The sequence below is a fragment of the Micrococcus porci genome (assembly GCF_020097155.1).
Taxonomy (GTDB): domain Bacteria; phylum Actinomycetota; class Actinomycetes; order Actinomycetales; family Micrococcaceae; genus Micrococcus; species Micrococcus porci.
In genome coordinates, this window is the sequence record NZ_CP083691.1 from 2,307,829 (window position 1) to 2,648,900 (window position 341,072).

At 72.7% G+C, this 341,072-nt stretch carries 310 protein-coding genes, 8 tRNA genes, 5 pseudogenes, 1 riboswitch and 1 other annotated feature (1 of these 325 running past the window's edge); of the genes and pseudogenes, 126 read left to right on the plus strand and 197 right to left on the minus strand.

Annotated elements, in window-relative coordinates:
* The 5 genes from KW076_RS10880 to rpsB all read right to left on the minus strand — a co-directional run.
* Positions 1–263 carry the beginning of a phosphatidate cytidylyltransferase gene (locus tag KW076_RS10880; protein ID WP_224355350.1) on the minus strand. The gene continues 571 nt to the left of window position 1, outside the view, so only the first 263 of its 834 coding nucleotides appear in the window; the start codon lies at positions 261–263; its stop codon lies off the left edge, out of view.
* A 29-nt stretch (positions 264–292) separates the two neighbouring features.
* A complete protein-coding gene (gene frr / locus KW076_RS10885; protein WP_224355351.1) occupies positions 293–850 on the minus strand; it encodes a ribosome recycling factor in 558 nt (185 codons plus the stop codon).
* Positions 851–910: 60 nt separating this feature from the next.
* A complete protein-coding gene (gene pyrH, locus KW076_RS10890; RefSeq protein ID WP_224355352.1) occupies positions 911–1,663 on the minus strand; it encodes a UMP kinase in 753 nt (250 codons plus the stop codon).
* 157 nt (positions 1,664–1,820) lie between these two features.
* Positions 1,821–2,657, minus strand: coding sequence for a translation elongation factor Ts (gene tsf, locus KW076_RS10895; protein ID WP_224355353.1), 837 nt, complete (start codon positions 2,655–2,657; stop codon positions 1,821–1,823).
* 97 nt (positions 2,658–2,754) lie between these two features.
* Complete coding sequence (gene rpsB / locus KW076_RS10900; protein WP_224355354.1) at positions 2,755–3,588, minus strand: 30S ribosomal protein S2; 834 nt, start codon at positions 3,586–3,588, stop codon at positions 2,755–2,757.
* Between the two features lie 412 nt (positions 3,589–4,000).
* Here rpsB and KW076_RS10905 point away from each other — a divergent pair, with 412 nt between their 5' ends.
* Positions 4,001–4,573 (plus strand): M23 family metallopeptidase, encoded by a 573-nt coding sequence (locus KW076_RS10905; RefSeq protein ID WP_224355355.1) that lies wholly within the window; start codon positions 4,001–4,003, stop codon positions 4,571–4,573.
* Between the two features lie 19 nt (positions 4,574–4,592).
* On the opposite strand, the gene KW076_RS10910 is transcribed toward KW076_RS10905, so the two are convergent.
* Positions 4,593–5,714: a glycosyltransferase gene (locus tag KW076_RS10910; RefSeq protein WP_434084377.1), complete on the minus strand. Its 1,122-nt coding sequence runs from the start codon at positions 5,712–5,714 to the stop codon at positions 4,593–4,595.
* 357 nt (positions 5,715–6,071) lie between these two features.
* Here KW076_RS10910 and KW076_RS10915 point away from each other — a divergent pair, with 357 nt between their 5' ends.
* A complete protein-coding gene (locus KW076_RS10915) occupies positions 6,072–6,935 on the plus strand; it encodes a C40 family peptidase (RefSeq protein WP_224355357.1) in 864 nt (287 codons plus the stop codon).
* A gap of 136 nt (positions 6,936–7,071) precedes the next feature.
* On the opposite strand, the gene KW076_RS10920 is transcribed toward KW076_RS10915, so the two are convergent.
* Positions 7,072–7,695 (minus strand): hypothetical protein, encoded by a 624-nt coding sequence (locus KW076_RS10920; protein WP_224355358.1) that lies wholly within the window; start codon positions 7,693–7,695, stop codon positions 7,072–7,074.
* Between the two features lie 242 nt (positions 7,696–7,937).
* Between KW076_RS10920 and KW076_RS10925 the strand changes: the two genes are divergently transcribed.
* Positions 7,938–8,090, plus strand: coding sequence for a hypothetical protein (locus KW076_RS10925; RefSeq protein ID WP_224355359.1), 153 nt, complete (start codon positions 7,938–7,940; stop codon positions 8,088–8,090).
* A gap of 59 nt (positions 8,091–8,149) precedes the next feature.
* On the opposite strand, the gene KW076_RS10930 is transcribed toward KW076_RS10925, so the two are convergent.
* The 5 genes from KW076_RS10930 to KW076_RS10950 all read right to left on the minus strand — a co-directional run bounded on the left by KW076_RS10930 (position 8,150) and on the right by KW076_RS10950 (position 12,496).
* Positions 8,150–8,223, minus strand: a tRNA-Ile gene (locus tag KW076_RS10930).
* A gap of 84 nt (positions 8,224–8,307) precedes the next feature.
* On the minus strand, positions 8,308–9,528 hold the full coding sequence (locus KW076_RS10935) for a glycosyltransferase (protein ID WP_224355360.1): 1,221 nt from the start codon (positions 9,526–9,528) through the stop codon (positions 8,308–8,310).
* A complete protein-coding gene (locus KW076_RS10940; protein ID WP_224355361.1) occupies positions 9,525–10,430 on the minus strand; it encodes a DMT family transporter in 906 nt (301 codons plus the stop codon). The genes KW076_RS10935 and KW076_RS10940 overlap by 4 nt, the downstream gene beginning before the upstream one ends.
* Before the next feature lie 136 nt (positions 10,431–10,566).
* Entirely contained in the window at positions 10,567–11,487 is a 921-nt protein-coding gene (locus KW076_RS10945) for a phage holin family protein (protein ID WP_224355362.1), read from the minus strand.
* Between the two features lie 175 nt (positions 11,488–11,662).
* Positions 11,663–12,496 carry an aldo/keto reductase gene (locus tag KW076_RS10950; RefSeq protein ID WP_224355363.1) on the minus strand — a complete coding sequence of 278 codons (834 nt, stop codon included), beginning with the start codon at positions 12,494–12,496 and terminating at the stop codon, positions 11,663–11,665.
* 250 nt (positions 12,497–12,746) lie between these two features.
* Between KW076_RS10950 and KW076_RS10955 the strand changes: the two genes are divergently transcribed.
* From KW076_RS10955 to KW076_RS10965, 3 genes are all read left to right on the plus strand, one after another.
* Positions 12,747–13,859 carry a GmrSD restriction endonuclease domain-containing protein gene (locus KW076_RS10955; RefSeq protein WP_224355364.1) on the plus strand — a complete coding sequence of 371 codons (1,113 nt, stop codon included), beginning with the start codon at positions 12,747–12,749 and terminating at the stop codon, positions 13,857–13,859.
* 179 nt (positions 13,860–14,038) lie between these two features.
* Complete coding sequence (locus tag KW076_RS10960) at positions 14,039–15,403, plus strand: amino acid permease (protein ID WP_224356844.1); 1,365 nt, start codon at positions 14,039–14,041, stop codon at positions 15,401–15,403.
* Between the two features lie 35 nt (positions 15,404–15,438).
* Positions 15,439–16,200: a queuosine precursor transporter gene (locus tag KW076_RS10965; protein ID WP_224355365.1), complete on the plus strand. Its 762-nt coding sequence runs from the start codon at positions 15,439–15,441 to the stop codon at positions 16,198–16,200.
* Here the strand turns inward: KW076_RS10965 and KW076_RS10970 are convergent.
* The 3 genes from KW076_RS10970 to glsA form a co-directional block, all read right to left on the minus strand.
* Complete coding sequence (locus tag KW076_RS10970) at positions 16,161–17,207, minus strand: nucleoside hydrolase (RefSeq protein WP_224355366.1); 1,047 nt, start codon at positions 17,205–17,207, stop codon at positions 16,161–16,163. The two genes, KW076_RS10965 and KW076_RS10970, sit on opposite strands and share 40 nt — an antisense overlap.
* A gap of 74 nt (positions 17,208–17,281) precedes the next feature.
* Positions 17,282–18,220, minus strand: a complete 939-nt coding sequence (locus tag KW076_RS10975; protein WP_224355367.1) for an SDR family oxidoreductase — start codon at positions 18,218–18,220, stop codon at positions 17,282–17,284.
* An 88-nt stretch (positions 18,221–18,308) separates the two neighbouring features.
* Entirely contained in the window at positions 18,309–19,520 is a 1,212-nt protein-coding gene (gene glsA / locus KW076_RS10980; protein WP_224355368.1) for a glutaminase A, read from the minus strand.
* Between the two features lie 46 nt (positions 19,521–19,566).
* Between glsA and KW076_RS10985 the strand changes: the two genes are divergently transcribed.
* Both KW076_RS10985 and KW076_RS10990 read left to right on the plus strand, forming a co-directional pair.
* Positions 19,567–20,328 (plus strand): DUF72 domain-containing protein, encoded by a 762-nt coding sequence (locus KW076_RS10985; protein ID WP_434084378.1) that lies wholly within the window; start codon positions 19,567–19,569, stop codon positions 20,326–20,328.
* Positions 20,329–20,415: 87 nt separating this feature from the next.
* Entirely contained in the window at positions 20,416–21,261 is an 846-nt protein-coding gene (locus KW076_RS10990) for an alpha/beta fold hydrolase (RefSeq protein WP_224355370.1), read from the plus strand.
* Positions 21,262–21,393: 132 nt separating this feature from the next.
* Here the strand turns inward: KW076_RS10990 and KW076_RS10995 are convergent, their stop codons facing one another.
* A complete protein-coding gene (locus tag KW076_RS10995; RefSeq protein ID WP_224355371.1) occupies positions 21,394–21,588 on the minus strand; it encodes a hypothetical protein in 195 nt (64 codons plus the stop codon).
* A gap of 968 nt (positions 21,589–22,556) precedes the next feature.
* Positions 22,557–23,734 (minus strand): annotated as a pseudogene (locus KW076_RS11000) (IS3 family transposase).
* Between the two features lie 42 nt (positions 23,735–23,776).
* On the opposite strand from KW076_RS11000, the gene KW076_RS11005 reads away from it, so the two are divergent.
* The 4 genes from KW076_RS11005 (at position 23,777) to KW076_RS12720 (ending at position 26,062) form a co-directional block, all read left to right on the plus strand.
* Positions 23,777–24,379: a thioredoxin-like domain-containing protein gene (locus tag KW076_RS11005; protein ID WP_224355372.1), complete on the plus strand. Its 603-nt coding sequence runs from the start codon at positions 23,777–23,779 to the stop codon at positions 24,377–24,379.
* A gap of 291 nt (positions 24,380–24,670) precedes the next feature.
* On the plus strand, positions 24,671–25,081 hold the full coding sequence (locus KW076_RS11010) for a four-helix bundle copper-binding protein (protein ID WP_224355373.1): 411 nt from the start codon (positions 24,671–24,673) through the stop codon (positions 25,079–25,081).
* A 96-nt stretch (positions 25,082–25,177) separates the two neighbouring features.
* Positions 25,178–25,798, plus strand: coding sequence for a class I fructose-bisphosphate aldolase (locus KW076_RS11015; protein WP_255612587.1), 621 nt, complete (start codon positions 25,178–25,180; stop codon positions 25,796–25,798).
* A gap of 15 nt (positions 25,799–25,813) precedes the next feature.
* A complete protein-coding gene (locus KW076_RS12720; protein WP_255612588.1) occupies positions 25,814–26,062 on the plus strand; it encodes a beta/alpha barrel domain-containing protein in 249 nt (82 codons plus the stop codon).
* 106 nt (positions 26,063–26,168) lie between these two features.
* Here KW076_RS12720 and KW076_RS11020 read toward each other — a convergent pair whose 3' ends face one another.
* The 6 genes from KW076_RS11020 to KW076_RS11045 form a co-directional block, all read right to left on the minus strand.
* Positions 26,169–27,224 carry a type II glyceraldehyde-3-phosphate dehydrogenase gene (locus KW076_RS11020; protein ID WP_224355374.1) on the minus strand — a complete coding sequence of 352 codons (1,056 nt, stop codon included), beginning with the start codon at positions 27,222–27,224 and terminating at the stop codon, positions 26,169–26,171.
* Positions 27,225–27,312: 88 nt separating this feature from the next.
* Positions 27,313–27,996, minus strand: a complete 684-nt coding sequence (locus tag KW076_RS11025; protein ID WP_002854313.1) for a DUF305 domain-containing protein — start codon at positions 27,994–27,996, stop codon at positions 27,313–27,315.
* A 59-nt stretch (positions 27,997–28,055) separates the two neighbouring features.
* Entirely contained in the window at positions 28,056–30,293 is a 2,238-nt protein-coding gene (locus KW076_RS11030) for a copper-translocating P-type ATPase (RefSeq protein ID WP_434084328.1), read from the minus strand.
* A gap of 75 nt (positions 30,294–30,368) precedes the next feature.
* Entirely contained in the window at positions 30,369–30,698 is a 330-nt protein-coding gene (locus KW076_RS11035; protein ID WP_158493727.1) for a heavy-metal-associated domain-containing protein, read from the minus strand.
* A gap of 71 nt (positions 30,699–30,769) precedes the next feature.
* The gene (locus KW076_RS11040) at positions 30,770–31,939 is read right to left on the minus strand and encodes a sensor histidine kinase (RefSeq protein WP_224355375.1); all 1,170 of its coding nucleotides are present in this window, start codon (positions 31,937–31,939) and stop codon (positions 30,770–30,772) included.
* Positions 31,936–32,661, minus strand: a complete 726-nt coding sequence (locus KW076_RS11045; protein WP_224355376.1) for a response regulator transcription factor — start codon at positions 32,659–32,661, stop codon at positions 31,936–31,938. Before KW076_RS11045 ends, KW076_RS11040 begins: the two co-directional genes overlap by 4 nt.
* A gap of 157 nt (positions 32,662–32,818) precedes the next feature.
* Here KW076_RS11045 and KW076_RS11050 point away from each other — a divergent pair, with 157 nt between their 5' ends.
* The 3 genes from KW076_RS11050 to KW076_RS11060 all read left to right on the plus strand — a co-directional run bounded on the left by KW076_RS11050 (position 32,819) and on the right by KW076_RS11060 (position 36,765).
* Positions 32,819–33,685, plus strand: coding sequence for a F510_1955 family glycosylhydrolase (locus KW076_RS11050; RefSeq protein ID WP_224355377.1), 867 nt, complete (start codon positions 32,819–32,821; stop codon positions 33,683–33,685).
* A gap of 612 nt (positions 33,686–34,297) precedes the next feature.
* A complete protein-coding gene (locus KW076_RS11055) occupies positions 34,298–35,863 on the plus strand; it encodes a multicopper oxidase family protein (RefSeq protein WP_065573797.1) in 1,566 nt (521 codons plus the stop codon).
* 158 nt (positions 35,864–36,021) lie between these two features.
* Positions 36,022–36,765 (plus strand): cytochrome c biogenesis CcdA family protein, encoded by a 744-nt coding sequence (locus tag KW076_RS11060; protein WP_002854293.1) that lies wholly within the window; start codon positions 36,022–36,024, stop codon positions 36,763–36,765.
* A gap of 582 nt (positions 36,766–37,347) precedes the next feature.
* Here KW076_RS11060 and KW076_RS12725 read toward each other — a convergent pair.
* Positions 37,348–37,444, minus strand: a pseudogene (locus tag KW076_RS12725) (IS5/IS1182 family transposase); the annotation flags it as partial.
* 59 nt (positions 37,445–37,503) lie between these two features.
* Here KW076_RS12725 and KW076_RS11070 point away from each other — a divergent pair.
* Complete coding sequence (locus tag KW076_RS11070) at positions 37,504–38,286, plus strand: abortive infection family protein (protein WP_073116909.1); 783 nt, start codon at positions 37,504–37,506, stop codon at positions 38,284–38,286.
* A 57-nt stretch (positions 38,287–38,343) separates the two neighbouring features.
* Entirely contained in the window at positions 38,344–38,940 is a 597-nt protein-coding gene (locus KW076_RS12660) for a type IIL restriction-modification enzyme MmeI (RefSeq protein ID WP_350354992.1), read from the plus strand.
* Here the strand turns inward: KW076_RS12660 and KW076_RS11075 are convergent.
* A pseudogene (locus tag KW076_RS11075) lies at positions 38,821–39,810 on the minus strand (IS481 family transposase); the annotation flags it as partial. The gene KW076_RS12660 and the pseudogene KW076_RS11075 overlap by 120 nt on opposite strands.
* A gap of 104 nt (positions 39,811–39,914) precedes the next feature.
* A protein-coding gene (locus KW076_RS11080; RefSeq protein ID WP_224355034.1) for an IS5 family transposase occupies positions 39,915–40,809 on the minus strand; the annotation gives its coding sequence in 2 pieces (ribosomal slippage) (positions 39,915–40,451 and positions 40,453–40,809; 894 coding nt in all).
* A 64-nt stretch (positions 40,810–40,873) separates the two neighbouring features.
* Here KW076_RS11080 and KW076_RS11085 point away from each other — a divergent pair.
* Positions 40,874–43,204, plus strand: coding sequence for a DNA methyltransferase (locus tag KW076_RS11085; RefSeq protein WP_224355378.1), 2,331 nt, complete (start codon positions 40,874–40,876; stop codon positions 43,202–43,204).
* A 95-nt stretch (positions 43,205–43,299) separates the two neighbouring features.
* Entirely contained in the window at positions 43,300–43,611 is a 312-nt protein-coding gene (locus KW076_RS12730; RefSeq protein WP_402834952.1) for a 4-fold beta flower protein, read from the plus strand.
* 82 nt (positions 43,612–43,693) lie between these two features.
* Here KW076_RS12730 and KW076_RS11095 read toward each other — a convergent pair whose 3' ends face one another.
* Positions 43,694–44,263, minus strand: a complete 570-nt coding sequence (locus KW076_RS11095; RefSeq protein ID WP_224355379.1) for a recombinase family protein — start codon at positions 44,261–44,263, stop codon at positions 43,694–43,696.
* Positions 44,264–44,475: 212 nt separating this feature from the next.
* Between KW076_RS11095 and KW076_RS11100 the strand changes: the two genes are divergently transcribed.
* A protein-coding gene (locus KW076_RS11100; RefSeq protein ID WP_184173340.1) for an IS5 family transposase occupies positions 44,476–45,370 on the plus strand; the annotation gives its coding sequence in 2 pieces (ribosomal slippage) (positions 44,476–44,826 and positions 44,828–45,370; 894 coding nt in all).
* Positions 45,371–45,696: 326 nt separating this feature from the next.
* Here the strand turns inward: KW076_RS11100 and KW076_RS11105 are convergent.
* A complete protein-coding gene (locus KW076_RS11105; protein WP_017488125.1) occupies positions 45,697–46,299 on the minus strand; it encodes a cadmium resistance transporter in 603 nt (200 codons plus the stop codon).
* Positions 46,296–46,655, minus strand: a complete 360-nt coding sequence (cmtR, locus tag KW076_RS11110) for a Cd(II)/Pb(II)-sensing metalloregulatory transcriptional regulator CmtR (protein ID WP_224355380.1) — start codon at positions 46,653–46,655, stop codon at positions 46,296–46,298. The genes KW076_RS11105 and cmtR overlap by 4 nt, the downstream gene beginning before the upstream one ends.
* A gap of 192 nt (positions 46,656–46,847) precedes the next feature.
* Between cmtR and KW076_RS11115 the strand changes: the two genes are divergently transcribed.
* The 8 genes from KW076_RS11115 (at position 46,848) to KW076_RS11150 (ending at position 54,796) form a co-directional block, all read left to right on the plus strand.
* Positions 46,848–47,420: a recombinase family protein gene (locus tag KW076_RS11115; protein WP_098094180.1), complete on the plus strand. Its 573-nt coding sequence runs from the start codon at positions 46,848–46,850 to the stop codon at positions 47,418–47,420.
* Between the two features lie 483 nt (positions 47,421–47,903).
* Positions 47,904–49,168 (plus strand): IS3 family transposase gene (locus KW076_RS11120; RefSeq protein WP_224355381.1). Its coding sequence is split into 2 segments (ribosomal slippage): positions 47,904–48,207 and positions 48,207–49,168, totalling 1,266 coding nucleotides; the frame shifts between segments, so codons are not numbered across the junction.
* Positions 48,203–48,337: a sequence feature (AL1L pseudoknot), on the plus strand. (Overlaps the previous gene by 135 nt.)
* Positions 49,125–49,814, plus strand: coding sequence for a hypothetical protein (locus tag KW076_RS11125; RefSeq protein ID WP_224355382.1), 690 nt, complete (start codon positions 49,125–49,127; stop codon positions 49,812–49,814). The genes KW076_RS11120 and KW076_RS11125 overlap by 44 nt, the downstream gene beginning before the upstream one ends.
* A 347-nt stretch (positions 49,815–50,161) precedes the next feature.
* Entirely contained in the window at positions 50,162–50,479 is a 318-nt protein-coding gene (locus KW076_RS11130; protein ID WP_224355383.1) for an SUMF1/EgtB/PvdO family nonheme iron enzyme, read from the plus strand.
* A 112-nt stretch (positions 50,480–50,591) separates the two neighbouring features.
* Positions 50,592–52,028: a mercury(II) reductase gene (merA, locus tag KW076_RS11135; protein WP_224355384.1), complete on the plus strand. Its 1,437-nt coding sequence runs from the start codon at positions 50,592–50,594 to the stop codon at positions 52,026–52,028.
* 59 nt (positions 52,029–52,087) lie between these two features.
* The gene (merB, locus tag KW076_RS11140) at positions 52,088–52,750 is read left to right on the plus strand and encodes an organomercurial lyase MerB (protein WP_036336638.1); all 663 of its coding nucleotides are present in this window, start codon (positions 52,088–52,090) and stop codon (positions 52,748–52,750) included.
* 163 nt (positions 52,751–52,913) lie between these two features.
* Complete coding sequence (locus KW076_RS11145; protein ID WP_224355385.1) at positions 52,914–54,284, plus strand: dihydrolipoyl dehydrogenase family protein; 1,371 nt, start codon at positions 52,914–52,916, stop codon at positions 54,282–54,284.
* Positions 54,285–54,406: 122 nt separating this feature from the next.
* On the plus strand, positions 54,407–54,796 hold the full coding sequence (locus tag KW076_RS11150; RefSeq protein ID WP_036334145.1) for a heavy metal-responsive transcriptional regulator: 390 nt from the start codon (positions 54,407–54,409) through the stop codon (positions 54,794–54,796).
* Positions 54,797–55,353: 557 nt separating this feature from the next.
* On the opposite strand, the gene KW076_RS11155 is transcribed toward KW076_RS11150, so the two are convergent.
* The 3 genes from KW076_RS11155 to KW076_RS11165 form a co-directional block, all read right to left on the minus strand.
* Complete coding sequence (locus KW076_RS11155) at positions 55,354–55,674, minus strand: hypothetical protein (RefSeq protein WP_144819872.1); 321 nt, start codon at positions 55,672–55,674, stop codon at positions 55,354–55,356.
* 291 nt (positions 55,675–55,965) lie between these two features.
* A complete protein-coding gene (locus tag KW076_RS11160) occupies positions 55,966–56,289 on the minus strand; it encodes a DMT family transporter (protein ID WP_224356845.1) in 324 nt (107 codons plus the stop codon).
* Positions 56,289–56,645 carry a DMT family transporter gene (locus KW076_RS11165; RefSeq protein WP_020626388.1) on the minus strand — a complete coding sequence of 119 codons (357 nt, stop codon included), beginning with the start codon at positions 56,643–56,645 and terminating at the stop codon, positions 56,289–56,291. Before KW076_RS11165 ends, KW076_RS11160 begins: the two co-directional genes overlap by 1 nt.
* A 131-nt stretch (positions 56,646–56,776) precedes the next feature.
* Here KW076_RS11165 and KW076_RS11170 point away from each other — a divergent pair, with 131 nt between their 5' ends.
* Entirely contained in the window at positions 56,777–57,133 is a 357-nt protein-coding gene (locus tag KW076_RS11170) for a type II toxin-antitoxin system RelE/ParE family toxin (protein WP_060775721.1), read from the plus strand.
* A gap of 827 nt (positions 57,134–57,960) precedes the next feature.
* On the opposite strand, the gene KW076_RS11175 is transcribed toward KW076_RS11170, so the two are convergent.
* Positions 57,961–58,257, minus strand: coding sequence for a hypothetical protein (locus tag KW076_RS11175; protein ID WP_224355386.1), 297 nt, complete (start codon positions 58,255–58,257; stop codon positions 57,961–57,963).
* On the minus strand, positions 58,254–59,036 hold the full coding sequence (locus tag KW076_RS11180; protein WP_224355387.1) for a ParA family protein: 783 nt from the start codon (positions 59,034–59,036) through the stop codon (positions 58,254–58,256). Before KW076_RS11180 ends, KW076_RS11175 begins: the two co-directional genes overlap by 4 nt.
* A 260-nt stretch (positions 59,037–59,296) precedes the next feature.
* Here KW076_RS11180 and KW076_RS11185 point away from each other — a divergent pair.
* A protein-coding gene (locus tag KW076_RS11185) for an IS5 family transposase (protein ID WP_088478277.1) occupies positions 59,297–60,191 on the plus strand; the annotation gives its coding sequence in 2 pieces (ribosomal slippage) (positions 59,297–59,653 and positions 59,655–60,191; 894 coding nt in all).
* Here KW076_RS11185 and KW076_RS11190 read toward each other — a convergent pair.
* Both KW076_RS11190 and KW076_RS11195 read right to left on the minus strand, forming a co-directional pair.
* Complete coding sequence (locus KW076_RS11190; protein WP_224355388.1) at positions 60,188–60,655, minus strand: COG3415 family protein; 468 nt, start codon at positions 60,653–60,655, stop codon at positions 60,188–60,190. The two genes, KW076_RS11185 and KW076_RS11190, sit on opposite strands and share 4 nt — an antisense overlap.
* A 482-nt stretch (positions 60,656–61,137) precedes the next feature.
* Positions 61,138–61,566 (minus strand): hypothetical protein, encoded by a 429-nt coding sequence (locus KW076_RS11195; RefSeq protein ID WP_129043571.1) that lies wholly within the window; start codon positions 61,564–61,566, stop codon positions 61,138–61,140.
* A gap of 222 nt (positions 61,567–61,788) precedes the next feature.
* Between KW076_RS11195 and KW076_RS11200 the strand changes: the two are divergent.
* From KW076_RS11200 to KW076_RS11210, 3 genes and pseudogenes are all read left to right on the plus strand, one after another.
* Positions 61,789–62,668, plus strand: a pseudogene (locus tag KW076_RS11200) (IS5 family transposase).
* A gap of 27 nt (positions 62,669–62,695) precedes the next feature.
* On the plus strand, positions 62,696–64,000 hold the full coding sequence (locus tag KW076_RS11205) for an MFS transporter (protein WP_224355389.1): 1,305 nt from the start codon (positions 62,696–62,698) through the stop codon (positions 63,998–64,000).
* A 52-nt stretch (positions 64,001–64,052) separates the two neighbouring features.
* Entirely contained in the window at positions 64,053–64,850 is a 798-nt protein-coding gene (locus tag KW076_RS11210; RefSeq protein ID WP_224355390.1) for an abortive infection family protein, read from the plus strand.
* A 2-nt stretch (positions 64,851–64,852) separates the two neighbouring features.
* On the opposite strand, the gene KW076_RS11215 is transcribed toward KW076_RS11210, so the two are convergent.
* The 6 genes from KW076_RS11215 to KW076_RS11240 all read right to left on the minus strand — a co-directional run bounded on the left by KW076_RS11215 (position 64,853) and on the right by KW076_RS11240 (position 68,568).
* The gene (locus KW076_RS11215; protein WP_224355391.1) at positions 64,853–65,863 is read right to left on the minus strand and encodes a zinc finger domain-containing protein; all 1,011 of its coding nucleotides are present in this window, start codon (positions 65,861–65,863) and stop codon (positions 64,853–64,855) included.
* Positions 65,864–66,018: 155 nt separating this feature from the next.
* Entirely contained in the window at positions 66,019–66,330 is a 312-nt protein-coding gene (locus tag KW076_RS11220; RefSeq protein ID WP_224355392.1) for a hypothetical protein, read from the minus strand.
* 233 nt (positions 66,331–66,563) lie between these two features.
* Entirely contained in the window at positions 66,564–67,274 is a 711-nt protein-coding gene (locus tag KW076_RS11225; RefSeq protein WP_224355393.1) for a hypothetical protein, read from the minus strand.
* Between the two features lie 373 nt (positions 67,275–67,647).
* On the minus strand, positions 67,648–68,028 hold the full coding sequence (locus tag KW076_RS11230) for a hypothetical protein (protein ID WP_224355394.1): 381 nt from the start codon (positions 68,026–68,028) through the stop codon (positions 67,648–67,650).
* A 4-nt stretch (positions 68,029–68,032) separates the two neighbouring features.
* Positions 68,033–68,395 (minus strand): hypothetical protein, encoded by a 363-nt coding sequence (locus KW076_RS11235; RefSeq protein WP_224355395.1) that lies wholly within the window; start codon positions 68,393–68,395, stop codon positions 68,033–68,035.
* Positions 68,396–68,496: 101 nt separating this feature from the next.
* Positions 68,497–68,568 (minus strand) — tRNA-Asn (locus tag KW076_RS11240).
* Between the two features lie 206 nt (positions 68,569–68,774).
* Here KW076_RS11240 and KW076_RS11245 point away from each other — a divergent pair.
* Positions 68,775–69,446 carry a PepSY domain-containing protein gene (locus KW076_RS11245; protein ID WP_224355396.1) on the plus strand — a complete coding sequence of 224 codons (672 nt, stop codon included), beginning with the start codon at positions 68,775–68,777 and terminating at the stop codon, positions 69,444–69,446.
* Between the two features lie 81 nt (positions 69,447–69,527).
* On the opposite strand, the gene dnaG is transcribed toward KW076_RS11245, so the two are convergent.
* Positions 69,528–71,450, minus strand: a complete 1,923-nt coding sequence (gene dnaG / locus KW076_RS11250) for a DNA primase (RefSeq protein ID WP_224355397.1) — start codon at positions 71,448–71,450, stop codon at positions 69,528–69,530.
* Positions 71,451–71,517: 67 nt separating this feature from the next.
* Between dnaG and KW076_RS11255 the strand changes: the two genes are divergently transcribed.
* Together KW076_RS11255 and KW076_RS11260 are read left to right on the plus strand one after the other, a co-directional pair.
* A complete protein-coding gene (locus tag KW076_RS11255) occupies positions 71,518–73,053 on the plus strand; it encodes an anthranilate synthase component I family protein (protein ID WP_224355398.1) in 1,536 nt (511 codons plus the stop codon).
* A 128-nt stretch (positions 73,054–73,181) separates the two neighbouring features.
* The gene (locus KW076_RS11260) at positions 73,182–73,991 is read left to right on the plus strand and encodes an SIR2 family NAD-dependent protein deacylase (RefSeq protein WP_224355399.1); all 810 of its coding nucleotides are present in this window, start codon (positions 73,182–73,184) and stop codon (positions 73,989–73,991) included.
* A gap of 7 nt (positions 73,992–73,998) precedes the next feature.
* Here the strand turns inward: KW076_RS11260 and KW076_RS11265 are convergent, their stop codons facing one another.
* The 4 genes from KW076_RS11265 to KW076_RS11280 all read right to left on the minus strand — a co-directional run bounded on the left by KW076_RS11265 (position 73,999) and on the right by KW076_RS11280 (position 77,658).
* A complete protein-coding gene (locus tag KW076_RS11265; protein WP_224356846.1) occupies positions 73,999–75,279 on the minus strand; it encodes a deoxyguanosinetriphosphate triphosphohydrolase in 1,281 nt (426 codons plus the stop codon).
* A 55-nt stretch (positions 75,280–75,334) separates the two neighbouring features.
* Entirely contained in the window at positions 75,335–76,615 is a 1,281-nt protein-coding gene (gene dusB / locus KW076_RS11270; RefSeq protein WP_224355400.1) for a tRNA dihydrouridine synthase DusB, read from the minus strand.
* Between the two features lie 76 nt (positions 76,616–76,691).
* On the minus strand, positions 76,692–77,153 hold the full coding sequence (locus KW076_RS11275; RefSeq protein WP_434084331.1) for an ankyrin repeat domain-containing protein: 462 nt from the start codon (positions 77,151–77,153) through the stop codon (positions 76,692–76,694).
* 22 nt (positions 77,154–77,175) lie between these two features.
* Complete coding sequence (locus KW076_RS11280) at positions 77,176–77,658, minus strand: hypothetical protein (RefSeq protein ID WP_224355401.1); 483 nt, start codon at positions 77,656–77,658, stop codon at positions 77,176–77,178.
* Positions 77,659–77,723: 65 nt separating this feature from the next.
* Between KW076_RS11280 and KW076_RS11285 the strand changes: the two genes are divergently transcribed.
* A complete protein-coding gene (locus KW076_RS11285) occupies positions 77,724–78,761 on the plus strand; it encodes an LLM class flavin-dependent oxidoreductase (RefSeq protein WP_224355402.1) in 1,038 nt (345 codons plus the stop codon).
* A gap of 69 nt (positions 78,762–78,830) precedes the next feature.
* Positions 78,831–80,102: an MFS transporter gene (locus KW076_RS11290; RefSeq protein ID WP_224355403.1), complete on the plus strand. Its 1,272-nt coding sequence runs from the start codon at positions 78,831–78,833 to the stop codon at positions 80,100–80,102.
* Between the two features lie 191 nt (positions 80,103–80,293).
* On the opposite strand, the gene KW076_RS11295 is transcribed toward KW076_RS11290, so the two are convergent.
* The 6 genes from KW076_RS11295 to KW076_RS11320 form a co-directional block, all read right to left on the minus strand.
* Positions 80,294–81,511: an APC family permease gene (locus KW076_RS11295; protein WP_224355404.1), complete on the minus strand. Its 1,218-nt coding sequence runs from the start codon at positions 81,509–81,511 to the stop codon at positions 80,294–80,296.
* An 11-nt stretch (positions 81,512–81,522) separates the two neighbouring features.
* A complete protein-coding gene (locus tag KW076_RS11300; RefSeq protein ID WP_224355405.1) occupies positions 81,523–82,728 on the minus strand; it encodes a glutathionylspermidine synthase family protein in 1,206 nt (401 codons plus the stop codon).
* 54 nt (positions 82,729–82,782) lie between these two features.
* The gene (locus KW076_RS11305) at positions 82,783–83,211 is read right to left on the minus strand and encodes a tRNA-dihydrouridine synthase (RefSeq protein WP_224355406.1); all 429 of its coding nucleotides are present in this window, start codon (positions 83,209–83,211) and stop codon (positions 82,783–82,785) included.
* A 44-nt stretch (positions 83,212–83,255) separates the two neighbouring features.
* Entirely contained in the window at positions 83,256–83,897 is a 642-nt protein-coding gene (locus tag KW076_RS11310; protein ID WP_224355407.1) for a cation efflux transmembrane domain-containing protein, read from the minus strand.
* Positions 83,898–84,026: 129 nt separating this feature from the next.
* On the minus strand, positions 84,027–85,115 hold the full coding sequence (locus KW076_RS11315; protein WP_224355408.1) for a GNAT family N-acetyltransferase: 1,089 nt from the start codon (positions 85,113–85,115) through the stop codon (positions 84,027–84,029).
* Complete coding sequence (locus KW076_RS11320) at positions 85,112–86,494, minus strand: glycine--tRNA ligase (protein WP_224355409.1); 1,383 nt, start codon at positions 86,492–86,494, stop codon at positions 85,112–85,114. The genes KW076_RS11315 and KW076_RS11320 overlap by 4 nt, the downstream gene beginning before the upstream one ends.
* Positions 86,495–86,603: 109 nt before the next feature.
* On the opposite strand from KW076_RS11320, the gene KW076_RS11325 reads away from it, so the two are divergent.
* A complete protein-coding gene (locus KW076_RS11325) occupies positions 86,604–86,849 on the plus strand; it encodes an RNA-binding S4 domain-containing protein (RefSeq protein ID WP_434084332.1) in 246 nt (81 codons plus the stop codon).
* A gap of 58 nt (positions 86,850–86,907) precedes the next feature.
* On the opposite strand, the gene KW076_RS11330 is transcribed toward KW076_RS11325, so the two are convergent.
* The gene (locus tag KW076_RS11330; protein WP_224355411.1) at positions 86,908–87,594 is read right to left on the minus strand and encodes an alpha/beta hydrolase; all 687 of its coding nucleotides are present in this window, start codon (positions 87,592–87,594) and stop codon (positions 86,908–86,910) included.
* Positions 87,595–87,703: 109 nt separating this feature from the next.
* On the opposite strand from KW076_RS11330, the gene KW076_RS11335 reads away from it, so the two are divergent.
* On the plus strand, positions 87,704–88,591 hold the full coding sequence (locus tag KW076_RS11335) for an SGNH/GDSL hydrolase family protein (protein ID WP_224355412.1): 888 nt from the start codon (positions 87,704–87,706) through the stop codon (positions 88,589–88,591).
* A gap of 16 nt (positions 88,592–88,607) precedes the next feature.
* On the opposite strand, the gene metX is transcribed toward KW076_RS11335, so the two are convergent.
* Positions 88,608–89,822 (minus strand): homoserine O-acetyltransferase MetX, encoded by a 1,215-nt coding sequence (metX, locus tag KW076_RS11340; RefSeq protein ID WP_224355413.1) that lies wholly within the window; start codon positions 89,820–89,822, stop codon positions 88,608–88,610.
* Between the two features lie 5 nt (positions 89,823–89,827).
* Positions 89,828–91,186: an O-acetylhomoserine aminocarboxypropyltransferase/cysteine synthase family protein gene (locus KW076_RS11345; protein WP_224355414.1), complete on the minus strand. Its 1,359-nt coding sequence runs from the start codon at positions 91,184–91,186 to the stop codon at positions 89,828–89,830.
* 85 nt (positions 91,187–91,271) lie between these two features.
* Positions 91,272–91,387: riboswitch (SAM riboswitch) on the minus strand.
* Between the two features lie 166 nt (positions 91,388–91,553).
* Here KW076_RS11345 and KW076_RS11350 point away from each other — a divergent pair.
* Complete coding sequence (locus KW076_RS11350) at positions 91,554–92,204, plus strand: VOC family protein (protein ID WP_224355415.1); 651 nt, start codon at positions 91,554–91,556, stop codon at positions 92,202–92,204.
* Between the two features lie 15 nt (positions 92,205–92,219).
* Here KW076_RS11350 and KW076_RS11355 read toward each other — a convergent pair whose 3' ends face one another.
* A complete protein-coding gene (locus KW076_RS11355; protein WP_224355416.1) occupies positions 92,220–93,095 on the minus strand; it encodes a CPBP family intramembrane glutamic endopeptidase in 876 nt (291 codons plus the stop codon).
* A 42-nt stretch (positions 93,096–93,137) separates the two neighbouring features.
* On the opposite strand from KW076_RS11355, the gene KW076_RS11360 reads away from it, so the two are divergent.
* Complete coding sequence (locus tag KW076_RS11360; protein WP_224355417.1) at positions 93,138–94,265, plus strand: phosphotransferase; 1,128 nt, start codon at positions 93,138–93,140, stop codon at positions 94,263–94,265.
* Between the two features lie 25 nt (positions 94,266–94,290).
* Here KW076_RS11360 and KW076_RS11365 read toward each other — a convergent pair whose 3' ends face one another.
* The 4 genes from KW076_RS11365 to gatC all read right to left on the minus strand — a co-directional run bounded on the left by KW076_RS11365 (position 94,291) and on the right by gatC (position 98,516).
* Positions 94,291–94,863 (minus strand): hypothetical protein, encoded by a 573-nt coding sequence (locus tag KW076_RS11365; protein ID WP_224355418.1) that lies wholly within the window; start codon positions 94,861–94,863, stop codon positions 94,291–94,293.
* Between the two features lie 236 nt (positions 94,864–95,099).
* The gene (gene gatB, locus KW076_RS11370; protein WP_224355419.1) at positions 95,100–96,602 is read right to left on the minus strand and encodes an Asp-tRNA(Asn)/Glu-tRNA(Gln) amidotransferase subunit GatB; all 1,503 of its coding nucleotides are present in this window, start codon (positions 96,600–96,602) and stop codon (positions 95,100–95,102) included.
* Complete coding sequence (gatA, locus tag KW076_RS11375; RefSeq protein ID WP_224355420.1) at positions 96,599–98,212, minus strand: Asp-tRNA(Asn)/Glu-tRNA(Gln) amidotransferase subunit GatA; 1,614 nt, start codon at positions 98,210–98,212, stop codon at positions 96,599–96,601. The genes gatB and gatA overlap by 4 nt, the downstream gene beginning before the upstream one ends.
* Before the next feature lie 7 nt (positions 98,213–98,219).
* Positions 98,220–98,516, minus strand: coding sequence for an Asp-tRNA(Asn)/Glu-tRNA(Gln) amidotransferase subunit GatC (gatC, locus tag KW076_RS11380; RefSeq protein WP_224355421.1), 297 nt, complete (start codon positions 98,514–98,516; stop codon positions 98,220–98,222).
* A gap of 92 nt (positions 98,517–98,608) precedes the next feature.
* Here gatC and KW076_RS11385 point away from each other — a divergent pair, with 92 nt between their 5' ends.
* The gene (locus KW076_RS11385; RefSeq protein ID WP_224355422.1) at positions 98,609–99,094 is read left to right on the plus strand and encodes a nuclear transport factor 2-like protein; all 486 of its coding nucleotides are present in this window, start codon (positions 98,609–98,611) and stop codon (positions 99,092–99,094) included.
* 25 nt (positions 99,095–99,119) lie between these two features.
* Here the strand turns inward: KW076_RS11385 and KW076_RS11390 are convergent, their stop codons facing one another.
* Genes KW076_RS11390 through KW076_RS11430 form a run of 9 tightly spaced genes read right to left on the minus strand, consistent with a single transcriptional unit; the run spans position 99,120 to position 107,528 of the window.
* Positions 99,120–99,647, minus strand: a complete 528-nt coding sequence (locus tag KW076_RS11390; protein ID WP_224355423.1) for a GNAT family N-acetyltransferase — start codon at positions 99,645–99,647, stop codon at positions 99,120–99,122.
* Positions 99,644–100,267, minus strand: a complete 624-nt coding sequence (locus KW076_RS11395) for a glycosyltransferase family 25 protein (protein WP_224355424.1) — start codon at positions 100,265–100,267, stop codon at positions 99,644–99,646. Before KW076_RS11395 ends, KW076_RS11390 begins: the two co-directional genes overlap by 4 nt.
* Positions 100,268–100,278: 11 nt before the next feature.
* On the minus strand, positions 100,279–100,770 hold the full coding sequence (locus tag KW076_RS11400) for a hypothetical protein (RefSeq protein WP_224355425.1): 492 nt from the start codon (positions 100,768–100,770) through the stop codon (positions 100,279–100,281).
* Complete coding sequence (locus tag KW076_RS11405) at positions 100,767–101,696, minus strand: inositol monophosphatase family protein (protein ID WP_224355426.1); 930 nt, start codon at positions 101,694–101,696, stop codon at positions 100,767–100,769. The genes KW076_RS11400 and KW076_RS11405 overlap by 4 nt, the downstream gene beginning before the upstream one ends.
* Positions 101,693–104,104 (minus strand): NAD-dependent DNA ligase LigA, encoded by a 2,412-nt coding sequence (gene ligA, locus KW076_RS11410; RefSeq protein ID WP_224355427.1) that lies wholly within the window; start codon positions 104,102–104,104, stop codon positions 101,693–101,695. The genes KW076_RS11405 and ligA overlap by 4 nt, the downstream gene beginning before the upstream one ends.
* Positions 104,105–104,151: 47 nt before the next feature.
* Complete coding sequence (locus tag KW076_RS11415; protein WP_224355428.1) at positions 104,152–104,940, minus strand: PP2C family protein-serine/threonine phosphatase; 789 nt, start codon at positions 104,938–104,940, stop codon at positions 104,152–104,154.
* 11 nt (positions 104,941–104,951) lie between these two features.
* Positions 104,952–106,106: an adenylate/guanylate cyclase domain-containing protein gene (locus KW076_RS11420; protein ID WP_224355429.1), complete on the minus strand. Its 1,155-nt coding sequence runs from the start codon at positions 106,104–106,106 to the stop codon at positions 104,952–104,954.
* On the minus strand, positions 106,103–106,633 hold the full coding sequence (locus KW076_RS11425) for a PH domain-containing protein (protein WP_224355430.1): 531 nt from the start codon (positions 106,631–106,633) through the stop codon (positions 106,103–106,105). The genes KW076_RS11420 and KW076_RS11425 overlap by 4 nt, the downstream gene beginning before the upstream one ends.
* 49 nt (positions 106,634–106,682) lie before the next feature.
* Positions 106,683–107,528: a biotin--[acetyl-CoA-carboxylase] ligase gene (locus KW076_RS11430; RefSeq protein ID WP_224355431.1), complete on the minus strand. Its 846-nt coding sequence runs from the start codon at positions 107,526–107,528 to the stop codon at positions 106,683–106,685.
* A gap of 127 nt (positions 107,529–107,655) precedes the next feature.
* Here KW076_RS11430 and KW076_RS11435 point away from each other — a divergent pair, with 127 nt between their 5' ends.
* From KW076_RS11435 to KW076_RS11455, 5 genes are all read left to right on the plus strand, one after another.
* Complete coding sequence (locus KW076_RS11435; RefSeq protein ID WP_224355432.1) at positions 107,656–109,239, plus strand: acyl-CoA carboxylase subunit beta; 1,584 nt, start codon at positions 107,656–107,658, stop codon at positions 109,237–109,239.
* Entirely contained in the window at positions 109,236–109,508 is a 273-nt protein-coding gene (locus tag KW076_RS11440) for a hypothetical protein (RefSeq protein ID WP_224355433.1), read from the plus strand. Before KW076_RS11435 ends, KW076_RS11440 begins: the two co-directional genes overlap by 4 nt.
* Positions 109,509–109,562: 54 nt before the next feature.
* Positions 109,563–111,245: a DUF885 domain-containing protein gene (locus KW076_RS11445; protein WP_224355434.1), complete on the plus strand. Its 1,683-nt coding sequence runs from the start codon at positions 109,563–109,565 to the stop codon at positions 111,243–111,245.
* Positions 111,242–111,925: a Maf family protein gene (locus tag KW076_RS11450; RefSeq protein WP_224355435.1), complete on the plus strand. Its 684-nt coding sequence runs from the start codon at positions 111,242–111,244 to the stop codon at positions 111,923–111,925. The genes KW076_RS11445 and KW076_RS11450 overlap by 4 nt, the downstream gene beginning before the upstream one ends.
* A 107-nt stretch (positions 111,926–112,032) precedes the next feature.
* Positions 112,033–113,886 (plus strand): acetyl/propionyl/methylcrotonyl-CoA carboxylase subunit alpha, encoded by a 1,854-nt coding sequence (locus KW076_RS11455; RefSeq protein ID WP_224355436.1) that lies wholly within the window; start codon positions 112,033–112,035, stop codon positions 113,884–113,886.
* Between the two features lie 83 nt (positions 113,887–113,969).
* On the opposite strand, the gene KW076_RS11460 is transcribed toward KW076_RS11455, so the two are convergent.
* Positions 113,970–114,614, minus strand: a complete 645-nt coding sequence (locus KW076_RS11460) for a TetR/AcrR family transcriptional regulator (RefSeq protein WP_224355437.1) — start codon at positions 114,612–114,614, stop codon at positions 113,970–113,972.
* A 170-nt stretch (positions 114,615–114,784) separates the two neighbouring features.
* On the opposite strand from KW076_RS11460, the gene KW076_RS11465 reads away from it, so the two are divergent.
* Positions 114,785–116,194, plus strand: coding sequence for an MFS transporter (locus KW076_RS11465; RefSeq protein WP_224355438.1), 1,410 nt, complete (start codon positions 114,785–114,787; stop codon positions 116,192–116,194).
* Between the two features lie 78 nt (positions 116,195–116,272).
* On the opposite strand, the gene KW076_RS11470 is transcribed toward KW076_RS11465, so the two are convergent.
* Positions 116,273–117,700 carry an NAD(P)H-quinone dehydrogenase gene (locus KW076_RS11470; RefSeq protein WP_224355439.1) on the minus strand — a complete coding sequence of 476 codons (1,428 nt, stop codon included), beginning with the start codon at positions 117,698–117,700 and terminating at the stop codon, positions 116,273–116,275.
* A gap of 123 nt (positions 117,701–117,823) precedes the next feature.
* Between KW076_RS11470 and KW076_RS11475 the strand changes: the two genes are divergently transcribed.
* The 6 genes from KW076_RS11475 (at position 117,824) to KW076_RS11500 (ending at position 123,193) form a co-directional block, all read left to right on the plus strand.
* Positions 117,824–118,630 carry a purine-nucleoside phosphorylase gene (locus KW076_RS11475; RefSeq protein WP_224356848.1) on the plus strand — a complete coding sequence of 269 codons (807 nt, stop codon included), beginning with the start codon at positions 117,824–117,826 and terminating at the stop codon, positions 118,628–118,630.
* Positions 118,630–120,330, plus strand: coding sequence for a phospho-sugar mutase (locus KW076_RS11480; protein ID WP_224355440.1), 1,701 nt, complete (start codon positions 118,630–118,632; stop codon positions 120,328–120,330). Before KW076_RS11475 ends, KW076_RS11480 begins: the two co-directional genes overlap by 1 nt.
* Before the next feature lie 49 nt (positions 120,331–120,379).
* Entirely contained in the window at positions 120,380–121,075 is a 696-nt protein-coding gene (gene deoC, locus KW076_RS11485; RefSeq protein ID WP_224355441.1) for a deoxyribose-phosphate aldolase, read from the plus strand.
* A 44-nt stretch (positions 121,076–121,119) separates the two neighbouring features.
* On the plus strand, positions 121,120–121,413 hold the full coding sequence (locus tag KW076_RS11490) for a hypothetical protein (protein WP_224355442.1): 294 nt from the start codon (positions 121,120–121,122) through the stop codon (positions 121,411–121,413).
* A 98-nt stretch (positions 121,414–121,511) separates the two neighbouring features.
* A complete protein-coding gene (locus KW076_RS11495) occupies positions 121,512–122,504 on the plus strand; it encodes an acyltransferase family protein (RefSeq protein WP_434084334.1) in 993 nt (330 codons plus the stop codon).
* Complete coding sequence (locus KW076_RS11500; protein WP_224355444.1) at positions 122,501–123,193, plus strand: arsenate reductase/protein-tyrosine-phosphatase family protein; 693 nt, start codon at positions 122,501–122,503, stop codon at positions 123,191–123,193. The genes KW076_RS11495 and KW076_RS11500 overlap by 4 nt, the downstream gene beginning before the upstream one ends.
* Before the next feature lie 22 nt (positions 123,194–123,215).
* Here the strand turns inward: KW076_RS11500 and KW076_RS11505 are convergent, their stop codons facing one another.
* A complete protein-coding gene (locus tag KW076_RS11505) occupies positions 123,216–124,508 on the minus strand; it encodes a hypothetical protein (RefSeq protein ID WP_224355445.1) in 1,293 nt (430 codons plus the stop codon).
* Between the two features lie 149 nt (positions 124,509–124,657).
* On the opposite strand from KW076_RS11505, the gene KW076_RS11510 reads away from it, so the two are divergent.
* The gene (locus tag KW076_RS11510; protein ID WP_224355446.1) at positions 124,658–126,121 is read left to right on the plus strand and encodes a polysaccharide biosynthesis tyrosine autokinase; all 1,464 of its coding nucleotides are present in this window, start codon (positions 124,658–124,660) and stop codon (positions 126,119–126,121) included.
* A gap of 34 nt (positions 126,122–126,155) precedes the next feature.
* Here the strand turns inward: KW076_RS11510 and KW076_RS11515 are convergent, their stop codons facing one another.
* Positions 126,156–126,716 (minus strand): hypothetical protein, encoded by a 561-nt coding sequence (locus KW076_RS11515; RefSeq protein WP_224355447.1) that lies wholly within the window; start codon positions 126,714–126,716, stop codon positions 126,156–126,158.
* A 309-nt stretch (positions 126,717–127,025) separates the two neighbouring features.
* Between KW076_RS11515 and KW076_RS11520 the strand changes: the two genes are divergently transcribed.
* Both KW076_RS11520 and KW076_RS11525 read left to right on the plus strand, forming a co-directional pair.
* Positions 127,026–127,889, plus strand: coding sequence for a nucleotidyltransferase family protein (locus KW076_RS11520; RefSeq protein WP_224355448.1), 864 nt, complete (start codon positions 127,026–127,028; stop codon positions 127,887–127,889).
* Positions 127,876–128,235 carry a PqqD family protein gene (locus KW076_RS11525; protein ID WP_224355449.1) on the plus strand — a complete coding sequence of 120 codons (360 nt, stop codon included), beginning with the start codon at positions 127,876–127,878 and terminating at the stop codon, positions 128,233–128,235. The genes KW076_RS11520 and KW076_RS11525 overlap by 14 nt, the downstream gene beginning before the upstream one ends.
* Positions 128,236–128,257: 22 nt before the next feature.
* Here KW076_RS11525 and mfd read toward each other — a convergent pair whose 3' ends face one another.
* Positions 128,258–131,932 carry a transcription-repair coupling factor gene (gene mfd / locus KW076_RS11530; protein ID WP_224355450.1) on the minus strand — a complete coding sequence of 1,225 codons (3,675 nt, stop codon included), beginning with the start codon at positions 131,930–131,932 and terminating at the stop codon, positions 128,258–128,260.
* Positions 131,929–132,981 (minus strand): MauE/DoxX family redox-associated membrane protein, encoded by a 1,053-nt coding sequence (locus KW076_RS11535; protein WP_224355451.1) that lies wholly within the window; start codon positions 132,979–132,981, stop codon positions 131,929–131,931. Before KW076_RS11535 ends, mfd begins: the two co-directional genes overlap by 4 nt.
* Positions 132,982–133,118: 137 nt before the next feature.
* On the opposite strand from KW076_RS11535, the gene KW076_RS11540 reads away from it, so the two are divergent.
* On the plus strand, positions 133,119–133,625 hold the full coding sequence (locus KW076_RS11540) for a DUF2505 domain-containing protein (protein ID WP_224355452.1): 507 nt from the start codon (positions 133,119–133,121) through the stop codon (positions 133,623–133,625).
* Positions 133,598–133,756 carry a low molecular weight phosphatase family protein gene (locus tag KW076_RS11545; RefSeq protein ID WP_224355453.1) on the plus strand — a complete coding sequence of 53 codons (159 nt, stop codon included), beginning with the start codon at positions 133,598–133,600 and terminating at the stop codon, positions 133,754–133,756. Before KW076_RS11540 ends, KW076_RS11545 begins: the two co-directional genes overlap by 28 nt.
* 71 nt (positions 133,757–133,827) lie before the next feature.
* Here the strand turns inward: KW076_RS11545 and pth are convergent, their stop codons facing one another.
* From pth to rfbB, 5 genes are all read right to left on the minus strand, one after another.
* Positions 133,828–134,403 (minus strand): aminoacyl-tRNA hydrolase, encoded by a 576-nt coding sequence (gene pth, locus KW076_RS11550; protein ID WP_224355454.1) that lies wholly within the window; start codon positions 134,401–134,403, stop codon positions 133,828–133,830.
* 6 nt (positions 134,404–134,409) lie between these two features.
* Positions 134,410–135,087, minus strand: coding sequence for a 50S ribosomal protein L25/general stress protein Ctc (locus KW076_RS11555; RefSeq protein WP_224355455.1), 678 nt, complete (start codon positions 135,085–135,087; stop codon positions 134,410–134,412).
* A 257-nt stretch (positions 135,088–135,344) separates the two neighbouring features.
* Positions 135,345–136,091, minus strand: coding sequence for a hypothetical protein (locus KW076_RS11560; RefSeq protein WP_224355456.1), 747 nt, complete (start codon positions 136,089–136,091; stop codon positions 135,345–135,347).
* Between the two features lie 71 nt (positions 136,092–136,162).
* Positions 136,163–137,596: a sugar nucleotide-binding protein gene (locus tag KW076_RS11565; protein WP_224355457.1), complete on the minus strand. Its 1,434-nt coding sequence runs from the start codon at positions 137,594–137,596 to the stop codon at positions 136,163–136,165.
* 13 nt (positions 137,597–137,609) lie between these two features.
* On the minus strand, positions 137,610–138,605 hold the full coding sequence (gene rfbB / locus KW076_RS11570; protein ID WP_224355458.1) for a dTDP-glucose 4,6-dehydratase: 996 nt from the start codon (positions 138,603–138,605) through the stop codon (positions 137,610–137,612).
* A gap of 286 nt (positions 138,606–138,891) precedes the next feature.
* Between rfbB and KW076_RS11575 the strand changes: the two genes are divergently transcribed.
* Both KW076_RS11575 and KW076_RS11580 read left to right on the plus strand, forming a co-directional pair.
* On the plus strand, positions 138,892–139,722 hold the full coding sequence (locus tag KW076_RS11575) for a glycosyltransferase family 25 protein (protein ID WP_224355459.1): 831 nt from the start codon (positions 138,892–138,894) through the stop codon (positions 139,720–139,722).
* 546 nt (positions 139,723–140,268) lie between these two features.
* Complete coding sequence (locus tag KW076_RS11580) at positions 140,269–140,742, plus strand: hypothetical protein (protein WP_216881440.1); 474 nt, start codon at positions 140,269–140,271, stop codon at positions 140,740–140,742.
* Positions 140,743–140,862: 120 nt separating this feature from the next.
* Here the strand turns inward: KW076_RS11580 and KW076_RS11585 are convergent, their stop codons facing one another.
* The gene (locus KW076_RS11585; protein ID WP_144919150.1) at positions 140,863–141,948 is read right to left on the minus strand and encodes a glycosyltransferase family 4 protein; all 1,086 of its coding nucleotides are present in this window, start codon (positions 141,946–141,948) and stop codon (positions 140,863–140,865) included.
* A gap of 382 nt (positions 141,949–142,330) precedes the next feature.
* On the opposite strand from KW076_RS11585, the gene KW076_RS11590 reads away from it, so the two are divergent.
* The 6 genes from KW076_RS11590 to KW076_RS11615 all read left to right on the plus strand — a co-directional run bounded on the left by KW076_RS11590 (position 142,331) and on the right by KW076_RS11615 (position 148,851).
* Entirely contained in the window at positions 142,331–144,328 is a 1,998-nt protein-coding gene (locus KW076_RS11590; RefSeq protein ID WP_159305453.1) for a glycosyltransferase, read from the plus strand.
* A complete protein-coding gene (locus tag KW076_RS12665) occupies positions 144,325–145,242 on the plus strand; it encodes a glycosyltransferase family 2 protein (RefSeq protein ID WP_224355460.1) in 918 nt (305 codons plus the stop codon). The genes KW076_RS11590 and KW076_RS12665 overlap by 4 nt, the downstream gene beginning before the upstream one ends.
* 10 nt (positions 145,243–145,252) lie before the next feature.
* A complete protein-coding gene (gene rfbA / locus KW076_RS11600) occupies positions 145,253–146,143 on the plus strand; it encodes a glucose-1-phosphate thymidylyltransferase RfbA (RefSeq protein WP_144919144.1) in 891 nt (296 codons plus the stop codon).
* 42 nt (positions 146,144–146,185) lie between these two features.
* The gene (locus KW076_RS11605) at positions 146,186–147,019 is read left to right on the plus strand and encodes a glycosyltransferase family 2 protein (protein WP_159305452.1); all 834 of its coding nucleotides are present in this window, start codon (positions 146,186–146,188) and stop codon (positions 147,017–147,019) included.
* A gap of 76 nt (positions 147,020–147,095) precedes the next feature.
* The gene (locus tag KW076_RS11610; protein WP_159305451.1) at positions 147,096–147,956 is read left to right on the plus strand and encodes a glycosyltransferase family 2 protein; all 861 of its coding nucleotides are present in this window, start codon (positions 147,096–147,098) and stop codon (positions 147,954–147,956) included.
* A gap of 25 nt (positions 147,957–147,981) precedes the next feature.
* Entirely contained in the window at positions 147,982–148,851 is an 870-nt protein-coding gene (locus tag KW076_RS11615; protein WP_224355461.1) for a glycosyltransferase family 2 protein, read from the plus strand.
* Between the two features lie 18 nt (positions 148,852–148,869).
* Here the strand turns inward: KW076_RS11615 and KW076_RS11620 are convergent, their stop codons facing one another.
* From KW076_RS11620 to KW076_RS11665, 10 genes are read right to left on the minus strand one after another with little or no spacing between them, the layout of a single operon-like run.
* A complete protein-coding gene (locus tag KW076_RS11620) occupies positions 148,870–150,027 on the minus strand; it encodes a glycosyltransferase (protein WP_224355462.1) in 1,158 nt (385 codons plus the stop codon).
* A 14-nt stretch (positions 150,028–150,041) separates the two neighbouring features.
* A complete protein-coding gene (locus KW076_RS11625) occupies positions 150,042–151,001 on the minus strand; it encodes a glycosyltransferase family 2 protein (protein ID WP_224355463.1) in 960 nt (319 codons plus the stop codon).
* Positions 150,994–152,037, minus strand: coding sequence for a glycosyltransferase family 4 protein (locus tag KW076_RS11630; RefSeq protein WP_224355464.1), 1,044 nt, complete (start codon positions 152,035–152,037; stop codon positions 150,994–150,996). The genes KW076_RS11625 and KW076_RS11630 overlap by 8 nt, the downstream gene beginning before the upstream one ends.
* A complete protein-coding gene (locus tag KW076_RS11635; RefSeq protein WP_224355465.1) occupies positions 152,034–152,987 on the minus strand; it encodes an acyltransferase family protein in 954 nt (317 codons plus the stop codon). The genes KW076_RS11630 and KW076_RS11635 overlap by 4 nt, the downstream gene beginning before the upstream one ends.
* Positions 152,984–154,126, minus strand: coding sequence for a glycosyltransferase family 4 protein (locus tag KW076_RS11640; RefSeq protein ID WP_224355466.1), 1,143 nt, complete (start codon positions 154,124–154,126; stop codon positions 152,984–152,986). The genes KW076_RS11635 and KW076_RS11640 overlap by 4 nt, the downstream gene beginning before the upstream one ends.
* Positions 154,117–156,360 carry an N-acetylneuraminate synthase family protein gene (locus KW076_RS11645; RefSeq protein ID WP_224355467.1) on the minus strand — a complete coding sequence of 748 codons (2,244 nt, stop codon included), beginning with the start codon at positions 156,358–156,360 and terminating at the stop codon, positions 154,117–154,119. Before KW076_RS11645 ends, KW076_RS11640 begins: the two co-directional genes overlap by 10 nt.
* Positions 156,357–157,109, minus strand: coding sequence for an acylneuraminate cytidylyltransferase family protein (locus KW076_RS11650; RefSeq protein WP_224355468.1), 753 nt, complete (start codon positions 157,107–157,109; stop codon positions 156,357–156,359). The genes KW076_RS11645 and KW076_RS11650 overlap by 4 nt, the downstream gene beginning before the upstream one ends.
* Positions 157,106–158,275: an RNA-binding protein gene (locus KW076_RS11655; protein ID WP_224355469.1), complete on the minus strand. Its 1,170-nt coding sequence runs from the start codon at positions 158,273–158,275 to the stop codon at positions 157,106–157,108. The genes KW076_RS11650 and KW076_RS11655 overlap by 4 nt, the downstream gene beginning before the upstream one ends.
* Positions 158,272–159,333: a CgeB family protein gene (locus tag KW076_RS11660; protein ID WP_224355470.1), complete on the minus strand. Its 1,062-nt coding sequence runs from the start codon at positions 159,331–159,333 to the stop codon at positions 158,272–158,274. Before KW076_RS11660 ends, KW076_RS11655 begins: the two co-directional genes overlap by 4 nt.
* Entirely contained in the window at positions 159,330–160,259 is a 930-nt protein-coding gene (locus tag KW076_RS11665; protein WP_224355471.1) for a glycosyltransferase family 2 protein, read from the minus strand. Before KW076_RS11665 ends, KW076_RS11660 begins: the two co-directional genes overlap by 4 nt.
* 162 nt (positions 160,260–160,421) lie before the next feature.
* Here KW076_RS11665 and KW076_RS11670 point away from each other — a divergent pair, with 162 nt between their 5' ends.
* Complete coding sequence (locus tag KW076_RS11670; RefSeq protein WP_224355472.1) at positions 160,422–161,522, plus strand: PqqD family peptide modification chaperone; 1,101 nt, start codon at positions 160,422–160,424, stop codon at positions 161,520–161,522.
* Positions 161,523–161,593: 71 nt separating this feature from the next.
* On the opposite strand, the gene lepB is transcribed toward KW076_RS11670, so the two are convergent.
* The 12 genes from lepB to rsmI all read right to left on the minus strand — a co-directional run bounded on the left by lepB (position 161,594) and on the right by rsmI (position 176,010).
* On the minus strand, positions 161,594–162,394 hold the full coding sequence (lepB, locus tag KW076_RS11675; protein ID WP_224355473.1) for a signal peptidase I: 801 nt from the start codon (positions 162,392–162,394) through the stop codon (positions 161,594–161,596).
* Between the two features lie 3 nt (positions 162,395–162,397).
* Entirely contained in the window at positions 162,398–163,378 is a 981-nt protein-coding gene (locus KW076_RS11680; RefSeq protein ID WP_224355474.1) for a ribose-phosphate diphosphokinase, read from the minus strand.
* Between the two features lie 82 nt (positions 163,379–163,460).
* Complete coding sequence (gene glmU, locus KW076_RS11685; protein ID WP_224355475.1) at positions 163,461–164,969, minus strand: bifunctional UDP-N-acetylglucosamine diphosphorylase/glucosamine-1-phosphate N-acetyltransferase GlmU; 1,509 nt, start codon at positions 164,967–164,969, stop codon at positions 163,461–163,463.
* Positions 164,970–165,033: 64 nt separating this feature from the next.
* Positions 165,034–165,105, minus strand: a tRNA-Gln gene (locus KW076_RS11690).
* A 68-nt stretch (positions 165,106–165,173) separates the two neighbouring features.
* Positions 165,174–166,667 (minus strand): sugar transferase, encoded by a 1,494-nt coding sequence (locus KW076_RS11695; protein WP_224355476.1) that lies wholly within the window; start codon positions 166,665–166,667, stop codon positions 165,174–165,176.
* Between the two features lie 82 nt (positions 166,668–166,749).
* Positions 166,750–168,579 carry an ABC-F family ATP-binding cassette domain-containing protein gene (locus tag KW076_RS11700; protein ID WP_224355477.1) on the minus strand — a complete coding sequence of 610 codons (1,830 nt, stop codon included), beginning with the start codon at positions 168,577–168,579 and terminating at the stop codon, positions 166,750–166,752.
* A gap of 78 nt (positions 168,580–168,657) precedes the next feature.
* On the minus strand, positions 168,658–169,623 hold the full coding sequence (locus KW076_RS11705) for a 4-(cytidine 5'-diphospho)-2-C-methyl-D-erythritol kinase (RefSeq protein WP_224355478.1): 966 nt from the start codon (positions 169,621–169,623) through the stop codon (positions 168,658–168,660).
* Positions 169,620–170,528, minus strand: coding sequence for a 16S rRNA (adenine(1518)-N(6)/adenine(1519)-N(6))-dimethyltransferase RsmA (gene rsmA, locus KW076_RS11710; protein WP_224355479.1), 909 nt, complete (start codon positions 170,526–170,528; stop codon positions 169,620–169,622). The genes KW076_RS11705 and rsmA overlap by 4 nt, the downstream gene beginning before the upstream one ends.
* A gap of 42 nt (positions 170,529–170,570) precedes the next feature.
* On the minus strand, positions 170,571–172,382 hold the full coding sequence (locus KW076_RS11715; protein WP_224355480.1) for an ABC transporter ATP-binding protein: 1,812 nt from the start codon (positions 172,380–172,382) through the stop codon (positions 170,571–170,573).
* Between the two features lie 34 nt (positions 172,383–172,416).
* On the minus strand, positions 172,417–173,412 hold the full coding sequence (locus KW076_RS11720; protein ID WP_224355481.1) for a TatD family hydrolase: 996 nt from the start codon (positions 173,410–173,412) through the stop codon (positions 172,417–172,419).
* A 72-nt stretch (positions 173,413–173,484) separates the two neighbouring features.
* The gene (locus tag KW076_RS11725; protein ID WP_224355482.1) at positions 173,485–174,966 is read right to left on the minus strand and encodes an NAD-dependent succinate-semialdehyde dehydrogenase; all 1,482 of its coding nucleotides are present in this window, start codon (positions 174,964–174,966) and stop codon (positions 173,485–173,487) included.
* 171 nt (positions 174,967–175,137) lie between these two features.
* Positions 175,138–176,010, minus strand: coding sequence for a 16S rRNA (cytidine(1402)-2'-O)-methyltransferase (gene rsmI, locus KW076_RS11730; RefSeq protein WP_224355483.1), 873 nt, complete (start codon positions 176,008–176,010; stop codon positions 175,138–175,140).
* Between the two features lie 24 nt (positions 176,011–176,034).
* On the opposite strand from rsmI, the gene KW076_RS11735 reads away from it, so the two are divergent.
* The 3 genes from KW076_RS11735 to KW076_RS11745 all read left to right on the plus strand — a co-directional run bounded on the left by KW076_RS11735 (position 176,035) and on the right by KW076_RS11745 (position 180,731).
* A complete protein-coding gene (locus tag KW076_RS11735) occupies positions 176,035–177,690 on the plus strand; it encodes a dolichyl-phosphate-mannose--protein mannosyltransferase (RefSeq protein WP_434084338.1) in 1,656 nt (551 codons plus the stop codon).
* Positions 177,691–177,734: 44 nt separating this feature from the next.
* A complete protein-coding gene (locus tag KW076_RS11740) occupies positions 177,735–179,573 on the plus strand; it encodes an AMP-dependent synthetase/ligase (RefSeq protein ID WP_224355485.1) in 1,839 nt (612 codons plus the stop codon).
* An 81-nt stretch (positions 179,574–179,654) separates the two neighbouring features.
* Entirely contained in the window at positions 179,655–180,731 is a 1,077-nt protein-coding gene (locus KW076_RS11745; protein ID WP_224355486.1) for an alkene reductase, read from the plus strand.
* 74 nt (positions 180,732–180,805) lie between these two features.
* Here the strand turns inward: KW076_RS11745 and KW076_RS11750 are convergent, their stop codons facing one another.
* Genes KW076_RS11750 through KW076_RS11760 form a run of 3 tightly spaced genes read right to left on the minus strand, consistent with a single transcriptional unit; the run spans position 180,806 to position 183,891 of the window.
* Positions 180,806–181,960, minus strand: coding sequence for a TIGR01906 family membrane protein (locus tag KW076_RS11750; protein ID WP_224355487.1), 1,155 nt, complete (start codon positions 181,958–181,960; stop codon positions 180,806–180,808).
* Positions 181,961–182,000: 40 nt separating this feature from the next.
* Positions 182,001–183,560, minus strand: coding sequence for an adenosylhomocysteinase (gene ahcY / locus KW076_RS11755; RefSeq protein WP_224355488.1), 1,560 nt, complete (start codon positions 183,558–183,560; stop codon positions 182,001–182,003).
* A gap of 55 nt (positions 183,561–183,615) precedes the next feature.
* Positions 183,616–183,891 (minus strand): DUF3499 family protein, encoded by a 276-nt coding sequence (locus KW076_RS11760; protein ID WP_370643476.1) that lies wholly within the window; start codon positions 183,889–183,891, stop codon positions 183,616–183,618.
* A gap of 48 nt (positions 183,892–183,939) precedes the next feature.
* Here KW076_RS11760 and KW076_RS11765 point away from each other — a divergent pair, with 48 nt between their 5' ends.
* A complete protein-coding gene (locus tag KW076_RS11765) occupies positions 183,940–184,434 on the plus strand; it encodes a hypothetical protein (RefSeq protein ID WP_224355489.1) in 495 nt (164 codons plus the stop codon).
* A gap of 35 nt (positions 184,435–184,469) precedes the next feature.
* Here KW076_RS11765 and KW076_RS12550 read toward each other — a convergent pair whose 3' ends face one another.
* A complete protein-coding gene (locus tag KW076_RS12550; protein WP_255612601.1) occupies positions 184,470–185,015 on the minus strand; it encodes a WhiB family transcriptional regulator in 546 nt (181 codons plus the stop codon).
* A gap of 107 nt (positions 185,016–185,122) precedes the next feature.
* Between KW076_RS12550 and KW076_RS11775 the strand changes: the two genes are divergently transcribed.
* The gene (locus tag KW076_RS11775; RefSeq protein ID WP_224355490.1) at positions 185,123–185,812 is read left to right on the plus strand and encodes a hypothetical protein; all 690 of its coding nucleotides are present in this window, start codon (positions 185,123–185,125) and stop codon (positions 185,810–185,812) included.
* Between the two features lie 39 nt (positions 185,813–185,851).
* Here the strand turns inward: KW076_RS11775 and KW076_RS11780 are convergent, their stop codons facing one another.
* Positions 185,852–186,430 carry a GtrA family protein gene (locus KW076_RS11780; protein WP_224355491.1) on the minus strand — a complete coding sequence of 193 codons (579 nt, stop codon included), beginning with the start codon at positions 186,428–186,430 and terminating at the stop codon, positions 185,852–185,854.
* Positions 186,431–186,585: 155 nt separating this feature from the next.
* Here KW076_RS11780 and KW076_RS11785 point away from each other — a divergent pair, with 155 nt between their 5' ends.
* The 4 genes from KW076_RS11785 to manA are packed head-to-tail and all read left to right on the plus strand — an operon-like array spanning position 186,586 to position 191,304.
* Positions 186,586–187,785: a 5-(carboxyamino)imidazole ribonucleotide synthase gene (locus tag KW076_RS11785; RefSeq protein WP_224355492.1), complete on the plus strand. Its 1,200-nt coding sequence runs from the start codon at positions 186,586–186,588 to the stop codon at positions 187,783–187,785.
* A 2-nt stretch (positions 187,786–187,787) separates the two neighbouring features.
* A complete protein-coding gene (purE, locus tag KW076_RS11790) occupies positions 187,788–188,366 on the plus strand; it encodes a 5-(carboxyamino)imidazole ribonucleotide mutase (protein ID WP_224355493.1) in 579 nt (192 codons plus the stop codon).
* Positions 188,367–188,368: 2 nt separating this feature from the next.
* Positions 188,369–190,036, plus strand: coding sequence for an LCP family protein (locus tag KW076_RS11795; RefSeq protein WP_224355494.1), 1,668 nt, complete (start codon positions 188,369–188,371; stop codon positions 190,034–190,036).
* A 23-nt stretch (positions 190,037–190,059) separates the two neighbouring features.
* Positions 190,060–191,304 (plus strand): mannose-6-phosphate isomerase, class I, encoded by a 1,245-nt coding sequence (gene manA, locus KW076_RS11800; RefSeq protein WP_224355495.1) that lies wholly within the window; start codon positions 190,060–190,062, stop codon positions 191,302–191,304.
* A gap of 75 nt (positions 191,305–191,379) precedes the next feature.
* On the opposite strand, the gene glpX is transcribed toward manA, so the two are convergent.
* Positions 191,380–192,396, minus strand: coding sequence for a class II fructose-bisphosphatase (gene glpX, locus KW076_RS11805; RefSeq protein WP_224355496.1), 1,017 nt, complete (start codon positions 192,394–192,396; stop codon positions 191,380–191,382).
* 136 nt (positions 192,397–192,532) lie between these two features.
* On the opposite strand from glpX, the gene KW076_RS11810 reads away from it, so the two are divergent.
* The 3 genes from KW076_RS11810 to KW076_RS11820 all read left to right on the plus strand — a co-directional run bounded on the left by KW076_RS11810 (position 192,533) and on the right by KW076_RS11820 (position 195,256).
* Complete coding sequence (locus KW076_RS11810) at positions 192,533–193,117, plus strand: DUF4245 domain-containing protein (RefSeq protein ID WP_224355497.1); 585 nt, start codon at positions 192,533–192,535, stop codon at positions 193,115–193,117.
* A complete protein-coding gene (locus tag KW076_RS11815) occupies positions 193,114–193,755 on the plus strand; it encodes a carbonic anhydrase (protein ID WP_224355498.1) in 642 nt (213 codons plus the stop codon). Before KW076_RS11810 ends, KW076_RS11815 begins: the two co-directional genes overlap by 4 nt.
* A gap of 76 nt (positions 193,756–193,831) precedes the next feature.
* Positions 193,832–195,256 (plus strand): class II fumarate hydratase, encoded by a 1,425-nt coding sequence (locus tag KW076_RS11820; RefSeq protein ID WP_224355499.1) that lies wholly within the window; start codon positions 193,832–193,834, stop codon positions 195,254–195,256.
* A gap of 157 nt (positions 195,257–195,413) precedes the next feature.
* Here KW076_RS11820 and KW076_RS11825 read toward each other — a convergent pair whose 3' ends face one another.
* Positions 195,414–195,917: a prepilin peptidase gene (locus KW076_RS11825; RefSeq protein WP_224355500.1), complete on the minus strand. Its 504-nt coding sequence runs from the start codon at positions 195,915–195,917 to the stop codon at positions 195,414–195,416.
* A gap of 307 nt (positions 195,918–196,224) precedes the next feature.
* Positions 196,225–197,664, minus strand: a complete 1,440-nt coding sequence (gene phoH2 / locus KW076_RS11830) for an RNA 5'-3' helicase PhoH2 (protein WP_224355501.1) — start codon at positions 197,662–197,664, stop codon at positions 196,225–196,227.
* A gap of 195 nt (positions 197,665–197,859) precedes the next feature.
* Between phoH2 and KW076_RS11835 the strand changes: the two genes are divergently transcribed.
* Complete coding sequence (locus KW076_RS11835) at positions 197,860–198,504, plus strand: rhomboid family intramembrane serine protease (protein WP_224355502.1); 645 nt, start codon at positions 197,860–197,862, stop codon at positions 198,502–198,504.
* A gap of 37 nt (positions 198,505–198,541) precedes the next feature.
* Here the strand turns inward: KW076_RS11835 and KW076_RS11840 are convergent, their stop codons facing one another.
* Entirely contained in the window at positions 198,542–199,315 is a 774-nt protein-coding gene (locus KW076_RS11840; RefSeq protein ID WP_224355503.1) for an isoprenyl transferase, read from the minus strand.
* A gap of 95 nt (positions 199,316–199,410) precedes the next feature.
* Here KW076_RS11840 and trhA point away from each other — a divergent pair, with 95 nt between their 5' ends.
* Positions 199,411–200,127: a PAQR family membrane homeostasis protein TrhA gene (trhA, locus tag KW076_RS11845; RefSeq protein ID WP_224355504.1), complete on the plus strand. Its 717-nt coding sequence runs from the start codon at positions 199,411–199,413 to the stop codon at positions 200,125–200,127.
* A gap of 33 nt (positions 200,128–200,160) precedes the next feature.
* Here trhA and KW076_RS11850 read toward each other — a convergent pair whose 3' ends face one another.
* Positions 200,161–200,574 carry a hypothetical protein gene (locus KW076_RS11850; RefSeq protein WP_224356850.1) on the minus strand — a complete coding sequence of 138 codons (414 nt, stop codon included), beginning with the start codon at positions 200,572–200,574 and terminating at the stop codon, positions 200,161–200,163.
* 53 nt (positions 200,575–200,627) lie between these two features.
* Positions 200,628–201,614 (minus strand): mycothiol conjugate amidase Mca, encoded by a 987-nt coding sequence (gene mca / locus KW076_RS11855; protein ID WP_224355505.1) that lies wholly within the window; start codon positions 201,612–201,614, stop codon positions 200,628–200,630.
* A 74-nt stretch (positions 201,615–201,688) separates the two neighbouring features.
* On the opposite strand from mca, the gene KW076_RS11860 reads away from it, so the two are divergent.
* From KW076_RS11860 to KW076_RS11870, 3 genes are all read left to right on the plus strand, one after another.
* Entirely contained in the window at positions 201,689–202,126 is a 438-nt protein-coding gene (locus KW076_RS11860) for a DUF4307 domain-containing protein (RefSeq protein WP_224355506.1), read from the plus strand.
* A gap of 193 nt (positions 202,127–202,319) precedes the next feature.
* Positions 202,320–202,814, plus strand: a complete 495-nt coding sequence (gene greA, locus KW076_RS11865) for a transcription elongation factor GreA (protein WP_224355507.1) — start codon at positions 202,320–202,322, stop codon at positions 202,812–202,814.
* 89 nt (positions 202,815–202,903) lie between these two features.
* A complete protein-coding gene (locus tag KW076_RS11870) occupies positions 202,904–203,527 on the plus strand; it encodes a GPP34 family phosphoprotein (RefSeq protein ID WP_224355508.1) in 624 nt (207 codons plus the stop codon).
* An 83-nt stretch (positions 203,528–203,610) separates the two neighbouring features.
* On the opposite strand, the gene ilvA is transcribed toward KW076_RS11870, so the two are convergent.
* From ilvA to KW076_RS11975, 20 genes are all read right to left on the minus strand, one after another.
* Positions 203,611–204,882: a threonine ammonia-lyase gene (ilvA, locus tag KW076_RS11875; protein WP_224356851.1), complete on the minus strand. Its 1,272-nt coding sequence runs from the start codon at positions 204,880–204,882 to the stop codon at positions 203,611–203,613.
* A gap of 29 nt (positions 204,883–204,911) precedes the next feature.
* Positions 204,912–206,159 carry an AI-2E family transporter gene (locus tag KW076_RS11880; protein WP_224355509.1) on the minus strand — a complete coding sequence of 416 codons (1,248 nt, stop codon included), beginning with the start codon at positions 206,157–206,159 and terminating at the stop codon, positions 204,912–204,914.
* On the minus strand, positions 206,156–207,148 hold the full coding sequence (locus tag KW076_RS11885) for an aldose 1-epimerase family protein (RefSeq protein WP_224355510.1): 993 nt from the start codon (positions 207,146–207,148) through the stop codon (positions 206,156–206,158). Before KW076_RS11885 ends, KW076_RS11880 begins: the two co-directional genes overlap by 4 nt.
* 131 nt (positions 207,149–207,279) lie before the next feature.
* Positions 207,280–208,146, minus strand: coding sequence for a Bax inhibitor-1/YccA family protein (locus KW076_RS11890; RefSeq protein ID WP_224355511.1), 867 nt, complete (start codon positions 208,144–208,146; stop codon positions 207,280–207,282).
* A 200-nt stretch (positions 208,147–208,346) separates the two neighbouring features.
* Positions 208,347–208,423, minus strand: a tRNA-Leu gene (locus KW076_RS11895).
* A 58-nt stretch (positions 208,424–208,481) separates the two neighbouring features.
* On the minus strand, positions 208,482–209,894 hold the full coding sequence (locus KW076_RS11900) for an NAD(P)/FAD-dependent oxidoreductase (protein ID WP_224355512.1): 1,413 nt from the start codon (positions 209,892–209,894) through the stop codon (positions 208,482–208,484).
* A 50-nt stretch (positions 209,895–209,944) separates the two neighbouring features.
* Positions 209,945–211,546, minus strand: coding sequence for a DUF501 domain-containing protein (locus KW076_RS12555; RefSeq protein ID WP_255612602.1), 1,602 nt, complete (start codon positions 211,544–211,546; stop codon positions 209,945–209,947).
* 38 nt (positions 211,547–211,584) lie between these two features.
* Positions 211,585–212,307: an FtsB family cell division protein gene (locus tag KW076_RS11915; protein ID WP_224355513.1), complete on the minus strand. Its 723-nt coding sequence runs from the start codon at positions 212,305–212,307 to the stop codon at positions 211,585–211,587.
* Positions 212,308–212,450: 143 nt separating this feature from the next.
* Positions 212,451–213,728 (minus strand): phosphopyruvate hydratase, encoded by a 1,278-nt coding sequence (gene eno, locus KW076_RS11920; protein ID WP_224355514.1) that lies wholly within the window; start codon positions 213,726–213,728, stop codon positions 212,451–212,453.
* Positions 213,729–213,789: 61 nt separating this feature from the next.
* Positions 213,790–214,575 carry a MazG nucleotide pyrophosphohydrolase domain-containing protein gene (locus KW076_RS11925; RefSeq protein WP_224355515.1) on the minus strand — a complete coding sequence of 262 codons (786 nt, stop codon included), beginning with the start codon at positions 214,573–214,575 and terminating at the stop codon, positions 213,790–213,792.
* A 55-nt stretch (positions 214,576–214,630) separates the two neighbouring features.
* Entirely contained in the window at positions 214,631–215,848 is a 1,218-nt protein-coding gene (locus KW076_RS11930) for an adenosine deaminase (protein WP_224356853.1), read from the minus strand.
* Positions 215,849–215,865: 17 nt separating this feature from the next.
* Positions 215,866–216,513 carry a DedA family protein gene (locus KW076_RS11935; RefSeq protein WP_224355516.1) on the minus strand — a complete coding sequence of 216 codons (648 nt, stop codon included), beginning with the start codon at positions 216,511–216,513 and terminating at the stop codon, positions 215,866–215,868.
* Positions 216,514–216,518: 5 nt separating this feature from the next.
* Complete coding sequence (locus tag KW076_RS11940) at positions 216,519–217,856, minus strand: thymidine phosphorylase (RefSeq protein ID WP_224356854.1); 1,338 nt, start codon at positions 217,854–217,856, stop codon at positions 216,519–216,521.
* 156 nt (positions 217,857–218,012) lie between these two features.
* Positions 218,013–218,444, minus strand: a complete 432-nt coding sequence (locus KW076_RS11945; RefSeq protein WP_224355517.1) for a cytidine deaminase — start codon at positions 218,442–218,444, stop codon at positions 218,013–218,015.
* A 4-nt stretch (positions 218,445–218,448) separates the two neighbouring features.
* Complete coding sequence (locus tag KW076_RS11950; protein WP_434084339.1) at positions 218,449–219,756, minus strand: ABC transporter permease; 1,308 nt, start codon at positions 219,754–219,756, stop codon at positions 218,449–218,451.
* Entirely contained in the window at positions 219,753–221,135 is a 1,383-nt protein-coding gene (locus tag KW076_RS11955) for an ABC transporter permease (protein WP_224355518.1), read from the minus strand. The genes KW076_RS11950 and KW076_RS11955 overlap by 4 nt, the downstream gene beginning before the upstream one ends.
* Positions 221,132–222,661 (minus strand): ABC transporter ATP-binding protein, encoded by a 1,530-nt coding sequence (locus KW076_RS11960; protein ID WP_224355519.1) that lies wholly within the window; start codon positions 222,659–222,661, stop codon positions 221,132–221,134. The genes KW076_RS11955 and KW076_RS11960 overlap by 4 nt, the downstream gene beginning before the upstream one ends.
* A gap of 116 nt (positions 222,662–222,777) precedes the next feature.
* Entirely contained in the window at positions 222,778–223,923 is a 1,146-nt protein-coding gene (locus tag KW076_RS11965) for a BMP family lipoprotein (protein WP_224355520.1), read from the minus strand.
* Between the two features lie 166 nt (positions 223,924–224,089).
* Positions 224,090–225,346 (minus strand): amidohydrolase, encoded by a 1,257-nt coding sequence (locus KW076_RS11970; RefSeq protein WP_224355521.1) that lies wholly within the window; start codon positions 225,344–225,346, stop codon positions 224,090–224,092.
* Between the two features lie 50 nt (positions 225,347–225,396).
* The gene (locus tag KW076_RS11975; RefSeq protein WP_434084340.1) at positions 225,397–226,548 is read right to left on the minus strand and encodes a mannose-1-phosphate guanylyltransferase; all 1,152 of its coding nucleotides are present in this window, start codon (positions 226,546–226,548) and stop codon (positions 225,397–225,399) included.
* A gap of 205 nt (positions 226,549–226,753) precedes the next feature.
* Here KW076_RS11975 and sdhC point away from each other — a divergent pair, with 205 nt between their 5' ends.
* From sdhC to KW076_RS11995, 4 genes are all read left to right on the plus strand, one after another.
* Complete coding sequence (gene sdhC, locus KW076_RS11980; RefSeq protein WP_224355522.1) at positions 226,754–227,158, plus strand: succinate dehydrogenase, cytochrome b556 subunit; 405 nt, start codon at positions 226,754–226,756, stop codon at positions 227,156–227,158.
* A 2-nt stretch (positions 227,159–227,160) separates the two neighbouring features.
* On the plus strand, positions 227,161–227,640 hold the full coding sequence (locus tag KW076_RS11985; RefSeq protein ID WP_224355523.1) for a succinate dehydrogenase hydrophobic membrane anchor subunit: 480 nt from the start codon (positions 227,161–227,163) through the stop codon (positions 227,638–227,640).
* Between the two features lie 90 nt (positions 227,641–227,730).
* On the plus strand, positions 227,731–229,518 hold the full coding sequence (sdhA, locus tag KW076_RS11990; protein WP_224355524.1) for a succinate dehydrogenase flavoprotein subunit: 1,788 nt from the start codon (positions 227,731–227,733) through the stop codon (positions 229,516–229,518).
* Positions 229,518–230,312, plus strand: coding sequence for a succinate dehydrogenase iron-sulfur subunit (locus tag KW076_RS11995; RefSeq protein WP_224355525.1), 795 nt, complete (start codon positions 229,518–229,520; stop codon positions 230,310–230,312). Before sdhA ends, KW076_RS11995 begins: the two co-directional genes overlap by 1 nt.
* Before the next feature lie 82 nt (positions 230,313–230,394).
* On the opposite strand, the gene KW076_RS12000 is transcribed toward KW076_RS11995, so the two are convergent.
* From KW076_RS12000 to KW076_RS12030, 7 genes are all read right to left on the minus strand, one after another.
* On the minus strand, positions 230,395–230,919 hold the full coding sequence (locus tag KW076_RS12000; RefSeq protein ID WP_224355526.1) for a hypothetical protein: 525 nt from the start codon (positions 230,917–230,919) through the stop codon (positions 230,395–230,397).
* A 119-nt stretch (positions 230,920–231,038) separates the two neighbouring features.
* Positions 231,039–231,692: a CPP1-like family protein gene (locus KW076_RS12005; protein ID WP_224355527.1), complete on the minus strand. Its 654-nt coding sequence runs from the start codon at positions 231,690–231,692 to the stop codon at positions 231,039–231,041.
* 55 nt (positions 231,693–231,747) lie between these two features.
* Positions 231,748–233,037, minus strand: a complete 1,290-nt coding sequence (locus KW076_RS12010; RefSeq protein ID WP_224355528.1) for an ABC transporter permease — start codon at positions 233,035–233,037, stop codon at positions 231,748–231,750.
* Entirely contained in the window at positions 233,034–233,804 is a 771-nt protein-coding gene (locus tag KW076_RS12015) for an ABC transporter ATP-binding protein (RefSeq protein ID WP_224355529.1), read from the minus strand. Before KW076_RS12015 ends, KW076_RS12010 begins: the two co-directional genes overlap by 4 nt.
* Before the next feature lie 147 nt (positions 233,805–233,951).
* A complete protein-coding gene (trpS, locus tag KW076_RS12020; RefSeq protein ID WP_224356857.1) occupies positions 233,952–235,034 on the minus strand; it encodes a tryptophan--tRNA ligase in 1,083 nt (360 codons plus the stop codon).
* 26 nt (positions 235,035–235,060) lie between these two features.
* Positions 235,061–235,984 carry an exodeoxyribonuclease III gene (locus tag KW076_RS12025; RefSeq protein ID WP_370643494.1) on the minus strand — a complete coding sequence of 308 codons (924 nt, stop codon included), beginning with the start codon at positions 235,982–235,984 and terminating at the stop codon, positions 235,061–235,063.
* Entirely contained in the window at positions 235,984–236,535 is a 552-nt protein-coding gene (locus tag KW076_RS12030; protein ID WP_224355530.1) for a hypothetical protein, read from the minus strand. Before KW076_RS12030 ends, KW076_RS12025 begins: the two co-directional genes overlap by 1 nt.
* A 93-nt stretch (positions 236,536–236,628) precedes the next feature.
* Between KW076_RS12030 and KW076_RS12035 the strand changes: the two genes are divergently transcribed.
* Positions 236,629–238,119, plus strand: a complete 1,491-nt coding sequence (locus tag KW076_RS12035; RefSeq protein ID WP_224355531.1) for an MFS transporter — start codon at positions 236,629–236,631, stop codon at positions 238,117–238,119.
* A gap of 18 nt (positions 238,120–238,137) precedes the next feature.
* On the opposite strand, the gene KW076_RS12040 is transcribed toward KW076_RS12035, so the two are convergent.
* From KW076_RS12040 to glyA, 5 genes are all read right to left on the minus strand, one after another.
* Positions 238,138–239,124, minus strand: a complete 987-nt coding sequence (locus KW076_RS12040; protein ID WP_224355532.1) for a hypothetical protein — start codon at positions 239,122–239,124, stop codon at positions 238,138–238,140.
* The gene (locus KW076_RS12600) at positions 239,121–240,944 is read right to left on the minus strand and encodes an ABC transporter permease (RefSeq protein WP_286670222.1); all 1,824 of its coding nucleotides are present in this window, start codon (positions 240,942–240,944) and stop codon (positions 239,121–239,123) included. Before KW076_RS12600 ends, KW076_RS12040 begins: the two co-directional genes overlap by 4 nt.
* A 3-nt stretch (positions 240,945–240,947) precedes the next feature.
* The gene (locus KW076_RS12055; protein WP_434084341.1) at positions 240,948–241,955 is read right to left on the minus strand and encodes an ABC transporter ATP-binding protein; all 1,008 of its coding nucleotides are present in this window, start codon (positions 241,953–241,955) and stop codon (positions 240,948–240,950) included.
* Between the two features lie 90 nt (positions 241,956–242,045).
* Positions 242,046–242,957: a bifunctional methylenetetrahydrofolate dehydrogenase/methenyltetrahydrofolate cyclohydrolase gene (locus KW076_RS12060; RefSeq protein ID WP_224355534.1), complete on the minus strand. Its 912-nt coding sequence runs from the start codon at positions 242,955–242,957 to the stop codon at positions 242,046–242,048.
* A gap of 7 nt (positions 242,958–242,964) precedes the next feature.
* The gene (glyA, locus tag KW076_RS12065) at positions 242,965–244,245 is read right to left on the minus strand and encodes a serine hydroxymethyltransferase (RefSeq protein WP_224355535.1); all 1,281 of its coding nucleotides are present in this window, start codon (positions 244,243–244,245) and stop codon (positions 242,965–242,967) included.
* Positions 244,246–244,472: 227 nt separating this feature from the next.
* Here glyA and KW076_RS12070 point away from each other — a divergent pair, with 227 nt between their 5' ends.
* A complete protein-coding gene (locus KW076_RS12070) occupies positions 244,473–245,987 on the plus strand; it encodes a catalase (RefSeq protein ID WP_224355536.1) in 1,515 nt (504 codons plus the stop codon).
* A 106-nt stretch (positions 245,988–246,093) separates the two neighbouring features.
* Here KW076_RS12070 and KW076_RS12075 read toward each other — a convergent pair whose 3' ends face one another.
* A complete protein-coding gene (locus KW076_RS12075; protein WP_224355537.1) occupies positions 246,094–247,734 on the minus strand; it encodes a hypothetical protein in 1,641 nt (546 codons plus the stop codon).
* A gap of 115 nt (positions 247,735–247,849) precedes the next feature.
* On the opposite strand from KW076_RS12075, the gene purU reads away from it, so the two are divergent.
* Positions 247,850–248,746, plus strand: coding sequence for a formyltetrahydrofolate deformylase (gene purU / locus KW076_RS12080; RefSeq protein ID WP_224355538.1), 897 nt, complete (start codon positions 247,850–247,852; stop codon positions 248,744–248,746).
* Between the two features lie 100 nt (positions 248,747–248,846).
* On the opposite strand, the gene KW076_RS12085 is transcribed toward purU, so the two are convergent.
* The 6 genes from KW076_RS12085 to hrpB all read right to left on the minus strand — a co-directional run bounded on the left by KW076_RS12085 (position 248,847) and on the right by hrpB (position 256,724).
* Entirely contained in the window at positions 248,847–249,383 is a 537-nt protein-coding gene (locus KW076_RS12085) for a gamma carbonic anhydrase family protein (protein ID WP_224355539.1), read from the minus strand.
* Positions 249,384–249,388: 5 nt separating this feature from the next.
* Positions 249,389–250,660, minus strand: coding sequence for an ABC transporter ATP-binding protein (locus KW076_RS12090; protein ID WP_224355540.1), 1,272 nt, complete (start codon positions 250,658–250,660; stop codon positions 249,389–249,391).
* 37 nt (positions 250,661–250,697) lie between these two features.
* Positions 250,698–251,510 (minus strand): carbohydrate ABC transporter permease, encoded by an 813-nt coding sequence (locus tag KW076_RS12095; protein WP_224356860.1) that lies wholly within the window; start codon positions 251,508–251,510, stop codon positions 250,698–250,700.
* Positions 251,511–251,659: 149 nt separating this feature from the next.
* Positions 251,660–252,631 (minus strand): carbohydrate ABC transporter permease, encoded by a 972-nt coding sequence (locus KW076_RS12100; protein WP_224355541.1) that lies wholly within the window; start codon positions 252,629–252,631, stop codon positions 251,660–251,662.
* Positions 252,628–253,932: an extracellular solute-binding protein gene (locus KW076_RS12105; RefSeq protein ID WP_224355542.1), complete on the minus strand. Its 1,305-nt coding sequence runs from the start codon at positions 253,930–253,932 to the stop codon at positions 252,628–252,630. The genes KW076_RS12100 and KW076_RS12105 overlap by 4 nt, the downstream gene beginning before the upstream one ends.
* Positions 253,933–254,018: 86 nt before the next feature.
* Positions 254,019–256,724: an ATP-dependent helicase HrpB gene (gene hrpB / locus KW076_RS12110; protein ID WP_224355543.1), complete on the minus strand. Its 2,706-nt coding sequence runs from the start codon at positions 256,722–256,724 to the stop codon at positions 254,019–254,021.
* Between the two features lie 97 nt (positions 256,725–256,821).
* On the opposite strand from hrpB, the gene KW076_RS12115 reads away from it, so the two are divergent.
* Entirely contained in the window at positions 256,822–258,699 is a 1,878-nt protein-coding gene (locus KW076_RS12115) for a glutaminase (protein ID WP_224355544.1), read from the plus strand.
* Positions 258,700–258,734: 35 nt separating this feature from the next.
* Here KW076_RS12115 and KW076_RS12120 read toward each other — a convergent pair whose 3' ends face one another.
* Entirely contained in the window at positions 258,735–260,321 is a 1,587-nt protein-coding gene (locus tag KW076_RS12120) for a TIGR01777 family oxidoreductase (RefSeq protein WP_224355545.1), read from the minus strand.
* Positions 260,322–260,408: 87 nt separating this feature from the next.
* On the opposite strand from KW076_RS12120, the gene KW076_RS12125 reads away from it, so the two are divergent.
* The gene (locus KW076_RS12125) at positions 260,409–261,017 is read left to right on the plus strand and encodes a methylated-DNA--[protein]-cysteine S-methyltransferase (protein ID WP_224355546.1); all 609 of its coding nucleotides are present in this window, start codon (positions 260,409–260,411) and stop codon (positions 261,015–261,017) included.
* A gap of 75 nt (positions 261,018–261,092) precedes the next feature.
* On the opposite strand, the gene KW076_RS12130 is transcribed toward KW076_RS12125, so the two are convergent.
* The 6 genes from KW076_RS12130 to KW076_RS12155 form a co-directional block, all read right to left on the minus strand.
* Positions 261,093–261,485 carry a pyridoxine 5'-phosphate oxidase C-terminal domain-containing protein gene (locus KW076_RS12130; protein ID WP_224355547.1) on the minus strand — a complete coding sequence of 131 codons (393 nt, stop codon included), beginning with the start codon at positions 261,483–261,485 and terminating at the stop codon, positions 261,093–261,095.
* A 142-nt stretch (positions 261,486–261,627) separates the two neighbouring features.
* Positions 261,628–263,850 carry an NADP-dependent isocitrate dehydrogenase gene (locus tag KW076_RS12135; protein ID WP_224355548.1) on the minus strand — a complete coding sequence of 741 codons (2,223 nt, stop codon included), beginning with the start codon at positions 263,848–263,850 and terminating at the stop codon, positions 261,628–261,630.
* Between the two features lie 149 nt (positions 263,851–263,999).
* Positions 264,000–264,380 carry a hypothetical protein gene (locus tag KW076_RS12140; RefSeq protein ID WP_224355549.1) on the minus strand — a complete coding sequence of 127 codons (381 nt, stop codon included), beginning with the start codon at positions 264,378–264,380 and terminating at the stop codon, positions 264,000–264,002.
* Positions 264,377–264,844, minus strand: coding sequence for a hypothetical protein (locus tag KW076_RS12145; protein ID WP_224355550.1), 468 nt, complete (start codon positions 264,842–264,844; stop codon positions 264,377–264,379). The genes KW076_RS12140 and KW076_RS12145 overlap by 4 nt, the downstream gene beginning before the upstream one ends.
* A gap of 119 nt (positions 264,845–264,963) precedes the next feature.
* Positions 264,964–266,655: a bifunctional phosphoribosylaminoimidazolecarboxamide formyltransferase/IMP cyclohydrolase gene (purH, locus tag KW076_RS12150; protein ID WP_224355551.1), complete on the minus strand. Its 1,692-nt coding sequence runs from the start codon at positions 266,653–266,655 to the stop codon at positions 264,964–264,966.
* Positions 266,656–266,762: 107 nt separating this feature from the next.
* Positions 266,763–268,274 (minus strand): dihydrolipoyl dehydrogenase family protein, encoded by a 1,512-nt coding sequence (locus KW076_RS12155; protein WP_224355552.1) that lies wholly within the window; start codon positions 268,272–268,274, stop codon positions 266,763–266,765.
* Between the two features lie 146 nt (positions 268,275–268,420).
* Between KW076_RS12155 and KW076_RS12160 the strand changes: the two genes are divergently transcribed.
* Both KW076_RS12160 and KW076_RS12165 read left to right on the plus strand, forming a co-directional pair.
* Positions 268,421–269,791, plus strand: a complete 1,371-nt coding sequence (locus KW076_RS12160) for an MFS transporter (protein ID WP_224355553.1) — start codon at positions 268,421–268,423, stop codon at positions 269,789–269,791.
* 33 nt (positions 269,792–269,824) lie between these two features.
* Complete coding sequence (locus KW076_RS12165) at positions 269,825–270,160, plus strand: TM2 domain-containing protein (RefSeq protein WP_224355554.1); 336 nt, start codon at positions 269,825–269,827, stop codon at positions 270,158–270,160.
* Between the two features lie 82 nt (positions 270,161–270,242).
* On the opposite strand, the gene purN is transcribed toward KW076_RS12165, so the two are convergent.
* Positions 270,243–270,824, minus strand: a complete 582-nt coding sequence (gene purN, locus KW076_RS12170; protein ID WP_224355555.1) for a phosphoribosylglycinamide formyltransferase — start codon at positions 270,822–270,824, stop codon at positions 270,243–270,245.
* A gap of 39 nt (positions 270,825–270,863) precedes the next feature.
* Between purN and KW076_RS12175 the strand changes: the two genes are divergently transcribed.
* Entirely contained in the window at positions 270,864–271,304 is a 441-nt protein-coding gene (locus KW076_RS12175) for a hypothetical protein (RefSeq protein ID WP_224355556.1), read from the plus strand.
* Positions 271,305–271,324: 20 nt separating this feature from the next.
* Here the strand turns inward: KW076_RS12175 and KW076_RS12180 are convergent, their stop codons facing one another.
* Positions 271,325–272,899: a cell division protein PerM gene (locus tag KW076_RS12180; protein WP_224355557.1), complete on the minus strand. Its 1,575-nt coding sequence runs from the start codon at positions 272,897–272,899 to the stop codon at positions 271,325–271,327.
* A gap of 158 nt (positions 272,900–273,057) precedes the next feature.
* Here KW076_RS12180 and KW076_RS12185 point away from each other — a divergent pair, with 158 nt between their 5' ends.
* The 3 genes from KW076_RS12185 to gdhA all read left to right on the plus strand — a co-directional run bounded on the left by KW076_RS12185 (position 273,058) and on the right by gdhA (position 276,908).
* Complete coding sequence (locus tag KW076_RS12185; RefSeq protein ID WP_224355558.1) at positions 273,058–274,284, plus strand: glycosyltransferase family 4 protein; 1,227 nt, start codon at positions 273,058–273,060, stop codon at positions 274,282–274,284.
* 47 nt (positions 274,285–274,331) lie between these two features.
* The gene (locus KW076_RS12190; RefSeq protein WP_224355559.1) at positions 274,332–275,378 is read left to right on the plus strand and encodes an aldo/keto reductase; all 1,047 of its coding nucleotides are present in this window, start codon (positions 274,332–274,334) and stop codon (positions 275,376–275,378) included.
* 189 nt (positions 275,379–275,567) lie between these two features.
* A complete protein-coding gene (gene gdhA, locus KW076_RS12195; protein WP_224355560.1) occupies positions 275,568–276,908 on the plus strand; it encodes an NADP-specific glutamate dehydrogenase in 1,341 nt (446 codons plus the stop codon).
* A 90-nt stretch (positions 276,909–276,998) separates the two neighbouring features.
* Here gdhA and KW076_RS12200 read toward each other — a convergent pair whose 3' ends face one another.
* The 3 genes from KW076_RS12200 to KW076_RS12210 are packed head-to-tail and all read right to left on the minus strand — an operon-like array spanning position 276,999 to position 280,726.
* A complete protein-coding gene (locus tag KW076_RS12200) occupies positions 276,999–277,478 on the minus strand; it encodes an acyl-CoA thioesterase (RefSeq protein ID WP_224355561.1) in 480 nt (159 codons plus the stop codon).
* 33 nt (positions 277,479–277,511) lie between these two features.
* Positions 277,512–278,771, minus strand: coding sequence for an App1 family protein phosphatidate phosphatase (locus KW076_RS12205; RefSeq protein ID WP_224355562.1), 1,260 nt, complete (start codon positions 278,769–278,771; stop codon positions 277,512–277,514).
* Positions 278,772–278,797: 26 nt separating this feature from the next.
* Positions 278,798–280,726 carry an acyltransferase family protein gene (locus KW076_RS12210; protein WP_224355563.1) on the minus strand — a complete coding sequence of 643 codons (1,929 nt, stop codon included), beginning with the start codon at positions 280,724–280,726 and terminating at the stop codon, positions 278,798–278,800.
* A 123-nt stretch (positions 280,727–280,849) separates the two neighbouring features.
* Here KW076_RS12210 and KW076_RS12215 point away from each other — a divergent pair, with 123 nt between their 5' ends.
* Together KW076_RS12215 and KW076_RS12220 are read left to right on the plus strand one after the other, a co-directional pair.
* Complete coding sequence (locus KW076_RS12215; protein ID WP_224355564.1) at positions 280,850–281,749, plus strand: inositol monophosphatase family protein; 900 nt, start codon at positions 280,850–280,852, stop codon at positions 281,747–281,749.
* Positions 281,750–281,793: 44 nt separating this feature from the next.
* Positions 281,794–282,300, plus strand: a complete 507-nt coding sequence (locus tag KW076_RS12220) for a pyridoxamine 5'-phosphate oxidase family protein (protein WP_224355565.1) — start codon at positions 281,794–281,796, stop codon at positions 282,298–282,300.
* 32 nt (positions 282,301–282,332) lie between these two features.
* On the opposite strand, the gene KW076_RS12225 is transcribed toward KW076_RS12220, so the two are convergent.
* Positions 282,333–284,069, minus strand: a complete 1,737-nt coding sequence (locus KW076_RS12225) for an FAD-binding dehydrogenase (RefSeq protein ID WP_224355566.1) — start codon at positions 284,067–284,069, stop codon at positions 282,333–282,335.
* Between the two features lie 32 nt (positions 284,070–284,101).
* A complete protein-coding gene (locus tag KW076_RS12230) occupies positions 284,102–285,151 on the minus strand; it encodes a dioxygenase family protein (RefSeq protein WP_224355567.1) in 1,050 nt (349 codons plus the stop codon).
* Positions 285,152–285,468: 317 nt separating this feature from the next.
* Here KW076_RS12230 and KW076_RS12235 point away from each other — a divergent pair, with 317 nt between their 5' ends.
* Positions 285,469–289,578 carry a Pls/PosA family non-ribosomal peptide synthetase gene (locus KW076_RS12235; RefSeq protein ID WP_224355568.1) on the plus strand — a complete coding sequence of 1,370 codons (4,110 nt, stop codon included), beginning with the start codon at positions 285,469–285,471 and terminating at the stop codon, positions 289,576–289,578.
* Positions 289,575–291,020: a heparan-alpha-glucosaminide N-acetyltransferase domain-containing protein gene (locus KW076_RS12240; RefSeq protein WP_224355569.1), complete on the plus strand. Its 1,446-nt coding sequence runs from the start codon at positions 289,575–289,577 to the stop codon at positions 291,018–291,020. Before KW076_RS12235 ends, KW076_RS12240 begins: the two co-directional genes overlap by 4 nt.
* 16 nt (positions 291,021–291,036) lie before the next feature.
* Here the strand turns inward: KW076_RS12240 and KW076_RS12245 are convergent, their stop codons facing one another.
* The gene (locus tag KW076_RS12245) at positions 291,037–292,407 is read right to left on the minus strand and encodes a thiamine pyrophosphate-binding protein (RefSeq protein ID WP_434084342.1); all 1,371 of its coding nucleotides are present in this window, start codon (positions 292,405–292,407) and stop codon (positions 291,037–291,039) included.
* A gap of 160 nt (positions 292,408–292,567) precedes the next feature.
* Between KW076_RS12245 and KW076_RS12250 the strand changes: the two genes are divergently transcribed.
* Complete coding sequence (locus KW076_RS12250) at positions 292,568–293,761, plus strand: alcohol dehydrogenase catalytic domain-containing protein (protein ID WP_224355570.1); 1,194 nt, start codon at positions 292,568–292,570, stop codon at positions 293,759–293,761.
* 75 nt (positions 293,762–293,836) lie between these two features.
* Here the strand turns inward: KW076_RS12250 and KW076_RS12255 are convergent, their stop codons facing one another.
* Both KW076_RS12255 and KW076_RS12260 read right to left on the minus strand, forming a co-directional pair.
* Entirely contained in the window at positions 293,837–294,160 is a 324-nt protein-coding gene (locus KW076_RS12255; RefSeq protein WP_098093547.1) for a DUF202 domain-containing protein, read from the minus strand.
* Between the two features lie 4 nt (positions 294,161–294,164).
* Positions 294,165–294,584: a YidH family protein gene (locus tag KW076_RS12260; protein ID WP_224355571.1), complete on the minus strand. Its 420-nt coding sequence runs from the start codon at positions 294,582–294,584 to the stop codon at positions 294,165–294,167.
* 105 nt (positions 294,585–294,689) lie between these two features.
* Between KW076_RS12260 and KW076_RS12265 the strand changes: the two genes are divergently transcribed.
* Positions 294,690–295,820, plus strand: coding sequence for a VIT1/CCC1 transporter family protein (locus tag KW076_RS12265; protein ID WP_224355572.1), 1,131 nt, complete (start codon positions 294,690–294,692; stop codon positions 295,818–295,820).
* A gap of 96 nt (positions 295,821–295,916) precedes the next feature.
* Here KW076_RS12265 and sucD read toward each other — a convergent pair whose 3' ends face one another.
* The 3 genes from sucD to pcrA form a co-directional block, all read right to left on the minus strand.
* Complete coding sequence (sucD, locus tag KW076_RS12270; protein ID WP_224355573.1) at positions 295,917–296,834, minus strand: succinate--CoA ligase subunit alpha; 918 nt, start codon at positions 296,832–296,834, stop codon at positions 295,917–295,919.
* A 27-nt stretch (positions 296,835–296,861) separates the two neighbouring features.
* Complete coding sequence (gene sucC / locus KW076_RS12275) at positions 296,862–298,031, minus strand: ADP-forming succinate--CoA ligase subunit beta (protein ID WP_224355574.1); 1,170 nt, start codon at positions 298,029–298,031, stop codon at positions 296,862–296,864.
* Positions 298,032–298,242: 211 nt separating this feature from the next.
* Positions 298,243–300,867 carry a DNA helicase PcrA gene (gene pcrA, locus KW076_RS12280; protein ID WP_224355575.1) on the minus strand — a complete coding sequence of 875 codons (2,625 nt, stop codon included), beginning with the start codon at positions 300,865–300,867 and terminating at the stop codon, positions 298,243–298,245.
* 103 nt (positions 300,868–300,970) lie between these two features.
* Between pcrA and KW076_RS12285 the strand changes: the two genes are divergently transcribed.
* Positions 300,971–301,600 (plus strand): hypothetical protein, encoded by a 630-nt coding sequence (locus KW076_RS12285; RefSeq protein ID WP_224355576.1) that lies wholly within the window; start codon positions 300,971–300,973, stop codon positions 301,598–301,600.
* Between the two features lie 82 nt (positions 301,601–301,682).
* Positions 301,683–301,759: transfer RNA gene (locus tag KW076_RS12290), tRNA-Arg, on the plus strand.
* 18 nt (positions 301,760–301,777) lie between these two features.
* On the opposite strand, the gene KW076_RS12295 is transcribed toward KW076_RS12290, so the two are convergent.
* The 3 genes from KW076_RS12295 to KW076_RS12305 form a co-directional block, all read right to left on the minus strand.
* On the minus strand, positions 301,778–303,643 hold the full coding sequence (locus KW076_RS12295) for an ABC transporter ATP-binding protein (RefSeq protein ID WP_224355577.1): 1,866 nt from the start codon (positions 303,641–303,643) through the stop codon (positions 301,778–301,780).
* 49 nt (positions 303,644–303,692) lie between these two features.
* Positions 303,693–304,187 (minus strand): HNH endonuclease, encoded by a 495-nt coding sequence (locus KW076_RS12300; protein ID WP_224355578.1) that lies wholly within the window; start codon positions 304,185–304,187, stop codon positions 303,693–303,695.
* A 155-nt stretch (positions 304,188–304,342) separates the two neighbouring features.
* On the minus strand, positions 304,343–305,041 hold the full coding sequence (locus KW076_RS12305) for a metal-dependent transcriptional regulator (protein WP_224355579.1): 699 nt from the start codon (positions 305,039–305,041) through the stop codon (positions 304,343–304,345).
* Positions 305,042–305,169: 128 nt separating this feature from the next.
* Between KW076_RS12305 and serC the strand changes: the two genes are divergently transcribed.
* Positions 305,170–306,297: a phosphoserine transaminase gene (gene serC / locus KW076_RS12310; RefSeq protein ID WP_224355580.1), complete on the plus strand. Its 1,128-nt coding sequence runs from the start codon at positions 305,170–305,172 to the stop codon at positions 306,295–306,297.
* 84 nt (positions 306,298–306,381) lie between these two features.
* Here serC and KW076_RS12315 read toward each other — a convergent pair whose 3' ends face one another.
* Both KW076_RS12315 and KW076_RS12320 read right to left on the minus strand, forming a co-directional pair.
* A complete protein-coding gene (locus tag KW076_RS12315; protein ID WP_224355581.1) occupies positions 306,382–306,876 on the minus strand; it encodes a DUF3027 domain-containing protein in 495 nt (164 codons plus the stop codon).
* Between the two features lie 5 nt (positions 306,877–306,881).
* Entirely contained in the window at positions 306,882–307,265 is a 384-nt protein-coding gene (locus tag KW076_RS12320) for a cold-shock protein (protein ID WP_224355582.1), read from the minus strand.
* Positions 307,266–307,448: 183 nt separating this feature from the next.
* Here KW076_RS12320 and KW076_RS12325 point away from each other — a divergent pair, with 183 nt between their 5' ends.
* The 5 genes from KW076_RS12325 (at position 307,449) to KW076_RS12345 (ending at position 311,685) form a co-directional block, all read left to right on the plus strand.
* A complete protein-coding gene (locus KW076_RS12325; protein ID WP_224355583.1) occupies positions 307,449–307,724 on the plus strand; it encodes a hypothetical protein in 276 nt (91 codons plus the stop codon).
* An 87-nt stretch (positions 307,725–307,811) separates the two neighbouring features.
* Positions 307,812–308,519, plus strand: a complete 708-nt coding sequence (locus tag KW076_RS12330) for a response regulator transcription factor (protein ID WP_224355584.1) — start codon at positions 307,812–307,814, stop codon at positions 308,517–308,519.
* A 1-nt stretch (position 308,520) separates the two neighbouring features.
* Complete coding sequence (locus KW076_RS12335) at positions 308,521–310,272, plus strand: sensor histidine kinase (protein ID WP_224355585.1); 1,752 nt, start codon at positions 308,521–308,523, stop codon at positions 310,270–310,272.
* Positions 310,273–310,389: 117 nt separating this feature from the next.
* Positions 310,390–310,680, plus strand: a complete 291-nt coding sequence (locus tag KW076_RS12340) for a WXG100 family type VII secretion target (RefSeq protein WP_224355586.1) — start codon at positions 310,390–310,392, stop codon at positions 310,678–310,680.
* A 63-nt stretch (positions 310,681–310,743) separates the two neighbouring features.
* Positions 310,744–311,685, plus strand: coding sequence for a DUF4031 domain-containing protein (locus KW076_RS12345; RefSeq protein ID WP_224355587.1), 942 nt, complete (start codon positions 310,744–310,746; stop codon positions 311,683–311,685).
* An 81-nt stretch (positions 311,686–311,766) separates the two neighbouring features.
* Here the strand turns inward: KW076_RS12345 and groL are convergent, their stop codons facing one another.
* The 3 genes from groL to KW076_RS12360 form a co-directional block, all read right to left on the minus strand.
* A complete protein-coding gene (groL, locus tag KW076_RS12350; RefSeq protein ID WP_224355588.1) occupies positions 311,767–313,398 on the minus strand; it encodes a chaperonin GroEL in 1,632 nt (543 codons plus the stop codon).
* A 321-nt stretch (positions 313,399–313,719) separates the two neighbouring features.
* Positions 313,720–314,772 carry a LytR C-terminal domain-containing protein gene (locus tag KW076_RS12605; protein ID WP_286670223.1) on the minus strand — a complete coding sequence of 351 codons (1,053 nt, stop codon included), beginning with the start codon at positions 314,770–314,772 and terminating at the stop codon, positions 313,720–313,722.
* 3 nt (positions 314,773–314,775) lie between these two features.
* Complete coding sequence (locus KW076_RS12360) at positions 314,776–315,111, minus strand: DUF3263 domain-containing protein (RefSeq protein ID WP_224355589.1); 336 nt, start codon at positions 315,109–315,111, stop codon at positions 314,776–314,778.
* A 51-nt stretch (positions 315,112–315,162) separates the two neighbouring features.
* Here KW076_RS12360 and KW076_RS12365 point away from each other — a divergent pair, with 51 nt between their 5' ends.
* Positions 315,163–315,840 (plus strand): uracil-DNA glycosylase, encoded by a 678-nt coding sequence (locus tag KW076_RS12365; RefSeq protein ID WP_224355590.1) that lies wholly within the window; start codon positions 315,163–315,165, stop codon positions 315,838–315,840.
* Positions 315,841–315,852: 12 nt separating this feature from the next.
* Here the strand turns inward: KW076_RS12365 and KW076_RS12370 are convergent, their stop codons facing one another.
* The 6 genes from KW076_RS12370 to KW076_RS12395 all read right to left on the minus strand — a co-directional run bounded on the left by KW076_RS12370 (position 315,853) and on the right by KW076_RS12395 (position 323,286).
* Complete coding sequence (locus KW076_RS12370) at positions 315,853–317,811, minus strand: threonine/serine exporter family protein (protein ID WP_224355591.1); 1,959 nt, start codon at positions 317,809–317,811, stop codon at positions 315,853–315,855.
* A 148-nt stretch (positions 317,812–317,959) separates the two neighbouring features.
* Positions 317,960–318,033: transfer RNA gene (locus KW076_RS12375), tRNA-Val, on the minus strand.
* 92 nt (positions 318,034–318,125) lie between these two features.
* Positions 318,126–320,045 carry a S8 family serine peptidase gene (locus KW076_RS12380; RefSeq protein ID WP_224355592.1) on the minus strand — a complete coding sequence of 640 codons (1,920 nt, stop codon included), beginning with the start codon at positions 320,043–320,045 and terminating at the stop codon, positions 318,126–318,128.
* 243 nt (positions 320,046–320,288) lie between these two features.
* A complete protein-coding gene (locus tag KW076_RS12385) occupies positions 320,289–322,049 on the minus strand; it encodes an AMP-binding protein (RefSeq protein ID WP_224355593.1) in 1,761 nt (586 codons plus the stop codon).
* Positions 322,050–322,213: 164 nt separating this feature from the next.
* Positions 322,214–322,290, minus strand: a tRNA-Thr gene (locus KW076_RS12390).
* Between the two features lie 120 nt (positions 322,291–322,410).
* The gene (locus tag KW076_RS12395; RefSeq protein ID WP_224355594.1) at positions 322,411–323,286 is read right to left on the minus strand and encodes a DsbA family protein; all 876 of its coding nucleotides are present in this window, start codon (positions 323,284–323,286) and stop codon (positions 322,411–322,413) included.
* Between the two features lie 93 nt (positions 323,287–323,379).
* Here KW076_RS12395 and KW076_RS12400 point away from each other — a divergent pair, with 93 nt between their 5' ends.
* Positions 323,380–324,696, plus strand: a complete 1,317-nt coding sequence (locus KW076_RS12400; protein WP_224355595.1) for a DUF4032 domain-containing protein — start codon at positions 323,380–323,382, stop codon at positions 324,694–324,696.
* Between the two features lie 33 nt (positions 324,697–324,729).
* Here the strand turns inward: KW076_RS12400 and treZ are convergent, their stop codons facing one another.
* Genes treZ through KW076_RS12420 form a run of 4 tightly spaced genes read right to left on the minus strand, consistent with a single transcriptional unit; the run spans position 324,730 to position 330,861 of the window.
* Complete coding sequence (treZ, locus tag KW076_RS12405; protein WP_224355596.1) at positions 324,730–326,841, minus strand: malto-oligosyltrehalose trehalohydrolase; 2,112 nt, start codon at positions 326,839–326,841, stop codon at positions 324,730–324,732.
* Entirely contained in the window at positions 326,838–329,306 is a 2,469-nt protein-coding gene (gene treY / locus KW076_RS12410) for a malto-oligosyltrehalose synthase (RefSeq protein ID WP_224355597.1), read from the minus strand. Before treY ends, treZ begins: the two co-directional genes overlap by 4 nt.
* A 55-nt stretch (positions 329,307–329,361) precedes the next feature.
* Entirely contained in the window at positions 329,362–329,817 is a 456-nt protein-coding gene (locus KW076_RS12415) for a hypothetical protein (RefSeq protein WP_224355598.1), read from the minus strand.
* 39 nt (positions 329,818–329,856) lie between these two features.
* Positions 329,857–330,861 carry an aldo/keto reductase gene (locus KW076_RS12420; RefSeq protein WP_224355599.1) on the minus strand — a complete coding sequence of 335 codons (1,005 nt, stop codon included), beginning with the start codon at positions 330,859–330,861 and terminating at the stop codon, positions 329,857–329,859.
* A gap of 80 nt (positions 330,862–330,941) precedes the next feature.
* On the opposite strand from KW076_RS12420, the gene KW076_RS12425 reads away from it, so the two are divergent.
* Positions 330,942–331,844: a fumarylacetoacetate hydrolase family protein gene (locus KW076_RS12425; RefSeq protein ID WP_224355600.1), complete on the plus strand. Its 903-nt coding sequence runs from the start codon at positions 330,942–330,944 to the stop codon at positions 331,842–331,844.
* Positions 331,845–331,947: 103 nt separating this feature from the next.
* Here the strand turns inward: KW076_RS12425 and KW076_RS12430 are convergent, their stop codons facing one another.
* On the minus strand, positions 331,948–332,331 hold the full coding sequence (locus KW076_RS12430; RefSeq protein ID WP_224355601.1) for a VOC family protein: 384 nt from the start codon (positions 332,329–332,331) through the stop codon (positions 331,948–331,950).
* A 17-nt stretch (positions 332,332–332,348) separates the two neighbouring features.
* Between KW076_RS12430 and KW076_RS12435 the strand changes: the two genes are divergently transcribed.
* Positions 332,349–333,206: a helix-turn-helix domain-containing protein gene (locus KW076_RS12435; protein WP_224355602.1), complete on the plus strand. Its 858-nt coding sequence runs from the start codon at positions 332,349–332,351 to the stop codon at positions 333,204–333,206.
* A 16-nt stretch (positions 333,207–333,222) separates the two neighbouring features.
* Here the strand turns inward: KW076_RS12435 and KW076_RS12440 are convergent, their stop codons facing one another.
* On the minus strand, positions 333,223–334,470 hold the full coding sequence (locus KW076_RS12440; protein WP_224355603.1) for an endonuclease/exonuclease/phosphatase family protein: 1,248 nt from the start codon (positions 334,468–334,470) through the stop codon (positions 333,223–333,225).
* 116 nt (positions 334,471–334,586) lie between these two features.
* Here KW076_RS12440 and KW076_RS12445 point away from each other — a divergent pair, with 116 nt between their 5' ends.
* From KW076_RS12445 to KW076_RS12465, 6 genes and pseudogenes are all read left to right on the plus strand, one after another.
* Positions 334,587–335,321: an NAD(P)-binding domain-containing protein gene (locus KW076_RS12445; RefSeq protein ID WP_224355604.1), complete on the plus strand. Its 735-nt coding sequence runs from the start codon at positions 334,587–334,589 to the stop codon at positions 335,319–335,321.
* Positions 335,322–335,415: 94 nt separating this feature from the next.
* Positions 335,416–337,020 carry a DUF5129 domain-containing protein gene (locus tag KW076_RS12450; RefSeq protein ID WP_224355605.1) on the plus strand — a complete coding sequence of 535 codons (1,605 nt, stop codon included), beginning with the start codon at positions 335,416–335,418 and terminating at the stop codon, positions 337,018–337,020.
* 122 nt (positions 337,021–337,142) lie between these two features.
* The gene (locus KW076_RS12455) at positions 337,143–337,646 is read left to right on the plus strand and encodes a carboxymuconolactone decarboxylase family protein (protein WP_224355606.1); all 504 of its coding nucleotides are present in this window, start codon (positions 337,143–337,145) and stop codon (positions 337,644–337,646) included.
* A gap of 212 nt (positions 337,647–337,858) precedes the next feature.
* Positions 337,859–338,548 (plus strand): annotated as a pseudogene (locus KW076_RS12670) (pirin family protein); the annotation flags it as partial.
* 113 nt (positions 338,549–338,661) lie between these two features.
* Positions 338,662–338,793, plus strand: coding sequence for a hypothetical protein (locus tag KW076_RS12675; RefSeq protein WP_350354993.1), 132 nt, complete (start codon positions 338,662–338,664; stop codon positions 338,791–338,793).
* Between the two features lie 38 nt (positions 338,794–338,831).
* Complete coding sequence (locus KW076_RS12465; protein WP_224355607.1) at positions 338,832–339,227, plus strand: GNAT family N-acetyltransferase; 396 nt, start codon at positions 338,832–338,834, stop codon at positions 339,225–339,227.
* Positions 339,228–339,472: 245 nt separating this feature from the next.
* On the opposite strand, the gene KW076_RS12470 is transcribed toward KW076_RS12465, so the two are convergent.
* From KW076_RS12470 to KW076_RS12480, 3 genes are all read right to left on the minus strand, one after another.
* Entirely contained in the window at positions 339,473–339,658 is a 186-nt protein-coding gene (locus KW076_RS12470) for a carboxymuconolactone decarboxylase family protein (protein WP_224356863.1), read from the minus strand.
* Complete coding sequence (locus tag KW076_RS12475; protein WP_224355608.1) at positions 339,655–340,257, minus strand: NAD(P)-dependent oxidoreductase; 603 nt, start codon at positions 340,255–340,257, stop codon at positions 339,655–339,657. Before KW076_RS12475 ends, KW076_RS12470 begins: the two co-directional genes overlap by 4 nt.
* A gap of 122 nt (positions 340,258–340,379) precedes the next feature.
* Positions 340,380–340,456 (minus strand) — tRNA-Pro (locus tag KW076_RS12480).
* A gap of 112 nt (positions 340,457–340,568) precedes the next feature.
* Here KW076_RS12480 and KW076_RS12485 point away from each other — a divergent pair.
* Positions 340,569–341,015 (plus strand): hypothetical protein, encoded by a 447-nt coding sequence (locus KW076_RS12485; RefSeq protein ID WP_224355609.1) that lies wholly within the window; start codon positions 340,569–340,571, stop codon positions 341,013–341,015.
* Positions 341,016–341,072 lie beyond the last annotated feature (57 nt).

Sequence of the window (341,072 nt, forward strand, 5' to 3'; positions counted from 1 at the left end):
CCGCCCGTCCAGGCGGCGAGGGGCATCACGGTGGCGCCCACCCACAGCGGGGGCCGTGGCACGTCCAGTCCGATCTGACGGATGGCGACGGCCACCTCGTTCACCGCCCCGACCAGCAGGGAGACGACCAGCAGCACCAGGAGCCACGGCAGCCACACCAGGCCCACGAGGGCGGTGCCCAACAGGCCGACCCCCACGAGGACGGCGGACCGGAGGTCGCGACCGCCGCGTGGGGGCGAGGGGGCTGTGGCGTCGGGCGTCATGACGCGAGCACGTGGGCGGGAGCGGGGGCTCACACCTCGAGGAGCTCGGCCTCCTTCTTCTTGGCCATCTCCTCGATGAGGTCGGTGTGCTTCTTGGTGAGCGCGTCCAGGTCCTTCTCGCCGCGCGCGCCCTCGTCCTCGCCGATCTCCTTGTCCTTGACCAGCTTGTCGATGGCCTCCTTGGCCTTGCGACGGGCGTTGCGCACGGAGACCTTGTGCTCCTCCGCCTTGTTCTTGACGAGCTTCACGTACTCCTTGCGGCGCTCCGCGGTGAGCTCCGGCATGACGACGCGGATGACCTTGCCGTCGTTGGAGGGGTTCGCGCCGACCTCGGAGTCGGACAGGGCCTTCTCGATGTTGCGCAGCGCGGACACGTCGAAGGGCGTGATGAGCAGGGTGCGCGCATCGGTGGTGGTGAAGGACGCCAGCTGCTGCAGCGGGGTGAAGGAGCCGTAGTAGTCCACCATCACCTTGGAGTACAGGCCGGGGTTGGCGCGGCCGGTGCGGACGGACGCGAAGTCCTCGCGCGTGGCCTCGATGGTGCGCTCCATCTGCTCCTGCGCAGACGTGAGGGTCTCCTGGATCACGATCTCTCCTCTGGGGGTGGTGTGCTTCTTGCGTCCATCCTACGCGGACGGCCGGACGCCTCAGGGGGTGACGGAGGTGCCGATCTCCTCGCCGAGCAGGGCGCGGGTCACGTTGCCGGGGCCCTCCATGCCGAACACCCGCATGGACAGCCCGTTGTCCTTGCACATGGTCATGGCGGTCAGGTCCATCACGCGGATGTCCTTGCGGAGGGCCTCGTCGTAGGTGAGGTGCTCGAGGCGCTGGGCGGTGGGGTCTTTCTTGGGGTCCGCGGTGTAGACGCCGTCCACACCGGACTTCGCCATGAGGACCTCGTCCGCGCCGATCTCCAGGGCGCGCTGGGCGGCCACGGTGTCGGTGGAGAAGTAGGGCAGGCCCGTGCCGGCGCCGAAGACGACGACGCGCCCCTTCTGCATGTGCCGGACGGCGCGCAGCGGGATGTAGGACTCGGCGACCTGCTCCATGTGGATGGCGGACTGCACCCGCGTGGAGACGCCGGCCTGCAGCAGGAAGTCCTGCAAGGCGAGGCAGTTCATCACGGTGCCGAGCATGCCCATGTAGTCGGCGCGGCGGCGGTCCATGCCGGACTCGGAGAGCTCGGCGCCGCGGAAGAAGTTGCCGCCGCCGACGACGATCGAGATCTCGACCTGCTCCGCGGCCTCCGCGATCTGCTCGGCGATCCCGCGCACGGTGACCGGGTCGATGCCGACGGAGCCGCCGCCGAACACCTCGCCGGAGAGCTTGAGGAGGACGCGACGCCGGCCGGTGTCCTCGGCGTCCACGGCGTGGTTCTCGGGCTGCTGTGCGGGGCTCATCTGGTGCTCTCCTCGTCGGGCCGAAGCGCGGGCCGGGTCGCGGCGCCGCGGGTGCGCCCCCGATCCTACCGCCCGGACACGGCGACGCCCCGCCCCTCCGCACGGGAGGGACGGGGCGCCGTGGCGTGGTCCTGGACGGGTCCCGGACCGGGGTGGATCAGTTGCCGACGCGGAAGCGGGCGTAGCCGGTGACGGCGGTGCCGGCCTCGGAGGCCACCTTGCCGACGGTGGTCTTCGGGTCCTTCGCGAAGGGCTGGTCCACGAGGACGCCCTCCTTGAAGAAGCCGGTCAGGCGACCCTCGACGATCTTGGCCAGGGCCTGCTCCGGCTTGCCCTCGGCACGCGCGGACTCCTCGGCGATGCGGCGCTCGTTCTCCACGGTCTCGGCCGGGACGTCCTCGCGGGTGAGGTACGTGGGCGAGTAGGCGGCGGTGTGCACGGCGATGTCGTGCGCGGCCGTCTTGGCGGCGTCGGAGTCGGCATCGACGGCGAGCAGCACGCCCACCTGAGCCGGCAGGTCCTTGGAGGTCTTGTGCAGGTAGGCGTCCACGTGGGCGCCCTCCACACGGGCCACGCGACGGACGGCGACCTTCTCGCCCAGCAGCGCGCCCTCCTCGGTGACGTAGTCGCCCAGGGTGCGGCCCTCGTGGTCGGAGGCCAGCAGGGAGTCGACGTCCGCGGCGCCGGAGGCCACGGCGGCCTTCAGCACGACGTCGCCCAGGGAGATGAACTTGTCGGCCTTGGCCACGAAGTCGGTCTCGCAGTTGAGCTCGATCATCACGCCGACGCCGTTCTCGACGGTCGCGGCCACGAGGCCCTCGGCGGCGGAGCGGCCCTCGCGCTTGGTGGCGCCCTTGAGGCCCTTCACGCGGATGATCTCGACGGCCTTGTCGGCGTCGCCGTTGGCCTCGTCCAGAGCCTTCTTGACGTCCATCATGCCGGCGCCGGTGCGCTCGCGCAGGGCCTTGATGTCTGCAGCGGTGTAGTTCGCCATGCTCGTTGGGTCCTTCCCGATGTGTGGGTGGTGACGGGGTGTTCTGGTCGACTCCGTCCGGGGCCGGGCGCGTGCGCCCGGCCCCGGACGGGACGGATCACTCGGCCGCGGGGGCCTCGGACTCGGCGGCCTCGGCGGCGGGGGCCTCGGCCTGGGCGGCCTGCTCGGCGTTGTGCTGCTCGAGCAGCTCGCGCTCCCACTCGGCCATCGGCTCGGCGGAGGAGTCGCCGGACTTGCCGCCCTGGCGGGCGATCAGGCCCTCGGCCACGGCGTCGGCCACGATGCGGGTGAGCAGGGTGACGGAGCGGATCGCGTCGTCGTTGCCCGGGATCGGGTAGGCGACCTCGTCCGGATCGCAGTTGGTGTCGAGGATGGCGACGACCGGGATGTTGAGCTTCTGGGCCTCGTCGACGGCCAGGTGCTCCTTCTTGGTGTCCACGATCCACACGGCGGAGGGGGTGCGGGCCATGTCGCGGATGCCGCCGAGGTTGCCCTGCAGCTTCTCCAGCTCGCGGTTCAGGAGCAGCAGCTCCTTCTTGGTGTGGGTGGAGCCGGCCACGTCCTCGAAGTCGATGGCCTCGAGCTCCTTCATGCGCTGCACGCGCTTGGAGACCGTGGAGAAGTTGGTGAGCATGCCGCCCAGCCAGCGGTGGTTCACGTAGGGCATGCCCACGCGGGTGGCCTGCTCGGCGATGGCCTCCTGGGCCTGCTTCTTGGTGCCGACGAACAGGATGGTGCCGCCGTGGGCGACGGTCTGCTTGACGAACTCGTACGCACGGTCGATGTAGGTCAGCGACTGCTGCAGGTCGATGATGTAGATGCCGTTGCGCTCGGTGAAGATGAAGCGCTTCATCTTGGGGTTCCAGCGGCGGGTCTGGTGGCCGAAATGGACACCGGAGTCGAGCAGCTGGCGCATGGTCACGACGGACATGGCGTTCCCTTCTGTGGCAGCCGTGGGACCCCGCGCTGCGCGCGCGGGCGGTCTGCCGGTCGTTGTGTTTCACGGTTGCGCGGCTGGGCGGACGCTCAGCCCCTGGCATCGCGACGGCGGGCGGCCGGGCCCCGCGTGCACCCCGTCGATCCAGGAGGATCGGGGGGACCGGACGTGGGGGCTGGACCCGCAGAAGCGGGTCCACCGAGATGCGCGGAGTCGGCGTCGAGGCACGGCACAGGGCCGGTGACACGACACCGCTGACGAGATCCTACCGCACCCGTGCGCGGGCACGGCGACGGGGGTGCGGCGGCGCCGACCGCTCCTGCACAGGCCGTCGGCTGCCGGGACCGGTCCACCGAGGACGGAGGGCGGCACCGCGGCGTCCGCGTGGACCGGAGAGGGTGGCCTCATGAACGAGGCATCGACCCCTCCCCCGCGGCTCCGGGCCGCGGCGGTCCTCGCCGTCGCCCTGCTGGCGACGGCCTCGGCGGCCCGCGCCGAGGACGCCCCTGCGGCGCCGCCGGTCACCGGGGCCCTCCTCGCCCCCACGCCGGGCGCGGGCCCCTCGGACGTGCTCCGCGGGTTCGCCGGGCCGGAACGGCCCTGGTCGCGCGGGCATCGGGGCGTGGACCTCGCGACGTCGAGCGGTCTCGTCACGGCGCCGGCCGCGGGCACCGTGCGGTTCGTCGGGTCGGTGGCCGGCCGCGGGGTGCTCACCCTGGCCCACCCGGACGGCACGCTCAGCTCGTTCGAGCCGGTGACCTCGGACCTGACCGCGGGGCAGGCCGTGGCGGCCGGCCAGGAGGTGGCGCGGGTGCAGGAGGGCGCGGCGCACTGTCCCGTCCGCTGCGTGCACTGGGGCGTCCGGCGGGAGGACGCCTGGGCGGTGGGCGCCGCACGCTTCGACCGATACCTCGACCCGCTCCTGCTGCTCGGATGGTCCGGGCCGTCGGTGCTGTGGCCGGTCGGGGACGCCGGGTGACGCCCGTGGGCCGCGTCGCTCAGCGCCCGCGGTCGGCGAGCAGGCCCTCCACCAGGTCGAGCAGCCGCCGCGCGGACCGGTCCCAGGTGTAGCCGGCGGCGTGCTCGGCCGAGGCGCGGGAGGCCGCGGCGAACGCCGCCGGGTCCTCGAGCCCACGCACCCGGGCGGCCAGCGCGGCACCCCGGTCCCCCTCGAGCGGCACCCCGTTCCAGGCCGCGGTTCCATGGCCGGCGACCTCGCGGAAGATCGGCAGGTCCGAGCAGATCACGGGCGTGCCCTGCGCCTGGGCCTCGGCCACGGGGAGGCCGAACCCCTCCGCCCGGGAGAGGGTGACGGAGGCGGTGGCGCGACGCAGCAGCGCGGTGTACTCGGCCTCGTCGGTGCCGTCGTGGAAGACCACCTCCGCGCCGCGGGCGCCCGCGGCGGCCCGTGCCCGGCGGAGGTGCTCCGCCAGCTCTCGGCGGCGCTCCGCCGTGAGCCGGGAGAGCAGGCGCACCGTGTACCCGGACAGCAGGGGCACTGCGTCGAGGATCGACTCGACGTCCTTGTAGTCCATGAAGGAGCCCATGTAGAGGAGCTCGCGCGTCGGGGCCGCCTCCGGGTCCCGGGGCACGCCGGCGGGCTGCGGAGCGTTGGGCACGACGTGCACCGGGCGCCGGGTGAGGCGGTGCGCCGCGATGAGGTCGGCCGTGGTCTGCGAGACGGTGGCGACGGCGTCGGCCCGGTCGAGGAGGAACCGCTGGGGGGCGTAGCCGAGGTGGTAGAGGCGCCACAGCCAGCGGATCGGCTCGGGCAGGTTCCGGGGCGGGGTCGGGTACTCGTAGTAGATGAGGTCGTGCAGCGTGAGGATCAGCGCGTAGTCGCGGCCGAGGGACCCCATCGTCTGCATCGGGGAGAACACGACGTCCGGGCGCAGTGCGCGGACCTGGCGGGCCACGAACGGCTCCCCGGCGGAGGTCGGCCCGGTGATCCGGTGCCAGGGCACGCCGTCGGGCAGCAGCGCCAGCTGGCGCTCGTCACTGATGAGCATCTCCACGCGCAGGCCAGCGGGGTCGGCCAGGCGGTGGACGGCCTCGGTGAGGCTGGCGCCGTAGCGCGAGATGCCGTCATGGAAGTCGACCCGCGTGTAGCGCGCGTCCATGAGCAGGAGCTGGGAACCGGTCACGGCACCACGCTAGCGGGGCACCAGCGAGTCGTGATCCGGCCGTGACCTGAAGCGGCGATCGTGATCTTCTGCACTCCCAACACGCGTGACCGATGCCGAATTTCTTCCCTGACATGGGATGTTGCTGGGTTAACTGCTCGTTCATGTTGCGTTTCTATAACGATCCGGTACGTTTGGTCACGGAGAGGTTGCGAAGCCTCACCTCACCGGCGGGCGCACTCGCGCGACCGCCACCGGACATCACTCACCCCCAGCCCCTCGACGTCATTCCCCGGCACTGCGCTTCCCCTCGCCTGCGCCGCGTCCGACGCTGGCCACCTCTGGGAGCCCACCATGCCCGAAGCCCTCCTCACCCCTGCCCGCCGCCCCCGCGCCGCCGCGGCATCCCTCGCCCTCGCCCTCGGCGCCGGTGCCGGCGTCACCGCCGGCGCCGCGGTGATCGCCCCGCAGGCCGTGGCCGCCGAGACCTACACCGTCCAGGCCGGCGACGGCTGGTGGATCATCTCGCAGCGCACCGGCGTCTCCATGGCCACCCTGATGCAGCTCAACGGCATGACCTCCGCCGACATGCTGCACCCGGGCATGGTCCTCAAGACCAGCGGCACGGTCACGGCCGCCGCCGGCACGTACACCGTCAAGGCCGGCGACGGCTGGTACGCCATCTCCCGCGCCACCGGCGTCCCGGTCTCCACGCTGACCTCGCTCAACGGGATGACCATCACCTCGATGCTGTACCCGGGCATGGTCCTCAAGACCACCGGGACCCCGGCCTCCACGGCTCCTGCTCCGGCTCCGGCGCCGGCCCCCGTGGTCCGCCAGTCCTCCAAGCAGGCCGCGATCGACTTCGCCGTCGCCAAGGTCAACGACCCGAACACGTACTACGCCTGGGGCGGCAACGGCCCCTACGGCTACGACTGCTCCGGCCTGACCAAGGCCGCGTTCGCCGCCGCCGGCATCACCATCCCGCGCGTCTCCCACGACCAGTACGTCAACGCCCCGGCCTACGCCCCGCTGTCCCAGGCGCAGCCCGGTGACCTCGTGTTCTGGGCCAACCAGTCCACGGGCCGCGTCTACCACGTCGCCGTGTACATCGGGAACGGCAAGGTCGCCCACGCCCTCAACACCACGGACGACCTGGTCATCACGTCCACGGACGTCATGACCTCCAACCGCCTCGCCGTGGTCGGCCGCTACTGAGCCGCCCCGCCCCGCGGACGACGTCGGCCCCCGCCCTGGACTCCAGGGCGGGGGCCGATCTGCACTCCCGGCAGGGCGAAACGGGCACTCTTCGACGCGGCCGACGGTGCGCGGACCGCGCCCGGGTCCGCGACCCCTACGGGGCGCCGGGCGTGAGGCGTCGGGCCAGCGCATAGGCCGGGCTGCGCGCCGCGGCCCAGAAGTCGCTCCACCACAGCCCCACGGGCGGGCGCAGCGGGTCGAAGCGCACCACGACGTCGGCCGGCCCGCCCAGCACCACGCGCGCCCGGTCGACCCACGGGCCGCCGTCGAGGGAAGTCAGGATCCCCACCTCGTCACCACGGACCTGCGCACCGACGTCGACCGCCCCCAGGCGGCAGTGGAGCGGCAGCAGCGTGGTGAGCGGGTCCACGGCGCCGGGGACGCGGGGCGCGAGCAGCCGCCGGGTGAACGGACCCGTGCCCGTGGAGGCGAACAGGAGCGCGCCGCCGTCCGCGAACCGCAGGGCCAGGCCGGTGAAGTCGGGCAGCGGCTCGGGCAGGCCCACCGCCCGGGAGGTGCGGGCGAGGACCGGGGTGTCCCCCGCGGCGGCGAAGGCCGCGATCCCGGACTCCGGCCACGCCGCGTGCACGCGCCAGGTGGCGCGGCGCGTCCGCCCGCGCGGATGGAGCGGCTGGCGGCGGGGCAGCATGGCGGGTGCGTTGGCGACGACGGCGAGCACGGCGCCCAGCGCTCGGCCGGAGATCGTGGCGGGGTCCATGCGCACCACGCTAGGGGGCGCCCCGCGCCGGCGGCACCCGTGAGGCCCGCGGGGCCGCCGCCTGACGCGCGACGGGTGGGGGCCGCACGCGCGGGCCGCGGAGGTCGGCGAGCCCCCGCCCTGGGCCCGTGGCCGTCCGGCCTGCTTCACTGAGACGCCGACGACGCAGGCGCGCGCCGCCTCGTTGGCCCCATGCGGGCCCCGGGCCCGCGACCCACCATGCACAAGGAGCGGTGGGACCCATGAGCGACCAGCAGTCCCCCGAGGCGAAGAACTCCGACGCCCCCGGCGACCAGGACGAGGCCATGCAGCGGCAGGCTCCCGCCCAGGTCGACTGCCTGGCGGAGAAGGCCGAGGAGGAGGCCGAGCAGGACAAGGGCGGCTACGACCACTGAGCCGCGCGGACGAAGGCCCCCCAGCAGCGGCTGAGGGGCCTTCGTCATCCGGCTCGCGGTAGGGCGTGCGGGGCTTGAACCCGCGACCCAGGGATTATGAGTCCCTTGCTCTGACCGACTGAGCTAACGCCCCGGGGTCCCGCGGACGGGACCCGGCCATCCTAGCCAGGCCCGCACGTCGGGAACGGACGGCGGGGATGGCCGCGGCCCGCAGCGCTCAGAGGGCGGCGCGGATCTCCGCCGGCGTGGCCCCGCGGTACAGGCGCTCGAAGAGGTCCACGGTCTTGGCCTGCGAGTGGCGCACCGCCTTGGCGTGGGAGGCCTCCCCCATGGCCGCCCGCCCGGCCTCGGGGAGGTCGAGGACGCGCGCGATCCGCTCCGCCAGAGCCACGTGGTCGCCCGGCGGGAACAGCCAGCCGTTGACGCCGTCGTCCACCAGGTGCGGCAGCGCCAGCGCGTCCGCGAGGACGACCGGGGTGGAGGCGCTCATGGCCTCGAGGGAGACGAGCGACTGCAGCTCGGCCGTGCCAGGCTGGCAGAACACGTCCGCACGGAGGTAGGCCGTGTGCAGCTCCGCGTCGGAGACGTGGCCGAGGCGGCGGACACGGTCGGCCACCCCCTCCTCCGCGATCACGGCGTCCAGGGCGGTGCGCTGCTCGCCGTCGCCCACGATCTCCGCGTGCACGTCCAGGTCCGGGCGGGTGCGCGCCAGGTGGGCGACGGCCCGCACCAGCACGTCCACGTGCTTCTCCACGGCCAGGCGGCCCACGAAGAGCACGGTCGGGTGAGCCGCACGCTCGACGACCTCGCCCGGGGCGAGCTCATAGGCGCTCGCGTCGATGCCGTTGGAGATCGGCAGCACGCGGTCCAGGCCGGCGTGCTCCGCCATCGCGGCGGCCGCCAGGGCGGTCGGCGTGGTGACGGCCGCGCCCTTGCCCATGAGCCGGCCCATGTCCCGCCAGGAGTTCTTCGAGACGATGTTCAGAAACCACTGCGGGAACGGGAGGAACGGCTCGAGGTTCTCCGGCATGAAGTGGTTGGTGGAGACGGTCCGGATGCGCCGCCGATCGGCCACGTTGATGGCGGCCTCTCCGATCATGTAGTGGCACTGCGCGTGCACGACGTCCGGGCGGACCTCCGCGAGGATCCGGTCGATGGAGCGGGACGCGTGCCAGGGGAACACCAGCCGGTAGTACTCGTGGGTGAAGGCGCGGTGGGACTCCAGCCGGTGGACGGTGGCCTCGGGACGCTCCTCCACGGTGTCCGGGCCCGGCTCGTTGCGGGCGGCGATCACGTGCACCCGGTGGCCCCGCTCGTGGAGGGCGGACGCGAGGCGGAAGCAGAAGACGGCGGCCCCGTTGACGTCCGGCGGGTAGGTGTCCGCGGCGATCACGACGGTGAGCGGGCGCTCCTGGGCAGGGCGGGCGCTGCTGGTCACGGGGTGGTCTCTCCTGGGGTGTCGGCGACGCGGCGCTCCTCCCTGCGGGCCAGCACGTCCGGGTGGCTGCGGGAGAGCCGTACGATCCCCACGGTAGCAACCGCCGCGGCGGCCAGGAGGCAGGGCCCCACCCACCAGGGCGCGTCCGGGCGCATCTCCCCGAGCACCAGGACGCCGACCAGCACGCCGACCATCGGGTCCACCACCGTGAGCCCGGCGACCACGAGGTCCGGCGGCCCGTGCCGGTACGCGGTCTGCACGAACCACACGCCCAGGACCGCCCCGGCCACGAGAACGGCCAGCACGCCCCACGCCGGCGGGCGGCCGTCCACGAGCCGCACCGCGGACATGCGCACGCACACCGCCACGAATCCGTAGAGCACCCCGGCCGCGACGATCGGCACGAGCGCGCTCCGGCGTCCCCGGAGCGCCAGCGCGGCGACCAGACCGACCACCACCACCCCGGCGGCGATCCACGCCGTGAGGGTCTCCTGGTCCGCATCGGGGACCGGGTTGGGGAGCGTCGCCTGCACCGTGACGACGACGAAGGCCGCCGAGCCCAGCGTGCACGCCGCGACCGCCCGCCACGTGGCCGGGTCGACCCGCAGGCCGGCCACGCGAGCGTGCACGAGCGTCGTGACCACCACCGCGACGGCCCCGAGGGGCTGCACCACTGTCAGGGGCGCCCACGCCAGGGCGATCACGTTCAGGACGATGCCCGCCAGCATCAGCACACCGCCGACCAGCCACACGGGCGAGGTCAGCAGCCGCAGAGCCCCTCCGCGGCCCGGGCGTGCTCCGTCCCCGCGCTCGAGGGCACGCACGCCGGACGCCTGCCGCTCGCTGCCCAGGGCGAGGAAGAGGGCCCCCGTCAGGGCGCACAGGATGGGCACCAGGTACACGTCGCCTCCTCGCTCGCGCCCGGCGGTCCGGGCCCGCCCCGCCCGTGCGGGTTTCTCGTCCGCCTCCCACCCTACCGACGACGACGCCCCGCCCCTCCGGAGAGGGACGGGGCGTCGTCGGGTGCGGGCGGGCGGCTCAGCCCTTGCGTCCGCGCAGGCGCGAGGCCAGCACGGCGAACGCGGTGCCGGAGGCGCCGAGCAGGGCCAGCGGCTGCCAGCGCTCCTTCACGTAATCCTCGGCGGCGGCGGTCTGCTCACCGGCGCGGGCGGCCGTGGTGAACGGCGCGGTCTGCTCGGTGGCGTGGGCGGTGTCCGGGGTGGTGCCGCGCAGCTTGCGCTGGGCGGTGAACGCGGCGACCTGGCCCTTCACGCTGGTCTTCTCGTCCAGGCCGGAGCGGATGTCGCCCAGGTGGCGGCGGCGCAGCTCGGCGCGGCGGCGGACCTCGTCCTCGGAGGCGTCGTCCTTGGCGGGGTGGGGAGCGGCGAGGCCGTCCTTGCGGGCCTGCTTGTTCTCCTCCTTCTCCACCTTCTTGCGCTCCGCCTCGCGCTGCTTCTCCAGGCGCTTGGCCTCGGCGCGCTCGGCCTTCAGGCGGTCGTACTCGGCCGGGTCGAAGTCGTTGCCCTCCTTGAGGTAGCCGAGGTCGTACTCGAGGTTGCGCACGGTCTCCTGCGGAACCAGGGGCATGGCGCCCTTGATCTGCATGGCGCCGACGCCGGCGAGCACGAGGCCCAGCACGAGGAAGACGAGGGCGACCATCAGCGCCGGGAACCAGAACGGCGGGTTCGCGAACGCGCCGATCAGCGCGACCACCAGGGCGATGGTCATGAGGGCGAGGAAGAACAGGCCCACGACGGCCAGCGCGGCCCCGATGCCGGCCTTCTTGCCCTTGGCGGCGGCCTGGCCCTTCGCGAGCGCCAGCTCGTCCTTGAGCTGCAGCGGCAACAGGCGCACGACGGCGGCGAGCAGGTCGGTCAGGGAGCTGGCGCGGGTCTGGGGCGTGACCGGCGTGGTGGGGCGGGGCGCGCGCGGCGCTGCCGTGGGTGCGGCGTGGGACATGGCAGGGAGGCCTTCCGTTGCATTCTCGTCAGGTCACGGCGGCCCGAGGCCGTCCGGACGGGGCGGTTCTGCGGCTCACGCTATCACCGCCCGCCCCCGCCGGTCCGGGGGTGGGCGCCTGGGGACCCGCGCGCTCTCCGCGCGCGGATCCGCAGGTCGGGCCGGGTCGGACGGCTCAGAAGGTGATCGAGGCCGGGTCCGGGCCGATGCGGCCGTCGGCGCGGTCGAGCCCGCGGATCTGGTCGACCTCCTCCGCGGTGAGCTCCAGCTCCGCCGCGGTCAGGTTGGAGACGATGCGCTCGGGGGTCACGGACTTGGGGATGACCACGAAACCCTCGGCGAGGTGCCAGGCGATGACGACCTGGGCCGGCGTCGCTCCGTGGGCCTCGGCGATGGCCGTGATCACCGGATCGGAGAGCAGCTCGCCGCCCTGGCCGAGCGGGGACCAGGACTCGTGCACGATCCCGTGGCGGGACTCGACCTCGCGCAGCTCGCGCTGCTGCCAGTAGGGGTGCGTCTCCACCTGGTGGATCACGGGGACCACGCCGGTGGCGGAGATGATCTCCTCGAGCTGCTCCGCGGGGAAGTTGGAGACGCCGATCGAGCGCGCCCTGCCCTGGCGCTGCGCCTCGATGAGCGCCTTCCACGTGTCCACGTACTTCCCCTGGGCCGGCTTGGCCCAATGGATCAGCCAGAGGTCCACGTAGTCCGTGCCGAGCTTGGCGAGCGAGGCCTCGAGGGCGGCGAGGGCCTCGTCGTACCCCTGGTCGGAGTTCCACACCTTGGTGGTGATGAACAGCTCCTCGCGCGGCACGCCGGCGGCGGCGACGGCGCGTCCGACGCCCTCCTCGTTGCCGTAGACGGCGGCGGTGTCGATGTGCCGGTAGCCGGCGCGGACGGCCTGCTCGACGACGTCGGCGGCCACCGCGTCCTCGACCTGCCACACGCCGTAGCCGAGCTGCGGGATGGACTGGCCGTCACGGAACGGGGTCTGCGGGACGGTGGTCATGGTGTTCCTCCTGGGGATCGGCGGACGTGCTTCCACCTGGGGCAACGGGCCCGTGGCCCCGCCCATTCCCGGGCGGGGGCGCCGTCGTGTCCGGGCCGCTGACTAGGATCGACGGATGCCCTCCGCGCCCTCGTCCCGTCCCACGCGTCCCTCCTCGCCGGCGCCGCGCCGACGACGCCGGGCCCGCGTGGCAGACCCCAGCGCGGGGGTGCGGCGGGGCATGCTCGGGTGCAGCGGGTGCCTGGGACTGGTGGCCCTCGGGCTCCTGCTGCTCAGCCTGCTCGTCGGCGGGTTCACGGGATCCCCGTCGCCGAGCGCGGCGTCGCAGGCACCCGACGGGAGGTCCGCGGCACCCTCGGCCCCGGACGCGCCGGGCGACCCGGCCGGCTCCGCCCCGGCCCCCGCCCCCACACCGGACCGCGCGGAGGCCCCCGTATCGGACCGCGCGGAGGCCCCCGCGCCCGCACCCGCGCCTGCATCCGCGCCCGCACCCGCGCCCGGCGACGCCGGGGAGGCCGCGCCGTCGTCGCCCGCCGCCGAGGCCCCGGCCGCGGACGGGACCGCTCTGGCGGCCCTGCAGTCGTTGCCCGTGAAGGGACGCGCGCCGAAGACGGGCTACAGCCGGGAGCAGTTCGGCCCCGCCTGGGCGGACGTCGACCGCAACGGCTGCGACACCCGCAATGATGTCCTGCGCCGCGATCTCGCCGACGTGGTGCTCAAGGCCGGCACGAACGGGTGCGTCGTGCTCAGCGGCACCCTCCACGGCCCGTACACCGGCGAGGTGATCGCGTTCCAACGCGGGCCGGGGACGTCGACGGCGGTCCAGATCGACCACGTGGTCTCCCTCTCCGACGCCTGGCAGAAGGGCGCGCAGGGCCTGAGCGCGGGCCGCCGCGCCGCGTTCGGCAACGACCCCCTCAACCTCCTGGCCGTGCAGGGCTCCGTGAACCAGTCCAAGTCCGACGGCGACGCCGCCACCTGGCTGCCCCCGCTGCGCTCGGCCCGGTGCCCGATGGTGGCCCGGCAGATCGCCGTCAAGGCCCGTTACGGGCTGTGGGTCACCCCCGCCGAGCGCGACGCCATGGCCCGTGTGCTCCGGGAGTGCCCCGGTCAGGGTCTGCCCGCGGAGGGCGGGCCCGTCGACCCGTCTCCCGAGACGGCGGCGGAGCCCACACCCCAGGCCCCGGCCCCGACCGTCCAGGCCCCCGCCCCGGCGCCCGCGGCCCCGGCCGGCGGGGCGGACCCCTCGTTCAGCAGCTGCAGGAAGGCGAAGGCGGCCGGCTACGGCCCCTACGTGCAGGGTGTGGACCCGGAGTACGCCTGGTACCGGGACGGCGACGGGGACGGCATGAACTGCGAGTGACACCGGAGCGCCGGGGGCCGGGGACGTCCCCAGGCGGGCGCTACGGTGTCCGGGTGAACGAACCCCCCGCCCTCCCCGAGCCCACCGGCGCCGCCCCTCCGGCGCCCTCCCCCGCCGGCGGCGCCACGGCCGCCCCCTCGCACGGTGCGGCGGACGCGCGGCTGCGGCGCGGGCTGTCGATGCGGCACATCCAGTTCATCGCGCTGGGCTCGGCGATCGGCACGGGCCTGTTCTACGGCTCGGCCACCGCCATCCAGCTGGCCGGGCCCGCCGTGATCCTGGCGTACCTGGTGGCCGGGGCCGCCGTGTTCATGGTGATGCGCGCCCTCGGGGAGCTCGCCGTGCGCCACCCCGTGCCCGGCTCCTTCGGCCAGTACGCCGACCGCTACCTCGGCCCGTTCGCCGGGTTCGTCACCGGATGGACCTTCGTGTTCGAGATGGTCGTGGTGGCCATCGCCGACGTCACCGCGTTCGGCGTCTACATGGGCTTCTGGTTCCCGGACACCCCACGGTGGATCTGGGTGACGGCCGTGATCCTCTTCATCGCCGCCGTGAACACCCGCCACGTGAAGGTGTTCGGTGAGCTGGAGTTCTGGCTGAGCATCGTGAAGGTGAGCGCCATCCTCGCGATGGTCATCGGCGGCGTCGCCCTGCTGGTCATGGGCGTCTCCCTCGACGCCGCCACGCCGGCGGGCGTGCAGAACCTGGTGGACCACGGCGGATTCGCCCCGCACGGCGCGGCCGGCGTGCTCGCGGCGCTGTCCGTCGTCGTCTTCGCCTTCGGCGGCGTGGAGACCATCGGCATCACCGCCGGCGAGGCGCAGGACCCGGGCCGGGCCATCCCCCGCGCCGTGAACGCCGTGCCCGCGCGGATCCTGCTGTTCTACGTGATGACGATGGTGGTCATCATGTCCCTGGTGCCGTGGGACCGGATCACCGGGGAGGCCAGCCCGTTCGTGGAGATCTTCTCCACCCTCGGCGTCCCCGCCGCCCCCGCCATCCTCAACCTGGTGGTCATCACCGCCGCGATCTCCGCGATCAACGCGGACACCTTCAGCGCCGGGCGCATGCTCTTCGGCATGGCGCAGCAGGGGCGGGCCCCGGCCGTCTTCGCCTCCGTCTCCCGCGGCGGCGTGCCGTGGATGGCGGCCGTGGTGATGGGCCTGGCGCTCGCCGTGGGCGCCGTGCTCAACGCGGTCATCCCCGAGGACGTGTTCGTCGTCGTGGCCTCGATCGCCACGTTCGCCACCGTCTGGGTGTGGCTGATGATCCTGCTCGCGCATATCGCCATGCGCCGGGAGGTCGCCCGCCGCGGCCTGCCCGCGTCCGCGTTCCCGGTGCCGCTGTGGCCGGCGGCGTCGTGGGCCGCCGTGGCGTTCGTGCTCCTCGTCGTCGGCCTGCTCGGCTGGTTCTCGGACACCCGCGTGGCCATGATCGTGGGCCTCGTGTGGCTCGTGCTGCTCGGGGCGGCCTACCGGCTGTTCCTGCACGGCCACGGCCGCAGCCGGCCGGACCTCGAGGAGGGCGCCGCGTCGTCGCCGTGAGGCCCGAGCGGGGCGGGCTGTGATGGGATGTCCCGGTGAACACCACCCCTGCATCCCGGTCCGAGCCCACGTCTGGGCAGGGCGCCGCCGCCTCCGCCGCAGCGCCCCACAGCCACTACGACATCTTCGTCGGCGTCTTCGTCGCCCTCCTGATCCTCTCCGGCGTCACCGCCGCCAAGCTCTTCTACGGCCCCACCGTCCCCGGGGTGTCCGACGTCTTCTACGGCGGCGGGCCCCTGATCTTCGACGGCGGCGCCTTCCTGTTCCCGCTGTCCTACGTGGTGGGCGACATCCTCGCCGAGGTCTATGGCCTGAGGCGTGCGCGCCGGGCGATCTACATCGGCTTCGCCATGCTGGTCGTCGCCGCCCTCACCTACCGGCTGGTCGCCCTGACGACGCCGGTGGAGGGCTTCGAGGCCTGGGACCAGGCGCTCGCCCCCACCCTGCGCATCACCCTGGCCGGCCTGGCCGGGTACATCGTGGGCAGCCTGCTCAACGCCACCGTGGTGGCCCGCATGAAGGCCCGCATGGCCGAGCGCGCCGTGGCCTGGCGGCTCATCGCCTCCACCCTGGTGGGCGAGTTCTTCGACACCCTGATCTTCTGCCTGGTGGCCTTCGCCGGGACCATCACCCTGGCCGACCTCGCGAACTACACGGTCACCGGGTACGTCTACAAGTGCCTCGTGGAGATCTGCATCGTGCCGGTGACGCTGCTGGTCATCCGTTGGCTCAAGCGGCACGAGCCGACCTACCGGGCTCAGCCGACGCCCGCCCCCGTGAGCGCGCCGACCGCCTGAGCGAAGTCCTCGAACACCCTTCTGGGGTCGCAGCCCGTGACGCGTCGCGCGTTCGGGCGGCGGCCCCAGATGCGTCTGTCGTCGTGGACGGTGGTGCCGCGCAGCAGCTCCGAGTCCGCCTCGACGTCGACGACGGTCGCCTGCAGCGTGACGTCCGCCTGGCCCGCGGCGACCTGGGCGGCGACGAGGTCATGCAGGTGGGCGATGTACCCCTGGTCGTAGTCGTGGTGGAACTCGAAGTAGAACCGCAGGGCGTCCGCGAGGACGTCCGTGACCGGGTGGCCGGTGTCCGCGGCGGGCCCGGAGACGCGCGGGCGTGCGACGTCCCAGCGCGCGGGGCGGGCCCCGGCGTCGGCCAGGAGTCCGTCCAGCAGGGCCGGCGTGTACTCGATCCGCTCCGTGGTCTCGAGCGCGCAGACGATCGGCAGGCGGTCCTCGGGCAGTCCCTCGACGGCCGCGAACACCTCCTTCGCGGAGTCCGGGTCCACCCAGGTGTTCCACTCGGCGGTGGGCGTCGTGTTGCCCGGATGATAGAAGGAGCCGCCCATGATCACGATGCCGCGGGCGAGGAACGGCAGGCGCGGCTCGGCGCGCAGGGCGAGGGCCAGGTTCGTCAGCGGCGCGGTGCAGAGGATCGTCGTCTCCCCGGGGTGGGCCCGCAGCTCGTCCAGCCACACGTCCACGGCGGGCCGGGGCGAGAGCCGCTCGGGGCGGCGATCGATCCGGGCATGGCCGAGACCGCCGTCGCCGTGGGTCTCCGGGGTGGTGACCGCGGGGCGGCGCAGCGGGGTCTCGGCACCGACGGCCACCTCGACGTCGGCCCGGCCGGCCAGGTCCAGCACCGCGGCCGTGTTCAGGGCGCAGTCCCGGGCGGTCGCGTTGCCGCCCGTGGTGGTGACGGCCGCGAGCTCGGGGCCGGCGCCGAGGCGGTGGGCGCCCACGAGGTGGAGCAGGGCGCAGGCGTCGTCGATGCCGGTGTCGACGTCGGCGAGGAGGCGGGCGGTCACGGCGGCCACTGTAGTGCCGTCGCGACCGCCCGACCGATCAGGCGCGGTCCTCCCGGATCCGTGACCGCCGGGCGTCACGGGGTGGGCGTGCCGCCGTTGGCGTTGAGGGTCTCGCCGTTGACGTAGCTGGACTCGCCCGAGGCCAGGAACACGTAGGCGGGCGCCATCTCCACGGGCTGGCCGGCGCGACCGAGCGGGGTGCTGTGGCCGAACTCGGGGAGCTTCTCCTCGGGCTCGCCGTAGGACACGTGCTGCACCGTCCAGATGGGCCCGGGCGCCACCGCGTTGACGCGGATGCCCTTCGGGCCGAGCTGCTCGGCCAGGCCCTTGGTGAAGTTGTTGATGGCGCCCTTGGTGGCGGCGTAGTCGAGGAGCCTCGGGTTGGGGTTGTAGGCCTGCACCGAGGTGGTGTTCACGATCGTGCTGCCCGGGCCCATGTGCTTCAGCGCGGCGCGGCTGAGCGTGAACATGGACATGATGTTGATCTGGAACGTCTCGTGGACCTGCTCGTCGGTGAGATCGACCAGGTCATCGGAGATGAACTGCTTGCCCGCGTTGTTCACGAGGATGTCCAGGCCGCCGAGGCGCTGCGCCGCCTCGTCCACGAGGGAGGCGCGGTAGTCCACGTCCATCAGGTCCCCCGGCAGCGCGACGGCGGTGCGCCCGGCCGCCTCGATCGCCGCCAGGACGCGGTCGGCGTCGGGCTGCTCCTGAGGCAGGTAGGCGATGGCGACGTCCGCGCCCTCACGGGCGTAGGCGATGGCGACCGCGGCGCCGATGCCGGAGTCGCCGCCGGTGATCAGGGCCTTGCGGCCGGTCAGCCGGCCCGCCCCCCGGTACGAGTCCAGACCGATGTCCGGGACGGGATCCGTCTTCACGTCCAGGCCCGGCTCGGGCTGGCGCTGCTTGGTGATGTGGAGCTTCGGGTGGCGGGTGCGCGGGTCGTCGTGGGCCAGCTGGGAGTCCTGCACGGGGATTGCGGGGGCGTCGTCCTTCTTCTCTGGAGTGGTCATGGGCCCGATGCTACGCGGCGCGCGTCAGAGGGTGACAAGGGACGGGGCGCGGCGTCGTCGGCGTGGCCCTGGCGGCGGCGGCTAGGCGTCAGCGGGGCCCGCTGAGGCCGCGCAAGGCGCCACGGTGCTGGAGCACGTGCAGGTCCCAGCGCGAGCTGAGCCCCTCGAACAACCCGATGCCACGCCGGGAGTTACCTTGCTCGTCCAGGCGCGGCGACCACGCGGCGAGGCCCAGGGCCCCGGGCACGGCACCGAGCAGCGCGCCCGAGACGCCGGACTTCGCGGGCACGCCGACCTCGGCCACCCACTGGCCGCTGGCGTCGTACATGCCGCAGGTGAGCATCACGGACATCGTCTGCTGCGCCACCCACTCGTCCAGCACCCGCTCCCCCGTCACGGGGTTCGTGCCGCCAGCGGCGAGGGTGGCGCCCATGACGGCCAGCTGGGGTGCGGTGACCAGGACCGAGCACTGCGCGAGGTAGCCGGCCACGGCCTCGCGGGCCGAGATGGGCAGCCGGCCGGCGTCGGCGAGCAGGTGGGCCAGGCCCAGGTTGCGGTCGGCGCGGGTGCGTTCGGCGTCGAGGACGTCCTCGCAGACCTCCAGCTCGACGCCGGCCAGCGCGCTGTAGCGGCGCAGCAGCAGGGCCGTCCGCTCGTCCTCGTCCCCGGCGGGCAGGAGGGAGTGGACCAGGATGGCGCCGGCGTTGATCAGCGGGTTGCACGGCCGGCCGTCGTCGTGCAGGGACAGGTGGTTGAACGACTCACCGGAGGGCTCGACGCCCACGTCCTCCAGCACGTGGTCCAGGCCGATCTCCTGCAGCACCACCGCGTAGGTGAGGGCCTTGGAGACCGACTGCAGCGCGAAGGCGTGCTCGGTCTCCCCGGCGGCGGCCTGGTGGCCGTCCACCGTGCACACCGCCACGGCGAGGCCGTCCACATGCTGGCCGGCGACGTCCTCGAGGTAGTCGGAGGGCTCGCCGCGGCGGTCGGACTCCACCTCGCCGAGCATCGCGCGCAGGTCGTCGTCGAATCGCGTCGTGTCCATTCCTGTCACAGTAGTGGACGGGCGCCCGGGTCGCGGGCGGGCACCGGGCCGGTCACGGTGTGCACTGGACCGGGCGTTCGGGCCCAGCGGCAGGCCCAGCCACCTCCAGCCGATGACCATGCCGGTGCACGCGGGCAGGAAGGCGATCGAGGACGGGAGCATCGTGGCGATCAGGGAGCCGATGCCCATCTTCCGGTCGTACCTCTGAGCCACCGCGATGATCAGCGGGACGCTACGCCTGCCGCGGCGGGTCAAAGCAAGACCCGGGAACCCGGGCCGGGGCTATCGTCGGGGGATGGACGTGCGGATCGGGACCTCCGGCTGGACCTACAAGCACTGGCGCGGGACCTTCTACCCGCAGGGGCTGCGGATCGCCGATCAGCTCGACCACTACACGGAGCGCTTCCGGACGGTCGAGCTCAACGGCTCCCACTACCGCTGGCCGGCGGACAGCACCGTCGAGGCCTGGCGCGAGCGCCTACCCGCCGGCTTCGAGATGGCCGTCAAGGCCTCCCGCTACCTCACCCACTACCGCAAGCTCAACGAGCCGCAGGACTGGGTGGAGCGCATCGTGCACACCCTGGACCTGCTCGGTGACCACGCCGGGCCGCTGCTGCTGCAGCTGCCGGCCAACCTGCACCGCGACGACGACCGACTCGCCGGGTTCCTCGGCCTGCTGCCCGAGCGGGTGCGCGTGGCGGTGGAGGTCCAGCACGAGTCCTGGCTGGACGAGGACGTGTTCGACCTCCTCGACCGGCACGGGGCGGGGTTCGTGGTCTCGGTGATCGCCGGGCGGGAGCCGGTGCTGCGCGCGACCGGCCGCCTCGCCTACGTGCGCTTCCACAACGCGGACCCGGACTGGCGCTACGGCGGCTCGTTCTCCGACGCCGAGCTCGCCCCCTGGGTGGGGCGGCTGCGGGTGCTGACCGGCGCGGACAACGGCGGCCCGGCCGGGGACGCGGCGGGCGCGCGGCCCGCCTACGTCTACTTCAACAACGACAACCACGGCCACGCCGGGTTCAACGCGCTGACACTGCGCAGGATGGCGGAGACCGGAGCCTGACACGTGCCGAGCGCATGCCTAGCGTGAGGAGGAAGCGGTGGCTGAGCGCCGCCGTCGTCCCCCGAGAGCACAGGAAGGCAGACGCACATGACCCTCATGCAGATCCCCACGGACCACGGCACGATCGGGCTGAACGTGGAGGAGGCCGGCCACGGGCGTCCCGTCGTCCTCATCCACGGCTGGCCGATGACCCTCGACTCCTGGAAGGACCAGGTCGCAGCCCTGTCCCCGCACTACCGCGTGATCACCTACGACCGGCGCGGCTTCGGCGCCTCGGAGAAGCCCGCCGGCGGCTACGACTACGACACGATGACCGCCGACCTGCACGGTCTGCTCACCGAGCTCGACCTGCGTGACGTGACGCTCGTGGGCTTCTCGATGGGCGGCGGCGAGGTGGCGCGCCACATGTCCCGGTTCGGCGCTGACCGGATCCACTCGGTGGTGTTCGCCGGCGCGGTGCCCCCGTACCTGCTGAAGACCGAGGACAACCCCGACGGCCCGCTGACCGAGAAGCAGGCCGCCGAGATGCGGGCGGGCCTCGAGAAGGACCGCGAGGCGTTCTTCGACGACTTCACGACGACGTTCTTCTCCACCCCCAAGCTGGCCGGTCTGACCAGCAGCCTCAAGGTCACCGAGGAGCAGCGCAAGGAGGCCATCCGGATGGCGCTGCAGTCCGACCAGACGGCGGCGCTGGCCTGCATGGACGCGTTCGGAGCCACCGACTTCCGCCGCGACCTGCCGGCGGTGACCGTGCCGACCCTGGTCCTGCACGGCGACGCCGACCAGATCGTGCCGTTCAAGGGCTCCGGCAAGCGGACGCACAAGGCGATCGACGGCAGCCGCGTCGAACTGGTCAAGGACGCCCCACACGGATTCAGCATCAGCCACTCCGAGGAGTTCAACCGGATCCTGCTGGAGTTCCTGGCGGAGTGAGGGCGCGGGCGGGCGCATCCGAGTGCGGGACGCGACACGGCGCTCGTGGGGGTGGTGCATGCCGCCCCCGCGGCGCCGACGCCGACCTGTCAGGTTCGATCCGACGACGCGGTGATCACCCGGAGGGTGGGATCAGGCCGCCCGGCTGGCAGAACCGCGCGTCAGCACGTGGAGGATGAAGCCGCTGAGCGCGGCTGCCCCCAGATGGAGGCCCACGGCCCGGAACGGGTCGATTCCGGACGGCAGGTGGGTGAGCAGGAGGCCGCGCACGGCCACTCCACTCACCAGGGTGAGCTCACTGAGCCAGATGATCCCGATGACCGTCATCGACGAAGCTCCCTCCACGGCGACGCGCACCTACCGAAGCCGAGCAGATCCCAGACCTGCTCCACCACGAACGGCCAGGCTACGGGAAGGCACACTTTCTCCTGCGCCTCCAACGTCGCCGACGGCGTCGTGCCCCGGTCCCGTCCGACGTCAGGCAGGCGGCCCGATCCAGCTGGCACTTGATCGCGCACCAGTCCGGTCATCCTCCAGGCACGAAGAAGCCCCCACACCGACATGGTCGGTGCAGGGGCCTCTGCTCGGCTCCCCCGGTTGGATTCGAACCAACAACCCGGCCACACCATTCATCTCCGGACTCGTTCAGGACGCCACTACCTAGACATGAATGGATTCGTCCGCCGAGGCACACCGTGTATGTCTCTTACGCGGGCAAGTCGTATAGTGCCCGCCAGCTCGACTCGTCCCGACTGATCCGCGTGACCCATTGCGCCGGCACCCACGCATTCCGCGGGGCAGCGCCTGGGGCCGGGATCCAGTGCAAGAGCACGTGCGTGCGCGACCACCGCGTCGCCTTCGCATCCACCACCTCATCAGGCAGCCTCACCCGGACGTACGGCTCACGCCGGTACGGGGCACTGCCGATCTCGTCCACGGACTGCCACGCCGGCCCATCGAACACCTCAACTCCGCCTGCAAGCACCAGCCGAGGAAACACCCCCGCGTGGACGGGATAAGCCGCAACCACCATCGCGGGCGCTCAAGCCGCCCCGCGCCCCTGCTGCCCGGACGCCCGGGCGGGCCGCGCCTGCCGACCGCTCGCTGCGCTCCCGGCCGGCGGGCCTAGGAGCCGACACACTTACCCCCCCGACAGAGCGCCAAAAATCAGAAACCGCCCGCCTTTTGGCCCACGAGGTTCTGTCCAGACTTTTGCCCACCCTCAGAACCCTTCCCATGGTCCTTCCCCCGAGCGCGCCAAAAGGGTCTGCCATGAGTTTGCTTGACACGAGTTATCAGGCGGCGGCAGCCGCCTGGACTGATTGAACCATCTCGAACTCGACGGGGGTGAGCTTCCCGAGACGGGCCTGCCTACGACGGCGGTGATAGGTCCGCTCGATCCAGCTCACGATCGCGAGCCGGAGCTGGGCGAAGGAGTCCCAGCGACGCCGGTTCAGCACGTTCTTCTGCAACAGCGCGAAGAAGGATTCCATTGCCGCGTTGTCCCCAGCAGCACCGACCCGGCCCATCGACCCGATTAGGCTGTTGACCCGGAGCGTCTCCACGAATCGCCTGGCCCGAAATTGCGATCCTCGATCCGAATGCACCCGGCAGCCCTGGACTCCGGCTTTGCCTCCGCGCCGGGCCAGGGCCATCTGCAGGGCGTCCACGGCCAGCTGCGAGCTCATCCGCCGGTCGATCGAGTAGCCCACGATCCGGTTCGAGAACACGTCCTTGACCGCGCAGAGGTAAAGCTTGGAATCCCCGGCCCAATGCTCTGAGATGTCCGTGAGCCACAACTGATTCGGCTTGTCAGCGCGGAACTGACGACGAACCAGATCGTCATGAACGGCAGGGCCAGGACGCTTGCCCGAGCCGCGGCGGATCGAGTGGCAGCAGCGGACACGCACGAGCCGGCAGGCCTTCAACACCTGGTGGTCCGACACGTCCAAGCCACGGCCGCGGAGCTCGTCAGCCAGGAACCGGTATCCGAACTCCGGGTCATCGGCATGGGCGTCGAAGACGGCGTTGGCGGCATGCGCGTCGGACCATTCCCGCGCGCTGACAGGTTCGGCCAGCCACGGGTAGTAGGCCTGACGGGAGAACCCGAGGACACGGCAGGAGAGTTTCACGGGGATCCCGTCGCGGGCCAGGTCCTTCACGACGGGATAGGTCATTTTGGGGACTGACCCAATTTCAGGTTCGCCTGGGACAGATACGCGGCCGCACGCCGTAGGACCTCGTTCTCCATCTCCAATTCACGGTTACGGCGCTTGAGAGCCTTCAGCTCCTCGTTCTCAGCTTTGGTGAGGCCGGGCCGGATCCCGGCCTCGACATCGTCTTGGGCCAGCCAGCGTCGCAGGCAGGAGGCGGTGATGCCGAGGTCCTTAGCGACCTGCGCGATCGGCATCTGACCGTTACGGGCGATCGCGACCACGTCCTGGCGGAACTCCCGGGGGTATGCAGCGGGCATGGGGTCATCCTTCCAGCAGTCCCTCCCGGGACCACAGATCAGATGTCAACCAAACTCATGGCAGACCCGGAAGCCAAGGCTGAACGTCGGCGGAAGGTTCTGGTCGGAGCGGGAGCGCTCACCGCCATCGCCGTGGTCGGCGGGCTGGTGACACTCGCCGTGATTCAGAATCCTCCGCCCCAGGCTCGGGAGGACATTGAGATCGCCGGGCTGCAGACCTTCGAGGGGCTCAGCGCTAACCACGTGAGCACCCCTGTGGACTACGAGCAGTCGCCGCCGGTGGGTGGCGATCATGCCAGCGCCTGGCTCAACTGTGGGGTCTACACCGAACCGGTACCCAACGAGAATGCCGTGCACGCTTTGGAGCACGGTGCCGCCTGGGTCGCCTACGATTCCGAGGCGCTCTCACAGGAGCAAGTCGATGCCCTGCGGACGGCCCTACCGGCCGCCTATGTCGTCCTGGCCCCCTACGAGGGCCTGGATTCGCCCATCGTGCTTTCGGCCTGGCAGGCGCAGGTGGCGGTGGATTCCCCGGAGGATGAACGGATCGAGCAGTTCGTGGCCGAGTACTGGCAGTCCCCCGACGCGCCTGAGCCCGGGGCGGCCTGCACCGGCGGCCTCGACGCCCCTGGTCGGATCGCATAAGCGCTCTTCCCGACACCGACCGTCCGGTCCGACAGGATCCACGTTGAGGCGAGCCCTGCTGGTCCTCCCCGTCGGCGTGGTCCTCAGGGCCGTCGGCCGGGCTGAGGGGCGGCTGGTCACACCTGCGTCATCCCTGCCCGTAAAGGAGTCCGCGGGCCTCCGTGGCCGGCGATCTTCACGGAACCTTCAAGGTTGAGCCCTTCACCCGCGTCGGCGGGGCGGTCTACAGTCGATGGAAGGGCGGGCCGGCGAAGGCCGGTGCGTCGGATCAGATCGACGAAGGAGCACATCATGACCCATCACGTGAGCGCCATGCTGGAGACCTACCCGAAGGAGGTGGGGAACATCGATCGGCAGAAACTGGCCGAATGCATCCAGGCCTGCTTCGAGTGCGCCCAGACGTGCACCGCCTGCGCGGACGCCTGCCTGGCCGAGGACATGGTCGCCGACCTGAGGCAGTGCATCCGGTTGAACCTGGACTGCGCCGAAGTTTGCGCCGCCACGGGCAGGGTGTTGTCCCGGCAGACCGGCACCAACGTCGAGACCACCCGCGCCCTGCTCGAGGCCTGCCGGGCCGCCTGCAAGACGTGCGGGGACGAATGCGAGAGCCACGCCCAGATGCACGAGCACTGCAAGGTGTGTGCCGAGGCCTGCCGCCGGTGTGAGCAGGCCTGCGCGGACCTGCTCGTCACCCTGGGTTGAGCCTGCTGATGACCGTTCCCCCTTGAGGGCGGCCAGTCGTCCATGACGCGCGCAGGGAACCCGGACCACCGTGCTCCCTCGCCGCGGAAGGCTCCCATGGACTCGGAGAAGTATCAGAGGGTCAGGAACGGTGCCGGATTCGTCGCGGCGCTGGACCAGAGCGGGGGCAGCACCCCGGCGGCCTTGCACCTCTACGGGATCGACAAGGATGCCTACTCCGGCCCAGAGGAGATGTTCGACCTGGTACACCAGGTGCGCACACGTATCATCACCAGCCCCAGCTTCGACGGTGAGCGCGTCATGGGGGCCATCCTGTTCGAGAACACAATGAACCGCCAGGTGGAGGGTTCCCCCACGGGCGACTACCTGTGGAACAGCAAAGGCATCGTGCCCTTCCTCAAAATCGACCAGGGCTTGGCCCCGGAACAGCAAGGCGCCCAGCTCATGAAACCCATCCCGCACCTGGATGACTTACTGTCTCGAGCCGTCGAAAAGCACATGTTCGGGACGAAGATGCGCTCGGTCATCCAGCTGCCCGGGGACGGGGTGGGCTCCGTCGTGGAGCAGCAGTTCGGGCTCGCCCGTCAGATCCTCGTTACCGGGCTGGTGCCCATCATCGAGCCCGAGGTGGATATCCGCAGCCCCCGCAAGGCCGAGGTGGAGGACCAGCTCAAGGCGGCAATCCTCGCCCAACTGGACAAGCTCGGAGACGACTAGTCGGTCATCCTCAAAGTGACGCTGCCGGAGCGGGCGGACTTCTACCGCGAGTTCGTGGACCATCCCCGAGTGATCCGCCTCCTGGCCCTGTCGGGCGGCTATACCCGGGCCCAGGCCACCACCCTGCTGGCCCGCAACCACGGCGTGATCGCCAGCTTCTCCCGCGCCCTGACCGAAGGGCTGAGTACGGCCCAGAGCCCAGCGCAGTTCAATACGGTGTTGGATGAGGCCATCAACGCGATCGCGACGGCCTCTCGCACCTGACCGGAGGCCATAGGACCGCTGCGGTAGTCTGCGGCCGCCGAAGCGGTGTCCGACCACCCCCCATTCCTGGGGCCGGGCACCGCCTCAGCGGCGTCTGCCGCGCAGTTCAACGGGCAGCCACCGAGGAGCGCACGAAGTCCTGGCGCACCCCCAAGGCGCGGTCGGTGCGCCGGATGGACTCGCCGCCGTCGTCGACGGTTCCGGTGAGGGCCCGGATCGCGTCGATGTTCTCGGGGACGACGATCGCCTGGTTGTCCACCGTGTAGGTGTAGTACAGCTCGTTGCCGTCCACGGTGAGGATGTCTTCCCAGAGGACCACCTCATACATATCACCCCGGGGCCGGCCCAGGTCCTCCATGAGTTCCACGGTGCTATTGACCGCCACGACGCCGTCCGAGCGCCGGACGAAGGCGATCCGCGGCATCGCCCGGAACGCCTCCAACACCTCCTGCTTCTCGGCCGGGCGGGTGAGCTCGATCGTCCAGTTGTGCAGGTGGTTCTGGGTGTGGGCTCCCTTGGCGGCCATGGTGACCACGTCCAGGTCCGGGACCACCGACTGGGCGTCGGGCCCCTGATGGCTGGGGATTCGGCCCTCGGGGACGATGGTGTTCATGATCCCCGAGTGGTCCGATTCCCACGGATCGGTGGCCCGGCGGATGAGCACCCCCCGGGCCTTGGACAGCAGTCCGACGTCCTTCAGCGCGGTAAGGGCCCGGACGGTGGCGGTGGTATTGCAGGACACCACCCGGGTGCTGTCCCGGCCCAGGGCGGTGGCGTAGTTGGCGTGGGCGACGAAGGAGTGGCCGGTGAGATCGTGCTTCTCCCCGCCCTGGAACACGGATTTGACCCCGTGGGCACGGTAGAGCTCCAGGTTGCCGGCGCCCACCTGGGCCGGGGTGCAGTCCACCACGACGTCAACGTTCTCGAGCAGGTCGTGCAGGCCTCCGACGACGGGAAGGCCGGCATCCGCCATCACCGGTAGGGCCTGCTCGGTAGAGGCGTAGACGGGGATACCCTTCCCGGCCGCAGTCGCGATCCGGTAGTCAGCGATGACGTCACTGACTCCGACCAGCGCCATGTCCTCCTGGGCCCGGACCGCGTCGGCGACGCGTTTGCCGATGACCCCGTACCCGTTCACCGCGACCTTGATCTTGTCCTGCATGCTCGTCTCCTTTCCTGGAGGACCCGTTCCGGTTTCGGGGTCTATCGCCAGCCGCGTCTCACCGGATGCCCGCAGCGGACGACGGTGCTCAGAGCTTGTCGAGCATCTGTTGCATTTCGGTGATCTCGGCCTCCTGGTCGGCGATGACCTGCTCGGCGAGCTGCACGGCCTGCGGGTTCTGGCCGTCCTTGGCCTCGTCCTTGGCCATGTCCACGGCGCCCTTGTGGTGGGCGGTCATCTGCTCCAGGTACAACCGGGCGGCCTCGGTGCCCTGGGCCTGGTCGAGGGCGGTCATGTCCTCCTCGGACATCATCCCGGACATCCCGCCGTGGTCCATGCCCTCCATACCGTCCATGCCGTCCGTGTCCACGGGGTCTTGGCCCCAGGCGGTGAGCATGGAGTTCATGCGCTTGATCTCCGGCCCCTGGGCGTCGATGACCTTCTGGGCGAACGCGGCCACCTCCGCCGGGACGTCATCCTTGGCCAGCAGCATCTCGCTCATCTCAACGGCCTGCTGGTGGTGCGGGATCATCATTTGGGCGAACATCACGTCCGCGTCGTTGTGCTCGGCGGAGACCTCCTCAGCCGAACCGGTCGCCGTGGTGGACGGTGTCGCGGTGGCCGTGGCCGCAGGGGTGGCGGCCGGGGCGGAGCTGGTCGCAGTGGCCGAGGCCTCAGCGCCGGCGTTCTCGTCCTGGGCGCCGGTGCCGCAGGCGGTCAAGGTCAGGGCGGAGGCCAGGGCCAGGGCGGTCAGCGTCATGGTGCGTTTCATGGTGGGTCCTTCCATAGTGGGTTGAGGGTTCATATCAGAGTTCGCGCCAAGAGGCGCGATCAGGAGGTCGCGGGTTGAAGGGCAGCCTCCGGCCGGGGGGCGCCGAGGGGGGCCAGGTGGCCCGGGTCCAGGTTGATCCGGCGCAGCAGTTGGGCGTTGAGGGCGACCACGATGGTGGAGGCGGACATCAGGATCGCGCCCACCGCGGGGGAGAGCACGAACCCGATCGGGGCGAGCACGCCGGCGGCCAGCGGCACGGCGAGCACGTTGTAGCCGGTGGCCCACACCAGGTTCTGGATCATCTTGGTGTAGCTGGCCTGGGAGAGCTCGATCATCGACAGCACCGCGCGGGGGTCGTTGCTGGCCAGCACAACGCCGGCGGACTCCATGGCCACGTCGGTGCCGGCGCCGATGGCGATGCCGACCTCGGCCCGCGCCAGTGCCGGGGCGTCGTTGACGCCGTCGCCCACCATGGCCACGGACAGTCCCCGGGACTGCAACTCGGTGACCTTGGTGTCCTTGTCCTGGGGGAGGACCTCGGCGAAGACCTCGTCGATGCCCAGGTCCGCCCCGACGGCCTCGGCGACCTGGCGGGCATCGCCGGTGATCATCGCGACCTTGATGCCGCGGGCGTGCAGGGCGGCCACGGCGGCCCGGGACTCGGGGCGGACCTTGTCCTCCACGGCGACCGCGCCGATAACGGACCCCTCGCGCAGCACGTGCAACACCCCGGCCCCGCGCGCGGTCCAGGAGGCGGTGTGCTCAGTGATCTCCGCCGGCATGGTCAGGTTAAGCTCGCGCAGCATGTTCGGGCCCCCGACGAGGATCTCGGAGCCGTCCACGGTGGCGCGCACCCCGCGGCCCATGGCAGCACTGAAGTCCGTGCCGCGCTTGCGCAACGTGCTGGCCTGCGGGTGCTGCCCGGCGGCAGTGACGATGGCCCGGGCCACGGGGTGCTCGCTGTCAGCCTCGGCCGCGGCGGCCACCGCCAGCAGTTCTGCCTCGGACACGCCGGGCATCGCGGTGACGGCGGTGACGACGTGGGCGCCCTCGGTCAGGGTGCCGGTCTTGTCGAAGAGGACCACGTCGATGGTGCGCATCCGCTCCAGGGCCATCCGGTCCTTGATCAGGACCCCGGACTTGGCGGCCTTCTCCGTGGAGAGGGCGATCACCAGCGGGATGGCCAGGCCCAGGGCGTGCGGGCAGGCGATGACCAGCACGGTCACGGTGCGGGTGACCGCGTCGGTGGGCTGGCCGATCGCGGTCCACACGATCGCGGTGATGATCGCCGCGACCAGGGCGAACCAGAACAGCAGGGCCGCCGCCCGGTCGGCCAACGCCTGGGCGCGGGAGGAGGATTCCTGGGCGTCGGCGACCATCCGCTGGATCCCGGCCAGGGTCGTGTCGGTCCCGACGGCGGCCACCTTCACCCGCACGGTGTTGTCGGTGGCCACGGTCCCAGCGACCACCGTGTCCCCGGCCTGGCGCAGCACGGGCTTCGACTCCCCGGTGATCATCGCCTCGTCGAACTCCGCGGTGCCCTCGAGGATGGTCCCGTCGGCCGGCACCCGGGCCCCGGCCCGCACTAGCACCACATCGCCCACGGCCAACTCGGTGATCGGCACGGTGATGGTGTCACCGTCCACGACCTTCTCGGCCTCCTCCGGCAGCAGCGCCGCCAGCGCGTCCAAGGCGGAGGAGGCCGCGCCCAGGGCGCGCATCTCCATCCAGTGGCCCAGCAGCATGATGACCACCAGCAGCGCCAGCTCCCACCAGAAGTCCAGCATCAGGTCCCCGATGCCCAGGGTCGTGACCCAGGAGGCGACGAAGGCCACCGTGATGGCCATCGCGATCAGCAGCATCATCCCGGGCTGGCGGGCGCGCAACTCGGTCAGCCCGCCCTTCAGGAAGGGCATGCCGCCATAGAGGTAGATCACGGTGCCCAGCACCGGGGCAATCCACGCCGAGCCCGGGAACTCGGGGACGTGGTAGCCCAGCAGCTGCCCGACCATGTGGCTGAAGAACACCACCGGGATGGAGAGCACCAGTGAGACCCAGAACCGGTTCTTGAACATCGCGGTGGAATGCCCGGCGTGCTGACCGTGGTCGTGGACCTGGTGGTCCTCGTCCAGGGCCGAGTGGGCGTGGCCCTGGGGCATGGCCTGCCCGTGGGTGGCCGCGTCCGCGGGGTGGTGGGCGGCATGGTCGGTGTGGTTGGCGTGGCCGGCGTGGGGGTTCGGGTCTGGGTGTTCGGCGGTCTGGTCGGTGGGGTGATCGTGGTGGTGCGGGGTGCTCATGGTGTTCCTTCTGCTCGGCGGTCTGTTCGGCGACCGGCTCGGCGGTGGGGCTCCGACCTCGAGGGGATGGGTCGGTTAGATCCGGACGCGGTAGCCGGCCGCTTCGATGGCCGTCCGCACGGAGTCCGCGGAGGCGGGCCCGGTCACGGTGACGGGGGAGGCCCCGCCGGCGACCAGTTCGATCCGGACATCGTCCACCCCGTCCAGGGCGCTCACGGCCTCGGCGACGGAGCCCACGCAGTGTCCGCAGGTCATGCCCTCCACCTGGTAGGTCGCGTCGCCGGCGCTCGTCCCGGTTGGGTCGGCACTCTGGTGCCCGGCGGGGGCGGTGGCGTCGGCGGCTGGGGCGCAGCACGAGCAGCCGTTGGTGGCCCCCGGCAGCGGGGTGCGGGCGGATTCGGTCATGACGGTCTCCTTCAGGTCTGAGGGCGGCGCCGGACGGCGCCTCTCCAATTGGTATATACCCCCCGGGGGTATCATTCAAGGGGTGGAGCGCCGGTGTTCACGGTGGATAAACGGGTGCGCCGGTAGGTGGGCTGGTCGGGGGGCTGCTTGGTGGGCAGGTCGATGGTGAACGTCGCCCCGGCCGTGGTGGAGGTGACGCTCAAGGTGCCGCCGTGGGTCTGGATGAGAGCTCGGGAGATGGCCAGGCCGACCCCGGAGCCGCCGTGGTCACGGTCGCGGGCGGTGTCCCCGCGGTAGAAGCGTTCGAAGACGTGCGGCAGGTGCTCGGGAGAGATCCCCTCCCCGGTGTCGGTGACGCTGAGCGTGACCCCGGACGGGCTTTGTCGGGCCTCGAGGGTGACCCGGCCCCCGGCCGGGGTGTGGCGCAGGGCGTTGGTGAGCAGGTTGTCCAGGACCTGGCCCATGCGCTGGCGGTCCACGTCCACGGCCAGGCCCGGATCGGCGTCCATGGTCAGGGCCACGCCCTTGGTGGCGTAGGCCTCCTTGTGGGCCTCGGTCGCGGCATGCAGCAGCCCGCTGACCCCTTGGGGGCTGCGGTCCAGTTCGATCCGGCCCTCCTCGGCGCGGGAGACGTCGTTGATGTCCTCCACCAGCCGGGTCAACCGGGCCAGCTGCCCACCCATCAGCTCACCGGTGGGCTCGTCCCAGTGGGACACCCCGTCTTGCAGGGCCTCGTGGTAGACGGTCAGCACGGAGACGGGGGTGCGCAGCTCGTGGGCCAGGTCCGAGAGCATCCGTCGACGGGTGTCCTCGGTGCGCTGAAGCCGTGCGGCCATGGTGTTGAAAGACCCTGCCAGCTCCTCCACCTCGGTGCCGGCGCCCATGGCCGGCACGCGGGTGTCGTACCGTCCACCGGCCATGGCCTTGGCCGCCTGGGTCAGGGCGTTGATCGGACTCTGGATCCGGCGGGCGACATGCCAGGTCAATGCCAGACAACAGATCAAGGCCGTGGCCAGGGCCACGCCCAGGGTCCAGAAATTGGCGTCCCGGTAGGCCTGCTCCACGTGCAGCATCTGGGCTGCATCGTGTCCGGCCCCGGCCTGTTCCAGGTGCTCGTGGAACAGTGGTGGGCCGGCCAGGGAGGCCACCACCACCGCGGCCAGCACGCTGGCCCCCACCACCAGCAGCTGGGCGAGGAAGAACCGGGCCGCTAATCCTTGGTAGCGCCGCCGGCTGGTCATTGCTCCGCCATCCGGTAGCCGACCCCGCGGACGGTGTCGATATAGCGGGCCGGGTCCGCGTCGAGCTTGCGGCGCAGGTTCTTGATGTGCACGTCCACGAGCCGTTCATCGCCCACCCAGGCCGGGTCCCAGACGATATCGATCAGCTGGCGCCGGGAGAAGGCCTGGTGCGGGCGCCCCGACAAGGCGGCCAGCAGGTCGAACTCCGTGCGCGTTAGTTGCACCACCTGGCCCGACACGCGGGCCTCGTGGGCGGCCAGGTCGATGACCAGGTCACCGCAGACCCGTTCCGGTTCGGGGGCTGACACCGTTGTGCGCGGCCGGCGCATGACCGCCCCCACCCGGGCGACCAGCTCCCGGACGCTGAAGGGTTTGGTGATGTAGTCATCGGCCCCCACCGCCAATCCCTCCAACCGGTGGTGCTCATCGCCGCGAGCGGTGAGCATCAGCACATAGCACTCGGAGAAGGCCCGCACCCGCCAGCACACCTCGATCCCGTCCAGCCCGGGCAGGCCCAGGTCCAGGACCATCACGTCGGGCTCGTGAACCCGGGCGGCCTGCACTGCGGCCGGGCCGGTGTGGGTGAGGGCCACCTCGTAGCCGGCCCGCTCCAGGTAGGTGGCCACCATGCGCGCCAGCGGCTTCTCGTCATCGACCACCAACACCCGGCCGGCCGCCGGACCAGTCCCAGTGTCAGTCCCAGTGCCAGTGCCAGAGTTCATGGGTCCAGTCTCGCTCTGTCTCGCGCCCCGGCGGCTCAGAACGGTGCCGGGGCGGGGAATCTTCATCGAATCTTCAAGGCAAACCGCCCCATCCCGGCGCGTCACCGGCCGACAATGGTAGATGGCCCCGCCTTTTGGCCCGGGGCGGAAAGGCTCCATGACCCCCCTGACCCGCAGAACCCTGATCGCCGGCGGGCTGACCCTGCTCGGCGCTGGCACCCTCACCGCCTGCGCCGCGCCGAACCCCGCGACATCCCCGGCGGCCGGCACCGGCACGCAGGGCACCGGCACGGCCATCACCCACGTCCATGCCCTCACCCGGGACCCCGAGTACGGTGAGGTGCTGCTGGCCACCCACCAGGGCCTGTTCCGGCTCCAGGACGGGGAGCTGACCCAGGTCGGTCCGGTCGTGGACTTCATGGGTTTCACCCTGACTCCCGAGGGCCGCTACCTGGCCTCGGGTCACCCCGCGCCGCGCACCGACCTGCCCGAGCCGCTGGGCCTGGCCGAGTCCACCGACCGGGGCCAGAGCTGGACGGTGCTCTCCCGCGGCGGCGCATCCGATTTCCACGCCCTGGCCGCCGGCCCGAACGGGGTCCTCGGCTTCGATGGGCAACTGCGCGCCAGCACCGACGGCCTCACCTGGCAGAGCCTTGAGATCCCCGTCGCCCCGGCATCGCTGGCGATCTCCCCCCAAACCGGGACCGTGCTGGCCACCACCGAAACCGGCATGTTGCGCTCGACCGACCACGGCGCGACCTGGACCACCCTGGACACCCCCCAGCTGATGCACCTGGTCGCCTGGGCCGATGACACCACCGCCGTGGGCGCCGGCACCGAGGGACACCTGCTGACCAGCACCGACGCCGGCGACACCTGGACCGCCAGCGACCGCCCGGTCGGCACGGCCACCGCCCTGGGAACGGGCATCACCGACGACGGGCAGACCGAAGCACTGCTGGTCGTCGGCTCGACCGTGCTGTCCACCACGGACGGCGGGAACACCACCGAATCGCTGCTGTGACCTCCTCCCGCCGCCCCCTGTCCGGCTGGCCCGCCCTTCGAACCGTTCTGGGCACCCTCGTGTTGATCCTGGGCCTGCTCGGGATGCACGCTGGTACGGGCACCAGCGCGGCTTGGGCCGCCACCGGTACGGCCGCCGCCACAACTGTTCATCACCTCGGGCCGGGGGCCATCGGTCCGGCCGGCATGGTGCCCGAGGTCGTGCTCCCGGCCGAGCCTGCCGGGGATGAGGCAGCCGACCCCGGGCTGCCGGTCTGTGCCCTGGAGGCCGTGGACGATACCTGCGCCTCGGCCCTGACCAAGGCACCTGTCGTGTCCCACTTGGCCTCCCGGGCCCTCCTGCCTAGCCCCGGTGGGGGACTGACCGCACCACCCGTGCCCTGGGTTGCCCATTTCCGGCCCCCGTGGACCCTTCACTGGCTCAACTGGCCATCAGCCGCACCTAAAGCCCCCGACCGCGCCCCACCGGTGAGCGCAGGGTCCGCCAATACCTCCGGGTGACAGCGGCACGCAGCCCCGGTACGCCACCGGCCTCACCCAGCAACTGATCAGCCATGCCCGGCCCCGTCGCGCGCGCCTGCGACACGGGGCCGGATGACGGAAAGAAGAACCGATGACCTCCTCACTGACCACCCGCCGCACCTTCCTGGGCGCCTCCGTCGGGGCCCTGGCGCTGGCCGGGCTGGCCGCCTGCGCCGATCCCGCCATCAGCCCCCAACCGTCAGGGCGCATCCTGCCCACTGACCCGCTGGTCGCCGAGTACGAGAAACGACGCGCCGCCTCGGGCACCACCGTCACCCACCGGCTCTCCGCCGCACCCCTCGAGACCTCCCTCCAGGGTCGGGGCCTGACCACCTGGGGATACAACGACGGCCTCAACGGGCCGCTGCTGCGCGCCCAGACCGGGGACCTGCTCAAGGTCAGCGTCGCCAACGACCTGCCCGAGGACACGAGCGTGCACTGGCACGGGCTGGCCCTGCGCAACGACGCCGACGGAGTCCAGGGGGTGACCCAGGACCCCATCGCCGCCGGAGGACGCTATACGTACGGCTTCCGGCTGTCCCATCCGGGCACGTACTGGTACCACTCCCACTTCGACACCCAGCGCGAACGCGCCCTGTACGGGGCCCTGATCGTCGAGGACCCCAACGAGCCCCTCAGCTACGACCAGGAATGGGTCGTGATCCTGGACGACTGGCTCGACGGGATCACCGGAACACCGCAGGACGTCGTCGAGGAACTCTCCGCCGGGATGGACATGTCCGGCGACATGGAGGGCATGGCCGGCATGGCGGGCATGGACCACGGGTCCATGAGCCAGGACAGCTCCTCGGGCATGCCCATGAAGCACATGCTCATGGGCGCTGAGAGCGACTATCTGGGCGGGGACGCCGGCGACGTGAAGATCCCCGTGCACCTGTTCAACGGCCGCCCCCCATCCGACCCGGACACCTTCTCCAGCACCCCGGGCAACCGGATCCGCCTGCGCTTGATCAACGCGGCCGGAGACACCGCCTACCGGGTCGGGATCCCCGGCCAGGAACTGACCATCACCCACACCGACGGGTTCCCGGTCCAGCCCCGCCAGGCCGATGCCGTCGTCCTGGGGATGGGCGAACGCCTGGACGTGCTGATCACCCTCGGCGACCAGGCGGTGCCCGTACTGGCCCTGCCCGAGGGCAAGACCGGCCACGCCTACGGCATCATCGCAGCCGGTCCAAAGACCACGCTCTCCGGTCGGCTCCCACAGACCCTGGGCGGAACCGTGCTCGATGGCAGCCGACTGAAGGCACACGAATCCGTCCTGCTCCCACCCAAGGACCCGACCAGGACCCACGAGGTACGCCTCACCGGATCGATGATGGAGTACGACTGGGGCATCAACGGGCGACGTTTCGACCCGGCCAACCCCTTCGAGGGCGCCTTCGAACTCCGGTTGGACGAACGCGTGCGGGTCACGATGACCAACGACACCGACATGTGGCACCCCATGCACCTGCACGGCCACACCTTCCAGCTGGCCGACCATGGCGCCCGCAAGGACACGGTCATCATCAAACCCCGGCAAACCATCGTCTTCGACTTCGAGGCGGACAACCCGGGCCAGTGGCTAACCCACTGCCACAACGCCTACCACGCCGAGGCCGGGATGATGGGCGTCTTCTCCTACATCCACTGACCCTCCCGCCCGGCCCACACCCCTCCATCCACGGGGGGGGATCGCACGGTGGCCGCCCAGGAAAGAACATGCCTTTATCGCTCTCCCCCACCCACCGTGCCCAGCCCGCCCGAGACCTCTGGCCCGGCACCCCCGTCCTGACCCGTAGGAGGAAATAAATGGGCGAGTACTTCGCTCAGACGGTCCAATCCGGCGCCCTGCTGCTGGCCATCCCCCTGGCCGCCATCGCCGGAATCGTCTCCTTCCTCTCGCCGTGCATCCTGCCGCTCGTGCCCGGATACCTGGGCTACGTCTCCGGACTGTCCGACCCCACCCGCCCGGACAACCGCCGCCGGGTGATGACCGGAGTGGGCCTGTTCATCCTCGGCTTCGCCGCCGTCTTCACCCTCTACGGGGCCGCCTTCGGTCTGATCGGCGGCTGGTTACTGCGCTGGCAGGACCTGCTGATCCGCATCCTCGGCGTCCTCGTCATCCTCATGGGGCTGGCGTTGATGGGCATGCTCACCTTCCTGCAACGGACCACGACCCCCTCCTTCACCCCCCGGACCGGCCTGGCCGGAGCCCCACTGCTGGGCCTGGGCTTCGGCCTGGGCTGGACACCCTGCATGGGACCGACCCTCAGCGCCGTGCTGGCCCTGAGCACCACCACCGGAGGGGCATGGCGCGGGGCCCTGCTCGGCTTCGTCTACTGCCTGGGGCTGGGCATACCCTTCGTGCTCGTCGCCAGAGGCCTGGGCTGGGTCAGCACCGCACTGGGCTTCGTGCGCCGCCACATGCGCGCCTTCAATATCGCCGGCGGCACCCTGCTCGTGCTGGTCGGCGTCCTGATGGCCACCGGAATCTGGACGGCGTGGATCTACCAACTCCAGAACCTCGCCGGAACCTTCACCACCCCCGTCTAAGAGACTCCCCCCAACCTGGCCCAGACCCAGACCCTGCACACCGGCCGTGGAATCACTAGGGTCTGCCGCCACCGCATACGACGGCGCCCGCCCCTAACCAAGTGCAGTTAAGGACGCGGGCACCGATGGGACCTGTCAGGTCAGTACCGCGTCACGGTCAGCGTTGTGGTGGTGCACAAGGCGACCCTCTTCAGGGGGGCGCCTTAGGATGCCGCCAAGGTCCCCAACATGAGCCCAGTTGCTGGTCGTTAGGGGTACCTCGTGTCCCGCGCGGCCGACGCTACCGGCGTTTCAGGCGTCGGCGGCTGCCTAACTTCCCAGACCGACCCAGCTGAGCACGATGGTGGCCAGGAGGGTGAGCACAGCCACTAGGGCGTGTCTGACAATCGTTTGGATTACGCGAGCACCGCCCGCGTCCGCTGCGGCGATCAGCATCTGAAGCACCCGATCCCAGGTGCCTTCTTCGGCCATGCGTCGATACCAGGTCCACACTTCTCTGCCGCGGCCAGAAGACCTTGGGCAGATCGCGCTAGGCGATCCCGCACCGGTACCGGTAGATGATGGCCTCGATCATCATCCGCGCATCCGAGAAGGGCCTGCCGGGCCGGCCCGTGTGAGTAGGCAGCATCGGGGCGATCAGCTCCCACTGGGCATCGGAGAGCATCTGGAAACGGGACATGCCTTCCAAGGTGCCAGTGGGCCCCTAGACTGTTTGTCAGACACGCCCTAGGAGCGTATATGGCCTCTACCTCTCCAACGCTTTTGCCGTTCCGGATCGATTCTCTAGCCACCTCGCTCTTCGCCAAGGAGACAGGCTTCAGCGGCCCCCAGCTCCATGACTTCTTCGCTCGTTACACCGACGTGCTGGGCCCCTATCGGTGGAACGGGAGCCCCTCCCGATGGCAGATCTTCCAGACCGGGTTGCATTCTCTTCCGCTGCCTCAACAACGCGCCGTGCTACTGGAGTTGTGTTCCTACGACGGCGAGTTCAAAAACGGCCGCCCCCCTGAAGGGGAGCTCACCCGGCTACGGGCCATGCTCCTCTCCGCCGGCACCCCCGGCGCGCAGGCAGCACAGGAGTCCCTGCAGAAGCTCGAGGACTGGGAGGCCGTCAACAGGTCCTGGCAGGCCGCGCTGACCAAAGTCCAGGACGACCCAGACGGAGCTATCACCGCGACCCGCACCACCATCGAGAGCGTGTGCAAGCACATCTGCGATGAACGCGGAGTGAAGTACGAAGACGGGTGGGATCTCGCTCGGCTCTACAAGGCCACCTCAAGTGCGATGCAGGTGGCACCGGATCAGCACAGCGAACAGATCATCAAGCAGATCCTCAGCGGGGCGGCAACGCTTGTTGGAGGACTGGCCGCGATGAGGAATGCCCTCAGCGACGCCCACGGTCGAGGCAAGCGCTCTGTGGGGCCAGCACCTCGCCATGCCAAGCTCGCGGTCAACGCGGGGTTCGCCATCGCCGGCTTCCTCATCGACACCCACGTAGAGAAACCGCCCGTTTCCAGCTGACCCTCTCGGCCCCGATTCTTAGGTTTAGAACGGCAGGGCCCCGTGTACGTTGTGCCTGTGGAGCAACTTGCAGATCGCGGCGTCATCCGCACAGCCCTGGACGACTTCGGACATGCCTGGGGTCAGCGCATCGACCGCTGGCGCGCCGATGGACAGACCCACACGGAGAAGTCCTTCGCCCAGCAGTTCTGGTCCGACCTGCTACGCGCTTTCGGGGTGATCCCCGAACGCATCGACCTGTTCGAGCGCGGGGCCGCGCGCGCCTCCACCGGTGGGGCCGGCTACATCGACTTCTTCTGGTCCGGTGTCGCCCTGGGCGAGGCCAAGTCCCTGGGCGCTAACCTCGACGTGGCCCACGCCCAGGCGTTGGACTACCTCGCCGGCGGGTCCATCGGTCAGCACGAGTGGCCCAAGTACGTGCTCGTCACGGACTTCGCCCGCATCCGCGTCGAACGTCTCGGAGACGCCGGCTGGGTGGCCGAGTTCGGCGTAGAAGACGCTGCGGACCACGTGGACCAGCTGATGTTCCTAGCTGTGATGTCCAGGGAGGTTGTTGAGCCTGCTGGCAGGTGCGGCTCCGATCGCGGAGTGGACTCGGTGATGATTGTAGAAGTGCACCCACCCAGGCAACGCGGCCCTGCGTTCGGTCTCTGAGCCGTAGAACTTGGCGTAGGCCCACCCGTCAGCGAGCGTGCGATGGAACCGCTCGATCTTCCCGTTCGTCTGCGGTCGGTAGGGCCGAGTCCGCTTGGGCTTGATCCCGAGCTCGGTGCAAGCATCCCGCCAGGCATGCGAGCGGTAGGCCGAACCGTTGTCCGAGAGCACCCGCTCCACCTCCACGCCCAGCTGCGCGAAGTGAGCGACCGCGCGGCGCAGCACCGCGATGGCGGTCTGGCTGCGTTCGTCGGAGTGCATCTCGACATACGCGAAGCGGGAGTGGTCATCGATCACGGTGTGCAGGAAGCCCACCCCGAGCCGGGGCTGGTATCGGGCATCACGGGTTCCTTCTCGGTCCGAAGTCGCCGCGCGGTGCTTCATGCCCTGCTGACGCCCGACGAATCGGTGCCCGCCCCCGTCGGGGATGCGTCCGAACTTCGTGACGTCGACGTGGATCAGCGAGCCGGGGTGGGGGTGCTCATAGCGGCGGATCGGCTCGGCGGTGACCCGGTCCAGACGGGCGAGGCGGTTGATCCGGCAGCGCACGAGCACGGCATGGACGGTGGATGCCGGCATCCCGAGTTCTGAGGCGATCTGTGCCGGTCCCAGGCGTCGGCGCCTTCTGGCGGCCACGATCTGTTTCACCACTGCTGGCGATGTTCTGGTCGGCATCGTGGCCGGCCGGCTGGACCGGTCGACCATGCCTGCAGGTCCCTCGGCCCGGAAGCGGGTGGCCCATTTGCGTGCGGTGGGTGGGGAGACCATGAACATCTTGGCCGCGGTGGCGACCGGCTAGTGCTCATCGACGATGAGCTTGGCCAGGCGTAGGCGGGCGCGAGGGGTCAGGGCGGCGTTAGCGTGGGACATGAAGGCCTTCTGTTCGCGTGAGCGGTTTCTTGACAACTCCACTCTCGCAACAGGAGGCCTTCGCCTGTCAGCTGCTCACGCAACAACGTCCCTGGACATCACACCTAGGGCATGTCTGACAATCGTTTTGACCATGCGAGCACAGCATTCAGGACCACAGCGGCCCTGTAGATGATCGCGTACTTGTCATACCGGGTCGCCAGACCCCGCCACTGCTTCAGGTGAGCGTACTGACGCTCGATGACGTTGCGGCCCTTGTAGGCGTCCGCGTCGAGGCTGACGGGGCGCCCGCCGCGGGCACCGCGCCGTCTGCGGTGGCCCTGCTGGTCGGCCGGTTCGGGGATGACCGCCTTGATCCGGCGGGCGCGTAGGTGGGTGCGGATCGCCCGGGAGGAGTACGCCTTATCGCCCAGCACGGCCTCGGGGCGGGTCCGGGGCCGCCCTACTGGCCGGGTCACGCGCAGCTGCTCCAGAAGAGGAAGCAGCATCGGGGAGTCCCCTGCCTGGCCGGGGGTGATCAGGCTGACCAGCGGCAGCCCGGTCCCATCGACGAGCTGATGGATCTTCGTGCTCAGCCCGCCACGGGAGCGCCCGATGCCGTGATCGGCCGGCTCCTCACGCGGATTCTTGTAGTTCGATCCATCCCCCTGTGTGGCGGGTGATGTTCGTCGCGTGCTGGTGGGCGCGGGCGATCGTGGAGTCCACCGAGACCGACCAATCGATCAGGCCTTCGGCGTCAGCGGCGGCGGTCAGCGTGGCCAGCACCGTGTCCCAGGTGCCTTTTTCGGCCAAGCGCCGATGCCAGGTCCACACGGTCTGCCAGGGCCCGTAGACCTCGGGCAGATCCCTCCAAGCGATTCCGCACCGGTACCGGTAGATGATCGCCTCCACCATGGCGCGGGCGTCGGCGAACGGCCTGCCGGCGCGGCCGGTCCGGGTCGGGAGCATCGGGGCGATCAACTCCCATTGGGTGTCAGAGAGCATCTGGAACCGGGACATGTCCCCAGGGTCTCAGCTGACTCGTGCATCTATTCTCAGACACGCCCTAGCCGGCCAGGACACCGTGACCAAGACCGAGGAACAAGAGGCCTCCATCGCGGCCGCGCAGCTGATGGCCTCCATGTTCACCGCCCTCGTCGGGGACGAGGTGGACGTACCCGTAGGCGAGGAGGCCCCCGAGGACGCCGAAGAGGAGGAGTTCGCCACCCAGCAGGCCTCGATCCTGCTCACCCGGCTGCTGTTCCTGCTCTACGGAGACGACGCCGGCCTGTGGGAGGCCGACCTGTTCCAGCGCTGGGTGGAGTGGGACACCACCGCCGACAACCTCGGCCCCCAGCTGGACGCGCTCTTCCGCGTGCTCAACACCCCGGAGAACCGCCGCCGCGGCGTGCCAGACTCCTTGGCCCGCTTCCCCTACGTCAACGGCGGCATCTTCGACGGCACCTCCACGGCCGGCTTCCTCACCCGCGACTTCCGGGACGCGCTCGTGGCCGCCTGCCGGTTCCGGTGGACCCAGATCTCCCCGGCCGTGTTCGGCTCCATGTTCCAGCTGGTCAAGTCCAAGCAGGCCCGCCGCGGGGACGGGGAGCACTACACCTCCGAGGAGAACATCCTCAAGACCATCGGCCCGCTCTTCCTGGACGAGTACCGCGCCCGCGCGGACCGGCTCATCCAGAACAAGACCACCACCCGGCGTGAGGTGATCGGCCTGATCGAGGAGATTGCCTCCAACATCTACGTCGACCCTGCCTGCGGGGCCGGCAACTTCTTGAACCTGGCCTACGCCAAACTGCGCGAGATCGAGACGGACCTGCTGGCCGACCAGCGCCGCCGCACCGGATCTCAGGACCTGTCCCTGGACGTGAGCTTGGACCAGCGGATCCACATCGACCGGTTCTACGGGATCGAGATCAACTGGTGGCCGGCCAAGATCGCCGAGACCGCCATGTTCCTCGTGGACCACCAGGCCAACCGACAGCTGGCCGCCGCGCTCGGCCAAGCCCCGGTGCGACTGCCGATCAAGATCACCGCCACGATCTACCAACACGACGCGCTCACCCTCGACTGGGCTCAGGCCCTCCCCGTCCCGGCCGGCCGCACGTTCGTGTTCGGCAACCCCCCATTCCTGGGCGACCACACCCGCACGGCTGCCCAGCTGGCGCTGATGCAGGCGGCCTGGGGAGAAGGCAAGCAGCTCTCCCGCCTGGACTTCGTGACCTCCTGGCACGCACTCACCCTGCGCCTTCTGGCTGAGCGGGATGGGGAGTGGGCGTTCGTAACCACGAACTCGATCGTGCAGGGGGACCAGCCGGCCCGCTTGTTCGCCCCGATCTTCGCCGCCGGCTGGCGGATCAAGTTCGCCCACCGCACCTTCGCGTGGGACTCCCAGGCCCCCGGCAAGGCCGCAGTGCACTGCGTGATCATCGGCTTCACCCGCGACCGGGACGCCAAGGCACGCCTGTTCAAATACGAGCACGCACGAGGCGAGGCCCGCGAGGTGCCCGGGGTGAAGACGATCAACGCCTACCTGGTGGACGGACCCGACGTGCTGGTGCAAAAGCGCAGCACCCCGCTCGCCCCCGACATGCCGGAGGTCGTCTATGGCTCCAAGCCCACGGATGACGGCAACCTCATCGTCACCGCAGAGCAGTACCAGGCCGTGATGGCCGACCCCGTGATGGCCCCCTACGTGCGCCCTTACGTCGGTGCGGTCGAGTTGATCCGCGGCCAGCGACGCTGGTGCCTCTGGCTGACCGACATGGACCCGGATGCACCCTCCCGCTCCCCCGAGCTCAAGCGCCGCCTCGAGGGTGTCGCCACCGAACGAGCCAAGTCCAAGGCCGCCTCCACCCGAGACTGGGCACGCTTCCCCCACCTGTTCCGCCAGCGCGGCCTCGTCTCCGATGTGCCCTTCGTGGGGATCCCAGAAGTCAGCAGTGAGGGGCGCGCCTACCTGCCCGTGGCCCACTTCGAGCCCGACGTCATCATCTCCAACAAGGTCTACGGTGCCGTGGACCCCTACGGCATCGTCTTCGCCGTGGCCTCCTCCTCGATGTTCATCACCTGGATGAAGACCGTCGGAGGACGACTGGAGTCCCGCATCTCGTTCTCCAGCACGATCACCTGGAACGGCTTCCCCCTGCCTGCTCTGACCGACAAGGACCGAGCCTCTCTAGCCAAGGCTGGCCAGAAAGTCCTCGAAGCCCGGGCTCTCCACCCCGAGCGATCCCTTGCCCAGCACTACGCGCCTCTGAGCATGGACCCGGTCCTGGTGAGAGCCCACGACGGGTTGGACACCGTGATGGACAAGATCATGGGAGCACCCCGCCGGTGCCGTACCGAGCTAGAACGTCAGGAGTTGCTCTTCACTCGGTATGCGGAGCTAACCGGGTGAGGATGAGGAGCTCAGCCTGAAGACAATTTTCAATGCTCCTGTAGCATTGACATATGGAAGCTCTGTTTGATCGCAACGGATATACGTGCGCCTGGATGAAAGATGACACTCTCTTCGACCTCGCTGGCCGTGTGGTTGCCTACATCGACCAGACACAGGTCTTTGGCCGCCAGGGCCGCCACTTCGGCAGGCTTGTGGAGGGTAATGTACGGGATCATCATGGCGATGTAGTCGCTTGGACGCGGAAGTCTCATGAAGGCCCCCTGAAGCCTGTGGCCGCTATCCCGCCTATCCCGCCCTTGACTGAAATCGTTCCCATCCGGCCCATTTTCGCAATCCCCCCAATCCCCCCTATAAATTCGCTGAACTGGTCACGTATGACGTGGCCCGAGTTCATCGCTCAGTAGAATCACGGTAAGCCGGCCCAGGGCCTCCGTGCACCTCACCAACAGGCCGCTCGCGCCAGTAGCATTAAAAACTAGCGCCTATTTATAGCCCCATGCGAGCAAGAGATGTGTACAGCGTCTGCCGGCTCACCCCGAACGTGCGCGCCACCTCCGCCTTCGGGATGCCCATGTTGATCATCACCCGCGCTTGCTCCACGTCCGTGCCCGAGAGCTTCGGGGCCTGCACGTACTTGCCTCTCGCCTTGGCCAGGGCGATGCCCTCGGCCTGGCGCTCCTTGATCCGCCGGCGCTCGAACTCAGCGAAGGCCGCCAGGATGCCCAGCATGAGCCCGTCCACGGGAGAGGTGCCGGACTTGTCCACCGTGATGCGCTCGGACACGAACTGCACCGCGCACCCCTTGTCGGTGAGCTCGTCCACGATCGCGTACAGGTCCCGGGTGTCCCGTCCCAGCCGATCCATCGAGGCGACCTTCACCAGGTCCCCCTCGCGGACGTACCGCATCAGCTCGGCCAACCCGGTGCGCTTGGCGCGGGAACTGCCGGAGATCTTGCCCTCGAAGACCCGGTCGCACTCCCCCACCGCCTCGAGTTGGCGGTCCAGGTTCTGTTCCGCCGAGCTCACCCGCACGTACCCCACGGCCTGTCCAACCACGTCTTAGACCCTCCGACACTTCTGTCTAATGACCCGGTTTGGGGCCGTCTCTGACGTGATGCTCTCGTGGACGAGCGGGATGTGTAAAGGGGTATACCCGGATATACACATCCTCACATGGAGAGAGGCCACTGACTCGCCGCCGACGAGCAAGGCACATCGCTAGGGCGCGTCTGACAAAGGTTGGGGGCGAGGGCTGAGAGGGTGATTGCGTGTCGCGTTTTCAGGTGCTCTCGGATGTTCAGTGGTCGTTGATCGAGGAGATGTTGCCGCGCCCGACGGGCAGGCCGGGTCGGAAGTTCTCCGATGCGCGCACCATGGTCGAGGGCATCGTCTATCGGTATCGGACGGGCATCGCGTGGCGTGATCTGCCTGAGGTGTTCGGTCCGTGGCAGACGGTGTGGACCTGGCATTACCGGATGGCGAGCGACGGGACGTGGGATCGGGTGCTCGCCAAGCTCACCGCTGCCGCAGACGCCGCCGGTTTGGTGGACTGGTCACTGTCGGTGGACTCGACTATCGCTCGCGCGCATCAGCACGCGACGAACACGACCCGCCTCACAGGGGGCTGGATCGAGTTACAAGAATCTGCGGGAAGAGCCGCCTGACCACGGCATTGGCCGCTCCCGAGGCGGCTTATCGACGAAGATCCACCAGCTCGTCGACGGCAAGGGGCGCCCGCTGGTCACGCTGATCACCCCGGGACAGGCGGGCGACTCGCCGATGTTCTTGCCTCTGATGGGCCAGCTGCGGGTGGGTCGCGACAGGGGCCGACCGCGCACCCGGCCGAACGCGGTCCGAGCCGATAAGGCGTACTCGTCCCGTGCGATCCGCGGGCACCTCCGTTCCCGCGGCATCAAGGCCGTGATCCCCGAACCTGATGACCAGAAGGGCCATCGCCGGCGACGTGGTTCGCGCGGCGGGCGCCCGATCGGACTTGACGCCATCGACTATAAGAACCGCAACGTGATCGAGCGACAGTACTGCCACCTCAAGCAGTGGCGTGGACTCGCCACCAGGTACGACAAACACGCCATCGTCTACCGCGCGGCCGTCGTCCTCAACGCCGTCATCGCCTGGGCAAAGACATTGTCAGACACGCCCTAGCTGCCCGGCCGCACACATAATCGGATGCAGTGGAAAAGGCCCCGCACCGGGACGGTGCGGGGCTTCTTTAGGCAGGCAGGGTGGAGGGGACCGGACACGAGTATCTCTCCTCCTCGTCGGGCTCCGCCACGTCCACGGCGTCCACCAACAGCAGCGCTCCCTCTTCGGCAAATGGGTGTGGCTTCGTTCGCTTGGTGGCGGGGTTTTTGCAGCGCTCCGAGGCGGTCTTGTTGCCGCGATCACGCAGGACTGGCTGCAGGTAGGTGTCGCGGTCTGAACCGAGAGGGGTGCGCCCGGTCGGGGCCGTTTGGATCGCTGCCGCTACGTCAGAGTCCGAAGGCTCCGCCGCTGACGAGGATCACGATGCCGAGGCCGATGAGAACGATGGGGAAGAGGACGTGCTCCCAGCGTTCGAGCACTTCGGCGATCGGGGGGCGGGTGGCGACGAACTTTGCCAGGGCCACCAGGACCGCGACGAGCGCGAGGAAGACGATGCAGTAGGCGACTACGGCGAGAGGTTTCACGCTGAGGAAGACAGGGGTGTAGACGCCGATGTTGTCGCCGCCGTTGGCAAGGGTGACGCCTGCGACTGTCCACACGCCGACCTTCTTGCCGGCAACCTTGGCCTCGTCGTCATCGTCGTCATCGTCTCCGCGCCAGGCCTGCCATGCGGCCCAGAGGCCGAGGCCCAGCGGGATGAGACCGAAGTACGGGATGGCTGCCGAGGGCAGGAATGCTCCGGCGCCGATGGTCACCAGGACCGCGGCGCCGAGGATGCCGGCGAATCCGAGGTACTGGCCGGCCAGAATGCGGGCGGTAGTGCCGCGCTGGCCTGCCCCTCGCGCGAAGAAGAGGGAGAGCACGATGATGTCGTCGATGTTGGTCGCTGCGAACAGGCCCATCGCCTGCAAGACCGAGGTGAGGATCATGCGCCCTCCCCAGCTGCGTCGCATCCGGGAAGCGAGCAGGCGGGATCGATGCACGGGGCGTCTTCGTCCACTGCAGGGGTGGCATCGACCAGTGCCGTCAGCGCCTGCGCCAGGTGCGAATCGGCGATCTCATATCGTGTCCGACGACCCTCGGGCTCGGAGACGACGATCCCGCAATCGCGCAGGCATGCCAGGTGGTTGGACACGTTCGGGCGTGTCAGGTCCAGATCTCGGGCCAGTTCCGCCGGGTAAGCGGGATGGTCGAGCAGGGTCAAGATGATCCGGGATCGAGTGGGGTCGGCCAGTGCACGACCCAGGCGGTTCATCACGTCGAGACGCGAAGCAATAGTCATCATGGACTGAACTATACAGCGCGAACTGAACACTCGGTCACAGGCGTCAGCCCAGATCGCATGCCCGTAAGGGGATCCTTCACCGTACGTCGAGCGAGCTCAGTCCTCGACGACTTCTTGTGAGGGATCGTCATGTACGCAAGACCCGTACGGTGACGTGGGCGGTGAGGGGAGGGTAACTGCAACAATGGGGACATGCATGTCGGCTACGCGCGCGTCTCGACTCTCGAGCAAGACCTCTCCGCCCAACGGGAAGCACTCGAGCGCCTCGGAGTCGAGAACAAGGACATCTACTTCGACCACGGCCTGACGGGAACGACCCGCGCCCGGCCCGGGCTGCGCGAAGCGCTGGCCGCGACCCGGGACGGCGACACCCTGGTGGTGACCAAGCTCGACCGGCTGGCCCGCTCGCTCCCGGACGCGAGGGACATCGCCGACGAGCTCACCACCAAGGGAGTGGCGCTCAGTCTCGGAGGCAGCGTCTACGACCCCAACGACGCCGTCGGCCGGTTGCTGTTCAACGTGCTCGGCATGGTGGCCGAGTTTGAGGCGGACCTCATCCGCCTACGCACTCGCGAAGGCATGGCCATCGCCAGATCCAAGGGCAAACTCAAAGGCAAGAAGCCCAAGCTCTCGCCCTCTCAGCGCAAGCACCTGCTGACGTTGCACGCCGCCGGCGAGCACACCCAAGCCGAGCTGGCCGAGCTGTTCAACGTCTCCCGCACCACCATCTACCGCGAGCTGCGCCGCACCACGACCGACACCTGACCGCGCCTGCACCGCCACTGAGCGATCACAGAAACCCGCCACCAAGCCATCACATCCACAGGACTGGGTCGCCCGAGTCGTTGCCAAGAACCTATGGGTTGTGGCGGGAGGTTTCGAGAGCGGGGACGATCTCCCACCCCATAGACTCTTGAGTTGTGCCCAGTGCGAAGTACCCCATGCAGCTCCCGCGTGAGACCCCTACTCAGGTTCGGAGAACGAATCTAGATCCCGAGGGGAAGTTTCCTCATCCTTTGGTGGCATGCCTCGCGGAGGCGACGGTGTCGCCGGCAGAGGTCGATGTTTTCCCCATGGTGGTCCGAGCACAGCAGCCAGACGAGCTCCACCTTCCTGACTACGACCTGATCGTCTCGTTCGGCCAGCCAATCAATGGCGCCCAGGCGCCGGTCATCGTCTTCGGCCCCGTTGGCGTGAAGCGCCCTGGGTTTGTTGGAGACTCCTGACCTTGGAAACGAGGATGGAGTTATGCCGAAAGAGCAGACAGCGGGGAAGCCGACGACGCGTCGGTATTCGCCGGAGGAGAAGGCCGCGGCGGTCCGGATGGTGCGGACGCTGCGTGTCGAGCTGGGGACCGAGCATGGGACTGTGCAGCGGGTCGCGACGCAGCTCGGATACGGGGTCGAGTCCGTGCGGATGTGGGTCAAGCAAGCCGACATCGACGACGGCGTCACCTCTGGCGTGAGCAGCGCTGAGGCGCGGCGGGTGCGTGAACTGGAGCAGGAGGTCCGGGAGTTGCGGCGGGCCAACGAGGTCCTCAAGCGTGCTGCGTCTTTCTTCGGGGCGGAGCTCGACCGCCACTACCGGAAGTAGTCGCGTTCATCGACGCGAACAAGGATGACCTGGTCGACGGTCGCCGGCTCGGAGTCGAGCTCATCTGCAGGCTGCTGCAGGTGGCTCCGAGCAGCTACTACGCCGCCAAGACCCGCGCCCCCTCGGCTCGCGCGGTGCGGGACGAGGAGCTGATCCCGCAGCTGGTCGAGCTCTGGGAGACGAACTACCGCGTCTATGGAATCCGCAAGCTCTGGAAAGCCGCCGGCCGGGCGGGGATCATGATCGGCCGAGACCAGACCGCCCGGCTGATGCGCGCTGCAGGCATCGAGGGTGCGCGGCGGTCGAAGAGGGTCAAGACCACCCGGCCGGACCCGGCGTCGGCGCGGCACCCGGACCTCGTGAAGCGGGAGTTCACCGCGCCTGCCCCGAACCGGCTCTGGGTCACCGACCTGACGTTCGTGCCGACGTGGGCCGGCGTCGCGTACGTCTGCTTCATCGTCGACGCGTTCAGCAGGATGATCGTAGGGTGGCGGTGCGCGTCACACATGCGCACCGAGATGGTCCTCGACGCGATCGAGATGGCCCGCTGGTCCCGCGGCGCTCGCCACGAGGACCTGCGCTGTCACAGCGACGCGGGGTCTCAATTCACCTCCATTCGCTACGGCGAACGCCTCGCCGAGATCGGAGCGACACCGTCGATCGGGACCGTCGGGGACAGCTATGACAACGCCCTGGCCGAGACCGTGAACGGCTATTACAAGGCCGAGCTCGTCCGCGGACCCGCACGGCCAGGTCCCTGGCGAACGGTCGAGGACCTCGAGCTCGCGACCCTCGGGTGGGTGTCCTGGCACAACACGCAACGCCTCCACGGCTACCTCGGCGACGTCCCACCCGCCGAGTTCGAGGACACGTTCTATGCTGTCGAAGCCGGCCGCGAACAGCTGGTCGGAATCAAATAGCGCGAGTCTCCATCAGACCCAGGGCGCTTCACTGCAGCGTGAGAAGGAGAGGTTGGGTCAGGCAATCGCGGCCGCGAAGGGTCGGTTAGCCGAGGCCTCAGAGGCTGCGGAATCGGGGGCGCGGCGTCTATTGACCAAGAACGGCGAAGACCTCGAATTGGCAGTGGAGGAGGCCCTCTCGGCCCTGGGCTTTGAGGTTACGCTTATGGATTCGGATGGGGTGGCCAAACTCGAGGACCTGCGGGTGAGTACAAGTTCCGGGACGTGGACCGCGCTTGTGGAGGTCAAGGGCTACTCCAAGGCTGGTAAGTCCAACGACTTCCAAAAGTTTGCCCGGTACAGCTCTGAGTACAGTCGCCAGACAAACATGCAACCGGACGCCTACTGGTACGTGGTAAATGCGTACATGGGACAACCTCCGGCCGCTCGGCCGGGCCCCTTCGAGTCAGTGCAGGACCACGTTCAAACCTTCAGCGAGGAGGGTGGTCTTGTAATTCCGACCGCAGAACTCTTCCGCCTGGTCAGGTCCGTCGAGGCCGGCGTTCTCACCACGGGGGCAGCGCAGGCCTCTCTTACTAGCCAGCGGGGTCTCTACAGTACAGATTCACTGACTCACGAGGCGTCTGATGGGGGCACTGCGGAGTAGACGGCAGTCCCCAGTCACCAGCACCAGGAACACCGGCGGCGACGGCCACGGGCATCTCGAACCGACCGACGTGTCCCCAGAGCTGGCCGACTACATACGCCACCTCACACTCGCAGCCGTCGCCTACCTCCTGGCTGAGGTCCAGCACACGCCCCCTCGACAGTGACTGCTGTACGGACCGGGGGACGTCGGTGACACCGCCCGCGGCCGAGGGCCACTTTTCGCGGGCCACACTGACTGACCTGCTCTGCGAAAAGTTCATCGCGTGTCGTGTGAAATCTTCACTGCATCTCGACAGCGACGCCCGCCGCGGGACCACACGGGATGTGGAACTGGAGCCCTTCGAGATGGCAGTGCACCCCCTCCATGACCGGAGCACCGGACGCCCGCTCACGCCTCTGACATGGTTCGAGACCATCAACCTCTGCAACGAGCTATCCAATGCCGAAGAGCTGCAGCCGGCCTACACGCGTGCTGGGGACGGACGCTCCGTTACCTGGAACACGAGCGCTGACGGGTACCGATTGCCCACCGAGGCCGAGTGGGAGTACGCCTGCCGCGCCGGAACGACCTCGCCCGCCTACGGGCCGCTTGAAGACATCGCCTGGACCGGCCTCGACCACCTCGAGGGCCCCCAGCCCGTCGTCCGTTCAGAGAACCCTTGACCTTCCCCCGTAGGGGAAGGTGCAGACTGAAGATCAACCACTGGAAAACCAGCCATCAGCTTCTGCCGTCACGCAATGAACCGGTGCCCGATGGCAGTGTAGGGAGATTCGCATGAACGAGGCAGTACCGCATTTCGATCTGGCGATCATCGGTTCCGGTGGTGGCGCGTTCGCTGCCGCGATCAGGGCAACGAACCTCGACAAACGGGTCGTCATGATCGAACGCGGGACCGTGGGCGGGACCTGCGTGAACACCGGATGCATCCCCTCCAAGGCTCTGCTCGCCGCAGCCGAGGCACGCCACACCGCCCAGGACGCCGGCAGGTTCCCCGGCCTCACCGCCACCGCGGGACCCGTGGACATGGAAGCACTCATCGCGGGAGAGCGCGCCTTGGTGGAGAATGTGCGCTCCGATAAGTACGTGGACCTCGTCGCGGACTACGGGTGGGAGCTGCGCCACGGCAATGCTGTATTCACCGGCACCGCCGCGGACCCTGCGCTGGAGGTCACCGCGCAGGACGGGACCAGGGAGACGATCACGGCCGCCCACTATCTGGTCGCGACCGGCTCCACCCCGTGGGCCGCACCGATCAATGGTCTGGACACGGTCGATTACCTGACATCGACCACGGCCATGGACCTCGACGAGGTACCCGAGTCCTTGCTGGTCATCGGCGGCGGGTACGTCGCCCTGGAACATGCCCAACTCTTCGCCCGCCTCGGCTCGAAGGTCACCATGCTGGTGCGCTCTCGCCTGGCATCGGGTGAGGAACCCGAAGCATCCAGGGCATTGATGAGCGTCTTCGCCAACGAGGGCATCCGGGTCATCCGCCGCTCCACCGTCTCCTCCATCACCCAGGACACGGACGGCGGCATTGCCGCCCAGGCCGACATCGCCGGCGGGCGCGAAACCCTCCGGGCCTCCAAGGTCCTCATCGCCACGGGTCGGCGCCCGGTCACCGACGGGCTAAACCTGGCCGGGGTGAGCGTGAAGACCGGGGACAAGGGGGAAGTCGTCGTCGAGGACACCCTGGTGAGCTCTAACCCACGCGTTTGGGCTGCGGGGGACGTGACCGGGCACCCCGAATACGTGTACGTCGCCGCATCCCACGGCACCCTGATGGTCGACAACGCCTTCAGCGACGCCGGCCGCGCCGTGGACTACAGCCACCTGCCCCGCGTCACGTTCACCAGCCCTAACCTCGCGGTTGTCGGCATGACCGACAAGCAGGCAAGAGACGCCGGGATCAGGTGCGAATGCCGGGTTGTACCGCTGGAATACATACCCCGCGCCGTGGTGAACCGGGACACCCGCGGATTCATCAAGATGGTCGCAGACGCCGACACCGGCAGGATCGTCGGTATCACCGCCGTCGCGAAGGAAGCCGGCGACCTCGCTGCAACAGGCGTGTACATCCTGCAGGCCGGGATGACCGTCGATCAGGTCGCGAACCTCTGGAGCCCGTACCTGACCATGGCCGAGGGCATCAAGATCGTTGCCCAGTCCTTCAAGACGGATGTCTCCAAACTTTCCTGCTGCGCCGCCTGAACACCTGAACCACCGATCGCCGAACACTGACACACCATGCCTTGAAAGGAACGACCGCGATGAACAACATCAGCGAGGTCACTGACCGGCTTGCGTCCAACGAGACGGGGATGGAGCCCTGGCTGTGGATGCCCCTACTGAAACTCCTCGCCCTGGGCGACCCGGTCGACGTGAGCGACCTCGCCGCGGCGACCGGCCGTGCCGGGGAGGAAGTCCGCACTGCCCTCAAGGCGATGGGCGACACGGAGTACGACGGGTCCGGGCGGATCATCGGGCAGGGCCTGACGCAGCGCCCCACGCAGCACCGGTTCGAGGTAAACGGTGAGCAACTCTACACCTGGTGCGCGCTGGACACCCTGATCTTCCCGACCCTGCTGGGCGCATCCGCGCGTATCGAATCCTCACATCAGGCCACAGGCACCCCGGTACGGGTGGCTGTCACAGCGATGGGTGTCACCAGCGTGGAGCCGGCCACCGCCGTGGTGTCCCTGGTGAACCCGGAGGACATCAGCTCCGTCCGCTCATCGTTCTGCAACCAGGTCCACTTCTTCGCCTCACCCGACGACGCAGCGCCCTGGCTCGAAACCCACCCCGGCGGCACCATCATGCCTGTCAAAGAGGCCTACGAACTCGGATCCTCCATGGCTGAGAAGATGCTCACCCACACACCAGGACCCGCCACCGACCAGGTAAGCAACGGCGTCCAAAGCTGCGCCTGCTGAACCAACCGACCACCCACCACTACCCGCCGGACCACCACTGGCAACTGGAGGGCTTGCACGGGTTCAGTACCGGTGCAGGAGGCGGGCCGGGGCCGGTGCGAGATGTTGACGAAGGACCGGAAAGAGCCGGGAAAGATCCGCTGAATCTGAAGGAGAAATTCTCATGAGTGAACATTTCGATGTTGCCGTCCTCGGTCTGGGCCCAGGCGGGGAGGTCGCGGCCGACCGGCTTCTGAAAGCCGGGAAGAACGTCGTGGTCTTCGAGCGGGAACTAATCGGCGGGGAATGCGCCTACTGGGCGTGTATCCCTTCCAAGACCGTCCTGCGGCCGCCGGAAGCGCGCACGGAAGTTCAACGGGCCGCCGGTGTCTCCGGCGCCGAACTGGACTGGGCTGCCACTGCAAAGTACCGGGACTACATGATCCGGAACCTCGATGACCAGGCACAGGTCGACGGGTACATCAAAGAGGGCGCCGTGGTGATCAAGGACGAAGCTCGGATTACCGGACCGGGCCGGATCCAGGCTGGAGACCGCGAGATCACAGCCGAGAACATCATTATCGCCACCGGCTCCGACGCCGTGATCCCACCGTTGGACGGCATCGACCAGATCACGGCCTGGACGAACCGTGAAACCTACACCACCAGCACGCTCCCCGAGCGGGCGGTCATCATCGGCGGCAGCGCCGTCGGCGTGGAAACCGCGACGTTCCTGGCCCGCTTCGGAGTGGCCATCACCCTGATCCACTGCGGCGAGAGGTTACTGGACCGCGAAGGGCCCCGGGTGGGGGAACTTGCCCACCAGTACCTGCAGGAGGCCGGCATCGACATCCGGCTGGCCACCTCCGCCGTCCAGGCGCGGCGCGAGGGAGCCGACAGCATCATCAAGCTTCAGACACGCGACGGCGATCCAGCCGGTGAGGTGGCAGCAGACGTCGTGATCTTCGGTACCGGCCGCACACCACGCACCGAAGGACTCGGCTTCGAACACGCTGGCGTAACCCTCGGCGACCACGGAGAAATCCAGATCGACGACCACTGCCGCGCCGGCGAAAACACGTGGGCCATCGGCGACGTCACCGGCATCATGCCTTTCACCCACGTCGCGAAGTACCAAGGCCGGATCGCCGCCGACGCCATCCTCGGCCGACCCCACCCGGCCACCTACGACGGCATACCGCGTGTCGTATTCACCGACCCCGAAATCGCCGGCGCCGGACTAACCCAGGAACAGGCAACGAAGCAGGGCATCCGCACCATCGCCACGGAACTGGACCTCGCCGACGCCATCGCCCGACCCTGGACCTACGAGCAGGACCCCCGCGGGCACCTCGGCCTACTCGCCGACGCCGACCGGAAGATCCTCATCGGAGCCTGGGCCGTCGGCCCCATGGCCGGAGAGTGGATCCACCACGCCTCCCTCGCCATCCGCACGCAACTGCCGATCGACACGCTCCTGGACCAGGTCGCCCAATTCCCGACCTACCACGAGGCCTACCAGGTCGCCCTCGAACAACTCGACCTCACCCCCTAACCGGGTCGAGAAACGTACAGGCGGGAGCACGAAGGAATTGGCACACCACAAAGACCCCCATCACCTTCGTGATCTTCCAGCAAAATGGAAGATTACGGAGTCTTTCGAGAACGAGGTGAAGCATGCGTATCGGTGAAGTAGCGGCGGCCTCCGGCGTGACGACCAAGGCCTTGAGGTTTTACGAGGAGCGAGGGCTCCTGCCGCAGGCCGACCGAGCCACCAACGGCTACCGCGACTATCCAGAGGACACGATCGTCAGGCTTGAATTCATCCGGCGCAGCCAAGTTGCCGGCCTCACTCTGGCCGAAATCCTCGACATCCTCCAAATCCGGGATGCTGGCACGGCGCCGTGCGGCCACGTGCGTGATCAGCTTGCCGAGCACCTGACGAACCTGGACAGGCACATCGCCGAACTCACCGCGCTCAGAGAAACCGTTGCCGGCCTTCACGGAACCGCGGCGGCCGGCGACCCCGCTCAGTGCAATGCCGAAGTCATCTGTAGCTACCTTTGATCATCGGCACATCCACAACCAGACGTTTCAACGGAATCACTCAGCGACGACGGACCGCAATCCATAAGCCGCACCGCCGGCAGACGTAAGCCGCGCCATCCGCCAACGCGTGCAACCTGCTCAACGGCAGACGCCGCCCACAGCACGAACAGTGCGCACTGGTGTCGCTGGTTTGGACCATTGTCCATCGTAAGACCGACTCTTCAACCACAGGCCCTCTAGGGCGGGGTCTAGGATTTCACGACAAAACGTTTGTTGCGCCAGGGGTGCCTATGAAACCCGCCGTCAGCCGGACGTAGAACCTGTCGTCTGCGGAAAGCTCAGATCCGATCACCCACCTGATTAGCAGGCCTTAAAGCGTTACAAAAACCACGCCATTTAGCGCTGCGATTCACACCGTCTCTGACGTGATGATCTCGTGGGCGGGCGGGGCGTGTAAAGGGGTATACCCGACTGGACACGGACCCAGAGAGACCCCTGCACCGCCGGGGCCCCGTCCGAAACGTGCGCATCCCCGGGACGAAGGAGGGCCCGGGCCCCTGACCCCGAGGAACGGATCAGGACCGAGCCCATTCCCTCATCTGGGCTGGAAGAGCTCCGAGTCGAGACTCCCACCAGTCGAGGTCGGCCTGGCAGCCCCTGCCCTGCGAACGGGGACGCAACGTGACCTGGGCTCGGAACTCCTGCGCCCCTGCCTCCTCCACCACCCGCAGGCGAAGCCACGCCACCTCGGGGGAATACTCCGGGAACAGCTCGAGGGAGAAGCACCGGTCCGGCCACGCCGGCCGCCCGCGGCCGAAGTCCTCCCCCACGAGACCGATCTCCTGGAAGTTGAGATCCTCATACCGGACCGGCTCCTGGGCATAGGCACCCTGCACCTTGAACGTCTCCCCCGGCACCCCCCACGACAGACCGACACAGGGCAACCCGAGCCGCTCCACACTCCATGGCCACATCATGGATTTCAGGCACTCCTGCCCCAGAATCGAGTCCCCATGCACACGGACGCTGACGGACTGCGCACCCCCGCTCATGCGCCGCACGCTAGTCACTAAACCGGCGCGGAGGAAGGTGGCACCCCACTGATCCGCGCCGATCGGCCACGATCAGACGTTGCGCGTGACATCACCACCTTGGCGATGAGTGCGCGGCGCGGCCACCGCCGCAGGTCAGTGGGAGCTGGAACCGATTTCGATGACCAGCACACCGGCCATGATCAGCAAGATCCCCAAGATCATGGTGCGGGTCAGGGGTTCCTTGAATAGGACATGGGACGCGATCGCGGTCAAGGCAACCCCCGCGGCGGCCCAGATCCCGTAGGCGACACCGAGCCCGATCCCGGCGCGCAGCGCGAGGGTCAGGAAGACAAAGGCCAGCACGTAACCGACGGCCACGGCCGCGTAGAACCCACGACGGCCGGCGGCCGCCACACGCAGGCACAGGGTGGCAGCCACCTCGGACAGGACGGCCCCGGCTAGGAATAGCCACTGCATCACGCTGCCCCCGCCTGCTGCTCGTCGGTGTCGGGGGTATGGTGCGATCCCAGTTCAACCATCAGAACGCCGGCGATCACCAGGGCGATCCCAATCCCCATCATGGCCGTGATCCGTTCGTCGAACAGGACGGCGGACAGCACCGCCGTTGCGGCGACACCCAACGCGCCCCAGATGCCGTAAGCGACACCGAGGGCCATTCCGCGCTTCAGTACCAGGGTGAGGAAGGTGAAGGCTGAGACGTAGCCCAGCAGGACGACCGCGTACAGCGCGGGGTGGGTGAGTGCTGCCTTGAGTGACAGCGATGCGATGACTTCGCTACCGACGGCGCCGGCGAGCAGGAACCATTTGGTCATGGTCTCTCCTGGAAGGGGCGAGCGCCTGCATGCGGCTCGGCCGTGTCTGTTCATGATTCTACCGGCTGGACGCTGGTGTCCCCGCGTTTCCGAGAGGCGTGCTTCGTGGATGCACCGCCATACACGCGCTCATGCCGCTATTTGCTGGGCCCACCTGCTCGGTTTTCAGGTGTCGATTCCTGCTCGCGTTTCAGCAGTCATTGACAACAACTCTCGCCAGCAAGCCCGGGCCGACCCTGGACCGACCGTTGGTGGACACACTCACCGGCTCCAGGCACAAGAACCTTAAGGAGCTGCACCCCGGCTCGAGCGGGCGCAGCGAGATCCGGATCCTCTTCGCCTTCGACCCCCGCCGGCAGGCAATCCTGTTGGTGGCCGGGGACAAGGCCGGGGCCTGGAAGAAGTGGTACGCCACGAACATCCCCCTGGCCGAGGAACGCCTCGACGCCCACCTCCACGCGCTCCGCAGCACCCCACCCGGTGCTTAAGAGCGAAACCGTGAACCTGAGCAGCACCCCTGAGACCAGCACTGCTTACATCTCACCCCCAGCACCCAGGAGAGCCCCCATGCACACCCTCGACCAGCTCACCGCCCAGCGGCCCCCGCACGCAAGGACCCCCATGAACAGCTCCTCGGCCCGCCCTGACGTCATGTAGATGCTCCTGGCCCCCACCTGCCCCCGAACCTCGGCCCCCACCCCCACCTGCCCCCGAACCTCGGCCCCACCCCCCATCAACTACGACCTGGACACCCTGGCCGACAAGGTCCTCGTCGAGCATTAGGGGACGTGGTCGATTCGAGAGGGCATCGACCCGCACTCCCTCGCCTTTCAGCAGCTGTGCACGGCGCCCTCCACCCCTGCCCCGCCGAGGGCAGTCCCCCATGGCAACGGGGCAAACCCCGCACGTCGCCAGCTGGTCCACGCACCCCCGGCATGACAACGAGATGCCGCTGAACCTTGAAGCCCACCGTGCCGCAGATGAGCACCTTCCGGAGGCGCGACGACCGCCACACCCGCCCACCCAGTGAGGCTTCGCTCCGATACTCGGCACAATCGGTCGTTTCTGGCACACGCCCCAGACGTCTCCGGCAGCCTCCCCAAGTCGCCTGCCAGACGGCCAAAGACTGGCCTCAATCAGCTCGCCACAACACCGGCCCCGGCGGGGTTTGTGGCAGACGTCTTTCAGCCTGCCCACGTTGCGCAGTGAACACGGGGCCGGCACCCAGGACGCTCAAGGGTCCTCAGCCCTGGAAGGGGCAGGCGTCTCCGATGGCCTGGAGGATCAGCTCAGACCCCTCGGCCTGGCGCACCGGTCAGTTCATCAGGTGCGCGCGGACCAGGGCCTCGATGACCGCAGCCTGGCTGGGCGTTGCCGGGTTCGTGGCGGCCTCTCGGCGCACCGCGTCGCGGATCGCTTCGGGCACCCGCACGTTCAGCGCCACGGTCGGCGCCCCACGCCGAGCCAGGGGCGCATACCCGCCGGCCGGGTCCGAGGCTGTCGCCGGCTCTACGGGGATCACCGCTCCGGGAGCCGGGGTGTGGGGTGCCGGGGTGGGCTTGCGTCGCTGTGCTCGCAGGCTCAGGTCGGGCTCAAGCTGCTTCTCGTTCATGCGGTGATCCTTTCGAAGATGAGGCCGGCCAGGTCGGCGTAGGCGGCGGCGACGGGTTCGCCCTTCTCGTAGCGGCCTAGCCAGTCGCAGGCCAGACGTGCCTTTGGGACGATGGAGCGGGCGGGCACCAGGGGGGTGAGCAGCAGCCCGGTCTCGCGCAGCTCCTCGACGGCGACGGTCTGGTCCTTGGGGGTGATGTGGTCTCGGTAGTCCGAGACGACGATGCCCACCTCGACGAGCCGGTCTGGCGCTCCCAGCAGCGCCATGGACTGTTTGAACGCGGCCACGCTCTGGCGCGCCCCGTGTACCCCGTCGCAGCCGTCCGAGGTGGGGCGGGCGGCGTAGATCACCCCGTCTGAGGCGGTGAACGCGTTCTGGGTCAACGGCCCGCCCTGACGGTTGGGGCAGTCGATGACCACCAGATCTGCCTGCAGATCGCTCAAGGCCATGCGCAGACGCAGGTGGGCGTGGTCCGCTCGGTCGGACTCCTGGTGCGACAAGGACCGATCAGAGGGAACCACGCGAAGGTTCTCGTGCCAGCCGGAGGGCACGGCCAGATCCTGCACCCAGCCGGTGGGGTCGGGGTTGCCGATCACCGCGCCGATGTGCAGGCCAGGCTCGGTGGGTTCCACGTCCACCCACTTCGTGGCAGCCGCACGAGGATCCAGATCGATCAGGACCACCTGTCGGCCCTGCTCAGCCCAGGACATGGCCAAGGAAACAGCAGTCGTCGTCTTGGCGACACCGCCGGCCTCGGAGTAGACCATCAAGGTATGCATGCACGCATGCTTTTACGCAAGCTCCCTAGTCAGCAAGCATGCAAGCGTGCTGACTAGGGAGCATGCAAGTTAGCTAGCGTGCTAGCAAGTTTCTCTGGGTGCCTACTCAGGCAAACCAGGCAAAGAGCCCTCGCGGAACTACCGAAACCTTCAGAGCCGCCCATTAGGTGTACTGACCGGGGACGTTGATCGACCCGATCGAGTTCGGCTAGGGCGTGTCTGAGAATGGATCCAGGGGGCCAGCTGACACCCTGGAAGGCATGTCCCGCTTCCAGATGCTCTCCGATGCCCAATGGGAGTTGATCGCCCCGATGCTCCCGACCCGGACCGGCAGGGCCGGCAGGCCGTTCTCGGACGCCCGCACGATGGTGGAGGCGATCATCTACCGATATCGGTGCGGGATTGCATGGAGGGATCTGCCCGAGGTCTACGGGCCTTGGCAGACCGTGTGGACCTGGCACCGGCGCTTAGCTGAAGAGGGCACCTGGGATGCGGTGCTGGCGAGGCTGACCGCCGCCGCGGACGCCGAAGGCCTGATCGATTGGTCGGTCTCGGTGGACTCCACGATCGCCCGCGCGCATCAGCACGCGACGAACATCACCCGCCTCACAGGGGGATGGGTCGAACTACAGGAATCTGCATGAGGAGCCGGCCGATCACGGCATCGGGCGCTCCCGGGGAGGGCTGAGCACGAAGATCCATCAGCTCGTCGATGGGACCGGGCTGCCGCTGGTCAGCCTGATCACCCCCGGCCAAGCCGGGGACTCCCCGATGCTGCTGCCGCTGCTGGGGCGGCTGCGCGTGGCACGGCCGGTAGGGCGGCCCCGGACCCGCCCCGAGGCGGTGCTGGGCGACAAGGCGTACTCCTCCCGGGCGATCCGCACCCACCTGCGTGCCCGCCGGATCAAAGCCGTGATCCCCGAGCCGGCGGATCAGCAGGGCCACCGCAGGCGCCGCGGCTCGGCCGGTGGCCGTCCCGTGGGCCTGGACTCGCAGGCTTACAAGGGCCGGAACGTGATCGAGCGCCAGTACGCGCACCTGAAGCAATGGCGGGGCCTGGCGACCCGGTACGACAAGTACGCGATCGTCTACCGGGCCGCCGTGGTGTTGAACGCTGTGCTCGCGTGGTCCAAACGATTGTCAGACATGCCCTAGTCGTCTGCGTGCAGAAGGTCGTAGAGGTTCGCGTAGTCGGTATCAGAAAGCTTGTCGTTCCAGTGGGCTGCTGCGACCTCCCCGAACTCACCGGGCTGGGTCACGGTGTAGGCCGGGTCATCGGTGGGTGCGGGGTCGATGTAGGGGTAGCTGGCGAGGTAGGCGAGCACTTCGTCACGGGGCAGAAGGCCCGCCGCGTAGAGGTCGATGACTTCGGCCGGCCACAGAGGATGTGTGGCGGGCCTGTCGGCCAGGCTCGTGCGGGCACGGGTGAGGTATTCGCTGATGCTCGACTGGGCTCGGCCGAGCGCACCGGCAAGCTGCTGCTGGGTTACTCCCACCTCGGCAGCCTTGACGAGCTGCACACGGCGGAGCACGGCAAGGGCGACGGTGGTGCCCTGGAGCTGTGCAAGTTGCTGGGTGGCCTCGTCAGGGGTGGTCGGGGGGATCAGGGTCAGGGTCATGGAGCACCTCTTTCGTCCGCTCACAGAATATCGGGTACCCGATAAAGAGGAGGAGGGGTGCACATCGAACCGCGCCTGGACCTTGATGAAGACTCTGGGGTAGCCGATCACATCGTGGCGGGGTAGCTACTGACTGGTCATGTCCGGTTCCTGTCCTGGGGCTCTGCGGGCCGTTCGGGCTTGTTGTGCTCGGATTCTGCCTGGTCGGGGTTAGGGACCGGGGAGAGGGCTCGGGGACTGGTGGAGCACCCTGCCCGAACCTGCCAGCCTGTAGGAGCGGGGGGCGGCGCGGCGTGCCTCCGGTCCCCTGATAGGCCTAAAAGGGCGGATCGTGGTGGGGACTAGAGGCTCCGGTGACGCTGGGGTGATGGTTCAGCCCGCAGTGTGCGTATGGGTATACCAGGGTAGACAGAGCGCATGGCGACTCGGGGGTGGTGGGTACGCAGCGACCACATCAGCGGATGGGGACGATCGGCCCCGCCTCAGTCGTCCTCACCGTGCAGATAAACGCGCAACACGCTCACGAATCGCTTGTGGATCTCTAGGACGTCCCGGCCACGCCCATCAACGCCCGATTCCCATGCCTCGAGAACATCCACGAGCTCCGCAGCGGCGTCGTTCACAGGACGCGGGGCGAACAGCCGCAGCTCCCACGCGATCCGCGCCAACTCAGCGGTTTCACCCCATTCCTCGTTGTCACCGGGCACAGCGGCATGCTCGTGGACGTAGTCGAGCAGGTACTGCTCAACACGGTCGGCCTCACGCAGGAACTCAGCACCGACCCTGGCCACATGTTCCTTCCTCTCGGCTTGTCGAGCGCGATCATCCGCCAGCTTGCCCGTCAGGAACGTTGCCCCTCCCGCGATCAAAGCGCCCAGCACCACGCCTCCGAGTCCAATCCACGCGTCCATGAGGCTAAGTGTGGAGGAGCCCTCCCGCCCCGCGGCCTCCTACCCCCAGCGACGCCAGGGCGGAACCCGGTCAAACGTCCTTTCCACCCCGGACAGCACCGGGCTGCTTCGATCTTCCGCCGGCAACTGACACGCCCAGGCTCACCCGCCTCACGTGATCCACCTCACTTCTAGGGCGTGTTGCTAAAGGGTTTCAAGCTTTGGGTGCGCCAGTCTTGAGGGGTGTCGCGTGATGTCATCTCGGACGAGGTCTGGGCCGTGATCGGCCCGCTGTTCCCTGCCCCGAAGTCCACGGGTCGGCCCCCGGTGGATCGGCGCGCGGTGGTCGAGGCCACCGCGTGGCGCTTCCGCACCGGAGCTCCGTGGCGGGATCTGCCCGAGCGGTTCGGGAACTGGAACACGATCTACAAGAACTTCAACCGGTGGGCCGCCCAGGGTGTGTGGGAGCGCGTGCTCGAGCGCACTCAGTCGATGGCACAGCAGGCTGGCGAGCTGGATTGGGTGGCCTCGATCGATTCCACGATCGTGCGCGTCCATCAGCACGGGGCGACCCTGCCCCGCCCCACAGGGGGCCCTGATGAACTACAAGAAATCCGGGGACGAGCCGGCTGATCATGCCATCGGACGCTCCCGCGGCGGTCTGACGACGAAGTCTCATCTGGTCTGTGATGGCAAGGGCAGGGTGCTGGCGTTCGTGGTGACCGGCGGGCAGGTGGCGGACACCTCGATGTTGGCCACCACGCTGGAGCTGATCAGCGTGGCCGGCGCCCGTGGGCGGCCCAGGGCGCGGCCTGACCGCCTGATTGCGGACAAGGGCTACCCCTCGAAGGCGAACCGGTCTTGGCTGCGCCGGCATGGCATCGCGGCCACGATCCCCGAGCGGGCCGATCAGATCGCGCACCGGCGCCGCCGCCCAGGAAGACCGATCGACTTCGGTGAAGACCAGCGCCAGCGCTATCGGGGCCGCAATGTCGTGGAGCGGTGCTTCAACCGGCTCAAACAGTGGCGAGGAATCGCGATGCGCTCGGACAAGTACGCCCGGAGCTATCACGCCGGGCTCTGCCTCGCCGCGACACTGCATTGGCTGACTACTACCCTTTAGCAACACGCCCTAGGGGACACTCCCGGGGTGAGCTCACCCCTGACCGACGACACGACCGCGCCTGAGAACGCGGCGCGCGCGAAGAGGCTCGGGCACGCCCGCTGGCTCGTCGCCTCCAACGCCCTCGACGCTGGCGGCCGCTCGGCCACCGACGTGGCCATCGACGTGCTCGCCGTCCTGGCCCTCGGGGTCGGCGCAGCCCAGATGGGCGTGCTGATGACCCTCTCGGGGCTGGGCTTCCTGCTCCTCGGGGTCCCCATCGGCATCCTCGTGGACCGACACCTCAGCCCCCGCCTGCTCGTGGCCACCGACCTGGCCAAAGCGGCCCTGCTGGGCACCCTCGTGCTCGCCTGGGCCCTGGACGCGCTCACCTTCGCCCACCTGGCCGCGGTCATGGCCCTGCTCGGGGTGCTCACGGTCCTGGCCGAGACCACCCAGGCCACCCTGGTGCCCCGCGTGGTCGCTCCGGACACGGTCAGCCGGCTGGCCGCCAGGCTCGAGTCCGCCGACGCGGCCCTGGGACTGATCGTCCCGGCCGCAGCCGGCCTGCTCGTCGCCGCCCTCGGGGCCGGGCCCGTGCTGGGGATCGCGGCCGCCTTCCTGGCCACCGCCGCGCTCGTCGCATTGAAAGTGCGCATAAACCCCGCCCCCGTCACTGAAGACACGCAGGACGAGGAGACTCCCGCCGCCGCTGTAGTCCTCACCCGCTGGTCACGGTTCTGGAGCGAGGCCGCCCACGGGTGGACCACCCTGCGACGCACCCCCGTGCTGTGGCTGCTCACCCTGAACTCCATGGCCGGCAACATCGGCATGGCCCTGTTCGCCCCCATCGAGGCCGTGTGGGTGCTCACCGACCTGCAGCTCGGTCCCGAGTTCGTCGGCTTCCAGCTCACCGCCGGAGCCCTCGGCGCCCTGACCGTCTCCACCCTCGCCCCCCGTGCCATCGACACCCTGGGCGAGAAGGGATGCATCCTGGCCGGCGCCGCCGGCTGCGCCGCCGCCGTCGCACTCCACCTGGCCGCGTTCTTCGACCGCGCCCACGCCGGACCCCTGCTGCTGGCCGGCGCCGCCCTGTGGGGGTTCATGGTCGTGCTGGGCAACATCACCAGCGGCGCGATCTTCGCCCGCTCCTGCCCCGAGGGCACCCTGGGCAGGGTCACCGCGATGCGTCGCACCCTCACCCGCGGCTCCGTGCCCCTTGCCACGCTGGCCGGCGGCGCGCTCGGCGCGGCCTTCGGCCCGGGATGGGTACTGGCCGGGTGGCAGGCGATGGCCCTGCTCTCCCTCGCCTTCGCCATCGCCGCCACCCGTCTCGCGCGCCGCCCCCATTAACCCACCCACGGGCACAATCGGTCGTTTCCGCCCCTTGGTGCAAGATGTCTCCATGGAACCGAACTGGAGTGGTCGCGTCGGTCTCGCGATGCGCCGACTAATGGATGTGTCCGGCATCCCCACCCATGACGGCCTCGACGATGCGTTCGCGTCGGTTGGGATGACAATCCCCAGAGATACCCCCAGCGGCGAATCCATCACCAAGCCCCGGCGCATGCGAACTGCCTTTGAGACCGCAGACTCCAACGGACTGAAGGCCACACGACGCCTGATCTCCGCACTCGTCGATGAGCTTCGACACCGTGACGTGTTTCAGCACCCCGCCCCGGAGATTGTGGCCGCCGTTCAGGCCGTGCGGCAGCTCATCACCGAGGGCGGGGCCACCCTTACGACAGATGGCTTCATCACGACCGCTGTCGCATTCCCGACTGTCGACGCCGGACAGCGAGAAACAGTCGATCGCCTCATCGCTCGCCTTCGGCGCAACGACCAGGATCCAGCATCCATACTCGGGACAGCCAAGGACCTGCTCGAAGCCACCTCGAAGCACGTCCTGCACGAGCGAGCGCCCCAGCAGCGCCAAAAGGACATGCCGAACATCGTGTACGAAGCCATGGAGGCGCTTGACCTATCGACTAAGCCATCAAGTATCAACGGTCCGAGTGCAGGCGCGATCGCTCAGCTTCACCAACTCATTGCCCGCACGGCACAAGCGGTGACGGCCTCGCGCAATGACGGAGGTGATGGCCACGGACATCTGAACCCGACCGGTGTCTCCCCCGAGCTGGCCGAGTACGTCCGCGTCGTTACTCTCGCCGCAACCAAGTTCCTTCTCGACAACGCCACCTGAACTCACACGCCCGGCAGCGTTTCGTCCCACGGAGCCGGCCCAACGCGGCCGCACTCGGGATCAGGTACGAATTCGTTTGGCTGGCGCACTTCCATGTACAACTCCATGTGCCCACGCATCATGGGTGATGCATCTCGGCGGCCAGCGTGCACAACTTCGGCGATCCGACCGCTGGCCGTCGTGCAGTATGCACCCGCTCCCGCCCCACAGCCTGGGCACTGGCGCGAGAGGAGGTCGTCCAGTAGCTCGTCGAGCAGAATCTGCTTGTCCATCGCGGCGAGCGTTTTCGCCAGCAACGGCGGGATCAAGTCGTCTGCCATCACCACCGCCTCCCGATATGTGATGAGTTGGTCCTCCGGCACGACGTCATGACGTCGGCGCGCCCGCTTCATCTGCTTGGGAGTCAGCCAGCGATTCACTCCTGTCGACGAGACCCACGGCGGCTCGCCCCTGGACAACTGCTTCCGCAGTGGGAGGTCCTCTGCGATGACCCGGTGCGCATACGTCAGGCTCCGTTCAGCGTCCACAACGAGCCTCAACGCCTCGTCCAGTTGATCCCAGATCACCGTGAGGTCAACAGGGGTGGTGCACCCCATCAGCGCCTCACGCAGATTCATCAGCTTTCGCCCGACGCCGTCCGCCTGGCCCGCCAGCTGACTCAAGGTCGCGGCAGGCCGCCCGTACATGAGCGGGTCGAACACCTCGAGCGCCTGCTCGCCAAGGCCCGTGGCAGGTTCCTCCCATCTCCACCCGTTCACCGCGCCGGGCGGGTCACCCGAGACCGGGACAGTCCATGTCTCGATGGCAACAACGTCCAGAGCCAACGCGTCGGCGAACGGGTAAACCCGCCGCCACGGGCTAACGCCTTCGTCATTGGAGGGTGGATGGACGAGGTACCCGGGCAGGCCACGCACGTCGAGCCATTCGATCCTTGCTGGTTGAACGTCCCCATCCTTCGACCCCGCCGTGGATCCGCTTGGGCTATAGGTCCACACCTCACCCGACTCATCCACGGCCAGCTCCCAGCCCTCTCGGCGCCCGAGGATCGGCAGCAACTGGGCCTGCGGGACAAAATCGTCCAGCCCCTCGTGGCGGAGTTGGTCAACTATCCGGCGGACACGAGGGTGTCCCGCCTTCCTATCGTTTTTCCGCGGTTTCTTCGAGCGACTCAACGCTTACCCCCCAGATGGAGAACATCCTCGACAGCGGACACGCACTCTTCCCGGACCCGCTGGTAGCGCCCAGCACCCTCCTGCTGCGGATCGAAGTGCCCACCATGCCCAAGACGACCCAGAACCTCCTCCGTCTGCTCCACGATCTCCACGCCGTCGAAGTCGAAGACTCGATAACGGCTCGGGTAGCTCGCACCGTTGAGGCTCATGCGCCAACCGCCGTCGCTGACGAGCGCCAGCTGATGCCCGCTGTCCTGGTCGGCCCACCAGGCACCTGTGCGGTCTTCTTCGTAGAGGTCGAACTGCATGCGGGCCACATCGCGCACCCACCTCAAGTCCCAGCCTCGGCCCAGTCCTCGCGACCACATCCACCACACCTCCTGTTTCCGCCCAGGCCCTCACGTGAGCCCGGTCGTCAGAATGCACCAAGAGTACGCGGATTTGCAATGATCTAATCGAACCTATTGCGACTATCTTCGATATTTACCTTAATCGGCATTCCGGTAATTACCGGTGCCGGTATCCGTCGCGGCCTCGGCCCTCACCGGTCGTCGTTCGGCCGGGTGCTCCATTCGGCACCGTCAGGGGACATCTCCCACTCGATCCCCAGATCGTCGCGTCCACTGGATACCGCGACCGCCATTCGCGGTTCCGCCGGCGTTGACGAGGTGACCCGCACCTTCGCTTCGACCCCTACGACGTTCGGTACCGGCCTCAGCCCGACAGGGGCGGAGTGCCCGAGCACGTTCCCGTCGGAGTCCACGACCTTCGCCCGCACGTACTTCACGCCCTCGGTCGGGCGCTCGATCAGTTCTTCCTCGCGCTCCGTGGCGGCCCATCGCGTCCAGTCCGACTCGTCGTAGTCCAGCTCGTACGCCCCACGGTTGCCGTAAGCCTCGGGGTCCTTGTGCCGGCCGATCTTCGCGCAGCCGGCCTCGTCGACCATGCGCCGCAGCCGGGCCGTCATCATCTCCACATGCGGGTGCCACATCATCATCGGCCCCAGCCCCGGAGCCTGTTCATCCCAGACCTTGTACTCCATGCACATGGCCGCATACAGCTCCGCGGTCACGTCAGGGTGGCGGTACCAGCACGCGGGAACGATCGAGGTCCCCAGCCGGTACTCGGCCACGAACCAGTCCACCCACCGCCGCAGGTGGTTCCACGCCTGCCACTGGTGCTCAGCCTCGATCTCCCGCCACCGCGTGCCCATCCACACCGGCGGGCCTTCCTGAGCCAGCTCTGCGGCCACCTCCGGATCTACGTAAGGCAACGATGTCTCCGTTGGCCCCTCGTCCTGGAGGGGGGCTGTCTCGGACCAGTCCGGTTCGTCGTCTTCGACCCACGGCGATGCCATCAGTTCCGCCCTTCCCTCGTGTACCGACGTGCTGGCCCGCCCAACAGCCGCTCGAGCCGGGCGAACAGCTCCTCAACAGCCTCGCGTCCACCTGCTCCAGTCGAGCGCATGTAGCGATGCGCGGCGTCCTCGCACGTCCCGCACAACCACACCCCGATTCCACTGGCGGCACGGCACTCGGCGCGGTCCAAGTGCCGCCCATCGGTGCAGTGCCACCTCGTGAAGACGGGCCGCTGGCAGACATGGCACCGTGCACCCCCGTCCGTGCTCATGCCTGACTCTGCCGGATCATCCTGACCACGATCACGATCGTCGCCCGCCTGCGGTCCCATCCAAAGAACTCCTTCTTGCCGTCCATGATCTGATGCAACCGCTGGTGATGGTCCCGGCACAACGGCATCAGGTCGTTGTGCGCTTCACGGGCCTGCCACCGGCCCTCCTCGTCCTGGCCCACGCCCTTGTACGAGACGTGGTGCAGGTCCAGGGTCCCTGCCTCGGTCAGCGTGACCCCACAGACCTGGCAGGCCGGCTCTTGGCCGGCCTGCCGGCAGTCCGCGAACCACCGCACCCGCCTGTACCCCCACGCCTGGGACCGCAAGTACCGCTTGTACTCGGCCGAGCCAGTGCGGTACAGCCCGAACCTGCCCATGCCCTCACCGCACAGGGATCGCCGGGGCCGCCTCCGGCACCGGGTCCGACGCCGCCACGGATTCCTCGGCCCGGTCCGCGTCGGTCGGTGTGGACGACGGGGCCGGGTCCTTGGACTCCAGCTCGGCCAGCAGCGCCTTCGAGTACCGACCCGCAGCCTCCTTGATCTGCTTGCCGTCCTTGCGGTCCCACCAACGGGTCATCCGCATCAGGATCGGACGCCCGTTACGGTTCAGCAGGATCCCCCACCCGAACGGCAGCCGACGCAGCTCCGCAACCGAGACCACCTCGGTGTCGTGGATCTGCTCGGAGACCGAGGTGTGGTCCTTGCCGCAAGACTTAGAAGTCCGCGCGATCGCTTCCAACACGGGCGACAGTGGCGGGCACAACTGGCTCCCGCGGCCCGGTCGTCCTCCAGGCACGAAGAAGCCCCCGCACCGACATGGTCGGTGCAGGGGCCTCTGTTCGGCTCCCCCGGTTGGATTCGAACCAACAACCCTTCGATTAACAGTCGAATGCTCTGCCGTTGAGCTACGGGGGAATGTGCCGCGAACCGCCGGGGCCGTTCGGACAACGGATGGAACTCTACCAGAGCCCCCGCCCGCGTGCCACCCGGCCGCGGGGCGCCGTCGTCGCCCTGCCCGCCCCCGGGGACCGGCGGCCCTTGCCAGGCACGGCTCCGGGCGGCCTACGGTGCGAGGACATTCCCAGAACCATCAGGAACGGATCCGAAGGAGAGACGTGACCATGACCATCACGACCCTCACGCGCAAGACCGCCCTGACCGGCACGGGCGTGCTGGCCGCGCTCGCCCTCGCGGCCTGCGGCACCACGGCCGACAACGGCGACGACGGCTCCGCCTCGCTGGAGGTCGACGCCTCCTCGGCAGTGGCGAGCACCCCCGCCACGGAGGACGCCTCGACCACGTCAGCTTCTGCGTCGTCAGCCTCCTCCGCCCCGGCCTCGTCGACGGCCGCCGCGGCCGGCCGCGACTCGGCCACCGGCCAGGCCGACGACCCCGCCTCCGCGGTGATCGACGCGGTCCTGGAGAAGTACGGCGACGGCATCATCGTCGGGGTGGATGCCAACGACGACGACACGACCTGGGAGGTCGACGTCGTGGTGGACAAGGAGGTGAAGGAGCTGGACGTCACCGCCGACGGCGACATCACCGAGACCGACCGCGAGTCGGATCCCGAGGACGTCCAGAAGGCGAAGGACGCCGAGGTCACCGCCCAGCAGGCGCTCGACACCGCTCGAAAGGGCCGTGACGGGGTGACCCTGGACGAGATGGACCTGGACGACGACAACGGCACCCTCCAGTGGGAGGTCGAGTTCGACCGCGAGGACGGCTCCGACGGCCCCGAGGTCGAGATCGACGCCACGTCCGGGGAGGTGCTCACGGTCGACGAGCACTGACGCCGGGTGGCCGACGGACCGCCGTTTCGCGAACGAAAACGCGTCTGGGGCCGCCGTTTCGCGAACGAAAACGGGTGGGGGTCAGTCGTCGGCGCGGAGGGCCCGGCGGCGCGTCTCCAGTTCCATGAGCTCGGCGTTCAGGCGCATGAACTCGTCGTGGTCGCCCTCGGGGCCGAGGCGCTGGAGCTGTCCCAGCAGCTCCTCCTTGCGGTGCACGATCTGCAGGGAGAACAGCCGGTTCATGATGTCCCGGCAGTAGCGGTCCACGTCCTCCGGGGTGCGGGCGGGCAGGTCCCGCACGGCCAGCTCGGAGACGACGCCGGCCACCTCCCCCGGCGCGGCGTCCCGCACCGCGTCCACCCAGCGCGACGGCGTGGCCCCGGCCGTGCCGGCGACCTTCACCGCGTGGTGCACGGCCGCGTACTGCGGGATGGTGAACCGGGCCTGGTAGAACGCCGTCCACTGCTCGGCCGAGAGCAGGGTGGGATGCTGGAGCACCACCTCGAGGGACTCGCGTTCGCGCCGGGCGGCCGGGTCCCGCGGGTCCACGGGCACGATCAGCGCGGGCCGGGGCGCGGCCGGCTCCTCACCCGGAGCCTGGCCGGCGTTCGCCCCCTCGGGGGCCCGCTCCGGGGCGGGCGTGCGCTCGGCGCTCCCGCCGGAGGGGCCGCCCCGCCGTCGTCCGCGCAGCTCCTGGGCCACGGCGCGGCTGACCACGTTGGGGTCCATGCCGAGCCAGCCTGCGAGCTCCCGCTCGTAGCCGGGGCGCAGCACCGAGTCCTTGATTCCGGCCACGATCGGCGCGGCGTGCCGCAGGGCCCCCGCCCGTCCCTCGACCGTGTTGAGGTCATAGTCCTTGAGCCCGGCGGAGATGGCGAACTCGAACAGGGGCCGGCGGGAGGCGATCAGGGCGCGCACCGCCTCCTCCCCCTGCTGCATGCGCAGGTCGCACGGGTCCAGGCCGTTCGGCTCCACGGCCACGAACGTCTTGGCGAGGAACCGGTGGTCCTCGTCGAACGCCTTGAGGGCGGCCTTCTGTCCGGCCGCGTCGCCGTCGAACGTGAAGATCACCTCGCCGCCGGTGCCGTCGTCGCTGATCAGGCGGCGGGCGATCTTGATGTGGTCCGCGCCGAACGCGGTGCCGCACGTGGCGACGGCGGTCTCCACCCCGGACAGGTGCGCCGCCATCACATCCGTGTACCCCTCGACCAGGACGAGCTGCCGCTCCTTGGCGATGGCCCGCTTGGCCAGGTCGATGCCGTAGAGCACCTGGGACTTCTTGTAGAGGGGCGTCTCCGGGGTGTTCAGGTACTTGGGCCCGGGGTCGTCCTCGAACAGCTTGCGCGCGCCGAAGCCGATCGTGTTCCCGGTCATGTCCCGGATGGGCCACAGCAGGCGCCCGCGGAAGCGGTCGTAGAGCCCGCGCTGGCCCTCGGAGAACAGGCCCGACGCGCGGAGCTCATCGTCGCGGAAGCCCTGCTGGCGCAGGTGGTCCAGCAGCGCGGACCAGCCCTGCGGGGCGTAGCCGAGGCCGAACTGCTCGGCGTGCTCCTGCGTGAATCCGCGGCCGGTGAGAAAGTCCCGGCCGGGCTGCGCGTCGGGGGCGGCCAGGCGGGCGCGGTAGAACTCGTCGGCCAGTTTGTTGGCCTCCAACAGGCGGCGACGCCGGCTGGTCTCGGCCCGGTCCGGGCCCTGGCCGTCCTCATAGTGGAGCTCCACGCCGGCGCGGGCGGCGAGCCGCTCGACCGTCTCCGTGAAGGTGGTGTGCTCCATCTCCATGAGGAAGCTGATGACGTCCCCGTGCTCGCCGCAGCCGAAGCAGTGGTAGGTCCCGACGCCGGGGCGCACGTGGAAGGACGGGGTGCGCTCGTCATGGAAGGGGCACAGCCCCTTGAACGAGCCGACGCCGGCGGAGCGCAGCGTGACGAACTCCTCCACGACGGCCTTGAGGTCGGCCCGCTCGCGGACGAGGTCGATGTCCTTGCGCACGATCAGTCCGGCCATGCGGACCATTCTAGGGAGCGCGGCGACGCGTCAGCCCCGGGCGGAACCGCCGCCTACGCTGGTGCGCATGCCCACCGCGCCCGGCCGCCCCGACGCCTCCCCCGCGCCCCTGCACGTGGCCGTCCGCACGCTCGACATCGCCACGCTCGCCGCGGTCGGCCACACCGCGGCCACGGCGGCCGGCGCGGTCTACGCCCACGCCGTGCAGCGCGGGACCGCCTCCTTCTGGCTGGACTCGGCCCTGCCCGACGGCGGTGAGGCCCGCTGGTCCATGGTGGGTGACGGCGTCGACGTGCTCGGCGAGGAGGAGGGCCGCATCCCCTCCCCGGGCCTGCGCCTGATCCGGCACGGCGACCCCGCGGACCCGGACCGGGCCTGGGCCGACCTGGCCGCCGCGGCCGCCCCGCGCGAGGTGCACGGCGGCGAGGGGCTGCCCCTGCGCGGCGGGCTCGTCGGCTGGCTGGGCTACGAGCTGGGCCTGGCGGACCTCGGCGTGACCCCGCCGCCGCCCCGTCCGGGTGACCCGGCGGCGCTGCCGGCCCAGTTCTGGGTGCGGCCCTCGCGGTACGCGGTCGCCGACCACGTCGCCGGGGCGCTGAGCTGCTGCGTCGTGTCCCTCGACGCCGACGCCGCCGAGGCGGCCGCCGACCGCTGGGAGGCGGACGTCCGCCGGGCGCTGGAGGCCGCGCGGACGTCCACCGAGGAGGTCGAGGTCGACGTCGACGCCCCGGAAGCCCCGGGCGTCTGGCGGGAGGACGGCGCCGCGTACGCCGAGCAGATCGCCCGATGCCGGGCCGCCCTGCACGCCGGGGACTCCTACGAGCTGTGCCTGACCACCCGTTTCGACGCCGACCCCGCCCTGCGAGTGGACCCGCTCGCGCTGTTCCGGGACCTGGCCGCACACCAGCCCGCCCCCTACGCCGCCCTCATGGAGCACGGCACGGGGGCCGAGCGCTGGGCCGTGGTCTCGGCCTCCCCCGAGCGGTTCCTCTCCGGCCGGGACGGCCGGTACAGCACCAAGCCGATCAAGGGCACCGCGGCCCGCCTGCCGGACCCGACCGAGGACGCCGCCGCGGCCGCCGCCCTCGCCGCCGACCCCAAGACCCGGGCCGAGAACCTCATGATCGTGGACCTGCTGCGCAACGACCTCTCCCGGGTGTGCGAGCCCGGCACCGTGCAGGTCCCCGCGCTCATGGCCGTCGAGTCCTACGCCACCGTCCACCAGCTCGTCTCCACGGTCACCGGCGTCGCCCGCGCCGGCGTCGCGCCCGTGGACGTGGTCCGCTCGCTGTTCCCCGGCGGGTCCATGACGGGGGCGCCGAAGAGGCGCACGGTGGAGCTGCTCGCCGCGTGGGAGGGCTCCCCGCGGGGCGTCTACTCCGGGGCGCTGGGGATGCTGGGCGCCGACGGCACGGTGGAGCTGAGCATCGTGATCCGCACGGCGGTGCTCTCCCCCACGACCCCGGACGCCCCTGCCCGGTGGAGCGTGGGCGCCGGCGGGGCGATCGTCGCCGACTCGGACGCGCACGCCGAGCACGAGGAGGTCCTGCTCAAGGCCCGCGGGCTGCGGCGGGCCCTGACGCGCGCGGCCGGGACCGCCTGAACCGCGACGGCACGGCATCCGCTCGGCCGAATCCGACCCTCCCACGCGCTCCCGGGACCCGGGAGGGTCGTCTTCGGACGAGTCAGTGATACAGAGCAGCACGGCCTGGTCGTCCCTAGGCTGGAACCATGAGCCCCACGCAGCCCTCCGACCCCGCCGCCCTGGGCGCCGTCCGTCGCCTGATCCTCGAGGCGGAGCGCCCCGTGGTGCTCACCGGGGCGGGCGTCTCCGCCGAGTCCGGCGTCCCGACCTTCCGTGACGCGCAGACCGGACTGTGGGAGCGGTACTCCCCCGAACAGCTGGCCACCGCGGAGGCCTTCGCCGCCGACCCCTCCCTCGTGTGGTCCTGGTATCTGTGGCGCGCGCGGATGGTCCGGGCCGTGGAGCCCAACGCCGGGCATCGGGCGCTGGCGGCCTGGCAGGCGCGCACACCGGCGCTGCGGATCGTCACCCAGAACGTGGACGACCTCCACGAGCGGGCCGGGGCCGACGTCCTCTCCCACCTCCACGGCTCGCTCTTCGCATTCCGCTGCGCGGAGTGCGACACCCCCGCGGACGTGGACCCGAGCGCGGTCGTCGCTCTGGCCGAGTCCGCCGCCCCCGGCTCCGAGGCGGGCCTGGAGGCGCTGATGCACCTGGAGCCGCCGTTGTGCGCGGCGTGCCGGCGGGGCCGCGTCCGCCCCGACATCGTGTGGTTCGGCGAGCTGCTGCCCGAGCGCGCGTGGGGCGACGCGCAGGCCGCCCTCGAGGAGTGCGACCTCTGCGTGGTGGTCGGCACCTCGGGCGTGGTCCAGCCCGCCGCCTCGCTCCCCTTCCTGGCGCTGGGGGCCGGGGCGCCCGTCGTCGAGGTCAATCCGGACCGCACTGCGCTGAGCGACGCCATGACCCACGTGCTGCGCGGCCCCGCGGGGACCGTGCTGCCGGCGCTGCTCGGCTGAACCGGGCTCAGAGCCAGACGCGCTGGAAGGTCTCCCCGCGCACCAGGGTGCGGTGCCACTCGATCGCGGTGGAGTCCGTCAGCGAGGCCACCTGGTCGATGACCACGCGGGCGCGGGCGGCGTCGTCGGCGGCGTCCTGGAAGTCCGCGGCGAACATCGGGTCGAGGTACCGGTCCCCCGTGGTCATGAGCAGGTCCACGAGCTCGGTGAGCAGATCGCGCTGCCGTGCGTAGAGCGGCTGACGCTGCTCGGAGGTCATCACGAACGCCGCCGCGATGCCCTTCATCACGGCGATCTCGTGCTCCGTGTGCGCGGGCACGACGACGTCGGCCGCGTGACGGGTCAGCGGCTCGTTGCCGAAGACCTCGCGGGTGGCGTCGAACGCCGCCGTGCAGAAGCGGCCGATCAGCTGGCTGGTCATGTCCTTCATGCCGGCGAGGGCGCGGCGGGAGCCGTCCATCTCCCCCATCCACACGTCCTGGGACTCCAGGCGCGTCAGGGCGGCGTCGATCTCCTCCAGGTCACCGCCCGGCAGGTACCAGTCGCGGGTGGTCTCCAGGACGCGGGCGCGGCGCTCCCCGGGCTCGGTGATCCACCGCAGCTGGAACGCGGAGTTGACCACACCGTCCTCGACGTCGTGCACGGAGTAGGAGATGTCGTCCGCGAGGTCCATGACCTGGGCCTCCATGGACTTCCGGGCCCCGTGCACCCCCTGCCGGAACCACTCGAACACGGGCAGGTCGTCCGCGTAGACGCCGAACTTCCTGGAGCGTTTCCCGTCGGGCCTGAGCGGGGCGTCCTCGCGCACCCACGGGTACTTGCACGCGGCGTCGAGGGCGGCGCGCGTGAGGTTCAAGCCCGCGGAGGACCCGTCCGGGAAGGACTTCTTCTGCTCCAGGCGGGCGAGCAGGCGCAGCGTCTGGGCGTTGCCCTCGAAGCCGCCGGCGGCCTCGGCGACGGCGTCGAGCGCCTTCTCCCCGTTGTGGCCGAACGGCGGGTGGCCGAGGTCGTGGGAGAGGCAGGCGGTGTCCACGAGGTCAGGGTCGCAGCCCAGGGAGCGGCCCAGCTCGCGGCCGATCTGGGCGACCTCCAGCGAGTGGGTGAGCCGGGTGCGGGAGAAGTCGTCCAGGTCCGGGGCCACGACCTGGGTCTTGGCGCCGAGGCGGCGCAACGCGGCCGAGTGCAGGACCCGCGCGCGGTCCCGCTCGAAGTCCGACCGGTAGGAGGACTTCGGCGGCTCGGCGAGCCAGCGCCGGCGGTCCCAGTCCGTGTACCCGGGCGTGGGCACGGGCCGGCCGGCGTAGGGCGGGCGGTCGGCCGGGCCGAAGAGGGTGGGCTGCGGCTCAGCCACCGGAGACGTCCAGCTCGGCGGCGTGGATCATGGCACGCTGCTCCTCGTTGAGCTCCCGGGAGTCCAGCCAGCCGTCCGGCAGGTGCGGACGCTTGGGGGCGCCGGCCCGGCCGCGGGGGCCCTCCGCGGGGGCGCCCGGGTAGGGCATGTCCCGGTCGAGGCGGTCCAGCAGCTCGCGCAGCGTGGCCAGGTTCGGCACGGTGGACAGGCCCGTGCGGACCTCCGAGCCCACGGGGTAGCCCTTGAAGTACCAGGCGACGTGCTTGCGGATGTCCCGCAGCGCCTTGACCTCGTCCCCGCCGAAGGTGTCCACGAGCAGTTCCGCGTGGCGGTAGAGGGTGTCCGCGACCATGCCGAGCGTGGGATGGAACCGCTCCGGCCGGCCCTCGAACGCGTTCTGGATGTCCCCGAACATCCACGGCCGACCCTGGCAGCCGCGGCCGATGACGACGCCGTCGACGCCGGTCTGCTCGACCATGGCGATCGCGTCCTCCGCGGACCAGATGTCGCCGTTGCCGAGCACGGGGATGTCCGGCAGCGCCTCCCGCAGGCGGGCGATGTCCTCCCAGACCGCCGTGCCCGAGTAGAACTGGCGGGTGGTCCGCCCGTGCAGGGCGACCGCGGCCACGCCCAGGTCGCGGGCGGTGCGGCCGGCGTCGAGGAACGTGAGGTGGTCCTCGTCGATGCCGCGGCGCATCTTCACGGTCACCGGGATGTCCTTCTTGGAGGCCTCGGTGACGGCCGCCTTCACGATCGAGGCGAACAGCTCCGACTTCCACGGCAGGGCCGAGCCGCCGCCGCGGCGGGTGACCTTGGGCACCGGGCAGCCGAAGTTCATGTCGATGTGGTCGGCCCGGTCCTCCTCGACCAGCATGCGCACCGCCGCGGCCGTGGTGACCGGGTCCACGGAGTACAGCTGCACCGAGCGCGGGACCTCGTCCGGGTCGTGCTGGATGATCCGCATGGACTCGGGCTTGCGCTCCACCAGGGCCCGGGAGGTCACCATCTCGTTCACGTACAGCCCGCCGCCGTACTCGCGGCACAGGCGGCGGAACGCGGTGTTCGTGATGCCGGCCATCGGGGCCAGCACCACCGGGACGTCCACGGTGATCGGGCCGAGCTTCAGCGGGGGCAGGTTCAGGCGGTCCGAGCGCGGGGCGGCGTGGCCGCCCTCGTGCAGCTGGTCGTCGTCGGCGATGCGGCGGCCCGCGCCGGCGGACTTGGCGTAGTGCGGGTCCACGGCGGCGTCGGGAAGGGTGTGGGAAGCAGTCATGTCCCCGCCATCATCCCACCGCCGTCAAGTCGACGGGCCGGCGTCAGCGGGCACCGCGGCGTCGACGCGCGGCCGGTCAGCGGGCCTCATCCAGCACCGCGGCGACCCGCTCCCCGCCGAACATCTGCGCGGTCTGCCGGGCGGAGGGGGTGCCGGCGTCCGGGTCGGCCCCGGCGGCCAGCAGCAGGCACATGGAGGCGACGTCGCCCTTGAACGTGGCGCAGGTCAGCGGGCGCTGGCCGCGGTCATTGGCCTTCTCCACGTCCGCGCCCACGCGGATCAGCATCTCCACCACGGCCGGCTGGTCGTGGTAGGCGGCCAGGGTCAGGAACGTGTCCCCCTTGCCGTTCTGCAGGTCCGGGTTCAGGCCGGCCACGATGTACGCCTCGAGCGTGTCCACGTCGCCGGTGCGGGCGGCGTCGAACATGCGCCCGGCCAGCTCGAGCATCTCCGGCGAGGGCCCTGCGCTCTCCACTGCAGGCTCGGCGGGCGGGGTGGCCGGTGCGTGCTGGCCCTGGGTGTCCTGGTGCTCGGTCATGCCCTCCAGTGTGCCCGCTCGCTCAGGCGTCTGTCCGGGTCCAGGCGGCGCGCATCACGTCGTAGGCGCCGGGCTCGGCACCCTCCACGCCCTCCGGGATCACGTTCTGCATGACCATCGCGAGGGTGCCGCCCTGCAGGCGGACCGCCACCGTCCAGCCCCAGCCGGAGTACTCCATGGACACGGCGACGCCCTCGCCCTCCACGGGGTGGGCATCCCCCTCCGGCGACGACGACGCCCCCTCCAGCACGCGGATCTCCGGGGCCTGGTGGAAGGAGTCGGTCAAGGCGGCGGTGACGCGGCCGGCGTCGTCGGGACGGCCGATGACGAGGTGGCCGGCCTGCTCGCCCTGGTCCGGGTGCACCCAGGTGTAGTCGAGCGCGAGGGCGGCGCCGCCGGCGACGGGCGTGAGGCGCGCGGCGGACGGGCCGGAGGAGAACTCGTCCGTGGGGTACAGGCGGAAGCCGCAGGTGCCGGTCCAGTCGGTCGCGGAGGGGAGGCTCATGCCCTCGATCCTGCCACCGGGCCCCGCCTGGGAACACCCGGAGATACTTCATTGTTGAACGAGCCATGACCACGAAGAACCTCGGATTCCTCAACTTCGGGCACTGGATCCACCGCCCGCGGGTGGGCCGGCGACCCGTGGAGCCGGACGCGAAGCAGGCTATCGACGACGTCGTCCAGATGGCGGTGGACGCCGAGGCCGCCGGCCTGGACGGCGCGTGGATCCGCATCCACCACTTCCAGCGGATGTTCTCCTCGCCGTTCCCGATCCTCACCGCCATGGCCGCGCACACCGAGCGCATCCACCTGGGCACCGGCGTGATCGACCTGCGCTACGAGAACCCCCTGTACATGGCCGAGGCGGCCGCCACGACGGACCTGCTCGCCGGCGGCCGGCTCGAGCTCGGCGTCTCCCGCGGCTCCCCCGAGGCCGCCCGGGACGGTCAGGCGCAGTTCGGCTACGAACTCGCCGACGGGCAGACCTGGTCCGACGTGGCCCGCGAGCGCGGCCGCCGCCTCCTGGCCGGCGTGCGCGGCGAGGGCATCGCGACGCCGGACCTCTCCTCCGGCTGGGCGCACAGCTCCGCACCGCTGCGCATCGAGCCGCATTCCCCCGGGCTCGCGGACCGCATCTGGTGGGGCTCCGGCACGGTGGGCTCCGCGGTGGAGGCCGCGAAGGACGGCTACGGCATGCTCTCCTCCACCCTCCTGCTGCAGGACGACGGCCGCCCCTTCCACGTGCAGCAGGCCGACCAGATCGCCCGGTACCTCGAGGCGTACGAGGCCGGGGGCCACACGACCCCGGCGCGCACGGCGGTGACCCGCTCGGCGTTCGTCATCCAGGACCACGAGGACGAGCTGTACTTCGGACGCGACCGCCACTCGCGGGACTCCTCCGGCCACCTCGACGGCGGCGCGGCCCGCTCCGGCCCCACCTACGCGGGCTCGGCGGAGGAGGTCGCGGAGCTCCTCGCCGCGGACGACGCCGTCCAGGCCGCGGACTGGGTGCTGTTCGCCAACCCGAACCAGCTCGGCGCGGAGTACAACGCGAAGCTCTTCGCGGGCTGGGCCGAGGTCTGGCGGCTGCTCGGCTGGGACTCCTGAGCGGGCGGGGCCCGCGGGGCACGTCCCGGCCGGACGTGACGCCGCCGGAGGCGTGACACCCTGGAGCGCGTGACGTCCGCCCCCGCCGACACCCCGCGCATCGACCGACGCGCCGCAACCCGTTCCCGCTGGGCCGCGACCGCGGCGTTCTTCACCAACGGCGCCCTCGCGGCCGCGATGATCCCGCACTACCCACAGGCCAAGGCCGCCTTCGGCCTCGACCCCGCGGGATTCGGGCTGCTGGTGACCGTCATGACCCTCGGCGCGGCCTGCGCGGGGCCGGCCGGCGCGCCGATCCTGCGCCGGGCCGGGTCCCGGGCCACCGTCCTCTGGGGATCCCTGGCGATCGCGGTGGTCCTCACCGGCGCCGGCCTGGCGCTGGACCTGGGCGCGCGATCCGACGCCGCGGGCCCGTGGCTGGGGGCCTATGCGGCGGCCGTGTTCGCCTCCGGCCTGTGCGACGCCGTCGTGGACACCGCACAGAACGCCCAGGGCCTGCGCGCCCAGCACGCGCTCGGCCGACCGGTGCTGACCTCGATGCACGCAGGCTGGTCCCTCGGGGCGGCCGTCGGCGCGGCGCTGGGAGCCGCCGCGGTGGGCGCGGGCGTCCCCGCCGGACTGCACCTCGGCCTCAACGGGGCCGCCTGCGTGCTCCTGCTGGCCCTGACCCTGCCCCGGTTCCTGCCGGACACCCCCGACCACGCCCCGGCCCCGGCCCTGCTGACGGCCGACGACCCCGGGCCGGAATCCGAGGCGACGCCGGCGTCGCACCGCCACCCCTGGCTCCTGCTGGCCCCCATCGTGGTGATCTCCATGGCCGGCTTCTCCGTCGAGGAGTTCGGCAACTCGTGGACGTCCCTGTTCCTCCAGGCCGAGCGTGGACTGGACCCTGCCACCGCCGGCCTGGGCGCCAGCACCCTCCTGGGCGCCCAGTTCCTCGGCCGGTTGACCGGGGATCGCGTGCTGGCCGCGCTGGGACGCACGCGCGCGCTGACCGGGGGGCTCGCCGTCGTGCTGGCGGGGCTGACGGTCACCCTGCTGGTGCCGACGCCCGCCGCGATGTTCACCGGCCTGGCGCTGGCGGGGCTGGGCTCCGCCGTCGTGGTCCCGACCGCGTTCGCGCTCGCCGACGAGGTGCCGGGCCTGCCCGCCCAGACTGGGCTCGCGGTGGTCAGCTGGCTGATGCGCCTGGCGGGACTGGGCCTGTCCCCGCTGGTCGGCCTGCTGGCCGGCGTCCTGCCGCTCACGGCCGCGCTCGGCGCATTCGTGGTGCTGGCGGCCCTGGGGACGGTGCTGGCGCTCACCCTCCGGGCCCCGCGTCTGGCCCCCGACTTCCGCTAGAGGAGCAGTCGCTTCCTCGGCAATCCACCGGGATGGAAGCGACGGTCTCCTCAGCGAAAGTCCGGGGGACGATGGCGGCGCGGCCGCGCGGACTCCGACGCCCGGGATGACGAGGTGTTCGACCCCGAGGCCATCGAGTCCGCCAGGGAGCGGCTCGACGCCAAGCAGATCGCCCCGGAGGAGCGGGCGGGTCAGACGCCCGACGTCGGATGAACGGCGCGTCCGCGGTGCCCGGCCCCGACGGCGAGGATGAGGCCCAGCACCGCGAAGCCCACGGCCAGCAGGCCCACCCCGCCGACGCCGCCGACCACCGTGGCCCCGTAGTCCGGCTCGAACATCCACGCCAGGCTCGCCGCGGTGATCAGACCCATGACGACGGCCGTCGCTGCGTGGAGCATCCGGGCGCCGCCGGAGGCGTGCGCGGCGGCCGTCGCCGAGGAGATCGTGAAGTAGCCGCCCACGAACACGGAGAGCATCTCGATCGAGTCCTCGAACACCCCGGGCACGGCCAGGGAGACCACCAGCCAGGCGATCGCCAGCAGCGCCGAGACGACCTCGGCCGCGCGGAGCGGGGCCAGTACGGCAGACAGGTGGCCCCGCTCGGCCATCGCTGAGAGGCCGCGCGCCGTGGGGATCAGGGTGGAGCCGATCGCGCCCACGCAGGACACCACGACGCCGGCCATCACCACGGGGTGTGTCAGCGCGGCGACGGCGGCCGGGTCCTCCGAGGCGCCCAGCGCCGAGAACACCAGGAAGATCGCCGCCAGCAGCCCCAGCGAGACCGCCGCGGAGCGGCGCGGAACGCCCCGGTGCGACTCCTCGGAGAGCGCGTAGACGGCGTCGAACCCCCAGAACGCGAACACGGCGAGCAGCACCGCGTGCACCCAGTCCTGCACCGTCCCCGCGGGCGGGAGCGGCGTCAGGCCCACCCGGGCCAGCACCCACGCCAGGTACGCGGTGGCCGCCACCTGGACGAGGACCCCCGCGGTCTGGACGGCCGCCGTGATCCGCACGTTCGCCGAGGCCAGGGCGGTCGCCGCCGCGATGATGCCCGCGCCGATCAGGACCTTCACGCCCGCGCCGAGCCCGGGCAGCCACGCGTCCAGGGCGACGTAGGCAAGCCCGGAGGTCGCCACGATCCCCGTGAGGGCGAGGCACCAGCCCGCCGTCCAGCCGAGCACGGGGTGGCCCGTGACCGCCCACGAGTACACGGACCCCTTGTCCGGCTCACGCTCGTCGTTCGCGGACATCCCCGCCCACACGCCGAGGATCGGCAGCAGCGCCAGCAGGTAGGCCAGCGGCGCCCCCGAGCCCACCAGGCCGACGACGAGCGGCACCGTCACGACGGCGGAGTAGACCGGCGCCACCGACGAGGTGGACACGGACACGGACTGGTGCGTGCTCAGCACGGGAGGCCTCCTCAGCCGTCGATGATGTTCGGGACGAACCGGCACAGGGCGTCGGTGACGGGGCCGTCCGACTCGCGGATGCCCACCCCGAAGCACTCGTCCCCGACCATCCAGGTGCCCAGCACCGGGCGGTTGGGGGCGCCGTCGGGCGCCGGGAAGTCCGGCAGGCCGTGGAACTGCTGGTACACGTGCCCCTCCGCACCCCAGCGGCCCGCGGCGGAGCTGACGTCCCCGGCGCGGGAACGGATCTCGATGCCCGCGCCCTCGCGGCCGTGCAGCGGCTTCCGGACCCACTCGCGCAGGCCGCCCCGGTCGTTCAGGAACGTGGGCAGCAGCAGCTCATGGCCCGGGTAGAGGTGCCACAGGGCCGCGGTGAGCGCCTTGGTGGAGAGGAGCATCTTCCAGGGCGGCTCGATCCACCGGACCTCGTCGTCGAGCTTCAGCCGCGGCCCGAAGCGCTCGGTGACCATGTCCTCCCACGGGTACAGCTTGAAGATCCGGCGCAGGTACCGCAGGTCCGCGCCCACGAAGCGCAGCCGCTCCGTGTCGAAGCCGATCTGGCTCATCAGCAGGGACTCCCCCCTGACGCCGGCCTGCTCGGCGGCGTCGCGCAGCACCGCCACGGTCATGGCGTCCTCGCCGGTCTCGTCCAGCTCGGTGTGGGCGAAGTGCACGCGCGCCGGGGTCCCGTCCGCCTCCGGCGGGGCGATCCGCCGCCAGCGGTCCGTCAGCGCCTCGAAGATCCCGTTCCACTGGTCCACGGCGTCCCCGAACACGTCCTCCTTCCAGAACCACTGGCACACCGCGGCCTCCACCAGCCCGGTGGGCGTGTCCGCGTTGTACTCCAGGAGCTTGGTCGGCGCGTCCGGGCCGGAGTAGACCAGGTCGAAGCGCCCGTAGAGGCTCGGCTCCCCGGCGTTCAGGGAGTCGACGGCGAGCTGCGCCGCCTCCCGGGGGATGCCGAGTGCCCGCCACGGCGAGCCGGGGACGGACTGCTCGTCCGCGAGGAAGCGGGCGGCCTCCAGGGACATGGCGTGCAGCCGCTCCGAGGCCTGTTCCAGGTGCTCCACCTCGGCCATGGTCAGCGCGTAGCAGGCGGACTCGTTCCAGTAGTGGGTGACGGTCCCGTCCGGGTGGACGGTCTCGTCGAACACGAGCCCCTGGGAGGCGATGGTGCGCTCCCAGCCGGGGCGGGGGGCCATGACGCGGCGTTCCATGGGGTCTCCTCGGGTGCGGGCAGGCGGCGGGGGCAATGCGGGGCGCGGGGGGGCTCAGGAGCCGGCGCCGCCGCCCTTGGAGCCGAAGCCGCCCCTGGACACGGTGCCGGACTTCGCGAACTCCCCTCCGGAGGACGGGACCTTCGTGGTGGTGCCCGTCCCGGGGCGGGTCGTGAGGCCTCCGCCGGCGCGTTGGCCGACGGCCGGGACGGTGCGCCCGCCGGCGAGCGGGATGAAGTACCAGCCCGTGCGGTGGCCGGCGTGGGCGTGGGAGGTGCCGGCGGAGTCGTCGCAGTCCTCGTCCGGCACGCGCTCCTGCGTGGTCTCGTCCCGGCAGACCTGCGCATAGTCCTCGGAGGTCTGCCGGTAGTCGGGGTCCGGGCCGCAGCCGGTCATCGCGGCGGCCAGGGCGAGGGTGCCGCCGAGGGCGAGGGTGCGCGAGGCCCGACGGCGGAGGAGCGGCGTCGGGAAGGTGTCGGTCATGGATCCATTCTGCCGTGCCCCGGCCGTGTGCCGGGCCGAGGGGCTCAGTCGTCGTCGAACTCGCCGGCGAGGGCCTGCGCCGCGAGGCGCTCCTCCGTGGCGGCCTGCCAGACCTCCTTGGCGGCGCCGCCGTTGAGCACCACCAGCAGCACGCCCACGATGATGTCCGCCCAGCCGGAGGCGGTCAGCGCGGTCGCCCCGGCCAGGGCGATCAGCACGATGCCGGCGATCAGGTCGTTGCGGGCGGCGAGCCATGCCGCCCGCGTGAGGGATCCGCCGTCGGCTCGGAAGCGGGCCAGCAGGCCCACGCACACCAGGTTGACCAGCAGGGATCCGACGCCGGTCCAGAACAGGGGGCCGGTGGCGGGCGGCTCGGGGTCGCCGACCTTCACCGCGGCCATCGCGAGCGCGGCGATCGCCGGGAGCACGATGATCCCGGCCATCACCTTGCCGACGCGCGCCCGCCGGGCCAGCGGCCAGCCGAGGGCGATCACGATGAGCATGTTCACCGCGAAGTCCTCGAAGAAGTCCACGGAGTCCGCCACCAGGGACACCGAGCCGATGCCGAGCGCCACGCCGATCTCCACGAGCATGTAGGCGAGGTTCAGCAGGGACACCGCGAGGACGGTGCCACGCAGGGCGCGCACGCGGGCGGGGTCGGGCCGGGGATGCGAGGTCTCCGTCATGGCATCCATCATCTCTCCACTTTCGCTCGACGAACCGTCGCAACTTCGCCGACGTCGTGCCGAGGTAGCGACGGTGTCCCGAGCGAAAGTGCGGGGCGCGGGGGCGCGCGGGAGCAGGGTCGGGAGGGGTCAGGAGGGGTCGGTCGCCCAGACGCGGGTGTCCACGAGCGTGCCCGCCGCGCGCTTGGCCAGCAGCGCGTCGAGGATCGGCTCCAGGGCGGTCATCGCCTCGTCGGCCTCGACCTGCACGGGGTGCTGGGCCACCAGCAGGGCGAGCAGGTCGCCCACGGCCAGCTGGGCCTCCTCGAGGCCCAGGGACGGGTCCCAGCCGAGCAGCACGTCCGCGGGGGCGTCCTGCCGCTCGGCCGTGTAGGACACCGCGAACGCCTGGATCGTCCCGCCCTCCTCGCGCGGGGCGTCGCGGAGCACGACGGCGCCGGCCGCCCCGGTCTGCGGGCCGAGGATCAGCTGCTGGGCCGCCCCCACGGACATCTGCGAGGGGTCCCACGCGTGGGCGGCGTCGTAGAACGCGGCCACGGCGCGGGTGAGCTCGACGGAGCCGGTGGAGATCTCCTCCAGCACGCGCCCCTCCGGGTGCTCCTCGTCCCGCAGCGCGGGCAGGGCGATCACGCCGGGGGCCACGGCGATCCGCCGCGAGCGCTGCACGGGCGTGAACCCGGCCGCCACGAGGAACCGCTCGGTGGCGGCGACCTGCGCGGCGTGCGCTTCCGCCCCGGCCGCGCCGGCCTCCGGGGCCTCCCCCGGAGCCGCCTCCACGACCTCCCCGCCGCCCACGGGCACGCGGGAGGCGACGGCGAAGCGCGCCTTCAGCTCCGTCGTCGGCACGGCGCCGGCCTCGTGGGCCGCGGCGACGAGCCCGCGCAGCGCCTCCAGCAGGGCGCGGCCCACGCCACGGCCGCGGACCGTGCGGGCGACCTCGCCGTAGACCCAGAGACGTCCCGGGTGCAGGGGCTGCGCGAACGCCACGGCGGCGCCCACGGGGACGCCGTCCTCCTCGGCCACGAGCGTGCGCCGCCACGGGGAGTCCGCGTCGGCCGCGAGCATGGCCCGGTCCTGGTGCTGCTGCACGTCGGCCGGGTCCCCCCAGACCTCGAGCAGGCGCAGGTCGTCGCCCTCCGCCCAGGGGCGGAGGACCACCTCGCCGCCGGAGACGGCGGCGGTCAGGGCGGGGGCGTCGTCGTCGTGCCGGGGGCTCACTTGGTCAGCCGCTCCGCGAGGTAGGCGCGGACCTGGGCGAGGGCCACGCGCTCCTGGGACATGGTGTCGCGCTCGCGGATGGTCACGGACTGGTCCTCGAGGGTGTCGAAGTCCACGGTGATGCAGAACGGGGTGCCGATCTCGTCCTGGCGGCGGTAGCGGCGGCCGATGGCGCCGGAGTCGTCCGTCTCGATGTTCCAGTGCGCGCGCAGCTCGGCGGCCAGCCTCTGGGAGGGCTCCTGCAGCTCCAGCTTCTTGGACAGCGGCAGCACGGCGGCCTTGACCGGCGCCAGGCGCGGGTCCAGCTTGAGCACGGTGCGCACGTCCACGCCGCCCTTGGCGTTGGGGGCCTCGTCCTCGGTGTAGGCGTCCACGAGGAACGCCATCATGGAGCGGGTCAGGCCGAAGGACGGCTCGATCACGTACGGCGTGTAGTGCACGTCGTTGGCCTGGTCGAAGTACTGCAGCTTCGCGCCGGAGGCGTTCGCGTGGGACGTGAGGTCGTAGTCGGTGCGGTTCGCGACGCCCATGAGCTCGCCCCAGCCGTCGCCCCCGGCGAAGCCGAACCGGTACTCCAGGTCGATGGTGCCGTCCGAGTAGTGGGCGCGCTCCTCCTCCGGGACGTCGAACTTCCGCAGGTTCGCCGGGTCGATGCCGAGGTCGATGAACCAGTCCCAGCAGGCCTCGACCCAGGTGTCGAAGTGCTCCTTCGCCTCCGCCGGGGGCACGAAGTACTCGATCTCCATCTGCTCGAACTCGCGGGTGCGGAAGATGAAGTTGCCGGGGGTGATCTCGTTGCGGAACGCCTTGCCGATCTGGCCGATGCCGAACGGCGGCTTCTTGCGGGAGGCGCCCAGCACGTTGAGGAAGTTCACGAAGATGCCCTGCGCCGTCTCCGGGCGCATGTAGTGCAGGCCCTCCTCGTTGTCCACGGGGCCGAGGTAGGTCTTGACCAGGCCGGAGAACATCTGCGGCTCGGTCCACTTGCCGGTGGTGCCGCAGTCGGGGCAGGTGATCTCCTCCATGCCGGCGGCGGCGCGGCCCTTCTTGGCCTCGAACGCCTCGAGCAGGTGGTCCTGGCGGTGGCGCCTGTGGCACTGCTGGCACTCGACCAGCGGGTCGGTGAACGTGGCCACGTGGCCGGAGGCCTCCCAGACCTGGCGCGGCAGGATGATGGAGGAGTCCAGGCCCACCATGTCCTCACGGGAGCGCACGAAGGTCCGCCACCACTCGGCCTTGATGTTCTCCTTGAGCTCGACGCCGAGGGGCCCGTAGTCCCACGCGGAGCGGGAGCCGCCGTAGATGTCACCGGCCTGGAACACGAAGCCGCGGCGCTTGGCCAGGTTGATCACGTTGTCCAGCGGGGACTTGGCAGCCATGGGGGCATCACTTCCGTCGTTCGGTGCAGCGGGGGACCACGACGACGACGGCGCGCCCGGGCTCTGCGGGGCGCGCCTCGTCTCGTCGCGGACCAGCCTACCGGGGACAATGGGGGCCATGACCTCCTCTTCCGACGTCCAGCCCCTGCCGATCCGCGACGAGTCCATCCGCCTGGGACAGGCGCTCAAGCTCGCGAGCCTCGTGGAGGACGGCGCGATGGCCCGGGACGTCGTCCAGGACGGGATGGTGTCCGTGAACGGCGAGGTGGAGACCCGCCGCGGCCGGCAGCTCCACGACGGGGACGTCGTCGAGTTCAACGGCGAGGAGATCGTGGTCGAGGCCGGCCAGTCCTGAGCGGGGGGCGGACCGCCGCCGCCCTCGGGCCCGGGGCTGAGCCCCGGGCCGGCAGGCCTCAGAGCACGACGTGCGTGAGGTACTCCCGGACGTGCCCGAGCTCCTGCGGGCTGATGGCGTGCGGCAGGCCCGCGTAGACGACCTTGGTGAGGTCGGTGTGGGCGGTGAGCCAGCCGTGGGACTCCTCCACGCGCTGCGCGGAGATGATCGGGTCCTCCTGACCGCGGCCCCAGAAGACCTTCGGCGTGACGGCATCCACGGTCTCGTCGGCGGGGAACAGGCCCTCGAGCTCGGGCTCGACGTGCAGCGGGTCCACGACGAAGCCGGAGAGCGCCACGGTGGCGGCGTAGGCGGCCGGGTCCAGCCGCAGCAGGGAGGTGGCCATGGCCATGCCCTGGGAGAAGCCGAGCAGGCTCACCGTGCGGAAGCCGCCGCTCACGCCCGGCAGCCAGGCGTGCAGGTCCTCGACGGCGGCGCGCACGGCCCCGGCGTCCGAGCCGATCTCCCCGGTGGCCGGGTCCTGGGTGAGGGGGAACCAGGCGGCGCCGCCCTGCGGCAGGTCCATCGGGGCGCGCACGGCCAGGGCCGTGAAGGCCTCGGGCAGCTGGGGCACCAGGCCGAACAGGTCGTCCTCGTCGGCGCCGTAGCCGTGGAGGAGCACGAGCAGGTGCTCGGTGCGCTCGCCCTCCGGGCGGGACCAGCGGACGGCGAAGGGGGCGGGGTCGCGGGGGGTGGTGTCGTTCACGGGGCGACTCTACGCGGGCGTGCCAGGAGGCACTCGGCGTGCGCTGCGGGTGACCGGGGGACACGGTGTCGGCTGGCCCCCGGCCCCGCCCGTCGGCATCATGGAGACCATGAGCCCACTCACGAACACAGCCGACTCCGAGCCTCCCCACGCCGAGGGCCACGCCTCCGCGGAGCCGGCCCACCCCTGGCGCCGCTACGTGGCCGTCGGGGACTCCTTCACCGAGGGCATCGGCGATCCCGACCCCGAGCGCCCCGGCTACCACCGCGGCTGGGCCGACCACCTCGCCGAGGAACTGGCGCGCCTGACCCCCGCCGGCGAGGAGTTCTCGTACGCCTCGCTGGCCGTCCGCGGCAAGCTGATGGACCAGATCCGCGCCGACCAGATCGACCCTGCGGTCGAGCTCGCCCCGGACCTCGTGAGCATCTGCGCCGGCGGCAACGACATCCTCCGCCGCGCCGACCCGGACGAGACCGCCCTGCACCTGGACGACGCCGTCGGCCGCCTGGCGGAGACCGGGGCCACCGTGCTGCTGTTCAACGTGCCGGACATCAAGGAGACGCCCGTGCTCGCGCGCATCCGCGGCCGCGTGGCGATCTACAACGAGAACATCCGCACCGTCGCCGCCCGGCACCACGCCGTCGTCGCGGACATGTGGAGCCTGAAGGACCTCGCCCGCCCGGAGATGTGGGCCCCGGACCGCCTGCACTTCTCCCCCGTGGGCCACCACACGATCGCCGCGATGGCCCTGGACACCCTCGGCGTCGAGCACGAGCTCGAACCCCTCTCCCCCAAGCGCGCCGCCCCGCGGACGTGGCGCGAGGCCCGGGTCGACGACGCCCGCTGGGCCCGCACCCACCTGGTGCCGTGGGTCGGCCGCCGCCTGCGCGGCGTCTCCTCCGGGGACGGGATGCAGCCCAAGCGCCCGCTGCCCGCCCCGCTGTTCGGCGCGGACATGCCCCACGGCTCGGACTACACCGAGCACGCCGCGGACTGAGCCCCGCGCTCGGGGCTCAGAGCTCGAGCGTCCGCCGCAGCTCGTCGGCGATCTGCCCGTACTCGGTGAGGAAGCCGTCGTGGCCGATCGGCGAGTGGATGGTGTGCACCGGGACCTCGCCCGGCAGGAGGGACGCCAGGCGCTCGGACTCCGCGGGGAAGTACAGCCGGTCGGAGTCCACCGCTGCGACGAACGCCCGCCCCGGGTAGGAGGCGAGGGCGGCCTCGACGCCGCCGCGGCCCCGGCCGACGTCGTGGCTCATCAGGGCCTCGGTGAGCGCCACATAGGAGCCGGCGTCGAACCGGCCCACCAGCTTGGAGGCCTGGTGGTCCAGGTAGGACTCCACCTGGTAGCGGCCCACGCGCTCCCCCGACGCCGTGCCCAGCGGGTCCTCCGCGCCCTGCGGCTCCCGGCCGAACCGGTGCTGCAGCTCGGCGGCGGAGCGGTAGGTGGTGTGCGCGATCCGGCGGGCGATGCCCAGCCCCGTCACCGGGCCCGGGCCCGGGTGGTAGTCGCCGCCCCGCCACTCCGGGTCCAGCCGGATGGCGTGGGTCTGGGCCTGCGCCCACGCGATCTGCTCCGCCGAGGAGCTCGCCGTGGAGGCCAGCACCGCCACGCCGCGCACCAGGTCCGGGTGGGAGACGGCCCACTCGATGGCGCGCGCGCCGCCCATGGACCCGCCGATCACGGCCTGCAGCGCGGTGACGCCGAGCGCGTCGAGGAGGCGGCGCTCGGCCGCCACGGCGTCCCGGATGGTGACGAACGGAAACCGGCCGCCCCAGGGCGCACCGTCCGGGGCCGGTGAGGACGGCCCCGTGGAGCCGTCGCAGCCGCCGAGCATGTTGGGTGCGACGACGAACCAGCGGTCCGTGTCCACGGCCAGGCCCGGCCCGATCAGCTCCTCCCACCAGCCCGCGGACTCGTCGCGGCGGTGGGAGGCCACGTGGGAGTCGCCCGTGAGGGCGTGCAGGACGAGCACGGCGTTGGCGCCGTCCTCGGCGAGCGTGCCCCACGTCTCGAAGGCGAGCTCGACGCCCGGCAGGCGTCCGCCGGCCTCGAGCTCCAGCGGGCCCACGGAGAGCGTGCGGAACTCGCCGGCGGGGAGGCGGTCGGCCGGCCGCGCGTCGTGCGGGGCGGCGGAGCGGGCGGAGGGGGCGGCCTCGCCCTGCGGGCCTTGGTGCGGACGATGGGCGGCGTGGCCGGGCAGGATGCGGGGGTCGATGGCGGTCATGGCCCTCAGTCCTGCTCGGCGGCATCGGCGGCGTCGAGGGCGGCGGCCGCGGCCGCGAAGCCCTTGTCCAGGTCTGCGAGGATGTCCTCCACGTCCTCCAGGCCCAGGGAGAGCCGCACCAGCCCCGGTGTCACCCCGGCGGCGCGCTGCTCGTCCTCGGCCAGCTGGGCGTGCGTCGTCGACGCCGGGTGCACCACCAGCGAGCGGACGTCCCCGATGTTCGCCACGTGGTGGTGCAGCTCGAGGCCGTCCACGAAGGCGGCCCCCGCGGCGGCACCCCCCGCGATCTCGAAGGACACGAACGCGCCGGCGCCCCGGGGCAGCAGCTCCTGGGCGCGGGCGTGCCACGGGCTGGACTCGAGCCCGGGGTGGGACACGGACTCCACCTGGGGGTGGCCCTCCAGGTGGCGGGCCACGGCCAGCGCGCTGGCGACGGCCCGGTCCATGCGCAGGGACAGGGTCTCCAGGCCCAGGTTCACCAGGAACGCGTTGAACGGGGAGATGGCCGAGCCGTAGTCGCGCAGCAGCTGCACGCGGGCCTTGAGGACGAAGGCGAGGTTCGCTCCGAGGGGCGAGCCCACGCCCAGGTCCCGGGCGTAGACCAGGCCGTGGTAGGACTCGTCCGGCTCGTTGAACCCCGGGAACCGCTCCGGGTCCCGCGCGAAGTCGAACCGGCCGGAGTCCACGATCACGCCGGCCATCGCGGCCGCGTGCCCGCCGAGGTACTTCGTGGCGGAGTGGACCACGACGTCCGCCCCGTGCTCGAACGGCCGCAGCAGGTAGGGGGTCGTGAGGGTGTTGTCCACGATCAGGGGCACCCCGGCGTCGTGGGCCGCGGCGGCGACCCCGGCCACGTCCAGCACGTCCCCGCGCGGGTTCCCCAGGGCCTCCGCGAAGAAGGCCTTGGTCTCCGGGCGGGCCGCGGCGCGCCAGGCGTCCAGGTCGTCGGGGTCCTGCACGAAGGTGACCTCGACGCCGACGCGCGCCAGGGTGTGCTTGAACAGGTTCTGCGTGCCGCCGTAGAGGGAGGCGGAGGCGACGACGTGGTCACCGGCGCCGGCCACGTTGAGGATCGCGAACGTGGTGGCCGACTGGCCCGAGGCCAGCAGGAGGGCGCCCACACCGCCCTCGAGGGCCGCGATCTTCTCCTCCACCGCCGACTGTGTGGGGTTGCCGATGCGCGTGTAGATGGGGCCGAGGTCCGCGAGCGCGAAGCGGTCCGCCGCGACCTGGGCGGACGGGAAGTCGTACGAGGTGGTCTGGTAGATCGGCAGGGCCGTCGCCCCGAAGGCGTGCGGGGCGTCCGTGCCGGCGTGGATCTGCGTGGTGGAGAAGCCCCTGCGGGGGGTGGGCTGGGTGCTCATGGCTGGTCCTCCTGGGGAGTCAGGGACCTTCCCGGAACCGGGCCGGGCGCACCAGGGGTGCACGCCGCCCCGGGACGCCAGGGACGGCCCGCGCTTGCCGGCGCCCGGGTGCGGGGCCGGCCTGGTCGTCACCCGGGGCACCCCACCGCGGAGGAGGGTTGCCGGTCAGCTCGCCGGGGCCTTGCGCTGACTCTCGTGACCGTGGGCCTCAGTGTAGCGACACCGTCCTCCCCGATTTCGTCACACAGGTCACGCGCGGATACGCTTCCGGCACGGGGGCACCCGGCGCGTCAAGGGCCGGCCGTTCCTCGCAGCACGCACCCAGGTCAACCCCTCGGCCCGCCGGGGGAACGGAAGGATCCGCGCCGTGAACACCTGTCGCATGGACCACGTGTCCTACGCCGCCGGCCCGGAGGGCCTGGACGCCACCGTCGCCCGCATCGCCGAGCGGCTCGGCGTGGAGCGCGTCAAGGGCGGGATCCACCCGCGCTTCGGCACGCAGAACGCCCTGTTCCCCATGACCGGCAACCAGTACCTCGAGGTCGTCGAGGCCCTGGACCATCCCGCGTCCCTCAGCGCCCCGTTCGGCCAGCTGGTCCGCACGCGGTCCGAGCAGGGCGGCGGCTGGATGAGCTGGGCCGTGACCACGAACGACATCGGCCGCTTCGAGCGCCGCCTCGGCCGCGAGGCCGTCCCCGGCAACCGCCGCTTCCCGGACGGCCGCGAGCTCTCCTGGCGCCAGATCGGCGTCAAGGGCACCCTCGCCGACCCGCAGCTGCCGTTCATCCTGCGCTGGGCCGACGGCCAGGAGGACATGCACCCCTCGCAGGCCGCCCCGGCCCAGGCCTCGATCGCCCGGCTCTCGATCGCCGGCTCCCCGGACCGCCTGCGCGAGTGGCTGGGCGGCACGGAGGACGACGAGGTCGCCGACGTGTCCGTGGACTACGTGGCCCCCTCCGGCACCCCGGGCATCGTCTCCGTGACCTTCTCGACCCCGAAGGGCGAGGTCACGCTCTGACGTGCCGCCCGGCGCTCAGCCCAGCAGCCCCGCCCGCGCCAGCAGCGGGTAGCCCACGAACCCCACGGCATCGAGCAGGAAGTGCGCCAGCACCAGCGGCATGACGCGGCGCACCCGCAGGAACACCAGCACGAACACCGCCCCCATGAGTGCGTTGCCGATCCCCGGCCCCACACCCTGATACAGGTGGTACGCCCCGCGCAGCAGCGCGAGGGAGAGCACCACGGGCCAGGTGCGCAGCGGCAGGAACAGCCCCTCCGTGCCGGCCCATGACGACGACGCGCCCAGCCCCGCCTCGCGCAGGCGCTGGAGGTAGCCGAGCCGGTCGATCAGCCACGCCCCCACGATCACCTCCTCGAGCAGCGCGTGCCGTGCGGCCGAGAGGAGCAGGACGGGGACCTGGTACCAGCTCTCGTCCATCGCGTTGGCGACGATCGCCGTCGTGATCCCCAGGGCTCGGCCGGCGGCGTAGACGCCGAGGGTGCCGACGCCGATCACGGTGAACAGCCCCAGGCCCCACGCGAGGTCGCGGCCGGGGCGGCGCAGGTCCAGGCCGAGCACGCGGAACGGGTGACGCCCGCGCAGCCACAGCAGGTGCAGCACCAGCAGCACGGGCACGAGCGAGAACGCGATGCCGAGCAGCTGGTAGGTCAGGTCGAACGCCCAGCGGTCGGCCACGGTCGGGTTGAGGACCGTGGTCTGGTCCCCGAGCGGGGCCCGGGTGGCCTGGTCGATGAGCTGGACGACCGCGTAGACCGCCGACCGGCCGAGGCTCAGCCCCAGCACGATCGCGATCTCCCAGCGCACCGTCCGGGCCGAGGGGGCGGGCAGGGCGGGGGCGCCGGGGCCGCGGCGCCCCGCGGCGTGCTCCGGGCGGGCGGTGGCGGTCATGCGCGTCAGTGTAGGACCCGAGGCTCTGCCTACCCTGGTGCCATGGCCTCCGATCCCGCGCGCTCCGAACTGGACCTCGTCGCGGCCGCGCTGCAGCGGCTGCGCCCCGGGCTCGACGACGGGGTGGCCGCCCGCCTGCGCGGGGCCGACTGGTCCGCCGGGCGGGTCGAGGAGGGCGGTCAGTTCCACCGGGTGCTCGTGCTGGAGGACGTCGGGGTGCTGCGGATGACGCGCGTCCACGAGGCCGGCGCGGCGCCCGCGGCGCGGTGGACGCCGGAGCGGGATCCCGCCGTGCACCTGCCCCGCCGCCTCGCCCTGCTCGACGGCCTCGCGGCGGTGCTCGCCGAGGCCGGGGTCCGGTGGTCCCTGCCGACGGCCCTCTCGGCGGTCGTGGAGGACGGCCCCGGCGCCGCCGTGCTCCAGCGCTACGTGCCCGGCTTCCCGCACCCGCCCCACGAGGGCGATCCCGCCGTCCTGCGCGGCGTCCTCGCTGACCTCGCCGCGGTGGATGTGGCCGACCCGCGCGTGGCCCCGCACCTGGGACGCCCCTTCACCTTCCGCGGGCCGTGGACGCCCGAGCGCGCCGCGCACGTGGCCGGGCTGCCCGCGCGGCTGGCCCCCCGCCTGGGGGCCTGGCCCGGCGACGCCCTGGGGCATGCGGGCGACGAGACCGCGGCGGGCGAGGCCGCCGTCCGGCTGCGCGCGGACGCGTGGGGGGAGTCGGTGACCGCGCTGACCGGCGTCGTCTCGGCGTGGACGCGGGAGCCGCCCGTGCCACCGGCCCTCGTGCACGGAGACCTCGCCGGGCACAACATGCGCTGGCGGGTTGTTCCGGCCGCCGCCACCCCGGATGCCGAGGTCCCGGACGCCCCGGTCCGCTGGGAGCTGGCGGGCGTGCTCGACTGGGACCTGGCCTGCGCGTGGGACCCGGCGCTCAACGTGGCCTACCTCGGCCTGTGGCACGGGGAGGACCTCGTCGAGGCGATCGCCGCCGACCCCGCCGAGGCTCGCCGCGCCCGCGTGTGGCTCGGGGCGATGGCTCTGGAGACCCTCGACGACGCCGGGGCGCGGGACGTCCTCGTCGGCGGGCTGGCGGAGTCGAGCTGGCGGCGGCTGCTCCGCAAGACCCTGCCCCGCGTGGGGCGCGCCCTCGCGGCCGCGGCCGCGTGAGCGGGGCGGCCGCGAGGGCGGCGGGTCAGGCGCAGGCGTTGTAGGTCAGCGAGAGGTTCGAGATGAAGATCTTCTGATCGCCGTCGACGGAGGCGTAGGACGCCGCCGTCTGGTTCCAGTAGTGGATCTGGAATGACGTGACCTGGCTCGTGAAGCGCACGGTGACGTTGCCGTTCGTCGCCGAGTTGTTGACGGGGTTGTCAGTGGTCCATGGGCGCCACGGGTCCGCAACGGTGCCCACACCCTGCAGGCCGGACGAGCTCGAGTCGGCCTTCGAGGAGGTGAAGGCCGCGGCACTGGTCACGGCGACGGCATCCGCGAAGTCATTCCGGGTCGAGTCGATGTCGGTGATGGAGAACGCCAGGCTCGTGACCGGACGATCGAAGGTGAACGTGGTGACGGTCTTGTTCGCGTCCACGCGGGAGTCCGACGTGGCACTGTTGCTCAGCGGGGACTGATGCAGGGACAGCGGATTGGCGGCGCCGCCGATGATGCCGGACTGGACGGCCAGATTCGTGTTCTCCGTCCCGAACTGGCTGCCGAACCGGATGTGGGACCCCTGGAAGGTGTTCTTGACCGTCAGCGTCAGCGGGCGCATCGGCCACGGCGGGGGCGGTCCAGGCCAGCCCCTGGACCACGCGGCGGCGGTCGAGGGCGGGGACGGCGTCGGTGTTCCGGGCAGGGGTCATCGGGGACCCGCTCATGTGCGGTCCCTCGGTGGCACGTGAGCCGCACCCCCGGTGGGGTTCTCCATCTCTCCGTTTGCCGTTTCAATTATAAGGGCGCAAACCGCCCGGCCCGCGCGCGAAGGCCGGGCGGTCAGGGTGATTCGCCTCATGCCACGCCGAGGCGCTCCAGCACGATCTCGCGGACGCGGCCGGCGTCGGCCTGGCCGCGGGTGGCCTTCATCACCGGGCCGATCAGGGCGCCGACGGCCTGCATCTTGCCGCCCTTGATCTTCTCGGCCACGTCCGGGTTCGCGGCGATCGCCGCGTCCACGGCCTCGGTGAGCGCACCGTCGTCGGAGACCACGGCCAGGCCCTGGGCCGCCACGATCTGCTTCGGCGCACCCTCGCCGTCGGCGACCAGGCCGAGGACCTGCTTGGCGATCTTGTCGTTGATCGTCTTCGCGGCGATCAGCTCCTCGATCTCCACGACGTGCGCCGGGGTGACGCCGAGCTCGGCGGCCTCCACCTCGCGCAGGTTGGCCAGGCGGGCGATCTCGCCCATCCACCACTTGCGGGCCGCGGCCGGAGAGGCGCCGGCCTCCACGGTCTGCGCGATCTGGTCCGCCACGCCCGCGTTGACGACGTCGCGGAACTCCTCGTCGGAGAAGCCCCACTCGCCCTTGAGGCGCTTGTTGCGCACGGCCGGCAGCTCCGGCATCCCGGCCCGCACGCGCTCGATCCAGGCCTCGTCCACGACGACCGGCAGCAGGTCCGGCTCGGGGAAGTAGCGGTAGTCGTCGGCGTCGGACTTCGGACGGCCGGACGTGGTGGTCCGGGTGTCCTCGTGCCAGTGGCGGGTCTCCTGCGTGATGGTCCCGCCGGCGGCCAGGATCGCCGCCTGACGCTGGATCTCGTGGGTCACGGCGTGCTGGACGGCGCGCGTGGAGCCCACGTTCTTGGTCTCCGTGCGGGTGCCGAACGCCGAAGCGCCCTTCTCCATGAGGGAGACGTTGGCGTCGCAGCGCACGTTGCCGTGCTCCATGCGGGCGTCGGAGATGCCGATCGCCTTGACGATGTCCCGCAGCGCGGTCACGTAGGCGCGCGCGATCTCCGGGGCGCGGTCGCCGGCGCCCACGATGGGCCGGGTGACGATCTCGATCAGCGGCACGCCGGCGCGGTTGTAGTCCACCAGCGACGCCGAGGCGCCCTGGATGCGGCCGGAGCCGCCCTGGTGGGTGAGCTTGCCGGCGTCGTCCTCGAGGTGGGCGCGCTCGATCTCCACGCGGAACACGGTGCCGTCCTCGAGCTCCACGTCCAGGTGGCCGTCGAACACGATGGGCTCGTCGTACTGGGACGTCTGGAAGTTCTTGGGCGTGTCCGGGTAGAAGTAGTTCTTCCGCGCGAACCGGCAGGACGGGGCGATCTGCGCGTCCAGGGCCAGGCCCAGCGCGATCGCGGACTCCACGGCCTCGCGGTTCAGGACCGGCAGGGTGCCGGGCAGGCCCAGGTCCAGCGGGGTGACGTTGGTGTTGGGTTCGTCGCCGAACGCGTTGGCGCCGGTGGAGAAGATCTTGGACTTCGTGTTCAGCTCCACGTGCACCTCGAACCCGAGCACGGGGTCGAAGCGGTCCATGGCCTCCTGGAAGTCCATCAGCTCTGCGGTGCTCACTTGGTGCCTCCTGCGGGGGTCTGGGCGGCGCGGGCGGCGCCGGGGTGCTGCTCGGGGACACGGGCCCACAGGGGCCCGCCCTCGCGTTCGGTGACCAGCTTCTCGACGGCGGCACCCACCTCGTACAGGCGCGCGTCCTCGCGGGCCGGGGCCATGAACTGCAGGCCGTAGGGCAGGCCGTCCACGAGGCCACCGGGCACGGAGATGCCGGGCACGCCCGCGAGGTTCGCGGGGATGGTGAACAGATCGTTCAGGTACATCGTCAGCGGGTCCTTGGTCTGCTCACCCAGGCGGAACGCCGGGATCGGCGCCGTGGGGGTCAGCAGCACGTCGACCTGCTCGAACGCGGCCGCGAAGTCCTGCTGCACCAGGGTGCGGACCTTCTGGGCCGAGCCGTAGTAGGCGTCGTAGTAGCCGGCGGACAGGGCGTAGGTGCCCAGGATGATGCGGCGCTTGACCTCGCCGCCGAACCCGGCGGCGCGGCTGGCGGCCATGACCTGCTCGATCGTGCCGCCGCCGTCCGGGACCACGCGGTGGCCGTAGCGGACGCCGTCGAAGCGGGCCAGGTTGGAGGACACCTCGGAGGGCATGATCAGGTAGTACGCACCCAGAGCCGCGGCGAAGTGCGGGCAGGAGACCTCCACGATCTCCGCACCGGCGTCGCGCAGCGCCTGCACGTCCGCGTCGAAGGCGGCCTTGACGCCGGGGTGGAAGCCCTCGGCGTCCAGGTCGGTGACGACGCCGACCTTCAGCCCGGCCAGGTCGCGGCCCGCCGCGGCGGCCACGAGGTCGGCCTGCTCCTCCGGCAGGGAGGTGGAGTCGTGGGCGTCGTGCCCGCCGATCACCTGCTGCAGGGCGGCGGCGTCGGCCACGGTGCGGGCGGCCGGGCCCACCTGGTCCAGGGAGGAGGCCATGGCGATCACGCCGTAGCGGGACACCGCGCCGTAGGTGGGCTTCACGCCCACGGTGCCGGTGAACGCGGCGGGCTCGCGGATGGAGCCGCCGGTGTCCGAGCCGAGCGCGAACGGCGCCAGGAACCCGGCCACCGCCGCGGCCGAGCCGCCGCCGGAGCCGCCGGGCACGCGCTGGCCGTCCCACGGATTGCGGGTCACGCCGAACGCGGAGTACTCGGTGGAGCCGCCCATGGCGAACTCGTCCATGTTGGTCTTGCCGAGGATCGGCAGCTTCGCGGCGCGGATCCGCTCCACCACGGTGGCGTCGTACGGGCTCATCCAGCCGTCGAGCATCTTCGAGGCGGCCGTCGTCGGCTGCCCCACGGTGACGATGTTGTCCTTGAGCGCCACCGGCACGCCGGCCAGCGGGTGCAGGGCCTCGGCCTCGGCGCCGCCGGCGGCGCGGATCGCATCCACCTCGGCGGCGACGGCGAGCGCCTCCTCCGTGTTGACGTGCAGGTAGGCGCGCACCCCGGCGTCCGAGGCGGCGTCGGAGCGGGGGTCCCCGTCCACGGCGGCGATGCGGTCCAGGTGGGCCTGGACCAGCTCAACGGAGGTGGTGGTGCCCGCGCGCAGGCGCTCGGCCATCTGCAGGGCGGTGAGGCGGACGAGCTCGTCCGCGGAGAGGCTGGCGTTCACGTCGAAGGTCTGCGTCATGGCCTGATCACTCCCCGTCCAGGATGGCGGGCACCTTGAACTGCCCGTCCTCGGCGTCCGGCGCCTGGTCCAGCGCCTGTTCCTGCGTGAGCATGCCCGTGGGCACGTCCTCGCGGAACACGTTCTCCAGCGGGATGGGGTGGGACGTGGGGACCACGTCCTCCCCGGCCACTGCCTGGACCTGGGAGACGGACTCCAGGATGGATTCGAGCTCGCCGGACATGACGTCCAGCTCCTCGTCCGTCATGCGGATGTGGGCCAGGCGGGCCAGATGCTCCACCTGGTCCCGGGTGATCTCTGCCATGGATCTCCTCGCGCGCTGGGTCGGGTGACCACCACGTCGGCGCGGTCGCCGTGGCGGTGGGTCGGACGTCGAGATGAGTCTAGTCTGGGGGCATGGACCACCGGACCGCCGCCGCGGCGTCGCCCCTCCCCTCGGAGCCCGCCGTCGCCGCCCCGGTGGGCGGCTCGGACACGCCGCTCACCCGCTTCCTGCGCGCCGGTGAGGCCGGTGACGCCGCGGCCGCGCGGGGCGCCCTGCACCCGGACGTGCGGCTGGTCTCGCCCATGGCCGGCGGTGCGGTGATGCGCGGGCCGGACGACGTCGCGCTCCTGCTGGGCGAGGTCTACGCGGTGCTGCGGGGCCTCGAGTGGGTGGAGCACTACGCCGACGGCCGGGTGCACACCGTGCTGGGCCGGGCCCGAGCGCTCGGCGTGGCGCTGACCGACGCGATGCTGGTGACCGTGGCCGAGGACGGCCGCGTGCTGGAGATCCGCCCCCACCTCCGCCCGTGGGCCGGGCTCACCGCGTTCAGCGCCGCGCTCCTGCCGCGACTGCTCCGGCACCCCGGGCTGCTCGCCCGGTCGACGCGCCCGGACTGACCCGGCGCGGCCGCGCGCGCCGGGTTCAGGTCAGCGGCAGTCGGTAGACGAGGAAGGGCCCGGCGTCCTCGGCCGGGTCCAGGCCCGGCTCGAGGTCACTCAGTCGCCAGTCGCGGTCGGGCACGCGGACGAAGCCGAGCCGCTCGTACATCCGGTGCGCGTCCGTCATGGACGTCATGGTCGACAGGGCGATCGCCTCCACGCCGGGTGTCGCCCGCGCCCGGCGGACCACCTCGGCCAGCAGGGCGGTGGCCACGCCGCGACGGTGGACCGCGGGGTCGACGGCGAGCATGCGGAACTCGTACTCCCCCGGCACGGAGGTTTCCGCCATCGGCGAGCCGTGCGGGGTGAGCACGAGCGAGCCGGCCACCTGCCCGTCCAGCTCGGCGACCAGCACCTCGGCCACCGCGGCCCGCCCGGCGACGTCGGCCAGGGTCTCCAGGTAGTCGCTCTCCGCCTCGAAATGTCCGCCGGTCGTGTAGGAGGCCAGCGTCAGGGCCGCCACCGCCTCGTGGTCCTCCGGGCGCAGCGCACGCACCGTCACGTCGCTCATCGAGCGCCTCCCCTCCGGTGGCGGAGGCGCCACGCGATGTCGTACTTGGCGGCATCGCGACTGACCAGGTAGAAGCCCGTGCCGACAAGACCCCGGCTCCAACGCCCGACGGCAAAGCGAGGAGCCCCGGCCAGGGGACGAAGGCGGCGTCTGAGCAGAGACTGCTGGAGCTTGTCTTCCAGAGTCGGTGCCCCGAGCCGCCCACGCATGTCCACCGGACCGTAGGGATCGGCCAGGACGACGAGACCACGGACCGCAGACGTCTCCAGCAGCCGGTTCAAGACTTCGCTGGTGAACCGGGAGAACCTCGCGTCGTCTTCAGCCACCACGAGGACGTCGGTGACGGCACCGTCTTCCACAGCGAACTCGCGGAGCACACTCATGTGGCTGAGCGTGCATCCGACCTCGCCGTTCAGGGGCGGGCGGCCGAACCGGACCTCGAAGCCCTCGGCGTCGAAGTCCTCAGGCCCGTAGCCCTTCCGCGCGTCGACCGCCTCGAACGGCCGGAACCGACGGCCCAGCGGCTGCGCCAGGAACCCCTCGAGCCGGGTGCTGTCCGCCAAGGCGATCACCCTGTAGTCCACGATGTCCGGCATGACTGTCCTCTCGATCTCCGCCACCTCGGCCCCTCTCAGCGTCCGGACTCCGGGATGTGCCGCACCGCGCCGAGCATGTCCGTGAGCCTCCGGCGGGTGGCCTCGTCCTTCACCACGAAGTCCCTGCGGCGGGACCACACGGTGGGCACCGCCTCATGGGCGTGCCCGTCCCGCGTGGCGTGGAGGCGGTGCAGCACGGGCACCGCGTCCGGGTCCGTCCAGATGTTCACCCAGTACACGGCAGCCCGCTGGGCCGGGTCCAGGTCCTTGATGAGTGCGAGGCAGTACCGGCAGGCGGGGCGCCAGAACACGACGACGCCGCCCGCGTCCACGTGGGCCTGCGCCCCCGCCATGGGGCAGGAGCGGACGCGCAGCGCGGGCAGGTACTGCCAGACCATCCAGAGCATGGCCACACCCGCCACGATCGCGATCACGTCCCGGCGCACGGTGCCCCAGACCAGGAACACCACGCCCGCGGCGCCGAAGAGCACGGGCCAGAACCAGGGGTCGCCGACCAGCCGTCTCACGCTGTCGCCTCCTTCGCCGCCGCGAGGGCGGCCGCGTCCACGTCCCCGGCTGTCATCCAGTCGGGGTGCCCCGTGCCGTCCCCGGAGGCAGGGCGGTCCACGGGCACGCCGGCCTCGTCCGCGATCAGCGCGCCCGCCGCCCAGTCCCACTCCTGCGTGCCGAACTCGGCGTAGGCATCGAGCGTGCCGTCCGCGACCATGCACAGGTCCAGGGCGGCCGAGCCGATCCGCCGCACGTCGCCGAAGGCCGGCAGCAGGGCCGCGAGCGCACGCAGCTGCATCGCGCGGCGGCCCGGGTGGTAGCCGAAGCCGGTGGCCAGCAGCCGCCCCGAACGGCCGGGCACGGGCCCGGTGAGCCGCACGGGGGCGGCGTCGCGGTCCGGGACAGCGACGCCCGCCGTCGTCGCGTCCGCCGTGGAGAACGCGCCCCGGCCCGCGCTCGCGAACCAGGTGCGGCCCAGCGCCGGGGCCGCGACGACGCCGGCCAGCCAGCGCCGCGAGCCCGGGAGCACGCCGAGCAGCGCGGCGGTCTCCTCGTCCACCGGGCCCTCGACGGCCACGGACGTGCCGAACTGCGGCAGGCCGCGGATGAAGTTGGTGGTGCCGTCCAGGGGGTCGATGGACCAGCGGTACCCGGACGGCTCGACCGGGGCGGTGGAGCCGTGCTCCTCCCCCGTGATCTCGTCGTGCGGGCGGTAGCCGGTGAGCACGGCGCGCACGGCGTCCTCGGCGCGTCGGTCGTAGTCGGTGACCCAGTCCGAGCCGGAGGACTTGGTGTCCGCGCCGAGCTCGTCCGAGGTGAGGGGCACGGCCGGGTGGTGGCCGGCCCAGCGCTCGGCGAGCACGTCCGCGCCCGCGCGGGCGGCGGCCTTCGCGATCACCAGCAGGCCGGCGGGGGAGGCCGGGCGTGCGGGGGCGGCGCTCATGCGCTCTCCCCCTCGGCCGCGGCATCGACGGTCTCGGCGTCGGCGTCCTCCGAGGGGAATGCCGCGGGGCCCTCCGCGAGCAGCCGCACGAATCCGGCCTCGTCCAGCACGGGCACGCCGAGCTGCTCGGCCTTCTCCAGCTTGGATCCGGCGGCCTCCCCGGCCACCAGGAAGTGCGTCTTCTTGGAGACGGAACCGGAGGCCTTGCCGCCGCGCACGAGGATCGCCTCCTTGGCGGAGTCCCGGGAGAAGCCCTCCAGGGAGCCGGTGACGACCACCGTCACCCCCTCCAGGGTGCGGGGCGTGTCGGCGTCCTGCTCGTCCTCCATGACGACGCCGGCCGCCGCCCAGCGGTCCACGATCTCGCGGTGCCAGTCCTGGGCGAACCACTCGATGAGGGCGTCCGCGATGATCGGGCCCACGCCGTCGATCTCCGCCAGCCGGTCCCGCTCCCCGGCCTCGGCCGCCGCCCGCAGGGCCGTCATGGAGCCGAAGGCCGTGGCCAGCGAGCGCGCCGCCGCCGGGCCCACGTGACGGATGGAGAGGCCCACGAGAACCCGCCACAGCGGGGCGGTCTTGGCCTTCTCGAGCTCGTCGAACAGGCGGAGGGTGTTGGCGGTGGGCGCCGCCGGCTTCTTCGCGGTGCCCGCCGTGAAGAAGTACGGCTTCAGGGAGAACACGCCGGACGGGACCATCCTCCCGTCCACCTTCGTCCGGCCCTCTCGCCAGACGCGCACGTCGCCGAGCGAGCGCTGCAGGTCCGTGAGGCCGTCCTCGCCGCGGGGGCCGGTGACCTCCTCCGGGGTGCCGGAGGCGAGGTCGAACAGCTGGGCCTCCGCGGTGATCGGCCCGGCGCCCTCGGGCAGCACCATGCCCTCGTGCTCGGCCGGGTCCGGGCCGTGGCCGATGACCAGCCAGCGGGCGGCCTCCTCGCCCAGGGCCTCGACGTCGAACGCGCCGCGGCCGGCCAGGTGCTCCACGCGTCCGGCAACCTGGGCGGGGCAGCTGCGGGCGTTGGGGCAGCGCAGGTCCACATCGCCCTCCTTGGCGGGGGCGAGCGGGGTGCCACAGGACGGGCAGTCGGCGGGCATGACGAACTCGCGCAGGTCCTCCCCCTGGGCCAGCAGCCGCTCGCGCACGGGCAGCACGGGTCCCACGACCTCCGGGATGACGTCGCCGGCCTTGCGCAGGACCACCATGTCCCCGATCAGCACGCCCTTGGCCTTGACGACGTCCTGGTTGTGGAGGGTCGCCATGGACACGGTGGAGCCGGCCACCTGCGCGGGCTCCATCACGGCGAAGGGGGTGACCCGGCCGGTGCGGCCCACGTTGACCGCGATGTCCAGCAGACGGGTGTGCACCTCCTCGGGCGGGTACTTGTAGGCGGCGGCCCAGCGCGGCACGCGCGAGGTGTGCCCCAGGTACCGCTGGTCCGCGAACGCGTCGGCCTTCAGCACGATCCCGTCGATCTCGTGCACCAGCTCGTGACGACGCCGGCCGTACTCCTCGATCACGTCCACCACGCGGGTCAGGGCGGCCTCGTCCGCGCCCTCGACCACGCGCGTGTAGGGGCTGACCGGCAGGCCCCAGCCCGCCAACATCCCGTAGACCTCCTCCTGGCCGTCCGCGCCGAACGCCTCCACGGTGCCGATGCCGTGCACGAACATGCTCAGCGGCCGCTGGGCTGTGACCGCCGGGTCCTTCTGGCGCAGCGCGCCCGCGGCGGCGTTGCGCGGGTTGGCGAAAGGCGCCTGCCCCTCCTCTGCGCGGCGCTCGTTGAGCTCGGCGAAGGCGCGCGACGGCATGAAGACCTCGCCGCGCACCTCGAACTCCTCGGGCCAGCCCTCCCCGGTCAGCGTCTGGGGCACGTCGGCGATGGTCATGACGTTGCGGGTCACGTCCTCGCCCGTGACGCCGTCGCCGCGCGTGGCCGCCTGGACGAGCCGCCCGCGCCGGTAGCGCAGGGCCACGGCCAGGCCGTCGATCTTGACCTCCACGAGCCAGCGCGGCGCCCGCCCCGGGCGGACCTCCGCGAGCGACCCGGCCGCCCGGAGGAACCAGGTCTCCAGCTCCTCGAGGGAGAAGAGGTCCTCGAGGGAGTACATGCGGGAGCCGTGGCGCACGGGCGCGAACGCCTCCGAGGCCTCACCGCCGACCTCCTGGGTGGGCGAGTCGTTGGACGCCAGCTCGGGGTGCAGGGCCTCGAGGTCCTCGAGGGCGCGGTAGAGGCGGTCGTACTCGGCGTCCGAGATCTCCGGGGCGTCGTCCTGGTAGTAGGCGGTGCGCGCGGCACGGATCCGCTCCACGAGCTCGGCGTGCTGCTCGCGGAGGTCCCGCTCGGGGACCTGGTCCGGGGTCGGCTCGAGGCCGCCGTGCTCGGGCTCGCGGGGGGTCTGTGCGGTGCTCACCGGGCCAGCCTAGCGGCGGGCCCGGACGCCGCACGGGCGTCGCCGGCTCAGGGGATGCGGACCAGAACGGCGGTGATGTTGTCCCGGCCGCCCCGCCAGAGCGCGGCCTCGACGAGGCGCTCGGCCGCCTCGTCCAGGGTGGCGGCGTCGTCCATGATCGCGAGGATCTCGTCGTCGAGCAGCTCGCCGGTGAGGCCGTCGCTGCACAGCAGGAAGCGGTCGCCGGGGGCCACGTCCAGCTCCATCACGTCCACGGTCAGGGCCTGCGTGGAGCCCAGGGCGCGGGTGATGACGTTCCGTCGCGGGTGCACACGCGCCTCCGCGGGGGTGAGCTCGCCGGCGTCGACCATCAGCTGCACGGCGGAGTGGTCCACCGTGACCTGCTGGAGCACGCCGGCCCCCACGGGGCGCAGGTAGATGCGGGAGTCGCCCACATTGGCCACGGCCCAGCGCCCGACCTCCGTGTCCAGACAGGCCAGCACGGTGAGGGTGGTGCCGGCGCGCCCGCCCCCGGCCGCGAGCACGGCCGCGTTCGCCTCGTGGACCAGCGCGCCGAGCTCCTGCGGGGTGTGGGCCACACCCGGGGCCAGCACGGACGGCGCCCGGCGGTGCAGCTCCGCCACGGCCGCCGCGGAGGCCACCTCGCCGGCCTCGTGGCCGCCCATGCCGTCCGCCACGGCGGCCAGCAGCAGGGGGTCCCCGACGACCGCCCACGAGTCCTCGTTCAGCTCGCGCACCGCGCCCACGTGGGTCACGGCCACCGCCTCCGGGCGGGGGACGGAGGCCCATGCGCCGGGTTCGGCGGGGGCGGCGTCGGCGGCGTGCGGCTCGCTCATGGGTCCTCGGTTCAGTCGGCGATCAGGGGCTGCGCCGCGCCGTTCATGAGCAGGGAGGGTCGGACCTCGCCGAAGCCCCGCACGATCCTGGGCGGCTGCGGGACGAGCACGAAGCGCTCGTCCCGGGAGAGGGCGGCGGCGGTCATGGCGTCCACCAGCACGGTACCCGGGTCGGCCAGCGACGTCAGCCGCGAGGCGAGGTTCACCGTGGGCCCGTAGATGTCGCCCAGGCGTGACAGGACGCGCCCCCAGGCCAGGGACACGCGGGCGGCGGGCAGCTGGTCGTCGTCGGCCATGGCCTCTGCCAGCGCGAGGGCGATGGTGGCGCCGGCCTCCGGCGTCTCGGCGTTGAAGAGGACCTCGTCGCCGATGGTCTTCACCAGCCACCCGCCGCCGGCGGCGATGATCTCCGCCGCCTTGGACTCGAAGCGCTGCACGGTGCGGGCCAGGGTCCGCTCGCCCATCGTCCGGGAGAGCGTGGTGTAGGAGACCATGTCCGCGAACCCGACGGCACGGGCCAGCGGCAGCGGGGCGTCGTCCTCGGAGCCGTCCCGGCCCCGCTCGGAGGCGGCCAGGCCGGCCTCCACACGCACGGTGAGGCGCTGCACGGCGTTGGTCAGCTGCCGCCGGTAGACGATCCGCATGACCTTCTCCAGCGGCTCGACCAGCCCCGGCAGCATCTCGACGGCGGCGCGTCGGGCCTCCGGGTCCGTCTTGCCCTCGGCGGCGATCTGGTCCTCCACGAGGGCCTCGATCTGCCAGACCACCATGCGGTCCGTCATCTGCCCCACCGACCGGGCCAGGGAGATCGCGGTGTCCTCATTGAGCATCCCGTCCCGCACCAGGGAGAGGACCTGCTCGAACGCGTCGATGTCCTCTGCGGAGAACACCTTCTCCTCGTCCTTCACGGTCGGGTAGCCCAGGGCCCGCCAGATCTTGCGGGCGGACACCGAGGAGATCCCCAGGCGCTGCGCGGCCTCGCGACGCGAGTACGAGCGGGGCCGGTCGAGCAGCCCGGCGTCGAGGGTGCGGATCGCGCTCGTCCAGCCGTGGTGGAGGGCGTCGGACTCCCGGCGCCCGACCGCGGGGTCGGCGGCGCCGGCGGGGGCCTGCACCGGCAGGGGGGCGGTCTCGGGGACGGCGTCGTGGTGGGTGTCGCGGGTCAAAGTACTCCTCCCCAGGCGGGCATGGCAGGGCGGGCGCGGTCGCGTGCCGCCCGGGTGGTCTCGGCGAGCACCTGCTCGAACCGCTCGGCCTCGGGGACGTCCGCCAGGCGCCAGTACACCTGGCGCAGCGGGTCCTGGAACAGGATGTGCAGGTCGCCGGAGGAGGCGCCGCGGCGGCGGCGCTGGACGTCGGCGATGCTCACCAGGGGCATCGCGGCCTCGGGGCCGGCGCCGAGGCCGGGGCGCTGCACGAGCCGTTCGGACGTGAGCACGGTGGCGCGCGTGGCCCAGCGCAGCAGCGGGCGGACGACCCCCACGAGCACGGCCACCACGGCCGCGGCCCAGACGACGGCCTCCAGCCACGGCACGGCGGCGCGCAGCGGGGAGGGGAGGCCAGGGCGGGCGAGCAGGCCCATCGCCAGGCCGAGGAGGAAGGCGGTGCCGGTCAGCCGGGCGGCCGTCCCGACCAGGACCCGGGGGTGGCTGCGCGTGCGGACGACCACCTGCTCACCGGGCTCCAGCCGCATCGGGTCCACCTCCTCGCTCGCTCGGGGCGCCACGGCGGTGGCCGGGCGCTCAGCCTCCGCGGCGCACGTCTCCCCGCAGGTGGACCACGTCGCCGGCACTGATCTCACGGGTGATTGTCTCACGCTCCCCCGTGACGACCCTCACGGCCAGCACCCCGCCCGCCCCCAGCCCGGTGGCGACGCCCTCGAGGACCTCCCCGCCGGGCAGCTCCGCGCGGATCCGCCGCCCGGGGGTGCTCAGCACGGCCGCCACCTCCGCGAGCGCCGGGTGCGTCCCGTCCACGGGCTCGACGACGCCGTCCAGGTCGCGGGCCAGCCGGTCCGCGGCGGCGGCCACGTCCCGCAGGAGCGCCTGGGCGAGGTCGCGGGGGGCCGGGACCTCCGCGCCGGGCAGGTGGTCCGTGAGGGCGGCGGCGGTCGGCACCGGACGCCCGGAGGAGAGGTCGACGTTCACACCCATCCCGACGACGACGCCGGGCGTCTCCCCCGCGTCCGCGCCCGGGAAGACGGGTGCCGGGGCGAGGGTGGCGAGGACGCCGCAGAGTTTGCGCCCCTCGGCGTCCAGGACGTCGTTGGGCCACTTCAGGTGCGCGGGCACGCCCAGCCCGACCAGGCGACGGGCCACGGCCGCGGACGCCACGAGGGAGAGCCAGCTCAGGTGCGCGGGGGCCAGCGGGCCGGACGGGCCGGTCGGGCGCAGGTGCACGGACAGCGCGAGGGCCGCGCCGGGCGGCGCCTGCCAGGCGCGACCGTGGCGGCCGCGGCCCGCGCGCTGGTCTGCGGTGCCCACGCCGTCCCCGTGGCCGGGGCGGGCGGCGCCGTCGGCGGCGGCGAGGCGGCGCAGGAGCTCGTCCTGGGTGGAGTCGGCGGCATCGAGCCAGAGGAGGGTGCCCATGCCCCAGGTATAGCCCATGCGCCGGACGGGCCACGCCGCCCGGGTGCGGGCGGAGGGCCGCGCGTACACTGTCGCGCGTGGCTCCGGCCACACCGGACAAGCCCCTCGACAACGCCAGGAGTCCCGCGTGAGCGCACCCGAGTTGAGCACCACCGCCGGCAGGCTCGCCGACCTGCACCGCCGCCTCGAGGCCACGGCGGCCCCGGGCGGGGAGGCCGCCGTCGAGCGTCAGCACTCCCGCGGCAAGCACACGGCGCGCGAGCGGATCGACCTGCTGCTGGACGAGGGCTCGTTCGTGGAGCTCGACGCCCTGGCCACCCACCGCACCACCGCGTTCGGCATGGACGCGAAGCACCCGGCGGGCGACGGCGTCGTCTCCGGCTTCGGCACCGTGGACGGGCGCCAGGTGGCCGTGTACTCGCAGGACTTCACCGTGTTCGGCGGCTCGCTCTCGGAGCGCAACGGCCAGAAGATCGTGAAGGTGCAGGAGTTCGCCGCGCGCAACGGCTGCCCCGTGATCGGCATCCTCGACGGCGGCGGCGCCCGCATCCAGGAGGGCGTGGCCTCCCTGGCCCAGTTCGCCGACATCTTCCGGAACAACGTCATGGCCTCCGGGATGATCCCCCAGATCTCCCTGATCATGGGCCCGTCCGCGGGCGGCGCGGCGTACTCGCCGGCGCTGACCGACGTCGTCGTGATGGTGGACCAGACCTCCCACATGTTCATCACCGGCCCGGACGTCATCAAGACGGTCACGGGCGAGGACGTGGATATGGAGACCCTGGGCGGGGCGCGCTCGCACAACTCCACCACCGGCACGGCGCACTACATGGCGACCTCCGAGGAGGACGCGATCGCCTACGTCCAGGACCTGCTGGAGTACCTGCCCTCGAACAACCTGGCGGAGGCGCCGGTGTTCGAGGCGGAGTCCCTCGAGGAGACCGAGCAGGACCTGGCCCTGGACACGATCGTCCCGGACTCGGCCAACCAGCCCTACGACATGCTCGAGGTCATCGCCGCGCTCGTCGACGACGGCCACCTCCTCCAGCTGCAGGAGATGTACGCCCCCAACGTGATCACCGGCCTGGCGCGCCTGGACGGGATGAGCGTGGGCGTCGTCGCCAACCAGCCGCAGCAGCTGGCGGGCACCCTGGACATCGCGGCGTCCGAGAAGGCCTCCCGGTTCGTGCGCTTCTGCGACGCCTTCAACATCCCGATCATCACCCTCGTGGACGTGCCCGGCTTCCTGCCCGGCACGGACCAGGAGTTCAACGGCATCATCCGTCGCGGCGCCAAGCTGATCTACGCGTACGCGGAGGCCACCGTGCCGAAGCTGACGGTGATCACCCGCAAGGCGTTCGGCGGCGCGTACATCGTGATGGGCTCCAAGAAGCTCGGCGCGGACCTGAACCTGGCCTGGCCCAGCGCCCAGATCGGCGTGATGGGCCCCCAGGGCGCCGTGAACATCCTCTACCGGCGCGAGCTGGCCGCGGCGGAGGCCGCGGGCGAGGACGTCGAGGCCCGCCGCGCGCAGATCGTGGCGGACTACGAGGCGGAACTCCTCAACCCGTACCAGGCCGCGGACCTGGGCTACGTCGACGCCGTGGTGCCCCCGCGCCAGACCCGCGCCCACCTGGTGCGGGCCCTGCGCGCCACGTTCCACAAGCGCGAGGCCCGGCCCGCCAAGAAGCACGGGAACATGCCGCTGTGAGCGCCGCCCTCCCCGACGACGCCGCGGACCGCGAGGTCCAGGACCCGGAGCCCATGCGCCTGACCGGCTCCTCCCTGGAGCCGGAGGAGATGGCCGCGCTCACCGCCGTGCTGGCGCAGATGCGCGCCCAGGGCGGCGCCGCCGTGCCGCAGGCCGGCCGGTCCGGCCGCCTGCGCCGCCCGGACCGGAGCCTGGTGCGCCGCGGTGACCTGGGCCTGTGGGCCCGCCCCGGCGAGGACCAGTGGCGGCGCGCGGCGGGGCGCCGCTGAGCGTCCGCTGAGCCGCGGCTGACCGGTGGGGGCACCGGCCCGTACCATCGAGGCATGACGCAGACCACATCGGCGCCCGAGGGCGCCCGCACCCCCTCCGCCGTCGACGCGCTGGCCGAGCGCCACGTGGCCGCCTACCTGGCCCTGCGCCCGGACGAAGCCACCTCCCTGGGGATGCCCGGCCACGAGACCGAGTACCCGGACCTCTCCCCCGCCGGCGCCGCCGCCCTCGACGAGCTCAACCGGACCACGCTCGAGGAGCTGGCCGGCCTGGAGCCCGCGGACGACGTGGACCGGGTGACCGTGGCCGCGATGCGGGAGCGCCTCGGCCTGGAGCGCGAGATCCACGCCACGGGCCGCACCGAGCTGAACAACATCGCCTCCGAGGCGCAGGGCATCCGCGCGATCTTCGACCTCATGCCCACGGACACCGCCGAGCAATGGGGCCACATCGCGGGCCGCCTGGAGAACCTCCCGGCCGCCCTGCGCGGCTACGCGGAGTCCCTGCTGGCCTCCCGCGACGCCGGCCACGTGGCCGCGGTGCGCCAGGTGGAGATCGTCGTGGAGCAGGCCCGCGCCCACGGCGCCGAGGGCGGGTTCTTCCCCGGCCTCGTCGAGCGCGCCGAGGCCGCCGACGTCGTCGACGCCGCCCTCGCCGAGCGCATCCGCACGGGCGCCGCAGGCGCCGCAGCCGCCTACGCCGAGTTCGCCGACACGCTCGAGGCCGAGCTGCGCCCGCACGCCCCCGAGGCGGACGCCGTCGGCATCGAGCACTACCGCCTGGCCTCGCGCGTATTCCTCGGCGCGGAGATCGACCTGGAGGAGACCTACCGCTGGGGCCAGGAGGAGCTCGACCGCATCATCGCCGCGCAGGAGGCGGACGCGGAGCGCATCAAGCCCGGCGCCACGATCGAGGAGGCCCGCGCGATCCTCGACGCCGACCCCGCCCGGACGCTCACGGGCACGAAGGCGCTTCAGGAGTGGATGCAGCGCCTCTCCGACGAGGCCGTGGAGGCCATGAAGGCCCACTTCGAGATCCCGGCGCCCATGGACCGCCTCGAGTGCATGATCGCCCCCACCCAGGAGGGCGGCATCTACTACACCGGCCCCTCGGACGACTTCTCCCGCCCCGGACGCATGTGGTGGTCCGTGCCGGCCGGGGAGGAGGAGTTCACCACGTGGGCCGAGACCACCACGGTGTACCACGAGGGCGTGCCCGGCCATCACCTGCAGATCGCCACCGCCATGATGAACCGCGGGACCCTCAACCTGTGGCGCCGCAACTTCGCGTGGACCTCCGGCCACGGCGAGGGCTGGGCCCTGTACGCGGAGAAGCTCATGGAGGAGTTCGGCTTCCTCGACGACGCCGGGGACCACCTGGGCATGCTGGACATGCAGCGCATGCGCGCGGCCCGCGTGGTGTTCGACATCGGCTACCACTGCGGCTTCGAGATGCCCGCCTCCGAGGGCGGCGGCGAGTGGACCCCGGAGAAGGGCTACGCCTTCTTGGAGAAGCACCTGCGGATCTCCGAGGGCCAGCGCCGCTTCGAGTTCACCCGCTACCTCGGCTGGCCGGGCCAGGCGCCCGCCTACAAGGTCGGCCAGCGCATCTGGGAGCAGATCCGCGCCGAGCACGAGGCGCGCGAGGGCGCGGACTTCGACCTCAAGGCCTTCCACACCCGCGCGCTGCGCGTGGGCGGCATGGGGCTGGACACCCTCCGCGAGGCCCTCGCGTGAGCACCCTCCCCCACGGCGGCGGGGCCCCCGCCGCCCTCGTCCTGGGCTCGGCCTCCCCGGGCCGCGCGCAGATCCTCCGACGGGCGCTGCTGCCGTTCCGCACGGTGGTCTCCCGGGTGGACGAGGAGGCCGTGGGGGCGGCCTCCCCGGGGGCGACCCCCGCCGAACTGGCCCGCCTCCTGGCGGAGGCCAAGGCGGAGGCGGTGGCCGGCGTCGTCGCGGCCGAGGGCGTGGACCGGCCCACGCTGGTCCTCGGCTGCGACTCGGTGTTCGAGCTGGACGGGCAGGCCCTGGGCAAGCCGTGGGAGCCGGAGACGGCGATCGCCCGCTGGCGCGCGCAGTCCGGCCGGTCCGGGACCCTCCACACGGGACAGCACGTGATCCTGCTGACCCCGGGGACTGACGCCGCCGGCGCCCCCGCCAGCGGCGCCACGGTGAGCGCCGGGGTGGCGTTCACGGACGTGGACGAGGCGACGATCCGCGCCTACGTCGCCACCGGCGAACCGCTCCAGTGCGCGGGCGGGTTCACGATCGACGGCGCCGGCGCGGCGCTCGTGGAGTCCGTCGAGGGCGACCCCAACGCCGTCATCGGGCTCTCCGTGTCCACGCTGCGCCGACAGTGCTCGGTATTGGGCGTCGACCTGTCAGCGTTGTGGGGATCCTCCAACTGCGACGCCTGATCCGCGGGATGGCGGCCCGCGGCCTGTGCGGGACCCCACCGCCGCAGTAAGGTGCTGGGGAACAGCGGCGCCCGCCGCCCGTCCCGTCCGAGGAGTCGTCCGCACCCATGACCAACGCCAGCGCGCCCCAGGCCTCCGCCGACATCGCGGAGGCGCCCGGCCGCCCGTTCTCCCGCGTGCTGATCGCCAACCGCGGCGAGATCGCCGTCCGCGTGATCCGCGCCTGCCAGGACGAAGGCCTCACCTCCGTGGCCGTCTACGCCGAGCCGGACCGGGACGCCCTGCACGTGAAGCTGGCGGACGAGGCCGTCGCGCTGGGCGGGGAGACCGCCGCCGACTCCTACCTGGTGATCCAGAAGGTGCTCGACGCCGCCGAGCGCTCGGGCGCGGACGCGGTCCACCCGGGATACGGCTTCCTCTCCGAGAACGCCGAGTTCGCCCGCGCCGTCGAGGCCGCGGGGCTCGTGTGGATCGGCCCGCCCGCCGACGCCATCGACGCCCTCGGGGACAAGGTCTCCGCCCGTCGGATCGCCACGAAGGTGGGCGCACCGCTGGCCCCCGGCACCACCTCCCCCGTGAACGGAACGGACGAGGTCGTGGCCTTCGCGGACGAGTTCGGCCTGCCCGTGGCCGTCAAGGCCGCCTACGGCGGCGGCGGCCGCGGCATCAAGGTGGCCCGCACCCGCGAGGAGATCCCGGAGCTCTACGAGTCCGCCGTCCGCGAGGCGGTGGCCGCGTTCGGCCGCGGAGAGTGCTTCGTGGAGCGGTTCCTGGACCGCCCCCGCCACGTGGAGACCCAGTGCCTGGCGGACGCCCACGGGAACGTGGTGGTGGTCTCCACCCGCGACTGCTCCCTGCAGCGCCGCAACCAGAAGCTCGTGGAGGAGGCCCCGGCCCCGTTCCTCACGGACGAGCAGAACACCCGCCTGGTGGAGTCCTCCAAGGCCCTCCTGAAGGAGGCCGGCTACGTGGGCGCCGGCACGTGTGAGTTCCTGGTGGGCCAGGACGGCACGCTCAGCTTCCTCGAGGTGAACACGCGCCTGCAGGTCGAGCACCCGGTGTCCGAGGAGGTCACCGGGATCGACCTGGTGCGCGAGCAGTTCCGGATCGCCCGCGGCGAGGCCCTGGGCTACGGCGACCCCGAGGCGCGCGGCCACTCGTTCGAGTTCCGCCTCAACGGCGAGGACCCGGGCCGGAACTTCCTGCCCGCCCCCGGCACCCTCACCCGCTTCCGGATGCCCTCCGGCCCGGGCGTGCGCGTGGACGCCGGCGTCACCGAGGGCGAGACCGTCTCCGGCGCGTTCGACTCCATGGTGGGCAAGCTGATCGTCACCGGCGCCGACCGCCGGCAGGCCCTGCAGCGGGCCGCCCGCGCCCTGGCGGAGGCGGAGATCGCGGGCATGCCCTCGGTGCTGCCCTTCCACCGCGCCGTGGTCGCCGACCCGGCGTTCGCGCCGGAGCTGGCGGGCTCGGAGGAGCCGTTCGCCGTGCACACGCGGTGGATCGAGACGGAGTTCGCGCACCAGATCGAGCCCACGGCCCTCACCCCCGCGGCTGCGCCCGACCGCCCGGAGCGCCACACCGTGACCGTCGAGGTCAACGGCAAGCGCGTGGACGTCACCCTGCCCACCTGGGGCGAGGCCATGCACCAGCTGCAGGGCGCCGCCGCCCGGGCGGGTGCGGGCCGGCGTCGCCCGCGGGGCGCACGACGCGCGGGGGCAGCCCCCGCCGCGCCCGGCACGGACTCCCTGACCGCGCCGATGCAGGGCACCGTGGTCAAGGTGGCCGCCCAGAACGGCGACCGCGTGGCCGAGGGCGACCTGATCGTCGTCATGGAGGCCATGAAGATGGAGCAGCCGCTCACCGCGCACAGGGCCGGCGTGGTCTCGGGGCTCGAGGTCGCCGCCGGGGACGCGCTCACGGCGGGCGCCGTGATCGCGGTGATCGCCGACGCGGAGTGAGCGGGCCGGCCCCGGTCTGAGCCGCGTGCGCGGCGCGCCACCTGGGACGATGACCCCCGGGTCTCCGGCCCAGTCGGTGGGGCTCAGTCGATGAAGAGGCCGATGACGCGCTCGATCCGCTCTTCGAGGCCCTCGACGCGCCCGCCCTCGGTCCGGTCCCGGTGGAGCTCGAGCACGACCCCCATGACCACGAGGTCCGCGGCGGTGCGTTCGCGGGGCCCGGGGTCGCCGTCGGCGATGATCCGGGCGATGGCCTCCTCGAGCCGGCGGACCAGGACCAGCACCGCGTCGTGGTGCGCGCCCGGCTGCCCGAAGAGCAGCTCCCGGGCGATCGCCGCGGAGTTCTCGGGCTCGGCCACGGCGGTGGCCACGATCGGGTCCACCAGGGCCCGGACGGCCTCCGTGCGGTCCTCCGGCAGGCTGCCGGCGAGGGCGCTCGGCACCGAGTCCTTCCACCGGTCGTGGGTGGCCATCATCAGCATCTCGGGCTTGGTGGCCGCGTACGTGAACACCGTGCCGGCCGCGACGCCGGCGTCCTGCGCGATCTGCGCCGTCGTCATCGCCCGGTAGCCCTGCCGGCCCAGGCGCTCGCGGACGGCCGCGAGGATGCGCTCCCGCTGGGCGGCCTTGTTGCGCTCACGCAGGCCGGGGACGCGCGTCGGCGTCGCGGGCTCGGGCTCGGGCTCGGGCTCGGGCTCAGACTCGGGGGCAAGGCGACTGTGGCTCACAACGGCACAGTCTATGGAGCGGCTCGGCAGCGGCGGCCGCGCGTCCACCATATGGACATTCGTGGCGAATTCACCGCCCCTCGCCCTGGGGGAGACTAGCGTCACAGGCATTCCATCTCACATCGTGGTCCTCGTGCGGGCCCATGTGACCAGCCGCCCCCTGGAGTGCCATGTCCCACACCACCGCCCGCTCGGCCGAGGCCCCCTCGGTCGAGGACGTGCCGAAGTCCCGCGTGATCCTCGCGTCCCTCGTCGGCACCTCGATCGAGTTCTACGACTTCTACGTCTACGCCACGGCCGCCGTGTCCGTATTCCCCCTGATCTTCTTCCCCGGGGACGACCCCACGACCGCGCTGCTGGCCTCCTTCGCCGTGTTCGGCACCGCCTTCGTCGCCCGCCCCATCGGCTCCATCCTGTTCGGCCACTTCGGCGACCGCATGGGCCGCAAGGTGACCCTGATCGGCTCGCTGCTGACCATGGGCATCGCCACCTTCCTGATCGGCCTGCTGCCGACGGCCTTCCAGATCGGCCTCTGGGCCCCCGCCATGCTCGTGGTCCTGCGCTTCTGCCAGGGCCTGGGCCTCGGCGGCGAGTGGTCCGGTGCGGCCCTGCTGGCCACCGAGTACGCCGACCACGGCAAGCGCGCCCGCGCCGCCATGTGGCCGCAGCTCGGCGCGCCGATCGGCTTCCTGCTGGCCAACGGCCTCTTCCTCATCCTGGTGCGCGCCTTCGGCCACGACTCCACCAACCCCCAGCTGGAGGGCTCCTTCCTCACCTGGGTGTGGCGCGTGCCCTTCCTGCTGTCGATCGTGATGGTGGCCGTCGGCCTCTACGTCCGCGTCAAGCTCGAGGAGACCCCGGTCTTCCAGCGTGCCCTGGAGGACGACACCCGCGTCAAGGCCCCCCTGGGCGAGGTCTTCAAGCGCAACTGGTGGGAGCTGATCCTCGGCACCTTCGTCATGTACGCGACGTACGTGCTCTTCTACCTGATGACCACCTGGATCCTCTCCTACGCCATCGGCAAGACCCAGAACGGCATGCTCGGCGTGAAGTACGCGGACTTCCTGGTGCTGCAGCTGGTCGGCATCCTGTTCTTCGCAGCCTTCGTGCCGGTCTCCGGCTGGCTGGCGGACCGCTTCGGCCGCAAGCCCACCCTGCTGGTCGTCTCTGGCCTGATGGTCGTCTTCGGCCTGTCCTTCGGCGCCTGGCTCTCCCCGGCCGCCATGGGTCAGGGCGACGCGCTGAACGTCCCGTCCATGCTCGCGTTCCTCGCGGTCGGCATGGCGCTCATGGGTCTGACCTTCGGCCCCATGTCCGCGGTGCTGCCGGAGCTGTTCCCCACGAACACCCGCTACACCGGCTCGGGCATCGCCTACAACGTGTCCTCGATCCTCGGCGCCGCCCTGACCCCGTTCCTGGCCGGCTGGCTCGTCAAGGAGTTCGGCGTGGCCACCGTGGGCTGGTACCTGGCCATCGCCTCGGTGATCACGATGGCCGCCCTGGCCCTCTCCCCCGAGACCCGCCACGCGGACCTCCACGAGGTCACCTCGGCCCGCGAGCGCCGCGCCGCGGCCCGCTGAGCCGCCGCTCGGCCCCGCCCACGACGACGGCCGGTCACCCGCGCGGGGTGGCCGGCCGTCGTCGTGCCCGGGACGGGATCAGACCCGCACGTGCAGGCGACGGGCCGCCTCGGCGATGGACCCGGACATGGACGGGTACACGGTGAAGGTGTCCGCGAGGTCGTCCACGTGGAGCTTGTGGGTGACGGCCAGCGCCAGCGAGTAGATGAGGTCGGAGGCGCGCGGGGCCACCACCACGCCGCCGATCACGGTGCCGGAGCCCTGGCGGGCGAAGATCTTCACGAAGCCCGTGGAGACGCCCTGCATCTTGGCGCGGGGGTTGGTGGCGAAGTCCAGGCGGATCACGTCCGCCTGGTACTGGCCGGAGTCCACCTGGGCCTGGGTGACGCCCACGGTGGCGATCTCCGGGGACGTGAAGATGTTCGACGCCAGCAGGTGCGGGCGCAGCGGCTTGAGGGCGTCGCCCAGCAGGTGGGCCACGGCGATGCGCCCCTGCATGGCGGCCACCGAGGCCAGGGCGAGCTGGCCGGTGCAGTCGCCGGCGGCGTAGATCGAGGGCACGGTGGTGCGGGAGACGCCGTCCACCTTCACGTGGCCGGACTCGGTGAGCTCGACGCCCACCTCCTCGAGGCCGAGGCCGGCGGTGTTGGGGACGCCGCCGACGGCGAGCAGGCAGTGGGATCCGTCGATGTACGGGCGGCCGTCGGCGCCCTCGCCGGAGAGGTGCACGCGCACGCCGGTCTCGGTGCGCTCCACGGACTCGGCGCGGCAGCGGCCGGCCACGTCCAGGCCGTTCTGGGCGAACACGTCCTCCAGCAGCTCGGCGGCGTCCGGATCCTCGCCGGGGAGCACACGGTCGCGGGAGGAGACCAGGGTGACCGCGGCGCCGAGCTGGTTGTAGGCCGAGGCGAACTCGGCGCCCGTGACGCCCGAGCCCACGACGATCAGGTGCTCCGGCAGGTCCTGGAGCGCGTAGACCTGCTTCCAGTTGAAGATGCGCTCGCTGTCCGGGCGGGCGGTGGGCAGCTCGCGGGGGCTGGCGCCCACCGCCACGAGGATCGCGTCGGAGGTGATCACCTCGGGCTCCTCCCCCTCCTCGATCCCGCGCCGGCGCACGGTCACCTCGTGCGGGCCGGTGACCACGGCGTCCCCGATCACCACGCGCACCCCGCGCTTCTCCAGCGCCCGGTGGATGTCGGAGGACTGCTGGCCCGCGAGCTCGAGGATGCGGCGGTCGACCGCGTGCATGTCGGCGTGCGGCTGCGCCTCGCCCAGGTCCACGCCCAGGCCCGAGGCGGCCATCACCCGGCGCATGGAGTCGGCCGTGGCGATCAGCGTCTTGGAGGGGACGACGTCGGTGAGGACGGCCGAGCCGCCCATCCCCGCGCGTTCCACGACGGTGACGCGGGCGCCGAGCTTGGCGGCCACCAGGGCGGCCTCGTAGCCGCCGGGGCCGCCGCCGATGATGGTCAGGGACGGGAGGAAGGTCGTGTTCTCTTCGGTCACGTTCACCCATCTTGCCGGAGCGGGGGCGCGGTTCCCAGCCCGGCGACGCGCGGTGCGCGGACCTAGGATGGGCACGTGAGCGAGCAGAGCACCCCCACCCCCACCCCCGCCTCCCTCGCGCGCCTGGCCGGCGACCACCCCGGCTTCGCCGAGGCCCGCGCCGCCGCTGAGGCGATCGCCGAGGCGACCGGCTGCGCCGAGCACCGGATCGCCGTCGTCCTGGGCTCCGGCTGGGGCGAGGCCGCGGAGCTGATCGGCGTCGAGCGTGCGCGCATCGACCTGGCGGACGTGCCCGGCTTCCACGCGCCGAAGGTCCCCGGCCACAACGCCGTGATCCGCTCGGTGGAGCTGGCCGACGGGTCCCGCGCCCTGGTGTTCGGCTCCCGCACCCACTTCTACGAGTCCCGCGACGCGCAGGCCGTGGCGCACACCGTGCGCACCGCGGCCGCCGCGGGCGCGGCCACCGTGGTCCTCACCAACGGCTGCGGCGGTCTGGACCCCGAGATCGCCCCGGGCACCCCGGTGCTGATCGCCGACCACATCAACCTCACCGGCGCCACGCCCCTGGTCGGGGCCACGTTCGTGGACCTCACCGACGTCTACTCGCCGCGCATCCGGGCCATCGCCCAGGAGGTGGACCCCACCCTCACCGAGGGCGTCTACGTCCAGTTCTCCGGGCCGCAGTACGAGACGCCGGCGGAGGTCCGCATGGCCACGGCCCTCGGGGGCGACCTCGTGGGCATGTCCACCGCCCTGGACGCGATCGCCGCCCGCCACGCGGGCCTCGAGGTCTTCGGCATCTCCCTCGTGACCAACCACGGCGCCGGGATCCAGGAGACCCCGCTGTCCCACCAGGAGGTCGTCGAGGCCGGCCAGGCCGCCGGACCGCGCATCTCCCGCCTCCTCGCCGAGATCGTGGGGCGGCTCTGATGCGCGCCCTCGACCCCCGCGTCCGGGAGCTGGCCGAGCGCTGGTCCGTGGAGGACCCCGAGCCGATGCACCGCGCCGTCCTCATGGACGAGCTCGCCGCCGCGGACGGTGACGACCCGGCGGCGGAGGCGGCCCGCGCGTCGCTGGCGTCCCGCTTCTCCGGACCGCTGGCCTTCGGCACCGCCGGCCTGCGCGCCGAGGAGGGTCCGGGCGAGTCCCGGATGAACCGCCTGGTGGTGCGCCGCACGGCGGCCGGCCTGGGCCGCCACCTCTGGAACGAGCTGGGCCCGGACCAGCCCGCGCCCCTCGTGGCCGTGGGCTACGACGCGCGGCGCGGCTCCGCGGACTTCGCGGCGGACACCGCCGCGGTGCTCACCGCCGCCGGCGCGCAGGTGGTCCTGCTGCCCCGCGCGCTGCCCACCCCCGTGCTCGCGTTCGCGGTGCGCCACCTCCACGCGGACGCCGGCGTGATGGTCACCGCCTCCCACAACCCGCCCGCGGACAACGGGTACAAGGTGTACCTGGGCGGGCGGATGACGGACGAGGCCGGGCGGGGCGCCCAGATCGTCTCCCCCGCGGACGTCCAGATCGCCGCGCAGATCGACCACGACGCCTGGACGGCGGACATCCCGCTGGCCGCCGAGGGCTGGGAGGTGGCCGGCGAGGACCTGCTCGAGGCCTACCGCGCCGCGGCCCTGGGCGTCCTGGACCCCGGCGGCCACCCCGGCCGCGACCTGCGGATCGTCTACACCCCACTGCACGGCGTCGGCGGCGCGGTGCTGCCGGACCTCCTGGCGGAGGCCGGGTTCGCGGACGTGCACGTGGTCCCGGAGCAGGCCGCCCCGGACCCCGCGTTCCCCACCGTGGCCTTCCCCAACCCGGAGGAGCCCGGGGCCATGGACCTCGCGCTGGCCCTGGCCGCGGAGGTCGGCGCGGACCTGGTGATCGCCAACGATCCCGACGCCGACCGCCTCGCGCTGGCCGTCCCCGCCGGCGACGGCGCCGCCCCCTCCTGGCGCATGCTCTCCGGCGACGCGGTGGGCACCCTGCTGGGCGCGCACCTGCTGCCGCGTCTCGCGGCACAGGGCCGCTCGGCCGCCAACTCGGTGGTATCCGCCCCGCAGCTGGCGGCCCTGGCCGCGGCGGCCGGCGTCGAGCACCACGTGACGCTCACCGGCTTCAAGTGGATCTCCCGCGCCCCGCGCCTCGGCTACGGCTACGAGGAGGCGCTGGGCTACTGCGTGGCACCGGACATGGTCCGGGACAAGGACGGCATGACCGCCGCCCTCGTGGCCGCGGAGCTCGCGGCCTCCCTGAAGGCCGCCGGCCGCACCCTGGACGACGCCCGGGCCGACGCCGACGCCGTCACCGGGTCCATGCCCTCGGGGCAGGTGTCGGTGCGCGTGCAGGACCTGCGAATCATCGCGGACACCATGGCCGCGCTGCGCGCCCGGCCGCCCGCCGCCCTGGCCGGGGACCCCGTGACCGTGGAGCGGGACCTCGCCGCCGGCTCCGCAGACCTGCCCGCCACCGACGCCCTGCTGTTCGCCACGGACGCCGGCACCCGCGTGCTCGTGCGCCCCTCCGGCACGGAGCCCAAGCTCAAGTGCTACCTCGGCACGCAGGACGCCGACCCCACCGCGGCCGCCGCCCGCCTGGACCGGCTGAGGGAGGAGGTCGCCGCGCTCGTCGCCGGCTGACGGCGACGGGGCCCGCCGGGGCGGACGGGCAGCCACTAGGCTGGGCGGCATGAGCGAGACCCCGCAGCTGACCACGGCCGAGCTGGCCAAGCACATCGACCACACCCTGCTCAAGCCCGAGGCCTCCCGCGAGGACATCCTGCGCGTCGTCGCCGAGGCCCGCGAGGCCGGTGTGAAGAGCGTGTGCGTGAACCCGCGCTGGGTGCGCGAGGTCCGCGCGGGCCTGGAGGGCTCCGACGTCCTCACCTGCACGGTGATCGGCTTCCCCCTGGGCGCCTCCTCCTCCGCCGTCAAGGCCTTCGAGACCACCCAGGCGATCGCCGACGGCGCGGACGAGGTGGACATGGTGATCGACATCGCCGCGGCCCGCGCCGGGGATCGCGCCCGCCTCGAGGAGGACGTGCGCGCCGTCGTCGCGGCCGCCCACGCCTCGGGCCCGGCCGGACGGGCCGGCACGCTGGTCAAGGTGATCATCGAGACAGCCCTGCTCGACGACGCCGCCAAGGTCCTGGCCTGCGAGGCCGCCGTGGCCGCGGGTGCGGACTTCGTGAAGACCTCCACGGGCTTCTCCACGGGCGGGGCCACGGTCGAGGACGTCGCCCTGATGCGCCGCACCGTGGGCCCGGAGATCGGCGTGAAGGCCTCCGGCGGCGTGCGCTCCCGCGAGGACGCGCTCGCCATGATCACTGCCGGCGCCACGCGCATCGGGGCGAGCTCCGCGCTTGCTATCCTGGGTGACGACTGACGCCGGCTCGCACCGCCGGATGCTTCTGCACAGAGGAGATTGACGTGATCCGCAACGGCAAGGCCATCGACCACTCGAACCAGGGCGGCTTCGGCGGCTCCGCGATCGCCTGGCTCGTGACCTACGCGATCTTCCTGGCCGCGGTCTATGCGATGGGCTTCTGGGACTTCACGCACGTGTGGATCCCGGGTCTGATCGCCCTGGCGCTCGCGTTCCTGACGATGTTCATCCCCAAGCAGCTGCTCGGCCGCGGGGACACCGTGGACGCCGTGGCCATCCATGCCGCCCGCCCGGCCGAGATCCACGCCCCGCGCGGCACCGGAGCCGTGCACCACTGAGCCTGTCCCGCGCCCCGCGCCGCGCAGGCGCACCGCGGCCCTCCGCCGCTCGCCGAAGGGCGTCCACTCGCAACACGGGAGTGGACGCCCTTCGTCTTGTGTCCATCTCCGCGGTGGTGCTGGGCCACGCCTACCTGGCCGACCTGACGTTCAGCCCGTACCTGGAGATCTGGCGGATGCCGCTGTTCTTCTTCCTCACGGGCTACTTCTGGACCCGGGGCCGGCCATGGGCGGCGGACGCCCTCTCCCGGTTCCGCTCCCTGATGGTCCCGTACCTGCTGTGGTCGGTGCTGATGACTCTTGTGGTGCTGAGCTGGAGCCGCCGGAGCCAGATCGACGGCGTCACGCTGGCCGACCTGGTCTCCGCCGGCTGGTACGGCGGGGCGGACCAGCCGCCGCCGTGGTGGGCGTTCTGGTTCATCTCGGTGCTGTTCTTCGTGGCCCTGCTGCGCCGCGCCCTGGAGCGGGCGCCGTCCTGGGCCGGGTGGGCGGTGGCCCTGGCGGGGCTCGCGGCGGCCGAGCTGGTTCCGGAGTCCGCGATCGCGCGGACCCCGCTGGGGATCGGCCTCGCCGCCCCGTGCCTGTTCTACGTGCTCGCCGGGGAGGCGTTCCGGCGGCGCGTCCAGCCGCGGATCCGCCGCCACCGCACGCTGATCGGCGTCGCGCTCGTGGCGGCGGGGGTCGGGGCCGTGGCCCTGGGGCTGCCGCCGCACAACATCAAGTGGGGCGGCTTCGGACTGTTCCCCTGGACGCCCCTGACGGGGATTGCGATGGCGGCCGGCATGGTGCTCGTGTTCGGCGCCTTCGTGGAGCGGCGGCTGCGGGCCTTCGCCCGCGACACCGGGACCGGACGGGCGATCCGCGCGGGGATCACCGCGCTGACGAGGACGGGCACCGTGGTGGTGCTGCTGCATGGACTGGTGCTGATGGAGGCGATGCGCGTGGGGATCGAGGACAACCTGATGAAGTTCGTGGTAGCCCTGACGGTGAGCTGGGCCGTGGGACTCGCCCTGCTGGCCACTCCCCTGGCCCGCCCCCTCACGGGCGTGCCGCAGCAGTGGTTCCCGTTCGGACGGGAGGCGGGGGCATGAGCTGGTTCGAGCGCCCCGCCCTGCGGTCCCCGTTCGCGGCCGCCCCGGGGATGGATGCCCCGGCCGACGACGGCGCGGGCGGCCCCCTGCGGATCCTCACCGTGTGCACGGGCAACATCTGCCGCTCCGCGTGGGCCCACCACGTGCTGCAGGCCCGCCTCGACGCCGCGCTCGGCGCCGACGTCGTGGAGGTCTCCAGCGCCGGGACCGGGCCCAACCAGGCGCTGGCCGTCCCAGAGGAGCTGCTCACCCTGGCCCCCGACGCGGGGGTGCGCGCCGCGCTGGCGGCCCATCGCCCCCGCCGGCTGACGGCGCGCGTGCTGGCCGGGCAGGACCTGGTGCTGACGGCCACCGAGGCGCATCGCGACGCCGTCGTGCGCGAGGCCCCGGCCGCGCTCCGCCGCTCCGCCACCCTCCTCGACGCCGGCGCCCTGCTGGCCGACCCCGACGCCGTGGCCCCGGGCGGCGGCGGCCGGGCGCTGGTCGCGGCCCTGGAGGCCGCGCGTCGGGAGGGGAGGGGCCTGGACGCGGGACGACGGGGCCTGTTCCCGGCCGGACGCCGCGCCGCCGACCTCGCGGACCCGTTCCGCGGCCCCGCCGAGGGCTACACGGAGATGACGCGTGCACTGGAGCCGGCCCTCGCGGCGGTCGAGGCGGCGGTGGTGCGGGCCGTGGAGCCCGCCCGCTGAGCCGGCCTCCGCGCGGCCGGCCTCAGTGCCCGCGGGCCGCCGCCTGCCGGAGGGTCCGCTCCTCGCGCCGGGCGCGGGCCTGGGCGTCGAGCGGGGCGTCGGCCTCCGTGATCGCCAGGGTCGCCCCGGCCGCCAGGATGAGCATGGACGGGATGGAGACGAACACCTCGCCGAGCTGGGTGGCGGTCACCAGGACCACCACGGCCGCGGCCTCCACGGCCACGCGCGACGGCGTCCGGAGGCGGGTGGCGCCCAGGCGCAGCCCGTACACGGCGTACGCGGTGAGCATCGCGGCGGTGAGCACCACCCCGCCCTCCACGTAGAGCGCCGCGTAGGAGTTGTGGAAGAGGAACCGGCCGGCGTCGAGCTCGACGAACGACTGCGCCAGCCCCTGGCCCGTCCACGGCGTCGCCTCCACCTTGACGCCGGTGGCCGTCTGGATGACGCTGCGGAACCAGTCCGTGCCCTCGCGGTCCGAGTAGACGCCGACCCGCGCGAGGTTCTCCTCCGCGAAGCCGACCGCCCACGCCAGGAGGGCCAGCAGGGCGACCCGCAGGACCGGCCCCATGCGGGGGGTGAGGACCACCCAGACGAGGGCGCAGGCGAAGCCGGCGAGCGAGGTGCGGGATCCGGTGAGGAAGACGCACAGGCCGGAGGCGGAGAGCAGCAGCAGGCGCACGCCGGGGCGGCGGACGAAGGTCAGGGCCAGGACGGGGACGGCGGCGTAGTAGAGGCCCGCCACGTTCTTGTCCGCGAGGAAGCCGGTGAGGAAGCCCTGGTAGGGCGCGGGCACGAGCCCGGCGTAGAACAGGGGCACGTTCACGGCCATCGCGGCGAGGAGGCCGGTGAGCACGGACCGCAGGTCGACGCGGCGCGCGGCGAAGCAGCCCACCAGGGCCGTGAGGGCGGCCATGCGGACCAGGCGGCGGAGCCAGACGGCGTCGGGGACGCCCATCGCGAGGGACACGGCGGCGAGGTAGACGCCGACGAGGACGGCCAGCAGCGCTGCGACGCCCAGCGCGGACGCCCTCCGCTTCGCCCGCCGGCAGAGCGCGAGGCCCAGCAGCACCATCATGGCGGCCTCGTTGAGCGGGACGGGCACGCCGCCGGCGGGCAGGGTGTACGCCTCCATGGCCAGGAGGAACCCCAGGAGCAGCTCGGGCACGCGGAGGGAGGTGCGGGGGCCGGCGGCGTCCTCGGCGGTGAGGACGGACACCCCCCGCGCGGTGGCGGCCTCACGGCGGCCGCGCTCAGCCAGGACCGCCTGATAGCGCGGGTCCTGGAGGGCGGGGCCGGAGGGGAGGTGCGGGGGCATCCGGAGGCCTTCCTCATGCGGGAGCGCGGGGGCGACGCGCGGGACGGCGCCGTCGCCACCAGCCTAGTGGAGCCCCGGTGCGGCAGGTCGAGCCCGGCCCACAGGCTGTATAGAGTTCATGGAGACGCCACCAACCGATCGGGTCCTCCATGAACATCCTCGACTTCCTTCGCGTCCTGCGAGCCAATCGCCTCGTCCTCCTGGGAGGGGTGGTGCTGGGCCTCCTGGGCGGCTTGGTCTACTCCCTCCTCCAGCCGACGCTCTACACCTCGACGTCCACCGGCTTCGTGACCGTGGCCGGCGAGGCCAGCATCTCCGGGACGGAGACGGCGTTGACCCGCGCGCAGTCCTACGTGCCGCTCATCAACAGCCGCACGGTGCGGGAGAAGGTCGCCGAGTCAGGCGTCGACGTGTCGGGGTCCACGCTCTCGGCCCAGGTGGTGCCGAATTCCAATCTCATCACCGTGACGGCGCTGGCCCCGGACCCGCAGCGGGCCGCCGACCTGGCCAACACCGCGCTGGGGGCGACGGCGGAGGTGGCGAACAGCCTCGACCCCACCTCCAATGTCAAGGTCACCGCCATGGAGGACGCCCTGCCGCCCGCTGGGCCGTCCAGCCCGGACCACCTGCGCAACGCTCTGATCGGGGCGGGGATCGGCCTCCTGGCCGCCCTGGCGGTGGCGTTCCTGCGGCGGGTGCTCGACGTGAACGTGCGCACCACCACCGACGCCACGGAGGCCTCCGGGGCCGGCCTGCTCGGCGCGATCCCGCAGGACGGGACCATGAAGGCGGAGCGCACGGCCCCGCTCGGCGTGCCCTCGCCGCGGGCGGCGGAGGCCCTGCGCCAGCTGAGGACCAACCTGCGCTTCGCCGCGGTCGACGACCCGCCCCGCGTCGTGATGGTGACCAGCTCCAACCCGGGCGAGGGCAAGTCCACCGTCATCGCCGGCCTGGCGCAGGCCGTCGCCGTGTCCGGCCAGCCCGTGATCCTCGTGGACGCGGACCTGCGGCGGCCCCGCCAGGCCAGCCAGTTCGGCGTCGACGGACGCGTGGGCCTGTCGGAGGTCCTCAGCGGGGACGTCCTGCTGGAGGACGCCGTCCAGGACCTCGGGGACGGGCTCCTGCTCCTCCCGGCCGGCCGCACGCCCCCGAACCCGTCCGAGCAGCTCGGATCGCACCGCATGCAGGAGTTGCTGCGCGTGCTCGCCGAGACCCATCTGGTCCTCGTCGACGCCCCCCCCGGTGCTGCCGGTGACGGACTCCACCCTGCTGGCGGCCGTCGTGGACGGGACCGTGCTGGTGGTGCGCCACGGCAAGACCCGGAAGGACCATGTGGAGGTGGCCCGGGACATGCTGGCCAAGGTCAACGCCCGCATGCTGGGCGTGGTGCTCAACGGCGTGCCCGCCTCCGGTGTGGGCTCGGACTACTACGGCGGGGGCTACGGCGCGGACGGCGGCAGCTACGACGTCTACTACCAGGCGCCCCGGGACGCCGCCGACGCCGCGGCCGGGACCGCGGGCGACACGTCGCGACGCTGATCGCGCCCGGCGGCAGGGCCAGGTCGTCGCACCGACGGCGCAGGCCCGGGGATGCAGAAGGGCCCCGCCTCTGACGAGGCGGGGCCCTTCATGGTGGTGCTCCGACGATCAGCAGCCCGCCGTGGGCGGGGTGGTCTCGAAGCAGTTCTTGAACTCGACGATGCCCCCGTTGCACAGATCCGCGCCCTCGGGGGCGCCCTTCGGCAGGGCCAGCTGCAGCTTGCCCTTGACGCAGCCGGACTCCTGGGCCGAGTTGCCGGTGTTGTTCACCACGTAGTAGTAGGTCTTGGACTGGCCCGGCTGCAGGAGCAGCTCGGGGTCCATGGCGGCCAGTCGCTTGCCTCCCCTGCACGGGCTGGCGGTGTAGAGACGCGCCTCGCCATTCCGGGTGGTGTGGCCGCCGAACACCACGGTCACCGTGCCCGGGTTGACGTACACGGGGGTGGGCGACGTGTTGGTGATGGTGATGGTGAAGCCGTAGGCCTGCTTGATGCCATCGGGGTGGCCACCGCCCGGGAACTTCTCGGCGGTGCCCGAGGTCACGTTGACACAGCCGGTCGGGGAGGCGGCGGCGAACGGGGCGGCGGCGACGGCGGCGACGGCGGGGACGGACCACGCGATGCCGGCGGACACGGTGCGGCGGTTGACGGTCTTGGGAGTGGTCTGCATGCGATTCTCCAAAGCGAGGGGACGAGGGGGCCGACGCGGGGATGACGACGGGTGCAGGCGGGGCGGGTCACAGTCGGTGTGGCTGTGGGTAACCCCCTCCATGATAGCGCTGTGTCGTCGTCGTCACACGGGACAGGCCTCCCTCCTTCGTCACGAAACGGTATCGTTCCGCGTGATCCTGGGCGCAGGCACGGCGGTGTCACCCCCTGTTGGCCTGCTGTTCACCCCTGCTGTTCACCCCTGCTGTCCACCCCGGAGGCCCGGCTCCTCCCGCGCCTGGGGGCCGCGGTGGCTGACTAGAGTGAGGGCATGACCGCCGCGCCCGCCCCCCTGGAGACCCGGGTCCGGCTGGCGCACGCCCGCATCACCCACCTCATGGCGGCGGCCGGTGTGCGCTCTCTCCACATCAAGGGCTATGCGATGGGGCCGGGGGTCTACGCCGGCGGGCGGACGAGCTCGGACGTGGACCTGCTGGTGCACCCGGCCGACCTCTCCCACGCCCTGGATGCCCTCACCTCCCACGGGTGGCGTCGTATCGCGGACTTCGCGGAGGGCTCCGTGTTCGAGCACGCGGCGACCCTCTGGCACGACCAGCTCGGCTACGTGGACGTGCACCGGCGCCTCCCCGGCCTCGGCCGCTCCCCGGTGGACGCCTTCGAGGCGCTGTGGGGGGAGCGCACCACCACGGTGGTCGCCGGGCACGCCGTTCCCGTCCCGTCCCTCCGGCACCAACGCCTGGTCGTGCTGGTCCATGGGGCGCGCGACGCCGGCCGCGGCCGCTTCGACGTGGACCACCTGCGCCACACCCTCGACGCCGGCCAGTGGGCGGAGCTGCGGGTGCAGGCCCAGATCCTCGGGGCCGGGGCCGCGTGGTCGATCGCCACCGGGGAGACGGACGTCGCGGGCGTGGACGAGCGGGAGGCGCTGCTCCTGTCCGCGGTCCGCGGGGACGAGTCCGGCATCCGGCTGCTCGCCACCCGCTGGCACGCCGCGCGGGGGTGGCGGGAGCGACTCCACCTCCTGGTGCGCACCGTGCCCGTCAACCGCGCGCACCTGCAGATGCGCCTCGGACGTCCGCCCACCACGGCCGACGTCCTGCGAGAGCAGGCGTCGCGGGGCGCGGCGCTGACCCGCTGGGCCGCAGGGAAGGCGGTGCCCCGTGTCGGACGCTGAGCACCCGCCGTTCGCCCAGGCTCCCGCCGCACGCGCCTGGCGGGTCGCGCCGACGACGGCGTGGGTGCGTTCGGGCGAGCATCAGGTGACCGTGATGGACCTGGACGAGGGGAACCCCCAGGTCCTGAGCCCCACCGGGTCCGCGGTCTGGGAGCTGCTGCTCGACGGACGCACACCCGAGGACGACCTCGCCGCGGATCCGCCGAAGCCCGTCGAGGAGGAAGCGCTGTGCGGGGCCGTCGCGGAGGCCTTCGGCGTCGACGTCGAGGTGGTCGCCGCGGACACGCGCGCGTTCCTGGGCATGCTGGCCGGGCACCGCCTCGTGGTGCCGGCCGTCCTCCCCTGAACCACGGCCGGCACCGGCCGGCTCAGCCCGCGCTGACCGGCTCCGGGGCGAAGATCGCCTGCACCACCTGGTCCGCCCACTCCAGCAGGGGCGCGTCGACGAGGTCCTGGCCCATGACCGGCTTGGTCTTGGGCCGCGGGATGAGCAGGGCGTTCAGGGCCGGCTTCAGCTGGGCGCCCTTGTACATGCGCTGGGCGCGCAGCTGTCGCGACTCGGGCAGGTCCGCGGCGGGGCCGAACTTCACGTTCTGCCCCAGCAGCATGACCTCCGTGACCCCGGCCTCGCGGGCCCGGTTGCGGAACCGGGCCACGGCCACGAGCGCCTGGACGGGCTCCGGCAGGGGCCCGTAGCGGTCCTTCATCTCCTCGACCACGGCGTCCACGGCGGCGTCGTCGACGGCGGTGGCCAGGGAGCGGTACATCTCCAGGCGCAGCCGCTCCCCCGGCACGTAGTCGTGGGGCAGGTGGGCGTTCACGGGTAGCTCCACCTTGACCTCGGCGGGCGCCGTGTCCTCCTCGCCCTTGAAGTCGGCCACGGCCTCGCCCACCATCCGCAGGTACAGGTCGAAGCCCACGCCCGCGATGTGGCCGGACTGCTCGCCGCCTAGCAGGTTGCCGGCGCCGCGGATCTCGAGGTCCTTCATCGCCAGCTGGAGGCCCGCGCCGAGCTCGTTGTGCTGGGCCACGGCCTTGAGCCGCTCCATGGCCACCTCGCCGAGGGGCTTCTGGGCGTCGTACAGGAAGTAGGCGTACGCGCGGTCGCGCCCGCGGCCCACGCGGCCGCGCAGCTGGTGCAGCTGGGACAGGCCGTAGCGGTGGGCGTCCTCCACGATCAGGGTGTTCGCGTTGGCGATGTCCAGGCCGGTCTCGATGATCGTGGTGGACACCAGCACGTCGAACCTCTTCTCCCAGAAGTCCACCATGATCTGCTCCAGGCGGGACTCGCTCATCTTGCCGTGGGCGACGGCGATGCGCGCCTCCGGGACCAGCTGCGCCAGGCGCGAGGCCACCTTGTCGATCGTGGTGACCCGGTTGTGCACGTAGAACACCTGGCCCTCGCGCATGAGCTCACGGCGGATCGCGGCGATCACCTGCTGGTCCGTGTACGGGCCCACGGAAGTCAGCACCGGGTGGCGCTCCTCCGGGGCCGTGGCCAGGGTGGAGGTCTCGCGGATGCCGGTCAGCGACATCTCCAGGGTGCGCGGGATCGGCGTCGCGGACATGGCGAGCACGTCCACGTTGGTGCGCATCTTCTTCAACGCCTCCTTGTGCTCGACGCCGAAGCGCTGCTCCTCGTCCACGATCACCAGGCCGAGGTCCTTGAACTGGACCTCCTTGGACAGCAGCCGGTGGGTGCCGACGACGACGTCCACCTCGCCGGCGGCGAGCCCCTCGACGACCTCCTTGGACTCCTTGGCGGTCTGGAACCGGGACAGCGCGGCCACGGTCACGGGGAAGCCGGCGAACCGGTCCGTGAAGGTCTGGTGGTGCTGGCGGGCGAGCAGCGTCGTCGGGACGAGGACGGCCACCTGCTTGCCGTCCTGGACGGCCTTGAAGGCGGCCCGCACGGCGACCTCGGTCTTGCCGAAGCCCACGTCGCCGGAGACCAGCCGGTCCATGGGGACCGGGGACTCCATGTCCTTCTTGACCTCCTCGATGGTGGTCAGCTGGTCGGGGGTCTCGATGTACGGGAACGCCTCCTCCAGCTCCGCCTGCCAGGGGGTGTCCGGGGCGAAGGAGTGCCCGCGGGTGGCCATGCGCGCCGAGTAGAGGCGGATGAGCTCGCCGGCGATCTCGCGGGTGGCGCGCTTGGCCTTGGACTTGGTCTGCGCCCAGTCCGAGCCGCCCATCTTGGACAGCGCGGGGGCCTCGCCGCCGACGTACTGGGAGATCAGGTCCAGCTGGTCCGTGGGCACGAACAGCCGGTCCCCGGGGGCGCCGCGCTTCGAGGGGGCGTACTCCAGGACGAGGTACTCGCGGTAGGACTCCTCCTCCCCCGGCCGCTTCCGGGCGCCGCCGGTGACGGGGCGGCGCTGCAGCTCCACGAACCGGGCGATGCCGTGCTGGGAGTGCACCACGAAGTCCCCGGGCTGCAGGGCCAGCGGGTCCACGGCGTTGCGGCGCCGACGGGCGAGCTTGCCGCCCGCGGCGCGGGTGCCGGCGGTGCGGTGCCGGCCGAACAGGTCCTGCTCGGTGACGACGGCCAGCTTGGTCTCGGGGTCGGTGAACCCGGTCCCGACGGCGGCGGTCGCCACGCGCACGCGCCCGGGGGCGGGCGCCGGGTCCACGGGGCCGTCCAGGACGGAGGCGGTGAGGCCGGCGTCGGCGTGGAGCTCGGCCAGGCGGCGGGCCGAGCCCGGGCCGTCCGTCAGAAGGACCACGGACCAGCCGTCGGCGAGCCGCTCGCGGGTGAAGCGGACCATCGCCTCCATGTCCGCGCCGAACGTGGTGGGCACGCCCAGCGAGGAGCGCAGCGCGGAGGCGTCGGGGAGCAGCTCGGCGTCGGGCGAGAGGGCGGTGGTGGACCAGTGGCCCTGCCGCTCCTCGAGGACGGCCTCGCGCAGCTCTGCGAGGGTGAGGAACCCGCCGGCGGCGGACTGGTCCGCCCCGAGGTCCACGGGGGCCTGCGCGCCCTGGGCGGCGCCCGCCCACGCGGCGGCGAGGAACTCCTCGTTGGTGGCCAGCAGGTCGTCCGCGCGGCTGCGGATCCGCTCCGGCTCGACGAGCAGGGTGAGGGACCCCTCGGGCAGCAGGTGAACCAGGGAGGTCATGCCGTCGGCGAGGAGCGGCGAGAGGGACTCCATGCCCTCCACGGCCTGGCCCTCGGCGATCCGCTCCAGCATGTCCGCGGCGCCGGGCAGGCGCGCCATCAGGGCGCGGGCCCGCTCCTGCACGGAGGGCGTGACCAGCAGCTCACGGCACGGCGGGGCGTGCAGCTCGGTGGGGTGCCCGCTGCCGTCCTCGGAGGTGTCCTGCAGGGAGCGCTGGTCCGCCACGGAGAACCAGCGCATCTGCTCGACCTCGTCGCCGAAGAACTCCACGCGCACGGGGTGGTCGGCGGTGGGCGGGAAGACGTCGATCAGCCCGCCGCGCACCGCGAACTCGCCGCGGCGGGACACCATGTCCACGCGGGCGTAGGCGGCGTCGGCGAGGTCCTGGACGACGGCGTCGAAGTCGCGCTCCTGCCCGACGCGCAGGTGCACGGGGGCCAGCTCCCCCAGGCCGCGGACGAGCGGCTGGATGACGGAACGGACGGGGGCCACCACCACGCGCAGCGGCGGCCGGCCGTCCTCCCCCGGGTGTGCCAGGCGGCGCAGCACGTCCAGGCGCGCACCCACGGTGTCCGAGCGCGGGGAGAGCCGCTCGTGCGGGAGGGTCTCCCACGAGGGGAAGAGGGCGACGGACGCGGGGTCCGCCCACGCCGCGAGGTCCCCGATCAGGTCCTCGGCCTCGCGGGCGGTGGCGGTGACCACCAGCAGGACGGCGTCCGCGCCGTGCCCGGCGGCGAGCGCGTCGGCGAGGTGCGCGAACAGGGGCGCGCGGGCGCCGTCGGGCAGGCCGATCTCCAGCTCCTGCCCGCGGGCGGGCAGGGCACGGGCGGCGGAGGCGGCGGCCGCCTCGAACGCGGGCTCGCGGGCGAGGACCGGCAGCAGCGGGGCGAGGACGGGCACGGGCGCGGTGACGTCGGCGGGGCTCACGGGCGGTGGCTCCCCTCGGCGGCCGCGGGCAGCTCGGTGGCCACGATCTCGCCGATCTCCTCGAGGAAGGCGATGACCTCGTCGGCGCCGAAGACGGGGCCGCCGGCGGTCATGCCGTCCGCGCCCAGCAGCACAGCGCTGGGGAAGCCGGTGAGGCCGAGGCCGCCGGCGGCGGCGCCGGCCGGGTCCTCCAGGACCAGCTCGGCCGGGATCGTGCCGTGGCGCAGCTCGCCGCCCGGGACGGTCTGCGGCATGAGCACCCGGACGCGGATCGGCCCGAGGCGCTCGACCAGCTCCGGCAGGCGGGCGATCACCGCGGAGCAGGAGCCGCACCCGACGGACAGCCGCAGGGCGACGACCGCGCCGGGGATCACGAGCTGGTGCAGGGTCACGAAGGCCCCGCCCTGCTGGACCGCGGCGACGGGGAACGGACGGCGCTCCGGCTCGTCGCCCTGCCCCTCGGCCGGGGCGGGCGCGGCCGAGCCGGGGACCCCGGCGGCGGGCACCGGGACGGCGGACGCGGCGGCGGGGACGGACTCCCGGCCCACCAGGACGGCGGCGGCGGCCAGCAGCAGGGTGACGACCACGGTCCAGGCGGTGACGTCCTCGCCGAACGCGGTCAGGGGCAGCCACTCCGTGGCGATCCCGTGCACGGCCAGGGAGGCGACGCCCTCGAACAGGGCCATGACGGCCAGCAGCAGGAACAGCACGTTGCGGACCACGGTCTGCCCGGTGATCGGCGCGGCGGAGGCCTCACCGAAGCAGCCGCAGGAGACGCCGTCGCCCGTGGCCCGGACCACGAGCACGAGGAACGCGACGAACAGCGCGACGGCGGCCAGCCCCACCAGGGGGCGCAGCACCGTGAACGGCTGGACCAGGGCCAGGGCGAGCAGCAGCTCGAGCCAGGGGAAGGCGCGGGCCAGGCGCGCGTCGTTCCACGGGGCCGGCACCTTGAGGCGGGTGAACACCGCGCCGACGTCCTCGCGGGAGCGCAGCTTCGCTGCCCCGCTGAAGAGCATGATCAGGGCCACGGCCCAAAGTGCGGACATGTCGGAGGCGCCTTTCCGGAGGGGACGTCGGGCGGGCCGGCGGCGTGCGTCACGCCCGTGGCGATGCCCGCGGGGAGCCAGGCCGGAGGCCGCCGTCCAGCATATAGGCTGAAAGCTCCACGACCTGAGGAGTCCCCATGGCATTCTCCGCCCAGCAGACCATCCCGCACCCGCCGGCCGCCGTGGCCGAGGCCCTGTTCTCCGAGGACTTCCACCGCTCCGTGGCCGAGTCCCTGGGCGGCGGCCTGGTGTCCTTCGCCCGCCAGGACCAGGCCGACGGCGGCGTCGAGCTGACCATCGTGCGCTCCGGCCCCACGGACCGCCTGCCGGACATGGTCCGCAAGGTGGTCGGCGAGAACCTCAACATCGAGCAGGTGGAGCGCTGGTCCGCCCCCGCCGCGGACGGCTCCCGCACCGGCACCACCACCATCCGCGTCCCCAAGGCCAAGGCGACCGCGGAGGGGACCCTCCGCCTCGCCGCCGCGCCCGCCGGCACCGAGTACGGCGTGAACGGCGATCTGCAGGTGAAGATCCCGCTCGTGGGCTCCAAGATGGCCCAGATGGCCGAGCCCATGGTCGGCAAGGTCGTCGCCCGCGCCGGCCGCGAGGTCTCCGCGTGGATCGACCGCGGCGGCCGGGGCTGACCCCGACCCCCTCGCCGGACGGCGCCGCGGCCGAGGAGCACGGCGTGACGGGGCTGGCCTCGCACGTCCCGTCCCAGATGACCCCGGCGATCCTCGGCGCCGCCGACCTCATCCTGGCGGCCACCGGCTGAACCGACGCCCGGACGACGACGGCGCCGCACCCGAAGCCGGGTGCGGCGCCGTCGTCCGGGGAGGCCGGACCTCAGCTGTTGAAGGCCTGCTGTGCGGCCTCGAGCCCGTCCGTGACGAGCTTCTCGACCGCGTCCGCGGCCCGGTCCACGTGCAGCGGGAGCAGCTCCTGCTCCTGCTTGGTGAACGGCTTGAGCACGAAGTCCGCCACGTCCATGCGGCCCGGCGGACGGCCGATGCCCACGCGGACGCGGTGGTAGTCCTTGGTGCCCAGGGACGCGGTGATGGACTTGAGCCCGTTGTGCCCGCCCTCGCCGCCGCCGCGCTTGAGGCGCAGCGTCTCGAAGGGGATGTCCAGCTCGTCGTGCACCACCACGAGGTCCTCGGGGGCGACGTCGTAGAAGTTCGTCAGGGCGGACACGGGTCGCCCGGAGGTGTTCATGTAGCCCGTGGACATCGCGAGGACCACGCGGGGCCCCCCGATGCCGAGGCGGCCGGTGGCGACCACGGCGCCGGCCTTGTGGCGGGTGAACCCGACCCCCATGCGGGAGGCGAGCTCGCCCGCCACCATGTGGCCGACGTTGTGACGGGTGCGCTCGTACTCCGGCCCGGGATTGCCGAGCCCGACGATGAGCGTGGTCCCCGTCATGGCGGGTCAGTCCTCGGAGCCCTCGGACTCGCCCTCGGCGGACTCCTCGGAGCCCTCCGACTCGCCCTCGCCCTCGGCACCCTCGGCCGACTCGGCGGCCTGCTCCTCCTGGACGGACTCGTCGCCGAGGTCCTGCTCCACGACCTCGGACACGGTGGCGATGACGATCTCGTCCTCGAGCTGCAGGGTCACGCCGGCGGGGACCTGCACGTCGGTGGCGTACACGTGCTGGCCGGGCTCGCGGCCCTCGACGGAGATGAGGACGTTCTCCGGCAGGTCGGTGGCCTCGGCCTCGACCGGAACGGTGGGGTAGTCCAGGACGTACTCGGCGTCCACGGCGGTGGAGAGCTCACCCTCGACGTGCACGGGCACCTCGACGACGACCTTCTCGCCGCGGCGGACCTCGATGAGGTCCAGGTGGTCCACGGTCTGGCGGATGGGGTGGCGCTGGATGTCCTTGGGCAGGACCAGGTGCTCCTCGCCGGCCTCGTTCACGACGGTGAGCAGGGCGTTGGGGTTGCGGACGGCCAGGGTGGTCTCCTGGGCCGGCAGCAGCAGGTGGATCGGCTCGGCGCCGTGGCCGTAGACGACGGCGGGGATCTGGCCGGCGCGGCGGGCCTGGCGGGAGGCGCCCTTGCCGAAGTCGGTGCGGCGGGTGACCTTGAGCTTGATCTGGTCAGACATGATGCGTCCTCCTGTGGGGGTCTCGGCCGCGCAGCCGGGGGGCGGCGCGGGATGCGGCCAGGAGGGGGCTTCGGTGCCGCGGCGGGTCAGCGTGCTGACGCGCGGCGGCGGCCTCGTCGATCACGGAGCGTGCGCTCCCTCGCCTGGGCAACCCGGACAGGATAGCACCCACGCGACGGGGGGGCGGGCCCGAGATGCTCGGCATCTCGGACCCGCCCCCGTGCACGTGTGAGTGAGCCGGTTCAGCTGCTCGGGCTTTACAACTGACTGGTGCCCTCAGCGTCCGGCGAAGCCGCCATACGAGCCTGGCCGCCGGAGACGTACGCGCCACTCATACCTGCTCGACGTTCGAAGTGCAGGGTCCGGGGCGACTGCGGGCCGTTGGGCCCGTCCGGATCCGCGACGATCTCCCGGTACGCCCAGTAATCGAGGGGCACGCACCTGCCACCCTCCAACTGGGAGAACGTGCTCGAGGTCACGTGGAAGTTCTCAAGGTACAGCCGCCCGTCACTCTTGACGTTCGCCGGATTGATGGTGCCGGTGTACGTCCAGGTGTAGGGGGTGTAGGTGAAACCGTCAGCCTTCCTCTGCGGGCTACCCGTCACCGGGCCTTCCCACTTCGAGGAATGCCCGGTGGCCGCCTTCCAGGTGATCGGGTTCTGCTTCACGTGGTCGCCACGCACCCAGTAGACGAGCTTGGCGTTGGTGTAGACACCCTCCGACGAGAAGTCGTAGAGGTAGAGCCCCCAAGGCGCGCCGTCGGGCGTGCGGCCTCCACCAGCGGGCGCCGAGGTCACGTCGAGAGAATAACCAGAGGCGCACCCGGCACGCCCACTGGGCGTGACCTGCACCCAGCCGTTGATGCCGGGATCCTTGCGCAGTGAAATGGCGAAGGACGGTGCCGCCGAGACCATGGCGACGGCGGGGACAGACCAGGCCAGCCCGGTGGCGACGGCGCGCCGACTCGGGCCTGACGCGGTGGTGTGAGCAGAGCGAGCGTTCATGACGGGGCCTTTCGGGGGGCGATGTATGCCAGATGTATTCTCTCTGAGCAGACGCGATTCCTGCAAGAATATCAGCGTGTGCCACCCGCCGCTTCTGACAGGTGGTCTCGCAGGCGTTCGCGCTGATCCGGGGCGGTGTAGCCGACGGCGGCCAGGGGCCCGAGATCGAGGGCACTGTTGGTCGGCCGCGGGGCCGCGCCCTCCTTGCCGGCCATGTATTCGGCGGTGGTCGCGGCGGAGACGCGTGCGGCGTCGTGGCCGGTGTCCTCGAAGACCCACCGGGCGACGTCGTGCCAGGTGACCACGTCACCGCTGTTGGTCATGTGGAACGTGCCCGTGGGCGCGTCCGTGGTGACCAGGTGCAGCAGGGCGTCGGCGAGGTCGTCGGCGAAGGTGAGGCGGCCGTGCTGGTCGGCGACGACGGCCGGGTCAATCCCGCGCTCGGCGAGGGAGGCCATCGTGGCCACGAAGTTCTTCCCCTCCCCGATCACCCAGGAGGTGCGGACGATCCAGTGCCGCGGCACGGTGCGCACCGCGGCCTCGCCGGCGGCCTTCGACTGGCCGTAGACGCCCAGCGGCGCGAGCGGGTGGTCCACCGGGTGCTCCTGCCCCACGGGGAGGGTGCCGTCGAACACGTAGTCCGTGGAGACCTGCGCCAGGGGGACGCCGGCCTCGGTGCAGCGGCGGGCGAGCTCGGCGACGGCGGTCGCGTTGACGGCCCAGGCCTGGGCCCGGCCCTCGGGCGTCTCGGCGGCGTCCACCGCGGTCATGGCGGACGCGTTGACCACGGCGCGCAGGCCACGGAAGTGCTCCCGCGGCCAGGACGCCGGATCGGTCATGTCCCACGTGTCCCGTCCGTGGGCCTCCACGGGGATCCCGGCGGCCTCGGCGCGGGCCACGAGGGCGCGGCCGAGCTGGCCGCCGGCGCCGAGCACGAGGATCGGGGCGGGCGGCATGGGGGTGACGTCCGCGAGCATCGGGTGGGCGCGGTCCTTGTCCGAGAGCTCGGCGTCCTCGAGCGGGATGGGCCAGGCGATGGCGGCCGTCGGGTCCGCGAGGTTGAGGAACGTGTACTGGCCCTGCGCGTCGGCGGACCAGTGGTCGTTCACCAGGTAGGTGTAGGCGGTGTCCGGCTCGAGCGTCTGGTAGGAGTTGCCCACCCCGCGCGGCACGAAGACGGCCTTCTCCGGGCCGAGCTCCACGGTGGCGACGGCGCCGAAGGACGGCCCTTCGCGCAGGTCCACCCAGGCGCCGAAGATCCGGCCGTGGGCGACGGCCACGTACTTGTCCCACGGTTCGGCGTGGATGCCGCGGGTGGTGCCGACGGCGTCGTTGAAGGAGATGTTGTTCTGCACCGGGGCGAGCGAGGCCAGGCGGGGGTGCTCGGCGGCGAGGGCGCGGATCTTCTCCCGCTGCCAGTTCTCCTTGAACCAGCCGCGGTTGTCCCCGTGGACGTCGAGGTCGAGGACGAGCAGGCCGGGGATGGCGGTCTCGGTGATCTTCATCAGCGGTGCCTCCTCACTGGCCCTGGGCGCGGTACGTGGCCTCGACGGCGTCCTTGGCTGGGCGCCACCAGGCCTCGTTCTCGCGGTACCAGCGGACCGTGTCGGCCAGGCCCGCGCGGATGTCCGTGAACTGCGGCTCCCAGCCGAGCTCGGTGCGCAGCGCGGTGTTGTCGATCGCATAGCGCAGGTCGTGGCCGGGGCGGTCGGCGACGAGGTCGTAGTCGTCCGCGGGGCGGTCAAAGAGCTCGAGGAGGATCTCCACGATCTCCTTGTTGTTCCTCTCCCCGTCCGAGCCGATCAGGTACGTGCGGCCGATCTCGCCGCGTTCGAGGATGCGCAGCACGGCAGAGGAGTGGTCCTCCGTGTGGATCCAGTCCCGGACGTTGATGCCCTGGCCGTAGAGGCGGGGACGGACGCCGTCGATCAGGTTGGTGATCTGGCGCGGGATGAACTTCTCGATGTGCTGGTACGGCCCGTAGTTGTTGGAGCAGTTGCTCAGCGTGGCCTGCACTCCGAAGGAGCGGACCCACGCACGCACCAGGTGGTCCGAGCCGGCTTTCGAGGCCGAGTAGGGGCTGGAGGGGTTGTACGGGGTGGTCTCGGTGAACTTCGCCGGGTCGTCGAGCTCGAGGTCGCCGTAGACCTCGTCCGTGGAGACGTGGTGGAAGCGCTTGCCGTGCTTGCGGACCGCCTCGAGGAGGACGAAGGTTCCGACGATGTTCGTCTGGATGAACGGGGAGGGATCGTTCAGCGAATTGTCGTTGTGGGACTCCGCCGCGTAGTGCACGACGGCGTCCGACTCGGCGACCAGGCGGTCCACCAGGGCCGCGTCGCAGATGTCCCCCACCTCGAGAGTGACGCGGTCCTCGGGCAGGCCGGCCAGGTTCTCCCGGTTGCCGGCGTAGGTCAGCTTGTCCAGGACGACGACGTCGTGCCCGGTCTCGCGGACGACGTGGTGGACGAAGTTCGATCCGATGAACCCGGCGCCGCCGGTGACGAGGAGGTGCATGAGGTCAGGCTACCGAGGTTAGGGTCGACGCGATCCCGAGACGGCATGCTTGCCTTTCAATCTCACGCCCGTGGATACCCCGACCAATCCGTCCTATACGACGGCGCCCCACGGGCAGCGAAACACGCGCGGTTAGATCGCAGAATCGACGGAGCCCGGCACCCGAGGCACTACATAGACGCCGGGAGCGGATCAGCGGCCGGAGCACGTGCCGCTCCTGTAGGCCAGCGGGGCGCCCCTCCGGGGCAACCAGAGGCCCGCACAATACCTAGGTATTGTAAGGCGCATGGGCCAGATCACGGACAGGTACGTCATCTCGTTGGAGGGGTCGCCGCGGCGGGAGGCGTTCTTCTCGCAGCCGGGCGTGGCCGACTTCGTCGTGTGGGATGCCTTCGACGGCCGGACCGGCGCGGGACGGGATCGCTTCGATGTGGTCGCCTTCGAGCGCCGGGCGGGCCGGCCTCCCGAGGGCGGGGAGATTGGCTGCACACTTTCCCACGCCGGTCTCCTTGCTGATTTCGCGGCAGGCTTGGGCCGTCCGGATGACCTCATGCTGGTCGCAGAAGACGACGTCGTATTCACCCCCGACTTCGAGGCTGTCCTGGGCCGTGTTGCTCGCACGCGCGGGTGGGGCTGGACATTGCTGGCCCAGGGCCTTGAAGACCCGTTTCGGGACCCCTTCTGGGCCAAGAGCCGCGACCGAGCGCCCCAGTCTCTGCTGGCGAAACCCGTCGGGCCACCATCTTCCCCCTGGCGCTACCGCCTGGGCAACTGGGACGGGGAGCTGTGGGGCACCGGCCTCTACCTCGTGACCAGGGAAGCCGCCCGCGCTCTCACGGACCATGCCACCCGGGAAGGCTTGTCCTGGGCAGCCGACGACTATGTCACCTGGCACGCAGCGGCAGGGGTGAAGGTGTGGATCCTCCTCCCCACCATCGCTGGATGGGTCGGCGAATCAGAGATTAATGCCACCACCCGGCCCCACCTCCAGATCCAGTCCTACGCGGCCCATCCGATGGGCCGGCAGGCGTGGTCGCGGCGCGTCTCCCGCTTCCGCGCGGGGGCCCGCATCGCGTGGAAAGAAATGCGCGGGGACACCCGCCCCTGGGCGAGCTGAGCCCATCGCGCCCACCTCGAGAACCTATCCAACACAGAGTCTGGGCAACGCCTTCCTGGCCCACTAAGGGCCACCCACCGGGCTGGCGAGGGGCCTGTGTGGTGGCTGGGTAGAGTGCGGCATATGAGACTCATGTACTCTGCACGGCAGGCGAAGCACGCCGCCTTTGTGGCGAACAAGCGGACTCGACGCGTGCTGGGGGCAGGGAAGTGGCGGGCTCTGACCATGGTGACACCGGCCCTGTCCAGGGTCTGGCCCTTCCGCTACGACGCCCAGCGGTACACCGGTCCGAACCGGGGCAAGGAAGGGCACGATCTCTCGTTTCTGCAGCTCCCCCCCCCGATTGACGCGGCGTCCAGCGAGCTGCCGCGTCGCGTGTTCGTTCTGTGGACTGGCAACAACCCGCTTCCCCCAAACCGGTCGCGCAACCTCGCCCACCTGCGCAAGGTGATCGCGGTGCCCGTAGTCCTGGTGACGCCACAGACGCTAGGCGGGTGGCTCATCCCCGGGCATCCCCTCCATCCCGCTTATGAGCACCTCTCCCTTGTGCACCGCTCGGACTACCTGCGGGCCTATTTGATGCACCACCACGGCGGCGGGTACATCGACCTCAAGGCCCCCGTGGGTTCCTGGGCACCGGCCTTCGACCGGATGGAGCGAGATCCCTCGGCCTGGCTCTCCGGCTACGGGGAGATCAACGCGAACGCCTCCGCCCGGTTCCCCGGTCCGATGGGGCGGGACATCGCCACCCACTGGAAGAGCCTCGTGGGGACGGCTGCCATGATCGTTCGCTCCCACACCCCGTTCACCGGCGAGTGGATACGGGAGGTGGACCGCCGCATGGACGCGCTGGCTCCCCGCCTTGCCGCGAGCCCCGGCCTTGTCCGCCTCGGCGGGCCGGGCTACCCGGTGTCCTGGACGGATCTGCTGGGCAAGGTCTACCAGCCCCTGCAGCTCAAGTACTTCGAGCACATCCGCGTGGACGATGACCTCCTGGTCAATTTCACCGACTACCAGTGACCCATGTCACTGCCCCCACGGGATTAGGCGCGGTGAACGATCCTCCAATCGTCCCTTCAAGAGGCTTACCGAAGAAGATGACGCCAGTGAACTGCCCTTCCTTCCAGTGGGGCACAACAACTACTGGGCGCTCCAACCCCGCCGACGAATGGCCTCATCAACTTGTCTCCACATGTCGGCATAGGTGAAGTGGTCGGCGACCATGGCCGCAGCGTTTCTTCCCAGACGACGGCGTGCCTCCGCGTCGCTTGTGAGCTCCGTGAGCGCCGTACGCCAACCGTCCGCGTCTCCCGGCGGGACAAAGACTGCGGTCTCGTCTGTGAAGTACTCGCGCATGGCCGGAGTGTCCGTGAGGATGAGGCAGGCTCCCGTCCCCGCCGCCTCCAGCGCCACGGTCTGACCACTCGGGTACGCCATAACGTGGGTGGGGATCGCGACCATGGACGCGGTCGCGATGACCTCTTGATAGCGCTCGAACGGGACCCGCCCGTGGAGCACCGCCTCGGCGGGGAGCTCGACGTCGTTCAGATGACCCTCGCCGGTGTACAGGTGCAGCTGCAGGTCCGAACCTTCCACAGCCTGGAGGAGCGTCGGGAAGTCCCGGCCGCGGTCGGCCCCGACAGAAACGATGCCGCGTCGTTCCTCGAATGCCGCGACCGGAAACTGGTCGGGGTTGTATCCGAAACTGACGGCCTCGATTCGTGATGCATCGAACCCTGCCTCCACGAGGATCTCCACCTGGTTCCGTGACAGGACGATGATCAGATCCACCCCACTGTAAGACGTCACCACCGCTGTTCGCTGCGCGGGCGACATCCGCTGAAGCTCGTCCGCGAGCCAGCACGCGATCATGACGAGCGGTCTACCGGCGAAGGGGGCCACCCCTCGGCGCTTGGCCCAGGAAGCAGCGAGCGCCTCCTTCTCCAGGAAGGCGAGCACCAGGTCCGCCTGCCATGCCTGGCGGACCGACCGGACGGTCTTGTCCATCGGCCGGCCGGAGCGGTGCTCCACGACATCGCGGAGCTTCCGGTGGACGCGAGTCCGTGCCGGCTCGACCTCGACGAGGTCGTAGCCGAACTGGCCGAGCTGGTCGATCCCGTAGGGGCCGTCCGCTGCTCGACCGGAGGTGAGGACCAGGCAACGGGTGTTCACGGGTGCCTCCCGAGTGGCATCGCGGATGGAGAGCGATTCCTCGACGCTCCCCACGGGGAGCAGTCAGCAAGGAACTCGCCTCAGCGTACCGGCCTTCTCCGGCCTAGGATGGGCCTGACGCCGACCGCCTGACCGAGGAGTTGACTCACCCGTGGCCCTCCACGTCGGGCTCTACAGCCCGTGGAACACCACCGATCCCAGAGCCTGGTCCGGCGTGATCAGCCCGATGGCCGAGGCACTCCGCGACGTCTTCGACGTGACAGTCATCCCTCCCGTGGGGCAACGGGACGCTCGAGGTGAGCGGATCCGCACCCGCCTTCGTGGCATGACGGGGCGGCGCAGCCTTCCCACGCACACCATGGCGACCGCCCGCCTGCGCAGCGCGGTATTGGCGCACCAGCTCCGCCGCCACACGGGGGCTCCCCTTGACGCCTTGGTGACCATCGCAGCCTCCACCGATGTGCTCTCCCTGCCCGATGACTTGCCCATCGTGCAGGTCACGGACGCCACCTTCCCCGCCATCCGCGGGTTCTATCCGCTCGCCACCGGTCTCGGCCGCCGCAACGAACGTGAGGGGATGCGGGTGGAGGAGGCCGGGGCACAGGCAACGGACCGCTACCTTGTGGCCTCCGAGTGGGCAGCCCTTAGCCTCACCGACGTCGTCGGGGTGGCCCCGCATCGGGTGACGGTGGCTCCCTTCGGACCTGGCACCCCTCCCCCCGCGGATGCCCGGCGCCGTGAGCCCGGATCGAGCCTGCGCGTTCTCGCCGTCATCGCTGACTGGGAACGGAAACGCGGGGACGACATCGTCGCCGCCGTGGCGCGGGCCCGGGAATTCCGTGATCTCACATTGACCATCGTGGGGCGGGCCCCCGAAGGACTCCCCTCCTGGGTGAACGCGCCGGGCGTCGTCGACCGTGCCCGCCTAGCTGAGCTCTACCGGGGTCACGACGTGCTCGTGGATCTCGCACTGGCGAACGCCGCAGGCGTGGTGATGACCGACGCGCTGGCCTCCGGGCTGCCGGTCATCGCCACCCACGTGGGCGGCGTGGATACGATCGTGCGGGACGGGAAAACCGGCTGGCTCGTGCAGCCGAGCGGGGCGGTCGACGCGACGGCTAGGGTCCTCACGACGCTCGACGCGGCCGCCGTCACCCGCGCCTCCGCGGCCGCCCTCGCCGATGCCCGCGCGCGCTTGAGCTGGCGCGCCTGGGCGGCCACCGCCGACGAGGTGGTCCGCGCCGCCGTGGCAGAGCGTCGGGGGCAGGCGTCACCGGAGGCCCAGAGGCGACGGGCGCTGATGGTCACCCCCATCCTCCCCTCGACGGGCGGCCAGGAGTCGGCCGGAGAGCATCTGGTCAACGACATCGCCCAGGTCATCGCCGAGCGGAGCGAACTCACGATGCTCAGCAGCGACGGACCGGCGAATCGTCGGGCCCTCGAGCGAGGGGTGGCCTTCGCGCACCGACTGCTCACGTCCGCGCCGTTGCGGTGCGACCGCCTCCCGCGCCTGCTCGGCGTGGCCCCCGCCTTGAACGCGCGCACTGTAGAGCAGGTCCGCGGGCTGGTGGCGTCGGCGGACCTGGTGGACCTCCAGTGGGAGGAGAGCGCCTTGCTGCTGGGGCCTCTGCGCCGGATGAACGCGGATGCGCGCATCGTGGTCACCCTCCACGACGTGCTCTCCCAGCGTTTCGCGCGGCAGCGCGAACTCCAGAGCAGCCGGCTTCGCAAAGGTGTGTGGGCCGCGCGTCAGGCGGCGGCCACGATGCTCGAGGCCCATATCGTCCGCGAGGCCGACGCCGTGGTCGTGCTGAGCCAGAAAGACGCGGATTTGCTGCCGAAGCGGGGACGACGGGCTCGCATCCACGTCGTGCCCCCCGCGATCACCGGCCCCCTACGCCCCCTACGGGACGGGACGGGTGCTCCGTTCCTCCTCTTCGTGGCCTACATGGCCCGGTGGGAGAACGAGGACGCCATGCACTGGTTCGTCACCGAGATCCTCCCGCGAGTACGCGCTGAGGCGCCGGACGTGCGTGTCGCCGTCGCCGGTGGAGGTCTGCGGGACCACGTCGTCGCGGAGTTGGAGGCGAACGACGTCGAGGTGCTCGGCTTCGTCCACGACCTCGAGCCCCTCTACGAGGAGGCATCGGCCGTCGTCGTCCCCCTCCGCTACGGCGCCGGCGTGAAGTTCAAGGTGGTGGACGCCCTGGTGCGGGGCGTGCCCGTCGTGACCACCACCGTGGGCAATGAGGGCATCCACCCAGCGGATGCCGCCATCGTGGCCGACGAACCCGCCGCCTTTGCCGAGGCTGTCACCGCCGTCCTAGCCAACCTGCCGTGCGCGGAGAGGTACGCCCGCAGCAGGGCCACGGATGTCGCCCGAGAGTTCGGACCCAACCGATTCCGTGCCCGACTCCAGGAGGTCTACCGATGAACCAGGCTGTCAGCGTGGTCATCCCTTGCCACAACGCGGCTGGGAGTATGCAGCGGCAGGTCGACGCGCTCCTCCCCCAGTTGGAGGAGACCGATGAACTCCTCCTCGTCGAAAACCGATCAGCAGACGGAACGCGCCGGATTGCGGAGGAGGCCGCCCTTCGGGATGCAAGGGTCCGGGTGCTGAACGCGCCCGACAAGGCGGGCGCCAACCACGCCCGGAACATCGGCGCCGCCCGAGCCCACAACCCGATCATCCTGTTCTGCGACGCAGACGATGTGGTCCATTCTGGATGGGTGAGGTCCCTCCGACAGGTATTGGGGACTGATGGAATCGCGGGAGGGAGCGCGACGCCGGTAGATGAAGAGGGCCGTCGTCTTGGCCCCGATTTAGGACTACACGAGACCTTCGGCGGCCCTGCCTACCCCTTGGGCGCCACCATGGGAGTGCGGCGGGAGGTTCTGGAGACGATCGGAGGTTTCGACGAGTCCTACGCGGGTGGCCACGATGAAACGGACCTGGCGTGGCGAGCCGCACGAGCGGGGTGGCCAACCCACTTCGTCCCCGAGGCACGTATCGACTACGTCCAACGGCCGGACGCACGGTCTGCTCTTCAGCAACGACGGCTGTACGCCCGGACCTCCATTCAGGTGTGGGTCCAGAATCCGGATCTCGTGGACCAGAGCGCCGTGAGCCTGCGTGGGGCCCTTAATGGCGTCCGCCTCGGTCTCCCCCTCGGGATCAAGATGATCCGGGGAACGGCCACGGCACGCGACGCCGCGCGCTGGGGGTGGGCTCTGGGTGTCCTGGAAGGCCATCTCCGGTATCGAGTCCTCGGTCGGCCACCGGCACGTGTGGCGCCGCCCATTCCCCCCGCCCCGCACCCCGCCGAACCCAACCGCCCCTGCGCCTAGACTCGGCCTTATGAAGGGCATCATCCTTGCCGGTGGCACCGGCTCGCGTCTGCACCCCATCACGCACGGCATCTCGAAGCAGCTTGTGCCCGTCTACGACAAGCCGATGATCTACTACCCGCTCTCCACGCTTATCCTCGCTGGGATCAGCGACATCCTGGTGATCACCACCCCTCACGACGCAGAGCAGTTCCAGCGCCTCTTGGGGGACGGTTCACAGTTCGGCGTGAGCCTCTCCTACGTCCAGCAGCCCTCCCCGGACGGCCTCGCGCAGGCGTTCATCCTCGGCGAGGAGCACATCGGCGACGACCGGGTGGCGCTCGTGCTCGGCGACAATATCTTCTATGGGCCCGGCATGGGCCAGCAGCTGCGCCGGCACACGGAGGTGGAGGGAGCCACGGTCTTCGGCTACTGGGTGGCCGATCCCACCGCCTACGGTGTCGTGGAGTTTGATGGAGCCGGCAAGGCCGTGTCTCTGGAGGAGAAGCCGAAGGAGCCCAAGAGCAACTACGCGGTCCCGGGCCTCTACTTCTACGACAACGACGTCGTCCAGATCGCGAAGGATCTCAAACCCTCTCCCCGCGGGGAGCTCGAGATCACTGACGCCAACCGCGTGTATCTCGAGCGCGGCATGCTCAACGTCGAGGTCCTGCCCCGCGGCACCGCGTGGCTGGACACCGGGACGTTCCACGACCTCAACGACGCGTCAAATTTCATCCGCACGATCGAATCCCGCCAGGGCCTCAAAGTCGGATCCCCCGAGGAAGTCGCCTGGCGCCAGGGGCTGCTCACGGATGACGAGCTGCGCCAGCGTGCTGAGCCCTTGGTGAAGTCCGGGTACGGCCGCTACCTTCTCGGCCTGCTCGACCGTGCAGACCCCATCGGTCGAAGCTCCCGCTAAGTAACACCGCCCCATCCGACCGTCGTTCTGAAGAGGTATGAAGTGAATCCCCGAGTCTCATTTGTCATTCCTACGTACAACGATGAGCCCGCCCATCTGCAGGAGGCAATTGCCTCAGCCACAGCACAGACCTCGCCGCCTCAGGAAATCATCGTTGTCGACGACGGGTCCACGCGGGCCGATCTGCTCGAGTTCCTACGGGCAACGGACGAGGGGGTCCAGGTTATCCACCAGAAGAACGCGGGCCCCTCGGCGGCTCGGAACGCGGGGATCACCCGTGCCACGGGGGACTGCATCATCACACTTGACGGGGATGACTGGTTGGACCCTCAGTTCACTGCAGAAGCGGTGCATATTCTTCAGGATGCAACTGTGGAGATCGCCTTCGCCTCCACCCGTCACTTCGGCCAGGGGGAGGTATTGCGCCACGTCAGCGCCGACTATGTCCTGAAGGACTTTATGGAGATGAACAAGGTACCGTCTGCCGCCATGTTCCGGCGGAGCCGCTGGGCGGAGGTCGGCGGGTATTTGGAATCCATGCGGTGGGGCATGGAGGACTACGAGTTCTGGGTGAGAGTCCTCCGCGACGGCGGGATAGCACGCCCCGTTCCTACCGCCTATTACCACTATCGCTCCCGGGAGAACTCTCGTCTCTCCACCCTCGGGACGCATGCGGCACGAGATACCCATCAGGCTATCGTGGAGGCCAACCCAGAGCACCACGCGATTCTCTTGCAGGCTGCATTCCTCCGCCTGGAGGAAATGCACGACCTCCACCTTGAGTACCGCTCCTATGTGCACAAGTGGCAGGATCGATTCCGCCCGCTCATCCGGGCGAGAGATTTCGCCAAGAGGGCAGTGCGGAAGATGTCCTAGGCTTCTGGACGGGCCTGTTCGGTTGGTTGTCAGTCCCGCAATACGCCCCCGCCCGCTCCGGACTAGGAGTCGACACATGGAGTCCACCCCGCCCGTTCCTCCGTTGCCTGACGGCCGTGTAGGGATCGTCATCCCGGTGTACAACACTGGGTCGTTAGCGCTCGGGGCCGCCCATAGCGCTCGAGTCGCCCTTGGCAGCACCGAGAACGTCGTCGTCGTCGACGATGGGAGCAAACATCCCGACACTCTTGCTGTCCTCGACTCCCTCCGCGTGGAGGGATTCCACGTCATTCGGCAGCCCAATGGTGGGGTCAGTTCAGCCCGCAATACAGGCATCCAGCAGGTGACGACGCCCTACGTCATTGCGCTTGACAGCGACGATGAAATCATGCCCGAAGCACCCCATGCGATGGCGGAAATCCTGGACCGCCACAGTGACGTCACCATTGTCACGGGGGGCGCGTTCGAAGTGGTCGATGGCGCGGAGCACCTGAGCTCTCCACCCGACGGTCCTGTCACCCGCAGTGCAATGCGCGCGGCCACAGTTCTGGCAATGGCCTCCATGTTCCGGCGCTCCGACTGGGAAGCTGTGGGAGGCTTCCCAGAGGGCCTCTCCGTGGGTGAGGACTGGGTCTTCTGGATGCGCCTCCTCCGAACTGGCGGGAAGGTCGAGATCCTGGACATTCCCATCGCACGCCGGCACCTAGGCGAACATCAGGTGACCCGTGGCTATATCGATCCGCGGCAGAGCACGCAGGCGGCCGCACTGGTTCGCAGTGAAAATTCCGACCTATACGCTGGCCAGGAGGTGGAACTCATTGAGCGCCTGAATGCAGCGGAGCTGCAATTGGCCGCCTACCGCCATGCGTACCGCCACGTCGACCGCTTCAAGGCTGGAATCCGTAGCTTGCTCGGTCGCGCTCGTGCCAAACGGTGACTACACCTCGACTGAAAGGGCCTGCATGTCGACCGTCTCCATCATCATCCCGTGTTACAAGGAGGGCGCACTTCTGCTCGCGGCAGTGCACTCAGCCGTCGGGCAGACCCACCCTGACATCGAGGTGCTCGTGGTGGCGGATGGCGTCGAGGACCCTGGCACCCTAGACATTCTTCGCCAGATTGTCACTCTCGACGGAGTGGCTGTTCTGCATCAGTGCAACGGTGGTGTGTCTTCGGCTCGGAACGAAGGAATTCGACATGCCACTGGCGAGTTCTTGATTTTCCTTGACGCAGACGATCTGCTCGCGCCCGACTTCGCATCGCTTGGATCACAGTGGCTTGCAGAGCACCCACAAGTACGCGTCTTCGGCGGGGAGACAATCATGTTCGGGGACCTTGAGGGGCCGTATGGTCCCCGGTTCAATCTAGGGCAGCTCTTCAACCAGAGCCTTCTTCAGGTAGGCCAGATGGTGCGGCGGGCAGATGCAGAGGCGGTGGGGGGATTCGATGAAAATCTTCGCCGTTATGAAGACCAAGACTTCTTCCTGAAAATCCTTGCCCTGTCGGATGATCCACATCGGGCTGTCCATCAGATTGCCCGCCCCCTCTACTATTATCGCAAGCACGCAGCATCGGAGACTGCAGGCGGCGATGACGATCTGGAGATTCGATCGCAAGCCAGGGTGTTCCGGAACAATGTCGCGCTCTTCGAACGCCACGCGGAAGACTTCGTGTCCTGGAGGATCATGAAGATGTCGTATCTCGACCACCTCCGCCACCGCTACGGCTGGGTCGAGCGCAGGTTGTCGAGAATAGGACGTCTTCGTCACCGAATGGCGTCAGTGGCAGGCCGCATCGGAACCCCTGGCCGAACTGGCACGGGGAACGGCTGAGGACGCGTCACCATTTTGCTAGACGGCACCATGAGGATCATCAAGTAATCGAGCCAGGCGTTCCCTGAACGCCACCTCGGAGAAGTGCTCCGCATGCGCCTGCATGGCTCCTCGATCCCAGTCCTGTGCCAGCACTTGTTCGACGACGTCGGTCACGGCTTCCACGGTCGGCTCCGGCACGAACACCCCGTTCACCCCCTCGACGATCGTGTCCAGGTAGCCGCCGGCGCGCAATGCCACGGTAGGGACGCCCCACGCGCTTGCCTCGAGCGGGGTGATGCCGAAGTCCTCGTGGCTGGCGGCAATCAGCGCGACGGCGTGGGCGTACGCCCAGCGCAGCTGCGCGTCGGTGAGGTCCTGGGCGAAGACCACACCCTGACCAGCTAAGGCGCGCAGCCGCGCTTCCTCGGGACCCTTGCCGATCACCAGCAGGCGCCGGCCGGTGCGTTCGGCCGCGCGGATCGCGACATCCACATGCTTGTACGGCATCAGGCGTGCCACGGAAAGCAGATATCCGCCCTCGGCCAGGTCTTCGGCACCCGGGATCGGAGCCTGCGGTCCGTCCGTGCTGACCGAGTGCGGGGGAAAGACAAGGTCTACGTTCGCTACCCCGTAGACCTCCTCGATTCGCCGCTTCACCACCGTGGAGTTGGCCACGTAGCGGGTGCGGCGCAGCTGAGCTGCGCTGTCCCACGCGCGCAGAGCAGGACGCAGCGCACGGGCCACCCGCCCCTTGAGGCTCCTCTGGCCGCCCTCACCCAGGTAGTCCTCCAGGAGGTACACCCAGCGGGCGGGCGTATGGCAGTACACGAGGGTGTCCCCCTCGTACCGGAACCCGTGGGCCCAGCCGGAGGTGGACACCACCGCGAGGGGCTCCTTCACGTGCATCAGCGAGGACGCGAGGGGCAGCAGCGGCAGGGCACGCCGGGGATCCGAGCGCAGCACGCCCACCCGGTTGAGCGGGGACGTGATGATCCGCGCCTTCTTGAACTCAGGGAAGGTGCCCTCGGGGTTGTAGAACGTTGTGTAGATCGGCGCATCCGGCCACATGCGGTGGAGCGCGAGGACGACGCGCTCGGCACCGCCCTTCTGGGTGAGGTAGTCGTGGGCGATCGCGATGCGGCCGGGCTGCGACGCGCGGCGCGCAGACAGAGGGCGACTGGCGTGGATCTTCATGATGTCCCTTGGTGTCAGATGGGTCGCTGGGCTCGCTCGGGGTAGGCACGTCCGGCCTCGGAGGCCCCCTCCACCTGGAGTGCGATCAATTTGCGAGCGACCGTGATGGGGACCCGATCAGCGATGGCATCGATGAGCGCGCTCGAACGGGTGAGAGAGCCTTCCGTCGCCCCCAGCGCAACCAGCCGGACTGCCGCGCCCCATAGACCCCGCGGCGCATCTACGCCACCCAGCACCTCGGCTCCGTGCTTCTGGATGAAGAGGTTGCGCGCTGCCGTGCCGTGGAGTGCGCGCACCGCCTTCGAATACGTGGTGACGGCCGCTGCGTGGTGTGACGTGGCCAGCTCCGGACGGATGCGCACCGGGTAGCCGGCGGCGTGGAGCCTGTAGCCGAAGTCAATGTCCTCCCAGCCGTACTGGCGGTAGTCGGGGTCGTAACCACCCAGCTCTTCGTGAACGGCGCGCGGCACGGAGACGTTGCCCGCCCAATGCCGCCACTGCTGATCAGCGGGGAGGGCGTAGGCATGCTCCCGGTGGAGCACATCCTGCGCGTCCCCGTAGACGCGCTGGTACGGCGTCGACTCGAGGATGTTGAGGTAGAGACCGATGGCCCCGCCGGGCCCCTCCGCGTGCGCCGCCACGTGGTCCCGGATGTAGTGGACGCCGGGCTCGAGGTCGTCGTCGGCGCGGATGAGGATGCGCCCGGTGGTGGCGTCGGCGCCGGCGTTGAGCGCGGCCACGCGGCCGCGGTTCTCCTCGAACACCGTCCACGTCAGCGGCAGGTCCGGGTGCGCCGCGGCCAGGCGTTCCAGGGCACTCGCCGAGTCGTCCACATCTCCGTCCACCACCACGTGGACGTCAAAGGGGGGCGCCTCCTCCTGGGCGGCGAGCGCTCCAATCAGGCGAGGCAAGCGCCCGGCGCCGCCGCGGCTGGGCACGATCACGCTGGCCTCGTACGCGGTCTGGTCAGACATGCAGCTCCTCCAGCAGGGCGGCGACACCGGCACGGCCGGCCTCGGGCGAGAACAGGGCCTCCCAGCGGCGATGCTGGGCGGCGACGAGCGGAGCGAGGTCTATCTGCCGGGCTCGGCGCAGGGCCGCGGCAAGTTCCTCATGGTCGTCGCATTCGAAGAGCAGCGGATGGTCATCTCCCGCGACCTCGGGCAGTGCACCGGAATCGGAGACGGCCACGGGGACACCGGCTGCCATCGCCTCCGCGGCGACCAGACCGAACGATTCCGGGGCGAGCGAGGGGACGACGAGCACGTCCACCGTGGGCAGGAAGTCGCCCGGAGCCTGCCACCCGAGCGCAGTCACGGCCCGGCTGGCTGCGAGCCGCTCCCGGATCTCCCGTGCGTCGTCCCCGGTGGTGAAGCGGGGCTCCCCGGCGACGAAGAACCGCCACTCGTCTGGCTGCTCTCTGTGCAGCTCTTCGGCGACGTCCATGAGGAGGTGGAATCCCTTGTCGAAGGAGAGACGCCCGAGATATCCCACTCGCAGAGCACCCCCCTCACCTGGCCGCCGTCGAGCCGGTGCCGCGCCCGAGAGCGGCAGGGGGCGGGGAACCCAGTTGTGCAGGACCCGGCACCCGGGGATCTCCCGCGCCACTGACTCGGAGGGCGCAATGACCGCCAGGGCGCCGCGCATCGCGAGGGTTCCGAGCACCCGGTCACGGGGGCGGATCAGCCACTGGTGCAGATGCACGATCCGCCGGGGCCGGCCCGCGAGCGCGGTGGCGGGGAGCAGCCCGTTGCACCACACCACGTCCTCCCGGTGGCCGTTGTGCCAGCGCCGCAGCGCGCGCATGTACCCGGCCCGGCCCGGACCGCCGACGCGGTCCACCGTGAAGCCGTCCGCCTCCAGGCGGGCGGCGGTGGCGGACGGCGCGGCGGGCGCCACGACGGCGATGTCCCGGCCGAGTTCGTGCAGCGCGGTGGCGAGGTGGTGGAGCATCACCTCTCCCCCGCCCACCTCGCCCTGGTTGGCGGCGATCCAGATGCGGCGGGTCATCGGGCAGCCTCCCGTTTCGATGCCACGGCCCGAGGGGACACGTGGTCCCGCAGGCTCACCAAACCGGTGCGGGCGTGCTTGCCAAGCCACTGCTCCCCGACCCGCCATACCAGCCACGCGAGCGCGCACACCGCGGCCACCATCACCCCGTGCTCCGAGCCGCGCAGGAGCGTCGCTCCCAGCGCCGTGGACGCCGCCGAGGCGATCGCCCAGCCGGGATGCCGGCCGGTCTCGCGGACCAGGTAGAACAGCATGCCGGTGACGAAGAGCGGTCCGTACTCGGCCACCGTGGCGTTGGTCAGCAGCTTGACCCAGGTCGGGTCCGCCTGGGGGTTGTCCGAGGTGACCCGGAAGGCCGCCAGGATCACCACCCAGGACACCGCCGTCCATGCCGCGGCCGCCCAAAGCAGCACGCGCCCGCGCAAGCGGCACCGCGTCACCAGGAGCAGGACGAAGACGATCACGTAGAACTGCATCTCCACCGCGAGGGTCCAGTAGACCTCCACCACGTTGGGGAATAGGAACCACCGCTGGACCATCGTGACGTTCGCGACCACGGTGGCCGGGTCGATGGGGAAGCCCGGCATGGGTCGCCACAGGAGCAGGCTCACGGCCACGGCCAGGGAGATCCAATACGGCGGGTACAGGCGGGCCACCCGGGAGATCGCGAAATCGCTGGGGCGCTTTGCCCGCCATGCGGTCATGAGGATGACGAACCCGCTGAGAAGGAAGAACAGCTGCACGCCGTACTCCCCCCACCAGAAGTCGTGGAACGCCCGCGGCGCCGCGGGGAACCGCGCTGCGAAATGTCCCGTGAAGTGGTAAAGGACTACGGCCAGCGCCGCGATGCCGCGCAGGCCGTCCAGCTCGCGGAACCGCGGGCCGGGGTGGCGTTTCTCGATGGGCGGGACGGTGGCCGCGCCGGGTTCGTTGGAGCTCGCGGCCGTCATCGGGTCTTCCTCCTCCGGGCGTCCTGCGTCTCCACCACGTCCCGCTCGGCCCGCGCGGTGGCCTCCGCCATCCCCTCCACGTCGTCCACGCGCACCTCGCCCGGGCCCTCGGCGGCGGCGCGGGTGACGGCGTCGGCGATGGCCGCCGGCGTGGTCTCGTGGACCAGGCGCTCGGGCGGCAGGATCTCCCCGTTGCCGCCCACGTCCGTGGCGACGGCGGGCAGGCCCGCGGCCGCGGCGTCGAGCAGGGTGTAGCTGAGGTTCTCCCACGCGGAGAGCTGCACCAGCACGTCGTGCTCGGCCATGGTCTCCCACGGCTCCACGAAGCCGGGCAGGTCGACCGCATCCGCGACACCGAGGTCCTCGGCCTGGGCGCGCAGCTGCCCCTCCAGGGGACCCGAGCCAGCCAGCGTCAACCGCGTCCCGGGGTCCCGCTCGCGCAAGGCGGGCAGCGCGGCGATCAGCCGGTCCAGGCCCTTCTCGGGCGCCAGGCGGGAGAGGGACAGGATCCGCAGCCCCTCCCCCGGTGCGCGCCGCTGCCCCGCGGCCGCGGCGCGCACCGCGGACACGTCCACCCCGTTGCGCACCACGGTGAGGGGCGCCCCCGCACCCCACTTGCGCCGGAGCACGTCCGCGGTGGACTGCGCCACCGCGATCACGAGGTCCGTGCCACGCAGCCGGGCGCGGTGCGCGGCGTTCTTCACCCGGGCCGCCGCGGCGCGGTTGTACAGCCCGTCGTCCGGGGCGATCCCGTGCTCGGTGCTGAGCAGCGCCGGCGCACCGGCCCGCCGCCGGGCCCGCCCCGGACCGAGCGCGGTGAAGGCCGCGAGGTCGGCGTAGGCCAGGTGCGTGTGGACCGCGGCCGGGCGCAGGGTGCGCACCGCCGTCCGGAGCGTCCGCACCGAGGCGGCCAGGCCGGCGTCGGGACCGACGTCCCCGGTGAACACCGCCGCGCCCTGCTCGCGGAGGCGCTCGGCGAGCGGCCCCTCGGGGCAGAGCACCGCCAGACGCAGGCCGGGCAAGCCCACGCGCGCGACGTCGAGGACGTGCCGGGCCACACCGCCGAGGTCGGCGACCGGCACCACCCAGAGCGTCAGCGGGGCCGGGGTGGTCGTCGCGGCCTCGGGGATCACAGCCACTGCTCCAGGCGGTCCAGGGCCGTCCAGAAGCCCTCGCCGTTGTTGATGTGGCCCTGCCAGATCTCCGGGATGAAGCTCACCCCGGGGGCCAGGCGGTCCAGCTGCTCGCACAGCACGGGCCAGTCGACGTCGCCCTCGCCGATCTGCGGTCCCTCCCCGTCCACACCGGTGGCGTCCACGAGGTGCAGGTGGATGGTATGCGGGGCCAGCTTCTCCACCATCTCCGAGAAGGGGATCCCCAGGAACGTGGCCGAGAGCTTGGAGTGGGAGATGTCCAGGCACAGGGGTACCCCCGTGGCCTCCACGAACGCCACGGTGTCGTCCGGGTCCATGAAGAGGTTGTGGTACTGCTGACCGCCCATCAGCCACGGGAACGGCGGCAGCGTCTGCGCGGCGATCCGGATGCCGGAGGTGTCCAGGCGCTGCACGGCCTCGGCGATGCGCTCGTACTTCGGCTGCCTCTCCTCCGGGCGGATGTGCCGGTCCAGGGTGAACCCGCCCATGGTGATGACCATGATGGGCGCCTCCTCGGACGGGAACCAGCGCTTGAGGTCGCGGGTGATGTCGATCGTGCGCTGCACCTCGGCGATCGAACGCTCCCACACCTGCTCGTCCATGCTGGCCAGGTCCACCAGGAAGTCGCCGGCGAAGATGTCCGGCAGGTGGGTGGTGAAGCCTCCCGGCATGGGCTCACGGAACACCGTGTCGATGTCGATCTCCAGGTCCTTGTAGGAGAAGTGGAACTCCAGGAAGTCCGGGGTGCAGTCCTTCGTCAGGGCCGCGTAGTCGTGGTAGCGCACGGGCAGGCCCCACGGCCGGCGGAACTCGAACTGACGCCCGGTGGGCACGGAGTCGGTGAGGTCGCCGGCGAAGAAGAAGTCGCCCTCCTCCAGGTCGCGGTGGAGGGTGCGGCCCACCAGCTGCGGCAGCTGGTTCGGCTGCAGCCCGCGACCCGGGGACTTCACGGTCACGTCCGCCTCCGCGACGACGTCGCCCGCCGTGAGCGAGCGGGCCGCCACGAGGGACTTGGCGAGGTTGATGCGGTTCATCGCCTCGCCCGTGGAGACCACGCGCTCGCCGGCGACGCCGATCGACTCCTCGATCTCGCGGGTCTGGCGCACCATCTGCGCGAACTCGTCCGGCAGGAGCGAGACCTTGTGGTCGTTGCCCTCCAGGGAGCGGTCGATCGTGAAGTGCTTCTCGATGATCGAGGCGCCGCGGACCACGGCCGCCAGGGCCACATGGAACCCGCGCTCGTGGCCCGAGTAGCCCACGGGGGCCTGAGCGATCTCCGCCAGACGGTCCAGGTACGCGAGGTTCACGTCCTTGTAGGGCGCCGGGTATGTGGACTGCGCGTGGAGCATGGCGAACGGCACGCCGTACGAGCGCACCAGCGCGGCCGACTCCTGGATCTCCTCCTCGCGGGACATGCCCGTGGAGAGGACCATCGGGATCCCGCGGGAGGCGGCGTCGCGCAGGAGGCCGTGGTTGGTGAGGTCCGCCGAGGCGATCTTCACGCCGTCCACCGGGTAGTCCGCCAGCACCTGCATGGAGGGCGCGTCCCACGGGGTGCACATCAGGGCGACGCCGGCGGCGCGGGTGTGGTCGAAGACCTTCACCATGTCGTCCACGGAGAGGGAGAACTTCGCCAGCTCGTCGAGCGTGCGCTGGGCGCCGAGGTCCTCCCCCGCGGTGGCGGCGCCGGACTGGCGGTAGAGCGCGTCCATGTCCCGCAGCTGGAACTTCACCGCGTCCGCACCCGCCTCGACGGCCAGGTCCACGAGACGGCGGGCCAGGTCCACGCTGCCCTGGTGGTTGTTGCCGATCTCCGCGATGAGGAACGCCGGGCGGCCCTCGCCGACGCGGTGGGAGCCGATGCGCAGCTCGGACTCGCGGTTGATGGCCAGCGCCGTCAGGTGGCCCCGCTCGTCCAGCAGCGGCAGGTGCAGCGCGCCCTCGGGCAGGGCCGCCAGCACCGACGACGGGGCGTCGCCCACCAGGCCCGTGGCCGGGGACGGGTTGGCGGCCGCGACGGCCGGGGAGTCCAGCGCGGCCCCCGGATGGGCCAGCAGCCAGCGGCGGACGTCCCCGTCCGTCAGGGAGCCCTGCAGGAAGCCGTGGGTGTCCACCACGAACACGATGCGCTCCCGGTTGTCCGTCATCTTCTGCAGGGCGACGGTCAGCGAGTCCTCGGGGAAGACGAGGTAGGGGGTGAGGTGGCGTTCGATGATCACAGGGCGCCTCCGGCGGTGCGGGTGAGGTCGGGACGGGTCTGCAGGAGCTTCTGCACGGCGAGGTACTGGTCCATCTGCTGCTCCGCGAGCGCGAAGTCCAGCTCGGTGTCGATGTCCACGCCCTCGAGGTCGTCCAGCTCCAGGAGGGCGATCCGTCCGCCGAGCCGGTTGTGGCGCTCGTCGTACACCCAGGGGGCGGTGACGTAGAGCGAGCCGTTCTCACGGAAACGCAGGTCCGCGCGGTCCATGTCCTGGCGGCGCTTGCGCCCGTCGACGTCGTAGTCGGCCACCGGGGCCGCGGCCGGGTCCGCGGCGTGGCGCCACAGGAACGGGGAGACGGGCACGACGCCGACCACCGAGTCCACGCCGGGCTCGCGGAACGCCGCCACGGCGCGGTCCAGGGTGCCGGGCAGGCGCAGCGGGCTGGTGGCCTGCAGCAGCATCACGGCCTCCGGCTCCACCCCGCGGGCACGCTCGGCGGCCAGCGCGTGCTCCACCACGGGCTCGGTGGGCGTGTCGTCCCGCGCCAACTCGGCCGGGCGCAGCGCGGGCACGTCCGCGCCGTACTTGCGGGCGACCTCGGCGATCTCCTCGGAGTCCGTGGAGACGACGACGTGCAGGTCCGCCTCGGCGTCGAGGGCGGCCTGGATGGTCCACGCCACCAGCGGGTGCCCGCCCAGCATGCGGATGTTCTTGCCGGGCAGGCCGCGGGAGCCGCCGCGGACGGGGATGACGCAGAGGATGCTCATGCGTGCTCCTTCCAGAGGTCGCGGGCGATCGCCGCGGCGGGGTCCGCCGTGGGCGCCACGAGGGCGGGGGTGGGCGTCGGGTCGGCGCCCGGCATCCAGCGGGTGATGCCGTAGCGGTCCCAGAACTCGACCAGCCACCGGGGCGGGTCCGGGTGCACGGCCCAGGCGGGCCGGCCGGTCTGCGCCGCCTCCAGGATGCCCGTGGAGAACACGGCGGCCACGGGGCCGGCGGTCTGCGTCAGGGGCGCGCCGGAGCGGTCCACCGCGATCCCCGCACCCTCCCACCGGGCGTGCTGGGCGCGGGAGAGCCGGTCCCGCTCGGCGGGATGGGGGCGGTAGACGGCGCCGGTGGTGCGGACGTACTGCTCCGCCGCGGCCGCAAACTGCGCGCGCGGCAGCTCGGCGCCGTGCAGCTGGCCCAGGAACAGGCCCGGGCCGGGGCCGGTCGATCCCGTTGCGGTCGGGTCCGCCGAGGCGGCTCCCCGGCGGGCGGCCTCCAGCAGGGCGGAGCCCACCGGGACGGCGCGCACGTCGGCGCGGCCCTGGGTCCACCAGTCGGCGTCCCGCGCGGTGAACGCGTAGAGCGTGGCGTCCCGGGGAACGGGCGGGGTGGAGACGGCCAGCAGGCCGTGCTGCACCACGTGCACGGACGCACCCCGCTCGTGCGCCCAGCGGACGGCCGCGCGCCCGGCCGGCAGGTACTCCCCCGCCACGAGCACGCGCTCCAGGCCGGCGAGCCGTGTCCCCACGGTGTCCGGGTCCGCGGCGTGCCCGGTCAGCTGCGCGGCGGCGGGCAGGTCCGGCAGCAGCGCCCCGGCGACGTCGGCCGGGACCACCCAGGCGACGCCCCCGAGGAGGCGGGTGCGGGCGGCGGCGTCGAGCCCGGTGCGGCCCTCCGCGAGGGCGCGCGTGGGCTCCACGAGGGCCGCGCGCTGGGTGGGGCCGGCGGACTCCACGGCGATCAGCGTGTGGACGTCCCCGGCCGGCAGGAGCAGGCGCAGGCCCGCGTCCGGCGCCTGGACCGCCCCGCGCGACCGGGCGACGCCGCCGCGGACGAGGTCGGCGGCACGCCGGGCCAGGGGCCACTGGGTGCGCTGCCAGCGGCGCCAGGCGTCCAGCTGCTCGGCCCGCCAGAACAGCGGCGGCTGCGCGACGGCGCGCGTCACGCCCACCACTCCTGGGCCATGCGCGCACGATGGGAGAAGGTGTGCTCCGCGTGGGAGCGGCGACGGCCGGCCGCGCGGATCCGGTCCCCCCACGCCGGCTCCGCGACGATGCGGCGCCCCAGCTCCACGAGGTGCTCGGTGTCCTCGAAGACGAGGACCTCCTCGCCGGGGACGTAGAACTCGGCGACGTCGGGCCGGTCCACCAGCTGGAGCCCGCCCATGCCCGGCACCTCGAAGGTCCGCATGGCGTGGCCGGCCTGGAGGCCGTGGATGTTGATGGCGCCGGCGGCGGCCGCCTGCACGGCGTAGGCCTCGGCCAGCGGGATGTCCCGCTCGGCCGGCAGGTCCGGACGGGACAGCTCCCAGGTGCGCAGCCGGTCCACCGGGTGGTGGCTCCACTGCCGACCGTACGCGCGCACGGGGACGCCCGCGGACGCCAGGGCTCTCAGCAGCTCCACGCGGTTGGGGTACCGGGAGCCGACGAAGACGAGCTCCTCCGTCCGGGGGACGGCGGGCAGCACCATCTCCGGGTCGAAGCCGTTGGGCATGTAGTGCGCGTCCACCCCCTGGGCTGCGAGGGACTCGGCCTCGGAGCGGGCGTAGCTCAGCACGGGGCCGATGCCGCGGAGGAAGTCCATCGAGTAGTCGTGCCGCGAGAGGTCGTCGTAGAGCCAGAGCATGCGGGGGAGCGCGCGCCCGGTGACCTCGTCCCAGAAGGCGTCCCCGAGCGAGTCGCCCTTGATGACGAGCACGCGGTCCGGCGCGGCCGCGCGGAGGGCGGCCACGGCGCGGTCCGTGTCCCAGGCGACCCGCGCCGCGGTGCGGTCCAGACCGGCCTTCTGCGGCAGCTCCAGCGCCAGCTTGTTGCGCAGCTTCATGCCCAGGTCCGCGTACGCGTCGTAGCAGTGCACGGTGACGTCGAAGCCCTGCGCGGCCCAGGCCGCGGCGATGGAGCGGTGGTAGCCGTGGAACGCCGGGGAGACCAGGAAGAGCCGCTCCGGGCGGCCGGAGACGGGGCGCTCCCCGCGGGCGGCGATCGTGTAGGTGCCGGCGCTCATCGTCGGGTGCCCTTCCAGATCAGGTCCCTCTCCGCCCGGAACACGGCATTCGCGTCCACGTCCGTGCCCCGGGTCTGGCGGACGCGGTTCACGGCCCAGTTCACGCCCGTGGCGGCGGTGAGGGCGCCCCTCAGCAGGCGCGGGCGGCCGAACTTCCGGGCGTAGCGGAAGCGGGAGTCGACGAGCCAGGCACGCCGGCGCAGCGGGTCCGAGGAGCCGTGGAGCCCGTGCACCACCCGCACGGAGGGCACCACCACGGAGGGGACGCCCCGCTCGCGCAGACGCCGCTGCAGGTCCACCTCCTCGGAGTTCATGAAGTACTCCTCGTCGAAGCCCCCGACCGCGCGGACCTCCGCCATCGGCAGGAGCATCACGGCGCCCATGACCCAGTCCACGGCCACCGGGGAGTCGGCCTCGGCGGCCCGCACATCGTGGCCCACGGCCTCGTGGAGGGCGGGCAGGTGGCGGAAGCGGGCCAGGGGGGTCAGCCACTCGACCGTCTGGTGCGTCACCGTGGGGAAGTGCCGGCCGGACCACTGCGGGGACCCGTCCTCGTTGACCACCTGGGGGCTCACGACGGCCGGCTGGTACGGGCGGGCGGCCTCCACGAGGGCGTCGATCTGCTCGCCCGTGATCTCGGCGTCCGAGTTCAGCACCAGCGCGAGCTCCGTGCGGACCTCGGCCAGGCCGGTGTTCACGTTGGCCCCGAAGCCCCCGTTCGCCTCGCGGCGCACCACCGTCAGCCCCTCACGGCCGGGCGCGGGCTGGGGGTACGGCTCCGGGGAGGCGTCGTCGGACACCACGACGCCGGCCACGCTGCGCCCGGGGGCGGCCAGGAGGGCATCGACCAGGGCGCGCGTGGGCTCCGGGTCGCCGTAGTGCGGGATGACCACGGTGACGGACGGGGCGATCCGTGAAGCAGGCATGGGACGACATTCCTCCGACGGGGACGGCTCGACGAGGCCGCTGATGCAGACCCTGCAGCCGCCCCTCAGTATAGGGACGAGGGCGGGGTGGAATCGGGCGTGGGGGATGCCGTCGCCCTCGCTAGGCTGGCCGGACCACCCGCCCGCACGAAGGAGCCTCCCGTGACCGATCCCCGCCGAGGTGGCCGCGCCGTCCGCATCCCCGCCGGCGACGGCAGCACCACGGCCGCGGGCCTCGACGAGACCGGCGTGCGGACCCTCCTGGACGCGTGGCGGCGGTGCGGCGCCGAGGAGGTCGCGGCACCGGCCGAGGGCGCCGCCGCGTACTGGGAGGCGACGGGCTGGGACTGGTTCCACGAGAACCTCGTGCACTCCGCCACCACCGCGGCCATCACCGCCGGCGTCGGCCGCAGGCTCCTCTTCCACGGCGCCTGCCTGGCCGATCCCGGCACGGGCAGCGCCGTCGCGCTGGTCGCCGCCTCCGGCACCGGGAAGACCACCGCGACCCGCCGCCTCGGACCCCACTACGCCTACCTCACGGACGAGACCGTGATCGTCGCCCCGGACACCCTCGAGGTGACCCCCTTCCCCAAGCCGCTGTCCCTGCTCGGCCCCTCCGGCGTACGGCCGAAGACGCAGGTCTCCCCCGACGAGCTCGGCCTCGGCGACGCGGTCCCCGCCCGGCTGGCCCGCCTCGCCGTCCTGGACCGGGTCCGGGACGTCGACGGACCCGTGACGGCGCGCGCCGAGACCATGGGCCTCGGCGACGCCCTGATCGCGGTGGTCCCCCAGACGTCGTCCCTGGCCCGGCTGCCCCGGGGTCTCCGGGAGCTGTGCCGGGTGATCGACCGGCTCGGCGGCGTCCAGCGCCTCGTCTACGCCGAGGCCGACGGGCTGCGCCCCGTGGTGGACGAGCTGCTCGCCGCCGCCCCCGAGCCCCTCGAGCCCGCCTGGGAGCCGCTGACCCCGGCCGAGCTCGCGGCGTCCCGGGAGACGGGCGACGCCGCCGCGGGAGCCGCGCGTCGCGAGGCCGTGGACGACGGGATCGTCACCGACGACGGTCGTCTCATCCTGCTCGCCGGCCCCCAGCTGGCCGCCCTGGAGGGGCTCGGACCGGTGGTGTGGCTGATGCTCGAGGAGCCGCTCACCAACGCGCAGATCGTGGAGCGCCTCGCGGCCGAGGGACCCGTGCCCGACGACGCCGCCGACCGGGTGGCCGACGCCGTCACCGCCCTCGCCGAGTCAGGGCTCGTGCGGATCTGACCCTGGCGCGGCCGACGGCTCCCCCACCAGCGGGGGTGTGCGGCTCTCCTGGGCCGCCGGCCCGCCCCCACTCAGTGCCCGGACCAGTTCGACGGAGGCCAGACGGTGCTGAACACCCGGCCCACCACGTCCTCGTCCCGGACGAAGTGCGCGCAGTCCCCCGCCTGCTCCGCGGTGAGGCCGCGGCACTGGTACACGGAGTCCGCGGAGTTGGAGCGGTGGTCGCCCATGACCAGCATGGAGCGCTCCGGCACCGTCACCGGGCCGAAGCAGCGCGAGGACCTCGGGGTGGTGGTGCAGTCCAGCGTCCCGGGCACGAACGGCAGGTCCTCGTAGAGGTAGTCCTCCTCCAGCGGCGTGCCGCCGACGGTCACCGCGCCCTGCGAAGTGCAGCACTCCACCGTCTCCCCCGGCAGGCCGATGACGCGCTTGACCAGCGCGTTCTCGTGCGAGCGGCCGATGCCGGTGAGGTCGCCGAAGGTGCGCACGGCGCCCTCCACCGGGCCCTCCTCGCCCACCGTGTCCACACCCCAGGTCTCGTTGGCGTCGAACACCACGATGTCCTGGCGCTCCGCCACGCCGTCCGGGTACGCGGTGCGGTTCACCAGCATCCGGTCGCCGACCTGCAGGGTCTGCTCCATCGAGCCCGACGGCACCGAGTACACCTTGACCCAGAGCGCCTGCACCACGGACACCACCAGCAGCGCGACCGCCACGTTCAGAAGGACCGAGGCCCAGAACGGCAGCTGCACACGGCGACGCCGCCCGGGCGCCGCCGCCGAGGAGGCGGGGGCGGGGGCGGCGTCGTCGCGGACGGCCTCGTCACAGGCGGCCTCGTCACGGGCGGGGACGGCGTCCGGGGTGTGCGCCATGGCTCAGGCATCCCCGTCGAACAGGCTGGTGACGGAGCCGTCCTCGAAGACCTCGCGGATCGCGCGGGCGATCAGCGGGGCGATCGAGAGCACGGTGAGGTTGTCGAAGCGCTTCTCTTCCGGGATGGGCAGGGTGTTGGTCACCACGACCTCGCGGGCCCCGGACTCCCCGAGGCGCTGGGCGGCCGGATCGGAGAACACCGCGTGGGTGGCCGCGATGATGACGTCCTTGGCGCCGGCCTCCTTGAGGATCCGCACGGCGCCCGCGATCGTGCCGCCGGTGTCGATCATGTCGTCGATGAGCACGCAGACGCGGCCCTCGACGTCGCCGACGACGGTCTTGGACTCGGCCTTGTTCGGCACGGTCAGGTCGCGGGACTTGTGCACGAAGCCCAGCGGCACGCCGCCGAGGCGGTCCGCCCACTGCTCGGCCACGCGCACGCGGCCGGTGTCCGGGGAGACGACCGTGACCTTCTCGCCCTCGACCTGGCCGCGGATGTAGTCCGCGAGCAGCGGGATGGCGAAGAGGTGGTCCACGGGTCCGTCGAAGAAGCCCTGGATCTGCGCGGTGTGCAGGTCCACGGACATGACGCGGGACGCGCCGGCGGTCTTGTACAGGTCCGCCACGAGGCGGGCCGAGATCGGCTCGCGGCCGCGGCCCTTCTTGTCCTGACGGGCGTACGGGTAGAACGGGGAGACGACGGTGATCCGGCGGGCGGAGGCGCGCTTCATGGAGTCCACCATGATGAGCTGCTCCATGAGGTGGTTGTTCAGCGGCGCCGGGTGGGACTGGATGACGAACACGTCCTTGCCGCGCACCGACTCCCCCGAGCGCACGTAGATCTCGCCGTTGGCGAAGTCGTACGCGCTCATGGGCAGCAGCTCGGTGCCCAGGGCCTCCGCGATCTCCTGCGCGAGCCCGGGATGTGCCCGGCCCGCGGCCAGCACCAGTCGTTTGTCCTCGCTGCGGCTCAGCTCCGTCATGACGTCCCCTGTCCTCGGTCCTGCTCGGTCATTCCCCGTGCGCCTGCGGCCACGGTTCGGCGCACCCCATCCTAGGCCCGCGTCAGTCCTGCGCGGCCTCCGTGGCCTGGTCGCGACCCACGGCGCCGGCCGCCTGCGCGGCCTCGGCCGAGGCGGTGCCGGCGCGGCGGGAGACGACCCAGCCGTCCACGTTCCGCTGGTCCACGGCGTTCAGGGCCAGGGCGCCGGCGGGCACGTCCTGGCGCACGGTGGCCGCGGCGCCCGTGTAGGCGCCGTCACCCACGGTCACCGGGGCGATGAACACCGTGTTGGAGCCGGTACGCACGTGGGAGCCGATCACGGTGCGGTGCTTGTCCACGCCGTCGTAGTTGGCGGTGATGTTGCCGCAGCCGATGTTGGTGTACTCGCCGATCTCCGCGTCGCCGGCGTAGCCCAGGTGGGAGAGCTTGGCGCCCCGGCCGATGGTGACCTTCTTGGTCTCGTAGAACGCGCCGATCTTGCCCTCCTCGCCGAGCACGGTGCCCGGGCGCAGGTAGGTGAACGGGCCCACGGTGGCGTCGTCGCCGATCACGGCCTCCGTGGCGTCCGTCCGCTTGACGGTGCCGCGCTCGCCCACCCGCGTGTCCACCAGGGTGGAGTCCGGGCCGACGACGGCGCCCGTGGCCACCGTGGTGGAGCCGTGGAGCTGCGTGCCCGGCTTGAGGGTGACGTCCGCGGCGAGCTCCACGGTGACGTCCACCCAGGTGGAGGACGGGTCGACGACGGTGACGCCGTCCTTCATCCAGCGGCGCAGCACGCGCTCGTTCAGCTGGCGGCCCAGGTCGGAGAGCTGGCGGCGGTCGTTGGCGCCCTCGACCTCCCAGACGTCGTCCGTGCCCACGGAGGCGACGCGGCCGCCCTCGGCGCGGGCCATGCCCAGCACGTCGGTCAGGTACTTCTCGCCCTGCACGTTCTCCGTGGAGAGCTGCGGGAGGGTGCGGCGCAGGAGGGCGGCGTCGAAGGCGTAGATGCCGGAGTTGACCTCCGCGATCTCCACGTAGGAGGAGTCCCCGGTGGCCTCGGCGTGGGCCAGGGCGTCCTTGTGCTCCATGATGCGCTCCACGAGGCCGTCGGCGTCGCGGACGATGCGACCGTAGCCCGTGGCGTCCGCGAGCGTGGCGGTGAGCACGGTGACGGCGTTGCCGTCCGCCTCATGCGCGGCCACCAGGCGCTGCAGGGTCTCCGGGGTGAGCAGCGGGACGTCGCCGTAGGTCACCACCACGGTGCCCTCGAGGTCCTCCGGCAGGGCTGCCAGGCCCAGCTCCACCGCGCGGCCGGTGCCCGGGACCTCGTCCTGATCCGCGATCGCGAGGCCCGTGACGCCCAGGTCGGCGGCGGCCTCCTCGATGTGCGCGGCCACCCGGTCCCGCTCGTGGCGCACCACGGTCACCAGGTGCTCCGGCGCCAGCGACTGCGCGGCGGCCAGCGCGTGGCCCACCAGGGAACGCCCGCCGATCGCGTGCATGATCTTCGGCGTCGCGGACTTCATGCGCGTGCCCTGGCCCGCGGCCAGCACGATCACGGCGGAGGGACGGACGGCGGTCTGCGGCATGGGGTGCTCCTGACGGGGTGGCTGGCGGGGGCGTGCCGCCCGGAGGAGCCGGGCGGGCGGGGCGTTCCGCCCCTAGGACTCGAACCTAGACTGCACGGCTCCAAAGGCCGGCGTGCTGCCATTACACCAGGGCGGAGGGTCCGTCCACGCCTCGGGCGGGACGACGTGCCATTGTCCCACAGGCCCCGCCGGGGGTCGGGCCCGTCAATAGGCGCCGTCGGCCGCCAGGACGGCCTTGACCGTGCGGCCCAGGATGACGAGGTCGCCGAGGACGGACCAGTTCTCCACGTAGTACAGGTCCAGGCGCACGGCGTCCTCCCAGGACAGATCCGACCGTCCCGAGACCTGCCACAGGCCCGTGATGCCGGGCTGGACGAGGAACCGCCGGTGCACGTACTGGCCGTACTGCTCCACCTCGTGGGGCAGGTGCGGGCGCGGGCCCACCAGGGACATGTCCCCGCGCAGCACGTTCACCAGCTGGGGCAGCTCGTCGATCGACGTGCGGCGGATGAACCTGCCGACCCGGGTGATCCGCGGGTCGTCCTTCATCTTGAAGAGCACGTCCTCCTCGCCGCGGTCGGACATCAGCTGCTGCTTGATCTCCTCGGCGTCCACCACCATCGAGCGGAACTTGAGCATGGTGAAGTGCTCGCCGCGCAGGCCCACGCGCTCCTGGCGGAACAGCACCGGGCCGCCGTCGGTGGCCTTCACCGCGATGGCCACGGTCAGCAGCAGCGGCGAGATCACCAGCATGCCGAGGCCCGAGGCGACGACGTCGAAGGACCGCTTGACGAACGCCTTGCCGCGGGAGAGGCGCGGGGTGGAGAGGTGCAGCAGCGGAAGTCCCGCAAGCGGCTGCGTGTGCAGGCGCGGACCCGCCACGTCCACGAGCGCCGGGGCCATGATCAGGGAGATCCCCCGCTCCTGGAGGTCCCAGCCCAGGCGGCGGACGTCGTCGGGCACGAAGGGGTGCCCGGAGGTGATGACCACGGCCTCGATGTCCATCTCACGCACCTGGGCGACGAGCTCGTCCACCCCGTCCACCTCCGTGGTCACGGGGATGGGCAGCCAGCCCTCGTCCCGAGCCCGGTACCCCGGCAGCACGGCCGCGATGGGCTTGTAGCCGGCGCCGGCCTCGGAGTCGAGGGTGTCGTGCACGTACTTGACGGCCTGGGGACCGCCCACCAGGAGCAGGCGCCGACGCATGGCGCCGCGATGCCGGCCGCGCGCCACCCAGCCGCGGATGAGGAACCGCCCCAGCATCAGGAGGAGCAGGCCGATGGGCAATGCGAGGGCGACGTAGCCGCGCGCCACCTCGAACGCGAACGCGTACGCGAGGATGGCGATCATGCCGAACAGGTAGAGGGTGCCGCGGAGGACGCGCTTGTACTCCTCCGCGCCGATGCCCAGGATCCGGATGTCCCGCGACCCGTCCACGCCCAGGGCGACGACCCAGGACGCGCTCAGCACCGCGCCCACCAGGAGGTAGTTCACGCTCTCCGCACCCGGAACGGCCGCGTTGCGGGCGGTGCCGAAGCGCAGCTCGGAGGAGAGGAACGCGGCCAGCACCACGGCGACGACGTCCGCGAGCAGCACGAGGCGGGGCAGGCCGCGCTCCCACGGTGCGCCCAGGACACGGGCGTGGACGGAGGAGCCCCCCCGGCCCGTCTGGCTCGTCGTCACGGCACTGGACGTCATGCGTGTCCCTTCAAGCTCTCGACAGGCTCACTGAGCCTGGTCATTCAGGAAGGATACAGATGGGGCAGGGTCAAATGAACGATCACGCATCCCGTTCGGCGGCCTCGAGCCACTGCTCCTCGAGGTCCTCCAGCTCGGCGTCCACGGCCGTGAGCTCCGCCGTGGCCGCGCCGAGCTCGTCGTACTTCTGCGCCTGGCCCAGCTCGGCCATCCGCGCCTCGATCCCCCCGCGGGACTCGCGCAGCCGCTGCATCTGCCGCTCCAGCCGGGCCATGTCCTTGCGGGCCTGGCGGCGCTCCGCCTCGGACACCTCCGGGATGTCCACCACCATGCCCGCGCAGGTGCCCTGGGCGTCCCCGCGCCCACGGGAGGAGCCGGGCGCGGGGGCCGCTCCCCCGGCGTCGTCCATGAGAACGCGCAGCTCCAGGTACTGGTCCACGCCGCCGGGCAGGTCGCGCACCCTGCCGTCGCCGAGCAGGGCCACCTGGTGGTCCGTGACGCGCTCGAGGAGGTAGCGGTCGTGGGAGACGACGACGAGCGTGCCCGGCCAGCCGTCCAGCACGTCCTCGACCGCGGCGAGGGTGTCCGTGTCGAGGTCATTGGTGGGCTCGTCCAGCATGAGCACGTTCGGCTCGCCGACGAGCAGGCGCAGCAGCTGCAGACGGCGACGCTCGCCGCCCGAGAGCTCGGACACGGCGGTCCACTGGCGGGTGGGGCCGAAGCCCAGCATCTCCAGCAGCTGGCCCGGGGACATCTCCCGGTCCCCCACCTGGAATGCGGAGCCCTCGCGGGCCATGACCTCCGCCACGCGCAGGTCGGCCACCTCGTCCAGCTCCTTCACGTCCTGCGTCAGGGTCGCGGAGACCACGGTCTTGCCGCGCTTCATGCGGCCGGAGTCCGGCTGCAGGCGACCGTCGAGCAGGCGCAGCAGCGTGGACTTGCCGGCGCCGTTGACGCCGACCACGCCGAGCCGCTCGCCGGGGGCCAGGCGGAGGGTGACGTCGTCGAGGATCGTCCGGTCCCCCAGGGTGAGGGTGACGTCCTCGAGGTCGATGACGTCCTTGCCGAGCCGCGCGGTGGCGGTCTTGGCCAGGGAGACGGTGTCCCGGGGCTCGGGGACGTCCGCGATGATCGCATTGGCCGCCTCGATGCGGAACTTGGGCTTGGACGTGCGGGCGGGCGCACCGCGGCGGAGCCAGGCCAGCTCCTTCTTCATGAGCTGCTGGCGCTTCTGCTCGGTGACCTGCGCCTGACGCGCGCGCTCGGCGCGGGCCAGGATCCAGGCCGCGTAGCCGCCGTCGAACGGGTCCACGGCGGCGTCGTGCACCTCCCACGTGCGCGTGCACACGGCGTCGAGGAACCAGCGGTCGTGGGTGACCACGACGAGGCCGCCGTCGTTCGGCCGCCACCGGGCGTTCAGATGACCGGCCAGCCAGGCCACGCCCTCCACGTCCAGGTGGTTGGTGGGCTCGTCGAGGAACAGGACGTCGTCGTCCCCGGCGAGCAGGCGGGCCAGGGCCACGCGGCGGCGCTGGCCCCCCGAGAGCCCCTCGACCCTCTGCTCCAGGTCCATGCCCGCGAGCAGACCGCCCAGGACGTCGCGGATCCTGGCGTCCGAGGCCCAGACGTGGTCCTCCACGTCCCCGACGACGGCGCGGCGCACCGTGTCCTGCGGGTCGAGGACGTCGCGCTGGTCCAGCACGCCCACGTGGACGCCGCCGCGGCGGGTGACGCGGCCGGTGTCCGGCTCCTGCAGTCCGGCGAGGATGCGCATCAGGGTGGACTTGCCGTCGCCGTTGCGGCCCACCAGGCCGATCCGGTCCCCCTCGTCCACGCCGAGCGAGAGCCCGTCGAGGACGGTGCGGGTGCCGAAGGAGATGCCGATGTTCTCGGCGCCGAGCAGGTGGGCCATGGGGTGGGGGTCCTTCCGGGACGGGGCGGGCGGAGTGTGGGGGGCGCGGAGCGGCGGGGTGCGGGGACGGCTCGGGGGTCAGAGCACGTGCGCGCCGGGCACGGGGCCGTGCACGGCCAGGGCGGCCACGCCGGTGCGCTCCTGCACGGCGGTGGCCAGGCGGGCGGCGTCCTGCTCCGAATGGGCCAGGAGCAGCAGGGTGGGCCCGGAGCCGGAGACCATGGCGCGCAGGGCACCCTCGTCCAGGCCGACGTCCATGACGTCGGACAGCTCGGGGAAGAGCGTCACGGCGGGGGTCTGGAGGTCGTTCTCCATGGCCAGGGCCAGCGCCAGGGGGTCCGCCTGGGCCAGGGCGCGGACCACGTCCGCGTCCACGGCCGGCTCCCCCTGCCCCTCCGGAGCCCGACCGAGGGAGCGGAGCTCGTCCAGGGTGCGGAACACGATGGGAGTGGACAGCCCGGCGTCCGCGGGCACGAGCACCAGGTGCACGGGCCGACGCGCGGCCACCGGGGTCAGCTCCGAGCCGGTGCCCCGCCCGACGGCGGCCCCGCCGGTCACCGCGAACGGCACGTCCGCGCCGAGGGGCGCGGCCAGCTCGGCGAGTTCGGAGCGGGTCAGGCCGGTGTCCCAGAGGACGGAGCACGCCAGCAGCGCGGCGGCCGCATCCGCGGAGCCGCCGCCCATGCCGCCGGCGACGGGGACCTGCTTGGACACCTCGAGGTGCACGCCGTGGGTCTCCGGGGCCAGGCCGAGGCTCTGGCGCAGGTGGAGGGCGGCCCGGTGGGCGAGGTTGCGCTCGTCCCAGGGGACGTCCCGGGTGTCCACCGAGCTGGGCTGGCGGGTGGACTCGGCCAGGGTGATCCGCGCGTCGCCGTCCGGGCGGGCCACGGCGGTGACGGTCTCCGCCAGGCTGACCGCCAGGTAGACGCTGGCCACGGGGTGGTAGCCGTCCGGGCGTGGCGGGCCCACGCGCAGGGAGAGGTTGACCTTGCCGGGCGCACGGACGGTGACGTGGCGGGCGCTCGGGCCCGGGAGGCCGCTCACGACGCCGCCTCCGGCCGGTGTTCGGCGATCCGCGCGAACGCCGCGATGTCCAGGGCCTCGCCGCGGGCCTTCGGGTCCACTCCCGCGGCCACGAGCGCCTCCTCCGCGAGCGCGGGCGAGCCGGCCCAGGTGGCCAGGGCGGCGCGGAGGGTCTTGCGGCGCTGGGCGAACGCGGCGTCCACCACCGCGAACACCTCACGGCGGTCCACGGCCTGCGTGGGGGGCTCGCGACGGGTGAAGGCGACGAGGCCGGAGTGGATGCGCGGCGCCGGCCAGAACACCTGGGTGCCGATCACACCCGCCTTGCGCACGTCCGCGTACCAGGCCGCCTTGGCCGAGGGCACGCCGTAGACGCGGGATCCGGGTCCGGCGGCGAGGCGGTCCGCGACCTCCTCCTGGACCATGACGAGGCCGTGGCGCAGTCCCGGCAGCACGGCCAGGGCGTGGAGCAGCACGGGCACGGCGACGTTGTAGGGCAGATTCGCCACCAGCGCGGTGGGCCCGGAGGCGGCGCCGGCCGGGCGGACGGAGTCCAGGCCCTCGGCGGTGAGGGTCATGGCGTCCGCGTGGAGCACGGCGAGATCCGCGGCCCGCTCGGGGCGGAACTCGGCGGCGGTGGCGGGCAGGCGGGCCGCCGTGACGGGGTCGATCTCCACGGCCGTCACGGCCGAGGCGGCATCCAGCAGGCCGAGGCTCAGGGAGCCGAGGCCGGGGCCGATCTCCAGGACGTGTTCGTCCGGGGCGAGGTCCGCGGCGGCGACGATGCGGCGGATGGTGTTGGGGTCGATCACGAAGTTCTGCCCCCACTGCTTGGTGGGGCGCAGGTCCAGTTCGGCGGCCAGACGGCGCACGTCGGCCGCGCTCAGGAGGGGCGCGGTGGCGGGGGCGTCGGGGGGCGGGACCATGCCGGCGAGTCTACCGGCGAGGTTGGACGCGGTCAGGGGCGGTCAGGACGAGAGGTCTCCCAGGCGGACCAGCTCCTGGAATTCCGGGCTGGTCTCCTGCAGGCCTGCGAAGGTCCCCTGGTCGAGGATCCGGCCCTCGTCCATGAGGACGACCTGGTCGCAGTGCTTGACTGTGGAGAGCCGGTGGGCCACCACGATGACCGTGATCCTCCCCTTGAGCGACTCAATCACGTCCGTGACCTTCCGCTCGGTGACGTTGTCCAGCGCCGACGTCGCCTCGTCCAGCACCAGGAGGCGGGGCCGGCGGTACAGCGCGCGGGCGATGCCGAGCCGCTGCCGCTGGCCACCGGAGACGCCCACGGCGCCCTCGCCCACCACGGTGTCCAGGCCGTCCGGCAGCGCGTCGAGCCAGTCCCCCATCTGCGCGTCGCGGAGGACCCTCTCCACCTCGGTCCGGTCTGCGGTCCTGGCCGCCTCGATGTCCAGCACCACGTTGTGCAGCACGGAGCCGTTCACCACGGTCACGGACTGCGGGACGAACGCGACGTTGTCCCACCAGCCGCGGGGATCGGCCTGCAGCTCGACCCCGTCCACGTACACCCCGCCCTGCTGGGCGTGATGGAAGCCGATGAGCAGGTCCACGAGGGTGGTCTTGCCCGCGCCGCTGCCGCCCACGAAGGCATAGGACGCGCCGAAGGGGATGGACAGGTCGATGCCCTTGAGCACCGGCTCGTCCTTGCCCGGGTAGGTGAAGGACGCGTTGCGCGCCTCGAGCGAGCGCTCGAAGGGCAGACGATCGTAGGGGCGATCGGCCGCGTCGAGGACCGGCTGGGCGTCCTTCAGCTCCGCGACCGTCCGCTCGAAGGCCGGCCAGGACGCTCGGATCTCATTGCTGGTGGCCATCACGGAGGCGATGGAGGGAAGGAGCCGGAAGCCGGCCATGGCGAGGAGGGCGAGCGACCCGAAGGCCTGGTCGCCCCGGCCGGAGGCGAAGGCCACCGCCACCAGGCCGGCGATGGCCGCGACGAAGGCGACCTCGAGCACGTACCGAGGCATCATCGTGAGGATCATCTTGAGGCGGATCGCCTCGGCGTTCTCCCGCCGTGCGTCGACGTACTCGTCCATGAAGGCCGAGTCGTTGCCCCGGACCTTCACGTCCTTGTAGTTCTCCAGGCCCTGCAGGGCGGCGGTGTTCGCGCGCTCTCCGGTGACCACCAGCGTCCACCCGAGCTGCGAGGCCGGCTTGCGGATGACGTGCCGGATGATCAGCGTGACGACCAGGAAGTAGGCGCCCATGCCGAGCGCGGTGAGCGGCATGGTCACCCCGACCACGATCCCCACCGCGAGGAGGGTGACCGCTTCGGTGAGGAGGGTGACGGACGCGTTCACCACGCCGGTGTAGGCCATGGACGAGGTGCCGGTCACGTTGTTCACCAGGGTGCCGACGGTGCGGGTGAGGTGGAGGCCGTAGTCCGCTCGCAGGTAGTAGCGCAGCAGCTTCGCGGACGTCTGGATGAGGTTCTTGTTGGTGAACCCCATGGTCCACCAGCGGAAGGACAGCACCAGCACGGCCTTCAGCAGGTACGCGACCACGATGACCCCCGCGAAGGCCACCGTCTGCTCGGCCACGGAGACCGCGCCGACCGAGGCCAGGAGCTCCGTGATGACGGGAGCTCCGGGCGACCCGGTGGTGAGGAGGTTGACCAGCGGGAGGATCGACGCCAGCGCCGCCATCTCCAGGAGGGCCACGAGGATGGAGCCGAGCACCACGAAGCCCAGCCGGATGCGCATGGGCCGGTCGACGAGGTACTGCGTTCCCTCGGGGAGCCGGGACTTGAGGAGGCGGGTCACCACAGTCCGTCACTCTACTGGCCGCAGCCAGTGCTCCTCAGAACTCCCCGTAGACGCGCGCGGTGTTCTCCGCCACCGCCGCAGCCAGCTCCGCCACCTCCTCGCCCCGGGCCTCGGCCATCCCCCGGAGGGTCACGGGGATCAGGTACGGCGCGTTGGGCCGGCCCCGGTGGGGGTGCGGGGTGAGGAAGGGCGCGTCGGTCTCCACCATGACCAGCTCCCGGGGCAGCAGGCGCAGGGCGTCGCGCAGGTCGTCGTTGGCCTTGAACGTCACGGGGCCGGCGAAGGAGGCGTGCCAGCCGCGCTCGGCGCAGGTCCGGGCCAGGTCGGGCCCCCCGGAGAAGCAGTGGAAGACGACGTGGGGCGGCAGGCCCCCGTCGGCCTCCTCCTCGAGGAGCACGCGGACGACGTCGTCGTGGGCGTCCCGGTCGTGGATCTGCAGTGCCTTGCCCAGCTCCCGGGCGAGCCGGATGTGCCGGCGGAAGGACTCCTCCTGCGCCGCGTGGCCGGCCTCGTCCGTGGTGCGGAAGAAGTCCAGGCCGGTCTCCCCCACGGCCCGCACGCGCGGGTGCTCCGCCAGCTCGGCAATCACCGCGAACGCCTCCTCGAACTCCCCGCGTGCGGTCAACCGCGCGGCGTCGTTGGGGTGCAGGGCCACGGCGCCCAGCAGGCGCGACTCGGCCTCGATCGCCTCCACGGTGAACCGGGCCGACTCGACGTCGCAGGCCACCTGGACCGCCCCGACGACGCCCACCGCCTCCGCGGCGTCCATCGCCTGGTGCACGTCCACCCTCACCAGCCCGTCTCGGAAGTCCAGGTGCGTGTGGTTGTCCACCACGGGCACGGGGAGCGGCTCGGGCGCCGGCGGGTACTCCAGCCGACGCTTCCGGCCGGACTTCTCCTCGCGGGTGTCGCGGGCAGGGCCGTCGCCCAGGTCAGCGGGCGTGGCGGGCGGCCGGTAGGCGGAGGGGATTCCGGGCTCGGTGGAGGCGGACTGGGTGGAGGCGGACTGGGCGGACGTCGTGGTGGCCATGCCTCGAGCCTAGGCCCCGGACACGACGGCGCCCCTCACCCGGGTGCGGGTGAGGGGCGCCGGCCGGCCTGGTCAGCGGCCCGCGAACGGGTCCTCGATGCCGATGTACTGCACGGTCGTGTACTCGGCGATGCCCTCGGCGCCGCCCTCGCGGCCGAGGCCGGACTGCTTCACGCCGCCGAACGGCGCGGCCGGGTTGGAGACGACGCCCACGTTGTAGCCCACGATGCCGAAGTCGATCTGCTCGGTCACGCGGTGCATGCGGGCGTTGTCCTCGGTGAACACGTAGGAGGCGAGGCCGTACTCCGTGTCGTTGGCCATCTGGATGGCCTCCTCCTCCGTGGAGAAGGTGACGATCGGGGCCACGGGGCCGAAGATCTCCTTCTTGAGGATCGGGTTGTCCTTGCCGACCTTCAGGGCGGTGGGGGCGTAGAAGTAGCCGTCGCCCTCGATCTTGTGGCCGCCGGTGAGGATCTCGCCGCCGGCGGCGACGGCCTCCTCGATGAGCGCGTGGATGTCGTCGCGCGCGCCCTCGTCCACGATCGGGCCCAGGGTGGACTCCGGGTCGGTGCCGCGCAGCGGCTTCAGGGCCTCCAGGCGCTCCACGAAGCGCCGGGTGAACTCCTCGGCCACGGACTCGTGGACCAGGAAGCGGTTGGCGGCGGTGCAGGCCTCACCCATGTTGCGCAGCTTGGCGGCGAAGGCGCCGTCCACGGCCTTGTCCATGTCCGCGTCCTCGAACACGATCAGCGGGGCGTTGCCGCCGAGCTCCATGGAGGAGCGCAGCACGTTCTTGGCGGCGTCCTGCATGAGGCGCACGCCCACCGGGGTGGAGCCGGTGAAGGAGACCTTCCGCAGGCGCGGGTCCTCGAGGATCGGGCCGGAGATCGCGGAGGCGGAGGAGCCGGACACCACGTTCAGCACACCCTTGGGCAGGCCGGCCTCCAGCATCACCTGCGCGAACAGCTGGGTGGTCAGCGGGGTCAGCTTGGCGGCCTTGAGCACCATGGTGCAGCCGGCGGCGACGGCGGGGCCGACCTTGCGGGTGGCCATGGCCAGCGGGAAGTTCCACGGGGTGATCAGGAGGGACGGGCCCACCGGCTTGTGGTGCACCTGCATGCGCAGCTTGCCGTCCGGCATGATCATGGTGCGGCCGTAGTGGCGGGTGGCCTCCTCGGAGAACCAGCGCAGGAAGCCGTTGCCGTAGACGACCTCGCCGCGGGCCTCGGCCAGGGGCTTGCCCATCTCGAGGGTCATCAGCAGCGCGAAGTCCTCGGCGCGCTCGTTGATCAGGTCGTAGGCGCGGCGGAGGATGTCCGCGCGCTCCTGGGCGGGGGTGCGCGCCCAGTCGGCCTGCGCGGCGACGGCGGCCTCGAACGCGGCCATGGCGTCGTCGGAGTTGGCGTCCTGGAGGGACGCGATGACCTTGCCGGTCGCCGGGTCCTTCACGTCGAAGGTCTTGCCGGAGGAGGCGTCACGCCACTCGCCGTCGATCAGCAGCCCGGTGGGCACGGACTCCAGGAGGGCCTTCTCACGCTCAGCGGTCACGGTCATGGTGCACCTCTTTCAGGTCGTCGGGTGAGGCGTTCACGCCACTCATAACAGCACGTGAGCGTGACGTATTCCGACACACGGCCGCGCCGGTCCTGGCCCAATCCTAGCGACGCGCGTCACCCCCGAGGAGTGCGCGACGTTACCGTCCACGGACCGGACACCGGGGCGGGTTCACCCCCGCCGCGCGTCGAGCACGGCCTGGTAGAGCTCACGACTGCGCAGCCCGTGGGCGGCGGCGACGGCGGCCACGGCCTCCTTCAGGCGGGTGCCGGAGTCGGTCAACGCGGCGACCTCGGCGAGGACGTCCGCCTCGTCCGCCCCCGCGCCGGCGTCGGGCGCGGCCGGGCCGACGACGATCGCGACCTCTCCGCGGATCCCCTCCCCCGCCTCGCGCTCGACCGCCCAGGCCACGAGCTCGTCGGCCGTGCCGCGCACGACCTCCTCGTGCAGCTTGGTCAGCTCGCGGGCGACGCAGACGGGCCGGGCCCCGCCGAGCACCTCGGCGATGACCGCGAGCGCGGACGCGGTCCGCTGCGGGGACTCGAAGTAGACCACCGTGCGGGGGTCCGTGCGGATCTCCTCGAGGCGGCGGCGGCGCTCACCGTCCTTGCGGGGCAGGAAGCCGTCGAACGCGAAGCGGTCCGAAGGCAGCCCGGACAGCGCCAGCGCCGTCGTCACGGCGGACGCGCCGGGGGCGCAGGTGACGGGCAGCCCGGCGGCGACGGCGGCCTCCACGAGGCGGAAGCCGGGGTCGGAGACCGTGGGCATGCCGGCGTCGGAGACCATCACCACGGTCTCCCCCGCGCGGACGCGCTCGAGCAGGCCGGCGGCGGAGGCGGCTTCGTTGTGCTCGTGGTGGGCCATGAGGCGGCCGGCCGGCGTGATCCCGAGGCCCTGGCACAGCCGGCGGGTGTTCCGCGTGTCCTCCGCGGCGATCACGTCCGCGGTGGCCAGCAGCTCCCGCAGCCGCCCGGTGGCGTCCCCCAGGTTCCCCAGGGGCGTGGCGGCGAGGACGATGCGGCCGGAGGCGGCGGGCAGGCTCATGCCCGCGAGCCTAGCCCCCGTAGCATGGCGTGCGTGCCCGCCTCCTCCCTGACCCGCCGTCCCGCGCACGCCCTCCCCGCGCCCGCCGACGACGCCGCCGCACACCCCTTCGGCGCGGCCGCCCTGCGCGCGCGGCTCGGCGTGCAGGCCGCGGTGCTCACCCGCTGGCACTGGATCGTGCCGCTGGCGGTCACGGTGCTGGCCGGCGTCATCCGGTTCACGAACCTGGCGTTCCCGGACAAGCTGATCTTCGACGAGACGTACTACCCCAAGGACGCCTACTCGCTGATCCTCTCCGGCTACGAGCGCCGCTGGGCGCCGGACGTGGACGCCGCGTTCGCGCAGGGGACGGCGCAGCCGCTGGACGAGCCCGCCTACGTGGTGCACCCGCCGCTGGGGAAGTGGCTGATCGCGCTGGGCATGCTGGCGTTCGGCCCGGACAACGGGGTGGGCTGGCGGTTCAGCGCCGCCGTGGCGGGCACCCTCTCGGTGCTGCTGGTGACGCTGGTGGCGCAGCGCCTGTTCCGCTCCGTGTCCCTGGGCGCCCTGGCCGGGCTGCTGCTGGCGGTGGAGGGCCATCACATCGTGATGTCCCGGATCGGGCTGCTGGACATCTTCCTCAGCTTCTTCATGATCGCCGCGTTCGCGGCCCTGCTCGCGGACCGGGACCACGGCCGCCGTCTGCTGGCCTCCCGCCTGGCGGAGCAGGTGGCCGCCCACGACGCCGGCACCCGCCGCGGCGACCCCCTCGCCTTCGGGCCCCGGCTGGGCTGGCGCCCCTGGCGCATCCTGGCCGGCGCCCTGCTCGGGGCGGGCTGCGCCGTGAAGCTCTCCGGGCTGGCCTTCATGGCGGTGTTCGGGATCCTCACGGTGCTGTGGGACATGGAGGCCCGCCGGACGGCGGGGATCCGGCACTGGCTCCGGGCCGGCGTCGTGCGTGACGGGCTGCCGGCGTTCGCGGCGGTGGTGGGCGCGGGGCTGGCCGTGTGGCTGGCCTCCTGGACCGGCTGGTTCGCGAGCGAGGGCGGCTACTACCGCCGCTGGGCGCAGGACAACCCGCCGGAGGGCCCGCTGTCCGCGCTGCTGCCCGGCCCGCTGCGCTCGCTGATCCACTACCAGCTGGAGGCGTTCACCTTCCACGAGGGCCTCACCAGCCCCCACGACTACGGGTCCAGCCCCTGGACGTGGCCCTTCATGGGCCGGCCGGTGAGCTACTTCTACGAGGGCGGCAAGCCCGGGGAGAACGGCTGCCCGAGCACGGCGGCGGACGCCTGCTCCTCCGCCATCACGGACATCGCCAACCCCTTCATCTGGTGGACGGGCCTGATCGCCGTCCTCGTGTGCCTGGCCGTGCTGGTCCGCCACCGGGACTGGCGCGCCGGCGCACTGCTGGGCGCCTACGTGGCCGGGCAGGTCGTGTGGTTCCGCTGGCCCGAGCGCACCATGTTCTTCTTCTACACGGTGGCCTACGAGCCCTTCCTGATCCTCATGATCGTGCTCGCCCTGTCGCTGCTGCTGCGCCGCGGGCACCGGCCCGGGCCACGCTGGGGGGCGGTGCTCGTGGCCGCCTACCTGCTGGTCGCCGTCGGCGTCTCCCTGTTCTTCCTGCCCGTGTGGATCGGTGAGCGGATCCCCTACCCGCAGTGGTCCTGGCGCATGTGGTTCTCCACCTGGATCTGAGCGACGGGGCGACCCGTGGCGCGAACTGTGACTAGGCTCGTCCCGTGCAGCACGCCAGCCCCATCTCCGAGTCCTCGACCGACCTCTACGGCCTCCCCGCCGAGGACACGAACATCACGGACCTGATCCTGTCCTCCTGCGCGGAGGACCCTCGGGCCAGCGTGTACGCGGTGCGCAACGGCGCCGGCGCTTGGCTGGACGTGCGCTTCGACGCGTTCCTGGGGCAGGTGCGCGACGTCGCCAAGGGGCTGATCGCCCACGGCCTGCAGCCCGGCCAGCGCGTGGCCCTGTTCGCGCCCACCTGCTACGAGTGGGCGGTCCTGGACCAGGCCGTGTGGTTCGCCGGCGCCGTCTCCGTGCCGATCTACGAGACGTCCTCCGCCGCGCAGGTGGCGCACATCCTGGGCGACTCCCAGACGCACGCGGCCGCCGTGGGCGGCGACGAGCTGGCCGCGACCACCCGTGAGGCCGCCCGCCAGGCCGGCATCGACGTCACGGTCTTCCCCATGAGCGAGGCCGCGCTGCGCGTCCTCGCCCGGGACGGCGCCGCCGTCACCGACGAGCAGCTGGAGGCCGCCCGGACCACCGCCACGCTCGACGACGCCGCCTCCGTGGTCTACACGTCCGGCACCACGGGCCGGCCCAAGGGCGCGATCATCACCCACCGCAACTTCGCGGCGGCGTCCATCAACGTGCTGAACTTCGCCGCCGGCGTGGTGGACTACCATCCCGGCACGAACTCCCGCACGCTCCTGTTCCTGCCGCTCGCGCACGTGCTGGCCCACGCCGTGCAGGTGATCTGCCTGTACGCGCGCATCCAGATGGCCCACTCCGGCTCCACGAAGACCCTGCAGGAGGACATGGCCTCCTTCCACCCGACCTGGCTGCTCGCCGTCCCCCGCGTCTTCGAGAAGCTGGAGGCCGGGATCGCCGCGAAGGCCGAGGACGGCGGCAGGGGCCCCGTCTACCACGCCGCCAAGCGGACCGCCATCGAGTACTCCGAGGCCCTCGAGGCGCAGACGCACGAGGGCGGCCCCGGCCCCTCCCGTGCCCTGCGTGCCCGCCACGCCGTGTTCGACACGCTCGTGTACGGGAACGTCCGCAAGGCCTTCGGCGGGGAGGTGCTCTCCTGCGTCTCCGGCGCGTCCGCGCTCTCCCCCGAGTTGGTGCACCTCTTCCGCGGCATGGGCATTCCGATCGTCGAGGGCTACGGGCTGACCGAGACCACCGCCCCGGCCACCGTGAACATCCCGGCCGCGTACAAGGTCGGCACCGTGGGCCTGCCCGTGGCCGGTGCGACCATCCGCATCGCCGACGACGGCGAGGTCCTCGTGAAGGGGCCGATCGTCTTCGCCGGCTACCTGCGGCAGCCGGAGGCCACCGCAGAGTCGATGGACGGCGATTTCTTCCGCACCGGCGACCTCGGCACCCTGGACGAGGACGGCTTCCTGCGCATCACGGGCCGCAAGAAGGAGGTCATCGTGACCGCCGGCGGCAAGAACGTGTACCCCACCCCGCTGGAGGAGATCATCCGCCAGCACCGGCTGGTGCAGCACGTCGTCGTCGTCGGGGACGACCGCCCGTACGTGGGCGCCCTGATCGTCCTGGACCCGGACGAGCTGAAGCGCTGGTCCCTGGACCGCGAGCGCACCCTCACCCTCGAGGAGGCGGTGGCGGACGAGGGCGTCCTGGCCGCGCTCCAGGAGGCCGTGGACCAGGCGAACGCCACCGTCTCCCGTGCGGAGTCCATCCGCCGCATCCGCGTGCTGGACCACGAGCTCACCGAGGACTCCGGGCACGTCACCCAATCGCAGAAGCTGAAGCGCGCCCAGGTGCTGGCCGACTACGCCGACGAGATCGAGCAGCTCTACCGGGGCCGCTGAGCACGACGGCCGGGAATACCCGGTGGCCCCGCCGCGGTTGCGTCTGCGGATCCGACGCACCCGAGGAGAAGAGGAGCCGCCGTGCCCGACCTGTTCGACCCACTGCCCCTGGGCGGGCTCACCCTGCCCAACCGCGTGACCATGGCCCCGCTGACGCGCCAGCGCGCGGGCGAGGACGGCGTCCCCGGCGACCTCCACGTGGAGTACTACCGCCAGCGCGCCTCCGCGGGGCTGATCGTCTCCGAGGGCGTCTTCCCGACGGTGGACAGCCGCGCCTTCCCCGGCCAGCCCGGCCTGGAGGACGAGGCCCAGCAGGCCGGCTGGGCCCGCGTCGCCGACGCCGTGCACGAGGCCGGGGGCCGGATCTTCGTGCAGGTCATGCACGGCGGCCGCATGTGCCACCCGGACCTGCTGCGCGGCGCCGAGCCCGTGGCCCCCAGCGCGATCGCCCCCGGCGTGCCGGTCCGCGGCTTCTCCGGCAAGACGGACGGGCCCGTCCCCCGCGCCCTCGAGACGGAGGAGCTGCCGGGGATCGCGGCGGCGTTCGCCTCCGCCGCCCGCCGCGCGGTGGACGCCGGCGCGGACGGCGTGGAGGTCCACGGGGCCAACGGCTACCTGCTCCACGAGTTCACGGCCGCCTCCAGCAACCACCGTACCGACGCCTACGGCGGCTCCCCCGAGAACCGGGCGCGCCTCACCGTCGAGGTGGTGCGCGCCGTCGCCGCGGAGATCGGCGCCGAGCGCACCGCCCTGCGCCTCTCCCCCGAGCACGACGTCCAGGGGGTCCTGGAGCAGGACCGGGCGGACGTGCTCGCCACCTACGGGGCGATCCTGGACGGCGTCGCCGACCTCGACCTGGCCTACCTTTCCCTCCTGCACCGGGACGTGGCCGGGGACCTCGTCGCCGCCCTGCGCGCCCGGTTCGGGGGGCCCGTGCTGCTCAACAGCGGCTTCTCCGAGGTCACGGGCGCCGCCGAGGCCCGGCGGATCGTGGAGGGGGGCCTGGCGGACGCCGCCGTGGTGGGGCGGGCGCTGATCGCCAACCCGGACCTGGTGCGCCGCTGGCGTGAGGACCGCGAGACGAACGCCCCGGACCCGTCCACCTTCTACGTGGGCGGCGCCCACGGCTACACGGACTACCCGTCCCTGGAGGGCTGACCCCCATCGGCCCCGGGATGCACGAGGGCCCCGCCGGACGGATCCGGCGGGGCCCTCGTGCGTCGGGGGCGTGCTCAGCGCACGCCGTGGGCGTCCTCGCGGGCCCAGCGCAGGCGGGTGGCCTCCAGCTGGGCGCGGCGGTCCTGGGACATCTCCCGGCGACGCCGGGTGGGGGCGCCCGCCACGAGGGCGGCGATGATCCCGATCAGGGCCAGCACGGCCACCGCGACGGCGGCGTCCACCCAGAACTGGGCGGGGTACAGGCGGATCAGCGGGTCGGAGACGGAGAACGTCCACGTGCCCTCGGCGAAGAACAGCGAGTGGAACCCCGCGAAGAAGCCCTGCCAGCCGGTGGCGGCCATGGCGGCCAGCACCACGATGACGACCAGCAGCCCGAGGGCGCCGGCGAACAGCGCGCGACGCACCCCTCCGGGGCTCGTGCGGCGCAGGTAGAGCGCCAGCAGCAGGCAGGCCAGGCCCAGCAGCACCAGGACGGCGGTGGCGATCCACATGACCGTCTTGACGTCGGTCATGTGGGAGACCGCCGCCTCGGAGAGCAGCGGCTTCCCCTGGAAGGTCAGCTCGGAGAGGTACCGGGGCCCCGCCAGGTTGTGCAGGTAGTCCAGGCCCGCCGACCCGTAGGTCATGCGGTCCGCGGTGCTGAACCCGTAGGGGTCCGCCGGGAACCCGGGCCGGTGGTACTCCAGCCAGAGGAACAGCGGGGTGGCCACCAGGCGCACCGCCCCCAGCAGGAGCACCAGCGGCGCGAGCACCGCCAGCAGCACCTGGGCCAGCCGCGGGCCGGCCTTGGGCAGCCGGGCCCGCTCCTCCGGGGTGCGGGTGTCGGCGGCCGCCGGGGCGGAGGCCGGGACGGTGGCGTCCGAGGGGTACCGGTCCGCGCCCCAGGGGGACGCGGGCGACGGCGCCGGAGCGGGCGCCGGGCGGGAGGCCGTGATGTCCTCCCCGGCGACGCCGTGGGCGGCGCCCGCCGCGCGGGAGCCGGCCCCGGAGCGGCCTGCCCCGGTGCCGGCCCCGGCGGCGGCGGCCGCGAGCTCGTCCCGGTCGAAGGCCAGGGTGCGCTGGGCCCCGTGTTCCTCCGTGGTGCGGGGCAGCGCCTGGGTGGGCTGGGCGTCGTCGTCCTCGACGAACGCGCCGTAGTCCAGGCCGGACTCGAAGTCCGAGGACCCGGAGCCGGCGCCGTCGGAGCGCCCGGGGGTGTGGGAAGCCATGATGTCCTCTCCTGCCGTGCGCCCCGGGGGGCGCGGCGACTCAGTAGCGGTAGTGGTCCGCCTTGTAGGGGCCGGCCACGTCCACGCCGAGGTACTCGGCCTGGGCCTTGGTCAGCTCGGTCAGTCCGACGCCGAGGGCGTCCAGGTGCAGGCGCGCGACCTTCTCGTCCAGCACCTTGGGCAGGGTGTAGACCTGCTTCTCGTAGTGCTCGCCGGTGAGCGCGCCCTGGCCCGTGGAGCCGTCGTAGAGCTCGATCTGCGCCATCACCTGGTTGGTGAAGGACGCGCTCATCACGAAGGACGGGTGGCCGGTGGCGTTGCCGAGGTTCAGCAGGCGGCCCTCGGAGAGCACGATGATGGAGCGCTCGTCCTCCGTGCCGGTGTCGAAGGTCCACTCGTGGACCTGCGGCTTGATCTCGGTCTTGACGACACCGTCGACGCGGCCGAGGCCGGCCATGTCGATCTCGTTGTCGAAGTGGCCGACGTTGCCCACGATGGCCTTGTCCTTCATGCGGAGCATGTCCTCCGCCATGATGATGTCCTTGCCGCCGGTGGTGGTGACGAACAGGTCGCCCTGCTCCACCACGTCCTCCAGGCGGGCCACCTGGTAGCCGTCCATCGCGGCCTGGAGCGCGCAGATCGGGTCGATCTCCGTGACGATCACGCGGGCGCCCTGGCCGCGCAGCGCCTCCGCGGCACCCTTGCCCACGTCACCGTAGCCGCAGACGACGGCGACCTTGCCGCCGATCAGCACGTCGGTGGCGCGCATGATGCCGTCCGGCAGGGAGTGGCGGATGCCGTACTTGTTGTCGAACTTGGACTTGGTGACCGAGTCGTTCACGTTGATGGCCGGGAAGAGGAGCGTGCCCTCCTGCGCCAGCTGGTACAGGCGCAGCACGCCCGTGGTGGTCTCCTCGGAGACGCCGCGCAGCGTGGAGGCGGTGCGGGTCCAGCGCTGCGGGTCCTCGGCAAGGGAGCGGCGCAGGGTCTCGAGGATGATCCGGTACTCCTCCGGGTCGTCCTCGGTGGCCGAGGGCACCGCGCCGGCGGCCTCGAACTCCACGCCCTTGTGCACCAGGAGGGTGGCGTCGCCGCCGTCGTCCAGGATCATGTTGGGGCCGCGGTCCGGGTCCTCCGCGGCGCCGGGCCACGTGAGGATCTGGGAGGCCGTCCACCAGTACTCCTCGAGGGACTCGCCCTTCCACGCGAACACCGGGACGCCCGCGGGGGCGTCCGGGGTGCCGGAGCCGACGACGATCGCGGCGGCGGCCTCGTCCTGTGTGGAGAAGATGTTGCAGGAGGCCCAGCGGACCTCCGCGCCGAGGGCCGTGAGGGTCTCGATCAGCACGGCCGTCTGCACGGTCATGTGCAGGGAGCCGGCGATGCGGGCGCCCTTCAGGGGCTGGGACTCGCCATACTCCTCGCGCAGCGCCATCAGGCCCGGCATCTCGTGCTCGGCCAGGCGGATCTGGTGGCGGCCGGCCTCGGCCAGGGAGAGGTCGCGGACGGCGAAGTCGAAGGTCGCGCCGGGCACGGTGGAGCGGTTGGCGAAGGCGGGGTCGACGTCGGGGGTGGGACGTGCGGAGGAGGTCTCGGTCATGCGCCCCAGCCTACCGAGGCGCCCGACGCCGAAGCGGCCGGGTCGACCGCGGGCGTCACCCGGCGGTGCCCTCGACGGGGTCCGTCACGAGGCGGAGGGCGGGGTGCGTCGGCGCGGCAACGCCCGGCGCGGCGGGCGCCGCCGGGGCCAGGCGCAGCACCTCCCAGCCGCGGGGGGCCGTGGTGCGGGCCGCGTGGGCGGCGCAGAGGTCGTAGGCGTGGGGCTCGGCGCGCTGGGCGAGGGGCCCGATGACCACCTGGGACCCGGCGTAGTTGTACGTCAGGGTCGCCTCGGCGGGCTCCTGGCATCCGGTCTTGCTGCAGCGTCGCATGGCTCCCACGGCAGACAACCCTACTCGGCCCGGCCTAGCATGGCCCGCATGCCCGCCGACCCCCTCGCCCCGCTCCCCCCTCTGCCGCCGGCGCGCCGGGACGGGCGCGGGCCCCGGCCGGGCCTGCGCCGGGACGTGCGGGGGCGCGGCCTGCGCCACCCGCTGCCGTTCGGCGCGCGCGCCGGGCGCGGCCGCGCGGACGCCCTGATGGACGCCGTGGAGAAGGCCGTGGACCGGCTCGCCGGGCTGCAGGCTCCCGGCTTGCGGCGGGTCGCCGCGCGCCTGGAGCGCATCCCGGACCGCCTCGACGAGCGTCTCGCCCTGCAGCGGGCGCGGGCCGTCGCCGACGAGGAGGGGCTGTTCGGGCGGGCCGAGCGCGACGGCGCCGACGGTGTCGTGATCACCCTGTTCGAGCGTCCCCTCACCGAGTCCGCTGACCCCGCCGACCTCGAGGAGGCGGTCTACGCCGTCGCCCTCAGCCGGTGCGCCGCGGCGCTCGGGGTGGATCCGCAGGTGCTGGACCCCTCATGGGGCCGGGCCTGAGAGGTCCGTCCTCCGACAGGGGCGTCAGGGAGCGGTCAGCCGCGCTCGCGGCGCAGGCGGCGGCGTTCCCGCTCGGACAGGCCGCCCCAAATGCCGAAGCGCTCGTCGTTGGCCATGGCGTAGTCGAGGCACTCGCGGCGCACGTCGCACGCGGCGCAGACCTTCTTGGCGTCCCGCGTGGAGCCGCCCTTCTCCGGGAAGAACGCCTCGGGGTCGGTCTGGGCGCACAGGGCGTCCACCTGCCAGGCGAGCTCGCCCTCCGCGGGCTCCATGACGACGCCGGGCACCGGCTGCCACGCGTCCGGGACGAGGGCGTCGTCCACAGCGGGGGCCTCGGCCGGGCGCGGCACCAGGGCGGTGACGGTCGCGGCGGGGGTGCCCGCGTCGTCGAGGTCGTGGGCGGCGAGGAACGCGGTGGCCTGGTCCTCGAGGGACTCGGCGGCCAGACCGGCCGTGGCGCGGCCGCCGGCGGTGGGGTCGGCGGGGTCCAGGAACCAGTCGGTGGGCACGCCACGGGAGCGCGAGGCGGCGGGGGCGCGCTCCGCCCGTGCGACGTCCTCGACTCGCTGCGTGTTCTGCATGACGGCCTCTCCCGTTTCGCTCGTCCGACTGCCGCGGTCAACATTACACGGATGTAATTCGCCCCAGCCATGCCGCGGGGACGTCACCGGATGGGCAGACTGGGGGCATGGTCTCCCTCTCCGCGCCCCGCCCCGACGGTCCCCTCGTGACCCGCCTCGCCTCCTCGCCCCGGCCCGCCCTGGTGCAGGAGCCGGCCCCGGCGGGCGAGGCCGCGGGCGCGGCCCACGGCGCCGTGGACCAGCGCATCGAGCTCTCCGGATCGGTCACCGTGAACTGGGCGGCCAAGGCCGCGGGCCTCCTGCTGGACGAGGGGGTGGCCCCCGGGGACGCCGTGCTCCTGGACCTCCCCGACCACTGGCTCTCCCGCGCCCTCGCGCTCGGCGTGCTCTGCGCCGGGGCCCGTCCGGCGTTCGTCGCCGGCCCGGCGGACCGCGCTCAGGAGGCCCCCGACGACGCCGCCGCCGTGCTCACCGACCGCCCGGAGCACTGGGACGACCCCGTCCTGACCGTGGTGGCCGTCCGCCTGCCGCGCGGGATCGAGCCGGACTTCGGCGACGACGACGCCGGCGACCCGTCCGTCGTGGACCTCGCCGCGGAGATCCGCGCCCAGCCGGACGCCTTGCCCGGCCGCGTCGACCACGTCACCGTGGACGCGGTCCCCGCCGACCCCGCGGACGCCGCCGGCCCGCTGACGGAGGGGGGCGTCGGCGTCGGGCGGGCACGCCTGGACGCCCCCGCGCTGCGGGCCAGCCTCGAGGCGTGGGACGCGGGCCGGGCGGCGCACGTCCCGGCCTGAGCCGGGATCACCGCCCGGGACCCGGCGGTGCTGCAGCGCTCAGGCGGAGCCATCCTCCACGTCGTGCCGGGGGTGGCGGTGCTGCAGGCCGGGCACATGCTCATCGTGCGCGTGGAGCACGGGCAGCTGGCCCGTGATCACGGCGATGTCGTTCTCGAAGCCGGGCTCCTCGTCCAGCTCCTCCTTGAACACCCAGAAGCGGTAGGCGAAGTAGCGGAACACCGTGCCGAAGAACAGGCCGATCACGTTGCCCGCGATGAACAGGCCGTTCGGATCCGTGACGCCCATGCCGTACTGGGCGATCGCCACACAGCCCGCCTGGATGCCCAGGCCCACCGCGTTCATCACCAGGAACATCACCAGCTCGCGCACCACGTTGTTCTGGCGCTTGTCCCGGAACGTCCAGTACCGGTTGGCCACCCAGCTGAAGATCGTCGCCACGACGCCGGCACAGATCTTGGCCTTGACGTTGGAGCCCTCGAGGGGGCCGTGCATCAGCCACCAGAACACCGCGGAGTCGACCACGAACGCCGCGGCGCCGACGGTGCCGAACTTGGCGACCTCGCGCCACAGCATGCTGACGAGGCCGGTGAACCGGTGCCAGAGATCGGTCGGCATGGGCGGGAGCACCTCGGATCGGGGGACGGGGAAGGAGGGGTGGCCCTCACGGGCTGGGAACACTGTAGTCCGACCCCCGTGCCGGGGCGGACGCCGCGGCCGACGTCCAAGGGCACAGTGAGGGAGCTCCCAGCCTGGGCCACTAGCCTGGACGGGTGACTTCCCTTCGACTCGGTGTGATCGGCGGCGGCCAGCTGGCCCGGATGATGGCGGGCCCGGCCGCGGAGCTGGGCGTGCCCTTCCGCGTGCTCGCGGAGGCCCCGGACGCCTCGGCGGCCCAGGTGGCCCCCCACATGGTGGGCGACCACGCCTCCCTGGAGGACCTGCGCGCGTTCGCGGCCACGGTGGACGTGGTGACCTTCGACCACGAGCACGTCCCCACGGAGCACCTGCGCACCCTCGAGGCCGCGGGCGTGGCGGTGCGGCCCGGCCCGGACGCCCTGCAGTACGCGCAGGACAAGCTGCTCATGCGCGGCCTGGTGGAGCGCCTCGGCCTGCCCAACCCGGCGTGGGCGCCGGTGTCCTCCTTGGAGGAGGTGATCGCGTTCGGCGACGAGCACGGCTGGCCCATGATCCTCAAGACGGCCCGCGGCGGCTACGACGGCAAGGGCGTCCTCAAGGTGGACTCCGCCGACGACGCGCGGTCCGGTGCCGCCGACGGCACGCTCGGCACGTGGCTGGGCGCGGGCATCGCGCCGCTGCTGGCGGAAGCCATGGTGCCGTTCGCCCGCGAGCTCTCCGCCCAGGTCGCCCGCCGCCCCTCCGGCGAGGTCGCGGCGTACCCCGTGGTGGCCTCCCTGCAGACGCAGGGGGTGTGCGACGTCGTCACCGCCCCTGCCCCGGACCTCGCCCCCGCGGTGGCCGAGGCCGCGTCCGGCGCGGCCGTGCGGATCGCCGAGGAGCTGGACGTGACGGGCATGCTCGCCGTGGAGCTCTTCGAGACCCCCGGCACCGACGCCGGGTTCCAGGTCAACGAGCTCGCCATGCGCCCGCACAACTCCGGCCACTGGTCGATGGACGGGGCCGTGACCGGCCAGTTCGAGCAGCACGTCCGCGCCGTCCTCGACATGCCGCTGGGCGGCACCGCCCCGCGCGGGGACGGCACCGTGATGAAGAACGTCCTCGGCGGCGCCCACGAGGACCTGCACTCCGGCTTCTCCGAGGCCCTGGCCGCGCACCCCGAGGCCAAGGTCCATGTGTACGGCAAGGGCGTGCGCCCCGGCCGCAAGGTGGGCCACGTCAACGTGGTGGCCGAGCACGGCCTCTCCCTCGCGGACGCCGAGCGCATCGCCGAGTCCACGGCCGCCGTCCTGCGCGACGCCACCGCCCCCTCCGCACCGACCCCGAAGGCCTGAGCATGACCGCCGAGCAGACCACCCAGCCGACCTCCGACGCCCCCTGCACCCGCCCCCTCCAGGAGGAGGCGCCCGTCGTCTCCGTGGTGATGGGCTCGGACTCCGACTGGCCCGTGATGGGCCAGGCCGTGGAGGCGCTGCGGGAGCTGGGCGTGCCGGTGGAAGTCGGCGTCGTGTCCGCGCACCGCATGCCGCACGAGATGGTGGACTTCGGTGCGCGCGCCCACGAGCGCGGGATCCGCGTGATCGTCGCCGGCGCCGGCGGCGCCGCGCATCTGCCGGGCATGCTCGCCGCGGTGACGCCGCTGCCGGTGATCGGCGTGCCGGTGAAGCTCAGGTCCCTCGACGGGCTCGACTCCCTGCTGTCCATCGTGCAGATGCCCGCGGGAGTGCCGGTCGCCACGGTCTCCGTGGACGGCGCCCGCAACGCCGGCCTGCTCGCGGCCCGCATCCTGGCGGCCGGCACGGACGACGGGGCCGCCCACCTCCGCGCGGCCCTCCAGGACGTCGCGGCCGGCCTGAACGCGCAGGCCCGGGCGAAGGGAGCCCGCCTCCACGAGCGCGCCGCCGACGGGGCCTGAGCATGCCCGCCTCCGCCGCGTCGAGCCCCGTCCTCACCCGGGACCCCGTCCGCGACCCGCGTCAGGCCACCGGGCCCGAGCGGCGGCGTCGCGCGGGGATCCTCCTCCTGCTGACCCTGCTGGTGCCCGGCGGGGCCCAGGCGGTGGCGGGCAGCCGGCGGTGGGGCCGGATCGCGCTGCGGGTGACGCTCGCGGTGTGGGCCGCGGTGCTGCTGGCCCTCGTCCTCGCGCTGACCGCCCGGGCGGCACTGGTCTCCGTGCTGGCGAACCCCGTGGTGCTGGTGCTGCTGGGCGTGGTGCTCGTCACCCTGGCGATCGGCTGGGGCCTGCTCTGGGTGGACACCTTCCGCCTGATCCGCGTGCACCTGCTCGGCCCACGCGCCCGGGCCGCCACGGCGGCGGCCACGGTGGTGGCCCTCGTGGTCACCTCGGGCGGCCTGGGCTACACCGCGTGGATGACGCAGTCCGGCCGCGGGGCGCTCGGCTCGATCTTCGGGAGCGGCCCGGCCATCGAGGCTGCGGACGGCCGGTACAACATCCTCGTCATGGGCGGCGACGCCGGCGAGGACCGCGTGGGCCTGCGTCCGGACTCCATGCACGTCGCGTCCGTCGACGCCGAGACCGGGGCCGTCACCCTGTTCTCCCTGCCCCGCAACCTGCAGAACGCCCCCTTCACCCCCGACTCCCCCCTGTGGCAGGCCTACCCGAACGGCTTCGACTGCGGGGACGACTGCATCCTCAACGCCCTGTACATGGACGTCGAGGAGAAGCACAAGGACCTCTACCCGGATGCCGAGCACCCCGGCGCGGAGGCCATGATGGACGCCGCCGGCGGCGTGCTCGGCCTGGAGATCACCGGCTACGCGATGATGGACATGGCCGGCTTCGCGCAGCTGGTGGACGCCATGGGCGGGGTGGACGTCGTCTCCGGCGGCTACGTCACGCACCGCGGTGCGCGCCCGGACGGCACGTGGGGGGACATCTGGTGGGAGCCGGGCACCCACCACTTCGGCGGCGACGACGCGCTGGCGTTCGCCCGCTCGCGCAAGTTCGCCACGGACTACGCCCGCATCCGCCGCCAGCAGTGCATGCAGGCGGCCATGCTCCAGCAGTTCACCCCGGCCACGGTGCTGACCCGGTTCGAGGGCATCGTCTCCGCGGGCACGCAGATCGTCACCACGAACGTGCCGCAGAGCCAGCTGGGAACCTTCGTCGACCTCGCGGACCGCTCGCGGGGCTACCGGATGGCCCGCCTGACCATCGGCGCCCCCGACTTCGGCACCGCCAACGACCGCTTCACCACCCGCCCGGACTACGACCTGGTGCACCGGCGCGTGGCCGAGCTGCTGGACGAGGAGCCGACGAAGGCCGGTTCGGCATCCACGGCCGCCCCGGCGGCCTCCCCGGGCGCGACGCCCCTCCTGGCCCTCACCGCCGCGATCCCGGCCCCGCTCCTGGTGGCCGAGGCGTCGCCGGCCGCCACGGGCACCGGCGGGACCACGCGGCCCGGCGTCGACCCGGACGACCCCTCCACCTGGCCCTCCGCGCCCACGGGGCCGAACGGGGAGCCGTACTCCGCGATGGAGCTGATGCGGATCCAGGACGCGGGCGATGAGGCCCAGCTCGTCCGGATCGCCTCCACCAACGACCTCTGCGCCCCGGGCGGGTGACGCCGTTGCCCTAGGCTGGGCGCATGCACCTGCTCGAGGCCGTCGTCCGTGACTACGCGTGGGGATCCCCCACCCTGCTGGCCGAGCTGGAGGGGCGTGAGCCCTCCGGCGCCCCCGAGGCGGAGAAGTGGCTGGGCGCCCACCCGGGCGCGCCGTGCACGGTGTCCGGCCCCGAGGGTCGGTGCGGCCTGGACGAGCTCATCGCCGCCGACCCCGCCCCCATGCTCGGGGAAGCCGCCCGCTTCGGACGCCTGCCGTACCTGATGAAGCTGCTCGCCGCCGGCCGGCCGCTCTCCATCCAGGCGCACCCGACCCGTGAGCGGGCCCGTGCGGGCTTCGCCGCGGAGGAGGCGGCGGGCGTGCCCGTCGACGCCCCGCACCGCAACTACAAGGACGACAACCACAAGCCCGAGATGATCGTGGCCCTCACCCCGTTCTCCGCGCTCTGCGGCTTCCGCCGACCGGAGGACGCGGCGGCCACGTTCGAGCGGATGGCCGACGCCCTCGCGGAGTGGGCCGACGGCGACGCCACCGACGTGGGCATCGCCGCCCGCCGGATCGCGGCCCACCTGGCCGCCGAGGACGTCGAGGCGGCCTTCGCGGACATCCTCGACCCGGACGCCGTGTGGTCCGCGGGCGGCGTCGACCGGCTGATCGAGGCCGTGCGCGCCCAGCCGGACCTCGTGGCCCACGACCCCGCGCTCGCCACCGCCCTCGAGGTCGCCGAGCAGTGCCCGGGTGACCCCGGCGTCCTCGTCACGCTGCTGCTGAACCGTGTGGACCTGGTCCCCGGCCAGGCCGTGCACCTGCCCGCCGGCAACGTCCACGCCTACCTGCACGGCCTGGGCGTGGAGGTCATGGCCGCCTCGGACAACGTGCTGCGCGGCGGCCTGACCCCCAAGCACGTGGACGTGCCGGAGCTGCGCCGCGTGGTCGCGTTCGCCCCCCTGCCGGTGCCCTACACGGACCCGGTGGAGGACGGCGCGGGCGTGGTGCGCTACCGGCCGCCGTTCGAGGAGTTCGAGCTCACCCGGCTGGCGGCGGACGCCGGGGGGCCCTCGGCGGAGGCCCGTGTGGCCGGGCCCGCGATCGCCGTCGCCGTGGACGGACCGGCCGTGCTGGCGTGCGGGGCGGACGCCGTGCGCCTGGAGGCCGGCGCGGCCGTGTTCCTGCCCGCGGAGGAGACCGCCGCCGCACCCCTGACGCTCTCCCCCGCCACGGACGACGCCCCGGCCCGCGTGTTCGTCGCCGCGCTGCCCACCGCCTGAGCGACCCGGCACCGCGGACGACGACGGCCCCCGCCGGATCCGGCGGGGGCCGTCGTCGCGCTCAGCGGTGGTGCGTCAGCCGCGGTTCTTCAGCCACTGCGACCACTTGTCCACGTGGTGCTCGGCGTCCACGGTGCGGACCGTGCCGGACTTGGAGCGCATCACGATGGACTGGGTGTGCACCCGGCCGCCGGCGAAGCGGACGCCGCGCAGCAGGTCGCCGTCGGTGATGCCGGTGGCGGCGAAGTAGCAGTGGTCGGAGGTGACCAGCTCGTCGGTGGTGAGGACCGCGTCGAGGTCCAGGCCGGCGTCGAGGGCCTTCTGCTTCTCGGCGTCGTCGGTGGGGGCCAGGCGGCCCTGGATCACGCCGCCGGTGGCCTTGATGGCGCACGCGGTGACGATGCCCTCCGGGGTGCCGCCGATGCCCATCATCATGTCCACGCCGGTGTCCGGGCGGGCGGCGGCGATGGCGCCGGCCACGTCGCCGTCGAGGATGAACTTCACGCGCGCGCCGGCCGCGCGGATCTCCTTGACCAGGCCCTCGTGGCGGGGGCGGTCCAGCACGCACACGGTGACCTGGGAGACGGGCTTGTCCAGGGCCTTGGCCACGAGGTTCACGTTCTGCTTGACCGGCAGGCGCATGTCCACGAAGTCCGCGGCCTCCGGGCCCACGACGAGCTTGTCCATGTAGAACACGGCGGAGGGGTCGAACATGGTGCCGCGCTCGGCCACGGCGAACACGGACAGGGCGTTGTTGTAGCCCATGGCGGTCAGGCGGGTGCCGTCGATCGGGTCCACGGCCACGTCCACGGAGGCGCCCTTGCCGTCGCCCACGCGCTCGCCGTTGAACAGCATGGGGGCCTCGTCCTTCTCGCCCTCGCCGATCACCACGGTGCCGTCCATGGCCACGGTGTCCATGAACGCGCGCATCGCGTCCACCGCCGCGCCGTCCGCGCGGTTCTTGTCTCCGCCGCCGACCCAGGGGCTGGCCGCGATGGCCGCGGCCTCGGTCACGCGGACCAGCTCCATGGCGAGGTTGCGATCCGGGACGTGGTTCTCGTAGCCGGTGTTCTCCGAGGACGCGCTGGTCATCCTGCTCTCCGATCCGTAGCTCGCGTGCGCGGCCCGCGGGCCCGCGCCGGGGGCGACTCTGCCCCGTCTGCTTCATCCTAGGCCGCACCCGCCCGGCCGTCCCCCGATGCACGCCCGCGGTGGCACAATGCCAGGGATGAGCTCCCCCGACCCCGCCGCGCCCCCCGCCCCCCGCCCTGTCCTGACGCCCAAGCAGGCGCAGCGGGCGCGTGCCCCGTGGATCGCGATGGTGCTCTCCACGCTGGCGGTGCTGGGGATCGTCCTCGTGGCCCTCATGGTCAACCAGCCGCCGCCCGCCCCCGCGCAGGCGGACCGCGTGGACGTGGCGGCCGCCGCGTCCACCGTCCCCCACGACGACGGCGCCCTGCCCGCCCTGGCGCCCGACGTGCCCGAGCCCTGGGACTCGACCTACGCCCGCGTGGAGCGGCTGCAGGGCGTGGACACCTGGGACGTGGGCTGGGCCGTGAACGACGCCGTGTTCGCGGGGCTCAAACAGACCTCCCGTGCCGACCCCACCTGGCTGGCCCTGCGCGTGGGCTCCGCCCCCGCCGTGGGCACGGTGGACGTGGACGGGATCACGTGGGACCACTACGCCCCGCAGGACTCGAAGGACCAGCACCTCGTGGCCGAGGTGCGAGGGAGCACCCTGGTCCTCACCACATCCGGGGACCAGGCCGTACTCGAGGACCTGGCCCGCGCCGTCGCGAAGGAGATCCGATGACCACCGCCGCCGAGACCACTCCCGCCCGCCCCACCCCCGCCGAGGCGTGGAGGACCCTCCAGGAGGGCAACCGCCGCTTCGTGGCCGGGACCCCGGGCCACCCCAACCAGGACTCGGAGCGCCGCCACGGGCTCACCGAGGGCCAGGCGCCCATCGCCGTGATCTTCGGGTGCGCCGACTCCCGCCTGGCCGCCGAGATCATCTTCGACGTGGGCCTCGGCGACGTCTTCGTGGTCCGCACCGCCGGGCACGTAGTCGACGACGCCGTGCTCGGCTCCCTCGAGTACGCGGTGGACTCCCTCGACGTGCCGCTGATCATCGTGCTCGGGCACGACTCCTGCGGCGCCGTCACGGCCACCGTCGAGTCCTACATCAGCGGCACCATGCCCGCCGGCTTCGTCCGCTCGCTCGTGGAGCGCATCACCCCGTCCGTGCTGGCCGGGCGCCGCCGCGGCCTCGAGGAGGTCGACGACTTCGTGGCCGAGCACGTGGACCAGACCTGCGACCGCCTCCTGGAGACCTCCCAGTCCGTGCGCGCCGCGGTCGAGGCCGGACGGACCGCCGTCGTGGGCCTGACCTACTCGCTGGCGGAGGGCACCGCCTCCCCCGGCCGTGTGCACGGCCGCATCGAGGCCTGAGCGCCCACGATGGACGCCTGAGGACGCGCGCCCCGCACCCGGGACGCGCGTCCGGGCCGGTGCTTAGACTGGCGGCATGACCGCACAGAACACTGAGCAGCAGTTCCGCATCGAGCACGACACCATGGGCGAGGTGAAGGTGCCGGTGGACGCCCTCTACCGCGCCCAGACCCAGCGCGCCGTGGAGAACTTCCCGATCTCGGGCAAGACCCTCGAGCCGGCCCACATCCACGCCCTGGCTCAGATCAAGAAGGCCGCCGCCAAGGCCAACGCCGAGCTCGGCGTCATCTCCCAGGAGCGTGCGGACGCGATCGTCGCCGCCGCGGACGAGGTCATCTCCGGCAAGCACGACGGCGAGTACCCGATCGACGTGTTCCAGACCGGCTCCGGCACCTCCTCCAACATGAACACCAACGAGGTCCTCGCCACCCTGGCGACCCGCCGTCTCAAGGACGCGGGCTCCTCCGAGGAGGTCCACCCGAACGACCACGTGAACGCGTCCCAGTCCTCCAACGACGTGTTCCCGACCTCCGTGCACGTGGCCGTCACCGGCGCCCTCGTGAACGACCTGAAGCCGGCGCTGGAGCACCTGGCCGAGTCCCTCGAGCGCAAGGCCGAGGAGTTCCAGGGCATCGTGAAGTCCGGCCGCACCCACCTGATGGACGCCACCCCGGTGACCCTGGGCCAGGAGTTCGGCGGCTACGCCGCGCAGGTGCGCTACGGCATCGAGCGCATCGAGGCCTCCCTGCCGCGCGTCGCCGAGGTCCCGCTCGGCGGCACCGCCGTGGGCACCGGCATCAACACCCCCCAGGGCTTCTCCGCCCGTGTGATCGAGCTGCTCGCCGAGGAGACCGGCCTGCCGATCACCGAGGCCCGCAACCACTTCGAGGCGCAGGCCAACCGCGACGGCCTCGTGGAGGCCTCCGGCCAGCTCCGGAACATCGCCTACTCGTTCATCAAGATCAACAACGACCTGCGCTGGATGGGCTCCGGCCCCAACACCGGCCTCGGCGAGATCGCCCTCCCGGACCTGCAGCCGGGCTCCTCGATCATGCCCGGCAAGGTCAACCCGGTGATCTGCGAGGCCGCGATCATGGTCGCCGCCCAGGTGATCGGCAACGACACCACGATCTCCCTGTCCTCCACCAACGGCGCGTTCGAGCTGAACGTGGGCATCCCGGTGATGGCCGCCAACCTGCTGGAGTCCATCCGCCTGCTCGCCAACACCTCCCGCGTGATGGCCGACAAGATGATCGACGGCATCGAGGCCAACGAGGAGCGCTGCACCTTCCTGGCCGGGGCCTCCCCGTCCATCGTGACCCCGCTGAACAAGGTGATCGGCTACGAGGCCGCCGCCGCGATCGCCAAGCACGCCGTCAAGAACAAGATGACCGTGCGCGAGGCCGTGGTGGACCTCGGCTACGTGGAGCGCGGCGAGGTCACCGAGGAGCAGCTGGACAAGGCCCTCGACACCATGTCGATGACCCACCCCGGCGAGTGACCAGGAGTGACGTCCCGCTGATGTGACTCCCGTCGCGTCCCAGGGCCCCCATCCGTAGAGGATGGGGGCCCTGCTGCTGTGCGGTCACCCCGCGGGAAAGGACGCCCTCCTGTGCACCGCATCCGCCGCAGCGGTCCTCAGGGGAAGGCGCTGTCGGCTATGCCAGGAGCAGCACCCCCAGAGCCCCCGCCACCATCGCCGGCCCGAAGGGCAGGGCCGTATGGCGGTCCGCGCGTCGAGCCAGGACGAGCACCACGGCGACCACCCCGCCCAGGAGCACCGCCAGCACGGCGGCGGCCAGCACTGCGGCCAGCCCTGCGACGCCGCAGTACAGGCCCAGACCCGCGGCCAGCTTGACATCGCCGAGCCCCAGGCCGCCGCGCGTTAGCACGTGCAGGGCCAGCATCGCCAGGGCGTAGCCCAGCCCGCCCAGCAGGCACGAGGCCACCACGGACCACAGGCCGCCGAGCACCGCCCCGCCCCCCATGGCCACCACACCGCCCAGGGCCAGCCGTCCCGTCCACCGGTTCGGCAGCCGGTGCTCCCTCAGGTCCGTCCGCGCCAGGACCACGGAGCAGAGCAGGAACCACACCAGCCCCGCCGCCCACAGCATCGCGGTCAGCCGCTCCCCCGCCTCCCAGGCCCCCGTCCACCACGTCATGGCCCCACCCTAGGCGGCCCCGCACCCGCTCTCGCCGGCCGTCCACAGCCGGGTCTGACCAGGCTCTGCCGTGACACAGATGACAGTTGCAACCTGAAGCACCCGGGAGTAGAGTCCTCGAAGTCGGATCCCCTCCGGGGGACGCCGATCCTGAGACCCATGGCCTCGATCCCGTTTCAAGGGGCCATGCGGACGCGGGCTTCCTCGGTCCCCCATCCCCCCTCCGCGGGGCCGAGCACCCCCGCCGGGGGCCGCTGCGTGCAGCGGCCCCCCTTTTCATGCCCGCCACTGCCCCGGGCGGCTCCTCTCAGTCCTCGCCCTCCTCCAGCAGCTCCGTCACCAGGGCGGCGATCGGCGAGCGCTCGGACCGCGTCAGCGTGACGTGGCCGAACAGCGGGTGCCCCTTGAGGGTCTCCACCACGGCCGCGATGCCGTCGTGCCGGCCCACGCGCAGGTTGTCCCGCTGGGCGACGTCGTGGGTGAGGACCACCTTGGAATCCCGGCCCATCCGGGAGAGCACCGTGAGCAGGACGTTCCGCTCGAGGGACTGCGCCTCGTCCACGATCACCCAGGAGTCGTGCAGGGACCGCCCGCGGATGTGCGTCAGCGGCAGCACCTCGAGCATCCCGCGGTCGACGACCTCGTCGATCACCGACGGCGACACGATCGCGCTGAGGGTGTCGAACACCGCCTGCGCCCACGGGCCCATCTTCTCCCCCTCGGTGCCCGGCAGGTAGCCCAGGTCCTGGCCGCCCACGGCGTACAGGGGACGGAACACCACCACCCTGCGGTGCTCCCGGCGCTCCATCACCGCCTCCAGGCCGGCGCACAGGGCCAGCGCCGACTTGCCCGTGCCGGCCCGTCCGCCCAGGGAGACGATGCCCACGCTCGGGTCCGTGAGCAGGTCGATGGCCAGCCGCTGGGCCGCCGAGCGGCCGTGCAGCCCGAACACGTCCGCGTCCCCCCGCACGAGGGTCGCGACGCCGCCCTCCCGCACCCGCGCCAGCCCGGCCGCCCGCGGCGAGGTGAGCGAGAGCCCCGTGTTCACGGGCAGGTCCACGGCCGTGGGGGCGGGCTCGCCCGGGACGGCGTCCACCCCGGAGCCGGCCACCTCGTCCAGGGGGATCCCGTGCAGGCCCATCCGGCCGTCGTCGTACAGCGAGTCCAGGCGGTCCTCGTCCACACGGAGGGACACGGCCCCGCGCCAGCCGGAGTCCCGCACCAGCTCGTGCCGGTACTCGTCCGCGGCGAGCCCCATGGCGGCGGCCTTCACGCGCATCGGCAGGTCCTTGGACACGAGGGTCACGTCCCGGCCCTCGTCCGCGAGCGCCTTGGCCACCGCGAGGATCCGCGAGTCGTTGTCCGTGCCGCGGATGCCGAAGGGCAGCACGTCCGTGGAGACGTGGTTGAGCTCCACCCGCAGCGTGCCGCCCTGCGCGGTGAAGGGCACCGCGTCCTCCAGCGAGCCGTGGCGCACCCGCAGGTCCTCCAGGAGCCGCAGGGCGTGGCGGGCGGCGTGGCCGAGGTCGGGGTCCTGGCGCTTGCCCTCCAGCTCCGAGACGACGACGAGCGGCAGCACCACCTCGTGCTCCGCGAAGCGCACGAGGGCCCGCGGGTCGGAGAGGAGGACGGAGGTGTCCACCACGTAGGAGCGCCGCCCGTCCGACGCCGCCCCCTCCCGCACCTCCGCGCCCGTCTCGCCGGTCCCCCTGCCGTGCCGTCCGGTGCCGTCCGCCTGCAGCGTCATCGCTGGCCTCCTCGCCGTCGTGTCGGACGGATCCGCGCCCGTCCGGGGCCCACGGTAGGAGCGCCCGGTGCACCATAGGACGCGGGCCGCGTGAACGTCCGGTGAAGGTCTCGTGGCCCGGTGCGCGGGCCTGCGCCGCGGCTAGGCTGGCCGGACCGACCGTGCCGGCCACGCCCCCGATGAGAGGACACGCCCGTGCCCCTGCCCGACCGCCGCCCCGCCGACGACGCCGTCCCCGCACCCCGCCCGTCCCTGACGCAGGCGGCGGCCCAGGGCCTGGTGCGCACCGTGGCCCCCACGGCCGTGCTCGTGGCGGCCATGTGGGTGATGTTCCTCGTCTCGATCGTCGGCGGCTCGACGCTGATCGGCGGGCTGGGGCTGATCCCCCGCCGCGCGGCCGGCCTCGACGGAATCCTCTTCTCGCCTCTGCTGCACGGCGGCTGGCGGCACCTGGTCGGCAACACCACCGCGCTGCTCGTGCTCGGGCCGGTCGCGGCGGCCGTGTCCCGCCGGCCCCTGGCGCTGCTCGCGGCGGCCTGGCTGGGCTCCGGCGCGCTGACCTGGGTGATCGGGACGCCCGGCGTGCACGTGGGCGCCTCGGGGATCGTCTACGCGCTGATCGCCTTCCTGCTGGTCTACGGCGTCGTCGCCCGCCGGGTGCTCGCGGTGGTGGTCGCCGTGGCGGTGGCCGCCGCGCACCTGGGCTCGTCCCTGCTCGGCCTGCTGCCCCAGCCGGGGGTGTCCTGGACCGGGCACCTGGCCGGCGCCGTCGTCGGGGTGGGCCTGGCCCTGCTGTGGGGGCGCGCGGACCGGCCCGCCCGCGCCCCGCTGGGCCCCTGAGGTCCTCGGCCGGGTCCCGGCCGACGGGCGGGCCGGCTCAGGAGCCGAAGCGGCGCTGACGGCGGCCGTAGTCGCGCAGGGCGCGGAGGAAGTCCGTGCGCCGGAACGCCGGCCACATGGCCTCGCAGAAGTAGAACTCGGAGTACGCGGACTGCCACGTCATGAAACCGGAGAGGCGCTGCTCCCCGGAGGTGCGGATCACCAGGTCCGGGTCGGGCTGACCGCGCGTGTAGAGGCGGTCGGAGATCGCGTCCACGGTCAGCTCGGCGGCCACGTCGGCGGCCGAGCGCCCCTCGGCCGCGGCCTCCTCCAGCAGCTCGCGGACGGCGTCGACGATCTCCAGGCGACCGCCGTAGCCCACCGCCACGTTCACGTGCACCCCGGTGTTGTCCCGGGTCCGCTCGGCGACGTCCCGGAGCTGCTGCGCCATCCGCGGCGGCAGCAGGTCGACGGCGCCCACCGGCTGCACGCGCACGGGGGCGCGGTCCTCCCGCGGCTCGGCCAGGCGCTGGGTGGTGGTCGTGATGATCTCCAGCAGCGGTGTCAGCTCCGCCGCGGGGCGGGCCAGGTTCTCGGTGGAGAGCATGTACAGGGTGACCACGGGGACCCCGACCTCGTCGCACCAGCCGATGAAGTCGATGATCCGGTCCGCGCCGGCCTGGTGGCCCTCCTGGGTGGTGGCCCCGAAGGCCCGCGCCCAGCGCCGGTTGCCGTCCACCAGCACCCCCACGTGGTGCGGCAGACGCTCCGGGTCGAGCTCGCCGGCGAGACGTCGCTCGTAGAGGCGGTAGAAGACCTCGGGTCGGCGCACGGGTCACCTCGCTGTTCCGCTGGGGGCCGGGGGATCCAGGATACGCGCAGGCCACACGGGACGGGAGGCGCGGGACGGTGTGGGAGCATGGGGGGATGGTCACCCGTGCCCCCTCCGTTGAGAACCGCACCGGCCGGCCGCTGAAGTGGCGGATCGAGCGGATCCGGGACCCCGAGCACCCGCTCTACAAGCCCCGCCTGCGGGGCTGGGTCCACGCCGTCATGGCCCCGCTCGTGCTGGTCGCCGGGATCGTGCTCATCGTCCTGGCCCCGGGGGCCACGCTGACGTGGGCGTGCGTGGTCTACGTGGTCACCGGGCTGCTGCTCTTCGGCGTCTCCGCCACCTACCACCTGGTCCAGTGGAACGAGACCGTCTCCCGCGTGCTCAAGCGGCTGGACCACACGAACATCATGCTGGTGATCGCCGGCACCTACACGCCCCTGTCCCTGGCGATGCTGCCCGCGGACAAGGCGTGGACCCTGGTGACCGCGGTGTGGGTGGGGGCCGCCCTGGGCGTGGCGTTCCGCCTCCTGTGGACGGACGCGCCCCGCTGGCTCTACACGCCCGTCTACGTGGCGCTCGGCCTGGCCGCCGTCGTCTACCTCGGGGACTTCTTCGCGGCGAGCGTTCCCGCTGCGGTGCTGATCTGTGCCGGCGGCGCCGCGTACATCGTCGGCGCCGTCTTCTACGCACTCAAGGCGCCGACGATCCACCGCGAATGGTTCGGCTTCCACGAGCTCTTCCACGTGTTCACCGTGGGCGGCTTCGTGTGCCACTACATCGCCGTGATGATGGCCGTCCTGGCGGCCTGAGCCGGGCCCCGCGCTCCAGCGGGGCCGTGACCGTCAGCGGGGCTCGCGGCCGGTGTCCGGGGACTCCGGCTCCGGCGTGGGGTCCTGCAGGTAGCCGGGGTACCTCCGACGCAGGCGCTCGATGCGGTCGTGGGCGTCGCCGTCAAGCCGCTCTCCGCCCTCCCGGACCTCCTCCGGCAGGTGCTGTTGGTGCCGGTCCACGAGCATGGCCTCGGCCTCCGGGGAGCGCTGCTGCACCCGGCGCACGGAGCGCACCATCAGTCGGAACACGATGATCGCCATCACCACCATGAGGGCGGTGAACAGGAACCCCTCGATGCCCGGGGAGATGTCCTGCTTGTCCAGCCCCGGCTTGAGCGTGGGCTCGGGCACGGCGGGCATCGGCGCGCTCGGCGAGACGGAGGCCGCCAGGGACACGGCGGACAGGGCGAGGGGGGCCAGGGACATCACGACGCCCCACTCTACCGGGCGGGACCGCGCGGGGGCCCGCCCGCCGAGGGTCAGCGCACGCCGGCGAAGAGGTCCGTCTCCGGCGGCACGGTCCGCACACGGGACTCGATGAGGGCGTAGTCCTCCCACGGCCACGTGGAGCGCTGCAGCTCGTTCGGCGCGGCGAAGAACATCCCCTCCGGGTCCACCTGGGTGGCGTGGGCGCGGAGGGCGGCGTCGCGCTCGTCCAGGAAGTCCTGCACGGGGATCTGGGTGGTGACCTCGTGCACCGGCGGCACGAACGGGGGCAGGTGCTCCGGGTCCGGAACCTCCTCCCCCTCCTCGCGGCGACGCAGCACCTCCCGCATGGCCTCCATGCGGGCGTGCATCTCCAGGCGGTCGGTGAACGGGGACTCCTCGCCCGCCGCCAGGAACCCCTCGTGCAGCGCCTGGTACTTGGCCGGGTGGAACGCGCGGTCATAGTAGAGCTTGAGGGGCTCCCAGGCGGGGCCGGTGCCGGGGTAGGCGTCGGCGTCGCCGGCCCGCTCCCACGCCACGCGCGTGACCTCGTGGGCGCGGATGTGGTCCGGGTGCGGGTAGCCGCCGGCCTCGTCGTAGGACAGGATCACGTGCGGGCGGAAGCGACGCACCACCGCGACGAGCGGGGCCGCCGCCGTCTCCAGCGGCACCTCCGCGAAGCAATGATCCGGCAGCGCCGGCAGGGGGTCGCCCTCCGGCAGGCCCGAGTCCAGGAAGCCGAGCCAGCGGTGACGGACGCCCAGGGCACGGGCCGCCGCGGCCATCTCCGCGTGGCGCACCCCGGCGATGTCCCGCTCGGCGCGCACCGGATGCGCGTAGGAGGGGTTCAGCACGGAGCCCGCCTCGCCGCCCGTGCAGGTCACCACGAGCACCTCGGCGCCGGCCGCCGCGTAGGCGGCCATCGTGGCTGCGCCCTTGGAGGACTCGTCGTCCGGGTGCGCGTGCACCGCCAGCAGGCGCAGCCCCGTGGAGTCGGGCACCGACGCAGTGGTGGGGGCGGGGATGGACGGCTCGGACACGGGCGCTGTTCCTTCGGTTCGGACGGGCTGCCGGGGACCGGCGGGCGGCGCGCGGGGCGGCTAGGCTGGAGGGGATGTCCTCGACCCCCGCCCCTGCCGCGTCCGCGCCGGAGACCACCCTAGCCACCCGCTATGGGGTGGGCCAGCGCCGCGACCGCCGGCGCCTGTGGACCGTGCTCGGTGCCGTCGCCCTCGTGCTCGCGGTGGCCACCGCGGTGGCCGTGGCCCTCGGGAACTCCGTGGGGAGGGTCGAGGCCGAGGACGTCGGCTACCGGATCGACGATGCCGCCCACGCCGCCGTGACCTTCCAGGTGACGCTGCCCCGCGGGGTGGAGGCCGCGGCCTGCGACCTGAAGGTCATGGACGCCCGGTACGCGCCCGTCGGCTTCCACACGGTGCGCGTCAGCGCCGGGCCCGACCATCCCGCCGGGGAGACCGTGACCTACACGGCCGACGTGCGCACCGTGGGACGCGGGGTCACCGGCGTCGTCGAAGGCTGCCGCCCCGCCTGACCCGCGGGCCGCTGTCCCGATGACGCCGCCCGATCCTTGGGCGGACACGCCCCGCCGGGTACGATGGACCCGATCTTCCGCCCCGCCGCACCGGGCAGGGCACGCCCCCGCGAGAGGACGTGCGCACCCACGGCGGGGCGCTTCGCATTCCCGAGCGGCCCGCGGCCGCCACGACACCGAGAGGAACGGCACCATGGCCACCACCCCGTCCGACGCCCCCTGGCTCACGCAGGAGGCCTTCGACCGCCTCAGCAAGGAGCTCGCCCACATCTCCGGCCCCGGCCGTCAGGAGATCATCGAGCGCATCGAGGCCGCCCGCGAGGAGGGCGACCTCAAGGAGAACGGCGGCTACCACGCCGCCCGCGAGGAGCAGTCCAAGAACGAGGGCCGCATCGCCGAGCTGAAGCACCTGCTGGAGACCGCCCGCGTGGGCGAGACCCAGGCCGCCGACGGCGTCGTCACCCCGGGCACCGTGGTGACCGCCGTCGTCGCCGGCGACGAGATGACCTTCCTGTTCGGCAACCGCGAGATCGCGGCCGACGGCGAGGACCTCGAGGTCTACTCGGAGCGCTCCCCCATGGGCGAGGCCATCAACGGCGCCAAGCAGGGCGACAAGGTCACCTACACCGCCCCCAACGGCAAGGACATCGCCGTGGAGATCACCGACGTCAAGCCCTACCAGGCCTGACCCGCCCGCGGCGCCACCCGCCGCAGGCCGCCACGACGGCCGCGCCCCGGCCGGGGCGCGGCCGTCGTTGCGTCCACTACGCTGACGCCATGCTCACCTCCGAGAAGCTGCACCTGCTCCTGACCCGGGAGGACGGCCGCTCGCTGTCCCCCTCGCACCACGGCGTCGCCCTGGCCGCCGCGGTCCTGGCGGACCTGCGGGATGCCGGGATCGTCTCCCTCGAGGATGCCCCCGTCTCCCGTGCGCGCGTGCTCGTCACCGGTGCCGGGAGCACGGACCACCCGGTCCTGGATGCGCTGCTGCCGGAGCTGGACGGCCTGCGCGGCAAGAAGGTCGCCGCCGTGGTGGGCAAGGGCCGTCCGAAGGCCCGCAAGCCCGTCGTCGCGCACCTCGTGGAGACCGGGGAGCTCGTGGAGCACAAGGCGCTCCTGAACACCCGCCACACGCCCGTCGGCCCCGGCCGGCCCGCGCTGGTGGCCGGCCTCACCTCCGCGCTCGACGGCGACTCCCCCTCCGACGAGGACCGCCTGCTGCTCGGCGTCCTGCACCAGCTCAACGTCCTGCGCCGCGTCCTGCCTGAAGCCGGCGCCGAGGGCGAGTCCCGCCGCGAGCAGTCCCGCCGGCTCGAGCGGCTGACCCACGACGACCTGCTGGTGCAGGCCGTGGGCCGCACCGTCTCCACCGCGGCCGCCGCGGCCGCCGCGGCCGGCTGAGCACGGCCGGCCGCGCGGACACCCCCGCACGGATGACGGGCCCCGGGCAGACGCCCGGGGCCCGTGCGGTGTCCGGCGCCGGCTCAGGTGAGGCGCAGCGGGCTGTACCCGGACTCGCGCAGCGCGGTGAGCACCGCCTCGCAGTGGTCCCAGCCCTTGGTCTCCATGTCCAGGGTGATGTGCACGGAGCCCATGGACAGCTCCGGGCCCACCCGCGTGTGGTCCACCCGCACGACGTTCGCCTCCGTCTCCGCGATCACGCGGGAGATGGTCGCCAGCTCGCCGGGGCGGTCCCGCAACGGGATCCGCACGGTCATGTACCGCCCCGCCGCCGACAGGCCGGACTGGATGGACTTGAGCATGAGCATCGGGTCGATGTTCCCGCCGGAGAGCACCACGGCGGTGGTCCCCAGGTCGAAGCCCAGGTCCCGCGCGCGCCCGGACAGCAGGGCGGCCACGCCGACGGCCCCGGCCGGCTCCACCACGAGCTTGGAGCGCTCCACGAGGTGGACCATCGCGCCGGCGATCTCGTCGTCCGTGACGGTGACGACGGCGTCCACCAGGCCGGAGACGATGTCGAACGGCAAGGCGCCGGGACGGCCCACGGCGATGCCGTCGGCGATGGTGGAGACGGACTCCAGCACCTGCACCCGGCCCTCCCGCAGGGACACCGGGTACGCGGCGGCCGTGGCGGCCTGCACGCCCACCACACGGACCGTCCGGCCCTCCCGCCGGGCCCGCTCCTTCACCGCGATGGCCAGGCCCGCGATCAGCCCTCCGCCGCCGATCCCCACGAGGACGGTGTCCACCCGGGGCAGGTCGTCCATGATCTCGAGGCCCACGGTGCCCTGCCCGGCGACGATCGCCGGGTCGTCGAACGGCGGGATGAAGACGGCGCCGGTCGCCGCGGCGTAGCGCTGCGCCTCGGCGAGCGCCTCGTCCACGGTGGACCCGTACAGCTGGACCTCGGCGCCGTGGTCCTGGGTTGCCTGCAGCTTGGGCAGGGCCACCCCGCGGGGCATGACGATCCGCGCGTGGATCCCCAGTTTGGCCGCCGCGAGGGCGACGCCCTGGGCGTGGTTGCCCGCCGAGGCCGCGACGACGCCGGCCGCCCGCTCCTCCGCGCTGAGCCGGGCCATGCGGACGTAGGCGCCGCGCACCTTGAAGGAGCCGGCGCGCTGGAGGTTCTCGCACTTGAGGTGGACGGGCGTGCCGAGCTGGTCCGTGAGGGCGCGGGAGAGCATCACCGGGGTGTGCTCGGCGACGTCCTCGAGGACGCCGCGGGCGGCCTCCACGTCCTCCAGGCGCACGGGCAGCCGGTCGCCGGTGGGCTCCTGCGCGTCGGCCGGGCGCAACCACGGGGCGGGGGCGGCGCCGCCCGCGGTCACGGCTTGAGCTCCGTGCGGGTGGAGCCGGTGCGTCCGTCCTCCACATCCCCGTCCGGGCCTGAGTCGTCGTCGAAGGAGGTCGGGTCGAGCTTCGGATCCAGCTTGGCGTCGCGACGGGCCGCGGCGATCACCTCGTCCGAGGGGCGGAAGACCTTCTCCCCCGGGAGGATCTCCTCCCCGGGGCCCTTGGCGCGCAGGGCCTGGACGAACGCGTTGGCGAAGGCCAGCAGCGGGACGGCGAACACGGCGCCGACGAGGCCCAGGGCGACGCCGCCCGCGGCGACGCCGAGGAACACGGCCAGCGGGTGCAGGGACACCGCCCGGCCCATGATCAGCGGCTGCAGCAGGTTGGACTCGATCTGCTGCACCAGGATCACGACGCCGAGCATCAGCAGGGCGTTGACGAGCCCGTTGGCGGTGAGGGCCAGGACGCACGCGAGCGCGCCCGAGGCGATCGCGCCGATGGTGGGCACGAAGGAGAAGAGGAAGACGATCACCGCGACCGGCAGGGCCAGCGGCACGCCCAGGAGCCACGCGCCGAGGCCGATGCCCACGGCGTCGATGAACGCGACCACGATCTGCACGCGCACGAACGAGCCGAGGGCGTTCCAGCCGGTGCGCCCGGCGACGTCCACCCGGCTGCGGCTGGTGTGCGGCACGAACGCCAGCAGGAAGCGCCAGATCCGCTCGCCGTCGAAGAGGAAGAAGATCAGGGTGAACAGGGCGATGAACAGGCCGGTGAGCACGTTCGCGGCGGTGGACCCGAACGCCAGGGCGCCGTCGACGAGCACCCCGGAGTTGTCCTTCACCGTGCTCCAGACGTTGTCCAGCGCGGCGGCGTCGAAGCTCACGGGCACGCCCATGCCCTGCACCCAGGTCACCAGGTGCTCCACGGACGCGCCCAGCTGGTCGGAGAGGTCGGAGAAGCCCTGGACGAGCTCCAGCCCGGCCACCCAGGCCAGGAGCACGACGGCGGCGAGCAGGAGCACGATGGACAGCACCGCGGCGAGCACCCCGGGGATGCGCGCCCGGCGCAGCGCCCGGTAGATCGGGGCCAGCAGGACCGCCAGCAGGGCGGCCACCAGCACGGGGATGATCACGAGGCTGGCGAACCCGGCGAAGTGCCAGACGACCCAGAGCATGGCCGCGACGGCGATCACCCGCCACGACCAGCCGGCCGCCACGGTCAGCCCGTAGGGGATGTCCTTCTCGAGCTTGGCGTCGGTCGAGAGCGTGGAGCTCATGCGGCGTCCTCCTTGGGTGCGGCCGCGGGCGCGGCGGGGGCGAGGTCGGGGACGAGGCCCCAACGGGCGGTCAGGGTGGCGCCGGGCGCCAGGCGGTGGAGGCCGGTCCCGGAGTTCAGGGCGTCGGCGGGAGCGGTGAGAGGCTCGACGGCGACGGCGACGTCCCGGCCCGGCAGCCGGTCCGTGACGAACACGTGGGTGACCGTGAACGCGGGATCGGACCACAGGGTCACGGAGCGTCCGTCCGGAGCCAGGAGCCGGGCACGGTGCAGCCCGTCTGCGTCGGCCTCCAGGCCGGTCAGCCCCACATCGAGCCCCTGCGCGCCCACCGGGCGGCCGGAGCGGAAGTCCTGCGGGCCGCCGTCCACGGGCAGGGTCTCCACGGGGATCAAGTCCTCGCCCGTGCGGATCCACTCCCGGGCCGGCACCTGGAGGGTCAGTTCCGCGCTGGGGACGTCCCCGATCCGCAGGAACGGGTGGGCGCCGAACGCCACCGGCGCCTCGGCGTCGGCGTGGTTCTCCAGCGACATGGTGACGGTGAGGGCGCCGGCGTCGTCCAGGGCGTAGGCGACGCGGTGGGTGAGGCGGAAGGGCCAGCCGTGCTGCGGGTGGATCTCCCCGCGCAGGGTCACGGCGTCCTCGGCCACGGACTCGGCCGTGAAGTGGGTGTTGCGCAGCAGCCCGTGGCTCGCGTGACCGCGGGAGGGCTCCGTGACGTCCAGCTGCTGGGCCGCGCCGTCCAGCTCCCAGCGCCCGCCGGCCACGCGGTTGGGCCACGGGCTCATCTGGATGCCGTTGCCGGCCGGGGGGACCATGTCCGGGCCGTACGGCTCGGTGAGGTCCACCCCGTCCAGGCGGTAGGTGCGCAGCGCCCCGGCGAGGGCCGCGACGACGGCCTCCGCCCCGCCGCGGGCGATCCGGTACTGGGCGCCGGAGGCCCGGGGCGCGCCGAAGACGGCGTCGGCGTCGGGCGCGGGCGGGACGGTCATGGCGGGCTCCTCGGGTGCAGGGCGGGCGGACGGCTGGGACCAATCTACGCGGGACGGGCGTCCCGGAGGCGGCAGAGGACGACGCCCCCGTCCGGTGGGGACGGGGGCGTCGTCGGCGGGACGGGGCCGGATCAGTCGTCCGAGCGGAGGATCGAGAGGATGCGCAGGATCTCCACATACAGCCAGATCAGGGTCACGGTCAGGCCGAAGGCGACGGTCCAGGAGTACTTCTGCGGGACGCCGTTCTTCACGCCCTGGGCGCCCATCTCGAAGTCCATGGTCAGCGAGTAGGCGGCCAGCAGCACGGCCACGGCGCCGACGATGAGGCCCATGGCGCCGAGGCGCAGGTTGGCGATGCCGGTGAAGGTCAGCACCAGGTTCAGCAGCATGAACAGCATGTAGCCGATCATGGCGGCCATCACGATCTTGGTCATGCGCGGGGTGGGACGGAACTTCCCGGAGGTGTAGAGGGCCAGCATCACGGCGAACACGGACACGGTGCCGAGCACGGCCTGCAGCACGATGCCGCCGTAGGCGGCCTCGAAGGAGGCGGAGATGCCGCCGAGGAACAGGCCCTCGGCCAGGGCGTAGCCCATGATCAGGACGGGCGAGGGCTCGCGCTTGAACGAGTTCACCAGGCCCAGGACCAGGCCGACGATCGCGCCGATGAGCATGAGCGCCGGCATGGTCCAGCCGATCGCGCCGCCGATCACCACGAGGGTGAGCATGAGGGCGGTCTTGCCGACGATGTCGTTGTAGGTCATCCGGCCGGTCTCGGCGGCGCCGGCGGCCGGGGCGCGGAAGGCCTGCTCCATGTTCTGCTGGAAGGCGGCCTGCTGCGCCGCCTGCTGGGCGCCGTACGCCTGAGACTGGCCGTAGGGGCTCTGCTGCTGGCCGGAGGGCGCCTGGGGGGCGGCGTTCTGGTACCAGCCGGGCTGCTGCTGGCCCGCGTGCATCTGCTGCTGGAAGTTGTTCGAGTTCATCACCGGGTTGGCCACGGCTCGCTCCTTCGGGTCGGGACGGCCCGAACACACCGCGTGAATGCGCTGCACACGTGCTCCGGGGGTTCCACCTCAGTCTACCGAGGGGACCCGATTCCGCACCGCCCCCGCTCCGCCGCAGGCGGAACGGGGGCGTTGCGTTCACGCAGGGCGAAGTTCCCGGGCTGGACCTGGGCGTCCTGCGGAGCCGGACGTCGTGGTGCCCCCGGCGGGACTCGAACCCGCACCACGCCGATTTTAAGTCGGATGCCTCTGCCGGTTGGGCCACGGGGGCGCGACGACCCCGCCCGGATCCCGGGCGGGGCCGTGTGCGCGTCAGACGCGCGGGAGGGTCACTTCGCTGCGAGCTCGCCGGCGCGCTTCTTCTCCAGGGTGGAGGGCACCGGCTCGGCGCCGGCGGCCACGCGGAACGCGTTGAAGGGGGTCTCCTGGCCGTCCACGGAGGTGGAGTCGCGGCCGAAGAGGGTCTCGGCGATCCAGCCGGAGACGATCCGGAAGCGGCGCTCCAGGGTCGGCATCGCGTAGGCGTGGTAGCCGCGGTGGGCCAGGAAGGCGGGCACGCCGAAGAGCTTGACGCCCATCGGGTTGCCGACGCCCTTGAGGAAGCCGAGGCCGGCGACGGCGCCCAGGGACTTGTGCACGTACTCCTGCACCTCGCCCTCGCCGTGCCGCACGGCCATGTAGTTCTTGGCCAGCTGCGCGGCCTGCCGGCCGGCGTGCTGGGCGTTGGGGACGCAGAAGCCACCGGGGCCGGCGCCGGTGAGGTCCGGCACGGCCGCGACGTCGCCGCAGGCCCACGCGCCCTCGAGCACGCCCTCGCCGTCCTTGATCTGGAGGGTGGGGGTGACCTCGATGCGCCCGCGGTCCTCCACCGGGAAGTCGGTCTGCTTGGCAACACCGTTGGCGGCGACACCGGCAGTCCACACGAGGGTGTCGGCACGGAAGGAGTCGGCCTCCGACTTGTCGGCCATGTTGACCAGCTTCATGACGCCGCCGGTGGCGTCGCCCAGCGAGGTGTTCAGCAGCACCTCGATGCCGCGGCCCTTGAGGTGCGCCACGACGGCCTGCGCCTGGTCCTCGGACACCTCGGGCATGATGCGGCCCATGGCCTCGACGAGCACGATGCGGACCTCGGTCTGGGAGAGATTCTCGTTGCGGGAGACCGCGGTGCGGATGAGGTTCTCCATCTCCGCGATGGCCTCGATGCCGGCGAAGCCGCCGCCGACGACCACGAAGGTCAAGGCGGCGCGGCGCTGCTCGGCGTCGGTCATGAGGGCGGCGGCGTCCAGGCGCTCCAGGATCTGGTTGCGCAGCGCCACGGCCTCCTCCACGGTCTTGAGGCCGATGCCCTGCTCGGCCAGGCCCGGGATGGGGAACACGCGGGTGTTCGCACCGGCGGTCATCACGATGTCCTGGTAGGGCACCTCGAACTCGGCCCCGTCCTCGCCGCGGACCACGGCGACCTTGCGGGCGTGCTCGACCTTGGTCACGGCGCCGCGGACGACCTCGGTGTCCTTGAGGTGGGTCTGAAGATCCACGATCACGTGGCGCCCCTCGATGTGGCCGCCCACGACCTCCGGCAGGAAGGGCTGGTAGGTCATGTACGGGCGGGGGTCCACGACGGTCACGACGCCGCCACGGTCCTTCACCTTGGACTGGAGGGTCTGGGCGATGTGGAAACCGGCGTAGCCGCCGCCGACGACGAGCAGGCGCGGCTTCGGGGACAGATCAGGGGTGATAGACATGAGGTCATCCTAATCCCGGCCCCGCGGCCGCTCCCACGCCCGGGGGACGCTCAACCCCGCAGGGACAGGGCGATCCCATCGAGGATGTCGTGCTCGCTGGTCACGGCCTCCGTCACGCCGCTCGCCGCGGCGACCCGCGCGAGCACCGTGGACCAGATCAGCGAGCCCGCTCCGATCACGTCCACCCGGCCCGGATGCATGAACCCGCGCGCGGCGCGCTCCTCCCGATCCGCCGTCAGCAGGGCCTCCGCGGCGGCGCGCAGCCGCTCCACCGGGAGCACGGCGCCGTGGATCGCGGCGGGGTCGTACTCGGCCAGCCCGAGGGCCTCGGCCGTCACGGTGGTCACCGTGCCCGCCACGCCCACCGCGGCCCCCACACGCTCCAGCGGCAGGCGCGCGGCGACGTCGTCCATCACCTGCTCCACGGCGGCACGGGCGGCGGCCACCCCGTCCGCGGCGGCCGACCCGGCCAGTCCGAAGCGCTCGGTGAAGCGCACGCAGCCCATGTCCATGCTCACCGCGTCCACGACCTCGCCGGCCGGGGTGCCGACGACGAACTCCGTGGACCCGCCGCCGAGGTCCACCACGAGCACGAGGGCGTCGTCGTCCAGGGCGGAGACGTCCACGGCGGAGACCGCTCCGGCGAAGGACAGCCGGGCCTCCTCCTCCCCCGAGATCACCTCGGGCTCCACACCGAGGCGCTCCGACACGCCCTGCACGAACGCCTCCCGGTTGGAGACGTCGCGGCTGGCGGAGGTGGCGACGAACCGCACCCGCCCCGCGTGGTGGCGCTTCACCAGGTGGGCGTACTCGTCCACCGCGGCGAAGGTGCGCTCCAGCGCGGCCTCCGAGAACGCGCCGGTGGCGTCCACCCCCTCGCCCAGGCGCACCACGCGCATCTCGCGGACGACGTCCTCCAGGGGCGCGCCCGCGGGCAGGCCGGCGGGCTCTGCGGCGTCCTCCGCACCGGCCGGGCGGGCGATGAGCAGGCGGATGGAGTTCGTGCCGCAGTCAACGCCGGCCACCGTCACCCGCTCCAGGCGCTCGACACGCTCGAGGTGCTTGACGTGGCGGGACAGGTCCCGTGTCGGCACGGGAGCCGCCTCGTCCCAGGCGCCCGCGCACGCGCACACCCCGGGAGTCCACCACTCGGCGACGGCGGCGATCGCCTCGTCACCCAGCGGGTCCACCCCCGGTCCGGCCGCGAGCGCGTGGCCCACGAGCGCGTGGAGGCACTTCACGCGGTCGGGCAGCCCACCCGCGGAGACGTGCGCGATCTCCGGCACCTCGCCCGTGCCGGACGCCACGCGGATCCGCTCGCGCTCGGCCAGGTACGCCTCGTGGGCGGCGCGGTGCGCGGCGGCGAGCTCCGGGTCCGCGGCCAGCCGGTCGTTCATCTCCGCCATGAGACCGCCCGCCTCCAGGCGGGAGACGGCGGCGGTGAGCACCGGATGCGTCAGGTAGAACGTCGTCGGGAACGGGATGCCGTTGGACAGGCGCGGCGCCGTGGTGGCCACCAGCGGGTTGCCGCAGACGCAGCGGGCGCCGACCTCCACGACGTCGCGCACCGGGCGTCCCAGCTGCCGGGAGAGCGTGTCCAGGTCCTGCTCGGTGACGGCGCGGGGGTCCTGGGGCGCGGGGGTCTCGGTCAAGGCGTCCTCCTGGGATGCGGGGCGGGAAGCGGGCGTGGTCATTCGGTGGCGGCGCGGACGGCGGAGTCCCACAGGCCCTCCACCCACGGGAGCCGGTCGTTGACCTTCTCCTGGGGGACGGAGTCGGCCGGGACGGCGCCGGACTCGTCGGGCAGGCCGGTGACGGTGTAGAGGGTCTCCCCCGGCATGACGAGCTCCAGGCGCTGGCGCGCCTGCTGGGCCACGTAGCCGGGGTCGTCCCAGCGCCGGATCTGCTCCTCGTACTCCGCCTTCCGGCGCTGCTGCTCGGCGATGTCCTGCTGGGCCGCGGAGATCTCGAGCTGCTGGTTGAGCATGAGGCGCGCCGTGGGCGCCACCAGCACGGCGGCGATGATCAGCACGGCCAGCACCACGAGGGAGCGGCCCGTGAGCTGGCGCGCGGGCACCGGCTCGGGCAGGGGCACGCGACGACGGGCCGCGGCGTGCTCCCGGACGGTGGCGCGGCGGCGCTCCTCCCGCAGACGGGCGACGCGCTGGGCGGCCGCGCGCTCGGCATCGGGCCGTGGGGAGGGCCGGGTGGCCTCGTGCCGACGACGCTGCGCCGCCTCCTGCAGGTCGATGACCTGCGGGCCCGGGGGGGCCGGGGGCGCCGGCGCCTCCGGTGCGGCCGGCGCCACGGGGGCCGGTTCGACGACGACCGGCTCGACGACGGCGGGGGTCGCCCTCTCGGGAGCGGTGTCCGGCACGGCCACACGGGGCACACGGGGGCGGCGGGCGCTCATGCCGGTCTCCTTCGGGACGTGGGCGGGACCCCCACAGCCTACTGCCCTCCCCTGGCAGGACCCTGGCCGGCCGGAGACGGCGGCGGGCCCGCCCGGAACGTGTCCGGACGGGCCCGTCGGGGCGGCGCGGGGTGCCGTCGGGCTCAGCCCTGGAAGCGCGGGAACGCGGAGCGGCCGGCGTACACGGCGGCGTCGGCCAGGTCCTCCTCGATGCGCAGGAGCTGGTTGTACTTGGCCACACGGTCCGAGCGGGCCGGGGCGCCGGTCTTGATCTGGCCGGCGTTGGTGGCCACGGCGAGGTCCGCGATGAAGGTGTCCTCGGTCTCGCCGGAGCGGTGCGAGATCATGCAGTGGAACATGTGGCGCTGGGCCAGGGCGATCGCGTCGAAGGTCTCGGTCAGGGAGCCGATCTGGTTCACCTTCACGAGCAGGGCGTTGCCCGCCTTCTCGTCGATGCCGCGCTGCAGGCGCGCCACGTTGGTGACGAACAGGTCGTCGCCCACGAGCTGCACGCGGTCGCCGAGCTGCTCGGTGAGGTGCTCCCAGCCCTCCCAGTCGTTCTCGTCGAGCGGGTCCTCGATGGAGACGATCGGGTAGGCGTCCACGAGCTCGGCGTAGTAGGCGGACATCTCCTCGGCCGAGCGCTGGCGGCCCTCGAAGGTGTAGGAGCCGTTCTCGCAGAACTCGGAGGAGGCCACGTCCAGGGCCAGGGCGACGTCCTCGCCCAGGGTGTAGCCGGCCTTCTGCACGGCCTCGGCGATCAGGTCCAGGGCGGCGCGGTTGGACTCGAGGTTCGGGGCGAAGCCGCCCTCGTCGCCCAGGCCGGTGGACAGCCCCTTCTCCTGGAGCACCTTCTTGAGGGAGTGGTACACCTCGGCGCCCATGCGCAGCGCCTCGCGGAAGGACGGGGCGCCGATCGGGGCGATCATGAACTCCTGGATGTCCACGTTGGAGTCCGCGTGGGCGCCGCCGTTGAGGATGTTCATCATCGGCACGGGCAGCACGTGGGCGTTGGGGCCGCCCAGGTACTTGTAGAGCGGCAGGTCGGCGGAGTCGGCGGCGGCGACGGCCACGGCCATGGACACGCCCAGGATCGCGTTGGCGCCGAGCTTGCCCTTGTTCTCCGTGCCGTCCATGTCCAGCATCATCTGATCCACGGCACGCTGGTCGGTGGCGAGTTCGTCCTCGAGCTCCTCCGCGATCTCGAACACGGCGTTCACGGCGTCCTGCACGCCCTTGCCGAGGTAGCGCTCCGTGTCGCCGTCGCGGCGCTCGACGGCCTCGAACTCACCCGTGGAGGCGCCCGACGGGACGGCGGCGCGGCCCAGGGAGCCGTCGGTCAGCAGCACCTCCACCTCGACGGTGGGGTTGCCGCGGGAGTCCAGGATCTCGCGGGCGTGGATGGCGTCGATCTGGGCCATGGGACGGGTCTCCTTCAAACGAGTCGACAGGGTGCGCGCGGCGTTGCGGCACGCGGCCAGCCTACCGGCGCAGCGCGTCCCAGTCGCCCGCTCGCACGCACGCGATGGCGCCGCGCAGCGCCCGCTCCGGGTCGAGCCCCGCGGCCCGCGCCCGGCGCACCGTCTCGAACAGCTCGGCCCCCAGCGCGGCCTCGTCCTCCCATGCCTCTCCCGTGCGCTCCGGCAGCGGGACGTGACCGGCCAGCGGGTCGACGTCCTGACGGGCCGCCCGATCCACGACGGCGGAGGCCGCCGCCAGGGCCGGCAGGTGCGCCGGGATCCCACCGAGGCCGACGTCGTCCGGCCGAGGGGCGCCCGTGGGGCCGTCGGGCGCCCCGCCGCCCTCCGCCGCGGCGCGCTCGGCGCGCTTGACGCGCTCCCAGGCCAACTCGACGGCCTCGGGCGTGATCCCCTCCAGCTCGGCGGGCGGGCGCACCGCCCCGTCCGGGGTGAACACGAGCGGATTGCGGCGCACGAGCTTGGCCGTGAGGGCGTCCGCGGCGTCGTCGAGCCGGAAGCCCGCGGCGGGTGCGGGCGCGTCCGGGGCCCGGGACACCGCCGCGTGCAGCACCACCTGGAAGAGCACGTCCCCCATCTCGCCCGCGAGCGCCGGGTAGGAGCCGTCCGCGCGGCGGGCGGGCACGTCCGCCCACTCGGCGTCCGTGCGGGCCTCGATCTCGGCGAGCGCCTCGTAGGCCTCCTCCACCAGGTACTGCGTCAGCGAGCGATGCGTGAGCGCGCGCGTCCACGGGCAGTGTGTGCGCAGGGCCTCGGTGGTGGCCACGAGGCGGTCGACGGCGTCGCTCACGGGCGCGGCCCCCCTCCGCGGCGGAGGGGGGCCGGCGCGGTGCGGCGGGCGGGGATCAGGCGTCCGCCTCGTCGTCGGTGTCCGCCTCGAGCTCCTCCAGGGCGACGGTGCCGCCGGCCCCGGAGATGACCTCGCCCCAGCCGGACACGAGGATCTCGGCCAGGTCCTCGCGCTCGTCGACCGCGAGGAACGCCGCCTCGGCGGCGTTGAGCTGCAGGTCGAGGAGCTCGGAGAGGGAGTAGCCGAAGGTCTCGGCCAGCAGGTAGAGCTCGTCCGTCAGGGAGACGTTCGAGACCAGGCGGTTGTCCGTGTTCACGGTGACGCGGAACCCGAGCTGGACCAGCAGGTCGATCGGGTGGCCGGCGATGCCCGCCGCGGCGTCCACGGCGCCGGTCTGCAGGTTCGAGGAGGGGCAGATCTCCAGGGCGATCTGGCGGTCCCGCACCCACGCGGCGGTCTCGCCCAGGTCCACGATGCCGGTGTCCGCGTCCACGGGGACGCCGTCCTCGTCGAGGCCGCCGAACTCCACCTGGATGTCGTCCGCGATGCGCACGCCGTGGCCCAGGCGCAGGGCGCGGCCCGAGACGAGCGCGTCCTGGATGGAGGACAGGCCCTCGGCCTCGCCGGCGTGCACGGTGACGGGCAGGTGCTGCTGGGCCAGCCAGGTGAAGGTGTCCGCGAAGCGGGAGGGCGGGAAGCCGATCTCGGCGCCCGCGATGTCGAAGCCGACGACGCCGCGGTCCCGGTGGCGCACGGCCAGCTCGGCGATCTCCTGGGCGCGGTCCGCGTGGCGCATGGCCGTCACGAGCTGGCCCACGCGGATCACGTGGCCGGCCTCGTCGGCGGCGTCCACGGCCTCGTCGAGGCCCTCCTGGACGGCCTCCACGGCCTCGTCCAGGGTCAGCCCGCTGGCCAGGTGCTGCTCGGGGGCCCAGCGGATCTCGCCGTAGACGACGCCGTCCGCGACGAGGTCCTCGACGAACTCGCGGGCCACGCGGCGCAGCTGCTCGTGCGTCTGCATGACGGAGGTGGTCAAGGCGAACGTCTCGAGGTACTTCTCCAGGGACTCGCCGTTGGCGTGCTCGGCGAACCAGTCGGCCAGGCCGTCCACGGTGTCCGCGGGGACCTCGACGCCGGCCTCGCGGGCCAGCTCGAGCACGGTGGCCACGCGCAGGCCGCCGTCCAGGTGGTCGTGGAGGGAGACCTTCGGCAGGGCGCCGAGGTCGATCGTCAGGGGCGAGGGGGCGGCGTCCGCCGGGGTCTGCGAGGAGATCGTCACGTGGCCGGACTCTACCGCAGGGCCGCCTGCTCGTCCGCGCCCAGCCGGTGCCCGTCCCGCGCCAGGCGGCGGCGCAGCAGCGCCTTCACGGCGCGGTCCAGCAGGAGCCCCACGAGGGCCGCGCCGAGGACGGCGACGGCCATGCGGAGCACCGTGCTGTCCAGCCACCCCACGGTCAGGCGCGCGATCGCGATCGAGTACACGGACCACAGGGCCGTGGAGACCAGGTCCAGCCCGACGAACCGCCACGGCGAGTAGTGCATGGCCCCCGCCGCGAGGTTCACGGCCACACGGCCCCCGGGGATGAACCGCGCGGTGAACAGCAGCAGCGCCCCGTGGGAGTCGAGGTTCCGGCGCGCCATCACGATGGTCCGGCGCACCCTCCCGTGGCGCATCCACCGGAAGCGGGTCACCCCGACGCCGCGGCCCGCCCCGTACGCCGCGACGTCGCCGAGGAACGCCCCGACGAATCCGGCCGCCCAGAGCGCCGCGAGGGGGAAGGGCCGGCCGTCCTCGACGATCGAGGCCAGCGCCACGAGGACCGACTCGGACGGGAAGACGGGCACGAGCCCGTCCAGCAGGCACAGCAGCGCGGCCAGCGGCAGCGCCCACGGGTGGGACGCCCCCGCCAGGATCGCCTGCTCCAGCGCCTGCACCACGGCGGTCAGCCGATCCGGTCCAGGATCACCGAGCGGGAGCGCAGCGCGGCGGCCTCGGCCTCGTCTGCGGCGGTGACGGCCCAGCCGCCGGCGAGGGCCGCGCGGGCGCGGTCGAACCGCTCCGGTGTGTCCGTGTGCAGGGTCATGAGCGGCTGCCCGGCCCGCACGGCGTCACCGGGGCGCGCGTGCAGCTCGACGCCGGCGCCGGCCTGCACGGGCTCGCCCTGGCGCTCGCGGCCGGCGCCCAGGCGCCACGCGGCCAGCCCGACGGCCATGGCGTCCAGCTCGGTGAGCACGCCGTCCGCGTCCGCGGTGACGGTCTCCTGGTGGCGGGCCGCCGGCAGCTCGGCGTGCGAGTCGCCGCCCTGCGCCTGGATCATGCGGTGCCACACGTCCATGGCCTTGCCGTTGGCCAGGTTCTCCGCCGGGTCCACGTCCGTGACGCCCGCGCCGGCGAGCATCGCACGGGCCAGCTCCACGGTGAGCTCCACGACGTCGGCGGGCCCGCCCCCGGCGAGCACCTCCACGGACTCGCGGACCTCGAGGGCGTTGCCGGCGGTGAGGCCCAGCGGCACGGACATGTCGGTGAGCAGCGCGGAGGTGTCCACGCCGGCGTCGCGGCCCAGGTCCACCATGGTGCGGGCCAGCTCGCGGGCGGAGGCCTCGTCCTTCATGAACGCGCCGGATCCGCACTTGACGTCCAGCACGAGGGCGCCGGTGCCCTCGGCGATCTTCTTGGACATGATCGAGGAGGCGATCAGCGGGATGGCCTCCACGGTGCCCGTGACGTCCCGGAGCGCGTAGAGCTTCTTGTCCGCCGGGGCCAGGCCCGCGCCGGCCGCGCAGACCACGGCGCCCACCTCGCCGAGCTGGCGCATCATCTGGTCGTTCGTGAGGTCTGCGCGCCAGCCCGGGATGGACTCCAGCTTGTCCAGGGTGCCGCCCGTGTGGCCGAGGCCCCGGCCGGAGAGCTGGGGCACCGCCACGCCGTAGGACGCCACGAGGGGCGCCAGGGGCAGGGTGATCTTGTCCCCCACGCCGCCGGTGGAGTGCTTGTCCGCGGTGGCCAGGCGGCGCCCGTCGGGGGCGGAGAGGCCGGAGAAGTCCATGCGCTCGCCCGAGGCGATCATCGCGGCCGTCCAGCGGGCGATCTCCTCCCGGTCCATGCCGTTGAGGAGGATGGCCATGGCCAGGGCGGACATCTGCTCGGGGGCGACGACGCCGCGCGTGTACGCGTCCACCACCCAGTCGATGCGCTCGGGGTCCAGCCGGTGGCCGTCCCGCTTGAGGCGGATGACCTCGATGGCGTCGAAGGCCTCGGGAGCGGCGGGCTGGGCGGGCATGGAGGTGGTGGTCATGGCGGCGGGGCCCCTTCCGGCGTCGTCGGCTCCGGCGGCGCGCACCGCCGGAGCCCCCAGCCTAGCCAGAGACGCCGCGAGCCGCCCGGGAGGATCCCGGACGGCTCGTGGACGGGGGCGCGGGTCGGGGGCGCCGGAGGCTCAGGCCTCCAGGGCGTCGGGGCCGAACGCCTCGGGCAGGAGCGCCTCGACGGTGGTGACGCCGGCCGCCGTGAGCACGGCCAGCCCCGGCGCGCGGAACTCCCAGAGCAGCTGCCGGCAGCGCCCGCACGGGGTGATGAGCCGGCCGTCACCGCCCACGCACAGGAAGGCCCGCAGCCGGCCCCCGCCCGTCATGTGCAGCTGCCCCACGAGCGCGCACTCGGCGCACAGGGCCACGCCGTAGGCGGCGTTCTCCACGTTGCAGCCGCTCACCAGGCGGCCGTCCTCGGTGAGCGCCGCGGCCCCCACCCGGAACCCCGAGTAGGGGGCGTACGCACGCTCCATCGCGTCGGCCGCGGCCGCGCGCAGCCGGTCCCAGTCGGCCTCGGCCACGGGGGCGGCGCAGGCGGGCGGCGTCGTCGTGCCGGTCATGGGGTCACTCCTTCACGTACGGCTCGCCCGCGGCGGCCGGGCCGCGGGAGCGTCCCACCAGGCCGGCCACGGCGAACACCGTCACCAGGTACGGGAGCATGGCCATGAACGGGCTGGGCACCGGGGTGCCCAGGATCGCGAACACGAACTGCATGTTGGTCGCGAAGCCGAACAGCAGCGCCGCGAAGAACGCGCCGATCGGGTTCCACCGGCCGAAGATCACCGCGGCGAGGGCGATGAAGCCCTGGCCCGCCGTCATCTCCTTGGAGAACGAGGACGCGGAGACCAGCGTGAAGAACGCGCCGCCCATGCCCGCCACCGCGCCGCCGAGCAGCACGTTGACGTAGCGGGTGCGGTTCACGTCGATGCCCACGGTGTCCGCGGCCTTCGGATGCTCGCCCACGGCGCGCACGCGCAGGCCCCAGCGGGTGCGGAACAGGCCGAACCACAGCAGGGCCACGATCGCGTACATCAGGTAGCCCAGGATCGTCTGGTCGAAGAGGATCGGCCCGATGACCGGGATGTCCGCGAGCAGGGGGATGCGCAGGTCCGGGAAGCGCGGCGGCGCGTTCAGGTCCGAGTCCGCGGTGAGCACGGTGGAGAACAGGAAGTTCGTCAGGCCGGCCACCAGCACGTTCAGCACGACGCCGACGATGACCTGGTTCACCAGGTACCTGATGGAGAACACCGCCAGCAGCCAGGACACCAGCACGCCGGCCACGATCGCCGCACCGAGGCCGGCCCACGGGGAGCCGGTGAGGGAGCCGACGACGGCCGCCATGAACGCGCCGGCCAGGAGCTGGCCCTCGATCGCGATGTTCACCACGCCGGAGCGCTCGGACAGGATGCCGGCCATGGAGCCGAAGATCAGCGGCACGGCCAGGGTGAAGGAGCCGGCGATCAGGCCGGTGAGGAACACCTCGTTGTTGGTCGCGGCGCCCACCACCCACACCAGGAACGCGGCCGTGAAGGCCAGGGCGAACAGGCCCGCGGCCCAGCCGGGCAGACGTCGCCCGCGCAGGGTCAGGACCCATGCCGCCGCAGTGATCGCGGCCATGACGGCGGTGAGCGCCCAGCCGGTCACGGCCGGGTCGGCCAAGAGGTCCGGCAGCCGGACCGCGTCGGAGGCCTCGGAGATGCGGAACACCGCCGTGGAGTCCGAGGCGCCCAGCGCGAAGACCACTAGGGAGACGAGCGTGAACACGCTCAGCAGGACGGGGGTGCTCCAGTGGCGGACCACCACGCCGGAGGACGCGGCGCCGGCCCGCTCGGACGGGGTCGCGCTCTCGCGCGCGGGTGCTGCGGTGCTCACAGGTCCTGTCCCTTCTCACGGTGCGGGCCGGTCCCGGCGACGGGATCCGCGGGGTCGGCCGCGACGGCGGTCGCGGCGGCGTCCTGGGTCTGGGCGGACGGCACGGAGGCCAGGCCGGCCGCGCCGGGGACCGCGGCGCCGGCCACGGCCGGCTGGGTGACGACGTCGGCGGTGCGGCGTGCCCGCGCCGCGCCCGGGGCGGGCAGGCGGAACAGGCCGCGCACGAGCGGCGGGGCCGCGATGAACAGCACGATCATCGACTGGACCACGAGCACGATGTCGATCGGCACACCGGTCTCTGTCTGCATGGTCACCCCGCCGGCGCGCAGGGCGCCGAAGAGCAGGCCCGCGAACAGCACGCCCACCGGGTTGGAGCGGCCCAGGAGGGCCACGGTGATCGCGTCGAAGCCGTAGGAGCCGGCCACCGAGGTGTTCAGCGCGTTCTCCGTGCCGGAGACGTGCGTCATGCCGGCCAGGCCCGCCAGGCCGCCCGAGATGGCCATCGCGGCCACGTAGGTGCCCTTGACGGACATGCCCGCGGTGCGGGCGGCTGCCGGGTTGGCGCCCACCGCGCGCAGGCGGAATCCCAGCGTCGAGCGGGACATGAGCCACCAGGTGAACGCCGTGACGAGCAGGGCGAGCACGAAGCCCCAGTGGAGGCGGTACCCGTCGCCGAGCAGCTTCGGGAACATGCCGCTCTCCGGGAGGAACTCGGAGACCGGGTTGGTGGTGCCGGCCCGGCGCAGCACCGGCGTGTTCAGCAGGTACGCCAGGACGTTGACGGCCACGTAGTTGAGCATGATCGTGAGGATCACCTCGTGCGCGCCGGTCCAGGCCTTGAGCACGCCCACCACGGCGCCCCAGAGGACGCCGCCCACGACGCCGGCCAGCAGGACGACGAGCAGGTGCAGGCCGAACGGCAGGGGAAGGTGCACGGCCGTCCAGGTGGCGACCATGGCGCCGAAGATGAACTGGCCCTGGCCGCCGATGTTGAACAGGCCGGCCCGGAAGGCCACGGCCACGCCGAGGGAGATGATGATCAGCGGGGTGGCCACCGTCAGCGTCTCCGTCAGCGGGCGGACCATGTCCGTGAACGTGTCGGCCTCGTAGTTGAAGACCGCGCCGCGGAACAGCGCGGCGTACGCCCCGGAGACCGCCTTCCAGGCCGCGGTCAGCGCGTCCTGCGGGCGGGCGAACAGGTAGCCCGCGGCGTCCTGGACGTCCTCGTCCGTGACGACGATCAGCACGGCCGAGATGACGAGGGAGAGCAGGACGGCCAGCACGGTGACCGCCCCGTTGGAGGAGGCCAGGCGCCGTAGAGCGGAGCCGTCCTCCTGCGTGCGCGCCCCGGCGGGGCGCGAAGCCACGGCGGTGCTCATGCCCGGGCTCCTTCCTGGTGGGTGTCCTCGGCGGTCTGGCCCGCCATGAGCAGGCCCAGGTGCTCGCGCGAGGCGTCCCCGGGCACGATGTCCACGATGCGGCCGTGGTACATCACGGCGATCCGGTCGGCGAGCTCGCGGACCTCGTCCAGCTCGGTGGAGACGATCAGCACGGGGGTGCCGGCGTCGCGCTCGGCGATGATCCGGTCGTGGAGGAACTCGATCGAGCCCACGTCCACGCCGCGCGTCGGCTGCGAGGCGATGAACAGGCGCAGCCCGTCCACGAGCTCGCGGGCCATCACCACCTTCTGCTGGTTGCCGCCCGAGAGGGAGGAGACGGGCACGTCCACACCCTGGGTGCGGACGTCGAACTCCTCCACGCGGCGCTCGGCGAGTTCCCGGACGGCGCGGGGGCGCAGCTGCACGGCGGAGCCGGCGGGGGCGACGTCGAACCGGTTCAGGACCATGTTCTCCGCCACGGAGAAACTGCCGACGAGGCCATCGGTGGAGCGGTCCTCGGGGACGTAGCCGACGCCGGCGTGGATGATCTGGCGGGTCGAGCGGCCGAGCAGCTCGCGCCCGTCGAGGCGGATCGAGCCGGCGGCCTTGGCCTGCAGGCCCATGATGGCCTCGGTGAGCTCGGTCTGGCCGTTGCCCTGCACGCCGGCCACGGCGAGGACCTCGCCCTGGCGGATGCCGAAGGAGACGTCGTCCACGAGCACCTGGCCGGTCGGGGAGACCACGGTCAGGTGCTCCACGCGGAACGTCTCCTCGCCGAGCTGCGGCGCGGTCTTCCGGCGGTTCAGGACGACGTCGCGGCCCACCATCAGCGAGGCCAGCTCGGCCGCGGAGGCCGAGGGGTCGGCGGTGCCCACCACGCGGCCGCGGCGCAGCACGGTGATGTCGTCGGAGATCGCCTTGACCTCGCGCAGCTTGTGGGAGATGAAGACGATCGCCGTGCCGTCCGCGCGCAGCTGGCGGATGATCGCCAGCAGCTCGTCCGTCTCCTGCGGGGTGAGGACGGCGGTCGGCTCGTCGAGGATGAGGATCCGCGCGTCGCGCACCAGGGCCTTGATGATCTCCACGCGCTGCTGCACGCCCACGGGGAGGTCCTCGACCACGGCGTCGGGGTCCACGTCGAAGCCGTAGGCGTCGGAGATCTCGCGGATCTTCCGGCGGGTGGCCTCGAGGTCCAGGACGCCGGCGCCACGGGTGTGCTCGTCGCCGAGGGCGACGTTCTCCGCCACGGTGAACACGGGCACCAGCATGAAGTGCTGGTGGACCATGCCGATGCCGGCGCGCATCGCCTCGCCCGGGCCGGAGAAGGCGACGGGCTCGCCGTCGAGCAGGATCTGGCCCTCGGTGGGCTCGTAGAGCCCGAAGAGGACGTTCATGAGGGTGGACTTGCCGGCGCCGTTCTCGCCCAGCAGCGTGTGCACGCGCCCCGACTCCACGGTCAGGTTCACGTCCTCGTTGGCGGCGAAGGAGCCGAAGCGCTTGGTGATGCCGCGCAGCTCGAGCTTCATGGTGGCCTTCCTGGTCTCGGGGACGGCGGACGCGGGACGGGGCCGACGGCGACGGACCGTGGCGGTCCGCCGACGTCGGCCCCGGGGAGTCCGGATCCCCCGCGGAGGGGGTGGGGTCAGGACTTCGGGGAGTACTCGGAGTCGACCTTCACCTTGCCGGAGATGATGTCCTCCTGCAGGGTCTGGACCTCGTCCTTGAGCTCCTGCGGGACCTTGGAGTCGAAGTCGTGGAACGGTGCCAGCTCGACGCCCTTGTTCTCCAGGGTGCCCACGTAGGGATCCGCGGAGAACTCGCCCTTGAGGTCCTGGCCGATCACGTCGGAGACGGACTGGCCCATGTTCTTCACCACGGAGGTGAGGATCAGGGCGCCGTCCTTGGTGGACTCGTAGCCGTCGGAGTCCGGCCACACCACGGCGACGGACTTGCCGCCGGCGTTGGCCTCCTTCACGGCGTCCAGGGTGCCCAGGCCCACGGGGCCGGCGACGGGCATGACGATGTCCGCGCCCTGGTTGATGAAGTTGGCGGTGTTGGTCTTGCCGTTGGCCTGGTTGTCGAAGTCGCCGGTGAAGGAGCCGGTCTTGGCCTCGCGGTCCCAGCCGAGGACCTTGACGTCCTTGCCCTTGACCTCGTTGTAGTGCTCGACGCCGGCCGCGAAGCCGTCCATGAAGACGGTGACGGTGGGGATCTCCATGCCGCCGTAGGTGGCGACGGTGCCGGTCTTCGTCATGCCGGCGGAGACGTAGCCGGCCAGGAACGCGGCCTGGGCGGTGTCGTAGGTCAGCTTCTTCACGTTGTCGGAGAAGCCGTCCGCGGTGACGTCGACGCCGAGGAAGTGGATGTCCGGGTTCTTCTGCGCGATCGGCTTGATCGTGTCGCCCAGCATGTAGCCGACGCCGATGATCGAGTCGCACTGGGCGTTGACCTGGGCGTTCACGTTGGGGGTGAACTCGGAGGCGTCCTTGGACTCGGCCTTGTTGGTCTCGATGCCGTAGGCCTCCTCGGCGGCCTTCAGGCCCTCGTAGGAGGACTGGTTGAAGGAGCGGTCGTCGAAGCCGCCGGCGTCGGAGACGATGCAGGACTTGTAGTCCTTGTTGTCGGAGCCGGCGGCCGCGTCCGCGGAGACCGCGGCGCCGGAGCCGGAGGCCGAGCCGGAGTTCTCGGCGGGCGGGGCGCCGCAGCCGGCCAGGAGCAGGCCGGAGCTGAGCAGGGCGGCGGGGACGGCGAGGCGGCGACGGCCGGCCAGGGGGGAGACGATGCCCATGGGGTCCTCTTTCGGAAGGCGCGGAGCGAGACGAAGCCCCCGGAGGGGCGGCGGGAGCGAGGCGGCGTCCTCGTCGAGGTCCCGCGCGCCCGTCGCGCAGGAGTTTACCCGTTGTTCTCCTCTGTCGCCCCCGTCACCCAGACGCCCCGGACGGTACCCGGCCGCGTCAGCGGGCGGGCCCGGCGAGCACGTCGAGGGCCGCCGCGGCGAAGACGCGCATGCCCACGCCGATCGCCCGCTCGTCGGGGGCGTAGTCCCCGCGGTGCAGGTCGTAGGTGGGCCCGCCGGGGGTACGCGTGCCCAGGCGCAGCATCGCCCCGGGCACCTTCTGGGTCATCCACGCGAAGTCCTCGCCGCCCATGGACTGGGGGGTGAGCGCGATCGCGTGGGCGCCCAGCTCCCGACGCGCGGCGTCCTCGATGAGCGCCGTCTCGGCCTCCGCGTTGTCCACCGGGGGCACGCCGCGGATGTGCTCGAGCTGGACCTGGACGCCGTAGGGGGAGGCGACCTGGGTGACGACCTCGTCCAGCAGGGCGCCGGCCTCCTCCCAGACGCCCGCGTCGAGGCACCGCATGGTGCCGGCCAGGTACCCGGTGTTGTCGATGGCGTTCGGCGCGGAGCCGGCCGCGATCTGCCCCCAGACCACGGAGACGGCCGAGCGGACGTCGATGCGCCGGGACAGCACCGCGGGGACGTTCACCGCGATCTGCGAGAGGGCGAACACCATGTCCTCGGTGAGGTGCGGGCGGGAGGTGTGCCCGCCGCGGCCGGTGAGGGTGATCCTGATCGTGTCCGCGGCCGAGGTGATGGCGCCGATGCGCGTGCCGATCGTGCCGACGTCGAAGTGGGGGTCGCAGTGGGCCGCGAGCACGCGCGGCACACCCTCCAACACGCCCTGGCGGATCACCGCGAGCGATCCGCCGGGCAGGCGCTCCTCGGCCGGCTGGAAGATCACGCGCACCCGGCCGCGCGCCCGCTCGCCCACGGCGCGCAGCTCCGCGGTGGGCGCCGCGCCGCGGAGGATCCGCCCCAGGGTCAGGGCGGTGCCGAGCATGACGGCCGTGTGCATGTCATGCCCGCACGCGTGCGCCACGCCGTCGTTGACGGAGACGTAGGGGAGGCCCGTCTCCTCCTCGACGGGCAGCGCGTCGATGTCCGCGCGCAGCCCCAGGACGACCGGCCCCTCCCCCAGGTCCACGTAGGCGCCGGTGCCCTCGAGGCGGACGGGGTTGAGGCCGTATTCCGCAAGGGTCTCCACGATCAGGTCCGTCGTGCGGTACTCCTCGTAGGAGAGCTCGGGGTGCCGGTGCACATCCCGCCGGAACGCGGTGACGTGCTCCTCCAGCTGCTGCACGACGGGCGCGACGGAGGGCGGGGCGAGGCGCGGCGCCGTCCCCGTGACGACGGACTCGGAGGTGGTCATGGCCCCGCACCCTACCCCGCGGGGAGACCCCCCGCCCCGCCCCGGGCGACTCAGAGGACGTCGTCGGCGCCCTGCGCCTTGAGCGACTCCACGGTCCTCTTCACGTCCTGCGCATGCTCGGTGGTGGTCACCAGCAGCGCGTCCCCGGTGTCCACCACGACGACGTCCTCGACGCCGATCAGCGCGATCACGCGGGAGGTGTCGGTGACCACCACGCCCGTCGCCGAGTCGGAGTACACCCGCGGGGTGTCGCCGATGACGGTGACACCGGAGCCGTCCTTGACGGGGTTCAGGCGGGCGATGGCGGCGAAGTCGCCGACGTCGTCCCAGGTGAAGGCGCCGGGGATGACGGCCACGTCGCCGGCCGTGGCGGCGGGCTCGGCCACCGCGTAGTCGATGGCGGTCTTCTTCAGGCCCGGCCACACCCGCGCCATGACCGCGTCGCGCTCCGGCGTCTCCCAGGCGCGGGCGATCTCCGTCAGGCCCGCGTGGAGCTCGGGCTCGTTGGCCTCGAGGTGCTGGAGCATCAGCGCGACCGGCGCCACGAACATGCCGGCGTTCCAGAGGTACCGACCGGAGGCCACGTACCGCTCGGCCACGCGCTGGTCCGGCTTCTCCACGAACGCGGCCACGTCGTGGGCGTCCGGCGCGCCGGCCACGGAGAGGCGCCGGCCGGTGCGGATGTACCCGAAGCCCGTGGCGGCGTGGGTCGGGGTGATGCCGATCGTGACGATCCGCCCCGTGGCGGCCGTCTCCACGGCCTGGCGCACGGCGTCCTGGAACACGTCCACGGGGCCGATCACCTGGTCCGCGGCGAAGGAGCCCATGATGGTGTCCGAGTCGCGCAGCCAGAGGATCGCGGCGGCCAGCCCGATGGCGGCGGCCGAGTCCTTGGGCTCCGGCTCGAGGACGAGGTCCGCGGCGCCGACGTCCGGCAGCTGCCGGCAGACCGCGTCCTCGTGCGCCCGGCCGGTGACCACCATGATGCCGCCCGCGAGCGGGGCCAGCCGGTCCCAGGTGGCGCGGATCAGGGTCTGGCCCGAGCCGGTGAGGTCGTGCAGGAACTTGGGGGCGGCGGCCCGGGAGAGTGGCCACAGCCGGGTGCCCACGCCGCCGGCGGGGATCACGGCGTGGAAGCGCTCGAGGGCGGACGCGCTGGGCTGGCTGGGCGCGCTCTGCGCCGCGGTCGGGTCGATGCTCACAGGGCCAGGGTAGGGAACACGCCGGACGCGGCACGAATCCGGACCCCCACCGCCCCCGCCCACGGCCGGTGACACACACCGCCCCGCCCGTGCTCCACAGGCGGCCGAGGGTCTACTCTGTGCTGTGGAATCCACTCGCATCCGTGCCCGTCCGCGCCATCCGGCGTCCCCCTCGGGGCGGAGCATTCCCCTGGAGGTATCAACCGTGTCTAGCGCCACTGCGCAGGCCCCGGCCAAGAACGGCCGCGGAACCCTGTATCGGGGCCACGGCGGCATGTGGTCCTGGGTGGGCCACCGCGTCACCGGCGTCGTCATCTTCTTCTACCTGCTCGTCCACGTGCTGGACACCGCCATGGTGCGGGTCTCCCCGGAGGCCTACGACGCCGTGATCCGCTCGTACAAGACCTGGTACTTCGCCCTGGGCGAGACCGCGCTGGTCGCCGCGATCCTCTTCCACGCCCTGAACGGCCTGCGCATCATCCTGGTCGACTTCTGGAAGGGCGGCACCAAGCACCACAAGACCCTCCTGTGGGTCGTGCTGGCCGTCTGGGCCGTCCTGTTCCTGGGCTTCGCCGTCCGTCACCTCTCCATCGCCTTCGGAGGCCACTGACCATGAGCACCACCGCTGAGACCCCCCTCGCGGCTCCGCGCACGGGCCGCCTCGACTCCAAGTACGTCCGCGGCGAGTCCGGCAAGGGCAACTTCGAGATGCTCGCGTGGCTCTTCATGCGCGTGTCCGGCGTGTTCCTCGTCGTCCTCGTGTTCGCGCACATCTTCGCCAACCTCATGGTCGGCGACGGCATCAGCGGCCTGGACTTCGGCTTCGTGGCCGGCAAGTGGGCCAACCCGCTGTGGCAGCTCTGGGACCTCGCCCTGCTGTGGCTGGCCATGCTGCACGGCGCCAACGGCGTCCGCACCATCATCAACGACTACGCGGAGCGCGACGGCGTCCGCTTCTGGCTCTCGATGATCCTCTACGTGGCCACCGCCGTGATCATCGTCCTCGGCTCCCTGGTGATCTTCACCTTCGACCCGTGCATGGTGGACGCCTCCGGCGCCCTCCTCGAGGGCTCCCCGGCCATCTGCCGCTGACCCACGTCGGCACCGAGCACACCCGGAGCCGGACGCCGCCGCCCCCCGGCGGCGCGCGTCGGGCCCTGACACTGAGAGAGAGACACCTGAATGCAGGTTCACAAGTACGACGTGGTGATCGTCGGCGCCGGCGGCGCGGGCATGCGCGCCGCCATCGAGTCGGGCCAGCGCGCCCGCACCGCGGTCCTCACCAAGATCTACCCGACCCGCTCCCACACCGGCGCGGCCCAGGGCGGCATGTGCGCCGCCCTCGCCAACGTCGAGGAGGACAACTGGGAGTGGCACACCTTCGACACCGTGAAGGGCGGCGACTACCTGGTGGACCAGGACGCCGCCGAGATCATGGCCAAGGAGGCCATCGACGCGGTCCTCGACCTCGAGAAGATGGGCCTGCCGTTCAACCGCACGCCCGAGGGCAAGATCGACCAGCGCCGCTTCGGCGGCCACACCCGTGACCACGGCAAGGCCCCCGTGCGCCGCGCGTGCTACGCCGCGGACCGCACCGGCCACATGATCCTCCAGACCCTCTACCAGAACTGCGTCAAGCACGACGTCGAGTTCTACAACGAGTTCTACGTGCTGGACCTGCTGCTGGTGGACGAGGACGCCACCCGCGAGGACGGGACCCCCTACACGCAGAAGCGCGTGGCCGGCGTCGTCTCCTACGAGCTCGCCACCGGCGAGATCCACGTGTTCCAGGCCAAGGCCGTCATCTTCGCCACCGGCGGCGCGGGCAAGGTCTACAAGACCACCTCCAACGCCCACACCCTCACCGGCGACGGCATGGCGATCGCCTACCGCGCCGGCCTCCCGCTGGAGGACATGGAGTTCGTGCAGTTCCACCCGACCGGCCTGGCCGGCCTGGGCATCCTGCTCTCCGAGGCGGCCCGCGGCGAGGGCGGCATCCTCCGCAACGCCGAGGGCGAGCGCTTCATGGAGCGCTACGCGCCCACCATCAAGGACCTGGCCCCGCGCGACATCGTGGCCCGCTCCATGGCCGAGGAGGTCCGCCAGGGCCGCGGCGCCGGTCCGAACAAGGACTACGTGCTGCTCGACCTGACGCACCTGGAGCCCTCGCACATCGACGAGAAGCTCCCGGACATCACCGAGTTCGCCCGCACCTACCTGGGCGTCGAGCCCTACACGGAGCCGGTGCCGGTGTTCCCGACGTGCCACTACTTCATGGGCGGCATGCCGACCAACGTCAAGGCCGAGGTCCTCCAGGACAACGACACCGTCGTCCCGGGCCTCTACGCCGCCGGCGAGGTCGCCTGCGTGTCCGTGCACGGCTCCAACCGCCTGGGCACCAACTCGCTGCTGGACATCAACGTGTTCGGCCGCCGCGCCGGCATCCACGCCGCCGAGTACGCCGCGCAGGCGGACTGGGTGGAGCTGCCCGAGGGCGGCGAGCTGCCGACCGTCCAGCACATCGAGAACCTGCGCTCCGCCACCGGCTCCGAGCGCGTCGCGGACATCCGCGCCGAGCTGCAGGAGTCCATGGACGCCGACATGCAGGTGTTCCGCGACGAGGACTCGATCCGCCGCGCGCTGGCGAAGATCGAGGAGCTGCGCCACCGCTACGAGAACGTGTCCGTGCAGGACAAGGGCCACCGCTTCAACCTCGACCTGCTCGAGGGCATGGAGCTCGGCTACCTCCTGGACATCGCCGAGGCGATGACCCTGGCGGCCCTGGGCCGCAAGGAGTCCCGCGGCGGCCACTACCGCGAGGACTACCCGAACCGCGACGACGCCAACTTCATGGCCCACACCATGATCTACCGCGACGAGACCGCGGAGATGGAGGGCGTGAAGGGCATCCGCTTCGAGACGAAGCCCGTCGTCGTCACCCGTTACCAGCCGATGGAGCGTAAGTACTGATGAGCCACGCAGCAACCGAGACCCAGGCCCCCGCGGCCCCGGCGCAGCAGACCCAGGGCCAGGACGGCGGCATGGGCGAGATCGAGTCCTTCGACATCACCCTCCGTGTGCGCCGGTTCCTCCCGGAGTCCTCCGAGGAGTCCTACTGGGACGAGTGGCGCCTCACCATGTTCGGCACCGACCGCGTGCTGGACGCCCTGCACAAGGTCAAGTGGGACCACGACGGCACCCTGTCGTTCCGCCGCTCCTGCGCCCACGGCGTGTGCGGCTCCGATGCCATGCGCATCAACGGCCGCAACCGCCTGGCCTGCAAGACCCTGCTGAAGGACCTGGACCTGTCCCAGCCCATCACGGTCGAGCCGATCAAGGGCCTGCCGGTGGAGAAGGACCTCATCGTGGACATGGAGCCCTTCTTCCAGTCCTACCGCGAGGTCATGCCGTTCCTGGTGGCCAAGGGCCACGAGCCCTCCAAGGAGCGCTACCAGTCCCAGGCCGACCGCGCCATCTACGACGACACCACCAAGTGCATCCTCTGCGCCGCGTGCACCTCGTCGTGCCCGGTCTTCTGGACGGACGGCCAGTACTTCGGCCCGGCCGCCATCGTCAACGCGCACCGCTTCATCTTCGACTCGCGCGACGACGCCGGCGACATGCGCCTGGAGATCCTGAACGACAAGGAGGGCGTGTGGCGCTGCCGCACCACCTTCAACTGCACCGAGGCGTGCCCCCGCGGCATCCAGGTGACCAAGGCGATCGCCGAGGTCAAGCAGGCCATCCTGGCCCGCTCCTTCTGAGCCTCTGACGCACGACGGCGGCCCGTCTCCCTCCGGGGAGGCGGGCCGCCGTCGTCGTGCGGGCCGCCGGGCGCGGCACGGCTCAGCCGAGGAAGGCCTCGCGGACGGCCTTGGAATGCGCCGTGACCAGCCAGACCGCGCAGAACACCGCCATGGCGCCGACGGCGACCAGCACCGCCATCCCGGACGCGCCGCGGGCGGCCATGCGACCGCCGTCCACGGCCCAGAACACGGCGCTGAGCAGCCCGACGCCGGCCAGCGCGGTGCCCAGCCAGCGGGTGGCGCCCCACAGCCGCTGGGCACCCCAGACGAGCAGGGCGGCGGTCAGCAGCACGCCCACGGCGCCGAGGACGGCCCCGCCGGGCGGCGTGAGGAAGTCCTGGACCTGCTGCGCGCTCACCTCGTACTGGCCCCACGTGCGGGACTGCAGGACCTCGCGCGCGTAGCCCGGGTCCGACTGCAGCCCGAGGACGCCCGCCACGGCGGCGGCGCTCACGAGCCCCGTCCCGGCCGTCATGGCCTGGTAACGGCGGATCGGCCCACGCACGGCGGGGTCGTCCAGGCCGGAGGGACGGGCGGAGGCGGGGGCGACGTCGTCGGAGCGCATGGACCCATCATCGCGCACGCCTCCCCCGGCCCGAGGACGCCGAGGATGACGCCGGCCCCCTCCCCCGTGCGAGGCGGGTGAGGGGGCCGGGCGGGACGGGAGGGCGTCCGGGGTGCCGGTCAGGCGGCGGGCAGGCGGCCCTGCTTGGTGTAGGCGGCCACGTCCTTGTTGAACGCGTTGACCAGCCACAGCACGTTGACGGCGATGAACAGCACCGACAGCACCAGCGAGGCGATCATGACGCCGGCCGGGAAGCTGCCGAGGCTGAACAGGCCGAACACGGCGGACAGGGTGCCGAGGATCGCGAGGACGATGCCCAGGACACGGGCCCAGTTCTTCCCGGCGCGCAGGCCGAAGTACACCAGGGCGTACAGGCCCAGGGCGATCAGGAGCCCGACGACGGCGCCGATGCCGGCCATCGCGCTGAACATGCCGGCGTTCTGCATGGCCTGGTCGATCTGCTCGGCCGACATGCCCTGCGCCCGCAGCTGGTCACGGACCAGGGCGTCCTGGTCCACGAACAGGCCCGGGAGGGCGGAGAGCACGTAGACCACGGCCGAGGCCAGGGTGAGCTTCAGGAGCGTGCGGAACTTGGCCGGCTCGGCGAGCGGGGCGCCGTACTGCAGACCCGGGGCGCCGTACGCCTGGGTGCCGAAGCGGGAGCCCTCGCCGGGCTGGCCGTACTGCGGGGCGGCCTGGCCGGGCTGGCCGTACTGGGGCGCCGGCTGGCCGCCCTGGGGGTTCTGCGGGTAGGGGGTGTTCTGGTCGGTCATGCTGAGTTCCCTCCGTGTGCGTGCGATGTGGGTGCGGGCGATGTGCGGTCCGTGCTCATTCGTGGCGCAGCGCCTCGATGGGATCCTTCCGGGCAGCACGCGCCGCGGGCAAGGTCCCGGCGACGAACGCGATCGCCACGATGAGCAGGACGATGAGCAGGAGCGCCAGGGGGTCCACCGCGTAGAGCACCAGGCCCGCGACGTCCTCGAGCGGCCCGCCGGTGGTGAGCCAGGCGTTCACGCCGACGCCCACCGCGACGCCCAGGCCGACGCCGAGCAGCGAGCCGAGCAGGCCGATCACGACGGCCTCCAGGGTGAACAGCCCGAAGATGCGGCCGGACGTCATGCCCAGGGCCTTCATCAGGCCGATCTCCCGGGTGCGCTCCTGGACGGCCATGAGCAGCGTGTTGATGATGCCGAAGCTGGCCGCCAGCAGGGCGATGAGCGCGAAGCCGTTGAGCACCCAGGTCACGGCGCTGATGATGCCGCGGATGCTGCCGAGCTGGTCCTCGAGGGTCTGGGCCTGGTACCCCTGCTCGCTCAGGGCGGCCTTCACGGCCGCCTCGTTGCCGGGCATCCCCTCCACGATCGCCGTCGCCTGGAAGTAGGTGTTCCGCTGCTCCTCCGGCAGGCCCTCGGTCTGGATGTCGTGCAGGCCCTGCTCCAGGGCCGCGGAGGGCACGGGGTTCGCGCCGACGCCGGAGGGCAGGCGCTCGGTCACGCCGACCACCTCGGCCTGCACGGTGCGCTCCTGCTGCAGCGGGGTCTTCGTGGTCAGGGTGACCTCCTGGCCGAGCACGTCCTCCGGGGCGGTGCCGCCCAGGGACTCGACCCACTCCGTCGGCACCGTCAGCTCCATGGCCCCGCCATCCGCGGCGGGCTCGCGGCCGGCCTTCACGGAGAGCTTGCCGATCTCGTAGGTGCCGCCCATCATGGGCACGCTCCAGCGGCGGCCGTCGGCGCCGCGCAGGTCCTGCACCTCCACGATCCGCACGGTCTCCACGCCCGTGACGTGCTCCGTGGCCCCGATGCGGTCCAGGTCCTCCTGGGTGAGCAGCGGCATGCCGTACATCTCGCCCGCGGCGGCGGAGTCCTCGTACTCGGTGGGCGCGCCGCCGGTCATGCCGGCCATCTGGTTCCCCGCGGGCTTGGAGACGGTCAGCTCGTCGGGTGCGCCGAAGCCGGCCACCATGTTGTCCACGTACTTGTTGATGCCGGCACCCAGGCCGGAGGTCAGGGTGAGGGTGAACGCTCCGATCATGATGGCGATCACCGTCAGGAACGTGCGCAGCTTGGCACGGGCGGTGTTGCCGAGGGCCGTGCGGATCAGGTCGGGGGCCTTCATGCCCGGGCCCCCGTCCCGGCGGCGACGGCGCGCCCGGCGCCCTCGGCGGCCACGATCACGCCGTCCTGCATCACCAGGCGGCGGTCGCACTGGGCGGCGAGGTCGTCGTCGTGGGTGACGACGACGAGGGTGATCCCCTCGTCCCGGTGCAGGCCGAAGAGGATCTCCTCCACGGAGCGGGAGGTCGCCGAGTCCAGGTTGCCGGTGGGCTCGTCCGCGAACAGCACCGTGGGCCGGTTGATGAGGGCCCGGGCGATGCACACGCGCTGCTTCTGGCCGCCGGAGAGGTCGTTGGCGCGGTTCTTCGCCTTGTCCGCGATCTCCAGGCGCTCCAGCACCTCGCGCCCGCGGGCCTCGCGCTCGTGGCGGGGCACGCCGGCGATCTTCAGGGGCAGCACCACGTTCTCCAGCACGGTCTGGTCCGCGTTGAGGAAGAACTGCTGGAACACGAAGCCGAACCGCTCGTTGCGCAGGTGCGCCACCTCGGCGGCCTTGAGCTGGGACACCGGACGGCCGTCCATCGCCACGACGCCGGACGTGGGCACATCGAGCAGGGCGAGCAGGTGCATGAGCGTGGACTTCCCGGAGCCGGACTTGCCGACGACGGCCACGGACTCGCCGCGGTGGATCTGCAGCGTGACGCCCTTGAGGGCGTCGAACCGCGAGGCCCCCCGGCCGTAGACCTTCACGAGGTTCTCCGTCTCGAGGACGGGCTCCTCTCCCCGGGACGCCTGCGTCTCCGGCGGATGGGTGTGGACGGTGGACATGGGGGTGCCTCCCTCGCGTCGGCCGCGCCCGTCGCGCGGCAGCCGCGTCCATCTTCACACGGCCCCGGCACAGGCGCGTCAGACCCAGGTCGGACCCTGCGGGCCGCCCCGCTCCCCCGCAGGGCGGAGTCGGCCCGCGGGGCGGGCTCAGCGCAGCGGGCGAAGGAAGCCGACCCTCGCGTAGACGTCCTCGAGCACGGGGGTGGCGACCTCGCGGGCCTTCGCCGCGCCGGCGGCGAGGATGCGGTCCAGCTCGGCCGGGTCGTCCAGCAGGCCCAGGGCGCGCTCGCGCACGGGCGCCAGGCGCTCCACGACGGCGTCCGCCACCGCCACCTTCAGGTGGCCGTACATCTTGCCCTCGAACTCGGCCTCGAGCTCCGGGATCGGACGGTCGCTCACCGCGGAGAGGATGGTCAGCAGGTTGGAGACGCCGGGCTTGGCCTCGCGGTCGAAGCGCACCTCGGTGCCGTCGTCGGTGACCGCGGACTTGATCTTCTTGGCGGTCTTCTTCGGCTCTTCGAGGATGTTGATGAGCCCGTTCGGGGACGCCGCGGACTTGGACATCTTCGACGTGGGATCCTGCAGGTCGTAGATGCGCGCGCCGGTCTCCGGGTAGAAGCCGGTGGGCACCACGAACGTCTCGCCGTAGCGATGGTTGAAGCGCTGGGCGAGGTCGCGGGTGAGCTCCACGTGCTGGCGCTGGTCGTCGCCCACGGGCACGCCGTGCGGCTGGTAGAGCAGGATGTCCGCGGCCATGAGCATGGGGTACGCGAGCAGGCCGACGCCGGCCGCGTCCGCGCCCTGCTTGGCGGACTTGTCCTTGAACTGGGTCATGCGCATGGCCTCGCCCATGCCCGTCATGCAGGTCAGCACCCAGGCCAGCTGCGCATGCTCGGGGACCTGGGACTGGACGAACAGCGTGGAGCGCTCGGGGTCGATGCCGCCGGCGATGAACTGCGCGGCGGCCACCCGGGTGCGCTCCGCGAGCGCGGCCGGGTCCTGCGGCACGGTGATGGCGTGCAGGTCGGGGATGAAGAAGAACGCCTCGAAGTCGGCCTGGGTGCGCTCCCAATTCACGAGGGCGCCGAGGTAGTTGCCCAGGTGGAGGGAGTCCGCCGAGGGCTGCATGCCGGAGAGCACGCGGTGCCGGGCGGACGCGCCGGCCAGGTGGGCGGTGGCGGCGGCGTCCTGGGCCAGGACGTCCTGGACGGAGTTCTTCTTCATGGTCATCTCAGCCTCGGGTCTCTCCTGCACGGTCAGAACTGGTAGTCGACCACGAGCGGGGCGTGGTCGGAGAAGCGGGTCCCCCAGCTGGGGGCACGGTCGACCACGGCGGAGGTCGCCCTGGCGGCGAGCTCCGGCGTGGCCATCTGATAGTCGATGCGCCAGCCGGCGTCGTTGTCGAACGCCTGCCCGCGCATGGACCACCACGTGTAGGGGCCGGGGACGTCCCCGGCGAGGGTGCGGTGCACGTCCACGTAGCCGAGCTCGCCGAAGAACCGGTCGAAGTAGGCGCGCTCCTCCGGAAGGAAGCCGGCCTTCTTGACGTTGCCCCGCCAGTTCTTGATGTCCCGCTCGGTGTGGCCCACGTTGAGGTCGCCGGTGACCAGCACGTGGCGGCCGTCCGCCGCGAGCTCGGGCAGGCGGCGGACCATCTCGTCCAGGAGGCGGTACTTGTCCACCTGCTTGGGGGTGTCCACCCCGCCGGTGTGCACGTACGCGGACACCACGGTCAGCAGGGAGCCGTCCGGCAGGCGGACGTCGGCCTCGATCCACCGGCCCGCGTCCGCCGCGTGGTCCTCAGCACCGCCGATGCCGGTGCGGACGTCCTCGAACGGGAACCGGGACGCCACGGCGACGCCGGCACGGCCCTTCGAGGCGGCCTCCACGTCCGCCACGTGCACCTCGTCCCAGGCGTCGCCCACGACGTCGCGGACCAGGGCGTGGGCGATCTCCTGCGGGGCGCGGACCTCCTGGAGGGTGAGCACGTCCACGCCGCGGCCGGCGAACCAGCCGCCCATGCCCTTGCGGTGGGAGGCGCGGATGCCGTTCACGTTCACCGTGGCCACGCGCAGGGCGCCCTCGGGCTTCGGGGCGCCGGCGTTGGCGTGCACCACCGGCTCGCCCGCGGCGGGCCCGGGGTGCTTCCCGGTGACCGGGTCCTTCTGGGGGACGGTCATCAGGAGACCACCGTCCCGGACACGGGGCCCTCGGCGTCGCGGGCGGACTCCTTGATCATGTCCCGGGCGTTCTGCGCGGTGATGGTGATGGTCTCCAGGGCGCGGTCCACCATCTCGCGGTCCAGCGGGCCCTCCGCGTCCAGCTGCTGGGTGATCACGCGGGCCTGGACCTGGCAGATCTTGAAGGAGTGTTCGAGCTTGGTGTCCCGCATGGGGTCGCCGGCGGCGGCGGGCACGGCGGCGGCCGGGGCGGGCTGCTGCGGGGCGCGCAGGGCGGCGACGTCGGCACGGGCGTTCTGCATGGCGGTGTCCACCTTGCGGCCCGCCTCCCGCACGCCCTTGCGCATCTGCAGGAACACCACCACGGCGAAGACGAGCCAGCCCGCGGCGATGGCCACCACCAGCCAGCCGATGAGGTCGTTGGCGTTGGCCGCGAAGACGATCGCGACGAGCAGCACGGCGACCATCACGGCGAACCCGGTGGAGCCGACGGTGAGGCCGGCGCGCGCCGGACGGGTGCCGGCCGAGCCGGACGGGATGCTCTGGGGCATGCGGAGTTCCTCCAGTGTGCGTGCGGGACTGGCCCCCATCATCCCGCACGGCCCACCCGGGCTCCGAATCGGGGCGCCCCGTAGGCTGTGCCGGTGACCCTCCCCTCCCCCGCCGCCGCGGAGTCCGGCGCCTTCACCGCCGACCAGCGCCGCATCCTCACCGTCCTGCTCATCCCCCTCTTCCTGGCGCTGATGAGCGTGTCCGTGGTGAACGTGGCCCTGCCCTCCATCGAGGGCGGCCTCGGGGCCTCCAGCGCGGACCTGCAGTGGGTGCTCTCCGGCTACACCCTGACCTTCGGCATGGTGCTGGTGGCCGCGGGACGCGCCGGGGACCTCTGGGGGCGCCGCCCGCTGTTCCTCGCCGGCATCGCGCTCTACGTGCTCGGCTCGCTGCTCTCCGGCCTGGCCCCGGACCCGCTGTGGCTGAACGCGGGGCGCCTCCTCACCGGCCTCGGCGCGGGCGTGTTCAACCCGCAGACCATCGGGTTCATCCAGTCCCACTTCACGGGGCGGGCCCGCGGCCGCGCCTACGGCCTGTTCGGCATGGTGGTGGGCCTGGGCGTGGCGGTGGGCCCGCTGCTGGGCGGTCTGCTGCTCGGGGCCCTCGGCCCGGACTGGGGCTGGCGCTCCACGTTCCTGATGAACGTGCCCGTGGGCGTGCTCGCGATCGTCATGGCGACGGCCTGGCTCTCCCCGGACACCCGGGTGAAGGGGGCCGCGGGCAGGTCAGGCGGGCCGCGCGGGATCGCCGCACTGGACCCCGTGGGCGCCCTGCTGCTGGGCGGCGCCAGCCTCTGCCTGATGGTGCCGTTCATTGCGCCCGGCACGTGGGCGCTGCTGGCGGGGGCCGCCGTCCTCGGCGTGGGCTGGTGGCTGTGGGAGCTGCGCGTGAAGCGCCGTGCCGCAGCCACCGGCGTGGAGCCCATGGTGGACCCGGCGCTGTTCCGCCGCGCGTCGTTCAGCATCGGCGCCGCCGAGTCCACGATCTTCCTGTCCAGCATGCCCGCCGTGTTCGCGGTGACGGCCGTGTTCCTGCAGCAGGGCATGGGCTTCAGCCCGCTCGCCTCCGGGCTGGCGACCCTGCCGGGGGCCGTGGTCCAGGCCGTGGCCTCCCCGTGGGCCGGCTCCAAGGTCCCGTCCCAGGGGGCGCGCATGGTGTTCGGGGGCGGCGTCGTCGGCCTGGCCTCGCTGGCCATCCTGGCCCTGGCGTTCGAGCGCTCCGCCGCGGGCGCGTGGAGCCCGTGGATCGTGGGCGCCGCGCTGGCGGTCATGGCCGTGTCCCAGGCCCTGATCCTCACGACGACGCAGGTGCTGATGATGGAGGACGTCGCCGGGCACGAGGCCGGGGCCGCCGGCGGCGTCGCCCAGACGGCACAGCGCATGGGCACCGCCCTGGGCCTGTCCGTGGTGATGGGGGCTTTCTACGCGGCCCTGGCCGGGGCGGCCGGGCCTGGCGGGGCGCCGTCGGCCGCCGGGTTCGCGCACGCCGCGTCCGCCGCCGTGCTCATGGTGGGCGCCTGCTGGCTCGTCACGACGGCGATCGCCGCCGCCGACCTGGTGCGCCGCCGGCGGACGGCGCGCTGAGGGCACCGCGGGCGGCGGTCAGGCCGTGGTGAGCTGGTCCACCGGTGTGCCGATGTCCCGCCACAGGGCGGTGATCCACTCCGCGTAGGCGGCCCAGGTCTCCGGGGACCGCAGCGCGCCCCAGGCGCGCAGCCGCTGAGGAACCGCCAGGAGCATGGCCAGCTCGAGGCGCTCCCGCCCCGCCGCGTGGTCCTGGCCGCGGGCGGCGAGCCAGGCGGTCCGCACGGTCTCCGCGGCATCGGCTCCGTGCTCGGCCCGGACCGGCACCAGCAGGGCGCGCAGGCTCGCCCCAGGATGACCGAGCACCGCGTCCCCGACGTCGCTGACCAGGACCCGGCCGTCCGCCCCGAGGAACGCGTTGCCGCCGTGGAGGTCGTTGTGGTCCAGGCCGAGCGGGTCGGCCGGACCGCCGCAGTCCTCCCAGCGCATCGCGAGCGCGGCCCTCACGGCGACGGCGCGCGCCTCCTCCTCAGCGGTGCAATGCGCCGGATGGGCGGCGGGCAGCGCCCGGAACGGGGCGAGCTCGCGGAGCAGGGACAGCTCGGCCTTGGCCGGGTCGAACTCCGTCAGTCCTCGGCCGCGCAGGTCGTCCTCCCCCACCGCCTCCTGCATGGCGGCGAGCGCGCCGGCCAGCCCGGCGTAGAGGCGAGCTACCTCGCCGGGGCGCGGCGCGCCGGCGTCGTCCCGGGCGAGCGCGGCGAGGGTGCGGCCGGCGTCCGCGGTGAGCTGCCAGCCGCGCTCGTGGTCTGCGGCGACCAGGGGGAGGACTCGCTCAGCTGCCCGGGACTCCAGCAGCGCCCGCAGCGGGACCTCCCCGCGCAGGCGCGGGTGCGGAGCCTTGAACCAGTGGACGCCGGCCGGGGAGGACAGCCGCCAGACGTCGCCCCACGATCGCTCGCGGACCACCCGCACCGTCAGTGCGGCGGCCGGGAGGTCCAGCACCCCCGCGATCCAGTCGCGGGCCGCCGTCCGGCCCGCGACGTCGAGCACTCCCGTCCCGGTCATCGCAGGAACAGCGCCCGCAGGCGACGCGAGGTGAGCCACACGCCCAGCCCGGACATGACCCCGAAGTACAAGGCGTGCCCCGCCGTCGCCCCGGTGACGGCGCCGACCGCGAGCGCGCGCATCATCTCCACCGCGTGCCACAGCGGGAACACCCGGATGAGCCACTGGATCGGCTCCGGGTACACGGTGAGCGGGAAGAACGTGGCGGAGAACAGGAACATCGGCATGAGCACGAGCTGGATCCAGTCCATCTGCTGGAAGGTCTTCATCCAGCTGGTCACCGCCATGCCCAGCGAGGCGAAGCCCAGCGCGACCAGCAGCGCGCCGGGCACCATGAGGAGCGCGGTCCAGGACGTCGCCATCCCGGCGACGGCCATGACCACCAGGAACCCGACCGCGTAGAGCAGCCCGCGCAGCAGCGCCATGGCGATCTCGCCGAGCGCCACGTCCAGCGGGCCCAGGCGGGTCGCGAGCATGGTCTGGTACGTCTTGGCGTAGCGCAGCTTGAAGAACACGTTCCACGTGGAGTCGTAGATCGCGCCGTTCATGGCGGACACGGCCAGCAGCGCCGGCGCGATGTACATGCCGTACGGGATCGGCGCCCCGCCCGGGCCGGGGACGGCGCCCACGAGCGCGCCGAGGCCCAGTCCCATGGACGCCAGGTAGAGCACGGGCTCGAAGAACCCGGACGCGAAGACCACCCAGTTGTTGGACTTCAGTGTGAGGAGCGCCCGCTCCATCACGGCGGCCACGTTGCCGGAGTACAGCCCGCCCAGGCGGCCCCGCCGCACCGTGATCTCCGGCATCGGCGGCACCGCCGCCGTGTGCTCCCGCACCACCGACGACGCAGCGGCCGCCTCCGCGTGCGCCCCCGCCATCCGGTCGACGCGGGTCGCGCGCCGGCCCAGCCGGGAGGCGCGCTGGGCCCGGGGGCGGGCGACGGCGTCGCGGTCCGGGGTGCCCGGCCGCCAGCCGAGCCGGCGCGTGTACATCCGCACCGCGGCCCACGCGCCGCCGAAGGCGAGCGCCAGCAGCACCGCCACGTGCAGCACCGTGAGCCAGCGAGGCTCGGCCATGCCGTAGGAGAGCACGCGGCCCAGCTGCGCGGCGTGCCACTGCGGGGAGATCCAGCCGACCCAGCGCAGCCACACCGGCAGCGCCTCCAGCGGGTAGAACGTGGCGGAGAACAGGAACAGCGGCATGATCACCAGGCGCTGCAGCGTGGCGAACTGGCCGTGGTCCTCCTTCAGGGAAGCCGAGAACGCCATGATCGGCGCTCCGATGGCGAGGCCGCCGAGCGCGGCCGTGAGGACCTGCACCCAGCCCCACGGGCCGTGCACCACCCCGAAGGCCAGCATCACGCCGAAGAACACGGCGGCCTGGAACAGGAAGCGCAGGGCCACCGCCCCGAGGTGCCCCACGGCGATCTGCGCCGGGGAGAGCGGGGTGGCCTGGGCCGCGTAGTAGGTGCGGTGCCACTGGAACCCGCCCATCACCGGGTAGGAGAACTCCGTGGCCGCCGTCATCAGGGCGCCGGAGGCCAGCAGCGCCGGCGCCAGGAACGTCACATAGGACACCCCGCCGAGGGATTCCTGCGGGGCACCGCCGCCCATCACCTGCGCCATGCCCAGGCCCATGGCCAGGAGGTACAGGATCGGCTCGCCCAGGGCGCCGACGATCAGCACCGCTCCGTAGCGGCGCATGCTGCGCAGCACGTGCTCGGCGTAGAACCAGGCGCCACGGGCCTTCACGCGCACCGCGGACTCGGCCGCCGTGATCGGCGGCTGCAACGGGGCCGAGGCCGGGATCTGTGCGGCCACGGCTCAGTCCACCAGGGTGCGGCCGGTGAGGATCAGGAACACGTCCTCCAAGGACGCCCGCCGGGTCAGCTGCGTGACCGGCGCGGTGACGTGCCCCTCGGCCACGAGCCGGTCGAGGTCCTGCTGCAGGGTGTCGGCGTGCTCGGTGTAGAGCAGCACGCGGTCGGGCAGGACCTCGAGACGGTGCAGGCCCGGGAGGGACTCCCGCAGCAGGCGGGCGGCGGTGGCGTTGCGGTCCGTGCCGAAGCGTGCCTCGAGCACCTCCCGCGAGGCGTGCTCGCGGATGAGGGAGGCGGGCGTGCCCGCGGCCATGATCCGCCCGGCGTCGACGACGACCAGCCGATCGCAGAGCTGCTCCGCCTCGTCCATGTAGTGGGTGGTGAGCAGCAGCGTGGTCCCGCGCTCCTTCAGCCGGTAGAGCCGGTCCCAGAGGGTGTGGCGGGCCTGCGGGTCCAGGCCGGTGGTGGGCTCGTCCAGCAGGAACAGGGCGGGCTCGTTGACGAGGGCGCGGGCGATCACGAGGCGGCGCTTCATGCCGCCGGAGAGGTCGGTGACCTTGGCGTCGGCCTTGTCCGTGAGCTGGGCGAAGGCCAGCAGCTCCTCCGCCTTGGGTCGCAGGTAGGAGTACGGCAGGCCGAAGTAGCGGCCGTAGATGAGGATGTTCTCCCGGGCCGTGAGGTCCTCGTCCAGGTTGTCCTGCTGCGGGACGACGCCGAGCCGGGCCCGCACGGCGGGGCCGTCCTCCTCGGGGTCGATCCCGAGGATCCGCAGCTCGCCCCCGGTGCGCTGGGACGTGCCGGCGAGCATGCGCATGGTGGTGGACTTGCCCGCGCCGTTGGGGCCGAGCAGGCCGAAGCACTCGCCCGGCCGGACATCCAGGTCGATGCCCTGCACCGCGTGGAAGTCCCCGTACTGCTTCCGCAGGCCGCGAGCGAGGATGACGGGGGCGGCGCCGCCGCCGGCGGGCGCGGCCGGGGAGGGCGAGGATGTGGTACGGGTCACACGCGCCATCCTATGCGGTGCCGGACACGACCCCGGCCCCGGCCCTCAGGGCCGGGGCCGGGGGCGATCCGGGGAGGGGGATCCGGTGGGCGGCGGGGCTCAGGCGCCGGCGCGCTCCCCCGCCCAGTCCTCGCCGTCGGCGGCGCGCTCGGCGGCCTCGACGACGTTCGCCAGCAGCATGACGCGGGTCATCGGCCCGACGCCGCCCGGGTTCGGCGCCATCCAGGCCGCCTTCTCCTTCACGGCCGGGTCCACGTCGCCCAGGACGCGGGACTTGCCGTCCTCCCCAGTCACGCGCGAGACGCCCACGTCCAGGACGATCACGCCCTCCTTGACCTGCTCCGGCTTCACCATGTGGGCGGAGCCGGCGGCGGCGATCACGACGTCGGCACTGGCCAGCAGCTCGTCGAGGTTCGTGGTGCCGGTGTGGGCCAGGGTCACGGTGGCGTTGACCTCGCGGCGGGTGAGCACGAGGCCGGCGGGCCGGCCGATGGTCACGCCGCGGCCGATCACGAGCACGTGCTTGCCGGCCAGCTCCACACCGTGGTGACGCAGCAGCTCGACGCAGCCGGCCGGGGTGCACGGCAGCGGCGAGTCCAGCTCGCCGCCGACCGAGGCCACGAGCCGCCCCAGATTCATGGGGTGCAGGCCGTCCGCGTCCTTGTCAGGGTCGATGGCCTCGAGCACCTTCTGGGTGTCCACGTGCTTCGGCAGCGGCAGCTGCACGATGTACCCGGTGCACTCCGGGTCCTCGTTCAGCTCCCGGACCACGTCGAGGATCTGCTCCTCCGTGGCGTCGCCCGGCAGCTCCTTCTGGATGGAGCGGATGCCCACCTCGGCGCAGTCGCGGTGCTTGCCCGCCACGTACTTCTGCGAGCCGGCGTCCTCGCCGACGAGCAGGGTGCCGAGGCCCAGGGTGTGCCCGCGCTCGGCGAGGGCGGCCACGCGGCCGCGCAGCTCCTCCTTGATCGCGGCGGCGGTGGCCTTGCCGTCCAGGACCTTCGCGGTCATCGTCCGATCACCACTGCTCGAGGCCGTCGTACAGCGGGAAGTCCTCGGTGAGCTTCACGACGCGGGCGCGCAGCGCCTCCACGTCCGGGCTCGGCTTCAGCGCCTCGGCGATGACGTCGGACACCTCGCGGAACTCGGCCTCGCCGAAGCCGCGGGAGGCCAGCGCGGGGGTGCCGATGCGCAGGCCGGAGGTGGTCATCGGCGGACGCGGGTCCCACGGCACCGAGTTGCGGTTCACGGTGATGCCGACCTCGTGCAGGATGTCCTCGCCCTGCCTGCCGTCCAGCTGGGACTCGCGCAGGTCCACCAGGACCAGGTGCACGTCCGTGCCGCCGGTGAGCACCGAGATGCCGTGCTCGGCCATGTCCGGGGCGGTCAGGCGCTCGGCCAGGATCTGCGCACCGGCCAGGGTGCGCTCCTGCTTCTCCTTGAAGTCCGCGGAGCCGGCGATCTTGAAGGCCACGGCCTTGCCCGCGATCGCATGCATCAGCGGGCCGCCCTGCTGGCCCGGGAACACGGCGGAGTCGATCTTCTTCTTCAGCTCCTCGGTGGAGAGGATGAAGCCCGAACGGGGGCCGGCGAGGGTCTTGTGCACGGTGGAGGAGACGACGTCGGCGTGCGGCACCGGGTTCGGGTGCAGGCCGGCGGCCACGAGGCCGGCGAAGTGGGCCATGTCCACCCAGAGCCGGGCGCCGACCTCGTCCGCGATCGAGCGGAAGGCGGCGAAGTCGAGCTGACGGGGATAGGCGGACCAGCCGGCCACGATCACCTTCGGCCGGGCCTCGAGGGCCTTCTCGCGCACCTTGTCCATGTCGATGCGGTGGGTGTCCGGCTCCACCTCGTACGCGGCGATGCTGTAGTTCTTGCCGGAGAAGTTCAGCTTCATGCCGTGCGTCAGGTGGCCGCCGTGCGCCAGGGACAGGCCCATCATCGTGTCCCCGTGGTCCAGCAGCGAGGTCATCACGGCCACGTTGGCCTGGGCGCCCGCGTGCGGCTGGACGTTGGCGTGCTCGGCGCCGAACAGGTCCTTGGCGCGCTGGATGGCCAGGTTCTCGGCCACGTCCACGAACTCGCAGCCGCCGTAGTAGCGGCGACCCGGGTAACCCTCCGCGTACTTGTTGGTCAGCACCGAGCCCTGCGTCTCGAGGATGGCGCGCGGCACGAAGTTCTCCGAGGCGATCATCTCGAGCGTGCCCCGCTGGCGGCCGAGCTCGTCCGCGAGCGCCGCGGCGATCTCCGGGTCCACCTCAGCGAGAGGCTGGGTGTTGATGTCGGGCGTCTGCGTCACGGGGGTTCCCTTCGAACGGGGGTCTGTGCGGCCGGAAGGCTCCGGTGCCCTCCATCCTAGTGACCGGACGCCGTCGTCGGGCCTGCGCGACGGCGGCCCGCGGCCCCGAAGACGGGCCCCGGCACACGGCTCTTTTGACTGATTCAGAAATATGCCAAGATCGGGGGTGACGCCGCCCACCGCGCCGATCGGTGCGCGGCCGACGTCGATCGACGAAGGAGAGTTCCATGACGGAGTACCAGAAGACGACCCCGCACGCGACCGGTTCCACCCGCCAGAACGGCGCCCCGGCTGTCAGCGACCGCCAGTCCCTGACCGTGGGCAGCGAGGGGCCCATCGTCCTGCACGACACCCACCTGCTGGAGACCCACCAGCACTTCAACCGCATGAACATCCCGGAGCGCCGCCCGCACGCCAAGGGCTCCGGCGCGTTCGGTGAGTTCGAGGTGACCGAGGACGTGTCGAAGTACACCAAGGCCCTCGTGTTCCAGCCCGGCACGAAGACCGAGACCCTCCTGCGCTTCTCCACCGTGGCCGGCGAGCTCGGCTCCCCGGACACCTGGCGCGACGTGCGCGGCTTCGCCCTGCGCTTCTACAGCGAAGAGGGCAACTACGACATCGTCGGCAACAACACCCCGGTGTTCTTCCTGCGCGACCCGATGAAGTTCACCCACTTCATCCGCTCGCAGAAGCGCCTGCCGGACTCCGGCCTGCGCGATGCCACCATGCAGTGGGACTTCTGGACCAACAACCCCGAGTCCGCCCACCAGGTGACCTACCTGATGGGTCCGCGCGGCCTGCCCCGCACCTGGCGTGAGATGAACGGCTACGGCTCCCACACCTACCTGTGGGTCAACGCCCAGGGCGAGAAGCACTGGGTGAAGTACCACTTCATCTCCCAGCAGGGCGTGCACAACCTCTCGAACGACGAGGCCACCAAGATCGCCGGCGAGAACGCCGACTTCCACCGCCAGGACCTGTTCGAGTCCATCGCCAAGGGCGACCACCCCAAGTGGGACCTCTACATCCAGGCGATCCCCTACGAGGAGGGCAAGACCTACCGGTTCAACCCCTTCGACCTGACGAAGACGATCTCCCAGAAGGACTACCCGCGCATCAAGGTCGGCACGCTGACCCTGAACCGCAACCCGGAGAACCACTTCGCGCAGATCGAGTCCGCCGCGTTCAGCCCGAGCAACACCGTGCCGGGCATCGGCCTCTCCCCGGACCGCATGCTCCTGGGCCGCGCCTTCGCGTACCACGACGCCCAGCTGTACCGCGTGGGCGCCCACGTGAACCAGCTGCCGGTGAACCGCCCGAAGAACGCCGTGAACAACTACGCCTTCGACGGCCAGATGTGGTACGACCACACCGGCGACCGCTCCACCTACGCGCCGAACTCCAACGGCGACTCCTGGTCGGACGAGACGGGCCCGGTGGACGACGGCTGGGAGGCCGACGGCACCCTGACCCGCGAGGCCCAGGCCCTGCGTGCGGACGACGACGACTTCGGCCAGGCCGGCACCCTCGTCCGCGAGGTCTTCTCGGACCAGGAGCGTGACGACTTCGTGGAGACCGTGGCCGGCGCGCTGAAGGGTGTCCGCCAGGACGTCCAGGCCCGCGCCTTCGAGTACTGGAAGAACGTGGACGCCACGATCGGCCAGCGCATCGAGGACGAGGTCAAGCGCCACGAGGGCGACGGCATCCCGGGCGTCGAGGCCGGCGGCGAGGCCCGCATCTGACGTCTCCCTCCCCCGGCGGGCGCCCGCGCGCGCTCCGCTGAACGCACGGCGGCCGCTCCCTCACACGAGGGGGCGGCCGCCGTCGTCGGTGGGGCGGTTGTTCAGGTCAGCGCTTGCCCCAGCGGCGCTCCTGCGCCTGAGCCAGCTTGTCCTTCAGGGTGGACGCGGCGGAGCCGGCGGCCTTGCCCACGGTGCGGGCGGCGGAGCGGACCACCGGGGCGGCCTTCTCCGCGGCGGTGCCGGCGGTGGTCGCCACGGTGCCGGCGGTCTCCGCCACGGCGTCCTTGACGATCTCCAGACGGGAGCGGTGCTCGTCGTGGGTGCGGGCCTCGTCGCGGGCCGGGGTGCCGGCGACAGGGGCCGCCGGCTCGACGCGGTCGGCGGTCTCGACGCCCTGGCCGGTGAGGGCCACGGAGTCCTCGGAGGGGCCGGCGTCGGCGGACCGGGTCTCGGCGACCGGGACCACGGCGGTCTCGGTCTCCTCGACCGGGACGACGGCCGTCTCGGCGGAGGCGGTGCCGGCGTCGGAGGCCGCACGGTCCTCGGTCTCGGCGGCCTCGGCGGGCAGCTGGTCGGCCGGCTCCACGATGGCGTCCTCGCCGCTCAGCGGGGTGGTGCCGTACACCTGGCCCTCCGGCAGGTCCTCGGTCGGGTCCTGGCCGGTGGTGGAGTCCTGGATGTAGGCCGGGGTGCCGAGGACGGGCTCGGGCATCTCGTGGGTGTGCACCGGGGCCTCGATCACGGCCTCCTCGCCGGTGAGCGGGACGGTGCCGGGCACGGACTCCGGGTCGGCGGGCTGGGACGCGCCGCGCTCGTGCTCGGCGCCCTGGCCCTCCGCGGCCTTCAGCTCGGCGGCGTCCTGCACGCGGGCGGCCGCGACCTGCTCCGGGTCCACGGCGCTGGGGACGCCCGGCAGCCCGGTGACGGGGTAGGTGCGGGCCTCGGCGTCGGTCAGGTCGGACCGGCCGGCCGCGGCCTGGGCGCCCTGGGGGGCGGAGGAGGACTGCACGTCGGCAGTGTCCACGGTGACGGCGTCGCCGCCGGCCACGCCGGGGACCACGGTGTGCTCGGCCGGGGCGGCGTCGGCCTGGGCGGCCTCGGCCTGGGTCTCGGCCACCTCAACGACGCCGGCGGGGGAGCCCTTGGGCGCGGGCAGGTCGGCGCCGGTGCCGGCGTCGTCCACGGTCACGCCGGTGCCACCGGCCACGCCCGCGGCGGCCAGGCCGAGGCCCGCTCCGGTCGCAGCCGGGGCCGCGGAGCTGCCGTTGCGGCGCTGCGCGTCGGCGACGGGCGTCACGTCCTGGCCCGTGGCGTCCTTCGCGACACCCTCGGCCTCGTCCACGCTCACGCCGGAGCCGCCGGTCACGCCGGGCACGGCGGCGTGCCCGGCCGCGCCCGCCTCAGCGCCGGTCGCGCGACGACGCTCGACGACGTCCTGCTCGCGCTGCTCGGCGGCACGGCGGTCCACCTCGTCCACGTCGAAGGAGGGCAGGGCGGTGGCGCCGGCGGCGCGCCCATCCGTGCGGTCGGCGGGGGCGTCGCCGGTGGCGGGCACGGTGGACGCGCCCACGGTGCCGCCCCGGGCGGCGGTGGCCGCGAGCGGCGCCGGCGCGGAGTCGGCGTGGCGACCCGCGGCGGCCGCCTCCTCCTCGCGTCCCCGCTTGGCCCGCAGGCTCGAGACGATCAGGATGATCACGAGCACCACGATGATGATGCCGATGATCCAGTACAGAGTGCTCTGGGGCATGGTGTCCTCCTCTTTGACGGTCCTGGTGATGAGGATGTCACACGGCACGTCCCGCGACCACGGACCGCGTGCGTCACGCTCCGCGGTGAGGCACGCGCGTGGATAGCATCGACGGATGGACTCCACCCCCGCCGCGCCCAGCGAGGCCTCCGCCCGCCACCGGATCGTGCTCACGCTCTCCTGCCCGGACCGTCCGGGCATCGTCCACGCCGTCACCGGGGCCCTCCTGGAGGCGGACGCGAACATCACCGAGTCCCAGCAGTACGACTCCCCCGACACGGGCACCTTCTTCATGCGCGTCGCCGTGGACGCCGCCGCCACCCGCGAGGAGGTGGAGGCCGCCGTGCGCCCGGTGGCGGACCGCTTCGGCATGCACCTGCAGGTCTGGGACGCGGACACCCCCCTGCGCGCCCTCGTCATGTGCTCCAAGGACGGGCGCACCCTCAACGACCTGCTGTTCCAGCAGCGCACCGGCTCCCTGCCGGTCCAGATCCCCGTCGTCGTCTCCAACCACCTGGACCTCCAGCCGCTGGCCTCCTTCTACGGCGTCCCCTTCATCCACGTGCCCCTCTCCACGGACCCGGCCAGCCGCAACTCCAAGGCCGCAGCCGAGGACCGGCTCCGCGAGCTGATCCGCGAGTACGAGATCGACGTGGTGGTCCTGGCCCGCTACATGCAGATCCTCTCCGACGAGCTCTGCCGCGACCTCGAGGGCATGGCCATCAACATCCACCACTCGTTCCTGCCCTCCTTCAAGGGTGCGCGGCCCTACCACCAGGCGCATGAGCGCGGCGTGAAGATCATCGGCGCCACCGCCCACTACGTCACCGCGGACCTGGACGAGGGCCCGATCATCGCGCAGTCCGTCCATCCCGTGACCCACGCCCAGACCGCCGAGGACTTCGTCGAGCGTGGCCGGGACGTAGAGGGCGCCACCCTCGTGCAGGCCGTGCGCTGGCACGCCGAGCACCGCGTCCTCCTCGACGGGCACCGCACGGTCGTCTTCTCCTGATCCGCGCGGCGTGACGTCCCACGCCGGCGTACGCCGACGCCCCCGCCGCCTTCCTGCGAAGGCGACGGGGGCGTCGGGCGTCCGGTCGGGACTGCGGGGTTCAGACCCCGGCCTGCTCCGCCTCCTCGGCGGCGCGATGCGCGGCGGCCAGGTCCAGGTAGGTGCGCGCGTTCACGGTGAGGGAGGCGCGCTCCTCCTCCGTGAGCCCGCGGCGGACCTTGGCGGGCACGCCCGCCACGAGGGAGCCCGGGGGCACCTGCGTGCCCTCGAGTACCACGGCACCCGCCGCCACGAGGGAACCGGCGCCGATCACGGCGCCGTTCATGACCGTGGCGGACATGCCGATGAGGCAGTCGTCCTCGACGGTGGCCCCGTGGACCACGGCCGCGTGCCCCACGGACACCCCGGCGCCGAGCGTGCACGGGAAGCCCGCGTCCGCATGGAGCACCACGTTGTCCTGCAGGTTGGAGCCCTCGCCGACGCGGATCGCGGCGGAGTCCCCGCGCGCGCTCACGCCGTAGAACGCCGACGCGCGGGGCCCGAGCTCCACATCCCCGGAGAGGACCGCGGTGCGCGCCACGAAGGCGCTCGGGTCCACCCGGGGCGTGCGCCCGAGGACGGTCACGAGGTGGCCCATGCGCGTCAGCGCCCCTCGGCGTCCCGGGCCTGCGCTGCCTCGATCTGGCGGCGGCGCGCCTCCGCGGTGCGGCGGGTCAGCTCGGCGCCGGCCTCCGCGTCGCGGGTGAGGTTCTCGCCGGTCTTCGGGTCGAACAGGTGCACGCGCGTGGTGTCCACCCACAGGCGGGTCGGCACGCCCGGGCGGGCGGCGGACTCGGCGGAGAGGGTGGTCACGACGACGGGGCGCAGCTCGTCCGCGTCCAGATCCTTGGCCAGGGAGGACAGCAGCTCGGCGACCTCCGGGTCCGGTTCGAACTCGATGTAGCCGTACTGCTCGTGGCCCAGCCACTCGAGATGGGTCAGGGTCGCGTCGAACTCGGAGCCGTGGGGACGCTTGGCGTCCTCCACCAGCTCGGCGTCCTCGAAGAACTCCGGGCGCAGGCCCATGAACACGATGTCCCGGCCCGCCGCCCGCTGGGCCTTCTCCGCGGGGACAGGGATGTCGCCGATCGGGGAGGACAGCACGTACTGCCCGCCCTGCTCCTTGACGGTGGCGGGCAGGAAGTTCATCGACGGGGAGCCGATGAACCCGGCCACGAAGAGGTTCAGCGGCTGCTCGTAGAGCTCGCGCGGGGAGGCGACCTGCTGGAGGACGCCCTTCTTCAGCACGGCCACGCGGTCGCCGAGGGTCATGGCCTCGGTCTGGTCGTGGGTCACGTACACGGACGTGGTGGCCAGGCGGCGCTGCAGCTGCGAGATCTCGGCGCGCATCTGACCGCGGAGCTTGGCGTCCAGGTTGGACAGCGGCTCGTCGAACAGGAACGCGTCGGCGTCGCGCACGATGGCGCGGCCCATGGCCACGCGCTGACGCTGACCGCCGGAGAGGTTCGCCGGCTTGCGGTCCAGGTGGTCCTGCAGCTCGAGCACGCGGGCGGCGTCGCGCACCTTGCGGTCCAGCTCCTCCTCGGACAGCTTACCGTCCTTGGCCAGGCGCAGCGGGAAGGCGATGTTCTCGTACACCGACAGGTGCGGGTAGAGGGCGTAGTTCTGGAACACCATCGCGAGGTTGCGGTCCTTGGGGGCCGCCTCGTTCACGCGGCGCCCGTCGATCAGCAGGTCGCCGCCGGAGATGTCCTCGAGGCCCACGATCATCCGCAGGAGCGTGGACTTGCCGGAGCCGGAGGGCCCCACGAGGATGACGAACTCGCCGTCCTCGATGTCCAGGTTCACGTCCGAGATGGCGTGGTAGCCGTCGTCGTAGGTCTTCTCGATGTGGTTCAGGGTGATGGAGGCCATCGTTCTCAGGTCCTTTCAGGGTCCGGGTGCGCGGGCCTCAGCCCTTGACCGCGCCGTTGGTCAGGCCGGCCACGATCTGGCGCTGGAAGAGCAGCACCAGGATCACGATCGGGATGGTCACGACGATCGCCGCCGCCGAGATGGCGCCGGTCGGCGACTCGAACTGCGAGGCGCCCGTGAAGAACGCCAGCGCGGCGGGCACCGTGCGGGCCGCCTCCGTGGAGGTCAGCGAGATGCCGAACACGAAGTCGTTCCACGCGATGAAGAAGGCGATGATCGCCGTCGTGAAGACGCCGGGGGCGGCCAGCGGGACGATCACCTTGCGGAACGCCTGCAGCGGCGTGGCACCGTCCACCTGCGCGGCCTGGTCCAGCTCCCACGGGATCTGCCTGAAGAACGCCGCGAGCGTCCAGATGGAGATCGGCAGGGTCAGGGACAGGTAGGGGATGATCAGACCGAGCCAGGTGTCGTACAGGCCCAGGGTGCGCCACACGTTGAACAGCGGGGTCACCAGGGAGATCACCGGGAACATCGAGACCATGAGGGACACGGTCAGGACGATCCGCTTGCCCGGGAAGTCCAGGCGCGCGATCGCGTACGCGCAGAGGGTGGCCAGCACGACGGCGATCAGCGTGGCGATCACCGTGATGCCGATCGAGTTGCGCAGCGCGGTGAGGAACAGCTCGCGGGAGCCGCCCACGAAGATCTCCTCGTAGTTCACCGTGGACCACTGCGTGGGGAGCAGCTTCCCGTTCGAGAGGTCCGCGGGCGTCTTGAACGACGTCGCGAAGATCGAGAACAGCGGGAACAGGCACCACACGCCGATCAGGACGGCGAGCAGCCACCAGATCCAGGAGCTGGAGCCCTTCCGGGTCCGGCGCGTGGTGGTGGGGGCGACGCCGCGGTCCCCCACGGCCGTGCCGGCCTCGGTGCGCTCGGCGGCGCCGTCCGGACGGGTGGTCACGGGCTCCTGCGGAGCCGGGATGGGGTTGCCGGTGCTCACTTGGAACCTCCTCGGTCGGCCAGGTCCACCTTGAAGACCTTCACGGCGGTGAACGCCATCAGCGCCACGCACAGGAACAGGATCACGGAGATCGCGGAGCCCATGCCGATCTCCAGGCGGCCGATGGACGTGCGGTAGGCCAGCAGCGAGAGGACCTCGGTGCCGTAGGCGCCGTTGGTCATGATGTAGATGGAGTCGAAGATGCGGAACGCGTCCATCGCGCGGAACAGGACGGCCACCATGATCGAGGCCTTCATGTTCGGCAGGATGACCAGCTTCATCCGCTGCCACCACGAGGCGCCGTCGACGGCGGCGGCCTCCGTGAGGTCACCCGGCACCTGGGCCAGACCGGCCAGCAGGAGCAGGGAGATGAACGGGGTGGTCTTCCAGATCTCCGAGAGCATGATCACGGAGAGGGCGGTGCCGCTCTGCGCGAACCAGTTCAGGTCCGAGGTGATGCCGGGGACCCAGTCGAACCAGTTGTTCACGAAGCCCGAGTCGATCGAGAACATGTAGAACCACGCGAACGCGGAGACCACGGTGATGATGCCGTACGGCACCAGGATGATCGTGCGGATCAGGCCGCGGGTCTGCTTGATGGCGTGGTGCATGGCCAGCGCCAGGAGGAAGCCCAGCACGAGCTCCACCAGCACCGTGACCAGGGTGATCAGCACCGTGACGCCCAGGTCCTTCCAGAACACCGGGTCGGAGAGGATCACCCCGTAGTTGCCCAGGCCGACGAACTCGCGGTCCTGCGGCGCCGTGAGGCGGTACTTGAACAGGGAGTCGTAGAACGCCTGCACCGTGGGGTACAGGACCACGAACAGCATGATGAAGAACGCCGGGCCGGCCAGCAGCCAGCCGAGGCGGGCCTCGGACTTGGCGCGGGCGGACTTCACCCGGCGGGGGCGGCGGCCCTCGGCGGCGCGCGGGGTAGATGCGGCGGGTGCGGTGTCGACGTGGCTCACAGCAGACGCTCCCCTCTCAGGACTTCCTGGATGAAGTCGTCGGTCTCGGCCGGGGTGGACTCGGAGACGCCCGACGGCGGCGCGTAGCGCTGCTGGATCGCGGTGGAGACCTCGTTGTAGTACGGGGTCTGCGGACGCGGGGCGCCGAGCTCGAGGGACTCCCGGATGGTGTCCGCCATGGGGAACTTCTCGGCGACCTCGGGGGCGTCGTAGGCCGCCGGGTCAGCGGGCGGGTTGCCGTTCTCGACGAAGTACTGGCTCTGGTGCTCGGTGGTGGTGATGCAGGAGATCGCGTCCCAGGCGAGGTCCTGGTGTTCGGACTTCGCGCCCACGCCCAGGTTGATGCCGCCCACGGGCGGCGCGGCGTCCTTGTCCTCGACGGTGCGGGGATAGACGGCCCAGCCGATGTCCTCGGGCAGGTCCTTCGGCAGCGAACCCTCCTCCACGGAGCCGAGGGTGGCCGGCCAGACGAACGGCCAGTTGACCATGAACGAGCCGTTCTTGCCCTGGAAGAGCAGCATGGAGGCGTTCTCGTCCTGGGTCGGCAGGCCGGCGCTGCCGAGGCCCTCCTTGCCGATCGTGGAGATGATCCGCGCGGCCGTGCGGCCGGCCTCGGAGTCGAGGTTCGTGGTGACCTGGTCCGTGGGCGCCTCGGCGTTGGGGATGATCTGCTCCCCGCCGCCCTCGATGAGCGCGTTGAGCCACACGGTCATGGACTCGGCACGGGCGCCCTGGACGCCCAGGTCCTTGTCCTGGCTGCGGGCGACCTCGATCAGCTGGTCCCACGTGACGGGCTTGGACATGTCCAGCCCCGCGGCCTCGGCGACCGACTTGCGGTACCAGAGCAGCTGCGTGTTGGCCCAGAACGGGACCGTGACGAGCTCGTCCTTCCAGCTGGCGGCCGCGAGGGCGCCCTCCAGGGCGTTGTCCTTCGCGTAGGCCTGCATCTCCTCCGGCACGGGGGCCAGGAAGCCGGGCTCGGCGAGCTCGGGGACGAACGGCGGGTCGAGGGACATGATGTCCATCGACGTGTCGCCCGCGGCGAGGCGGCGGGTCAGCTGCTCGCGCTGGGAGGCGGCGTCCGTCGGGAGCATGGACGTCTCGATTCGGTACCGGCCGTTCGCGGCGTCGGTGCACTGGGCGGCGATCTTCGCCTGCCCGCCGTCGTCGGGGTTGGTGTACCAGGTCAGGGTGGGCGTCTGCTCGGCCGGGGCACACCCGGCCAGGATGAGCGCGCCCGCAGCGACGGCGCCAGCCAGCGTGGCCCGGCGCCGTTGACGTGCCCGCGTGTCGTGTCTCACAAGTGGAACCTCATTCGATGCGAGTCGGATGTGACGGCCATCATCACCCATCGGAGCGATTCCTGCACGTTTCGCGGGCCCCTTTCTCAGCGGGCGCGGCGGTTCGTCCGGTCGGTCGGCTCCGCGGCGGCGGGATCCTCGGGCCACGGGTGCTTGGGGTACCGCCCCCGGTTCTCGGCGCGGACCTGCGCGTAGGGGCCGGCCCAGAAGGACGGCAGGTCGGCGGTCACGGCCAGCGGGCGACCTGCCGGGGAGAGCAGGTGCAGGACCACCGGCTCACGACCGTCCGCCACAGCAGGGGTGACACGCGCCCCGAAGAACTCCTGCAGCTTGGCGGCGACCACGGGCGGGGTGTCCTCGTGGACGGCCGGATAGTCCACGACGACGCCGCGCCCGCTCGGCACGGGCAGGCGCTCGGGGGCGAGCTCGTCCAGCCGGCCCGCCTCCGGCCAGGGCAGGGCGCCGCGCAGCAGCGCCTCGGCGTCCAAGCGCGTGAGGGACCGCCCCGCGGCCAGGTCGGCCGCGAGCCCGTCGACCAGCGCGTCCAGGCCGGGCAGCGTCGCGTCCGAGAGGTCCGGCCACGGGGCGCCGAGGACGCGGTGGAGCAGGTGCACCCGGCGGCGCAGGCGTTCGGCCCGGCCGCTCGGGTCGAACCGGGCGAGGCCGTCGGCGGCGAGCGCGACGCGCACGGCCTGCGCGGCGGCGTCGGGGGCGACGGGGGCCGGCGTCTCCGCCAGCACGAGCGCACCCAGCCGGTCCACGCGGCGGCCGGTGAGCCGGTCCCCGCGCCACTCAGCGGTGTCCTCGGTGCGCCGCAGGCCCGCGCCGGCGAGTTCGGCGAGCGGCCGGTCGATCGGCGCGGCCGCGCGGATCGCGGCACCCGTGCCGGCCGCGTCCCCGGCCACGCGGGCGACCTCGGCCACGGCCAGCCACTCCTGCCCCGCCAGGCCGCCGCCGACGGCGTCGCGGGGCAGGGCCGCGCGGGTGCCGGAGGCGAGCAGGTATGCCCCCTCCTCCCCCGCGCGTCGGGCGATCCACGCGGGGAAGGCCAGGGCGGCCACGAGGCCGGCGGGGTGCCGCCGCGCGGTCGCCGTCGCCGCGGGCCCGGGCTCGTCCGGCTCCCGCGTCTCCGGGGCGCGGTGCGCGTGCCGACGGGCCAGGCGCTCGAGCCGATCCGCCTCCCGGCGCCACCGCCCGGCCTCCGGGTGCCGGCCGTCTCGCAGGGCCGCGACCAGCGCCTCGAGGTCGGCACCGGGAGCGCGCAGGTCCAGGGCGAGGGCCGCCGTCGCCTCGGCCGCGGAGCGGGGCCCCGTCAGCGGAGCCGCGCGCAGGAGGGCGTGGCCGAGGGGTGGATCCAGGGGCAGCTCGGCCAGGACGGTGCCGTGCGGGGTGATGCGCCCGTCCGTGTCCACCGCGTCGAGGGAGGCGAGCGTCCGCTCGGCGGCGGCCATCGCGTCGGCCGGCGGGTCCTCCGGGAGCACCAGCCCGTCCCCGCCGGGGGCGCCCCACACGGCGAACGCCAGGACGACGGACGCGAGGTCAGCCACCGCGAGCGCGGGCGTGGGCGCGGCGGGGGCGGCGCCGAGGGCCGCGGCCGTGTGGCAGCGCACCGCCGTGCCCGGTCCGAGGCGGGCGGCGCGGCCGGCCCGCTGGTCGGCGGCGGCCCGGGAGGCCTGCACGGTGGCCAGACCGGTGATCCCGCGGCCCCGGTCCCGGCGCGGCTCGCGGGCCAGACCCGAGTCGATGACGAGGCGCACCCCCGGCACGGTCAGCGAGGACTCGGCGACCGCCGTCGCGACGACGACGCGCGGCACGGCGGGGTCGGCGCGGCCGGCGAGCGCGGCGTCCTGGTCGGCGGGTTCCTGGCGGCCGTGCAGGACGCGGACCTCGGTGTCCGGGGCGAGCGCGGCGACGCGGCCCGCGACCGCCTCGACCTCGGCCACGCCGGGCACGAAGACGAGGGCGTCCACGGTCGGGTCGGCATCGAGCGCCTCGGCGTGGGCGCGCGCGGCCGTGGCCGCGACGTGGTCCAGGAAGTCCCGGTCCACGCGCCCGTCCGCGGTGGTCCGCGGCCCTCCGAACGGGGCGTGCTCCACCGTGAGGGGATGCTGCACGGAGGGGGTCCGCACCACGGGGACCGGATCCTCGCCCATGCCGGTGGCCCAGCGGGCGGCGAGGGCGTCGGCGTCGAGGGTGGCGGACATGGCCGTCAGCGCCAGCTCGGGGCGCAGCTGGCGCAGGTCCGCCAGGAGGGCGAAGAGGACGTCCGTGTCCAGGTCCCGCTCGTGGACCTCGTCCAGCACGACGGCGCCCACGCCCTCCAGTCCCGGGTCGCCCAGGAGGCGGCGCAGGAGCAGGCCGGGCGTCACGAACTCCACGGCGGAGGCGCCGCGGCCCACCGCGTCCCCGCGCACGGCGTAGCCGACGACGGCGTCGGGGAGCCGGCCGGTGTCGGGGCCGGACTCGGGCCCGAGCGCATCCGCCACGGCCCCGTGCAGTCGACGCCACGCGGCGCGCACCGCCACCCGGCGCGGCTGGGTGACGAGGACGCGGCCGCCCTCGCCGCCGGACTCCGCCCGGCGGGCCAGCCACAGCGCCACGGCGGGCGGGACCGCCGTCGTCTTGCCCGTGCCCGGCGGGGCGTGCACGACCGCCCCCGCCCGCGCGTCGAGGGCCGCCTCCAGCGCAGGGAGGGAGGCGGAGAAGGCGAGGTCTGCGCCCAGGCGAGCGGACGCCGCGGCCAGGGCGGCGCGCAGGTCGGGGGTGCTGTGAGAGGCGGAGGAGGTGCTCATCGCACCCCATTCTGACGTCTCACGATGGACGGCACCGGGCCGGAACCGAGGGCCCCACCACGCCGGGTGGAGCCCCATCCCTCGATAGGCTTGGCCTATGAAGTCTCCCGTGCAGGACCGCCTCGACCGTCTCACCGCCGCCCACACCCCCGGCACGGCGGCGGACGCCGACGCGACGTCCGACGCCGGGACGGGCCTGGCGCTGTCCGTCGCCACCGTCGGCGGCGACCACTACAGCGCGGGCGAGCTCGTCGCCGTCCCCCTCGCCGGCCTCGCGGGGCCCGTGGTGCACGCGCTCGCCCTCGAGGACCTCGGGGTGGAGCGCGTCGGGGAGGCGGTCGGCACCGTGCCCCGCCCGGACCTGCGCACCCGCCTCGAGCTCGAGCCCGGCACGGGCCGACCCCTGACCCCGCTGCAGGACGCCGGCACCATGGCTCTGGCCGCGCTCGTCAAGGGCCGTGGCGGCCGCGACCGCGCCGCGCGCCTGCTGCAGCAGCTCGCGGGGCTGATCGGCCGTGAGACGGCGCCCACGGACGCCGCGGTGCGCGCCGCGGACCGCGCCCAGCACCGCGCCCGCGCCGCGGCATGGCTCCTCCGCTCGGTCGGCGTGCTGGAGGCGGACCCGGACGGCCTGCTCGCGGACGTCGCCACCCTGCGCGCCGCCCCCGTGACCGTCGCGGACCTCGCCCTGCTCGCCGGCACCCTCGCCGCCCACGGCGTGCACCCGGTGTCCGGTGAGCGCGTGCTCGCGGAGGAGACCGTCCGCGCCGTGCTCTCCGCCCTGGACGCCTGCGGCATGGACACCGTGGACGGCGCGTGGGCCCTCGACGTCGGCCAGCCCGGCTGGTCGTCCGCCCGGGCCGGCACCGTGATCGCCGTGGTCCCGGGCCACATGGGCATCGCCGTCCAGGGCCCGGCGGACCCCGACGACGCCGACGCCCCCTCCCCCGCCGCCCTCGCGGCCCTGCGCACCCTGGTGCGGGACTTCGAGCTGCACCCCTCCCAGGCGGCCGGTTCCCCGCGGGCGGCGTTCCGCACCCACTACCGCGTGGACCAGGCTCCGTCCGGCTCCGTGCGCAGCGCCGAGGTGCTCGAGCTGCTCAGCGCCCACGGGGACACCGCGCACGTGTTGGAGCTCGGCGGGCACGTGGGCTTCAGCCAGGTCGACGCGCTCGCCCACGTGGCCCGGAACCTGCCGGCCGCCCTCGAGACGATCATCGTGGACGTCCGTTCGGTCAGCTCCACCTCGCACGCGGCCGCGGTGCTCGCGGCCCAGTGGTTCGCCTACGCGCTGCACCACGGCCTGGACGTGGTGGTGGTGGACCGGGACACGGCCGCCGTGGACCAGGTCATGGCCACCGCCGAGGCGTCCGGCGTGACCCTCCCGGATCCCCTGCACGACGCCGACGACGCCGACCCCGGCCACCAGGACCTCGGCCCGGCCTTCCGGTTCTTCGACTCGCGCTCCCGCGCCGTGCAGTGGGCCGAGCAGCGGCTGCTGGCCCGCCACGCCCCGCACCTGCTGCCGGCCTCCGAGGAGGAGGCGGCCATGGCGCCCCTGCTGCAGCACCTCTCCTCCGAGGACGCCCGCCTGCTGGAGTCCATGATGGACGAGCGCGTCTACGAGGACGGGCAGATCATCCGCCGGGCCGGGCAGCCGTTCGGCGGCATCTACGTGATCACCTCAGGCCGGGTGGAGCTCACCGGGCAGGGCACCGGCGGCCGCCGGGTGCGGCGCACGGTGCTCACCCCCGGCATGACGTTCGGCGAGATGGCCCTGGGCCAGCCGGGCCGGCAGCCGTCCACCGTGCGCGCCCGCGGGCGGGTGACCACCCGCGTGCTCACCGCGCAGGTCATGTACGCCCTGCAGGAGGGCTTCCCGAGCCTGGCCCTCACCCTGTGGGAGGCCCTGGCCCGGGACGCGTACACCGCGCTCGGCCAGCTCATCCGCGAGACGGGCGCGCTGCAGGACTGAGGCGGGCCGCCGCACCCGGCGCACCGCCGCCGGGCTCAGCGCCCCAGCAGGCGGCGCAGCGCGCCCTCCAGGGCGGCGTCCCGGAACGCGTAGCCCGAGTCGAGCACCAGTTCCGCGGAGGCCTTCTGGTCCGCACGGACCAGCTCCGCGGCGCCCTGCTCCCCGAGCAGGAGCCGCGGCCCGAACTCCGGCACCGGCACTGCCGCCGGGCGGTGCAGGACGGTCCCCAGCACTCGGGCGAACTCCTTGGCGGTGACTGGCTCCGGCGCGGTGCCGTTGACGGCTCCGACGACCCCCTCCGCCAGCGCGGCGTGCGCGAACACCCCGGCGATGTCGTCCACGCCGATCCAGCTGATCCACGGGGATCCGTCATGGCTGCGCCCCCCGCGCGTGGCGACGGGGCCGCCGGCCCCGGCCAGGAACAGGGGCAGCAGCTGCGCGAGCATCCCGCCGGTCGGGGAGAGCACGATGCCGGTGCGGACGCGCACCACGCGCAGACCGAGCTCCTCGGCCCGGCGGGCCTGCGCCTCCCAGTCCGCCACGACGCCGGCCAGGAAGTCGTCCCCGGCGGGCAGGTCCTCGGTGAGGCCCCGGCCGTCGGGCCCGGCGCCGGCGTCGGCCCCGTACCAGCCGACCGCCGAGCCGTTGACCAGGACCGTGGGGCGCTCCGCCTCGGGCAGCCGGGCGATCGCGTCCACGAGGGTGCGGGTGCCGTCGACACGGGAGTCGTGCACGGCACGGCGGTGCTTCTCCGTGAACCGGCCCGCCAGCGGCTCCCCGGCGAGGTTCACCACGACGTCCGCGGCCCGCAGGGCCGCGGTGTCCACGGTGCCGCCGGCCGGATCCCAGAGCACGGCGTCCTCGGCCTCGGCCTGCGCCGGGCTCCGGACCAGACGGATCACGCGGTGACCGCCCCCGGTCAGCAGGGCGCACAGCTGCGTGCCGACCAGCCCACCGGCCCCGGTGACCAGCACGGTCCGCGCCGGCCCGCCGACGAGCGGCCCGGGGTGGCCCGCATGGAAGTCGAGGTCCTCAGCCATGACGCGGCCGCGGAACTCGAACTGGCGGCGCAGCTCCGCCTCGAACACCCGGTGGGCGGCGTCGGCGGCGGGCCGTCCGACCACGGGCAGCCGTCCCGCGGTGCCGACGCCCGGCAGGGCGTACTCCACGCGGTCCACCACGACGGCGCCCGGCTCGCCCTCGGCGGTGTCCGCCTCCCCGGGGGCGGCGTCCTCCACGGAGTGGGTGTGACGCCAGGCGGACAGCGGCCCGGACGCCATCTCGTCCCGGAACATCCGCCCCTCCTCATAGGCGGTGTGGCGCGCCCGCCACGGCAGGCGGGGCGAGAGGGCCGCCGGGATGCGGCGGGACACGGCGGCCGGCAGGGCGGCGCGCAGGGCGCCGTCCACCGCGCCGGCGAACAGGCCGAGCGAGCCCGGGGCGCCGATCCGCAGCCGCGTCTGCGAGCCCTCGCGCAGCCCGTCCGACGGGCCGGCCGCCAGCTCGGAGGCGAAGGGCGGATTCATGCGCTGCAGGGCGCCGGGGGCGGCCAGCCAGTCGAAGACCGTCCGGCGGGGATGGCGGAGGAGGGTGCGATGCTCGAACACACGGGTCTCGGTCATGCCTCCACTGTGGCAGACGGTGCGGACGCCACAGCGCGTCGGGGGAGAATGAGGGGTCAGCCCGCCGCCGTCGTCCGTGAGGAAGCCATGACCCACCCGCCCGCGTTCCTGCCGGAGCTGCGCTGGACCGCCGCCACGCTGCCCGGCACGAGCCTGGCCCTCGTCGCCGTGTACTCCCCCGAGGACGACGCCGTACGCGCCTCCGGCGTGGCCGTCCCGGAGGGCGCCGAGCCCCCGGCCGCGGCGATCGGCCGGCTCCTGCTGGAGCTCATGGACCGGCTCGAGGAGCTCGCCCCGGAGACCGCCGCCCGCGAGATGGACCCCCGCCCGGTCGAGCCGCGCGAGGGCCTGGACCAGACCGTCGCCGACGCCCTCGCCGCCTACGCGGCCGGGGACGTGGACGCCCTGGACGGCCTCGCCGTGGTGCAGCCCGGGACCGCGTTCCGGCAGGCCTCGTGGGAGGCACTGCGGTCGATCACCCCGGGCTCGCCGGTGGCCTACGGCGAGCTCGCCACCCGCGCCGGGGCCCCGAAGGCCGTGCGCGCCGCGGGCGGGGCCTGCGCTGCGAACCTGGCGGCCGTCGTCGTGCCCTGCCACCGCGTGGTGCCGGCCTCCGGCGGGGTGGGCAGCTACCTGTACGGATCCGCGGCGAAGGCGGCCCTGCTGGCCCACGAGGCGGCCCACGCCCCCGCCTGACCCCTTTTCGTGCGCGAAACGGACGGCGTGTCCCACGCTTTCGTGTGCGAGATGGACGGCCCGCCTCGCCGGGCCTCAGCCTCGCGTAACCTCGCCCCGGAAGCCGCCGACGTCGTCGGCCGTGTAGACGATGCGCACGTGCCGGTGATCCTCGGGCGAGCCCTGCCAGAACTCCACGCGCTCCGGTCGGACGGTCCGCATCCGGGCGCCCTCGGGAAGCGGGGCGTCCCTCACACCGCCGCGCACCCGCACGGCCCGGAGCACGGTGCGGGCGTCAGGCTGCTCCCGAGCGTCCACGGTGGCGAAGGTGACGGTGGTCGCCTCCGGGACGCCGGACCCCACCACCTGCCGGATCCAGCGGTGGAACTGCTCCACCGGGTCGGCGGCCAGCGCGTCGACGTCGAGGGCCGGCGCGGTGTCCGTCATCGCGGGGACGGACTGCAGGTCGCAGGGCTCACAGTCGCTCACGGACGTGACCTGTAATCACGGTCCGCGGCTCGGGGCACGGCCCGGCGGCGCCCCTCCCTGCCCGACGACGGCGGCCCCGCCCGGATCACTCCGGACGGGGCCGCCGTCGTCGGTCCCGGGCACGTTCAGGCCCGTGCGCGGATCACGCGCCGAGCGTGGCGATGATCCCGTTGAGGGTGGCGGAGGGACGCATGACCTCGGAGACCTTGTCCATGGACGGGGCGTAGTAGCCGCCCAGGTCCACCGGGGAGCCCTGCACGCCGTTGAGCTCGGCCAGGATGGTCTCCTCCTGGGCCTCCAGCTCCTCGGCGACCGGCTTCGCCGCGGCCGCCAGCTCGGCGTCCGCGGTCTGCTTCGCCAGCTCCTGCGCCCAGTACAGGGCCAGGTAGAAGTGCGAGCCGCGGTTGTCCAGCTGGCCGGCCTTGCGCTCGGGGGACTTGCCCTCGATCAGCAGGATGCCGGTGGCGGCGTCGAGGGTGTCGGCCAGCACCTGCGCGCGGTGGTTGCCGTTGTGGGCGGCCTCGTGCTCGAAGGACACGGCCAGGGCGAGGAACTCGCCCAGGGAGTCCCAGCGCAGGTGGTTCTCCCCCACCAGCTGCTGCACGTGCTTCGGGGCGGAGCCGCCGGCACCGGTCTCGAAGAGGCCGCCGCCGTTGATCAGCGGGACGATCGAGAGCATCTTGGCGGAGGTGCCCAGCTCGAGGATCGGGAACAGGTCCGTGTTGTAGTCGCGGAGCACGTTGCCGGTCACGGTGATGGTGTCCTCGCCGCGGCGCATGCGCTCCACGGTGAACTTGGTGGCCTCCACCGGGGACATGATCCGCAGGTCGAGGCCCTCGGTGTCGTGGCCCTGGAGGTACTGCTCGACCTTCTTGATGAGCTCGCGGTCGTGGGCGCGGGTCTCGTCCAGCCAGAACACGGCGGGGGTCTGGGAGGCGCGGGCGCGGGTCACGGCCAGCTTCACCCAGTCCTGCACGGGGACGTCCTTGGTCTGGCAGGCGCGCCAGATGTCCTCGGCCTCGACCTCGTGGGAGAACAGGACCTCACCGGCGGAGTCCTTCACCTCGACGGTGCCGTCCGCCTCCATGACGAAGGTCTTGTCGTGCGAGCCGTACTCCTCGGCCTTCTGGGCCATCAGGCCCACGTTCGGCACGGTGCCCATGGTGGTGGGGTCGTAGGCGCCGTTGGCCTTGCAGTCGTCGATGACCACCTGGTAGATGCCGGCGTAGGAGGAGTCGGGGATGACGGCGAGGGTGTCGCGCTCGGCGCCGTCCTTGTCCCACATGTGGCCGGAGGTGCGGATCATGGCGGGCATGGACGCGTCCACGATCACATCGGAGGGCACGTGCAGGTTGGTGATGCCCTTGTCCGAGTTCACCATGGCCACGTCCGGGCCGTTCTGGTACGCGTCGGCGATGGCCTTGCGCACGCCCTCGGCGGTCTCGGCGTCGAGCTTGTCCAGACCGGCCTCGATGGCGGCCAGGCCGTTGTTCGGGTCCAGGCCCGCGGCGGCGAGCTGCTCGCCGTACTGGGCGAAGAGGTCGGCGAAGTACGCCTTCACCACATGGCCGAAGATCACCGGGTCGGAGACCTTCATCATGGTGGCCTTCAGGTGGGCGGAGAAGAGGACGCCCTCCTCCTTGGCGCGCGTCACCTGCTCGGCGAGGAACGCGTCGAGGGCCTTGGCGGACATGAACGTGCCGTCCACGACCTCGCCCTCGAGGACCTTCAGGCCCTCCTTGAGGATCTTCGTGGTGCCGTCCTGGCCGGTGAACTCGATCGAGAGGACGTCGTCCTTCGGCATGGTCACGGACTTCTCGTTGGAGCGGAAGTCGTCCTGGCCCATGGTGGCGACGGCGGTCTTGGAGTCCGCGGTCCACGCGCCCATGGAGTGGGGGAACTTCTTGGCGTAGTTCTTCACGGCCTTCGGGGCGCGGCGGTCCGAGTTGCCCTCGCGCAGCACCGGGTTCACGGCGGAGCCCTTGACGGAGTCGTAGCGCTTGCGGGCGTCCTTCTCCTTGTCGGTCTGCGGGTCGTCCACGTACTCCGGCAGCGCGTAGCCGTCCGCCTGAAGCTCCTTGATCGCGGCGCGCAGCTGCGGCACGGACGCGGAGATGTTCGGCAGCTTGATGACGTTGGCCTCGGGGGTCTTCACGAGCTCGCCGAGCTCGGCGAGGGCGTCGTTGACGCGCTGCTCCTCGGGGAGCAGGTCGTTGAAGGCGGCCAGGATGCGGCCGGCCAGGGAGATGTCGCGGGTCTCCAGCTCCACGCCGGCGGTACCCGCGTAGGCGCGCACGATCGGCAGCAAGGAGGCCGTGGCGAGCATGGGGGCCTCGTCGGTGAGCGTGTAGATGATCTTCGACATGCGGATCGTCTCTCCTTTTCTGACCGCGTCCGACCGCGGCCGTCGTCGACGTGAAACTGGTGTCTCGGCCGTCAATCTACCCGGCGGGTCGGAGGGGAAACAGAAATCGTGCACGTCCACCGCGGGGGGACGTCAACCGCCCCCGGCGGTCACACCGCCCCGAGCGCGGCGAACGTCCCGCCGGAGGAGAGCTGAGAGAGCTGCCGGAGCATCTCCGCCATCATCACGCCGAAGAAGAGGAAATACCCCAGCAGGAAGAGAAGGGAGAGCGCCGCCAGGCCGATCCCGATCCAGGCGAGCACGCGCGCGACGCCGACGTCCGGTCCGATCGCACGGGCCCGGTTGGCCTGGTTGAGGGCCAGCGGGCCGAACACCAGACCGAGCATGCCGGTGGTGACGGCGAGGATCCCGAACACGATGGCCTGGTCGTGCGCGCGCTGCCAGTCGGGTCCGGGCCACGGGGCGGGGGCGAGTCCGGGGCCGCCGGAGGCGGGCCACGGCGCGGGCGGGCCGGGGGCGGGCTGGGTCATCGGGGGCCTCCTCCGGGGGTGGCCGGATACCAGTCGGGGTCGTGGGCCGGTGCCTGCCCGGGCTCGGCGGCGTCCGGTGAGTGCGGTGCGGGCGGGCCCGTGGCGGCGCCCCGGGCGTAGGCGGCGCCGAGGCGCTCGGCGTGGGCCTCCTGCTCCCGCAGGCGCTCGGCGGCGCGGGCCGGGGTCGTGAACGCGTTCCACGCGCCGATGCCCATGAACACCGCGAAGGCGATCCCCATGAAGCCGAAGAACGTGCCGAAGGAGCTCAGCGCGGAGGCCACGGCGGCGGCGAGCAGCAGGCCGCCGACCACGCCCGGGACCGCCCAGGGGCGTCCCTGCACTCGGCGGCGTCCCGCCGTCCCGAGCACCACGGACGCCAACACGCCCAGGATCATGCAGCCCAGCAGTCCCAGCCAGCCGGAGCCGACCATCAGGTCCTGCATCATCGAGTCCCCGCCGAACACGGTGCCCTCCCCTCGTCCCGGGCGACGTCCACGCCGCTCTCGCCGTCATCCTGGCACCACGACGCCCCGCCGCCAAGGGGCGACGGGGCGTCCGCGGACCGGGGCCGGGTCGAGGGGGCTCAGCCGTGGAAGAAGTGGCGTGCGCCGGTGAGGTACATGGTGATGCCGGCGGCGTTCGCGGCGTCCACGACCTCCTGGTCCCGGACGGAGCCGCCGGGCTGGACCACGGCCTTCACGCCGGCGTCGACGAGGATCTGCAGGCCGTCCGCGAACGGGAAGAACGCGTCCGAGGCGGCCACGGCCCCGCGGGCGCGCTCCGGGGCGCCCTCGCCGGAGACGTTCTCCGCGCCGCCGGCGGAGCTGACGTCCTGGCCGCCGGTCTGCGCGGCGCCCAGGGTGTTGGCGCGCTCCACGGCGAGACGGCAGGAGTCGAGGCGGTTGACCTGGCCCATGCCGACGCCCACGGTGGCGCCGTCGTGCGCCAGCAGCACCGCGTTGGACTTGGCGGCGCGCACGGCCCGCCACGCGAAGGCGAGGTCGGCGAGGGTGGCCTCGTCCGCGGCCTCCCCGGCGGCGAGGGTCCAGGTCCGGGGGTCGTCCCCGTCGGCGTCCACGGCGTCCGCGATCTGCATGAGCATGCCGCCGGAGACCTGCTTGGCCTCCACGGCGTCGCGGGCGAAGCCCTCGGGCAGGGCCAGCAGGCGCAGGTTCTTCTTGGCGGTGAGGACCTCGAGGGCGTCCTCGTCGAAGGACGGGGCCACCACGACCTCGGTGAAGATCGGCGCGACCTGCTCCGCCATGGCCCGGGTGACCGGGCGGTTGGCGGCGATCACGCCGCCGAACGCGGACACCGGGTCGCAGGCGTGGGCCTTGGCGTGGGCGACGGCGACGTCCTCGCCCTCCCCCGCGACCGCCACGCCGCACGGGTTGGCGTGCTTGACGATCGCGACGGCGGGGACGGCGTGGTCGAAGGCGGCGCGCACGGCGGCGTCGGCGTCCACGTAGTTGTTGTAGGACATCGCCTTGCCGTGCAGGAGCTCCGCCTGGGCGATGCCCGGGGCGGCCTCGTGGTCCACGTAGAGGGCGGCGGGCTGGTGCGGGTTCTCGCCGTAGCGCAGGGTCGCGGCCCGTTCCAGGGAGAAGCCCGCGTAGGGCGGGAACACGGGCGCGTCCTCGTCCTCGGCGTCCTCGCCGAAGTGCGCGGCGGTCCACGCGGCCACGGCGTTGTCGTAGGCCGCGGTGTGGGCGAACGCCAGGGAGGCCAGGCGGCGGCGGGTGCGGAGGTCGAAGCCGCCGGCCTGCGCGGCGGCGACGACGTCCACGTAGCGTGCCGGGTCCACGACGACGGCCACGGAGGCGTGGTTCTTGGCGGCGGCACGCACCATGGAGGGGCCGCCGATGTCGATCTGCTCGACGACGGCGTCCTCGTCCGCGCCCGAGCGGACCGTCTCCACGAACGGGTACAGGTTCACGACGACGAGGTCGAAGGGCTCGACGTCGAGGTCGGCCAGCTGCGCCACGTGGTCCTCGCGGCGGCGGTCGGCCAGGATGCCGGCGTGGACGCGGGGATGGAGGGTCTTCACGCGGCCGTCCAGGCACTCCTGGAAGCCGGTGACCTCGGAGACCTCGGTGACCGGCACGCCCGCGGCGGCGATGCGCTGGGCGGTGGAGCCCGTGGAGACCAGCTGCACGCCGGCGGCGTGCAGGCCGGTGGCCAGCTCCTCCAGCCCGGTCTTGTCGTACACGGAGATGAGGGCCCGCTTCAGGGGCACCTCGTCCAGGACGGTGGTGACGGACGGGGCAGAGGACACGGGGACTCCATTCGTGCGGGTCGAGCGCGGCCCGGCCGGGGCTCGTCCCGGCGGCGCCGCAGGTCGGGTCCAGTCTAGGCAGTGGCTCGGACGGCCTCCGCTCCGCGTCAGCCGCGGCCGAGGGCCTCCTCCACGAGCCGCAGCCACACCTCCGAGGCCGTCGGGTAGGCCGCCACCGCGTGCCGGAGCCGGTCCAGCGGGACCTCGCCCACGATCGCCACCGTGGCCGCGTGCAGCAGCTCCGCCACCTCGAACCCCACGAACGTCGCGCCCACCACGCGGTCCCCGCGCAGCACCAGCACGGCCCGGCCCGCGGCGTCGTCGCGCAGCAGGGCGGCGCCGGCGGCGGACGTCAGCGGGACGTCGACGACGCGCAGCTCCCCCTCCCCGCCCTCCTCGCGGGCCTGGGCCTCCGTGACCCCCACGCGCGCCACCTGCGGCGAGGTGAAGACCACCTGCGGCACCGCTTCGGGGACGCCCTCCCCGGCCTCTTCGCCGGACGGGGCGGGGCGCCCCGTGGCGAGCGCGGCGATCCGCTCCCCCAGCAGGCGGGCCCGGTGCTTGCCCCAGTGGGTCAGGGCGGGCCCGCCGGTGACGTCCCCGACGGCGTACAGCCAGGGCGCAGCCCCGTCCGAGGCGGGCACGACGGCGGTCCCGGACTCGTCCTGCAGGTCCTCGGCGGACAGGCCGAGCGCCTCCAGGCCGAGCCCGTCGAGGGCCGGGCGGCGGCCGGCGGCCACGAGCAGCTCGTCGACCTCGAGCGTCTCCCCCGAGCCTGCCAGGGTGAGGCGCACGGGCCCGCCGTGCGGGACGCCCACGTCAGACTCGGCGTGCACGTCTGCCCGCTCGGCGCGCTCCACGGAGGTCCCGAAGCGCACCCGCACCCCGGCGTCCACGAGCCCCTCGAGGACCAGGCGCGAGGCCACCGGCTCCTGCCCGGAGAGCAGGCGGTCGCCGCGCACCAGCAGCTGCACGTCCGAGCCGAGGGCGGCCATCCACGTGGCGGCCTCGACAGCCACCACGCCGCCGCCCACGATCGCCAGCCGCCCCGGGACCTCGCGCACGCCGGTCGCGTCCCGGGAGGTCCACGGGCTCACGCCCCGCAGCTCCCCCGGCACCACGGCCGTGCTGCCCGTGGCGACCACCACCGCGTGCCGGGCCCGGAGGACGCGCGCGGGGGCGCCGTCGTCGCCGAGGACCTCCACCCGGCGGGGTCCGGCGAGCCGCCCGTGCCCGCGGACCACGCGCAGCCCGGCGTCCTCGGCCCACTCGACCTGGCCGGCGTCGTCCAGGTGGGAGCGCCACTCGTCCCGGCGGGCGAGCAGGCCCGGCAGATCGATGTCGGGGTCCGTCAGCCCGCCCAGGTGGGCTGCGGCGCCGGCGACCTCGAGGGGGCGCAGCAACGCCTTCGAGGGCATGCACGCCCAGTACGAGCACTCCCCGCCCAGCAGGTCCGCCTCCACGAGGGCGACCTCCAGGCCGCCGGCCGTGTGGGCGTACTGGGCCGCGTTCTCGCCCACGGGTCCGGCGCCGATCACGACGACGTCGACCGCCTCCTCGTCGGGGGCGCCCGGGGTGGCGTCGTCGGGTCCGGTCGTGGGGGCGAGATCCTCGGTCATGCGCCCATGGTGCTCCCTCCGCCGGGAGGGGCGGAAGCCGCCGCGGGCCGTCATCCGACGGTCACGGGGCCGGGATCGTGGCCGGGATCACCCATACTGGATCGGACCGGCGTCGGACCGGTCCTCGACTCAGACGGGAGACCACCGTGCCCCCCACCGGCAGTCACGCCGCATCCGCCGCCCCCACCGGGGAGCAGGTCGTCCAGGAGCTCCCCTGGCGCTGGCCCGTCCAGGGCCGGATCTTCCTGATCGGCGGCCTCGGCTTCATGTTCGACGCCTGGGACGTCACCCTCAACGGCGTGATGATCCCCCTGCTGACCGAGGAGTGGGGGCTGTCCAAGGCCGACGCCGCCTGGATCGGCACCGCGAACCTGATCGGCATGGCCGTCGGCGCGTTCCTCTGGGGCACCGTCGCGGACCAGATCGGGCGCAAGGCCGCGTTCACGTGGACGCTCCTGATCTTCTCCGTCTTCACGCTCGCCGGCGCGCTCACGGACTCGCTGCTGTGGTTCGCCGTGTTCCGCTTCATGGCCGGCATCGGCCTCGGCGGCACCGTCCCCGTGGACTACGCCCTGGTCGGCGAGTTCACGCCCCGGCGCCTGCGCGGGCACGTCCTCACCGCCATGGACGGCTGGTGGCCGATCGGCGCGGCGCTGTGCGGCGTCGTCTCGGCGTGGCTCGTCGGGACCTGGAGCGACTGGCGTCTGCCGCTGCTGGCCATGGTGCTGCCCGCCCTGCTGGTCTTCCTGGTCCGCCTGGGCATCCCCGAGTCCCCGCTGTACCTGATGAGCCGCGGGCGCGAGCGCGAGGCCCGCGCCGTGATCGACCGCATGGTGGAACGGACGGGTGCCGAGCCCCGCCCCTACGTCATGCCCGCCGCCGACTCCCGCGCCCACGGCGGCCTGCTCGCCCAGCTGGCGGCCGTGTGGCGGTTCTCCCCGCGGATCACGGCGACGGCCTGGCTGCTGTTCGTGGCCGTCATGCTGATCTACTACATCGCCCTGCAGTGGCTTCCCACGTTCCTCATCGAGGCCGGGTTCGCGCAGTCGCGGGCGTTCATCACGACCTCCGGTATGGCCGCCGCGGGCCTCGTGGGGGTGGCCGTGTCCGCGGTCCTCGTCGAGGCCACGGGCCGACGCCGCCTGCTGGCGGTGAGCGGCGTCGTCGCCTCGGGGCTGCTCGTGTGGCTGGCCTCCGTGCTCGGCGTGCCGGGGGCGGCGCTGCCGCTCGTGCTCGCCTACGGGTTCGTCATCCAGATCGCCGTGCCGGTGCTCTACACCTATGTCTCCGAGCTGTACCCGACGACGCTGCGCGCCTCCGGCTTCGGCTGGGCCTCCGCGGCCTCGCGCGTGGGGGCGGGGCTGGGGCCCCTGTTCTTCGTGGGCACGCTGGTGCCCGCGCTCGGCCTGCCGGGGGCGTTCGGCGTGACCGCGGGGCTCGTTGTGGTGGCCGTGCTCGTCATGTTCGCGTGGGCCCCGGAGACCCGCGGCCGCGCCCTGGAGGTCGCCGAGGACTGAGGGCCCGGACGGCCCGCCCCGTAGGCTGGAGCCATGACCGCGCCCTACCGCCCGCAGCCGCAGCACCAGCCCCAGACCGTCGTCGTCCAGCAGTCCCGCAACACGCTGATCGCGTACCTGCTGTGGTTCTTCCTGGGGAACCTCGGGGTGCACCGCATGTACACCAAGCGCTGGGTGTCGGGGGTCGTCCAGCTGCTGCTGGCGTGGGGCGGCGCCGCGACCGCCTGGCTCCTCATCGGCTGGATCCCGCTGGCGATCTGGGCCGTCTGGTGGATCGTGGACCTGTTCCTGGTCCCGGGCATGGTCCGCGACGCCAACGCCCGCGAGGCCGTCGACTCCTGGCGCACCGTGGGGGTCCGGCGGTTCTGAGCGCGCCCTCCGACGACGGCGCCCGCCCCTGCGAGGGGGCGGGCGCCGTTCGTGCGTCCGGGTCCGGTCCCATGAGGACCGGTCAGGCCTGCCGGGGGGAGCGTCCGGCGGCGAGCTCGCCGAGCACGCGCAGCAGCAGGACCCGCTCCTGGACCTTGATGCGCTCGTGCAGGACCTCCTCCGTGTCCGTGTCGAGGACCGGGACGGCGGCCTGCGCCAGGATGGGGCCGGTGTCGACGCCCGCATCCACGAGGTGCACGGTGCAGCCGGTGACCTTCACCCCGTAGGCCAGGGCGTCGCGGACGCCGTGCGCCCCCGGGAAGGACGGCAGCAGCGCCGGGTGCGTGTTGACGATCCGCCCCGGGAACGCCTCGAGCAGGGGCGCCCCGAGGATCCGCATGAAGCCGGAGCACACCACCCAGTCCGGCTCGTACGCCGCCACGGCCTCCGCCAGGGCGACGTTCCACGCCGCCCGGTCCGGGTGGTCGGCCGGGGCCACGGTGAAGGTGGGGATGCCCGCGGCCTCGGCGCGGGCCAGGCCCTGCACGCCCGGCACGTCCGAGCCGACGGCCGCGACCTCCAGGGGCAGCGCCCCGGAGGCGACGGCGTCGAGGACGGCCTGAAGGTTGGTGCCGGAGCCGGAGACGAGGGCGAGGATGCGCATGGCCACATCGTAGGGCGAGCCCCGTCGTAGGGTGTGGGGGTGTCCGCCCTCCCTCCCGTCCCGCCGTCCGCCCCGGACCGCCGCCCCGCCGACGCCGCCGCCCGCGCCCGGGTGGGCCGACTGCTGGTCGCGCAGTCGGCCGCGCTGCTGGCCATGCTCGGGGCGTTCACCCTGGTCCTGCCGTTCAAGGTGCTGACCCTGGCGGCCGCGCTCGCGGCCCTGGTGCTGGGGGTGCTGGTGTTCACGGCCTCCCGCCGGACCGCGCAGTCGCTCGTGCCGCGCGCCGCGGCCGGCGCGGGGATGGCCCTGGCCCTCATGGGCCTGACCGTGGGCGTCTTCCCGCTGCTCCTGTGGAACGAGACCGCCGGCTTCGAGCGGTGCACCGCCTCGGCCGTGACGGTGCGCGCCCAGCAGACGTGCGCGGACGACTTCACCGCGACGGTGGAGCGGCGCACGGGCGTCGCCCAGCTGGGCGGCTGACCCGCCCCACGCCGAGAGCCTCAGTCCCGCGCACGGCGCGGTGCCGGACGCGGGACACGCGGCACACGCGGAGCCCCGGCCCGCCGCGGGGCCGGACGCGCGGCGGCGGGAGGCTCCTCGGACGGGGTCTCCTGAGCGGGGGTCTCCCGGCCCGGGATCTCCTCCCGCGCCGCGGCGGGCGCCGCGACCTCGGGCTCGTCGGCCTCCGCGTCCGCGACGCCGCGCGGCAGGCGCCGGGGCGGGAGACGGCGGGCACGGCCGGTCACGGCCCGGGGGGCGGAGCCGGGCAGCGGCAGGGAGATGCGGCGTCGCCCACGGACGGGACGGTCGACCACGGCCAGCGCCACGAGGTAGCCGAGGGCGCAGCCCAGGGCCATCCACCCCGCCACGGCCAGCGCCACCAGGGGCGCGTTCGAGCCGATCTCCCGCATCGAGCCCACGCCCAGCGTGCCGTTCGTCAGCGCCAGCGGCACGAGCACGGCGACCCCGGAGACGAGCCCGAGCAGCAGGGCGAGGGCCAGCGTGGACAGCGTGAGGGAGGCCCAGCGGGCGGTGATCCGCGAGTCGATCCAGTCGTCCAGGTGGTTCTCGCCCTCCCGCAGCAGCCACCAGCCGGCCACGGCCCCGGCGAGCACCGGCACCAGCAGGAACGCCGGATGCCACGGCGCCCACGGGGCGGGCAGCGCCTCCAGCAGTGGCAGGGCGGGCACGGGGGCCGGCGTCGTCCCGAACACGGAGTAGTGGCCGTCCGCGCCGACCGCGAATCCGGGCCCGGCCGTCCACGCGACGGCCCACGCGGTGAACGTGGGCAGCCAGCCGATCTCCAGCAGGGCCAGCATCAGGCCGCCCACGGGCCCGGCGCCCACCATCTGCTGGACCTCGATGATCCGCGGCCAGCGCACGAGCACCGCGACGGTCACCAGCAGCGCGTGCAGCCCCGCGAGCGCGGCCAGGCCCACGCCGGCCCCGCGCAGCACGGACCACGCGTAGGTCCCGGCCCAGCGCTCGTACTGCGAACGACGGGCGATGCGCTCGGTGAGGTCCAGGCCGATGAGGTGCGCCCAGGTGCCCGCCTCGCGCCGCGCCCCGGCCACGGCGGAGGTCGTGAACAGCAGGCACGGCAGGAGGACGGAGGGCAGGGGGTGCACGGTGATCCGGCCCTCCCCCGGCAGGAGCGCGCAGGCCAGCGCCACGACGGCGTAGGCGGCCACCGCGCCGGCCAGCGCCTGCCACGCCTGCTCCCGGTACGACGCGCGGGCCAGCCTCCGCCCGGCCCGCCAGGAGAGCCAGACGGGCAGGGCGGTGAGGGCCCACGGGACCAGCCAGACCGTGCCGGTGACGGTGGGGGTGTCCGCCTGCGCGACGACGGTGGTCACGGCGAGGGGCACGGCGTGCAGGCCGAGCCACAGGGCACCCCCGGTCTGGAGGACGTCCTCGATGCGCGTGGAGGAGAACCCGCCCGTGATCCACACCGCCAGGGTGGGGACGAGGACCAGCGCCAGGCTGGTGAGCGCCGTGACGAGCGCCTCGACCACGCCTTGGAGCCACAGGGGCAGGGGCACGGGACGCAGCAGGCTGGGGACGCGGGGACTCACCGGCCCATCATCCCATCCGCCCCGGACGTCGTGCCGCCGCCCGACCCGGGGGCGACGTCCCGCCCCGCCCGCCGGCGTCATCGGATGTTCACCCGCCTGCCACCGCGGGGACCCCCTGACGCCCCCTCGGCCCCCACCCCGCGTCCTACCGTGGCCCCATGCGCGTCGCCGTGATCGCCGAGTCCTTCCTGCCCCACATGAACGGGGTGACCAACTCCATCCTCCAGGTGCTGAAGCACCTGCGCTCCCGCGGGGACGAGGCCGTGGTCATCGCCCCGGCCGCCTCCTGGTCCGCCGGGTGGACGCAGCGGGCCGGGGCCGGGCAGGCGCCCTCCGAGGTCGAGGGCTTCCCCGTGATCACCCTGCCGTCCATGCCGCTCTCCGGGTACGCCTCGGTGCGCGTGGCGGCGGGCACCGTCCTGCGCCTGCGCTCCCTCCTGGCGGACTTCGCCCCGGACGTCGTGCACATCGCCTCCCCGTTCGTGCTCGGCTGGCGGGCCGTGCAGGCCGCCGAGGAGCTGGGCATCCCGTCCGTGGCCGTGTACCAGACGGAGGTGCCCCGCTACGCCGCCAAGTACGGCGCGCCGTGGCTGGAGGACGTGCTGTGGAACCACGTCACCCGCCTGCACAACACCGCCACGCTGACGCTCGCGCCGTCGTCGTTCACCCTGCGCCAGCTGCACCATGTGGGCGTGCGCCGCGTGCACCTCTGGGGCCGCGGCGTGGACTCCACCCGTTTCCACCCGGCCAAGCGGGACGAGGCCCTCCGCGCTGAGCTGGCCCCGAACGGCGAGCGCCTCATCGGCTTCGTGGGCCGCCTGGCCCACGAGAAGCAGGTCGCGGACCTGCGCGTCCTGGCGGACCTGCCCGACACCCGGCTCGTCATCATCGGCTCGGGCCCCCTGCGGGACCAGCTCGAGCGCCGGCTGCCGGGGGCGCACTTCGCGGGCTTCCAGGGCGGCGAGGACCTCGCCCGGCACGTGGCCAGCCTCGACCTGTTCGTGCATCCGGGCGAGTCCGACACCTTCGGGCAGACCCTGCAGGAGGCCATGGCCTCGGGCGTGCCCGTCGTCGCCGTGGGCCGGGGCGGCCCCCTGGACATCGTGGACTCCTCCCGCACCGGCTGGATCTACCAGCCCGGGGACCTGGGCGAGCTGCGTGCCCGCGTCGCGGACCTCGCCTACGACGACGCCAAGCGGGCCGCCTTCGCCGAGGCGGCGTGGGCGTCCATGCAGGGCCGCACCTGGCCCGTGCTGTGCGAGCAGCTCGTGGGCTACTACGAGAAGGCCATCCACGTGCAGCGGCGCCGCCGCGGCGAGCTGTCCCGCCGGCTGCTCGGCGCGCCCGGCGCCGTGGCCTCCCGCGCGTATCGCGTCTTCGGCTGAGCCCCACGCCCGGACGGCGCCCCCGTGCGCCTCGTAGGGTGACGAGCATGGACACCGCCGCGAACCCCGCCCTCACCACCGACCTGCGCTCGCCGCGCCGCGTCGCCGGGAAGGACGTGCGCCCGGTCGGCCTCGGGTGCATGAACCTCGTGCACGGCTACTCGGGCTTCCTCTCGGAGCGCGAGGCGGTCGACCTCGTCGTGGGCGTCCTGGCGGACGGCACGGACCACCTGGACACGGCCACCCTCTACGGCGGCGGGCTCAGCGAGGAGTACGTGGGCAAGGCCCTGACCCGCGTGGGCGCCGACGTCCGCGACCGAGTGCTGCTGGCCTCCAAGTGCGGCCTGTCGCGCGACGCGGACCGCCCGATCGACGGTCGGCCGGAGACCCTGCGCGCGCAGGTGGATGCCTCCCTGCGGCGCCTCGGCCAGGACCGCATCGACCTCTATTACCTGCACCGCCTCGACCCCCGGGTGCCGGTCGAGGAGTCCGTCGGCGCGCTCGCGGAGGCCGTGGCCGCCGGCAAGATCGGGGCGATCGGCCTCTCAGAGGTCTCGGGCGCCACGCTCGACCGCGCGGCGACCGAGCACCCCGTCGCGGCCGTCCAGAACGAGTACTCGCTGGCCACCCGCAACCCCGAGTGGGGCCTGCTGGAGGCCTGCCGCCGCCACGGCGCCGCCCTGGTCGCGTTCTCCCCCGTGTGCCGCGGCCTGCTGACGGACGCCCCGCCCGTCGTCGCCGACCTGCCCGACGGCGACATGCGCCATGCCATGCCCCGCTTCCAGGGCCCGGCCTGGGAGGCGAACCTGCGGCTGCGGGAGGAGTTCGCCTCCGAGGCGGCCCGGCTCGGCGTGCCCGCCGCCTCCCTCGCGGTGGCGTGGGTGCTCGCCCAGGGCGCGGACGTCGTCGCGATCCCGGGGACCACGGACCCGGCCCACTGGCGGGAGGACCGCGGGGCAGAGGAGGTGTCCCTCACGCTCGAGGACCTCGCCCGGCTGGACGCGCTCGTCAATCACGCCACCGTCCAGGGCCGGCGCTACAGCGACGCCCAGCAGGCCAGCGTGGACACGGAGGACGCGCCGCAGCAGGGCTGACGTCCCCTGACGGGAACCCCGGGCGTCTCACGAGGCGGTCGTCCTCGTGGCCTGTGTCTCATTCACTTCATGGACCAGGTCACATGCCAGGATGAGCGCAGGCACCGCGGCCTCCCTCCTGCGCCGCGGACCCGTCGGCGAGGCGGGACCGAGAGGGCCGTGCGAGACGACGTCCACGAGGAGGACACCATGCATCAGGTTCTGCAGACGCTGCGCGACGAGGTCTTCGCCCGCAATCCGGGCGAGGCCGAGTTCCACCAGGCGGTGTCCGAGGTCTTCGAGGCACTGGATCCCGTGGTCGAGCGTCACCCCCACTACGTCGACGCCGGCGTGCTCCACCGCCTGTGCGAGCCCGAGCGCCAGATCATCTTCCGCGTGCCGTGGATCGACGACGCCGGCGTGGTCCAGGTCAACCGCGGCTTCCGCGTGGAGTTCAACTCCGCCCTCGGCCCGTACAAGGGCGGCCTACGGTTCCACCCCTCCGTGTACCTGGGGATCATCAAGTTCCTGGGCTTCGAGCAGATCTTCAAGAACTCCCTGACCGGCATGCCGATCGGCGGCGGCAAGGGCGGCTCCGACTTCGACCCGGCCGGCAAGTCGGACCGCGAGATCATGCGCTTCTGCCAGTCGTTCATGACGGAGCTGCACCGCCACATCGGCGAGCACACGGACGTCCCCGCCGGCGACATCGGCGTGGGCGGCCGCGAGATCGGCTACATGTTCGGCCAGTACAAGCGCCTGACCAACCGCTTCGAGTCCGGCGTGCTCACCGGCAAGGGCCTGACCTGGGGCGGCTCGCTCGTCCGCACCGAGGCCACCGGCTACGGCGCCGTGATGTTCGCCGACTCCATGCTCCGCACCCGCGGCGAGTCCATGGACGGCCAGAAGGTCCTGATCTCCGGCTCCGGCAACGTGGCGATCTACGCCGCGGAGAAGGCCGCCCAGCTGGGCGCCACCGTGCTGACCGCCTCCGACTCGGCCGGCTACATCGTGGACCCGGACGGCGTGGACGTCGAGCTGCTCAAGCAGATCAAGGAGGTCGAGCGCGCCCGCATCTCCGAGTACGCCGAGCGCAAGGGCGGCAAGGTCCGCTACGTGGCCGGAGGCTCCGTGTGGGACGTCGAGGGCACCGTCGCGCTGCCGTGCGCCACGCAGAACGAGCTCGACGAGTCCGCCGCGAAGACCCTGCTGCAGAACGGCGTGAAGGCTGTGGCCGAGGGCGCGAACATGCCCTCGACCGAGGCCGCGACCCACCTGTTCCTCGACGCCGGCACCCTGTTCGGCCCGGGCAAGGCCGCCAACGCCGGCGGCGTGGCGACCTCCGCACTGGAGATGCAGCAGAACGCCTCGCGCGACTCGTGGGACTTCGACTACACCCACGACCGCCTCGAGAGGATCATGCGCGACATCCACGACCGCTGCGTGGAGACCGCCGAGGAGTACGGCACGCCGGGCAACTACGTGGCCGGCGCGAACATCGCGGGCTTCATCAAGGTGGCCGACGCGATGATCGCCCAGGGCGTCGTCTGAGCCGACGGTACTGACACGGGGGCGCTCCCTCCGCCGCTCCAGCGGCCGAGGGAGCGCCCCCGTGACGTCCCAGCCCTGCGGCGTTCCGGCTCAGCCGGCCAGGGCCGCCCGCTGCTCGGCGGTCAGCCGCACGGGGCGGCCCGAGGCGCCGTCCACGAACACCATCACGGAGCGGGCCGTGACGCAGAGGGTGCCGTCCACGCCGTCGTAGAGCTCGTAGGCGACCTCCACGGACACCGCCTTCACGGCCGCCACCCCCACGCGCACGCGCAGCGGCACGGGCCGGTACGGCATCTGCGCCCGGTACTTCACGGTGTGCTCGGACACGAACGTCCGCACGCCCTCCGGCACGCCCTCGAGCAGGTCGACGGGCGGGGCCCCTCCTCCGCCGGCGCCGGTGTTCGCGGGCACGCCGAACACGGCGACGCGGGCCTCCTCCAGCAGCTGCACCACGGCGATGTTGTTGATGTGCCCGTAGGCGTCCATGTCCGCCCAGCGCAGCGGCACCGACACCTCCACCCAGCGCCCGGCGCCGTCTCGGGCGGCGGACGACGTCGTCGTCTCCGTCATGCGCGCTCCCTCCGTCCTTCCGGCGCGGCCGGCTCAGTCCTGCGCGGAGACGTCGACGTCCCGGGCCTCGTCCTGGTCGGCGCGGCCGCCGTGGACCCCGTGCTCGTCGCCGTCGCGGCCGGCCGCGGAGGCCTCGTCCTCGCCGAGGATGTCCTCGAGCCAGCCCTCCGGGTGCACATCCACGAAGTCCACGGGCAGGATGCCGAGGTCCTCGAGCTGGTTGGAGAGGGCGGCGCCGTCGGGCCCGTAGCACCACGGGATGCCGGGCGTGGAGTGGCGCGTGGCCTCCGCACGGCCCCCCGCGAGCAGCGCCTCGGACGGGGTGAGCTGGCGGATGACGATCGCCTTGACCTTGTCCGGGTGCTTGGTGGCGAAGTCGGCGTAGATCTCGGGGTCGTGCTGGCCGTCGTCGCCCACGAGGATCCACTGCAGGTCCGGGAACTGCTGCGCCAGGCGCTCGAGCTGGGTGACCTTGTGCTCCTGGCCGGAGCGGAACCAGCGGTCCTTCGTGGGGCCCCAGCTGGTGAGCAGCAGAGCGCCCAGCGGGTACAGGTTGCGGCCCAGGAAGCGGGTCAGGGTCTGCGCCACGTTCCACGCGCCGGTGGAGAGGTAGAGGACCGGCGCCATCGGCTCGGCGGCGGCGATGCGGCGCAGGAGCACGGCCATGCCGGGGGTGGGCGTGCGGGCGTGCTCGTCGATCACGAACGAGTTCCACGCGGCCAGCAGCGGGCGCGGCAGAGAGGTCACCACGACGGTGTCGTCGATGTCGGAGACCAAGCCGACCTTCGCGTCCGGGGAGGCGATGTAGAGGTCCGTGGTGACCTCCTCCTCGTCGCCCACGCGCAGGACGGCGGTGCGCCAGCCCGGCTCGAGCTCCACGTCCAGGACGACGTCGACCACGCCCATCCGATCCGCGCGCACCGTGGTGACGAGGTCGCCCACCTCCACCTCGACCTCGGCGTAGGCCATGGGCGGGGCGACGAAGTTGCGCCAGCCGTGCACGCCGTCGGCGACGACCTTGGACAGACGGCGGCCGTTGAGGAAGTCCTCGTCCTTGGCCAGGACCACCCGGGAGAGCACGCGCACCCATGAGGTGGTGCCGTAGCCGGTGAACGCCATGACCGTCGGCACGAAGCCGCGGCGCAGGGCCCGGGAGCGGTGCCAGCGGTTCCACTGCTCCTGCAGGTGCGTGGCGACGTTCTCCGCGGGGGTCGGACCGCCCGCGGCGGCCAGGCGCTGGCGGCGGGCAGGGTCGTTCTGGGCGGCGATGGAGGCGGACTCGGATGCGGGCATGGGACCAGTATTCCGCACGGGCCCGGTCACTCGCCGAGGACGACCTTCTCGGCGCTGGCGGGGCGCCCGGCCGGGAAGGCGGCGGTCAGCGCGGCGGCCATGCTGCGGGCCTTGGCCACGGCGCCGGCCTCGGTGTTGTGGTTCGCGTCGTCGGAGAGGTACCAGTCCGGGTGCGAGCGGGACTCCCGGGCCCAGTCGTGCACCCGGAGGTCGGGGTGGCGGGCGGTGGCGTCCACGAGCGCGCGGGTGAACCGCTCGGCCCCGGCGGGCTCGTAGTAGGGGCGGCTGCTCCACGGCATGATCGCCGGTCCCACCCAGAGCACGGGGCGGCCGTCGGCGGCGTCGACCACGGCGTCGATGCGGGCGGCGGCCTGGTCCCAGGCGTCGTCCTTGGTCATCGTGGCGGCGTCGTTGAGGCCCACGTTCACGACGACGCAGCCCCCGGCGTCGAGGCGGCTGACGCCGGCGGCGACGGCCTCGGGGGCGTTGAGGTCCGCGGACCCGTCGATGTGCTCGCGGGTGGAGCGACCGCCGGCGATGTCCTCGACGACCGTCTCGACGCCCACGGCCTCGTAGCGGCCGGTGATCCGCTGGGCCGGGTCGGCGATCCTGGTGCGGTCGGTGTTGCCCGAGGCCAGGGAGGTGGAGTCCCCCACGTGGAGCACGGACGTGCAGGAGGTGCGCCCGTCCAGGGCGGGGTGTGCCACCGCGTCGCCCGCGGGGGCCGCCGGCTCCTGCGCCGCGATCTCCTGCGCGGAGGTCTGCGGCAGGGCGGCGGTGAGGACGAGCGCACCGGACGCGAGGACCGCCACCGCGCCCACCCCGAGGACGCCACGCGCCCGGGCGAGGGCGGCGACCAGGCCGTGCCGCCGGATCGGGTCCTCGACGAGCCGCCAGGACAGGGCGGCCAGCACGAGGGTGAGGGCCACGATCAGCAGGCCCCGCAGGACTGGCTGCCCGAAGAGCACGCGGTCCGGCAGGAACGCGACCACGGGCATGTGCCACAGGTAGATGCCGTAGCTGCGGGCGCCGATCCACTGCAGCGGAGGGATGCCGAGGACGCGCGCGACCCACGAGCCGGGGTGGACGAGCGGGAGCAGGGCGGCGCAGGTGGCCACGGTGAGCGCGGCGAGGCCCCAGGTGTAGAGGGCGGCGTCCTCCTGACCCGTGGTCGCGGAGAGGGCCAGGACCCCGGCCAGGCCGAGCACGCCCACGAGGTCCACGACGACGCGGCTCGCCCGTCCGGTCAGCCGGGCGACCCGGTCCGGCCGCCAGAGGAAGGCCAGGACGGCGCCCCAGAGCAGGCCGCCGGCGCGGGTGTCGGTGCCCTCGTATGCGCGGGTGGAGTCGCCGGCGGGGTCCGCGAACACCGCCAGCAGCACGAACGAGACGGCGCCCAGGACGAGGGTCGCCGCCGCGAGGACGCGCCGCCGCGCGTCGGGGCCCAGCCGCCGGGTGAGGGCCAGCAGGCCCAGCAGCACCAGCGGCCAGACGAGGTAGAACTGCTCCTCCACCGCCAGGGACCACAGGTGGTCGAGCGGGCCGGCGCCCTCGGCCTGGTCGAAGTAGCTGCGGCCGCTGAGGATCGTGTGCCAGTTGGCCACGTAGAGGAGGGCGGCCACGGACTGGCCAAGCCGCGCGCCGAGCAGGTCCGGGGAGACGAGCGCGGTGGCCGCGAGCACGGCGATCAGCACCAGGACCACGGCCGGCAGGAGACGGCGGAAGCGGCGGATCCAGAAGTTCTTCAGGTCCAGGTCCCCGTGACGCTCGTGCCGGCGCAGCAGCAGGGAGGTGATGAGGTAGCCGGAGAGCGTGAAGAACACGCCGACGCCCAGGAGGCCGCCGTCCGTGCCCGGGACGCCGAGATGATAGGCCACCACCAGGCCCACGGCCAGGGCGCGCAGCCCGTCCAGCCCGGGGAAGTAGGAGGCCTTGGTGTCGACGGGGCGGGGCACGGGCGATCTCCGTTCGCAGGGCGCCGGGCGTCCACGGGCGCGAGGGGTGAGGGGACCGCTCGAGTCTAACGGGGGCGGCACAGGTCCAACGGCGACGGGACGGAGGCGTCGTAGCCTGGCCCCATGGTCTCCTCCGATTCCGGCCCCCGCTCCGCGGCCGGCTCGCCCCTCGCCCCCTCCCCGGCGCGGCTGCGCGCGATCGGCCTGGAGGCGGCCCGCGCGGTGGCCCCGGCGCTGGCCGCCGCGTTCCGCACCCCCGACGCCGCGGCCGCCACCAAGCGGAACCACCACGACCTCGTCACGGCGCACGACCGCGCCACCGAGGAGGCCCTGGTCGCCACGCTCACCGCGGCCGTGCCGGGCAGCGCCGTGCTCGGCGAGGAGACGGGGGTGACGGCGCCGCCCGCCGACGCGGGCGTCCCGCGGGTGCGCTGGATCGTCGACCCGATCGACGGCACCTCGAACTTCTCGCACGGCTTCGACCTGTTCTCCGTGTCGATCGCGGCGGAGGTGGACGGCGAGGTGGTGGCCGGCGTCGTGCTGGCCCCGGCGGCGGGCCTGGAGTTCTCCGCGGACGACGCCGGCGCCTGGCTGGGCGAGGCGCCACTGCCCCTGCGCGCCGCACCGGACGGGGGCGAACGGGCGCTGAACATCGTGACGTCCTACCCGGCCGCCGAGGCCCTGGCGCGGGAGGGCGAGGCCGCGCTGCGCCGGTTCGCGCAGCTCGTGGACGCCCACGCCACGGTCCGCCGCACCGTGTCCGGGGCGCTCGAGCTCGCCTTCGTGGCGGCCGGCTGGGCGGACGTGACCCTGGCCGTGGACACGCACCCCTGGGACGTGGCCGCCGGCCAGCTGCTGGTCGCCCGTGCCGGCGGCACCCTCGTCGCCGCCGACGACGCCGGCCCCGCCCCCGCCCTGGTGCCCCACCTGGCCCCGCACCTGCTGGCCGTGGGCCCGGGCCGCAGGGCCCCCACCGCCCGGGCCGTGCTGGCAGGCCTGGTGGCGGACCGCGCCGCGGAGTGAGAATGAGCGGACCAACCGTCCGACGACGAACCGGGAGGCCCCCGATGACCGAGCACACCACCCCCTCCATGCAGCGCCCGGACCCCGCGGTCGGCCCCGGTTCGATGTTCCCCCATCCGGAGGGCGAGCCCGTCCTGAAGCTCACGGACGAGCAGATCTGGAAGCTGATGCGCGGCGTCCGCCACGCCCGCCTGGGCCTGGCCGTGGGCGGCGAGCCGGACATCGTGCCGGTCAACGTCCGCGCCGTCGACGGCGTCGTGTGGTTCCGCACCGCCCCCGGCTCCAAGCTGGCCGAGCTCACCGTCAACCCCCGCGTGGTGGTGCAGGCGGACGGCATCCTCTCCGACCAGGCCTGGTCCGTGCTGCTGCACGGCACCGCCCGCCGCGCGGACACGGCCGAGGAGATCGCCGAGGCCGAGTCCATGGGCATCCGGCCGTGGGTCCCCACCATCAAGGACTTCTACGTGAAGGTCGAGGTGGACTCCGCCACCGGCCGCCACTTCCTCCTGGGGGAGCAGCCGGAGCGCGACGGCGCCGAGCCGACCGACTGAGTCTCACCACCTCCCTTGGCGGGCCCGCTGCGTCAGGCGACGTCCTCCGCGAGCGCCCGCCCGGCGGTCCGGCCGCTGAACAGGCAGCCGCCCAGGAACGTTCCCTCCAGGGCGCGGAAGCCGTGCATGCCGCCCCCGCCGAAGCCGGCGGCCTCACCGGCGGCGTAGAGGCCCGGGACGGGCCCGCCGAGCTCGTCGAGCACGCGCCCGCGCAGGTCGGTGTGCAGCCCGCCCAGGGTCTTGCGCGTCAGGGTGCGCAGGCGCACGGCGATCAGCGGCCCGGCCGCGGGGTCGGTGAGCCGGTGCGGGGCGGCGGTGCGGATCAGCCGGTCCCCCAGGTACTGGCGGGCGCGGCGCACCGCGTCCAGCTGGGGGTCCACGCCGGCGCGCGCCGCCCCGTCCTCGTGCTCGGCCACCGCCTGCCGCACGGCGTGCAGCTCGACGCGCGGGCCGCCCCCGCCGGTGCGGTCCTGCAGCTCGTTCATCTGGTCGACGAGCTCCTCCACGGTGGCGGCCTGGACGAAGTCCTCGCCGTGGTCCAGGAAGGCGCGCACGGGGGCGGGCACCCCCTGCGTGGCGCGGCCCAGCACGTGTCCGAGGGACCGCCCGGTGAGGTCCGGGTTCTGCTCGGAGCCGGAGAGGGCGAACTCCCTGCCGATGATCCGCTCGTTGAGCACGAACCACGTGTGGTCCGCCCCCTCGGCGCGGCGTGCCCCGCCGGGGCGACAGATCTCACCGAGGGCGCCGAGGGTGTCGAAGCCGGGCCAGCGCGGGTGCGGCAGGCGTCGCCCGGCGGCGTCCAGCCACAGGGAGCTCGGCCCGGGGAGGATGCGGATGCCGTGCCCGGGCCACACCGGGTCCCAGTTCGCGACCCCCTCGGTGTAGTGCCACATGCGGTCGGGGTGCAGCATGTGCGCCCCGACCGCCCGCGCGGCCGCGACGCCGGAGCCGTCCACGTAGGCGGGGACCCCGGAGAGCATGCGCTCCGGCGGGGTGCCGAGCCGGTCGGGCCAGGCCGCGCGCACGGCGTCGTGGTCGGCCCCGATGCCGCCGGAGGCGATCAGCACCGCCTGCGCCCGCACCTCGAACGCCCCCGTGACGGTGCGGCTCGAGGAGGTGCCGCGGGCGCCGTCGTCGTCCGCCAGCCGGTCCCCGCGCACGCCGCACACGGCCCCGTTCTGCGTGACGAGCTCCGTGACACGGTGCCGGGGCAGGTAGGTGAGCCGTCCGTCGAAGGCAGCCTGCTCGACCACCGCCGCGAACGGCTCCACGATGCCCGGCCCCGTGCCCCACGTGATGTGGAAGCGCGGGACCGAGTTGCCGCCGACGCCCGGCGCGGGGACCTTCCGCTCCGCCCAGCCCACCACCGGGAACAGCCGATGTCCGCGCTCACGCAGCCAGGCCCGCTTCTCCCCCGCCGCGAAGTGCACGTAGGCCTCGGCCCAGGCGCGCGGCAGGGCGTCGTCCCCGCCGGTGAACCCCGCGGTCTCCCGCCAGTCCGACCAGGCCAGGTCCACGGAGTCGCGCACGCGCAGACGGCGCTGCTCAGGCGAGTCCACGAGGAACAGCCCGCCGAAGCTCCACCACGCCTGCCCTCCCAGGTCGGCGGCGCGCTCCTGGTCCACGAGCACCACGGAGCGGCCCGCCTCGAGCAGCTCGCACGCGGCCACCAGGCCGGCAAGGCCGTGGCCCAGCACGACGACGTCGGCCCGGTGCACGCCTGCGTGGCCGGAGGAGGGGCGGGCTGTGTCGGGGATCACAGAGCTCATGGCGCCACTGTACGGACTCGCACCCGCCGGACTCAGGGGCGCGCCGGGGGCTGACCGCCCTCGCCGCCCGCCGGGGGCTGCCCGCCGCCGGGCCCGCCCATCCCGCCCTGCTCCTGCTCGGTGGTGGTGTCGATCGGGACGTCGATGGTGATGGCGAAGCCCTTCTCCACGGAGCCCGTGATCTGCGGCAGCTGCGTCTCGTAGCCGTCCGAGAAGACGTTGTCCGTCTCGAGGCTGACCTTGGCGAAGTTCGCCGTCGACCCGTCGTAGGCCGACGTGGCGTAGACCTGCGAGGACTGCTCCTCCGGCATGGCGATCTGGGAGGTGAGGACGTTGTTCGTCGCGTCCGTGATGGACGCCTTGTCCGGGAACACCTCGAAGTGCAGGTGCGGCCACCGTCCGTCGTAGCAGCCGGGCCACACCGTGGTGAAGGTGACCGTGCCGTCGTCGCCCACCACCTGGACGCCGCGCAGGTAGGTCTCCTCCGTGATGCCGTCCGAGTACATCGAGTAGCGGCCCAGCGCGTCGGCGTGCCAGAGGTACACGGCGGCGCCGGTCATGGCGGCGTCGCCGTTGGCCATGTCGATCACGTTCATCGTCACCGTGAGCGGGACCCCCTCGGCGACGGTGCCCGTGTCGATGCTCGTGGTCAGGTCGGAGCGTTCGATGCCGGACGCGTCGAGCACGTCCGGGCCGTTGGAGCCGTCGCCCGGGTACGGGCCTGCGGTCTCGGTGACCATCTCGGTCAGGGTGGCCGACGGCGAGGCGCTCGCCGCCGACGAGGAGGCCGCGGGTGACGAGGAGCCGGCACTCGCAGACGTCGAGCTGGAGGAGGACGAGGCGCCCTCCTGGACGCCGCACGCGGCGAGGACGAGGGCCCCCGCTCCCGCGCCGAAGATGCCGAGCGCGTTGCGGCGGGAGACGAGCGTGCCGACGTCGAAGGCGGCGCCCTGGTCTTCGACGTCCTCGGCCGGGCGGTGGAAGGCCCGGCCCTCGAAGGTGGGCGTGACGGCGGGGGCCTCGCCTCCCTCGGTGACCTGGGGGAAGGGGCGGCGGGAGCGGGTCGGGAGCCAGGGGGCCATGGAGTTCCTCTCGTGGGGCGCCCGCCGGTGGCGGGCCGCGTCGAGAGGCCAGCATGGCAACGGATGCAGGACGTTTCCGCGAGATCGGCGGGATGGTTCCAGGACGTCTTCTGGGACGTCACTGACACCGGCGGGACGCCCGCAACCGCCCCGACGCCTTGGCCGGCGCCTCAACCTACCCGTCGGTCCACTTCCATTGCTCAGCCATATGCGATATAAAGGCGACCCACCATCTCACGGTCGAGTCAGCGGCTCCGGCGCCGGGTCGGCCGCCGGCTCGCCGAAGGGCCCCCGGCTCGCCGAAGGAGAGTGGCAGGATGACGACGCAGCAGTTCCACCCGGCCCGCGCGCCGGCGGCGGCCACGAGCGCCGTGGAGTCCGAGGACCGCGCCCTCTACCCGGTGGAGCCGCCTCCGGCACCCCGGACCCTCGTCGACATTCTGAAGGCGACCGCGGCGGCCCACCCCGACGCCGTCGCCTTGGAGGGCCATGGCCCCGGCGGCTCGGCGGCGCTGAACTACATGCAGCTGCTGGCGCGGGCGGAGCAGGTCGCCGCACGGCTGCGTGAGGCGGGGATCGGCCCCGGCGACCGGGTCGGTCTCCGCGTGCCCTCGGGCACGACGGACCTGTACGTGGCCCTCGTGGCGATCCTGCTGTCGGGCGCGGCGTACGTGCCCGTCGACTGGGACGACCCCGCCTCCCGCGCCGAGACGGTGTTCGGCGAGGCCGCCGTCGCGTGCGTGATCGGCGAGGGCATGGCGATCACCCCCGTGGACGGCGTCGCCCCGCTGCGCCGGACGGGCGCACCGGGTCTCGAGGACGACGCCTGGATCATCTTCACCTCCGGCACCACGGGGCTGCCGAAGGGGGTGGCCATCACCCATCGCAACGCGGCCGCGCTCGTCGACGCCGAGGCGCGGATGTACCTCCAGGACGACCCGCTCGGCCCGGGCGACCGTGTGATGGCCGGCCTCGCCGTCAGCTTCGACGCCTCGTGCGAGGAGATGTGGCTGGCCTGGCGGCACGGCGCGGCCCTGATCGCGGCTCCGCGCGAGGTCGTCCGGTCGGGTCCGGACCTCGGCGCGTGGATCGCACAGAAGCGGCTCACCGCCATCTCCACCGTCCCGACGCTCGCGGCCCTCTGGCCGGACGACTCGCTGGTCGGCATCCGCCTGCTCATCTTCGGCGGCGAGGCGTGCCCGCCCGAGCTCGTGGCGCGCCTGGCGACGCAGGACCGCGAACTCTGGAACACCTACGGCCCCACCGAAGCCACCGTGATCGCCTCCGGCGCGATCCTGCGCCCGGGCCAGGAGGTCCGGATCGGCCTGCCCGTGCCGGGCTGGAAGCTGGCCGTCGTGGACCCGGAGGGCAGGCCGGTGCGCTGGGGCGAGGCGGGTGAACTCGTGATCGGCGGGGTCGGACTGGGCCGCTATCTGGACCCGGAGAAGGACGCCGAGAAATACGCCCCGCTGGCGGCCCTGGGGTGGGACCGGTGCTACCGGACCGGGGACATGGTGGTCGCGGAACCCGAGGGCCTGGTGTTCGCCGGCCGCATCGACGACCAGGTGAAGATCAGCGGCAAGCGCATCGAGCTCGGGGAGGTGGACGCCCACCTGACCGCCATGCCCGGAGTCCGGGCCGGGGCCGCCGCGGTGCAGCTCACGGATTCCGGGACCGCGGTGCTCGTGGGCTACCTGATGCCGGAGAAGGGCGTCGAGCTGGATCTGCCCCGCATCCGCGAGCTCATGGGCGAGCGGCTGCCCGGCGGCGTGGTCCCCACCCTCGCCGTCGTGGACGAGCTGCCGATGAAGTCCTCCGGCAAGGTCGACCGCACAGCGCTGCCGTGGCCGCTGCCGTTCGACGCCGGTGAGGCCCCGCCGCTGCCCGAGGACCTGCGCTGGCTCGCAGAGCGGTGGACCGCCGTGCTCGGCCCGGCGCCCTTGACGCCCGAGTCCGACTTCTTCGCCCTCGGCGGCAGCTCCGTGGCCGTGGCCCACCTCGTCACCGCACTGCGCGAGCACCACCCGCAGCTCGAGTTCCCGCAGGTGTACGCCAACCCCACCCTGGCCGGGATGGCGGACCTCCTGGCCGGCATGGCGGACTCCGGGCCCCGTGTCGAACGGCGGCAGCCGGCCGCGATGCCGCGCTTCACCGGCCCGGCGCAGATCGCCTGGGTGACGGCCCTGACCGGGGTCGCCGGTCTGCGCTACGTGGCCGGAGCGACCGTGGCGATCTGGGCGCTGGGCCAGTTCTTCGGGGCCGGCTGGGTGGTCACGCCGCCGGTGCTGCCGACGCTGATCGCCTGGGCCGTGCTGTTCTCCGTCCCCGGGCGGCTCTACGGCACCGCGCTCGTCGTGCGAGTGCTGAACGCCGGGCTGCGGCCGGGCCGCTACCGCCGCGGTGGCCTCACCCACCTGCGGGTGTGGGCCGCGGACCGGGCGATCGCCACGGCGAGGCTGGAATACCTGCTCGGGGGGCCTGCAGCCTCGCACGTCCACCGCGTGTTCGGCACTCGGGTCGGCAGCGGCGCCCACCTGGATCACATGCCCTCGGCCACCGGCCTGGTGCGGATCGGCCACGGCGTCAGCGTGGGCGCCGAGGCGGACCTGCACGGCCACTGGGTCGAGGCCGGCACGTTCGTCCTGGGTGAGATCGTGGTCGGCGACCACGCCCGCATCGGTGCACGCAGCATCGTGCTGCCCGGCGTGCGGGTGGGCTCCTGGGCGGAGATCCAGGCCGGTTCTCGGGTGGCGTCCTCGGTCCCGGCCCACGAGTACTGGGGCGGCTCCCCGCTGCGCCGGCTGGGGGAGGCCGGCGTCACGTGGCCCTCGGAGGACCCGCGGGCGGCCCGGGGCGTCCGCGCATGGCCGGTGGCCCTGGCCGCGGCGGGCCAGATGTTCACGCTGGCCGTCCTCGCCCTGCTGCCCATGGTCGCCCTGCTGCCCTGGGTGGTGCTGGTGCTGAGCCCGCTGCGCGGGGCGACCGACTTCCGGGACGTCCTCCCCGTGATGGCGCTGTGGGTCCCGGTGGTGGTGGTCCTGGCCGTGCCCACCTGGTTCCTTCTGGTCTCGGCCTTCGTCCGGCTGCTCGCCCCCCTCGTCAAGCCAGGCTTCTATCCCGTGCACTCGCTCCAGGCGTGGGCGGCGTGGAGCATCCAGAACGTCATGCGCCGCACCCTGATCGGCACCTATCCCGTCTACGCCTCCTCGGCCACCCCCTGGCTCATGCGGCTGATGGGCGCGCGGATCGGCCGGAACGTGGAGATCTCCACGGTGGAGGCGATCCCCCACCTGACGGTCGTGGAGGACGGGGCCTTCCTGGCCGACCACTCCATGGCCGCCGTGCCCCGCGTCGGACGCGGATGGGTCCACATCGGCTCCACGGTGATCGGTCGCGGCTCCTTCGTCGGCAACTCGGCGATCGTCGGGCCGGACCGCGATCTGCCGGACGACGCCCTGGTGGCGGTCCTGGGCGTCTCCCCCCACCGGCCCGCACCGGGCACGTCCTGGCTGGGCCGCAGCCCCACGGCCATCCCCCGCGTGAAGGTGGCGGCCGACGCCGCGGCCACCTTCGCACCGCCCCGGCGTCTCAAGGCCGCCCGCTGGGCGGTGGAGCTGTGCCGCTTCGTGCCCGCCTTCATCGTGGGCTGGCTGGACATCGCCGTGGTCTACTTCCTCGCCACCGTGTACATGGGCGCCTCGGGCCAGGGCTCGGACCCGCTGCGCGGCGTCGTCGTCGCCACCGTGGCATCCCTGCCGGCGGCGGTGGCCGCCGCGCTCATCGCCTCGGCGATGCCGGTGCTGTTCAAGTGGGCGCTGGTGGGCGAGTTCGTCCCCCAGGACCGCCCCCTGTTCTCCTCGTTCGTCTGGCGCAACGAGCTGATGGACGCCTTCGTCGAGGTGCTGGCGGTCCCCTCACTGATCCGCATCGGCCTGGGCTCCCCCGTGCTGACCATGTGGGCGCGGTGGATGGGCGTGGAGATCGGCCGGAACGCGTGGGTGGAGTCCTGGTGGCTGCCGGAGACGGACCTGGTCTCGATCGCGGACAACGCGACGGTGAACCGCGGGACCGTGCTGCAGACCCACCTGTTCCACGACCGGGTGATGACGATGCAGCCGGTCCGGCTGGACGAGGGCGCGACCCTCGGGCCCAACTCCTTCATGCTCCCGGGCTCCAGCCTGGGCCCGTGTGCCACCGTGCGGCCGGGCTCGCTCGTGCTGCGGGAGGACGCGGTCCCCGGGCACTCGGACTGGTCCGGCAACCCGATCCGGGCGGTGCAGGACGCCCCCGCGGCCGCGGCCACCGGTGACACCGCGACCCGCGCTCGTGCCCGCGCCGATCACCTGGACGCGGACGAGCGCCCGCAGACCGGGCCGATCCCGGTCGTCGCCACGAGCACCCCTGCACGAGAGGAGCCGACGTCGTGACCCCGAAGCATCGTCAGGACCCGTTGGCCGAGCCGCCCGAGGGTGACTTCACCGAGGCACGGCCCGCCCCCGGACGACGTCCGTCGCGCACCCCGTGGACGGACATCTCCCGCCGACGCGCGGACGCGGCCCCGGATACGGCGGCGCCCCCGCCGCCACCGCCCCCACCCGGCAAGGTCGGCCATCGGGATGCCCCGCCGGTCAGCTGGCGGACCCAGGCGCTGCGCTCGGCCCGGCGCCTGCACGGCCTGGACCTGGCCCGGTTCCTCGCCCTCGCCGGGATGATGGCCGTGCACGTGTGGGCGGACGCCATCGACGACCGCGGCCTCGGCGGATTCATCGGCACGGTGGTGGCCGGCAACGCGGCCGCGGTCTTCGCGTTCCTGGCCGGCATCACCCTGATCTTCCTCTCCGGGGGGAGCCGCGGCGCCCGGGGACGGGACCTGCAGCGGGCGCGCGTCGCGATCGCCGTCCGCGCCGTCATGCTGCTCGTGATCGGCCTCGGGCTGAACCTGATCGACTTCCCGGCGTACGACATCCTCCCCTACTACGCGATGCTGTTCCTGCTGGCGATCCCGCTGCTGGGGCTCGGGCCCGCGGCGCTGGCCCTGTGCGCGGCGGCCGCCCTGCTGACCGGGCCGGTGCTGCGCATGGTCCTGGTCTCCACCGGCACACCGGTGCCGGGCTTCGACCCCACCCTCATCTCCCTCTTCGCCCGGCCCGGCCCGACCCTCATCCAGCTCTTCGTGACCGGCACCTACCCGGCGATCACCTGGATGGCGTATGTGTGCGCCGGCATGGCGGCGGCTCGCCTCAACCTCTTCGACCGCCAACGCCAGGCCTTCGTGGCGGTCGGCGGGCTCGCCGCCACCGGGGTGGCCGCGGGCCTGAGCTGGGCCGCCCTGCACGTCTGGGACGGCCGCGAGCGCATCGCCGAGGTGACCGGCATCCGGCCCGACCTCGTGGAGCTGCGGGCCTCCCGCGGCCTCAGCGCGGAGATGCTCTCGACCACCCCGTGGTGGCTGGCCGCCCGGGGACCCCACCTGGACACGCCGCTGTCCACGCTGCATGCCGTGGGCGTGGCCGCGGCGGTGGTCGGCTTCGTCCTGATGCTGACGTCGGGCCTGATGCGCCCCGACGGCTCCCTGCCCGCCTGGACGGAGCCCCTGCGCGCGGCCGGGTCGATGTCCCTGACGGTGTACGTCTCGCACCTGCTGCTCCTGACCGTGCCCGGGTGGGAGGAGCGGCGGGGGTGGTTCTTCGTGGGTCAGCTGGTGCTGCTGGTGTCCTTCGCGACCCTGTGGCGGCGGGTGTCCGCCCAGGGTCCGCTGGAGACCGTCGTCTCCCGCGTCCCCAAGGCGGTGGCCCGGGCCCTCGTCCCCGGTCGGCCCGCCGGGGCGGGGCCGGACTACGAGCCGCTCGAGGCCGCCGACCCCCGCTGAGCCGCGCCGGGCCGCCTCAGACCTCCGGGGCCTCCCCGAGGTGGCTCGGCGCCCACATCGCCAGGCGGGTCTGCACCACGACGACGTTCGGCCCGTCCGCCTGGAACGCGCGCTCGAGCGCGCCGCGCACGTCCTCCACTCCCACCGTCTCGGCGGGCACGCCGAAGGAGGCGGCGAGGGCCTGGAAGTCCGGCCGGTCGAGCTCGGTGGCCGTGGCCTTGCCGAACGCGCCCTCCATGTACTCGCGCAGGATGCCGTACCCGCCGTCGTCGATGATCAGCCACGTCACGTCGACGTCGTGCTGGCGCGCGGCGGCCAGCTCGGCGAGCGAGTACATGGCCGAGCCGTCGCCGGCGACGGCGAGCACGCGCCCGTCGATCCCGGTGCGTCCCTGGTGGGCCAGGCCCACCGCGCCGCCGAACGCGGCCGGGAACCCGTAGCCGAGTCCCCCGGCGCCCTGCGCCGAGTGGAACTCGCCGTCCTGCGCGTCCCAGCAGTTCCATGCCCAGTAGGCGGCGATGGTCATGTCCCAGTACGTCTGCATGGTCGACGGGACGGCGGCGCGGATGTCCGCCAGGAGCCGGCGCTCCACGCCGAGGTCCTGGGCGTCGAGGCGGGCGGTGATGCGCGCGTTGACGTCGGCGACCACCTCGGCGGGGGTGCGGCCGTGCCAGACGGCGGCGTCCCGCGCCACCGAGCCCGACTCGCGCAGGGCGGCGGCGAGGGCCTGGAGCGCCTGGCCGGCGTCGGCCCGGACGCCGAGGGTGGGGTGGTTGGTCTCGAGGACGCGCGGCTCGGCGTCGACCTGGATGAGGCGGCCGCGGGGCTCGAGCGTGAAGTAGTTGGAGGTGACCTCGCCGAGCGAGGAGCCGACGACGAGGAGCACCTCGGCGTCCTCGAGCAGGTCCGTGACGAGGCGGTCCTCGACCCAGCCGCCGAGGCTGAGCGGGTGTTCCCACGGGAAGGCGGTGTTGCCGCCCGGCGAGCAGACCACGGGGGCCTGGAGCAGCTCCGCGACCTCCCGCAGGCTCTCCATCGCGGCCCGGCCGGAGCGGCGCACACCGCCGCCGGCCACGATCGCCACCCGCCCGGCCCCGCGCAGCCAGCGCACGACCTCGGCCACGAGCTCGGCGCGCGGCGGATGGTCGTAGGGCACGGCCCGGGCGTCCTGCACCGGGGGCACCATGACCTCGCCGAGCAGCACGTCCTGCGGGATCTCCACCCACACCGGCCCCTGCGGCACGGTGACGGCCTCGGCCCACGCGTCCTGGATGGCCGAGGGGATGCCCGAGGCGTGGTGGACCGTGAACTGGGCCTTGGTGACGCCGCGGCCCGAGAGCGTCTCTGACCGGGAATTCCGGGGCCTGCGGTCCTCCAATGCCCGCACGATGGCCGAGGCCAGGCGGTGCGGCGGCGGGCAACCCTTCCCGCGGGCTCGCCCCGGCCCCTAGTGTCTCCGTACAGCCCGGGACCGGGACTCCCCCTCGGGTTCGCCCCGTCTCTCGCCCCGTCGGGGGCGTCGTTGGAGACAGAAAGGCAACAGTTTCATGACCACCAAGAACCGCGCCGTGGCATTCCACGGCATCAAGGACGTGCGCGTCGACGAGCTGGACTTCCCCAAGCTGGAGATGCCCGACGGCTCCGCTGCCCCGCACGGCGTCATCCTCAAGATCGTCGCCACCAACATCTGCGGCAGCGACCTGCACATCTACCGCGGCTCCTTCCCCGTGCCCGAGGGCATGGTGCTGGGTCACGAGATGACCGGCCAGGTGCTGGAGGTCGGCAGCGACGTCCAGTTCCTGAAGGAGGGCGACCTCGTCTCCGTGCCGTTCAACGTGGCCTGCGGCCGCTGCCGCAACTGCCGCGCCGGCCACACCGAGATCTGTGAGACCGCCAACCCGGAGCAGGCGTGCGCCGCCTACGGCTTCAATCTGGGCAACTTCCAGGGCGGACAGGCCGAGTACCTGTTCGTGCCGTACGCCGACTTCCAGCTGCTGCGCTTCCCGGACCAGGAGCAGGCGATGGAGAAGATCCTGGATCTGGCCGTGCTCTCGGACATCCTCCCCACGGCGTTCCACGGTCTCATGGCGGCCGGCGCCAAGCCCGGCTCCACCGTCTACATCGCCGGCGCCGGCCCCGTGGGCCGGTGCGCCGCGGCCGCCGCTCGACTGCTGGGCGCCTCGTGCATCATCGTGGGCGACCAGGACGCCTCGCGGCTGGAGCTGGTGCGCAAGCACGGCTGCGAGACCATCGACCTCTCCGTCACGGAGAACCTGCAGGACGCCGTGAACGACATCCTCGGCGAGCCGATGGTGGACTGCGCGGTGGACTACGTCGGCTCCGAGGCCCACGGCCTGGGCTCCGAGTCCGATGAGATGCAGCCGATCGCCGCCGTGAACCAGGTCCTGGACATCACCCGTCCGGGCGGCGCCACGGGCATCATCGGCATCTACGGGCCGGACCCGATCGCGGAGACGAAGGCCGAGCAGGAGGGCACCTTCCCGGTGGACTTCGGCAAGGCCTGGATCAAGTCGCCCCACATCATCGGCGGACAGGCGCCCATCATGCGCTACAACCGCCAGCTGATGATGTCGATCCTGTGGGACCGGATGCCGTACCTGACGGAGATGGTCAACCCGCGCGTGATCAGCCTGGACGAGGCACCCCAGGCCTACGCGGAGTTCGACCAGGGCTCCGTGGACAAGTTCATCATCGACCCCCACGGCATGATCGCCCGCTGAGCGGTCCGCCTCCGGAGGCACGACGGCGCCCCTCACCTGCCCGCGCAGGTGAGGGGCGCCGTCGTCGTCCGCGGATCAGGCCGCGTGCAGCAGCGTGGCGGTGATCCCGAGGACCGCCAAGCCCACCACCAGCGCGACCATGCAGGCCACCGACGCCAGGGCCGGCCGGGCCTGCTCCCGCGCGATCCCGTCCGCCTGCGCCACATAGCGCCGGCGCTGCGTGGCCAGCACCGCCGCCCCGCCGACGGCCGCCACCACCGCAGGCCCGAACGCCCACGCGCCGACGGCCGGCCACCACCTCAGGAACGTGAGGCTGAGGACGCCCAGCGCCAGGACCGTGCGGCCCCAGCTCATCACGGTGCGCTCGGGCTGCAGCCCGGGGTCGTGGTGCAGGCGCATCGCCTCAGCCCCGCGGCAGGACGACGGCGAGCATCAGCACCACGACGGCGAGGACGACACCCCCCGCGAGGACCGGGACGATCAGTGGCAGCGGCAGCGGACGGCCGCGGCGCATCGCGCGCTCCACCCGGAGCCATCGCGCACCCGCGCCCAGGGCGAGCAGCGCCGCCAGGACGAGCAGCACCGTGCTCAGCGCCACCCGAACCGGTGGCGCGAAGAGGGCTCCGGTGAACGCCTCCACCGCGACCCCGCCGGCCAGCAGCGCCAGAGCCGTCCGGACCCAGGCCAGGAACGTACGCTCGTTGGCGAGCGTGAACCGGGGGTCCGGCTCGTCCCCACCCGCCAGGAGGCGGTGCTGCCAGGCCGGCCGGCCGCCGTCGTACGCGGCGGCCTCGGGGCCGTCGGGGGTCTCCGCTGCGTCCATGCGGCCATGGTAGCGGCGGCGTAGACTGGCCGGTCGAGCGCGCCCAGCCGCCGCGGCCCGCGACGGCGGCGCCCCATCCGCATCCCGCCCGTCCGATGGAGCCCCATGAGTCCCGCCCATGCCGCCACCCCCGCGGCACTCCCCGAACCCACCCGTGAACAGGTCCGACGCTGGCGCCGCTACCTCGCCGACGAGATCGCCGAGGGCCAGATCTACCGCGACATCGCCGCCAGCAAGGACGGCGTCGAGCGGGACATCCTCATCGGCCTGGCCGAGGCGGAGAAGCGGCACGAGGAGCACTGGCGCGCGCTGCTCGGCGAGCACGCCGCGCACCCCCCGCGCCCCTCCGTGCACCGCATCCTGCTGCGCGCCCTGGCCCGCGTGTTCGGCTCCGTGTTCGTCCTCGCCCTGGCCCAGCGCGCCGAGTCGGACACCCCCTACGCCAAGGACCAGGACGCGACCGAGCACATGGCCGCGGACGAGCAGATCCACGAGGAGGTCGTCCGCGGGCTCGCCTCCCGGGGGCGCGAGCAGCTGGCCGGCTCCTTCCGCGCGGCCGTGTTCGGCATGAACGACGGCCTCGTGTCCAACCTCGCCCTGGTCATGGGCATCGGCGCGACGGGCGTGGCCTCATCCGTCGTCCTGTTCACGGGTGTGGCGGGCCTGCTGGCCGGCGCCCTGTCCATGGCGGCCGGCGAGTACGTGTCCGTGCGGTCCCAGCGCGAGCTGCTCGAGGCGTCCTCGCCGACCCAGATCACCCTCGAGGCCGCCGAGCACCTCGACCTGGACCGGAACGAGCTGGAGCTGGTGTACCTGGCGCGCGGCATGACCCCGGAGGACGCCAAGCACCGCGCGCTCGAGCGCCTCGGCTACCTCTCCTGCGACTGCAACCCGCAGTTCTCCGCCCGCCCGGACGGCTCGAAGGGCCCCGTGGACCACTCGGAGTCCTTCGCTGAGATCGGCTCGGCGTGGGGCGCGTCCCTCTCCAGCTTCTGCTTCTTCGCCTCGGGCGCGCTGATCCCGATCCTCCCGTACCTGTTCGGCATGACCGGCCTGGGGGCGCTCGTCGTCGCCGCGGTCCTGGTGGGCATCGCCCTGCTGTTCACCGGCGGCGTCGTGGGCCTGCTCTCCGGCTCCTCCCCGCTGTGGCGCGGCCTGCGCCAGCTGATGATCGGCTACGGCGCCGCCGCCGTGACCTATCTGCTCGGCCTGCTGGTCGGCGGCAGCATCGGCTGACGGATCCCCGCCCCGGCACACGACGACGCCCCCTCCCTTCCACGTGGAAGGCGAGGGGGCGTCGTCGTCAGGCGCTCAGCCCGGGATCAGCGGGGCTCAGAGGCCCTTCATGATCTCGCGCATGAGGTCGGCGGTCTCGGAGGGGGTCTTGCCCACCTTCACGCCGGCGGCCTCGAGGGCCTCCTTCTTGGCCTGGGCGGTGCCGGCGGAGCCGGACACGATGGCACCCGCGTGGCCCATGGTCTTGCCCTCGGGGGCGGTGAAGCCGGCCACGTAGCCGACGACCGGCTTGGTGACGTTGGCCTTGATGAACTCGGCCGCGCGCTCCTCGGCGTCGCCGCCGATCTCGCCGATCATCACGATGGCCTTGGTCTCCGGGTCGGCCTCGAACGCCTCGAGGGCGTCGATGTGGGTGGTGCCGATGACCGGGTCGCCGCCGATGCCGATGGCGGTGGAGAAGCCGAAGTCCTTCAGCTCGTACATCATCTGGTAGGTCAGCGTGCCGGACTTGGACACCAGGCCGATGGGGCCGGAGCCGGTGATGGTGGCCGGGGTGATGCCGGCCAGGGCCTCGCCCGGGGTGATGATGCCGGGGCAGTTCGGGCCGATGATGCGGGTCTTCGGCTTGCCGTCCTCGCCGGTCTTCGACTGGGACAGGGCGAAGAACTCCGCGGAGTCCTGCACCGGGATGCCCTCGGTGATGACCACGAGCAGCGGGATCTCGGCCTCGATGGCCTCGATGGCGGCGTCCTTGGCGAAGGCCGGCGGCACGAAGGCCACGGACACGTCCGCGCCGGTCTTCTCCATGGCCTCGGCCACGGAGCCGAACACGGGCAGCTCGACGGCGTTGCCGTCCTCGTCCTCGTGGGACACGGTGGTGCCGGCCTTGCGGGCGTTCACGCCGCCCACGATGTTCGTGCCGGCCTTGAGCATGAGGCGGGTGTGCTTGGTGCCCTCGCCGCCGGTGATGCCCTGGACGATGACCTTGGAGTCCTTGTTCAGGTAGATCGACATAGCTGTTTCCTCAGTCTTTCCGAACGGTCAGTTCGCGGAGTGGGCGAGCTCGGTGGCCTTGTCGGCGCCCTCGTCCATGGTGGCGGCCAGGGTGACCAGCGGGTGGTCGGCCTCCTGCAGGATGCGGCGGCCCTCCTCCACGGCGTTGCCGTCCAGGCGCACGACCAGCGGCTTGGTGGCGGAGTCGCCCAGGATCTCGAGGGCCTTGACGATGCCGTTGGCGACGGCGTCGCACGCGGTGATGCCGCCGAAGACGTTCACGAACACGGACTTGACCTGCTCGTCGCCCAGGATGACGTCGAGGCCGGCGGCCATGACCTCGGCGTTCGCGCCGCCGCCGATGTCGAGGAAGTTCGCGGGCTTGACGCCGCCGTGGTTCTCGCCGGCGTAGGCGACGACGTCCAGGGTGGACATGACGAGGCCGGCGCCGTTGCCGATGATGCCGACCTGGCCGTCGAGCTTGACGTAGTTGAGGTCGTTGGCCTTGGCCTTGGCCTCCAGCGGGTCCTCGGTGGTCTTGTCCACGAGGCCGGCGTGGTCGGCCTGGCGGAACTCGGCGTTGTCGTCCAGGGAGACCTTGCCGTCGAGGGCGAGGATCGTGCCGTCGCCGGTCTTCACGAGCGGATTCACCTCGACGAGCGTGGCGTCCTCGTTCTTGAAGACCTCGCCCAGCTTCACGATGACGGCGGCGACGTCGGCGCGCAGCTCCTCGGGGAAGCCGGCCTCGGCGACGATCGTGTCCGCGGTGGCCTGGTCGAGGCCGGTCAGGGCGGAGACGGGCACCTTGGCGAGGGCCTCGGGGCGCTCCTCGGCGAGCTGCTCGATCTCCATGCCGCCCTCGACGGAGCACATGGCGAGGTAGGTGCGGTTGGCGCGGTCCAGCAGCACGGAGAAGTAGTACTCCTCGGCGATGTCGGCGCCCTGGGCGATCATGACCTTGTTGACGGTGTGGCCCTTGATGTCCATGCCGAGGATGGCCTTGGCGTGCTCGTAGGCCTCGTCGGCCGTCTTGGCGACCTTCACGCCGCCGGCCTTGCCGCGGCCGCCGACCTTCACCTGCGCCTTGACGACGGTCACGCCGCCGATCTTCTCCGCTGCGGCCTTGGCCTCTTCGGGGGTCTCGGCGACGATGCCCTGCAGCACGGGGACCCCGTGCTTCTCGAACAGATCGCGCGCCTGGTACTCATACAGGTCCACGGTGGGTGTCCTTCTCAGTCGAAGACTTGGGTACTGCCGACGCGCGTCCTGTGTGACCACGCCGGCCTCGGCGCCGCCGCCCCCCGGGAGCGTGCGTGCGCAGGGCACGGCGCAGCGGCGGACGACGGCGTTCCAGCGCCCACTCTAGTGCACCCGACCGACCGTTCGGAGGCCTGCCTCCCCCGTCCCGGCGCGGAATTCCGGGGGCGCCTCAGCCCTCCACGCGGGTCAGCGGGGCGTAGCGCAGCAGCAGGCGCTTCTGCGCCCCGGTGGCGTCGAAGGTCACCGTGGCCACGGTCTTGTCCCCCGTCCCGGCGACGGCGTCCACGCGCCCGGCCCCGAACGTCGCGTGCTCCACGCGGTCCCCCGCGGAGAGCGCCACGACCTCCTTCTGGGGCTGCACCCGGGACGGCGCGCGGCCGCGCACCACCGAGGACGGCACGGTGAGGTCGGCGGCCTCCTCGCCGCGGGTGAGCCGCTGCGGGCGGTTCGAGGCGAGCCCGCCCCCGACGCCGCCCGCGGCCCGGTCGCCCCAGGCCCCGGTCATGGAGCCGCGCCGGGCCGAGCCCGACCCGCCCCCGGAGAAGCGGTTCGCGTAGCGGGAGGTGCCCGCGCCGGCGAGGCTGGTCAGGCCCCCGAAGGAGCGGTCCGTGCCGGCGCGCTCCCACTCGATCAGCTCATCGGGGATCTCCCCGAGGAACTGGCTCGGCGGGTTGAACTGGTGCTGGCCCCACAGGGAGCGGGCCTCGGCGCGGGAGAGGTGGAGGCGGCGTCGGGCGCGGGTGATGCCCACGTAGGCCAGGCGGCGCTCCTCCGCCATCTCCTTCTCGTCCGTGAGGGAGCGCGAGTGCGGGAACACGCCGTGCTCCATGCCCGTGAGGAACACCACGGGGAACTCCAGACCCTTGGCGGTGTGGAGGGTCATGAGCGTGACCTGGCCCTGCTGCTCGGCCAGCTCCTCCCCCTCGACGTCCGGGGCGGCGGGCAGCTGGTCCGCGTCCGCCACGAGCGCCACCTGCTCGAGGAAGTCGGTGAGGGTGCCCCCGGGGGTGCCCTTCTCGAACGCGCGGACCACGGCCACGAGCTCACCGAGGTTGTCCGCGCGGGACTCGTCCTGCAGGTCCTCGGACTCGCGGAGGGCGGCAAGCATGCCGGACTGCTCGAGGACAGCCTCCAGCACGGTGGCGGGCCCGGCGGACTCGGCCACCTGGGCGAGGTCGTCCATCAGTTGCACGAAGCCCTGGACGGCCTTGAGCGAGCGGGTGGCCATGCCCGGGGCGTTCTCCGCGTCGCGGAGCGCCGTGAAGAACGGCACCCGGTTGCGCTCGGCCCACGCGGCGACGGCGCCCTCGGCCCGGTCCCCGATGCCCCGCTTGGGCTCGTTGAGGATGCGGCGGACGTTGACGTCGTCGTCGGGGTTGACGATCACCCGCAGGTAGGCGAGCGCGTCCTTGATCTCCTTGCGGTCGTAGAACCGGGTGCCGCCGATGACGCGGTACGGGATGCCGCGGGTGACCAGGCGCTCCTCGAGCGCACGGGACTGCGCGTTGGTCCGGTAGAACACGGCGACGTCGGCGGGCCGGATCCCCTCCTCGTCCTGCAGGCGATCGATGGTGGAGGCGATCCACTCGGCCTCCGCGGACTCGTTCTCCGCGGCGTAGCCGATGATCCGCGGGCCCTCGCCCTCGGCGGTCCACAGGTCCTTCTTGCGGCGGTCCGGGTTGTGCGCGATCACCGCGTTGGCGGCGTCCAGGATGGTCTGCGTGGAGCGGTAGTTCTGCTCCAGCTTGATGGTGGCGGCGTCCGTGAAGTCCTGCTCGAACTCCACGATGTTGCGGATGTCTGCCCCACGGAACGCGTAGATGGACTGGTCCGAGTCGCCGACGACGGTCAGCTCGCCGCCCGGGGTGTCCACGCCCTCCGGCTCGCCGGCCGGGCCGGAGAGCAGCCGGATGAGGCGGTACTGGGCGTGGTTGGTGTCCTGGTACTCGTCCACGAGCACGTGGCGGAACCGGCGGCGGTAGCCGTCCAGCACCCGCGGGAACGCCTCGAACATGTGGACGGTCATGCCGATCAGGTCGTCGAAGTCCAGCGCGTTGGCCTGGCGCAGGCGCGCCGTGTACTCCGTGTAGACGGCGGCCACGGCCCGACCCCACGGGTCCCCCTCGGCCACCCGCGAGGCGTGGTCCTCCGGGTCCACGAGCTCGTTCTTCAGGGCGCTGATCCGGCTCAGCAGCGCCTTGGGGGCGAACCGCTTGGGGTCCAGGTCCTGCACCTTGGCGATCTGCGTGACGAGGCGCAGGGAGTCCGCGGAGTCGTAGATGGTGAACGTGGACTTCAGCCCGATGTTCGCCGCCTCGTTGCGCAGGATCCGCACGCAGGAGGAGTGGAACGTGCTGATCCACATGCGCCGGGCGGTGTCCCCGATCAGCCCGGCGATGCGCTCACGCATCTCCGCGGCCGCCTTGTTGGTGAACGTGATGGCCAGGACCTCGTGCGGGCGCGCGCGACCGGTGGCCAGCAGCCACGCGATCCGGTGCGTCAGCACGCGGGTCTTGCCCGAGCCCGCGCCCGCCACGATCAGCAGGGGGCTGCCCGTGTGCTGCACCGCCGCCGCCTGCTGCGGGTTCAGGCCCTCGACGAGCCCCTCCGGGGTGAGCGGCCCCGCGGAGGGGGCGCCGGCGTCGCGCCCCGCGCCCCACGCGCCGGCCTCGGGGTCCGCCGCCCGGGTCACCGCCGTGGGCACCAGCCCGGGCAGGGCCGTCTCCGGATCCGCGGGGCGGGTCCGGGGGGCGAAGAGGGGGTCGCGTCCGAGGGAGGAGAAGAGGTCAGCCATGGCGCGCTCCAGTCTAGGTGCGGCCGCGGACCCGGTACGGGGGCGCCCGCGGCGCCTGGGAGAATGGGCGCCAGCCCGTCACCAGCCAGGAGTGAGCGACCCCGTGTCCAAGAAGCAGAAGAAGTCCCGCCCCGCCCGCACCGGCTCGAGCGCCGCGCCCACCGCCGAGCCCCGTCGCGCCGGCCTGCACGACGTCTCCCCGCGCGCGGACCTCGCCGACGCCGCCCAGCAGGAGGGAAGCCCGGCGATGCTCATCACCGCGCTGATCGGCACCACGCTGTTCATCGGGGCCTACTTCCACCTGCTGGTCCTCCAGCAGATGACCCAGCTCACCGGCGGGCTGGCCATGCCGGACTCGATGCTCTTCTACGGCCAGGACCACGTCGCCGCCCTGTCCGCCGTGATGGACGACGCCGCCCGCGGCCAGCTCAACTGGGTGCACAAGACCGCCGGCGTGATCTTCGCCGTGGCGGTGGCCCTCACCGTGGCCGCCGTGGGCGCCTGGCGGCTGAAGCCCGTGGCCGCGAAGTGGGGGGCGCTCGCCCTCGGCGTCCTGTTCGCGGTGGTGGACATCTGGGAGGGACTCGCGATCGAGGCGGCCATCGCCGCCGGCGGCCCCGGCACGGGCCTGGCCGCCACGCTCACCGCGATCCGCTGGGTGCTGCTCGCGGTGATCACGGTGGCCGTGGTCGTGATGCTGTGGGCCGGGCGGCGTCGTCGCCCGCGCACCTGAGGCGCCCACCCCACCAGACCGCGCATCCCGCCAGACCGGCCGACCGGCTAGACTGGCCGACCGGACCGGACGCCGGTCCCCCGCCTCAGTAGCTCAGTTGGATAGAGCGACCCTCTCCTAAAGGGTAGGCCGTCGGTTCGATTCCGGCCTGGGGCACCAGATCCTCGCCCGCACGGCTCACGCGCCCTCCGCGAACTGCGTCGTGTACAGCTCCGCGTAGCGCCCGCCGGCCGCCAGCAGCGCGGCATGCGGCCCCCGCTCCACGATCCGCCCGCCCTCGACCACGAGGATCTCGTCCGCGTCCCTCACGGTGGACAGCCGGTGCGCGATCACGACGGCCGTCCGCCCGGCCAGCGCTTCCCGCAGGGCCTCCTGGATGGCGCGCTCGTTGGTGGAGTCCAGGGCCGCCGTCGCCTCGTCCAGGACCACGACGCGCGGTGCCGCCAGCAGCAGGCGCGCGATGGTCATGCGCTGGCGCTCGCCACCGGAGAGGCGGTAGCCGCGCTCGCCGACCACGGTGTCCAGCCCGTCCGGCAGGGACTCGACCACACCGCGCAGGCGGGCGCGGTCCACGGCGTCCCAGACCTCGGCGTCGGTGGCGGCCGGGCGGGCGAGCAGCAGGTTCCCGCGCACGGTGTCGTGGAACAGGTGCCCGTCCTGGGTCACCATGCCCACGGCGCGGTGCAGGTCCGCGAACGCCATGTCCCGCACGTCCACCCCGCCCAGCCGCACGGCGCCGGAGGTGACGTCGTACAGCCGGGTCACCAGCGAGGCGATGGTGGACTTGCCCGCGCCGGAGGAGCCGACCAGCGCGACGGTCCGGCCCGCGGGCACGTCCACGTCGACGCCGTGGAGCACCTCCTCCCCGCCGCGGGTGTCCAGCACCGCCACCTCCTCGAGCGAGGCGAGGGACACCTCCTGCGCGGACGGGTACGCGAAGTGCACGTCATCGAGGGTCACGGCCAGGGGCCCGTCCGGCACGGGGACGGGGTGCGCCGGCTCCGTGATCAGCGGCTCCAGGTCGAGCACCTCGAAGACCCGCTCGAAGCTCACCAGGGCGCTCATGATCTCGATGCGCGCGTTGGCCAGGGAGGTCAGCGGCGCGTAGAGGCGGGTGAGGAGCAGGGCCATCGTGACGACGTCGCCGGCGTCCAGCGTGCCCGCGATGGCCTGCAGCCCCCCGACGCCGTAGACCGCCGCGAGGGCGAGCGCGGAGACCAGGGTGAGCAGGGTGGTGAACACGGCCTGGCGTACGGAGATGTCCACGCCGGTGGCGCGCACCCGGTCCGCGCGGCGGGCGAACTCGGCCGACTCCGCGCCGGGCTCGCCGAAGAGCTTGATCAGGGTGGCGCCGGGCGCGGAGAACCGCTCCGTCATCTGGTCGCCCATGGCGGCGTTGTGCCCGGCGCGCTCCCGAGAGAGCGCGGCGAGCCGGCCGCCCACCATCCGGGCCGGGACCAGGAACAGGGGCAGCAGCACCAGGGAGAGCAGGGTGATCTGCCAGCTGGTGGCGAGCATGACCGCCAGCGTCAGCGCCAGCGAGACGGCGTTGGCCACCACCCCGGAGAGGGTGCGGGAGATGGCGGACTGGGCGCCGATCACGTCGTTGTTCAGGCGCGAGACCAGCGCACCCGTGCGGGTGCGCTGGAAGAAGGCCACGGGCATGCGCTGCACGTGGTCGAACACCCGGGTGCGCAGGTCGTAGATGACCCGCTCCCCCAACCCGGAGGAGAGCCACTTGGTGAACACGCTCAGCGCCGCGTCCGCGAGCGCGACCGCCGCGATCAGCAGGGCCAGGCGCACCACGAGGGCCCGGTCGGTGCCGCCCGTGATGGCGTTCACCACGTCGCCCGCGAGCACCGGGGACGCCACGCCGAGCACGGCGCTCACCACGGAGGCGGCGACGAACACGATGAGGCGGGCACGGTACTGCGCGGCGAACGCGACGGTGCGCCGCACGGTGCCGGGGGCCAGCGGCTGCGGCGCCGTGCCCCCGCGCTGCAGGCGCATCATCGAGACGCGCGCCACGGACTCCATGCTCATGGGGGTCTCCTGCTCCTCCGGGCCGAAGCCCCCAGTCTACGAGCGGCGCTCAGGCGGCGAACTGCAGCCAGCCCTCCCACGCGGGGGCGGGCCGCTCCAGCTCCCGCAGCCGCCATTGGACCCCGCAGGGCCGCGTCGGGACCACGCGCAGCCGCCAGCCGAGGGCGTCGAGGGAGCGGTCCGCCTTGGCGGAGTTGCAGCGCAGGCAGCAGGCCACGAGGTTCTCCCAGGTGTTCTGCCCGCCGCGCGAGCGGGGGTGGACGTGGTCCACGGTGGTGGCGTGGGCGCCGCAGTAGGCGCAGCGGTGGCCGTCCCGGCGGAGCACGCCCTTGCGGGAGACGGCGGCGGCGTCGGCGTGAGGCACGCGCACGTACTGGTGGAGGAGGATCACCAGCGGCCGGCCCCACGCGCGGGTGGGGCTGTGCATGGGCGCGTCGCCGTCCTCGAGCACGCTGGCCTTCCCCGTGGCGACGAGCAGCAGCGCCCGGCGGTCGGAGACCACCGAGACGGGTTCGTAGCCGGCGTTGAGGACGAGTGTGCGCATGACGGACCTCGGGGGATGGCGGGCGGGGCTGCACGGGCTTCTGACCCTCAGGGTAGGTCCGCCCCCGCGGGTCCGCGGCGTGTCCGTCGACGGCGGCCCGGAGTCTTCACCGGCCCGTCATCCGCGCGTCAGCCGGTGGACGCGCGACGGTGGAGTCAGAGGCGCTGCACCCACACGTGCGCGGCGGTGCCGGCCGACAGCTCGAGGGCCTCGGCGGAGCCCTCCCCCTGCACGCGCACGTAGCCGGCCTCCAGCGCCGGCTGCGCCTCGAGCACGCCGCCCGGGAGCACACCCGCGTCCTGCAGCTCGGCCAGCAGCTCCGGGTCCGCCTGCACACCCTCGGAGAGGCTGCCCACGCGGAAGCGCCCCGGCGTCGCCGCCGCCGTGGCCAGCGGCTCCCCCGCCAGGCCGAGGTCCCGGCTCCACTCGCCGGCGGACTGCGCCTCGGGCCGCGGGGGGATCGGGGTGCCGTACGGGGTGGCCGTCGGGTTCTCCAGCACCTCCAGCAGGCGCTGCTCCACGCGGTCGCTCATCACGTGCTCCCAGCGGCAGGCCTCATCGTGCACATAGGCCCAGTCCAGGCCGATCACGTCGGACAGCAGCCGCTCGGCCAGGCGATGCTTGCGCAGCACGGCCACGGCGCGCTCACGCCCCTCGTCGGTGAGCAGCAGGCGGCGGTCCGATCCCACGTGCACCAGGCCGTCGCGCTCCATGCGCGCCACGGTCTGCGAGACGGTGGGGCCGGAGTGCTCCAGGCGCTCGACGATGCGGGCGCGCAGGGGGACGGTGCCCTCCTCCTCGAGCTCGAGGATGGTCCGGAGATACATCTCCGTGGTGTCGATCAGGTCCGTCATCGCGCCGTCCTCTTTCCCGCTGACTGGTCCCGGCCATCCTAGTCGGGAGCCGCGTCACGTTCGCGGGCGGCGATCGGGGCGGCGGGAGAATGGGCAGGGCCACCGACGCCCCGCCACAGGAGGACCCCATGACCGACCCCACCGCGATCACCATCCCCCCGGAGATGCTCCCCCAGGACGGCCGGTTCGGCGCCGGCCCCTCCAAGGTGCGCCCCGAGCAGCTGCAGGCGCTGCAGGAGGCCGCCGGCCTGCTGGGCACCTCCCACCGCCAGAAGCCGGTGAAGGACCTGGTGGCCTCCGTCCGGGCCGGCGTCGCCGAGCTGTTCTCCGTCCCGGAGGGCTACGAGGTGGTCCTCGGCGTCGGCGGGTCCACGGCCTTCTGGGACGCCGCCGCGTTCTCCCTGGTCCGCTCGAAGGCCCAGCACCTGAGCTTCGGCGAGTTCGGCTCCAAGTTCGCCCGCGCCACGGACAACGCCCCGTTCCTCGAGGCCTCCGACATCCGCTCCTCCGAGCCGGGCACCCGCCCGCAGCCGGAGGCCGTGCCCGGCGTCGACGTGTACGCGTGGCCGCACAACGAGACCTCCACCGGCGTGTCCGCCCCCGTGGTCCGCCCCGAGGGGATCGACGACGACGCCCTCGTGGTGATCGACGCGACCTCCGCCGCCGGCGGCCTGGACGTGGACGTCTCCCAGGCGGACGTCTACTACTTCGCCCCGCAGAAGAACTTCGCCTCCGACGGCGGCCTGTGGCTCGCGCTCTTCTCCCCGCGCGCCCTGGCCCGGGTCGCGGAGATCAAGGAGTCCGGCCGCTGGATCCCGGAGTTCCTGGACCTGTCCATCGCGGTGGACAACTGCCTGAAGGACCAGACCTACAACACGCCCGCGCTGGCCACCCTCGTGATGCTCGACGCGCAGCTGCGCTGGATGAACGCGAACGGCGGGCTGGGGTTCACCACCGGTCGCACCGCGGACTCCGCCTCGCGCGTGTACGCGTGGGCCGAGGCGTCGGAGCACGCCACCCCCTACGTGGCGGACCCGGCCGAGCGCTCGAACGTGATCTGCACCGTGGACTTCGACGACGCCGTGGACGCCGCGGCCGTCGCCCAGGCCCTGCGCGCCAACGGCGTGGTCGACGTGGAGCCCTACCGCAAGCTCGGCCGCAACCAGCTGCGCATCGCGACGTTCGCCGCGATCGACCCGGAGGACGTCACCGCCCTGCTGGCCTGCATCGACCACGTGGTCGCCCGGCTCGGCTGATCCCTCCCCGGGCGCCACGACGCCCCGCCTCCCGGCCGTGCGGGCCGAAGGGCGGGGCGTCGTCGTGCCCGGCGTCGTGCGGGCTCAGCCGGCGTCGGGGACGCGGCCCTCGGCCACGGCGGCGAGCCGCTCGCGCTCCTCGGCGCTGACGCGGTCCGCGTAGGGCACCCACGCGGGTGCGACGACGGCGCCCTCCCCTGCCTCCAGGCCGGTCTCGCAGACCGTGACCTTCTTGGCGCGGGGGGCGCGGGCGATCGTGGAGTACCAGACCCAGCCCGTGTAGCCGGGCACCTCCGCCGCGAAGCGGTGGGTCATCAGGCGGTCGTCGTCCACCGTGACGCCCAGGTGCGGACCGACCTGGCCCTCCTCCGCCAGCTCCGTCAGGGCGGCGCGGGCCTCGTCGACGGCGGCCGCCAGCAGCTCGTCGCGCTTGGGGGCCCGGCGGCGCGGGGCGCGCGCCGAGGCCGCGGGGGCGGCGTCGGCGGCCGGTCCGGCGGGCGCGACGGCAGGGGCCTGCTCGGGGGTGTGGGTCTGCCCGGAGGTGTCGGTCTGCCCCGGGGTGTCGCTGTGCTCGGTCATCGTGCTCACGCCTCGAGGTCGTCGGCCACGCGCCGCAGCACGGCGGCGATCTTCTGCGCCTGGGCGCGCTGGGGGTAGCGGCCGCGGCGCAGGCCGTTGGAGGTCTGGTCGAGGACCTTGATGAGGTCCTCCATCAGCACCGCCATCTTCTCCGGGGAGGGCCGGTGGTTGCGCACCACGGAGGGGGCGTCGTCGAGGACCTCCACAGTGAGCGCCTGCTTGCCGCGGCGTCCCTCCGCCACGCCGAGCTCCACGCGGGTCCCGGAGCGCAGGTCGGAGACCCCGGCGGGGAGCGCGGCGGCGGGGACGTGCACCTCCTCGCCGTCGTCGGTCTGGGCGAAGCCGAACCCCTTGGCGGAGTCGTAGAACTTGATGCGGCCCGTGGGCATCGCTGGGCACCTGCCTTACTGAGTCGGGGCGTCCTGCGGCGGGGCGGCGCGACGCGGGGCGCCGGGGGTCTCCGACCGGTGCGGCCGCAGCGGGCCGCGGCATCGGCGGGACCGTCCGGGCGCGGCCTCGCAGGCCGCGGACGTGGGTCTGATCGTCCAGGATACCCGGACTACAGTGGATCCGTGCCCTCCCCCCGGACCTCCCCGCAGCCCCGTCCCGACGCCGCCCCCGCCCCCTCCGGCGCCCGCCGCGCCCTGCGTGTGCTGCTGACGGCCGGCGTCGTCCTGACCGTGGTCTCGGGGCTGGGGCTGCTGGGGGCGCTGGCCGCGTACTTCCTGCACGCCACCCCGGCGTTCCTGCCGGCGCTGTACGCCGTGAGCCTGTTCGGCCTGCCCCTGGGGTTCACCCTGATGGTGCTGCACGTCGTGCTCTCCGCGGTCCTCCGCGCCCGTTCCTGACGCGGCCGGGCCCGTCCCTGGGGGGTCCGTCCGCACCGGACAGGAGGTGTCCAGGAATCGTCCAGGCGACGGTCACACACTGGAGGCATGCAGTCCCAGACACCCGAAGCCCGGCTCCTCGTCGTGGACGACGAGCCCAACATCCGCGAGCTCCTCTCCACCTCCCTGCGCTTCGCCGGATTCGAGGTGCGCGCGGCCGGCAACGGCCGTGAGGCCCTCGAGGCCGCGGAGGAGTTCCAGCCCGACCTCGCCGTCCTGGACGTCATGCTCCCGGACATGGACGGCTTCACCGTGACCCGCCGGCTGCGCGCCGCCGGCCGGCTGTTCCCCGTGGTCTTCCTGACCGCCCGGGACGGCACGGAAGACAAGGTCACCGGCCTCACCGTCGGCGGAGACGACTACGTCACCAAGCCGTTCTCCCTGGACGAGGTCGTGGCCCGCATCCGCGCCGTGCTGCGCCGGACGGCGCCGCTGGACGACGACTCGGCGGTGCTGCGCGTGGACGACCTCGAGCTCGACGACGACGCCCACGAGGTGCGCCGCGGCGGCGAGGTGGTGGACCTGTCCCCCACCGAGTTCAAGCTCCTGCGCTACCTGATGATGAACCCCAACCGCGTGCTCTCCAAGGCTCAGATCCTGGACCACGTCTGGGAGTACGACTTCAACGGGGACGCCTCCATCGTGGAGTCCTACATCTCCTACCTGCGCCGCAAGATCGACGTCGGCGGCCGGGACAAGATGATCCACACCAAGCGCGGCGTGGGGTACATGTTCCGCACCGCCGACAAGCGCTGACATGGGCCCCCGGCTGGGCGTGGCCGCCGCGCGCCTGCGCCACCCCCGCACGTGGCTGTGGGGCTGGTGGGGTGCACGGCCCCTGCGGACGAAGCTCGTGGTGATGATCACCGCGCTGATGATGGTCCTCGTGGCCGTCATCGCGCTGGTGACCGCCGTCCTGTTCCGCACCGAGCTGCTCCGCCAGCTGGACGACGACCTCTCCCACAACCGGGACGAGGTGTCCATCTACCTGACCACCATGTCCCAGACCGGCGGGTACTACACGCCGCAGCAGTCGATCCTGCGCTTCTACGGCGTCGTGTGGGACACCTCCGGCAGGGCCGTGGTGAGCACCCCGCTCATGCCCGGCGCCGACGGTCCTGCCCTGGAGGGGATGACGCCGGAACAGGTGGACGCGCAGGGCTCGGCGTCGTTCGAGGTGCCGGGCACCACGGCGGGCTCCGACGGCTGGCGGGTGCAGCTCTACCACCTGCGCAGCGGCGAGGGCTCCCTGGCCATCGCGCTGCCGCTGCACGGCGTGAGGACCTCCGTGGAGCGGGTGGTGACGCTCGTCGTGACCATCGGTCTGCTGGGGACGGCGGTGTCCGTCGTCGCCTCCAACCTGCTCGTGGAGCGGGCCTTCCGCGCCCTGAACCGGGTGGAGCGCACGGCCGCGAAGATCGCCGCCGGTGACCTGTCCCAACGCGTGGCCTACGCGCCTCCCTCGACGGAGGTGGGCCGGCTCTCCCGCTCGCTCAACGCGATGCTGGCGCACATCGAGACCGCCTTCCGGGACAAGGAGGCATCCGAGGACAAGATGCGCCGGTTCGTCCAGGACGCCTCGCACGAGCTGCGGACGCCGCTGGTGACCATCCGCGGGTTCTCCGAGCTGTACCGGCACGGCGGGATCACCCGCGAGGAGGACGTGGCGGCGGCCATGGGACGCATCGAGTCCGAGGCGGGCCGCATGCACCGGCTGGTGGAGGACCTGCTGACGCTGGCACGCCTCGACGAGCAGCGGCCCCTGGAGCACGAGCCGGTGGACCTGCTGGTCCTCGGCATGGACTCCATGATGGACGCCTCCGTGAACGCGCCGGACCGGAAGGTCAGCCTCGTCGGCCTGGACGGCGGGCCGGCCGGATCCGCCCCGCTCATGGGGGACGAGAACCGGATGCGCCAGGTCGTGGTGAACCTGATGACCAACGCCCTGCGCTACACGCCGGAGGGCACGCCCATCGAGATCGCCGTGGGCACCCGCGACGCGTTCGGCGGGGACTCCGGCGTGGACGGGACGCGCCACTCGGTGATCGAGATCCGCGACCACGGGGCCGGGGTGTCCGAGGAGGACGCCGCCCGGATCTTCGAGCGCTTCTACCGCGCGGACGCCTCCCGGCACCGCGAGACCGGCGGCACGGGGCTCGGCCTGGCGATCGTCGCGGCGATCGTGGCGCAGCACGGCGGCTCCGTGCGCCTGCTGGAGACCGAGGGCGGCGGCGCCACGTTCTCCGTGCACCTGCCCTGGGCCGCCCTGGAGGACGACGCGGACGACGACCTGGACCTGGAGGACGACGACGCGCGGCCCGGCGCCGGGGTGCCGGCGGGCCGGCCCCCCACGGGGGGGTCCACGGCCGCCGGATCCGCGGGGGCCTTGGAGACCGGTCAGCGCCGCCGGCTGGCGTGGGCGGGCGAGCGGTTCCGCCGCGCGTCGGCTGCCCGGAGGCAGGCCCAGGCGGGGACCTCTCCTGCACAGGCCGCCCGCGACGGCGCCTGATCCCCCGGCGGGTCCCTCCGCCCGGAGGGGCCCGGAACGGCCCGCCTACAGTGGGAGCCGCGGCACCCGCCGCGCTCACGACCGCCGGGGCACCCGGCGCCTGAAGAGGGGGACCACATGACCATCGTCCAGATCGACGTCGAGGACCTGCGCGCCAAGAGCGGCGCCGTGGAGGGCTCCATCGCCCGCCTGCAGACCGAGGTGAACACCATGGAGGCCAACCTCCGCCAGCTCGAAGGCACCTGGCGCGGCCAGGCCGCCGCCAACTTCCAGGGCGTGCTCACGGAGTGGCGCGCCACCCAGGCCCGCGTGGAGGAGTCCTTGGGCGGCATCCGCCGTGCCATGGACCTCGCGGCCACCCAGTACTCGGACACGGAGGCCGCCAACGCCGCGATGTTCCGGCTCTGAGCCGGGCCCGTGCCGCGCCCCGTCGCCCGCCCGGGCGGCGGGGCGCGGTCGTAGGGTGGGCGCATGGCCGTGCTCATCGATCCACCCCGCTGGCCCGCCCACGGGACCGTGTTCTCCCACCTCGTCTCCGACGCGTCGCTGGAGGAGCTGCACGGCTTCGCCGCGGCCCACGGCCTCTCCCCGCGGGCCTTCGACCTCGACCACTACGACGTCCCGGCCCACCGGCACGCCGAGCTGGTGGCCGCGGGAGCCCTCGCCGTGGACGGCGGGGAGCTGGTGCGGCGCCTGATCCGTTCGGGACTCCGGGTGCCCGCCCGCCGGCGGGACGGCCGCGCGGAGCCCGTGCTGCGGCGCCGGTGGGCCCGGCTCTTCGCGGGGACGGACGCCTCGCCGGACGCGGTCACGGCCGCCGGGGCCGAGCTGCTGGGGCGCTGGTCCGAGCCCCACCGCCGGTACCACGCCCCCGCGCACCTGCTGGCCGTCCTCCAGGCGGTGGACCTGCTCTCCGCCGCCGGGGAGGACCTCGGGCCGCACCCCCTCGCCGTGCCCCTGGCCGCCTGGCTGCACGACGCCGTCTACACCGCCGACCCCGCCCGCGGCCCCGGCGCCGACGAGGAGGACTCGGCGCGCCTGGCCGAGCGCCTGCTCGCCGCGCCCGGCCTCGCGCTGGGGGACGACGTCGTCGCCGAGACCGCCCGCCTGGTGCGCCTCACCGCCGAGCACCGCCCCGCCCCGGACGACGCCGCGGGCGCCGTCCTCTGCGACGCCGACCTCGAAGTCCTGGGCCGCGCCCCGCACGACTACGAGGCCTACGTCGACCTGGTGCGCGCCGACTTCGCCCACGTCCCGGACGAGGCCTGGCGGACGGGCCGCGCCGCCGTGCTGGAGGGGCTCCTGGGGGCGGACCGGCTCTACGCCACCGCCGCCGGCCGCGCCCGCTGGGAGGACCCCGCCCGCGCCAACCTGGAGCGCGAGCTCGCCGCCCACCGGCCAGCACTTTCGTGAAAGAAAACGTCGCTACCGTCCCGGTAGACCGGGATGGTAGCGACGTTCTCCTCAGCGAAAACGCTGGGCGTCAGCGGGTGGTCACATCATGCCGCCCATGCCGCCCATCGGGTCCATGCCCTCGGCGCCTGCGGCGGCCTTCTCCGGCTTGTCCGCCACGACGGCCTCCGTGGTGAGGAACAGGCCCGCGATGGACGCGGCGTTCTGCAGCGCGGAGCGGGTCACCTTCACCGGGTCGTTGATGCCCGCGGCCATGAGGTCCACGTACTCGCCGGTGGCGGCGTTCAGGCCGTGGCCGGACTCCAGGGACTTCACCTTGTCGGCGACCACGCCCGGCTCCAGGCCGGCGTTGAAGGCGATCTGCTTCAGCGGGGCCTCGATGGCGACCTTCACGATGTTCGCGCCGGTGGCCTCGTCGCCCTCGAGCTGCAGGCCCTCGAAGGCCTTGGCGCCCGCCTGGATCAGGGCCACGCCGCCGCCGGCGACGATGCCCTCCTCCACAGCCGCCTTCGCGTTGCGCACGGCGTCCTCGATGCGGTGCTTGCGCTCCTTGAGCTCCACCTCGGTGGCCGCGCCGGCCTTGATGACGGCGACGCCGCCGGCCAGCTTGGCGAGGCGCTCCTGCAGCTTCTCGCGGTCGTAGTCCGAGTCGGTGTTCGCGATCTCGGAGCGGATCTGGGCCACGCGGCCGGCGATCTGGTCGGCGTCGCCGGCGCCCTCGACGATGGTGGTCTCGTCCTTGGTGATGACCACCTTGCGGGCGGTGCCCAGCAGGTCGAGGGAGGCGTTCTCCAGGGACAGGCCCACCTCGGAGGAGATGACCTGGCCGCCGGTGAGGATGGCGATGTCGGCCAGCATGGCCTTGCGGCGGTCGCCGAAGCCCGGGGCCTTCACGGCCACGGACTTGAAGGTGCCGCGGATCTTGTTGACCACGAGGGTGGCCAGGGCCTCGCCCTCGACGTCCTCGGCGATGATCAGCAGCGGCTTGCCGGACTGCATGACCTTCTCCAGGATCGCCACCATGTCCTTCACGGTGGAGATCTTGGAGTTCACGATCAGGATGTACGGATCCTCGAGGACGGCCTCCTGGCGGTCCGCGTCGGTCACGAAGTAGCCGGAGATGTAGCCCTTGTCGAAGCGCATGCCCTCGGTGAGCTCGAGCTCCAGGCCGAAGGTGTTGGACTCCTCGACGGTGATGACGCCCTCCTTGCCGACCTTGTCCAGGGCCTCGGCGATGAGGGAGCCGATCTGGGCGTCGGCGGCGGAGATCGACGCGGTGGCGGCGATCTGGTCCTTGGTCTCGATCTCGCGGGCGGCGGAGAGGAGCTCGGAGGTGACGGCCTCGACGGCCTTCTCGATGCCGCGCTTCAGGGAGATCGGGTCCGCGCCGGCGGCCACGTTGCGCAGGCCCTCGCGGACCAGGGCCTGGGCCAGCACGGTGGCGGTGGTGGTGCCGTCGCCGGCCACGTCGTCGGTCTTCTTGGCGACCTCCTTGACGAGCTCCGCGCCGATCTTCTCGTACGGATCCTCGAGCTCGATCTCCTTGGCGATGGAGACGCCGTCGTTGGTGATGGTGGGGGCGCCCCACTTCTTCTCCAGGACGACGTTGCGGCCGCGCGGGCCGAGGGTCACCTTGACGGCGTCGGCGAGGGTGTTCAGACCCTTCTCCAGGCCACGGCGGGCCTCTTCGTCGAATGCGATGGTCTTGGCCATGATGCAGTCCTTTCTGGACGGGTGCTTCGATTCGTGCCTGACCCGCAGCGGTGCCCGCGACGGACGGCCCCGGACCGGGGCCTCACCGATGGAGCAGGTCCTCCACCTCGGGCGGCCGCCGGCCGGGTACTGCTGGCAGTCGCACCGCGGGAGTGCTAGCCCCATTATGAGCACTCACCACCGGAGAGTGCAAAGCCCGCGGGCGCCCTGCGACGCCGTTCCGCAGGGGGCGAAAAGGGCCCCCGTCCGCGCCTCCTTCCGGAGCGCGGGCGGGGGCCCGGGACGGCCTGCGCGCGTCAGCGCACCGGCCGCCTGCGTGGGTCAGCGCACGACGACGACGGCGATGCCCGGCACCTGCAGGTTCGGCACCTGCTGCACCGGCATGCCCAGCTCACGGCCGACGGCCTCGGCGGCCGCCCGCTTGTCCGCGCCGTTGTACATCACCGTGTTCGAGGTGACGCGGAAGCCCGGCCAGTTGTCCGCGGTGACGCGGGTGTAGCCCGCGCCCGTGAGACGGTCGGCGTAGGAGGCGGCCAGGCCGTTCCTGCGGGTGGCGTTGTAGACGTTCACCGGGGTGGACTTCACGGCCCGATCCGCGGACTCCTGGGCCGCAGCGGACCGGGAGGCCGCGGCCGAACGGGACGCCTCCGCCGACCGGGACGCCTCCGCAGAACGGGACGCCTCCGCCGACCGGGACGCCTCCGCAGAGCGGGAGGCCTCGGCCGAACGGGACGCCTCGGCGGCGCGGGAGGCGTCCGCGGCGGCCTGCGCCGACTCGGACGCGGCACGCTCACGGGCGGCGGCGTCGGCGGAGGAGGCGTCGGCCGCGGCCTGCGCGGACTCGGAGGCGGCGCGGGCGGCGTCGTCGCGGGAGCGCTGCGCGTCCGCGGCGGCCTGGGAGGACTCCGCGGCAGCCTGGGAGGACTCGGCGGCGGCGCGGGACTCGACGGCCGCGTCGGAGGAGGGGGCCGCGGCGGACTCGGCGCCCGCGTCGGACGACGGGGCCGCCGGGGCGGCGGAGTCGGGGCCGGCGGAGGACGAGGCGTCGGAGCTCGGCGCGTCCGACGAGGACGAGGAGGCGTCGGCGGCGGGCTCGGAGGAGGAGGACGACGACGCGGCGCCGGCGACGGGCTTGTCGTCCCCGCCGTTCAGGCGCGGGAGCACCAGGCCCAGGAACAGGCCGACGAGCAGGACGGCGGCGGCGGCCGCCAGGAGCCACTTCAGGATGCCGCCGCCGGCAGCCGCCTCGGTACCGGCGGCGGTGGCGCCGGCGGCACCGGCGGCGGCCGGGGCCGCGGCGAACGACTCACGGTGTGCGCCGGACTGGTCGGTGTACTCGGGGACGTCGTCGAAGCGATCGGCGGGGTAGGCCATCGGTCATCTCTCCTGCGGGGAAGCGGGTGGGGCGGAGTTCTCGGGAGCCGGCCTCCGCCGCGCGCGGCTGCGCGTGCCGCGCGAGCGGGCCAGCCGGGACACCAGCAGCGGCTGCCGGGCCAGGGCAGCCCGGCGCTCCAGGAGCCCGTTCAACACCTGATAGTAGGCGGTCGGAGTGATCTGCAGGCGCTCTCGGATCGCGTGGTCCTTGGCGCCGCCGTGCCGCCACGTCTGCGCCTCCAGGGCGAGCACCGCCTCCTCGAGCTCCGTCAGCTCGTCCTGCGGGGTGGGCTCGGGCCCGTCAGCGGGGGCGGCGGGGCGGGGGTCGGCGTCGGGCATGGCGGCCACTCTACTGGGGCCCTCCGGGGCCGCACGGCTACGCTCGGGCCCATGGACCTGATCTCCCCGCTCGATCCCGGCTGGGCCGCCGCACTGGCAGACCAGGAGGAGGCGCTCGTCCGCGTCGGCGCCGAGCTCACCGCCCGCCGCGCGGCCGGCGAGCACGTGCTCCCCGCACCCGAACACATCCTCCGCGCGTTCCGCCAGCCCTTCGCGGACGTGAAGGTGCTGATCGTGGGCCAGGACCCCTACCCGACGCCCGGCCACCCCATCGGCCTGTGCTTCGCATGCGACCGCCACGTCCGGCCCCTGCCCCGCTCCCTCGCCAACATCCACCGCGAGCTCCACGACGACCTCGGCGTCCCGCCCGCCGCCCACGGCGACCTCTCCGCGTGGACGGACCAGGGCGTGCTGCTGCTGAACCGGGTGCTCACCGTGCGCGCGGGCGCGGCGGGCAGCCACCGCGGCATCGGCTGGGAGCAGATCACGGAGGCGGCCGTCCGCGCACTCGTCGCCCGAGGCACGCCCCTGGTCGGCCTGCTCTGGGGCAACGACGCGCGGCGCCTCGCGCCCCTCCTCACGGCGGGCGGCGCGGGCGTCGTCGAGTCCGCGCACCCCTCCCCACTCAGCGCGAGCCGCGGGTTCTTCGGCTCCCGCCCGTTCAGCCGGGTGAACGCGCTGCTGGAGGCCGCCGGGGCCTCCCCCGTGGACTGGCGCCTGCCGGACTGAGGCCGACGCCGCTCAGCGGGTGTGGCCCTCCGGCCCCGGCGTGGACCGCGCCGGGGACAATCGCTCGGTGACGGGCCGGGCCAGGGTGTCGCCGAAGACGGCGCCGGCGCCGATGCCCACGATGATCACGAGGGCGTTCACGATGCCCGCAAGCCCCGCCATGGTGGAGGCGGACTCCACGGTGAACTCGTAGAGACCGCGGAAGACGGCGAAGCCCGGCAGCAGGAAGAGGATGGCGGGCACCACGACGACGATGGGCGGCGCCCCGACCCGCAGGGCCACGATGCGTCCGGCGAACCCCACCATCGCGGCCGCGGCCGCGGGCAGCAGCTGCGCGCTCACTCCCAGGCCGGCGACCACGGTGTGCGCCGCGAACGCCGCCGCGGTCACCGCGCAGGAGGCCAGGAGGGTCCGCCAGCCGGAGCGCTCCACGACGGCGTCGCATGCCGTGGCGGCCACGACCAGGGCCAGGAGCAGGGTGGTGGGGTAGGCCGTGGACTGGGTGGCGGCCAGGTCCAGGCGGGCGATGCCCAGCATGTCCGTCAGCCCGACGGCCACCATGATCCCGGCCATGATCCCGATGAAGACGAGCATCGCGGAGATGAAGCGTCCCGCGGCAGTCACCGGGAAGCCGTTGATCGCGTCCTGCACGGCGGTGACGAACCGTGAGGTGGGCAGGAGCATCATGATCCCGCCGGCCACCACGATGGCCGGGTTCACCGGCACGTGCAGCGCATAGGCGCCGAGGGCGATCAGCGTGGCCAGGAACGCCCCGATCATCACGGAGTAGATCTCCGGCAGGAACACCGAGGTGCGCGTGTGCAGCCAGAACACGAACCAGGTGGAGACCATGCCCAGCAGGGAGCCCTGCCACGTGCCCCCGATGAAGGGGATGAAGCAGGCCACGAACACCCCGGCCAGGAGGATCTCCACAGCGGGCGGGTACGGCTTGGGACGCCGGCGGATCTCCACCAGCCGACGCTGCGCCTCGGCGCGCTCCAGGGTGCCGTCGGAGATCTCCTCGACCAGCCGGTGCACGGCCACGAGGCCCTCGAAGTTCGTGGAGTAGGTGCGGACCACGCGCTGCAGGGTGTACGGCACCTCGCCGCGGGACGAGTCCGGGGCGTAGTTCAGGGAGATCGCCTGGTTGGTCAGGTCCACCTCGGTCTCGTGGATGCCGTACGCCTGGGTGACCACGATGATCGAGGTCTCCACGTCCAGGGAGGTGGCGCCGAACCCGAACATCGTCTCCCCGAGCTTGAGGGCGAAGTCCAGGGTGGTGCGCGCCTCGAGCGCGGCGGCCTCGGTGTCCCTGCGCTGGCGCAGGGTGGAGCGCATCCGCTTGCCGTACGGCGAGGCCTGCAGCCGGTCCACCAGGACGATCGCCTGGGTGGGCAGCACCTCCTCGAACACGGCACGGTGATCCTCCCGGGTGCGGCGCCGCCGCCGGCGGCCGCGGGGCTCCTCCGGGCCGTGCTGCTTGAGGGGGTCCGGGACCACGACGTCCGGGACGGCGGCCGCGGCCTCCTGTGCGGTGGGCGCGTCCCCCTCCGCGGGGGCGAGCACCGAGGTGGGCACGGGCTCCGAGAGCGGGGGCGCGGTCAGGGGCGCGTCGGCGGCGGGGGTCGGCTCCTCCTCCGGGGCCGGGGCGGGCTCGGGTGTCGGCAGCGTCTCGACGGGCACGGTGGGCGCGGCCACCGGCGCCAGCACGGGAGGGAGGACGTCCTCGGGCCCGGGCTCCCGCGCGGGGGCGGCGGCCAGGTCCACCCCGTCCCCGGCCGGCGCGTCCCCGTCGGAGGCCCCGGCGGGCGTCCGCGCGTCGGCGGGCCGGAGCACCGGCAGCAGGGCGACGTGCACGGCGGGCTCCGCCGGGGCGGAGCCGGCGGCGTCCGGGCGGGTGCCGGCTCGGCGGGCGCCCTGCGGGACGCCGCCGTCCTCCGGGGAGCCGTCCTGCGGGGCCAGCGGATCCACGCTCCTCACCGGGTCCTTCCTGGGGTTCCTGTCCGGCCCGAGGGGGCCGGTCCCCTGGGCCGGGCCGCGACGCGGCTCCGCCCCCATCCAATCACGCCCCCGGAATGCAGGAAGGGCCCCCCGAGACGGGGGGCCCTTCCTGCGGCGGTGGATCTTACTGGACTCGAACCAGCGACCTCTCGCGTGTGAAGCGAACGCTCTAACCAACTGAGCTAAAGATCCGGGCGGAACGACCCATTGCCGGGCCGGACGACTCGAAGGACTCTACACCGCGCCGCCGCGCTGGGCAAATCCGCCGCCCGGCCCGGACGGGGTCAGCCGGCCTTCACCGAGACGTCGTCGATCCGGAAGGTCGTCGCGCCGCTGCCGTCCTCCGTCCCACTGAAGGAGATCGTCACCGTCTTGCCCGCGTAGGCGGAGAGGTCGGCCGCCTGGGCGAGGTAGCCCCTGCCCTTGTCCAGGTTGGAGTGGGTCCTCAGGGTGGTGGTCGTGGCGCCGTCGCTCACGGAGACCGTGAGCTTGTCCCACTGGCGGGCCGTGGTGGTCTCGGCGGAGTCCACGCGCACGGCGTAGCTCAGGGTGGCGGCGGCGCCGGCCGGCAGGACGGCCTTCTGGGTCAGCGTGGCCGTGCTGGTGCCGCCCTTGCCGTTCAGCGCGGCGTGGAGGGAGCCGGTGGCGGACAGGCCCGCCGTGGAGGAGGCGGCCACCCGGCCGGTGGCGGTCCAGCCGGTCAGGCCGCTCTCGAAGCCGCCGTTGACGAGCTTCTCCGCGCCGGGGACGGGGGTCACGGGGTGGGGGTCCGTGGTGCCGCCGCGCAGGGATGCGAGGGTCTTGGCCGCGTCGACGAGCCCGGCGCCGCAGCCCTCGGCGCACACGCCCGGGATCGGACGGGAGTTCGTCTTGAGGGAGGACTCCACCTCGGCGGGGGTCAGCGTGGCGTCCTCCGCCAGCATCAGCGCGACGGTGCCCGCCACGTGGGGGGTGGCCATGGAGGTGCCGTTGTACTGGGCGTAGGCGCCGGCGGTGGGCGTCGTCGTGCCCGCGTTCACCGTGGAGATGATGCCGGAGCCGGGGGCCGCGACGTCCACGGCCGAGCCGTAGTTCGAGTACGAGGCGCGGTTGCCGTTCACGTCGGTGGCGGCCACCGTGATGGTGTTCTGGCAGTTGGCCGGGCGGGCGTTGGCGGCGGACTGGTTCTCGTTGCCGGCCGCGACCACCACGGGCACGCCGCGGCCCACGGCCGCGTTGATGGCGTTCTGATAGGTGGTGCCGCAGGTGCCCTGGCCGCCGAGGGACATGTTGATCACATCCACCGGGGTCGGGTTGGCCGGCACGCCGGGGACGGAGCCGCCGGAGGACCAGACGATGGCGTCCGCGATGTCCGCCAGGGTGCCGCCGCACTTGCCGAGCACCCGCGCGTGCTGGACCTTCGCGCCCGGGGCGACGCCGACGACGCCCTGGGTGTTCGCCACGGCGGCGACGGTGCCGGCCACGTGCGAGCCGTGCCAGGACGAGTTCGAGGCGCGGGACTGGCCGCACTCGCCCGCCAGGTACCAGTCGCCCTCGTCCCGCGGGTCGGCGTCGCGGCCGCCGCCGTCCCGGGCGGTGGTGGCGTCGGAGATGAAGTCGTAGCCGGGGACGGTGTTGGCGTTCAGGTCCGCGTGGTCCGTCTGGCCGGTGTCGATCACGCCGACGATGGCCCCGGTGCCCGTGCTCACGTCCCACGCCCCCGGCACGCGCATGCCGTTGACGCCGGTGAAGCCCCACTGGTCGGCGTAGTACGGGTCCGCCGGCGAGAGCGCCGCCCGGGTCATGATCACGTTGGGCTCCACGGCCTCGACGGCGCCGGAGGCCCGGAGGTCGGCCATGAACGCGGCGGACTCCTCCTGCGTGAGCTTCTCGTCGGTGGCGATCACACGGGAGCCCAGCGCGGTCTCGCGCAGCTCCTTGACGCTGACGCCGGCCTCCCTGGCGGCCCTGCCCCACGCCTTCGCGCGGCCCTGGGCGGTGCTGTTCGCGGCGGTCTCCCGGTAGGTGACGATGAACGAGTCGTAGCCGTCCGCGTTCGGGTCGGCCAGGGGCGCGGCGGCGGCCGGGGAGGTGCGCGCCGGCTCGGCGGGGCGCTCGGCCGCGGCGAGGGTCGGGGCGGCGGTGAGCGCGGTGCCCGCGAGCACGGCGGCGGCGAGCAGGGAGCCGACGCGGCGCCGGGCGGAGGGGGAGGTCAGAGCGGTCACGGGAACTCCTCGGGAGGGGGCGGGGCCACCGATGCGACGACGACCGGGGACTCCGGCGCCGGGTGACCCGGACCACACTAGGATCGCGCATCCGCCTCCGACCAGGGCGTTCCGGCAAGTGTGGCCGATGGTCCAGGCCTCGCTGGCCGATGGTGCCACGCGGACCTGGCCGATGGTGCCGTCCGGGGCGGCACCATCGGGCAGACCCGACCCCTCGTCAGGGGCGCCGCACAGGCTGCGGCCTCAGGCGCGCCGCTGACGGCGGATGCCGAGGTCCTCCTCGCGGTGCTCGACCCCCAGCCCCGCGACGCCGGCCCGGCGCTGCTCCTCCTCGGCGCGCAGCTCCACCCTGCGCACCTTGCCGGAGACGGTCTTGGGCAGGGGCCGGAACTCGATGCGGCGGATGCGCTTGTACGCCGGGACGCGGTCCGTGACGTGCTGGAGGATGGCCCGGGCCGCCTCCTCCCCCGGCTCGTGACCGGCGGCCAGCGTCACGAACGCCTTCGGCACGGACAGGCGCAGCTCGTCGGGCGCCGGGACCACGGCGGCCTCCAGCACGGCCGGGTGGGTCATCAGCACCGACTCCAGCTCGAACGGGGAGAGCTTGTAGTCCGAGGACTTGAACAGGTCGTCGGCGCGGCCCACGTACGTGTAGATGCCGTGCTCGTCGCGGCGGGCGATGTCCCCCGTGTGGTAGACGCCGTCGCGGAAGGCCTCGGCGGTCTTCTCCGGGTCCCCGTGGTACCGCTGGAACAGGCCCACGGGGCGGGGGTCCAGCCCCACGCAGATCTCTCCCTCCCCCTCGCCGTCCACGCGGTCGCCGGTCTGCGGGTCGCGCAGCTCGATGTCGAAGCCGGGCAGTGGGCGGCCCATCGCGCCGATCACCACGCGCTGGCCGGGGGTGTTGGCGATCTGCAGGGTGGACTCGGTCTGGCCGAAGCCGTCGCGGACGGTCACGCCCCAGCCCCGCTGCACCTGGTCGATCACGGCGGCGTTGAGCGGCTCTCCGGCGGAGATCGCGTTGCGCGGCGGGGCCTGCAGCTGGGTCAGGTCCGCCTTGATGAGCATGCGCCACACGGTGGGCGGGGCGCAGAAGCTCGTCACCCCGCCCTCGTCCATCGCGCGCATGAGGGTGGCCGCGTCGAACCGACGGAAGTTGAGCACGAAGATCGTGGCCTCGGCCAGCCACGGGGCGAAGAACGAGGACCAGGCGTGCTTGCCCCAGCCCGGGGAGGCCACGTTCAGGTGGACGTCGCCGGGCCGCAGGCCCACCCAGTACATCGTCGAGAGGTGCCCCACGGTGTAGGAGGCCTGCGTGTGCTCCACGAGCTTGGGCAGGGACGTGGTGCCGGAGGTGAAGTAGAGCAGCAGCGGGTCGTCGGCGGAGGTCGGCGTCTCGAGGGACCACGTGCCGGCGAACGAGGCGGCGTCGCCGTAGGAGTGGACGGGGTGGCCGGGGACCTCCGGGAGGGCGTGCTCGGCCTCGGAGGCGTAGACCCCGGGCACGTGGATCAGGGTGCAGTCCCCGACGACGTCGGCGAACTTGACGAGGTTGCCCGCGTTGGCGATCGCCCATCGCGCGCCGGCGCGGTCCACGCGGTCCTGCAGGTCGGCGGCGACCAGCTGCGTGGTGGTGGGGATGACCACGGCGCCGATCTTCATGCAGGCGAGCATGGCCTCCCAGAGCTCGACCTGGTTGTCGAGCATCACGATCACCGTGTCTCCTCGGCCCACGCCGAGGTGCTGGAGCCAGCCGGCCACGCGGTCCGTGTCCGCGGACATCCGCGCGTAGCTGCGGCGCAGGACGGTGCCGTCCTCCTCGACGATCACCAGGGCGTCCTGGTCGGCCCGCTCGGGGGTGGCGGCGACGGCGTCGAACCAGTCGCTGCCGAAGTTCACGGTCTCGAACCGGGGCCACTCGAACGCGGCCCGGGCGCCGGCGTAGTCCTGCTGGTGCTCCACGAGGAGGTCGCGGGCGGCGCGCAGTCGGGCGGTGACGGACATGGGTGGACCTCCTGTGGGACGTGGAACGCATCACACAGTAGGGCGGGGATCCGCGGGATCGGGGGCCGGACGGGACCCGGTGAACCGGCCTTCACGGGGGCGGGCGACGACGACGCGGGCGTCATGCGGGGGCGGGCGGATTCGTGACCTTGGTCACGTCCAGGTGGAGCCCCCTACCGGATTCGAACCGGTGACCCTCTGTTTACAAGGCAGATGCTCTGGCCAGCTGAGCTAAGGGGGCGTGCCCGGGCTGGGCCGCGGGCGGTCCCAGCCTAGAGCAGGAACGACGGGGGCGGGGCCGCACCGGTGCCGGTGCGACCCCGCCCCGCGGGCTCCGAGCGCGCGGCCCGGGCGGAGGGCGTCAGCCCTCGACCATCGGCTTCGCCCAGTCCACGAAGGACTTGTCGCCGCCGTCGGTGGACCAGTTCTTCCCGTTGACGAACACGGTGGGCGTGCCGGCCACGCTGGCGGCCTTGGCCTTGTTCGTGGCCCACTCCACGGCGGGGCGGTACGTGTTGTCCTTGAGGCAGCCCTCGATGTCCACACCGAGGGCGTCGGCGCGCTGGATCAGCTCGTCGTCGGACAGGCCCTTGCCGCCGTGGCCCTCCCAGGCCATGAACAGGCCGGTCGTGAACTCGTTGTACGCCTCGGGCTTGGCGGCGGCCACGCAGTAGGCGGCGTTGGCCGACCGGGCCGAGTAGTTCTTGTTGTTCGGGGCGCTGAGGAAGTTCACCATGCGGTACTCGACGGTGGCCTTGCCGTCCCTCAGCCAGGACTGCAGCTGCTCGGAGTTCTGCGACTCGAACTCGGCGCAGTGGACGCAGTTGAAGTCGGCGTAGACCACGATCTGGGCCGGCTCGCCGTCCGCGGGCTCCCCGGCGGCGGGGATCGTCGTCAGCTCCTCCGGGGCCGTGGCGGTCTCGGGCACGGCCACGGAGGAGGAGTCCACCTGACGCTCGCTCTTCCCGGAGTCCGCGAGCGCGGTGGCGGAGGTCATCTCGACGCCACCCTCCTCGTTCACGACGCCGGGCACCGGCCCGGTGGCGGAGATCTCGGTGCCCTGGTTGCCCTTGACCACGAATCCCACGATCAGGCCGATCACGAGGACCGCGGCGAGCACGGCGCCCCAGATCGTGGCGGTGCGGCGGCGGCGGGCCTTCTTCTGCTGGTCCACCTGCATCTGACGGGCGCGGGCGCGGGCGTCCACCTCGGACGGCGCCGGGTTCCTGCTGGCCACTGGTCCTCCTGGATGGGTCGGGGCCGGATGGGTCGGGGCGAGCCTACCCGCCGCACCTGGGAGGGCCGCCGGGGCGTCTGCGATGATCGGCGGATGGACGAGCACGAGCAGCCCCGGACCGACCCCGCCGACCGTCTCACCGTCACCGCCGCGCCTTCGGGGGACGCCTCGGAGGATCCGGCCACGTCCCTGCTGGCTCTGCCCTGGGAGCGGCCGCTGGAGGACTGGCCGGCGGAGGTGCTCGCCGCGCTGCCCCGCGGCATCTCCCGACACGTGGTGCGGTTCGCGCGGATGGGCGCGGGCGTCGTCGCGGTCAAGGAGACCACCGAGGAGCTCGCGTTCCGGGAGTACCGGCTGCTGCGGGAGCTCGAGGACCGCCCCAGCCCGTCGGTGGTGCCGGTGGCCGTGGTCACCGGGCGCACCCGCGAGGACGGCACCGCGCTGCCCGCGGCCCTCGTGACCCGGCACCTGCGCTTCTCCCTGCCCTACCGCGCCGTGTTCTCCGAACGCATGGAGCGGCGCACCCTGGTCCGCCTCATGGACGCCCTGGCGCTGCTGCTCGTGGAGCTGCACCTGGAGGGGTTCTTCTGGGGGGACGTCTCCCTGTCCAACGTGCTGTTCCGGCGTGACGCCGGCGGGTTCGCCGCGCACCTCGTGGACGCCGAGACCGGCGAGCTGCGCGAGCGGCTCTCCACCGGTCAGCGCGAGCACGACCTCGACGTGGCACGGGTGAACATCGGCGGGGAGCTGCTGGACCTGCACGCCAGCGGGCTCGCGGACCCCGACGTCGACGCGATCGCCACCCCGGACCTCTTCGTGGAGTCCTACCGGCAGCTCTGGCAGCAGCTCACCGAGCCCACCGTGTTCCCCCGGGGGGAGCCGTGGCGCATGGACCGCCGGTTCCGACGCCTGACCGAGCTGGGCTTCGAGGTGGAGGAGTACTCGCTGCGCGCCGCGGACGCCCCCGGGATGATGGTGGCCCAGCCCACCGACGTGAACTCCGGCTACCACCGGCGCCGCCTCGAGCGGCTCACCGGGCTGCACGTGCAGGAGAACCAGGCGCGGCGGCTGCTCGTGGACATCGAGGCGGCCCGCCGCTCGTGGGACCCCTTCATGGACATGGACCACGCCGCGCACCGCTGGGTGATCGAGGTGTTCGACCCCGTGGTGCGCTCCGTGCCCCTGGAGCTCCGCGCCAAGCTCGAGCCGGCCGAGGTCATGCACCAGCTGCTGGAGCACCGCTGGTACCTGTCCGAGGCGCGCGGACAGGCCGTGCCCCTGGACGAGGCCGTGGACTCCTACGTGGAGACCGTCCTGCGCGCGCGGCGAGACGAGGACGCCCTCGCCCTGCACCCCACCACCACGATGCTGCGGGCCGTCCCCGCCCCGGAGGCGGACCCGGAGGGCTGACCGAGCCGTCGGACGCCCCCGGGGCCGACGGCGTCAGCCCTGGGCGGCGGGGGCCCGGTGCAGCAGCAGGAAGCCGGGCGCGGGCACGGACCCGGGGACCTCCCACGGACGCCCCGAGGAGCCGAGCGGGCCGGCGTCGCCGTGGCCGGCCACCAGCACGGCGTCCTTGAGGTCGTCCGGGACGGACATGGGCTCGTCCCCCAGGGCGGTTAGCAGGACCGCGTCCCCGGAGCCGTCCGCGGCGAGGCGGTCCATGCGCACGTGGCGGGCGCCGGGCTCCACGGTCACGCGGGTGCGGGAACGGTCCGGGTCCGTCAGGGCGGGCAGCGCACGTCGCGCGGCGAGCAGCCCGCGGTACGCCTCCAGGATCCGCGCCCCGCGGCCGGGACCGCCGGGGGCGGCGCCGGCGGCCGCCTCCGCCTCCGAGGGGGCGCCGGAGTGCCCGCGGGGCGCGGGCTCGAGGGCGGACCAGTCCAGCACGGCACCGTCCCGGGTGGCCGGGTCCTGCGGGTCGGGGACCTCGTGCGCGGCCCAGCCGTGGGCGCCGAACTCGCGGCGCCGGCCCTCGCGGACGGCCTGGGCGAGCTCGGGCTCGCGGTGCGCGGTGAAGAACGGCCACGGGGTGGTGGCGGCGAACTCCTCCCCCATGAACAGCATCGGCGTGAACGGCCCCGCGAGCAGCAGGGCGGCCTCGGCCGCGAGCGCCCCCTCGGTGAGGGCCGCGGCGGTGCGGTCGCCGGCGGCCCGGTTCCCCACCTGGTCGTGGTTCTGGATGCTGACCACGAACGCGTGGGACGGCACGGAGGCCGGCACGGGGCGACCGTGGTCGTGGCCGCGGAAGGTGGAGCGCGTGCCGTCGTGGAAGTAGACGCGCTCCATCACCTTGGCGACGGCCTCGAGCGGGGCGAAGTCGGCGTAGTAGCCGTGGGTCTCGCCCGTGGCGGCCACGTGCAGGGCGTGGTGGACGTCGTCGTCCCAGGCGCCGGCCAGGCCGAGGCCGCCGGCGGAGCGGGACAGCACGACGCGCGGGTCGTTGCGGTCCCACTCGACCATCAGGGGCACGGGGCGTCCGGCGCGGGCGGCGATCCCGTCGGCGAGGACGGCCATCTCCTCGAGGAGGTGCACGGCGCGGGTGTCCACGAGGGCGTGCACGGCGTCGAGGCGGAGCCCGTCGACGTGCATCTCCTCGAGCCAGAGGCGGACGTTGTCCAGGATGAGCGCCCGGACCTCGTCCGAGTCGGGGCCGTCCAGGTTGGGGCCGTCGCCCCAGCCGGTGCCGTGGTCCGTGAGGTAGGGGCCCAACACGTTCAGGTAGTTCCCGGAGGGGCCGGCGTGGTTGTGGACCACGTCCTGGACGACGCCCAGCCCCGCGGCGTGGGCGGCGTCCACGAACCGCCGGTAGGCCTCGGGACCGCCGTAGGACTCGTCCACGGCGTTCCAGGCCACGCCGTCGTAGCCCCAGTTGCGGTCCCCGGACCACGAGTTCACGGGCAGCAGCTCCACGTGGGTGACGCCGAGGTCCACGAGGTGCGGGAGCCGTTCGATCGCGGAGTCCAGGGTGCCGTCCGGGGTGAACGTGCCCACGTGCAGCTCGTAGAGCACGGCGCCGCGCAGGCCGCCGCCCTGCGGGGCGGCCGGGTCCTTCTCGACGCCGGCCGGGCCGGTCCAGTCCGCGTCCGTCCAGGGGAAGTCGGCGGCCTCGAGGTCGCGGCGGGAGGGCCCGTGCACGGTGTCGGGCTGGCGCCGCGAGCGCGGGTCCGGCACGGGGTCGGCACCGTCCACCCGGAAGCCGTAGCCGGGGTTGCCGTCCTGGAGGGCCGCGGCCGCGGCGCGGGCGTCCGCGCCGGGCAGCCACCAGCCGCCGGGGCCGCGTTCCAGGGCATGCGCGGAGGTCACGGGCCACCGGTCGGCGGTGTCGTGGAGGTCGCCGGCGGCGGCGTCCACGAGGACCAGCTCCACGGCCTCAGCGTGGGGGGCCCACACGGCGTAGGGGGTGGCCCGCGCCGCGGCGACGGCGGCGCGCTCCGCTCCGGCCGGATCCAGTGGATCCACGGGGAGCGGGGAGTCCAGCGGATCCACGGGGAGCGGGGAGTCCAGCGGATCCACGGGGAGGTCGGCGGCCGGGCGGCCTGCGGGGGTGCTCATGCGGTCTCCTCCTCCGGCAGCAGCAGGGCCACCGGCAGCTGGCTGAGGACGTCGTCCACGCGGACGGCGCCCCGGGCGTCGGGGGTCACGGCCCGGCCCGTGACGGCGCACCGCCAGCGGCCGGGGGGCAGGCTCACCACGGTCTCGCGCCAGCCGCCGGCGGCGGCGAGCGTGAGGGGCAGGCGGGTGGCCAGGGCGAGGGCGCCGCCGCGGCTGAACGCGATCAGGTGCGCCGCGGCGGGCCCGTCCACGTCCAGGGGACGGTACCCGTGGAACAGCTCGGGCCGGTCCCGACGGGCGCGCAGGGCGCGGCTGACCACCAGGAGCTTGGCGGCCTCGGGCTCGTCCAGGGTGGGGGCGTGGCCGGCGTCGAGGCGGTCGAGGAGGTCTGCTCGGGCCTCGAAGTCCACGGCCCGCCTGTTGTCCGGGTCCACGAGGGTGGGGAACGGGATCTCGGTGCCCTGGTACACGTCCGGCACGCCGGGCGCGGCGAGCTGCACGAGCTTGCGGCCCAGCTGCACGGTCAGCCCGGGCTCGGCGATCCGGTCCGCGATCTCCTGGACCACGGCCCGGGCGGCGCTGTCCGGGGCGACGACGTCCGCCGCCAACGCCCGCAGCCGGCCCTCGTAGGCGTCGTCCTGGGCGGTCCAGGAGGTGTGCTCCTGGCCCTCACGGGCGGACTTGAGCAGGAACTCCTCGAGGCGGTCGGCCTCCGGCGCGGTGCCGTCCGTGGGCCAGACGCCCACGATCGACTCCCAGACCAGCTCCTCCAGCCCCGGGGCGTCCAGCGGGTGCGCCGTGCGCAATCGGGCGAGGGCGTCCTCCCAGGAGGCCGGCTCCTCGGCGAGCGCGGTGATCCGCGCGCGCACGTCCTCGCTGCGCTTGGTGTCGTGGGTGGTGAGGGCGGTCATGGTCGTCGGCCAGGACGCCTGGCGGGCCCGCTGCAGGGCGTGGAACCCGGCGAGCGGCAGGTCCAGGTGTGCCGGGTCCCCGCCGACCTCGTTCAGGTTCGCCCAGCGGGTCCAGCGGTAGAAGGAGCGGTCCTCCACGCCCTTGGCCATGACCATGCCGGAGGTCTGCTGGAAGCGCCGGGCCACGGGCGAGTCCGGGTCGGCGAGGACCCGGGCGACGTCGTCGAGCACGTCCGCGGGCTCGGGGTGCGCGGCGCGGGCCCGCGCCACGGCCGCGGCCAGCCGCTCGGCGCCCACGGGCAGGTAGGTGCGGTACACGTCCAGGGAGGCCAGGACGTCGGCGAAGGCCTCCGTCAGCGCCTCGTCCGAGTGCGCCCCGAGGACGACGGCGGCGCGCGCCTCCCGCACCAGGCGGGCGGTCTCCGCGGCGAGGGAGCCGGTGGCCACGTCCCGCTTGGCCTCGGCGATGAGCGCCTCCCAGGCGGCACGGGCGGCGTCGTCCGCGGCGGGGCCGTCCGGGTCGGCGGGCATGAACACGCGCTCGAGCTCGCCGAGGGCGTCATAGCCGGTGGTGCCGTCCACGGGCCAGGCGGCGGGCAGGTCCTCGCCGGGCTCGAGGATCTTCTCCACCACGAGGTAGCCCTCGGGCAGGACGCGCTCGCGCAGGGCGCGCAGGTAGGCGCCCGGGTCCGTCAGGCCGTCCGGATGGTCGATGCGCAGGCCGTGCACGAGCCCCTCGGAGACCCAGCGGCCGATCTCGACGTGCGTGGCGTCGAACACCTCCGGGTCCTCGACGCGCAGGCCGGCCAGCGTGGTGACCGTGAAGAAGCGGCGGTAGTTCAGCTCGGCGTCCCCGCGGCGCCAGTGGACCAGGCGGTAGTGCTGCCGGTCGTGGACGGCGCGGCCCAGGCGGGCGGCGTCGTCCGTGGGGGCGGCGGGGTCGGCGCCGGCGAACACCTCGGCGGCGCGCAGGCCGGTCTCCTCCTCGGCGGCGGCCAGGGACCCGGGGGCCAGCGGGTACGCGGTGTCCCAGTGCCGCAGCACGCCGTGCTCCCCGGCGGACGGGTCCACGATCAGCTGGTCCAGCCCGGCCTCGGCGCCGCGCGGGTCCCCCTCCGGGCCGTCGCCGAGCACGGGCAGCAGGACGCGGCCGTCCCCGGCCTCCCAGTCCACGTCGAACCACGCGGCGTGGGCGGCCTCCGGGCCGTGGGCCAGCAGGTCGGCCCAGGCCGGGTTGGCCAGCGGCGTGGCGACGCCCAGGTGGTTGGGGACCACGTCCACGAGCAGCCGCATGCCGGCCTCGTGCGCGGCGGCCGCGAGCGCGGCCAGGGCCTCGGGTCCGCCGCGGGCGGGGTCCACGCGGGCGGGGTCCACGACGTCGTACCCGTGGTCCGATCCGGGGTCGGCGGCGAGGATCGGGGAGAGGTAGAGCCAGTCCACGCCGAGGCGGCGCAGATAGGGCACCAGCCCGGCCACGGAGTCCAGGGGCAGGTCCGGTCCCACCTGGAGGCGGTAGGTCGAGGCGGGCGCGGAGACGGCGTCGGTGTGGCTCACGCGGCGACACTAACAGCGGTGCCCGACGCGACAGCAGGGCCGGTCCGCGCCCTGGTCAGCCCCCGATGGGAGGTGACTCGACGAGCTCCGCCCCGTAGACGGGCTCCCCGTCCTGCTCCACGGCCATGTACTGGTCCTCCTCGCGGGTGCCGTCCGGATGGACCAGGTCCACGGTCACGCCGGAGCCGGACTGGCGGACGTCCTCCACCTCCGCCCCGTACTTCTGCCGGACGTTGCCGCGCAGGGCGTCGATGCCCTGGACGTGCGCCACGGCCCCCCAGACGGCGAGCGCCAGGGCGAGCACGAGCGCCCCGTACCCCACCCGGCGCTGTAGCCGCGTGTTCTCCAGGACGCGCATGACCACATGGGAGCCGGCGGCGGCCTGGCGGCGACGGTGGTCGCGCTCGCGCCACCGCCCTGCCAGCGCGAGGGACACGCCCACCACGGCGGCGACGGCGGCCGCCCAGTAGAGGAGCCAGGGGGTCTGCAGATCCACGGGGGCGAACGTCATGGGCGTCCCTTCAGCGCGGCCCGTGGGTGCACAGGCGGTTCAGGGCAGGGTCTCACCCCGGGCGGCGGTCCACAAGCGGTGCCACTGGGCGCCGTCCATGCGGGCGGCGGCGTCGGCGGCCTGGGCGCAGGAGGCGATCCGGGCCGGGTCCTGCGTGCCGACCACGGGGCGCACGCCCCACGGCAGGCGCAGCAGCCAGGCCAGCACCACGGCCTCCCGGCTCACCTCGAGCTCGCGGGCCACCCGGGCGACGACGGCGGGCGCCCCTCCGGCGGCCGCGAGCGCGGCCTGCTCGGCGGGGTCAGCGGGCACGGTGCCGTCGGAGCCGCGTGTGAACCGGCCCTGGCCGAGCGGGCCCCACGCCTGGATCTCGATCCCCTCCCCCGCGCACACCTCGCCGAGGTCCCCGGCGCCGCCGTCGGGCGCGGCCGCGGGGTGGTTGGCCAGGACCACGGACTCCACGAGCATCCGGTGGTGCAGGCCGAGCTCCACCTGCACGCAGGCCAGCCCGGTGCCGTCGGCGGAGACCTCCCGCAGCGCGTGCTGGTACTCGAGGACGCGTCGGGTGCCCATGTTGGAGACGCCGAGGGCGTCCACGCGGCCGGCCTCGCGGGCGTCGAGGAAGGCGCGGACGGTGTCCGACACGGGGGTCAGCACGTCCGGGCGGTGGACCACCAGCGTGTCCACGCGGTCGAGGCCGAGCCGCTCCAGGGAGAGGGCCAGGCGCTCGTGGAGGTAGGCCGGGGAGTTGTCGTAGCGGACGGCCGGGGTGCCGTCCGGGCCGGGCTCGTGGAGGACGATCCCGGACTTGGTCTGCACGCGCAGCCGGGTCCGCTCGGCGGGGTCGAGCTCGGCCAGCAGCGCACCCACGGTCTCCTCGGACGCCCCGGCCCCGTAGATGTCGGCGGTGTCCAGCAGCCCGATGCCGGCCTCCAGCCCGGCGCGCAGGGCGCCGCGGGCGCGCTCGACGTCGCCCCAGCCCATCGTGCCGAGGATCAGGGGCGAGGCGGCGGGGGTCTGCGGGGCGGTGTCCTGCGCGGTCATGGTCCCAGCGTTCCACACGGGGGCGCCCACGGGGCGGGCGGGCCCGCCCGGCGGCGGGGCCGCTGTGATGGGATGGGGCCATGAAGCTCGCCACGTTCCGCCAGCCCGACTCGGACGCCTCCTACCCGGGCGCCACCTTCGCCGCCGTCCTCACGTCCTTCCACCCGCAGGACCCGCAGGTGGCGGTGCGCGCCGTCGCCCTGCCGGAGTGCCGGGACGTGGGCGAGTTCCTCACCGCCGAGCCGCAGGAGCAGAAGGACATGGTCCGGGAGGCCCTCGAGGCCGCCAAGGAGGACCACGGCCTCCTGCTGGACGTGTCCACGCTGGTCTACGACACCCTCGTCCCCTTCCCCACGAAGGTGTTCTGCGTGGGCCTGAACTACGCGGACCACATCAGGGAGACCGGCCAGGAGAAGCCGGAGCACCCGACCCTGTTCGCGAAGTTCGCCCAGTCCCTCACCGGCGCCCTCGACCCCATCGAGGTGCCCGAGGAGGACCACCGCGTGGACTACGAGGGCGAGCTGTGCGTCGTCATCGGGGAGCCCGGCCGCCGGATCGCGGTCGAGGACGCGAAGGACCACATCGCCGGGTACGCCGTGGCCAACGACGTCTCCATGCGCGGCTTCCAGGGCCGCACCCCCGAGTGGCTGCAGGGCAAGGTGTGGGAGGCCTCCACCCCGGTCGGCCCGTGGCTCGTCACCGCGGACGAGTTCCCGAAGGACGCGCGGATCGTCACCCGCGTCAACGGCGAGGTCCGCCAGGACGGCAAGGTGAAGGACGTCGTCTTCTCCCCCGCCGAGCTCGTCTCCTACGTCTCGCAGCTCGTCACCCTGAACCCGGGCGACCTCATCATGACCGGAACCCCCGCCGGCGTCGCCGTCGCCCGCAGGGACGGGGACGGGCGACGCCCGTGGCTGCGTGCCGACGACGTCGTTGAGGTGGAGATCACCGGGCTGGGTCGCCAGCGCAACGAACTGGTCTGAGCGCCGCCGGGGACGAGCCCCGCACAGTCGGCGGTCCACCCACGGGTGACCCTTCACTGCGCGGGGCTCGTCTCCGCGGGTCCGGCTCAGCGGCCCTGCGGGGTCAGCCCCAGTTCGCGGCGTCCGTGACGCAGAAGGGGTGGCCGGCCGGATCCAGCAGCACGGTCCAGGTCTCGCCGGGCTGGTGGTCGGGGCGGGTCGCCCCGAGGGCCACGCAGCGCGCCGCGGCGGCGGCGACGTCCTCGGCCGCCAGATCGAGGTGGTACTGCTTGCGGCCGGTGTCCGGCCACCGAGGAGCGGTGTAGTCCTCGACCGTTCCGATGCCGAGGTTCACTCCGCCGGGGCCGGCGAGCATGACGACGCCGTCGCCCTCATAGGCCACGGGCCAGCCGAGGACGGCCTGGTAGAAGGTGCCGAGCGCCGCGGCGTCCGGTGCGTCGAGGGTGATCATGGCGAGGCGTGCGACGGGTGCGTTCTGCGTGTCCATGGTGTGAGGATGCCCGCATGGCGGTCACCCCGGCTTGGAGAAACGCGACACCGGAGCACATGTTCGGCCGCGTGCTGCGGCCCGACGAGTTCCACACGCGCGCCCGGTATGCGAGCGCCGCGCCGGCCCCCGAGCTGGCCCCGTGGGTCGAGCGGTACTGGTCGGTCTGCTTCGACCTCGACGACGGCGAGGCCTTCCGGACCGCCACCCTGGACGACCCCGGGGTGCACCTCACCGTGGAGCGCGGCGGAGTCCACCGGACGGCGGTGCCCGGGCCGGGCGTGTGGGTGACCGGCCCGCAGACCGCCCGACGCTTCGACGTGACCCTCGTGGGGAGCGGCTCCACCGTGGGCGTCGCCTTCGCGGTGGGCGGGACCCGCGCCTTCTCCTCGGGCGACCCTGCGACGGTGGTGGACCGCTCCGAGCCCGGCGCGGCGTGGTTCCCGGGGGCGTCCGCCCTGGGGGACGTCGCCGAGTCCGCGGTCGCCGCCGCGGCGGCACTCGACGCCTTCCTCGCCGGGCTCGGCCCCCGATCCGATCCCGCGTACGAGCGGTTCCGTGCGGCCTACGCGGCCGTCGACGACCCCGACGTCGTGCGCGTCGAGGACGTCGCCGCCCGCGCCGGCTGCGACCCCCGGACCGTGCAGCGACTGTTCCACCGGTTCGCCGGGGTGGGGCCCAAGTGGGCCCTCCGGCGGGCCCGGGTGATCCGCGCGGTCGGTTCGCTGGACCGCGGCTTCCCGGGATCGCTGGCCGAGCTGGCCGCGGCGCACGGCTGGTTCGACCAGGCGCACTTCACGCGGGACTTCCGCCGGGTGACCGGCGAGACCCCGGCGGGGTATCGCGCGCGGCGGCGACCGGACGAGCCGCGGTGACCTCCCGTCTCGTCCCTCAGCGGCCGCCGGGCACCTTCACGTCCACCCAGGTGAGGCGGTGGTCCGAGGTCGGGAAGGGGTAGGTGCCGGTGAGCTCGGAGCCGGGCTCCCCCTGCTTCGGCCAGAACACGCCCGCGCCGCGCAGCGGGAGGTTGCGGGAGGGCAGCGCCATGTCCACACGGAGGTTGCCCGGGGCGGGGACGTCGTTGAAGTCGGCCGTGTCCAGCGAGGGGTCGCCGCGGTGGGTGCGGTTCGCACCGCCCTGGAGGACGGAGGCCTCGGCAGCTCCGGCCGAGCGCGGCTGCGGATCACGCACGCGCCTGTTCTGCAGCAGCTGGTCGATCGCGCCGTCCCACGAGTCGCCGTCGAGCGGGTCGGCGTTGTAGTCGCCCAGGATCACGAAGCGCTCGCCGCGCGGCAGGCCGCCGTGCACGCCGGCGTCGTCGTAGAGGTACTCGGCGGTCTTGCCGCCCGTGATGTAGTCCGCCCACAGGCGGATCTCGTCGTGGTTGCGGCGCTGGTTGCGCTTCTCCGGGCCGTCGAAGGAGGGCGGGGTGGGGTGCGCGGCGAGGATGTGGACGCTCGTGCCGCCGATCCGCACGGGCACGTCCCAGTGGGACTTGGAGGACAGGCGCAGCTGCCGCTCCTGCTTCGCGGTGTAGTAGCCCTCGGGCATGACGTTGCCCGGCATGTCCGCCCACCGGAAGTCCTGGAAGGTGCGGATCCGGTCCTCGAGGATGGGGTGCTGCGAGTAGATGACCATGCCGTACTGGCCCGGGAAGAGGCCGAATCCCCACGCGTCGTTGGGGCCGCCCACCGTGCCGTTCTGGTCCAGGTCCAGGCCGGAGGGCACGCCGGTGTTCACGGGCGCGGTGTAGCGGTACCTGTACTCGATCGGCGCGTGGCCGTTCTGGCCCACGGAGAGGTAGTTCTCCTGGAACAGGCGGGCGCCCTCGCCGGCGGCGTCGTGGTCGAACTCGTTGACGAGCAGGATCTCGGGGCGGGCGGTCTGGATGACCTCGGCGATGTTCTTCGCCTGCTGGTCGTCCGGGGTGGTGAGGTCGCGGACGAGCTCGCCCTCCGTGCCCCGGTTGAGGGAGGCGTTGTAGGTGGCCACGCGGACGTCGTGGGCGTCGGCGACGGCGGTCGCGCGCGCCCCGGGGGAGGCGGAGACGTGGGCGGACGGGGCGGCGTGGGCGACGGCCGCGCCGGAGGCGGCGAGGGCGGCGGCGGCCATGGCCGCGGAGAGGTGGCGAAGGCGCATGATCGGGCTCCTGGGTGCGAGGGGACGGCGATGCCCGACCACCCTGCCCCGGCCCGGGAAGGGCCCGGTGACGGCCGCGTGAACACGGGGCGGTGTCCGCGTGATGGGATGGCGACATGCCCCACGACGCCGCGCCTCGCCCCGACCAGCCCGCCGCCTTCGAGTCCTTGCCGGCGTCGGTGGGGATCCTCGGGGCCGGCCGGGCCGGGACGGCGCTGGCCCGGGCGATCGCCCGGATCCGCGTGCTGCACCCGGGGACGGCGGCCCCGCGCGTCGTGCTGGCAGCCACCCGCAGCCCCGCGGCGGTCCGCCGGCACCTCGCGATCCACGCCCCCGGCGCGGAGGCGGCGCACCCCGGGGACCTCGCGACGGACACCGAGCTGACCGTGGTGGCGGTGCCGCGGGAGGAGCTGGACGAGGTGGACCCGGCGTGGCTGGCCGGGCCGAGGACGCTCGCGGTGGTGGACATGACCAACACGTGGGGGGACGAGCTCGTCCCGGACTGGCTGGCAGCGGCGGCCGCACCGGGTCTGCCGACGATGCCGGGCAGCGCCGCGATCGCCGCGCACTGGGCGGAGGCGGGACTGACCGCCCCGGTGGTGCGGGCGTTCTCCGAGGTCTCGCACCACGAGCTGGACCGCGACGGCCGCGCGCAGCCGCCGCTGCGCGCGCTCGGCGTCGGCGCCGACTCCCCCGGGCCGGCGCGCGCAGCCGTGGCCGCCCTGGTGACGGCGATGGGGTTCGAGCCGGTGGAGTACGCACCGCTGGCCCGCGCGGCGGCCCTCGAGCCGGGCACGCGCGCCTTCACACGCCCCCTGCCGGCGGACGAGCTGGCCCGCGAGCTCGCCTGAACCGAGCCCGCTGTGCCTACGCTGTCCCCTGGGGGACCTGCAGCACGCGGGCGGCCCCCGGCGCCAGCCCGCCCCGTCCGACGAGAGGCCCACCGTGCCCGAGCCGACCGCTCCCCGCCCCTCCCGCCTCGCCCGCGCCCCCCGGGCGCGGCTCCTGGCTCGGGCCGCCCGCCCGCTGGCGGCAGCGGCCGTGGCCGGTGCCGCGCTCGCGGGGGCGGCCGCGCCCGCCGGCGTCGCGGCGACCGCCGCGGCGGTGCCGGTGGCGGCGGGCGCCGTCGTCGCCGCCCCGGCCGCCCACGCCCTGGAGTGGTCCCGGGTGGACCTCGCGGATCAGGCGGGCATCATCGATCCGGCCCAGCTCGAGCGCGACCTGGCGGGGATCGAGTTCCGCGCGCCCACGCGCGTGGCCGTGTTCACGGAGCGCGGCCCGGACATCCGGGGCCTGGACGAGGAGCGCAAGGCTCAGGCGTTCAACGGCCGCGTCCTCGAGTTCGCCCGCGCCCAGCGACCGGGGTGGATCAGCGCGGACGGTCAGAAGTGGGCAGACGGGCTCGTGATCGTGGCGGTGGACCCGGACAACCGCATGCTCGGCGTGTACCAGGGCGAGGACCGGAAGCTCGAGTCGGGTGGCCAGTCCGCCGTGCGCGAGGCCGGCACGGACGCCGCCCGCGACGCCCGCTGGACGGACGCGGTGGTGGACATGGTGGACGAGGCCGCCACCCGCATCGGCCGGCCCTGGAACGAGGATCCGGTGGTGTGGCTCGGCCTCGGGGGCGGAGCGCTCGGGGTGCTGGGCGCGGGCGCCGGCATCACGGCCGCCGTCGTGGGGCCGCGCCGCAGCCGCGCGCGCCGGTCCGCCGAGCACCTCGAGGAGGCCCGCCACCACCTCACGAGCGTCACCCTGGACTGGGAGACGACGGAGCTGAACGCCTCGACCGTGCCCCTCGGCTCCCGTCATGGCGCGCGACTGATGGAGCGCTACCGCGGCTTCCACCGGTCCGCCCTGGACGCCACCGCCCGCCTCGAGGAGCTCGAAGCCGCCCCCGTGAAGGACCGCTCCGCGCAGTCCTTCGTCGACCGGGCGGGCGGCGTGCGGGACGACGTCGCGGCCCTGGACGCCCTCGACGACGCCATCGCGGACGCGAACGCGCTGCTCAACCGACTGCCGGGCTGGGAGGACGCCTGGGACCGGCAGGTCGCGCCCCTGCGCGAGGACCTGCACCGGGTGCCCGCCCTGCACGATCGGCTGGGGGACGTGGACGGCACGGCGGTCCCCCTCGCCGCCCTGGACTCGTTCCGGGACGAGGCCCGCACCGAGCTGGAACGCCTCGGCACGGGGCTGACCGCGCAGACGGTGGCCCCGGACGACGCCATCGACGCCCTCGAGCGACTGCGCCGCCGCCTGACGGTCCGGATCGAGGAGCTGGCCCGCGCCGTGGCGCAGGCCCAGGACGGGAGGAAGAAGCAGCGGCTGATGCAGGAGAGCCTGGACGGGCAGCGGGCCGTGCCCCGGGACCGCCGCGGCTCCATCCTCGACGCCGGCGACGGCTGGCGGACCTACTGGACCGTGACCGCGTTCGACGCCGGCGTCGACGCGGGCGACTCCGCCGTCGCCTCGTACGAGTCCTCCTCGTCCGGCACCGGCTACGGGTCCTCGGGCGGCTCGTTCTCCGGGTCGGGATCCTCGGGGAGCTTCTGACGCCAGGCAACCGGCCGCCCTGCCTGTCGCCACCCTCGTCGACCTGCTCCTCGCCGCCCTCCGCCCCCTGAGCCGTCCGCCCACCCTTGCCTGCGCCGTCCGCCTTCGACAGCCTCTCCCCCATGAGTTCCCCGCATGACGACGCCGCGCCCGCCCGCAAGGACCCCCTGGCCTTCTACCTGGACAAGGCCGTTCCCGAGGCATGGGTGGCCGTCGGCGGACTGGCCGCCGCGGCCCGCCGCGCGGCCGTCGAGGCCGGGCTGGACGAGCAGCTGATGGAGCTCGTGAACCTGCGCGTGTCCGCGATCAACGGCTGCGCCTACTGCCTGGACGTCCACACCCGCAAGGGCGTCGGCGCCGGCCTGAGCGACCAGCGCCGCGGACTGCTGTCCGCCTGGCGCGAGGCCCCCGAGGTGTACACCGAGCTCGAGCGCGCTGCCCTCGAGCTGGCGGAAGCCGTCACGGAGCTGCCGGAGCAGGAGCAGCAGCAGTACGTGCAGCTGTCCACGCACGGCGTCCTCACGGATGCGCAGTACGCGGCGGTGCAGTGGCTGGCGATCGTCATGAACGTCACCAACCGCATCTCGATCCTGTCCCACCACCCGGTCCGCCGGCACGACTCCTGAGGAGGCCCCCGATAAGCAACACGGAACGCGACCCGCAGGAGCAGGTCTGCGAGAGCGGCCCGGGCCACGCCCCCACCCAGGACGACGGCGGGCTCCGCCCCGCCCGGTTCACGGACGGACTGAGTTCGGGGGTGACCTCGACGGACGGGGAGGACGGCCCCGTCGTCGAGATCCTGGAGCCGCGGGAGGTGCCGCTGGGCGGCCCCCGCGCCATGCCCGTGCAGCGCTCGCTGCCGCAGCGGGCGCGGAGCCTGATCGGAGCCTGGTGCTTCCTGGACTTCTACGGCCCGGTTGACGTCTCACGGACCGGCGGCATGGACGTGCCGCGGCACCCGCACACCGGCCTGGCGACGGTCTCCTGGCTGTTCGAAGGGCGGATCGACCACCAGGACTCCGCCGGGAACTGGGCGACCGCCCGTCCGGGCGACGTGAACCTGATGAACGCGGGCACCGGCATCACGCACAGTGAGTACTCCACCGAGGACACCACGGTCCTCCACGGCGCGCAGCTCTGGTACGCCCTGCCGGACGAGCACCGGTTCTCCGAGCCGGCCCTACACTCGCACCGCCCGGAGCCGGTGGGGGGCGAGGGGTGGATCGCCCGCGTCTTCCTGGGTGACCTCCTGGGCCAGTCCTCTCCCGTGCCGACCTCCATCCCGCTGACGGGTGTGGAGCTGCGCGTGGAGCCGGGCGCGACCGTCCGGATCCCCGTGCCCGCGGACCATGAGCACGGCCTGCTGGCCGTGGAGGGCGCCGTCACCCTGCAGGGCGCGGACGTGCCGCAGGCGCACCTCGGCTACGTGGGCACCGGCACGGAGGAGATCGTCGTGACCGCGGGCGAGGAGCCCGTGATCGCCCTGCTCCTGGGCGGCGAGCCGCTCGGGGAGCAGATCATCATGTGGTGGAACGTCGTGGGCCGGTCCCACGAGGAGGTCGTGCGCTGGCGTGCGGCCTACCAGCAGGAGATGGGGTTCGAGGCACCCGGGGTCGGCCGCTCGCGGCCGACGGCGACCTCATGGACGCCCTGCGCGGCGCCGCCTACGACGACGGCCGCGCCTTCCCCCAGTTCGGGGACTTCCCGCCGGATCCCAAGCCCCCGATCCGCGCACCCCCGCTGCCGCACACGCGCATGCGCCCCCGCGGCTGAACGCCTTCCCGAGAAGACCGGAAGAAAGGACCCCCGTCATGACCGAGCAGACCTCCTCCCTGGACCACCCTCAGGTCCGCAAGAACGCGGAGAAGTACGAGATCGTCGTCGACGCCGACGGCACCGTGGCCGGCTACACCCTGGCCATCGACTACACCGCCGAGGACGGCACCGCCGAGGACGGCACCGAGCAGCGGATCTTCCCCCACACCAAGCTCGAGGACGCCTATGAGGGCAAGGGGCTCGCATCCACCCTCGTACGCGAGGCGTTGCGCGACACCGAGGCCGCCGGCCGTCGCATCGTGCCCGTGTGCCCCTACGTGAAGCAGTGGGCGGACAAGCACGCCGACGAGGTGGAGGGCCAGGTGGACCAGCCGCGTCCGGAGCACCTGCAGTTCCTGGAGAAGCACGCGCAGGAGCGGAAGCAGGGCTGAGCGCCCCGACGCAGAAGGACCCGACCGTCATGGCGGTCGGGCCCGTCTCGCGTCCGTACGGCTGCGCGGGACGTCCACCTGCTGGGTGGCTGCTCGGCGACAGAGGGATTCAACGCCGGGGGTCGACCCGGGTGACTGCGGACGGCCATCCGGTGCCAGTCGTTCATCACGAGGGCCAGCCATGTCACCGCCGAGACCTGGGCGGGGGTGAGGGGGGCGCCGTCGTGGGGGTGAGCGGAAGGCCGCTACAGGTGGGTGACGTCCTCGGCGAGGGCGAGCGCGGCGCCCGCCTCGGCGGAAACGCAGCCGGATTCCCACCCGCCGGCGGCGGCTTCGCGTGGATGCAGGCGCAGGCAGGGGGCGCAGCCGTTGAGCTGTGAGACATGTAGCTTCACCAGGTTCACGGTCACCCGTGCGAGACCGACCCTCAGTTCGCGACCGTGAAGCGGGTGCCGCGGTGGGCGCCGCTCTCGGCCTCGTCCACCAGCGCGACGGCGAAGTCCTCGGCGGACACCGTCTCCCCCGCCGGGATGTCGGTCTCGGTCTTGTATGCCCCCGTGCGCTCCCCGGGGGCGATCATGGGAGCCGGGGCGAGCATGGTCCAGGCCAGGCCCTGCGAGGCTCGGTAGTCCTCGAGAATGTCGCCGAAGACGTCGGACTCGGCCTTGTACTCCGCCGGGAACTCGGCTGAGTCCTTGAGCAGGGAGCCGTCTGGGAGCTGGAGCGCGCCGGCGCCGCCCACCACGATGAACCGTCCCTGCGGGGCCGCGGCGATCAGCGCCTGGTGGGAGCGTCGGATGGCCGTCACGTCGCCGTCACCGGTGCGCACCGGCGGCACGGCGAGGACCGTGATGTCGTTGTCCTCGATCACGCGGGCGACGGCCGCGGTGTCTGCCACGTCCACGTCGAACCAGCCATCCTGCCGTGATCCGGAGCGGCTGCCGGCGGCGACCTCGTGGCCGCGCGCCCGGGCCTCCGCGACGACCCGAGAGCCGACCATGCCGGTGGCGCCGATGACTGCGATCTTCATGAGGGGACCTTCTCTCCTGAGTGAGCACCCCGGTCGGGGCGCGCCGGAGAGAACATCGGGTCCGGTCGGATGATTCCCCGAGACGACGAAGCCCCCGCTCACTGAGCGGGGGCCTTCTGCTGTGGTCGGGGTGACAGGATTTGAACCTGCGACCTCGTCGTCCCGAACGACGCGCGCTACCAAACTGCGCCACACCCCGTCAGAATCTGCCCGTAGGGGATTCCAACAGGGCACGACTATACCAGGGTGAGCCCGGGTGCGCGAATCCGGCAGGATGGCGGCAACGCACCAATCGATCGGAAGGACGCCCCATGGCCTGGTGGGCACGACGCCGCCTCTCCTCCAGCGGTCCGGCGCCGCTCGGCAAACCGCCGCTCGTGGCAGCCGAGGAGCTCCGCCGACTGACGGATGAGCTGTCGGAGATCCTGCAACGGGAGTCCGCGCGGATCCGCCCCGACGCCGCGGCGGTTCTGCGTTCGTTCCTGAACCGGTCACGTGCGCTCCTGCCGGCATGGGACAGGACAGCCCCGGCGAGAAGCGCCGAAGCCCTGGCCGCGTACGAGCTGCTGCGCGACAGAGTGCTGCCGGGCCTGCAGGACTGGTTATGCCTCCCCGACCATCTGAAGCCGGTGCACGCGGACGACCTGCTGGCCGACGCGCAGGCCTGGGAGGGCGACCTGAGCCACCATGCCGCACGTCTGACCCAGGTGCTGACCGCTCGAGGACGAGCGGTACGGGAGCTCGACGAGCGGCAGTGAATGACCCCAGTCCACGGGCGGCAACCGCCCGCTCAATCGAAAGAAGCCCTGGGAATG

Bases quoted from the DNA above. Each gene is read 5' to 3' on its own strand.
- KW076_RS12005 (WP_224355527.1), bottom strand. From the start codon at position 231,692: ATGACCGACCAGAACACCCCCTACCCGCAGAACCCCCAGGGCGGCCAG.
- KW076_RS10960 (WP_224356844.1), top strand. From the start codon at position 14,039: ATGCGGCACATCCAGTTCATCGCGCTGGGCTCGGCGATCGGCACGGGC.
- KW076_RS12135 (WP_224355548.1), bottom strand. From the start codon at position 263,850: ATGTCGAAGATCATCTACACGCTCACCGACGAGGCCCCCATGCTCGCC.
- rsmI (WP_224355483.1), bottom strand. From the start codon at position 176,010: ATGAGCCTGCCCGCCGCCTCCGGCCGCATCGTCCTCGCCGCCACGCCC.
- KW076_RS12025 (WP_370643494.1), bottom strand. From the start codon at position 235,984: ATGACCGTCCCCCAGAAGGACCCGGTCACCGGGAAGCACCCCGGGCCC.
- KW076_RS12360 (WP_224355589.1), bottom strand. From the start codon at position 315,111: ATGCCCGACGCCGACCCCCGCCCCGCCGCCCCCGCTGACGGGCCCGAG.
- KW076_RS11825 (WP_224355500.1), bottom strand. From the start codon at position 195,917: ATGACGTGGTGGACGGGGGCCTGGGAGGCGGGGGAGCGGCTGACCGCG.
- KW076_RS11345 (WP_224355414.1), bottom strand. From the start codon at position 91,186: ATGAGCACCCAGCCCACCCCCCGCAGGGGCTTCTCCACCACGCAGATC.
- KW076_RS11145 (WP_224355385.1), top strand. From the start codon at position 52,914: ATGAGTGAACATTTCGATGTTGCCGTCCTCGGTCTGGGCCCAGGCGGG.
- KW076_RS11060 (WP_002854293.1), top strand. From the start codon at position 36,022: ATGGGCGAGTACTTCGCTCAGACGGTCCAATCCGGCGCCCTGCTGCTG.
- KW076_RS12305 (WP_224355579.1), bottom strand. From the start codon at position 305,041: ATGACGGACCTGATCGACACCACGGAGATGTATCTCCGGACCATCCTC.
- KW076_RS11535 (WP_224355451.1), bottom strand. From the start codon at position 132,981: ATGTCCGCACTTTGGGCCGTGGCCCTGATCATGCTCTTCAGCGGGGCA.
- trpS (WP_224356857.1), bottom strand. From the start codon at position 235,034: ATGACCATGAAGAAGAACTCCGTCCAGGACGTCCTGGCCCAGGACGCC.
- phoH2 (WP_224355501.1), bottom strand. From the start codon at position 197,664: ATGACGCTGCAGGCGGACGGCACCGGACGGCACGGCAGGGGGACCGGC.
- KW076_RS11810 (WP_224355497.1), top strand. From the start codon at position 192,533: ATGAGCTCCCCCGACCCCGCCGCGCCCCCCGCCCCCCGCCCTGTCCTG.
- KW076_RS12550 (WP_255612601.1), bottom strand. From the start codon at position 185,015: ATGCAGAACACGCAGCGAGTCGAGGACGTCGCACGGGCGGAGCGCGCC.
- KW076_RS11045 (WP_224355376.1), bottom strand. From the start codon at position 32,661: ATGAACTCTGGCACTGGCACTGGGACTGACACTGGGACTGGTCCGGCG.
- KW076_RS12200 (WP_224355561.1), bottom strand. From the start codon at position 277,478: ATGACGGAGACGACGACGTCGTCCGCCGCCCGAGACGGCGCCGGGCGC.
- KW076_RS12185 (WP_224355558.1), top strand. From the start codon at position 273,058: ATGCGCGTCGCCGTGATCGCCGAGTCCTTCCTGCCCCACATGAACGGG.
- KW076_RS11695 (WP_224355476.1), bottom strand. From the start codon at position 166,667: ATGACGTCCAGTGCCGTGACGACGAGCCAGACGGGCCGGGGGGGCTCC.
- KW076_RS11700 (WP_224355477.1), bottom strand. From the start codon at position 168,579: ATGGCCCACCTGCTCGGCGCCGAGAACATCGGCATCTCCTTCGGCACC.
- dnaG (WP_224355397.1), bottom strand. From the start codon at position 71,450: ATGGCCGGACTGATCGTGCGCAAGGACATCGACCTCGTCCGCGAGCGG.
- KW076_RS11010 (WP_224355373.1), top strand. From the start codon at position 24,671: ATGACCCATCACGTGAGCGCCATGCTGGAGACCTACCCGAAGGAGGTG.
- rfbA (WP_144919144.1), top strand. From the start codon at position 145,253: ATGAAGGGCATCATCCTTGCCGGTGGCACCGGCTCGCGTCTGCACCCC.
- KW076_RS11900 (WP_224355512.1), bottom strand. From the start codon at position 209,894: ATGTCTATCACCCCTGATCTGTCCCCGAAGCCGCGCCTGCTCGTCGTC.
- KW076_RS11505 (WP_224355445.1), bottom strand. From the start codon at position 124,508: ATGCCCCCGCACCTCCCCTCCGGCCCCGCCCTCCAGGACCCGCGCTAT.
- gatA (WP_224355420.1), bottom strand. From the start codon at position 98,212: ATGACGCAGACCTTCGACGTGAACGCCAGCCTCTCCGCGGACGAGCTC.
- KW076_RS11275 (WP_434084331.1), bottom strand. From the start codon at position 77,153: ATGACCGAGCACCAGGACACCCAGGGCCAGCACGCACCGGCCACCCCG.
- KW076_RS11165 (WP_020626388.1), bottom strand. From the start codon at position 56,645: ATGACCAAATGGTTCCTGCTCGCCGGCGCCGTCGGTAGCGAAGTCATC.
- KW076_RS12230 (WP_224355567.1), bottom strand. From the start codon at position 285,151: ATGGCCCCCTGGCTCCCGACCCGCTCCCGCCGCCCCTTCCCCCAGGTC.
- KW076_RS11070 (WP_073116909.1), top strand. From the start codon at position 37,504: ATGGCCTCTACCTCTCCAACGCTTTTGCCGTTCCGGATCGATTCTCTA.
- KW076_RS11955 (WP_224355518.1), bottom strand. From the start codon at position 221,135: ATGAGCACCGCCGTGGCTTCGCGCCCCGCCGGGGCGCGCACGCAGGAG.
- purU (WP_224355538.1), top strand. From the start codon at position 247,850: ATGGACTCCACCCCCGCCGCGCCCAGCGAGGCCTCCGCCCGCCACCGG.
- KW076_RS11170 (WP_060775721.1), top strand. From the start codon at position 56,777: ATGCCGCTATTTGCTGGGCCCACCTGCTCGGTTTTCAGGTGTCGATTC.
- KW076_RS11105 (WP_017488125.1), bottom strand. From the start codon at position 46,299: ATGATCCTCACCTCGGTCTTGCAGGCGATGGGCCTGTTCGCAGCGACC.
- KW076_RS12415 (WP_224355598.1), bottom strand. From the start codon at position 329,817: ATGACGTTCGCCCCCGTGGATCTGCAGACCCCCTGGCTCCTCTACTGG.
- KW076_RS10975 (WP_224355367.1), bottom strand. From the start codon at position 18,220: ATGACCACTCCAGAGAAGAAGGACGACGCCCCCGCAATCCCCGTGCAG.
- KW076_RS11190 (WP_224355388.1), bottom strand. From the start codon at position 60,655: ATGACCCTGACCCTGATCCCCCCGACCACCCCTGACGAGGCCACCCAG.
- KW076_RS11610 (WP_159305451.1), top strand. From the start codon at position 147,096: ATGGAGTCCACCCCGCCCGTTCCTCCGTTGCCTGACGGCCGTGTAGGG.
- KW076_RS11630 (WP_224355464.1), bottom strand. From the start codon at position 152,037: ATGACCCGCCGCATCTGGATCGCCGCCAACCAGGGCGAGGTGGGCGGG.
- KW076_RS12475 (WP_224355608.1), bottom strand. From the start codon at position 340,257: ATGAAGATCGCAGTCATCGGCGCCACCGGCATGGTCGGCTCTCGGGTC.
- metX (WP_224355413.1), bottom strand. From the start codon at position 89,822: ATGACCGCCATCGACCCCCGCATCCTGCCCGGCCACGCCGCCCATCGT.
- hrpB (WP_224355543.1), bottom strand. From the start codon at position 256,724: ATGAGCACCTCCTCCGCCTCTCACAGCACCCCCGACCTGCGCGCCGCC.
- KW076_RS11385 (WP_224355422.1), top strand. From the start codon at position 98,609: ATGGACCACCGGACCGCCGCCGCGGCGTCGCCCCTCCCCTCGGAGCCC.
- KW076_RS12340 (WP_224355586.1), top strand. From the start codon at position 310,390: ATGACCATCGTCCAGATCGACGTCGAGGACCTGCGCGCCAAGAGCGGC.
- tsf (WP_224355353.1), bottom strand. From the start codon at position 2,657: ATGGCGAACTACACCGCTGCAGACATCAAGGCCCTGCGCGAGCGCACC.
- KW076_RS12730 (WP_402834952.1), top strand. From the start codon at position 43,300: ATGAAAGATGACACTCTCTTCGACCTCGCTGGCCGTGTGGTTGCCTAC.
- gdhA (WP_224355560.1), top strand. From the start codon at position 275,568: ATGCATCAGGTTCTGCAGACGCTGCGCGACGAGGTCTTCGCCCGCAAT.
- KW076_RS12430 (WP_224355601.1), bottom strand. From the start codon at position 332,331: ATGGACACGCAGAACGCACCCGTCGCACGCCTCGCCATGATCACCCTC.
- KW076_RS12250 (WP_224355570.1), top strand. From the start codon at position 292,568: ATGACCACCAAGAACCGCGCCGTGGCATTCCACGGCATCAAGGACGTG.
- KW076_RS12055 (WP_434084341.1), bottom strand. From the start codon at position 241,955: ATGGCGCGTGTGACCCGTACCACATCCTCGCCCTCCCCGGCCGCGCCC.
- KW076_RS11650 (WP_224355468.1), bottom strand. From the start codon at position 157,109: ATGAGCATCCTCTGCGTCATCCCCGTCCGCGGCGGCTCCCGCGGCCTG.
- KW076_RS11515 (WP_224355447.1), bottom strand. From the start codon at position 126,716: ATGCAGACCACTCCCAAGACCGTCAACCGCCGCACCGTGTCCGCCGGC.
- KW076_RS10995 (WP_224355371.1), bottom strand. From the start codon at position 21,588: ATGACGGTCATCGGGATCATCTGGCTCAGTGAGCTCACCCTGGTGAGT.
- KW076_RS11960 (WP_224355519.1), bottom strand. From the start codon at position 222,661: ATGAAGCTCGAGCTGCGCGGCATCACCAAGCGCTTCGGCTCCTTCGCC.
- KW076_RS12205 (WP_224355562.1), bottom strand. From the start codon at position 278,771: ATGCCCGCATCCGAGTCCGCCTCCATCGCCGCCCAGAACGACCCTGCC.
- KW076_RS10910 (WP_434084377.1), bottom strand. From the start codon at position 5,714: ATGGACGCGCGCTACACGCGGGTCGACTTCCATGACGGCATCTCGCGC.
- KW076_RS12115 (WP_224355544.1), top strand. From the start codon at position 256,822: ATGAAGTCTCCCGTGCAGGACCGCCTCGACCGTCTCACCGCCGCCCAC.
- KW076_RS11020 (WP_224355374.1), bottom strand. From the start codon at position 27,224: ATGCAGGACAAGATCAAGGTCGCGGTGAACGGGTACGGGGTCATCGGC.
- KW076_RS11615 (WP_224355461.1), top strand. From the start codon at position 147,982: ATGTCGACCGTCTCCATCATCATCCCGTGTTACAAGGAGGGCGCACTT.
- merB (WP_036336638.1), top strand. From the start codon at position 52,088: ATGAACAACATCAGCGAGGTCACTGACCGGCTTGCGTCCAACGAGACG.
- KW076_RS12385 (WP_224355593.1), bottom strand. From the start codon at position 322,049: ATGTCCGTCACCGCCCGACTGCGCGCCGCCCGCGACCTCCTCGTGGAG.
- KW076_RS12140 (WP_224355549.1), bottom strand. From the start codon at position 264,380: ATGACCCAGCCCGCCCCCGGCCCGCCCGCGCCGTGGCCCGCCTCCGGC.
- KW076_RS10950 (WP_224355363.1), bottom strand. From the start codon at position 12,496: ATGACCACCGTCCCGCAGACCCCGTTCCGTGACGGCCAGTCCATCCCG.
- KW076_RS12075 (WP_224355537.1), bottom strand. From the start codon at position 247,734: ATGCCCCAGAGCACTCTGTACTGGATCATCGGCATCATCATCGTGGTG.
- KW076_RS11575 (WP_224355459.1), top strand. From the start codon at position 138,892: ATGGGCCAGATCACGGACAGGTACGTCATCTCGTTGGAGGGGTCGCCG.
- KW076_RS10945 (WP_224355362.1), bottom strand. From the start codon at position 11,487: ATGTCCCACGCCGCACCCACGGCAGCGCCGCGCGCGCCCCGCCCCACC.
- glpX (WP_224355496.1), bottom strand. From the start codon at position 192,396: ATGACCAGCGCGTCCTCGGAGAACACCGGCTACGAGAACCACGTCCCG.
- KW076_RS11050 (WP_224355377.1), top strand. From the start codon at position 32,819: ATGACCCCCCTGACCCGCAGAACCCTGATCGCCGGCGGGCTGACCCTG.
- KW076_RS12455 (WP_224355606.1), top strand. From the start codon at position 337,143: ATGAGTTCCCCGCATGACGACGCCGCGCCCGCCCGCAAGGACCCCCTG.
- KW076_RS12485 (WP_224355609.1), top strand. From the start codon at position 340,569: ATGGCCTGGTGGGCACGACGCCGCCTCTCCTCCAGCGGTCCGGCGCCG.
- serC (WP_224355580.1), top strand. From the start codon at position 305,170: ATGACCGACCCCACCGCGATCACCATCCCCCCGGAGATGCTCCCCCAG.
- KW076_RS11480 (WP_224355440.1), top strand. From the start codon at position 118,630: ATGCGCGCCCTCGACCCCCGCGTCCGGGAGCTGGCCGAGCGCTGGTCC.
- KW076_RS12315 (WP_224355581.1), bottom strand. From the start codon at position 306,876: ATGACCGAGCACAGCGACACCCCGGGGCAGACCGACACCTCCGGGCAG.
- KW076_RS11725 (WP_224355482.1), bottom strand. From the start codon at position 174,966: ATGACCGTGACCGCTGAGCGTGAGAAGGCCCTCCTGGAGTCCGTGCCC.
- KW076_RS12155 (WP_224355552.1), bottom strand. From the start codon at position 268,274: ATGACCGAGGATCTCGCCCCCACGACCGGACCCGACGACGCCACCCCG.
- manA (WP_224355495.1), top strand. From the start codon at position 190,060: ATGCACCTGCTCGAGGCCGTCGTCCGTGACTACGCGTGGGGATCCCCC.
- KW076_RS11035 (WP_158493727.1), bottom strand. From the start codon at position 30,698: ATGACCGAATCCGCCCGCACCCCGCTGCCGGGGGCCACCAACGGCTGC.
- KW076_RS12320 (WP_224355582.1), bottom strand. From the start codon at position 307,265: ATGCCCACGGGCCGCATCAAGTTCTACGACTCCGCCAAGGGGTTCGGC.
- KW076_RS11285 (WP_224355402.1), top strand. From the start codon at position 77,724: ATGACCACGAAGAACCTCGGATTCCTCAACTTCGGGCACTGGATCCAC.
- KW076_RS11625 (WP_224355463.1), bottom strand. From the start codon at position 151,001: ATGTCTGACCAGACCGCGTACGAGGCCAGCGTGATCGTGCCCAGCCGC.
- KW076_RS11175 (WP_224355386.1), bottom strand. From the start codon at position 58,257: ATGAACGAGAAGCAGCTTGAGCCCGACCTGAGCCTGCGAGCACAGCGA.
- KW076_RS11860 (WP_224355506.1), top strand. From the start codon at position 201,689: ATGTCCTCGACCCCCGCCCCTGCCGCGTCCGCGCCGGAGACCACCCTA.
- KW076_RS11150 (WP_036334145.1), top strand. From the start codon at position 54,407: ATGCGTATCGGTGAAGTAGCGGCGGCCTCCGGCGTGACGACCAAGGCC.
- KW076_RS11005 (WP_224355372.1), top strand. From the start codon at position 23,777: ATGTCAACCAAACTCATGGCAGACCCGGAAGCCAAGGCTGAACGTCGG.
- KW076_RS12165 (WP_224355554.1), top strand. From the start codon at position 269,825: ATGACCGCGCCCTACCGCCCGCAGCCGCAGCACCAGCCCCAGACCGTC.
- KW076_RS11210 (WP_224355390.1), top strand. From the start codon at position 64,053: ATGGAACCGAACTGGAGTGGTCGCGTCGGTCTCGCGATGCGCCGACTA.
- KW076_RS12435 (WP_224355602.1), top strand. From the start codon at position 332,349: ATGGCGGTCACCCCGGCTTGGAGAAACGCGACACCGGAGCACATGTTC.
- merA (WP_224355384.1), top strand. From the start codon at position 50,592: ATGAACGAGGCAGTACCGCATTTCGATCTGGCGATCATCGGTTCCGGT.
- eno (WP_224355514.1), bottom strand. From the start codon at position 213,728: ATGGCCCAGATCGACGCCATCCACGCCCGCGAGATCCTGGACTCCCGC.
- KW076_RS11445 (WP_224355434.1), top strand. From the start codon at position 109,563: ATGACGCAGACCACATCGGCGCCCGAGGGCGCCCGCACCCCCTCCGCC.
- KW076_RS11885 (WP_224355510.1), bottom strand. From the start codon at position 207,148: ATGACCGTCCCGCCCGCGCCCGACGCCGACGCCGTCTTCGGCGCGCCC.
- dusB (WP_224355400.1), bottom strand. From the start codon at position 76,615: ATGACTGCTTCCCACACCCTTCCCGACGCCGCCGTGGACCCGCACTAC.
- KW076_RS11055 (WP_065573797.1), top strand. From the start codon at position 34,298: ATGACCTCCTCACTGACCACCCGCCGCACCTTCCTGGGCGCCTCCGTC.
- KW076_RS11850 (WP_224356850.1), bottom strand. From the start codon at position 200,574: ATGTCCCTGGCCCCCCTCGCCCTGTCCGCCGTGTCCCTGGCGGCCTCC.
- KW076_RS12345 (WP_224355587.1), top strand. From the start codon at position 310,744: ATGGCCGTGCTCATCGATCCACCCCGCTGGCCCGCCCACGGGACCGTG.
- KW076_RS12425 (WP_224355600.1), top strand. From the start codon at position 330,942: ATGAAGCTCGCCACGTTCCGCCAGCCCGACTCGGACGCCTCCTACCCG.
- KW076_RS11915 (WP_224355513.1), bottom strand. From the start codon at position 212,307: ATGAGCGCCCGCCGCCCCCGTGTGCCCCGTGTGGCCGTGCCGGACACC.
- KW076_RS11415 (WP_224355428.1), bottom strand. From the start codon at position 104,940: ATGAGCGAGCCGCACGCCGCCGACGCCGCCCCCGCCGAACCCGGCGCA.
- KW076_RS11455 (WP_224355436.1), top strand. From the start codon at position 112,033: ATGACCAACGCCAGCGCGCCCCAGGCCTCCGCCGACATCGCGGAGGCG.
- KW076_RS12235 (WP_224355568.1), top strand. From the start codon at position 285,469: ATGACGACGCAGCAGTTCCACCCGGCCCGCGCGCCGGCGGCGGCCACG.
- KW076_RS12225 (WP_224355566.1), bottom strand. From the start codon at position 284,069: ATGAGCTCTGTGATCCCCGACACAGCCCGCCCCTCCTCCGGCCACGCA.
- KW076_RS11870 (WP_224355508.1), top strand. From the start codon at position 202,904: ATGCTCACCTCCGAGAAGCTGCACCTGCTCCTGACCCGGGAGGACGGC.
- KW076_RS11880 (WP_224355509.1), bottom strand. From the start codon at position 206,159: ATGAGCTCCACGCTCTCGACCGACGCCAAGCTCGAGAAGGACATCCCC.
- KW076_RS11795 (WP_224355494.1), top strand. From the start codon at position 188,369: ATGCCCGCCTCCGCCGCGTCGAGCCCCGTCCTCACCCGGGACCCCGTC.
- KW076_RS11970 (WP_224355521.1), bottom strand. From the start codon at position 225,346: ATGACCACCTCCGAGTCCGTCGTCACGGGGACGGCGCCGCGCCTCGCC.
- KW076_RS12265 (WP_224355572.1), top strand. From the start codon at position 294,690: ATGAGTCCCGCCCATGCCGCCACCCCCGCGGCACTCCCCGAACCCACC.
- KW076_RS11180 (WP_224355387.1), bottom strand. From the start codon at position 59,036: ATGCATACCTTGATGGTCTACTCCGAGGCCGGCGGTGTCGCCAAGACG.
- KW076_RS12365 (WP_224355590.1), top strand. From the start codon at position 315,163: ATGGACCTGATCTCCCCGCTCGATCCCGGCTGGGCCGCCGCACTGGCA.
- KW076_RS11130 (WP_224355383.1), top strand. From the start codon at position 50,162: ATGGCAGTGCACCCCCTCCATGACCGGAGCACCGGACGCCCGCTCACG.
- KW076_RS11780 (WP_224355491.1), bottom strand. From the start codon at position 186,430: ATGCCGACCGATCTCTGGCACCGGTTCACCGGCCTCGTCAGCATGCTG.
- KW076_RS12420 (WP_224355599.1), bottom strand. From the start codon at position 330,861: ATGACCGCGCAGGACACCGCCCCGCAGACCCCCGCCGCCTCGCCCCTG.
- KW076_RS12330 (WP_224355584.1), top strand. From the start codon at position 307,812: ATGCAGTCCCAGACACCCGAAGCCCGGCTCCTCGTCGTGGACGACGAG.
- KW076_RS12260 (WP_224355571.1), bottom strand. From the start codon at position 294,584: ATGGACGCAGCGGAGACCCCCGACGGCCCCGAGGCCGCCGCGTACGAC.
- KW076_RS11300 (WP_224355405.1), bottom strand. From the start codon at position 82,728: ATGGAACGCCGCGTCATGGCCCCCCGCCCCGGCTGGGAGCGCACCATC.
- KW076_RS11555 (WP_224355455.1), bottom strand. From the start codon at position 135,087: ATGTCTGACCAGATCAAGCTCAAGGTCACCCGCCGCACCGACTTCGGC.
- gatC (WP_224355421.1), bottom strand. From the start codon at position 98,516: ATGGCAGAGATCACCCGGGACCAGGTGGAGCATCTGGCCCGCCTGGCC.
- KW076_RS12010 (WP_224355528.1), bottom strand. From the start codon at position 233,037: ATGAAGGCCCCCGACCTGATCCGCACGGCCCTCGGCAACACCGCCCGT.
- KW076_RS11815 (WP_224355498.1), top strand. From the start codon at position 193,114: ATGACCACCGCCGCCGAGACCACTCCCGCCCGCCCCACCCCCGCCGAG.
- KW076_RS11680 (WP_224355474.1), bottom strand. From the start codon at position 163,378: ATGACGGAGCTGAGCCGCAGCGAGGACAAACGACTGGTGCTGGCCGCG.
- KW076_RS11560 (WP_224355456.1), bottom strand. From the start codon at position 136,091: ATGAACGCTCGCTCTGCTCACACCACCGCGTCAGGCCCGAGTCGGCGC.
- KW076_RS12465 (WP_224355607.1), top strand. From the start codon at position 338,832: ATGACCGAGCAGACCTCCTCCCTGGACCACCCTCAGGTCCGCAAGAAC.
- sucD (WP_224355573.1), bottom strand. From the start codon at position 296,834: ATGTCGATCTACCTGAACAAGGACTCCAAGGTCATCGTCCAGGGCATC.
- KW076_RS11355 (WP_224355416.1), bottom strand. From the start codon at position 93,095: ATGACCGCCACCGCCCGCCCGGAGCACGCCGCGGGGCGCCGCGGCCCC.
- KW076_RS11995 (WP_224355525.1), top strand. From the start codon at position 229,518: ATGAGCCACGCAGCAACCGAGACCCAGGCCCCCGCGGCCCCGGCGCAG.
- KW076_RS11820 (WP_224355499.1), top strand. From the start codon at position 193,832: ATGACCGCACAGAACACTGAGCAGCAGTTCCGCATCGAGCACGACACC.
- KW076_RS11965 (WP_224355520.1), bottom strand. From the start codon at position 223,923: ATGGGCATCGTCTCCCCCCTGGCCGGCCGTCGCCGCCTCGCCGTCCCC.
- KW076_RS12085 (WP_224355539.1), bottom strand. From the start codon at position 249,383: ATGGGCCACCTCGTGACCGTCCTCGGGCGCACGCCCCGGGTGGACCCG.
- pyrH (WP_224355352.1), bottom strand. From the start codon at position 1,663: ATGAGCCCCGCACAGCAGCCCGAGAACCACGCCGTGGACGCCGAGGAC.
- KW076_RS11500 (WP_224355444.1), top strand. From the start codon at position 122,501: ATGAGCTGGTTCGAGCGCCCCGCCCTGCGGTCCCCGTTCGCGGCCGCC.
- purN (WP_224355555.1), bottom strand. From the start codon at position 270,824: ATGCGCATCCTCGCCCTCGTCTCCGGCTCCGGCACCAACCTTCAGGCC.
- KW076_RS11775 (WP_224355490.1), top strand. From the start codon at position 185,123: ATGGTCTCCCTCTCCGCGCCCCGCCCCGACGGTCCCCTCGTGACCCGC.
- KW076_RS10915 (WP_224355357.1), top strand. From the start codon at position 6,072: ATGCCCGAAGCCCTCCTCACCCCTGCCCGCCGCCCCCGCGCCGCCGCG.
- KW076_RS12060 (WP_224355534.1), bottom strand. From the start codon at position 242,957: ATGACCGCGAAGGTCCTGGACGGCAAGGCCACCGCCGCCGCGATCAAG.
- purE (WP_224355493.1), top strand. From the start codon at position 187,788: ATGACCGCCGAGCAGACCACCCAGCCGACCTCCGACGCCCCCTGCACC.
- KW076_RS11320 (WP_224355409.1), bottom strand. From the start codon at position 86,494: ATGGCTGCCAAGTCCCCGCTGGACAACGTGATCAACCTGGCCAAGCGC.
- KW076_RS11540 (WP_224355452.1), top strand. From the start codon at position 133,119: ATGGCATTCTCCGCCCAGCAGACCATCCCGCACCCGCCGGCCGCCGTG.
- KW076_RS11040 (WP_224355375.1), bottom strand. From the start codon at position 31,939: ATGACCAGCCGGCGGCGCTACCAAGGATTAGCGGCCCGGTTCTTCCTC.
- KW076_RS11030 (WP_434084328.1), bottom strand. From the start codon at position 30,293: ATGAGCACCCCGCACCACCACGATCACCCCACCGACCAGACCGCCGAA.
- KW076_RS11125 (WP_224355382.1), top strand. From the start codon at position 49,125: ATGCTGTCGAAGCCGGCCGCGAACAGCTGGTCGGAATCAAATAGCGCG.
- KW076_RS12015 (WP_224355529.1), bottom strand. From the start codon at position 233,804: ATGTCCACCGTCCACACCCATCCGCCGGAGACGCAGGCGTCCCGGGGA.
- KW076_RS11520 (WP_224355448.1), top strand. From the start codon at position 127,026: ATGACCGCCGCGCCCGCCCCCCTGGAGACCCGGGTCCGGCTGGCGCAC.
- KW076_RS12220 (WP_224355565.1), top strand. From the start codon at position 281,794: ATGACCGAGCACACCACCCCCTCCATGCAGCGCCCGGACCCCGCGGTC.
- KW076_RS11230 (WP_224355394.1), bottom strand. From the start codon at position 68,028: ATGGGCAGGTTCGGGCTGTACCGCACTGGCTCGGCCGAGTACAAGCGG.
- KW076_RS12125 (WP_224355546.1), top strand. From the start codon at position 260,409: ATGACCCACCCGCCCGCGTTCCTGCCGGAGCTGCGCTGGACCGCCGCC.
- lepB (WP_224355473.1), bottom strand. From the start codon at position 162,394: ATGGCGCACACCCCGGACGCCGTCCCCGCCCGTGACGAGGCCGCCTGT.
- KW076_RS12090 (WP_224355540.1), bottom strand. From the start codon at position 250,660: ATGGCCTCCATCACCCTGAACCACATCGAGAAGACCTACGACGACGGC.
- KW076_RS11940 (WP_224356854.1), bottom strand. From the start codon at position 217,856: ATGCCCGCCCAGCCCGCCGCTCCCGAGGCCTTCGACGCCATCGAGGTC.
- pcrA (WP_224355575.1), bottom strand. From the start codon at position 300,867: ATGGCTGACCTCTTCTCCTCCCTCGGACGCGACCCCCTCTTCGCCCCC.
- greA (WP_224355507.1), top strand. From the start codon at position 202,320: ATGGCCACCACCCCGTCCGACGCCCCCTGGCTCACGCAGGAGGCCTTC.
- sdhA (WP_224355524.1), top strand. From the start codon at position 227,731: ATGCAGGTTCACAAGTACGACGTGGTGATCGTCGGCGCCGGCGGCGCG.
- KW076_RS10990 (WP_224355370.1), top strand. From the start codon at position 20,416: ATGACCCTCATGCAGATCCCCACGGACCACGGCACGATCGGGCTGAAC.
- KW076_RS12400 (WP_224355595.1), top strand. From the start codon at position 323,380: ATGGACGAGCACGAGCAGCCCCGGACCGACCCCGCCGACCGTCTCACC.
- KW076_RS11430 (WP_224355431.1), bottom strand. From the start codon at position 107,528: ATGGGCACCCTCCTCTGGCTCGATGCCGCCGACTCCACCCAGGACGAG.
- rsmA (WP_224355479.1), bottom strand. From the start codon at position 170,528: ATGGTCCCGCCCCCCGACGCCCCCGCCACCGCGCCCCTCCTGAGCGCG.
- KW076_RS11425 (WP_224355430.1), bottom strand. From the start codon at position 106,633: ATGCGGCTGGAGCCCGGTGAGCAGGTGGTCGTCCGCACGCGCAGCCAC.
- KW076_RS11565 (WP_224355457.1), bottom strand. From the start codon at position 137,596: ATGAAGATCACCGAGACCGCCATCCCCGGCCTGCTCGTCCTCGACCTC.
- KW076_RS11305 (WP_224355406.1), bottom strand. From the start codon at position 83,211: ATGACCGACACCTTCCCGACGCCGCTCCTCCGCCGTCGGGCCTCGCGC.
- pth (WP_224355454.1), bottom strand. From the start codon at position 134,403: ATGACGGGGACCACGCTCATCGTCGGGCTCGGCAATCCCGGGCCGGAG.
- KW076_RS11115 (WP_098094180.1), top strand. From the start codon at position 46,848: ATGCATGTCGGCTACGCGCGCGTCTCGACTCTCGAGCAAGACCTCTCC.
- KW076_RS11750 (WP_224355487.1), bottom strand. From the start codon at position 181,960: ATGGCTTCCCACACCCCCGGGCGCTCCGACGGCGCCGGCTCCGGGTCC.
- KW076_RS11720 (WP_224355481.1), bottom strand. From the start codon at position 173,412: ATGGCCACCACGACGTCCGCCCAGTCCGCCTCCACCCAGTCCGCCTCC.
- KW076_RS11220 (WP_224355392.1), bottom strand. From the start codon at position 66,330: ATGCAGTTCGACCTCTACGAAGAAGACCGCACAGGTGCCTGGTGGGCC.
- KW076_RS11665 (WP_224355471.1), bottom strand. From the start codon at position 160,259: ATGCCTGCTTCACGGATCGCCCCGTCCGTCACCGTGGTCATCCCGCAC.
- KW076_RS12295 (WP_224355577.1), bottom strand. From the start codon at position 303,643: ATGAGCATGGAGTCCGTGGCGCGCGTCTCGATGATGCGCCTGCAGCGC.
- KW076_RS11025 (WP_002854313.1), bottom strand. From the start codon at position 27,996: ATGAAACGCACCATGACGCTGACCGCCCTGGCCCTGGCCTCCGCCCTG.
- KW076_RS11390 (WP_224355423.1), bottom strand. From the start codon at position 99,647: ATGAGCGACGTGACGGTGCGTGCGCTGCGCCCGGAGGACCACGAGGCG.
- KW076_RS11160 (WP_224356845.1), bottom strand. From the start codon at position 56,289: ATGCAGTGGCTATTCCTAGCCGGGGCCGTCCTGTCCGAGGTGGCTGCC.
- KW076_RS11310 (WP_224355407.1), bottom strand. From the start codon at position 83,897: ATGACGGAGACCTCGCATCCCCGGCCCGACCCCGCCCGCGTGCGCGCC.
- KW076_RS12030 (WP_224355530.1), bottom strand. From the start codon at position 236,535: ATGCCCCAGAGCATCCCGTCCGGCTCGGCCGGCACCCGTCCGGCGCGC.
- KW076_RS12300 (WP_224355578.1), bottom strand. From the start codon at position 304,187: ATGCGCACACTCGTCCTCAACGCCGGCTACGAACCCGTCTCGGTGGTC.
- KW076_RS12605 (WP_286670223.1), bottom strand. From the start codon at position 314,772: ATGGCCTACCCCGCCGATCGCTTCGACGACGTCCCCGAGTACACCGAC.
- KW076_RS11335 (WP_224355412.1), top strand. From the start codon at position 87,704: ATGAGCCCACTCACGAACACAGCCGACTCCGAGCCTCCCCACGCCGAG.
- KW076_RS12665 (WP_224355460.1), top strand. From the start codon at position 144,325: ATGAACCAGGCTGTCAGCGTGGTCATCCCTTGCCACAACGCGGCTGGG.
- KW076_RS11620 (WP_224355462.1), bottom strand. From the start codon at position 150,027: ATGAAGATCCACGCCAGTCGCCCTCTGTCTGCGCGCCGCGCGTCGCAG.
- KW076_RS12000 (WP_224355526.1), bottom strand. From the start codon at position 230,919: ATGCGCTCCGACGACGTCGCCCCCGCCTCCGCCCGTCCCTCCGGCCTG.
- KW076_RS12070 (WP_224355536.1), top strand. From the start codon at position 244,473: ATGACGGAGTACCAGAAGACGACCCCGCACGCGACCGGTTCCACCCGC.
- KW076_RS12215 (WP_224355564.1), top strand. From the start codon at position 280,850: ATGGTCTCCTCCGATTCCGGCCCCCGCTCCGCGGCCGGCTCGCCCCTC.
- trhA (WP_224355504.1), top strand. From the start codon at position 199,411: ATGGTCACCCGTGCCCCCTCCGTTGAGAACCGCACCGGCCGGCCGCTG.
- treZ (WP_224355596.1), bottom strand. From the start codon at position 326,841: ATGAGCACCCCCGCAGGCCGCCCGGCCGCCGACCTCCCCGTGGATCCG.
- KW076_RS11985 (WP_224355523.1), top strand. From the start codon at position 227,161: ATGAGCACCACCGCTGAGACCCCCCTCGCGGCTCCGCGCACGGGCCGC.
- KW076_RS11360 (WP_224355417.1), top strand. From the start codon at position 93,138: ATGGCCTCCGATCCCGCGCGCTCCGAACTGGACCTCGTCGCGGCCGCG.
- KW076_RS10925 (WP_224355359.1), top strand. From the start codon at position 7,938: ATGAGCGACCAGCAGTCCCCCGAGGCGAAGAACTCCGACGCCCCCGGC.
- KW076_RS12440 (WP_224355603.1), bottom strand. From the start codon at position 334,470: ATGCGCCTTCGCCACCTCTCCGCGGCCATGGCCGCCGCCGCCCTCGCC.
- KW076_RS11465 (WP_224355438.1), top strand. From the start codon at position 114,785: ATGTCCCACACCACCGCCCGCTCGGCCGAGGCCCCCTCGGTCGAGGAC.
- KW076_RS11015 (WP_255612587.1), top strand. From the start codon at position 25,178: ATGGACTCGGAGAAGTATCAGAGGGTCAGGAACGGTGCCGGATTCGTC.
- KW076_RS12040 (WP_224355532.1), bottom strand. From the start codon at position 239,124: ATGACCGGGACGGGAGTGCTCGACGTCGCGGGCCGGACGGCGGCCCGC.
- KW076_RS11510 (WP_224355446.1), top strand. From the start codon at position 124,658: ATGAACATCCTCGACTTCCTTCGCGTCCTGCGAGCCAATCGCCTCGTC.
- KW076_RS11280 (WP_224355401.1), bottom strand. From the start codon at position 77,658: ATGAGCCTCCCCTCCGCGACCGACTGGACCGGCACCTGCGGCTTCCGC.
- KW076_RS11405 (WP_224355426.1), bottom strand. From the start codon at position 101,696: ATGAGCGCCGCCCCCGCACGCCCGGCCTCCCCCGCCGGCCTGCTGGTG.
- KW076_RS12445 (WP_224355604.1), top strand. From the start codon at position 334,587: ATGCCCCACGACGCCGCGCCTCGCCCCGACCAGCCCGCCGCCTTCGAG.
- rfbB (WP_224355458.1), bottom strand. From the start codon at position 138,605: ATGCACCTCCTCGTCACCGGCGGCGCCGGGTTCATCGGATCGAACTTC.
- KW076_RS11760 (WP_370643476.1), bottom strand. From the start codon at position 183,891: ATGCGACGCTGCAGCAAGACCGGATGCCAGGAGCCCGCCGAGGCGACC.
- KW076_RS12255 (WP_098093547.1), bottom strand. From the start codon at position 294,160: ATGCGCCTGCACCACGACCCCGGGCTGCAGCCCGAGCGCACCGTGATG.
- ahcY (WP_224355488.1), bottom strand. From the start codon at position 183,560: ATGACCGAGACCTCCTCCGCACGTCCCACCCCCGACGTCGACCCCGCC.
- KW076_RS11945 (WP_224355517.1), bottom strand. From the start codon at position 218,444: ATGACCGGCACGACGACGCCGCCCGCCTGCGCCGCCCCCGTGGCCGAG.
- KW076_RS11325 (WP_434084332.1), top strand. From the start codon at position 86,604: ATGGGGGCCATGACCTCCTCTTCCGACGTCCAGCCCCTGCCGATCCGC.
- cmtR (WP_224355380.1), bottom strand. From the start codon at position 46,655: ATGATGACTATTGCTTCGCGTCTCGACGTGATGAACCGCCTGGGTCGT.
- KW076_RS10905 (WP_224355355.1), top strand. From the start codon at position 4,001: ATGAACGAGGCATCGACCCCTCCCCCGCGGCTCCGGGCCGCGGCGGTC.
- rpsB (WP_224355354.1), bottom strand. From the start codon at position 3,588: ATGTCCGTCGTGACCATGCGCCAGCTGCTCGACTCCGGTGTCCATTTC.
- KW076_RS11260 (WP_224355399.1), top strand. From the start codon at position 73,182: ATGAGCCCCACGCAGCCCTCCGACCCCGCCGCCCTGGGCGCCGTCCGT.
- KW076_RS12335 (WP_224355585.1), top strand. From the start codon at position 308,521: ATGGGCCCCCGGCTGGGCGTGGCCGCCGCGCGCCTGCGCCACCCCCGC.
- KW076_RS11765 (WP_224355489.1), top strand. From the start codon at position 183,940: ATGCCCGCCGACCCCCTCGCCCCGCTCCCCCCTCTGCCGCCGGCGCGC.
- KW076_RS12675 (WP_350354993.1), top strand. From the start codon at position 338,662: ATGGACGCCCTGCGCGGCGCCGCCTACGACGACGGCCGCGCCTTCCCC.
- KW076_RS12190 (WP_224355559.1), top strand. From the start codon at position 274,332: ATGGACACCGCCGCGAACCCCGCCCTCACCACCGACCTGCGCTCGCCG.
- KW076_RS11660 (WP_224355470.1), bottom strand. From the start codon at position 159,333: ATGAGCGCCGGCACCTACACGATCGCCGCCCGCGGGGAGCGCCCCGTC.
- KW076_RS11255 (WP_224355398.1), top strand. From the start codon at position 71,518: ATGCCCACCGCGCCCGGCCGCCCCGACGCCTCCCCCGCGCCCCTGCAC.
- KW076_RS11195 (WP_129043571.1), bottom strand. From the start codon at position 61,566: ATGGACGCGTGGATTGGACTCGGAGGCGTGGTGCTGGGCGCTTTGATC.
- glmU (WP_224355475.1), bottom strand. From the start codon at position 164,969: ATGCCGCAGACCGCCGTCCGTCCCTCCGCCGTGATCGTGCTGGCCGCG.
- groL (WP_224355588.1), bottom strand. From the start codon at position 313,398: ATGGCCAAGACCATCGCATTCGACGAAGAGGCCCGCCGTGGCCTGGAG.
- KW076_RS11245 (WP_224355396.1), top strand. From the start codon at position 68,775: ATGACCATCACGACCCTCACGCGCAAGACCGCCCTGACCGGCACGGGC.
- KW076_RS11635 (WP_224355465.1), bottom strand. From the start codon at position 152,987: ATGACGGCCGCGAGCTCCAACGAACCCGGCGCGGCCACCGTCCCGCCC.
- KW076_RS11365 (WP_224355418.1), bottom strand. From the start codon at position 94,863: ATGCGCCCGCTGACGCTGACGGTCAAGAACACCTTCCAGGGGTCCCAC.
- KW076_RS10920 (WP_224355358.1), bottom strand. From the start codon at position 7,695: ATGGACCCCGCCACGATCTCCGGCCGAGCGCTGGGCGCCGTGCTCGCC.
- deoC (WP_224355441.1), top strand. From the start codon at position 120,380: ATGAGCGAGACCCCGCAGCTGACCACGGCCGAGCTGGCCAAGCACATC.
- KW076_RS11735 (WP_434084338.1), top strand. From the start codon at position 176,035: ATGGCGTGCGTGCCCGCCTCCTCCCTGACCCGCCGTCCCGCGCACGCC.
- KW076_RS12120 (WP_224355545.1), bottom strand. From the start codon at position 260,321: ATGACCGAGACCCGTGTGTTCGAGCATCGCACCCTCCTCCGCCATCCC.